This window comes from Streptococcus mitis (assembly GCF_002005545.1).
GTDB classification, from domain to species: Bacteria; Bacillota; Bacilli; order Lactobacillales; family Streptococcaceae; genus Streptococcus; species Streptococcus mitis_I.
In genome coordinates this window covers 929,103-1,390,475 of sequence record NZ_LBMT01000001.1, presented here as the reverse complement: position 1 = coordinate 1,390,475, position 461,373 = coordinate 929,103, and the positions used below count along the sequence as shown (strand labels likewise).

Annotated in this window: 414 protein-coding genes, 6 tRNA genes, 16 pseudogenes and 3 other annotated features; of the genes and pseudogenes, 95 read left to right on the top strand and 341 right to left on the bottom strand. The window is 40.4% G+C overall.

Features of this window, described 5'->3' with window-relative positions; genetic code table 11:
• Positions 1 to 98 precede the first annotated feature (98 nt).
• Positions 99 to 866, top strand: coding sequence for a DeoR/GlpR family DNA-binding transcription regulator (locus QS39_RS07145; RefSeq protein WP_077805064.1), 768 nt, complete (start codon positions 99 to 101; stop codon positions 864 to 866).
• Between the two features lie 104 nt (positions 867 to 970).
• Here the strand turns inward: QS39_RS07145 and QS39_RS07140 are convergent, their stop codons facing one another.
• The 28 genes from QS39_RS07140 to gyrA form a co-directional block, all read right to left on the bottom strand.
• Positions 971 to 1,228 (bottom strand): DUF3884 family protein, encoded by a 258-nt coding sequence (locus tag QS39_RS07140; RefSeq protein ID WP_077805063.1) that lies wholly within the window; start codon positions 1,226 to 1,228, stop codon positions 971 to 973.
• Positions 1,229 to 1,269: 41 nt separating this feature from the next.
• Complete coding sequence (gene lacG / locus QS39_RS07135) at positions 1,270 to 2,676, bottom strand: 6-phospho-beta-galactosidase (protein WP_077805062.1); 1,407 nt, start codon at positions 2,674 to 2,676, stop codon at positions 1,270 to 1,272.
• A gap of 462 nt (positions 2,677 to 3,138) precedes the next feature.
• Positions 3,139 to 4,830: a lactose-specific PTS transporter subunit EIIC gene (locus QS39_RS07130; RefSeq protein ID WP_077805061.1), complete on the bottom strand. Its 1,692-nt coding sequence runs from the start codon at positions 4,828 to 4,830 to the stop codon at positions 3,139 to 3,141.
• Entirely contained in the window at positions 4,830 to 5,147 is a 318-nt protein-coding gene (locus QS39_RS07125; RefSeq protein ID WP_077805060.1) for a PTS lactose/cellobiose transporter subunit IIA, read from the bottom strand. The genes QS39_RS07130 and QS39_RS07125 overlap by 1 nt, the downstream gene beginning before the upstream one ends.
• A gap of 35 nt (positions 5,148 to 5,182) precedes the next feature.
• Positions 5,183 to 6,019 carry a PRD domain-containing protein gene (locus QS39_RS07120; RefSeq protein WP_077805059.1) on the bottom strand — a complete coding sequence of 279 codons (837 nt, stop codon included), beginning with the start codon at positions 6,017 to 6,019 and terminating at the stop codon, positions 5,183 to 5,185.
• Positions 6,020 to 6,252: 233 nt separating this feature from the next.
• Positions 6,253 to 7,233 carry a tagatose-bisphosphate aldolase gene (lacD, locus tag QS39_RS07115; protein ID WP_001229114.1) on the bottom strand — a complete coding sequence of 327 codons (981 nt, stop codon included), beginning with the start codon at positions 7,231 to 7,233 and terminating at the stop codon, positions 6,253 to 6,255.
• A gap of 1 nt (position 7,234) precedes the next feature.
• Entirely contained in the window at positions 7,235 to 8,164 is a 930-nt protein-coding gene (locus tag QS39_RS07110) for a tagatose-6-phosphate kinase (protein ID WP_077805058.1), read from the bottom strand.
• 10 nt (positions 8,165 to 8,174) lie between these two features.
• The gene (gene lacB / locus QS39_RS07105; protein ID WP_001216913.1) at positions 8,175 to 8,690 is read right to left on the bottom strand and encodes a galactose-6-phosphate isomerase subunit LacB; all 516 of its coding nucleotides are present in this window, start codon (positions 8,688 to 8,690) and stop codon (positions 8,175 to 8,177) included.
• Positions 8,691 to 8,720: 30 nt separating this feature from the next.
• Positions 8,721 to 9,146, bottom strand: a complete 426-nt coding sequence (gene lacA / locus QS39_RS07100; protein WP_000029277.1) for a galactose-6-phosphate isomerase subunit LacA — start codon at positions 9,144 to 9,146, stop codon at positions 8,721 to 8,723.
• A gap of 284 nt (positions 9,147 to 9,430) precedes the next feature.
• Positions 9,431 to 10,327: an aldose 1-epimerase family protein gene (locus QS39_RS07095; protein WP_077805057.1), complete on the bottom strand. Its 897-nt coding sequence runs from the start codon at positions 10,325 to 10,327 to the stop codon at positions 9,431 to 9,433.
• Between the two features lie 100 nt (positions 10,328 to 10,427).
• Positions 10,428 to 11,903, bottom strand: a complete 1,476-nt coding sequence (locus tag QS39_RS07090; protein ID WP_077805056.1) for a PTS galactitol transporter subunit IIC — start codon at positions 11,901 to 11,903, stop codon at positions 10,428 to 10,430.
• 47 nt (positions 11,904 to 11,950) lie between these two features.
• A complete protein-coding gene (locus QS39_RS07085) occupies positions 11,951 to 12,256 on the bottom strand; it encodes a PTS sugar transporter subunit IIB (RefSeq protein ID WP_000590547.1) in 306 nt (101 codons plus the stop codon).
• A 38-nt stretch (positions 12,257 to 12,294) separates the two neighbouring features.
• A complete protein-coding gene (locus tag QS39_RS07080; RefSeq protein WP_000521972.1) occupies positions 12,295 to 12,771 on the bottom strand; it encodes a PTS sugar transporter subunit IIA in 477 nt (158 codons plus the stop codon).
• A 261-nt stretch (positions 12,772 to 13,032) separates the two neighbouring features.
• Entirely contained in the window at positions 13,033 to 14,856 is a 1,824-nt protein-coding gene (gene lepA, locus QS39_RS07075) for a translation elongation factor 4 (RefSeq protein ID WP_001047207.1), read from the bottom strand.
• Positions 14,857 to 14,934: 78 nt separating this feature from the next.
• Entirely contained in the window at positions 14,935 to 15,663 is a 729-nt protein-coding gene (locus tag QS39_RS07070) for a metallophosphoesterase family protein (protein WP_077805054.1), read from the bottom strand.
• A gap of 1 nt (position 15,664) precedes the next feature.
• Entirely contained in the window at positions 15,665 to 17,332 is a 1,668-nt protein-coding gene (gene recN / locus QS39_RS07065) for a DNA repair protein RecN (protein WP_077805053.1), read from the bottom strand.
• A 6-nt stretch (positions 17,333 to 17,338) separates the two neighbouring features.
• Positions 17,339 to 17,770: an arginine repressor gene (locus QS39_RS07060; RefSeq protein ID WP_077805052.1), complete on the bottom strand. Its 432-nt coding sequence runs from the start codon at positions 17,768 to 17,770 to the stop codon at positions 17,339 to 17,341.
• Positions 17,763 to 18,578, bottom strand: coding sequence for a TlyA family RNA methyltransferase (locus QS39_RS07055; RefSeq protein ID WP_077805051.1), 816 nt, complete (start codon positions 18,576 to 18,578; stop codon positions 17,763 to 17,765). The genes QS39_RS07060 and QS39_RS07055 overlap by 8 nt, the downstream gene beginning before the upstream one ends.
• Positions 18,571 to 19,446 (bottom strand): polyprenyl synthetase family protein, encoded by an 876-nt coding sequence (locus tag QS39_RS07050; RefSeq protein ID WP_077805050.1) that lies wholly within the window; start codon positions 19,444 to 19,446, stop codon positions 18,571 to 18,573. The genes QS39_RS07055 and QS39_RS07050 overlap by 8 nt, the downstream gene beginning before the upstream one ends.
• On the bottom strand, positions 19,443 to 19,655 hold the full coding sequence (locus QS39_RS07045; protein ID WP_000043226.1) for an exodeoxyribonuclease VII small subunit: 213 nt from the start codon (positions 19,653 to 19,655) through the stop codon (positions 19,443 to 19,445). Before QS39_RS07045 ends, QS39_RS07050 begins: the two co-directional genes overlap by 4 nt.
• Positions 19,633 to 20,973: an exodeoxyribonuclease VII large subunit gene (gene xseA, locus QS39_RS07040; protein ID WP_077805049.1), complete on the bottom strand. Its 1,341-nt coding sequence runs from the start codon at positions 20,971 to 20,973 to the stop codon at positions 19,633 to 19,635. The genes QS39_RS07045 and xseA overlap by 23 nt, the downstream gene beginning before the upstream one ends.
• Positions 20,974 to 21,099: 126 nt before the next feature.
• Positions 21,100 to 21,738, bottom strand: coding sequence for a uridine kinase (gene udk, locus QS39_RS07035; RefSeq protein WP_001181376.1), 639 nt, complete (start codon positions 21,736 to 21,738; stop codon positions 21,100 to 21,102).
• A gap of 109 nt (positions 21,739 to 21,847) precedes the next feature.
• Complete coding sequence (truB, locus tag QS39_RS07030) at positions 21,848 to 22,726, bottom strand: tRNA pseudouridine(55) synthase TruB (protein WP_077805048.1); 879 nt, start codon at positions 22,724 to 22,726, stop codon at positions 21,848 to 21,850.
• Between the two features lie 9 nt (positions 22,727 to 22,735).
• Positions 22,736 to 24,010: a DUF2130 domain-containing protein gene (locus tag QS39_RS07025; RefSeq protein WP_077805047.1), complete on the bottom strand. Its 1,275-nt coding sequence runs from the start codon at positions 24,008 to 24,010 to the stop codon at positions 22,736 to 22,738.
• A 95-nt stretch (positions 24,011 to 24,105) separates the two neighbouring features.
• The gene (locus tag QS39_RS07020; RefSeq protein WP_077805046.1) at positions 24,106 to 25,386 is read right to left on the bottom strand and encodes an O-acetylhomoserine aminocarboxypropyltransferase/cysteine synthase family protein; all 1,281 of its coding nucleotides are present in this window, start codon (positions 25,384 to 25,386) and stop codon (positions 24,106 to 24,108) included.
• A gap of 146 nt (positions 25,387 to 25,532) precedes the next feature.
• Positions 25,533 to 26,330: a formate/nitrite transporter family protein gene (locus QS39_RS07015; protein ID WP_000254781.1), complete on the bottom strand. Its 798-nt coding sequence runs from the start codon at positions 26,328 to 26,330 to the stop codon at positions 25,533 to 25,535.
• Between the two features lie 139 nt (positions 26,331 to 26,469).
• The gene (gene srtA, locus QS39_RS07010) at positions 26,470 to 27,213 is read right to left on the bottom strand and encodes a sortase SrtA (protein WP_023942619.1); all 744 of its coding nucleotides are present in this window, start codon (positions 27,211 to 27,213) and stop codon (positions 26,470 to 26,472) included.
• The gene (gyrA, locus tag QS39_RS07005) at positions 27,213 to 29,681 is read right to left on the bottom strand and encodes a DNA gyrase subunit A (protein ID WP_077805045.1); all 2,469 of its coding nucleotides are present in this window, start codon (positions 29,679 to 29,681) and stop codon (positions 27,213 to 27,215) included. Before gyrA ends, srtA begins: the two co-directional genes overlap by 1 nt.
• A 194-nt stretch (positions 29,682 to 29,875) precedes the next feature.
• Between gyrA and QS39_RS07000 the strand changes: the two genes are divergently transcribed.
• On the top strand, positions 29,876 to 30,862 hold the full coding sequence (locus tag QS39_RS07000) for an L-lactate dehydrogenase (protein WP_000204728.1): 987 nt from the start codon (positions 29,876 to 29,878) through the stop codon (positions 30,860 to 30,862).
• 393 nt (positions 30,863 to 31,255) lie between these two features.
• Here the strand turns inward: QS39_RS07000 and pyk are convergent, their stop codons facing one another.
• From pyk to QS39_RS06985, 3 genes are all read right to left on the bottom strand, one after another.
• Positions 31,256 to 32,761 carry a pyruvate kinase gene (gene pyk / locus QS39_RS06995; protein WP_001042818.1) on the bottom strand — a complete coding sequence of 502 codons (1,506 nt, stop codon included), beginning with the start codon at positions 32,759 to 32,761 and terminating at the stop codon, positions 31,256 to 31,258.
• Positions 32,762 to 32,819: 58 nt separating this feature from the next.
• Positions 32,820 to 33,827 (bottom strand): 6-phosphofructokinase, encoded by a 1,008-nt coding sequence (gene pfkA, locus QS39_RS06990; RefSeq protein ID WP_000820862.1) that lies wholly within the window; start codon positions 33,825 to 33,827, stop codon positions 32,820 to 32,822.
• An 81-nt stretch (positions 33,828 to 33,908) separates the two neighbouring features.
• Positions 33,909 to 37,010 (bottom strand): DNA polymerase III subunit alpha, encoded by a 3,102-nt coding sequence (locus QS39_RS06985; RefSeq protein ID WP_180375018.1) that lies wholly within the window; start codon positions 37,008 to 37,010, stop codon positions 33,909 to 33,911.
• Between the two features lie 402 nt (positions 37,011 to 37,412).
• On the opposite strand from QS39_RS06985, the gene QS39_RS06980 reads away from it, so the two are divergent.
• Both QS39_RS06980 and QS39_RS06975 read left to right on the top strand, forming a co-directional pair.
• Positions 37,413 to 39,686, top strand: a complete 2,274-nt coding sequence (locus QS39_RS06980; RefSeq protein ID WP_077805043.1) for a Xaa-Pro dipeptidyl-peptidase — start codon at positions 37,413 to 37,415, stop codon at positions 39,684 to 39,686.
• An 18-nt stretch (positions 39,687 to 39,704) separates the two neighbouring features.
• A complete protein-coding gene (locus QS39_RS06975; protein WP_033677026.1) occupies positions 39,705 to 40,175 on the top strand; it encodes an arginine repressor in 471 nt (156 codons plus the stop codon).
• 433 nt (positions 40,176 to 40,608) lie between these two features.
• Here QS39_RS06975 and QS39_RS06970 read toward each other — a convergent pair whose 3' ends face one another.
• The 4 genes from QS39_RS06970 to QS39_RS06955 all read right to left on the bottom strand — a co-directional run bounded on the left by QS39_RS06970 (position 40,609) and on the right by QS39_RS06955 (position 46,596).
• The gene (locus QS39_RS06970) at positions 40,609 to 42,912 is read right to left on the bottom strand and encodes a DNA translocase FtsK (protein ID WP_077805042.1); all 2,304 of its coding nucleotides are present in this window, start codon (positions 42,910 to 42,912) and stop codon (positions 40,609 to 40,611) included.
• Positions 42,913 to 42,998: 86 nt separating this feature from the next.
• Positions 42,999 to 44,951: a fructose-specific PTS transporter subunit EIIC gene (locus QS39_RS06965; protein ID WP_077805041.1), complete on the bottom strand. Its 1,953-nt coding sequence runs from the start codon at positions 44,949 to 44,951 to the stop codon at positions 42,999 to 43,001.
• The gene (gene pfkB / locus QS39_RS06960; protein WP_077805040.1) at positions 44,948 to 45,859 is read right to left on the bottom strand and encodes a 1-phosphofructokinase; all 912 of its coding nucleotides are present in this window, start codon (positions 45,857 to 45,859) and stop codon (positions 44,948 to 44,950) included. Before pfkB ends, QS39_RS06965 begins: the two co-directional genes overlap by 4 nt.
• Positions 45,856 to 46,596, bottom strand: a complete 741-nt coding sequence (locus tag QS39_RS06955; RefSeq protein ID WP_000920654.1) for a DeoR/GlpR family DNA-binding transcription regulator — start codon at positions 46,594 to 46,596, stop codon at positions 45,856 to 45,858. Before QS39_RS06955 ends, pfkB begins: the two co-directional genes overlap by 4 nt.
• A 162-nt stretch (positions 46,597 to 46,758) precedes the next feature.
• On the opposite strand from QS39_RS06955, the gene QS39_RS06950 reads away from it, so the two are divergent.
• Positions 46,759 to 46,846, top strand: a tRNA-Ser gene (locus tag QS39_RS06950).
• Between the two features lie 78 nt (positions 46,847 to 46,924).
• Here the strand turns inward: QS39_RS06950 and QS39_RS06945 are convergent.
• The 5 genes from QS39_RS06945 to nox all read right to left on the bottom strand — a co-directional run bounded on the left by QS39_RS06945 (position 46,925) and on the right by nox (position 53,082).
• Positions 46,925 to 48,259, bottom strand: a complete 1,335-nt coding sequence (locus QS39_RS06945) for an Nramp family divalent metal transporter (RefSeq protein WP_064276891.1) — start codon at positions 48,257 to 48,259, stop codon at positions 46,925 to 46,927.
• A 712-nt stretch (positions 48,260 to 48,971) separates the two neighbouring features.
• Positions 48,972 to 49,436 (bottom strand): IS200/IS605 family transposase, encoded by a 465-nt coding sequence (gene tnpA / locus QS39_RS06940; RefSeq protein WP_000057429.1) that lies wholly within the window; start codon positions 49,434 to 49,436, stop codon positions 48,972 to 48,974.
• A 651-nt stretch (positions 49,437 to 50,087) separates the two neighbouring features.
• Positions 50,088 to 50,675, bottom strand: a complete 588-nt coding sequence (gene pdxT / locus QS39_RS06930; RefSeq protein WP_077805039.1) for a pyridoxal 5'-phosphate synthase glutaminase subunit PdxT — start codon at positions 50,673 to 50,675, stop codon at positions 50,088 to 50,090.
• Positions 50,676 to 51,551, bottom strand: coding sequence for a pyridoxal 5'-phosphate synthase lyase subunit PdxS (gene pdxS / locus QS39_RS06925; RefSeq protein WP_016398800.1), 876 nt, complete (start codon positions 51,549 to 51,551; stop codon positions 50,676 to 50,678).
• Positions 51,552 to 51,702: 151 nt separating this feature from the next.
• Positions 51,703 to 53,082, bottom strand: coding sequence for a H2O-forming NADH oxidase (gene nox, locus QS39_RS06920; RefSeq protein WP_024057824.1), 1,380 nt, complete (start codon positions 53,080 to 53,082; stop codon positions 51,703 to 51,705).
• Positions 53,083 to 53,388: 306 nt separating this feature from the next.
• Between nox and QS39_RS06915 the strand changes: the two genes are divergently transcribed.
• From QS39_RS06915 to QS39_RS06900, 4 genes and pseudogenes are all read left to right on the top strand, one after another.
• Positions 53,389 to 54,312 carry an FAD:protein FMN transferase gene (locus QS39_RS06915; protein WP_077805038.1) on the top strand — a complete coding sequence of 308 codons (924 nt, stop codon included), beginning with the start codon at positions 53,389 to 53,391 and terminating at the stop codon, positions 54,310 to 54,312.
• A 59-nt stretch (positions 54,313 to 54,371) separates the two neighbouring features.
• Positions 54,372 to 54,977, top strand: a complete 606-nt coding sequence (locus QS39_RS06910) for an NADPH-dependent FMN reductase (RefSeq protein WP_077805037.1) — start codon at positions 54,372 to 54,374, stop codon at positions 54,975 to 54,977.
• 18 nt (positions 54,978 to 54,995) lie between these two features.
• Positions 54,996 to 56,234 (top strand): NAD(P)H-dependent oxidoreductase, encoded by a 1,239-nt coding sequence (locus QS39_RS06905; RefSeq protein WP_077805036.1) that lies wholly within the window; start codon positions 54,996 to 54,998, stop codon positions 56,232 to 56,234.
• 49 nt (positions 56,235 to 56,283) lie between these two features.
• Positions 56,284 to 56,531: pseudogene (locus tag QS39_RS06900) on the top strand (solute carrier family 23 protein); the annotation flags it as partial.
• A gap of 94 nt (positions 56,532 to 56,625) precedes the next feature.
• Here the strand turns inward: QS39_RS06900 and ffh are convergent.
• The 3 genes from ffh to QS39_RS06885 all read right to left on the bottom strand — a co-directional run bounded on the left by ffh (position 56,626) and on the right by QS39_RS06885 (position 59,009).
• Positions 56,626 to 58,197, bottom strand: a complete 1,572-nt coding sequence (gene ffh, locus QS39_RS06895; protein ID WP_000863612.1) for a signal recognition particle protein — start codon at positions 58,195 to 58,197, stop codon at positions 56,626 to 56,628.
• 11 nt (positions 58,198 to 58,208) lie between these two features.
• Entirely contained in the window at positions 58,209 to 58,541 is a 333-nt protein-coding gene (locus QS39_RS06890) for a putative DNA-binding protein (protein WP_077805035.1), read from the bottom strand.
• A gap of 90 nt (positions 58,542 to 58,631) precedes the next feature.
• Positions 58,632 to 59,009: a YwiB family protein gene (locus QS39_RS06885; RefSeq protein WP_077805034.1), complete on the bottom strand. Its 378-nt coding sequence runs from the start codon at positions 59,007 to 59,009 to the stop codon at positions 58,632 to 58,634.
• A 71-nt stretch (positions 59,010 to 59,080) separates the two neighbouring features.
• Between QS39_RS06885 and QS39_RS06880 the strand changes: the two genes are divergently transcribed.
• Positions 59,081 to 60,385, top strand: coding sequence for an HD domain-containing protein (locus tag QS39_RS06880; protein WP_077805033.1), 1,305 nt, complete (start codon positions 59,081 to 59,083; stop codon positions 60,383 to 60,385).
• A 12-nt stretch (positions 60,386 to 60,397) separates the two neighbouring features.
• On the top strand, positions 60,398 to 61,204 hold the full coding sequence (gene yidA, locus QS39_RS06875; RefSeq protein ID WP_077805032.1) for a sugar-phosphatase: 807 nt from the start codon (positions 60,398 to 60,400) through the stop codon (positions 61,202 to 61,204).
• Between the two features lie 54 nt (positions 61,205 to 61,258).
• On the opposite strand, the gene QS39_RS06870 is transcribed toward yidA, so the two are convergent.
• From QS39_RS06870 to QS39_RS06845, 6 genes are all read right to left on the bottom strand, one after another.
• A tRNA-Arg gene (locus QS39_RS06870) sits at positions 61,259 to 61,330 on the bottom strand.
• Positions 61,331 to 61,371: 41 nt separating this feature from the next.
• Complete coding sequence (gene rplS / locus QS39_RS06865) at positions 61,372 to 61,719, bottom strand: 50S ribosomal protein L19 (RefSeq protein ID WP_001068669.1); 348 nt, start codon at positions 61,717 to 61,719, stop codon at positions 61,372 to 61,374.
• Positions 61,720 to 61,837: 118 nt separating this feature from the next.
• Positions 61,838 to 62,167 (bottom strand): fluoride efflux transporter CrcB, encoded by a 330-nt coding sequence (gene crcB / locus QS39_RS06860; RefSeq protein WP_077805031.1) that lies wholly within the window; start codon positions 62,165 to 62,167, stop codon positions 61,838 to 61,840.
• Entirely contained in the window at positions 62,161 to 62,535 is a 375-nt protein-coding gene (gene crcB, locus QS39_RS06855) for a fluoride efflux transporter CrcB (RefSeq protein ID WP_077805030.1), read from the bottom strand. Before crcB (QS39_RS06855) ends, crcB (QS39_RS06860) begins: the two co-directional genes overlap by 7 nt.
• On the bottom strand, positions 62,532 to 62,798 hold the full coding sequence (locus tag QS39_RS06850; RefSeq protein ID WP_000362436.1) for a chorismate mutase: 267 nt from the start codon (positions 62,796 to 62,798) through the stop codon (positions 62,532 to 62,534). The genes crcB (QS39_RS06855) and QS39_RS06850 overlap by 4 nt, the downstream gene beginning before the upstream one ends.
• A 116-nt stretch (positions 62,799 to 62,914) precedes the next feature.
• On the bottom strand, positions 62,915 to 63,358 hold the full coding sequence (locus QS39_RS06845; RefSeq protein ID WP_001162128.1) for a flavodoxin: 444 nt from the start codon (positions 63,356 to 63,358) through the stop codon (positions 62,915 to 62,917).
• Positions 63,359 to 63,461: 103 nt separating this feature from the next.
• On the opposite strand from QS39_RS06845, the gene QS39_RS06840 reads away from it, so the two are divergent.
• Both QS39_RS06840 and QS39_RS06835 read left to right on the top strand, forming a co-directional pair.
• Positions 63,462 to 64,397, top strand: a complete 936-nt coding sequence (locus QS39_RS06840; RefSeq protein ID WP_077805029.1) for a DHH family phosphoesterase — start codon at positions 63,462 to 63,464, stop codon at positions 64,395 to 64,397.
• Between the two features lie 95 nt (positions 64,398 to 64,492).
• On the top strand, positions 64,493 to 64,735 hold the full coding sequence (locus QS39_RS06835; protein ID WP_000710764.1) for a type B 50S ribosomal protein L31: 243 nt from the start codon (positions 64,493 to 64,495) through the stop codon (positions 64,733 to 64,735).
• Positions 64,736 to 64,896: 161 nt separating this feature from the next.
• Here QS39_RS06835 and QS39_RS06830 read toward each other — a convergent pair.
• The 3 genes and pseudogenes from QS39_RS06830 to QS39_RS06820 form a co-directional block, all read right to left on the bottom strand.
• A pseudogene (locus QS39_RS06830) lies at positions 64,897 to 65,340 on the bottom strand (imelysin family protein); the annotation flags it as partial.
• A 168-nt stretch (positions 65,341 to 65,508) separates the two neighbouring features.
• Positions 65,509 to 66,906 (bottom strand): N-acetylmuramoyl-L-alanine amidase, encoded by a 1,398-nt coding sequence (locus QS39_RS06825; protein WP_077805027.1) that lies wholly within the window; start codon positions 66,904 to 66,906, stop codon positions 65,509 to 65,511.
• Between the two features lie 11 nt (positions 66,907 to 66,917).
• The gene (locus QS39_RS06820; protein ID WP_077805026.1) at positions 66,918 to 67,823 is read right to left on the bottom strand and encodes a helix-turn-helix domain-containing protein; all 906 of its coding nucleotides are present in this window, start codon (positions 67,821 to 67,823) and stop codon (positions 66,918 to 66,920) included.
• A 250-nt stretch (positions 67,824 to 68,073) separates the two neighbouring features.
• On the opposite strand from QS39_RS06820, the gene QS39_RS06815 reads away from it, so the two are divergent.
• From QS39_RS06815 to QS39_RS11555, 6 genes and pseudogenes are all read left to right on the top strand, one after another.
• The gene (locus QS39_RS06815; protein WP_077805025.1) at positions 68,074 to 69,330 is read left to right on the top strand and encodes a CAP domain-containing protein; all 1,257 of its coding nucleotides are present in this window, start codon (positions 68,074 to 68,076) and stop codon (positions 69,328 to 69,330) included.
• 46 nt (positions 69,331 to 69,376) lie between these two features.
• Positions 69,377 to 70,705, top strand: a complete 1,329-nt coding sequence (locus QS39_RS06810) for an N-acetylmuramoyl-L-alanine amidase family protein (protein ID WP_180375016.1) — start codon at positions 69,377 to 69,379, stop codon at positions 70,703 to 70,705.
• A gap of 33 nt (positions 70,706 to 70,738) precedes the next feature.
• The gene (locus tag QS39_RS06805) at positions 70,739 to 71,203 is read left to right on the top strand and encodes an NINE protein (protein ID WP_001045103.1); all 465 of its coding nucleotides are present in this window, start codon (positions 70,739 to 70,741) and stop codon (positions 71,201 to 71,203) included.
• Between the two features lie 4 nt (positions 71,204 to 71,207).
• The gene (locus tag QS39_RS06800) at positions 71,208 to 72,254 is read left to right on the top strand and encodes a DUF6287 domain-containing protein (protein ID WP_077805024.1); all 1,047 of its coding nucleotides are present in this window, start codon (positions 71,208 to 71,210) and stop codon (positions 72,252 to 72,254) included.
• 207 nt (positions 72,255 to 72,461) lie between these two features.
• Positions 72,462 to 72,761, top strand: coding sequence for a YbaB/EbfC family nucleoid-associated protein (locus tag QS39_RS06795; protein WP_000981526.1), 300 nt, complete (start codon positions 72,462 to 72,464; stop codon positions 72,759 to 72,761).
• A 491-nt stretch (positions 72,762 to 73,252) separates the two neighbouring features.
• Positions 73,253 to 73,502, top strand: a pseudogene (locus tag QS39_RS11555) (ISL3 family transposase); the annotation flags it as partial.
• 64 nt (positions 73,503 to 73,566) lie between these two features.
• On the opposite strand, the gene QS39_RS06790 reads toward QS39_RS11555, so the two are convergent.
• The 6 genes from QS39_RS06790 to QS39_RS06760 form a co-directional block, all read right to left on the bottom strand.
• Positions 73,567 to 74,376, bottom strand: coding sequence for an MBL fold metallo-hydrolase (locus QS39_RS06790; protein ID WP_000004961.1), 810 nt, complete (start codon positions 74,374 to 74,376; stop codon positions 73,567 to 73,569).
• A gap of 1 nt (position 74,377) precedes the next feature.
• Complete coding sequence (vicK, locus tag QS39_RS06785; protein WP_033676971.1) at positions 74,378 to 75,727, bottom strand: cell wall metabolism sensor histidine kinase VicK; 1,350 nt, start codon at positions 75,725 to 75,727, stop codon at positions 74,378 to 74,380.
• Positions 75,720 to 76,427: a response regulator YycF gene (gene yycF / locus QS39_RS06780; RefSeq protein WP_000722071.1), complete on the bottom strand. Its 708-nt coding sequence runs from the start codon at positions 76,425 to 76,427 to the stop codon at positions 75,720 to 75,722. The genes vicK and yycF overlap by 8 nt, the downstream gene beginning before the upstream one ends.
• Before the next feature lie 55 nt (positions 76,428 to 76,482).
• Complete coding sequence (mutY, locus tag QS39_RS06775) at positions 76,483 to 77,658, bottom strand: A/G-specific adenine glycosylase (protein WP_077805023.1); 1,176 nt, start codon at positions 77,656 to 77,658, stop codon at positions 76,483 to 76,485.
• Positions 77,659 to 78,186: 528 nt separating this feature from the next.
• Positions 78,187 to 78,462 (bottom strand): HU family DNA-binding protein, encoded by a 276-nt coding sequence (locus QS39_RS06765; RefSeq protein ID WP_001284637.1) that lies wholly within the window; start codon positions 78,460 to 78,462, stop codon positions 78,187 to 78,189.
• A 107-nt stretch (positions 78,463 to 78,569) separates the two neighbouring features.
• Positions 78,570 to 79,409: a DegV family protein gene (locus tag QS39_RS06760; protein ID WP_077805022.1), complete on the bottom strand. Its 840-nt coding sequence runs from the start codon at positions 79,407 to 79,409 to the stop codon at positions 78,570 to 78,572.
• A 141-nt stretch (positions 79,410 to 79,550) separates the two neighbouring features.
• On the opposite strand from QS39_RS06760, the gene QS39_RS06755 reads away from it, so the two are divergent.
• Positions 79,551 to 80,399 carry a YitT family protein gene (locus QS39_RS06755; RefSeq protein ID WP_077805021.1) on the top strand — a complete coding sequence of 283 codons (849 nt, stop codon included), beginning with the start codon at positions 79,551 to 79,553 and terminating at the stop codon, positions 80,397 to 80,399.
• Between the two features lie 87 nt (positions 80,400 to 80,486).
• On the opposite strand, the gene QS39_RS06750 is transcribed toward QS39_RS06755, so the two are convergent.
• The 7 genes from QS39_RS06750 to QS39_RS06720 form a co-directional block, all read right to left on the bottom strand.
• Entirely contained in the window at positions 80,487 to 81,404 is a 918-nt protein-coding gene (locus tag QS39_RS06750) for a bifunctional riboflavin kinase/FAD synthetase (protein WP_077805020.1), read from the bottom strand.
• Between the two features lie 302 nt (positions 81,405 to 81,706).
• Positions 81,707 to 84,883: a carbamoyl-phosphate synthase large subunit gene (gene carB / locus QS39_RS06745; protein ID WP_077805019.1), complete on the bottom strand. Its 3,177-nt coding sequence runs from the start codon at positions 84,881 to 84,883 to the stop codon at positions 81,707 to 81,709.
• Positions 84,884 to 85,219: 336 nt separating this feature from the next.
• Positions 85,220 to 86,299, bottom strand: a complete 1,080-nt coding sequence (locus QS39_RS06740; RefSeq protein ID WP_077805018.1) for a carbamoyl phosphate synthase small subunit — start codon at positions 86,297 to 86,299, stop codon at positions 85,220 to 85,222.
• Between the two features lie 49 nt (positions 86,300 to 86,348).
• Positions 86,349 to 87,272: an aspartate carbamoyltransferase catalytic subunit gene (locus tag QS39_RS06735; RefSeq protein ID WP_077805017.1), complete on the bottom strand. Its 924-nt coding sequence runs from the start codon at positions 87,270 to 87,272 to the stop codon at positions 86,349 to 86,351.
• An 18-nt stretch (positions 87,273 to 87,290) separates the two neighbouring features.
• Positions 87,291 to 87,812 (bottom strand): bifunctional pyr operon transcriptional regulator/uracil phosphoribosyltransferase PyrR, encoded by a 522-nt coding sequence (gene pyrR / locus QS39_RS06730; RefSeq protein ID WP_000850023.1) that lies wholly within the window; start codon positions 87,810 to 87,812, stop codon positions 87,291 to 87,293.
• 210 nt (positions 87,813 to 88,022) lie between these two features.
• A complete protein-coding gene (gene nth, locus QS39_RS06725) occupies positions 88,023 to 88,652 on the bottom strand; it encodes an endonuclease III (protein ID WP_077805016.1) in 630 nt (209 codons plus the stop codon).
• Complete coding sequence (locus QS39_RS06720; protein ID WP_077805015.1) at positions 88,652 to 89,194, bottom strand: YceD family protein; 543 nt, start codon at positions 89,192 to 89,194, stop codon at positions 88,652 to 88,654. Before QS39_RS06720 ends, nth begins: the two co-directional genes overlap by 1 nt.
• Positions 89,195 to 89,356: 162 nt before the next feature.
• Between QS39_RS06720 and QS39_RS06715 the strand changes: the two genes are divergently transcribed.
• The 3 genes from QS39_RS06715 (at position 89,357) to QS39_RS06705 (ending at position 91,671) form a co-directional block, all read left to right on the top strand.
• The gene (locus tag QS39_RS06715) at positions 89,357 to 89,686 is read left to right on the top strand and encodes a hypothetical protein (protein WP_060805711.1); all 330 of its coding nucleotides are present in this window, start codon (positions 89,357 to 89,359) and stop codon (positions 89,684 to 89,686) included.
• Between the two features lie 187 nt (positions 89,687 to 89,873).
• On the top strand, positions 89,874 to 90,065 hold the full coding sequence (locus QS39_RS11350; RefSeq protein ID WP_077805014.1) for a hypothetical protein: 192 nt from the start codon (positions 89,874 to 89,876) through the stop codon (positions 90,063 to 90,065).
• A gap of 88 nt (positions 90,066 to 90,153) precedes the next feature.
• Positions 90,154 to 91,671 carry an ATP-binding cassette domain-containing protein gene (locus tag QS39_RS06705; RefSeq protein ID WP_077805013.1) on the top strand — a complete coding sequence of 506 codons (1,518 nt, stop codon included), beginning with the start codon at positions 90,154 to 90,156 and terminating at the stop codon, positions 91,669 to 91,671.
• Between the two features lie 302 nt (positions 91,672 to 91,973).
• Here the strand turns inward: QS39_RS06705 and QS39_RS06700 are convergent, their stop codons facing one another.
• The 24 genes and pseudogenes from QS39_RS06700 to QS39_RS06570 all read right to left on the bottom strand — a co-directional run bounded on the left by QS39_RS06700 (position 91,974) and on the right by QS39_RS06570 (position 116,991).
• Positions 91,974 to 95,501, bottom strand: a complete 3,528-nt coding sequence (locus QS39_RS06700; RefSeq protein ID WP_077805012.1) for a pneumococcal-type histidine triad protein — start codon at positions 95,499 to 95,501, stop codon at positions 91,974 to 91,976.
• 257 nt (positions 95,502 to 95,758) lie between these two features.
• Positions 95,759 to 97,093 (bottom strand): two-component system sensor histidine kinase CiaH, encoded by a 1,335-nt coding sequence (ciaH, locus tag QS39_RS06695; RefSeq protein WP_077805011.1) that lies wholly within the window; start codon positions 97,091 to 97,093, stop codon positions 95,759 to 95,761.
• Entirely contained in the window at positions 97,083 to 97,757 is a 675-nt protein-coding gene (gene ciaR / locus QS39_RS06690; protein WP_000590639.1) for a two-component system response regulator CiaR, read from the bottom strand. The genes ciaH and ciaR overlap by 11 nt, the downstream gene beginning before the upstream one ends.
• A gap of 106 nt (positions 97,758 to 97,863) precedes the next feature.
• Positions 97,864 to 100,410 (bottom strand): M1 family metallopeptidase, encoded by a 2,547-nt coding sequence (locus QS39_RS06685; RefSeq protein WP_077805010.1) that lies wholly within the window; start codon positions 100,408 to 100,410, stop codon positions 97,864 to 97,866.
• Between the two features lie 122 nt (positions 100,411 to 100,532).
• Positions 100,533 to 100,973 (bottom strand): annotated as a pseudogene (locus QS39_RS06675) (ASCH domain-containing protein).
• Positions 100,915 to 101,818, bottom strand: a pseudogene (locus tag QS39_RS06670) (putative PEP-binding protein). Before QS39_RS06670 ends, QS39_RS06675 begins: the two co-directional pseudogenes overlap by 59 nt.
• Complete coding sequence (locus QS39_RS06665) at positions 101,796 to 102,113, bottom strand: NUDIX domain-containing protein (protein ID WP_077805007.1); 318 nt, start codon at positions 102,111 to 102,113, stop codon at positions 101,796 to 101,798. Before QS39_RS06665 ends, QS39_RS06670 begins: the two are co-directional and overlap by 23 nt.
• A 10-nt stretch (positions 102,114 to 102,123) precedes the next feature.
• Positions 102,124 to 102,822 carry a 3-oxoacyl-ACP reductase gene (locus tag QS39_RS06660; RefSeq protein WP_077805006.1) on the bottom strand — a complete coding sequence of 233 codons (699 nt, stop codon included), beginning with the start codon at positions 102,820 to 102,822 and terminating at the stop codon, positions 102,124 to 102,126.
• Positions 102,815 to 103,051, bottom strand: coding sequence for a DUF2829 domain-containing protein (locus tag QS39_RS06655; RefSeq protein ID WP_000141924.1), 237 nt, complete (start codon positions 103,049 to 103,051; stop codon positions 102,815 to 102,817). The genes QS39_RS06660 and QS39_RS06655 overlap by 8 nt, the downstream gene beginning before the upstream one ends.
• A 110-nt stretch (positions 103,052 to 103,161) precedes the next feature.
• Positions 103,162 to 103,969 (bottom strand): annotated as a pseudogene (locus QS39_RS11170) (IS630 family transposase).
• Between the two features lie 301 nt (positions 103,970 to 104,270).
• Positions 104,271 to 105,683: a Fe-S cluster assembly protein SufB gene (sufB, locus tag QS39_RS06635; protein ID WP_000797053.1), complete on the bottom strand. Its 1,413-nt coding sequence runs from the start codon at positions 105,681 to 105,683 to the stop codon at positions 104,271 to 104,273.
• A 57-nt stretch (positions 105,684 to 105,740) separates the two neighbouring features.
• Complete coding sequence (sufU, locus tag QS39_RS06630) at positions 105,741 to 106,181, bottom strand: Fe-S cluster assembly sulfur transfer protein SufU (protein ID WP_077805005.1); 441 nt, start codon at positions 106,179 to 106,181, stop codon at positions 105,741 to 105,743.
• A complete protein-coding gene (locus tag QS39_RS06625; protein WP_077805004.1) occupies positions 106,168 to 107,394 on the bottom strand; it encodes a cysteine desulfurase in 1,227 nt (408 codons plus the stop codon). Before QS39_RS06625 ends, sufU begins: the two co-directional genes overlap by 14 nt.
• 10 nt (positions 107,395 to 107,404) lie before the next feature.
• Positions 107,405 to 108,667: a Fe-S cluster assembly protein SufD gene (gene sufD / locus QS39_RS06620; protein ID WP_077805003.1), complete on the bottom strand. Its 1,263-nt coding sequence runs from the start codon at positions 108,665 to 108,667 to the stop codon at positions 107,405 to 107,407.
• A gap of 27 nt (positions 108,668 to 108,694) precedes the next feature.
• Positions 108,695 to 109,465 (bottom strand): Fe-S cluster assembly ATPase SufC, encoded by a 771-nt coding sequence (sufC, locus tag QS39_RS06615; protein ID WP_000114489.1) that lies wholly within the window; start codon positions 109,463 to 109,465, stop codon positions 108,695 to 108,697.
• Between the two features lie 150 nt (positions 109,466 to 109,615).
• On the bottom strand, positions 109,616 to 109,810 hold the full coding sequence (locus QS39_RS06610) for a DUF3272 domain-containing protein (protein ID WP_001081602.1): 195 nt from the start codon (positions 109,808 to 109,810) through the stop codon (positions 109,616 to 109,618).
• Positions 109,811 to 109,837: 27 nt separating this feature from the next.
• Complete coding sequence (gene dnaX / locus QS39_RS06605; RefSeq protein ID WP_077805002.1) at positions 109,838 to 111,493, bottom strand: DNA polymerase III subunit gamma/tau; 1,656 nt, start codon at positions 111,491 to 111,493, stop codon at positions 109,838 to 109,840.
• Entirely contained in the window at positions 111,493 to 111,990 is a 498-nt protein-coding gene (locus QS39_RS06600; RefSeq protein ID WP_077805001.1) for a GAF domain-containing protein, read from the bottom strand. Before QS39_RS06600 ends, dnaX begins: the two co-directional genes overlap by 1 nt.
• An 85-nt stretch (positions 111,991 to 112,075) precedes the next feature.
• Positions 112,076 to 113,278 carry a 30S ribosomal protein S1 gene (gene rpsA / locus QS39_RS06595; protein ID WP_001001630.1) on the bottom strand — a complete coding sequence of 401 codons (1,203 nt, stop codon included), beginning with the start codon at positions 113,276 to 113,278 and terminating at the stop codon, positions 112,076 to 112,078.
• Between the two features lie 161 nt (positions 113,279 to 113,439).
• A tRNA-Gln gene (locus QS39_RS06590) sits at positions 113,440 to 113,511 on the bottom strand.
• Positions 113,512 to 113,520: 9 nt separating this feature from the next.
• Positions 113,521 to 113,601, bottom strand: a tRNA-Tyr gene (locus QS39_RS06585).
• A 49-nt stretch (positions 113,602 to 113,650) separates the two neighbouring features.
• Positions 113,651 to 113,881 carry a DUF2969 domain-containing protein gene (locus QS39_RS06580; RefSeq protein ID WP_000037113.1) on the bottom strand — a complete coding sequence of 77 codons (231 nt, stop codon included), beginning with the start codon at positions 113,879 to 113,881 and terminating at the stop codon, positions 113,651 to 113,653.
• A 97-nt stretch (positions 113,882 to 113,978) separates the two neighbouring features.
• Positions 113,979 to 115,946: a peptide ABC transporter substrate-binding protein gene (locus QS39_RS06575; RefSeq protein ID WP_077805000.1), complete on the bottom strand. Its 1,968-nt coding sequence runs from the start codon at positions 115,944 to 115,946 to the stop codon at positions 113,979 to 113,981.
• Between the two features lie 22 nt (positions 115,947 to 115,968).
• Entirely contained in the window at positions 115,969 to 116,991 is a 1,023-nt protein-coding gene (locus QS39_RS06570) for a branched-chain amino acid aminotransferase (protein WP_077804999.1), read from the bottom strand.
• Between the two features lie 307 nt (positions 116,992 to 117,298).
• Here QS39_RS06570 and QS39_RS06565 point away from each other — a divergent pair.
• Positions 117,299 to 117,553 (top strand): annotated as a pseudogene (locus QS39_RS06565) (IS630 transposase-related protein); the annotation flags it as partial.
• Positions 117,554 to 117,905: 352 nt separating this feature from the next.
• Here the strand turns inward: QS39_RS06565 and QS39_RS06560 are convergent.
• From QS39_RS06560 to QS39_RS06540, 5 genes are all read right to left on the bottom strand, one after another.
• Positions 117,906 to 119,072, bottom strand: coding sequence for an ATP-grasp domain-containing protein (locus QS39_RS06560; RefSeq protein ID WP_077804998.1), 1,167 nt, complete (start codon positions 119,070 to 119,072; stop codon positions 117,906 to 117,908).
• A gap of 12 nt (positions 119,073 to 119,084) precedes the next feature.
• Positions 119,085 to 119,825, bottom strand: coding sequence for an esterase family protein (locus QS39_RS06555; protein ID WP_077804997.1), 741 nt, complete (start codon positions 119,823 to 119,825; stop codon positions 119,085 to 119,087).
• A gap of 20 nt (positions 119,826 to 119,845) precedes the next feature.
• Positions 119,846 to 120,670, bottom strand: a complete 825-nt coding sequence (locus tag QS39_RS06550; protein WP_077804996.1) for an alpha/beta hydrolase — start codon at positions 120,668 to 120,670, stop codon at positions 119,846 to 119,848.
• A 135-nt stretch (positions 120,671 to 120,805) separates the two neighbouring features.
• Entirely contained in the window at positions 120,806 to 122,020 is a 1,215-nt protein-coding gene (gene thiI, locus QS39_RS06545; RefSeq protein ID WP_077804995.1) for a tRNA uracil 4-sulfurtransferase ThiI, read from the bottom strand.
• Positions 122,021 to 122,028: 8 nt separating this feature from the next.
• The gene (locus QS39_RS06540; protein ID WP_077804994.1) at positions 122,029 to 123,171 is read right to left on the bottom strand and encodes a cysteine desulfurase family protein; all 1,143 of its coding nucleotides are present in this window, start codon (positions 123,169 to 123,171) and stop codon (positions 122,029 to 122,031) included.
• Positions 123,172 to 123,309: 138 nt separating this feature from the next.
• Between QS39_RS06540 and QS39_RS06535 the strand changes: the two genes are divergently transcribed.
• Positions 123,310 to 123,747, top strand: a complete 438-nt coding sequence (locus tag QS39_RS06535; RefSeq protein WP_077804993.1) for a DUF6556 family protein — start codon at positions 123,310 to 123,312, stop codon at positions 123,745 to 123,747.
• A 25-nt stretch (positions 123,748 to 123,772) separates the two neighbouring features.
• Here the strand turns inward: QS39_RS06535 and QS39_RS11345 are convergent.
• The 8 genes and pseudogenes from QS39_RS11345 to glmU all read right to left on the bottom strand — a co-directional run.
• Positions 123,773 to 124,034, bottom strand: a pseudogene (locus tag QS39_RS11345) (IS5/IS1182 family transposase); the annotation flags it as partial.
• Between the two features lie 342 nt (positions 124,035 to 124,376).
• Complete coding sequence (locus QS39_RS06525) at positions 124,377 to 126,140, bottom strand: glycerophosphoryl diester phosphodiesterase membrane domain-containing protein (RefSeq protein ID WP_142761248.1); 1,764 nt, start codon at positions 126,138 to 126,140, stop codon at positions 124,377 to 124,379.
• Between the two features lie 8 nt (positions 126,141 to 126,148).
• A complete protein-coding gene (locus QS39_RS06520) occupies positions 126,149 to 126,739 on the bottom strand; it encodes a 3'-5' exonuclease (RefSeq protein ID WP_077804992.1) in 591 nt (196 codons plus the stop codon).
• A 296-nt stretch (positions 126,740 to 127,035) separates the two neighbouring features.
• Positions 127,036 to 127,527, bottom strand: coding sequence for a chromosome segregation protein RocS (gene rocS, locus QS39_RS06515; protein ID WP_000021242.1), 492 nt, complete (start codon positions 127,525 to 127,527; stop codon positions 127,036 to 127,038).
• A gap of 76 nt (positions 127,528 to 127,603) precedes the next feature.
• A complete protein-coding gene (locus QS39_RS06510; RefSeq protein WP_077804991.1) occupies positions 127,604 to 128,296 on the bottom strand; it encodes a 5'-methylthioadenosine/adenosylhomocysteine nucleosidase in 693 nt (230 codons plus the stop codon).
• Between the two features lie 16 nt (positions 128,297 to 128,312).
• Entirely contained in the window at positions 128,313 to 128,624 is a 312-nt protein-coding gene (gene macP / locus QS39_RS06505; RefSeq protein WP_000517861.1) for a cell wall synthase accessory phosphoprotein MacP, read from the bottom strand.
• Positions 128,625 to 128,635: 11 nt separating this feature from the next.
• On the bottom strand, positions 128,636 to 129,181 hold the full coding sequence (locus QS39_RS06500) for an NUDIX hydrolase (RefSeq protein ID WP_049510239.1): 546 nt from the start codon (positions 129,179 to 129,181) through the stop codon (positions 128,636 to 128,638).
• Positions 129,182 to 129,190: 9 nt separating this feature from the next.
• Positions 129,191 to 130,570, bottom strand: a complete 1,380-nt coding sequence (glmU, locus tag QS39_RS06495) for a bifunctional UDP-N-acetylglucosamine diphosphorylase/glucosamine-1-phosphate N-acetyltransferase GlmU (RefSeq protein ID WP_077804990.1) — start codon at positions 130,568 to 130,570, stop codon at positions 129,191 to 129,193.
• A gap of 155 nt (positions 130,571 to 130,725) precedes the next feature.
• Here glmU and QS39_RS06490 point away from each other — a divergent pair, with 155 nt between their 5' ends.
• The 5 genes from QS39_RS06490 to lysS all read left to right on the top strand — a co-directional run bounded on the left by QS39_RS06490 (position 130,726) and on the right by lysS (position 135,190).
• Positions 130,726 to 131,526, top strand: a complete 801-nt coding sequence (locus tag QS39_RS06490) for a glycoside hydrolase family 25 protein (protein ID WP_077804989.1) — start codon at positions 130,726 to 130,728, stop codon at positions 131,524 to 131,526.
• A gap of 94 nt (positions 131,527 to 131,620) precedes the next feature.
• Positions 131,621 to 132,463, top strand: coding sequence for a DUF368 domain-containing protein (locus tag QS39_RS06485; RefSeq protein ID WP_077804988.1), 843 nt, complete (start codon positions 131,621 to 131,623; stop codon positions 132,461 to 132,463).
• On the top strand, positions 132,463 to 132,945 hold the full coding sequence (locus tag QS39_RS06480) for an aminoacyl-tRNA deacylase (protein WP_077804987.1): 483 nt from the start codon (positions 132,463 to 132,465) through the stop codon (positions 132,943 to 132,945). Before QS39_RS06485 ends, QS39_RS06480 begins: the two co-directional genes overlap by 1 nt.
• Positions 132,945 to 133,562 (top strand): histidine phosphatase family protein, encoded by a 618-nt coding sequence (locus tag QS39_RS06475; RefSeq protein WP_077804986.1) that lies wholly within the window; start codon positions 132,945 to 132,947, stop codon positions 133,560 to 133,562. Before QS39_RS06480 ends, QS39_RS06475 begins: the two co-directional genes overlap by 1 nt.
• Before the next feature lie 137 nt (positions 133,563 to 133,699).
• Positions 133,700 to 135,190, top strand: a complete 1,491-nt coding sequence (gene lysS / locus QS39_RS06470) for a lysine--tRNA ligase (RefSeq protein WP_077804985.1) — start codon at positions 133,700 to 133,702, stop codon at positions 135,188 to 135,190.
• 60 nt (positions 135,191 to 135,250) lie between these two features.
• Here lysS and QS39_RS06465 read toward each other — a convergent pair whose 3' ends face one another.
• From QS39_RS06465 to ybeY, 32 genes are all read right to left on the bottom strand, one after another.
• On the bottom strand, positions 135,251 to 136,090 hold the full coding sequence (locus tag QS39_RS06465) for an amino acid ABC transporter substrate-binding protein (RefSeq protein ID WP_077804984.1): 840 nt from the start codon (positions 136,088 to 136,090) through the stop codon (positions 135,251 to 135,253).
• A gap of 9 nt (positions 136,091 to 136,099) precedes the next feature.
• Positions 136,100 to 136,729: an amino acid ABC transporter ATP-binding protein gene (locus QS39_RS06460; RefSeq protein ID WP_077804983.1), complete on the bottom strand. Its 630-nt coding sequence runs from the start codon at positions 136,727 to 136,729 to the stop codon at positions 136,100 to 136,102.
• A 9-nt stretch (positions 136,730 to 136,738) separates the two neighbouring features.
• Positions 136,739 to 137,380: an amino acid ABC transporter permease gene (locus tag QS39_RS06455; protein WP_023942752.1), complete on the bottom strand. Its 642-nt coding sequence runs from the start codon at positions 137,378 to 137,380 to the stop codon at positions 136,739 to 136,741.
• A 300-nt stretch (positions 137,381 to 137,680) separates the two neighbouring features.
• The gene (locus tag QS39_RS06450; protein WP_060805680.1) at positions 137,681 to 137,839 is read right to left on the bottom strand and encodes a hypothetical protein; all 159 of its coding nucleotides are present in this window, start codon (positions 137,837 to 137,839) and stop codon (positions 137,681 to 137,683) included.
• A gap of 9 nt (positions 137,840 to 137,848) precedes the next feature.
• Entirely contained in the window at positions 137,849 to 139,159 is a 1,311-nt protein-coding gene (gene obgE, locus QS39_RS06445) for a GTPase ObgE (protein WP_077804982.1), read from the bottom strand.
• 63 nt (positions 139,160 to 139,222) lie between these two features.
• Positions 139,223 to 139,357, bottom strand: coding sequence for a DUF4044 domain-containing protein (locus QS39_RS06440; protein WP_000863859.1), 135 nt, complete (start codon positions 139,355 to 139,357; stop codon positions 139,223 to 139,225).
• Between the two features lie 58 nt (positions 139,358 to 139,415).
• Positions 139,416 to 139,592 (bottom strand): PspC domain-containing protein, encoded by a 177-nt coding sequence (locus QS39_RS06435; RefSeq protein ID WP_069288825.1) that lies wholly within the window; start codon positions 139,590 to 139,592, stop codon positions 139,416 to 139,418.
• 28 nt (positions 139,593 to 139,620) lie between these two features.
• Entirely contained in the window at positions 139,621 to 140,946 is a 1,326-nt protein-coding gene (locus QS39_RS06430; protein ID WP_077804981.1) for a glycosyltransferase family 4 protein, read from the bottom strand.
• A gap of 15 nt (positions 140,947 to 140,961) precedes the next feature.
• Entirely contained in the window at positions 140,962 to 142,005 is a 1,044-nt protein-coding gene (gene cpoA / locus QS39_RS06425; RefSeq protein WP_180375013.1) for an alpha-galactosylglucosyldiacylglycerol synthase, read from the bottom strand.
• 115 nt (positions 142,006 to 142,120) lie between these two features.
• A complete protein-coding gene (locus QS39_RS06420; protein WP_000331921.1) occupies positions 142,121 to 142,450 on the bottom strand; it encodes a metal-sulfur cluster assembly factor in 330 nt (109 codons plus the stop codon).
• Positions 142,451 to 142,464: 14 nt separating this feature from the next.
• Entirely contained in the window at positions 142,465 to 143,574 is a 1,110-nt protein-coding gene (gene rpoD, locus QS39_RS06415) for an RNA polymerase sigma factor RpoD (protein ID WP_000201905.1), read from the bottom strand.
• A gap of 2 nt (positions 143,575 to 143,576) precedes the next feature.
• Positions 143,577 to 145,337, bottom strand: coding sequence for a DNA primase (gene dnaG, locus QS39_RS06410; RefSeq protein ID WP_077804980.1), 1,761 nt, complete (start codon positions 145,335 to 145,337; stop codon positions 143,577 to 143,579).
• Positions 145,338 to 145,426: 89 nt separating this feature from the next.
• Entirely contained in the window at positions 145,427 to 146,185 is a 759-nt protein-coding gene (locus tag QS39_RS06405; protein WP_000125437.1) for an ABC transporter ATP-binding protein, read from the bottom strand.
• A complete protein-coding gene (locus QS39_RS06400) occupies positions 146,182 to 147,048 on the bottom strand; it encodes an ABC transporter permease (RefSeq protein ID WP_004234420.1) in 867 nt (288 codons plus the stop codon). Before QS39_RS06400 ends, QS39_RS06405 begins: the two co-directional genes overlap by 4 nt.
• Positions 147,049 to 147,123: 75 nt before the next feature.
• The gene (trpX, locus tag QS39_RS06395) at positions 147,124 to 148,119 is read right to left on the bottom strand and encodes a tryptophan ABC transporter substrate-binding protein (RefSeq protein WP_077804979.1); all 996 of its coding nucleotides are present in this window, start codon (positions 148,117 to 148,119) and stop codon (positions 147,124 to 147,126) included.
• A gap of 265 nt (positions 148,120 to 148,384) precedes the next feature.
• Positions 148,385 to 148,602 (bottom strand) — a binding site (T-box leader).
• A gap of 96 nt (positions 148,603 to 148,698) precedes the next feature.
• Complete coding sequence (ppc, locus tag QS39_RS06385; RefSeq protein WP_077804978.1) at positions 148,699 to 151,395, bottom strand: phosphoenolpyruvate carboxylase; 2,697 nt, start codon at positions 151,393 to 151,395, stop codon at positions 148,699 to 148,701.
• Between the two features lie 24 nt (positions 151,396 to 151,419).
• On the bottom strand, positions 151,420 to 152,643 hold the full coding sequence (ftsW, locus tag QS39_RS06380) for a cell division peptidoglycan polymerase FtsW (RefSeq protein ID WP_077804977.1): 1,224 nt from the start codon (positions 152,641 to 152,643) through the stop codon (positions 151,420 to 151,422).
• 160 nt (positions 152,644 to 152,803) lie between these two features.
• Positions 152,804 to 153,742, bottom strand: a complete 939-nt coding sequence (gene prsA, locus QS39_RS06375) for a peptidylprolyl isomerase PrsA (protein WP_077804976.1) — start codon at positions 153,740 to 153,742, stop codon at positions 152,804 to 152,806.
• 66 nt (positions 153,743 to 153,808) lie between these two features.
• On the bottom strand, positions 153,809 to 154,522 hold the full coding sequence (locus QS39_RS06370; RefSeq protein WP_077804975.1) for an O-methyltransferase: 714 nt from the start codon (positions 154,520 to 154,522) through the stop codon (positions 153,809 to 153,811).
• A gap of 1 nt (position 154,523) precedes the next feature.
• Positions 154,524 to 156,326: an oligoendopeptidase F gene (gene pepF, locus QS39_RS06365; RefSeq protein ID WP_077804974.1), complete on the bottom strand. Its 1,803-nt coding sequence runs from the start codon at positions 156,324 to 156,326 to the stop codon at positions 154,524 to 154,526.
• 18 nt (positions 156,327 to 156,344) lie between these two features.
• Positions 156,345 to 157,298: a competence protein CoiA gene (locus QS39_RS06360; RefSeq protein WP_077804973.1), complete on the bottom strand. Its 954-nt coding sequence runs from the start codon at positions 157,296 to 157,298 to the stop codon at positions 156,345 to 156,347.
• 65 nt (positions 157,299 to 157,363) lie between these two features.
• Positions 157,364 to 158,224 carry an SAM-dependent methyltransferase TehB gene (tehB, locus tag QS39_RS06355; RefSeq protein WP_077804972.1) on the bottom strand — a complete coding sequence of 287 codons (861 nt, stop codon included), beginning with the start codon at positions 158,222 to 158,224 and terminating at the stop codon, positions 157,364 to 157,366.
• A 14-nt stretch (positions 158,225 to 158,238) separates the two neighbouring features.
• Positions 158,239 to 158,706: an SsrA-binding protein SmpB gene (gene smpB, locus QS39_RS06350; protein ID WP_077804971.1), complete on the bottom strand. Its 468-nt coding sequence runs from the start codon at positions 158,704 to 158,706 to the stop codon at positions 158,239 to 158,241.
• Positions 158,669 to 161,023 carry a ribonuclease R gene (gene rnr / locus QS39_RS06345; RefSeq protein WP_077804970.1) on the bottom strand — a complete coding sequence of 785 codons (2,355 nt, stop codon included), beginning with the start codon at positions 161,021 to 161,023 and terminating at the stop codon, positions 158,669 to 158,671. Before rnr ends, smpB begins: the two co-directional genes overlap by 38 nt.
• Before the next feature lie 100 nt (positions 161,024 to 161,123).
• On the bottom strand, positions 161,124 to 161,357 hold the full coding sequence (gene secG, locus QS39_RS06340) for a preprotein translocase subunit SecG (RefSeq protein ID WP_000282517.1): 234 nt from the start codon (positions 161,355 to 161,357) through the stop codon (positions 161,124 to 161,126).
• Between the two features lie 39 nt (positions 161,358 to 161,396).
• Positions 161,397 to 161,546, bottom strand: coding sequence for a 50S ribosomal protein L33 (rpmG, locus tag QS39_RS06335; protein WP_001809104.1), 150 nt, complete (start codon positions 161,544 to 161,546; stop codon positions 161,397 to 161,399).
• Complete coding sequence (locus QS39_RS06330) at positions 161,546 to 162,745, bottom strand: multidrug efflux MFS transporter PmrA (RefSeq protein ID WP_077804969.1); 1,200 nt, start codon at positions 162,743 to 162,745, stop codon at positions 161,546 to 161,548. The genes rpmG and QS39_RS06330 overlap by 1 nt, the downstream gene beginning before the upstream one ends.
• Positions 162,732 to 163,337: a dephospho-CoA kinase gene (gene coaE, locus QS39_RS06325; RefSeq protein WP_077804968.1), complete on the bottom strand. Its 606-nt coding sequence runs from the start codon at positions 163,335 to 163,337 to the stop codon at positions 162,732 to 162,734. The genes QS39_RS06330 and coaE overlap by 14 nt, the downstream gene beginning before the upstream one ends.
• The gene (mutM, locus tag QS39_RS06320; RefSeq protein WP_077804967.1) at positions 163,337 to 164,161 is read right to left on the bottom strand and encodes a DNA-formamidopyrimidine glycosylase; all 825 of its coding nucleotides are present in this window, start codon (positions 164,159 to 164,161) and stop codon (positions 163,337 to 163,339) included. The genes coaE and mutM overlap by 1 nt, the downstream gene beginning before the upstream one ends.
• 48 nt (positions 164,162 to 164,209) lie before the next feature.
• Positions 164,210 to 165,109, bottom strand: a complete 900-nt coding sequence (gene era / locus QS39_RS06315) for a GTPase Era (RefSeq protein WP_077804966.1) — start codon at positions 165,107 to 165,109, stop codon at positions 164,210 to 164,212.
• 16 nt (positions 165,110 to 165,125) lie between these two features.
• A complete protein-coding gene (locus QS39_RS06310) occupies positions 165,126 to 165,521 on the bottom strand; it encodes a diacylglycerol kinase family protein (protein WP_000378166.1) in 396 nt (131 codons plus the stop codon).
• The gene (gene ybeY / locus QS39_RS06305; protein ID WP_000275156.1) at positions 165,502 to 165,999 is read right to left on the bottom strand and encodes an rRNA maturation RNase YbeY; all 498 of its coding nucleotides are present in this window, start codon (positions 165,997 to 165,999) and stop codon (positions 165,502 to 165,504) included. The genes QS39_RS06310 and ybeY overlap by 20 nt, the downstream gene beginning before the upstream one ends.
• 104 nt (positions 166,000 to 166,103) lie before the next feature.
• Here ybeY and pavA point away from each other — a divergent pair, with 104 nt between their 5' ends.
• Entirely contained in the window at positions 166,104 to 167,759 is a 1,656-nt protein-coding gene (gene pavA / locus QS39_RS06300) for an Rqc2 family fibronectin-binding protein PavA (RefSeq protein ID WP_077804965.1), read from the top strand.
• 257 nt (positions 167,760 to 168,016) lie between these two features.
• On the opposite strand, the gene QS39_RS06295 is transcribed toward pavA, so the two are convergent.
• From QS39_RS06295 to QS39_RS06145, 31 genes and pseudogenes are all read right to left on the bottom strand, one after another.
• Positions 168,017 to 169,729: a glucosaminidase domain-containing protein gene (locus tag QS39_RS06295; RefSeq protein WP_077804964.1), complete on the bottom strand. Its 1,713-nt coding sequence runs from the start codon at positions 169,727 to 169,729 to the stop codon at positions 168,017 to 168,019.
• 98 nt (positions 169,730 to 169,827) lie between these two features.
• A complete protein-coding gene (locus QS39_RS06290) occupies positions 169,828 to 170,814 on the bottom strand; it encodes a dihydroorotate dehydrogenase (protein ID WP_180375012.1) in 987 nt (328 codons plus the stop codon).
• Positions 170,777 to 171,577 (bottom strand): dihydroorotate dehydrogenase electron transfer subunit, encoded by an 801-nt coding sequence (locus QS39_RS06285; protein WP_077804962.1) that lies wholly within the window; start codon positions 171,575 to 171,577, stop codon positions 170,777 to 170,779. The genes QS39_RS06290 and QS39_RS06285 overlap by 38 nt, the downstream gene beginning before the upstream one ends.
• 248 nt (positions 171,578 to 171,825) lie before the next feature.
• The gene (gene gloA, locus QS39_RS06280) at positions 171,826 to 172,206 is read right to left on the bottom strand and encodes a lactoylglutathione lyase (protein ID WP_000157153.1); all 381 of its coding nucleotides are present in this window, start codon (positions 172,204 to 172,206) and stop codon (positions 171,826 to 171,828) included.
• A gap of 58 nt (positions 172,207 to 172,264) precedes the next feature.
• A complete protein-coding gene (rplT, locus tag QS39_RS06275; RefSeq protein ID WP_000124834.1) occupies positions 172,265 to 172,624 on the bottom strand; it encodes a 50S ribosomal protein L20 in 360 nt (119 codons plus the stop codon).
• Positions 172,625 to 172,675: 51 nt separating this feature from the next.
• Positions 172,676 to 172,876, bottom strand: a complete 201-nt coding sequence (rpmI, locus tag QS39_RS06270) for a 50S ribosomal protein L35 (RefSeq protein ID WP_001125943.1) — start codon at positions 172,874 to 172,876, stop codon at positions 172,676 to 172,678.
• 32 nt (positions 172,877 to 172,908) lie between these two features.
• Positions 172,909 to 173,439 (bottom strand): translation initiation factor IF-3, encoded by a 531-nt coding sequence (gene infC / locus QS39_RS06265; protein ID WP_000848180.1) that lies wholly within the window; start codon positions 173,437 to 173,439, stop codon positions 172,909 to 172,911.
• A gap of 15 nt (positions 173,440 to 173,454) precedes the next feature.
• Positions 173,455 to 173,586, bottom strand: a sequence feature (ribosomal protein L20 leader region).
• 173 nt (positions 173,587 to 173,759) lie between these two features.
• Positions 173,760 to 174,944, bottom strand: a complete 1,185-nt coding sequence (locus tag QS39_RS06260; protein WP_077804961.1) for a hypothetical protein — start codon at positions 174,942 to 174,944, stop codon at positions 173,760 to 173,762.
• 3 nt (positions 174,945 to 174,947) lie between these two features.
• Positions 174,948 to 175,535 (bottom strand): ATP-binding cassette domain-containing protein, encoded by a 588-nt coding sequence (locus QS39_RS06255; RefSeq protein WP_077804960.1) that lies wholly within the window; start codon positions 175,533 to 175,535, stop codon positions 174,948 to 174,950.
• Positions 175,536 to 175,567: 32 nt separating this feature from the next.
• Positions 175,568 to 175,792: pseudogene (locus QS39_RS11340) on the bottom strand (hypothetical protein).
• A 137-nt stretch (positions 175,793 to 175,929) separates the two neighbouring features.
• Positions 175,930 to 178,170, bottom strand: coding sequence for a DNA internalization-related competence protein ComEC/Rec2 (locus tag QS39_RS06245; protein ID WP_077804959.1), 2,241 nt, complete (start codon positions 178,168 to 178,170; stop codon positions 175,930 to 175,932).
• Complete coding sequence (locus QS39_RS06240) at positions 178,154 to 178,792, bottom strand: helix-hairpin-helix domain-containing protein (RefSeq protein ID WP_077804958.1); 639 nt, start codon at positions 178,790 to 178,792, stop codon at positions 178,154 to 178,156. Before QS39_RS06240 ends, QS39_RS06245 begins: the two co-directional genes overlap by 17 nt.
• 66 nt (positions 178,793 to 178,858) lie before the next feature.
• Positions 178,859 to 179,428, bottom strand: a complete 570-nt coding sequence (locus tag QS39_RS06235; RefSeq protein ID WP_077804957.1) for a GNAT family N-acetyltransferase — start codon at positions 179,426 to 179,428, stop codon at positions 178,859 to 178,861.
• Between the two features lie 107 nt (positions 179,429 to 179,535).
• A complete protein-coding gene (locus QS39_RS06230; protein WP_077804956.1) occupies positions 179,536 to 180,540 on the bottom strand; it encodes a PhoH family protein in 1,005 nt (334 codons plus the stop codon).
• 84 nt (positions 180,541 to 180,624) lie between these two features.
• A complete protein-coding gene (locus QS39_RS06225) occupies positions 180,625 to 180,840 on the bottom strand; it encodes a YozE family protein (protein WP_001232084.1) in 216 nt (71 codons plus the stop codon).
• A gap of 45 nt (positions 180,841 to 180,885) precedes the next feature.
• Positions 180,886 to 181,443, bottom strand: a complete 558-nt coding sequence (locus QS39_RS06220; RefSeq protein WP_077804955.1) for a GrpB family protein — start codon at positions 181,441 to 181,443, stop codon at positions 180,886 to 180,888.
• Between the two features lie 11 nt (positions 181,444 to 181,454).
• Positions 181,455 to 182,309, bottom strand: a complete 855-nt coding sequence (cvfB, locus tag QS39_RS06215; protein WP_077804954.1) for an RNA-binding virulence regulatory protein CvfB — start codon at positions 182,307 to 182,309, stop codon at positions 181,455 to 181,457.
• Between the two features lie 59 nt (positions 182,310 to 182,368).
• Entirely contained in the window at positions 182,369 to 182,926 is a 558-nt protein-coding gene (gene frr / locus QS39_RS06210; protein ID WP_001262225.1) for a ribosome recycling factor, read from the bottom strand.
• A gap of 8 nt (positions 182,927 to 182,934) precedes the next feature.
• Entirely contained in the window at positions 182,935 to 183,672 is a 738-nt protein-coding gene (gene pyrH / locus QS39_RS06205; RefSeq protein ID WP_000002996.1) for a UMP kinase, read from the bottom strand.
• Between the two features lie 83 nt (positions 183,673 to 183,755).
• Positions 183,756 to 185,090 carry a methylenetetrahydrofolate--tRNA-(uracil(54)-C(5))-methyltransferase (FADH(2)-oxidizing) TrmFO gene (gene trmFO, locus QS39_RS06200; protein WP_077804953.1) on the bottom strand — a complete coding sequence of 445 codons (1,335 nt, stop codon included), beginning with the start codon at positions 185,088 to 185,090 and terminating at the stop codon, positions 183,756 to 183,758.
• A gap of 236 nt (positions 185,091 to 185,326) precedes the next feature.
• Positions 185,327 to 186,205, bottom strand: a complete 879-nt coding sequence (gene rsmI, locus QS39_RS06195) for a 16S rRNA (cytidine(1402)-2'-O)-methyltransferase (RefSeq protein ID WP_077804952.1) — start codon at positions 186,203 to 186,205, stop codon at positions 185,327 to 185,329.
• Between the two features lie 2 nt (positions 186,206 to 186,207).
• Positions 186,208 to 186,525: a DNA replication initiation control protein YabA gene (gene yabA, locus QS39_RS06190; protein ID WP_000358227.1), complete on the bottom strand. Its 318-nt coding sequence runs from the start codon at positions 186,523 to 186,525 to the stop codon at positions 186,208 to 186,210.
• A gap of 39 nt (positions 186,526 to 186,564) precedes the next feature.
• Positions 186,565 to 187,455, bottom strand: coding sequence for a DNA polymerase III subunit delta' (locus tag QS39_RS06185; RefSeq protein WP_077804951.1), 891 nt, complete (start codon positions 187,453 to 187,455; stop codon positions 186,565 to 186,567).
• Positions 187,452 to 188,090 (bottom strand): dTMP kinase, encoded by a 639-nt coding sequence (tmk, locus tag QS39_RS06180; RefSeq protein ID WP_077804950.1) that lies wholly within the window; start codon positions 188,088 to 188,090, stop codon positions 187,452 to 187,454. Before tmk ends, QS39_RS06185 begins: the two co-directional genes overlap by 4 nt.
• Before the next feature lie 113 nt (positions 188,091 to 188,203).
• The gene (gene proC, locus QS39_RS06175; RefSeq protein ID WP_077804949.1) at positions 188,204 to 189,001 is read right to left on the bottom strand and encodes a pyrroline-5-carboxylate reductase; all 798 of its coding nucleotides are present in this window, start codon (positions 188,999 to 189,001) and stop codon (positions 188,204 to 188,206) included.
• A gap of 3 nt (positions 189,002 to 189,004) precedes the next feature.
• Positions 189,005 to 190,267: a glutamate-5-semialdehyde dehydrogenase gene (locus QS39_RS06170; RefSeq protein ID WP_077804948.1), complete on the bottom strand. Its 1,263-nt coding sequence runs from the start codon at positions 190,265 to 190,267 to the stop codon at positions 189,005 to 189,007.
• 9 nt (positions 190,268 to 190,276) lie between these two features.
• Positions 190,277 to 191,386, bottom strand: a complete 1,110-nt coding sequence (gene proB, locus QS39_RS06165; protein WP_219335917.1) for a glutamate 5-kinase — start codon at positions 191,384 to 191,386, stop codon at positions 190,277 to 190,279.
• 100 nt (positions 191,387 to 191,486) lie between these two features.
• Entirely contained in the window at positions 191,487 to 193,367 is a 1,881-nt protein-coding gene (locus QS39_RS06160; protein WP_077804946.1) for an MBL fold metallo-hydrolase, read from the bottom strand.
• 2 nt (positions 193,368 to 193,369) lie between these two features.
• On the bottom strand, positions 193,370 to 194,257 hold the full coding sequence (locus QS39_RS06155) for an RluA family pseudouridine synthase (RefSeq protein WP_077804945.1): 888 nt from the start codon (positions 194,255 to 194,257) through the stop codon (positions 193,370 to 193,372).
• Positions 194,247 to 194,708, bottom strand: coding sequence for a signal peptidase II (lspA, locus tag QS39_RS06150; RefSeq protein WP_077804944.1), 462 nt, complete (start codon positions 194,706 to 194,708; stop codon positions 194,247 to 194,249). Before lspA ends, QS39_RS06155 begins: the two co-directional genes overlap by 11 nt.
• On the bottom strand, positions 194,705 to 195,613 hold the full coding sequence (locus tag QS39_RS06145) for a LysR family transcriptional regulator (protein WP_077804943.1): 909 nt from the start codon (positions 195,611 to 195,613) through the stop codon (positions 194,705 to 194,707). The genes lspA and QS39_RS06145 overlap by 4 nt, the downstream gene beginning before the upstream one ends.
• Here QS39_RS06145 and QS39_RS11335 point away from each other — a divergent pair.
• Positions 195,606 to 195,680 (top strand): annotated as a pseudogene (locus tag QS39_RS11335) (AraC family transcriptional regulator); the annotation flags it as partial. The gene QS39_RS06145 and the pseudogene QS39_RS11335 sit on opposite strands and share 8 nt — an antisense overlap.
• Before the next feature lie 175 nt (positions 195,681 to 195,855).
• Here QS39_RS11335 and QS39_RS06140 read toward each other — a convergent pair.
• The 6 genes from QS39_RS06140 to QS39_RS06115 all read right to left on the bottom strand — a co-directional run bounded on the left by QS39_RS06140 (position 195,856) and on the right by QS39_RS06115 (position 199,192).
• Positions 195,856 to 196,266, bottom strand: a complete 411-nt coding sequence (locus QS39_RS06140) for a DUF5301 domain-containing protein (protein WP_077804942.1) — start codon at positions 196,264 to 196,266, stop codon at positions 195,856 to 195,858.
• Between the two features lie 333 nt (positions 196,267 to 196,599).
• Complete coding sequence (gene tnpA, locus QS39_RS06135) at positions 196,600 to 197,064, bottom strand: IS200/IS605 family transposase (protein WP_000057429.1); 465 nt, start codon at positions 197,062 to 197,064, stop codon at positions 196,600 to 196,602.
• A gap of 256 nt (positions 197,065 to 197,320) precedes the next feature.
• Positions 197,321 to 197,614 carry a 50S ribosomal protein L27 gene (rpmA, locus tag QS39_RS06130; protein ID WP_000916509.1) on the bottom strand — a complete coding sequence of 98 codons (294 nt, stop codon included), beginning with the start codon at positions 197,612 to 197,614 and terminating at the stop codon, positions 197,321 to 197,323.
• Positions 197,615 to 197,630: 16 nt separating this feature from the next.
• Positions 197,631 to 197,975 carry a ribosomal-processing cysteine protease Prp gene (locus tag QS39_RS06125; RefSeq protein WP_000613699.1) on the bottom strand — a complete coding sequence of 115 codons (345 nt, stop codon included), beginning with the start codon at positions 197,973 to 197,975 and terminating at the stop codon, positions 197,631 to 197,633.
• 15 nt (positions 197,976 to 197,990) lie between these two features.
• A complete protein-coding gene (rplU, locus tag QS39_RS06120; RefSeq protein ID WP_000109141.1) occupies positions 197,991 to 198,305 on the bottom strand; it encodes a 50S ribosomal protein L21 in 315 nt (104 codons plus the stop codon).
• A gap of 36 nt (positions 198,306 to 198,341) precedes the next feature.
• Positions 198,342 to 198,429: a sequence feature (ribosomal protein L21 leader region), on the bottom strand.
• A 58-nt stretch (positions 198,430 to 198,487) separates the two neighbouring features.
• Positions 198,488 to 199,192, bottom strand: a complete 705-nt coding sequence (locus QS39_RS06115) for a YoaK family protein (protein WP_077804941.1) — start codon at positions 199,190 to 199,192, stop codon at positions 198,488 to 198,490.
• Positions 199,193 to 199,333: 141 nt separating this feature from the next.
• On the opposite strand from QS39_RS06115, the gene QS39_RS06110 reads away from it, so the two are divergent.
• Together QS39_RS06110 and QS39_RS06105 are read left to right on the top strand one after the other, a co-directional pair.
• Complete coding sequence (locus QS39_RS06110) at positions 199,334 to 200,311, top strand: Gfo/Idh/MocA family protein (RefSeq protein WP_077804940.1); 978 nt, start codon at positions 199,334 to 199,336, stop codon at positions 200,309 to 200,311.
• Positions 200,308 to 201,390, top strand: a complete 1,083-nt coding sequence (locus QS39_RS06105) for a DEAD/DEAH box helicase (protein ID WP_077804939.1) — start codon at positions 200,308 to 200,310, stop codon at positions 201,388 to 201,390. Before QS39_RS06110 ends, QS39_RS06105 begins: the two co-directional genes overlap by 4 nt.
• A 153-nt stretch (positions 201,391 to 201,543) precedes the next feature.
• Here the strand turns inward: QS39_RS06105 and tuf are convergent, their stop codons facing one another.
• Positions 201,544 to 202,740 carry an elongation factor Tu gene (gene tuf / locus QS39_RS06100; protein WP_001040726.1) on the bottom strand — a complete coding sequence of 399 codons (1,197 nt, stop codon included), beginning with the start codon at positions 202,738 to 202,740 and terminating at the stop codon, positions 201,544 to 201,546.
• A gap of 200 nt (positions 202,741 to 202,940) precedes the next feature.
• Positions 202,941 to 204,050 (bottom strand): AI-2E family transporter, encoded by a 1,110-nt coding sequence (locus tag QS39_RS06095; protein ID WP_077804938.1) that lies wholly within the window; start codon positions 204,048 to 204,050, stop codon positions 202,941 to 202,943.
• A 102-nt stretch (positions 204,051 to 204,152) separates the two neighbouring features.
• Between QS39_RS06095 and pbp3 the strand changes: the two genes are divergently transcribed.
• Positions 204,153 to 205,394: a D-alanyl-D-alanine carboxypeptidase PBP3 gene (pbp3, locus tag QS39_RS06090; RefSeq protein ID WP_077804937.1), complete on the top strand. Its 1,242-nt coding sequence runs from the start codon at positions 204,153 to 204,155 to the stop codon at positions 205,392 to 205,394.
• A 146-nt stretch (positions 205,395 to 205,540) separates the two neighbouring features.
• Here pbp3 and QS39_RS06085 read toward each other — a convergent pair whose 3' ends face one another.
• The 4 genes from QS39_RS06085 to QS39_RS06070 all read right to left on the bottom strand — a co-directional run bounded on the left by QS39_RS06085 (position 205,541) and on the right by QS39_RS06070 (position 208,964).
• A complete protein-coding gene (locus QS39_RS06085) occupies positions 205,541 to 206,395 on the bottom strand; it encodes an NAD(P)H-hydrate dehydratase (protein WP_077804936.1) in 855 nt (284 codons plus the stop codon).
• Positions 206,396 to 206,535: 140 nt separating this feature from the next.
• Positions 206,536 to 207,393 carry a bifunctional methylenetetrahydrofolate dehydrogenase/methenyltetrahydrofolate cyclohydrolase gene (locus QS39_RS06080; protein ID WP_180375011.1) on the bottom strand — a complete coding sequence of 286 codons (858 nt, stop codon included), beginning with the start codon at positions 207,391 to 207,393 and terminating at the stop codon, positions 206,536 to 206,538.
• A gap of 153 nt (positions 207,394 to 207,546) precedes the next feature.
• Positions 207,547 to 208,281, bottom strand: coding sequence for an amino acid ABC transporter ATP-binding protein (locus QS39_RS06075; RefSeq protein WP_077804934.1), 735 nt, complete (start codon positions 208,279 to 208,281; stop codon positions 207,547 to 207,549).
• A complete protein-coding gene (locus tag QS39_RS06070) occupies positions 208,281 to 208,964 on the bottom strand; it encodes an amino acid ABC transporter permease (RefSeq protein ID WP_033676806.1) in 684 nt (227 codons plus the stop codon). Before QS39_RS06070 ends, QS39_RS06075 begins: the two co-directional genes overlap by 1 nt.
• 190 nt (positions 208,965 to 209,154) lie before the next feature.
• On the opposite strand from QS39_RS06070, the gene QS39_RS06065 reads away from it, so the two are divergent.
• Together QS39_RS06065 and QS39_RS06055 are read left to right on the top strand one after the other, a co-directional pair.
• Entirely contained in the window at positions 209,155 to 209,385 is a 231-nt protein-coding gene (locus tag QS39_RS06065; protein WP_000443570.1) for a DUF1797 family protein, read from the top strand.
• A gap of 230 nt (positions 209,386 to 209,615) precedes the next feature.
• The gene (locus QS39_RS06055) at positions 209,616 to 211,883 is read left to right on the top strand and encodes an ATP-dependent Clp protease ATP-binding subunit (protein WP_077804932.1); all 2,268 of its coding nucleotides are present in this window, start codon (positions 209,616 to 209,618) and stop codon (positions 211,881 to 211,883) included.
• A 40-nt stretch (positions 211,884 to 211,923) separates the two neighbouring features.
• Here the strand turns inward: QS39_RS06055 and QS39_RS06050 are convergent, their stop codons facing one another.
• Both QS39_RS06050 and QS39_RS06045 read right to left on the bottom strand, forming a co-directional pair.
• On the bottom strand, positions 211,924 to 212,538 hold the full coding sequence (locus QS39_RS06050; RefSeq protein ID WP_077804931.1) for a GyrI-like domain-containing protein: 615 nt from the start codon (positions 212,536 to 212,538) through the stop codon (positions 211,924 to 211,926).
• Between the two features lie 54 nt (positions 212,539 to 212,592).
• Entirely contained in the window at positions 212,593 to 213,495 is a 903-nt protein-coding gene (locus tag QS39_RS06045) for a helix-turn-helix transcriptional regulator (protein ID WP_077804930.1), read from the bottom strand.
• Between the two features lie 175 nt (positions 213,496 to 213,670).
• Here QS39_RS06045 and QS39_RS06040 point away from each other — a divergent pair, with 175 nt between their 5' ends.
• Positions 213,671 to 214,123: an NUDIX hydrolase gene (locus QS39_RS06040; RefSeq protein ID WP_033676801.1), complete on the top strand. Its 453-nt coding sequence runs from the start codon at positions 213,671 to 213,673 to the stop codon at positions 214,121 to 214,123.
• Between the two features lie 58 nt (positions 214,124 to 214,181).
• A complete protein-coding gene (locus QS39_RS06035) occupies positions 214,182 to 214,481 on the top strand; it encodes a DUF1827 family protein (RefSeq protein ID WP_000767197.1) in 300 nt (99 codons plus the stop codon).
• Between the two features lie 173 nt (positions 214,482 to 214,654).
• On the opposite strand, the gene ezrA is transcribed toward QS39_RS06035, so the two are convergent.
• From ezrA to QS39_RS05985, 9 genes are all read right to left on the bottom strand, one after another.
• Positions 214,655 to 216,382 carry a septation ring formation regulator EzrA gene (gene ezrA / locus QS39_RS06030; protein WP_077804929.1) on the bottom strand — a complete coding sequence of 576 codons (1,728 nt, stop codon included), beginning with the start codon at positions 216,380 to 216,382 and terminating at the stop codon, positions 214,655 to 214,657.
• Between the two features lie 81 nt (positions 216,383 to 216,463).
• Positions 216,464 to 218,410 carry a DNA topoisomerase (ATP-hydrolyzing) subunit B gene (gene gyrB / locus QS39_RS06025; protein WP_077804928.1) on the bottom strand — a complete coding sequence of 649 codons (1,947 nt, stop codon included), beginning with the start codon at positions 218,408 to 218,410 and terminating at the stop codon, positions 216,464 to 216,466.
• A gap of 14 nt (positions 218,411 to 218,424) precedes the next feature.
• Positions 218,425 to 218,988 (bottom strand): HAD family hydrolase, encoded by a 564-nt coding sequence (locus QS39_RS06020; RefSeq protein WP_180375010.1) that lies wholly within the window; start codon positions 218,986 to 218,988, stop codon positions 218,425 to 218,427.
• Positions 218,989 to 219,072: 84 nt separating this feature from the next.
• Positions 219,073 to 219,627 (bottom strand): DJ-1 family glyoxalase III, encoded by a 555-nt coding sequence (locus QS39_RS06015; RefSeq protein WP_077804926.1) that lies wholly within the window; start codon positions 219,625 to 219,627, stop codon positions 219,073 to 219,075.
• 10 nt (positions 219,628 to 219,637) lie between these two features.
• Positions 219,638 to 220,861, bottom strand: a complete 1,224-nt coding sequence (locus tag QS39_RS06010) for an FtsW/RodA/SpoVE family cell cycle protein (protein WP_077804925.1) — start codon at positions 220,859 to 220,861, stop codon at positions 219,638 to 219,640.
• Between the two features lie 36 nt (positions 220,862 to 220,897).
• Complete coding sequence (locus QS39_RS06005; protein ID WP_077804924.1) at positions 220,898 to 223,348, bottom strand: bifunctional DnaQ family exonuclease/ATP-dependent helicase; 2,451 nt, start codon at positions 223,346 to 223,348, stop codon at positions 220,898 to 220,900.
• 197 nt (positions 223,349 to 223,545) lie between these two features.
• Positions 223,546 to 224,475: a peptidase U32 family protein gene (locus tag QS39_RS06000; protein ID WP_077804923.1), complete on the bottom strand. Its 930-nt coding sequence runs from the start codon at positions 224,473 to 224,475 to the stop codon at positions 223,546 to 223,548.
• A gap of 559 nt (positions 224,476 to 225,034) precedes the next feature.
• Complete coding sequence (locus tag QS39_RS05990) at positions 225,035 to 226,672, bottom strand: hypothetical protein (RefSeq protein WP_077804921.1); 1,638 nt, start codon at positions 226,670 to 226,672, stop codon at positions 225,035 to 225,037.
• A complete protein-coding gene (locus tag QS39_RS05985) occupies positions 226,653 to 227,402 on the bottom strand; it encodes an ABC transporter ATP-binding protein (RefSeq protein ID WP_077804920.1) in 750 nt (249 codons plus the stop codon). Before QS39_RS05985 ends, QS39_RS05990 begins: the two co-directional genes overlap by 20 nt.
• Before the next feature lie 178 nt (positions 227,403 to 227,580).
• Between QS39_RS05985 and QS39_RS05980 the strand changes: the two genes are divergently transcribed.
• Positions 227,581 to 229,035, top strand: a complete 1,455-nt coding sequence (locus QS39_RS05980; RefSeq protein ID WP_077804919.1) for an alpha-amylase — start codon at positions 227,581 to 227,583, stop codon at positions 229,033 to 229,035.
• A 240-nt stretch (positions 229,036 to 229,275) separates the two neighbouring features.
• On the opposite strand, the gene alaS is transcribed toward QS39_RS05980, so the two are convergent.
• The 13 genes from alaS to budA form a co-directional block, all read right to left on the bottom strand.
• Entirely contained in the window at positions 229,276 to 231,894 is a 2,619-nt protein-coding gene (alaS, locus tag QS39_RS05975) for an alanine--tRNA ligase (RefSeq protein WP_077804918.1), read from the bottom strand.
• A 21-nt stretch (positions 231,895 to 231,915) separates the two neighbouring features.
• Complete coding sequence (locus QS39_RS05970) at positions 231,916 to 232,401, bottom strand: LURP-one-related/scramblase family protein (protein ID WP_077804917.1); 486 nt, start codon at positions 232,399 to 232,401, stop codon at positions 231,916 to 231,918.
• Positions 232,402 to 232,787: 386 nt separating this feature from the next.
• Positions 232,788 to 233,093, bottom strand: coding sequence for a hypothetical protein (locus QS39_RS05965; protein ID WP_077804916.1), 306 nt, complete (start codon positions 233,091 to 233,093; stop codon positions 232,788 to 232,790).
• A 71-nt stretch (positions 233,094 to 233,164) separates the two neighbouring features.
• On the bottom strand, positions 233,165 to 234,310 hold the full coding sequence (locus tag QS39_RS05960; protein WP_077804915.1) for a GIY-YIG nuclease family protein: 1,146 nt from the start codon (positions 234,308 to 234,310) through the stop codon (positions 233,165 to 233,167).
• Entirely contained in the window at positions 234,303 to 236,234 is a 1,932-nt protein-coding gene (locus tag QS39_RS05955) for a DEAD/DEAH box helicase (RefSeq protein WP_077804914.1), read from the bottom strand. The genes QS39_RS05960 and QS39_RS05955 overlap by 8 nt, the downstream gene beginning before the upstream one ends.
• The gene (locus QS39_RS05950) at positions 236,231 to 238,999 is read right to left on the bottom strand and encodes a class I SAM-dependent DNA methyltransferase (protein WP_077804913.1); all 2,769 of its coding nucleotides are present in this window, start codon (positions 238,997 to 238,999) and stop codon (positions 236,231 to 236,233) included. Before QS39_RS05950 ends, QS39_RS05955 begins: the two co-directional genes overlap by 4 nt.
• Positions 239,000 to 239,259: 260 nt before the next feature.
• Complete coding sequence (locus QS39_RS05945; RefSeq protein WP_050240977.1) at positions 239,260 to 240,330, bottom strand: ABC transporter substrate-binding protein; 1,071 nt, start codon at positions 240,328 to 240,330, stop codon at positions 239,260 to 239,262.
• Positions 240,327 to 241,100: an ABC transporter permease gene (locus QS39_RS05940; protein ID WP_000712740.1), complete on the bottom strand. Its 774-nt coding sequence runs from the start codon at positions 241,098 to 241,100 to the stop codon at positions 240,327 to 240,329. Before QS39_RS05940 ends, QS39_RS05945 begins: the two co-directional genes overlap by 4 nt.
• Complete coding sequence (locus QS39_RS05935) at positions 241,097 to 241,903, bottom strand: ABC transporter permease (protein ID WP_000753801.1); 807 nt, start codon at positions 241,901 to 241,903, stop codon at positions 241,097 to 241,099. The genes QS39_RS05940 and QS39_RS05935 overlap by 4 nt, the downstream gene beginning before the upstream one ends.
• Positions 241,884 to 243,041 (bottom strand): ABC transporter ATP-binding protein, encoded by a 1,158-nt coding sequence (locus tag QS39_RS05930; protein ID WP_000742895.1) that lies wholly within the window; start codon positions 243,039 to 243,041, stop codon positions 241,884 to 241,886. Before QS39_RS05930 ends, QS39_RS05935 begins: the two co-directional genes overlap by 20 nt.
• Positions 243,042 to 243,200: 159 nt before the next feature.
• Positions 243,201 to 244,106 carry a UDP-N-acetylmuramate dehydrogenase gene (gene murB, locus QS39_RS05925; RefSeq protein ID WP_077804912.1) on the bottom strand — a complete coding sequence of 302 codons (906 nt, stop codon included), beginning with the start codon at positions 244,104 to 244,106 and terminating at the stop codon, positions 243,201 to 243,203.
• A gap of 115 nt (positions 244,107 to 244,221) precedes the next feature.
• The gene (locus tag QS39_RS05920; RefSeq protein ID WP_077804911.1) at positions 244,222 to 244,974 is read right to left on the bottom strand and encodes a YhfC family intramembrane metalloprotease; all 753 of its coding nucleotides are present in this window, start codon (positions 244,972 to 244,974) and stop codon (positions 244,222 to 244,224) included.
• 9 nt (positions 244,975 to 244,983) lie between these two features.
• Positions 244,984 to 245,715: an acetolactate decarboxylase gene (gene budA, locus QS39_RS05915; RefSeq protein ID WP_000360314.1), complete on the bottom strand. Its 732-nt coding sequence runs from the start codon at positions 245,713 to 245,715 to the stop codon at positions 244,984 to 244,986.
• Between the two features lie 141 nt (positions 245,716 to 245,856).
• Here budA and QS39_RS05910 point away from each other — a divergent pair, with 141 nt between their 5' ends.
• The gene (locus QS39_RS05910; RefSeq protein ID WP_077804910.1) at positions 245,857 to 247,128 is read left to right on the top strand and encodes an aminotransferase-like domain-containing protein; all 1,272 of its coding nucleotides are present in this window, start codon (positions 245,857 to 245,859) and stop codon (positions 247,126 to 247,128) included.
• A 19-nt stretch (positions 247,129 to 247,147) separates the two neighbouring features.
• On the opposite strand, the gene QS39_RS05905 is transcribed toward QS39_RS05910, so the two are convergent.
• The 16 genes from QS39_RS05905 to QS39_RS05830 all read right to left on the bottom strand — a co-directional run bounded on the left by QS39_RS05905 (position 247,148) and on the right by QS39_RS05830 (position 271,514).
• Positions 247,148 to 247,963 carry an ABC transporter substrate-binding protein gene (locus tag QS39_RS05905; RefSeq protein ID WP_023942905.1) on the bottom strand — a complete coding sequence of 272 codons (816 nt, stop codon included), beginning with the start codon at positions 247,961 to 247,963 and terminating at the stop codon, positions 247,148 to 247,150.
• A 157-nt stretch (positions 247,964 to 248,120) separates the two neighbouring features.
• On the bottom strand, positions 248,121 to 248,774 hold the full coding sequence (phoU, locus tag QS39_RS05900; protein ID WP_077804909.1) for a phosphate signaling complex protein PhoU: 654 nt from the start codon (positions 248,772 to 248,774) through the stop codon (positions 248,121 to 248,123).
• An 11-nt stretch (positions 248,775 to 248,785) separates the two neighbouring features.
• On the bottom strand, positions 248,786 to 249,544 hold the full coding sequence (gene pstB, locus QS39_RS05895) for a phosphate ABC transporter ATP-binding protein PstB (protein WP_000133484.1): 759 nt from the start codon (positions 249,542 to 249,544) through the stop codon (positions 248,786 to 248,788).
• A gap of 12 nt (positions 249,545 to 249,556) precedes the next feature.
• Positions 249,557 to 250,360 (bottom strand): phosphate ABC transporter ATP-binding protein PstB, encoded by an 804-nt coding sequence (pstB, locus tag QS39_RS05890; RefSeq protein WP_077804908.1) that lies wholly within the window; start codon positions 250,358 to 250,360, stop codon positions 249,557 to 249,559.
• Positions 250,361 to 250,370: 10 nt separating this feature from the next.
• Positions 250,371 to 251,255, bottom strand: coding sequence for a phosphate ABC transporter permease PstA (gene pstA, locus QS39_RS05885; RefSeq protein WP_000543046.1), 885 nt, complete (start codon positions 251,253 to 251,255; stop codon positions 250,371 to 250,373).
• Positions 251,245 to 252,162 (bottom strand): phosphate ABC transporter permease subunit PstC, encoded by a 918-nt coding sequence (gene pstC, locus QS39_RS05880; RefSeq protein ID WP_001070902.1) that lies wholly within the window; start codon positions 252,160 to 252,162, stop codon positions 251,245 to 251,247. Before pstC ends, pstA begins: the two co-directional genes overlap by 11 nt.
• Positions 252,162 to 253,040 carry a phosphate ABC transporter substrate-binding protein PstS family protein gene (locus QS39_RS05875; RefSeq protein WP_077804907.1) on the bottom strand — a complete coding sequence of 293 codons (879 nt, stop codon included), beginning with the start codon at positions 253,038 to 253,040 and terminating at the stop codon, positions 252,162 to 252,164. Before QS39_RS05875 ends, pstC begins: the two co-directional genes overlap by 1 nt.
• Positions 253,041 to 253,259: 219 nt before the next feature.
• Complete coding sequence (locus QS39_RS05870; protein WP_077804906.1) at positions 253,260 to 254,564, bottom strand: RsmF rRNA methyltransferase first C-terminal domain-containing protein; 1,305 nt, start codon at positions 254,562 to 254,564, stop codon at positions 253,260 to 253,262.
• Positions 254,565 to 255,338, bottom strand: a complete 774-nt coding sequence (locus QS39_RS05865; protein WP_077804905.1) for an inositol monophosphatase family protein — start codon at positions 255,336 to 255,338, stop codon at positions 254,565 to 254,567.
• On the bottom strand, positions 255,328 to 255,606 hold the full coding sequence (locus QS39_RS05860) for a UPF0223 family protein (RefSeq protein ID WP_023942916.1): 279 nt from the start codon (positions 255,604 to 255,606) through the stop codon (positions 255,328 to 255,330). The genes QS39_RS05865 and QS39_RS05860 overlap by 11 nt, the downstream gene beginning before the upstream one ends.
• Entirely contained in the window at positions 255,606 to 256,007 is a 402-nt protein-coding gene (locus QS39_RS05855; RefSeq protein ID WP_000631254.1) for a Spx/MgsR family RNA polymerase-binding regulatory protein, read from the bottom strand. The genes QS39_RS05860 and QS39_RS05855 overlap by 1 nt, the downstream gene beginning before the upstream one ends.
• Before the next feature lie 316 nt (positions 256,008 to 256,323).
• The gene (locus tag QS39_RS05850) at positions 256,324 to 256,941 is read right to left on the bottom strand and encodes a TIGR01906 family membrane protein (protein ID WP_077804904.1); all 618 of its coding nucleotides are present in this window, start codon (positions 256,939 to 256,941) and stop codon (positions 256,324 to 256,326) included.
• Complete coding sequence (locus QS39_RS05845) at positions 256,931 to 257,704, bottom strand: TIGR01457 family HAD-type hydrolase (RefSeq protein ID WP_077804903.1); 774 nt, start codon at positions 257,702 to 257,704, stop codon at positions 256,931 to 256,933. Before QS39_RS05845 ends, QS39_RS05850 begins: the two co-directional genes overlap by 11 nt.
• On the bottom strand, positions 257,694 to 258,452 hold the full coding sequence (locus QS39_RS05840; protein ID WP_077804902.1) for an acyl-[acyl-carrier-protein] thioesterase: 759 nt from the start codon (positions 258,450 to 258,452) through the stop codon (positions 257,694 to 257,696). Before QS39_RS05840 ends, QS39_RS05845 begins: the two co-directional genes overlap by 11 nt.
• A gap of 4 nt (positions 258,453 to 258,456) precedes the next feature.
• Positions 258,457 to 259,587 carry a radical SAM family heme chaperone HemW gene (gene hemW / locus QS39_RS05835; protein WP_077804901.1) on the bottom strand — a complete coding sequence of 377 codons (1,131 nt, stop codon included), beginning with the start codon at positions 259,585 to 259,587 and terminating at the stop codon, positions 258,457 to 258,459.
• Positions 259,588 to 259,763: 176 nt separating this feature from the next.
• On the bottom strand, positions 259,764 to 271,514 hold the full coding sequence (locus tag QS39_RS05830) for a sialoglycan-binding domain-containing protein (RefSeq protein ID WP_077804900.1): 11,751 nt from the start codon (positions 271,512 to 271,514) through the stop codon (positions 259,764 to 259,766).
• A gap of 92 nt (positions 271,515 to 271,606) precedes the next feature.
• Here QS39_RS05830 and QS39_RS11330 point away from each other — a divergent pair, with 92 nt between their 5' ends.
• A complete protein-coding gene (locus QS39_RS11330; RefSeq protein WP_257617709.1) occupies positions 271,607 to 271,732 on the top strand; it encodes a hypothetical protein in 126 nt (41 codons plus the stop codon).
• Positions 271,733 to 272,467: 735 nt separating this feature from the next.
• Here QS39_RS11330 and QS39_RS05825 read toward each other — a convergent pair.
• The 5 genes from QS39_RS05825 to QS39_RS11320 all read right to left on the bottom strand — a co-directional run bounded on the left by QS39_RS05825 (position 272,468) and on the right by QS39_RS11320 (position 293,584).
• A complete protein-coding gene (locus QS39_RS05825) occupies positions 272,468 to 273,115 on the bottom strand; it encodes an HNH endonuclease family protein (RefSeq protein ID WP_077804899.1) in 648 nt (215 codons plus the stop codon).
• Between the two features lie 72 nt (positions 273,116 to 273,187).
• On the bottom strand, positions 273,188 to 273,469 hold the full coding sequence (locus QS39_RS05820; RefSeq protein ID WP_077804898.1) for a hypothetical protein: 282 nt from the start codon (positions 273,467 to 273,469) through the stop codon (positions 273,188 to 273,190).
• Between the two features lie 148 nt (positions 273,470 to 273,617).
• Positions 273,618 to 284,462 carry a YSIRK-type signal peptide-containing protein gene (locus tag QS39_RS05815; protein WP_077804897.1) on the bottom strand — a complete coding sequence of 3,615 codons (10,845 nt, stop codon included), beginning with the start codon at positions 284,460 to 284,462 and terminating at the stop codon, positions 273,618 to 273,620.
• Positions 284,463 to 285,259: 797 nt separating this feature from the next.
• On the bottom strand, positions 285,260 to 286,750 hold the full coding sequence (locus QS39_RS11325; RefSeq protein ID WP_257617708.1) for an LPXTG cell wall anchor domain-containing protein: 1,491 nt from the start codon (positions 286,748 to 286,750) through the stop codon (positions 285,260 to 285,262).
• A gap of 111 nt (positions 286,751 to 286,861) precedes the next feature.
• Positions 286,862 to 293,584, bottom strand: a complete 6,723-nt coding sequence (locus QS39_RS11320; RefSeq protein WP_257617707.1) for a G5 domain-containing protein — start codon at positions 293,582 to 293,584, stop codon at positions 286,862 to 286,864.
• Positions 293,585 to 293,790: 206 nt separating this feature from the next.
• Here QS39_RS11320 and QS39_RS11315 point away from each other — a divergent pair, with 206 nt between their 5' ends.
• A complete protein-coding gene (locus QS39_RS11315) occupies positions 293,791 to 293,970 on the top strand; it encodes a hypothetical protein (RefSeq protein WP_077804896.1) in 180 nt (59 codons plus the stop codon).
• A 164-nt stretch (positions 293,971 to 294,134) separates the two neighbouring features.
• Here the strand turns inward: QS39_RS11315 and QS39_RS05790 are convergent, their stop codons facing one another.
• Genes QS39_RS05790 through hprK form a run of 4 tightly spaced genes read right to left on the bottom strand, consistent with a single transcriptional unit; the run spans position 294,135 to position 296,646 of the window.
• Entirely contained in the window at positions 294,135 to 294,530 is a 396-nt protein-coding gene (locus QS39_RS05790; RefSeq protein WP_077804895.1) for a YtxH domain-containing protein, read from the bottom strand.
• A 15-nt stretch (positions 294,531 to 294,545) separates the two neighbouring features.
• Positions 294,546 to 294,929, bottom strand: coding sequence for a DUF948 domain-containing protein (locus QS39_RS05785; RefSeq protein ID WP_000895040.1), 384 nt, complete (start codon positions 294,927 to 294,929; stop codon positions 294,546 to 294,548).
• Positions 294,930 to 295,718, bottom strand: a complete 789-nt coding sequence (gene lgt, locus QS39_RS05780; protein ID WP_077804894.1) for a prolipoprotein diacylglyceryl transferase — start codon at positions 295,716 to 295,718, stop codon at positions 294,930 to 294,932.
• Entirely contained in the window at positions 295,711 to 296,646 is a 936-nt protein-coding gene (gene hprK, locus QS39_RS05775; RefSeq protein WP_180375048.1) for an HPr(Ser) kinase/phosphatase, read from the bottom strand. The genes lgt and hprK overlap by 8 nt, the downstream gene beginning before the upstream one ends.
• 96 nt (positions 296,647 to 296,742) lie before the next feature.
• Between hprK and QS39_RS11310 the strand changes: the two genes are divergently transcribed.
• Positions 296,743 to 296,934 (top strand): hypothetical protein, encoded by a 192-nt coding sequence (locus QS39_RS11310; RefSeq protein WP_077804892.1) that lies wholly within the window; start codon positions 296,743 to 296,745, stop codon positions 296,932 to 296,934.
• Positions 296,935 to 296,973: 39 nt separating this feature from the next.
• Here QS39_RS11310 and rpsU read toward each other — a convergent pair whose 3' ends face one another.
• Positions 296,974 to 297,150: a 30S ribosomal protein S21 gene (gene rpsU / locus QS39_RS05765; protein ID WP_000048054.1), complete on the bottom strand. Its 177-nt coding sequence runs from the start codon at positions 297,148 to 297,150 to the stop codon at positions 296,974 to 296,976.
• A gap of 212 nt (positions 297,151 to 297,362) precedes the next feature.
• Here rpsU and QS39_RS05760 point away from each other — a divergent pair, with 212 nt between their 5' ends.
• Positions 297,363 to 297,947, top strand: a complete 585-nt coding sequence (locus QS39_RS05760) for a rhomboid family intramembrane serine protease (protein WP_023945626.1) — start codon at positions 297,363 to 297,365, stop codon at positions 297,945 to 297,947.
• A gap of 203 nt (positions 297,948 to 298,150) precedes the next feature.
• On the opposite strand, the gene QS39_RS05755 is transcribed toward QS39_RS05760, so the two are convergent.
• Positions 298,151 to 298,858, bottom strand: coding sequence for a glucosamine-6-phosphate deaminase (locus QS39_RS05755; protein WP_023945627.1), 708 nt, complete (start codon positions 298,856 to 298,858; stop codon positions 298,151 to 298,153).
• 150 nt (positions 298,859 to 299,008) lie between these two features.
• Here QS39_RS05755 and queA point away from each other — a divergent pair, with 150 nt between their 5' ends.
• Entirely contained in the window at positions 299,009 to 300,037 is a 1,029-nt protein-coding gene (queA, locus tag QS39_RS05750; protein WP_023945628.1) for a tRNA preQ1(34) S-adenosylmethionine ribosyltransferase-isomerase QueA, read from the top strand.
• A gap of 78 nt (positions 300,038 to 300,115) precedes the next feature.
• On the opposite strand, the gene QS39_RS05745 is transcribed toward queA, so the two are convergent.
• From QS39_RS05745 to mnmL, 5 genes are read right to left on the bottom strand one after another with little or no spacing between them, the layout of a single operon-like run.
• Positions 300,116 to 300,976: a YihY/virulence factor BrkB family protein gene (locus QS39_RS05745; protein ID WP_077804891.1), complete on the bottom strand. Its 861-nt coding sequence runs from the start codon at positions 300,974 to 300,976 to the stop codon at positions 300,116 to 300,118.
• A 27-nt stretch (positions 300,977 to 301,003) separates the two neighbouring features.
• Positions 301,004 to 303,058, bottom strand: coding sequence for a cation:proton antiporter (locus tag QS39_RS05740; RefSeq protein WP_077804890.1), 2,055 nt, complete (start codon positions 303,056 to 303,058; stop codon positions 301,004 to 301,006).
• An 11-nt stretch (positions 303,059 to 303,069) separates the two neighbouring features.
• On the bottom strand, positions 303,070 to 303,324 hold the full coding sequence (locus QS39_RS05735; RefSeq protein WP_000361085.1) for a hypothetical protein: 255 nt from the start codon (positions 303,322 to 303,324) through the stop codon (positions 303,070 to 303,072).
• Positions 303,317 to 303,874 (bottom strand): tRNA 5-(aminomethyl)-2-thiouridylate-methyltransferase MnmM, encoded by a 558-nt coding sequence (gene mnmM, locus QS39_RS05730; protein ID WP_077804889.1) that lies wholly within the window; start codon positions 303,872 to 303,874, stop codon positions 303,317 to 303,319. Before mnmM ends, QS39_RS05735 begins: the two co-directional genes overlap by 8 nt.
• Positions 303,858 to 304,814 carry a tRNA modification radical SAM protein MnmL/YtqA gene (gene mnmL / locus QS39_RS05725; protein WP_023946280.1) on the bottom strand — a complete coding sequence of 319 codons (957 nt, stop codon included), beginning with the start codon at positions 304,812 to 304,814 and terminating at the stop codon, positions 303,858 to 303,860. Before mnmL ends, mnmM begins: the two co-directional genes overlap by 17 nt.
• A gap of 91 nt (positions 304,815 to 304,905) precedes the next feature.
• Between mnmL and QS39_RS05720 the strand changes: the two genes are divergently transcribed.
• Positions 304,906 to 305,265, top strand: a complete 360-nt coding sequence (locus QS39_RS05720; RefSeq protein ID WP_023945634.1) for a DUF3397 domain-containing protein — start codon at positions 304,906 to 304,908, stop codon at positions 305,263 to 305,265.
• A 79-nt stretch (positions 305,266 to 305,344) separates the two neighbouring features.
• On the opposite strand, the gene QS39_RS05715 is transcribed toward QS39_RS05720, so the two are convergent.
• From QS39_RS05715 to QS39_RS05695, 5 genes are all read right to left on the bottom strand, one after another.
• On the bottom strand, positions 305,345 to 305,653 hold the full coding sequence (locus QS39_RS05715; protein ID WP_077804888.1) for a hypothetical protein: 309 nt from the start codon (positions 305,651 to 305,653) through the stop codon (positions 305,345 to 305,347).
• Positions 305,654 to 305,843: 190 nt separating this feature from the next.
• Positions 305,844 to 305,916, bottom strand: a tRNA-Thr gene (locus QS39_RS05710).
• 100 nt (positions 305,917 to 306,016) lie between these two features.
• The gene (locus tag QS39_RS05705) at positions 306,017 to 306,802 is read right to left on the bottom strand and encodes an ABC transporter permease (protein WP_077804887.1); all 786 of its coding nucleotides are present in this window, start codon (positions 306,800 to 306,802) and stop codon (positions 306,017 to 306,019) included.
• 1 nt (position 306,803) lies between these two features.
• Complete coding sequence (locus tag QS39_RS05700) at positions 306,804 to 307,622, bottom strand: ABC transporter permease (RefSeq protein ID WP_077804886.1); 819 nt, start codon at positions 307,620 to 307,622, stop codon at positions 306,804 to 306,806.
• Between the two features lies 1 nt (position 307,623).
• Positions 307,624 to 308,616 (bottom strand): ABC transporter ATP-binding protein, encoded by a 993-nt coding sequence (locus QS39_RS05695; RefSeq protein WP_077804885.1) that lies wholly within the window; start codon positions 308,614 to 308,616, stop codon positions 307,624 to 307,626.
• A 201-nt stretch (positions 308,617 to 308,817) separates the two neighbouring features.
• Here QS39_RS05695 and QS39_RS11305 point away from each other — a divergent pair, with 201 nt between their 5' ends.
• The gene (locus QS39_RS11305) at positions 308,818 to 309,006 is read left to right on the top strand and encodes a hypothetical protein (protein ID WP_077804884.1); all 189 of its coding nucleotides are present in this window, start codon (positions 308,818 to 308,820) and stop codon (positions 309,004 to 309,006) included.
• Between the two features lie 86 nt (positions 309,007 to 309,092).
• Here the strand turns inward: QS39_RS11305 and QS39_RS05685 are convergent, their stop codons facing one another.
• The 3 genes from QS39_RS05685 to vncR form a co-directional block, all read right to left on the bottom strand.
• The gene (locus QS39_RS05685; protein ID WP_001019006.1) at positions 309,093 to 309,974 is read right to left on the bottom strand and encodes a class II fructose-bisphosphate aldolase; all 882 of its coding nucleotides are present in this window, start codon (positions 309,972 to 309,974) and stop codon (positions 309,093 to 309,095) included.
• A gap of 140 nt (positions 309,975 to 310,114) precedes the next feature.
• On the bottom strand, positions 310,115 to 311,443 hold the full coding sequence (vncS, locus tag QS39_RS05680) for a sensor histidine kinase VncS (RefSeq protein WP_077804883.1): 1,329 nt from the start codon (positions 311,441 to 311,443) through the stop codon (positions 310,115 to 310,117).
• On the bottom strand, positions 311,440 to 312,096 hold the full coding sequence (gene vncR, locus QS39_RS05675; RefSeq protein ID WP_077804882.1) for a response regulator transcription factor VncR: 657 nt from the start codon (positions 312,094 to 312,096) through the stop codon (positions 311,440 to 311,442). Before vncR ends, vncS begins: the two co-directional genes overlap by 4 nt.
• Positions 312,097 to 312,135: 39 nt before the next feature.
• On the opposite strand from vncR, the gene QS39_RS11300 reads away from it, so the two are divergent.
• Positions 312,136 to 312,333 (top strand): hypothetical protein, encoded by a 198-nt coding sequence (locus tag QS39_RS11300; RefSeq protein ID WP_077804881.1) that lies wholly within the window; start codon positions 312,136 to 312,138, stop codon positions 312,331 to 312,333.
• A gap of 125 nt (positions 312,334 to 312,458) precedes the next feature.
• On the opposite strand, the gene QS39_RS11505 is transcribed toward QS39_RS11300, so the two are convergent.
• The 8 genes from QS39_RS11505 to cshA form a co-directional block, all read right to left on the bottom strand.
• Positions 312,459 to 315,395: a LysM peptidoglycan-binding domain-containing protein gene (locus tag QS39_RS11505; RefSeq protein ID WP_077804880.1), complete on the bottom strand. Its 2,937-nt coding sequence runs from the start codon at positions 315,393 to 315,395 to the stop codon at positions 312,459 to 312,461.
• A gap of 349 nt (positions 315,396 to 315,744) precedes the next feature.
• Positions 315,745 to 317,124: an ABC transporter permease subunit Vex3 gene (gene vex3, locus QS39_RS05660; protein WP_077804879.1), complete on the bottom strand. Its 1,380-nt coding sequence runs from the start codon at positions 317,122 to 317,124 to the stop codon at positions 315,745 to 315,747.
• A gap of 50 nt (positions 317,125 to 317,174) precedes the next feature.
• Positions 317,175 to 317,822: an ABC transporter ATP-binding subunit Vex2 gene (vex2, locus tag QS39_RS05655; RefSeq protein ID WP_000173750.1), complete on the bottom strand. Its 648-nt coding sequence runs from the start codon at positions 317,820 to 317,822 to the stop codon at positions 317,175 to 317,177.
• Positions 317,823 to 317,834: 12 nt separating this feature from the next.
• Positions 317,835 to 319,112 (bottom strand): ABC transporter permease, encoded by a 1,278-nt coding sequence (locus QS39_RS05650; protein ID WP_077804878.1) that lies wholly within the window; start codon positions 319,110 to 319,112, stop codon positions 317,835 to 317,837.
• Positions 319,113 to 319,251: 139 nt separating this feature from the next.
• Positions 319,252 to 319,337, bottom strand: a tRNA-Leu gene (locus tag QS39_RS05645).
• Between the two features lie 80 nt (positions 319,338 to 319,417).
• Positions 319,418 to 319,993 (bottom strand): cysteine hydrolase family protein, encoded by a 576-nt coding sequence (locus tag QS39_RS05640; RefSeq protein WP_042750413.1) that lies wholly within the window; start codon positions 319,991 to 319,993, stop codon positions 319,418 to 319,420.
• On the bottom strand, positions 319,993 to 320,781 hold the full coding sequence (gene codY / locus QS39_RS05635; RefSeq protein ID WP_000940738.1) for a GTP-sensing pleiotropic transcriptional regulator CodY: 789 nt from the start codon (positions 320,779 to 320,781) through the stop codon (positions 319,993 to 319,995). The genes QS39_RS05640 and codY overlap by 1 nt, the downstream gene beginning before the upstream one ends.
• A 256-nt stretch (positions 320,782 to 321,037) precedes the next feature.
• Positions 321,038 to 322,612: a degradosome RNA helicase CshA gene (gene cshA, locus QS39_RS05625; protein ID WP_077804877.1), complete on the bottom strand. Its 1,575-nt coding sequence runs from the start codon at positions 322,610 to 322,612 to the stop codon at positions 321,038 to 321,040.
• Positions 322,613 to 322,941: 329 nt separating this feature from the next.
• Between cshA and QS39_RS05620 the strand changes: the two genes are divergently transcribed.
• The 4 genes from QS39_RS05620 to QS39_RS05605 all read left to right on the top strand — a co-directional run bounded on the left by QS39_RS05620 (position 322,942) and on the right by QS39_RS05605 (position 327,692).
• Entirely contained in the window at positions 322,942 to 324,258 is a 1,317-nt protein-coding gene (locus QS39_RS05620) for an FAD-containing oxidoreductase (RefSeq protein WP_077804876.1), read from the top strand.
• Positions 324,259 to 324,356: 98 nt separating this feature from the next.
• Positions 324,357 to 325,700, top strand: a complete 1,344-nt coding sequence (murT, locus tag QS39_RS05615; protein WP_077804875.1) for a lipid II isoglutaminyl synthase subunit MurT — start codon at positions 324,357 to 324,359, stop codon at positions 325,698 to 325,700.
• Positions 325,700 to 326,482, top strand: coding sequence for a lipid II isoglutaminyl synthase subunit GatD (gene gatD, locus QS39_RS05610; protein ID WP_077804874.1), 783 nt, complete (start codon positions 325,700 to 325,702; stop codon positions 326,480 to 326,482). Before murT ends, gatD begins: the two co-directional genes overlap by 1 nt.
• A gap of 127 nt (positions 326,483 to 326,609) precedes the next feature.
• Entirely contained in the window at positions 326,610 to 327,692 is a 1,083-nt protein-coding gene (locus tag QS39_RS05605) for a M24 family metallopeptidase (protein WP_077804873.1), read from the top strand.
• 37 nt (positions 327,693 to 327,729) lie between these two features.
• Here QS39_RS05605 and QS39_RS05600 read toward each other — a convergent pair whose 3' ends face one another.
• From QS39_RS05600 to QS39_RS05565, 8 genes are all read right to left on the bottom strand, one after another.
• A complete protein-coding gene (locus tag QS39_RS05600) occupies positions 327,730 to 328,191 on the bottom strand; it encodes an ECF transporter S component (protein ID WP_077804872.1) in 462 nt (153 codons plus the stop codon).
• Positions 328,169 to 328,942, bottom strand: a complete 774-nt coding sequence (locus tag QS39_RS05595; RefSeq protein ID WP_077804871.1) for a bifunctional hydroxymethylpyrimidine kinase/phosphomethylpyrimidine kinase — start codon at positions 328,940 to 328,942, stop codon at positions 328,169 to 328,171. The genes QS39_RS05600 and QS39_RS05595 overlap by 23 nt, the downstream gene beginning before the upstream one ends.
• On the bottom strand, positions 328,932 to 329,681 hold the full coding sequence (gene truA / locus QS39_RS05590) for a tRNA pseudouridine(38-40) synthase TruA (protein ID WP_077804870.1): 750 nt from the start codon (positions 329,679 to 329,681) through the stop codon (positions 328,932 to 328,934). The genes QS39_RS05595 and truA overlap by 11 nt, the downstream gene beginning before the upstream one ends.
• Positions 329,682 to 329,778: 97 nt before the next feature.
• Positions 329,779 to 330,930, bottom strand: coding sequence for an MFS transporter (locus QS39_RS05585; RefSeq protein ID WP_077804869.1), 1,152 nt, complete (start codon positions 330,928 to 330,930; stop codon positions 329,779 to 329,781).
• A gap of 126 nt (positions 330,931 to 331,056) precedes the next feature.
• The gene (locus QS39_RS05580) at positions 331,057 to 331,686 is read right to left on the bottom strand and encodes a Pr6Pr family membrane protein (RefSeq protein WP_077804868.1); all 630 of its coding nucleotides are present in this window, start codon (positions 331,684 to 331,686) and stop codon (positions 331,057 to 331,059) included.
• A gap of 2 nt (positions 331,687 to 331,688) precedes the next feature.
• On the bottom strand, positions 331,689 to 332,027 hold the full coding sequence (locus QS39_RS05575; protein WP_077804867.1) for a zinc ribbon domain-containing protein YjdM: 339 nt from the start codon (positions 332,025 to 332,027) through the stop codon (positions 331,689 to 331,691).
• A 129-nt stretch (positions 332,028 to 332,156) separates the two neighbouring features.
• Complete coding sequence (cmk, locus tag QS39_RS05570; protein WP_077804866.1) at positions 332,157 to 332,828, bottom strand: (d)CMP kinase; 672 nt, start codon at positions 332,826 to 332,828, stop codon at positions 332,157 to 332,159.
• An 8-nt stretch (positions 332,829 to 332,836) separates the two neighbouring features.
• Positions 332,837 to 333,307 carry an SAG1386/EF1546 family surface-associated protein gene (locus tag QS39_RS05565; protein ID WP_077804865.1) on the bottom strand — a complete coding sequence of 157 codons (471 nt, stop codon included), beginning with the start codon at positions 333,305 to 333,307 and terminating at the stop codon, positions 332,837 to 332,839.
• Between the two features lie 45 nt (positions 333,308 to 333,352).
• On the opposite strand from QS39_RS05565, the gene QS39_RS05560 reads away from it, so the two are divergent.
• Positions 333,353 to 333,559, top strand: a complete 207-nt coding sequence (locus tag QS39_RS05560) for a ferredoxin (protein WP_023945469.1) — start codon at positions 333,353 to 333,355, stop codon at positions 333,557 to 333,559.
• Between the two features lie 50 nt (positions 333,560 to 333,609).
• On the opposite strand, the gene QS39_RS05555 is transcribed toward QS39_RS05560, so the two are convergent.
• From QS39_RS05555 to QS39_RS05530, 6 genes are all read right to left on the bottom strand, one after another.
• Positions 333,610 to 334,575: a glycosyltransferase family 2 protein gene (locus tag QS39_RS05555; RefSeq protein ID WP_077805535.1), complete on the bottom strand. Its 966-nt coding sequence runs from the start codon at positions 334,573 to 334,575 to the stop codon at positions 333,610 to 333,612.
• Position 334,576: 1 nt separating this feature from the next.
• Complete coding sequence (gene galE / locus QS39_RS05550) at positions 334,577 to 335,596, bottom strand: UDP-glucose 4-epimerase GalE (RefSeq protein WP_077804863.1); 1,020 nt, start codon at positions 335,594 to 335,596, stop codon at positions 334,577 to 334,579.
• 99 nt (positions 335,597 to 335,695) lie between these two features.
• A complete protein-coding gene (locus tag QS39_RS05545; protein ID WP_077804862.1) occupies positions 335,696 to 336,799 on the bottom strand; it encodes an NAD(P)/FAD-dependent oxidoreductase in 1,104 nt (367 codons plus the stop codon).
• A gap of 16 nt (positions 336,800 to 336,815) precedes the next feature.
• Positions 336,816 to 337,613, bottom strand: coding sequence for a Nif3-like dinuclear metal center hexameric protein (locus QS39_RS05540; protein WP_077804861.1), 798 nt, complete (start codon positions 337,611 to 337,613; stop codon positions 336,816 to 336,818).
• Positions 337,600 to 338,277 (bottom strand): tRNA (adenine(22)-N(1))-methyltransferase, encoded by a 678-nt coding sequence (locus QS39_RS05535; RefSeq protein WP_077804860.1) that lies wholly within the window; start codon positions 338,275 to 338,277, stop codon positions 337,600 to 337,602. The genes QS39_RS05540 and QS39_RS05535 overlap by 14 nt, the downstream gene beginning before the upstream one ends.
• 101 nt (positions 338,278 to 338,378) lie before the next feature.
• Positions 338,379 to 340,715, bottom strand: coding sequence for a cation-translocating P-type ATPase (locus QS39_RS05530; RefSeq protein ID WP_077805534.1), 2,337 nt, complete (start codon positions 340,713 to 340,715; stop codon positions 338,379 to 338,381).
• A 132-nt stretch (positions 340,716 to 340,847) separates the two neighbouring features.
• Here QS39_RS05530 and QS39_RS05525 point away from each other — a divergent pair, with 132 nt between their 5' ends.
• Positions 340,848 to 341,597 (top strand): lysophospholipid acyltransferase family protein, encoded by a 750-nt coding sequence (locus tag QS39_RS05525; RefSeq protein ID WP_077804859.1) that lies wholly within the window; start codon positions 340,848 to 340,850, stop codon positions 341,595 to 341,597.
• Positions 341,598 to 341,640: 43 nt separating this feature from the next.
• Here the strand turns inward: QS39_RS05525 and QS39_RS05520 are convergent, their stop codons facing one another.
• From QS39_RS05520 to rpsO, 6 genes are all read right to left on the bottom strand, one after another.
• Complete coding sequence (locus QS39_RS05520) at positions 341,641 to 342,333, bottom strand: alpha/beta hydrolase-fold protein (RefSeq protein WP_077804858.1); 693 nt, start codon at positions 342,331 to 342,333, stop codon at positions 341,641 to 341,643.
• Positions 342,314 to 343,324 carry an ABC transporter substrate-binding protein gene (locus QS39_RS05515; RefSeq protein WP_077804857.1) on the bottom strand — a complete coding sequence of 337 codons (1,011 nt, stop codon included), beginning with the start codon at positions 343,322 to 343,324 and terminating at the stop codon, positions 342,314 to 342,316. The genes QS39_RS05520 and QS39_RS05515 overlap by 20 nt, the downstream gene beginning before the upstream one ends.
• Before the next feature lie 19 nt (positions 343,325 to 343,343).
• Complete coding sequence (locus tag QS39_RS05510) at positions 343,344 to 344,099, bottom strand: ABC transporter ATP-binding protein (protein ID WP_077804856.1); 756 nt, start codon at positions 344,097 to 344,099, stop codon at positions 343,344 to 343,346.
• Position 344,100: 1 nt separating this feature from the next.
• Positions 344,101 to 345,147 carry a FecCD family ABC transporter permease gene (locus QS39_RS05505; protein ID WP_077804855.1) on the bottom strand — a complete coding sequence of 349 codons (1,047 nt, stop codon included), beginning with the start codon at positions 345,145 to 345,147 and terminating at the stop codon, positions 344,101 to 344,103.
• A gap of 235 nt (positions 345,148 to 345,382) precedes the next feature.
• Positions 345,383 to 346,003: a CadD family cadmium resistance transporter gene (locus tag QS39_RS05500; protein WP_000531711.1), complete on the bottom strand. Its 621-nt coding sequence runs from the start codon at positions 346,001 to 346,003 to the stop codon at positions 345,383 to 345,385.
• Positions 346,004 to 346,793: 790 nt separating this feature from the next.
• Positions 346,794 to 347,063, bottom strand: coding sequence for a 30S ribosomal protein S15 (gene rpsO, locus QS39_RS05495; RefSeq protein ID WP_001018251.1), 270 nt, complete (start codon positions 347,061 to 347,063; stop codon positions 346,794 to 346,796).
• Positions 347,064 to 347,265: 202 nt separating this feature from the next.
• Between rpsO and QS39_RS11290 the strand changes: the two are divergent.
• Both QS39_RS11290 and thrS read left to right on the top strand, forming a co-directional pair.
• Positions 347,266 to 347,638 (top strand): annotated as a pseudogene (locus QS39_RS11290) (hypothetical protein).
• A gap of 322 nt (positions 347,639 to 347,960) precedes the next feature.
• Positions 347,961 to 349,904, top strand: a complete 1,944-nt coding sequence (thrS, locus tag QS39_RS05485) for a threonine--tRNA ligase (protein ID WP_000608345.1) — start codon at positions 347,961 to 347,963, stop codon at positions 349,902 to 349,904.
• A 167-nt stretch (positions 349,905 to 350,071) separates the two neighbouring features.
• On the opposite strand, the gene QS39_RS05480 is transcribed toward thrS, so the two are convergent.
• The 4 genes from QS39_RS05480 to QS39_RS05465 all read right to left on the bottom strand — a co-directional run bounded on the left by QS39_RS05480 (position 350,072) and on the right by QS39_RS05465 (position 355,475).
• Positions 350,072 to 351,121 (bottom strand): DUF389 domain-containing protein, encoded by a 1,050-nt coding sequence (locus QS39_RS05480; protein ID WP_077804853.1) that lies wholly within the window; start codon positions 351,119 to 351,121, stop codon positions 350,072 to 350,074.
• A gap of 293 nt (positions 351,122 to 351,414) precedes the next feature.
• On the bottom strand, positions 351,415 to 352,926 hold the full coding sequence (locus tag QS39_RS05475; protein WP_077804852.1) for an ATP-binding cassette domain-containing protein: 1,512 nt from the start codon (positions 352,924 to 352,926) through the stop codon (positions 351,415 to 351,417).
• A gap of 904 nt (positions 352,927 to 353,830) precedes the next feature.
• Positions 353,831 to 354,805 (bottom strand): sensor histidine kinase, encoded by a 975-nt coding sequence (locus QS39_RS05470; protein ID WP_077804851.1) that lies wholly within the window; start codon positions 354,803 to 354,805, stop codon positions 353,831 to 353,833.
• Positions 354,798 to 355,475, bottom strand: a complete 678-nt coding sequence (locus QS39_RS05465; protein WP_000548991.1) for a response regulator transcription factor — start codon at positions 355,473 to 355,475, stop codon at positions 354,798 to 354,800. The genes QS39_RS05470 and QS39_RS05465 overlap by 8 nt, the downstream gene beginning before the upstream one ends.
• Positions 355,476 to 355,883: 408 nt before the next feature.
• On the opposite strand from QS39_RS05465, the gene QS39_RS05460 reads away from it, so the two are divergent.
• From QS39_RS05460 to QS39_RS05450, 3 genes are all read left to right on the top strand, one after another.
• Positions 355,884 to 356,453, top strand: coding sequence for a TetR/AcrR family transcriptional regulator (locus QS39_RS05460; protein WP_142761244.1), 570 nt, complete (start codon positions 355,884 to 355,886; stop codon positions 356,451 to 356,453).
• A gap of 88 nt (positions 356,454 to 356,541) precedes the next feature.
• A complete protein-coding gene (locus tag QS39_RS05455) occupies positions 356,542 to 357,318 on the top strand; it encodes a ferredoxin reductase domain-containing protein (RefSeq protein ID WP_077804850.1) in 777 nt (258 codons plus the stop codon).
• 123 nt (positions 357,319 to 357,441) lie between these two features.
• Positions 357,442 to 358,515, top strand: coding sequence for a DUF2974 domain-containing protein (locus tag QS39_RS05450; RefSeq protein ID WP_077804849.1), 1,074 nt, complete (start codon positions 357,442 to 357,444; stop codon positions 358,513 to 358,515).
• Positions 358,516 to 358,602: 87 nt separating this feature from the next.
• Here the strand turns inward: QS39_RS05450 and QS39_RS05445 are convergent, their stop codons facing one another.
• From QS39_RS05445 to QS39_RS05435, 3 genes are all read right to left on the bottom strand, one after another.
• Positions 358,603 to 359,622: a YdcF family protein gene (locus QS39_RS05445; RefSeq protein ID WP_077804848.1), complete on the bottom strand. Its 1,020-nt coding sequence runs from the start codon at positions 359,620 to 359,622 to the stop codon at positions 358,603 to 358,605.
• A 68-nt stretch (positions 359,623 to 359,690) separates the two neighbouring features.
• Complete coding sequence (locus tag QS39_RS05440; RefSeq protein ID WP_001166790.1) at positions 359,691 to 360,128, bottom strand: Rrf2 family transcriptional regulator; 438 nt, start codon at positions 360,126 to 360,128, stop codon at positions 359,691 to 359,693.
• A gap of 75 nt (positions 360,129 to 360,203) precedes the next feature.
• On the bottom strand, positions 360,204 to 361,046 hold the full coding sequence (locus QS39_RS05435) for a metallophosphoesterase family protein (protein ID WP_180375009.1): 843 nt from the start codon (positions 361,044 to 361,046) through the stop codon (positions 360,204 to 360,206).
• A gap of 111 nt (positions 361,047 to 361,157) precedes the next feature.
• On the opposite strand from QS39_RS05435, the gene QS39_RS05430 reads away from it, so the two are divergent.
• The 4 genes from QS39_RS05430 to QS39_RS05410 all read left to right on the top strand — a co-directional run bounded on the left by QS39_RS05430 (position 361,158) and on the right by QS39_RS05410 (position 363,604).
• Positions 361,158 to 361,808: a metal-dependent transcriptional regulator gene (locus tag QS39_RS05430; protein ID WP_077804846.1), complete on the top strand. Its 651-nt coding sequence runs from the start codon at positions 361,158 to 361,160 to the stop codon at positions 361,806 to 361,808.
• Between the two features lie 120 nt (positions 361,809 to 361,928).
• The gene (locus QS39_RS05420; protein WP_180375008.1) at positions 361,929 to 362,636 is read left to right on the top strand and encodes a nicotinamide mononucleotide transporter; all 708 of its coding nucleotides are present in this window, start codon (positions 361,929 to 361,931) and stop codon (positions 362,634 to 362,636) included.
• 122 nt (positions 362,637 to 362,758) lie between these two features.
• Complete coding sequence (locus QS39_RS11285; RefSeq protein WP_077804845.1) at positions 362,759 to 363,172, top strand: hypothetical protein; 414 nt, start codon at positions 362,759 to 362,761, stop codon at positions 363,170 to 363,172.
• An 18-nt stretch (positions 363,173 to 363,190) separates the two neighbouring features.
• Positions 363,191 to 363,604, top strand: coding sequence for a hypothetical protein (locus tag QS39_RS05410; protein ID WP_077804844.1), 414 nt, complete (start codon positions 363,191 to 363,193; stop codon positions 363,602 to 363,604).
• A gap of 38 nt (positions 363,605 to 363,642) precedes the next feature.
• On the opposite strand, the gene dtd is transcribed toward QS39_RS05410, so the two are convergent.
• Together dtd and QS39_RS05400 are read right to left on the bottom strand one after the other, a co-directional pair.
• Complete coding sequence (gene dtd, locus QS39_RS05405; protein WP_000691419.1) at positions 363,643 to 364,086, bottom strand: D-aminoacyl-tRNA deacylase; 444 nt, start codon at positions 364,084 to 364,086, stop codon at positions 363,643 to 363,645.
• A gap of 29 nt (positions 364,087 to 364,115) precedes the next feature.
• Positions 364,116 to 366,338: a RelA/SpoT family protein gene (locus QS39_RS05400; RefSeq protein WP_077804843.1), complete on the bottom strand. Its 2,223-nt coding sequence runs from the start codon at positions 366,336 to 366,338 to the stop codon at positions 364,116 to 364,118.
• A 326-nt stretch (positions 366,339 to 366,664) separates the two neighbouring features.
• Here QS39_RS05400 and QS39_RS05395 point away from each other — a divergent pair, with 326 nt between their 5' ends.
• Positions 366,665 to 368,086 (top strand): N-acetylmuramoyl-L-alanine amidase, encoded by a 1,422-nt coding sequence (locus QS39_RS05395; RefSeq protein WP_077804842.1) that lies wholly within the window; start codon positions 366,665 to 366,667, stop codon positions 368,084 to 368,086.
• A 143-nt stretch (positions 368,087 to 368,229) separates the two neighbouring features.
• A complete protein-coding gene (locus QS39_RS05390) occupies positions 368,230 to 368,859 on the top strand; it encodes an MBL fold metallo-hydrolase (RefSeq protein WP_077804841.1) in 630 nt (209 codons plus the stop codon).
• A gap of 233 nt (positions 368,860 to 369,092) precedes the next feature.
• Here the strand turns inward: QS39_RS05390 and pepO are convergent, their stop codons facing one another.
• Positions 369,093 to 370,985 carry an endopeptidase PepO gene (pepO, locus tag QS39_RS05385; RefSeq protein WP_077804840.1) on the bottom strand — a complete coding sequence of 631 codons (1,893 nt, stop codon included), beginning with the start codon at positions 370,983 to 370,985 and terminating at the stop codon, positions 369,093 to 369,095.
• Between the two features lie 177 nt (positions 370,986 to 371,162).
• Here pepO and QS39_RS05380 point away from each other — a divergent pair, with 177 nt between their 5' ends.
• The 4 genes from QS39_RS05380 to tpx all read left to right on the top strand — a co-directional run bounded on the left by QS39_RS05380 (position 371,163) and on the right by tpx (position 374,603).
• Positions 371,163 to 371,885: a metal ABC transporter ATP-binding protein gene (locus QS39_RS05380; RefSeq protein ID WP_049524592.1), complete on the top strand. Its 723-nt coding sequence runs from the start codon at positions 371,163 to 371,165 to the stop codon at positions 371,883 to 371,885.
• Complete coding sequence (locus QS39_RS05375; RefSeq protein ID WP_000559776.1) at positions 371,882 to 372,730, top strand: metal ABC transporter permease; 849 nt, start codon at positions 371,882 to 371,884, stop codon at positions 372,728 to 372,730. Before QS39_RS05380 ends, QS39_RS05375 begins: the two co-directional genes overlap by 4 nt.
• A 31-nt stretch (positions 372,731 to 372,761) precedes the next feature.
• Positions 372,762 to 373,691 carry a metal ABC transporter substrate-binding lipoprotein/adhesin PsaA gene (psaA, locus tag QS39_RS05370; RefSeq protein ID WP_045611179.1) on the top strand — a complete coding sequence of 310 codons (930 nt, stop codon included), beginning with the start codon at positions 372,762 to 372,764 and terminating at the stop codon, positions 373,689 to 373,691.
• A gap of 420 nt (positions 373,692 to 374,111) precedes the next feature.
• A complete protein-coding gene (gene tpx / locus QS39_RS05365; RefSeq protein ID WP_077804839.1) occupies positions 374,112 to 374,603 on the top strand; it encodes a thiol peroxidase in 492 nt (163 codons plus the stop codon).
• 210 nt (positions 374,604 to 374,813) lie between these two features.
• Here tpx and QS39_RS05360 read toward each other — a convergent pair.
• The 5 genes and pseudogenes from QS39_RS05360 to QS39_RS05340 form a co-directional block, all read right to left on the bottom strand.
• A pseudogene (locus tag QS39_RS05360) lies at positions 374,814 to 377,522 on the bottom strand (ABC transporter permease).
• A 1-nt stretch (position 377,523) separates the two neighbouring features.
• Entirely contained in the window at positions 377,524 to 378,225 is a 702-nt protein-coding gene (locus QS39_RS05355; protein WP_077804838.1) for an ABC transporter ATP-binding protein, read from the bottom strand.
• 130 nt (positions 378,226 to 378,355) lie between these two features.
• Positions 378,356 to 380,767 (bottom strand): glycoside hydrolase family 95 protein, encoded by a 2,412-nt coding sequence (locus QS39_RS05350; protein WP_077804837.1) that lies wholly within the window; start codon positions 380,765 to 380,767, stop codon positions 378,356 to 378,358.
• A 52-nt stretch (positions 380,768 to 380,819) separates the two neighbouring features.
• Positions 380,820 to 381,512 (bottom strand): phosphoglycerate mutase, encoded by a 693-nt coding sequence (locus QS39_RS05345; protein WP_000240129.1) that lies wholly within the window; start codon positions 381,510 to 381,512, stop codon positions 380,820 to 380,822.
• Between the two features lie 130 nt (positions 381,513 to 381,642).
• On the bottom strand, positions 381,643 to 382,041 hold the full coding sequence (locus tag QS39_RS05340) for a hypothetical protein (protein WP_049516481.1): 399 nt from the start codon (positions 382,039 to 382,041) through the stop codon (positions 381,643 to 381,645).
• Positions 382,042 to 382,245: 204 nt separating this feature from the next.
• On the opposite strand from QS39_RS05340, the gene QS39_RS05335 reads away from it, so the two are divergent.
• A complete protein-coding gene (locus tag QS39_RS05335) occupies positions 382,246 to 383,037 on the top strand; it encodes a nucleotidyltransferase domain-containing protein (protein WP_077804836.1) in 792 nt (263 codons plus the stop codon).
• Between the two features lie 340 nt (positions 383,038 to 383,377).
• Here QS39_RS05335 and ileS read toward each other — a convergent pair whose 3' ends face one another.
• The 13 genes from ileS to pbp2b all read right to left on the bottom strand — a co-directional run bounded on the left by ileS (position 383,378) and on the right by pbp2b (position 398,593).
• On the bottom strand, positions 383,378 to 386,170 hold the full coding sequence (gene ileS / locus QS39_RS05330; RefSeq protein ID WP_077804835.1) for an isoleucine--tRNA ligase: 2,793 nt from the start codon (positions 386,168 to 386,170) through the stop codon (positions 383,378 to 383,380).
• 252 nt (positions 386,171 to 386,422) lie between these two features.
• Complete coding sequence (locus QS39_RS05320; protein ID WP_307877694.1) at positions 386,423 to 387,304, bottom strand: DivIVA domain-containing protein; 882 nt, start codon at positions 387,302 to 387,304, stop codon at positions 386,423 to 386,425.
• An 8-nt stretch (positions 387,305 to 387,312) separates the two neighbouring features.
• Entirely contained in the window at positions 387,313 to 388,098 is a 786-nt protein-coding gene (locus tag QS39_RS05315; protein WP_142761243.1) for a YlmH family RNA-binding protein, read from the bottom strand.
• Complete coding sequence (locus QS39_RS05310) at positions 388,095 to 388,358, bottom strand: YggT family protein (protein WP_077804833.1); 264 nt, start codon at positions 388,356 to 388,358, stop codon at positions 388,095 to 388,097. Before QS39_RS05310 ends, QS39_RS05315 begins: the two co-directional genes overlap by 4 nt.
• On the bottom strand, positions 388,358 to 388,897 hold the full coding sequence (locus tag QS39_RS05305) for a cell division protein SepF (protein WP_049531827.1): 540 nt from the start codon (positions 388,895 to 388,897) through the stop codon (positions 388,358 to 388,360). The genes QS39_RS05310 and QS39_RS05305 overlap by 1 nt, the downstream gene beginning before the upstream one ends.
• 9 nt (positions 388,898 to 388,906) lie before the next feature.
• Positions 388,907 to 389,578, bottom strand: a complete 672-nt coding sequence (locus QS39_RS05300) for a YggS family pyridoxal phosphate-dependent enzyme (RefSeq protein ID WP_077804832.1) — start codon at positions 389,576 to 389,578, stop codon at positions 388,907 to 388,909.
• Between the two features lie 4 nt (positions 389,579 to 389,582).
• The gene (gene ftsZ / locus QS39_RS05295; RefSeq protein WP_077804831.1) at positions 389,583 to 390,842 is read right to left on the bottom strand and encodes a cell division protein FtsZ; all 1,260 of its coding nucleotides are present in this window, start codon (positions 390,840 to 390,842) and stop codon (positions 389,583 to 389,585) included.
• 16 nt (positions 390,843 to 390,858) lie between these two features.
• The gene (gene ftsA / locus QS39_RS05290; RefSeq protein WP_000090384.1) at positions 390,859 to 392,232 is read right to left on the bottom strand and encodes a cell division protein FtsA; all 1,374 of its coding nucleotides are present in this window, start codon (positions 392,230 to 392,232) and stop codon (positions 390,859 to 390,861) included.
• A gap of 219 nt (positions 392,233 to 392,451) precedes the next feature.
• A complete protein-coding gene (locus QS39_RS05285; protein ID WP_077804830.1) occupies positions 392,452 to 393,156 on the bottom strand; it encodes a YwaF family protein in 705 nt (234 codons plus the stop codon).
• 94 nt (positions 393,157 to 393,250) lie between these two features.
• Positions 393,251 to 394,624 (bottom strand): UDP-N-acetylmuramoyl-tripeptide--D-alanyl-D-alanine ligase, encoded by a 1,374-nt coding sequence (locus tag QS39_RS05280; protein ID WP_077804829.1) that lies wholly within the window; start codon positions 394,622 to 394,624, stop codon positions 393,251 to 393,253.
• An 84-nt stretch (positions 394,625 to 394,708) separates the two neighbouring features.
• Positions 394,709 to 395,752 (bottom strand): D-alanine--D-alanine ligase, encoded by a 1,044-nt coding sequence (locus tag QS39_RS05275; RefSeq protein WP_077804828.1) that lies wholly within the window; start codon positions 395,750 to 395,752, stop codon positions 394,709 to 394,711.
• Positions 395,753 to 395,928: 176 nt separating this feature from the next.
• Positions 395,929 to 396,525, bottom strand: coding sequence for a recombination mediator RecR (recR, locus tag QS39_RS05270; RefSeq protein WP_000966739.1), 597 nt, complete (start codon positions 396,523 to 396,525; stop codon positions 395,929 to 395,931).
• Between the two features lie 10 nt (positions 396,526 to 396,535).
• Positions 396,536 to 398,593, bottom strand: coding sequence for a penicillin-binding protein 2B (pbp2b, locus tag QS39_RS05265; RefSeq protein ID WP_077804827.1), 2,058 nt, complete (start codon positions 398,591 to 398,593; stop codon positions 396,536 to 396,538).
• Positions 398,594 to 398,786: 193 nt separating this feature from the next.
• Between pbp2b and QS39_RS05260 the strand changes: the two genes are divergently transcribed.
• Entirely contained in the window at positions 398,787 to 399,638 is an 852-nt protein-coding gene (locus tag QS39_RS05260; protein ID WP_077804826.1) for a MurR/RpiR family transcriptional regulator, read from the top strand.
• Between the two features lie 61 nt (positions 399,639 to 399,699).
• Here QS39_RS05260 and QS39_RS05255 read toward each other — a convergent pair whose 3' ends face one another.
• From QS39_RS05255 to tnpA (QS39_RS05205), 11 genes and pseudogenes are all read right to left on the bottom strand, one after another.
• Entirely contained in the window at positions 399,700 to 400,050 is a 351-nt protein-coding gene (locus QS39_RS05255; protein WP_077804825.1) for a type II toxin-antitoxin system RelE/ParE family toxin, read from the bottom strand.
• Complete coding sequence (gene relB / locus QS39_RS05250; RefSeq protein WP_000233903.1) at positions 400,040 to 400,327, bottom strand: type II toxin-antitoxin system RelB/ParD family antitoxin; 288 nt, start codon at positions 400,325 to 400,327, stop codon at positions 400,040 to 400,042. The genes QS39_RS05255 and relB overlap by 11 nt, the downstream gene beginning before the upstream one ends.
• Before the next feature lie 96 nt (positions 400,328 to 400,423).
• Entirely contained in the window at positions 400,424 to 401,308 is an 885-nt protein-coding gene (locus tag QS39_RS05245; RefSeq protein ID WP_077804824.1) for an ROK family protein, read from the bottom strand.
• Between the two features lie 17 nt (positions 401,309 to 401,325).
• Complete coding sequence (locus QS39_RS05240) at positions 401,326 to 402,243, bottom strand: dihydrodipicolinate synthase family protein (protein WP_077804823.1); 918 nt, start codon at positions 402,241 to 402,243, stop codon at positions 401,326 to 401,328.
• A gap of 172 nt (positions 402,244 to 402,415) precedes the next feature.
• Positions 402,416 to 403,060, bottom strand: a complete 645-nt coding sequence (locus QS39_RS05235; RefSeq protein ID WP_077804822.1) for a YesL family protein — start codon at positions 403,058 to 403,060, stop codon at positions 402,416 to 402,418.
• A 19-nt stretch (positions 403,061 to 403,079) separates the two neighbouring features.
• Entirely contained in the window at positions 403,080 to 403,532 is a 453-nt protein-coding gene (locus QS39_RS05230) for a NanQ anomerase/TabA/YiaL family protein (RefSeq protein WP_077804821.1), read from the bottom strand.
• Between the two features lie 271 nt (positions 403,533 to 403,803).
• Positions 403,804 to 404,643, bottom strand: coding sequence for a carbohydrate ABC transporter permease (locus tag QS39_RS05225; protein WP_001192010.1), 840 nt, complete (start codon positions 404,641 to 404,643; stop codon positions 403,804 to 403,806).
• A 15-nt stretch (positions 404,644 to 404,658) separates the two neighbouring features.
• On the bottom strand, positions 404,659 to 405,525 hold the full coding sequence (locus tag QS39_RS05220) for a carbohydrate ABC transporter permease (RefSeq protein WP_162489574.1): 867 nt from the start codon (positions 405,523 to 405,525) through the stop codon (positions 404,659 to 404,661).
• Positions 405,526 to 405,746: 221 nt separating this feature from the next.
• On the bottom strand, positions 405,747 to 407,075 hold the full coding sequence (locus QS39_RS05215) for an ABC transporter substrate-binding protein (RefSeq protein ID WP_077804819.1): 1,329 nt from the start codon (positions 407,073 to 407,075) through the stop codon (positions 405,747 to 405,749).
• Between the two features lie 114 nt (positions 407,076 to 407,189).
• The gene (locus QS39_RS05210; protein ID WP_077804818.1) at positions 407,190 to 407,888 is read right to left on the bottom strand and encodes an N-acetylmannosamine-6-phosphate 2-epimerase; all 699 of its coding nucleotides are present in this window, start codon (positions 407,886 to 407,888) and stop codon (positions 407,190 to 407,192) included.
• A 307-nt stretch (positions 407,889 to 408,195) separates the two neighbouring features.
• Positions 408,196 to 408,698, bottom strand: a pseudogene (gene tnpA / locus QS39_RS05205) (IS200/IS605 family transposase).
• Between the two features lie 148 nt (positions 408,699 to 408,846).
• Here tnpA (QS39_RS05205) and QS39_RS10775 point away from each other — a divergent pair.
• Positions 408,847 to 409,027, top strand: a pseudogene (locus tag QS39_RS10775) (IS30 family transposase); the annotation flags it as partial.
• A 50-nt stretch (positions 409,028 to 409,077) separates the two neighbouring features.
• Here the strand turns inward: QS39_RS10775 and QS39_RS05195 are convergent.
• The 3 genes and pseudogenes from QS39_RS05195 to QS39_RS05175 all read right to left on the bottom strand — a co-directional run.
• Positions 409,078 to 411,528, bottom strand: a pseudogene (locus QS39_RS05195) (sialidase domain-containing protein); the annotation flags it as partial.
• Between the two features lie 662 nt (positions 411,529 to 412,190).
• A complete protein-coding gene (locus QS39_RS05190; RefSeq protein WP_077804816.1) occupies positions 412,191 to 415,715 on the bottom strand; it encodes an SIALI-17 repeat-containing surface protein in 3,525 nt (1,174 codons plus the stop codon).
• A gap of 563 nt (positions 415,716 to 416,278) precedes the next feature.
• Positions 416,279 to 417,259 carry an acetylxylan esterase gene (locus QS39_RS05175; protein ID WP_077804814.1) on the bottom strand — a complete coding sequence of 327 codons (981 nt, stop codon included), beginning with the start codon at positions 417,257 to 417,259 and terminating at the stop codon, positions 416,279 to 416,281.
• Between the two features lie 389 nt (positions 417,260 to 417,648).
• Between QS39_RS05175 and QS39_RS05170 the strand changes: the two genes are divergently transcribed.
• The 3 genes and pseudogenes from QS39_RS05170 to QS39_RS11160 all read left to right on the top strand — a co-directional run.
• The gene (locus QS39_RS05170; RefSeq protein ID WP_077804813.1) at positions 417,649 to 418,200 is read left to right on the top strand and encodes a GNAT family N-acetyltransferase; all 552 of its coding nucleotides are present in this window, start codon (positions 417,649 to 417,651) and stop codon (positions 418,198 to 418,200) included.
• A 141-nt stretch (positions 418,201 to 418,341) separates the two neighbouring features.
• Entirely contained in the window at positions 418,342 to 419,304 is a 963-nt protein-coding gene (locus QS39_RS05165; protein WP_077804812.1) for an Rpn family recombination-promoting nuclease/putative transposase, read from the top strand.
• Positions 419,291 to 419,722, top strand: a pseudogene (locus QS39_RS11160) (Rpn family recombination-promoting nuclease/putative transposase); the annotation flags it as partial. The gene QS39_RS05165 and the pseudogene QS39_RS11160, both read left to right, overlap by 14 nt.
• A 559-nt stretch (positions 419,723 to 420,281) precedes the next feature.
• Here the strand turns inward: QS39_RS11160 and recG are convergent.
• The 10 genes from recG to QS39_RS05105 form a co-directional block, all read right to left on the bottom strand.
• Positions 420,282 to 422,297, bottom strand: a complete 2,016-nt coding sequence (recG, locus tag QS39_RS05150; RefSeq protein WP_077804810.1) for an ATP-dependent DNA helicase RecG — start codon at positions 422,295 to 422,297, stop codon at positions 420,282 to 420,284.
• An 18-nt stretch (positions 422,298 to 422,315) separates the two neighbouring features.
• On the bottom strand, positions 422,316 to 423,419 hold the full coding sequence (gene alr, locus QS39_RS05145; protein WP_077804809.1) for an alanine racemase: 1,104 nt from the start codon (positions 423,417 to 423,419) through the stop codon (positions 422,316 to 422,318).
• Complete coding sequence (gene acpS, locus QS39_RS05140) at positions 423,409 to 423,771, bottom strand: holo-ACP synthase (protein ID WP_033681488.1); 363 nt, start codon at positions 423,769 to 423,771, stop codon at positions 423,409 to 423,411. The genes alr and acpS overlap by 11 nt, the downstream gene beginning before the upstream one ends.
• 44 nt (positions 423,772 to 423,815) lie before the next feature.
• Entirely contained in the window at positions 423,816 to 424,847 is a 1,032-nt protein-coding gene (locus QS39_RS05135; protein ID WP_077804808.1) for a 3-deoxy-7-phosphoheptulonate synthase, read from the bottom strand.
• A 1-nt stretch (position 424,848) separates the two neighbouring features.
• The gene (locus QS39_RS05130; RefSeq protein ID WP_077804807.1) at positions 424,849 to 425,880 is read right to left on the bottom strand and encodes a 3-deoxy-7-phosphoheptulonate synthase; all 1,032 of its coding nucleotides are present in this window, start codon (positions 425,878 to 425,880) and stop codon (positions 424,849 to 424,851) included.
• 80 nt (positions 425,881 to 425,960) lie between these two features.
• A complete protein-coding gene (gene secA / locus QS39_RS05125; protein ID WP_077804806.1) occupies positions 425,961 to 428,474 on the bottom strand; it encodes a preprotein translocase subunit SecA in 2,514 nt (837 codons plus the stop codon).
• Positions 428,475 to 428,619: 145 nt separating this feature from the next.
• Positions 428,620 to 428,910, bottom strand: a complete 291-nt coding sequence (locus tag QS39_RS05120) for a SpeK protein (protein ID WP_020903246.1) — start codon at positions 428,908 to 428,910, stop codon at positions 428,620 to 428,622.
• A gap of 10 nt (positions 428,911 to 428,920) precedes the next feature.
• Positions 428,921 to 429,571 (bottom strand): ABC transporter ATP-binding protein, encoded by a 651-nt coding sequence (locus QS39_RS05115; RefSeq protein ID WP_023943779.1) that lies wholly within the window; start codon positions 429,569 to 429,571, stop codon positions 428,921 to 428,923.
• A gap of 3 nt (positions 429,572 to 429,574) precedes the next feature.
• Positions 429,575 to 430,216: a hypothetical protein gene (locus tag QS39_RS05110; RefSeq protein WP_180375007.1), complete on the bottom strand. Its 642-nt coding sequence runs from the start codon at positions 430,214 to 430,216 to the stop codon at positions 429,575 to 429,577.
• Positions 430,209 to 431,000 (bottom strand): hypothetical protein, encoded by a 792-nt coding sequence (locus QS39_RS05105; protein ID WP_077804804.1) that lies wholly within the window; start codon positions 430,998 to 431,000, stop codon positions 430,209 to 430,211. Before QS39_RS05105 ends, QS39_RS05110 begins: the two co-directional genes overlap by 8 nt.
• A gap of 38 nt (positions 431,001 to 431,038) precedes the next feature.
• On the opposite strand from QS39_RS05105, the gene QS39_RS05100 reads away from it, so the two are divergent.
• A complete protein-coding gene (locus QS39_RS05100; protein WP_077804803.1) occupies positions 431,039 to 431,221 on the top strand; it encodes a hypothetical protein in 183 nt (60 codons plus the stop codon).
• A gap of 9 nt (positions 431,222 to 431,230) precedes the next feature.
• On the opposite strand, the gene QS39_RS05095 is transcribed toward QS39_RS05100, so the two are convergent.
• From QS39_RS05095 to nrdR, 6 genes are all read right to left on the bottom strand, one after another.
• On the bottom strand, positions 431,231 to 431,566 hold the full coding sequence (locus QS39_RS05095; protein WP_077804802.1) for a hypothetical protein: 336 nt from the start codon (positions 431,564 to 431,566) through the stop codon (positions 431,231 to 431,233).
• Positions 431,567 to 431,650: 84 nt separating this feature from the next.
• On the bottom strand, positions 431,651 to 432,961 hold the full coding sequence (gene der / locus QS39_RS05090; RefSeq protein ID WP_001207696.1) for a ribosome biogenesis GTPase Der: 1,311 nt from the start codon (positions 432,959 to 432,961) through the stop codon (positions 431,651 to 431,653).
• Between the two features lie 13 nt (positions 432,962 to 432,974).
• A complete protein-coding gene (locus QS39_RS05085; RefSeq protein WP_077804801.1) occupies positions 432,975 to 433,688 on the bottom strand; it encodes an NADPH-dependent oxidoreductase in 714 nt (237 codons plus the stop codon).
• A complete protein-coding gene (dnaI, locus tag QS39_RS05080; RefSeq protein WP_077804800.1) occupies positions 433,685 to 434,581 on the bottom strand; it encodes a primosomal protein DnaI in 897 nt (298 codons plus the stop codon). The genes QS39_RS05085 and dnaI overlap by 4 nt, the downstream gene beginning before the upstream one ends.
• Positions 434,582 to 435,751, bottom strand: coding sequence for a DnaD domain protein (locus tag QS39_RS05075; RefSeq protein WP_077804799.1), 1,170 nt, complete (start codon positions 435,749 to 435,751; stop codon positions 434,582 to 434,584). It abuts the gene before it with no gap.
• A complete protein-coding gene (nrdR, locus tag QS39_RS05070; protein WP_001203672.1) occupies positions 435,752 to 436,225 on the bottom strand; it encodes a transcriptional regulator NrdR in 474 nt (157 codons plus the stop codon).
• Positions 436,226 to 436,364: 139 nt separating this feature from the next.
• On the opposite strand from nrdR, the gene QS39_RS05065 reads away from it, so the two are divergent.
• The 3 genes from QS39_RS05065 to QS39_RS05055 are packed head-to-tail and all read left to right on the top strand — an operon-like array spanning position 436,365 to position 438,213.
• Positions 436,365 to 436,730: a GntR family transcriptional regulator gene (locus tag QS39_RS05065; RefSeq protein WP_000119149.1), complete on the top strand. Its 366-nt coding sequence runs from the start codon at positions 436,365 to 436,367 to the stop codon at positions 436,728 to 436,730.
• 4 nt (positions 436,731 to 436,734) lie between these two features.
• The gene (locus QS39_RS05060) at positions 436,735 to 437,430 is read left to right on the top strand and encodes an ABC transporter ATP-binding protein (protein ID WP_000054197.1); all 696 of its coding nucleotides are present in this window, start codon (positions 436,735 to 436,737) and stop codon (positions 437,428 to 437,430) included.
• 15 nt (positions 437,431 to 437,445) lie between these two features.
• On the top strand, positions 437,446 to 438,213 hold the full coding sequence (locus QS39_RS05055) for a hypothetical protein (protein WP_077804798.1): 768 nt from the start codon (positions 437,446 to 437,448) through the stop codon (positions 438,211 to 438,213).
• A 79-nt stretch (positions 438,214 to 438,292) separates the two neighbouring features.
• Here the strand turns inward: QS39_RS05055 and QS39_RS05050 are convergent, their stop codons facing one another.
• Positions 438,293 to 439,156, bottom strand: coding sequence for a helix-turn-helix domain-containing protein (locus QS39_RS05050; RefSeq protein ID WP_077804797.1), 864 nt, complete (start codon positions 439,154 to 439,156; stop codon positions 438,293 to 438,295).
• A gap of 536 nt (positions 439,157 to 439,692) precedes the next feature.
• Here QS39_RS05050 and QS39_RS11280 point away from each other — a divergent pair.
• From QS39_RS11280 to gggC, 5 genes are all read left to right on the top strand, one after another.
• A complete protein-coding gene (locus QS39_RS11280; RefSeq protein WP_257617705.1) occupies positions 439,693 to 439,845 on the top strand; it encodes a hypothetical protein in 153 nt (50 codons plus the stop codon).
• 12 nt (positions 439,846 to 439,857) lie between these two features.
• Complete coding sequence (locus QS39_RS05040) at positions 439,858 to 440,943, top strand: N-acetylmuramoyl-L-alanine amidase family protein (protein ID WP_077804796.1); 1,086 nt, start codon at positions 439,858 to 439,860, stop codon at positions 440,941 to 440,943.
• A gap of 368 nt (positions 440,944 to 441,311) precedes the next feature.
• Positions 441,312 to 442,532 (top strand): caspase family protein, encoded by a 1,221-nt coding sequence (locus QS39_RS05035; protein WP_077805528.1) that lies wholly within the window; start codon positions 441,312 to 441,314, stop codon positions 442,530 to 442,532.
• Positions 442,533 to 442,544: 12 nt separating this feature from the next.
• The gene (locus QS39_RS05030; protein ID WP_180375006.1) at positions 442,545 to 443,627 is read left to right on the top strand and encodes an N-acetylmuramoyl-L-alanine amidase family protein; all 1,083 of its coding nucleotides are present in this window, start codon (positions 442,545 to 442,547) and stop codon (positions 443,625 to 443,627) included.
• 275 nt (positions 443,628 to 443,902) lie between these two features.
• On the top strand, positions 443,903 to 445,450 hold the full coding sequence (gene gggC, locus QS39_RS05025) for a streptosactin export ABC transporter GggC (protein ID WP_077804795.1): 1,548 nt from the start codon (positions 443,903 to 443,905) through the stop codon (positions 445,448 to 445,450).
• Positions 445,451 to 445,501: 51 nt separating this feature from the next.
• Here gggC and QS39_RS05020 read toward each other — a convergent pair whose 3' ends face one another.
• Entirely contained in the window at positions 445,502 to 446,197 is a 696-nt protein-coding gene (locus tag QS39_RS05020; protein WP_001288952.1) for an LrgB family protein, read from the bottom strand.
• Positions 446,194 to 446,568 carry a CidA/LrgA family protein gene (locus QS39_RS05015; RefSeq protein ID WP_000781325.1) on the bottom strand — a complete coding sequence of 125 codons (375 nt, stop codon included), beginning with the start codon at positions 446,566 to 446,568 and terminating at the stop codon, positions 446,194 to 446,196. The genes QS39_RS05020 and QS39_RS05015 overlap by 4 nt, the downstream gene beginning before the upstream one ends.
• Positions 446,569 to 446,850: 282 nt before the next feature.
• On the opposite strand from QS39_RS05015, the gene QS39_RS05010 reads away from it, so the two are divergent.
• The 8 genes from QS39_RS05010 (at position 446,851) to QS39_RS11275 (ending at position 450,533) form a co-directional block, all read left to right on the top strand.
• Positions 446,851 to 447,231, top strand: coding sequence for a MarR family winged helix-turn-helix transcriptional regulator (locus QS39_RS05010; RefSeq protein ID WP_000221632.1), 381 nt, complete (start codon positions 446,851 to 446,853; stop codon positions 447,229 to 447,231).
• Positions 447,232 to 447,330: 99 nt separating this feature from the next.
• Complete coding sequence (locus QS39_RS05005; RefSeq protein ID WP_000570251.1) at positions 447,331 to 447,552, top strand: DUF4649 family protein; 222 nt, start codon at positions 447,331 to 447,333, stop codon at positions 447,550 to 447,552.
• A 15-nt stretch (positions 447,553 to 447,567) separates the two neighbouring features.
• Positions 447,568 to 447,882 (top strand): thioredoxin, encoded by a 315-nt coding sequence (gene trxA, locus QS39_RS05000; RefSeq protein ID WP_001029581.1) that lies wholly within the window; start codon positions 447,568 to 447,570, stop codon positions 447,880 to 447,882.
• A gap of 201 nt (positions 447,883 to 448,083) precedes the next feature.
• Positions 448,084 to 448,737: a 7-cyano-7-deazaguanine synthase QueC gene (gene queC, locus QS39_RS04995; protein ID WP_077804793.1), complete on the top strand. Its 654-nt coding sequence runs from the start codon at positions 448,084 to 448,086 to the stop codon at positions 448,735 to 448,737.
• Positions 448,737 to 449,180 (top strand): 6-carboxytetrahydropterin synthase QueD, encoded by a 444-nt coding sequence (gene queD / locus QS39_RS04990; protein ID WP_077804792.1) that lies wholly within the window; start codon positions 448,737 to 448,739, stop codon positions 449,178 to 449,180. Before queC ends, queD begins: the two co-directional genes overlap by 1 nt.
• Positions 449,173 to 449,889 carry a 7-carboxy-7-deazaguanine synthase QueE gene (queE, locus tag QS39_RS11005; RefSeq protein WP_000196462.1) on the top strand — a complete coding sequence of 239 codons (717 nt, stop codon included), beginning with the start codon at positions 449,173 to 449,175 and terminating at the stop codon, positions 449,887 to 449,889. Before queD ends, queE begins: the two co-directional genes overlap by 8 nt.
• 18 nt (positions 449,890 to 449,907) lie before the next feature.
• Positions 449,908 to 450,399 carry a preQ(1) synthase gene (gene queF, locus QS39_RS11000; protein ID WP_000082587.1) on the top strand — a complete coding sequence of 164 codons (492 nt, stop codon included), beginning with the start codon at positions 449,908 to 449,910 and terminating at the stop codon, positions 450,397 to 450,399.
• Between the two features lie 11 nt (positions 450,400 to 450,410).
• Positions 450,411 to 450,533, top strand: coding sequence for a hypothetical protein (locus QS39_RS11275; RefSeq protein ID WP_257617704.1), 123 nt, complete (start codon positions 450,411 to 450,413; stop codon positions 450,531 to 450,533).
• A gap of 83 nt (positions 450,534 to 450,616) precedes the next feature.
• On the opposite strand, the gene QS39_RS04980 is transcribed toward QS39_RS11275, so the two are convergent.
• Positions 450,617 to 451,285, bottom strand: coding sequence for an MIP/aquaporin family protein (locus QS39_RS04980; RefSeq protein WP_077804791.1), 669 nt, complete (start codon positions 451,283 to 451,285; stop codon positions 450,617 to 450,619).
• Positions 451,286 to 451,539: 254 nt separating this feature from the next.
• On the opposite strand from QS39_RS04980, the gene QS39_RS04975 reads away from it, so the two are divergent.
• Entirely contained in the window at positions 451,540 to 452,304 is a 765-nt protein-coding gene (locus QS39_RS04975) for a (S)-acetoin forming diacetyl reductase (protein WP_000048148.1), read from the top strand.
• 148 nt (positions 452,305 to 452,452) lie between these two features.
• Here QS39_RS04975 and tnpA (QS39_RS04970) read toward each other — a convergent pair whose 3' ends face one another.
• The 3 genes from tnpA (QS39_RS04970) to QS39_RS04960 form a co-directional block, all read right to left on the bottom strand.
• The gene (tnpA, locus tag QS39_RS04970; RefSeq protein ID WP_000057429.1) at positions 452,453 to 452,917 is read right to left on the bottom strand and encodes an IS200/IS605 family transposase; all 465 of its coding nucleotides are present in this window, start codon (positions 452,915 to 452,917) and stop codon (positions 452,453 to 452,455) included.
• A gap of 250 nt (positions 452,918 to 453,167) precedes the next feature.
• Entirely contained in the window at positions 453,168 to 453,959 is a 792-nt protein-coding gene (locus QS39_RS04965; RefSeq protein WP_077804790.1) for a DUF2785 domain-containing protein, read from the bottom strand.
• An 11-nt stretch (positions 453,960 to 453,970) separates the two neighbouring features.
• Positions 453,971 to 454,303 carry a winged helix-turn-helix transcriptional regulator gene (locus QS39_RS04960; protein ID WP_000182730.1) on the bottom strand — a complete coding sequence of 111 codons (333 nt, stop codon included), beginning with the start codon at positions 454,301 to 454,303 and terminating at the stop codon, positions 453,971 to 453,973.
• Positions 454,304 to 454,453: 150 nt separating this feature from the next.
• Here QS39_RS04960 and QS39_RS04955 point away from each other — a divergent pair, with 150 nt between their 5' ends.
• The gene (locus QS39_RS04955) at positions 454,454 to 454,843 is read left to right on the top strand and encodes a nuclear transport factor 2 family protein (RefSeq protein WP_077804789.1); all 390 of its coding nucleotides are present in this window, start codon (positions 454,454 to 454,456) and stop codon (positions 454,841 to 454,843) included.
• A gap of 167 nt (positions 454,844 to 455,010) precedes the next feature.
• Here QS39_RS04955 and pepF (QS39_RS04950) read toward each other — a convergent pair whose 3' ends face one another.
• The 7 genes from pepF (QS39_RS04950) to QS39_RS04920 form a co-directional block, all read right to left on the bottom strand.
• Positions 455,011 to 456,807 carry an oligoendopeptidase F gene (gene pepF, locus QS39_RS04950; protein ID WP_077804788.1) on the bottom strand — a complete coding sequence of 599 codons (1,797 nt, stop codon included), beginning with the start codon at positions 456,805 to 456,807 and terminating at the stop codon, positions 455,011 to 455,013.
• 10 nt (positions 456,808 to 456,817) lie between these two features.
• On the bottom strand, positions 456,818 to 457,561 hold the full coding sequence (locus QS39_RS04945) for a 16S rRNA (uracil(1498)-N(3))-methyltransferase (RefSeq protein ID WP_077804787.1): 744 nt from the start codon (positions 457,559 to 457,561) through the stop codon (positions 456,818 to 456,820).
• A gap of 1 nt (position 457,562) precedes the next feature.
• Positions 457,563 to 458,513, bottom strand: coding sequence for a 50S ribosomal protein L11 methyltransferase (gene prmA / locus QS39_RS04940; protein WP_077804786.1), 951 nt, complete (start codon positions 458,511 to 458,513; stop codon positions 457,563 to 457,565).
• 137 nt (positions 458,514 to 458,650) lie between these two features.
• Entirely contained in the window at positions 458,651 to 459,082 is a 432-nt protein-coding gene (locus tag QS39_RS04935) for a GNAT family N-acetyltransferase (RefSeq protein WP_077804785.1), read from the bottom strand.
• A gap of 30 nt (positions 459,083 to 459,112) precedes the next feature.
• Positions 459,113 to 459,550 carry an NUDIX hydrolase gene (locus QS39_RS04930; protein WP_077804784.1) on the bottom strand — a complete coding sequence of 146 codons (438 nt, stop codon included), beginning with the start codon at positions 459,548 to 459,550 and terminating at the stop codon, positions 459,113 to 459,115.
• A 1-nt stretch (position 459,551) separates the two neighbouring features.
• On the bottom strand, positions 459,552 to 460,619 hold the full coding sequence (locus tag QS39_RS04925) for a M50 family metallopeptidase (RefSeq protein WP_180375005.1): 1,068 nt from the start codon (positions 460,617 to 460,619) through the stop codon (positions 459,552 to 459,554).
• A gap of 18 nt (positions 460,620 to 460,637) precedes the next feature.
• A complete protein-coding gene (locus QS39_RS04920; protein ID WP_077804782.1) occupies positions 460,638 to 461,108 on the bottom strand; it encodes a DUF3013 family protein in 471 nt (156 codons plus the stop codon).
• Positions 461,109 to 461,373 lie beyond the last annotated feature (265 nt).

Here is a 461,373-nt window from a genome sequence, read left to right as displayed (position 1 = left end):
AACAACCATGATATTTTTGTTTTTGTTTTCTTTTGTTTTTTAAATTGATTGATTGAATACTTTATGATAAAATAGTAATAGAAATAGAGGTGATAACGATGCTAAAGCAGGAAAAACTAGATAATATTCTAGAAACGGTAAATACAAAGGGAACTATTACTGTAAAAGAAATCATGGCTCGCTTAGATGTATCAGATATGACTGCTAGACGCTACTTACAAGAGTTGGCTGACAAGGATTTACTTGTTCGTGTGCATGGAGGAGCTGAAAAAATTCGTACAGGCTCCATTTTAAACAATGAACGTTCCAATATTGAAAAACAAAGCTTACAGATTGCAGAAAAACAAGAAATCAGCCGTTTTGCAGGCCATTTAATCGATGAAGGGGAAACCATTTTTATCGGACCAGGGACAACCTTGGAATCTTTTGCCCGTGAACTTCCAATCGATAATATTCGTGTTGTGACAAACAGTTTACCAGTTTTTCTCATCCTAAACGAACGAAAACTAACAGATTTGATTTTAATTGGTGGGAATTACCGCTCCATCACTGGAGCCTTTGTGGGAACACTAACCTTGCAAAACTTAGCCAATCTCCAATTTTCTAAAGCTTTCGTTAGCTGTAATGGTATTAAGGACAATGCGATTGCGACCTTTAGTGAAGAGGAAGGCGAATCTCAACGCATCGCCCTCAATAATTCCAATAAAAAATACTTACTAGCTGACAATAGTAAGTTCAATAAGTTTGATTTTTACACCTTCTACAATATCTCTGATATTGATACCATCGTTTCAGATTCTAAACTGAGCAAAGAAACGTACGACCAGCTTTCAAAACAAACAAAAATTATTCTTTCTAAACCATAAAACTGAGGATTGATAAAAAATAAAATGCGTCATATCAAGAAAATAAGAATCTTGATATGACGCATTTTTTGATGAAGATTTTTACTAGGAGTTTCCTAGATTCTTTATGATTGTTGAAACGGCATAAAATCTGAATCAAAGGAGATATTATCCCATTCTTCAGGATTGATAAAATTTAAAAAGATATTTTTAAATTCTTCCAGCTCATAGTCTGAATGGCAAATCCATTCTTTACCGGTAGAGACATACCATTTCCCAAGTTTTTTCAGCTCCTCATTAGTCAAACAAGGTATTTGAGAACATTTATCAAAATTGATAATATAAACTTTTTCATAAATAGATTGGATAAAATCTTTGAACATCTTTTGCCTCACTATAATTCTATATCTAATTACTAATTCTACTAGTCTATAATCTGACTTTCCGCTACTTTCTTGTACCAGTGAGCTGATTTCTTAGGATAACGTTCTTGGGTTTCAAAGTCTACATAGAAGAGACCGTAACGTTTTTCATAACCGTTTGACCATGAGAAGACATCCATTAATGACCAAATGAAGTAACCTTTTACATTCGCTCCATCTGCAATAGCATCAGACAAGACTTCCAAGTGTTGTTTCACATAATCAATACGGCCATCATCGTAAACAGTGTTATCGACGAACTCATCTTTATAACCAAGTCCATTTTCAGTGATGTAGATTTTCTTATAGTTCGGATAATCTTTCTTCACTCGCATGATTTGATCATACAAACCTTGAGGATAGATAATCCAATCCCAATCCGTACGTGGTACATAGTCAGGAGCTACACGACGACCAACACCTTTGATTTGGTATTTAGAGCTTCCTTTCTCACCCTTACCATTATGGATGATTTCTGTTTCGCCATCAAAGGCTTCCATCCAGTCACTCATATAGTAATTGATTCCAAGGAAGTCGTTCAAGTCTTTCGCAGCTTCTAATGCTGTAAAATCTTCTTCACGAAGATCCAAGCTACCACCATTGGCAGCCAAGATAGCCTCTACCCCTGCCAGAGTCTTTTCAGAGTAGTGACCCAGATAAGTTGCATCCAAGATAAATTTGTTATGGATAATGTCCTCCAACTCTGCCGCAATAACATCTGCTGGATTTTTAGGATCTAAAGGATACTTGGTTGGCAGTGCGTGAACAACACCAATTTCACCTTTATAACCTTTATCTTTAAATAGCTTGACTGCACGCGCATGAGAAACCATCATATTGTGGTGCGATTGGAAAACTTTGGCAAGGTCGTACTGAATACCTGGAGGGAATTTCCCAACCAAGTATTGACCATCACCGATTGGTCCAATTTCATTGAAAGTTGTCCAATAGTTGACTTCTGGGAATTCTTCAAAACAGAAAGCCGCGTAGTCTACAAAGTGTTCGATATTTTCACGGTTTAAGAAGTCTCCATTTGAATGTAGAGCTTCTGGCGTATCAAAGTGATGAAGAGTTACAAAGGGCTCAACATGACGTTTGTGACACTCTGCAAATAAATTATGATAAAACTCAACACCTTTCTGATTTACTTGACCGTAACCGGTTGGGAAAATACGTGACCAAGCAATAGAAATTCGAATACCATTGACACCATACTCTTCTGCTAGCTTGAGGTCAACTGGATATCGATTGTAAAAATCACTGGCTGGTTCTGCAGTGTACCAGTAGTTATCTTCAAGATATTTATCCCACGCTACTGGTCCTTTTCCATCGGTATGCGTAGCGCCTTCTGCTTGATAGGCAGCTGTTGCGCCACCAAAAATAAAGTCTTTTGGAAGTGTTTTTGTCATTTTTTTCACCTATTTCTTGATTTAAATAAAGTAAAAGTGAGAGGAGAGGAGTCAGTGAGCCATCCTTCTCCATCTCACTTCTTGTACCAAGTCACCAAATTGTGACATGAGGGGGTAAAAACAATATCTTTTTACCGACGAATTAACAAAGCGATTATGAAATTCGCCATAGCGATTTCCGTAACGAGAGGAGACTGTTTCACAGTCCCTATTATTAATCGAATTGTGACATGAGGAGGTAAAAACGATATCTTTTTACCGACGAATTAACAAGGCGATTAGGAAATTCGCCATAGCGATTTCCGTAACGATAGGAGACTATTTCAGAGTCCCTATTATTAATCGAATTGTGACATGAGGAGGTAAAAACGATATCTTTTTACCGACGAATTAACAAGGCGATTAGGAAATTCGCCATAGCGATTTCCGTAACGAGAGGAGACTGTTTCACAGTCCCTATCGTTAATCGAATTGAGCTTGTACGAATGCAAGAGCACCTTTTCCATCACGAGTTAATTTGATGTATTGAGCGCCTTCTGTTTTCGCAAGTTTAATACCAAGTTTATCAGTTTCTGCTTTCATGTCTTCAAAGTTTGAAGCAACTTGAGGTGCAAGGATAACTAGATCAAACTCTGGCAACATTTCACGGTGAGCACCATAACCACCTGCTGCTGCTTTCACAGGAACATTGTACTCTGCAGCTGCCTTATTCAAAGCATTTGCAAGGAGACCACTTGTACCTCCACCAGCACAGAGAACGAGGACATTTGTTTCTTCAGTGATTGTATTTTGAGCTGCATCGACACCCGCTTTTTCAAGAATAGCATCTGCTTTTGCAGTGTTGAAGTTTGCAGCAACTTTTTCTTTCAATTCATCATTAGATTTACCTGAACGTTCTTCTTCAAGAATTTGTTCATCATAGACCTTAAGGAATGGATAGTAAATGACTACGTCAACCACGATTAGAAGAGCAGCAAGAGCGAATGATAAGAACTGGAAGTTTGTACCAAGGACAATCCCCAAAGGTCCAGGAGTAACCCATGGAAGGTTGGCGGTAAATGAGTTCATGCCAAGTGTTTCGATAAAGAACTTAAAGATCCAAACGTTTGCAATTGGTGCAAAGATGAATGGGATAAAGAAGATTGGGTTCAATACAAGCGGTGCACCAAACAAGATTGGTTCATTTACACCAAAGAAAGTTGGAACTACTGAAGCACGTCCGATTGCACGGTTACGTTTTGATTTTGTTAACCACATGAACATGAATGGAACAACCAGTGTCGCACCAGTACCACCCATGGTAACGATAAACATTTGTGTACCAGAAGTAAGAATCTTGTCAGCGTGCATACCTTGTTGGAGAAGGTTCAAGTTGACTTCGGCATTGGCATAGGTAATAGCTGCGATAGCTGGTTCAACGATAGATGGACCATGGATACCAACAAACCAGAAGAAGGCAAAGGCACCAAAGATAATGGTAATACCTAGGTAACCATCAGCTGCAGAGAATAATGGAGCAAAGAATTTACCGATTGATTCAGCTACGCTTGCACCAACAAAATGACGAGCTAGTAAATCAAGAGCATAAAGAGAAACCACTGATAGAGTGAATGGAATCACATCTTTAAAGACTTGTGAGATATTTGGTGGAACTTCGTCAGGCATACGAATAGTGACGTTGTTCTTAACACAAACCTTATAGATTGCTACAGTAACAAAGGCAGCAAGGAAGGCTGAAAGCAAACCTTTTGTTCCTAGGAATCCTGTTGCAAAGCCACCTTCAATTGGATCAGCTGCCAACATCAATAATCCAACAATAGCAGCTAATAGAGTTGACATATAGTTGATTTGGTTGGTTTTTTCCATGCTACGGTTAACAGAGTCTGTTAATGATTTAGCAGTCGTACCAGCTAGCAAAAGTGCGAGAATACCCATTGAATAGCTATAAGGTTTCATCAATAGAGCCACTACTTCATCAGACCATTGGAAGCCCCATGAGTTTGGTACAAAGGCGATTAAGATAAAGATACTTGAGAAGAGAATAACAGGCATACCTGCGATAAATCCATCCCGAATAGCACGAAGATAGATATTACGAGATAATTTCTCAAAGAAAGGTTTTCCTTTCTCGATAAATGCAATTAGTTTATTCATTATTTAACTCCTCTCTTGTACAGTTCAATTAAATGGTGCATCAAATCTTTTAACAAGACAGTTGTCATCAAGTGGTCTTGGCCATGCATCATGGTCACACTATACGCTAAGTCCTCACCAGAAGCTTCCTTAGTCAATAGACTTGTTTGCGCGTGGTGAGCCTCTGCAATACAGCTACCAGCTTCCTCTACCAGATCGTCCGCTTTTTCAAAATCACCAGCTTCAGCAGCCTTCAAGGCTTCCAAGAGTTTTGAACGAGCGTCGCCAGCATAGGCTACGATTTCAAAACCTAACAATGTTACTTCTTCTCTATTCATGATAGAATTCTCCTTATGTATTTTTAATTACATTTTTATGACAATAAACGTTGGATATGTAGAACTAGATAAACTCGTTCACTTTTATACAAATCAAGACCCGTATGTTGCGTAATCACATCATAGATCTTGGAACCAATCTCGAAGGCTTTTGGATAGGATAGTTTAATATGTTCTTCCATATCCAGAAGTGATTGGTTATCATCTCTAGATCTGTCTAAATAATCCAAGAAATAATTCAAATGAATCATAAAACGATCATAGAAATGGTTATTCTCTTTAGTTCGTTGAATTGCATAGTCCGTTAAAACTTCTTCAACATTCCTGAGAATTTCTTTCCTCTTATCAATCGACTCAACCACTTCCACTTCATTCTCGCCTTCGGCGTTAATGAAGTGATAAGCAATCCGAATAATTTCGTCCTCAGGAAAATGATCTGCTAGCTTCTGACGGTAAATTTCAAATGCTTCATTTGCGATTTGAAAAGCGACAGGATACTTAGTGGAAATATCTGGCAGATTACTATCCTTGTACCTTCCTTGTGCTAGAGCTTGGTAAGAACAATAAATATGATCTGTCAAGGTTACGTAGAGATACTCTTGAATCGGATAATGATATTTCTTTGATAGCTTATCAATGATTTCATAAGTCACTGTTATAAAATCAAGCGGAACATCTTTGAGAAGAGCCATAAAGTTTTCTCTTGACTCTTCAGTCTTCATCCGAAAGATTTTCTCAACCTGATGTTCAGCAATCAAGTCTCCCTTCTTCTTTCCAAATGCAATCCCCTTACCAATCACAATCACCTCTTCTCCTTTATCATTTCTGACAAGCGAAACATTGTGATTTATTGGATTTAGAATTCGATACATGTCAACCTCCTTTTAAATCTTAAAGGTATATGAGTACAAAAAATGACCACAAATGAACTAGAAAATCATCCGATTTCTAATTCACCTGTGATCATGCCTAATATTACTTAGTAACACTCACCTTGTATTAACTTGTGATTTAAGTATAGCACAAGTAAGTCGTTTTGTAAACCTTTACATACAACTTTTTTAAAATTTTTTTAGATTCATGTTCCTAACCTAGGAGGACTTGCTTACACGCGTTCTTTCCATGAAGTTGCTGTTGTTTGAAGAACTTTGTTGAGTTCGTCAATGTTTTCAAAACCAGTTGTACGAAGCCATTCGCGAGCTGCTGCTTCACCATCTTTGATGTAAGCTTCAACTGATCCAGCCCATGTAGCACGGCCACAAAGAACTCCATTGAAGTTTGCACCTGATTCATGAGCAAATACAAGAGTATCTTGGAAGAGTTTAGCTGATACACCAGCACTCAAGTAGATGTATGGCAAGTTAGTTGCTTCATCTTGTGCTTTGAAGAAGGCTGCTGCTTCTTCACGTGTGTAAACCACTTCACCCTCAGCAAAGCCTTCAACATATTTAATGTTAACAGGAACTTCTACTTTCAAGACATCAATGTTAAAGCGTGGGTCTGAGAAGACTTTCATAGCACCGATAACTTTGTGTGGTTTTACTTTCGCGTATTCTACTGAACCGGCGTCCGCAATTTTTTCATCGTAAGCAAGGATTTCAAGGAAGAATGGGATATCTTCAGCCACACATTCAGAACCGATACGTTCGATGTAAGCTTGTTTTTCTTGGTTGAGTTCGTCTGAGCTATCTACATCATAGTAAAGCAAGAATTTAACTGCATCTGCACCTTCTTCTTTAATACGTTTTGCAGACCAAACATCCAAGCAGTCTGGCAAGCGTTTTGTGCTTGTTGTGTCATAACCTGTTTTTTCATAAGCAAGGAGAAGACCAGCTTTTTCATCAAGAGCTTTAGTCGCTGGAAGTCCATATTCAGGGTCAAGAAGCATAGATGAAGCGTATTTGGTCAATTCATCTGCAACCAAGACTTTCAGTTCTTCCATTTGAGCAACAGTTGGTTCTTCTGTTTGGTGTTGAGCCATGAGGCGTTTCAAAGCACCACGTTGGTCAAAAGCAAGAGCTGAGATGATACCATTTTCATCAGAAAGTTTTTCTAAGCGTGCACGTTTTTGTTCTGTTAAAGCCATTTTATACCTCTTTTACTATTAATTGATCATATAGAGCTTGATAGTTGGCCATGTTGACATGACCGGTCATTTTTTCTTGAGCATTGAGCATACCAAGGACATTTGCCTTGATGAGTAATTCTGCATCCGATTCTTTATGAAGTAAACCTGAAGAAATTCCAGCAACTGTAGAATCTCCAGATCCAACAGGGTTGACTACCTGAATGCTAGGAATATCTACCTTGTAGAAAGTGTCACCATGTTTGGCAAAAGCACCGTTGGCACCAAGTGAAACGATAATCCATTCAATACCTGCAAACAAAGGTTCTTGAAGGACTTCTTTTAATTCATCCAAATCCTCAGAAACTTCTCTTCCAAGAAGCTGAGACAATTCCTCATTATTTGGTTTGATGACTGTTGGTTTATGTGGTGATTCAAGAACCGCCTGAAGTGCTCTACCAGAGCAGTCCAAAACAACAGGCTTGCCAGCTTGGTTAGCAAGTTCTACCAAGCTCGCATAGTAATCAACTGGAAGTCCAGCTGGCAGACTACCTGAGATAGCTACTACTTCAACTGACTCCAAGAGTTTTTTGAAATGTTCCAAAAAGTCTTGACCTTCCTGTTCCAATACTTCAGGACCTTTTTCAAGAACTTCTGTTTGGTTATCTCCGTGAAGAATAGCGATACAGTTACGAGTTTCTCCCTGAATTGAGAAGAAATCTTTCTTTACTTGATCATCGATATGTTCAACCAAAAACTCACCAAGTTTACCACCAACTAAACCAGTAGCAAGAACAGAATCTCCAAATTCTGAAAGCACTCGGGTAACATTGAGGCCCTTACCACCAGCCGTTTTGGTTACATCCACCACACGATTGACAGTATCAATCTTTAACTCATCCAAGGGATAGGAAATATCAATGGATGGGTTCATTGTGACTGTTAAAATCATAGGTCACCTCTTAGTCGTGGTATTCTCCTCGATCCCATTTTTCAAGGAATTCAGTGAAGAAGTTTGCGTCTGTTTGTTGAGCATTGTGACTTTCAACGTGTTCAATTTTCGCAATCAATTTCTTGTTTTCTTCAGATGGTTTATATTCAGCATGGATGAAAGCTTCGATGATGTCACACATGAGCAATTCACCAGTAATCTTACCACCAAAACCGATAACATTGGCATTCAATTGTTCTTTAGCATAAAGGGCTGTTGTCATATCACGAACCAAGGCAGAACGGACACCTGGAACTTTATTTACAGCGTTGTTGATACCAACACCAGTACCACAGATACATACTCCAAGATCAGCTTGACCGCTAGTTACAGCTTCACCAACTTTTTTACCAAAGATTGGGTAGTGAGTACGTGTATGGTCATATGTACCAAAGTCAATGACTTCATATCCTTTTGATTTCAAAAATTCTGAAACCGCCATTTTTTCATCTGTTACGATGTGATCACATCCAATTGCAATTCTCATTTTTAACTTACCTTTCTTACTGTAATCTAATTAGCACATTTTGTTCAACATATCAACACGAATCTGGTGACGTCCACCGTCGTATTTACCGTTAACAAATCCTTTAGCAATGTTTTTAGCCAATTCATCACCAACAAGTTGTGCACCCATAGTGATCATACGTGAGTTGTTGTGGCCACGAGTCATATAAGCTGAACGTTCGTCAGAAACTTCTGCAGCAACCATTCCTTTGATTTTTGTTGCAACCATGAAAGGACCAGCACCATAAGCATCAATCACGATACCAAGGTTTTGTTCTTCTTTGTTTACTTCTGCAGCAACAGCAAGAGTCACATCAACAAAGTCTTGACCTTCAGCTGTAACATCCACAACGTGGAAGTTTTCTTTTTCCAAGAAGTCTTTCACAACTTCTTTCAATCTCAAACCTGCAGCATCTGCACCGATAACAATAGACATATTGGATACTCCTTTTATTTTTCTAGGCTAGTAAAGACTTTTATGGTTAGCAGTTTACCTACAAAAGCTTTCTAGCAGTTTATTGACAAATTGGATTGAATGAGATGAATGACACCTTATTCAAGTTTAGGAAATCAGTTTCCTAGAAATAATCTTTCTCTACGAAAGAGAATATAACAAGTGATTGTTTGTTTGTTACAAACATCATTTGTTACTTACAAACATAATATACTCCTATTTCCAGAAAAAGTCAACAGTTAATGTTTGTTTTTGTTCTTTTTTGTCTAAAAGATTTCGATATCAAAACCAATTTGATCCACTTGACCAGGCTCTAGTAGGCGAACGTTTTTCTTATCTTCTAGATGATCTCCTTCTTCAAGGGATGTTGACAAGCCAGACCATGGTTCAAAAGCAATGAACGGTCCTTTGTTCAAAGTTGACCAGATGATGAGGTTTGGAAACTCTGCAAAGTGCACTTTTAATCCCTTATCATGTTTGCGAGAACGAAGGGCAATTGTTCGAGATTGCAATTCATCCAAAGTCACTGCATCTGTGCTGAAAAGATCATAGCTGAGGTCTAATTCTTTTTGACCTTCTAGCCATGGTCTTCTATCTTGGAAATCCAACATACCTGTTTCTGGGAAAGGACGTGGAACAGAGCAAGTCTCTTCTTTCTCAAACTCTAAATAGTAATCTTCATAGACTTCATCATCCAGTAAAGGACAATTAAATCCTGGATGTCCACCAATAAAGTAAGGCATGACCTTGCTAGTTTCTTTATTGAAAATCTTGTATTGAGTTCGTACTGTCTTTCCAGTAAGGCTATAAGTGATTTCTAGGCGGAAATGATAAGGATAGTTCTGATAGCTATTCTCATCGTCTTCAATTGCAAAAGTTACACTCTGATCCGTCTGTTCAACTAATTCAAATTCTTTCTTACGAACCAAACCATGACGAGGAATCTTTCCTTGACTTTCTTCTCCCTTATCATCTATATAGAGGGCTGCATCCTCTCTCAAAGAACCACAAATAGGAAAGAGAACAGGAGCTTGTCCACTCCAATAAGTGGCATCTCCTTGCCACAAATATTCAAGTCCCTCAGCATCTTTTATAGAAGAAAGAGCCCCACCAAAACTGTTAAATTGAACTCTTAATTGTTCTGATTTTAATTCAATTACCATTATTTTCTCCGATTTCTTGATAGTTTATAAAAAACTAGGCTGTCACTCCTAATGGATGTCGACAACCTAGCTTTAACAATTTACATTTTATAGGAGCGCATTATTTTGCTTTCGCTGCGTACTCTTCGTTACGTTTGATCATTTGTTTTCTGTACCATGCAAAGATACCGATATAGAATACAAGGAAGACTACAGCACCAAGGATTGCTTTGATATCACCTGTTGTAGTGTTACCAATTGTCCAACCAAGAAGTTTTTCGATTGGTCCTTCAAGAGTTGAGTGAGTGATCAATTGAGTTTCGCTCACACCTGCTGGGAAGGCACCTACACCTTTAGCAAGTTCTGTTGCAAATGGTGCAATAAGTGTACCTGAAAGAAGGAAGAGTGGCAACAAGAGTGTTCCGAAGATGATCATACGGAGCAATTTACCACGAGTTACAACCAAGAGAGCTGGAGTAACACCCATAGCGATGATACCTGCAAGTGGCAAGATACCATTTCCGACTTTTGAAAGAAGTACTGCTTCAATCAACATGATTGGTGCAAGTACGTTAGCACAAGCCCAGATTTCAGCACGACCAGCGATGAATGGCCAGTCAAGACCGATGTTGAATTTACGTCCTTGAAGACGTTTAGTAGCAACGTTTGTAATACCTTGTGATAGTGGTTCTACGGCTGCGATGAACCATGAACCGATAAGTGAGAAGAGTTCCAAAGATACACCGGCAGTCAAACCAAGAGACAACCATCCTCTGATAACAAGACGCCATTTATCTGCATCTGCAACCCCTGCAATTGGATGTGGAGTTCCCATAATACCGATAACGATACCAAGAATGAAACCGATAAAGAATTTAGAACCCCAGAAACCGATTTTCTTGTTCAATTTAGCAGCATCAAAGTCATATTTATCAAGGCCTGGGAAGAATTTTTCAAAAATCTTATCCAAAACCATGATAACTGGGTTCATCATGTAGTTCATGTGAGTTGATGTCATTGGTGATGAACTTGGTGCGTTAAGAAGGTCATCAAATGTAGGTTTCATCAAGTCAGAGTTGATAATTTTCAACACACCAACAAGTACGATAGCTGCTGTAGCAATCAAGAGTGAAACCCCTTGGCTCACACCGTTGTTGTCAGCATACCATTTAATCAAAAGACCTGTGATAGACAAGTGCCAGATATCGAAGATATCAACGTCAAGTGTATCTGTTTTCTTCATGGCTAGCATCACTATGTTGACAATCAACATGATGAGCAAGAAGTATAGTGTCCAAGCAGAACCCCAAGTAATTGTTGCAAGTGGTGCCCAACCAACGTCAGTGATACTCAATTGGATACCAGTGTTTTCAACAAATTTTGCTAGCGACGCTGAGAAAGCAGTGTTTAGCATACCGATGATGGCACCGATACCTGTAAGAGCAATGGCAAGTTTGATACCACCTTCAAGCGCTTTGGAGAATTTCACTCCAAAAAGTAGAGCCAATATTGTCAAAATGATCAACATGATGACAGGACCACCCATATCTAAGACGGGTGTGAAAACCTCTTTGATTAGGTCAAAGATTGCATCCATAACAGTTCCTCCCTTTTTTATGTTATATGAATGTTAACAAATTAAAATTAGCTTAACCCGTGTTCTTTGATAGCTGCTTCAATATTGTCAAATACTGGAGCACTCATAGCTGGGATACGGAATAAGATTGGTCCAGCTTCGATAACTGGAATACCTGGGTCAAAACCAAGGTCTGTCGCAGCAATTGGTGTAAAGATGTCATAACCTTTTATAAGATCTTCGTTAACATCTTTGACCATGACCGCATCACAGTGAACATCAAAACCGCGGTTTGAAAGTTCTTCTTCAAGAGCACTTTTAATTTGGTGGCTTGAGTTAACACCTGCACCGCAGGCAGCAAGAATTTTAATCATATGGATTTCCTCCGATTTAATATTTTTAATAGACAAGATTAAGCGATTGCTTCAGCAATATAAGCATAGAGGGCTTCTGGTTCAGAAATTTTTGATAGGTCTTCAAGATGACCATTTCCAGTAAAGAAGTCCATCAACTGAGCAAGAATGTTTGTTTGACTTGAACTTGAGTTATTAATGATAAAGAAGAGTAAAGATACTTCTACTTCCTTATCTGGCGCAATCATGTTGTGGAAAGTCACTGGTTTATCTAATCGAACGACCACAACTTTTTCGGCTAGATTATGAACAATATCTGTATGAGGAATAGCCACATTCGGCAAATCCTTACCCAAAAATTCCATATCTAAGCCAGTTGGAAATGACTTTTCACGCGTAATCAAGGCTTCACGATAAGTTGGAGTTACGATTTCTCGTTCTTCCAATAAAGTTGCAACCTGATCAAAGAGATGTTCTTGATTATCCGCTTCTAAGCAAAACACAAGGTTTTTGTCAAAGAAATGATCTAATCCCATAAGGTTTTCCCTTCTTTCCATTAACTTTACGATATAAGTATAACACTATATGAAACCGTTGTCAACGATTTTCTGTTGTTTTTTGTCTCTTTTTTTATATTTTTGTTGTTTTTATGGTTTGTTACATAAAAACAAACACATAAACAAACACTTCAAACATTTTTTCTGTTCTAAAAATTAAAAAAGCAGACCATTTAAGCCTACTTTACGATTGATTATTATATAAATTTCCTATGAAGAAGGAAAAGCAATTATGATAACTTATTCTTCATCCATGCTCAAGACGCTAAGGAAGGCTTCTTGTGGAACTTCTACTGATCCGATAGCTTTCATGCGCTTCTTACCAGCTTTTTGTTTTTCAAGGAGTTTACGCTTACGAGAAACGTCACCACCATAACATTTAGCAAGTACGTTCTTACGAAGGGCCTTGATATCCGTACGAGCCACGATTTTGTGTCCAATTGCTGCTTGAATCGGAACTTCAAATTGTTGACGAGGGATGATTTTCTTGAGCTTATCAACAATGAGTTTCCCACGTTCGTAAGCAAAATCCTTGTGAACGATAAAGCTGAGGGCATCCACCTTGTCTCCATTGAGAAGGATATCCATTTTCACTAGCTTAGATGGGCGGTACTCTGACAATTCGTAGTCAAAGCTTGCATAACCACGAGTTGAAGACTTGAGTTTATCAAAGAAGTCAAAGACGATTTCAGCAAGTGGAATTTGATAGATAACATTGACACGATTGTCGTCAATATAATCCATAGTCACAAAGTCCCCACGCTTACGTTGAGCTAATTCCATCACTGCTCCGACGAACTCTTGCGGTACCATGATTTGCGCTTTAACATATGGCTCTTCAATGGTCGCAATCTTGGTTGGGTCTGGGAACTCAGATGGGTTAGACACATCCATAGACTCCCCGTCGGTCAAATTAACCTTATAGATAACGGATGGAGCTGTCATGATGAGGTCAATGTTGAACTCACGTTCCAAACGCTCTTGGATAACATCCATATGGAGTAGTCCAAGGAAACCACAACGGAAACCAAATCCAAGTGCCTGAGATGTTTCTGGTTCAAACTGAAGACTAGCATCATTCAGTTGCAATTTTTCAAGCGCTTCACGTAGGTCATTGTACTTGTTTGACTCAATTGGATAGAGACCCGCAAAGACCATAGGATTCATCTGCTTGTAGCCATGTAATGGCTCTGCCGCAGGATTGGTTGCCAAGGTAACAGTATCACCCACACGAGTGTCTTGAACCGTCTTGATAGAAGCCGCAATATAACCAACGTCACCAGTCGCAAGGAAATCACGACCAACTGCTTTGGGTGTAAAAATACCGACTTCGGTCACATCAAAGGTCTTGCCATTGCTCATAAGCTGAATCTTATCGCCAGGTTTGACCACTCCGTCCATGACACGCACTTGGAGGATCACCCCACGGTAGGCATCGTAAACAGAGTCGAAAATCAAGGCCTTAAGTGGCGCCGTCACATCACCCGTTGGTGCTGGCACTTTTTCTACGATTTGCTCAAGGATTTCCTCGATACCAATTCCAGCCTTGGCAGAAGCCAAAACTGCTTCACTGGCATCCAAACCAATGACATCTTCAATCTCTGTACGCACGCGCTCTGGATCTGCAGCCGGCAGGTCAATTTTGTTAATGACTGGCATGATTTCCAAATCATTGTCCAAGGCCAGATAAACGTTGGCAAGGGTTTGAGCCTCAATCCCTTGAGCAGCATCAACCACCAAAATCGCTCCCTCACAGGCAGCTAGCGAACGCGAAACTTCATAGGTAAAGTCTACGTGCCCCGGCGTGTCAATCAAGTGGAAAATATAAGTTTCCCCATCTTTTGCAGTATAATTCAGCTCGATAGCATTGAGTTTAATGGTAATCCCACGTTCTCGTTCTAGATCCATGCTATCCAAAAGTTGGGCCTGCATTTCACGACTTGAAACCGTCTCTGTTTTTTCCAAAATGCGGTCTGCTAGAGTCGACTTTCCGTGGTCAATATGGGCGATAATAGAGAAGTTACGGATCTTCTCCTGTCGTTTTTTCAATTCTTCTAAGTTCATGATTCTCTTCCTTTCAGGGTATCTATTTATTATAAATTGTTTTTGACATTTTGACAAGACCATACCCTGCTAGGAGTACTAATCTTCAGCAACAAAGCCGTCATTTTCGATAAAGTGGTGTTCTGTCATTCCTTGGTCTGTAAAGACAATCCCGTGAAGGACACCACCATAGACAGCTCCTCCATCCATTCCAACCTTGCCATCTTCTGTAGTCCAAAGCTCAGCTGTACCACGCTCTTGCTTTAACAAACCATAGACCGGTGTATGGCCAAAGACAATAGTTTTCCCAGTATGATTTTCTGCTTCGTGGAATGGTTTTCTAAGCCAGACTTTTTTATAATCTGTGGTTTCACGCCAGTCATCCAAGGTCAAATCAATACCTGCGTGAACAAAGATATACTTGTCTGTCTCTACTACAAATGGCATTTGACGAATAAATTCGACCAAATCTGCCGCTTCAGTAACAACACGTTTGGCATCTTCTACTCCATCAACTGGGGCATCCAAAGGACGACCTAGGATAGAGTTAATGGTTGTATCTCCACCATTGCGACGATAGTGGTCATAACTTTCTTCTGGGTCATCAAGCCAAGTCAAAAACATATACTCGTGATTTCCTGACAAACAGATAGCCCCTTGATTATCGACCAAGTCCTTAACCGTCTCTAGGACACGGCGACTATCTTCACCACGGTCAATCAAGTCCCCTAGAAAGAGCAACTGGGTCTGACCATCCCATGTTTTGAGAAGGTCTTTCAGCATCCCTGCTTTTCCATGAACATCTCCAATTACATAATAGTCTGTCATCTTATTTCTCCCTGTTTCTCAACAATTCTCTGGCTTGCGTCAGGGCGGCTTCTGTGACATCATCACCTGCCAACATCTTAGCAACTTCTTCCACTCGCTCTTCAACCGTCAAGAGACGAACAGTCGAAACTGTTGAATGGTCATTGCTAATCTTCTCAATAAAAAATTGATAATCTGCAATCGCAATCACTTGTGGCAAGTGGGAGATAGCTAGAACCTGACCATGTTGGCCAATCTTGTGAATCTTCTGCGCAATGGCCTGAGCTACACGACCTGAAACTCCTGTATCCACTTCATCAAAGACAATACTTGTCTTACCTTCTTTACGTGAAAAGGCAGACTTAATGGCTAGCATGAGGCGAGACAATTCTCCGCCAGATGCAACCTTAACCAAGGGTTTAAAGTCTTCGCCAGGGTTGGTTGAAATGTAAAACTCAACCATTTCATTGCCCTCACGACTGAATTTGCCCTTGCTAAAACGAACCTGAAACTGGGCTTTTTCCATATACAGGTCTTGCAGTTCTTGTTTAATCTCTGCTTCTAGCTGCTGGGCCAAGTCATGACGAGCAGATGCAAGTTGACCTGCCAAATCGACAAGATTGACTTCCAACTTCTTAAGCTCTGCTTCCATGTCCTCAGACGAAAGGTTATTACCTGTCAAGAGATTGTATTCTTCCGTAATCTTTGCAAAGTAAAGCAAGACATCGTCTACAGTCCCACCATATTTACGCGTAATGGTATGAAGGAGGTCCAAACGATTCTCAACCTGCATAAGCCGATTGCCGTTAAAATCAAGGTCCTCAATAATAGCTTCCAGACGTTTGCTAATGTCTTCTAAGACATAGTAAGTCTCAGACAAAGAGCTTGAAATTTCACGGTATTCAGGGTCGTACTCTTCAACACTTTCCATGTCATTCATGGCCGAACGAACATTGGCCAGACTCGAGAACTCTTCATTGTCCAACATACTATAGGCATTGGTCAGCGTATCCGCAATATTTTTATGATTGAGAAGTTTATCACGCTCTTGATTGAGAGCCAGGTCTTCTCCAGCTCGCAAGTTTGCTGCCTCAATCTCTGCCATTTGAAATTCCAACATTTCAATACGAGCCTTGTGTTCCTGTTGGTTTTTCTTGACTTCCAGAACCTGCTTGCGCATTTTACGGTAGGCATCAAAACTCGTTTGATAGGTTTCTTTCAAGTCCCAAAAGGCTGCATCGCCGAATTCATCCAACATTTGAATATGAAGTTGAGGACGCATTAACTCCTCTTGGTCATGCTGACCATGAATATCTACTAGATGTTGTCCAATAGCACGCAAAACAGATAGATTGACCATCTGGCCATTCACACGGCTGATACTACGACCATTTTGCAAGATCTCTCGACGGATGATAATCTCATCACCCATTTCCAAACCTTGCTCATCAAAAATTTCCTGCAAAAGGCGACTATTTTCAACGGAGAATAGCCCCTCAATCTCTGCCTTTGGCGCACCATGACGAATAACATCTGTCGTCGCACGAGCTCCCAACATCATATTCATGGCATCAATGATAATCGACTTCCCTGCACCCGTTTCACCAGTCAAGACAGTCATTCCCTTTTCAAAATTGAGGGAAATAGCCTCAATAATGGCAAAGTTTTTTATCGAAATTTCAAGTAACATATAGACCTACCAATTTTTTACTTGTTCAAAGATTTCCTCAGCTAGACTTTCAGTTCTGGCAATGACTAAAATCGAGCTATCATCAGCTAAACAGCTAAAAATCTTGTCCGCAAACGTCTCGGTTAACTGAGCTTTTACAAAAGCCGTATTTCCTGGAATAACTTGAAGATTGATCATCTTGTCCATCAAGTCTGCCGATTCGATATTGTCTTCAGCCAGTTGCAAACTTTTTACGATTGATTTTGGCAATTCATAGACATAGGTGTTGTCTCTCAAAGGAATTTTGACAATACCTAGCTCTTTGATATCTCGGGATACTGTCGCTTGAGTGGCAGTGATGCCTGCCTCTTTCAAATGTTCTACAATTTCTTCTTGCGTGCCGATTTGATAATCTGTCACAAATCGTCTAATTTTTTCAAGTCTCTCTTTTTTATTCATTTTTAAATTGACTATGCGCCCTCTCTACTACTTCTTCAATCTCAGCAAGAACCTGATTGCTTGCTGACTCTTCTTTTTTCAAATACGCTAAAAACTCAATATTTCCATGTCCGCCTTGGATGGGAGAAAAGTCCAAACCAAGGACTGAAAAGCCTTCCTCTACTGCCATAGCTGTGACAGATTCAAGGACATGTTGATGGACCTTGGCATCGCGAATAATTCCATTTTTCCCAATCTGCTCACGTCCTGCCTCAAACTGAGGCTTAACCAGAGCCACAACCTGACCTTGATCAACCAAGACACGGTGCAAGGCCGGCAAAATCAGACTGAGGGAAATGAAACTCACATCAATACTGGCAAAGCTCGGCTCCTGCTCGAAATCAGTCTTTTCAGCATAGCGGAAATTAAACTGCTCCATGCTGACAACTCGTGGGTCTCGGCGTAATTTCCAAGCCAACTGATTGGTACCGACATCGACTGCAAAGACCAACTCAGCACCATTCTGTATCATAACATCTGTAAAGCCCCCAGTAGAAGCACCGATATCAATTGTGGTCGCGCCATCCACTGACAAATCAAAGACCTGCAAAGCTTTCTCCAGTTTCAAGCCACCACGGCTAACATACTTGAGTTTCTCCCCCTTGAGTTTTAACTCGGTGTCGTCTGGGATTTTCTCTCCTGGTTTGTCAAAACGCTCTCCATTCAGGACTGCTACGACTAGACCAGCCATGACACCACGCTTGGCCTGTTCTCGCGTTTCAAACAAACCCTGTTTATAAGCTAGTACATCCACTCTTTCCTTAGCCATTGATTCTCAAACTTTCTACTACATTTACAATCGATTCTATATCGAAGGGAATCTGCTGGGCAATTTCTTCTAATTTGGCATTAGCTTGATCCAGAGTTTGGTTACAAAAGGCAATGGCCTCTTCCAAGCCCAACAAGGCTGGATAGGTTGACTTTTCAGCCTGCAAATCCTTTTGAGGAGTCTTGCCGATTTCCTCAAAACTAGCTGTCACATCCAGTACGTCGTCCCTGACCTGAAAAGCGAGCCCAATCAATTCACCTACAGTTTTCAGTTTTGCCTGTATTTCAGGAGCCAATTCAGCTATGATAGCAGCTGCTTGGAAGGGAAAGGCTAGTAATTTTCCAGTTTTATTGGCATGAATGGTCTGTAGCTCTTCCAAAGCCAAGTGTTGGTGTTCACCCTCCATGTCCAAAACTTGCCCTGCCACCATGCCCAGACTACCTGATGCAAGAGATAAGTTGGCAATCAAGTCCACCTTAATCTGACTTGGCAAATCTGCCTGCGCTATCAAGGCGTAAGGATCTAGGAACAAGGCATCTCCAGCCAAAATGGCCATTGCTTCGCCAAATTTCTTATGATTGGTCAAACGCCCCCTGCGATAATCATCATCATCCATGGCAGGAAGATCATCGTGAATCAAGCTCCCTGTATGAATCATTTCCAAGGCCGCGGCCACCTGCGCGTGAGCAGGTTTGATGGCAATATGCAAGGCTTCCAAAACTTCTAACAAGAGAAAAGGCCGAATACGTTTGCCACCCGCATGAATGGAATAGAGAACGGACTCTCGCAAACTAGAGGCAAACTGCTGGTCTCCATAAAAATCTTCCAAGGCTGACTCGACAAGAGCTAATTTTTCTTGCTTTTTCATTCAAAATCACTTTCTGTTCCGTCTTCTTGCATGACCTTGACCAAGGTCTTTTCAGCCTTGTCCAACGTCGCTTGGAGCTCTTTTGACAAGACCATGCCCTTTTGAAAGGCAGCAATCGCATCTTCCAGAGCAATTTCACCATTTTCCAAACTTTGGACAATGGTTTCCAGTTCTGCTAGATTTTCCTCAAATTTCTTTTGTTTTGACATCTTTAACCTCTAATTCTACTTGACCATCTCGCATCAAAAGCGTCACTTGGTCTGTTTTCTTTAAATTCTCAACCGAATCAACTACTGAATCTTCTTTTTTGACAATTGCATAACCACGCGCCACAATTCGGCTCGTATCCAACATCAGAAGTGCTTCTGAAAGTCTCTTGACCTCAGCAACCTTGGCATCATAAACCAGCGCCATTTGGCTACGTAAGAGCTTGTCCAACTGAGCTAGTCTGTCCTGATAGCGTTGGATTTTGGTAACAGGTGATAATTGTACCAGTCGATGCGTCCTTGCTTGGACTATCTGTTTGTTATCAGAAATCCGTGTTTGCAAACTTTGTTTTAAGCGCAGTTGCAGTTGATCCAAGCGTTGCATATAGCCATCATACAAACGCTCTGGCTGTCTAAAGATAACAGACTGACTGCATTTTTTCAAAGCTTCTTGTTTCTTCGATAAGACATTTCGGACTGTTGTTGCCATCCGTTTTTCCTGATTTTGCAAATGAGCTAATAGATCCAACTTGGTCACAGGTGTTGCTAGTTCAGCAGCTGCTGTTGGCGTTGCAGCTCGTCGATCTGCCACAAAATCTGCCAAGGTCACATCCGTCTCATGCCCCACACTAGAAATGATTGGCAAACGAGATTCAAAAATAGCTCGTACCACAATTTCTTCGTTAAAAGCCCAGAGATCCTCGATGGAACCACCACCACGACCAATAATGAGCAAATCCAAATCGTCCCGTTCATTAGCACGCGCAATATTTCGAGCAATTTCCTCTGCTGCTCCATCTCCTTGAACCTTGGTCGGATAGAGAAGAATGTCCACACCTGGAAAGCGCCTGCTGACGGTCGTGATAATATCTCGAATAACGGCTCCACTGCGACTGGTCACTACACCAATTCTCTTAGAAAATTGGGGCAGAGGTTGCTTGAAACGTTCTTGAAACAGACCTTCTTCTGTCAATTTTTTCTTGAGTTGTTCAAACTGAATCGCAAGCGCCCCAACTCCATCAGGCTCAGCCTTTTCTATGATGATGGAGTAGCTACCACTTGGTTCGTAGACCTGTACGCGCCCAATCACATTGATTTTCATTCCTTCTTCCAGGTCAAAACCTAATTTCTGATAAATTCCAGACCATATGGTCGCTTGAATGACTGCGTGATCATCTTTTAGGGAGAAATATTGGTGAGTAGGTCGTTTACGAAAGTTGGAAACTTGACCAGTTAAATAGACCCGTTCCAAATAAGGGTCTTTATCGAATTTCATTTTCAGATACTTGGTCAAAGTTGTTACCGATAAATACTTTTCCATCTCCACCTACTATTCATTTTCTTGCTTTTCCATGGGTATTATTATACCAAAAATATGCCTAAAAATCTCCATTTATGTACCATTATGAGTGAAAAATAAAAAAGGAGGCAAGGCCTCCACATCTGATTATTTGCTATTTCGGGCTTCTTCCAAAATCTTTGCAATCTTGGTCGTCAACAGGTCGATAGCAACTGTATTGCTGACTCCCTCAGGAATGACGATATCAGCATAACGCTTAGTTGGCTCGATAAACTGGTGGTACATTGGTTTAACCACACCTAAGTACTGGTCAATAACGCTATCAAGGCTACGTCCACGCTCCTCCATATCACGCTTGATACGACGAATAATGCGCACATCATCATCCGTATCCACAAAAATCTTGATATCCATCAAATCGCGCAGGCGCTTGTCCTCCAAGACCAAAATGCCCTCAACGATAAAGACATCTTGAGGCTCCTGACGATAAGTCTTGCTACTGCGTGTATGCTCTGTATAGTCATAAGTCGGGATGTCCACCGGACGCCCTGCCAACAATTCCTTAATCTGCTCAATCATCAAGTCTGTATCAAAGGCAAAAGGATGGTCGTAGTTGGTTTTGACACGCTCTTCAAAGGTCAAATGAGACTGATCCTTGTAGTATGAATCATGCTCAATCATGGAAATCTTTTCATCAGGGAAATGCGATAAAATGGCTCTTGAAACACTGGTCTTACCACCACCAGAACCACCTGTCACTCCGATAATGATTGGTCTATTTTGCATGCTATCCTCCGTTTTTTTATCCGTCGTCTATTCTATCACATTTTTTGCAAAATTTATAGTCTGATTTGGATAGTCTAGGGGAAATAACACTACCTACACCTCAGTTAGACTAGCTAAAAACCTTCCTTGGCTTGTAGAGATGGTCTCGCTTCTCTAGAATGGCTAGCAATTTATCATCTTCAAAAGCAGCCAATTCTTGTTCTGTTTGTTCGAGTTCGATAAAACGACCAAAGCGCACTTCTGTAGCCTCATCTGGACTTAGGAAAACTTTGACAAGGTCACCTGTTCCAATCTCTAGAGGATGGAGAAAGTCCAGTTGACCAGCCTCCACTTTTTCAGCAATTTCTCCCAAGGTAAGAGCATCTTCTAGTTGTAAACCAGCTGCACTAGTCCGTGTTAGATGTGACATATGAGCCGCATAGCCCAGCTTCTCTCCCAAATCAACTGACAAGGTACGGATATAAGTCCCTTTACTGCATTTTACTCGAAAAGTAAAACGTGCCAAATGGCCCTCATAAGAAATCGGACTTGTTCGATCAAAAGTATAAATAGTTACCTGACGTTCTGGACGCTCCACTTCCTGACCAGTACGCGCATACTCATAGAGCTTACGACCATTAACCTTAACAGCTGAATACATAGGTGGAATCTGGGTAATAGGCCCAGTCAAGCTCGCAATCGCTTCATCGACAAGCTTTTCATCCAAGGGCGACAGAACGGGTGTCTCAACGACCACTTCCCCACTAGCATCCTCTGTCGTCGTTGAATAGCCAAGAGTGATTTCCCCCTCATAGACCTTGCCCTCGTCCTGCATAAACTCGACCATGCGTGTCGCCTTGCCAACTGCAATGGGCAAAACACCCACTACATCCGGATCCAGAGTCCCACCATGACCAATCTTCTTGGTTCCCAAAATCTTACGCAGTTTAAAAACCGCATCATGCGAGGTCATGCCCGCTTCTTTTTTTAAGTTGATAATACCGTTCATTTTTGCTTTCTACTCCCCCTTCAGCGCTTCAAACTTAGCTTTCATGGTTGGATTTTTACGGGTCAATTTTTTAACAGAGACATCTTCCAATTTGTTGTTTGCGAGACGGAGTTGGTTTTCAGATGTGGTTAGGAATTTCTTAACCTCTTCCATGCGTTTGATAGCCTTATCAATTTCATCAATAGCTTTGCCAAAGTTGGTCGAAGCTGAATTATAATTCTTAGCAAAGGCCTGTTTAAAGGCATCCAAATCTTCTTCAAAATGCGTAATGTCAATATTTTGCTCCCGAACCAAGGCCAACTCCTGCTTATATTTTAGGGAATTAAGCGCCGCATTACGTAAGAGACCAATCAACTGGATAAAGAACTGAGGACGAACCACATACATCTTTTCGTACTCATGGCTGACGTCAACAATCCCTGTGTTAAAGTAGTCATTATCAGCCTCAAGCATGGTCACCAAAACTGCATACTCACAGTTCTTCTCCCGACGGTCCTTATCCAATTCCTTATAAAAATCTGCATTCTTATGCTTCTTCTCTGTTCCGTCAGCTTCATTTTTCATCTCAAACATGATGGAGATAATCTCTACGCCATTTTCATCACTCTCACGAAAGATAAAGTCCCCCTTAGACCCACGCGCAGAGACCTTGTTATCCTTCTCAAAGTAAGCATTTGGAAAGGCGAAACTACGGACCTTGTTAAACTCACTTTCCGCATACTGTTCCAGACTTTCCCCAATTGCTTTTGTAGATTGTTGGGCTTTGAAATTCTTATAAAATTCGACTTGTTCACTAGCTGCCTTGAGTTGAGCTTCGTAGTTTTGCTTAACTGAAGCAAGAGAAAGCTCGTTTTCTTTTTCTTGTAATAGGAGCTGATTTTTGACCTGATCCCGTTCTTTTTCTAAGTCAGAAAGAGTCTTTTGCAGTTGATTTTCATGCTCCAAACGCAAGGTAGCCAACTGATTTTCTAAGACCTGTACTTCCTTGTCCTTAGCCAAGAGAGCCTGATGGCTTGTCTGTTCAACCTCTTTCTTGGCCAATTCTTTTTCTGTATCAAAATTTTGGATTTGACTCTGTAATTTAGCAATTTCTTGGTCTTTTTGAGCTAGTTTAGACTGTTGCTCATTCATGGCCTTTTGCTCTGCCAAAGCCAGTTCCTGCATCATGCGATCGTGTAGTTCCTTATCAAACTCTGCTGTTCTCACTTGGGACAAAAGTTCAGCATACTGACTTTCATTTACTGTAAAGACTTCCCCACAGTTGGGGCATTTGATTTCGTTCATATCGTTCCTCTTTCTAGACTTCTGTAACCATTATATCATGCCTAAGGGAAAATCAAAAACAGCGAGTCGAAACCCACTGTTTATCTTCTTTTTCTTTAAATTTTTTCCAAGGCCAAGCGCAAGTCTTCAATCAAATCCTCTACATTTTCAAGTCCGATTGACAAGCGGATTTGATTTGGTGTGACTCCTGCTGCTTCTAGGTCTTTTTCTGACAATTGACCGTGAGTGGTTGTAGCTGGATGGACAACCAGAGATTTAGCATCTGCTACATTTGCTAGGTCAGAAAAGATTTCTAAATGATCAATTACCTTGCGGGCTTCTGCTTCCCCACCTTTGACATGGAAGGTAAAGATTGAGCCCACACCTTTTGGCAAATATTTCTCAGCCAAGACATGGTAAGGACTATCAGCAAGTTTTGGATAATTAACTTTTTCTACCTTAGGATGGTTGACAAGGAAATCAACAATTTTCTCTGCATTTTGTACATGGCGTTCCACACGAAGTGAAAGGGTTTCAAGTCCTTGTAGCAAGAGGAAGGCATTAAATGGTGACAAGGCTGCACCTGTATCACGAAGCAATTGAACACGGACAGCGATAATAAAGGCTGCTGCACCCACATCACGAGTATAGCTCAAATTGTGGTAGCTTGGGTCTTCCTCAACAAATTGAGGGAATTTCCCTGAAGCTGCCCAGTCAAAACGACCACTATCCACAATCACTCCACCAATAGTCGTACCATGCCCACCAATAAACTTAGTCGCAGAGTGAATAGCAATATCTACACCGTGAGAAAAAACGTTAATCAAATAAGGTGTTGCAAAGGTATTATCCGAAACTAGTGGAATCTGGTGTTTATGCGCAATCTCAGCCAATTTTTCCAAGTCAGGAATGTTTATCAAGGGATTCCCCAAAGTTTCAATCAAGACAAGCTTGGTATTGTCATTGATAGCTGCTTCCACTTCTTCCAAATTATCCACATCGACAAAGGTTGTTGTGATACCATAACGAGGAAGGGTTTCCTTCAAGAGATTGAAGGTTCCACCGTAAATAGTTGAGGCTGCTACTACATGATCACCAGCGTGGGCAAGTGCCAAAATCGTATAAGTCACTGCGGCCATACCTGATGCTGTTGCAAGAGCTCCAACACCACCTTCAAGGGCAGCAATTCTTTCTTCAAAGGCAGCTGTTGTAGGATTGGTGATACGAGTATAAATGTTCCCTGGTTTCCTCAAGGCAAACAGATCGGCACCTTCCTGCGTGTCATCAAAAACAAAGGATGTTGTTTGATAAATCGGCACTGCACGAGACTTAGTTGCTGGATCCACAACTTGACCAGCATGCAATTGTAAGGTTTCAAATTTAAAATCACGAGTCATAAGGCTACCTCCATATAGTTTCATTAAGGATATTGTAGCACTATCTACCTATCTTGACTAATACCTCTTTTCTATATTTTGATATAAGAAGCGGCTATTACTTCTTACAAAATCGAAAAAAGCACGAATCAATCGTGCTCATTTTCTTAATCTACATAAGTATCTTCATTTTTATTGAGGAAGGCATATGGAAGACCCATCAAGAGGCCTCCTCCGATAAAGTTTCCGATGAAGGTTACACCCCAGTGGCGAAGCATATTTCCAACACCGAAGTTAGCAATTGAGTCAGCAGCAACACTGAATTTCACAATCGCGAAAGAAGCAAAGTTCGCCGCAATGTGCTCGTTTGTTAAGAATACAAACATGTAAATCGCTGACAACACAAGCCAAAGTTTGGCACCACCATCTTTGACCAAAACAAATGAAAGAATAGCAATATTTACGAAAATATTTGCCAAAATCGCCTCAAGCAAGATTAATTCATTTGAACGGCCTAACTTCATCTCTACAACCCCAGAGATAAAACTATCATGAGTCAGATTTGCATAGGCTGCCGAATGAGCAAAGCCCCAACCTGCTATCAAAGCCCCGATAAGGTTAAACAAGGTACAGTAAAGTAAAATCTCAGCTGTTTTTCTCCAAGAGATTTTTTTCAAGAAACTACCAGCAGTCAAGAACATCATGTTTGATGTTACCAACTCGGCATTCAAGAAAACAATGTAGGCCAATCCCCAAGCAAAGACAAATGGGAAGAGGAATCGTCCACTACCTGGCGCAATTTTATTAATCAAGTCAGCCCCAACTGCACCAGCAGCTGTACTGAAGGTTAAAAATGCACCTGCAAACATAGAACGAATCGCATACTTAAATTTGCTTTGGCTATAAAGACTTTCTTTCTTCTTGCAAGCAAATTCAATCTTTGAGATAAATTCTGAAGAAACCATAATAAACTCCTAAAAATTTTTTACCTGATAATTATATCACAAACGTTAAAATTAAGGAAGCGTTTTCTGTATTTCATAAAAGTTTATTCTTATGAAAAGCTTAAAAAATCAGTGAAATCCAGGATTTCACTGATTTGTATTAATAAAATTGTTTATATGGTTGATTGAAAGCTGTTAGGATTTCATCAGATGTTTGTGAATAATCTTTTGTTTCTTTCAAATCGCCTTTTACAATAATACGTTCTGTAGCAGCAAGGTCTTCACAGGTTACTAATGTAATCTCATTGACCCCATCTCTATCATCAACTTCATCAACACGATCCGGTGTAACACGTTTGACTTCACGTATTTCATAAGTATAAACTTTATCCTTATCGGTTAGATAAATCTTCATACCATTTTTAGCGTTATCCAAAGGAGAAAATAACATTTTATTAGCATTATTGACACCAAAAATATGATGACTAGCTAGACTATAATTTCCTTTCCCCATCACTTGATCGCGTTTCATGGTACCAGCACCATAGAAGAGATTGACATTATCAAGTCCTTTAAAAATTGGCAGATTCATTTCTAATTCAGGAACTGCAATTCCACCGATAACTGGTAATTTTTGAGCATCCCATTGAGAAGCTAGAACCGCTTCAGAAGAGATCGCATTGACAGAATCAAAATCAAAATTTCCTTCTGTATCCTGATTTTCTTCTATTTTTTCTTTTGATACCTGACTAACTTGGTACTTATTGGTATTCCAAACTATGAAAATATCACGAATTTTAGCATTAAAAATCAAAGCAATTGATAGTAGTATCAGAAATCCTGCTAGGATATTTGTCAGCAGATTTTTTCGTTTGTTTTTCTTTTTATTATTTTTTTGAGACATTATGCTTCACCTTCTGTTTCGTTTTCTGTCCCAACTTCTTCTTTTTCTGCCGCTGCAACCGTTGTAAAGGTCACAATTTTAGCATCTTGATCCAGACGCATTACTTTAACTCCCATAGTTGAGCGTCCTGTTTGTGAAATATTGGCAACATTGGTTCGAATCATGACACCTGTATCAGTGATAATCATCAAGTCTTCATCACCTTTCACAGTCAAGAGACCTGATAGAGGACCATTTTTTTCAGCCACATTAGCCGTCTTCATTCCTTTACCACCACGACCTTTTGTTGGATATTCGGTCGCAACTGTGCGCTTACCATACCCCTTTTCTGTGATGATAAGAACCTCGTCCTGGTCTGTAATCACACTAGCACCAACAACTGTGTCTCCCTCACGGAGATTCACACCTTTCACACCTGTGGCGATACGACTCATGCCACGAACGGCTGATTGATTAAAGCGAACTGCATAACCAAACTTGGTACCAATAATAATATCCGTATCTTCTTCCGTCAACAAGACATTAATCAACTCATCTTCATCCTTGAGGTTTAAAGCCTTAAGTCCATTTTGACGAATGTTAGCAAATTCCTTAACACTCGTTCTCTTCACAATACCATGACGGGTTGTAAAGAAGAGATAAGCATCATCACTGCGTTCAGACTCAACATTGATAATAGTCTGAATACTTTCACCTTCATCCAATTTCAAGAGATTGACTACTGGTAGACCTTTGGCCGTCCGACCATACTCAGGAATTTCATAACCTTTCAGGCGATAGACACGTCCTTTATTTGTAAAGAAGAGCAGGTGATCATGGGTGCTAGTTGACACTAACTCACGAACAAAATCGTCATCCTTAACGCCTGTTCCTTGAACACCACGACCCCCACGTTTTTGAGCAGTAAACTCAGCTTGGTCCAAACGTTTGATGTATCCCTTGTTAGAAAGCGTAATCAAGACATCCGATTCTTCAATCAAGTCCTCATCTTCAAGACTCAAGACTTCACCGACCATCAACTCTGTACGACGCTGGTCGCCAAACTTACGCTTAACTTCATCCAATTCTTCTTTGATGATTTGAGAAACACGTTCTGGTTTAGCAAGAATATCTGCTAAATCCGCAATCAGAGCCAAGAGGTCATCATACTCAGACTGAATCTTATCGCGTTCCAAACCTGTCAAACGGCGAAGACGCATGTCTAGGATAGCCTGACTTTGACGTTCAGAAAGCTTAAACTTACTCATCAACTCAGCTTGTGCTTCCGCATCTGTTTCACTAGCACGGATGATACGAATCACTTCGTCGATATGGTCCAGTGCAATCAAGAGACCTTCTAAGATATGAGCACGTGCTTCTGCTTTTTCCTTATCAAAACGAGTACGACGAACAACCACTTCTTTTTGGTGTTCGATATAAGCATCCAAAATCTGGCGAAGAGACAAAATCTTGGGTACACCATTTTGAATCGCCAACATATTAAAACCAAAGTTGGTTTGCATCTGGGTCATCTTGAAGAGATTGTTGAGGATAACATTGGCTGAGGCATCGCGCTTGACCTCGATCACGAAACGAACCCCTTCACGATTTGACTCATCACGTACTGCTGTGATGCCCTCAATCCGTTTTTCCTGAACCAAGCGAACAATGTGCTCATGTACCTTGGTTTTATTGACCATGTATGGAAATTCTGTCACAACGATGCGTTCACGGCCAGTCTTAGTTTCTTCAATTTCAGTACGAGAACGAAGAACAATAGAACCTTTACCTGTTTCGTAAGCCTTATGAATGCCTGATTTCCCCATGACAAGGGCACCTGTTGGAAAATCTGGCCCAGGCAAGACTTCCATTAAGTCCTTGGTAGTCACTTCAGGATTGTCCATGACCAACTTCACTGCATCAATGGTTTCACCCAAGTTGTGAGGCGGAATATTGGTCGCCATCCCAACGGCAATACCAGTTGCTCCATTAACTAAAAGATTTGGAAAACGAGCTGGCAAGACCAAGGGTTCGCGTTCATTGGCATCATAGTTATCAACGAAATCAACCGTATTCTTATTGATATCTCGAAGCATTTCTAGAGCAATCTTGCTCATACGTGCCTCAGTATAACGCTGGGCGGCAGCTCCATCTCCATCCATGGAACCAAAGTTTCCATGCCCATCTACAAGCATGTAACGGTAGCTCCACCATTGAGCCATGCGGACCATGGCTTCATAGATAGAGGAATCCCCGTGTGGGTGATATTTACCCATGACATCCCCTGTAATACGAGCAGATTTTTTATGAGGTTTGTCTGGAGTAACACCCAATTCATTCATTCCATAGAGAATCCGACGGTGAACCGGTTTCAAGCCATCTCGAACATCAGGAAGAGCCCGCGCTACGATAACGCTCATGGCGTAGTCGATAAAACTCGTCTTCATCTCCTTTGTCAGATTGACATTCACTAAATTTCTATCCTGCATTAATAAATGCCTCATTTCACTATTAGTAATTAATAATATTATACCATAATGTCCGCCATATTTCAGGTATCCAAATTAGCTAAAACGTTTACATCAAGAACTGAAAGGCATATCCGTGACAAAGCTTTTTAAAAGTGATAGAATTAAAATAACTGGGGAAATCCCTGAATAAAATTAAGGAGATGTTTAGAACAATGACTTCAACTAAACAACACAAAAAAGTTATCCTTGTCGGAGATGGTGCTGTAGGTTCATCTTACGCTTTTGCACTTGTTAACCAAGGAATTGCACAAGAGCTTGGAATTATCGAAATTCCACAATTGCATGAAAAAGCTGTTGGTGACGCGCTTGACCTTAGTCACGCCCTTGCCTTCACTTCACCTAAAAAAATCTATGCAGCTCAATATTCTGACTGTGCAGACGCTGACCTTGTTGTAATCACTGCAGGTGCTCCTCAAAAACCAGGTGAAACTCGTCTTGACCTTGTAGGTAAAAACCTTGCTATCAACAAATCAATCGTAACTCAAGTTGTTGAATCAGGTTTCAAAGGTATCTTCCTTGTTGCTGCTAATCCAGTTGACGTTTTGACTTACTCAACTTGGAAATTCTCTGGATTCCCTAAAGAACGCGTTATCGGTTCAGGTACTTCACTTGACTCAGCTCGTTTCCGTCAAGCACTTGCTGAAAAATTGGATGTAGATGCTCGTTCAGTTCACGCTTACATCATGGGTGAACACGGTGACTCTGAGTTCGCTGTTTGGTCACATGCTAACATCGCTGGTGTAAACCTTGAAGAATTCCTTAAAGACACTCAAAATGTTCAAGAAGCTGAATTGATTGAATTGTTCGAAGGTGTTCGTGATGCAGCCTACACAATCATCAACAAAAAAGGTGCAACATACTACGGTATCGCAGTAGCCCTTGCTCGTATCACTAAAGCAATCCTTGACGATGAAAACGCAGTACTTCCACTTTCAGTATTCCAAGAAGGTCAATACGGAGTTAAGAATGTCTTTATCGGTCAACCAGCTGTTGTTGGTGCACATGGTATCGTTCGTCCAGTAAACATTCCATTGAACGACGCAGAAACCCAAAAAATGCAAGCATCTGCTAAAGAATTGCAAGCTATCATTGACGAAGCATGGAAAAACCCAGAATTCCAAGCAGCTTCAAAAAACTAATTTAACTATAGACAACTCCTTGAATCATCAGGGAGTTGTTTTTTATCTATATTATAGTAAATTGAAATAAGATAGAACAAATTAATTTCTAGAAATATTTTAGCAGCCACGGCGTACTATTCTAGTTGTAATCCACTATAAGAACTAAACATTTTATGAAATTTTCGTTCAAAAAACAATATCCCTTTAAAAGCTATCATGTCATGTCTTGGGCATGAAGACAAAAAGACTACCAATCAGATTTATACTCACATCACAAAAAGTATGGAACAAGCAACGATTTACTCTTTAGCTACAGTTGCATTAAATCAAAAGTAAAAACTTTGCTCATATACAAAAAAAGCCCATCATACAGGCTATACAGCTTGATACGATAGGCTATTTTTCTATTAATTAACGTACTGTACGGATACGCATTGTGTTTGTACGAACAGCTTCTCCAACTGGTACACCAGCAACAATAACGATATCGTCACCAGATTCTACTAGACCTGCTTCAACTGCTTTACGTTCAGCGATTTCGAACATATCGTCAGTTGAAGATGGAGCATCTGTCAACATTGGGATAACACCCCAGTTCAACATCAACCCACGTTCTGTCAATTCGTCGAATGTCAATGCCAAGATGTCAGCATTTGGACGGTATTTAGAGATCAAACGTGCAGTGTGACCTGTCTTAGTAAGAGTTACAACCAATTTAATGTCCATTGAGTTAGTAGCATCTTTAACAGCTGAAGCCATTACTTCTGTCTTAGAGTTACGTTCGAATGAATCTGAGTTCAAACGTCCGTATTCGTTAAGAAGAGTTTGAGCGTTCTTATCGATTGTAGCCATTGTAGTTACTGACTCAAGTGGGTATTTACCGTTTGCAGACTCACCTGAAAGCATTGTTGCGTCAGTTCCATCGATAACAGCGTTAAATACGTCTGATACTTCTGAACGAGTTGCACGTGGTTTTTCAGTCATTGTTTCAAGCATGTTTGTTGCAGTGATAACAACTTTACCTGCAGCGTTCACTTTAGTGATGATCATTTTTTGGTAAACTGGAACCATTTCGAATGGTACTTCGATACCCATGTCACCACGAGCGATCATGATACCATCAGCAGCTTCGATGATTTCATCCAAGTTATCGATACCTTGTTGGTTTTCGATTTTAGCGAACAATTGAACATGTCCGTTTCCAGTTTCTTCACAGATTGCACGAACTTCGTTTACATCTTTTGCAGTACGTACAAACGAAATAGCGATGAAGTTGATACCTTGTTCAAGACCAAAGCGGATATCGTCGTTATCGCGTTCAGCAAGAGCTGGGAAAGGAATTTTAGTGTTAGGAATGTTCACACCTTTTTGTTTAGCGATGATACCATCGTTTTCAACTTCAACTTCAAATTCACGAGTTGCGTCATCTTTAGCAACCACACGAAGACCAAGTTTACCATCGTCAACCAAAACTTGACGACCAACTTCAACATCATCATAGATATCAAGAGCACCAGCAACGTTCAATGCAATCACTTCACGAGTTGATTTGATTCCTTGTTTAGTTGCAACACGGATTTTCTCACCAGTTTTGTATGAATACTCTTTAGCTTCACCTTCGAACAATTCTGTACGGATTTCTGGTCCTTTTGTATCAAGAAGGAAACCAACTTTTTTACCTGCAAGTTTTTCAGCAAGTTTAACAGTTGCCATACGCTCACCTTGTTCTTGGTGGTCACCGTGTGAGAAGTTGAAACGGAATGTGTTAGCACCAGCTTCAATCAATTTAGCAATGTTTTTAGCTGAAGCTTCAACATCAAGTTTTTCACCCCAGTATCCGTCCTCACCGAATTTTTTACCACCACGGATTTCTACCGCAGGACCCAAAGTTGCAACGATTTTTACACGTTTGTTCATGATTTTTGTGACTCCTTTATATATATGACCTTTTTGGTCTTATTAACTAAATTGTAAATTATGACAAGCTCTTATTCAAGCTAGATAGCTCAATGTCAGCTTTGTGTGGGTTGTTAACCACAATCTTACCTTCTGCAGTAAGGCTAAACAATGCTCCTTCTTCTGCAGTTCCAAGAATTGGGTTTTCAACCATTTTCTCGTTACGGATACCAACCGCAACACCACCGATACCTTCTTTAAGAAGTTTAACAGCATGCGCACCCATACGTGACGCCAATACACGGTCACGCGCAGTTGGAGAACCACCACGTTGAATATGTCCAAGTTCTGTCACACGAAGGTCGCTTGTATCCCCAGCTTCTTTTAGTTTTTTACCAAATTCAGCTGCTGACATCACACCTTCTGCCAAGACGATGATATTGTGTTTTTTACCACACTCATAACCACATTTAATGCTTTCTACGATATCTTCAATCTTGAATCCTTCTTCAGGAATGATGATTTCATCAGCACCAGTTGCAATACCAGCCCAAAGAGCGATATCACCAGCGTTACGTCCCATAACTTCAATAACAAAAGTACGACGGTGACTTGATGATGTATCACGAATCTTATCGATAGCATCCATAGCAGTTGTAACCGCTGTGTCAAAACCGATTGTGAAGTCAGTACCAACGATATCGTTATCAATTGTACCTGGAAGACCGATAGCTGGGAAGCCATGTTCAGTCAAACGCATAGCGCCGTGGTAAGATCCGTCACCACCGATAACAACTACACCTTCAATTCCGTGTTTTTTCAATTGCTCAATCCCTTTAAGTTGCCCTTCAAGTTGAGCGAACTCTGGGTAACGAGCTGAGTGAAGGAAAGTACCACCACGAGAAATGATGTCTCCTACTGAAGCTGCATCTAGGGGATGAATTTCACCGGCAACCATACCAGCATATCCGTCATAGATACCAAACACTTCCATTCCTTCTGAAATTGCTTGACGAACAACTGCGCGGATAGCAGCGTTCATACCAGGGGCGTCTCCACCACTAGTCAAAACAGCAATACGTTTCATATTGGTTATGCTCCTTTTTCTTTTAACATTCTTATTGATTATACCACATTTGATTTTAAAATTCTTCTATTTTCCGTATTTTTAGCGATAAATCGTTTTCATAACGATTTCATTCAACTTCGCTTCTAATTCATTGGATTTAGCTACAAAATGATGAGGGGAAACGATTGTTTTCTGTTCCTCTTCATACCTAAGGATGACTGGGATTGGGCCTTTATACTGGTCTAAAATTCTCGAAATTTCTTGATCCGATTCATGATTTTTTACCTGTATCCAAAAGCGTTCAGCAACTGCTTCTCTTATTTCTTGTGCAATCATTTGCAGACGGCCATCACGTGACTGGATTTTTCCTTTTATATAGTAGAAGGCTCCCTCTTTTATTTCCTGCCCAACCTGACGATATAAGTCTGAAAAGAGAGTGACATCCATTTTTTTCTTACTATCATCCACCTGTAAGAAAGCCATGTTTTCACCCTTTTTGGTACGAATCACTTTTATTTTCTGAATTTCAACCAAAATAATAGCGTAGCTATTTTCTGACAAATTCCCAATTGGGGTAATCGGGTAAATAGCTTTACTTGCAATAGCTTGTAGAGGATGTTTGCTGACACCTATCCCTAAAAACTCTTGTTCCATATAGAATTTTTCTTGTTCCGTCCAATCTTCCGATTCCTGCCAACTATAAATGGTATCACCAAACAAGCTTCCTAACTCTTTCACAAATTCAAATAGATTAACTAAATTATTGAATACTTTTTGACGATTTCTTTCAAATGAATCAAAAAGACCAACTTTTACCAAAGGTTCTAGCAGAGGAAGTTTCAAATAATTCTCAGGTAATTTAGCTATAAAATCTTCAATGTTAGAATAGGGTCTGTTTTCAAGAATCCATAGAGCCAGATCATTGCTGACTCCTTTAATCGATTTCAAACCTAGATAGATGGCCTTGTTGGCAATTTTATCGTGATAGGGAATGGTGTTGATGGACAGAGGCGCCACTTCAAAGCCTGCTTCAAGTGCATCTATTAAGTAATCACTGTTGGCAGAATTTAACATGACCTGATAAAAAATGGCTGGATAATGCGTTTTGAAATAAGCCAACTGGAAGGCCAAGGCTGAGTAGGCATAGGCATGTGACCTGTTAAAACCATAACCTGCAAACTTCTCCATGACATCAAAGACCTGCTCTGCCTTTTCCACAGTATGTCCAGCTTCTAATGAACCTTGAATAAAAGAAGCCCTCATCTCATGCATGGCAGAGGCATCCTTTTTCCCCATAGCTCGGCGCAAAATATCGGCTTTCCCAAGACTAAATCCAGCAAAACGCTGAGCAACCTGCATAACCTGCTCCTGATAGAGCATAATTCCGTAAGTTGGAGCCAAAATATCCTCCAGTACTGGATCCAGAACAGTCACTTCTTCCTGCCCATGTTTCCTAGCTACAAAATTATTGATATAATCACTAGCACCTGGTCGATTTAGGGAAGTAGTTGCTACGACATCTTCAAAACAGACTGGTTGCACACGTTTGAGCAAGCGAATGGCACCAGGTTGCTCAAATTGAAAGATACCTTTTGTATTACCAGAAGCAAATAAAGCCAACGTTTCTTTGTCTTCCAAATCTATTTCTTCGACTTTAAGGTGAATACCTTCTGTTTCAGCAAGCAACTCTTGCATTTTCTGGACAAAGGTCAAATTTCGTAGTCCCAGAAAGTCCATCTTCAAAAGTCCACTTGCTTCGACTCCATGAGCATCATACTGAGTTAGTGGAATTTCATCACCATGCTTCAGAGGGATGTAGTTGGTCAAATCTTGGTCACTGATTACAACACCAGCTGCATGGACAGAGGTTTGTCTTGGATAACCCTCAATCTTGCAAGCAATCTCAAAGGCTTTTTTGTATTCTAACTTACTATTGATTTGCTGACGAAACTGGAGGTTACCCTCATAAGCCGACTTGAGATTGTCACGAAAACTGATTTTCTTGGTAATTGCAGATAATTCATACTCTGGCACACCAAAACGTTTCAAGACATCTCGAAGAGCTTGCTTAGCACCAAAAGTAGAAAAAGTAACGATTTGTGCAGCATGTTTACTACCATATTTATTGCCAACATATCTGATAAAATCTGGACGATAAATATCTGGGATATCAATATCAATATCAGGCATGGTATAGCGTTCACGATTGAGAAAGCGTTCAAAAATCAGATTTTTCTCTACTGGGTCAATCCCTGTGATATCTAAGGCATAGGAAACCAAGCTACCAACTGCAGAACCCCGTCCCATACCCATATAATAGCCATTCGAACGTCCAAAACGCAGCAAATCCCAAACAACCAAGAAATAATCATCAAAGCCCATATCATGAATAACAGCCAATTCTTGGTCTAGTCGGTCTTGATATTCTTTGCTAGACAATCCCTTCTGAGCAAGCCCCAGTTCAGCACGTTCTCTCAATTCTTCTACTGCTGGTCTTGCTGGATTAAAACGAGGTAATTTTAGACTAGTATCCAAGTCATAAGAAATACCTGAAATAAGCTTTTCTAAGTTTTCCAAGGCTTGAGGAAAACGTTCTTGGAATAGTTTCTCTAAAGAACTTGCTGATATTAGGACATCTTGTCGTGAGCGCAAGGGAACTTCTCTAAGTGGTAGATTTTCTTTAATCGCTGTTAAGACTTGCAGAACTTCTCTATCCCTGCTTTCAAAAGCATTGACCCGATAGAGGGGCAAGATTGGATGATGAAATTCGCTGGCTAGTGTTTCCGGATAAACCCCTATATAGTAATCACAGTCTAGATTTAACAACTCCAGTCCATCAAAATAAGGCACAATTACCGCAATATCCTCCAGATACTGAGATAAAACTGACCAATTTTTCTCCCCCTGCATCTTGGCTGTTGAAAGCTTCATCAACTGCTGATAGCCTACACTAGATAGAGCTAAAAAGCGCAAATTTACATCTTTGTCATCTACAAGCACAGTCATTTCAAGCCCTAATAAAGGATGAATGCCATATTTTTTTGTAACCTCTAGAAAGTCAAAAGCACCATAAAGATTATCAATATCCATCATAGCCAGATGAGTGTAGCCGTATTCTTTAGCTGCTCTCACATACTTGGTGATTGAAATGACACTCTCCATAAAACTATAGACTGTTTTTGTATCTAGTTGTGCGATCAATTTACACTTCTCCTCTATCCTTCTCACTATATTATACCATTTTCAAAAAGAGAAAGACAAAAGCAATGACTCCTATCTCTATTTTATATTTTAAATAAGGCATTTTGGATGAAAAAATAACAAATATATTTGCAGTAAAAATGTTTCTGTAAACTATTTTGAACTTTTTATCCCAATAACTTTTTATCCCAATAAATGGATATCTCTTTTAAAGAAGTGAGATAAATCCACTCAAAATTCTTGTTAGATATCGTTTAATTTATGAATGCTATAGAATATCACATATTATTTCATATAAATTGTATTCATTATTCTTTAATTAATTTCTTTCTCACTTAATAATTCCCTTTCTCCTATTTTTTTGATATAATAACCTTAATTATTATTTTACAAGGAGGTTTTATGCGCTTTAATCAATTCAGCTATTTATCACTTCCAAGAGATACTATTTTATATGAATTAAAAAAGTATGGATTTGATTTTCCATCTGAGTCAACAAATAAAAAGATGTTGGAATCTTTTCTAAGTTGTTTCTTTTTCACTTATCAAGACACCAACTACCCACTTTCCATCCTAGCAGCTGATAAAAAAACAGACCTGCTGACATTTTTTCAATCAGAAGATGAACTGACAGCAGATATTTTTTATACTGTTGCTTTTCAACTTTTAGGCTTTTCTTATTTGGTTGACTTCGAAGACAGTGACGTTTTTCGTAAAGAGACTGGTTTTCCCATTGTATATGGTGACTTGATTGAAAATCTTTATCAGTTACTCAATACTCGCACCAAAAAGGGAAATACTCTTATCGACCAACTTGTTAGTGATGGTCTTATTCCGGAGGATAATGACTACCACTACTTTAACGGCAAGAGTTTAGCAACTTTTTCCAGCCATGATGTTATTCGAGAAGTGGTCTACGTTGAGTCTCGTGTCGATACTGACCAAAAAGGACTACCAGACCTAGTCAAGGTCAGCATTATTCGTCCACGTTATGAGGGGCAAATCCCTGCCATCATGACAGCCAGTCCTTATCATCAGGGAACAAATGACAAGGCAAGCGATAAGGCTCTCTACAAGATGGAGGGCGAGCTTGAGGTTAAACCTGCTCATAAGATTGAACTAGAGAAACCTCAACTCAATCTCGTCCAACCTCAAGGTCAAGCTGAGCTTGTGTCAGAAGCCGAGGAAAAGCTAAGTCACATCAACTCTAGCTATACACTCAACGACTACTTCCTCCCACGAGGTTTTGCCAATCTCTATGTGTCAGGTGTTGGTACCAAAGACTCTACTGGTTTCATGACTAATGGCGACTACCAACAAATTGAGGCTTATAAAAATGTCATCGATTGGCTTAATGGCCGTTGCCGTGCCTTTACCGACCATACGCGCCAGCGTCAAGTCAAGGCTGACTGGTCAAATGGAAAAGTAGCCACAACTGGACTTTCCTATCTTGGAACCATCTCCAATGGTCTGGCGACTACAGGTGTCGATGGTTTAGAGGTTATCATTGCTGAAGCTGGCATTTCTTCATGGTACAACTATTATCGTGAAAACGGTCTGGTGACTAGCCCAGGCGGTTATCCAGGTGAGGACTTTGACTCCCTTGCTGAGTTAACCTATTCTCGTAATCTCTTGGCTGGCGACTATATCCGTGGCAATGAAGCTCACCAAGCTGACTTAGAAAAAGTAAAAGAACAACTGGATCGCAAGACCGGCGACTATAACCAGTTTTGGCATGATCGCAACTACCTGCTCAACGCCCATAAGGTAAAAGCAGAGGTTGTCTTTACCCACGGGTCTCAGGATTGGAATGTCAAACCACTTCATGTTTACCAGATGTTCCATGCTCTTCCTGCCCATATAAACAAGCACCTCTTTTTCCATAATGGCGCACATGTTTACATGAACAACTGGCAGTCCATTGACTTCCGTGAGTCCATGAATGCTTTGTTAACAAAGAAATTACTGGGACAAGATACAGATTTCCAACTTCCTACTGTCATTTGGCAGGACAATACAGCCCCTCAGACTTGGTTATCACTTGATAACTTCGGTGGGCAAGATAACTTTGAAATTTTCTCACTTGGTCGAAAAGAGCAAGTTATTCAAAACCAGTATTCAGATAAAGATTTTGAGCGCTATGGTAAGACTTACCAGACCTTCAATACGGAACTCTATCAAGGGAAAGTCAATCAGATTACCCTTGACCTTCCTGTGACTAAGGATCTCCACTTGAACGGTCGAGCTCAACTCAATCTTCGCATCAAATCCAGCACAAACAAGGGGCTTTTATCTGCTCAACTACTGGAACTTGGACAAAAGAAATACCTACAACCTTATCCAGCTATTTTAGGTGCTAAAACCATTGATAATGGACGCTACTACATGTTGGAAAATCTCTGTGAATTACCATTTAGACCAAATGCACAACGAGTCGTGACAAAAGGTTACCTCAATTTACAAAATAGAAATGATTTACTGTTAGTAGAGGATATTACTGCAGATGAATGGATGGATGTGCAATTTGAACTACAACCTACTATTTACAAGTTAAAAGAAGGAGATACTCTTCGTTTAGTCCTCTATACTACTGACTTTGAAATCACAATCCGTGATAATACCGCTTACCAGCTGACTGTTGATCTTGAACAGTCTACTCTTATCCTACCTCACTAAAAAAGGAGTTAAATTATTATGAATAAATCTGAACACCGACACCAACTCATACGAGCTCTTGTAACGAAAAACAAGATTCATACTCAAGCTGAGCTACAAGCTCTTCTTGCTGATAATGATATTCAAGTTACACAAGCGACACTTTCGAGAGATATTAAAAGTATGAACCTCTCAAAAGTACGAGAAGAAGATAACTCTTACTATGTGCTAAATACAGGCTCTATCTCAAAATGGGAAAAACGCCTCGAACTCTACATGGAAGATGCCCTTGTCTTGATGCGCCCAGTTCAACACCAAGTCCTACTAAAAACCCTTCCTGGACTGGCTCAATCATTTGGTTCTATCATTGATGCTTTGAGTTTCCCTGACGCTATCGCTACCCTCTGTGGTGATGATGTCTGCCTTGTCATCTGTGAAGATGCAGAGGCAGCCCAACATTGCTTTGAAGAGCTGAAACGGTTCGCCCCACCATTTTTCTTTGGTGAATAAACAGAAACTGAACTCAAAAACTGCAGAACTCTCAAAATTTTAAACAGTAGTGAATTGATGTCAGCTAACAGCTAGCGAATACAATAGCTGATTCCTACTGAAAAGTGAGCTATGCAGCTTAATAAAACAAAAAAAGAAATCTATCTCATACATGAGTACAAAAGCTCCCCTTATAGTTTCTAGTGAAAAACAAATATTCACTAGAAACTATAAGGGGAGTCTTCATATATCTAAAAGAAATTCTAAACCTGTTTCAGCTTGATATAGTGTTTGAATAAAATGTGAACAAATTTATTAGGGAATTCAAATCAATTTCATACTTTAAAATTCGTTTCGTACTATTTTAGATTCAATTAATTATACATCATAGATAATCCGCTTCAAAAATCTCTTCAAATCACGTCAGGTTCACATTTCCGTATAAGAGAGAAATTTATTGTTGCAATACTTTTCTTGGTTTGGTACCTTCAGCTGGACCAATGACACCTGCCATTTCGAGTTCTTCCATAAGGCGGGTCGCACGGTTAAATCCAACTGACAAACGACGCTGAATCATGGATGCGCTGGCTTTCTGGGTCTCAATGACTAGAGCTTTGGCTTCTTCAAAAAGCGGATCACCACCAGAATCACCATCTGAAAATTCTCCTTCATTTTCAGAAACCTCACCTGGATCAAAACTCTCATCGTAGTCAGCATCTGCCTGAGCCTTGATGAAGTTTACGATGCGCTCGACATCATCATCCGAGATAAAGGAGCCTTGGAGACGAACTGGATGATTTTCATCAATCGGTTTAAAGAGCATGTCACCTCGACCAAGTAGTTTCTCAGCTCCATTTTCATCCAAGATAGTACGGGAGTCTGTCCCTGATGAAACCGCAAAAGCCACTCGAGATGGGACATTTGCCTTAATCAGACCAGAGATGACATCAACCGATGGACGCTGTGTTGCAAGAATCATGTGGATACCTGCAGCACGCGCCTTCTGCCCAAGACGAATGATGGCATCTTCCACTTCCTTACTGGCAACCATCATGAGGTCAGCCAACTCATCCACAATCACGACAATGAGCGGTAGCGGAACCTGCTTGTATTCAGACTGGGCATTGAACTCTTCTACCTTGGCATTAAAGCCTGCAATATTCCGAACTCCCACCTTGGCAAAGAGTTCATAACGATTTTCCATCTCATCCACAACCTTTTGCAGGGCCTTGCTGGCTTTGCGTGGATTGGTCACAACTGGAATCAAGAGATGAGGAATGTCATTGTAAACAGACAACTCAACCATCTTAGGGTCAACCATCATAAATTTAACTTGGTCAGGTCTCGCCTTCATGAGGATGCTAGCAATAATGCCGTTAACTGCTACCGACTTCCCTGATCCCGTTGAACCTGCGACGAGCAAGTGAGGCATTTTAGAAAGGTCAAAAGCTCTTGCGGTTCCATTAACAGCCTTCCCTAAAGGAATTTCCAAGAGATTTTCTGCTTTCGTTTGAGATTGTTCCCATAGTTCGCGGAAAGAAACTGTCGCAATCTCGGAGTTAGGTACTTCGATTCCCACTAAAGATTTCCCTGGGATAGGTGCTTCGATTCGGACATCCTTGGCTGCCAAGGCTAGAGCGAGGTCATCTGCTAGATTGGAAATGCGGTTAACCCTTACACCCACTGCTGGCTTGACTTCATACTTAGTCACGGATGGTCCAATTTCGGCCCGTTCAACCGTTACCTTAATACCAAAGCTAGCAAAGGTTTCTTCTAGAATTTTGATATTTTCTCGAACAATTTTCTTCTCTTTAGACTGGTCTTTGGGTTTATCAGGTGCAAAGAGTTGTAAGCTTGGAAGTTTGTACTCAAGAGCCTCCTTGGCTGAAAAATCGACCTGAACATCTTCATCATCAGAGCCATCTTCCTGTTCAGCGAATTCAAGTTCAGCTTGAGGCAAGATGATTTCTGGTTCCACCCACTCTTCTTCTGGAACAGGAGGAACGTCAAGCACAACATCATCAGTCAGAATTTCACCCGTTTCCATATCAACAGGAGGCAAATCAAGTAAGGCCTTTTCAGCTGCTTCTTTTTTTAATTTAGCTTCTTCCTCAGCTTTTTGACGAGCTTTTTCTTCTTGTTTAACAAAGCGTTCCTCTTTTCGACGCTCATGCCCTTCTCGCCATTTGGCAAAGCCTTTACTGCAAAATTCAGCAATATCGTAAACAGACCAAGAGCTGACGAGGAGAGCACCCACTAAAATCAAGATAGAACCAATAAAGTAAGTACCGATATTTGAGAAGAGAAAGGCAGTTGGAATATAAAGAGCGACCCCAATCAAGCCCCCTCCAGCAAAACTGGTCGTTCGAAAACCAGTCAAATCCGTCACAACCTGAGCCATGGTTCCTTTTAGAACGGACTTGTCCAAACCATATTTCCAAACCAAGTAGGCCTCAAAAACCAAGAGCAAACCTGCAAATATGGTGAAAAAGCCTGATAGGAGTCCTTCTTGCTTACGGATCCATTTAAATAGAAAGAGATAAATGAGGAGGGCACCAATGGCCACATAGGCCAAACTTCCGACCACCAGTCGAATGAGATTATAAAGGGTGATACCCGCCGCACCAAGCTTGAGGGCTGCAATGATCAACAATAAGGCAATTCCTAAGGAAATCAACATCCTCTGTATAGCCTGTTTTCTTTCGAGTTCTGCTTTAGACGGTCTCCGTCTTGTTTTTGTAGTATTCTTGTTTGCCATTCTTCTATTATACCATATTTCACAGCCATTTCGAATAGAGAAAAAGATTGCACCAAATGGTAACAATCTTTCTATTCTAATCCTTTTTATGCTTGGGGTTTGCGTAGGTAACCATAGACCACACCACTTACGATTGCTCCTACCAAGACAGCAACGAGGTAAAGGAGAGCATTTGAAGTAAGGGCGATAACGAAGATTCCTCCGTGTGGCGCCATGAGTTTGATACCAGTAAGACCAACGAGGCCACCTGCTACTGCTGAACCAAGGATGAAGCTTGGGATCGCACGAGCTGGATCAGCGGCACCAAATGGAATCGCTCCCTCAGTGATAAATGACAAGCCCATGATGATGTTTGTCAAACCAGAGTTGCGTTCTTCCTTAGTAAATTTATCTTTGAAAAGAAGAGTTGCGACAAAGATTGCAAGTGGTGGCACCATTCCTCCAGCCATAACTGCTGCCATAGCCACAGAACCACCTGAAGAAACAGTTGCTGCAAGCGTACCTGTACCAAAGACATAGGCTGCTTTATTAACTGGTCCACCCATATCAACAGCCATCATTCCTCCAAGGACGATACCAAGAAGGACAGCTGAGCCTCCACCAAGACCGCCTAGGAAATCATTCATGGCAGTGTTGATTGCTGCCATTGGGATATTAACAGCTAGCATAACAAACCCTGTCAAGATTGTTCCAAGAAGTGGTAAGAGAAGGATTGATTTAGCACCTTCAAGTGAACGAGGAACTTTGACATATTTCTTGATAGCAAGAACCAAAGCACCTGCGATAAATCCACCAACAAGGGCACCTAGGAAACCAGATGAGACACCTGCAAGAGTTGAAGTTGCTTCACCACCTGCAGCATAAGGAATTTTACCAAAGGCAAAACCTTCTTTAGCAATAGCACCAGCCACGAAACCTGCTACCAAACCTGGTTTTTCAGCGATAGAGTAGGCAACATAACCTGCAAAGACTGGGAGCATCAATCCAAAGGCTGCACCACCAATTTTCATGAACATAGAAGCCAACTCATGGTAAGAACCAAGATTGCCAAGGTTTTCATTCGGAACACCCAAAGCACCGTCAATCAAGAAGGCAAGGGCAATCATGATACCACCACCGATAACGAATGGCAACATTTGGGATACACCACTCATCAAGTGTTTATAGAAGGCACCACCAAGGCTTTGTTTTTCGTTAGAGGCTGTTGCAGCTTTTGCACCATTAGCGGCACGGTAGACTTCAGCATCTCCTGAAAGAGCCAAATTAATTAACTCTTCTGTCTTACGGATACCGTCAGCAACTGGACGATTGATCAATGGTTTTCCATCAAATCGATCCATTTCAACAGCCTTGTCTGCTGCGATGATAACAGCTTTAGCCTTACGAATGTCTTCCGCAGTTAGTTGGTTACCAACACCGCTAGCACCGTTGGTTTCGACCTTGATACCAACCCCCATTTCAGCAGCTACTTTTTGAAGAGCTTCTTGGGCCATGTAAGTATGGGCAATACCTGTTGTACAAGCTGTAACAGCTACGATAAAGTCACCAGAGTCATTGGTAGGTGCTTGAGCAGGTTCCTCAGTTTTTTCAGAAGCTTTGTCAAAAAGTTCAATGACTTGGTCAGCTGATGTTGCTTGACGAAGTTTGTCTGCAAAACCGTCTTTCATCAAGTATTGAGACAATTCTGCCAAGGCTGCCAAGTGAGTATCATTGGCACCTTCTGGAGCCGCAATCATGAAGAAGAGGTCAGTTGCTTGTCCATCCAAGCTCTCATAATCAACACCCTTGTTTGACTTAGCAAAGAGAACAGTCGCTTCTTTGACAGCAGCGTTTTTGCTGTGAGGCATTGCTATACCGTCACCCAAACCTGTAGAAGTCAAAGCTTCACGCGCCAAAATTCCTTCTTTAAAAGTTTCAAAATCTGTCACATAACCGTGGTCTGTCAAACTTTTAATCATCTCGTCGATGACATCTGTTTTTTCAGTCGCCTGCAAATCCAGCAACATGACATCTTTTCTCAATAGGTCTTGAATTTTCATCTTTTTTCTACCTCAACTTTTTCATATGTTTCTTTAATAAATTCTGCTGTTGCCAAGTCATCTGAGAAGGTGGTTGCCGTTCCGCAAGCCACTCCCCATTTGAAGGCTTCTACTGCGTCTTTTGATTTGACAAATTCACCTGTGAATCCAGCAACCATAGAATCACCAGCCCCAACTGAATTTTTGACTGTCCCTTTGATTGGTTTAGCAAAGTAAGCTCCCTCAGATGTGACAAGAAGAGCACCATCACCAGCCATAGAGATAATAACATTTTGAGCACCTTTAGCCAGTAACTCACGAGCGTATTTCTCAATTTCATCTAAACTTTCGAGTTTCACTCCAAAGATAGCTCCAAGTTCATGATTGTTTGGTTTGACCAAGAGCGGTTGGTATTCCAAACTATCAATCAAGGTCTGGCCTTCAAAGTCACAAACCACTTGCGCACCCGTCTGACGCGTCAAGGCAATCAAATCCTTATAGATAACATTGCCTAGATTTTTAGCACTTGAACCCGCAAATACAACCGTGTCTTCTGCAGTCAAACTAGACAAAATAGCTTTCAACTCTTCTAACTGGGCTGGTTCGACATTTGGACCCGTTCCGTTGATTTCTGTCTCTTGGTCTGCTTTGATTTTAACATTGATACGAGTATCTTCTGCCACTTGGACAAAACGTGTCTCGATTTCTTCCTCTGCCAAAGTATCTGTAATAAATTTACCAGTAAAGCCACCGATAAATCCCGTCGCTGTATTTGGAATATCCAAGCGTTTCAAAACACGACTGACATTGATTCCTTTCCCACCAGCAAACTTATCATCACTATCCATTCGATTGACACTACCGACTTGGACTTGGTCCAAACGGACAATATAGTCAATGGATGGATTAAGTGTGACTGTATAAATCATACTTCTATTACCTCCGTTTTCTCCTTAATAGCCTGCAAGAGCTCATGCCCTTGACTTGTGATAACAATAGCTCGTTTGAGTGGTGCTACCTTAGCAAAGCAAGTTTGTCCAATTTTTGACGAATCCACCAAGACATAGGTCTGTTTGGCATTCTCTAAAATAGCTCGCTTCACAGCTCCCTCCTCCATATCAGGAGTCGTATAATAGCCATCATCTACACCATTCATCCCGATAAAGGCACGGTCAAAGTGCAATTGGTTAATCTGGTTAAGAGCAACTCCCCCGATGCTCGCATCTGTCGCCATCTTGACACTTCCTCCAACCATGACAGTCGGAATCTGCTTTTCAACCAACTGAGCTGCATGGTGAATCGAGTTGGTCACGACTGTAACATTCTTATTGACCAATTCATGAATCAAAAAGGCTGTAGTTGTTCCAGCATCGATAAAGATGACATCTTGTTCCTTGATGAGAGAGGCTGCTTTCTGAGCCAGCAACTTCTTCTCTTGAAGGTTTTTGACAGATTTTTCTTGAATGGTTTCTTCTTCCTGCAAGGAATGGGGCAATTCTGCTCCACCATGCACGCGACGAAGCTTGTTTTCAGCTTCCAATTCATCCAAATCTCTTCGAACCGTTGATTCTGACGTTTCTAGCAAACTAACTAATTTCTCTAGAGAAACTACATGATGTTGATTTAACTCCTCTAAAATCAGTTGCTTCCGCTCTGTTTTTAACACTGAATCACCTCCTGTTATCGTTTACACTATTCATTCTATCACACTTTCTTTTAAAGTCAAACATTTTTTATCATTTTCTTTCAAATTCTATCATTTTTCTCATTTCAAAAATTTTTAATTGCAAGATAAGAACCTTTATGGTAGACTATTTGAGTAAGTATTGGAAGATTACTCAAGAGGCTTAAGAGGCCGTGTTGGAAACGCGGTAGGCGTGTAACAGCGTGCGTGGGTTCGAATCCCATGTCTTCCGTTTATTTTAAAAAAGATACCCAAGAAATCTTGGGTATCTTTTTTCTTATATGCTTGTTTTATAACTCGGGTGAATTTCTTAGAAAATATCAAATAACAATTTCACATTGAGAATTGTTAAGATAATGGAAACGATATAGCCAAGGATGGTATTCCATTTGGCATTGGTAAATTCTCCCATCAGTGATTTCTTAGAAGTTAGATAAATCAGTGGGAAGATTGAAAATGGAAGAGCAATCGAAAGAAAGACTTGTGAATAAACCAATAACTGATCCAATGTTTTTTCCTGATGACCAAACAGAACCGCTACAATCATGACAGGCAACAAGGCAAAGAGACGAGTTGCCAAACGAATGAACCATTGAGGTAATCTCATATGCAAGAAACCTTCCATAACGATTTGTCCAGTCAAGGTACCCGTAATTGTCGAATTTTGACCACTGGCTAATAAAGCCAAGGCAAACAAGGTTGATAAGGTCGAGCTAGCTATAGCTCCTGCAATAGTAGAATCCTGCAAGGCATTATACATTTGAGAGAAGGCAGAAATCTCAGATGCATGGCCGAAAAAGAGAGCCGCCCCGAGAATTAATAGAAGGGAGTTAACCACAAAGGCCAAGGATAATTGGAGATTTGAATCCCAGGTCATAAAGCGCACCGCTTTTCGAACATCATCCTTGTCCTTGTGATTGATTTTCCGAGTTTGAGACAAGGAAGAATGCAAATAGAGGTTATGAGGCATAACCGTCGCACCTACAATCCCCAGAGCTAAAGTTAATTGACTTTCATGACCTGGCAAAGGACTCTCAAATAAGGTCGAATTGGGTAAATAACCCTCAGCGATTCCTTGGAAACTTGGATTTGATAAAGCTACCAGATAAGTAAAGATTGCTAAAATCGTTAAAATCAGTGTTGTCACAATAGCTTCAATCTTCTTAAAGCCAAATTTCATCAGAAGCAATAAGAGAAAAACATCCAACACGGTCAAGAGAATTGCTATCATAATCGGAATCTTAAAGAGAAGATTGAGAGCAATCGCTGAACCTAGAACTTCTGCCAGATCTGTCGCCATCAAGGCTAATTCTAAAATCACCCATAGACTATAACGAAGCCATTTAGGTGAATGATGAGCCGTTGCTTGAGCCAGGTCCATCTGGGTTACAATACCAAGCTTTCCTGCCATCTGCTGAAGTTGCATGGCAATGAGAGATGAAATCAAGATAACAAACAAGAGACTATACTTATAGGAAGCACCACCGACTACACTGGTAATCCAGTTTCCTGGATCCATATAACCAACTGCGACAAGAGCACCCGGACCTAAAAAGGCATTTAAATTTTGCCAGAAATGATTGTTATTTGGAGTATCGATAGATTGATTAATCTCAGAGAGTGACACTTTTTTATGAGAAGACATAGATACTTACCTCTTTCTAAACCTACTTTTTCATTATTTTCTATTAGAGAAAAATAAGATTGACTTTAAACTATTAAAACAATGAAAACTATATGAAAAACATTTAGTTTTTTCATTATTTTTCTTAAGGCACCTTAATATTTTTCTTAAGGCACCTTAATTATAACACAAAAATGAAAACTATATGAAAAACATTTAGTTTTTTCATTATTTTTCTTAAGGCACCTTAATTATAACAGAAAATATGATAAAAACTTAAGAAAATTCAGGACTTGATTTAATATTTAGGATACAACAAAATGTTGTATTCTTTTTTTGCAAAAGAATACCAAAGAATAAAATAAAAAACGTTGTAAAACACCTGATATTATGCGTTTTTTTGATTTTAAAGACTTTTTGCTTGATCCTTTTCACCCTGTTTAACCGCCATTGATTTTAACTCATTACCTACATCTCAAAAAAAATTTAAAATTGTCTTAATCTCCTTTATTGTGTCGCTTTTGGAATTTTTTTGGTATAAACTTCTACGCGCATCCTATGGAGCAAGACAGACTCATAGCTTCACACATAATCATGACCACCCGTCAAACGGGTGGTTTGTTCCAGGGCTATAAGCCCAAATTACCAGCCAGCGCCTAAAGACGCTGGCTTTCACTTTGTTCAAGCCTTATTGCTCTTGACTCGTCACTTGCCTCTCAAAGAGGCTTTAGTATTACTTACCACTATCCCTAAAGGGATCCTCATATTCTTTTACACTTAATTTATCTAGTGCTATATCATGCTTTTCCTGTTCTTGAATATATTTCTTAATTGTGGCTTCATTAAGTCCTACTGTACTCACATAATAACCTTCCGCCCAGAAATGCCGATTCCCAAACTTATACTTGAGATTGGCGTGTTTGTCAAACATCATGAGTGCACTTTTTCCTTTTAAATAACCCATGAAACTCGAAACACTTATCCTCGGTGGAATACTTACTAACATGTGTACATGGTCTGGCATTAAGTGACCCTCGATAATTTCAACTCCTTTATAACTACACAAGCGATGAAATATTTCGCCTAAACTACTTCGATATTGATTATAGATGACTTTTCGTCTATACTTAGGGGTGAACACAATGTGATACTTACAGTGCCACTTTGTGTGCGATAAACTATGAGCCTTTTGTGCCATATTTTTCTCCTTTCGCTTTACAATTGGCTTGAACACCTTTATTGTATCGCGTTCGGAGTTTTTTTGGTATAACCTTCGACGCGCACCCGCATAGCGGGTGGTTTTTTTGTCTCGCACCTAACGGAGCGAGACGGACTAATAGTCACATAATAGAACGAGTATCTCCATCTGTAGAGATACTCGTTTTTTGCTATTTTCGAAGTGATCTTTTTGACCAGTCCTATACATCATTTTTATACTCAACGAAAATCAAAGAGCAAAATAGGAAGCTAACCGCAGGTTGCTCAAAATACAGCTTTGAGGTTGCAGATAAAACTGACGAAGTCAGCTCAAAACACTGTTTTGAGGTTGTGGATAGAACTGACGAAGTCAGTAACCATACCTACGGCAAGGTGAAACTGACGTGGTTTGAAGAGATTTTCTAAGAGTATTAAGCAGTATAGAATAGTATTTTAACTCCATCCTCTAAAGTGCTTTCAATAAATAAAAGATACTTGAACACCATATTCAGCATATAAGCTGTATGCGCTAAGTCAAAACAATCATTCTTTTCTAATTTATCGTAAATAAATCTAACATCACAGAATACTGTCAGATGACTTAAAAAATGATTCTTTGGAAAAAGCGAATCGAAGCTTGATTTATCAATTTTTATTCCACTATCTTTTTGTCACACATATTTATAAAGTACTGGTGCAAGCGCACATCATCAGTCAATTCTGGATGAAAAGAAGTTACCAGCATATTTTTTTCTTGGGCTGCAACGATTTGATTGTCCACTGTTGCTAGAATTTCTACATCTTCTCCAACACTACTGATAATCGGACCTCGAATAAAGGTCATTGGAATCTGACCGACTCCCTTACATTCTGCTTCCGTGTAGAAACTTCCTAATTGGCGCCCATAGGCATTGCGCTCGACCACCATATCCATAGTTCCAAGATGACTTTCTTTCTGAGAAATGATTTCCTTAGCCAGCAAAATCAAGCCCGCACAGGTTCCAAAGGCTGGTAAACCAGATAGAATGGCTTCTCGGATAGGAAGCAACATATCCTGGTCTCGTAAGAGCTTGCCCATGGTTGTAGATTCACCACCAGGCAAAATCAAACCCGACAAGCCATTCTGATGCTGCTGAAAATCATCTAGATTTCTGATTTCAACACTCTCGACACCTAATTGATCTAGCACTTTTGCATGTTCTGCAAAGGCACCTTGCAAGGCCAATATTCCAATTTTCATCTATTTTCCTCGCTCAGCCATGAGGATTTGGATTTCATTTTCATTGATACCAACCATGGCTTCTCCTAAATCTTCAGAGATTTGAGCTAGGATTTGAGGATTACGGAAGTTAGTTACCGCTTTGACAATGGCGCTCGCTCGTTTAACAGGATCTCCTGACTTGAAAATACCTGAACCGACAAAGACCCCCTCTGCCCCTAATTGCATCATTAGCGCTGCATCTGCTGGCGTTGCAACTCCCCCAGCAGCGAAGTTTACAACTGGCAATTTCCCATGCTCATGGACGTATTGAACCAATTCTACAGGGACTTGCAAGTCCTTGGCAGCAACATAGAGCTCATCCTTACGTAGGTTTTGAATGCGGCGAATTTCCTGATTCATCATACGCATATGACGTACAGCTTGAACGATATCTCCTGTACCCGGTTCTCCTTTAGTACGAATCATAGAAGCACCCTCAGCGATACGACGCAAGGCTTCACCCAAATCCTTAGCACCACAAACAAAAGGAACTTGGAATTCTTTCTTGTCCACATGGAAACGGTCGTCTGCTGGAGATAAAACTTCACTCTCATCGATATAGTCAATTTCAATAGCCTCTAAAATCTGGGCTTCAACAAAGTGCCCGATTCTGACCTTGGCCATCACTGGAATACTAACTGCTTCTTGGATTTCCTTAATCATCTTTGGATCACTCATGCGGGAAACACCACCAGCTGCACGGATATCAGCCGGAATCCGCTCCAAGGCCATCACAGCTGCCGCACCAGCAGCTTCTGCAATACGTGCCTGTTCAGGGTTCTGAACGTCCATGATAACCCCACCCTTGAGCATCTGTGCCAAGTTTTTATTTAATTCATAACGATTTTCAGTCATTTCTTTTTCCTCATCATTTATATTGGTAGCTACCATTTCATTTTAATTCAGAACAGAAGGAATCACAAGATAAAAAAAACGTAATTGTGTGGGTACAGATTAATTAAAAAACTATCTGACCTTAACTTAAGGCCAGATAGTTCATCAAATTTTATTTTTCAGCTGTAAGTGCAGCCATTGTGATGTAGTTGTATGGTTTGTTGAAGTGTGGCAAGAAGAAGAGGTCTGTCAATGCCAATTTATCAATTGTCACATGCTCTTGGATAGCAAGTGAGAACATGTGGATTCCCATGCTGATTGCAGAATCGTGTGAAACCATTTGGGCACCAAGAATCTCACGGCTATCTTTGTCAAAGACAATCTTAATTGCTACTTCATGGTTGTCATGTTTCATGAATTCTGGTTTTTGAAGATCGTTAAAGCCTGTTTCAGTTGCGTTGTAACCAGCAGCTTTCGCTTTTTCAAGAGTCAAACCAGTTGAAACCATGTGAAGACCGTAGATTGAAATACCGTTTGAACCTTGCACACCGATTCCTTCCAATTCATGGCCACAAGCGTTGTAGGCACCAACGATACCAGTACGAACTGCGTTTGAAGCAAGGGCGATGTAGCTTGTGTCTTTACGAGCGTTGTCATAAACAGTCGCACAGTCACCTACTGCGTAAACGCCTGGGATAGATGTTTCTTGTTTCTTGTCTACAAGGAAGGCACCGTTACGGAAGAGTTCAATTTTTCCATCAGCAAGGGCTGTGTTTGGACGGAAACCAACCGCAAGGATAACCATATCCACATCGAAAGTTTCTTTATCAGTAATCAAACGCTCAACTTTACCGTCACCCTCGATTGCTTTAACAGTTTGACCAAGCGCCAAGCGGATGTTGTGGTCTTCCAAGTTCTTCGCCATCATTTGTGTGAAGTCTTTGTCATAGTAACCGTTCAAAACAGTATCAACGATATCAACAAGGACAACTTCTTTTCCAAGACGTTCAAAGGCTTCAGCAAGTTCAACACCGATATAACCACCACCAACAACGGCGATACGGTCAAGGTGTTGACTCTTATCAGACAATTTGTGAATCACTTCTTCAGCGTTTTGGTACAATTTAACGAATTGTACATTTTCAAGAGTTGCTTTAAATTCGCGGTTCCCTTTAACAATTTCAACACCTTCGATTGGTGGCAAGATTGGTGTAGAACCTGTAGCGAAAATCAATTTTTCGTATGATTCTTTGTGCTCTTTCCCTTCAACTTCTGCTGTAACTACTTTGTTATCATAGTCGATTGAAAGAACTGGTGAGTTCATGTAAACTTTAGCACCTTTAGCTTCCAATTTTTCTTTATCAGAATAGAACAAGCCTTCAGCACCGTCAATTTGTTCACCAATCCAGAGGGCCATTCCACATCCTAGGAAAGAGATGTTAGAGTTTTGGTCAAATACAACGATTTCGTTCTCATTCCCAAAATTATCCAACATAGTATTAATACATGCTGTACCAGCGTGGTTAGCACCGACTACAACGATCTTACTCATAAAAAATTTCCTACCTTCATTCTAAATTTACCCTACTAGTATAACATTTACTGTTAGCGTTTACAAGAGTTTGGCTGATTTTTCCTATTTTTTTGTAAAAAATTGTAAATAATCTGTATCTTAACACGGATTCTTGCAATTTTTCTTCATTTCTTGAGCATATTTCTTGACATCTTTACAAATTTTATTTGTGAAAACGCTGACTTTATGGTATGCTAGTACCATGGAAAGAAAATGTAAGGGGTTCATTTTTCATAAATTTACTATATTTCAACCTTCTTTTCATAAGAGAAAGGAGTTGGTAGCTTGCCTCTTAGTTCACATTCTGAACGCCTAATGGGAACCACTATCACTATTTCATTAGTGTATGAGCGAGCAGATATCTTGCTCCAGAAATCCTTTGATTTACTCAGAGATCTCGAATACCGCTTCAATGCCAATAGCCAAGAATCTGAGTTGATGGAAATCAATCATCAAGCTGGAATAGCCCCCGTCAAGGTTCATCCAGACCTGTTTGAACTGATTTCACTTGGGTTAGAGCATAGCTTAGCGCCCTCTAGCCATCTCAACATCAGTATTGGTCCCTTAATTCAAACCTGGCGCATCGGTTTTTCAGATGCCAAAGTTGCCCAACCTCAAGAAATTGAATCGGTGCTCCCTTTAATCAATCCTCATTATATCGAATTAGATTCTTCTACTTCTACTGTGTTTTTAAAACAGAAAGGAATGAAGATCGATCTAGGTTGTTTAGCCAAGGGTTATAGTGCAGATAAGGTTGCCCAATTTCTTAGAGAAGAGGGAGTGACATCTGCCTTAATCAATCTGGGAGGGAATATCCTGACCATTGGAAAAAATCAGGCAAGAGGGAATCAACCTTGGCAAATCGGGATTCAAGACCCAGCCAATCCTAGGGGAAATCACTTAATGACCATCCCTGTTGTCAATCAATCTGTCGTGACTTCAGGCATTTATGAACGTCACCTGACAGTCGATGGAAAAGATTACCATCACATTTTTGACAGTCAGACAGGATATCCTGTTGAAACGGAGCTAGCGAGTCTAACAATCATATCTGATAAATCAGTTGATGGTGAAATCTGGACAACTCGACTCTTTGGAGAAAGACCTGCTTCTATCCTTTGGCAAGTCGAAAGTTTGGAGGGCATCGAGGTCATCCTCATTGATAAGGAAGGTCACCTAAGCTGTTCTTCAGGAATTCCTACTCTATAGAGACAACTGTTTCAATGGAGTTTTAAAATCGTATTATGTAAAAAGAGAAAGGAAATCTCATGTTAAAACTTATTGCTATTGTTGGAACAAATTCAAAACGTTCTACAAACCGTCAATTGCTTCAATACATGCAAAAACACTTTGCTGACAAAGCTGAAATTGAACTTGTTGAAATCAAGGATATCCCTGTCTTTAACAAGCCAGCTGACAAGCAAGTACCTGCTGAAATTCTGGAAATTGCTGCTAAAATCGAAGAGGCAGATGGCGTTATTATCGGTACTCCTGAGTATGACCACTCTATCCCAGCTGTTTTGATGAGCGCTCTTGCTTGGTTGTCATACGGTATTTACCCACTTTTGAACAAACCAATCATGATTACTGGTGCTTCTTACGGTACGCTTGGTTCATCACGTGCTCAAATGCAACTTCGCCAAATCTTGAATGCTCCAGAAATTAAAGCAAGTGTCCTTCCAGATGAATTCTTGCTTTCACATTCTCTTCAAGCCTTCAACCCAAGTGGAGATTTAGTAGATCTTGATGTTATTAAAAAACTGGATGCCACTTTTGACGACTTCCGTATCTTTGTAAAAATTACAGAAAAATTGCGCAACGCACAAGCCCTACTTCGCAAAGATGCTGAAGAATTTGACTGGGAAAATTTGTAAGATAGGAGACCAAAAAGAATGAAATTTGTTGGACTTGTAGGATCAAACTACGATCAATCATATAACCGTAAACTCTTGGAATTCATCCGTCGTCACTTCAAACTCAAATTTGAATTAGAAGTTCTCGAAATTGACGAAGTTCCAATGTTTAACCAAGACGAAAAATGGGATGAAAGTTTCCAATTGCGTCTCTTGTATAACAGAATTACTCGTGCTGATGGTGTCATTATTGCTACTCCTGAGCACAACCACACAATCTCAGCTTCTCTTAAATCTGTTCTTGAATGGCTTTCATACGAAGTTCATCCATTTGAAAACAAACCAGTCATGATTGTGGGAGCTTCTTACTACGACCAAGGTACTTCTCGTGCCCAAGTTCACCTTCGTAAGATTCTTGACGCTCCAGGTGTTAATGCCTATACGCTTCCAGGTAACGAATTCCTTCTTGGTAAAGCCAAAGAAGCATTTGACGCAGAGGGCAATATCACAAATGAAGGAACTATTAATTTCCTTGAAACATGCTTGGACAACTTTGTAAAATATGTGGGAGTCGTTTCAAAATTGAAAAAACCAAAACCAATTGAACCAGAAGATTTATATTGTACAAATTCAATTGCAACTACCATCCAAGGTGTTGATCCAGATGATCCTGAATGGGTAGAAAAAGCTGCTGAACTTGTTGGAGCTGTTTCTGGAGATACTTACGTCAAATTAGACCACGGTATCTTGACAGTTAACCAAATTGACATGTTCTTGAAGGCAATGCCATTTGAATTGACATTTGCAGATGATAATAACCAATTCTTGTACTTTAATAACGCACACCAAGACCCAGATACAATGTTTGGTAAACGTGTACGTGCTCAATCAGGAAATAGATTAGGAACAGTACACGGTACATTGCCAGATTCTAGAATGAAAAATGTTGAATGGGTTGTCGGCGTATTGCGTAATGGGGACCAAGAATATGTCCGTACAATTGTGCCAGGAACACCAGAAGGCGTTATTAATACCCATAATTACCAAGCAATGTACTATCCAGATGGTTCATATGCTGGAATCAATGAAATCATCTTTAATTTCCAACCATGGCTTGACTGGTACCTTAATACAACTGGTCAACGTCTAGTTGGTGGAAATGCTGCAGCTCCTGCTGGAGGACACGGTGGCGCAGATGCCACATCTGGAGCTTCTGATTCAGGTGATGCTGGAGGCCACGGTGGTGGCGCAGACGCTACATCTGGAGCAAGTAATTAATAATTTTAGGAACCGTTATGGTTCCTTTTTTAGTGACTCTTTATCAACTGTATTTGGTGGTATGTCAATCCTTCTCTATGGGGTTATCGCCAGCAACGGTTTGAAGGTCTTGATTAAAGAACGTGTTGATTTCTCTCAAATGCGTAACCTCATCATCGCAAGTGCTATGTTGGTCCTTGGACTTGGAGGAGCTATCCTTAAACTTGGTCCAGTAACACTTTCAGGTACTACCCTATCATATCAGCCATGACAGGAATCATCTTGAACTTGATCTTGGCATACGAAAATAAAGATTAAGAATCTAAACACATCAAAAACGAGCATTTCCAATTACGGAAGTGCTCATTTTTCTTCTTTCTAAAAAAGGAAAGCCCTGCGGCCTTCCCTTGTCTTACTTACGTTTCTTCTTCGCTTTTTTCATTTTGTTAGCCATGCGTTTCATGGACTGTTTCATAGCAAATTCACCAATTTTACCTTTGAGTCCACCACCAAACATCTGACTCATATCTGGCATTCCTGCTCCTCCGAGAGCTGACAGGTCAGGCATACCACCTTGTCCCATCATTCCTTCAAGGGCAGACATATCCATTCCTCCCATATTTGGCATATTTTTAGGAAGGTTGTTTGGATTGATTCCCATCTGCTTCATCATCTTGTTCATGTCGCCAGACATAACACCTTGCATGAGTTGTTTAGCCTGGTTAAAGTCTTTAATGAATTTATTGACTTCGACAAATGTATTTCCAGAACCTGCGGCAATACGACGACGACGGCTTGGATTTAACAAATCTGGATTTTCACGCTCTTCAGGCGTCATAGAAGAAACAATAGCACGTTTGCGAGCAATCTGGCGCTCATCTACCTTCATGTTTTGAAGGGCTGGATTGTTGGCCATACCTGGAATCATCTTGAGCAAGTCTTCCATTGGCCCCATGTTTTGCACCTGATCCAACTGATCGATGAAATCATTAAAATCAAAAGTGTTTTCACGCATCTTCTCAGCCATTTCAAGGGCTTTTTGCTCATCGTATTCTTGAGAAGCTTTCTCAATCAAAGTGAGCATATCCCCCATACCAAGGATACGGCTAGACATGCGATCTGGGTGGAAGGTTTCAATATCCGTAATCTTTTCACCTGTACCAGTGAACTTGATTGGTTTTCCAGTAATGTGACGAACAGATAGGGCCGCACCACCACGAGTATCCCCATCAATCTTAGTAAGGATAACCCCAGTCACTTCCAACTGAGCATTAAACTCACGCGCAACATTGGCCGCTTCTTGACCAATCATGGCATCAACCACGAGCAAAATTTCATTTGGTTGAGCCAATGCTTTTACATCACGAAGCTCATTCATCAGAAGCTCATCAATCTGCAAACGACCTGCCGTATCAATCAAGACATAGTCGTTATGATTGGCTTGGGCTTGTTCCAAACCTTGACGAACAATCTCCACAGCTGGAACCTCTGTCCCAAGTGCGAAAACCGGCACATCAATCTGTTGTCCCAAGGTCTTCAGCTGGTCAATAGCCGCAGGACGGTAAATATCCGCCGCAATCATCAAAGGACGGGCATTTTCTTCCTTCTTGAGTTTGTTGGCCAATTTACCAGCAAAGGTTGTTTTACCAGCCCCCTGCAAACCAACCATCATGATGATTGTAGGAATCTTAGGTGACTTGATAATCTCAGCCGTATCAGAACCCAAAACAGCCGTCAATTCCTCATCAACGATTTTAATAATTTGTTGCGCAGGATTTAGGGTATCAATGACCTCATGCCCGACTGCACGCTCACGAACTTTCTTGATAAAGTCCTTTACAACAGGCAAGGCAACGTCGGCCTCAAGCAAGGCCAAGCGAATTTCTTTGGTTGCCTCTTGGACATCAGCCTCTGAAATTTTTCCTTTTTTACGTAAATTTTTAAAGACGTTCTGCAAACGTTCTGTTAAACTTTCAAATGCCATTTTTCTTCCTCTTATTCTCTATTATCAATGCTTGTTAAAACTTCTATCTGCTCCTGCAGAAAGTTATCCTTGGGATAGTGCTCCAAAATCTGGTCAAAAATTTGACTGCGGACAATGTAGTCCGAGTACATGTGCAATTTCATCTCATAATCTTCCAGAATCTTTTCTGTCCGCTTGATATTGTCATAAACAGCCTGACGACTGACACCAAACTCCTCTGCAATTTCAGCAAGACTATAGTCATCTGCATAGTATAGCTCGATATAATTCATTTGCTTATCTGTCAAAAGCGCTGCATAAAATTCAAAGAGCGCATTCATACGATTGGTTTTTTCGATTTCCATAACTTTTATTATACCAAAAATTAGCCTAATCTACCACACTAGGAAGCCAATCCGAGAAGATAGCTAGCAAAATTTGAAAAAGACAAGTGACTAACCCCAAGTAATTTCCAATTGATAGCGGGCAAAGGGTTGCCCCTCTTGATTTTGTAGTTGATAATCTAAATGAATCTTTTGTCCATCAACTTCATAACGGTTCGTTTGGATGATAAACTCCTGCATGCCCATAGGTGTGGGAATATAGGCTAAACTATCACTATCCTTTAAAAAGCGCATAATGGTCTTCGGAGTGGAAAAACGGCTCATCACCAGTTCTTGACTATGAAATTTAATCACTACTTTTTCCTTTTCCTCATTATAGAAAAGCAGGTAGCTATAATCTCCTTTTTCATGCACTTCCACGTCATAAAGCTGGTCAATCACTTCCAACTGCTCATCAAACTGAATCGTATTTCGCATCCGAATCTTCACATCAAGTCCTCTTTCTTGTCTCTTGTCCTACTATTTTACCAAAAACTCTAGCTTTTTGCTATAATGGTCATATGAACGAAAAAGTATTCCGTGACCCAGTTCACAACTACATCCATGTCGATAATCAAATCATCTATGACTTGATTAATACAAAAGAATTTCAGCGTTTGCGCCGGATCAAGCAACTGGGAACTTCCAGTTATACCTTCCACGGCGGGGAGCACAGCCGCTTCTCCCACTGTCTAGGAGTCTATGAAATTGCACGACGCATCACAGAGATTTTTGAAGAAAAATATCCTGAAGAATGGAATCCTGCCGAGTCTCTCTTGACCATGACCGCTGCTCTCCTACATGATCTTGGACATGGTGCCTACTCCCATACTTTTGAACATCTCTTTGATACAGACCACGAAGCCATTACTCAGGAGATTATCCAAAGTCCTGAAACGGAGATTCACCAAGTTCTTCTACAAGTGGCGCCAGATTTTCCAGAAAAGGTAGCCAGTGTCATCGACCATACCTATCCTAACAAGCAGGTCGTGCAACTCATTTCTAGTCAGATTGATGCAGACCGCATGGACTATCTCTTGCGCGACTCCTATTTTACAGGAGCATCTTATGGAGAATTTGACCTGACTCGCATCCTCCGAGTCATTCGCCCTGTCGCAAATGGTATCGCCTTTCAGCGCAATGGCATGCATGCCATCGAAGACTATGTCCTCAGTCGCTACCAGATGTACATGCAGGTTTATTTTCATCCTGCAACACGCGCCATGGAAGTTCTCCTACAGAATCTCCTCAAGCGCGCCAAGGAACTCTACCCTGAGGATAAAGACTTCTTTGCACGAACTTCCCCACATCTCCTGCCTTTCTTTGAAAAAAATGTGACCTTGTCTGACTATCTGGCTCTGGATGATGGTGTGATGAATACCTATTTCCAACTCTGGATGACCAGTCCTGACAAGATTCTTGCTGACTTATCGCAACGCTTTGTCAACCGCAAGGTCTTTAAATCCATTACCTTTTCACAAGAAGACCAAGACCAACTCGCTAGCATGAGAAAATTGGTTGAGGATATCGGCTTTGATCCCGACTACTACACTGCCATTCATAAGAATTTTGACCTCCCTTATGATATCTATCGTCCCGAATCTGAGAATCCACGAACACAGATTGAGATTCTACAAAAAAATGGTCAACTGGCGGAACTCTCTAGCCTTTCTCCTATCGTCCAATCCCTTGCTGGCAGTCGCCACGGAGATAATCGTTTCTATTTTCCAAAAGAAATGTTGGACCAAAACAGCATCTTCGCAAGTATCACCCAGCAATTTTTACACTTGATTGAGAACGACCATTTTACCCCAAATAAAAACTAGAAGAGGAAATTTATGAGTATTAAACTAATCGCCGTCGATATTGACGGAACCCTAGTCAATAGCCAAAAGGAGATTACTCCTGAAGTCTTTTCTGCCATTCAAGATGCAAAAGAAGCTGGTGTCAAAGTCGTCATTGCAACTGGCCGCCCTATCGCAGGTGTTGCCAAACTTCTGGACGACTTGCAGTTGAGAGACGAGGGTGACTATGTTGTGACCTTCAATGGTGCCCTTGTCCAAGAAACTGCTACAGGACATGAGATTATCAGCGAATCCTTGACCTATGAGGATTATCTGGATATGGAATTTCTCAGTCGTAAGCTCGGTGTCCACATGCACGCTATTACTAAGGACGGCATCTACACAGCCAATCGCAATATCGGAAAATACACTGTGCACGAATCAACCCTCGTCAGCATGCCCATCTTCTATCGTACTCCTGAAGAAATGGCTGACAAGGAAATCGTCAAATGTATGTTTATCGATGAACCTGAGATTCTCGATGCTGCGATTGAAAAGATACCAGCCGAATTTTATGAGCGCTACTCCATCAACAAATCTGCTCCTTTCTACCTCGAACTCCTTAAAAAGAATGTGGACAAAGGTTCAGCCATCACTCACCTAGCTGAAAAACTCGGATTGACCAAAGATGAAACAATGGCTATCGGTGACGAAGAAAATGACCGCGCCATGCTGGAAGTCGTTGGCTACCCTGTAGTCATGGAAAACGGAAATCCAGAAATCAAAAAAATCGCCAAATACATCACTAAATCTAATGATGAATCTGGCGTTGCCCATGCTATCCGTACATGGGTACTGTAAAAGGAAGAAATAGACGAAAACCGCTCAGCTGAGCGGTTTTTGATATCTAATTAATGCCCCCTGCAGGAATCGAACCTGCAACTACTCCTTAGGAGGGAGTTGTTATATCCATTGAACTAAGGGAGCTAGATAAAAACTCTGCTGAAAAGCAGAGTTTTTTAGTCGAATTAACGACGGATTTCTTTGATACGAGCTGCCTTACCTTGAAGAGCACGCAAGTAGTACAATTTCGCACGACGTACTTTACCGTAACGAACAACTTCGATTTTTTCAACACGTGGAGTGTGGATTGGGAAGATACGCTCAACACCTACACCGTTAGAGATTTTACGAACTGTGTAGTTTTCTGAGATGCCAGCACCTTTACGTGCGATAACAACACCTTCAAAAATCTGGATACGTTCACGGTTACCTTCGACAACTTTCGCGTGTACACGAACAGTGTCACCAGGACGGAATGATGGGATATCTGTACGAAGTTGACCTTCAGTCAAGCTTTGGATTAATGGATTCATTTTATTCTCCTATCTTTGTCAATCTTGAGGAATCTTCCTCAGCGGATAAACTGTATTTTTGTGCGTCCATTACACACAAGATACAGTTTACCAAATTTCCATAAAAAAGTAAAGAAATTTATAACAGAATTCCTAAAAAAATTGCAACTAAACCACCTAAGTAGGTCAAAGTCAGGTAAGAATAAAAGACCTTCTTATCACTTAGCAATCTTTGGAGTTCGTCATTCAAGGTCGAAAAAGTTGTCAAACCTCCACAAAATCCAGTTGCCAAAATAGCATAGACTTCCTTAGACTCCACATGATTGTAGAATAATCCAATCAAAAAACAACCCAAAAGATTGGCTATGAGCGTTCCAAGGGGCAATTTAAATGCTTGATTATAGCGGGAAAAGAAATAGCGCACTAAAGCTCCGAAACCACAAGCAATTGCAAGATAGACGATTACCATTTCTTCCTCCCTAAATAGTAAGCTAAAAGCAGTCCTCCACCGTTGCTCAAAAGCAAATACAGGACTAAACTAAGATAACGCCCTGTATCAAGCAGTTTCACAGCATCAAGCATGAGACTAGAAAAGGTTGTTAAACCTCCGCAAAACCCCGTCCCCAGTGCTAAAATAACGCCTTTACTGGTTCCTTTATAGACCAGATATCCCTTAACAAGATAAACCAGGCAGAAAATTCCCAGATAGTTGACAAAGAGAGTGCCCCAAGGAAAGTCAGGACTGGCTGGTAAGCAAGTGGAAACTAGGTAGCGAACCAATCCACCCAACATAGCAGCTAGAAAAATCCCTAGCGGATAAAATTGTTCTTTTTTCATTTGATATTTTGATCCTGATAATCACGCGAACGTTTGAGTATGTCCGAAAAAGTCGCGACAATAGTTTCCTGATAGCGCTTATCTCCTACACGACTTCTAACCTTTTCAAAAATAACCGCTTCTCTCTTAGTATCTAAAATCGGTTTACCCGAAGCTTTCTTATAAGCCACAACCCCTTCAACTAAGTGCATTCGCTCTTCTAACAGTTTAACAATTTGGTCGTCGATTTGATCAATTTCTTGACGAATAATATCTAAATCCATACAGTCTCCTCCTTTATTTGAATTATTGTATCAAAAAGCCACCAAATAGGCTAGTAAAATCCCAACTCACGATAAGAAAAAATGCACTGATTGATTACATCAGCGCAGTTTTATACTTATCCTACTTTAGCAGCCAATTCTTCTGCGAATTGTTCTAAGCGTTCAATATCTTCTTCCTCGGCAGAAAGGTCAACTTTGACACATTCTGAACCTTTTTCTGCTCCTGTTGACACAAAAACACGGTCAAAGTCATCAACAGCCTTACAGAACTCATCGTAGAAGGTATCTCCTGAGCCAACCACTCCGTAGATTTTGCCATTCAAGTTGAGGTCAGCTAGGTCTTCGTAGAAGTCCATCATCTCATCTGGCAATTCACCATCACCATAAGTATAGGTCGCAACGATAGCGATGTCTGCTTCCAAGAAGTCTGAAGCGTCAACAGTTGTACATTCATCAACATCGACATCCAAGCCCAAGTCACGTAATTTATCTGCTACAATATCTGCAATTTCTTCGGTATTACCGGTCATACTGGCAAATACAATTTTTGCTAATGCCATATCGTCCTCCTCAATTTATCTTTCTCCATTATATCACATCTTTTTCATTTTAAAAATAAAAATTCTTGTGCTACAATGAAATGAGAAAGAATTGAGGTTATTTATGGACATTTGCCATCAAATTTTAAAAAAAATCAAAGAATACGATACGATTATCATTCACCGTCATATGAAACCAGACCCTGATGCCTTGGGCAGTCAGGTGGGATTGAAAACTCTTCTCAAACATCATTTCCCAGAAAAAACCATCAAAGCCGTTGGTTTTAATGAACCAACTTTGACCTGGATGGCGGAAATGGATCTCGTTGAAGATAGTGTCTACCAAGGAGCCCTTGTCATCGTCTGTGATACGGCGAATACTGCTCGAATCGATGATAAGCGCTATAGTCAAGGTGATTTTCTCATTAAGATTGACCACCATCCAAATGATGATGTATACGGTGACATGTCTTGGGTCGATACTAGTTCAAGTAGTGCTAGCGAGATGATTACCCTATTTGCCCAAACAACCCAACTGGCCTTGTCAGATCGAGCTGCTGAGCTACTTTTTGCAGGAATTGTTGGTGATACAGGTCGTTTCCTCTACCCTTCTACCACTGCACGCACCCTCCGCCTGGCTGCCTCTCTGAGAGAACAGAACTTTGATTTTTCGGCTCTTACTCGCAAAATGGACACTATGAGCTACAAAATTGCTAAACTTCAAGGCTACATCTACGACCATCTGGAAGTGGATGAGAATGGTGCCGCTCGCGTTATCCTGAGTCAAGAAATCTTGAAACAATTCAATGTTAGCGATGCTGAAACTGCAGCTATTGTGGGTGCACCTGGACGCATTGACAGTGTTAGTCTTTGGGGAATTTTTGTCGAACAGGCTGATGGTCACTACCGTGTTCGCTTACGCAGTAAAATCCATCCTATCAATGAAATTGCCAAGGAACATGATGGTGGAGGCCACCCTCTAGCAAGTGGTGCCAATTCCTATAGCCTAGAAGAAAACGAAATCATCTACCAAAAGTTAAAAAACTTGCTTAAAAACTGATAAAATACTTGCCAAACTTTTCAGAATCTGATAGACTAGTATGGTAACAATCTATGGCTCGCAAAGAGACCATGGCAGAAAGGAAATATTGCAAAATGAAAAAAGATATCCATCCAGAATATCGCCCAGTTGTCTTCATGGACACAACTACTGGTTACCAATTCCTTAGCGGTTCAACAAAACGCTCTAACGAAACTGTTGAGTTCGAAGGCGAAACTTACCCATTGATCCGTGTGGAAATTTCATCAGACTCACACCCATTCTACACTGGACGTCAAAAGTTCACTCAAGCAGATGGACGCGTGGATCGTTTCAACAAAAAATACGGTCTCAAATAATGATAAAAAGACAGCTTCGGCTGTTCTTTTTTTTGTTTCTTGAAATGAACTGCTGTTTTCATGTTCCAAACTCAAAAAAACTTTGCACTCTAGCTAGCCACACGATGGTTTCTAGAGAACAAAGTTTTTTTATTAGAGCAGATTTACTCTTCCTTATCTAGATTTTCAGTTCCTTTAGTGGTATTGTCTTCCCAAAGGATACGCTCGATACGATGGAAACCTGACCAACCTTCCTCTGCCTTGTTTTCGTCCATATAGTCTGCCAAACGGAAGTAAATCTTGACATCTGACTCACCAAAACTCTCAGCGATTGGTTCTGAACGCTCATAGGACATACGAATCAGTGGATAAACCTTCTTAGCTTCTTCTAACTTACCTTCTTTCAAAAGTTTGACAAAGCCTTCCGTATCTGTCAAAAGTTTATCGATTTGCTCTTGCACAAAAGTCTTATATTCCGCAGTGGCCTTATCAAGCATTTTCTGCTTGTCTTCAGACAAGGCTGTCACCTTAGACGAATCGGTTGTATCTGCTGATTTTTCAAACCTAACAGCACAAGCTGTCAATAGCAAGACTGAAGATAAAAGGACAAAACCTAGTTTTTTCATTGTTTACTCCTATCGGTTCAGGAAACCTGAATTAATTTTACGTCTCATTATACCACGTTTTCACTCATTTTTTAATAAATTTTCAGAAAATTTAATGTTATGAATAGCATTACAAATGAAAAAAACTAAGCCTAGGAAAATCTCCAAAGCTTAGTTTGATCTAGTTTCTTAATTTCCAGCGTAATATTTTTGAATTCCTTTAATAATGCCTTCAATTAACTTATCTTGGTATTGATCACTACGGATTCGTTGGTTTTCTTCTGGATTATCCATATAACCCAACTCCAATAACACAGCAGGTTTCGCAGTCTCACGAAGAACAGCAAAGGTGGCTTGCAGAAGCCCAGCATCTCTAGCACCTGTCTCGGTCAAGAGAGAGGAGTGAAGGTCAGCAGCCAAACGATTACTTTCACTTATACGGTCTGGATTATTATGCCAGTATTGATTAATCTTGCTCGGGTAACCCGCTTCTTCCTTATAAGAATAAGTCTGTATTCCCAGATTCAGTGTTGTGTCATTTCCAGTAGCGTTAAAATGAATGCTAATAAAGAAGTCTGCATTCGTTTTATTTACCATACGAGATCGCTCTGTCACAAAGTCAACATCCACATCACTATCACGAGATGTTAGAACTGTATAGCCAAGTTCTTCTAAACGTTTCCGTAATTTACGAGAGACCTGTAGATTCAAATCTTTTTCAGCTATTCCATAATAGTAAGCACCCGAATCACGTCCACCATGCCCTGGATCTAGGAAAATAGTTTTACTATAGTGCCCCTTTTCAAATCCTTTTGGAAGTTCTTGCACCCATTTACCATTATCTTTGAAAAAATGGCTGCTTCCATTAATAGTATAAGTTCCAGTAACATAAACGCCATCTTCTTTAAGATAATACCAAGCTTGATAATCTGGATCATAAACCCACTCTTTGTGAGCCATGTAACCACCAGATTTTAGATAGTAAGAGCCAACCCATTGCTGTTCGGCATAGTGTCCGCCTGACTTGAGATAAAACCAGCTAGAGTAGTTAGGATCGTACACCCATTCTTTATCTGCCATAGCCCCACTAGACTTCAGGTAATAATTTCCCTTCCAGGTATTAGCCATCATGGTACCATTTTGATCAAATGCATACCACTTACCATTGATTTGACTCCATTGGTTAGACAGATATTTTCCTGAACCATTGACGTAGTACCACTTGTTAGCCATCTGATACCAGCTATTTTCAAGTAAGTAACCATTCTTATCAAATAGGTAGCCCTCATAAAGAGTATCTGTAAATTTGATACCTGTTTGACTATAATAAGTCCACTTCCCATCTTCTTTTACCCAACCAGTTTGTAGCTTAGACTCAGTAGGAAGAGTTGGCTTTGTCTCCTGTTCACTCGAACTAGGAGTCGTTGGCTGGATTTCTGTAGTTGCTTGAGAAGCATTTGCAGAGCTAGTAGCTGAACTACCGGTAGAGTTATTCGTAGAATGACTAGCATCATTAGCTAGAACTGTTTGGCTAGTAAATCCAAGAAGAGCCAGAGCAAGAATCGTAAATTTCTTATATGATTTCATTTATAACCTTTCTAGGGGAATGGAATCCCTGTGTTATTGAGTTCTTTAACTTCCTTGATGAAGGAGTTTTTTAAGGATAAAATTTCATTTTCTGGAAATAAGACTTTCATGGTATCAAGATGTTGGATAATCTGATGTCCTAGTTTTATCCCCTCTATTTTATTTTGTCTAAGAAGATTATACACCTCATACATCTTGATAGTCATAAAAGGATATAGAGGTAAATAGTAACCAGTATGGACAAAAATCCTGCAATACTTTATACGATACAATTCAATTTTATCTATCAATTGTTGTGCCAAATCATAATAAGCATTTTCAGAATAGTATTTAACAATTGTTCGAAGTACATCCACCAACATATGGGTTTGATTTGTAGCTAAAGGAAGGCTACTTGTAAGAATTTCAAAAACTTCTTTTTCTTTTTGTTGATACATTACAAGAGGAAAATCAAATAAAGTGCCTAAGCGTTGAAATACATGAAAATCAAAAGGTAACCAGTAATCCATAGAAAACAACTGCTCTTTTAGTTGTTCAAGAATTTCCCAATCCTCTTCAGTTAGCATTTTTTCAGTAGATATGAGAGTTAGTAGATGAAGGAAATTTCTAACATAAGGATTTTCATCATCTTTGACTGTATCTTTGGCATCATCAGACTCCAAAGTTCGATCATTTCTATGTTCGACTAATTTGGTTGTCTCTTCATTTTGCATGGAAACCACAAGGATGATGTCTTCATTAGAAACAATATTCAGATTTTCAAAGATTTTAAAGAAAGTATCTGCTTTAATCATAGCTTCGCCCTTTTCAAACTTACTTAAATTATTAGGGCTAATCGCTGTACCAGCTACTTGTTTTAGAGTAAATCCTCTCTCTTCTCTCATCTTTTTAAGCGCGGGGCCGAAATTTGTAGACATAACTTTCTCCCTTATTTTATTTTAACTTCACTTTTACATTATACACTAATCATAAGCAAATAGGAGAAAAACTACGAAAACGTTCTATTTCACCTTGATTTTGGGGTGTTGATATAGAAAAACGTATTTTTTCGTAGTTTTTTTAAATTTAATAAAGTTTCTTAGTATACTAGATGTAAATTATTATAAAGGAGATGGTAGAACTCGCTTATCATAAAAACATTTATAAGAAAAATCAAGAGGAGACAAAATGAACAAACAAACCAAAAAATTCACACTTACTACAGTACTAGCACTTTCATTATTAGGAGCTGGAACGCTTGCACCACAATCAGTAGCCGCTAATGATAGACTGGTTTCCACTCAAGAAATCAATGGTCAATCTTATCATATCATGAACTCTGAAGTAAATATCAATTCTGCTGGTAATAGCTTCGTTGGAATTGAAGGAAATTTCTTGACGCCAGACAAACAAGCTATTTTAGACCGTATAAATGCTATCAGAAAAGAAGCTGTTACGGAAGGAATAGTCAGTAGCTACGTTCCCATCAAATGGTCAACTGCACTAGAGAAAACAGCCTTTTCTCGTGCAGCAGAAGCTTCTGTAACTATGAACCATAAACGTTTATCTAATAAAGATATTTGGAGTGCCTGGCCTTCAGGAAATTTTTCACTAGCCGAAAACTTAGCTTGGAACTATGATGGGTTTATGGCCGCTATTGATCAATGGTATGAGGAAAAAGCAAATTACGTCAAATCTCGTAGTGGGGCAAGTGTCTCTGGTCAAACCGGACACTACGAATCCTTAATTAATCCAGAATTGACCTATATGGGGTTGGCAGCTTTTGAAAATCCTGTCACTCAAAATGGGTGGGTTACCGTTGCTCAAAGTTTTGGAACATCATCTGGTGGCTCTGAAGAATTAGCTGGTGGTTATGGAAAAGCCATTCAATACACAGAAGTAAACTCTTCTCAGATTCAAACATTTGCGACTAAGGCGAATCTTTTTGACAAAGACTTGAAGGCCATCGGAACTCATAAAACCAAAACTGCAAATACAAATTCAAGTCAGAGACTAGACGATGAGACCAATGACCCTGCCGAATTTCTTAATCAACTAAGAAGTTGGTTCGAGCATTCCCAATACTTCGGAAGTTGGATTCAATCAAACGGACGTTGGTGGTTTAAACATAATGACGGCTCATACACGAGTGACGGCTGGGAAAAAATCGACGGAGTCTGGTATCACTTCGATAGTTTAGGATGGATGCAAACTGGCTGGGTGAAAGACGGTAGCTGGTACTACCTCGACGGCTCAGGTGCTATGAAGACTGGTTGGCTAAAAGATAACGGTAGCTGGTACTATCTTGATAGCTCAGGCGCTATGAAAACTGGTTGGATGAAGGTATCTGGGAAATGGTACTATGCCTATAGCTCTGGTGCCCTAGCAATCAATACGACTACACCAGACGGATATCGCGTCAATTACAATGGAGAATGGGTATAGGATAAGATTATAAAAAATAGATAAAAAGAAAAGGAATACAAAAATTATGAAAAAAATCGTTTTAACGACTACAGCAGTTTTATCACTCCTAGCAACAGGAGCTACAATTTCAAGTGTCAATGCAGCAAGTGGCGTCCCGATGGTCAAGTTCTGGTCTCCTGCAGCTAATGCTTATGTTGAAGAACCTGCTCCTGGTTATCGTGATACAGATTTAGTCGCAACAGATGTGACGCTTGTAGAAAAAAGAAAAGCACAACTTGGAGCATTTTCTGATGGTGATGCTAAATTTACAGAGGTTGATTGGGTAGATAATGCTTATAGACAAGAATTTTCTAAGCAATTTGCAAGTTTTGAATCCAACGGCATTGCTACATTTAAAGGTAAAACAATTGTCTTTAAAGCAACAGATTATGGTATCTATACCATGAAGTTTGAATTAGACGGAGTTCGTTACAAACTAACAGTCGATGTTAGAGAAAACGTAGGGAAAGGAGCACCTTTTTACACTTATGTAACCAAACTAGAAGTCTTATCAACTAATCAAGCAAATGCTATCTCGAATACGAGTACTGAAAAACAAATAGAAGCAACAATTACAAAGGTTGAAATTGATTATTTTGGACTTAGCTTCGAAGGCAGACTTTCAGAGCCACTACAACACGGAGGAGATAATGCAGCTAGAGGAAATGTTACTCTAATTGATAAAGCTAGTGGAAAAGTTGTTTATCAAAGTCATAATGCTGTCGTTTTTAGTGGTTTAAGCAAAGAGGTCAGTGACCAATTTCTTCTACCTTTAATTTATAGCAACCAATTTAAAGGTGATATTTTTGTTTCAAAACAGTTCCCTGATGGAACATATATCTTGGAGATGTCTGGAGAGGCTGGCTCTCCACACGATCACTCAGTTGATAACAGAAAACGTGTCTTTAAAGTTAGAAAAGAGGTGACTATCGGAAATCCTTCAACAAATTCAAATACTAACACCTCAACTCAATCAGGTTCGAATTCTAATATCTCAGGTAGTTGGGTACAATCTGGTTCTCGTTGGTGGTATAAACACGCCGACGGTTCCTATACAACTAACGGCTGGGAAAAAATCAATGGTGTTTGGTATCATTTTGACAACTCTGGCTGGATGCAAACAGGTTGGGTAAAAGACGGTAGTTGGTACTACCTCGACGGCTCAGGCGCAATGAAGACTGGTTGGCTCAAAGATAACGGTAGCTGGTACTACCTTCAAGACTCAGGGGAAATGAAAACTGGTTGGATGAAAGTATCTGGTAAATGGTACTATGCCTATAGCTCTGGTGCACTCGCAATCAATACGACTACACCTGATGGCTATCGTGTCAATTACAACGGTGAGTGGGTTTAACATACAATAGGAATAAATTAAGGAGACAATTATATGAACAAAGTTATAAAAATTGAAGATGAAACAGTTTATGTTGGAAAAGGTAATAATGGTCAATTTACTGCAATTTCAAGAAAAAGTTTTGGTTTTGAACCACAAGTAGGTGATTATGTAGAATTTTATCAAAATGGTGACGACTATATTGTTTCAAAAATAGATAACACATCTCCAGCCGCCTCTAGTCAACATTCAAATGGAGTAAGTGATAAATCTAAACTGGCCGCAGCCTTATTTGCCCTATTTTTAGGGGCGTTTGGTGCCTACGATTTTTACATTGGAAATACTAAACAAGGATACAAGCGTATCGTTCTAACTCTGCTAGTTATCATTCCTATTTTAATGCCATTTGTTTTACTGGCAAATGCTATTTGGAATATTATGATTACTATTCAAGTTTTAACGTCTAAAACTGGTAGTAAATGGCACCAAGATGCCCAAGGCTTAGAATTACAAGATTAAATATATGAAAAAATTATTTCTATTCAGTATTAGTATTTTAGCTATCTCTATTTTAACGGCTTGCCAACATCAGAGTGAAAACACTTCTGCAACAAGTTCTGAAGCAATTGCTTCAAGTACTAGTTCAACTTCTTCTACATCGGAAGAGAAGAAACCTGATTACACCCTATATAATCCTGTCCTTAAAGAATATGCCAAAGTACTAGATGGTTCATCAACTTCACATACAGAGGTCAATTCAAAAGCAAACTTAAAAAATGGTTATCCTAACGAATATTCTGGATTACAGTATAGCTTGTATGATTTAGACCAAGACGGTACGGACGAACTTTTGATTGCCCTAAAAACGTATTCTAACTATTACGATTTATTAGATATTCGAACTCTTAAAAATGGTGAAGTTATTCGACTGACCAATGCAGAAAACAATCTGGATTTTATTGGAGAGCGAGTACATTTTAATCCTTTAGAAAATGGTTATTTTCAATTATCTACCCGAGTATCTATTAATCAAATCCAACTTAAACTATACAAGTTAAATCAGAATGGAACACGATTAGACTTAGTTATCGAATCAGATACAGAAGAGGGACTGGGGACAAAACCACCTTCCCTTGACATAAGATATTTCTCTTGGAAATCTGTGACAAGTCTCATAAATGGAGAAATAACCCTTCCGTCAGAAAGTAAAGGAATGGATATTTCTGCAATTCAAAATGGAGATTTTTCTAGTGTCGCAGGCACTTGGAGGAATCGTTCAGGTATTGAATTTACTTTCGACAAAAATGGTTTAGTAAGTGATAAGTCCAAAATTTCAATTGAACATGCTAAAGAAATTGACCACTATCTTAAGGCAAATTCTGTTTCTAAAGATGGAGGTGCTGGTGCAGCTATTGCCTTTTTACCAGCAGGAATCCCTATAACCATGTCTGTCACCTCTTCTACAGATGATAGCTATACCGACTCATCTGATATCACACAAGACCGCTTATGGTTTGGACACCAACTTATCAATGGTAGTACTGAGGGATTTTTCTACAAGGTAGAATAATGACGGTAACCCCTTAAAGTTGCCATAGAATATCTAGTATCTATATAGGATAAATATTCTTATTCTCTTAGAATATCTATCCTATATTTTTATTTCCTCTACATTCCTTTCGCTACTAGATGAATTCACTCAAAAAAGATTAGACTTTTAACCTCAAAATTGATAAAATAAGAAGAAAAATAAGATAAAAGGAAACTATAAATTACCATGATGAACATGCAAAACATGATGCGCCAAGCACAAAAACTTCAAAAACAAATGGAACAAAGTCAAGCTGAACTTGCAGCTATGCAATTTGTTGGCAAATCTGCTCAAGATCTTGTCCAAGCGACCTTAACTGGCGATAAGAAAGTTGTCAGCATTGACTTCAATCCAGCTGTCGTTGACCCAGAAGACCTCGAAACCCTTTCTGATATGACTGTTCAAGCCATCAACTCTGCTCTTGAACAAATCGATGAAACGACCAAGAAAAAATTAGGTGCTTTCGCCGGGAAATTGCCATTCTAAAAAAAGGCTCTGTAATATTTATAGTGGGTAAATCCCATATAGATATTATGGAGCCTATTTTGATGTAGAAAAAGTCCCATAAAATCTATAATGAAAAGCGATCAAACAATCATTAGAAAGAATCCTATGGAACAATTACATTTTATTACAACTGCTTGATATTGAAAACTTTTTTCTCATACTAAGTCCTAAACGCTAAAATCATTCTTAATCTTTTTTACCATTTGTTATTATATTCCTAAATTCCGGCTAAAATAGTCCACCAGACTGTTCTATTTCAATACTTAAGGCAAGTTGTAAGTCATGGCAAACCATGAAGCAATTTAATCAAAGATTTCATGAGTACATGGTCATCAAACCCTACTAACAGCATAGTAGTAAAGATACTTTTCGTGTGTGCTTAACTACTAAAGAGATTGTGGAGGCACTCTTGAGTTGCTAAGAAGAATGAAAGCGCCACTATAATCTCTTACATTTTTACTTCTAGAGTAAGGTTTTGCGTACTCATTGAGAAGAATTTAGAGCTAGCTCATTCTTGCTTTCAGGCTTTTTTAGAATCTTTCTAAAGAAAGCATCACCGCCCTGCAATTACCTTATTCCAACATAAAATTAGGAGAGACTAATAATCTTATCCAATACAATACCTTTGATTTTCGGAACTTTGAAAACTTCAAAAAACAGATTTCCACGATTCGCAATATCAAAAAAGAAAGGACAAAATTTGCCCTTTCTAGATCTTAGCTTTTCTTCAACCCACTACAGTTGACAAAGAGCCTTTAATTTTAAAGACTTTTTCCAGCCTCTTTTATATATCTGTCAATGGTGTTGCGGTGTCTGGTGAGGTATCATAAACCTTAAAGTCTACTCCAACTCCTAGATCAGCTTGCGCTAGCTGATTGACCATGGTCATGTGAGCTAGTTCCTTGATATTGTTCTCCTTGGACAAGTGACCAAGGTAGATTTTCTTAGTGCGATTTCCTAGCGTCCGAATCATAGCTTCAGCACCATCTTCATTAGAAAGGTGACCCAGATCCGATAAGATTCGTTGTTTGAGCCGCCAAGCGTAAGAACCTGCTCGCAAAATCTCTACATCATGGTTGGACTCGATAAGATAGCCGTCCGCATTTTCGACAATCCCTGCCATACGGTCACTGACATAACCTGTATCTGTCAAAAGGACAAAACTTTTATCATCTTTCATAAAGCGATAGAACTGCGGTGCGACTGCATCATGGCTTACACCAAAACTCTCGATGTCAATATCTCCAAATGTTTTGGTTTTGCCCATTTCAAAGATATGCTTTTGCGAAGAATCCACCTTGCCGAGATACTTGCTATTTTCCATAGCCTGCCAGGTCTTTTCATTGGCATACAAATCCATACCATACTTGCGAGCCAAAACGCCTACTCCATGGATATGATCTGAATGCTCATGGGTAATCAAGATGGCATCCAAGTCTTCTGGCTTGCGATTAATTTCAGCAAGTAGGCTGGTAATTTTCTTACCAGATAAGCCTGCATCCACTAAAAGCTTCTTTTTTGGAGTTTCCAGATAAAAGGAATTTCCACTGGAACCCGACGCTAAAATACTGTATTTAAAGCCTGTTTCACTCATTCTAGTCTTCTACTTCGTCCTCCCATACTTCTTCTTTCACTGCATCCTTATCATAAGGGAGCACAATTGTGAAAGTTGATCCCTTACCGTATTCACTCTTGGCCCAAATAAAGCCCTTATGTTGTTTGATAATTTCCTTGGCAATAGACAGTCCCAGACCTGTTCCACCTTGGGCACGACTTCTAGCGCGATCCACACGATAAAAACGGTCAAAGATACGTGGTAAATCCTGCTTAGGAATACCCAAACCTTGGTCTGAGATGGATAAAATCATCTGATCATCAGTCGTCTTCATGGTCACTGTGATTTTTCCACCATCTGGCGAATACTTAATAGCATTGTTGAGAATATTATCAATCACCTGTGTCATCTTATCTGTATCAATCTCAATCCAAACTGAAGTAATTGGGTAATCTCGCACCAGTTCGTATTTCTTCTCTTCATCCTGCCCTCTTATCTGATCAAAACGGTTGAGGATAAAAGTAATAAAGGCAGTAAAGTTAATCAGTTCCACATCCAGATGACTGGTCTCATTATCAATCCGTGAGAGATGGAGGAGATCAGTCACCATCCGCATCATACGGTTGGTTTCATCTAGAGATACCTTGATAAAGTCTGGTGCTACAGTTTCACACAAAGCCCCCTCATCCAAGGCTTCAAGATAAGATTTAACACTGGTTAAGGGCGTCCGTAACTCATGGCTAACATTGGAAACAAAGAGTCTTCGTTCGCGTTCTTCCTTCTCCTGCTCCGTCGTATCATGCAAAACAGCAACCAGACCCGAAATAAAGCCAGACTCTCGACGAATCAAGGCAAAGCGAACACGAAGGCTCAGATACTCACCATTAGCATCCTGAGAATCAATGATGAGTTCAGGAATTTGGGTAATTAAATCACGAAGTTCATACTCATCTTCAATCTTAAGCAACTCTAGGATACTCTTGTTGAGAACGTCTTCTTTCTGAACACCTAACTGTTTCTTAGCCATGTCATTAATCATGGTAATCTTGCCACGACGATTGGTCGCAAGGACGCCGTCTGTCATATAAGAGAGGATACTATGTAATCGTTTACTCTCTTGTTCCAGATTTTCTTGGGTTAAACGAATTACTTCTGATAAATCATTGAGATTATTAGTAATATTGGTAATTTCAGAGCTTCCCTGCATATCCAATACCTGAGAATAATCTCCTGCAATCAGGTCTTTTACCTTTTGATTGATTTGCTTCAACCGAATATTATCCCGCCGATTTTCTAGCAAAAGTAAGGTCACTACTAAAATAAAGCCAAGTAGAATGAGGATAAAGATAAAATCACTGGTTAAAACTGTATCTTTAATTAGTTTAATCATTATTTCTCATATAATAACCAACACCACGACGTGTTAGGATATATTCAGGACGACTTGGTGTGTCTTCAATCTTCTCACGCAAACGTCTGATGGTTACGTCAACTGTTCGAACATCTCCGAAATAATCATAACCCCAGACCGTTTCAAGCAAGTGTTCACGCGTAATTACTTGACCAATATGAGATGCCAAGTGATACAAGAGTTCAAATTCACGGTGGGTTAAGTCTAGTTCTTCACCGTATTTCTTCGCAACATAGGCATCTGGAACAATCTCCAAGTCCCCAATTTGCAAGGGTTGAGTTTTATTTTCATCTGATTCTTGATTATCTACAGAAGCCAAGTCCGTGCGACGAAGGAGAGCTTTAACACGCGCCTGCAACTCACGATTTGAGAAGGGTTTGGTCACATAGTCATCCGCACCAAGCTCCAAACCGATAACCTTATCAAATTCACTGTCTTTCGCTGAAAGCATGATAATAGGTACACTACTGGTCTTGCGAATAGTCTTAGCAACTTCTAAACCATCAATTTCGGGAAGCATCAAATCCAGAATAATAATATCTGGCTGCTCTGCTTCAAATTGTTCTAGTGCTTCACGACCATTAAAAGCAGTTACAACTTCGTAACCTTCCTTGGTCATATTAAACTTGATAATATCCGAGATTGGTTTTTCATCATCTACAATTAATATTTTTTTCATTTGTTCACCTTTTTCTCTACTATTATACCAAAAAAATAACAAGAAGACACAATAGCTAGTCTTTGCTCCTGTCTAAGTTGACTTTTGCATAAGCCTGCCAGATTTTTTGTTGGGGTTTGGCAAGTGGGTAGTCCTTAAACTCTTCTGGTGAAAGCCAGCGAACTTCCCTATCTGAAAAATCATGGAAATCACTCACCTGACCTGCTACAATTTGAACATGCCATTTACGATGACTAAAGACATGATTAACAGTCTCAAAACAACCATCAAGCCAATCAACTTCTAGGTCATAGTCCTGCTGGAAACTCTCCTCTGGACTGGGGCCAAAATTGACAATTTCTTCTGCAACCTGATGAAATAGGTCAAACTGCTCGTCTTGCGGAAACTCATCTACTTCTATCAAGGGGAAATGCCAAAAACCTGCCAACAACTTCTCACTCTCATTTTTTTCAAGTAGAAATTGTCCCTGAGCATTTTTCACAACTAGTGCTTTTAGATAAATAGGAACTGGCTTTTTCTTGGGAGCCTTAATTGGATAACGGTCCATTGTGCCATTCTGATATGCCGCACTGAAGTCCTTCACTGGACTCTCTTCCGGCCTAGGATTTACAGGAGCCTCAATATCAGACCCCAAGTCCATCAAAGCTTGATTAAAGTCACCCGGACGATCTGGATCAATCAAAATTTCTATCATTGCCTGAAAAATTTTGCGATTGCTGGGAACTCCGATATCATGATTAACCTCAAACAAGCGTGCTAAAACCCGCATAACATTACCATCTACAGCTGGCTCAGGCAAGTTAAAAGCAATACTAGAAATGGCTCCTGCAGTGTAAGGACCAATTCCTTTCAAGCTGGAAATTCCTTCATAGGTGTTTGGAAATTGGCCACCAAAGTCAGTCATAATCTGCTGGGCTGCAGCCTGCATATTACGAACTCGAGAATAATAACCCAAACCTTCCCAAGCCTTCAACAAACGCTCTTCAGGGGCATTCGCCAGACTTTCAACTGTTGTAAACCAGTCCAAGAATCGTTCGTAGTATGGAATAACTGTATCCACCCTGGTCTGCTGAAGCATGATTTCAGATACCCAGATATGATAAGGATTTTTACTTCTACGCCAAGGTAAATCTCGTTTATTTTCATCATACCAAGCGAGAAGTTTCTTACGGAAAGAAATGATCTTCTCCTCCGGCCACATGACGATACCGTATTCTTTCAAATCTAACATATCTCTAGTATAACACAGAAGATTTCACCTGTCTTTGTATCTGATTTATAATATTTTCAATAGACAGTATATAACTTTTCTATCTACTTAAATATTTGATATGACTTCAACTGAAAATCAATAAAATATCGGAGAAGGTGATTATCCACCTTCATGGTTTGATCTTGAGACAAATAATACTCAATGAAAATCAAAGAGAAAACTAGGAAGCTAGCCACAGGTTGCTCAAAGCACTGCTTTGAGGTTGTAGATAAGACTGACAAAGTCAGTCACATATATAATCCAAGGTGAAGCTGACGTGGTTTGAAGAGATTTTAGAAGAGCATAAGCTAGAAATACAGTATTATTTAAAATAGTCGATCATCCTACGGATAAACAATAAAGACTCATCTCTCTTATAAAACAATAAAAACTCAGATTGATACCATCCTAAAACAAGTGAAAAAAATAGTGTTTTGCCCCAAAAGCAAAAAAAAAGCCTGTCACACAAGCTCAAATGCTTGATATGATAGGCTTTTTAAAGGCTGATTATTTAACAGCGTCTTTAAGAGCTTTACCAGCTTTGAATGCTGGAACTTTAGAAGCTGCAATTGTGATTTCTTTACCAGTTTGTGGGTTGCGACCTTTACGTGCAGCACGCTCACGAACTTCAAAGTTACCAAAACCGATCAATTGAACTTTTTCACCAGCTGCAAGGTAGTCAGCTACTGCTGCGAATACAGCTTCAACTGCTGCTGCTGAGTCTTTCTTAGTCAATTCTGTAGCTTCTGCTACTTTAGCGATCAAATCTTGTTTGTTTGCCATGTTAATGATTCCTCCAAATTAATTTCTAATTAACAAATATAATCATATCCTAAAATCCTTTATAGGTCAAGTTAAAAACGCTGTTTATTCGCATTTTCTTTATTTTTTTAGGAATGGTAACGTACCAAAATAGCCCACGCATTCTCACCTGTATGAGTCTGAATAATAGAACCGGTTTCTAAAACAGAAATTGGTTTTTCAACATAGGCTTGTAAACTTTCTTTCATCTCTTTTGCCCAGTCAGCATTACCAGAATATGAAATTCCAATCTCTGCTACAGAACGTTCAGAGAGAGATGTTGTCAACTCATCTAACCATTTTTTAAAGGTTTTAGCTCCACGACCTTTAACAATTGGCTGCAATTCATGGTCTTTCATTTGCATGACAACACGGATATTGAGAAGTGAGCTCAACAATCCAGTTACACGGCCAATTCGTCCACCTTTTACTAGATTTTCTAGAGTAGAAACACCAATATAGAGCTCCGTATGTTTTTTTACCTCTTCAACGTGAGATAAAATTTCCGCCATATCTTTGCCTTCTTGTGCTAATTTCGCAGCCTCAACAACTTGGAATTTCAAGGCTTGGTCAGTAAAGGAACTATCGATAACTGTCACGTCGGCAGTAGATAGGCTGGCACCTTGGCGTGCTGCTTCTACAGTCCCCGAAAGAGCATGGGACATATGAATAGCAAGAATCTGGCTACCATCTTTGCATAGGTCCTCAAAAACTTCAGCGAAGACACCTACAGGCGGTTGACTTGTCTTAGGAAGATTCTTACTTGCTTGCATCAAGTGAAGAAATTTACCTTCTTCTTTCAAATCAGCATCAGAATAAACAACATTATCAATCATTACAGATAGTGGAACTACCGTAATATCTAATTGCTTTACTAGTTCTGGTTCAATAGTAACAGATGAATCGGTTACAATCTTAATTTTTGTCATAGTATCAATCTTTCTATTTTAGGATTCAGATTGGTTTTATTACTTCTAATTATATCAAAAAAAGATTAAAAATCCTAATGGAGTCACTCAAATTTTCCGTAAAAATTTGATATAATCAACTTATAAGAAAAGAGGTGTCCTATGATTAAAAAAATTTACCCCATTTTTACCATTTTACTAGGTGCTGCTATTTATGCTTTTGGACTGACTTATTTTGTAGTTCCTCATCATCTCTTTGAAGGAGGGGCGACAGGTATTACCCTTATCACCTTTTATCTTTTTAAAATCCCTGTTTCGCTCATGAACTTGCTGATTAACATTCCCCTTTTCATCCTAGCTTGGAAAATATTTGGAGCAAAATCTCTCTATTCTAGTTTGCTTGGAACCTTAGCTTTGTCAGCTTGGTTGGCTTTTTTTGAGCGTATTCCCATTCATATTGATCTTCAAGGTGATTTACTGATTACTGCACTTATAGCGGGAATTCTATTGGGAATTGGTCTTGGAATTATCTTTAATGCTGGAGGTACAACTGGTGGTACTGATATTCTAGCTCGTATTCTCAACAAATACACTCATATATCCATGGGAAAACTGCTCTTTATCTTAGATTTTTGTATTCTCATGCTCATTCTCCTAATCTTCAAGGACTTGAGATTGGTTTCCTACACGCTCTTATTTGATTTTATCGTTTCGCGTGTCATTGATTTGATTGGAGAAGGTGGCTATGCTGGTAAAGGATTTATGATTATTACAAAACGTCCTGACCAACTTGCTAAAGCGATTAATGATGACCTAGGAAGAGGCGTTACTTTTATTTCTGGTCAAGGCTACTATAGTAAAGAAAATTTGAAAATCATTTACTGTATTGTCGGTAGAAATGAGATTGTGAAAATGAAGGAAATGATTCATCGAATCGATCCTCAAGCCTTTATAACCATTACAGAAGCCCATGAAATCCTTGGAGAAGGATTCACCTTTGAAAAAGAATAAAAAGAGGTAGTGTAGTGACCTCAAAAGTTAGACTTATTCATCTATCTTTTGGGTTACAAACAACCTCTTTTTGGTTTTCTAAAACGCTCAAGACCAATTCCAAGCTACTTCTTCATCAGCCTTTAACTGATCCACTAATTGGTCGACTGAGTCAAATTTGGTCATATCTCGAATGCGATCAAGCCAATAAACCATAACGGTTTCACCATAAATATCTTGATTAAAATCAAAAATGTTGACTTCAAAACGTGCTTCTTCTCCATCAAAGGTCACATTTTTTCCAACACTAGCCATAGCACGATACTTCTGTCTTTGAATCTCAACATCAACGACATAAACGCCATCTGCTGGCATATAAGTACGATCTAAAAGCACCAAATTAGCTGTTGGATAACCAATCGTACGACCACGAGCATTGCCATGAACCACCATACCTCTTGATGGAAGCGGTGCCCCCAAAAGTTCTCCTGCTTCTTTCACATTTCCATCTAAAATAGCTTGACGGATACGAGTTGAACTAATCTTTCCTTTCTCATCTTCTACAGGTGGAACGATAATGACTTCTCCATCAAAGTAATCTTTTAAGTCTTCTGCAGTTTTTTGGTCAGAACCAAATGTATAATCAAAACCTGCAACAATAATTTTGGCATTCATAGCCTTGATATAAGTTGCAAAAAATTCTTCTGCCGTGAGACTAGCGAATTGACTACTAAAATCAAGGAGATATAATTCTTCTACGCCTTCACGCTTTAATTTCCTCTCACGTTCAGCAGGGTTCAAAATATGTAAAAACAGATCAGGATGATAAGGCTCTAAAGCGATCTTTGGAGATTCATTAAAGGTCATAACGACGATAGGCAATAAGTCCTTTCTTGCAGCCTTATTGGCAACGCGAAATAATTCTTGATGCCCCTTGTGTATACCATCAAAATAGCCGAGAACAACGACTGAATCAGATGGTGTGCCAATATCTTTTTGGTTTTTTATAGGAATAGTAATAATCATAAAATAATTATATCATAGCGATAGCTTTTTCTGGAACAGAAAATCTGAAATGTCGTTTTTTTCACCTGAAATAGCCATTTTTTCAAAAGGGAGTAGCATGCAAATATATATTGACTCTGATATACTAGAATTACAAAAAAGATGAACGATTAACATCATAAGCCATTCCCAATTTATTCTTATCGTATCACAATTCATAATCATCCTTGAGTGAAGAACTGATAGTTGAATAGCCTGCACTAATATCGCAAAAGCCAGCGTTTTTTGACGCTGGCTTTAAAACTGTGAAAAATATTTCTCAACTAGATCGCTTCTGTGACAAAACTACGGCTTTCAAGCACCTTAAGCATGGCATTAGCTGTATCTAGGGCTGTGAAGAGGGGTACTCCGTGTTCAATAGCTGAACGGCGAATCTGCTCTCCATCTTCGTCAGCAGTTCGTTTGGTTCCTACTGTATTAATGATAGCTTGAATTCTTCCTTTGCGAACAAAACTTGGAATGTCCTTATCGTCATCACCAATCTTACCAACAGGTTGGGCTTGCAATCCATGACTGGCAAAGAAGGCTGCTGTCCCTTCTGTCGCAAGGATTCCATAGCCAATATTTTGGAAACGACGAGCTAAGTCCAAGGCTTCTTCTTTGGCATCATCAGCAATGGTAAATACAACGTTACCAAAAGTTGGCAAGTGTAGGTAAGAAGCTTCAAAGGCTTTATAGAGAGCTTTTTCCAAAGTCGTATCAGAACCCATAACTTCTCCTGTTGACTTCATTTCAGGACCAAGCAAGCTGTCTACCTTCGCTAGTTTGGTAAAGGAGAAGACAGGTGCCTTGATATGAACTCGGGTGCTTTCAGGGTAAAGTCCATCTTGGTAGCCAAGTTCTTCAAGTTTTTGACCAAGAATGAGCTTGGTCGCTACTTGAGCCATAGGGATATTGGTCACTTTAGAAAGAAATGGAACCGTACGGCTGGCACGTGGATTGACCTCAATAACATAGACTTTTTCATCCTTAATAACAAACTGGATGTTCATCATTCCAAGGCAGTTAAGACCGATTGCTAGGCGTTTAGTATAGTCTGCGATTGTTTCTTGCACCTTTTGCGACAAGGTTTGTGGTGGGTAAACGGCCATTGAGTCACCTGAGTGAACACCAGCTCGTTCGATGTGCTCCATGATACCAGGGATGAGAACATTTTCTCCGTCTGAAATGGCATCAACTTCACACTCTTGTCCAACGATATAAGAATCAACAAGAACTGGGTGGTCTGGACTAGCCTTAACAGCAGTTCGCATGTAAGAACGAAGATCTTCTTCGTTTTCAACGATTTCCATGGCACGTCCACCAAGTACATAAGATGGGCGGACAAGAACTGGGAAGCCAATCTTGCGAGCTGCAAGAACTGCTTCTTCTTCATTGGTAGCCGTTTGTCCTGGTGGCTGTGGAATATCCAGGTCTTTAAGGGCTTGCTCAAAGAGGTCACGGTCTTCCGCACGGTCTAGGTCAGCTACTTGCGTACCAAGAATAGTCACACCTGCTTTTGCCAATGGCTCCGCAAGGTTGATAGCTGTTTGACCACCGAACTGAACGATAACTCCCTTTGGTTGCTCCAAGTCGATGACATTCATAACATCTTCGAATGTCAATGGCTCAAAGTAAAGCTTGTCTGATACAGAGAAGTCTGTAGAAACGGTCTCTGGGTTTGAGTTCATGATGATGGCTTCATAGCCAGCCGCCTGGATAGCCTTAACCGAGTGAACAGTTGCGTAGTCAAACTCAACCCCTTGACCGATACGGATTGGACCTGAACCTAGGACTAGGACAGATTCCTTATCAGACTTGATAGACTCGTTTTCCCAACCATAGGTTGAATAGAAGTATGGTGTTTCAGAGTCAAATTCTGCCGCACAAGTATCGACCATCTTGTAAACAGGAACAATCTTGTTTTCCAAACGAAGTTGGCGAACTTGGTCAGCTGTAGTTTCCCATAGTTCAGCAACTTTACGATCTGAGAAGCCATTGAGTTTGGCTGTTTTCAAAACTTCTAGATTTTGTGGATGGGCACCCAACTCCTGCTCAATTTCAAAGATATGTAGGAGTTTATCGAGATAAAAGATATCGATTTTTGTAAGCTCTGCAATTTCTTCTGGTGTGTAGCCACGACGAATTGCTTCTGATACGTAGAAGAGACGGTCATCTTGGGCTTTGACTACTTTTTCAATCAAGGAATCATCAGAAACTGCTGCAAGTTCAGGCATTTCATTGTGGTGCACACCAATTTCAAGGGAACGACAAGCTTTAAGGAGAGATTCTTCGATGTTTCGACCGATTGCCATGACTTCTCCAGTTGCCTTCATCTGTGTCCCAAGACGGCGCTCACCCTTTTCAAACTTGTCAAATGGGAAACGTGGAATCTTGGCAACCACATAGTCAAGGGCTGGTTCAAACATGGCATAGGTTGAACCTGTAACTGGGTTGATGACCTCATCCAAAGTCAAACCTACTGCAATCTTGGCTGCCAACTTAGCGATTGGATACCCTGTCGCCTTAGAAGCAAGGGCTGACGAACGCGATACACGAGGGTTTACTTCGATGACATAGTACTTGAAGCTGTGTGGATCAAGGGCCAGCTGAACATTACATCCCCCTTCAATCTTAAGTGCACGAATAATGCTCAAGCTTGCGTCACGAAGCATTTGGTTTTCATAGTCTGACATGGTTTGCGCAGGAGCAAATACAATGGAATCTCCTGTGTGAATCCCAACTGGGTCAAAGTTTTCCATGTTACAAACAACCAAAGCATTGTCAGCTGAGTCACGCATCACTTCGTACTCAATTTCCTTGAAACCTGCGATTGAACGCTCAATCAAACATTGGGTAACAGGTGACAATTTCAAACCATTTTCAGCGATTTCACGCAATTCTTCCTCGTTGGCACACATACCACCACCAGTACCACCAAGAGTAAAGGCTGGACGGACGATGACTGGGTAGCCAATTGTTGCTGCAAAGGCAACTGCTTCTTCGACTGTGTTGACAATTTCAGATTCTGGAATGGGTTGATTGAGCTCTTCCATCAATTGTTTAAAGAGATCACGGTCCTCCGCTTGGTCAATGGCAGATAATTTGGTACCTAGAAGTTCAACACCAAGCTCATCCAGGATACCATTTTTAGATAATTCCATGGCCATGTTGAGACCTGTCTGACCACCGAGTGTTGGTAGCAAGGCATCTGGACGCTCCTTACGAAGAATACGTGTCACAAACTCAAGTGTAATCGGTTCAATATAAACCTTATCAGCAATTTCCTTGTCTGTCATGATGGTTGCAGGGTTTGAGTTAACCAAAACAACCTCATAACCTTCCTCTTTCAACGACAAGCAAGCCTGGGTCCCAGCGTAGTCAAACTCAGCAGCCTGACCAATAATAATCGGACCAGAACCAATCACCATAATTTTTTGAATATCAGTACGTTTAGGCATAGTTTATGATACAAAGCCCGTAAAGAACACAGCGAAAATAGGAAACTCGGTGCAGACGCCTTCAGCGTCAAGACGATGTTTATCTTTTTCACACAGTTCTTAGGGCGTGTTCACTTCCGCGAACAATGTATCTTCTCCTTTCTATTCGTCGCCTCACAGAGCGACATTAAATAAATTCTCCGACGATTTTTTAGCGAAACGATACTTTTCGGTAAAAAATCTAGTGCAGGGAGTTTTTAGTTCGCCTGATAGCGACTAAAAGAAACGACCTGCCTTTCTATTCGGCAACTCTCAGGTTGCCATTAAATAAATTCTCCGACGAGCTTTTACTCGTTCTTAGTTTGATTGTTTAAAAGCTTCCATCATCTCGATAAACTCGTCAAATAGGTAGCTAGCGTCGTGTGGACCAGGGGCTGCATCTGGGTGATATTGAACAGAGAAAGCAGGTTGGTATCTGTGGCGCACACCTTCAACTGACTTGTCATTGATTTCTTCGTGGGTAATAATCAAATGCTCTGGCAAATCCTCACGGCTAACTGCATAACCATGGTTCTGACTGGTGAAGTCTACTCGTCCTGTTGCAATTTCACGTACCGCATGGTTGAATCCACGGTGACCAAATTTCATCTTGTAGGTCTTAGCACCATTTGCCATGGCGAAGAGTTGATGCCCCATACAAATACCAAAGATTGGAATTTTTCCTTGTACACCGCGAATCATATCCAGTGCCTGTGGAACATCTTCTGGGTTACCTGGACCATTTGACAACATAACTCCGTCAGGATTGAGATGGAGAATTTCTTCAGCCGTTGTCGAATAAGGAACAACCGTCACGTTACAGTTACGCTTAGAAAGTTCACGTAGAATTGAGTGCTTGAGACCAAAGTCCACTAAGACAACACTCAAACCAACTCCTGGAGCTGGATAGGATGTTTTAGTAGAAACCTGCTTGATATTGTCTGTCGGTAAAACTGTTGCTTGGAGCTGGTCAGTCACATGGTCCATGCTGTCCCCAACATGGGTCAAGGTTGCACGCATGGTACCATGCTTACGGATAATCTTGGTAAGTGCACGCGTATCAATTCCTGAAATACCAGGAATTTTCTTGGCTTTCAAAAATTCATCCAGCGTCATTTGATTTCGCCAGTTGCTTGCTCGACGCGCTTCTTCGAAAACAACGACTCCCTTACAAGTTGGAATAATGGATTCGTAATCATCACGGTTAATTCCATAATTTCCTACCAAAGGATAGGTAAAGGTCAAGATTTGTCCATTATAAGACTGGTCTGTAATGGATTCTTGGTAGCCGGTCATACCTGTATTAAAGACAATTTCACCTGTTACATCGATATCTGCTCCGAAGGCCTTGCCTTCAAAAATTGTTCCATCTTCTAATACTAGAAGTCTTTTTGTCATATTTTCACCTCTCGTGGACGCTCACTGGCGTCTTTTAACGTCTTGTGTTTTAGTTGGCGTTTCTACTCGCCAGTACGGATTCTAAGATTGCCATTCGAACAAAGACACCATTGGTCATTTGTTGGACAATCCGTGATTTTGGTGCTTCAACCAAGTGATCTGCGATTTCTACATCACGATTGACTGGAGCTGGGTGCATAAGGATTGCTGTTTCTTTTAAGCGATCGTATCGTTCCTGTGTCAAACCATGTTGCGCATGGTAGTCTTCTTTTGAAAAGACCGCTCCACTATCATGACGTTCATGTTGCACACGAAGAAACATCATGACATCCACCTGATCAATGATTTCATCAATGGTTACAAACTGTCCATAGTCTGCAAACTCTTGACTTCTCCATTCCTCAGGTCCAGCAAAGTAAAGTTCAGCTCCCAAGCGTTTCAAAATCTGCATATTAGATTTGGCAACGCGTGAGTGGTCCAAGTCACCTGCAATCGCAACCTTGAGACCCTCAAAGTAACCAAATTCCTCATAAATAGTCATCAAATCAAGCAAGCTCTGGCTAGGGTGTTGGCCCGAACCATCTCCACCATTGATGATGGAAGTCGTAATCGTGGGACTAGTAATCAACTCTCTGTAGTAGTCAACCTCTGGGTGGCGAATCACACAGACATCCACTCCTAAGGCAGACAGAGTCAGGATAGTATCATAAAGTGTCTCACCCTTATTTACCGAGCTGGTCTTCACATCAAAGTCAAGTCGTTCCAGCCCCAGTTTAATCTCTGCCACTTCAAAGGACTTATGCGTCCGTGTAGAATCTTCAAAGAAAAGATTGGAAACAATCGGATGGTCCTCATAGGGAAGCTGAGCTCCGTTTTTAAACTCAATTCCTCGCTTGATCAATTTCATGACTTGATCAACAGTGAGGTCTTCCATGGACACCACATGGTTCAATGCTTGTTGATTTTCTGACATGGCTACTCCTTTAGCTTTCTAAGCTTCTTCAGTAATCAGAACTCTGTCTTGGCCATCAAGTTCTGCCATCTCTACGATGATTTCTTCAGAACGACTGGTTGGGATATTTTTTCCAACATAATCTGGACGGATTGGCAATTCTCTATGTCCACGATCGACTAGAACTGCTAAACTCACGCGCGCAGGACGACCATGACCGACAATATTATCAATAGCAGCACGGATGGTACGACCTGTATAAAGCACATCGTCCACCAAGATAACTTCACGGTCTGTCACATCAACAGAAACTAAAGAAGTATCTTCTCCACTTTTAACATCATCACGGAAAGGTTTCGTATCCAATTCCACAACAGGAACTGAAAGATTTTCTAGCTGCTCCAAACGTTCTTGGATTCGGTGGGCGATAAAGACACCACGAGTTTTAATACCAGCCAAGACGATCTTATTCAAATCTTTGTTGCGTTCGATAATCTCATAAGTAATACGCGTAATCGCTCGTTTGACGGTCAATTCGTCTACAACTTCTTTTGTCTTCATGACAAACCTCCAAAAAGAAAAGTCTCCTTAAACAAGGAGACTTGAAATGTATAGCTAAGCGAGCCCTACTGCAAACAGTATAGACTTCACCCTTCTACTTTATCGCGCTCCTTGCCTGCCTCACGGGACAGGTTTAAAGGAATATTTAGTTATCAATTACTATAGCACAAAGCATGCTTAAAATCAAGCAAAAACTTTTGGTACACCATCTTATAAATTGCTAAAATCATATAACTGTGGGTACTGGTCACACTCTGGATTTTTAGGATGACAAATGGCTCTTCCAAAATAAATCATGGCCTGATGGGCTGCTAACCACTGCTCAGGTGGTAAGATATCCATGACCCGCTTTTCCACCTCAAGTGGTGTCGCTGACTTTTTAACGATATCGTGGTGCTTACAAATACGCTCCACATGAGTATCCACTGCAAAAGCTGGAATCCCAAATCCCACACTCATGACAACATTGGCCGTCTTGCGACCGACACCTGCCAAACTCTCTAATTCCTGACGTGTTTGAGGGACTTGACCATCGAAATCATCTAGTAACTGTTGGGCACATTTTTTTAGGAATTTAGCCTTATTTCTATACAGTCCTAGGCGAGAAATGTGTGAGGCAATCTCACCCTCTGTCGCAACAGACATGGCTTGTGGCGTTGGAAAGGCAGCAAAGAGACCTGGTGTGGCCTTATTTACCGCTGCATCCGTCGTCTGGGCTGACAACATGACCGCAACCAAGAGTTCAAAATGATTGGTAAAATCAAGACTGGGCTTGGCATCTGGAAAAAGAGCAATGATTTCTTCTAGCACCTTTCGTGCTCGTTTTTTTGACAAGACCATTATTCGTCTCCATCAAATAGTCCTTGCAAGCCAGCAAAAGGACTGTTTTCTTCTTTCTTAACTGCTTGTTGAGCTTGGTATTCTTCTTCTGTCATGATTTGCCAGTCATTTCCTGAAACAAATCCTTGACCAGCCTCTTCTTCAGCCGTCAAGACCTTGATAGGAATGTTTAGTAGGATATTGTCTGACACGCTCTCAGCAAGGTCAAGTTCTCCATTTTCAATTGGCAAGACCAAATCATCGTCTAAAACTTCCTGATCTAGCTGGTTAGTTGCGCCTTCCATGAAAACTTCCGTGACTGGATAAGATTCAACTAACTCAACTGGCTCCATACTGCGACTTGAAGCAAGAACAATGGTGTAAGATAGTTGATAATCTAAGAAATACATACGGTCTTCATATTGTACTTTCCCAACTGCAAGGATATCTTTTACATCTAAAATTTCTTGATTTCGTACACGCAGGTCTGCGGCTAAGTCTAAGGTTTGTTCAAAATGCAAGCCTTCAGACTGCTTACGAATTTCTTGAATATTTAATTTCATACTTCCTCCATAAAGATTTACTCTCTTGATTATACCATGAAAAGGCTACAAATCAGCCCACCAAACTTTGTAATTAACATTCGATTTTTTAATATATTTATCACTATATTTTTTGGTGCTATACTATAGGCAAGAATACATGATAGCAAGGATGATGCCCCTATGGAAGACAAAGAACTCATTACAAATGCAACCCAACTCCTATCCGAGTTAAATAAAAGCTACCAAAACTGTAAACAAGGTACGGCAGATGATATTCGACTGCAAGAGCTGCTAAATACTACTCTGCAAGAGCTCAAAAAAGCGGAAAAGTTGAACAACAGTATCTTAATCGACCTTGAGAAATTTTACCAACGCACCAGTCTTCTGATTGGATTAGGTAGCCTAAAACTGAACGACCAAGCACGCATTGCTTGGCGAAACTACGACAAATTCCATTACGAGCATGTCAAACACGTACTAACTCTTTATGGACCTGTTTTCGGATTTTAGAGATTAGAATTGTCTGTTTTCTATTGACAAAATATCCTGAAAGGTATAGGATAGAGGTACCAATACTAGGAGGTAAGGAAGACATGAACAACTAAGTCTATCAAATAAAGAACCTTTATTTAGTAGATCTTGTTTTTGTCTCTTTTTATATGCTCTTTTATGCTCTTTTTCTGGCATTTTATACTCAATGAAAATCAAAAAGCAAACTAGGAAGCTAGCCGCAGGTTGCTCAAAGCACTGCTTTGAGGTTGTAGATAAGACTGACGAAGTCAGCTCAAAACACTGTTTTGAGGTTGTGGATAGAACTGACGAAGTCAGTAACCATATCTACGGTAAGGCGACGCTGACGTGGTTTGAAGAGATTTTCGAAGAGTATTAATAGAGTTTTTTGACATAGACTTTGGCTCTACTAGGTAAAGTAGAGCTTTTTGTTATGCACTATTGGACATTCTAGAAAGGGCAACAATATGATAAAAATCAATCATCTGACCATCACTCAAAACAAAAATTTACGAGACCTTGTCTCTGACTTAAACATGAGCATTCAAGACGGAGAGAAGATCGCTATTATTGGCGAAGAAGGAAATGGCAAATCAACCTTGCTTAAAACTTTAATGGGGGAAGCTTTGCCTGATTTCACTATCAGGGGAGACATTCATTCTGATTATCAATCAATAGCCTACATTCCTCAAAAACTCCCCGAGGAGCTGAAAAAACAATCTCTACACGACTACTTCTTTTTAGATTCTATTGATTTAGACTACAGTATTCTCTATCGTTTGGCTGAGGAATTGCATTTTGATGGCGATCGCTTCGCTAGCAACCAAGAGATTGGCAGTCTATCAGGGGGCGAAGCTTTGAAAATTCAGCTCATCCATGAGTTAGCCAAACCCTTTGAGATTCTATTTTTAGATGAACCTTCAAATGACCTAGACCTTGAGACGGTTGATTGGCTAAAAAGACAGATACAGAAGATGAGGCAAACCGTTATTTTCATTTCCCATGATGAAGACTTTCTTTCTCAAACGGCAGACACTATTGTTCACTTGCGACTGGTCAAGCACCGTAAAGAAGCAGAAACGCTAGTAGAGCACTTAGACTATGATCGCTATAGTGAACAGAGAAAGGCTAATTTTGCCAAACAAAGCCAGCAAGCAGCTAACGACCAAAGAGCCTACGATAAAACCATGGAAAAACATCGGCGAGTCAAGCAAAATGTAGAAACTGCGCTTCGAGCTACTAAAGACAGTACTGCCGGTCGCCTATTGGCAAAAAAGATGAAAACTGTCCTCTCTCAAGAAAAACGCTTTGAAAAGACAGCTCAGTCTATAACCCAAAAACCACTTGAAGAGGAAGAAATTAGACTTTTTTTCTCAGATATACAGCCATTACCGGCATCTAAAGTCTTAATCCAACTGGAAAAGGAAAATTTGGCAATTGGCGACCGAGTTTTGGTTCAAAAACTACAACTAACTGTCCGTGGGCAAGAAAAAATCGGTATTATCGGGCCAAATGGTGTTGGGAAATCAACTCTGTTAGCCAAATTACAGCAACTTCTGAATGATAAAAGAGAGATTTCACTTGGTTTTATGCCACAAGATTACCACAAGAAACTGCAATTGGATTTATCACCAATAGCCTACCTCAGCAAAACTGGAGAAAAAGAGGAACTACAAAAAATCCAATCTCACTTAGCTAGTCTCAATTTCAGTTATCCAGAAATGCAGCATCAAATTCGCTCCTTATCTGGCGGGCAACAGGGTAAACTCCTGCTTTTGGATTTAGTGCTGCGCAAACCAAACTTTCTCCTGCTGGATGAACCTACACGAAACTTTTCTCCAACTTCTCAACCTGAAATAAGAAAACTCTTTGCAACCTATCCAGGCGGTATCATCACTGTTTCGCATGACCGTCGTTTCTTAAAAGAGGTCTGTTCAAGCATCTATCGCTTGACAGAACATGGTTTGGAGGTAGTTAATTTATAAGATTCATACTCATGAGGATAATTCTTTGCTTTGGAGCACTATTTAAACATTATAATCAGTGAATAAATCTTATATCCACATTCAAGTCAATAATTTCTTGTAATCAACTCTAAATAGACGGATAAAAACTACTTCTAACTATCAAAAAACGAGCACCTCCTCAGTTGGAAATGCTCGTTTTCTTATGTTGCCATGGTTTATAATTACAATGAGAAATAGGAAACAGACTTGAATGAGAAAATCTCCTAGATCTACGACCACAAACTTTTTATCTACCAACTTTTTTATTCTACTGGTTTTTCTTAATTTCCAGTACTTGTTGTAGATTCTGCTGTTTCCTTTTCTGAAGTTGATTCAGCAGTTTTAGAATCTGTTGAGTTGCTCGGTTTGTTTTCGTCGCTGGCAGTTTCACTGTTAGATTCTGCAGCTGCGTTTGGTTGGTTCTCAGCACTTGTCTTATCACCATTTGCCTCGGCATTTGTTGCTGGAGTTGTTTCTTCACTTGCGCTTGATTTTGACTTGATTTCTTGATTCAAGATCAGAATAGCTTTTGTCAATTCAAGTAAAGCAGCCTTATCTTTACTCTTAGCAGAAAGTTGATCTAGTAAAGCATCTACCTTATCAAAGTCCTCATCAGAACCCTTATTGTTTTCTAAGTAAGCGTGAAGTGACATGAGGATATCGTAAAGTTTTTGATAGAGTACAAGTGTCTGAGGATCTTGATCAGCATTTTCCTTTTCTTGTTGAAGAGCGCTAGCGATACGAGTCAAGACATCTTTTACCTGACTGTTTACTTCATCCAAGTCTGCATCAGCCTTGTTTGTAGCAACTTTGAGATTTTCTACTTCTTCTGCTAAGGATTGTCTGATTCCTTCTTCTTGGATTTGCTCTAAGAGTTGAGTTGCCTTGCTCAAGAGATTTTCTACTTGTTCCTTGCTGACATGATTCACATGCTCTTCAGGCATAAAGTCTCCATACAATTCTTTCAAGAAGCCATAAATAGCTGTCTTGGCACTTTGATTATCAACTTTTTCAGTATCTAGAACTGTCTGACTTGATTTCGCAGTAGTTGGCTGAGCTTTCAAAGCTTCTTCCACTTCTTGTTTTGCCTGATAGATACTTGGGAATAGTTTGTTCAATTCTGCTGCCTTAAGGAAGGATTGAGATTGATACAAAGTCCAAGTCAACTGAGCTACTTTGTTTCGAAGTTCATCACTCAAACGACCGTCATTTACGTGTTCGTAGAAGTACTTGATGTATTCTACAGTTGTAACGCCTGTTCGATCATTAAAGTCTTGCAAGGCTTGAAGTTGTGATTCAACCGCTGCTAAACCAGCCTCATCTTTAGCCAACTTAGCTTCCTGGAGTCGAACGAGAAGGTCTTTCTTAGGAAGTCCATAAGAGTCTGTATCCAGTGTATTGATTTTATCAATCAAGGCTTGATATTTCTTATCTAAAGCACTTGTTTCAGTAGGCTTGACACTTTCATCAATATGGATATATTGCTTATCAAAGAGATCCAGTGTTGCAAGATAACCTGCTGTAGAGTTAGTTGCCAGTTTCTTCATGTTTTCAGTAAACTGACCTAAGGCTAACTCAATCTGCCTTTGTTCGATAGGCTTGTCTTTGTAGATGTTTCTGCTTTCAGCTAGAAGTTGGTCTACTTTTGCCAAAACCACCTTCTCATCAAAAGCTCCAGGTTGATAATTGGATTGTAGGGCTGGAATCTTGTTTTTCAAAGCTACTTCATAGCCCTTAGTTTGAACCTTGATGTAGTGATTGTGATCGCCATGAGGAATCACAAAACTACCATTTTCTACCTGTAAACTATAAGGAGACACACCATCTCGCAAAGCAGTGGTATAGAGTTCATTTAGGAAATCAAGTTCTGGATTTCCAGTTTGGAGTGGAAGTCGAACGTGTTCTTTACGAACAGCATAGGGATGGATATGAGTTGGATCGTAGGCTTGGTCTGGATTTCCAAAAACAAAGAATCCGTTTGAAATTCTAATCGCTTCAAGTGGAACGCCATAAGTTTTAGAGATATAAGCAATCTTTTCTTCATCACTAGCATCTCTTGAGAAAGACTCTACTGTTTTAGCAAGAGGTTTTACAGGTTCTACACCATGATGTGTTTTCAGATGATCCTGTGCGGCCTTAATTTGCTCTGCTGTCAAATCTTTCTTAAAGAAGAAATGATTGTGATCTCCGTGTGACATGACAAAGCCTTGTTCATCCTCACTGATGACACGATTGGCATCAAAACCGTGATCATGGTCTTCCCCATGATGGTGTCCATGATGATCTTCATCGTGATCGTCATCATGAGCTGGATTTGGTGTTGCTGTATTTGCCCCTTTCAAGTGGTCTTGCGCTGCCTTGATTTGATCAGCAGTCAAGTCCTTCTTGAAGAAGTAATGATTGTGGTCGCCGTGACTCATGATAAATCCTGCTTCATCTTCCGCAATAATACGATTAGCATCAAAGCCGTGTCCATCTTCTTCATGTTCCTCATGTGAAATTCCTGGATTGATTGGAAGAGATGGAGAAGGTTTTGCTAGACCATTGTTTGGAATAGTCGGTTGTCCAATTTGATTCGACTTAGGAATGTAATGGAAATGATCACCATGTCTTACAATATAAGCTGTGGCTGTTTCTTCAACGATATCTTTTGGATTAAAGATATAACCATCAGATGTTGAAGAAATTTCCTTATTTAACGTTGAAGAAGCATTATTCAATATAGATGGATTACTTGGAAGACTTCCTAGACTAGACGCTACTTCATGATGTTTTTCATTTGTAGAGAACGTATAACCAGTTCCACCGATAGGCACCATTCTAGCAATCTTTTCTTCTAAAGGAGAGAGCTTGCTGTAAGGAATAAAATGGTAATGGTCGCCGTGCGGAATCGCAACTCCATTTGGTGTACGACTGATAATCTTAGCAGGGTCAAAGACCAGACCATCTGATTCACTGTAACGTTGGTCGCTAGGTGAATCATAGAGTTCTTTCAAAAGACTTTGGAGATTTTCAGTCTTACTTTCTGACGTGCTAGTTGATCCTTGCTCTATTGCTTGCGTAGTATTGTCACTAGCTGTTGAAGAATAGCTTAACTGACTCGGTTGCGTATTTTTGCCCGCTAGATGAGCTTTCGCTGCTGCTAACTCACTGGCAGATAAATCACTTTTTGGAATATAGTGATAGTGACCTCCATGAGGAACGATATAAGCATCACCCGTATCTTCGATAATATCAGCTGGATTAAAGACATAACCATCATCTGTCGTATAGCGTCCCTGAGATCTTGCTACAGCAACATCAGAGCTGACCTTCTCATTATCTTTGACGTGTTCTTGTTTTTGACGATTGATTTCATCCTTAGTTCGAACATTATCAGCATGAGTTACATCTTTCAGGTAGACATAATATTTTCCATTGACCTTGATAATGTAGCCACCCTTAACCTCATTGACAATATCTCCATCCTTAAGTTTGTAGTTTGGATCCTTCATCAAGAGTTCTTCACTAAAGAGGGCATCATAAGGAACTTTCCCGTTATAGTAATGATAGTGATCACCGTGTGACGTCACATAGCCCTGATCTGTAATTTTGATGACAATTTGCTCAGCCTGAATTCCTTCTTTCTGGCTAACCTGATCTGGTGTCAGGTTTTCAGTTTTCTGACTTGACTGGCTGCCATCCACATAAGAGACACGATTATCGTCCTTATTTTCCTGCGAGCGATGCTGGTTCAGTGCATAGGCACAAAGACTCAAGGATACGATAACAGCTGATCCAGCTGCTATATACTTTTTACTGAATTTCATAAATCCCTCATTTCAATAAATGATGAAGCTTTTTCTTAACTTCCTTTACTTGATTAAATAGTTTTCTAAATTGGTTATTTAACCAATTAATTAACCAGTAAATAGTTTACATTTTTTAAGTTCATCTGTCAAGATTTTTATGTTATTTTAATCATGACCACCCCTAAAACGGGTGGTTTGCCTGTATCACACCTGACTTAGCGAAACGGACTGAAAGTCACGTAATCCAAAATATCGCCCCGTCTGGAGCGATATTTTTATTTTTTCTTTTTCGATGGTGTGTGGATAGCAATCTTCACTTCAAAGATTGTTCCCTTGGGTTTATTATCTTTAACAGTAATGGTTCCTTTAAGCGCATCTACAATTTGCTTGGCCAGAGATAATCCTAAACCAAAACCACCTTTTTGGCGGGTTCTAGCCTTATCCACTCGATAAAAACGGTCAAAAATTTTCTTCTTATCTTCTGCTGAAATACCGACTCCATTATCAGAAACCAGTAAATACAGATTGCGATCAGTCGCCGAGATAAGAAAATCAATTTCACCGTCCTCTTCAGTATACTTGACAGCATTATCAAATAGGATAGTCATCAACTGCTTCAAAAGAAGCTGATCTGTGACAATCGTTCGATGAATCCGATTTTCAAAACGAAAGACACGGTCATTTTCCGAAGCAATCATCTCATAGTTTGTGAAAGTTGTATTAAAAAAGCTAGTTGGAACTTCTCCAAGTTCTGGCTTAATCCCATCATCTCTACGTGCTAAATTCAACAAGTTTGTTGTCAAAAAACGCATATTTCGGACTTCTTCCAAACTAGAGGCAATGCTTTCACTCACATCCATAATGGTAGCTTCCGGCTTACGAAAAAGGGTCTCTAAGCGATTTTGCAAAACTGCAAGTGGAGTCCGTAACTCATGACTAGCATTTTCCACAAAAGACTGCTGCTTCTGCATGCTCTCAAGCAGGGGCCTAACACTGACTCTAGCTAGATAGAGACTGGCAAGTAAAGACAAAATCCAGAAACTTGCCATCACAATCACAATCAATTGCTCATGCTTTTGACTGGCCTGCTCCAACTGACTTGTATTAATCAAGACAGCTGCATACTTGATATTGGTTGAAACCGAACTGATATTGGTTTCCATCAAAATCATGCGATAGATTTCTTCTTGTCCATAGCTATTAAAAACCTGAATCTGGTAGATATGGCCTAGTTCTTTTTTCTCTAACTTAATCTTATCCAATCCCAAAAATCGGTTTCCAGAAAGAAGCTGGGTAAAATTCTTATCAAAAAGAATGACCTCCGTATTGGAACTGACATTGGGCTTTATCTCAGTCTTGCTAGTATCTGTAGCGGCATTCTCTAAATCTTTAATCTCTTCTGTTGCCCTATTTACAGCAAGCTGAATAACTGTCTGAGGATTTTCACTTAGTCCATGAAGCTTATCATCCACCGAAGTATAGAGACTTGAATGCATAACCTGTAAAATAATCAAGGTCATAGTGGAGAAAATCAGAGTGAAGACACCGAAGTTGCGGATAAAGTAACTAAAATCATCCGCATACCATGTTTTTTTTAGTTTACTGAACATCTTTTAAAATATACCCAACACTGCGTAAGGTTTGCAAATTCTCTGCAAAAGTGGTTCCTTTTAATTTCTTACGGACTTTTGAAACATAGACTTCGACAACCGAAATCGTGGTATCACTATCAAATCCCCATAGACGATCAAAAATCTGAGTCTTCGGCAAAATAACATTTTGATTTTGAAGGAAATAAACTAGTAAATCGAACTCTTTCCCCAGCAATTCGACAGGAGTATCTTCAACTTTAACGGTATTTGTTGACAAATTAACTACAATATTTCCATAGGTCAAGGTGTTTTCATTAAACTTACCTGAACGTTTGAGAAGGGCTTGAATCCGCATTTTGAGTTCTTCTAGGTAGAAAGGTTTGGTTAGATAATCATCTGCTCCTAGTTCAAAACCATGTCCCTTATCATCCAAACTTTCCTTGGCTGTCATAATCAGAACTGGTGTCGTAATTCCCTTTTCACGCAACTCTTTCAAGACTTGGAAGCCATTTTTTTCAGGTAACATCAAATCGAGCAAAATCAAATCATAGACGCCACTTTCAGCTTCGTAGAGACCTTCTTCCCCATCAAATACCTGCATGACATCCGCAAAATCGTCTAAAAAGTCAAATACTGAATTTGACAGGCCTAGGTCATCCTCAACCAATAAGATTTTTATCATGAGAAACTCCTCCTTATTAAAACCATTATACCAAATTTGCCTTAAAAAAAACTCAACTCCCTGCATTTTATATGAGATAGCTGAGTTTTCTTTTATTTAGTCTTAATTATTCAGTTCCGTATTGAAGAACAACTGCTTCCACTGCAGCTTTTTCACGGTTAATCAAGTCAACACGCGCTGCAATTTCCTTGACTCCCATACCGATGTTACGGCTAAGAGCAAGGTCAGAAAGTTGCGGTTCAAAGAATTCCTTGTACTCTGCCAAGCGTTGCTGAGTCTTAAATACATGAGCTGGAAGGATAACAAAGCTATCAAAGCTCATATCTCCTCCAAGGGCTGCCTTAATCCAAGCCCAGTTTTCACGAGCCCAAGACCAAGCTGTTTCCTGAGTTGCTTGGTGAGCTAGGAATTGGTAATACCAAGCAGACAAGTCCTGCGGTTTCACCACAAATTTGTCCTTCCAAGAAGCAATCAAGGTTTGGATATTGTCCGCATCTTTACTATAGGCAAGAGCGGCTGCCAACTGACGTTTAAAGACAGCATCTGTTGCGTGCGTATAAGTATCAAGATAAAGTGCTAACAAGTCTTTGGTCTCATGATGTTTCATCTCATTGATGAGAACTTGTGAGCGGATGGCTGCTGGAAGGCCTGCAAGCTGATCCTTGTGAGCTTCGAAGATTTGGCTAGCGACTTGACTAGCTTCTGCATCATTTGAGCGAATCATCATCGAAACAGCCAGCTGACGAACCAACTCATCCTCATCTGATTCTCCGTCTTTAGCTTCAAAACCAAGACGGTTATAGTTGTGACGAGCCAATTTAGCAACCAAGGCTTTGAAGGCTCTTTCAGCTTCTGTTCCTTCATCGATAAAGCGCTCAAGGGCAGAAATGACTTCAGAAACAGCTGAAACGACAAGGTAAGATTCTTCCTTAGCAAGTTTATCAAGAACTGGGAGCAAGTCAGCATAAGAAATGTGCCCTGCCTCAGCAAGCAAACGACGTTCTTGGACGATTTGCAATTTGCTTGTGTTATCAAGATCAACTAGGTCAGCAAGAACAGCATCTAACAAGTCTCCTTGATAATCGGTAATGTAATGGGCTGTATTTTCAGTATTGAAACGAAGAGCTCCTTCATTTTCAGCAAGAAGGGCTGCGTAGCCTGGAATTTCGATGCTTTCAGTTTCAAGTGTATCAGGCAAGCCTTTCCAGTTGCTATTGAGTGGCACAACCCAGAGACGGTTCTTATCTTCGTGCTCACCGATAAAGAATTGTTTTTGTGAAATCTTCAAGACATCATTTTCAACTTTGACAGTGAGAACTGGATAACCAGGTTGTTCCAACCAAGAATCCATGAAGGCTGCAACATCACGTCCAGACGCTTGACCAAGAGCATCCCAAAGGTCACGACCAATTGTATTGCTGTATTGATGTTTTTCAAAGTAGGCATGCAAACCTTTAGCAAAATCGGCATCACCTAGCCAACGACGAAGCATGTGCATGAGGCGACTTCCTTTGGCATAGACGATAGCTCCGTCAAAGAGCGTATTGATTTCATCTGGATGTTTAACTTCGACGTGGACAGACTGAACACCATCAGTCGCGTCACGTTCAAGAGCGTGAGGTACTCCACCTGTTTGGAAGTCTTCAAAGATATTCCAGCTTGGCTCAATGGCATCCACACAGACGTACTCCATCATGTTAGCGAAGCTTTCATTGAGCCAAAGGTCATCCCACCATTTCATAGTAACGAGGTTCCCAAACCATTGGTGAGCCAACTCATGGGCCACAACTAGGGCAACTTGTTGACGGCTAGCAAATGTTGAGTTCTCATCCACAACCAAGTAAACTTCACGGTAGGTTACAAGACCCCAGTTTTCCATAGCACCAGCTGAGAAGTCAGGAAGGGCGATGTGGAGAGATTGAGGGATTGGGTACTTAACTCCATAGTAATCTTCGTAAAACTCGATAGAGCGAACAGCGATATCCAGTGAGAAATCAAGGTTAGATAGTGGGTGGGCTTTGGTTGAATAAACACCTACGAGGGTACCGTTTTTAGTTTTAGCCGTCACACCTTGCAAATCACCTGCTACAAAGGCTAACAAGTAAGAAGACATGCGAGGTGTTGTCTCAAACTTCCAGATACCTGTTTCCTTACGTTTTTCAACATCGATTTCTGGCATGTTAGACAAGGCCAATTCATCTTCTGCTTGGTCAAAACGTAGAGAGAGGTCAAAAGTTGCTTTAGCTTCTGGTTCATCCACACATGGGAAGGCTTCGCGCGCAAAATGACTCTCGAACTGAGTAGACAAGACTTCCTTCTTGACTCCATCAACTGTGTAATAAGAAGGGTAAATCCCTGTCATGTTGTCTGTAATTTTTCCTGTGAAAGCGATAACCACTTCAACTTGACCAGCCTCAGCTAATTCAATATGAATAGCTTCATTGTCATGATCAACTGTGAATGGGCGAGCTTCCCCTGCAACTTCTACAGAAGCGATTTCCAGGTCTTTTTGGTGGAGGGAAATACGGTCACTCTGTGCTTGACCAGTGATGGTCACCTTACCAGAAAACGTCTTGGTCTCACGACTCAAGTCTAAAAATAAATCATAATGTTCAGGAACAAATTGCTTAATAAAATGTTCAACTGCTTGCATAGTTTTCTCCTATTCTAAGTTTAAGAGCTAGATCTCTTCTTCAAACAAACTTATTATAACATGTTTTGCCTAAGAAAAAAGGATTGGACGGCGATTTCCAAAACTTTCTTCCGTCTAGCAGTCTACAGGGGGTAGACCTTGCGAAATTCTTCTAAAACAACTTTGCTGTCAGGTGTAAAAGTCATTCCTGCTTCCCTCATACACTCCGTAAAAAAGTCTTCATGAACCTGACGCCAATAGGCTAAAGATTTGTCTCCCTAACCTTCCTTAAAGGCATGTTGAGCAGAAACTTGATTGAAGGGTTCAACAGAAACCTTTGTAATTTCAACAATGCAGACAGCTTGATCTTGGCTATCTAAAATGACATCGAAGGTCCCTTCTTGCGGAAGGGGGTCATCTTCTAGTGCATAGAGGTCGTAGGCTGAAGCTGTTGCCGTCTTTTCTCCTTTTAAAACCAAATCTGCCAAGAGATCGGCTTCCACTCCAAAAGCCCAAGCATCGATTTCATATCCAATCGAAGGATTGATTTTCTTGTAGGCATTCCACATTTCTTGCGGTGTCATAGGTATCTCCTTTGTAATTTTTTACTTTCTTCTTTTACACGTTTGAGGTGGTCTGGATGGTCAATTTCCAAATCAAAAATCTCCGGAATAGAGCTGTAATGGAGAATGCATTCGATACCCATCTGATTCATTTTTTGTATGAAAGAAGGATTCAGATAGCCTGCTACAGCAAAATCAATCTTGTTCTTCCTTGCTTTATCCTGCATCTGTCTCAACATATCTAACATTATTAGACTTTCCATATCATGCCATTGACTGTTTCTCACAGTCGCAAAAACAAAGGAAGCCAAATCATTCATTCCAACTACAATCTTTGAAATGCCCGTTTCCATTATTCTGTCCAAATCAAAATAAGCTGACGGTAATTCAATCATCGTGCCAACTTTCCCAGTAAAACCCTGCTGACGCAATACTCTAATAGCTTGCTTTAACTGCTCAGCATCATTGACAAAAGGAAAGATAAGAGACAGATTGGGATTGTTTTGATAAACTTCTGTAACGACATGTGCTTCAGCCTGAAATTCATCCGGACACGCCAACAAACGCCTAGTTCCTCTATAGCCAAACAAGGGATGATTTTCATCAAAATACTCTTTAGTCCCCTTTAGACAATTAGCTTCTGTATTCGTTAATTCAGAAAAACGATACCAAACTTCTTCATCTGAGTACAGGGAGCAGATATTCTCTAGAAAATCTTTTACAAATTGCTGACAACTTGCTAATATGATGTTTTGATTAAGCTCTCTCAACAAATATTCCCCACGAATCATGCCAACATGATGAAATAGTTGTGGGTAAACTTTTTCATCAAGTTTTTCGCCACTAAGGGCAAGTTGGTTTCTCATCATTCACCTTCCAATTCATGTAAGAAGTCTTGTCCAGTTCTGGAAATCCTAATAATTCTGCTTTGACCTTCAAGACTAGTGGCGATGCATTTTCTTTGGAATAGCTTCTAACAGTAAATCCTGTCTCTTCCAAAACTTTCCTAGTCAGCGTTTCCGTCAGTCCTTCACCAAGTTGCTGACTGCCTCCAGGTAGATCATACCTATCTTGATAAGGGCCTCTCGTTTTTTCAATGCAGAGTAACTTCCCATTTTCAAAGCAAACAGCGTAGACTCCAAAGTGTCTTTTGATTTCCATCCAACTACTCCTACTTCAAAGACCAGCCACCGTCTACTGTAAGGATTTGTCCTTGCATGGCACTCGCTTTCCCACTTGCTAAGAAAAGGCTAATCTCTGCTACTTCCTCTGGATCAATCCAGCGCTTGATTGGTGTTTCACTAGCCACCCAGTCCGCTAAACCACCTGGCTCAAAGTCCGCAGCGGTCATAGCTGTCTTGACTGCTCCTGGAGCAATCCCAAAGACCTGAATCCCAGCTTCTGCATAGTCTAAAGCTAGCTGCTTGGTGAAGCCAGCCAAAGCATGCTTAGATGAAGTATAGGCGTGACCACCACCTCCTGCTAGATTTGAAGCAATGGAACACATATTGATAATGGATCCTTTTTTATTCTCCAACATTTTGGTCAAATAATAGCGAGTCAACTCTACTGGAGTAACGTAGTTGATTTCAAAAATCTCTTGAATTTCCTGCGCTGATTGTTCCAACAGTGGTTTGTAATCATCCAAAACTCCAGCAGTATTGCACAAAATATCTACCTGAGGACACCAGTCAAAAATAGGCTCCAAGTCCAAGGTCAAATCTCTCTGAAAAAAGTGGAAATCACCCTCTAAGAGTGGATTTTCACCTTGGTCAACTCCATAAACTTGAAAGCCATTCTCTAAAAAGAGGCGAGCTTGTGCTAGGCCGATTCCTGAACTCACTCCCGTAATCAATACACGTCTAGTCATGCACTTCTACCCAATCCGTCGCCAAAACATCACAAGGTGTCGGACTCCACATGGAAAAACCTTCTCCCTCCCCAGAAACGTTGATTAGGAAATAAGGTGTCACTTCAAGTGCAACCCCATTTTGCTCGATAGTGTCAAAAAGTTGGACATAGTTTTCAGCACCTCCCCAACCAGTTCGTACATATTTTTTCTTATCCTTTAATCCAGGCAGGATCTCTTCAAATGTCATGTTACTCTCCTTTTATTCTACATTCTTCATTTAATTATAACAAAAAACCGTTGTGCAACGGCTTTTTGACTCATTTTAAATCAAAATCAATAAGCATTTTATAATTATAGTCATTTAGTTTTAAAAAAGCGCTCTAAATATTTGAAAATATTTGAAACTTCCCTTAATAAATCCGTCACTTTCTTTTTCAAGATAGCCCAAGCTTGCTCAATAGGATTCAAATCTGGTGAATGAGGTGGTAGAGGTAAGAAAAAGTGTCTATCTTGGATGCACAGTTTATCCAAGATGTTCTTGGGATGAAAACTAGCATTGTCCATGACAATGACATGAGGTGTCTTCAAAGCAGGCAAGAGCCGCGTTTTGAACCACTCCACAAAGAAATCACTCGTCATACTTTCCTTGTAAATCATGGGAGCTATAAACTCTCCGTCTACTTGTCCTGCAACAATTGAAGTCCGCTCAAAACGCCGTCCGCTAATCTCTTCATAGACTTTCTCCCCTCTAGGAGCCCGTGCATAAGGACGATAGAGGTAGCGGTCGATTCCCGTTTCGTCAATATATACGACTGGTAAATCTTTTAGGTTATCCAAAATATCAAGAAACTCAGCGACTTTCTAGTGTCCTTAATCTGCTTTAAAGCTGCCCATACTGAAGGAACAACACAATCAAAATGTGCCGCAATTTCCCGTAAAAAAGCGTCTGGATGAGCCTCTACAAAGGCTTTCAATTCCTCTAAAGGGATCTTCTGCTTTTTGACGACTCGCTTTTTCCGCTATAAGTGTCCTTGTTCACGTCTTTCTTTTCCCACGTGAAGAGAGTTTTGACGCCAACATCAAAAACTTTAGCTGCCTCGACATGGCTGTGTCCCTCTTTAATGTAATCTAATACTCCTTGTTTAAAATCTGTACTATATACCATAGATTTATTATAAGATGCTTATTTTAAACTAAGTAACTATACCCTGGCTTGAACTGACTATTTTATATATTGTCTTACTTCGTCCTCACAAAAATATATCAAAAATCAAAAGCGCTTAGGAAAAAACTCCATTTCATGAGAGAATGCAATAAATCTTCCCACAATAAAACGCATAATATCAAGTTTTTTTGTAATGCCTGATATTATGCGTTTTCTGTTCTTAAAATATTTTTTCTCAGTCTCTTTTTATTACAAGTTCATCTTCAAAGTCCTTGATTTTTAGCAAATCTAAAATCAAATTTTATCCAACTGACCCTTCCATTTCATAGCTAATCAAGCGGTTAAGCTCAACTGCATATTCCATTGGAAGTTCTTTTGTGAAGGGCTCCACAAATCCCATAACAATCATCTCAGTTGCCTCAGATTCTGACAATCCACGGCTCATGAGATAATAGAGTTGTTCTTCAGAAATCTTAGATACCTTAGCTTCGTGTTCCAAAGCTACTTGCGAGTTGTGAATTTCATTAAATGGAATAGTATCTGATGCTGATAAGTCATCCATGATAATGGTGTCACACTCAATGTGAGAAACAGATTTCTTAGAGTTCTTATTAAAGGTTACTTGTCCACGGTAGTCAACCTTCCCTCCTCCTTTAGCGATAGATTTAGACACAATAGACGAGCTAGTATGTGGAGCATTATGGATCATCTTAGCACCAGTATCTTGGTGTTGCCCTGCATTAGCAAAGGCAATCGAAAGCATGGTTCCACGCGCCCCTTCTCCATCAAGGTAAACAGATGGGTATTTCATAGTTGTTTTGGCACCCAAGTTTCCATCAATCCACTCAACAGTCGCATCTTTCAAGGCTTTAGCACGTTTTGTTACCAAGTTATAGACGTTATCAGACCAGTTTTGGATGGTTGTATAACGCATGTAAGCTCCGTCCAAGGCAAAGATTTCTACAATAGCAGCATGTAAGCTGTTACTTGAATAAGTTGGTGCTGTACATCCTTCTACATAATGGACACTTGCTCCTTCATCAACGATAATCAAGGTACGTTCAAACTGACCAGTATTTTCGTTGTTGATACGGAAGTAAGTTTGAAGAGGAATATCTACCTTGACCCCTTTTGGTACGTAGATAAAGGTTCCACCTGACCATACTGCTGAGTTGAGGGCAGCCAACTTGTTATCAGTCGGCGGTACCAACTTCGCAAAGTATTGTTTAAACAAGTCTGGGTATTCCTTGAGGGCAGAATCCGTATCTGTAAAGATAATCCCCAATTTCTGGAACTCTTCCTTCATATTGTGGTAAACCACTTCTGACTCGTACTGAGCAGAGGCACCAGCTAGATAAGCACGCTCAGCTTCCGGAATCCCGATACGTTCAAAGGTTTCTTTAATCTTTTCAGGAACCTCATCCCATGAACGAGCTGGTTTATCAGATGGTTTTTGGTAGTAGATCAAGTCATCAAAATCAATCTCTGACAAGTCTGCTCCCCAAGTTTGCATAGGCATTTTTTTGAAGGTTTCATAAGACTTCAAACGGAATTCTAACATCCACTCAGGTTCTCCCTTAGCAGCTGATAGTTCACGAATGACATCTTCATTCAATCCTTTTCCTGTCGATAGGACAGGCTCTACATCATCATGGAAACCAAATTTATATTCACCAAGGTCAATTGGTTTTGGTTCTACTCTTTCTTCAGCCATAATATCCTTTCTTTCATTCTTCATTTCTACTGATTCATAAGACAAAAGAAACTTGCCTTACTTGTTTTCTTGATTTTCAATTGTTTTCTTGAGGCCGTTCCAAGCTAGGGTTGCACACTTGATTCGTTGAGGGAATTTGGCAACACCTGACAAGAAAGCTGCATCGCCAAGACTATCTTGTCTGTCATCTTTTTGCCCTTGCACCATTTCAGAAAAAATAGTCGCCAGTTCTAAGATTTCTTGTTTGGTTTTTCCTAAAACGGCATCTGTCATCATGCTTGCAGAGGCAGTCGAGATGGTACAACCTGAGTTTAGAAAAGCGATATCTTCCAAGCGGTCATCTACATCAAACTTGACGGAGAGATTGATAACATCTCCACAGGTCGGATTGTTGAGACTGATTTGCTCAGCATCTTCTAACTTCCCTTGGTGATGTGGATTTTTCGAATGGTCCGCTACCACTGCCATATAAAGGCTATCTAGTTTAGAAAGTGCCATTGAAAAACTCCTTTGTCTTTTGTAAGGCATCGACTAGCTTGTCGCAATCTGCCTTGGTATTGTAGATATAAAAACTTGCACGAGCTGTTGCTGGAACATCCAAATACTGGAGCAAGGGTTGGGCACAGTGGTGACCCGCTCGAACAGCCACTCCTTCATAATCCAAAGCAGTCGCAAGGTCGTGCGGATGAAGTTCACCTAGGTTAAAGGCAATGACACCTGAACGTTGAGCCAAGTCCTGAGAACCGTAAATAGTCAATCCTTCAATCGCCTGCAGTTTTGGATAGACGTATGCAATCAATTCTTGTTCATGGGCTTCAATGGCATCCATACCAATCTTTTCCAGATAATCCACTGCCGCAGCAAGTCCAATTGCACCTGCCATATTGGGAGTTCCTGCCTCGAATTTCCAAGGCAATTCCTTCCAACTAGCAGATTGCTCGTAGACGAAATCAATCATCTCGCCGCCAAATTCTACTGGGGACATTTGTTCCAGATACTTTTCTTTACCGTAAAGAACACCGATACCAGTTGGACCCGCCATCTTGTGACCTGAAAAGGCAAAGAAGTCCACATCCAAGTCCCGTACATCGATCTTCATATGAGGCGTAGATTGAGCACCATCCACCACCATAATGGCACCAACTTGGTGGGCCAATTGAGTAATTTCTTTGATTGGATTGACCACACCCAGGACATTTGAGGCGTGAGCAAGGGAGACAAACTTAACTTTATCAGTCAATTTAGCTCGCAAATCATCCATATCCAGAGCTCCATTCTTGAGATAGACATAGACAAGCTCTGCCCCAGTCTTACGGCAGGCTTCCTGCCATGGAATGATATTGGAATGGTGTTCCATGACGGAAATCAAGACCTGGTCTCCCTCAGTCAATACTTCCTCAGCGTAACGTGCTATCCAATTAAGACTGGTTGTCGTTCCTCTTGTAAAGAGAACTTCCTTTGTAGAGCCTGCATTGATAAACTTACGAATGGTTTCACGAGCCGCCTCATAAGAAGCTGTCGCCCTTTCTGCCAAGGTATGAACCCCACGATGAACATTGGCATTGTCCTGCTCATAATAGCGGTTAATCGTTTCCAGAACTGCTAGTGGTTTTTGTGTCGTCGCGGCATTATCCAGATAAACCAGAGGTTCATCGTTAACAATCTGGTCTAAAATTGGAAAATCCTTGCGAATCGCTTCTACATCTAACATAGGCTACCCCTTAGCGTTTTGACAATTTTTCTTCGATAGTCGCAATCATTTCATCGCGAACTTCTTTGACTGGAATCTCAACGATAACAGATCCAAGGAAACCACGAACAACCAAGCGTTCTGCAGTTGCCTTATCCAAGCCACGGCTCATGAGGTAGTACATATCTTCTGGATCTACTTGTCCGATAGAAGCAGCGTGACCAGCAGTTACGTCATTTTCATCAATCAAAAGAATTGGGTTGGCATCTGAACGTGCTTGGTCTGAAAGCATAAGAACACGACTCTCTTGTTGCGCATCCGCTCCCTTAGCACCCTTGATAATGTGACCGATACCGTTGAAAGTTAAAGTTGCTTTTTCAAGAATAACCCCATGTTGTAGGATATTTCCGATTGAGTTGCAACCATAGTTAGTTACGCGGGTATCAATCCCTTGAACCTGACGACCACTTGAAAGAGCTACAACTTTCAGGTCAGCATGACTACCGTTACCAATCAAGTCGCTATCAAAGTCAGCAACGACGTTTCCTTCGTTCATGACACCGATTGCCCAGTCAATACTTGCATCGTTGCCCAATTTACCACGACGGCTAATGTAGGCAGTAACGTTTTCACCTAGGCGGTCGATAGCAGCAAACTTGACTTGCGCACCAGAACGTGCAATTACTTCTACTGTGATATTAGCAGTTGCTTTGGCGCTTCCTTCACCGCGTGACTCTAAACGTTCCAGATAACTAATCTTAGAGTTTTTACCAGCAATAATCATAATATGCTTGTTAAATGGCACATCGCTATCGCTATCTTGATAGAAAATTCCTTCGATTGGTTCAGCAATTTCCACGTTATCAGGAATGTAGAGAACGGCACCACTATTGAAATAGGCTGTATGGTAGGCTGCCAACTTATCATCGTCATACTTAACAGATGACATGAAGAATTCCTCAATAAGCTCTGGAATTTCTTCTAAAGCTGAGTGGAAGTCTGTAAAGACGACACCCTGTTCAGCCAACTCAACTGGAATTTGCTCAAAAACAGTTTGAGTTCCTACTTGCACCAATTTCAAGTGATTATCTAGAGCTGTGAAATCTGGAACATTTGCTGATGGCTCACTTTCTGTAATCGTTCCATCACCCAGATTCCAACGGTGGAATTTGACACGCTCAATAACTGGTAATTCCAAAGTCTCAATCTTGTCAAAAGCTTTTTGACGGAGATCAGCCAACCAGCTTGGTTCAGCGTGCATTTCTGAAAAAAGTTTAATATTTTCTTTAGTCATTTACTTCTCCTAAAAGATACGAGGGAATTACAATTCTTCCTTGTAGTCGTAGCCAAGTTCTTCAGCTAGTTTTGCGTATCCTTCACGCTCCAAACGCGCAGCCAATTCTGGACCACCAGAAAGGACAACACGACCTTCCATCATCACATGTACCACATCAGGTGTGATGTAGTTCAAAAGACGTTGGTAGTGAGTGATAATCATAGCACCAAAGCCTTCACCACGCATGGCATTAACACCTTTAGAAACAACTTTAAGGGCATCAATATCAAGACCAGAGTCAATCTCATCCAAAAGGGCAAAAGTTGGTTCCAACATCAAAAGTTGAAGAATCTCATTACGTTTTTTCTCACCACCAGAGAAACCTTCGTTGAGGTAACGCTCAGCCATTTCTTCTTTCATGTTGAGCAATTCCATCTTCTCATCCAATTTAGTGATAAACTCACGAACTGAAATCTTTTCATCATCTTCTTTACCAGCATTCATAGCTGCACGAAGAAACTCAGCGTTAGTAATACCAGGAATTTCTGATGGGTATTGCATAGCAAGGAAAAGTCCCATACGCGCACGCTCGTCAACTTCCAACTCAAGGATGTTTACGCCATCAAACAAGACCTCACCTTTGGTAACTTCATAGTTTGGATTTCCCATGATAGCGGCAGAAAGAGTCGACTTACCAGTACCATTTGGTCCCATGATAGCAGCGATTTCTCCTGTTTTCAGGGTCAGGTTAACCCCTTTTAAAATTTCTTTTCCTTCAATCTCAACGTGAAGATCTTTGATCTCTAATACTGACATGATAGTTCCTTTCTTTTTCAAGACCTTTACAGTTCTTACTGGAAACATACTTGATTTCCCTAGAAAATACGGTAAAAGGTCAATAAATATACTTTTATAGTATAACAAAAAAAAGCCTAAAAGGCTTTGATTTTGTCTAGAAGCTGAGGACTAGTCTTTTCCTTTTAAATGCTGGTCAATGACGTCTACAATCTTGCCCATCAAGTAACTAACTCGGAAATTTCTAAAAAGCAAAATGGCCCAAAAGGCTGCCATAATATAACGACCAGTCATCCAAGCTTCATTGAAAAAATAGGTCTCAGCAGCTGTAAACAGCGCGATGATAATAAATTGTTGTCTATTCATAAACTTATTGTATCATGAAATCTTTCTTTAGTCTTCCTCTACCTTCACTTTATCAGCCAAAAATTCAAATCCTTCTGGAATCAGACTTTCTTCTGCTTCTTTTTCAGTTTGAGAAGATTTTGCTTTGACTGAAAAGGCTGCGCGAACTTCTTTCCATTCCTCCATGGAAATGGCTAAAATCTCAGGTGAAAAACCTGCTGCCTGACTGAGAATGTTGCCAAACATAGTGTTGAGATTATCTCGTTTCATGGTTTGACCAGCATTAAAGTTAGACTCAAAAGCAAGAATAGCATGGTGTTCATTGGCCGCAACCGGTTGAGACCCAACTAGCAGAGCCTTGTCCGGCCCACCTAGACTTTCAATCACCTCTCCCCAGGCATTCTGCAAACGAATCAGATTTTGACGTGCTAAATCAGGATTTTCGACAGCCTCTTGTAGGATCGATTGAACTTTATTGCGATCCACACGATAGACGGTCTTGCTCGCTGCTGGACGGGTAGGTACTGGACTAGTTGGTTTTGGTACAGTGCCCACATTTGCGAGTTCTTGTTTGAGACGGGCAACTTCCTGTCTCAATGCAGAAATTTCATGTTCAACTGCCCCAGAAAGAGCTGGTTCAAGCTTAATCTCTGCCAAACGGATAGTCATCATCTCAGCATAAATCTTAGGCTGCAAACTAGACTTAATATCTGCTAAACTGACTGTCGCCAAGCGAATCATTTCAAACAGATTTTCTTGAGGAAGTGCCAAATTTTCTACAAAGACTGGACTATGATGAGTATTTTCTCCACCTGTTTGGACAATTAACAAGTCTCTTAAATAGTGCAAAAGGTCGGTCACAAAACGAGTCATGCTCTTACCATTGTCAAAGAGAAGATTTAAGCAATACAAGGCCTTGGTAACATCCTGTTGAGACAAGGCAGCCACATAATCATCCAAGGCTGATAGGCTAATAGTGCCAGTAATTTCTTCAGAAATGGCAGTCGTCAATTCATTTCCCTGTGTTAAACTTAGGGCTTGATCCAAAATAGACAAGGCGTCTCGCATTCCACCTTCAGCCCGTCTAGCAATGATTTCCACAGCCTCTGGTTCAGAACTGATATTTTCTTTGTCTAAGATATAGTAAATATGTTCCTTAATATCCTGTGTCTTAATCGATTTAAATTCAAAACGTTGCACACGGGATAGAATAGTCGCAGGTATCTTGTGCAATTCAGTAGTAGCCAAAATAAAGACCACATTCTGTGTTGGCTCTTCCAGCGTCTTTAGGAGGGCATTAAAAGCTCCTGTAGACAGCATGTGAACCTCATCTATGATATAAACCTTATAACGAGCAAGACTAGGAGCGTAGGTAGATTTATCACGAATTTCGCGAATTTCATCCACCCCATTATTAGAAGCCGCATCCATTTCAATGACATCTTCTAAACTACCATCTGTCACTGCTTGACAAATATAGCAGTTATTACATGGTTCACCACCCACTTGATTTGGACAGTTCATAGCCTTGGCAAAGATCTTAGCCACACTGGTTTTTCCCGTTCCACGAGGACCAGAAAAAAGATAGGCATGACTTATTTTCTCTTGCTCTACAGCTTGTTTAAGAGTCTTAGCAACAACTTCTTGACCAACCAACTGGGAGAAATTTTGACTTCTATATTTTCGATAAAGTGCTTGATACATTAAGCTTTCTCCTCAAACATTGTAAAGTCCCATTCTGTCTTTTCAAGCAAAATAGCGACAAATTGTTCCAAATAATCTCGATCCATAGCATCATAATCATCAATCTCTGAAGAATCCAAATCCAGAACTCCAAGTAATTGACCATTCTTTACCATCGGCACAACAATTTCACTTTTAGCTCGACTATCACAAGAAATATAGTTGGGATAAGTTGTTACATTACCAACCAGAACAGTTTCCTGAAAATGAGCTGCCTCCCCACAAACACCTTTTCCCAGTGCAATACGGATGCAGGAAACACCTCCTTGGAAAGGACCTAAAATCAATTCCTTTCCATCGAACAGATAAAAGCCTGCAAATACGGTATTAGGGAAGCGTGATTTTAGAAGAGCGCTGGCGTTGGAAAGATTAGCCAAAACATTACTTTCACCTTCCAATAAAAAAGAGAGCTCTTCATTTAACATTTGATAATGTGATTGTTTTTCTGATTCTAACATAAAACTATTATATCAAAAAAGGCTTACAGACAAAAGAAAAATCCCTTGTTTAGAAAACAAAGGATTTTATGAATTTTCAATTTGATTAAAGTTCGATATCACCGAACAAGTCAGCCATTGAGAATCCTGTTTGTGTTTCTGGAAGTTCGAAATCACGTTTTTCTTGACGTTTTGGACGACGTGGACGAGCAGCACGTTTTTCTTCTTTTTGTCCTTCTTCTTGAGCTGGACGCTCTTCAAGAGCTTTGATAGAAAGTGATACGCGCTCTGCATCTGCGTTAACTTCAAGAACTTTAACTTTAACTTCTTGACCAACTTTAAGAGCTTCTTTTGGATTTTCAATACGTTTGTGTGAAATTTGTGATACGTGAACAAGTCCATCGATACCTGGCAATACTTCAACAAATGCACCGAAGTCAGTCAAACGTTTAACTGTTCCTTCTACTACATCACCTTTAGCCAATTTTTGCTCAACGCCATCCCATGGTCCAGGTGTTGTTGCTTTAAGTGAAAGTGATACACGTCCTTCTTCTTCGTTAAGATCAAGGATTTTCACTTCAATTTCTTCACCAACAGTTACAACTGATTTTGGTGAAACGTTACGTTCATGTGATAATTCAGTCAAGTGAACCAATCCGTCAACACCACCAAGGTCGATGAAAGCACCAAAACTTGTGATACGGGCAACTTTACCAGTTACAACATCACCAACAGCCAATTTACCGAATACTTCAGCGCGAGCTGCTGCTGTAGCTGCTTCAACAACTTCACGACGTGAAAGGATGAAGCGGTTTTCTTTAGCATCAACTTCTTTGATTTTAGCATCAAATTCTTGACCTACAAAACGCTCAGTGTTACGTACGAAACGAGTATCCAACATTGAAGCTGGGATAAATCCACGAACACCTTCAAATTCTACTGAAAGTCCACCTTTAACGGCACGAGTTCCTTTAACAGTAACAACTTCTTCTTCACGACCAACAAGTTTGTCCCATGCTTTGCGAGCTTCAAGGCGTTTTTTAGATACAAGGTATGTAACTGTATCAGTATCTTTACCAACTACTTGACGAAGTACAAGAACATCCAATACTTCTCCTACTTTAACAAAGTCATTGATATCTGCATCGCGATCGTTTGTCAATTCGCGAAGAGTCAAGACACCTTCAACACCAGTTCCAGAGATTGCAACGTTAGCTTGAGTCGCATCAACTGTCAATACTTCAGCACTAACAACATCACCAGTCTCAACTTGGCTAACGCTATTTAGCAAATCTTCAAATTCGTTCATCTAAAAAATCCTCCAACAATCAAGTTTTTCTTAAACTTGACATACTTATAATTTTTTTCCTAAGCACCCGCAAGGACATGTTCATATCGTTCACGTCTTTCAATTATAAAAATAAAATACCCTAAGATATTTTGCTTTTTATCTTGATTATTACCTAAGAACTGGGGTAGCTGGATTCGAACCAACGCATGAGGGAGTCAAAGTCCCTTGCCTTACCGCTTGGCTATACCCCATTGATGAAATGGAGAGAGAGGGATTCGAACCCCCGAACCCGAAGGAGCGGATTTACAGTCCGCCGCGTTTAGCCTCTTCGCTATCTCTCCTACAATCAACATGGACTATTATATCATGAAAATTTCAAAAAAACAAGACTTATTTTGCTAAATTATAATTTTCAATCAAAATTTCCACAGCTTTTTCCAATTTTTTATAAAAACTATCGACATTCCCATTCTTTATGATGGCAAATTGTCCGTCTAATTCGGCAATTTCTCCGATAACTTTTTTGCCGATAGTCAATGTATAACCTTCAAAACTGTCTTTACCAACATTAACTTTAGCATCTGCTACTTGAATTTCAATTTTTTTATCTTTCTTGCTCATTTCATACCTCTCTTCACTTTTTCTATTTTACAAGAAAATCCTAAAACTAGCAAGAAAAAACTCTATACCAGGCTTGTCTGATATAGAGTTTTCTGCTTTATTTAATATGTTTTTCTAGTTCTTTTTGGTACTTACCATTTGATTCCAATTTTTCTTTTTGCCATTTTTTCAGTGCTTCTTCATATTCTTTTGTTGTAACAATATCTTTTTGCAATTTCATTCCTTTAAAGATATATGGGTCGCCCTTAATACCAACTTGTGAGTACGGTTTTGAGAATGGCACTACATTACTTACAACTGGAGAACCACCAGATGAAGCTGTTGGCATCAATAATGAACTATCTGTCAACCAAGCTTGAGCCTTGGCATATTTTTCATAGCGCTCTTCAAGATTCGTAGTTTCTGAATCGGCATCATCCAATAATTTCTTATACTGATCCAAACCAAGTTTAGCTACAACATCCTTATCTTTCCCCTTAGTAATACCAAGGTGTTTCATAGCAGAACCTGATTTAGGATCCATGATATTCAAGTAAGAGGCTGGGTCTTGATAGCTTGGAGCCCATCCTGTACTGTTCAAATCATAATCTTTTTGAGAAGGAACACGCGCTTGTGAAGTGATTGTTTCCTTTTCATTATCTGTCATTTGAAGAACGTCGATGACAACATTTTCAGCACCAAGAGTTGATTCGATTGACTGTTTGAAAGAGTTGCTTTGTTGAACGGCGATGGTATCAGTTTGTTCAACTGGAACATCCAAGTGAATTGGGAAGCTTACCCCTTTAGATTCCAGGTCTTTCTTAGCTTTTTCAAAGGCTGCTTTAGCCTTGTCAGGGTTGTAGATAGAATCCTTACCATCCACTAACTCAACGCCTTTCCATTGGTCACCATAGTTCACCAACTCTGCTTGAGCGATTTGACCAAAGTTTTTACCACCTGCTTGCACAAAGTTGTCAGGAACAAGGCTGTTACGAATAATCTTATCCGCACCGTCTTCACCATTTAGCTGGGCAGCATAAGAATGGCGGTTGAAGGCAAAGTTGATAGCCTGACGGAAGTCCTTATTAAGCATAGCTTCTTTTGTAGAAGTCTTTTGTTCTTCACTTGTTTTCGCAGTTTTATTATATGACTGACGATTTACGTTAAAGGTGAAGTAATAGCTACTTGAGTCCTGTGGGCTATAAGTGATTTTATCTCCGTATTGTTCCAAAGTTGAAGCAAAGTTTGAGCTACTTGGGAAGAGACGGGCTGTCGTATATGCACCTGAAGAGAAGCTACGAATCAAGGATTCCTGATCAGAACCATCGTAGTAGGTCAATTTGATTTTCTCTATTTTTACCTTTTCTTTATCCCAGTAGTTTGGATTTTTCTCGTATTCGATTAACGATTTAGAAGTCAAGGTCTTCAAGATATAAGGACCATTGTAAAGAATTCCTGCTGGAGTAACTGCTCCATAATCTTTACCTGATGCCTTCAAAAACTCTTCATTTACAGGCAACATCGTCGCTGTTGTAACTTTAGAATTCCAGAAACTTTCTGGTTTGTTTAGGGTATATTCAACTGTATAATCATCCAAGGCCTTAACACCAACTGTAGAGAAATCATTGGTCTCACCAGTCATGTAGGCATCCAAACCCTTGATTGAATTTTGGATGAGAGAGACACCGTCTGACTTACCGTCAGCTACGTGTTTTAGTCCTGTTACAAAGTCATGGGCCGTTACTTCTGCATATTCTTCACCTTCAGAAGTGTACCATTTAACTCCTTTACGAAGTTTGTAAGTATAAGTCAACCCATCTTTTGACACAGACCAATCTTCAGCCAAGGAAGGAATAACATTTCCGTACTGGTCGTTTTCCATCAAGCCATCAACCACGTTCCCGATGACATCTGTTGTAGATGTACGAGTCGCTATACTATAGTCCAAAGATGCTGGATCTACTGCATAGACATATGAAAATGTTGTCGGTGCATCTGCTTCTTTATCAGCTTTTCCACAAGCCACTAAAAGAGCTGTTGTGCTCAGGACCACTCCTGCTGTTAAGAGCCACTTTTTCGATTTCATCAAAAATCTCCTTTTGTTTGTTTTAATCTACTTTTACAATCCAACCTTCTGGCGCTTCAATATCACCAAACTGAATACCTGTCAATTCATCATAGAGTTTACGAGTCACAGGACCAACTTCTGTTTCACTATAGAATACATGGAAATCATCTCCGTGCTGAATTCCACCAATTGGTGAAATAACTGCTGCTGTACCACAGGCACCTGCCTCTACAAAATGGTCAAGGTTATCAATTGGGACATCTCCCTCAATAGGAGTCAAGCCCAAGCGGTGTTCTGCCAAATAAAGCAAAGAATACTTAGTAATAGATGGCAAGATAGAAGGACTCAATGGTGTTACAAATTCATTATCAGCTGTAATTCCAAAGAAGTTAGCTGAACCGACTTCTTCAATCTTTGTATGAGTTGATGGGTCTAGATAGATAACATCTGAGAAATGACGTGATTTCGCCAATTTCCCTGGCAAGAGACTGGCAGCATAGTTCCCACCAACCTTAGCCGCACCTGTACCATTTGGAGCGGCACGGTCGTATTCATCCTGAATCAAGAAGTTGGTTGGAACCAATCCACCCTTAAAGTAATTTCCAACTGGCATAGCAAAGATGGTGAAAATGTATTCTTCTGCTGGTTTAACCCCGATAATATCTCCAACACCAATCAAAAGTGGACGAAGATAAAGGGTTCCACCTGTTCCATATGGTGGTACGTATTCTTCATTTGCGCGGACAACTGCCTTACAAGCTTCTACAAACATGTCTGTCGGAACTTGTGGCATCAAGAGACGGTCACATGTCCGTTGCAGACGTTTAGCATTTTCATCAGGACGGAAAAGTTGAACACTACCATCCTTAGTACGGTAAGCTTTCAAACCTTCAAAGGCTTGTTGACCATAGTGAAGACTTGGAGAAGACTCTGAAATATGCAAAGTTGCATCCTCTGTGAGCTCTCCTTGATCCCATTGTCCATTTTTAAAATGAGCAATATAGCGATAAGGTAATTTCATATAGGAGAAACCAAGGTTCTCCCAATCAATCGTTACTGTCATATTCCACTCCTTATTCTAAAAACCTATTTCTTATATTCTACACTTTTTTTCTAAAATAGCAAGTATATTTTGTAATTTTCAGAAAATTTCTTCAATAAAAAGAATCTAATGTATCTGTCGTAATGAATTCTATATAGAGATTCATAAAGAACTCAAATTATTCTTCTATCTCGTTTAGTAAAATCTATTCAATAACTGAACTTATTTTTGACATACATAGAGCCCGTACATTAATATTAGTAACCTGTTTCGACAGAGATATAATAAAATGAACTAAAGATAGTACACAATGTGGTGCAGTCATCTTATGCCATATTCAATAGATTTACGTAAAAAAAGTTCTTGCCTATTGTAAGCGAACAGGTAGTATAACGGAAGCATCACACGTTTTCCAAATCTCACGTAATACCATTATCTAAAAGAGAAAATAGGTGATCTAAACCATCAAGTAAAAGGAACAAAACCAAGAAAAGTTGATAGAGACAGACTTAAAAACTATCTTACCGACAATCCAGACGCTTATTTGACTGAAATAGCTTCTGAATTTGACTGTCATCCAACTATAGCGTATTGAATCTAGAGTAGTACATTACGGTTGCTAAAACATTTCTAGAAAAAATTGACTTTCTCAATCACTTTGTTCACATCTTATTTCAATCTACTATACTATCCACTATGCTCTCAAAGCTATGGGCTACACTCGAAAAAAAGAATCACACCTACTATGAATAAGCCCCAGAAAAGTAGCTTTATTTCTTATTTCTCCCCACTCACCTGAGTAAAATCTTATTGAGAAAACCTGGGCTCATATCAAAAAGCACCTCAAAAATTGTCCTACTCTTGTTTCAATCCGCTGTGTTTCTTATAAAAAACAAAAGGACTAAGGGAGTGAATTTCCTTAATCCGATAGTCTCTCAAGCCTGACGCTGACCAAAGTCCTTAATCATCTGATCCATTTCTTGTCGACTCGGAGTTGTCAACATATACAGGTAATCTCCTTGAAGTTCCGCAAAGGCCGCTGGCATGATTTTTTTAACCTTGAACTGCTGGCTATATTTGTCAAGCAAATCCTCTTCTGAATAAACATAGTGAGCATTTGCACGGCGAGAAGTAGCCAAACAATACTGCGGTTCAAACTCTGACACTGGGAACTCTTCTCCTGCTACAATAGCAGCATAGCCACGATAGAGGTCCAAGGAATGGGCAAAGTTATAAACATCAATGGTGAAACCACCTGCAGGGCGGTTGTTGTACTCAATGGCAATATAATCGTCTCCTTCGCGGAAGAATTCGATATGGAAGAAACGTTCTTTCATACCAAATTCTTTGACAATTGCCTCACCATATTTACGTAATTTGGGTTCCATATCCTTAAGAACATAGTAGGAATTGTCCATCTTGTAAATCATGAGATCCAGCGGTGTATAGGCGTAATCAAAGGTTGTTGAGAAGACAATTTTACCATCCTTGTCCACAAGACCATCAAAGGTACAAATTTCGCTAGAGGTGACAAATTTCTCAAAGAAATAAACAGTCGAATGGTCCCACTCAGTCTTGAAGTGATTGATATCGTCTTCTGTCTCAAGCTTAAAGGTTGCGGCTGCTCCCACTCCATTATCAGGTTTGGCAATCATTGGAAGACCGATTTCGTTCACTGCTTGATCAACATCTGCTTCCGTCTTGATAATAGCTCCAGGGACCACAGGGACACCTGCTTTTTTGAAAAGCTTCTTCATTTCAGACTTAAATTTCGTCTTTTTGAGATCCTCTGGTTTGGCACCAAAAACATTGAATTGCTCACGAAGACTTGCGTCCAACTCTAGCCAATATTCATTGTGGGATTCGATGCGATCAATTGGACCATGTTTATAGAAAAGGAAAGCAACTGCTCTCTTGACTTCATATATATTTTCAAGATTGTCCACACGAAAATATTCGGTTAGACTATTACGCAATGGCTCATCCAATTGCTCGTATGGTTCTTGACCAATTCCCAAGACCGTGATGCCTTTATTGGCTAGTTCTATGGTAAACTGTTGAAAGTTTTGTGGATAGTAGGGAGAAATAACAAGGTAATTCATAGATAACTCCTTTTATAAATAGAGATTTCCAAGGAAATAAGGCATTTGTTTGCGCCACCATTCCCAGTCATGGGCGACATCGTGTCCCCATTCAGCAAACCAGGCTGGAATTTGTTTCTGGTCAAAGGCTTCTTTGAGCTTGTAGAAAGATGGCAAGCCATCTTGTTCCCAGGCACCGAGACCCGTACAAAGCACAATCTCTGCCTGACGATAACGGTCAATAAACCAGCCGTCGTTCTGGTTCCAGATATAATCTACTGGCGAGTTTTGGTAAATAGCATCGTCATTGTAGTAATCGCCGACAAAGAAACGTGCGTCGTAAACGCCACTGAGAGCTATCACCTTGGTAAAGACATCTGGATGTTGGAGAAAAAAGTTGACTGCATGGTAGGCGCCCATCGAGCAACCTGTCGTCATCATTCCATCAAACCAACCTGTCTTATGCTTGATAAAAGGAATGGCCTCCTCAATCACATAGCGCTCGTAGGCACGATGCATCTCTGCTTGGTCGTGCCCATTTTTCCAAGTGGCCAACCAGCTCTCACTGTCTACACTGGATAGGGTAAAGAACTGAGCACGGCCTTCCTCGATAAAAGAAGCACATGCCTCAATCATGCCAAAATCATAGTATTCATTGTGACTGCCACCTGATGAAGCAAAGACCACAACTGGAATCCCAGCATGCCCATAACGGTTAAGGTACATTTCACGGTTAAGATTGCCACTCCAGTGGCTAAGGTTTTCAATATGCATTGGCTGTCTCCTTTCTTAACTTACCATTTCTCTGCAAAAAATCTCAGACAGTCTGGTAAATTTTCTGACCAAGGGATTTCACTATGGATGGCACCAGACTGAACTTTCAAGAAAAGATTATCTAAGTGTACCCCACCTGCTATCAAATCATGGTAATAGCGAAGAGACGAATCGATATAGGCTTGTTTGATATTACCAGCCATCAGGGTCTTGTCCGTATCATCTGCTTCTTCTGTTCCAACATAGATAAAGATATGCTGGTCAGGCGATAGTTTCTTGCGTTCAATATGGCGATTAAAGGCTTCTTGGTGGAGCCAGTTGGCAGATGAAAAGACGCCCAAGCAACCAATTTGGTCTTGGTATTCCAAACCGATAAACTGGGTAATATTCCCTCCTAATGAGGAACCAATCATGGCTGTATGCTGGCGGTCTGCTTTTGTACGATAAGTTTCATCGATAAAAGGCTTGACCACCTCCATGACAAACTCGGCATACTCCACACCCTTGCCGCCAAATTGCTGCCCTGGAATAGGAGATTCTTGGAACTTCCAAGCCGCATACTCATTCATCCGCCCCATACCATCATTATCAATAGCAACGACAATCATGCGACTGATATCAGGATTACGCTTAATAGCTGGAATAATCTTCCATGAATGACCAATGAAAGACTCCTTGCTATAAAAAACATTTTGCCCGTCATGAAAGTATACAACAGGATAGGAACGATCCGTGTCTTTCTCATAATCTTTAGGAAGAAGAACACGCACACGGCGTTCCTTACCTGTATAAGGAACCTTGAGTTTGTGTTCTTTCATTTTTAAATAAAAGTAGGATTGATTCATTGTCAGAAAACTCTCTATATTCAAAATTTATTCTTATTATATCACAGTTTAAGAAAAAAAGTCAGTTTTTCTTCCATTTTTGGATTAAAAACTAACTTTTTCATTTATTTTTCTAAATTCTTCTGGATTTTCTGATTAGAGCAGATTGTCAATCAAGTCATCCACTTCATCTTTTTCAACCTGCGGTGTGATCTCAGTAATCATGATTCCAGCCACTGCTCGCTCAACTAAACCTTCAACATCCATACGTGCTTCATACTGCTCTGCATTCTTAATCTTAGGATTAGTCTTAGGACGGTCAGGTGCAAAAATCGTACAACAGTCTTCAAACGGCTGGATTGAAATGTCAAAGGTATCTATTGCCTGAGCAATGTCAATGATTTCCAACTTATCCATTGTCACAACTGGACGGATGATGGGAGTGTTGGTCACAGCGTTAATAGCCTGCATACTTTCAAGAGTTTGACTGGCTACTTGACCAAGACTTTCCCCATTGATAATAACCAAACCATTTCGTACCTCACGAATACGGTCGGTAATCCGCATCATAAAACGACGCGTCAAGGTCATGAGATAGGCTTCTGGCGCTTTGGCCTTGATTTCCTCTTGAATCTCTGTAAAAGGAACTTCGATAAACTGGATATTTCCACCAAACTTGGTTAATTTACGGGTCAAATCTTGGGCTTTTTTAAGAGCACCAGGACTGGTGTAAGGTGGACTAGCAAAGTGAACAGCCTCAATATCCACTCCACGTTTCAAAGCAAGATAACCTGCTACAGGTGAGTCAATCCCTCCTGACAACATAAGCATCCCTTTACCTGAAGTTCCAACTGGCAAACCACCAGCCCCACGAATAGTTTCATAAGAAAGGTATGCTGCCTCTTCTCGAATCTCCACTTGGAGATTGATATCAGGACTTTTCATTTGAGCTTGCACATTTGGAATAGCTTCAAATACAGCCCCTCCAAGTGTTTGGTTGAGTTCACGACTATCCAACTCAAAGTTGTGGTCGCTACGCTTGCTAGAAATCTTAAAGGTCATGCCTTCCTTGTAGATGTCCTGCATAATCTCTTGGACAGCAGACTTCAGAACTTCTACAGATTTTTCAACCTTATAAACAGGGGAAAAGTTTTGAATTCCAAAAACTTGTTTGAGCGATTCTGCTACTGCTGTGTAATCTGCTCCATTGAGGTAAGCGTGGGCACGGTCACGATCTGCCGTTACCTTAACTTGGGGATAGATAGACAAAACGTCTGAAATATTATTGCGAAGTTTATTGATGAAACGCATACGGTTTTTACCCTTAGTTGACAGTTCTCCATAGCGAATCATAATTTCTGAATACTGCATGAATGCTCCTATCTTACTTTTCTAGTTTGGTTGTAAATTAATTTTAACTTGGTCAAAAACTGCTCGACCTGACTCATATCATTTTCAAGGTCTAGGCTTAGACGCACAGCTGACTGGGCCTTATCTTTATCCACTCCCATAGCAATAAGAGTTCCTGCAGGTTTCCCAGCCTTGGACGAACAAGCAGAGGTCGTAGAAATAAAAATATCATAGTCTTCAAAGGCGTGAACAATGACTTCACCACGAACACCCTTGATTCCAAAAGTCAGGATATGAGGGGCAAAGTCTTCCTCATCTGAAAAGACAAAAATATCTGGATAGTCCAGAAGTGCTTGACGAATCACTGCCTTCATCTGCCCAGTCTTGCTAGTAAAGATATCTAGCTTTTCCATAGACAAGCGGAGAGCCTTGGCTGTCGCAGCAATCCCTGCCACATTTTCAGTTGTCGAACGATAATCGCGCTCCTGACCACCACCAGTCAACAGTGGCGTAATTTTCTTACCAGACTTGATATAGACAAAACCAACACCACGAACTCCGTGGAACTTGTGACCAGAGAAAGTCGCAAAATCCACTCGTTCTGTCAGATACTTTTCAGTCGGAATCTTGGCAAGAGCCTGAACCGCATCAACATGGAAGGAAATAGTTGGCTTGTCTGCCAATAGTTCTGAAATAGCCTCAATGGGCTGAACAGAGCCAATTTCATTGTTAACTGCCATGATGGAAACGAGGGTTGTATCTGGTCGAATCAAATCTGCTAGCGCTTCAACATCCACAAATCCTTTCTCATCAACTGGAGCAAAATCTACCTCAAACCCTTGATTTTTCAACCAAAGGGCTGATTCCTTAACTGCTGGATGTTCAATGGCTGATACGATGATGTGCTTACCAAACTGGACTTTTTCAAAGGCCACACCCTTGATAATCCAGTTATCCCCTTCTGTTCCACCAGAAGTAAAGAAGATTTCATCACTTTTCTTGCCAATTAAATCTGCAATTTGCTGACGGGAAGCATCTAAAATTCGTGTTGCCTGATCTCCCAAACGATGGAGACTAGATGGGTTTCCTAAAATTTTTGAAGCCACCTGCATATAGGTTTCAAGGGCTTCTGGATAGGGCTTGGTCGTCGCCGAATTATCAAAGTAAATCATGTTTTCTCACGCTTTCTAAAATCACTTCTTCTATTGTATCATGAAACGGAGTCTGCGACAAGAAAGGGCAATTCCTCTTTTTTTAAGATTTTTTTAAAGAAATGCGGTATAATAAGTTTTAATCAAAGGAGAGAATGCATGTCTAATTATCGTAGAACTTCAAAACCAAAAACAGAACACATCAAAAAAGGCTTTACAGTCTTTCAAAAAACCGTTGCTACAATCGCTAGTATCCTTGGCTTGATTACCGCAAGTATCACTATCATGAACGCCTTGGATAATAACAAAAATACTAAAAAAGAACCTACGACAAGCCAGACGACAACCATTGTCAAAGAAATTCAAAAAGAATCCCCTAAGGAAAATACTAGTCCCAATAAGGAAAATCACACCACTCAAGAAAAAACACAACAAGAAGAAACGCCAAAATCCAGCGTCAAGGAAGAGAAAAAAGAAGAGCAGAAAAAATCAACTCAGGATTCTTCTACTCCTGCTCCTACTCCAAGTAAACCTGCTACTGAAAATGAAAAACAGGCCAATACGCCAACTTCAGAAAATAAAAGCAATCCTCAGTAAGCACATGGTCTAAGAAAAAATCAACTCAAAAATAAAACTGCGCAGTAACTTCTGTCTTGACCACAATCAAGCCAAAGAGAGACTGTGTTTTTGTATAATTGATGTTTTAGATGCTAGATTCTTGATCAATTTTGTGAGATTCATACTCATAAAGATGAATCCTAGCGATGTTATGACAGCTTATTTATTTCTAACATAAACTCTGCACATGCCAACAATACTCTCTCATCTGCCCCAAAAAGGGAAACATCCATTTTCTGTTTGACATAAATTCGAAAACCTTCTTCACGCAGAAGTTAGTAACCCTTTTACATCTGACATAAATAACCTAGTTCAACCACTTCATAGGCATTACTTCCTGTTTTATTCTTATTTCGTACTCTTCGAAAATCTCTTCAAACCACGTCAGCATCGCCTTACCGTACGTATGTTACTGACTTCGTCAGTTTTATCTGCAACCTCAAAGTTGTACTTTGAGCAACCTGCGGCTAGCTTCCTAGTTTGCTCTTTGATTTTCATTGGGTATCAATTATAAACCATGGCATAATAAAACGAGCATATCCAACTGATACATCGCTCGTTTTTTTGCTATTTTAGAGGTGAGTTTTTGCTCAACCTCTTTTTGCTTACTAAAAATTAAAGAATTCCATTGCCTGTTTGAAAAGCAATTCAGTATACTCTGGGTCTTCTTGGGCAATGGTAACCTGCTCTTGAATCATTTCCAAGTCATCTGTTATCATGCCGTCTGCTCCCAAATGAACTGATTTATCAAAGGACTCTGAACTATTAATTGTCCAAACATACAATTTCTGATCCGTATTCCAAAGCTTGTTGACAAAATTTTCATCTAAAGTTGAATACTCCATAGTATAACCTGTAGCCTTGGTTCTTGGAAAGATACTATTGTAAGGTAGAATGAAATAAACTGGAATTTGAGAATCGTAGGCTAGAACCTGGTCAATCACATGATAGTCTAAGGATTGCATTTGGTGACCATTCTGCTTAAGAACTGTTCCATATTTTTCCATAAAGCGTTTCATCATATCTGGGCTATCTTTTCGACTGGTTTTAATTTCAATGAGAAGTTTCTGATGCAATTCATTAGCTTTGTTTAGATAAGCATCAAAACTAGATACCTTGCTATGATAGCCATTTTCAGAAATATCGAGTTTGGTTAATTCTTTCAAAGTTAGATCCTGTGGATTGGCATTAACACCTGTCAGATTCTTGATATTGGCATCATGCATCATGACAAACTGGCCATCTTTCGTTTCCTGAACATCTGTCTCAACAAAGTCTGGACTTAGTTGGGCTGTCTTTTCTAAAGATTGAACTGTATTCTGCACACCATTCTTATTGGATACTCCCCTGTGAGAGATAATTAAAGGTTTATTGGCAACTGGAGCTTCCAAATAAACATAACCCTCAAGAGCGAAAAAGATACAAGCACAGCCCATCACTCCCCATCTCATCCAGTGATCTTTCTTTCTCCTTGGTGTGATCTCTAGTTCTTCTCCTGTTAGGAAGGAAACAAACTTAATGAGAAAATAAGTCAAGGCTATGTAGTGGAAATTCTTAATCAAGACAAAGTTGATAATTCCCAGCACAAGAGATTCCTTATGGGTCAAACCATCCATCAGCACTTGACTTGCTAGGATTGGAATCAACAGAAGAATGAAAAATAGGTAGGTTTTGACGACAATCCAAAGCAAGTTCCAGATATAAAACCAGGATTGCTTTCTTGTCTTCTCTAGACTGTATCTGACCGCTTCTTTGACTGTTTTTTTCTCAAATAAAAGCTGAGGGAGGGCAAACATGAAACGCACTGAAATGTAAAATAGCAGTAAAGCCAGAATAGTAACCACTATACCTACTAGCCAATACTTGTCTTCCACATAATCAACGATAAAGTCCGGAATGACAATTTTATTGAGGTAATAAATCTTTAAAATCTTTCGAATCAATGGAAAGAGCATCATGACATAAAAGAAGATAAAGGCCATTTTGGAAATCGTCACTTGCCTCATAAACAAGAAACTTTGACGAAAGACCTTGCGACTGTACTCCAGCAAGGTCCTCCTTTCGTGATAGAGGAGGTGTCGAGCTCCGATAAAGAGAAGTCCTATCTGGTAATAGGCGATCAGTAAATTAACAATTACCAGAACAAATAAAGCAAGACTAACAAATGGCGACCCTTTTATAATGGCAAAAATATTGTTGTATGAAAGAAAGAGATAACCTGTCTGACGGAGTAAAAGTCCAGCAATCCAAGAATTAAGTGGTAACCAGACAAACTCAATCATCATGAATATCAAGAAAAAGAGAAAGAGAATTTTATCTAGATTAAAGTAGATTTTCCTAAAACCTAGATTTTTAGGTTTTTCAGGTTTCATAGGCACTCCTAGTCAAATAATTGAGACAAGTCCAAGCCTCCAAAAGGATTGTTTGAAAGACTTCTTTCTGTCCCTAATAATTCTCTAGCTTGATCTGACTCTAAGAAGAACTCGTAAACACGCGCCGTCATCCGAGCATCCTCTAAACTATTATGGGACTGTCCTTGAAATCCGAGAAATGAGGCAACAGTTTGCAATTTGAGATTGGCAATACCATGTAAATCCGAACTGCGACGTTCAAAAGCTTCATCATACAAATCTACCTTGTACTGCTGGCTATAGTCTAAACCATGCTCTGCTAGAATAGGCAAATCACTTTTAGCGGCATTGTATCCAACCATGGGTAAAGAACCCACAAACTCTTGGAAATCTTTGATAACTTTCTCCACTGGAGGAGCATCTTTTAAGGTCTCAGCTGTAATCCCTGTCAATCCATTGATAAAACTCTTTAGAGGCACACTAGTATGGACATAGGAATCATAGGCGTCGATTTCCCGACCATCTCTAAAACGCACTGCCGATACTTGAATCAAGTGTGTTTGTCCTTCATGCTGATTAAATTCTAAGTCAAAAGCAATGTAATCTTCTAATCGTTCCATTTTCTACCTCTCCTATACTGTTATTTTATACTCTTCGAAAATCTCTTCAAACCACGTCAACGTCGCCTTGCCGTAGGTATATGTTACTGACTTCGTCAGTCTTATCTACAACCTCAAATCAGTGTTTTGAGCTGACTTCGTCAGTCTTATCTACAACCTCAAAGCAGTGCTTTGAGCAGCCTGCGGCTAGCTTCCTAGTTTGCTCTTTGATTTTCATTGAGTATTACTTGAGCAACTATACTATTTAGAAATAAAAGAAGCCATCAGGTTAGCATTTAACCTAAACAGCTCCTTGATTATCCTCCAAATAAACGAGCAAAAAAGCCTTTCTTAGTGGATTGGACTTCTTCTTTTGCTTGGTCCAGCTCTAGCTTAAGATTTTCTTGATCCTTCATGGCTTGAAGTGTCAATTGTTGCTGCTGATCGAGTTGTTTGTCTTTCTCAGCAATCTGACGGTCTTTGATGCGCATCTGCTCGTCTTTTTCTGATAACTGACGATCCTTGGCTTTTAATTGTTCATAGAGACGAAGAATTTCTGCATTCTTCTCATCAACCAGAATCTCCATCAGTTCACGCTGCTTGACATCTTCACTGACAGGCTCATCTTCAAAAATCGTTTTTTTATAGATTTCTTCTAGCTTAATCAAGCCACTTCTGGTAACGACTGTTACCCCTTTGTCATTTTTATCTGTGTCTTCTTCTGGTAATTCTTTGACACGGTTATTGATTGCTTGGCGAGACAATCCTAAGACCTCTGCAATCTCACTGACGGTCATTTCAATACTCATAATATCCTCTGAAACGTTTTCTAGCTTTTCTTTACTTAAATCTTATCATAAGCTAGAAAAACTGTCAAATTTCCGCTTAATCTAAGGCCTTCAAAAAGGCTAATAGGACTTGGGCAGAGCGTCGTCCAGCTTCGATAATAAACTCATCAAAAGAGATGTTTGCTTCATGGTTGGCATTGTCACTCATAGCTCGGATGACTAAGACTGGAAGATTAAGGGCATGCGCTGCCTGAGCAATAGCTGCCCCCTCCATCTCAACAGCCAAAACATCTGGGAAATGAGACTTAATCGCTTCTATCTTATCATTTCCTGCAACAAAACTATCTCCTGTAGCAATCAATCCAAGATGCCATTTTTGGTCCAATTGAGATAAACTCTCTTGGATTTTGGCAACAAAGGTTTTATCCGATTCGAAATAAAGTGGTTGTTGCGCCATTTGTCCATAAGCATAGCCAAAAGCTGTAACATCCACATCATGATAGGCTAATTTGTCAGCAATCACGACATCTCCAACAGCAATACCTTCTGCTACTGCCCCAGCTGATCCCGTATTAATTAGAGCATCCACTTGGAAATGATCAGCCAAAACCGCCACACTCATAGCAGACATGACCTTACCAATTCCACTTTCTACAAGAACGACTTCATGAGAGGCAATGGTTCCTGTGTGATAGGTATTGTCTAAAACAACTTGCTTCTGGGCATTTTCTAGATGCTGGACCAGATACGCTAGTTCTTCTGGCATAGCCGCAATAATTCCTATTTTCATTTCAATTCCTTTTCTATTACAAAAGTTTCATTGCTAAGACAAGCAAAATCAAGAGAAAGATGACAGCAAATAAGATTTTATTCAACTTAGAATTGAAGACATTTCTCTTGGTATTTTCAATGCGACGGCTTTTATGAATAGACGGTTCGACCTGAATCTTCAAGGTTTCCTGGCTAAAACCATGATCCTTAGGATTGGCATAACCAAAACGGGAAGAAGAGGTTGGTAAAATCTTAGTCTCCTCATCATCTAGCAAAGGGGGACCCGAAATTTTTTCGCCTCTATTAGCTCTTTCAATCATTTCATCCGTTAATAAAGGTTTACCCATACTGACCTCCTCTATTTTTTGTGCAATTCCCAATACTGAACAGCCATAATTGTCTTGGCATCACAGATATGACCTGATTGGATCAATTCCTTGGCTTCCTCTAAGCTTACTTCAAGAACTTCCAAGGTTTCATCCTCATCCTGCGGACGCGGATTTTCCACCTTTTTCAAATCACTTGCTCGGTATAGTTTTAATTTTTCATTACAAAAGCCAATTGCTGAGTAAAAATCGTACAAGAGTTCTAACTTTCCTGTATAGGTTGTTTCTTCCTCTAATTCACGAAGGGCTGCTGCGACAGGATCTGCATTTTCTCCTACTTCCAACTTTCCGGCTGGAATTTCGTAAGAGACAGCCTCGATAGCTTTGCGATACTGCTTGACCAAGATGAGTTTTTGTTTATCCGTTACGGCTAAAACACAGACAGCCCCATTGTGGAAAATCAAATCCCGTTGGGCAGTTCCTTTACCTTCTGGTAATTCAACCTGATCTTGGACTAGTTTAAATATTGGTCCTTGATAGATTTCTTTTCGGCTAAGCGTTTTTTCTTCAAATTCCATGATAGGCTCCTACTGATTCTTAGGATGATGAGGAAGGCGTGTTGCATATTCGTCTTTGTTGACCTGACGACCACGACCAATAGCAATAGCATCCGCTGGCACGTCTTTAGTAATCGTTGAACCAGCACCAACGAGGGAATTGTCACCTAACTCAACTGGCGCAATAATGGTTGAATTTGAACCAACAAAGACATTGTTACCAATGACTGTTTTGTATTTGTTTTTGCCGTCATAGTTGACTGTAATGGTTCCAGCACCAAAATTAACCTTGCTACCCACTTCACAATTTCCGATATAAGTCAAATGACCAGCCTTAGTATTCTCACCGATTGAAGAGCCTTTCACCTCAACAAAGTTCCCAATGTGGACTTGGGTAGCTAGGCTTGAACCTGGACGAATGTGGGCATAAGGACCAACTGTCACACCGTCTGCAACACTACTTTCCTCAATCATAGAATTGGTAATGACAGCTCCTGCTCCGATAGTGCTATCCACTACATAAGTACCATTTGTCAAAACAGTCTCAGCACCAATTTTCGTTTGCCCCTTCAAGGTAACATTGGCTTCGATTTGAACTTCAGGCGCAATCTCAACGTCAATATCAATATAAGTTGCTTCTGGATTGACAAAGCTGACCCCGTTGACCATGTGATAATGATTGATGCGACGACGCATAACCGACTCAGCAGTCGCAAGAGCCACACGGTCATTTACCCCAAGACTTTCATCAAAATCTTTCAAAGTATAAGCGCCAACTTTTTCACCAGCTTCACGGAAAATGCCAATGACATCTGTAATATAGTATTCACCTTGAGCGTTGTTGGTATTGATATTTTTCAAAGCCTCAAACAAACGCTCGTTGTCAAAAACATATGTTCCAGTGTTGATTTCCTTGATTTGCTTTTCAAAATCTGTAGCATCCTTCTGCTCCACAATGCGAAGAACCTCAGCATTCTCATTACGAACAATTCGTCCATAGCCGAAAGGATTATCTGTTTCAGCAGTCAAGATAGTCGCTACATTCTTATGATTGATGTGGAAATCAATCAAGTTTTTCAAGCTTTCACCTGTGATTAAAGGAGTATCCCCTGCAATGACCAAGGTGTGACCTGACAAACCTTCCAAAATTGGCTCTGTCATCATAACTGCATGGCCAGTCCCTAACTGTTCAGATTGAGTCACAAATTCTGTCTGTCCAGCCAAGACCTGCTCAACCAATTCCGCCTTGTGTCCTACAACTGTTACTGTCTTTTCAGGTTGGATAGCTCCCACACTACGGAAAACATGTTCCAACATAGAAATACCTGCAACCCTGTGCAAAACTTTTGGCAAATCAGATTTCATGCGAGTTCCTTTACCCGCTGCTAAAATAATGGCATAATTTGACATAATCTTCTCTTTTCTCTAGAAATTCCCTTTTATTATACCATATTTCAAATCATTCCGCGCCCTTGAATGAGAAAATGCTCCAAAGTCCTTTCCTTAACCTATTTTTTGAGTATTTTTTTTGATTTTTTTTCATTTTTAAGGTAAAATTATGAGATATGAGAAAGAAAATTAATCCGCTTATTTTATTCGGTTTTTTTGGGATTATGATTTTCATTTTAATCCTGAATCGCCCTCGTTTTGAGGACCATCCTGTAAAAACAAAGTCAAATATCGCGCAAGTAGAAACACAAGCGCTACACAATATAGATAAACCGGTAATTGATGTTTCTGGTTGGCAGCGTCCTGAGGAAATTAATTACGATACTCTGTCCCAAAACATTTCTGGAGCTATTGTTCGCGTCCATAGTGGCGCTCAAACGTCCAAAGAGAACGATGCTGCCTTTGTTAATGGGGTAGATAAGGCCTTTAAAACCCATATCACGGAGTTTCAAAAACGAAATGTCCCAGTTGGGGTCTATGCTTATTTAGCTGGAAAAAGTGTCCAAGAAATGGAAAAAGCCGCTGGAGTTTTTTATAACGCCTCTTCACCATACAGCCCTAGTTACTATTGGCTAGACGTGGAAGAAAAAACCATGTCCAATATGAACGAGGGTGTTGAAGCCTTTCGAGCAAAGCTAGAATCACTTGGTGCTAAAAACATCGGAATCTACGTTGGGGTCTACTTCATGGAAGAACACAGTATTGATACAGACAAGTTTACCTCTGTTTGGATTCCTTCATACGGTTCAAATACTGGATTTTTCGAAAGCAAACCTAATACGGACTTAGATTACGACATCCACCAGTACACTTCTAAAGGAAAAATTGCTGGCTTTGACCACGATTTAGATATCAACGTCATTTCTTCCTTAAAAAACAAAGAAGAAACCTTTAGAAAACTCTTTTTAAAACCTTAAAAGCATTTGTTTAGCATTTGCTTTTTCTTTTTGTGTTTGATTGTGATACAATATAGTAAGGATTTTTTGAAATAGAAATAGTTGGAGGAAAAATATGCTCTCATGGTTAGCACGCCTTATTAAAGGGATTGTAATTGCTCTTGGATTTATCCTACCGGGAATTTCCGGAGGGGTTCTAGCAGCAATCTTAGGAATTTATGAACGAATGATTGGTTTTCTGGCCCATCCCTTTAAAGACTTTAAAGAAAATGTTTTGTACTTTATTCCAGTTGCCATCGGTATGCTTCTGGGAATCGGCTTATTTTCCTACCCGATTGAGTACCTGCTTGAAAATTATCAGGTCTTTGTCTTATGGAGCTTTGCGGGCGCCATCATTGGTACAGTTCCTAGCCTCCTCAAAGAATCAACTCGAGAATCTGACCGAGACAAGATTGATTTAGCTTGGTTCTGGACAACCTTTATCATTTCTGGATTAGGACTCTATGCCTTAAATTTTGTCGTTGGAACCTTAAATGCCAGCTTTCTTAACTTAGTCCTAGCAGGTGCACTGCTGGCTCTTGGCGTATTAGTTCCTGGCCTCAGCCCATCAAACCTACTTTTGATTTTGGGACTCTATGCTCCTATGCTGACAGGTTTTAAAACCTTTGACCTCTTGGGAACCTTCTTCCCGATTGGAATCGGGGCAGGTGCAACTCTCATCATTTTTTCAAAATTGATGGATTATGCCTTAAACAACTATCACTCACGCGTCTATCATTTCATCATCGGTATCGTCCTATCAAGTACCCTTTTGATCTTAATTCCAAATGCAGGAAACGCTGAAAGTATCCAATACACAGGCCTTTCACTTGTCGGTTATGTCATCATCGCCTTCTTCTTTGCGCTGGGAATCTGGCTTGGTATTTGGATGAGCCAATTGGAGGATAAGTATAAATAATGGCAAAAAAAGTTAAAATCAAAAAAACATTAGTGGAACAAATCCTGTCTAAAGCAGGCATCCCACATCAGGGGATTCAAATCAATGCCCTGGAAGGAGAGCTTCCTCAAGGTTATGAACGAGATCAGATTTTCAAAACCTTGGCTCTTTTGGGAGACAAGACAGGACCGATTATCGGAATTGTCCCTATCACTCAACACTTGTCGGAAAAGAAACTAGCCAAAATTTCTGGCAATAAAAAAGTGAGCATGATTCCCCAAAAGGACTTGGAAAAAACAACTGGTTACATTCATGGAGCTAATAATCCTGTCGGAATTCGTCAGAAACACAATTATCCCATTTTTATCGATAAAATCGCCCTAAACTTGGATCAAATGATTGTCTCTGCGGGCGAGGTCGGACACAGCATTATCGTTGCTCCCCAAGACTTGGCTAGCTTTGTAAAGGCTGACTTTGTAGATATCTTGGAGGACATCAAGTAATGAAACTCTATTTTGTTCGCCACGGTCGTACAGTCTGGAACCAAGAAGGCCGTTTTCAAGGTGCTAGTGGTGATTCTCCCCTTCTTCCTGAATCCATTAAAACCCTAAAACAACTTGGCCAATATCTCAAGGAAATTCCTTTTGATCAGATTTATTCAAGTGATTTACCTCGAGCGGTCAGATCTGCCGAGATTATCCAAAGTCAACTCAAAACGCCCTGTCCTTTAGAAAGTGTTCCTAATCTCCGTGAATGGCAGTTGGGGAAGTTGGAAGGTTTGAAAATTGCAACCTTGGAAGCTATTTACCCACAACAAATCAAAGCTTTTCGATCTAATCTTGCTCAATTTGACACTCAAATGTTTGGAGCCGAATCCCTCTATAGCACCACGCAACGGACCATCCAATTTATCAAATCATTAAAAGATAGTCCGGCTGAGCGTATTCTAATTGTCGGTCACGGTGCCAATCTTACTGCCAGTCTTCGTACTCTTTTAGGCTATAAAGAACCACTTCTTCGTAAAGATGGTGGTCTAGCAAATGCCAGCCTGACCATTCTAGAAACCCATGATTTTGAAACATTTACTCTCGATACTTGGAATGATACTTCCTATCAATAACAGGACTTGATTATAGCGTCAAGTTCTTTTTAGTTTTGAAAGATTATCCGTGAATTTCTTGCTTATTTATGATAAAATGGGAGTATCGCAAAAAATGACTCATCGTATTCAATTTTGAGTAAAACTAGGAGGATCCCATGTCAACAGAACATATGGAAGAACTAAATGACCAGCAGATCGTTCGCCGTGAAAAAATGGCTGCGCTCCGTGAACAAGGAATTGATCCTTTCGGAAAACGCTTTGAACGCACTGCAAATTCACAAGAATTAAAAGATAAATTTGCTGATCTCGATAAAGAACAATTACACGATAAAAACGAAACAGCTACTATCGCAGGACGCTTGGTAACCAAACGTGGTAAAGGTAAAGTAGGTTTTGCCCACCTTCAAGACCGCGAAGGTCAAATCCAGATCTACGTTCGTAAGGATGCTGTCGGTGAAGAAAACTATGAAATCTTCAAGAAAGCAGACCTTGGTGACTTCCTTGGTGTCGAAGGCGAAGTGATGCGTACAGATATGGGAGAACTCTCTATCAAGGCTACTCACATCACACACTTGTCTAAGGCTCTTCGTCCTCTACCAGAGAAATTCCATGGTTTGACAGACGTTGAAACAATTTACCGTAAACGTTACCTTGACTTGATTTCTAACCGTGAAAGCTTTGAGCGCTTTGTCACTCGTTCAAAAATCATTTCTGAAATCCGTCGTTACCTTGATCAAAAAGGTTTCCTTGAAGTGGAAACACCTGTTCTTCATAACGAAGCTGGTGGTGCTTCTGCCCGTCCATTTATCACTCACCACAATGCCCAAAACATTGACATGGTGCTTCGTATCGCGACTGAGCTTCACTTGAAACGCCTAATCGTAGGTGGTATGGAACGCGTTTATGAAATTGGCCGTATCTTCCGTAACGAAGGAATGGATGCTACTCATAACCCTGAATTTACTTCTATCGAAGTCTACCAAGCTTATGCAGACTTCCAAGACATCATGGACTTGACGGAAGGCATTATCCAACATGCTGCTAAAGCTGTCAAAGGCGAAGGCCCAGTTAACTACCAAGGAACTGAAATCAAAATCAATGAACCATTTAAGCGTGTTCACATGGTGGATGCTATCAAGGAAATTACTGGTGTAGATTTCTGGCAAGACATGACTTTCGAGGAAGCCAAAGCTATCGCTGCTGAGAAGAAGGTTCCTGTTGAGAAACACTACACTGAAGTTGGTCACATTATCAATGCCTTCTTTGAAGAGTTTGTTGAAGAAACCTTAATCCAACCAACTTTTGTCTATGGACATCCAGTAGCTGTATCTCCACTGGCTAAGAAAAATCCTGAAGATGAACGCTTTACTGACCGTTTCGAGCTCTTCATCATGACTAAGGAGTACGGTAATGCCTTTACTGAGCTCAACGATCCAATCGATCAACTTAGCCGTTTTGAAGCCCAAGCTAAAGCTAAAGAACTTGGTGATGATGAAGCTACAGGTATCGACTACGACTACATTGAAGCTCTTGAATACGGTATGCCACCAACAGGTGGTTTGGGAATCGGTATCGACCGTCTCTGCATGCTCCTCACTGATACAACTACTATCCGTGACGTATTGCTCTTCCCAACAATGAAATAAACTCTTATCCTCTGGTATTTGCCAGAGGATTTTTTGATGCAAAAAAGACTGAGTAAAAACTCAATCTCTACTTTTCACTTCTTTGGTTGCTACATCTTCTCCAAACCATTTTTGGCTGATTTCCTTGAACTTCCCTTCTTGGTATAGTTCAATAAAGGCTTGGTTTAAAGCTTGCAGTAATCTCTTGTCTGCTGGTCTAACTCCGACCGCAAAAGATTCACTCTCAAATCCAGCTGAAAAGACATTATAGTCATTTAATATCCCCTCAGACTGAAGATAGTAATTAGCATACACTCGGTCAATCAACAAGGCATCAATTCGATCATTTTTCAAATCAATCAAGGCTTCATTGAAACTCTGATATTGATTGGCCTTCTGATCTTTAACACGATTTTTCAGTAAGTCTGGCTGGGCTTCAAAGTCTAAATAACCAGAGGAACCGGCTTGTGCTCCCAAGGTCTTATCCTTCATATCCTCTACTGAATGAATTTGCTGGCTTTTTTTCGTAACCAAAACTTGCTGATTTTCCATATATTGAATGCTAAAGGCAACCTTTTCTCGGCGTTCATCAGTAGCAGAATAGCCATTCCAGATGGCATCAATAGTTCCATTTTGCAGTTCTGTCTCCTTCATATCCCAGTCAATTGGCTGAAATTGAACTTTAAAACCTAATTTTTCAGAGACAGCTTGTGCTAAGTCAATATCAAAGCCTGTATATTGGCCATTCTTTTCTTCAAATCCCATGGGTACAAAGGTATTGTCAAAACCAATGGTTATACTGCCTTGCTCTTGATACTTATTCCAGTTATCTTGCTTTGGATCACTAGCCTTCTGAGTACAAGCTGTTAAAAAGAGAGTCAGGAACGAAACCAATACCAAAGCAATTTTCTTATTAGTCATTGGCACCTCCTACTTGGGCTCAACCTTGAGAATCTGATCTGCGATATTTTCAGCGAATTGTAAATCGTGGGTAACGACAATCTGAGTCATACCGAGTTCCCTATTTTGCAAGATCAATTTTTCCACTTCCAAGCGTAATTCTGGATCCAGAGCAGAAGTTGGTTCATCGTAACCAATGATTTCTGGGTCAATCATCATAGCACGCGCCAAGGCCACCCGTTGCTTTTGCCCACCAGATAGTGAGAATGGATAGGCGTCTGCGTGCCCTGCCAGTCCTAACTGTTCCAAGAGATCACGCGCCTTCTTCTCAGCCTCTTCCTGCTTCATTCCCATCGTTTTTACGGGCGATAAGGTCAAATTATCTAGAACTGATAAATGAGGGAAAAGTTGAAAATCTTGGAATACAAATCCCAGTAAATTGCGCTTCTCCAATTCATCCAGTTCTAAAGGTTCTCCATTATAAAAGATTTGCCCTGAATCAATGGTTTCAAGACCCGCAAGCATACGTAAGAGGGTTGTCTTACCTCCACCAGAAGGCCCAACGATGGCTAGGATTTGCTTTTCAAGAATGCTTAGACTGAAATTGGACAAAATTTGCTTTTCACCAAATCCCTTATTGATATTTCGTAATTCTAACATGGTAGCCTCCTATCTATAGTAACTGTACTTCTTCTCAACTTTTTTGGCAAGGATAGTCACAATACCAATCAAAATCAAGTAAATGGCTCCTGCCAAGAACATTGGAACCAGACTAGCATCACGGTTTGCAGCTGTTCGACTAGCCAAGATAAGATCTGAAATTCCTAGAGCATAGACCAGAGAAGTATCCTTGACCAAACTCATGACTTCATTAAAGACACTAGGAAGAACAATCTTGGTTACCTGAGGCAAAATAATGTAGCGAACTGTGGCAAAGGGACTAAACTTCAAGACCTTGGCGGCCTCATATTGACCTTTAGGAATGGTATCAATTCCCCCACGGAAAATTTCAGCAAAGTAAGCCGCATAATTCAAAACAAAGGCAATAATGGCCGCAGGAAGGCGATCTAAACGGATCCCAATACTTGGTAGCACGTAATAGATAAAGATTAATTGCAAGAGCAAGGGTGTACCTCGCATAATCCAAATATAAATATTAATCAGATGATGGAGGAGCTTCCAATGGACTTGCAAGGCAAAGGCAATCAAAACGCCCAAGGGAATAGAAAAAATCAAGACCAGCACAAAAACCTGTAAAGTCATGCTTGCACCGCTCAATAAACTCGGTAATATCTCAAACAAATAAGACATACTGACACCTCCTAAAAATAATTGCTCCTATTATAGCATAAATAAACCAAATAACCAACTATTTTTGTAAAAAAATTCTTTTTCAATAGAAAAAATACAGTATCTTGAAGCTAGAATAGGACAACACTACTTATAAAGCCTTGTTAGAAATTTGATTTGAATTCCCTAGTCTATTTGTTTACATTCTATTTCAATATATTATAATTTATAAGTAAAAAGAAAGGACAAATTTTGCCCTTTCTCGACCTTAGCTTCTATTCGTTACCGTTAACTTGACTGATAATTGGAGTTTTATCTTCTTTACTGTGATGGATTTTCTTTTTTAGCTCGTGCCAATCTCAAGGCACGATTTGGATTGAGACGATTAAATAGTTCTTCCAATTTCTTTTCATTCCAAACATCTGCAGCGGAAACGAAATTTCCATCCGCATCTCGGAAAGATATCGGTTTATCTCCCATACCAGTCTCCTAGTCTACAAATTCAAACTCAAATTTACCAATGCGGACCAAATCCCCATCCTTAGCACCACGCGCGCGAAGAGATTCATCAACTCCCATGCCACGAAGCTGGCGGGCAAATTTCATGACAGATTCGTCACGATCAAAGTTGGTCATGTTAAAGAGTTTCATGAGTTTTTCACCAGAAAGCACCCATGTTGCATCGTCATCACGACTAATTTCAAAGGCTTTTTCTTCCTCGTCAAAGCCGTAGTATGCTTCTTCTTCCATATCTGACTCGTCATAGAGCAAGAATTCTGGTGTCTTGTCTAACAATTCAGCTGTAGCATCCAAAAGCGTAGCCAAACCTTGCTTAGTCAAACCAGAAATTGGGAAGATAACTGGTAACTCTTCAAATTCATCGTAGTTTTCAGCCAATTTTTTCTTAAATTCTTTAAGATTTTCTTGACTCTCAGGCATGTCCATTTTGTTGGCTACGATAATCTGTGGACGCTCCATGAGACGAAGATTGTATGACTCCAACTCCTTGTTAATGGCAAGATAATCCTCATAAGGATCACGGCCTTCGCTAGCTGACATATCAATGATGTGAAGGATGACACGTGTACGCTCGATGTGACGGAGGAACTGAGTTCCCAAACCAACACCTTGACTAGCGCCTTCAATCAAACCTGGTAGATCGGCTACTGCAAAGGATTCACCTGATTGGGTGCGAACCATACCTAGATTTGGCACAATGGTCGTAAAGTGGTAGGCACCAATTTTAGGTTTAGCAGATGTGATAACACTTAAAAGTGTTGATTTCCCTACAGATGGGAAACCTACTAAACCGACATCTGCCAAGATTTTTAGTTCCAATTGTAACTCACGTTCCTGACCTGGTTCTCCATTTTCAGAGATTTCCGGTGCAGGATTTTTTGGAGTCGCAAAGCGGATATTTCCACGTCCACCACGTCCACCGTGGGCAACGATAAATTCTTGACCATGTTCAATCAAATCTGTCAAAACCTTGCCAGTCTCTGCATCACGAACAGTCGTACCTTGTGGTACTCGAACTCTAAGGTCCTCAGCACCACGACCATGCATCCCTTTGGTCATTCCTTTCTCACCAGAATCAGCCTTGAAATGGCGATTATAGCGGAAATCCATGAGGGTACGTAGACCTTCATCTACAACGAAGATGACATTGCCTCCACGACCACCATCACCGCCCCAAGGACCGCCATTAGGGACATATTTTTCACGGCGAAAGGCAACCATGCCATCACCACCATTACCAGCCTTGACCTTGATCTTGGCTGTATCTAAAAACATACTCATTTTTTCTTCTCACTTTAAAAAAGGGCTGGGAAATCCCAGTCACTAAATTTTCTTGAATCTATTTTATAGATTACTGAGGGCACCAATAGCAGTTGCAAAAATTCCCAATAAACTTGCTACTAGCATGATAATCACGATAAACAAGGTTATTTTCTCAAACATAGTTTTTTTACGATTTCCATTATCTCCAAATGCCATTTTTATCTCCTTCGTTACATTCTATTTTCTATTATCTTAGCATGAATTTAGCTAGTTTTCAATAGTCAGTTGATACCGGTGCGATAATCCATAAAATGATATAAGCTACAACTCCTGCTCCATAACCAAAAGCAAGAACACCCCATATTACGCGAACAATAGTAGGATCCATATCAAAATAATGGGCTACCCCAGCACAAACACCAGCAATCTTTTTATCACGACCGCTTCTCATTAATTGTTTTTTCATACTGTTCCTCTTTCTATTCTTCATGGTCTTTCCAATAATCTCTTATGCTGATCAACTGTGTTTTTGAAGCCTTCAGCATGCGTCTAGAGCCTTTTACCGGTACAGCAACCACCTGTTGTGGTAAATACAAAACTGTCTTAAAGATACGCTGGCTGACCGTGTCATCTTTTGCTAAATCTTTCTGGAAGTTATTTGAAATAATGGCATCCAGATAAAACTCATGCACTCGTTTCCCAAAGTTCTCAGCTGAAATCTCATACAATTTCTCTGATAAGGTATGCTCATTCATATCTGGCGTTGCAATCAGGGCTTCCAAAATAGCACCAGCCAAATCATGTTCTCCATAGTACAAGGTTCCAAACATTTTATCACTGATAAGATTGTCCAGATAAGGATTTCCATGAGCAATGACAGGCGTCCCACTAGCTAAGCTTTCCAAGTAGGTCAAACCTTGGGTTTCACTTGTCGATGCCGAGATGAAGAAATCCGCCGCCTTGTAATAAAGAGCCGTCTCACTAGGAGCAATCATGCCAGTAAAGATGACGGAGTCTTGAATCTCTAGTTTCTTGGCTTGCTCTTTGAGGTCATCCAGATAAGGACCATCCCCAGCTACCACCAGTTTGACATTGTCTTCTTCTTTCAGAACTTCTGCAAAGGCTGCTAGTACTGCTTGAATATTTTTTTCATAGGAAATTCTGGAAAGACTCAGCAACATCTGTTCATCATCTTGAATCCCTAATTTACTACGCAGTTCTTTCAGATTTTCTTTCTTGATTTCTGGACGCTCAAACTTGGCTAATTCAATACCAGTTGGAATGACCCGTTTTTCCACCTTGACCTTATAGTCAGATAACAAGTCACGGACAATCTCACTCGGGCAAATAACCCCATCTACATCATGCAAGAAACCTCTAACCAAGTACTTGACCATACTCGGACGAATCAACATCCCCTTGGCAATATAATGCACATAGTCTTCGTACTGGGTGTGATAAGTATGGATGACTGGAATCTTCAATTCACGCGCAATCCAAATTCCCAACAAGCCAAGAGAAAATTCTGTCTGAGTGTGGATAATATCTAGCTGATATTGTTTAGCAATTTCAAGCGCCTTGCTGAAACCTCGATAGGCAAAGCGGCGATCCTTAAAAGCAAAGAAGGGAACACTTGGAATGCGGATAATTTGCCAATCTTCATAACGATTGACATCCTTATCTGTCGTAGTAAAGATAAAAACAGCATGCCCCTGCTTTTCAAGTTCTGTTTTCAAGGTTCGAATACTGGTCGCAACACCTGAGACCTGAGGAAAATAGGTATCTGTAAATAAACCAATTCGCATAGATTACCTCACTTTTTACTTTCTCCCTAAAGCGGCTTGTTTTTCATAAAAGTCCAACCAGATTTGTAACAGATGCTCTTCAGAATACTCTCTAGAAATATTCTTAGCCTTTTCTTTAAGGTCTTTTAAGGCAGCAGGATTTGCTTGATATTCCAGAATAGCTTCTTTCATCTCTTCTCTATCTGCTGTCGCCCGATAATTTCCCTCCAAAATTACCTTATAAAGATCTAAATCACGCAACATAATAGGAGCTTCACAACTGGCAGCCTCTAAAATCGTCATCGGAAAGAGCTCATTGTAACTAGGAAGCAAGAAAAGATCCGCTAGGGCATACAACTCGCGCATCCGCTCTGGTGAGACAATACCTGGAAAAATCAAATTTTTAGGAGGATTTTCCATCATTTTCTTGTAGCGTTCATAACCATCTGTCATACCACCAAAAGAGAAACCACCGGCCCAGATAAAGGTAATATGAGGCAATTCCTCAGCCAGACGGATAAAATCGTCAATCCCTTTGCGTTTCTGAACTTGACCAGCACCTACTACGATAAACTGATTGTCACTAAGACCTAGCTCTGTACGCAGTCTCGCTACCTCTTCTTGCGGAAGAGGATGCCATTTTTCCTTGTTGACAAAGTTAGGGATGTAGGTCACTTTTTCACGTGGAATACCAGCTGCGACCAAATCCTCGATAAACATAGGATTGACCACCACCAAATGCTCCATCCGGTTGTAAAAAGAAAATACATAGCGTTTCACAATTCCCTTTAAGAAAAATGGAATTTTCAAACTCCCCTCAAGTGTATCAGGTAAGAAATGCACATAGCCAATTTTTCTCCCTGAGCGTTTCTTTTGGAAGGTTGATAAATAATAGGGGAAATCAATGGTATGAAAGTGAGTCACATCTGCCTCGATTGGAAGATTTTCTGTAACAATCAATTGGTCCTTGGCATCACGGTGAAGAAGACGAACTAATTCACGGTAGGCACCTGAAACTCCTTGTCCTGCTACTTTCTCACTTGAACTCAACATATTGATGCGTAATTTCTTTTTTTCCATAACTACCATTATATCATTTTCTTGGAATAAAATCAGCAAAAGAAAGGAGAGACTGGAGGAAAAGAGGGGGAAATTTCCTCACTTTTCCAACGGTCTCTCACATGCTTTTATATGTTTATTTAATTCCTAGGGCAATGCGTGCATAGCGACTCATTTTTTCAACAGTCCAGGCTGGATACCAAACCAATTTGACCTCAGTATCCGTTACTTCTGGAACCTCGGTCATGGCATCATAAATCTGATCCGTCAAAAGGTCGGCTAGGGGACAACCCATAGTTGTCAAAGTCATATCAATCTCTGTTTGCCCAGTGTCGCCGTCAAAACGAATCTCATAAATCAAACCAAGGTTGACAATATCGATTCCCAACTCAGGGTCGATGACTTCTTCCAAGGCTGTTAAAATGCGTGTTTTGATGTTATCAATTTGCTCTTCTGTATAAGCCATATTCATCCTCACTCTTAGTCTTCAATAAAATCACGAAGCGGTTTACTACGACTTGGTTGGCGTAGTTTTCTCAAAGCCTTTGCTTCAATCTGACGGATACGCTCACGGGTTACGTTAAATACTTTACCCACATCTTCAAGGGTACGCATTTTCCCATCATCAAGCCCAAAACGTAGACGCAGAACATTTTCTTCACGGTCTGTAAGAGTATCCAAGACCTCATCCAACTGCTCACGCAAGACGATACGAGTTGTATAGTCCACTGGATTTTCAATCACTTCATCTTCGATAAAGTCCCCAAGGTGGCTATCATCCTCTTCACCAATAGGAGTTTCAAGAGATACTGGTTCTTGGGCAATCTTCAAGATTTCACGAACCTTATCAGGTGTCATATCCATACGTTCAGCGATTTGCTCTGGTGTTGGGTCTTGACCCAATTCTTGAAGGAGGTTACGCTGTTCACGAACCAATTTATTGATGGTTTCAACCATGTGAACTGGGATACGGATGGTACGAGCTTGGTCCGCAATAGCACGAGTGATAGCCTGACGAATCCACCAAGTTGCATAAGTTGAGAACTTGAACCCTTTAGAATAGTCAAACTTGTCAACCGCCTTCATCAAGCCCATATTCCCTTCTTGAATCAAGTCAAGGAACTGCATACCACGGCCAACATAGCGTTTGGCAATAGAAACAACCAAACGAAGGTTGGCTTCCGCAAGACGTTGTTTGGCTTCGATATCACCAGCTTCAACTGCTAGTGCCAATTCTTTTTCCTCTTCATTGGTCAAGAGAGGAACGACCCCGATTTCTTTCAAGTACATACGGACAGGGTCATTAACCTTAGCAGAAGTTGAACCAATCAAGTCCTCATCGCTGAGTTCTGGTTCTTCTTCAGCACTAAGAACACGCGCACTTGGATTTCCTTCATTATCTGTGATAGAAATTCCTGCGTCCTGAATCCGTTGCAAGAGATCTTCAATCCCATCAGCGTCCAAGGTAAAAGGAACGACAAGACTAGCATTGATTTCATCATCTGTTGCTGTCCCTTTTTGCTTATGATTACGGATAAATTCTGCTACTTGTACATCAAATGTTGTTACTTCTTTTTGTTTTGTTGCCATTATTACTCCATTCTTCTCTTTTGGGAAATTAAACGTTCCAATTCTTCTAGGGCTGTGTCTGTATCTCCTACATGGCTAGCTTCCTGCACCTTCTTTTTGATTCTCATATTGTCCTGATTCAAGAGAGCCTTGTTTCGAGTCATTTCTACTTCACTAAGCTCCTGTGGTGACATCTCGGCAGGTAAATCCTGAGCTAAGACTTGATACCAAGCTCTTTCAACTTCCTCTGTCTGCTCTGCTAAAACTTCTGGAGGAAGATTACCATACTGGCCAAGCAAGTCATATAAGACCTGAAATTCAGGAGTGTCAAATGCAAAATCTTCTCGCAAACGGTAATCGTTCAAAATAAGGGGAGATTCCATCATTCGATAAAGTAGGTGAGCTTCTGCCCTCATAACAGCCGATAACTGCTTGGTGACAGTCATGGTGATTGGCGTCGGTCTGGAAATTCCTTCCATACGATTCTGCCTTTGTACCTGACGACTCTCATTCACAATCTGCTCAATCTGGGCATAATCAAAGGATGCCAGACTGTCAGCTAAAATATGAATATAGCTGTTTTGAGCAGTGATGGACTTTTCTTGAACAATCAAGGGAGCTATTTTTTCAATAAACTCAATCTGAGCTTGCAGATTTTCACTGTTTTCAGGTTTGTACTGGTGAATGTAAAACTCAATCGGACTAATACGAGTTTTCGTTAATAGATAGGCCAAGTCTTCTGGACCATTTTTTTGTAGATACTCATCTGGATCCAAGTTATCAGGCATACTGACGATTTGCACAGGCATATCACCAATTTCATCCAAGGCTTTCAATGTTGCGGCTTGCCCAGCCTTATCGCCATCGTAAACAAGGACTAACTTCTTGGTTAACCTTTTCAGATGCTCAACATGCTCTCGACTCAAGGCTGTTCCCATAGATGCGACAGCGTTTTCGATTCCAGCCCTATAGGCTGCAATAACATCCATGAACCCTTCCATCAGATAAATCTCACTGGCTTTGCCAGAAGATTTTTTTGCCCTATCCATATGATATAATTCGTAACTTTTGTTAAAAATTGCAGTCGATCGGCTATTTTTATACTTAGAAGTTTGTGAATCCGTTTTCTGCCAGATACGACCTGAGAAGGCAATGACCTTTCCCTGATCATTTGTCAGGGGAAACATAATCCGATTGTGAAAGGTGTCTACAAATTGATTAGCATCCGAGAGATAAAACAGTCCTGAATCTAGGAAATCCTCTTCATGATACTGACCAGACAAACGTTGATAGAGATAGTTTCGTTCTGGAGGTGCTAAACCAATCCGAAAATGCTTAAGCACTTCATCTGTCAAACCACGCTGATAAAGGTAGTTTCTGGCCGCCTCCCCCATGGTCGTTGTCATGAGAATAGCATGATAAAATTTGGCAGCATCTTCGTGCATATCATAAAGAGCTTGATGTGGAGAGGCTGGCTTCTGCTCACTATAAAGCGGTTTTTCCACCTCTATCCCAACACGCTGACCTAAGATTTGGACAGCCTCCATAAAGGGAACCCCTTGGTACTCCTCAATGAATTTAAAGACATCACCTGAGCGGCCACAACCAAAACAGTGATAAAACTGCTTATCCTCTACAACGTTAAAAGAAGGTGTTTTTTCACCATGAAAAGGACAGAGCCCTAGATAGTTCCGTCCTGCCTTTTGTAAAGAAATCACATCTCCTATGACTTCCACAATGTTGGCATTGTTTTTGATTTCTTCAATGACTTTTTTGTCAACCATACACAATACCTCCATGTTATCATAGTTTACTTTATATAGTATACTTTATTTCAGAAAAAAAGTAAACCATTTCACTCATTTTCCCTACTTTATTCAAAGAGCTGATAATAATCAGAGATTTTCATTTTTGCTTTTTCTTCTTGTTTCAAATCTTGGATAATCCGTCCTTCTTTCATAACAATCAAGCGATTACCATATTTGAGAGCATCTTCCATATGGTGGGTAATCATAAGCGCTGTCAGCTGGTCTTTCTTGACAAATTCATCCGTCAATTCCATCAAGGACACACTGGTCTTTGGATCAAGGGCTGCAGTATGCTCGTCTAACAAGAGTAATTCAGGTCGTTTCAAGGTTGCCATCAAGAGACTCAAGGCCTGTCTTTGCCCACCTGATAAGAACTCAATCGGTGTATTCAAGTGTTTCTCAAGACCGTTTCCCACTTTTTCAATAGTTGCCTGAAACTCATCCTTATAGCTAGCCAGACGTCTCGGAAACAGTCCACGCTTTTCACCACGAAACTTGGCAATCAAAAGATTTTCAGCCACCGTCATACGGGGAGCTGTCCCCATCTTGGGATCTTGGAAGACACGAGACAGATACTTAGCGCGCTTCTCTGGTGAAAACTTGGTAACATCCTCACCTAAAATACGGATGGTCCCACTGGTTAGTGATAAAGTTCCTGCAATAGTGTTAAAGAGAGTTGATTTGCCAGCACCATTTCCACCTAAAATCGTGATGAAATCCTGTTCAAAAATTTCTAAGGAAACATCATTTAAAATAATCTTTTCTTCATCAAAGCCATTTTTAACGACTTTGGTTGCATTTTTTAATTCTACAATTGCTGTCATTTGCTTAATTTGGCTCCTTTCAAGATTGTTTGCTTAAATGTTGGAATCATGAGGCAGACTGCTAAAATCACGGCGCTGTACAAACGAAGGTAACTAGTATTAAAGCCAAGCGCAATAACTGCCCACACTAAGAATTGATAGGCGATAGAACCTACAACAATGGTAACCAGACGTTCTGCCAAGCTCAAACTCTTGAAGATAACTTCTCCAATAATCAAACTTGCAAGCCCCACAACGATAACACCGATTCCTCGAGATACATCGGCATAGCCTTCTTGCTGGGCAATAAGAGCTCCTGCAAGGGCAATCACACCATTTGATAAGACCAATCCCATGAGCTCCATACGTCCAGTATGAATCCCGAAACTTCTAGCCATATCAGGATTGTCACCTGTAGCAATATAGGCCTGTCCGAGTTTGGTATCCAAGAAAAAGAGCATAAGAGCAATGACAAGACTGACAAAGATAAGACCTGTCAAGAGTTGATTCAAGTCTGAATCAAAAGGCAAAACATCCTGAATTTGCTTGGTTCCAAGCAGGCCTAAATTCGCACGTCCCATAATCAAGAGCATGATTGAGTGACAAGAAGTCATCACCAAAATCCCTGATAACAAGGTTGGAATCTTCCCTTTTGTATAAAGAAGGCCTGCTGCCATACCAGCCAAACAACCTGCTCCTACAGCAACAAGTGTCGCTAGAAATGGGTTCACGCCTTTGGTTATCAGAGTGACAGCAACAGCTCCCCCAAGAGGGAAGGAACCTTCTGTCGTCATATCTGGAAAGTTTAAAATCCTAAATGTCATAAAGATTCCCAGACCTAAAATAGCCCAGACAAATCCTTGAGAAATAATAGATAATATCATCTGTTTCTTAACCTTTTCTATATGATTTTTATTGTAAAAAATTGGAGGAGATGTCCCCAACTCCTCCATTACAGATTATTCAATCACTTGTCCTGCTTCTTTTAGAACAGATTCAGGAATCGTAATACCTAGCTCTTGTGCTAATTTTTTGTTAATTACTGACTTACCAGTTGAAAATACATTGACTGGAGTATCAGCTGGTTTTGCACCTTTCAAGACTTGCGCAATCATTTTACCAGTTGCCACACCAAGGTCGTGTTGGTCAACTACAACTGATGCCAAGCCACCTGCTTCTACCATGGCAGTCGCGCTTGGATAGATTGGCTTTTTAGCTGATTGATTGCTTGATACAACTGTTGAAAATGCAGATGCAATGGTGTTGTCGATTGGAACCCAGATAGCATCAACCTTGCTAGTCATAACATTGACTGTTGAAGCAATTTCATTTGTTGAAGGAACAGCAAATGTTTCGACTGTCAAACCTGCTTTTTCAGCATAAGCCTTAAATTCTTCGACTTGAGTTTTTGAATTGTCTTCGCTACTTGAGTAAAGGGCTCCGATTGTTTTTACATTTGGTGTAAGAGCCTTAATGAGTTCAACTTGTTGTTGAGCTGGATTGTGGTCAGACACCCCTGTAATGTTGCCACCTGGTTTTTTCAAATCTTTGACCAAGTTAGCACCAATTGGGTCTGTAATAGCAGCCATGATAACCGGTAGGTCTTTTGTTGCACTAGCCAAACCTTGAGCAGCTGGTGTTGCAATACCAACCACAAGGTCATTCCCATTTGCAACCAATTGTTTACTCATTGTCGCAACCTTACTTTGGTCACCTTCTGAGTTCATAAAGTCAATCTTCAACTGGTCATCTTTATAACCTTCTTCTGCAAGTCCATCTTGAATCCCTTTATAAATCAAGTCAAGAGATGGATGGCTCACAAACTGAAGGACACCAACTTTGGCAACTTTCTTCTCATTCTTAGTTTCTGGTTTATTCATTGAAGAGTAAATCAAGCTTCCTGCTACTAAGACTGCTAAGGCAGCGATAATTCCAATTAAACGTTTATTTTTCATTCTATTTCTCCTTTTTATTTCCTTCAAAATACTTCACTTATCTAATACTCTTCGAAAATCTCTTCAAACCACGTCAGCTTCACCTTGCCGTAGCTATGGTTACTGACTTCGTCAGTTCTATCCACAACCTCAAAGCAGTGCTTTGAGCAACCTGCGGCTAGCTTCCTAGTTTGTACTTTGATTTTCATTGAGTATAAACAAGCGACGCCATCGTTTTCTTTCCATACTAACCTCCATCAAAAAAAGTCCTCACACAAAAAACTTGTGTGAGGACGTCAATGCGCGGTACCACCTCAATTATAGGGAATTTCCCTATCGCTCTGTCTCGCAATAACGAGATGCACTGTAAGGTGTGCTCACCGAATTTTTATGATTTCAAATTCTAAATAACATTCAGCCCAATTTTCATCATCACCACTTATCTGTTTTCAGCTACCACAGACTCTCTAAAAAGTTTGAATGATTACTTTTCTGAATGGTTAAATTATATCATTTTTCAACTACTTGTCAAGACTCTTTTAGCATTTTTTTGAACTATTCAAAAACTTCCCCTATAGAAAAGAGGAAGTTTGATAGGTATCAGCCTGAATTACGCAATCCTGTCGCAATTCCGTTGATGGTTGTATGGATTAATTTTTCTTGATCGCTTGATAATTCTCCTCGGCGTTGACGTTTAATCAACTCCAACTGGATATAGTTAAGGATATTAAAGTAAGGCATACGATAATCCAAACTTGCTTTTAGATATGGATTTTCAGCCAAAAGTTCATCATAACCTTCGATAGCCAAGATGACTTCCTTGGTAACTTGCCATTCATTTAGAATAGTCTCATAGATTGCTTTTACTTGATCATCTTCACAAAGTTTAGCATATTCAAAAGCAATATTCATATTTGATTTTGACAAGACCATATCAACATTTGAAAGAAGCGACTGGAAGAAAGGCCAATTTTGATACATATCTCGTAGAATAGCGATATTTTCTGGATTTTTATCGATAAATTCTTTGAAGCTTGAACCAACCCCATACCAGCCAGGGAACATGACGCGACTTTGCGACCATGAGAATACCCAAGGAATAGCCCGCAAACCACCGATTTCAGTAATCGTTTTACGAGCAGCTGGACGAGAACCAATGTTAAAGCTTGAAATAGCCTTGATTGGACTTGACTCGAAGAAATAATCATAGAAATGATCATTACCAAAGACCAAATCACGGTAGATATCGTAACTACGGTCCACTACTTGGTCCATAATGGCTTCATATCGATTTGAGGTATTGGTATCGCTCTTCTTCTGCGTAATCATACGGTTAATGGCTGCAGATACTAGCATTTCAAGGTTATAGTAGGCAGCATCTTTGTTACCGTATTTATTGCCAATTACTTCACCCTGCTCCGTCAAGCGGATACGATCCTTGATAGACTTGAGCGGTTGGGAGGTGATGGCTTCATAAGTTGGTCCACCACCACGACCAACAGTCCCACCACGGCCATGGAAGAAGGTAACCTTAACACCAAATTCATCTCCAATAGCAGTCAATTGTTGTTGAGCCTTGTAGAGGGTCCAACATGATGATAGGTAGCCACCATCTTTATTACTATCAGAGTAACCAAGCATGATTTCTTGGTAGTTATTGCGAGAAGCAATCCATTTCTTAGCAAGAGGAAGAGAAAGGTATTCTCTCATAATTTCTTCTGAGTGATCCAAGTCCTCTATTGTTTCAAAGAGAGGAACGATTTGAACACGGGCTCTTTCTTTATCAACTAACCCTACTTCTTTTAGTAAGATAGCCAATTCCAGCATGTCTGATACGCTAGTTGCATGTGAAATAATGGTTTGACGAATAACATCATCACCCAACTTATCTTTCAACTTACGAGCAGCCTTAAAGATTGCTAATTCTTTTTCAAGTAACTCTGATTTTTCAACATGAGTGGCAGAAAGAATACGTGGATCTTCTTCTAATTCTTTCAAAAGAAGTTGGCATTTTTCTTCTTCACTGAGTTCGCTATAATGAGAATGAATTCCTGCTGATTTCAAGAGTTCAGCTACACAGGCTTCATGAACACTAGAATCTTGACGCATGTCAATAGATGCCAAATAGAAACCAAAAATTTCAACTGCCTGAATTAACTCAACAAAATCACCAGAAATCAGTGCTTCACCCTTATTTTCCAAGAGGGAATCACGAATAGTAATTAAATCCTTATAAAAATCATTGGCCGTTTCATAGCGAGCCCCAACTTCCTTATCCTCAATCAGATAGGTTTTTGTTGCTTGGATTTTTGATTGAATATCAAACAAGGCACGGCGGTAAAGCTCTTTTTCACGGTAAATAGAGTTATCCTTAGATTGACGAGCCATTTCTCTGACTTGCTTGCTGACATTGACAATACTAGTTGAGAGAGAGAATTCACGATAAAGTTGGTAAATCTTTTCATCATAGTAGTTCATGATGACTTCACACTGAGTCATAGCAGATTGTTTCAAGGTATCTGCTGTAACAAAAGGATTCCCATCACGGTCTCCACCAATCCACATTCCCATGGTAATTGGTTTAGGATGTTTCAACTCCAAGCCGTGTTTTTTAGCCAGACGCTTGTACTCAGCAGTCAAATGAGGAACAGCTTTCAGGAATGAACTATTGTAGTATTCCATAACATTCGTAATTTCATTGGTTACTTTCAATTTCTTTTCACGAATCATATCTGTCTGCATGATAATCTCAATGTAACGACGGAGATCATTATGCCATTTTTCCTTATTAATCAAGCCTAATTTCACATCACGATACTTACGCAAGAGGGTATGGATATGGTTTGTCAAATCCAACATACTCTTACGTTGCACTTGTGTTGGATGGGCTGTCAAAACAGGGACAACATTCAAGTGTTCAAGAATTTCAACCGCATTTTCTTTTTCAGCAACCATTTTGATCGTTGCTGATAATTTTCCAAGATAATCTTGATCAATATTATTTTGGTGGTTGATTTCATAAGCCAAATCCACGTCTTCTGAAATATTAATCAAGAGAGGCAAAATTGAGAAATAGCGTGAAATATAAGCCATTTCATCATTCGACAGACTAGTAACCAATTGGTTCAAGCCTTGATAATCTTCTTGAGTTGACAATTCTTTCAACTGCATGATTTTTTCAAAAGTCTCTGGGGCAAGCATATTTTTAGTGATATCTTCTAACAATTCTGTTAAAATCAATACTTCTTCTTGCACGACAGCTTTATTACTATAGTTTTCTAATTTTTGAAGTGACATAGTTAATCCTTTCCACTATCAGCTCTACATATAGTTTGAGGAGTGAGCTTCTAACTCCTCATACAATTGAGCACGCTTTTCACTTGCATCAATATTTAAGACAAAGGCGATGGCTACAGACAAGACCAGAAGACTATTCCCTCCTTGCGATAAGAAAGGAAAGGTTACTCCTGTCGAAGGAATAATACCAGAAATTCCACCGATATTGACAAACACCTGGATCAACATCATCCCCCCAACCCCAATCGCCATCATGGAATTAAAGGGATTCTTAGCACGAATTCCTACTAGGATGATTCGTAAAATCAGGAAAAAGACAAGGGCTAAAATCAAGCTGGCTCCCACAAATCCAAACTCTTCAATGACAATTGAAAATACAAAGTCTGTATGAGCCTCTGGTAAATAACCACGTTTTTCGATTGAATTTCCTAATCCTAGACCAAACCAACCACCATTTACCATGGCAAAGTAGGAATTTGCAAGTTGGTGGCCTGCTCCTGCCAAATCAGCAAAGGGATTAAAGTAGGCACTGAAACGCTTAGCAACGTAACCAAATACTGGAATTTTTGAAAACTTATCAACCCCAATCATAGAAATAGCTGATAAGGATAGGGCTGAAACTCCTACCAATACACCGATAAAGGCTATAAACCAACGATGAGCAATCCCACTAACTGTATACATAATCAAGGCGACCAGAGCTAGGATAGTCGCATTCCCCAAATCTGGGAAAATAGCCAAACTTCCTATCATTACCAAGAGGACAAAACGCCAATCATTAAAAGCTCGAGGAATCCATTGATTTTGAGTTAAAACTTGAAAATCGTAAATACCAATTTCATCCTGTTGTTTTGAAAAACGTTGGGCCAAGTACCAGACGATGATAATCTTCAAATACTCCGCTGGTTGAATGGTCAAAGGTCCTACTGAAATCCAACCATAGGCTCCATTGACTGGCGTACCAATTAAGCGAGCTAGAGCTAAGAGAATCAGCTCAACAAACATAACAATAAATAAGAGACGTTCTTTTCTTAAAAAATTCAGTTTCAGCTTATATATCAAGGCAATCAATATTAAACTAAATATCCAAAACATTCCCTGACTTCGAACCAATTGGAGGGCACTTTTACCTTCTTCGATAAGAATGGCACTGGTTGTAGAATAAACTACAATCAAGCCCAAAATTGATAAAAGTAAGTAAGGAACTAGAATAGAATAGTTTAATAGGTGCCTCTTACTAATCTTCATAGTATCACCAATCTAATGAGAACAAAAGAAATTATTCCCAAATTCCGTTTATTTTCTAGTTTTGATTGCTATTATACCATTTTTTCCGAAAGAAAAAAACTCTTACCCTTAAGATAGAAGATTTTCTCATAAGAAAAAGAGCACTTGGCTCTTTTCTGTTTTATTCTTTTGAAGAACTGCTTGAGCTTGAATCTCCACCACCGATGTATTGAGTAAAGATATTTTGGAAGGCTTGGTCTTTAACCTTGATGTTGGCTGCCTGCAATTCTTTTCCGATAATGCTTTGAACAAATGATGCGTCATTTTGTTTTTGAGTCAAGATAACAGTTTTTAATTTTTCTTTGTAATCGTCAATATTAGATGATTTTTCTGTTTTCTTAATCAGTTTAACAATGTAATATTGACTGCTGTAGGCTTGTGTTCCAGTAACGCTAATCACATCAGAAACACCGTTTACATCTAAAGCAAAAGCTGCTTTCTTAACTTGATCTGGTACTTCTGTTGAAGCAGAATCAAAAGTGATTTCTCCACCATTCGCTTTAGTTTTCTCATCTGTTGAATTATCTTTGGCTAATTGAGCAAAGTCTGCATCACTAGCTTTAGCTTTTTCAAGAATTTCTTTAGCTTTGTCTTCATTGTCCAAACGGATAATTTGAGCAGTCACATCAGGAGTGTATTCGTCAAAAGCCTTCTTGTAAGCATCATCTGTCAATTCAGCTTCTGCTGCTTTCTTAACTGCCAACTCAACCAATTTACTTGTACGAATTTGAGCTTTACGTGTTTCAAGAGTCATTCCTGCTTGTGACAAGACACGTTGGTAGTTCTCACCATATTGTTTCTCTTCTTCGGCAATAGTATCGTTGACTTCTTTGTCATCTACTTCTGAACCGTATTGTTTCTCAAATACTTTTTGGATGGTCAAGTTCAACAACACTTGTTGGGCTGAAGGATTGCTTTTCACTTGCTCATAAAATTGATGTTCTGTGATGACATCCCCTTTCATGCTGATAAGGTCTGCCCCTTCTGAACCTTTCGAACAAGCTGCTAAAGTTGCTACTGATAATAGTGTAATGGCACCTGCCAATAGTTTTTTCTTCATGTCTACTCCTTTGAGATAAGTGTTACCCTATCTATTTTACTATATTTTCTTAAATTTTTCTGAAAATCATTCGCTGTCAGTCAATTGAACATCTGCTACATTTTTACGAAGCATGAGGATGCCGTCACCCAGAGGTACTAATGTTGCGGTGAGGCCTGGATTGTCTAAGGTTGCATCAAATAGTCTTTGAAGTCCTCTGTAAATAGTTCGCTGGCCACGACGGACTTCCATAATATCCTTGGCAACATCACCACCTTGGAAAATATCATCCAAGACAACCACACCTCCAACGTCCAAATGTTTGAAGATTTCTGGCAGAAAGACGATGTATTTAGACTTAGCAGAATCCATAAAGACGAAATCATAGGACTCTGTCAAGGTTGATAAGACATCTACCGCATCTCCTTCTAGGAGTGTGATTTGCTTACGACTGTCAAACTGGGTAAAATTTTCCTTGGCAAAACCAATCATTTCTGGATTGCGGTCAATGGTTGTAATCTTGGCCTTTGGAGCATGTTCCGCCATCAAGAGGGCTGAAAAACCGATAGCCGTCCCAATTTCCAGAATGTTTTTAGGTTGTATGGTTTCCATGAGAAAACGGAAATAAGCAACCGTTTCATGGGGAATAATGGGAATATTTTCCTTGCGGGCAAAGTCTTCCAATTCTTTCAAAGATCCTGTGACCTGCTTTTGGCGCTGACGCATCAAGTCTACAATTTCTTCCTTGACGACAGGGCGACGCATGTTATGGTTGGCATTTTTACTATATGATTCAACCATCTTATGCCATTCCCAATTTTTCAACAAGTGCTTCAAACTCATTTAAACGACGTTCAAAGACTGCAAAGGCATCGTTGAGGTAGTCTTCCTTCTCCATATCAACTCCAGCTTTTCTCATGACATTAAGTGGATAGTCAGACTTACCTGCCTTGAGATAGTCGATATAGCGGTCACGGTCTTCTTGATTACCATGGACAATCTTTTCAGCCAAGGCTGAGGCTGCTGCAAAGCCAGTTGAATATTGGTATACATAGTAGTTATAGTAGAAGTGTGGAATGCGAGCCCACTCGTATTGGATTTCAGGATTGTCTTCCTTACTCAAACCATAATACTCTTGGTTCAAGTCTGCGTAGAGTTTATTTAGGAAATCACTTGTCAAGACTTCTCCATTTTGGTCCGCTTGGTGGATAGCGTGTTCAAACTCAGCAAATTGAGTTTGACGGAAAACTGTCCCACGGAAACCATCTAGGAAGTTATTGAGAATAGCAAAGCGCGTTGCATCATCTTCCACTTCTTCCAATAATTTCTCCGTCAAGATATTTTCATTGGTAGTTGATGCAATCTCAGCCAAGAAGATAGAATAATCTCCGTAAACATAAGGCTGCGTTTCACGAGTATAGCTTGAATGCATACTATGACCTGTTTCATGAACAAGAGTAAAGAGATTGTCTAGATTGTCCTGCCAGTTAAGAAGCATAAAGGCATTTGTATCGTAAGAACCACCAGAGTAAGCCCCTGAACGCTTGCCTTGATTTTCGTAAACATCAATCCAACGCTCACTGAAGGCACGTTTAACACGGCTCAAGTAATCCTCACCCAAGACTGCCAAGGCATCTTCTGCCTTTTTCAAGGCTTCTTGGTAAGTAAAACTGTATTCAACAGATGAAAGTGGTGTGTAGACATCGTACATCTTGAGGTCTGAAATCCCCAAGATTTTTGAACGAAGCTCAAGGTAACGATGCAAGAGTGGCAAGTGCTTGCGAACTGCTGCTACCAAATTGTCATAAACACTCTCTGGAACAAAATTCGCTGCTAGGGCTGCATGACGAGCACTCTTGTAGTGACGAACCTTAGCACGGTAGTTTTGCACCTTAACATTGGTTTGCAAGGTTTTGGCATAGGTATGTTGGAATTGTTCGTAAGTCGCATAAAGGGCTTGATAGGCACCACGGCGTACCTCACGATTTTTAGACTCCATCAAGCGTGTGTAAGTCCCATGAGATAGCTGAACTTCCTTACCATCATCGTCGAGGACATAAGGGAACACAATATCCGCATTGTCCAAGATAGCAAAGGTTTCACTTGCAGAACCAAAAATTTCTCCAGCTCCAGCTAATAATTCTTCTTCACGTTGTGAAAGAACGTGATCCTTGTCTTGTAAAAGCTTGTCAAAATAGTGTTGATAAACCTGCAACTTTGGTTGAACTTCTAAAAAGTTAGCATACTGCTTTTCACTAATTTCCATAAATTCAGGTTCATAGAATGAAAAGGCTTGGTCTAGCTGGCTATAGAGAGTCATGGCCTTGGCATAGTACTCTTGATACTTGGCTTCACGAGTGTCTTGGTCATTCTTCATATGAGCATAAACGTAAAGCTTCTCAATTTGGCGTTCCATCTCAAGAGAAAATTCAGTAATTTCGAGTAGGCTATCCGCACTATCCAGGAGATGGCCTTCATACTGGGCTACTGTCTCCAATTGTTCTGTTAACTCTTTTAAGGCTTCTTCCCAAGCCTGGTCAGTTGGGTAGATCGTTGATAGATCCCATGTATCTTTTTCATTTATTTCATGTCTTTGTAATACCATTAGATTCCTCCATCCTTTCTATTCTACCATATTTTTCAAGAAATATTGCTGATAAAAGGCTGGTGGATAGAGCTTTTGCCAATCATTTTGAGGATTTTTTTGGTAATAGGTTTGAAAATACTGATAATAGCGAGTCAAATCTTGCTCAATTTGGCAAAAATCACCTACTAGTGGTCGAATTTGTGGATACCATTCTTTTAGTTCATAAGTCAGGAGATTTTCTCCCTTCTGATAGGCTTCTGCTTGTGCTTTCATCCAAATGGGATTTTGATAAAACAGTTGTTGCCGGATATAGCGACAGATGTCCTTATCTTGAGAAACTGTAAAATGCGATATTTTTTGTTTCTTATAGGGAAAACGTACTATCTCCAGTAGACTACCGTGACCATAGGGAAATTCCTTAATCTGATAATGGAGTTTACCTCGAAGATCTTGGTGAATCAGGTATTTGAGTCTTAAAACTTGTTTTTCACTGTCTAATTCCCAAACATAAAAACCCATATTTTGACTGAAATAAAGAAAACCTTCTTGCAGACGGGTCAAACGCTCCTTGAGCCAAAGTTTTTCCCCCAGCAACCATAGTACTTGGTAACCCTGACTACGATAGCCCTCACTGCGCTCTTTAAGAAGTTTTTGTGGTAAGGGGCTACACTGAACCTCTAAAGCTAGATTGCCATTTACAAATACATCCGCAATCTGTTTAAGCTCTGGAAGCGGGTATTCTAATTGCACCTCTGCATCTCTTTTCAACCAGTGATAAAGTGATTTTTTATTTTCTAGGTGTTCTGGACTTTCATTTTCAGAGGAAAAATCACAGTCTTTTAAGGTTTTGTGGGCAAAATGGGTCCGGACACTTGGTCCTTGACGCAAACGGAGCTGACCTCCACAAGCTGGGCAGGTGTATGCCTGCTTCTCAAGTTTATCCTCTAACACATTTACCAATTCTCCCCTAGCATCTCTCGCAACAAACATGATTTCCCTCCTTTTCTATATTATTCGAAAAAAAGATCAGGAAAATTCCTAATCTTCATGTGTGTTTACTTGATTTTCTTAGCTAGCATGGTCGCAAAGCGTAGTTGAATACGATTGCCATTTTCGTCACGACGGTGCAAATGGCCTGGATTTTCATTGTACTTAACCAATTCCCAGTCCTTGTAATAGTCTGCCAATTCCCCTTCTTTAAAGGTGAATGGGAAGTTAACCGAGCAAGGATAATCCTTCGTGTCCATGGCACAGACGATAAGGTTGTAGCCACCGACCGCGGTTTTCTCCTGCATATTTTTGATAATTGCAGGAATGCGGTCTGCTTGCAAAAACATCAAAACAACTGTTGAAACGATAAAATCATATTCTTGTCCAATGCTGGCAGAATTGATATCGTAGAGACCAACATGCATATCCAGGTCTTCCTGCTCCACAATGCTTTGCAAGATTTCAAGGGCCAATTCATTTTGATCCACAGCTGTCACATCAAAACCTTGCTGGGCTAGAAAGAGTGCATTACGGCCTTGACCACAGCCCAAATCCAAGGCTTTCCCTGGTTTTACTGTCTGCATAGCCTCTAGAACCTCTGAATGAACCGGATTGGTATTGTATTTTTTAGGGAAATAATCCTCAGGTTTACAATAAAATTCTAAATACCATTCTACATCGTCTGTCACAGCCTCCACTCGGTGCCAGGCTTGAGGTTGCGCCATTGGATTGTCTGCTCCCGCTTCAAAGAGGTGTTCAGCTAGAACTTCCCCTTCTTCGGTCAACTCAATAAACTTGAGAGTTCCTTTTAGAACAGTAATCTTGCCCCAAGTCCCAACCTTGGTATTGTGTTTCTGCTGAACAGCCTCTGGCATGGTTTCTTTAGTCCACAAAGGCATGCGTTTATAGGCAACTAGTTTTTCCATTTTCATTCCTCTTTTTATCGTTGGTTGACTGCTTTCATCACACGCGCAATATCGCGATTCTGCTCACGTCGTTTGATAGACTCACGTTTATCATAGTCATGCTTTCCTTTGGCAAGTCCTAAAAGAAGCTTGGCATAGCCATCTTTGATATAGACTTTAAGGGGAACCAGTGTCATTCCTGGTCCTTTAGTCTCATGTTCCAATTTTTGAATTTGCTTCTTATGGAGCAGGAGTTTACGACGACGTTCTGGTTCTTGGTTCCAGATATTGCCCTCTTCGTAAGGGGCGATATGAACATTGCTCAACCAGACTTCTCCATTTTTTACTTGGGCAAAGCCATCCTTGAGATTGATTCGAGCTGCTCGTACACTCTTGATTTCAGTTCCAGTCAGGACCATCCCTGCCTCTAGCGTATCTACGATTGTATAGTCGTGACGCGCCTTTTTATTTTGTGCGACGACCTTTCCCTCGCCCTTTGCCATGCTTGGCTCCTTTCTTAGCTACTTCTTTATAAAAAGGTTTCTTTCCTTTTTTCTTCTTATCTTTCTGTGAATGCTTGCGCTTATCATTTGAGCGTCCTGATTTTCTCTTGTCTTCCTTCTTATCTGAACGACGACTGGAACCACGCCCTCTGTCACTACGATTAGACTGTTTCAAGCCTTTTTCAATCACATCAAACTCACTTGGAATATAAGAGAAGTCGATTTCACCAGTCATCTTATCCGCTCTTTCAACTCGAATGCGAATCTGTTGTCCTACACGGAATGTTATACCTGATTTCTCCCCACGCAGGGTCAAATCACGCTCATTGAAATGATAAAATTCAGGTAGATTAGTGATGTGAATCAAGCCTTCAACTGTGTTTGGCAATTCGACAAAGAGACCAAACTTGACAATACTTGATACAACAGCATCGTACTCGTCACCCACGTATTCTTCCATATACTCAGCCTTTTTCATGGCTTCGACTTCACGCTCGGCCTCGATAGCACGACGCTCACGATTGGAAGACTGGGTCGCAATCTCTGGAATCACTTGCTCAAAATGCTCTGCTATTTCCTTAGAAGAGCCGTAATCACGAATCATACGGTGAACAAGAAGGTCAGGATAACGACGAATCGGACTGGTAAAGTGAGTATAGTAATCTGCTGCTAATCCATAGTGGCCGTGATTGTGTTCCGAATAGCGAGCCTGCTGCATAGAGCGCAGAAGCATCATGGACAATACATCTGCATAAGGTTCTCCCTCAACAGCACGCATGATGTCTTGGAGGGCCTCCTGGCTAATCTCACTGGCAGTCCCATAAATGCGCAAGCCAAAACTCGAAGCATAATCAATAAACTTCTGAACCTTTTCAGCCTTAGGCTCCTCGTGAATTCGATAGATAAAAGGCAAATCCAGCTTGCTAAAATGCTCGGCAACTGTTTCATTAGCCATCAACATAAAGGACTCAATCATGCGCTCGGCAACACCACGCTGACGAAGAACGATATCAACAGGCTTACCCTGTTTATCCACTAAAATCTTAGCTTCATTGGTATCGAAATTGAGGGCACCACGCTTCACACGCATATTTTCTAGAGTTTCATGGAGCTTAGCCATAAGTTCAATACTTGGAACAATTTTCTGATATTCTTGTCTCTTTTCCTTGTCTCCAGCTAGGATATCATTGACATCACTATAGGTCATACGGAAACTTGTCTTGATAACCGTTTGGGTAATAGTGTAATTAACCACACGACCATGTTTATCAATCTCCATAATGGCAGACTGGGTCAGGCGGTCAACTTGAGGATTGAGAGAGCAAATTCCATTAGACAGTCGTTCTGGAAGCATTGGAACCACTCGGTCTGTTACATAGACTGAAGTCGCGCGGTTAAGGGCTTCCTTATCAAGGGCAGAACCCTCGGTCACATAGTAGGAAACATCTGCGATGTGAACTCCAAGCTCCAGATTTCCATTTTTCAAGGCTTTGATATGCACCGCATCGTCCAAGTCCTTGGCGTCCGCACCGTCAATGGTAAAAGTAATCTCATCTCTCAAGTCCAGACGACCTTCCATATCCTTTTGAGATGGAGCATCAGGCACACTTTCTGCTTCCTTGACAACAGCTTCTGGAAACTCGGATACAATATCCATAGACTCCAAAACCTCAAGAACATCAATTCCGACATCCGTTGAATACCCCACCACATCGAGGACACTAGCGACAAAGAAATCATGTTTCTTGCTTGGGTATTTATCGATAAAGACCTTGAGAACTTCGGTTCCCTCAAGTTTAAGGGCTGGTTTTTTTACATAAATCGGTTGACTGATTTTCTGATTTTTTGAACGGATGTAACCCGCATACTTAGGTTTTTCTTGATCTAGAACGATTTGACCAACAACGGTTGTCAAACTGTGTTCTAAGACATCAATAATTTTTGCTTCTGCTGCTGTTCCCTTATTGCGGTCAGCGACTTTCTTAATCACTACCTCGACGGTATCACCATCAATAGCATAGTTGACATCGTTTTTTCCTACAAAAAGGTCGTCCTCCTCACCTTCCAGACTGACAAAGCCAAAGCCATTTTTATGGGCATGAAAAATCCCCTTGAGGGTAATCTCATGTTTTTTCTTGGCTTCCAAGGTCAGACTGCCATCTTCTTCAAAGCGAATCTGGTGCTTTCTTTCCATTAAGGACAAGGTTTTAATCAACTCACGAAAATCCTTGGAACCGTCTTTTCCCAAAGCCTGAGCTAAGTCATTGACAGTTACCTTTCCCTTGTCTTGTAAATATTCTTTTATTCTATCTTTCATATTTTCTTTCTAGATTTTTTATTTTCTTTTACTGTAAAACCTTCTTACACATCCTTTAAAAATAAAAAGAGGCAAAGACCTAGTCCTGCCCATTATTTTCTTATCTACTTGATAATACCGTCAATGCTAAGGCAATGGCTAGCCAGAAAAAGACTAAAATCCCTGTCAAACGCTGCATTACAGCTTCAAAACCGCGTGCTTTACTGCGTTCAAACAAATCACCTGAGCTGGCATCAAATACATTGCTGGATTGGTTTTTGGTTGGTTGCATGAAAATCGCAATCACAATCACAACAGATAATACTAATAAAATGGTTAATAATAGGTTATACATATCAAACTCCTTAAAATCCCTATTATTTTACCATAAAATCTACTTAGATTCAAGATGTAGGGTTACTTTTCTTTCCTTGGGACAATACTTTAAAACCTCAATCTTGTCTGGATGGGTTTTTGAATTTTTACTAGTTAGGTAATTGATACTGCCACAAGAGGAGCATTTGAGATTAATTTTTACTCGCACTAGATTTCCTTTACTTTTAATAATGTTCGAAATTGAAGAAGGTTAAAGAGACAACTAAAGGCAACACAAAGGCTTGTCGCATAAAAGACTGCATGGTAGCCAAATTGACCTGCTACTGCAGAACCTGCCATGGGACCAACGACACCGCCCAGATAAAAGAATACCTGATTAAAGGCAAAGACCCTCGAAATACCAGCTTTGGTCGTCATCTTGCTGAGAAGGGCATTAACTCCGGGAATCAAGGCACCGGTTCCCAATCCAAAGAGGAAACGATAGAGGCCTAGTTGAAAGGGGCTAGAAGCATTGGCACAGAGAAGATAGATGATGACTGAATAAAACTGGGCTACAACCAAGAGACGATGGTTGCCCACCTTGTCACCTAGCTTTCCCATGACTCCTGCACTCATCATGCTGGAAAAGCCCATACTGGACACAATCAAACCAGATACAAAGAGAAGATTCTCTGTCTGGCCTAAGTCGCGCACATACAAAGCTAAGATAGGGCCGATTGATTGGGCTGAAAATTGGATGACAAAACTAGTCAGAAAGAGGTTGACCAAGAGATAGGGATATTTAACTGATGTAAATAATTCCTTTGTTGGGATGGCCTTTTCCTTGGCTACTGGTTGAAAATCTTCCTTGATAAAGCAAATAGTCAAAACAGCAGCTAAAAACAGAAAACTACCAACCAGTAAGAAAACAGTACGAATACCAAATAATTCTGCGATAAAGCCACCAATAAAGGGACCAGTTAGAGTACCTGCAACTACGCCAGTAGACAAAGTACCTAAGGCAGTTCCTGATTTCTCCTTGGGAACCTGACTGGCTATCAAGGCCGTTGAATTGGGAACAAAACCCGCAAATACACCATTCAGTAAACGAAGAAAGATTAGCCAATAAATATTTGGCACAAAAGCCAATCCCCCCATAGTGATAGTCATGGCCAGACCAGCACGAATCATCATGGGTTTTCGACCGTATTTATCAGCAAGGATACCCCAGATAGGAGAGAAAAGTGCTGCAGAAATGGCAGAGACAGAAATAGCTAAACCTGCATAAAAAGCGACTTGCTCACTCCCTACACCTAGATTTTCCACAAAGATGGGCATAAAAGGCACAACTAAGGAAATACTGGCTCCTGTCAGAAAATTACCAAACCAGGCAATACGCAGATTATCCTTCCAGTTAATCTCTGTCATCTTCACTACCTCCCTCAAGCAGGGAGAACACCTGAGTAAGAAGCTGGTCCTGATTTCCATTGTTGTTTAAAACATGGCTGGCCAAATCTTTCTTTTTCTCTAAAGGCCACTGGGCTGCCAGACGAAACTCAGCTTCATCTTTGGACAACTGGTCCCTTTTCATTAAGCGTTCTACTTGGACATCTCGGTCCACGTATACCAACCAAGTCTCATCAAACCAAGAGACGTAGTCCTGCTCAAAAAGTAGGGGAATATCCATGAAGAAAATCTCTTCTGTCTGAGCCAATTGGTCTCTTAATGTAGCTAGTTCCTCACGGATAATCTCTCCTTGAGTTATCCTAGACCATTCCCGTTCCTCAGGATTTGAAAAGATAAGACTAGCTAGGAGAGGGCGATTGAGTTCTCCGTTTTTTAGAATTATTTCTTGGCCAAAGTGCTGGACTAGAGCCTCAAACAGACGACCACCAGGTCTCTGTAGTTGGTGGACAACCGCGTCGGCATCCACCACTTGAAAGCCTTGCTTTCTTAGAAAATTTGTCACGGTTGACTTACCAGAGGCAATTCCTCCTGTGATTCCAATGATTTTTCCCATCAGTCCCTCCTTTGACAGTTTGGACAAAAGTGGGTTCCACGTCCACCTAGTTGGATTTTCTCAATGATGGTACCACAGCGTACACATTCTTGACCAGCCTTGTCATAGACCTGATGAAAATCCTGCATGGTTCCATCTTCCCCAAAGGCATTGGTATAGGTCCGAATGGTGGAACCACCTTTTTCAACAGCCTGTCCCAATACAGCAATGGTCTGGTCATGAATGGCAGTCGCTTCTTCTGCTGTCAAAGTCTGGGAAGGTCTAGCTGGATGAACCTGAGCACGCCAGAGAACCTCATCCACATAGATATTGCCAAGTCCAGCTACCAAAGTCTGGTCTAAAAGATGGGATTTGATAGGCTTTTTAGACTTAACTAGAGCAGTTTGAAAGACCTGCACATCAAAGTCTTGTTCGCTTGGTTCAGGACCTAATTTTTTAGAAATAAAGTAGGCGTCTAAAAGGTCTGGAGCCAAGAGTTCCATAGTACCAAACTTGCGAACATCCTCATAAACAAGGGTTCCACCATCCTCAAACTTAAAGAGAACATGAGCATGCTTGCGTTCAGGAACCTGGTCCGGATAGTAAAAATACTTGCCCTCCATGCGCAAATGGGAAATCAAGACCTTGTCTGTCAGGTAGAAAAGCAAATATTTACCACGACGTCCCATTGACTCAACAACTTGACCAGGCACTTCCTTTCTAAACTCGTCCAAATCCGTCTTAATCATCTTGGGATAACGAATTTCTACACTCGAAATCTTCTTACCCAAAATCAATTTTTCTAGGCCACGACGAACCGTTTCAACCTCAGGTAATTCAGGCATAAGTCCTCCTTCTGTAAAAACAAGAAGCAGGCATGAGCCCACCTCTACTTAGTATTCTTTTTCATTATAGCCAAAGTCAGCCAAATCTAGCTTTTTATCACGCCAGTTTTTCTTGACCTTTACCCAGGTTTCTAGGAAGACCTTGTCTCCTAGCATAAGTTCAATATCACGACGGGCCATGCTACCGATTTTCTTAAGCATAGCACCACCTTTACCGAGGATAATCCCTTTTTGGCTATCGCGCTCGACCATGATGGTTGCACGGATGTGAACCTTGTCTGTTTCTTCGTCTCGCTTCATAGAATCCACAACTACTGCGACAGAGTGCGGAATCTCTTCACGAGTTAGGTGTAAGACTTTCTCGCGAACCATTTCTGAAACCAAGAAACGCTCTGGATGGTCTGTGATTTGATCAGACGGGAAATATTGGAAACCTTCATCTAGATTTTCACTCAAAATATCCACTAGACGAGAGACGTTATTTCCTTGAAGAGCTGAGATTGGTACAATTTCCTTAAAGTCCATCTGATTTCGGAAATCATCAATCTGAGACAAAAGCTGGTCTGGGTGAACCTTATCGATCTTATTCACCACCAAAATCACAGGAACCTTGGCAGCCTTAAGACGCTCGATAATCATATCGTCCCCCTTACCACGCGCTTCATCCGCAGGTACCATGAAAAGAACAGTATCCACTTCACGAAGGGTGCTATAGGCAGATTCAACCATGAAATCTCCGAGAGCTGTTTTAGGTTTGTGAATCCCTGGTGTGTCGATAAAGACGATTTGTTCCTTATCAGTCGTGTAAATTCCCATGATTTTGTTGCGCGTTGTCTGCGCCTTGTCACTCATGATAGCAATCTTTTGCCCCATGACATGATTTAAAAAAGTTGACTTCCCAACATTGGGACGTCCTAAAATGGCTACAAAGCCTGATTTAAAAGTCATAATTTCCTCTTACTGTTTAAAATAATAAATCCCAGATTCGTGGGAGAAAAATCAATGCGCCTGTTAAGGCTGCGAAAAGAGAGACCACTAATACCGCGCCAGCCGCCATATCCTTGGCATTTTTAGCCAGCATGGAAAAGTGATAGTGACTGGCCAAATCCACCACATTTTCAATAGCAGAATTGATAATTTCAAAAGCTACTACCAAGAAAATGCTCAATAGGAGAAAGAGCCATTCGATTCGTGACACCTGAAAAACAAAACCTGCAAGAATGACTACAAGAGCCGTTACTGCATGTTTTCGCATATTGCGTTCTTCCTTGATAGCAGTAAAAATTCCTGTGAGAGCAAATTCTAAACTGGATATCAGGTCACGATTTTTCCATTTTCGTTTATTGTCTTGTGAGTCCATAGGCTGTCAAAATTTCTTCTTGTAAACCGAACATCTCCGCTTCTTCTTCCGGAGTATAGTGATCATAGCCGTTGATATGTAAAAAGCCGTGTACTGCCAAGAAGCCCATCTCACGTTCAAAGCTGTGACCGTATTCCTCGGCCTGCTCATGTGCCTTATCGATAGAGATGAACAATTCCCCAATATAGGCATCAAACTCAGACATCATCTCTGCCAATTCTGGATTTTCAAGTAAATCCTCTTCGTCAAAGGCAATTTCCAATTCTGGTTTATACTCAAGGCTGATAACATCTGTCGGACGGTCTGTGTCACGGTACTCCAGATTGAGTTCATGACTACGCTCATTAGTCACAAAAGTGACTGCCATTTCCTTGTCTTCTTTTCCTAATTTTTGGGCTGCAAACTCCAAAATTTCTTGGGTTTGTTGCAACATTTCTTTTGAAACTTGACCAGTTTCATCTACCATTTCAATATACATGTGCTTCTCGTTTCTCTTTACTTGGCTTTATTATACCACATTTCCATGATTTTATTCTACCTTTTTGATATAATACTATGGAATACAATCACAAGGAGAGAACGATGTCATTTGACGGATTTTTTTTACACCACATGGTTGAGGAATTGCGAAGAGAGTTAGTGAATGGTCGCATTCAGAAAATCAATCAGCCTTTTGAACAAGAGTTGGTCTTGCAAATCCGTAGCAATCGCCAAAGTCATCGCCTACTCCTCTCTGCCCATCCAGTTTTTGGACGCATTCAGCTGACCCAAACGACTTTTGAAAATCCAGCCCAACCTTCCACCTTTATCATGGTTTTAAGAAAATATTTGCAGGGTGCCCTGATTGAATCGATTGAGCAAGTGGAAAATGACCGCATTGTGGAAATGACAGTTTCCAATAAAAACGAGATTGGGGACCATATTCAGGCTACCTTGATTATCGAAATCATGGGGAAACACAGTAATATTCTACTGGTTGATAAAAGTAGCCACAAAATCCTCGAAGTCATCAAACATGTTGGCTTTTCACAAAATAGCTACCGTACCTTGCTTCCTGGATCTACCTACATCGCTCCGCCAAGTACGGAATCTCTCAATCCTTTCACGATCAAGGATGAAAAGCTCTTTGAAATCCTACAAACTCAGGAAACGAGAGCTAAAAATCTTCAAAGCCTCTTCCAAGGTCTGGGACGCGATACGGCAAATGAATTGGAAAGGATACTGGTTAGTGATAAACTATCTACTTTCCGTAACTTTTTCAATCAAGAAACCAAGCCATGCTTGACTGAGACTTCCTTCAGCCCAGTTCCTTTTGCAAATCAGGTGGGAGAGCCTTTTACCAGTCTTTCTGATTTGTTGGACACCTACTATAAGGATAAGGCTGAGCGAGACCGTGTCAAACAGCAAGCCAGTGAACTCATTCGTCGTGTTGAAAATGAACTTCAGAAAAACCGCCACAAACTCAAAAAACAGGAAAAAGAGTTACTAGCGACAGACAATGCTGAAGAATTTCGTCAAAAAGGAGAATTGCTGACAACCTTCCTCCACCAAGTGCCTAACGACCAAGATCAGGTTATCCTAGACAACTACTACACCAACCAACCTATCACGATTGCGCTTGATAAGGCTCTGACTCCCAACCAGAATGCCCAACGCTATTTCAAACGCTATCAGAAATTAAAAGAAGCTGTCAAATACTTGACTGATCTGATTGAAGAAACCAAGGCAACCATTCTCTATCTGGAAAGTGTGGAGACCGTCCTCAACCAAGCTGGACTAGAAGAAATCGCTGAAATCCGTGAAGAATTGATTCAAACTGGCTTTATCCGCAGAAGACAACGGGAGAAAATCCAGAAGCGCAAAAAACCAGAACAATATCTAGCAAGCGATGGCAAAACCATCATCTATGTCGGCCGCAATAACTTGCAAAATGAGGAGCTAACCTTTAAAATGGCACGCAAGGAGGAACTTTGGTTCCATGCTAAGGATATCCCTGGAAGCCACGTTGTCATCTCAGGAAATCTTGACCCATCTGATGAAGTCAAGACAGACGCTGCAGAACTTGCAGCCTACTTCTCTCAAGGTCGCCTGTCAAATCTGGTTCAGGTAGATATGATTGAAGTCAAAAAACTCAATAAACCAACTGGTGGAAAAACAGGCTTTGTCACTTATACAGGGCAAAAGACCCTCCGTGTCACACCAGACCCAGAAAAAATTGCATCTATGAAAAAATCCTGATTTTACTTGAAATCAGGATTTTTAACTTATACTCAATGAAAATCAAAGAGCAAACTAGGAAGCTAGCCGCAGGTTGCTCAAAGCACTGCTTTGAGGTTGGAGATAAGACTGACGAAGTCAGCTCAAAACACTGTTTTGAGGTTGCAGATAGAACTGACAAAGTCAGTAACCATATATAATCCAAGGCGAAGCTGACGTGGTTTGAAGAGATTTTCGAAGAGTATTACTACTCACTCAAATCATATCCAATTATAGGACTAATCTTTGCCACCTAGTTTCTCATTGATTTTCATCATCACACTAGCAATTTTTTCGCCCCAATAAGGGTCTGATGCATATTCTACATTCATACCAGACGCCTTGTTTCCAAGGAAAGTTCTACCCCTATCGATATAATTTTCCTTAATCCACTTGGTTGCACCTAAAATTCCCTTATCCACATCATCAAATGTCTTGGCAGAAAGGTAAGGAGTCGTATCATAGGCTGTAATTCCAAAGAAATTATTCTTATCTTTGGCAATCTTACTTCGTCCCCAGTCACTTTCTAAGGCACTATGGGCAAGGAGGTAAAGGGCATTGATATGGTAATGTTCTTCGGCTTCCTTAAAGGTAGCCCCCTTATTTTCCAAGAGACTATTGTCAATATTTAACAGACTAAATACCTTATCCAAGTCTTCAGCACTATAGTTTGTAGCCTCTGTTAAGTCTTTGAAAAGGAAGGGATTTTCAAGCTTAAAACCATCAAAATGCAGCCCATCTGCCGAATAATATTTCTTGCCTACTTCCATATCAGAAAGATGAGAAGCTACTGGAATACTAGCATTCTGAGCCACATAGTGATAAAAACGGTGGCCATCACTCTCATAATAAGGGATAAAGTCCTTACTAGCATCTAGTGCTTGTAAATCTTCTGTTTTCATATAGCCTGACAAACCAGAAATAGTAATAGCCAAGCGCTTGTCATCACTTTTTCTATCCTTATCTAGCCAGACGACACTACCTTGCGATATATAGGAGAGCTTTTCACCATCTGCATTATAAACATTTGCTGTGACAGGTACTACTTGATAATAAGCAGCATTTTCATTTGTAGCTTTTTCTCCAAGCCATTTACCGTCGCTTCCAAGCTGATAACCATCTACAGTCTCATTTTTCGCCATGTAGCCACCAGATTTGAAGTAGTACCAGGCTTGACTTTTAGCATCGTATAGCCATTCTTTCTCAGTCATTTTCCCATCAGATTTGAGGTAAAACCATGACTCCTTATCCCAAATCCATTCATTCACTGCCATATAGCCACCGGATTTTAGATAATAATAGTGGCCATTTTCGAAAATCCATTCTTTCTCAGCATGATTTCCATTTTCTTTGATGTAAAACCAAGATTGGTATTGTTTGTCATAAAGCCAACCTTGCTGTACTTTGGCACCACTAGCATTCACATAAGCCTGATCAATCCACTGACTTGTTAGCAAATAACCGCCAGATTTAAAATAATAGTCCTTGCCCTTAATTTGGAGCCATTCTTTCTCTGCGTGTTGTCCATCTGCTTTGATATAAAACCAAGCGTCGTATTGAGAATCATAGACCCAGTCTTCGATTACTTTGGCACCTGTTGCACCAATATAGGAAGTTCCTACCCAAGCATTTCTTTTCATCTTTCCATTTTGGTCAAGATAATAGAGGACTCCCTTGTCTTCTACCCATTCTGACTTGGCCATATAGCCACCAGATTTTAGGTAAAAATAGTCGTCACCTTGTTTCAGCCATTCATTTTCAGCATAGTTGGCATCTTCTTTTATATAAAACCAAGATTGATAGTGAGCATCAAAAACCCACTCATTGGCTGCTTGACTACCATCTGCTTTTAGGTATTGTTTTCCTTGCCAAGTACCATCGCTAGCCATTGCACTCTCTGGTCTGGCTAAGAAAAATAGCAGAGCTAAAAAAACAAATCTCAATTTCTTCATTAACTTTCTTCCTCTGTTCTTACTCATTTCATTATATCAAAATTCTCTATAATCAACATTACAAACTAATAAAAAATCAAGAACAGATAGATTGCAGTTTATCTCAGAGACTCTTTTACTTTCTTGCGTAGATCTTCTAGACTGCTAATGCCGTATTTGTCCATGGCTTTTGGCAGATTTTCGATGATATCAGGGCAGGCATAAGGATTGGTAAAGTTGGCTGTTCCAACTCCAATAGCCGATGCTCCAGCCAGATACATTTCTAGAGCAGCGTCAGCCGAATCCACTCCCCCCATTCCAATGATGGGCAGGTCTGTTGTTTGAGCTACTTGACGGATGAGTTTGAGGGCTACTGGAAAGACTGCGGGACCAGACATCCCACCTGTTCCATTTGCCAAAATTGGTTTTCTGGTTTTGAGGTCAAAGCGCATTCCAACTAAAGTATTGATCATGGTTAAGCCACTTGCCCCCGCATCTTCTGCAGCTTTAGCGACAGTAACGATATTGGTCACACTAGGGGTTAGTTTGACATAAACTGGCACATCAGAGGCTTCCACAGCTGCTTTCACCACATCATAAGCCAGATCAGGATCTTGACCAATCAAAAGTCCATGATTACAGTGATCTACGTTAGGGCAAGAAATATTGAGCTCTATGGCCTTTACATTAGTTGCCTTAGAAATACCATGAGAAACAGCTGCATACTCTTGTTTTGAAAAACCAGCCACATTGGCAATAATAGGAAGATTTGGATATTCTCTTTCCAGCCACGGTAGCTTTTCAGCCAAAACAACCTCTAAACCAGGATTTTGCAAGCCAATTGCATTTAGCATGCCAGCAGGTGTTTCTGCCACCCTTGGAGTTGGATTGCCAAAGCGTGGTTCAAGGGTTGTCGCCTTGATCATAATAGAACCCAAAAGGTCTAAATCATAGTACTTGGCATACTCTTGACCAAAACCAAAACAGCCTGATGCTGGAATAATGGGATTTTTCAAATCCAAGCCTGGGAGAGAAACTTGTAAACGATTTGTAGTCATGATTTTCTCCTTATAATACAACTGTTCCTGTGCGGAAAACAGGACCATCTTCACAGACGCGTTGGCTGACCGTCTCGCTTTCTGGTACTTTTAGGACGCAGGCATAGCAAGCCCCCATCCCACAAGCCATACGAGATTCCAAAGATAGATAGGCTCTTGGGTGATTATAAAAGGTTTGATTAATATACTTCATCATTCCAGGCGCCCCACATGAGTAAACAGCGTCAAACTGACTGTCTAAATCCTTGATGACTACAGAGACATTTCCCTTAATGCCATAAGAACCATCATCTGTCGTTACAAATACCTGCCCATATTGAGCTAATTCCGTCTCTAAAATAACAGCATCCTTATTAGCAAAACCGAGAACTGTCACTACTTTCACACCACGCGCATGCAATTCCTTAGCAACCTCAAGCAAGGGAGGAACACCAATTCCACCACCAACGAGGAGTACCTGGCTCTGCTCATCTAGGTCAGACAAGTCAAAACCATTTCCCTGTGGCCCCATCACATCAAGAGTATCTCCCTGACTTAAGGTTGAAAAAATAGCAGTCCCAGCCCCTTCAATCCGATAAATGAGATGACACTGTTTGTTTACCTTATCAATAGACGAAATTGAGATAGGACGACGCAAAAGATGGGCGTCATCAGGCACACGCAGATGTAGAAATTGGCCTGCTCGCATAGCTTCAACCATTTCTCCTTCTAGGACTAATTCAAAGATTGCTGGTGCGATTTCCTCCTGTGCTACCACCTTCATGGTTTCCAAACGAATGGCACCCAAACGTTTCTTACATGTGGGATTCATGACTTTTCCTCCTTAAATTTTAAGGGGATCAGACAAAGAAAAGACCTTGCTAGTGCAAGGCCTCAGTTAAAATCGTACAACACAAGAGAGCACACTCAAAAAGTCTCCTCTAGAAAATTGTACTATTCTTTTATCTGACACCTTGTGAGTCTCTCTGGACTCCCCTTAAAGGTTAAATTTTTATTAGTATACTCTTTCATCTAAAAAAAGTCAAGTAGAAAACGAACATTCTACTTGACTTCACGAGATTATTTTTCACGAATGACTTCGACCTTGTAGCCATCAGGGTCTTTGACAAAGTAATAGTTAGGTGCAGTTCCTGGTAGACCATTTGGCTCAGTCACTTCATATCCTTTTGCACTATGCTCTTGATGAAGTGCCTCAAGATCAGGTGTACTGAGGGCGATATGAGCAAAGCCATCTCCAACCACATAAGGCCCGTGATCGTAGTTATAAGTCAATTCCAACTCATAGTCGTCACCCTCAAGACCTAGATAGACAATCGTGAAGGCATGATCTGGAAAATCTCTGCGACGCAATTCTTTAAAACCAAAAGCATCTTGATAAAATGCGATTGATTTTTCAAGGTTTTCTACTCGCAAGCAAGTGTGTAGCATTTTTGAAGCCATATTTTTCTCCTTTATTTTTAAAAAGACTGGGACAATCCTGTTCCAGTCTTATCTGTTATTATTTACCAAGTTTTGCTTTAGCTGCATCTGCAAGAGCTGTGAAAGCTGCTGCATCGTTAACAGCCAAGTCAGCAAGCATTTTACGGTTAACTTCGATCTCAGCCAATTTCAAACCATGCATCAATTGTGAGTATGAAAGTCCGTTCATACGAGCTGCCGCGTTGATACGAGTGATCCACAATTTGCGGAAGTCACGTTTTTTCTGACGACGGTCACGGTATGCATAGTAGTAAGAGTTCATTACTTGTTCTTTTGCAGTACGGAACAAGATGTGTTTAGCTCCATAGTAACCTTTTGCTAATTTAAGAATACGTTTACGACGTTTGCGTGATACAACGCCACCTTTAACACGTGCCATGTTTTATTTCCTCCAAATATTTCCTAGAATTGTTTACTTACAGTCAAGCTATTATTTCAAGCGAGTAAGCATTGCTTTGATACGTTTGTAGTCTCCTGAATGCACCATAGATGCTTTACGAAGATGACGACGTTGTTTCTTAGTTTTTCCGTGGAAACGGTGAGAAGTGTAAGCACGGAAACGTTTAAGTCCACCAGAACCTGTACGTTTGAAACGTTTAGCTGATGCGCGGTGTGTTTTTTGTTTTGGCATGATTTTTTCTCCTTTATTTAACTTTCTGACAATTATTTTTTGTCAGTTGCTGGCGCCAATTGCATGAACATTTGACGTCCATCCATTTTAGCACGTTGTTCGATGATGGCAATATCTTGAGTTGCTTCAGCAAACTCGGCTAAAACTTTTGCACCAATCTCTTTATGGGTAATCATACGACCCTTAAAGCGAATAGATACCTTAACTTTATTTCCTTTTTCAAGGAATTTGCGTGCATTGCGAAGTTTTGTATCAAAGTCACCCTTGTCAATCGTTGGACTTAGACGAACTTCTTTCACAGTAACAACACTTTGTTTTTTACGTTGTTCTTTTTGCTTCTTCTGGTACTCAAATTTGAACTTACCGTAGTCCATAATTTTTGCAACAGGCGGTTTGGCTTGGGGTTGAATCAATACTAGGTCAACATTAGCGTTATCAGCCAAAGCTTGCGCTTCACTGAGTGGCTTGATGCCTAGCTGTTCTCCTTCAAGACCAATCAAGCGAACTTCACGTACACGAATCTCATCATTGATGAATAAGTCTTGCTTTGCTATGGTTTTCACCTCTTTTGTTTTATTAGAGAAAAACAATAGCGGACTCGTAAATATACAAGCCCGCACGTTATGATAGCGTTTCTTAGAAACTTTTCATCCGTAGGGCCAGGCAACTTAATGTCACAAGGCGAGAAGCTCTCACTTCTGCTTTTCTCAACTTTTATATGATACCAAGTTTTCGAGCTCTTGTCAAGATAAAAAGTTATTTTTTTGAAAAGTTTCTGTTTATATTTTGGCTTTGTATTTTGGCTTGGTTTTCGAATCAAAAAGAGAGAATCAAGTTGATTCCCTCTCTATGTTAGTTTTTCCTTAGCTTCCCTATAGGAAAGCTAGAATCTATTAAAAACTTCCCTTTTACGTGAACTGCCCCATCTTTCGATAAATAGAATCCCCACTAACAAAAGGATAATCAGGCAAGGAAGTAAGACCATTCCCATGCTCCAATTCAGATTGACATTATCAATTTGCTTAGGTAATCTTCCAGATAAAATCTCCACTGAACGCAAGTAAGTAAAGGGAATCAGATGTGCAATCTTTTGAAGAGGCTGAATTGTTTGGATGCCAAACAATAAGCCAACAATTCCAATGAGTGAAAGAAAGAGGACAGGCATTTTTTGCTTGAAAAAGTAAGCAATCAAGTACACTACTTCCACAATGACGATAAAGGCTAAGAAAGCTAATAACAAGCCAGGAAATAACACATCTTGTATTTTTCCAATAGTTACCTCTTGATTCACTAAGCTATAAATCGGGTAGGGATAATCTAACTGTCCAAAACCACTTATCAGACTTCCCACTAGAAAAGAAAATCCGCTGATTCCGATAAACAGCACACTTACATAGCCCACTCCAACTCCAAGAGAGGACATGGCAAATGTCACTTTTGAAAAAGGATATAATTGAGCAGTGTCCAGATGATTTTGATATCTTTCTGCAAATAGTTGCGTTAGCATAAAAATAATCGCAATCACAAACAAGGTTGGGATGATAGCCTCTAAAATCCAGACAATCTGATCAATCCCGTGGGTCGGAAACTCCAAAGTATGTGCTTTTATGTTCAAGGGATACAGGGCTTGGTAAATCTTTCGTTGGCGGTCAACCGCCATTTTAAAGTCAGAGCTAATAGTCGGGTTATTTGATATCATTTCATAATTCTTCTCTTCATCTTGCCACTGCAAATAGTAGGCTTCTTTCCATCGCCCTTCTTTTAATAAAGTCAGAATTTCTGTCTTTTGAGTCGAATGATTTTTTTGCGATTCTAAATTAATTTTAGCAATCTGGTATTCCTCCGAGTTGGTATCAGATATTTGGGAGAGTTCCTCTTCATATTCATTGATGACTCTCTCATTTTTTACAAGATAGGTTTCCAACTCGCTCTCCAAGCTGTGAGAGTTTGCAGTCCGACTATTTAAATAAAAGGTAACACCGAGTCCAGATACAAATAAAGCTAAGATAATCCAATTTAAGCGACTTTTGAAAACTTTTTTTAATAAAAATAGACCAACATCTTTCATAAACTAAACCTCTTCTATCTTTCCCCGATGAATGGTTACTACTCTATCGCAGACATCAAGCAACTCTTCCTTATAGTGGGAACTTAAAAGAACCAGCTGTTCTTGTCTATCGATTTGTGCTAGCCTATCAAAAAACTTCTGTCGATAATACTCATCTAAGCCATTTGTAATCTCATCCATGAGCCAGCATTTCGCCTGACTGAGGAAATACATGGCAATCACCAAGCGTTGCTTCATGCCTAAGGAATACTTGCGAATGGGAAGACTGATATAGTCAGACATTTCCCAGTAATCAATTTCATCCCCCAAGTTCAGCCCTGACTTCCAGATGTTTTTGATAAGGCGAAGATAGTCCATCCCACTTAAGTTTCCATCCAGCCATTCAATACTCTCATAATAAAATAAAGAAGGAGAGGCTGCAATATTTCCGCTACTTATAGGAATTAAATTGCTAATGGCTCGGAATAGGGTCGTCTTTCCAGAGCCATTGATAGCAAGAATACCATAAATCCTACCTTTTTCAAATGTAAAATCAACATCTTGTAAGATGACTTGTCGCGTTTTTAAGGTCACATGAGTAAGTTGCAACATATCTAGCCCTCCTTTTTATCACTCTTTAAGGATTAATAGCCTCCGCTGTAGTAGTTTATTACCTCATAACGATTGTAATTCAAACCAGAACCAACTTTATACTCAGAATAGCTATAATAACGAGATCATAACAGAACATTAATATAGCTATATCTGTGGTAATTCATACTAGACCTATAGTAGGTATTTCAAGCATACCGATAAGTTTTAAGGACGCTCACAGCAGATATACTGGACTGAAAAAGACCAATAATCATAAACTAATTAAACGATTTTTACTAATTTTTAATGGTTTTATATCATTAATGTTAAATACGCTTTCATTATATCGTTTTTATCATTATTATGCAACAGATTTTTAGTTTATTTTACTAATATATAATATTTGTCCTTCCTATCGAACACTTTCGATTTTCCAATTTTTCCAACCTTTAAAGCGTATAGCTCCTTGCTGGTCAGTTCGGTAAACTTTGCTATTGATATCTTCCAGTCGGGTCAAGGTTTCCTGATGGGGTAATTTCGTTCGATTGTTCTTTCCAACTGAGATGAGAGTAAACTCTGGTTTGAGCTGTTCTAAAAAGTCTGAACTTGATGATTTTTTAGAGCCGTGTTGGCTAGCTTTCAAAACATCCACCTCTAGGTCAGGATAATGCTTCAGCAAGTCCTTCTCTCCTTTCTCCTCCAAATTTCCAGTGAAGAGAAAGTGCTTATCCAAAAGTTTCCCATAAAGAACCAGAGAATCTTCATGACCACCATCTCCGATTTTCCTTGGAGATAGAACTTCTAACTGACTTTCAAAAATGGATAAGTTCTCCCCTACTGTCACACTACGCACCTTGGTTTGTGTCTCTTGTAGTTCTGCCACAAATTCCTTCTGTTTCAAACTGCCTTTGGACACTAAAATTTCGCCTACATGGAAAGCCTTGGTCACCTCCAACAAATCTCCAACATGTTCCTTGTCCGTATTTGTCAAAATCAGCTGGTCAATCTTGCTCACTCCTCGACTTTTAAGATAGGGTATCAAGCTTCGCTGAGCATTGCTGGTCGTCGCCTTTTCTTGCCATTTTTCGATTTTCTTATCAGATTCTGCCTTGCCACCTACGTCTAGGAGAATGGTTTTCCCAGTTACATCCCGTAGGAAAATACTTTCGCCTTGCCCCACATCCAGCATGGTGATTTCATTTTCTAGTGGATACTTGGTCAGGAGAAAGAGCCCTGTAATCAATAAACTCAATACTATTAGCCTTTTAATGTTTTTCCTCAAATCATAGACTAAAGCCAAAGAAATTAATAGTAGTATCAACAGCCATGCATTGGGTTGTCCAAAGACCAGAGGTCTACTTGCCACCTGTGATACCAAGCGAATCATCCCCTCCAACCATTCAAAAATAAAATTCAGCTGAATGACTGGATAGAGAAAGGAAAGAGCAAATAAGATAGACAGGAGCGGTAAGAAGATTAAGTCAAATAGAAAGGAAAAGACAAAGGTCAAAAGGATAGACCAAGGCTGAAATTCTGCAAAATAGAAGGATAAAATGGGCAATATTCCCAAGGAAATGACTAGACTTTCTCTGGCAATAGTCTTGAGCCCCTCCCCTTCTTTGCTAGTCATAGTCAAGATAAAAGCATAAGCACATGACAAAACTCCTCCTGCAGTCAGGAAAAAGTTGGGCATGATAATAAAGAGTACAAGCACAGTCAAGGCAAAATTATCCAAGCCCTTAACACCATGTTGAGCCAGTAACTTTTGTAAGAGACTGCGAATGACCGAGGCTGAAAATCCTGTCAGACCTGCATAAATAAGGGAAAAGGGATAAGTCAACCACTTCAACTTTTCTTGGGTCAAGCCTAATCGCAAGAGTAGTTTCTTAAAGCCATCCATGAAAAATCCTACCTGCATCCCCGATAAGGCAAATAGGTGAATAATTCCTAGACTGGAATAAAGTTCATTCATCTCCTCAAAGTCTGTATCCAGATGTCCTAGCAAGAGCCCCGTCATGTAATTGCGCATAGGATCTGGAAAGTGCATCTTAATCCAAACCACAGCCTTTCGGCGTAAACTGGATAGATTTTCTCCTATATCCCAACTGCCAACCTTTTGAAGTGACTGGATACTCTTGATAGTCAGTATCTGGTAAATTCCTTGAGTTTTCAGATAGGCTTGGTAGTCAAAGCCACCAAAATTTCTCTGCCCTTCTGGCTCAGAAAGCTTCCCTTCTAGTCCTATCTCATGAAGGTCTGTTAAAGCTTGAAATTGTTCTTTCTCCTCCTCGGACTGGAGTTTATAATAAACTTGAAAAATGCGTCCATCAGACTTGCCACGAAAGGATAGACTGTCACCATTGACCTTAATAGTGTCTGGTAAAATCCGTACCCTTTCAACAGAATCCGCCAAATTTTGACTCGCTTGACTCTGTTGCCAAGTTTGAAACAGAAACCAGAAGCCAAAGATTCCACAAATCACTAGAACTCTGCCTGCTGATTTCCAAGGAAATTGGAAAAAGAGACAGACTAGCAGAAAAACGAAGCCCAATAAAGCAAGATAGGATGCTGAGAAAATAGCGTAGTAAAGCCAAAGCAATAGAAAACTCAGATAAATTAGGGGAGTGGGAATGTTTTTAATCCACTGTAACATAGTCTTTTAGCTTTTCTATGGTCTTGGCACCAATACCAGAGACTTTCTTGAGTTCATCAACCGACTTAAATTTCCCATTTGCCTCACGATGATCGATAATATCCTGAGCTCGTTTGCCACCCAGTCCTTTGACCTGCTTGAGTTCTTCCAGACTGGCCTTGTTGAGATTGACCTTCTTTTCCTTGCTCGTCGAAGAAGCTGTCCCAGAACCTGCCTGCTGACTAGCTGTCTCTTCTCCCTTAGTTGGGACGTAAACCAGAGCCTCATCACTAACTTTCTGTGCTAGATTGAGCAACTTACTGTCTGCTTGCTCTGTCAAACCACCTGCCTTCTGAACAGCGTCATTGACTCGACTACCTACCGGCAAATCATAAATCCCTGGTGATTTTACAGCACCTTTCACATCTACTGTAATTAGATCTTGTTCAAGGGGTTCTTCCTTCACATCCTTTTCGGTCGATGAATCCTTGGAAACAGCTGCAACTTCTGCCTGCAAATTCGTTTCCTTGACAGGTGTTTCTGGAGCTGGTTTTAGTAGGAAAAATCCTCCTACAAGCAAGCCCAGACCAGTACAGATGACAATAATTTTATACTCTTTGATTTTCTCGATAATTACTTCCATATTTTCTCCTCTCTTAAATTATTCGTAAGAGGAAGAAAAAACAGTTGAAAATTTCTTCTCAACTGCTTATTTATTTGCAAAATAGTCTTCCTTGGTCAAGACATAATGAACTCTTGTCACGATTCGGTCTTCTTCATGCTGGTCCATACAAGCATAAGCTTCTTCGTGGGAAAAACGCATTCCTGATTTCTCCATGACCTTTCCAGATGCAGGATTATCCTTATCGTGAAGAGCAACTAACTTGTTCATTCCTATTTTCTCAAAAACTAGCTTAATTACGGCACGATTGGCTTCTGTCGTCAATCCTTGATTCCAATACTTTTTATTAATAATGTAGCCAATAGCTGCCTTCTTAAGAACAGGATCAATCTTGTGCAAGTCAATGGTTCCAATAAATTTGCCATTGCTTTTTAGTTCTATTCCCCAACGCCCCAAGGGATTGGCCAAGTAAAACTGACCAATGTTATTCTTAGTTTCTTCCAAGCTTTGATTGGTTGGAAAAGTGTAACGAGTATTTTCTCTGTCCGAGGCATAGTCAAACATTGCTTCCGCATCATCCAAGGTTACAGGTCTAAGCAATAAACGCTCCGTTTCTATAGACGGATACTGGGCAAGTTTTACAAAAATTGATTCCATACGTTTTCTCCACTTGAAACCTTTCTAATCTAATATAAGGATATTGAATGAAACATTTAAAAAGCAAATTTATACTTAGTATTGAGATAACTTTAAGTACAAAAGAACTATCCTTCAGATAGAGGTTGAGGATCTAATTCTTCACGCTCTTCATTTTTAATTGGAGCTGGTTCATAAGCTCGGATAATCTGAGCGACAACTGGATGGCGAACAACATCCTTGGCTGAAAAATGAACAAAGTCAATTTGGTGAATATTCTTGAGCTTTTCTTGGGCATCAATCAAACCGGACTTGACATTGCGTGGCAGGTCAATCTGACTGATATCTCCATTGACGATCATCTTAGAATTAAAGCCTAAACGAGTCAAGAACATCTTCATCTGCATGATGGTCGTATTTTGTGCCTCATCGAGAATGACAAAGGCATCATCCAAGGTCCGTCCACGCATGTAGGCAAGGGGCGCAATCTCGATAATTTCACGCTCCATGAGACGAGTCGTTTGGTCTTTCCCCAGAATCTGATACAAGGCATCATAAACCGGTCTAAGGTAAGGATCTACCTTCTCCTTAAGATCACCCGGAAGAAAACCTAGACTCTCTCCTGCTTCCACTGCTGGACGAGTCAAGATAATCCGCTTGACCTGCCCACGTTTAAGAGCAGTCACTGCCAAGGTCACTGCAAGAAAGGTCTTCCCTGTCCCTGCTGGCCCAATTCCAAAGGTCACATCGTGCTGTTTAACACTATCCACATAAAGTTTTTGACCCAGTGTTTTGACACGAATAGGTTTACCAGTATTATCCTTGATGATTTCTTCTTCGTAAAGGGCGACAAACTTGTCGATTTCATCGTTTTTGACCATACTAATCGCAGTCACCACATCTGGCGTACCAACGGTCATCCCACGATTTACCAAGACCATCAAAGCCTGAATAACTTGACGGGCTTCCTCACAGGCAGTCTCTTCTCCCAAAACCTGCACAATCTCCGTACGAGCATGAATCACCACATCAAGCTCTTCTTCCATCAAACGAAGATGGCGTTCATTGGAACCAAAAAGATGAAACAGATCATCTGGATGACTTAGTTGAATGTCAATTGAATGTTCCTTCAAATAAAGAACCTCTCTAATCCTTTTATTTCTTTTTATTATAGCAAAGGGGTGGAGAAATTACTAGCCCAAACCCAATGAATCATGCTAGTGTTCTAAGTATTCTTGCCAGATAGCGTCAAAGTCTCCTAGATTGAAAGAGAAACTAGCGTGCTCCTCCAAAAAGCGACTCACCTCATCAAAATCATCTGTGTGTTTTGGAAAGGCTGACTCTTCAAAAGCGAGGTCTGCCAAGATAGCTTTGGGACTATTACTTTTAGGGTTGCGCTCGGTCATGAGCCAAGTGTAAAATGATTTTCTCAATTCTTTCTCCTATCAAGACTTTTTTTGATGAAACTTTTCTGATTTTTAAAAATTACTGGACTTAGCCTCTGACACATAGTGGTTTATAAAATCCGTTTTCGCATCTGTATAGGCGTCTCGATTGTGTTCAAAGTGTTTCCACAAACTGAGTTTTAATTCCTGATACGCTTGGGCGATATCTGGATGCTGGCAGAGATAATCTCTAAAATAAATCTCGTTATGATCTCCCGTCATTCGCAAATGTAAATGAAAAACTTTCTCAGCAAATCCCTGCTCTGTATATCCTTTATTTAGCGAAATCCTGTTAGGACTCTCCGACATCACTAGCCACCCATTCTTCACCAATAAATCCCTAACTCTTGCTAAATCCTCTATTCTACCTACTTCTAACAGAATATCAACGATATTTTTGGCCCAAATATTAGGGATAGCAGTGCTACCGATATGTTCTATTCTTTTAATAACATTTGCACCCAATATTTTTTTCAGACTTGTTTTCTCCAATTCATACCAGTCTTTCCACTCTGACTTGTGCTCTACTAGAAAAATAGGAAAAAGTTGCCAGAGTTCCTCTAAACTCATTTCTTCAAATTTCTTTATCATGTCTATAAGACCTAAATCAACTCTGTCCCAAACTGGTCTTGCTTGATTTTACCAGCCTTCATAAGACCACCTAGAGCTTTTTTAAACTGACCTTTAGAAATGCCAAAGATTGCCTTGATGTCGTCTGGAGATGACTTATCATTTAAGGTCATGAAACCGCCATTGCTTTCCAAGTAGGTCAAAATCATCTGAGCATCATTTTCCAACATTTCAAAAGAACGTGGTTTGAGGGAGAGGTTCAAGGTACGGTCCACTTCACGGAAACCAATGACACGCGCATCTAGAACTTGTCCCAAACGTGGCTCTGCGTAACGCTCGCTAGGATGGATAAAGCCAAGCATGTTATTTTCTGGCAGGTAAACAAAAGTTCCTGACAGCTTGAGACGGTATACAACGGCTGGCCAGTTTTGATTCTGCATGTTGTTGTAGGCAGGACGAGCTAGACGTTGGAAGTCTTCCTGATAAGCCAAGAGTCCCCAGATACGGTCTTTCTTATCCACTTCAAGACGGATGTAGAGTTGGTCACCCTTCTTAGGCCAGAGTTCCTTGAGCTCAGGGAGAATATCGAGTGACACAACGATTTCCTTGTCAGGAAGGCCTGTATCCACAAAGACACCCAAGTCCTTACGAACCTCCGTTACAGTTCCCCAACCAAATTGATCCTGAGTGGCAGTGACCTCAAGTGTTGTCAAACGGAGTTTTTGCTTCATATCCGTGTAAGCAAAACCTTTGACCGTATCCCCTACTGTATGCTGACCTTCTTCCTTGGCAAGTGCATAGGTTTGACCATCCTTTTGCACAAAGTAAAATCGGTCATTTTCATCGATGACTAGTCCAACGATAAAACTTGCAAGATTTGTATTCATATTTCCTTCTTTCGAATAAAACTCAGCCAGCAATGCCAACTGAGTTTTTCTGTTTATTTTTAGACTTCCAAAAGTTCTTTTTCTTTGTTAGCAGTCATGTCGTCGATGTGTTTAACAGCATCGTCTGTTACTTTTTGAATGTCTTTTTCAAGAGTCTTCAATTCGTCTTCAGTGATTTCTTTTGCTTTTTCTTGTTTCTTAGCTTCGTCCATAGCATCACGACGAATATTGCGGACAGCCACTTTAGCATTTTCGCCGACCTTCTTCACTTCTTTAGCAAGGTCACGACGAGTTTCTTCTGTCAGAGCAGGGATAACCAAACGAATAACAGAACCATCGTTCGCTGGTGTGATACCAAGATCAGAGGCATTCAAGGCACGTTCGATGTCTTTCAATGAAGACTTGTCAAATGGTGTCACCAACAAAACACGCGCTTCTGGAATCGTAATTGAAGCGATTTGGTTAAGAGGAGTTTCTACTCCATAGTATTCTACATGTACACGGTCAAGCAAGCTTGCATTGGCACGGCCAGCACGGATACCACCAAATTCACGAGCAAGTGATTGGTGAGACTGGGTCATTCTCTCTTTAGCTTTTTCAATAATTGCGTTAGCCATATTCTTTCTTATTCCTTTTCTTCGATATTATTTGAAACTGTTGTTCCGATATTTTCACCAAATACGACACGTTTGATGTTGCCTGGTTGGTTCATGTTAAAGACAACCAAGTCAATGTCGTTGTCCATTGAGAGGGTTGAAGCTGTTGAGTCCATAATACGAAGACCTTTATTGATAACGTCACGGTGGGTCAATTCTTCAAACTTAACGGCTGTCTTGTCTTTCTTAGGATCGGCATTGTAAACACCGTCGACACCATTTTTAGCCATAAGGATGGCATCTGCTTCGATTTCAGCTGCACGAAGAGCCGCTGTTGTATCTGTTGAGAAGTATGGTGAACCAATTCCGGCACCAAAGATAACGATACGGCCTTTTTCAAGATGACGAAGGGCACGTCCACGTACGTAAGGCTCTGCCACTTGTTGCATAGCAATAGCTGTTTGTACACGAGTATCAACCCCAACTTGTTGCAGTGAATCTGCCATCACAAGAGCATTCATAACAGTCCCAAGCATTCCTGTGTAATCTGCCTGAACGCGATCCATTCCTGCTTCAGCAGCAGGTTCTCCACGCCAGAGATTTCCTCCACCAATAACAAGGGCAATTTCGATACCTAAGCTATGAACTTCTTGAATCTCTTTTGCGATTGTTTGAACTGTTTGGATATCAATCCCTACGCCACGTTCACCGGCAAGGGCTTCACCTGATAACTTGATTAAAATACGTTTATACTTGGGATTCGCCATTTTCACTCTCCTTTTTTTATCCTACCTATTTTATCACAATTTCTAAGATTTTTATAGTATCATGAGCAATTCTTTGAAAAAAATTAGACCGTTAAAAATTCCTCTAAGTCATCAAGGGCACGCTCTGCAATTTTTTCATAACGAGCCTTCTTATCACGGATACGTTCTCCTTCCAACTCCTTGATAATTCCGAAATTGACATTCATCGGTTGGAAATGTTTGCTGTCGGCATGGGTGATGTAATGAGCCAGACTTCCAATCGCTGTTGTTTCTGGGAAAATAGCCTGGCTTTCTCCCTTGAAAAGACGAGCCGCGTTAATTCCCGCAACTAAGCCTGACGCCGCTGATTCAACATAACCCTCTACACCCGTCATCTGACCAGCAAAGAAGAGATTTGGTTGTTTCTTAGAACGGTAAGTCTGCTCAAGAAGATTTGGTGAATCCATATAAGAATTGCGGTGCATGACACCATAACGAACAAACTCAGCATTTTCAAGACCTGGAATCATTTGGAAAACACGTTTTTGTTCTCCCCATTTTAGGTGGGTCTGGAAACCGACGATATTGTAGAGGCTACCAGCCGCATTGTCCTGACGAAGTTGAACCACCGCATAAGGTGTTTTAAATTCTCCATCACGAGGTCCTGTGTAGTCGTCTGGATACTCAAGACCCACTGGTTTCATAGGTCCATAAAGCATGGTTTTAATGCCACGTTTGGCCATGACTTCAATCGGCATGCATCCTTCAAAATACTTTTCTTTTTCAAAGGAATTAAGCGGAGCTTCTTCCGCATTGACCAAGGCTTCATGGAAATCCATAAACTCTTGCTTGGTCATGGGCGCGTTGAGATAAGCGGCTTCCCCCTTATCATAACGAGACTTGAGATAGACCTTGCTCATATCGATGGTGTTGACATCAATAATAGGCGCTGCCGCATCGTAGAAATAGAAACCATCGCCATCATTAAGGGTATGAATCTTCTCAGCCAGAGCATCGCTGGTCAAAGGACCAGTAGCGACAACCGTAATAACATCTGTCGGCAATTCTGTAATTTCATCACGAACCACTTCAATCAAGGGGTGGTTAGCAACTTTCTCAGTCACCATTTGGGAGAAACCATCACGGTCCACCGCAAGAGCTCCTCCTGCAGGAACACGGGTTGCTTCAGCAGATTCTAAGATAACAGAACCCAAGCGACGCATTTCTTCCTTGAGAAGACCAACTGCATTTGTCAGAGCATCTCCACGAAGAGAATTGGAACAAACTAACTCTGCAAAATTGTCTGTTTTGTGCTGGGGTGTTGACTTGACACCACGCATTTCATAAAGTTTAACTGGAATACCACGCTCTGCGATTTGGTAGGCTGCTTCAGAACCTGCCAAACCAGCACCGATAACATTGATATAAGATTGAGACACGACACTAATACCTCTTTGGGAGTGTGAAGACAAGTTTCACATTGAAAAAGCCAATCGGACTCACTTCGCTCTCGAATTTCTTGGCTCAGGTTGAAAAAGTCCACAGGACTTTCCTCGCTCTCGAATTTCTTGGCTCAGGCTGAAAAAGTCCACAGGACTTTTTCACTCCCACAAATCTTTCTATTTTTTTCTTCTACTAGTATAACAAAAAAAGGGAAGAAGGCAAACTTCCCTGTTTAGTCATTTTCTTGATTTTCTTCCCAATCGTGGTAGGCAGCGTAGAGTTGACTTTTATTCCACTGGTAAATCTTAGCTACTTCCTTGATGGCTTGATTTTTCTTCATGCCATGTTGGATGCGGGCTTGGATTTCTGAAAACAAGTCCTCCTCGTCTTTTTCTTCCATATCCCGACTGGCACCTTCAACAATGAGAAGGCATTCGCCCTTGAGTGGCGTTTCAGAGATGCTTTCTAATAACTCAGAAATGATTCCGCGTTGGTATTCTTCATAGATTTTGGTCAATTCTCTGACCAAGACGACCGAGCGGTCACCGTAGACTTCTAGCATATTTTCCAACGTATCTGCTACACGATGAGGCGATTCGTAAAAAATCTGTGTTTCAGGATAGTCTTTTTTCAAGTCGAAAAATTGCTTTTGCTGGCCTGATTTTCTCGGTAAAAAACCGTAAAAGATATGTGGCTGTGGCGCTAAACCACTGGCAATCAAGGCAGAAATTCCTGCAGAGGCACCTGGAACAGTCACAACCGCAATTTCTTCCTCAATAGCAGCCTTAACCAAATCATGACCAGGGTCTGAAATACTAGGCAGACCCGCGTCGGATACCTGAGCAATACTTTGCCCTGCTTTCAGGAAATCAATCAAATCAGGAATCTTTTCCTTGGCATTGTGCTCATGAAAACTGATCTGCTTTGTAGAAATGTCAAAATGCTTGAGCAGAAGCCCTGTATTGCGCGTGTCCTCAGCCGCAATCCAGTCCACTTCTTTCAAGGTCTGGATGGCTCGAAATGTCATATCATCTAGATTGCCAATCGGCGTTGCCACTAAATACAGCTTGCCGTAGGGAGACTGCCCCTTAAAACTTTTTTGAATCTGCATGCCTACTCCCTGTATAGTAACTCGTCACAGAACATACATTCCTCGTCCTGCTCTCGACGTTGTCCATAAAAATCATTACATACGTGAAAACCATCTTTATAAATTCGACGGACACTTTCGCGAACATGTTTGGCCTTGACAGGAGCGTCTGCTTCCACCTCACCCAAGCGTTCGCGCAACTTACTATTTTCCAAGCGAAGAGCTGTATTTTCCTCTACCAGGCTCTTGAGATTTTTCTTGATGGCTTCCACATCGGCCAAGGTTACCAATAACTGTTGGGAAAAATCATCCAGCGCGTCAAATAATTCTTTTTTGTCCATAAAACAGCCCTTTCCTTTCTTTATCGATCATTTTTGAGTTTATATTTCTTTCAAGACTAGATATTCCATGGCATTTTGAAAGCTGACATTAGCCTGCCACATTTTTCTAGCTTCTAGCAAATCTTGTAGAATCACCCTTACTCTTGCTTGTAGGATATCTTGTCCACAGAGAACTTCAAGAATCCGTAAAACCTGATCTTGTTTTTCCTTGTCATCTGCCAAGCTAGCTAGTTTGGCAACTTGCAAATAACTTTCTTTTTTCTTAGCCACTAACCAAGTCAGCAGGCGTTCACTTTCATCGACTAAGATCCAAAAATTTGCCTGATTTGCCAACTTTTCTGCTTCAGCCCGCGATTGACTAAACTGAGCTAGAAGGATCGCCTTTTTCTTAACCAGTCCCATTTGTTCTAAGAGCAAGATGAGCTGTTCTTCTTGCTTTTTAAAGTGGAAAATCTGGGTCCGACTTCGGATGGTCGGTAAAATCTTTTCTTCATCGCTTGTCAAGAAGAAAATATAAACCTCACTCTGGGGTTCTTCGATGACCTTGAGCAGAGAATTGGCCGCGTTAGGATGCATTTTCTCAGCTTGCTCGATAATAAAGACCTGTTGCTGACTTTCAATCCCTGCTTGAGAAAACTGCCCCACCAATTCCCGAATGCGTTCTGTCTTGATGACCTGATTGACTGGCTTAATCAAGGTAACATCGGGAAATTCTCCCTGTTCAATCAGCTTACAATTTCGGCATTTCTCACATGGCAACACACCTACTTTATCTGTACAAAAAAGGCTCTTAGCCAAAAACTGCGCCATTTCCAAGCTTCCAAAGAAACCTGAAAAGAGATAGGCATGATTGAGCTGGTCTTGTTCTAGGATACGGACAAAGCGGTCAAACTGATCTGGCTGCCAGGCCTTTAGTTGATCTTGTTTCATCTTGTCAAACCCATTCTGTCAAACAAGACAGCCTTGGTAGTTTCCACAACCTGCTCCAAAGGGAGGCTAGCATCAATCTTGACAATGCGATTTCCTTCTTTATCCAGAAGAGAAAGGTAGCCTTGACGAACTTTTTTATGCAAGTCCAACCCTTCCAAGTCCAAACGATTGACCTCACGATTGCTATTAGCAGCAATGCGAGCCAGTCCTTCTTCCACCTCGATATCAAAATAGAGTGTCAAATCGGGTTTAAGGCCATCTGTCGCAAACTGATTGAGCCAATCAATGGCGTCAATATCCAAGCCACGACCAAATCCCTGATAGGCAACAGAACTATCAATAAAACGATCCATAATGACCAACTTACCAGCTTCAAGAGCTGGAAGAACTTTTTCCACCAAGTGCTGTCTGCGACTAGCAATATAGAGAAGGAGCTCTGTCTTAGCATCCATCTGAGTATGACTTGGGTCCAAAATCACTTCCCGAATCTTCTCCCCAATCAAGACTCCACCAGGTTCACGAGTCGTCAGCACCTCTACTCCTTTTTCCTCTAAAATTGGGAGCAGAGCCTCTAAAACACTGGTCTTTCCTGCTCCCTCTGGTCCCTCAAGAGAGACTAAAAATCCTTTTGACATGTCTAACTCATTTCTTTTTTACTACTTCTATTCTATCAAAAAAATAGGGGTTTGTGACAATCTTTTTGTCTTCTCATTTCAAGCACCATAAAAGAGGCAGACACATCCACCTCTTATTTACCTAGTTCTTGTGTTCGTTTATAGGCTTGACCAACTGCCTCCATGACTGTTCCTCGAAAAGCATGCGCTTCTAGGCTTGCTACACCAGCGATAGTCGAACCGCCTGGGCTACAAACTTGATCTTTTAAGACCCCAGGATGCTCTTGGCTTTCTAGGAGCAATTTCCCAGCTCCTACCACAGTTTGAGCCGCCATTTTCAATGCTGTTTCTCGTGGTAATCCTGTCTGAACACCTGCATCTGCCAAGGCCTCAATAAAGAGATAGACAAAAGCTGGTCCACAACCTGCAAGACCTGTCGCTGCATCAATTAAGCTTTCCCCAAGTTCAACCAAGAGACCAGCCTTGGCTAAAAGCTGACAAAAGATATCACTGTCCTCAGCCCTGCAATTAGGAGACAAGGCATAGCTAATCACTCCTTGCCCGATAGAAGCAGGGGTATTTGGCATCATACGAATAATTCTGTGTTGATTTGGAAGAAGACTGGCCAGTTTTTCCAAGGTCAATCCAGCTGCCATAGAAATCAAAAGAAGACTTTCTCGTTTTTCAAGGATAGTCTGGTATTGAGAAAGCAAGTCTGAGAACTGTGCAGGCTTTACTCCTAGAAAAATCACATCTGCTTCTGCGAAAATTTCTTCGTTGCTGGAAGCCTGACCACCAAAGTCTGCAATGAAAGCATCCACCTTGGCTTGACTGCGATTGGCAAGAAGAATCTGGTCACCCGTCTTGGTCTGCAAAACAGACTTGGCCAAACTAGCTCCCATATTTCCTAAGCCGATAAATCCAATCTTCATCTCTTACTCCCTTATCTGTCCGTCACCAGTAACCACATACTTATAGCTAGTCAATTCTTTTAAGCCCATGGGACCACGCGCGTGCAGTTTCTGAGTAGAAATTCCCATTTCACAACCCAGACCAAATTGACCTCCATCGGTGAAACGAGTTGAGGCATTAACATACACCGCTGCAGAGTCCACTTGATCTGTAAAGTAAGCTGCAGCTTCAACATTTTCAGTCACAATGGCATCCGAATGATGGGTACTGTGGGCTTCAATATGGGCAACCGCTTCTTCTAAACTGCTAACAACTTTAACAGCTAGGACATAGTCTAAAAACTCGGTATCAAAGTCTTGAGCCTCAGCTGCTTGGCCTGAAACAAACTGACTTGCTTTGCTATCAAGTCGGAATTGAATTGGTTCCAGTCCAGCTTCTTTTCGATCTGCAACCAGCACCTTCTCCAAACGAGGAAGGAAATCCGCCGCCTTGTCTTCATGAACAAGTAGAACCTCCATGGCATTGCAGACAGAAGGACGACTGGTTTTGGCATTGTTGATGATAGACAGAGCCTTGTCTTCGTCTGCATCCTTATCGACATAAACATGGACAATCCCTGTCCCGGTCTCGATAACAGGTACGATAGCATTCTCAACCACTGCATTGATCAAACCAGCTCCCCCACGAGGAATAAGGAGGTCTAGATAGCCCTTGGCCTTCATCATAGCATAGCTACTTTCTCGGCTAGTATCTTCCACTAGTTGAATCACATCTGGATGAATGGTCGTTGTCTCCAAGCCCTTTTTCAAAGCTTTAACAATAGCATGGGCAGTTTGATAGGCGTCCTTACCACTACGAAGAACAACCGCATTTCCACTCTTGAGAGCCAAAGCAGCCGCATCAGACGTCACATTTGGACGACTTTCATAGATAATACCGATAACACCCATAGCCACACGTTTTTTGGTGATAACCAAACCATTTTCAAGCTGATTGGTTTCTAAAACTTCACCGATTGGATCTGGTAAAGCAACCACTTCACGAATCCCAGTTGCCATCGCTTCTATACGACCTGCATCCAAATAAAGACGATCCAACATCACATCTGAGATTTTCCCCTTAGCCGCTGCCATATCAAGGGTATTGGCCACTAAAATCTCCTCAGTAGCTGCTAATAAGTGATCAGCCATGGCTAACAAGGCTTGATTTTTCACTGCTTCACTAGCTGTGTTGATTGATTTTTTAACAGCCTGTACCTGTTCAAATTGTTCTTGTGTACTTACCATAGTTTACCTCTAAAATTCTGTAAAGAGTAATTGGATTTCAGGAGTAATGGAAATCCAGTCATCACGGTGAATCAAGACACCCTTGGCTTTTTGAGAACGCAACATATCCTCCAAAGCAGATGCACCAAATTGCACGCGCCCTTTTCCAAGTGATTTTCCACTTTCCTTGTCAAATACTGTCACGATATCACCGTAAGAAAAGGCGCCTTCTGCTTCAACAACACCAGATAAAAGGAGACTCTTGCCATGTTGAGAGAGAGCTTCTGCAGCCCCTTTATCAACCCAAATAGAACCTTGACTCTGAGCATAAAAGGCCAGCCATTGTTTCTGGGTACGAAGTCCCTTCTCTTGAGCAACAAAGTAGGAACCATCCTTGGTCTCCTCAGATGCCTCAATCATGGCATCTACTTTCAAGGATGAGCAGATATAAACAGGAACGCCCGATTCTGTCGCGATAGTTGCAGCTTTGATTTTTGTTAGCATGCCTCCAGTTCCATTTGACGAGCCAGCTCCACCAGCCATATCAATAATCTCACGATTGATAGTCTCGATTTTCTCCAAGCGTTTGGCTCTTGGATCTGAATTAGGATTTCCAGTATAAAGGCCGTCCACATCTGTCAAGAGGACCAAAAGGTCTGCTTGGACCATGGCCGCCACCTGCGCACTCAGAGTGTCATTGTCCCCAACCTTGAGCTCATCAATAACGACACTGTCATTCTCATTGATGATAGGAATCGCGCCACGGCTAAGTAGAACTGACAAAGCCTGATGGGCATTTTTATAACGACGCTTATCTACAAAGTCATCCTGTGTTAGCAGGATCTGTGCAGAAACGATTTGGCGCAAGAGAAGATTGGTCGTGTATTCTTCCAACAAAAGGCCTTGCCCTACCGCTGCTGAAGCCTGCTTATCAGCAATCTTAGTCGGACGCTTTTTAAATCCTAAGGCTCCAAAACCTGCAGCAATGGCACCCGACGACACCAAAATCAACTCATGACCCGCCTCGTGTAACATAGCCAACTGCTGGGTAATAGCCTTTACTTTACTACGTGATAAACTTCCATCTTCATTCGTCAGAGAAGAAGTCCCCACCTTAAAGACAATCCGTTTGTATTTCATAGTCTCACTCCGATTCTTCATATTTATCCATTATAACATGAATGGCAGGAAATAGAAAAGAGTTGATAGGAAAAAGAAGGCCCTAAAACCTTCTTTTTTACTACTGTTCTGATTCCGATTTGTTTGCACTCGTTTCAGAGCTTTGTGAAGTTGAGGAAGTCAAATCCTGACTAGTTGAAGAACTTGTAATACTTTCGTGTTGACTCGTTTCTTTATTTTCAAGATCTTTTTTCACTACTTCTTTGGATTCTTTTATTTCTGAGTTACTTGTCTCTCTAGTTGTAACAGATTTCTCGACCGGAACATCCACTAACCAGGCTCCACTTGAATCAACAGTATAGCCTTCTGGTGTCTTACCATTCACAAGTAATTGACCATTTTCTTTCAAGAAGTACCATTTATCCTTGTCTTTAATCCAACCCACAGCTTGTGAACCGTCTGTCTTGTAGAAATACCAATCATTTGCCTTTTTAAGCCAGCCTTGCTTCATAGCTCCTGATTCTTCTAGATAGTAATGATGACCAGAAACTTCTATCTCACCTGTCTTCATGATACCAGTAGAATCCATATAGTACCAGGTTTCTTTATCTTTTACCCAGCCCGTTTTCATTTCCCCTGATGGAGCAAAGTAATACCATTGCCCCTTATATTGAAGCCAACCTGTCTTCATAGAGCCATCAACATCCAAATAATACCACTGTTCTTTATCTTGAATCCAACCAATTTCCATCTGGTTTTCTTTGTTAAAATAATACCAGATTCCAGCGATTTTCTTCCAATTTTTAGCAGCAGCACCAGAGTCTGTCAAATAGAACCAACGATTGTTCCATTTTTTCCATTGATTATATAGCAGGATTCCCCTCTGATTAAAATAGTACCATTCACCTTCAATTTCATTCCAACCGACAGCATACTCTCCTGTAGAATCAGGCGCTTGATACCACCAGTTTCCATAAGCACTTTTATGCCAACCAGCTTGAAAACTTGGAATCGGCTTGTAGGATGTTGAAATATTGACAAAACCGTCTTTTCGAATATCAAAAACTGTCGCATCATAGTCTTTGCTGGCTGCGTTTATATGTTGAATTCCCATTGATTCAAGCCAGCTAATATATTCCCTATTTATTTCTTCACCGCTATCATACGAACCAATTGGTGAGGAAGAAGTTTGAACAATTATCTCAGGAGACAAATTTCTTATAAAATTTTTTGTATCTAAATGATGATTAAACTTCATCAAATCAACTTTTCCAATGAGAGAACCGTACTTGTCTTCTGCTCCATGAACATTATCTAAGTCGCCCCCAAGATAAATTTTCTTGCCATTGACTTTTACTACACTAATCAAGGAATTGGAATTATCATCCCAAACAGGTTTAAGATTTCCATTCTCATCATATTCATTTTCATAATTATAGAGCTGAATATCCATGTCCCCAAACTGAAAATGAGCATCTCCTTGTGTGATGTTTTGAATCACTGAAACACCTTTTTCTGCGGCAGTCTGTAAAACCTTATCATAGCCATACAGATTATCCCAAAGACGTTTAGGCTTAGTAATACGATTATCACTATATTTCTTAAGATAGACTCGGTCAACTGGATAGGTAGACAGTAATTCATCAGCATTTCCAATATGATCACTGTGAGTATGGGTCACCAAAATAAAATCAAGTTTTTGGACACCCAATTCCTTCAAACGACGAAAGACACGGTCTGTTAGAACATGCTTATAAGTTGTATTGATACCCTGTCTCCATGGATAACGAGAATCACTTCCATCTGGGAAATCATAATCTTCTCCTGTATCCACCATGGCAAAATGTCCATTGCTTTCAAGAATAATCGCATCACTTCCACCTTCATGAACATTTATAAAGTGAATTTTATTTCCTGAACTTTCTTGAGCTTGAACATTTCCATACCATGACAAGCCTAAAAAAGCGCCTGCAAGTGCTAAACTAGTCAATTTCTTTTTCATTCTTACTTCCTCAGTCTCTCTAATGTTTCCTTAAATATCTCTGGGATATCTGCTGTAAATTCCAAAATCTCACCTGTTCTCGGATGAGTAAAACCTAAAGTCTTAGCATGAAGAAATTGTCCATGTCCTTTTAAAGTCTTGCGAGGACCATAGACTTCATCACCAGCGACTGGATGGCCGATATAAGCCATGTGAACACGGATTTGATGAGTACGCCCTGTCTCCAGCTGCAACTCCACTAAGCTATAATTACCAAAGCGTTCCAAGACATGGAAACGGGTCACTGCAGGCTTCCCTTTAGCAGTCACAGCCTGTTTCTTACGGTCTTTTTCACTTCGACCAATCGGTGCTTCAATCACACCGCGATCATTAGGTAGATTTCCATGAACAATAGCCCAATATTTGCGGAGAGACTTTTTATCCTTCAGTTCTTGGGCAAGGGCCAAATGCGCCTCATCATTTTTAGCAATCATAAGAAGACCTGACGTATCCTTATCAATACGGTGAACAATTCCTGGGCGTAAAACCCCATTGATACCCGACAAGTCCTTAATATGATACATAAGGGCATTTACCAGAGTTCCACTGGTATGACCAGCACTCGGATGCACAACCATCCCCTGAGGCTTGTTAACGACAGCCACATCCTCATCTTGATAGATGATTTCTAGCGGAATATTCTCAGCCACATACTCTAATACCTCTGGCTCTGGTACATGATAGGTGACGATGTCACCTTCTTGGACTGTGTATTTAGCTTTCTTGACTTGACCATTGACCAAGATCTGACCTGATTTGATTTGTTCATTCGCGAGACTGCGTGATAATTCTGTCAAATCCGACAAAGCCTTATCTAGACGCAGGCCACCAGTTTCAATTTTAATTTCCATTTATTTCCTCTTTTAGCATTGCAATCAATAAAATAATCACTCCAACCGTCAGATAGCTATCTGCCACATTGAAAATTGCAAAATTGATAAAGTCAAGGTGGAACATATCCACAACAAAGCCCTGACTGACTCTGTCAATAAAGTTTCCAAGACCACCTGCGATAATCAAGGTCAAACCCAAGACCATCCAGAATGAGTCCTCCATGTGTTTATGTAGATACCAAATGGCACCCACCATGACTACCAATGTAATGATAGCAAAGAACCACTGCTGGTCTTGTAGCATCGAAAAGGCAGCCCCTCTATTTTGCAGGTAGGTCAAGCTAACGAAATTGGGAATCCAAGAGCGCACTTCACCTAGGGGAATCTGCTGGACGATATAGGATTTAACCAACTGATCCAGCGCAATCAAAAGCAGTACAATAACTGCCACTATTCCTCTTTTTTTCATGATTTCCTCTTCTGATCAAAATATTCTTGCATGACTTCTACAAAGAGAGCCCCAGCTTGACTCAGATCCACTTCTTCACGTTTAACATAGACCATGCGATTATCTAGGTTATCCTTGAGACGAATAACTGTGATGCCATTAACACTGTCACTATCTAAAAATCCAGAACCTGTTGCATAAGCGTCCGTCCGCTCCAAAATACCATTCAAAGTAGCACGGTCTGTCACATTGAACATCTGTGAGCTTGCACTGGTATCAACAAAGTTCTCTGAATAATAAAGGTACTCGTCTTTCTCTTGAGTGAAACGAACCGTTGGTAGATCCGCTAGATCCTCCATGACCAATTCCTCTTTCTGGGCTAAAGGATGCCCCTCACGGAGATAAATGTGGGTATGGAAGGGAATCAATTCAATGACCTCAAGACCCAGCTTTTCAACCCGTTGCATAATGCCCTTTTTATTTTGATTGTTGAGGTAGATAATCCCAATCTCACTATGCCCTTGCGCTACTTCATCTAAGATTTGAACAGTAGTTGATTCAAAAATACGGAAGTTCTTATAGTCGGGATAGCGCTCTGAAAAAGCCGTAATGGTTGGTGGCAAGAAATCATAGTGCTGACTAGCAATGGAAAATTCATCTTTTTCTTCCTCAGGATTGGCATACTGATTTTGAAAAATATCAAATCCTTTAACCAATTCTTGCGCTTTTTCGTAAAATTCCATACCACGACGGGTCAAGAAAGTCCCTGAGCTGGTCCGACGGAAAATCTTAAAACCCAACTCTTTTTCCAAATCACGAACAGAAATGGACAAACTCGGCTGACTAACATACATCTTTTCAGCAGCTTCACGGAAAGTACCACTATTGGCAATGGCAACAACATAGCGTAATTGTTGAATGTTCATCTTCTACCCCCAACTTCTTTATCTTTTCATTATACCATATTTTAGAAGTTTTCCAAAAAGGAAAAAAGTATGGAAATTTTCAAGTCTCAATAAATACTCTAACATTCCAAGACAAGAATTAGTATAATGTCTTTTTTCAGTCCTTATCTGATTTCAAGCAAATAAAAACAGCAAATCCTTTTGATTTACCGTTTAAAACATAATACAAGAAAACTCTCTAAAAATTTCTTGAATTCTATAAATCAACTAGAAAAAGTCTCTTCAATCCTATTAGCTATATCTGGATTTACTTCCCAGATACCAGCATAAGGTTGCTCAATATACTGTCTTTTCTTCTTAGTATATAGATAGACTACACTATCCTTTTCTTCATTCTGATGATAAAACTTGATAATGATGTAATCTTTAACATTTGTCGGTTGATCATTTACACTCTCCAAAGAGGTAGATTTGGACTGTTTCTGTATCTCCTCAATCAATTTTGAAATTTCTTCTCTCTTGTCGATAGTTTTAACATCTTCAGAGGTTTTTTTCTGCAGAGAAATTACAGAAATACTTTCAGGTTCAGGAAGAATAAGTTTTTTGTTACTAACGCAAGCAGATAGAACAAGAAAAGAGATTGAACAGACTATTATGGTGATAATTTTTTTCATACAGGATCACATCCTTTCATTCTTCTTACTTCTTCTCTTAGATATAATTATAATATCATACCATAGAAATTTTTACAATATCTTATTCCCTTATAACATTCATTAATGTAAAAGTTTCACATTTATAATTTTACAACTAAGTTCGCCTCGTACATAGGATTTTAAATATGGGTATCAGCGTGGATATCAAAATCATGACCACCCGTCAAACGGGTGGTTTGTTCCAGGGCTATAAGCCCAAATTACCAGCCAGCGCCTAAAGACGCTGGCTTTCACTTTGTTCAAGCCTTATTGCTCTTGACTCGTCACTTGCCTCTCAAAGAGGCTTTAGTATTACTTACCACTATCCCTAAAGGGATCCTCATATTCTTTTACACTTAATTTATCTAGTGCTATATCATGCTTTTCCTGTTCTTGAATATATTTCTTAATTGTGGCTTCATTAAGTCCTACTGTACTCACATAATAACCTTCCGCCCAGAAATGCCGATTCCCAAACTTATACTTGAGATTGGCGTGTTTGTCAAACATCATGAGTGCACTTTTTCCTTTTAAATAACCCATGAAACTCGAAACACTTATCCTCGGTGGAATACTTACTAACATGTGTACATGGTCTGGCATTAAGTGACCCTCGATAATTTCAACTCCTTTATAACTACACAAGCGATGAAATATTTCGCCTAAACTACTTCGATATTGATTATAGATGACTTTTCGTCTATACTTAGGGGTGAACACAATGTGATACTTACAGTGCCACTTTGTGTGCGATAAACTATGAGCCTTTTGTGCCATATTTTTCTCCTTTCGCTTTACAATTGGCTTGAACACCTTTATTGTATCGCGTTCGGAGTTTTTTTGGTATAACCTTCGACGCGCACCCGCATAGCGGGTGGTTTTTTTGTCTCGCACCTAACGGAGCGAGACGGACTAATAGTCACATAATAAAAAATAGGCTCTCCGAAAACTCGGAAAGCCTTATTTAATGCTACTTCTAGCTTCCTCGCCTTTATATTTCAAGGCTCGGGATAAAAAGGTTCACTGGACCTTTTTATTTTGCGATTGGGTAAACAGAAACCTGTTTTTTATCGCGTCCTTTACGTTCAAAGCGTACTACGCCTTCAACTTTAGCGAACAAAGTATCGTCTCCACCACGTCCAACGTTCACACCTGGGTAGATGTGTGTACCACGTTGACGGTAAAGGATTGATCCACCTGTTACAGTTTGTCCGTCAGCTGCTTTAGCTCCAAGACGTTTCGCTTGTGAATCGCGTCCGTTTGATGTAGAACCTCCACCTTTTTTGTGGGCGAAAAGTTGCAAGTTGTTAAGAGTCATTTTTAACATAATGTTTTCCTCCGTGTTAGTTTTCTGTGATAACTCTGGTTTGGACGAACTCTGAAGAGTTCTCCGATAAGTTTGCCATACCTAAGAAAAATGATTCAAAGAATAACTGGGTCATTTCTCTCTGGTGTGAAGGAAGATCTTTTGGAATTTCAACCATCAGATAGCCACCTTCATCTTCGTTTAATTCTAGGATTGGTTCATAGCCTGCAAATTTCTCAATAGAATTGATAAAGTTAATGGCAAGCGTAGAAACCGATGCACACACGACATCTAAGCCGTATTCGCCACTCTCGGCGTGTCCAGTAATTTCCGCACTCCTCAGCTCGCCATCTTCGGCTCTCTCAAAGACTGCTTGTATCATGTGTTCTCCTTAAAATTAAGCGTTGATTGCGTTGATGACAACTTTAGTATATGGTTGACGGTGACCTTGTTTACGGTGGCTACCTTTTTTAGGTTTGTACTTGTAAGTAACAACTTTCTTTTGTTTTCCTTGTTTTTCAACAGTTCCAACTACAGTAGCTCCAGCAACAAGTGGAGTTCCGACAACAGTGTTTTCACCACCAACAAGAACAACTTCGTTAAAAGTAACTTCTTGACCAGCTTCAACGTTCAATTTTTCAACGTAAACTGCTTGACCAACTTCAACTTTAACTTGTTTTCCGCCAGTTTTGATAATTGCGTATGTGCTCATTATGCACCTCCTATGATTTTTATGGGTTTCCCCGAATTTTTTGTGAAGACTCGCCTAGCATCGTGGGACAAACCACTTAAACTTGAATAATCAAGCAACGATGTTCGTGCGGTTGCACAGGATCGTGCATAGTCAACTCTTCAAGTATAGCATATCTCCTATTTTCTTACAAGTAATAACACCTAAAATGAAGCTTTTTCTTTTACTTTTTTCTGCCAAGAGGCAAAAAGCATGCTGAGGTAAAAAATGCTCATCATAATAGGAACACCAAGAATGGTCTTTTCATGATAGAAAATCGTCAAATAAGCTGAAAAGACAACGCCAAGGACAAAACTACTAAGCAGGCTAACAAATATTAACCCTTCACGTAAAAAAGGAGTGTGCTTGGTTCGGAAATAATCTCCAAAAGCTAGCATTGTTCGTTTGATATTCCCTGTCATAAAGGCATTATTGTAGGCAATACCCGAAACCTCACCAAAAGCAGTTGTCACCAAGCCCATACAAAAGGCTAAGGGCGGTACTAGATAGATATTATCTACAGTTTGCGGCACAAAACCAATAATGATTGATAAGATTGCCAAAGGAATCAATGACAGAATGGGCTTTTTCACAATTCTCAATTTTTCCTTATAAACAGTTAATAAAAAGACCCCCATCATAAAAGCTAGCAAGGTCATTACTTTGGCACTAGCATCTGAAACATTGTGTTGAATGAGCCCCACTGATAGAAATACGACATTTCCAGTTTGTCCAGCAACAAGAGTATTCCCTCGCACAATAAAAGTATAGGCATCTACATATCCTGCACAAAAAGTCAAAAAAAGCGCTAGCCTCTTAGACTGACGTGATATTTTTCTTATAGGTAATAGCCTCATTTTTCCTCCCATTTCATTTACTCATCTCATTATTGTACCACTTTCTTTGGGAAAGTCCTAGTAGCTTATTTGAATTTTTTTACCCTCTGTTGGATAGTCCCGTCTATCTATGTTATAATGAAAGAAGGATTTGAAATCAGAAAAGGAGTAACTATGCTTAAATTAGGTGTCATCGGAACAGGGGCTATCAGTCACCACTTCATAGAAGCGGCCCATTCCAGTGGAGAATACAAGCTGGTCGCAGTCTATTCTAGAAAACTAGAAACTGCGGCAACCTTTGCTTCTCGCTATCAGAATATCCAACTCTTTGATCAAGTAGAGGACTTCTTCAAGAGCTCCTTTGATGTGGTCTATATTGCTAGCCCAAACTCCTTGCATTTTGCTCAGGCAAAAGCTGCATTGTCTGCAGGTAAACATGTCATTCTTGAAAAGCCAGCTGTCACTCAGCCACATGAATGGCTAGATTTGATTCAAACAGCTGAAAAAAATTACTGTTTTATCTTTGAAGCAGCTCGTAATTACCATGAGAAAGCTTTTACTACTATCAAAAACTTTTTAGCAGACAAACAAATTTTGGGAGCAGATTTCAACTATGCCAAGTATTCTTCCAAAATGCATAACTTGTTGGCTGGGCATACGCCCAATGTCTTTTCAGAGCGTTTTGCTGGCGGTGCCCTCATGGATTTGGGGATTTATCCTCTCTACGCTGCCGTTCGTCTCTTTGGAAAAGCTCAAGACGCTACCTATCAGGCTCAACAGCTTGACAATAGCATTGACCTAAATGGTGACGGAATTCTCTTCTACCCAGACTTTCAAGTTCACATCAAGGCTGGGAAAAACATCACTTCCAATCTTCCTTGCGAAATTTACACAACAGATGGAACCTTGACCCTCAACACCATTGAGCATATTCACTCGGCTATTTTTACCGACCATCAAGGCAATCAAATCCAACTCCCTATCCAACAGGCTCCTCATACGATGACTGAGGAAGTCGCTGCATTTGCACACATGATCCAGCAACCAGATCTGAATCTCTACCAAACTTGGCTGGAAGATGCAAGTTCAGTTCATAAACTACTATTTACCATGCGCCAGACTGCTGGCATTAGATTTGAGGCAGAAAAATGAAAAACAAACTACCGACTGAATGGCAAGAACTGAGTGACCAACTCGGTTTCCAAGAATTCACCCCCATTCAAACTCAACTATTTGAGCCCCTTCTTGCTGGAGAAAACCTCCTAGGAGTGAGCCCAACAGGAACTGGTAAGACCCTAGCTTACCTTCTACCAAGTCTTCTCAGACTACAAAAGAAAAAAGCCCAACAACTCTTGATTCTAGCACCAAATACTGAGCTTGCTGGACAGATTTTTGATGTATGTAAAACGTGGGCTGAAGCTATCTGCTTAACTACCCAACTCTTCTTATCAGGTTCGAGTCAAAAACGTCAAATTGAACGACTCAAAAAAGGACCAGAAATTCTGATTGGAACCCCTGGCCGTATCTTTGAACTGATTAAATTGAAAAAAATCAAGATGATGAATGTGGAAACCATCATTCTAGATGAATTTGACCAATTGCTAGATGATTCTCAGATACACTTTGTCGAGAAAATTACTCACTACGCACCTCGTGACCACCAACTTGTCTATATGAGTGCGACAACCAAGTTTGACCAAGAAAAGATTACGCCTAACACACGTACCATTAATCTCTCTGATCAAAAACTGGACAACATCCAGCACTTCTACATGCAGGTAGAGCAACGTCACCGAGTGGATATGCTACGAAAACTGGCTCATGTAGAGGATTTCCGTGGTCTAGTCTTCTTTAACAGCCTATCAGACCTTGGAAGTGCAGAAGAAAAACTACAATATCGGGATATCCTGGCTGTTTCCCTCGCTAGTGATGTCAATGTCAAATTTAGAAAAGTCATCTTAGAAAAGTTTAAAGACAAGCAACTAACCCTGCTTCTTGCAACTGACCTTCTGGCACGTGGAATTGATATCGATAGCCTAGAATGTGTCGTAAACTTTGATGTTCCTAGAGATATTGAAACCTACACTCACCGTGCTGGCCGTACAGGTCGCATGGGTAAAGAAGGCTATGTTATCACTCTCGTCACTCATCCAGAAGAAATCAAAAAACTCAAAAAGTTTGCAAGCGTACGTGAAATTGTCTTGAAAAACCAAGAACTCTATTTCAAATAAAGCCCCCTTTGCTCTATGCACATCGAGTGTATAGAGCTTTTTTATGTAAACAATTCTTCAATATTAGTTCAATATCCGAAAAAAAGAACCTTGCAATGCAAGATTCTTTTAGTGTCTGACTTAAATAATTGTTCTTCTGGGAACTAAATCGAATTAAGCTTCGATTTCTGTAACCATACCTGAACCAACAGTACGTCCACCCTCACGGATAGAGAATGTAGTACCTTGTTCTACGGCGATTGGGTGGATCAACTCAACGTCGATTGTCACGTTATCACCAGGCATTACCATTTCAGTACCTGCTGGAAGTTCGATTGAACCTGTAACGTCAGTAGTACGGAAGTAGAATTGTGGACGGTAGTTGTTGAAGAATGGAGTGTGACGTCCACCTTCTTCTTTAGTAAGGATGTAGACTTCACCTTTGAATTTAGTGTGTGGGTTGATTGAACCTGGTTTAGCGATAACTTGTCCACGTTCGATTTCATCACGTTGAACACCACGAAGAAGGACACCTACGTTATCTCCGGCAAGACCTTCGTCAAGTTGTTTACGGAACATTTCAACACCAGTAACAACTGCTTTTTGAGTTTCTTCTTTGATACCAACGATTTCGATTTCGTCGTTGACTTTAACGATACCACGGTCGATACGTCCTGAAGCAACTGTACCACGTCCAGTGATTGAGAATACGTCTTCGACTGGAAGAAGCAATGGTTTGTCAGTGTCACGTTCTGGTTCTGGGATGTACTCATCAACTGTGTTCATCAATTCCATAACGATGTCTTCGTATTTAGTGTCACCTTCAAGAGCTTTAAGAGCTGAACCTTGGATAACTGGAAGATCGTCACCTGGGAAGTCGTATTCTGACAATAGGTCACGGATTTCCATTTCAACCAATTCAAGCAATTCTTCGTCGTCAACCAAGTCAACTTTGTTCATGAAGACGATAAGGTGTTTAACACCAACCTGACGTGAAAGAAGGATGTGCTCACGAGTTTGTGGCATTGGTCCGTCAGTTGAAGCTACTACAAGGATAGCTCCGTCCATTTGAGCGGCACCAGTGATCATGTTTTTAACGTAGTCCGCGTGTCCTGGAGCGTCGATGTGAGCGTAGTGACGTTTTTCAGTTTCGTACTCAACGTGCGCAGTGTTGATTGTGATACCGCGTTCGCGTTCTTCTGGAGCAGCATCGATAGACGCATAGTCTTTAGGTTGGTTAACTGATGAAGGCAAGCGACGTGCCAAAACAGTTGTGATAGCTGCAGTTAGGGTAGTTTTACCGTGGTCAACGTGTCCGATAGTACCAATGTTAACGTGTGGTTTACTACGATCGTATTTTTCTTTTGCCATTTGAGTAAAAGCCTCCAATAAAATATATTTTATAGATAGACAGTAGGCAATACAGTCTAACTTTCCTTACTATTTTATCAAATTTCAGCTAAATTGCAAGTGTTTTACAAAGTTTTTGTGAATTATTCTTAATAGGCTAATCTAAACGGCAATTCTACTCCTATAATTTACCTAAAGAAAAATCAGGAGTTTCCTGACTTTTACTTAGCTAATTCTCTTTCTCGTTCTTTCATTGTTTTATGATTTTCATACAAACGTGATAAGAACTTAGAAATTTCTTTTAAGATAGAATATGTTGGTACTGCGACAATCATGCCAATGACCCCATAGATATTGCTTGATAACAAAAGTAATACTAAAATTGTTATTGGATGGACTTTCATCACGCCACCAACGATTCGAGGGTAGAGGATATTTCCATCCACTTGTTGAATGATTAGCATGTAAACAACTGCAATTAGCATTCTATGAGGATCGGTAAAGACATTAGCAATAATCATCGGAATCAAGCCAATACTTGGTCCCACATAAGGAATGAGATTGGCCAATCCTGAAAAGATGGCAAAGACCAAAGCGTATTTCAAACCAATCACGGTATATCCGATAAAAGCCAAACAACCGATAATAATGGCATCAATTGCGACTCCACTAATATAGCGAGCAATTGTCGCATTCAAATTCTTTAAAAGACCTGCAATATGCAACTTATCTCTCTTTAAAACAGTACGTTCAAGCATCGGTAAAAATTTGTTACCATCTAACAAAAAATAAACCAAAAACACAGGGGTCATGATAATAATCAAAACGGTACTAAAGAGAGCTGATAGGACACTTCCGACACTATTGGTAACGCTATTTAGGATATTTTGTAAAATATCTACATAGGATAAATTTAACTGTTGAATAGTCGCTTGAATATCCAAATTTTGAAAGGCTGGATAAGTGGATAAATCGATAATCAAATCTTGCAGACGACTGTAGATAGTCTGGCTAGTCGCAATCAAGCTGGTCAACTGATTAACCAAAATCGGTAAGAGATAGACTACCCCAATGACAAGCCCCCAAACCAAAGCACACAAGGTTAATAGAATACCAATGATACGATTAATTTTGAAATACTTTTGTAAAAAATTTACAATAGGATTGGTCAAATAATATAAAAAACCACCTAGAAGAAAAGGAATCATGATGGTGTTTGCGACGCTCACAAAAGGCGTGATAATAGCCCCCATCTCTCTCCATAAATAAAAAATGACTGTTAATAATAAAATCTCACTGGTCCAAAAAAATAATTTATTCTTACGAAACATGAGCTACCTCCATTCATCTATTTTACCATACTTTCAAAAAAGCTTCTTTCTTCTATCATGAAACTGGGAATATTTTTTTCTTTATGTTAGAATAAACTTACTATGAAAAAAATCATTTTAACTCTCTTAAGTCTATCCGTAATTGGGTCAGCATCTACTGTTGCTGCCCAAGATTTTAATATTGCTGCTAAACATGCGATTGCTGTTGAGGCCAATACTGGTAAAATTCTATATGAAAAAGATGCAACGCAACCTGTCGAAATTGCTTCTATAACAAAACTACTTACCGTTTACCTGGTCTATGAAGCACTCGAAAATGGAAGTATCACACTATCCACCCCAGTAGATATTTCTGATTATCCTTATCAATTGACGACAAATTCTGAAGCCAGTAATGTTCCTATGGAGGCCCGTAATTATACTGTCGAAGAGTTACTTGAAGCAACTCTGGTATCTAGTGCCAACAGCGCCGCTATTGCCCTAGCTGAGAAAATTGCTGGCTCTGAAAAAAACTTCGTTGATATGATGCGAGCAAAACTCTTGGAATGGGGAATCAAAGATGCTACTGTTGTCAATACAACTGGTCTGAACAACGAAACTCTCGGAGATAACATTTACCCAGGATCTAATAAAGATGACGAAAATAAGCTCAGTGCTTATGATGTTGCTATCGTTGCTCGCAACCTCATCAAAAAATACCCACAAGTCTTGGAAATCACGAAAAAACCTTCTTCTACTTTTGCTGGAATGACAATCACTTCGACCAACTACATGTTAGAAGGCATGCCTGCTTATCGAGGTGGTTTTGATGGCCTTAAAACAGGAACAACAGACAAAGCCGGAGAATCTTTTGTTGGTACTACTGTCGAAAAAGGCATGAGGGTTATCACTGTTGTTTTGAATGCAGATCATCAAGACAATAATCCTTACGCTCGCTTCACAGCTACATCTTCACTAATGGATTATATCTCTTCTACATTCACACTTCGCAAAATCGTTCAACAAGGCGATGCCTATCAAGATAGTAAAGTCCCCGTACAAGATGGAAAAGAAGATACGGTCACTGCAGTGGCCCCAGAGGATATCTATCTAATTGAACGTGTTGGGGGTCAATCTTCCCAATCTATTCAATTCACACCTGATTCTAAAGCAATCCCAGCACCACTTGAAGCCGGAACAGTGGTTGGCCATTTGACTTACGAAGACAAGGATTTGATTGGTCAAGGTTACATTACCGCTGAACGTCCTAGTTTCGAAATGCTAGCAGAAAAGAAAGTTGAAAAAGCCTTCTTCTTAAAAGTTTGGTGGAATCAGTTTATCCGCTTCATCAACGAAAAATTATAAAACATACTGAGCAAAAGATTGCTCCAAAATAGAAACAGACCAAAAAGGCTTTAAAGTCAAAAACGCATAATATCAAGTATTAAAAAACTTGATATTATGCGTTTTATTGTGGTAATATTTACTTCGTTTTCTCCTAAAATTGAATTTTATCCCATTCTTTTTTGAGATATTTTATTCATTACTTTAGGAAGACAATTACTAATTTCCGTTGGCAAGACCACATAATGTTCTTGAGCTAGTTCTTGAGCAATAGCTGAATGAAGATGAGTCGCTACTGCCACACGCTCGTAGAGACTGGCTTGTTTAAACTGGCCTGCAAATCCTGCAATCATCCCAGCCAGAGTATCTCCCATTCCCCCAGTCGCCTGATAGGGACCGCCAACCTGTAACTGGTAATAATCAGATTGGCCAGCCTGCCAAATACGAGTAGCCGCACCTTTCTCTACCAAAATTGTTCCTTGAGGGAAGGAAGTTAGGGCACTAGCCGTTGCATCTTCGTTTTGCTTTTCAATAGCAATACCAGACAGCTTTTCCCACTCCTTTTGGTGGGGAGTTAGGATAAGCTGGTTAGATGGAAATGACAAACTTGTTCGAGCTAGAATGGTCAGGGCACCTCCGTCTACAATCAAAATCTGATTTTGACTTAAATTAACAAAGACTTGTTCTACTAGATTTTCTCCAAAAACATCGTCTCGTAAACCAGGACCCAGCAAGACAACTTCTGCCTTCTCCAGTTGCTCTTTTAACAATTGCTGGTCTTGCAGAGAAAAGGCCATAGCCTCTGGTAAATTGCTGTGCAAAGCTGGGATATTTTCCCTATCTGTTCCAACAGTCACCAAACCAGCTCCACTTTTAACAGCTGCCAAAGCAGCCATGACGACAGCACCACCATAAGGATAAGTCCCACCAAGCAACAGCAGACGGCCATAGTCTCCTTTATGACTGGTACGAGAACGTTCAATAATGACTTTTTCTAGTAAGGCTTGATTAATCACTTTCATTGTTTTTTCCTCTCGCTTTTATTATACAACAAAAAGGAGGCGCAGACCTCCTTTTGTAATCTTATATCTAAAATTTAATACTCATTTCTACCATTTTAGATATAGCTATAGAAAATAGAATTTCTTCAGCGAATTTTCTCTTATTTTCTATCCAATGTTCGAAGTGCTGCCTGATAGGTTTGCTCCATCAGCATGGTAATGGTCATAGGACCTACACCTCCAGGAACTGGCGTAATATGGCTAGCAAGTGGGGCAACTGCCTCATAATCCACATCCCCACAGAGCTTACCATTTTCATCACGATTCATCCCAACGTCAATGACTACCGCACCTGGTTTGACAAAGTCAGGAGTCACAAATTTAGCACGACCAATTGCGACCACAAGAATATCCGCTTTAGCGGCCACCTTAGCGAGATTATGGGTGCGTGAGTGAGTCAAGGTCACTGTTGCATTCTTGGCCAAAAGAAGCTGGGCCATAGGTTTTCCAACAATATTTGAACGACCGATGACCACCGCATTTTTACCTTCTAATTCAATCCCATATTCATGAAACATTTCCATAATTCCTGCAGGTGTTGATGGAATCATGACTGGATGACCAGACCAAAGGCGTCCCATATTTAGAGGATGGAAACCATCCACATCCTTTTCTGGGTCAATAGCCAATAGAACCGCCTCTTCATCAATGTGTTTTGGTAATGGCAACTGGACCAAAATCCCATGCCAAGCTGGATCCTGATTATATTTAGCAATCAGGTCTAACAATTCCTCTTGAGTAATGGTCTCTGGAACTCGCACTACTTCGCTACGGAAACCAGCCGCAAGAGCTGACCTCTCCTTGTTACGAACGTAGACTTGGCTGGCTGGATTGTCCCCAACCAAAATCACTACCAAACCAGGCACTAGACCTGTTTCTTCCTTTAATTTTGCAGTCTTTTCAGCCAACTGCCCCTGCAATTTGGCCGCTAAAGCTTTCCCATCAATAATCTGTGTCATATCACTTCTCTTTTCTTTCAAATATCTTCCATTATACCAAAAACTGCTAGTCCCCTCTAACACTTCTTTCCTAGGCAATCCTATAGTTTCAAACTATAAGAAAAAGCTCGGGTCGAGCTTTCCATTAATCTTGTCTTGAAATTTTAAAATAGATTATAAAACCTTACTCAAGAAGTCTTTAGTCCGTTGTTCTTGGGTTTGTTCAAAAATCTGTTCTGGTGTTCCGTCTTCAACAACCACACCGTCTGCCATAAAGATGACACGATCTGCCACCTCACGCGCAAAGCCCATCTCATGTGTTACGATAACCATAGTCATTCCTGACTTGGCAAGGTCTTGCATAACAGCTAGAACTTCTCCAACCATCTCAGGGTCCAAGGCTGAAGTTGGCTCGTCAAAAAGCAAAACATCTGGTTCCATAGCCAACCCACGCGCGATGGCAATCCGCTGTTGCTGACCACCTGACAAACTCTGTGGATAAACAGTTGCCTTATCTGGTAAACCAACTTTTCCCAAAAGTTCCTGAGCTCTCTTCTCTGCAATTGCCTTACTTTCACCTTTGGTCTTGATAGGAGACAAGGTAATATTTTCCATCACAGTCATATTAGGAAAGAGATTAAATTGTTGGAAAACCATGCCCATCTTCTCACGCATGGCAAACAGGTCATTCTTCTTGTCCGTAATATCGACTCCCTCAAAGATAACCTTCCCCTTGGTTGCTTCTTCCAACAAATTCATAGAGCGAAGCAAGGTAGATTTCCCGCTCCCCGAAGGACCGATGATAACGACAACTTCTCCTCTTTTAATCTCGAGGTTGATGCCCTTCAATACTTCATTCTTTCCAAATGATTTATGTAAATTTTCAATTTTTATCAAGGTTTCTGTCATTATTTCTTATCTCCTTGTCCCATACGTTTTTCAAAAGCTTTCAAGGCTACTGTCAAAATAGAGGTCATAATCAAGTAGTAAAAGGCTGCAAATAAAAGTGGTGTTAAAGGTAGATAGGTTGTTGTAGAAACTGTTGTAGCCCCGTTCCACAACTCCATAACACCGATAGCTGATAAGAGGGAGCTGTCCTTGATAATGGTAATAAATTCGTTCCCCAATGCTGGCAAAATATTTTTGATTGCTTGTGGCAAAATCACATATCTCATAGCATTTTTAGGACGAATCCCTAACGAATAAGCCGCTTCTAGCTGACCTTTTGGAACCGCATTAATCCCAGCACGGACAGTCTCAGAAACATAAGCACCACTGTTCATAGAGATAATCAAAATCCCTGGAATCAGACGAGAAAGATCAACACCCAAAATTCCAACCTGAATAGTCGGAGCATTGATGTGCATAAGAGCAAAAGCAATCATAATCTGAACCATCATCGGTGTCCCGCGGAAAATCCAAACGTACAAGTTGGCGAGCCAAACAAGCGGTTTAAACTTTGACCGTTGCCCAAAAGCCAAGACAACACCCAAAATAGTTCCCAAAAAGACAACACAGATAGAAATGAGAACCGTCACAATAGCCCCATAGTTAAAATAAGGCAAATACTTAGGTAAAAAAGAAAAATTCATAGTCACACTGCTTTCTAAAATAGAATACTGTATGATTATAACATGTATTGAATTAAAATTCAAACTTTTTATCCGATTTATTCAAAAAAACTTTAAGCTGGTAGAATTAGCGAGAAATCTTAGTTTTTTCTAGTCAAGTTGGCCTCCTTTATGGTAAAATAGTAACGATAAGAAATGAAGGAGAATCAAAATGGAATCACATTTGGTTAGAATCATCAACCGCCTTGAAGCAATGGCAAAAGACGGCGGAAATTTAAAACGTAATTTTGAACGCGAAGGAGTTGTTGTTGCAGAAGTTGCATACAGCCACGACGAAGAAAACGGCTCAATCTTTACCCTTCGTGATGTCGAAGCTCGCGAAACTTATACGTTTGATAGCATTGACTTGATTGCAATGGAGATTTACGAACTCCTTTACTAATACAAAACAAGCTGGGATTACACCCTGCATGTCTAACCAAAATCCTTTTTGTCTCACAAATAGGATTTTTTTATAGTCCAAATTCACAAAAATTTTCATTGTAACAACTTCTCAAAGCTGCAATCTTTTTACTTGCTTTACACCCCAATCCTGTTATAATGAGAGTATAGAAATTTGACTATTTTTGACCTTTGGACAGGTCAAGCTAAAGAAAGAAATGAGGTAGATGTATGCTTTGTCAAAACTGTAAAATCAATGACTCAACAATTCATCTTTATACCAATCTTAATGGAAAGCAAAAACAAATTGACCTCTGTCAAAACTGCTATAAGATTATCAAGACAGATCCTAACAATACCCTCTTTAAAGGTATGACGGATCTGAACAATCGTGACTTTGATCCCTTTGGTGATTTCTTCAATGACCTAAACAATTTCAGACCTTCTAACAACACTCCTCCGACTCCCCCAACCCAATCAGGTGGAGGTTACGGCGGAAACGGCGGTTATGGTTCCCAAAATCGTGGATCTGCTCAAACTCCACCACCAAGCCAAGAAAAAGGCCTGCTAGAAGAATTTGGTATCAACGTAACTGAAATTGCCCGTCGTGGAGATATAGACCCTGTTATTGGGCGCGACGATGAGATTATCCGTGTCATCGAAATTCTCAATCGTAGAACTAAGAATAATCCTGTTCTTATCGGTGAACCAGGTGTCGGAAAAACAGCTGTTGTCGAAGGTCTAGCTCAGAAAATCGTTGATGGCGATGTTCCACATAAACTCCAAGGCAAACAAGTCATCCGTCTAGATGTGGTTAGCTTGGTTCAAGGAACGGGTATCCGTGGACAATTTGAAGAACGCATGCAAAAACTCATGGAAGAAATTCGCAAACGTGAGGATATCATCCTCTTTATCGATGAAATCCATGAAATTGTTGGTGCGGGGTCTGCGGGCGATGGCAATATGGATGCAGGAAATATCCTCAAGCCAGCCCTTGCCCGTGGGGAACTGCAACTGGTCGGTGCTACTACCCTCAATGAATACCGTATCATTGAAAAAGATGCTGCCCTAGAGCGTCGTATGCAACCTGTTAAGGTCGATGAACCAACGGTTGAAGAAACAATCACTATCCTCAAAGGTATTCAAAAGAAATACGAAGACTACCACCACGTTCAGTATACAGATGCTGCAATTGAAGCAGCTGCAACTCTTTCCAATCGCTACATCCAAGATCGCTTCTTGCCTGACAAGGCCATTGATCTCTTAGATGAAGCGGGTTCTAAGATGAACTTGACCTTAAATTTTGTGGATCCTAAAGTAATTGATCAGCGCTTGATTGAGGCTGAAAATCTCAAATCTCAAGCTACACGAGAAGAAGATTTTGAGAAGGCCGCCTACTTCCGCGACCAGATTGCCAAGTATAAGGAAATGCAAAAGAAAAAGGTCACAGACCAAGATACTCCTATCATCAGTGAGAAAACCATTGAGCACATTATCGAGCAGAAAACCAACATTCCTGTTGGCGATTTGAAAGAGAAAGAACAATCTCAACTCATCCATCTAGCTGAAGACCTCAAGTCTCATGTTATTGGACAGGACGATGCAGTTGATAAGATAGCCAAGGCTATTCGCCGTAATCGTGTCGGTCTCGGTACGCCTAACCGCCCAATCGGAAGCTTCCTCTTCGTCGGACCAACTGGTGTCGGTAAGACAGAACTTTCCAAACAACTAGCTATCGAACTCTTTGGTTCTGCTGACAGCATGATTCGCTTTGACATGAGTGAATACATGGAAAAACACAGCGTGGCTAAGTTGGTCGGCGCCCCTCCAGGTTATGTTGGCTACGATGAGGCTGGGCAATTAACTGAAAAAGTTCGCCGCAATCCATATTCTCTTATTCTCTTGGATGAAGTAGAGAAAGCCCATCCAGATGTTATGCACATGTTCCTCCAGGTCTTGGACGATGGTCGTTTGACAGATGGGCAAGGACGTACCGTCAGCTTCAAGGATGCCATTATTATCATGACTTCAAATGCAGGGACAGGTAAGGCTGAAGCCAGCGTTGGTTTTGGGGCTGCTCGCGAAGGACGTACCAACTCTGTTCTCGGTGAACTCGGTAACTTCTTTAGCCCAGAGTTTATGAACCGTTTTGATGGTATTATCGAATTTAAGGCTCTCAGCAAGGACAACCTCCTTCAGATTGTCGAGCTTATGCTTGCAGACGTTAACAAGCGCCTTTCTAGCAACAACATTCATTTGGATGTAACTGACAAGGTCAAGGAAAAATTGGTTGACCTCGGCTATGATCCAAAAATGGGGGCACGCCCACTTCGTCGTACTATTCAAGACTATATTGAAGACGCAATCACTGACTACTACCTTGAAAATCCAAGCGAAAAAGACCTCAAGGCAGTTATGACCAGCAAGGGCAAGATTCAAATCAAATCTGCCAAAAAAGCTGAAAAAATCAAAGAGAATACTTCTGAAATAGAAGATTAGAACTCATAAAAAGAACAGGAAACAAGATCTCCTGTTCTTTTTAATTCTCTTCTTGAACTTGATAGCGAAGAATTGTTTTCAATTTGCTTGGCTCCGTTCGATGAAGGTTATTGAGATAGATTTCTCGGTGGTACTCCGTAATTCTTTTGAGTTTATGAAGTTGACAAAAATCTTCCATATCTGCAAAAGTCTCATTTTCTGTATCAAAGGGTCCTACATGAAGCATAGCAAGACTTAGGCCTTCTTCTATTTTTTCAAAACGAATAGCCTCATAGAGAAGATTTGGCTTCTTGATCATCACCTCGTTCAGAGCTTCCTCAAATAGTTCTCGCGTAATAAAATCGGGTTGCCCAATCATAATGCTATAAGAAAGCTCACTTTTTACCAGTTCTCCTTCCTTCTCCTTTTTCCATAAACCTTCTAAAGGAAAGACTGTAAAATCATGGTAAACCTCATCCAGAGGAGCTTTTTTATACTTCATCTTTATCGCATAAGCTAAGGCATACAAAATTCCTACGCGTTCTGAAAAATCTTCTTGATTTGGATCGCCTTTACCATCTATCACGATATAGGATTGACCTGGTACTTCCAAGATGGTGGGCCTAGCCTTAATTTGATAAAGAGCTTTCGCTTCTTTTCTCCATTCGTATTTCATTTAATTCTTCTCCTTTCTATCTCTAGTATAGTACTAAAACCCTGACATCTTTTGTCAAGGTTTATAAAATTTTTGGATTTTTTCTACTCTAGAAAGCAGTTCCTTCTTCAGATAGTCAGGGTCGAGTATTTCCACTCCATCTAAATAAGACAGGAGGTAAGTATACATACTTTCATGCTCTGGTAGGACTGTCTTGACATAATAACATCCATCTTTGCCCAAGCTAATCTCATCTTCTAAAAAATCTTCATAAACCCGGAAAGCAAGCTTGGGACTAAACTTCAAGGAAACTTCGATTTGATTTGCCACTTGATCTGAACTATCAACGGAATCCATCAGGTTTTTCTGCTTCACTATTTCATTTGTTAGGTGACAATTCCTAATTCTAGATAACTTGAAAAAACGCCAGTCTTCCTTCAAACAACAGTAAGCATGAAGGTACCAATCTCTCTTTTTAAATACGAGTTTAAAAGGTTCAACTGTACGAATCGTTTTCTGACCACTCCCACCTAGATAAGTGATGACCAGTCGCCTCTTCTCTAGAATAGCATGTTTGATATTATCAAATAATTCTTTTTGACCTTCCCGCTTTCTCCAGTCAGTCAAATCTACTTCTATCCAAGGGCTGGTAGAAACTTGAAAAATAGATTCTAATTTTTCAAGTAACAGATCTTGTCTGTCATCCGTCAGAGCTTGAATCCCTTGCAAAGCAGACAACAGTTCTATTTTTTCATTCTCCGACACAAGAGCGCGATCCAGGACAAAGTCCTTCATTAAAAAAATTCCACCTGAGTTTCCAGGAATCGAATAAAGGGGAATCCCCGCCATACTCAAGCGCTCAATATCACGATAAATTGTTCGTACAGACACTTCAAATAATCGGGCTAATTCAGGAGCTGTTGTACTACCTTTTTCTAAAAGTAGATATAGAATACGAAATAATCTTGATTCTGCCATAAAATCACCTCCCTTTTATTATACCAGTTAAAGAAGTCCATTTAGAGAATTTACCCCAACAAATATTGATAAAGTTAAAGTAGATTTTCTTCACAAGTTCGTTGGTTTCTTCTTGACAGCTTGCCCTTTGTCCATTATGATAATAATAACGATACTAGATAATGAGGAAAATTCAATGGCAAACCCAACTTTTGGAGAAAAAAAAGCGAATACAGACTATGTTGCACGCTATGGAGTGTATGCAGTTATCCCTGACGCTGAACAAAAACAAATTGTTCTTGTTCAAGCACCTAATGGTGCTTGGTTCTTACCAGGTGGCGAAATTGAATCAGGTGAAAATCATCAGGAAGCCCTAAAGCGTGAATTGATTGAAGAGCTTGGTTTCACAGCTGAAATTGGTACCTATTACGGACAAGCTGACGAATATTTCTACTCTCGTCACCGTGATACCTACTACTACAATCCTGCCTACCTCTATGAAGCGACATCTTTCAAGGAAGTTCAAAAACCACTAGAAGACTTTAATCATATTGCCTGGTTCCCTATTGACGAGGCTATTGAAAATCTCAAACGTGGTAGTCATAAATGGGCCATTCAATCTTGGAAAAAACAGCATAAGATTGACTAAATCAAGCTACTTTATTCAAAAAGTGCTATAATAGTATTAGAAAATCGGAGGAAATGTTATGAAGCTTATCAATACGACAAACTCACACTCGCAACTTGTAAAAAGCCAGCTAGAGAGTACAGATGCAACTCTTGTTGAGGTCTATTCTGCTGGAAATACAGATGTTATTTTTACCCAAGCTCCGCTTCACTATGAAATCCTCATCTCAAATAAACACCGTGCTATTCGAGAAACTGAAATCGAAGCCATCCAAGAATTTTTCTTGAAACGTAAAATTGATAAGGACTCTATTGATGAGGCCAATATCAAAACCCTCTACTCAGAAAAATTAATTGGGATTTCAATTCCAATCAAATAAAATTTTGGAGAGATTAGAAAGCTATTGAACCTTATAGACCAAACATAGGTTCTGACTTGCTTTTTAAATCGTCTCCAATTTTTTATCTTGAGATCTTATCATACAAGATTTTATAGACAAATAATAAAAAAGATTTGATTCTGCTTCTCACACAATCAAATCTTTTTCTTTTATTAAAAACGAATCGTTTCACGTGTTTTCTCATATGAGGTAACAAAGCGGTTAGTTACACCAGGTTCTGCCACTTCCAATGCTTGAGAAATCTTGTCAAATGAAGCGCGATAATCAAATTCTTTTTCAAAAATATCTAAAGCTTCGTTAAATGCTTCTTGGATGCGTTCATCAAATGAGCGATAGCGGTTAGAATATTGCAAGAGTTGCTCTGTCAAGGTTGCATACTGTACAATATTATAAGTTTCCGTTTCTAAAGCTTCCATATCATTCGTTGCAATTTCCAGAACACGGTTAACTGACTCTATATTGACCAATTTTTGTTCTAATTCAGCCATTAGATCTTCCGTATTATTACTTGCTGTAAAGAATAACTTCAAGAAAGTTTGTGGAATACCAGGTAGGTTCCGTTTTTCCATATATCTCTTGATTGTATGGAGACGATTAACATATACATTTGCCTTTTGACGTGCATTGATATCATCTTTCTCAATTCGTGCAAGACGCTCACTAACTGAAATCTGTTCATCTTCAATCTCTTTAAGATTTTCCTGTAAAGATTCAAGATTTTCTTCAAGAATTGAATATGCTTGAGTTGGTTCATCTTGATTTGATGTTGCCTCAATAATAGCAGTCTCAAAGTTTTCTAATTCACCCTGTAAACGAAGAACATGACTTGCATCTGACTCAGAAAGTAAATAGTTTTTACTCAAACGCTCAATGTCTTCTATCAATAAAGCATTATTTTCCTTCATGTGTTGAAGATAAGTAGGAAGTGTTGCTACTAAACCTTCTACTACTTTCTGTGCCGCAATTTCTCTTGTAAAGATATCATAAAGTGCATTAATCTCTTCTTGGATTTGAGTATTTTCGTACTCTGCATTATCCAATTCTAGTTTCGCAATATTCTCATGATTTTTCTTGAGAGCTTCATAAAGCAGTTGGAAACGCGCTTCAATATCCGTTTCAGCAAAATGATAATTAGCATCTAAAAGCTTACGGTAGCCATCTTCTAAATCTTCCAGTTGATCAGGTAGGTCTTTAGATAATGTTGCTACAATTGCTGGTATACGATCAACAATATGCGTTAAAGCCAAGATATGATTTTCAGCATTATCCAAAATCACAGCAGCTTCTACTGGGTCACCTGACGAATTTAAAGTTACAAACTGAGAAAACTCGGATTGGATATTTTCCAATTGTTTTTCAATTTCAGATAAACCTTGTCCATATTCTTCAGAATGATCAGCAACTCGGTGTTGCAACTCTTCAAACAAGTCCAAGGTATGAAGAACACGTCCACTATTTTTAGACTCTTGTTTCTCCAAATCTGCCAAGGCATTGCGAATTGCCGCAATATCTTCTTCAATCAAGGTAATTTGACTCTCGATTTGATCAATTTGATGACTCGCTTTGAAAAAACGGAATGAGTTATTGTAACCTTCTGCCTCGAAAAGATTATTTTCGATATCGGCAAAAGAATTAAGAGATAAATCAACCCATTTTTGATTCCATTCACGGAAAGTCACCTGACTTTGTCCAATCAAGTGCATATTTTTTACAGCTTCAACTTCATCATTAACTGGAAGATTGTACAGTTCTTCTTTTTTCTCTTCTAAAATTGCTAGTTTACTTTCATTGCGTTTCCTTACATAGATTGCGATAGCATAAGCAATGACCAATAAAACTGCAACTGCAATTATCAAATAAAATACTAGGCTAGCAGACATATTAAACTCCTTTTTTACTTGAAACAATCGTAATGATTATATCATATTTTTTAGACCAAGGGAACTACTTCTCCCGATTTTTTAGACATCAAGTGTACTATAGACGGCATTTTCTTCGATAAACTCACGACGAGGCTCTACTCTATCCCCCATCAACATATCAAAGATTTTATCTGCTTCTGCAGCATCATCCACAGAAACTCTGGCCATCAAGCGATGCTCGGGATCCATTGTTGTTTCCCATAACTGATGATCATCCATTTCACCTAGACCCTTATAACGCTGAATAGTCGGTTTGGTACGACCTTCACTATAGCGGGCTAAAGCTTCTTGGAGTTTGATTTCTTGATCTGCACCTGGCTGGATATATTCTTTAATCTCGCTTCCAACCTTGACACCATAGATTGGTGGTTGGGCGATATAAACATAACCAGCTTCTAGGATTGGTTTCATATAACGATAAATCAAGGTCAAAAGAAGGGTACGAATGTGGGCTCCATCGACATCGGCATCGGTCATTAAAACGAGTTTTTGGTAACGGGCTTTCGAAACATCAAATTCTGCCCCAAATCCTGTTCCCATGGCTGTGAAAAGACTACGAATTTCTTCGTTAGCTAGAATCTTATCCATACTTGCCTTTTCAACGTTCAAAATCTTACCGCGGATTGGAAGAATTGCCTGAAATTCACGGTTACGACCAGATTTGGCTGATCCACCAGCTGAGTCTCCTTCGACGATGAAGAGTTCTGTTTCAGCAGGATTATTAGAAGAACAGTCTGCTAGTTTCCCTGGAAGGTTGGAAATTTCCAAACCAGATTTTTTACGAGTGACTTCACGCGCACGCTTGGCAGCTACACGAGCCTTAGCAGCTAAAATCCCTTTTTCCACGATACGTTTGGCAATCTGTGGATTTTCCATGAGGAAATCGGAGAAGGCATCACTGAAGAGGCGATTGGTAATCTTGACCACTTCGCTATTCCCCAGTTTGGTCTTAGTTTGTCCTTCAAACTGTGGATTTGGGTGTTTAACTGAGATAACTGCAGTTAATCCTTCGCGAACATCTTCCCCTGTCAGGTTGTCTTCATTGTCTTTTAGTAACTTATTCTTACGAGCATAATCGTTGATGACACGTGTCAAGGCTGTACGGAAACCTTGTTCATGCGTTCCACCTTCATGGGTATGAATATTGTTGGCGAAACTCATGACATTTTCATGGTAACCCGTTGTGTACTGCATGGCTACTTCAACTGTGATATCATCCATCTCACCGTCTGTATAGATTGGTGTATCAAAGATTACATCCTTATTCTCATTGATATATTCAACGTAACTAGCAATCCCACCCTCATAGTGATAATGCTTAGTTTGTTCCAAACCTTCACGCTTATCTGTGATGGAGATTTGAAGACCGCGATTTAGAAAGGCCAACTCTTGAATCCGTTTATTTAATTTATCGAAATCAAAGGTTGTTGTTTCCGTAAAGATTTCTGGATCCGGTGTGAAGTGAACCGTTGTTCCAGTTCTATCTGTATCCCCAACCACCTCAAGGTCTGCAACAACATGACCACGACGGTATTCTTGGTAATGAATTTTACCGTTTTTGTGGACATGAACGTCTAATTGAGTGGAAAGGGCATTAACTACTGATGACCCCACTCCGTGAAGACCACCTGAAACCTTGTATCCACCACCGCCAAACTTTCCTCCAGCATGAAGAACCGTAAAGACTGTCTCAACAGCAGGTCGGCCTGTTTTTTCCTGAATATCGACTGGGATACCACGCCCATCATCAACAACTGTAATCGAATCATCGGGCTCAATAAAGACTTGAATATGGCTGGCAAATCCTGCCAAGGCCTCATCAATTGAGTTATCAACGATTTCCCAGACTAGATGGTGAAGACCTTCTTTTGAGGTTGATCCGATATACATCCCTGGACGCATACGAACAGCCTCTAAGCCCTCTAAAACTTGAATTTGACTGGCATCATAATCCTGTGCCTGCAGATTTTTGATTTCTTCTGTCATCTTATTCCTTTTTCTTACATGTCTAATACTTGTCTTAAATTCACGATACTAGTAAACAAGTGGGTAGCTAGTCCAGCAGCTTGACCTGCTTCGATATCAATCAGCCGATCACCAATGACAAGGCCTGAACTAATTTGATATTTTTCTCTTAAATAAATCATGGACTCAGGATTTGGCTTTCTCTTAAAACCTGAGCTAGAAGTCACTACTTCTGTAAAATAGGCTGCTATAGAGGTTTTTTCTAAAATTTCCAAGACCTGATCATTTCTGTGAGAAACTAAGAAATGACGCCCACCTTGATTTGAAATGTCTGCTAATAAGTCAGAAACTCCATCAAACAAAATCGGATGTTCAAGTTCTCTGGCTTCATTTTCCTTGTATTTTTCTAAAAAATTCTCTAAGTTGGGAGCGAATGTCTCAATCGCAAAATCAGTAGAAACCTTTAAAGCCTGATAGACACTGTCATGATCTTGTGTGATGCCATACAGTGCCAATGTTTCAACAAATGCAGCTGTTGAAGTTTCGTAATTATCCAGTAAAGTTCCACCTAAATCCCAGATATAATCGTGATATTTCATACCCTTCATTATAGCATTTTTTTATGAAAAAAGCGATGATTTCCCTGAGTTTTCCACATAAAAAACGAGAGTTTGACTCCCGTTTTACTGATTTTTACAAAAGACATCTCGATAGAGCATTCCTGTTCGTAAACCCTCTGCATCTCCGCCTAGTTGCTCCACCAACTCATAGGCAAAGGCAAGAGCTGTCGAGGGACCTCGACTGGTTGTCAAATGACCATCTACCACTACTGTTTCCTTGACATATTGACCATCAAGGATTTGCTCTTGAACGCCATCATAGCAAGTGTACTGCTTATTTTTCAATAGCCCTGCTTGGTTGAGGGCAATTGGCGCCGCACAAATGGCCGCCAGTTTCTTCCCTTCTTGTTCGAAATTTTGCAATTCTTGAATCAAGGCCTGATTATCGCGCAAATGTGCAGAACCAGGCATTCCTCCAGGAAGAACAATCATGTCATAGTCTGATAAATCACCATCAAAGACACGATCTGCACTTACTTGGATTGCATGCGAACCCGTCACTTGCTCCTCAAAACCAACCATATCACAAGTAATATTTGCACGACGCAAGACATCTACAACTGTCAAAGCTTCAATTTCTTCAAAGCCCTGAGCTAACATAACAGCTACTTTAACCATGATTTTCTCCTTATTTGATTCGTTTTAATACAACCTTTTTCCGCTTGAATCGGACTTTTCCACTCTTTTCTTCAGCTAGATTGGTTTGATAACTCATCGATAAAAGCAAGCCAACACCAATCAAGTTACTGATAATAGCCGATCCTCCTTGCGAAATAAAAGGCAAGGGAATCCCAGTCAAAGGAAGCAAACCCGTCACAGCGCCGATATTTTCAAAGATGTGGAAGAGCAACATCATAATCAAGCCAGTAGAAATATAGGTGTAGAACTGGTTATTTGATTTAAGAGTAATCTTCAACATACGGTAAATCAGCATGAGGTAAAGGGCAATAACAAGGACAGAGCCAATAAAGCCAAAATCTTCTGCGATCACCGTGAAAATCATATCCGACTCACGAACTGGAATAAGCAGATTCGAAGCATTAAATCCCTGACCAAATAAGCCACCGCTGCCAATGGCGATTTGTCCTTGAGCCTGCTGGTAAGTGGTTGTTTGGGCAAAGTCAAATGGATTGAGCCAAGCCAAGATACGATTGATTTGGTAGGTCGGCATTCCTAATTGATGAAGAAAAGCCCGGCCACCCTTACTGATAAAAATGGCTAGGAATCCAGCAACTCCTGTTACAGCAGTCACAAATACTGGGATAATAATTTTCCAAGAAACTCCTGATAGCAAGACGATTCCTGAGAAAATGGCTACAAAAACCAAAGCCGTCCCCAAGTCACTTTGAAGTGCCAAAAGAACTAGGACTGGAATGGTAAAGACAATCATCCAAAAAATTAATAAAAGGTCCAAAGGTACTGTACGTTGCCATTCCTTATGTTTCTTTGTAAATTGGACAATCACACGAGCCAACATAAGGATATAGGATATCTTCATAAATTCTGACGGTTGGAATAGGGTAATTCCATTTATTGATACCCAGTTTTTGGCACCCGTTGATGCAACTAGGCTTGGATTATAAAAGACGATCGGCAAGACCATGAGTCCCAAGCCTAAAATATACAGAAAGGGGGTCACTTTCCAAAGAAATTCTGTATTAAAGAGCATGACGATAAAACCAATCACAAGCCCCAAGGCGATCCAGGCGATCTGCTGCCCTAAAATGGGCAAAATATTATTTGGATAATCATGACTAACGGCTATATAAATAGCCACCACGCCAATAACCAGTAGAAAAAACACTGGCAAGAGCAAACTATAATCGACTCTAGAGTCGAGAGAACGTTTCATATATACTAACCTTATACTTTCATACAATACTATTTATCAAAGTTCATTTAAAAATTTATCAATAGCCTCATCAACTTCGGATTGAGAGACGGTTTTAACAGTCGCTTCTTTTGCTAGAGAAGTCACAATTTGTTTGCCATATCGCTTTCCGACAATCCTCCTATCCAAAATAAGAGTTAAGGTACGTTGGTGTTCGCGTCGCATACTTCTTCCCAAAGCTTGCTTTAAACGAATAATGGCCATTGGCAATTGATAATCATAAAAGGCATTTTTTCCTTCTTGATTCAGTTCCTGATTAATCTTTTTCGTCAAGGGCTCTTGAGGATTTTGGAAAGGAAGTCTTGGTACAACTTGAATCACAAAAGGATGGCTTGAAAAATCAACTCCTTCCCAGAAACTTGCTGCACCAAGCAGGATTTGTTGTTCACCTTTTTCAAAGCGTTTCTTCAGTTGATGAACATCACCATTTTTATACTGGGCCAGATGGCTAACTGGAAGTAAATCCGATACTGCTAGAAGCATGTCTTTAGCAGTAAAGAGAACCAAAATCGGTTGTTGGAAAACTTGAACATCCATCAGCAAATCAGCCACCTCTTGGGCATAAACTTCTAAGGAGGTTTCTGTTACCAGGGGAAAATCTTTGACCAAGACCACTTCTTGATCCTGTTTTTTATTAGATTCAATCTTGACAAATCTGGCTTCAGGGTAACCTAAAAGGTCTGCCAAAGAAACTCTCTGACTAATCTCAAGAGTAGCCGACACTCCCAAGACTTGACATGAATCAGGCACTAAAGAAGATAGAAGAATACGGCCTGATTTCGTAGAAGAAATCTGAATTTTCTTTTGACTCGTTTCAGTTGCTTCAAGCCAGTAATCACCTTCAGCAGTAAAATAGCGAACCAGTTCCTCAAAGCCTTCTACCTCTAATTCTGAAAAATACTGGTGGAGATTGGCCAGAGAGTCTAAGATATTTTTCCTAGATTTGCCAGACTGAAATTGTTCTATCAAGTAGAGACACTCAAAGCGAATACTTTCTAGTATTCGTTGCTGAATCCTGTTTTCTTCTCCTACTAAAGCCTTATCAACTAAATCAATAATAGACTGGATATCGCAAGTCTGCTGAAGTAGATTTTCTAGAGCCAACAAAACTTTTTGGACTTCATCAATAATCAATAAACGGTTACTAACAAATTCAGGATTATCTTCCAGTCTGGTTACAAGATAGGCATGATTGGTCACTAAAAGCTTGCAAGCTTGTGCCCTTTCTTGACTACGTTTCCAAAAATCTTCCGTCACAAATAAACTCTTGGATGATAAATTCCCATCATGACGAAGATCTGTTAGAAAATGTTGGTAACGGTAGAGTTGCCCAATTTCATCCAAATCTCCTGTCTCTGTCTCAGTCAGCCAGACCAAGAGTTGCATTTTAAAGCGTCTAAATAAGCGATTTTCATCATTTTCCTGCAAGGAACGATAAAAGGAATCCAGCTTCAGATAATTGTGTGGTCCCTTTAAACTATGAATATCTATATGGAACACTTCCTTGAGACGTTTACCTTCTTCTTCCATGATCTGATTTTGAAGAATCTTTGTCGGAATGCTAAGGACAATCTGACGATTTTCCACTTGGGACAATGCTGGTAAGAGATAGCCATAAGTTTTCCCAATCCCAGTAGGAGCTTGAATCAGAGAGACAGGCTCATCTTTCAATAGCAAGCCAACCTCTTTTGCAAAACTTTCTTGTCGTTCCCTCACTTCAAGATTCAACAGAGAAATATTTTTAGAAAAATCTTGGGATAGTTTTCGTGGCTCCAGGGGAGCCGTAGTTTTCTTGAAATACAGTCCTTGAACTTGGACCAAGTCTGGAGAACTCAGGATAGATTGGTTGCGATAAATTTCTTCAATAACCAGATAGGACTCATATAAGAGAGCGTCAGCCATTTCCAGCAAGCGTTCCAAGAGACCTTTAGGAAGTTGGGCCATCTTTTCCCGTAGAAATAAGAGTAATTCAGCAGTAGCTTGGGCATCTGAAAGGGCTGTATGAGCGTGTTTTAGAGAAATTCCTAATTCCCAGCACAAAATAGGCAAGCTATATTTTTCCAGTTCAGGGAAAAAGACTTGAGCCAATTCGACCGTGTCAACACGAGGATTTCTTAGTTCATAGCCTTCAAAAAATAAATTTTCCGCCAAGAGATTGGCATCAAACTGAACATTATGGGCTACAAAAATCCCATCCTTCACCAAGTCAAAGATTTTTCTAGCAACTTGCGAAAAATCAGGTGCTTGCGCCAGACGTTGGTCTGTCAATCCTGTCAGTTCTTTGATATGAGCATCTAAGGGTTCATGTGGATTGACATCCGTCGTATAGTGATCGACGATTTTTCCATCCTCAATCACAACAATTCCCACTTGAATAATTTTAGCCTTACTACCTGTGCTAGTTGCCTCTAAATCCACCACAACATAGCGATTACCAATCGTTTTCATTATAAAAAATTATACCAAAAAAAGAGCCATTTGGCACCTGCAAACATGGGATAATTTTCAAACTCAAGAAGGTTACTTTTCTTAAAAATCCCAGCAAACAGAGCATTATAGCCTGCTAATTTTTTGAAAATATTGAAGAATAAGAAAAATTGAGAGAAGAAATTTTAAGTCTTCCTTCTCTCAACGAATCATTTACTTTATTTAACCATATCAGGATCGTAGTCATAGAATCCTGTATCAAGGAAACGGTTTTTAGGGTGAAGTTTACGAACTTCTTCATCCAGCAAGAAGGCTTGGTCATGGCTAAAGTTACCATCTTGGATCAAGCTACGCGCTTGGATAAAGAGTTTTGCAATCTCAACAAAGTTCTGACCAGGTGTATAGAGACCTTCTAATTTCCAGTGAGTAAAACCATGCTCTACCAATTCTATCAATTTGGTCATCAAATCAAGGTCATTGTTGGCAAAGATGTGGGTTCCATGATTGTCTTCAAAAATGGAATAGTGACTCTCTGGGTCACTTGGCTCAGCCAAGAAGAGGTCACGCTTGCGCGTCTTTTCATCATCGATATGCGTAAAGTTATAGTAGTTTTGCAAAAGTGGACGTTTAGAATGGTGAATAACACTAGCACCGTAAACCAAAACTTCAGCAGGAATTTCCAAAATCTCTGGCATTTTGAAGAGTTCAGCTGATGGAATTTCACGCGCCAAAACAGCCTCAGATGCGCCAGCCTTTTGTCCCCAGAAGTTAATCTGACGACTACTTGTCACCATAGTTGAAGCATCATAGATGGTCTTAAATGAATAACCATCGCGATTGACCACATAAAAGACACCTGCATCCCCAATTGTAATGTAATCGGTCTTAATTTCTTCCAAGAAGTCCAGGAAAGGCTTGATACGGTCCATCATGTCTTGGTGCATGAGGGCATTGACTGCAACAATCAATTCCTTATCAGCATCATGAACCAGCTTAGCGATTTCACGCAATTGGTCATAACTAAAGGTCGTTGGCAGACGAAGGCCAAAATCTTTCTCACCGACATAGATACGGTCTACGCCAGCTTCGAGTAGTTGTTCAACTTGTTCAATACTTTCAGCAGTTGCTGTAACGATAATCTTTTCCATAAGAAAAATTATACCACATTTCTCCAAAATCAGCCAAGACTTATCAGAGTTTTACAAATAGGAATTATTTCAGTAACTTCCACTTGACTCACCAAGGTGGAAATTAGTCTAATACTCTTCAAACCACGTCAGCTTTATCTGCAACCCCAAAGCGGTGCTTTGAGCAACCTGAGGCTAGCTTCCTAGTTTGCTCTTTGTTTTGCATTGAGTATAAAACAGATTTTTATAAGAATAACTAGATAAAGGTAGACCCGGAAGTATAAGAGAGTTCGCCAGTAACAATTTACTTTGTACACTATCCATAAATAGCAAACATCTCAAGCTCCATTAATCTTCAAAACATCATAGATAAAATCTAGTACCAAATTTAAGCAATTGATGCTATAGGATTTATACATTGTTAAAAATTTCTAGTCGTTTTGTTCTTATGATAAGAAAAATGGCATAGAAAAACGAGTATATCCAACTACGGAAATGCTCGTTTTTTGATAGTTAGAAGTGTTTTTTTGCTCAGCTTCATTTCTTTTTATAAAATGTATCAAGCAAGCGACCAACTATCTCATCTTTTTTCTATTTCTGTCAATATGCGTGACAGGTAGTAATGATAGCCAAAAATAGCAAGAGCAAGCAAGAGGATAAGAGCTCCTACTCCCAAGCTGATAGCAAGGACAGGGGAGAGAGACCGAACCAAGAATAAGCTCCCTATTACAAGGGCCATTAAGATTGCACTATAAACCAAAATCAAAACAATTGCTACTATACGATTTGAACGGTTCACCAGGTCCGTAATGTTACTCCAATTTGTTGACAAATTTTTCACGTCCTTAAGGTAATGGTGGCAAGAAAGGATGACACTGGCAAGGATCCAGACTACAAGAAGATAAATCATCGAAAGGATGGGCAAGCCTAGATATAGAGAAAGGCCAAGTAAAGTCAGAACTGGTAAAAAGGACTGGACAGCAAATATAATCCAAAATTTCACTTTCACATAACGAGCAAAGTCAAAGGGTAAACTCTTCAGAAAATCAACATTTTCCCTCTCCAAGGACAAGGCAATTGAATGCAGGCTGGTGATATTGTTATTGACAACTGCTATAAAGAGAGCTATAAAAAACAAGGGTAACCAGTATGGAGGATGAATGTCTGGAACTATCTGAGAATCTCGAATTTTGGAAATCAGACCGATCATCATGAGATAAGGAAGAAAAGCACTTGTAAAAAGCACTGTAATCACGCCAGTTCCCTGTCCCAAGAGGGTGAGGTGGTAGCGTAAAACCATACGGAAAAAGCCCTTTTTATTAGTAGTTGAAATTCTCTCCTTATTGCGACGTTCTTTCTTGACCTTCTCCTCACTGTTAAGCAGAATCACGTCATAAAAATGAGGAAGAACCTTCTTTTTAGTCAAGTAAAGTAGGAAGAGAGTTAGTCCTATCCAAGCGAGTAGACCCAGGATGGCTTCTGTCGAAAAAGGAGCCACTGCTATTTTGTAAAAGATATGAAGAGGATAAAGGAGAAATGGAATGTCTCTAACTTTGTCAACAATACTTCCAAAAGTCGACTGTAGAAAGAGGACAAATATTAAAGGTATGAGAACCCCTATCCCAATCATCACATTCGAAAAAATAGACTGATACTTTCTGAAGACCGTAGTCTGAGCCAAGAAATGTACTGCCACTACCATCACTAAAGTAACAGAGACAAATAATAAGGTCAAGGACAGTAGCATCAAAGGCAAACCCAGCCAAAAAGAAGGAGCTAGCCTAATATAGAGGACTAGAAAATAAGCTAGGATTGGTACAATTCCAGGCAGAGCTGGCAAGAGGACAGACAGTCCTTTAGCGATTATAATCTCTGATTCTTTAAAGGCATAGGGTCTATACGATACCAAATCCTTACTCTCATAAAAGACATTGTAAAATGCAGTGAAAGAAGTTGAAAAGGCAAGCACCAGTAAAATAGCAACCATGCTACTAAAAAAACTTGGCATTTCCTCAAAAGGAAAACGAAAGGCTATATTTATAAACATGAAAAGCATCAAGAGACTAGAAAAAATGTAAGAACTTAGGACTCTAGCGGAAACATTTACTTTTTTCCCAGGATTCTTAGCCTGCTTCTTTCGTAGGTTAGCCAGATTAGCTTCTTGAGATGAATAGAGGATATTGATATCAACTAATTTTTTAATGACCTTGAGACGCATCTGAAACCTCCTCTTTTCTACCAGCAAGGCTAAGGTAGATAATTTCCAAAGACTGGTCTGGGTGGTCTTTTCTCAAGTCCTCTACACTACCACAATAAATCAAATGTCCCTTTTTCAAAATAGCAATCCGATCACAGACTTGCTCAGCTACCTCTAGCACATGAGTTGAAAACAAAACTGTCTTGCCTTTTTGTGCATGTTCCTTCATCATTTGCTTCAAATCAAAGGCGGCCTGGGGATCCAAACCAGTCAAGGGTTCGTCCAAAACCCAAATATCAGGATCAGACAAGAGTGCCCCGATGACAAAGACTTTCTGACGCATTCCGTGAGAAAGGGTTTCAATAACCTGATAGCGGTTTTCAGCAAAATCAAAAACACTCAATAGCCTAGCTAGACTAGTCTCCAAGTCAGAGCTAGTCAGATCATAGGATGAGGCGATCAATTCCCAAAATTCATTGGCTGTTAAGCGTAAAAATAAGTCAGGCGAGTCTGCAACGTAGCCAATCTTTCGTTTGATCGCCAAGCGATTTTCCGATAAATCCTGACCGTCTACCAAAATACGACCACTGCTAGGCGAAATGATACTGACTAAGGATTTTATGGTGGTCGATTTTCCAGCCCCATTATGGCCAATCAAGCCCATAATCTCCCCATTTTCAATCTGCAGATTGAGGTTGCTCAAAGCCTCTTTATCACCATACAACTTACTAACATTTTGAAATTCAATCATGGGATGACTCCTATCTTTATCTATATTACATACTATTATACTAGCACTTTGATACAAAAAAATCAACACTTTATTTTAAGTAGTCAAAATATATTTTTTCTATCTTACGCAAACGTTTGCGCTCAGAGATACTTTATGATAGAATAAAGAACAAGATTGACAAGTAAGAGGAAACATCATGCAAAATCAAACACTCATGCAATACTTTGAATGGTATCTGCCCCACGACGGCCAGCACTGGACGCGTCTGGCTGAAGCTGCTCCACACCTAGCTGATCTCGGTATCAGCCATGTCTGGATGCCACCAGCTTTCAAGGCGACCAATGAAAAAGATGTCGGCTATGGGGTCTATGACTTATTCGACCTAGGCGAGTTTAACCAAAAAGGGACTGTCCGCACCAAGTATGGTTTCAAAGAAGACTATCTTCAAGCCATTCAAGCACTTAAAGTGCAGGGAATTCAACCTATGGCCGATGTAGTACTCAATCACAAGGCTGCTGCCGATCACAGGGAAGCCTTTCAGGTTATTGAAGTGGATCCTGTAGACCGTACAGTTGAACTTGGAGAACCCTTCACCATCAATGGCTGGACTAGTTTTACCTTCGATGGTCGCCAAGATACCTACAATGACTTCCACTGGCACTGGTACCACTTCACAGGTACAGACTACGATGCCAAACGCCGTAAGTCTGGGATTTATCTCATCCAAGGGGACAACAAGGGATGGGCTAACGAGGAATTGGTCGATAATGAAAACGGTAACTATGACTACCTCATGTATGCTGACCTAGACTTTAAACATCCTGAAGTCATCCAAAATATCTATGACTGGGCTAACTGGTTCATGGAAACTACTGGTGTAGCTGGTTTCCGCTTGGATGCCGTTAAGCACATTGACTCCTTCTTCATGAGCAATTTTATCCGCGATATGAAGGAAAAATACGGTGAGGATTTCTATGTTTTTGGTGAATTTTGGAATCCTGACAAGGAAGCCAATCTGGACTATCTTGAAAAAACGGAAGAACGCTTTGACCTTGTTGATGTTCGTCTCCACCAGAATCTCTTTGATGCTAGCCGAGCAGGTTCCAGCTATGACCTTCGTGGTATTTTCACAGATAGCTTGGTTGAACTCAAGCCTGACAAGGCTGTGACTTTTGTCGACAACCACGATACCCAACGAGGTCAGGCTCTTGAGTCTACTGTTGAAGAATGGTTCAAACCAGCAGCTTATGCCCTCATTCTGTTACGCCAAAATGGCCTTCCATGTGTCTTTTACGGCGACTACTATGGGATTTCAGGGCAATATGCTCAACAAGATTTCAAAGAAGTCCTTGACCGCCTCCTAGCCATCCGAAAAGATTTGGCCTATGGAGAGCAAACAGACTACTTTGATGACCCTAACTGTATCGGTTGGGTGCGTTCGGGTGCTGAAAATCAATCCCCAATCGCAGTCTTGATTTCCAATGACCAAGAAAACAGCAAATCAATGTTTGTCGGCCAAGAATGGTCTAACCAAACCTTTGTAGATTTACTTGGAAACCACCAAGGTCAAGTTACAATCGATGAGGAAGGTTATGGACAATTCCCAGTCTCAGCTTCTTCGGTAAGTGCCTGGGCAGCCAATACAATCTAATAGCTCATAATAAGCAAGCCAGATCCAAGCGGATTTGGCTTTTTTGTATTCACAAAAAGACCTACCCAAATGGATAGATCTTTATACTCAATGAAAATCAAAGAGCAAACTAGGAAGCTAGCCGCAGGTTGCTCAAAGCACTGCTTTGAGGTTGTAGATAAGACTGACGAAGTCAGTCTCATATAAAATCCAAGGCGAAGCTGACGTTGTTTGAAGAGATTTTCGAAGAGTATTACTTGATTACAATTTACCTGCTACTGCATCCAACAATTCTTGAATTTTAGCTTGGTTGCTTCCTCCTGCCATGGCCATGTCTGGTTTACCACCACCACGTCCATCGACGATTGGTGCCAATTCTTTGACAAGGTTTCCTGCATGAAGGTCTTTTGTCTTGCTTGCTACAAGGACATTGACTTTGTCACCAATAGCTGCAACAAGGACAAGAAGATCAGAGTAGTCTTTTTGTTTCCAGTTATCTGCAAAAGTACGAAGGGCACCAGCGTCAGATACAGACACTTGGCTAGCAATGTAACGATGACCATTGACTTCCTTAACATCCTTGAAGATATCGCCTGCGGCTGCAGCTGCGGCTTTTTCTTTCAATTCAGCATTTTCTTTTTGGAGTTGACGAAGTTGCTCTTGAAGGCCTTCGACTTTGTGAGGCACTTCCTTGAGTTGAGGTGCTTTCAAGGTCGCTGCTACAGCTTTAAGGGCATCTTCCTGTTCACGGTAGGCTTCAAAGGCTTCCTTACCAGTCACTGCCAAGATACGGCGAGTTCCTGAACCGATACCTTCTTCTTTGACAATCTTGAAGAGACCAATCTCAGAAGTGTTACCAACATGGGTACCACCACAAAGCTCGATAGAGTAGTCACCGATAGTAACAACACGGACTTCCTTGCCGTATTTTTCACCAAAGAGGGCCATAGCTCCCATTTCTTTGGCAGTGTCAATGTCCGTTTCAACTGTCTTAACTTCAAGTGCTTCCCAGATTTTCTCGTTGACTTGCTGTTCAATCGCACGCAATTCTTCAGCAGTTACTGCTTGGAAATGCGTAAAGTCAAAGCGTAGGAATTCAACTTCGTTAAGAGAACCCGCTTGTGTTGCGTGGTTTCCAAGGATATTGTGAAGGGCAGCGTGAAGCAAGTGAGTCGCAGTGTGGTTTTTCATGACACGGTGACGACGATTTGTATCAATTGCCAAGGTATATTCTTGGTTCAAGGCAAGCGGTGCAAGAACGTCAACCGTGTGAAGAGCTTGTCCATTTGGAGCTTTTTGAACATTGGTCACAGTAGCCACGACCTTACCTGACTCATCCAAGATTTGTCCATGGTCAGCTACCTGTCCACCCATTTCAGCATAGAATGGCGTTTCCGCAAAGATAAGTGAGGCAGTTCCTTCTGATACAGCTTCTACTTCTGCATTGTCAGCCACGATAGCCACCAATTTAGAAGACAATTGGCTAGCATTGTAGTTGAAGACACTTTCTACAGTAATGTTTTGAAGGGTTTCATTTTGCATACCCATTGAGCCACCCTTGACAGCTGACGCACGCGCACGTTCTTGCTGTTCTTTCATGGCTGCTTCAAATCCTTCACGGTCTACAGTCATCCCAGCTTCTTCAGCGATTTCTTCAGTCAGTTCAACTGGGAATCCATATGTATCATAGAGTTTGAAAACATCTGAACCAGCGATAACAGATTGACCTTTTTCTTTCAAGTCTGCTACGATGCCTTGAGCAAAGTGTTGACCTGAGTGAAGAGTACGGGCAAATGACTCTTCTTCGCTCTTAACGATTTTTTCGATAAAGTCACGTTTTTCAAGCACTTCTGGGTAGTAGCTTTCCATGATTTTTCCAACGGTTGGAACGAGTTTGTAAAGGAAAGGCTCGTTGATACCCAATTTTTGACCATGCATAGAAGCACGACGGAGCAAACGACGAAGGACATAACCACGACCTTCATTTCCAGGAAGGGCACCATCACCGATGGCAAATGAAAGTGAACGGATGTGGTCAGCGATAACCTTAAAGCTCATGTTATCGCCATCTTGGTCATAAACCTTACCAGACAATTTCTCCACTTCACGGATGATCGGCATAAAGAGGTCTGTTTCAAAGTTGGTCTTAGCCCCTTGGATAACGGCTACCAAACGCTCCAAACCAGCGCCCGTATCAATGTTCTTATGTGGCAATTCCTTGTACTCGCTACGAGGAACAGCAGGGTCTGCGTTAAATTGTGACAAAACGATGTTCCAAATTTCGATATAACGGTCGTTTTCGATATCTTCTGCAAGCAGACGAAGACCAATATTTTCTGGGTCAAAGGCTTCTCCACGGTCAAAGAAGATTTCTGTATCTGGTCCAGAAGGTCCTGCACCGATTTCCCAGAAGTTGTCCTCAATAGGAATCAAGTGACTTGGATCCACTCCCACTTCAATCCAGCGGTTGTAAGAATCTTTATCATCTGGATAGTAGGTCATGTAAAGTTTTTCAGCTGGGAAGTCAAACCACTCAGGGCTTGTCAAAAGCTCATAAGCCCAAGTAATGGCTTCATCACGGAAGTAATCTCCGATAGAGAAGTTCCCCAACATTTCAAACATGGTATGGTGACGTGCAGTCTTCCCTACGTTTTCAATATCGTTGGTACGGATAGCCTTTTGGGCATTGGTAATACGTGGATTTTCAGGGATGATGGTCCCGTCAAAGTATTTCTTAAGGGTTGCTACCCCAGAGTTGATCCACAAAAGAGTTGGGTCATTTACAGGAACCAAACTTACTGATGGTTCTACTGAGTGACCTTTGGTCGCCCAGAAATCAAGCCACATTTGGCGTACTTGTGCACTAGATAGTTGTTTCATATTGTCTCCTTATTTACTTGTTTAATGTGATTGGCTTTCCAGCATTTCCACATAGTCAATCGCGACACAGAGGGAAATGACTAGGTCTGCATAAGCGTCCTCAAGAACCGTTACGGTATAGGTAGAGGTCAAATGGAAGAGTTCTTTCCTGATTTCCGCAATCAACTGATCGCGATCATCCAGTAGTTTGAAATTCAAATCCCAGATATTGCCCTCGATACGAAGCCCCAGATTGTCAAACTCATACTTATCTCGCCAGAAGGTCAACTTCTTACGAATGACAAAACTCGATCCGTCCTGAAGCTGAATCTCAAAACGAGGAAGTAGAGCCCAAATCTCTTTACTAATCTCACTGACTTGGTTACCAAATGCATCATAGATAGTAAAGGTTTTGGGAATTTTAAAAAATGATCCCTCTACCTGATAGGCGATTTCTCCCCTGTCATCCTTGATAGCAAAGCGCTCGCCTCCAAGACGAAACTTTTGTTTGACAAGAAATGTTTTCATCAACACCTCCAAAAATCAAAAGACAAGCTCATATCACGAAGGGCGAAAAACCGCGGTACCACCTTCATTCAATGAACTTGTCATTCTCTTATTCTTATGCAATTGTATGATTGAGTAGCATGACTTCCTAGCTTAGATGGCTCGCAGCACCGCCATTTCTCTGGACTAAGACAACTGAAAATCAATTCTCAACTTTCTTATTATATCGTTTTTTTAAGTTTGCGTCAACTGGAAATCATCTTAACTAATAGTAGTGAGGTAGGAGGGAAGACCTTTTTAAAATTTAACTACTAGTTTCGAAATGTAAGTAGTAATATTTAATTTATTTCTAATACCTTTCTATCTAGCATAGCCCTAGAAGGCTATATAAAGCCCTCCAGCGCTGTTTAGTATGTATCCCCTATACTAATAAGATTCCACTCAGAGTAGCTTATCTTGAACAATTCTGGGGCTTTTGTGTCTTCGTCATATACTACGAGATAGTGCCCTTCATCATTCCAAAACTTGCCCAATACCTTAGCGTCTTCTAGTTCTACTTTTTGGTTCATGTAGTCGCTTTTATACTCAATTTGTGGTGCATCTTTAACCCCAGCAGTAGAAAAACTGCTACCAATAAAGATAAAAGCATAAAATAGCACCACAGCAATCCCCAAGAATTTAAAGATTTTATAGTTTGTATTATTGTTTTCCATGTTTGTATATTCCTTTTTTTCTATTTTGTGTTTCCTTAAATCCCAAGGGGGAATTTTACCCCCTTATCCCACTAAATCATTAAGCCAATTTTTTCAATCACTTCTTGGATCTCATCTAGCGATACTAGAAACCATTCTTTAGGAACAAAGCTCTCTCCATTTGATGCTATTAATTCCATATCTAACTGCTTGTCTGCAAAATAATGATGAAGAGTAGTTTCTAATTTTCGAGCGCTGAAATTTTGAACCTCAAAGCTAGCTACTAAACGGACAGGAGCATAAAGATAGGTTCCTTCTCTTTCAGCATTTGCTAACCGTTTTTCAATTTGTTCCTGTGTAAAACCGATTTTATAGAGATTACGGATGTTAGCAATTTGAGGATGGCTACTCAAGGATTTTACTACATAGATATATCCAGTTGTAATTCGTTCGCTTGGACTGATACCAGTCATCACATCTTCTATCAATTCTGTTACCATTCGTCCATGGCGCGTTCTATCGTGCAGATTAGATACAAAAGAGCGGAGTAAGGCCTTCTTATTTTCTGTACCATTTTCATATACAAGATGAAGTTCAGCATTAGTATAGCCATTCTTATCAGTGAAGTCTTCTCCTTTAGAAACAACATAAACCATTACTCCATTATCCACATAGAACATACCAGGTTTAATTTCTTTTTCTTTTATCACATCAGACTTTCTGACTTGACGACGACCTTCACTAATTTCATCATGAACACGAGTAAATAATCCTTGATAATCTTCAAAATTGCCCATCTGTTTACGTGTTCGTGTTTTATCACGTGCTTGAATCGTTCGTTTATAACGTGAGACATCAAATAAAGATTTTTCAGCACTATTCACTGACTCAAACAATTCATCTGATAAAATATCTGTTAAACTAGCAGGACTTGAAATAGGAGTCTCAGACTCAACTACATCTATTTTTAGTAGCCCAAATTCATCATAAGGTTCTAATTTTCGGATGCTATCAGGAGATTTTCTAATACCATTCAACCGAGAAAATAAACTGCGTTCTTTAATATTTCTAGACTTTTGTGGCTCTTGTCCATTATTTTCTCTCACCCAGTCTATAATTTCTAAAAATTTCTCTACTTCATGGTCTGTAACTATTTTTTTCTTAGGTTTTAAAGGAGCTATTAAATGTTCGAAATCAGAATCATTAAAAATATCATTTAAATTTTTAAAATCAATCATTACCATTCTCCATCTTCAGCTTGATCTGAGACAATTGTAACAAAGCATAAGCCAATCTCTGTTCATACTTATCATTACTTGATTTATCTGGATGACGACCATTTTCTTTCAAAAATTGCTTAATTTGAGGATAAAGAATCAAAAGTTCTTCTTCCGAAAACTCCATCTTCTGACCATCCATATAATCTTGTATTAGACGCAAAGTCGGAGCATCAATTTCACGTGATATAACTTCGTAAGCTCTCTGGAAAGGATTGATCTGATCAATCAAATCAATAGATAAGTCATCAATATTCACAAATTTATCTGCCATTTTTAGGAAATCTGTTTGTCCTACTCCCTCTTTCCGTTCAGCTGATTGAATGACCGATTGACTAATAAACTGTTGGCGAACTTCTTCAACTTCAGCACCACTTAAGTCAGGATAGATTTGCTTAATGATAGCTGGAATCATCTGCTTATTAATGACTTCTGCATCTGTTCCTGCAGCAATCGCAGTTTGGATACGCGGTTCTTGCAAGATACTAGCACGTAAATCATTCATATCATTTTCTATGATATCTTTTGTTCTTTGAGTGCTTGGCTCTTTTAAGCCTTTCACAAACATTTCGGCACCAGAAGATTTCTGGTCATCTCGGTCTTTGCGTTTGAACTTGAAATTTGGTGCTAAAACAGACTCCATCAAGAGACTAGCTGTAATAGCCTTCATAACATTATTCACAGCAAAGAAAACTTCATCATCTTGAGCATCAGGTTGGGAAATGAGATTGGTGAATTGAGCATGTGATTTATTGGAACTATCGCGTGTTACTCGACCTATAATCTGAACAATTTCTGTTAGCGACTGACGATATCCAATCGTTAAAGCATACTCAGCATAAGGCCAATCAAAACCTTCTTTAGCCATACCAAGTGCGATAATGATATCGAGATCGTCTAAACTGGTCATCTTGTTTAGGTAATCCTGTACTTTTTCACGCCCTTCTTCTGTGACAAGGTCAGCGACCTTCAATACACGACCTGTCTCCTCAGTAACCAACCATAATCCAGTCTTAGAATCTGGAACAGCTTGCCCCAGTTCGTCTAAAATTCGGTCAACTTCATCATACTTATCCTTGGTTGACTCACCTGAGTTTACATTGGGAATATGAATAATGGTTTTCTTGCTTGTGTCCAATACTTCGTGCAAAGCATCCGTGTAACGACCACGATAAAAGTTATAACCCATAGCAAAACTTTTCAGATATTGGTATCCCTCCAACTGTTCATAATAAGTATAGGATACCTTGTCAAATTTTTGCTCATCTTCGGGTGCCAAAATGGGTACAGAATCTCCACGGAAATAAGACCCTGTCATAGCCACTACATGGGCTGTTGAATTGGCTAATATGTTTCTCAAGGCATTTCCTAAAACTGAATTATCATCTTGAGATACATGATGAAATTCATCGATAGCTAAAAGAACGTCATTAAAATCACTATCAGCTAGCTGTTCAAAGGCAAAACGCAAGGTAGCATGCGTACAGATTAGAACTCTATCGTCAGGTGACTCTGAATGCATAAAGTCTACAAACTGTTTTACCTTACTTTTGCTGGTCCCTTGTTCAGTCAAATTATTTTTGGGAAGAACTTCCCAATCCCAGTAAAAACCATATTCTGTCAATTTTGTTGAACGAAACGATTTTCCAATAGACCTTTCTGGAACAGCTATAATAGCTTTTTTCAACCCCTGAGCATGTAGTTTATCAAGAGCAATAAACATCAGAGCTCTCGACTTACCAGAGGCAGGAGGCGCCTTAATCAATAAGTGTTGAGAAGTTCTCTTAGCATATACGCGCGCCTGCATTTCACGCATACCAAGTGCATTATTTGATTGACTAGCACCTGTACCATTGTAATTGATTTCAAATATATTTGAGGTCATTTCGCTTCCTTTTCTGTCATTTCTTTGTACAGATTCAATAAGACACTGAGTCGTTCTTCATCTGATTCAAAAGGCTTTTGCTGGTAGGCACGTTCTACGATACCATCAATTTTTTCATGCGCTTGACGAAGACGTTCATTCATCGGTTTATTGGCACCACCGTACAAATCAGCCAAGGTTCCACCCTCTTCTTCTCGAACATCCAGCATTTCAAAAACAGCTTCTTCAAGCATATTTTTCCGAGCTTCCGAAAGTTCTGGAATTGGGAATGTATTATAGACCAGTCCAGGAGCGTATCTGTAATCATTTTTTAACCTACCACCAACTTCTTTGAGCCATTCTATATGCATCTTTGATGAAATAATCCCTATTAGCCATATCGGTGCATTATATACAATACACAATGCATTAGTAACAACTATTCCTTCCTCTAAAAAACTTACAGGTAAATATTGCCTATCCTGAGAATTAACAACTGGTAATATAATACTTTCAGCTTGGACAAAGCGTTTTTCAGCAAATGCCCACGGAAATTCTCGAGCCTTTCGAGTCCCTTTTCTTTTACTAACCTCTCTAAATTCTCTAACTTTTTCAATACGATTTTTTATTGGTGGAATTGATAATGCCTCGGAGCTCTGCTTATTCTCTATCCATAAAGCATATATTTTCTTATCATTCATATATGAAGTTGCATTCAAACATCTTCTAATAAACTTTCTTGAGTTAGGGAATATATTTAAAATTTCATCCTTCTCATTTTGTGTCAGTATTAAATTATTTTCTCCATACTCTGCACTTCCAATAGTCATTTCATATGGTAATGTTTCACTAGGATTTCGTCTTTTTGAAACAACAACAGTTTCTCCAATTTTTAAGAATGCACTAATATTCTCCACTATCATCGTATTGTCTTTTTCAAACAATAATTTCTTTTCAGAACTTATATTTTGAATTCCGACAATAGAAACTATTACACCTGCATTCTTTTTAGCACTATTACTCCATTTAAACGAAGGATATGCAAAACTAATTTCTAAATTATCTAAAATATGATTTTGAAATAGAGGAGCTTGCTCACCTTGAAACAACGAATTAGTAGATACAAATGCATACTTTGAATTTTTACCTTTAATGAATTTACTCGCTTTGTAGAACCAACCGAATATATAATCAAGAATTCTAGATTCTACAGGATAAATTGAATAAGCTAAATCACCTTTTTGTTCATCATTTTGGTGATTTCTTCCTTTAGTACCTATATACGGCGGATTTCCAAATATATAAACTTCGTCATCCGCCTCAGCATTCAAAACAGTTTCCCAGTCAATTCTTAGGGCATTCCCACAAACGATATTTCCAGCTTCTCTTAAGGGGAGTAGTCTTGGATGGACATCAGCAAGTGCTTCTTCCATCTCCACATTCATCTGATGTTCCGCTATATACAAGGATAACCTTGCTACTTCATGAGCGAAATCATCCAATTCAATTCCTGAAAACTGAGATAGAGAAATCTTAGAGGCATCAGCAATCAATTCCCCTTGATAAACAGCTTTTTCATTTAAGGCTTCACGAATTTCTCGTTGTTTGACTAAGATATTAATCTCTAAACGACGCAGTTCTTTATAGGTAATGATGAGGAAATTTCCAGAACCACAGGCAGGATCTAAAAACTTGATAGATGACATACGAATGAGCAAATCCTCTAACTTAGGTAAAAGTTGTCGCAATTCCTTGCGACGATGGTCCTCGCTAAAGTCACCTCCTCCTACATAGTAATCAGCTCGTTCTTCTAATTCCATAAATCCTGCTCGTAAATTATCTAAAAACAGTGGTTTGATGATCTTCATAATATTGGGCACGCTAGTATAGTGCATACCCGATGTTGATCTTGCTTCTGCATTTGCCACCGTTTGGATCATAGAGCCCAAAATATCTGGATTGATTTCATTCCAGTTTAGCAATTCCCCTGCTTCAATGAGTAATTGGCGAGTTCTTTTATTGAAAACAAGGTCATGATGTGGCTCTGAAAAAAGCTTACCATTTACATAGGGAAAATCTAATAACCACGACTCTAAATCCTGACGACTAAATTCAGGTATATCTAAAACAGTAAATAACTTTCTAACACACTCATTTAAGTCAGAACCATCTTCGGATGTCCTCGTCTTAATAACATTTGTGAAAGCTCCCTTGGAGATGATATTTGTATCTTCTGCAAATAGTAGAAAAAGAACACGAATCAAAAATAGATTAAATGATTTACCATCAGTTTCAGTGATGGCTAGTTCAGGATTAATAGAAATTAGTTCATCATAAAGTTTGGTGAAACGCTCTGCTGCTTTTACATCAGCAGGGTTTTCCTTATCATAATCAATCTTTTCAATACCATTCCAAGGTAAGAAGAAATCACAATGAGCTGGCAAATCATTAAAAGAAATTGCCAAGGTCAGCCCTGTCTGAGTATCCTTTGCATATAATTCTTGAAAATCTGTTGTAATAATAAATCTAGATTTACGAGCTTGCCCCTCCAACTCCTTATCAATCTCAGTCAGAGCAAGTAATGGCAGATTTTCAACTGTACGAAAATACAATTTATTTTTTATTATAAAATCATCAGATGCCGCTTTACTTGCTCTGGTTATGGTCGTTTTAGTAATATCAAACAATGAAACAAAATCAACAATAAATGTCGATTGATTCAGATTTTCTACTAAAACCTTGGTTCTATCCTCAATCTCAGTGATATTTAATAACTTTTTAGCCATTAGATACCTCCAAGAAACGCAAAAAGCCTACTGGATTTTCAGTAGGTTTCAGTCTATATTTTTTGCATTTTTTTATTAGGTTATATATATATATATATGCATTTGCGTAGTCTGGCTCATTTTGAACTCCTTTAGAATTAAATTTTCAGAGATGCTATAAACAATTCTAATAACTCTCAGCCTAAAACTATTATACCATGATTTCTATTTTTTCAAAAAAACGAACCAGCGTGACTGATTCGTTTTCTTACGCTCTACTCCTACTTCCGATACATTTTAAACTGTAGGAAGAGGTCGCTGTATTTGCCTGTCCATTTATGGTCGAATTTTTCATAAACTTCTAGGTGTTTCATGGTTTCAGCATCTGGATAGAAGGCCTTGTCTTCTTTTTTCTCCTCTGGGAGCAGTTCCTTGGCTGGTAGGTTTGGTGTTGAATAGCCGACATACTCCGCATTTTTAAGAGCATTTTCAGGTTTCAACATAAAGTTGATAAAGGCATAGGCGGCATCTTGGTTTTTGACTGTTTTGGGAATGACCATATTGTCAAACCAAAGGTTGCTGGCCTCTGTCGGTACCACATAGCGTAGATTTTCGTTTTTTTCTAGCATTTGACTGGCTTCACCAGAGAAGGTCACGCCGATAGCAGCGTTGTTCTGAATCATGTATCCCTTCATCTCGTCCGCAACGATAGCCTTGATATTTGGAGTCAATTTATAGAGCTTGTCCACTGTCTCTTCCAACTGCTGGGAATCCTTGGAGTTGAGGCTGTAGCCAAGCGAGTTAAGCCCTAGTCCCAATACCTCACGCGCCCCATCAAAGAGCATGATAGAGTTCTTATACTCTGGCTTCCAAAGGTCATCCCAATGCTCAGGCGCCTCATCTACCATGGTTTCATTGTAAACAATTCCCAAAGTTCCCCAGAAGTAAGGGATGGAGAATTTATTACCTGGGTCAAAGGACTGGTTGAGGAACTCTGGTCCGATATTTTCAAGACCTTCAAGTTTTGAATAGTCAAGCGGTACCAAGAGGTCTTCGTCCTTCATCTTGTTAATCATGTACTCACTAGGGATGGCAATATCGTAGGTCGTTCCACCCTGCTTGATCTTGGTGTACATGGCTTCGTTGGAGTCAAAGGTTTCATACTGAACTTGGATTCCTGTTTCTTCTGTGAATTGCTCCAAGAGTTCTGGATCGATATAGTCACCCCAGTTGTAGATAACCAATTTTTGGCTATCTCGGCTATTGATTTTACTATCTAAATGCGTCGCAATTCCCCACAAGACCAGGATAATCGCTACAATTCCTGCTAAAAATGAATAGAGTTTTTTCATGCTTGCTCCTCCTTCTCACGTGAGATAAAGTAATATCCAACAACTAGGATAATACTAAAGAGAAAGACAAGGGCAGAAAGGGCATTGATTTCTAGGGAAATCCCCTTGCGAGCACGAGAGTAAATCTCGACTGACAAGGTTGAAAAGCCATTTCCCGTTACAAAGAAGGTCACGGCAAAGTCATCTAGCGAATAGGTGAAGGCCATGAAATAACCTGCAATGATAGACGGTGTCAGGTAAGGAAGCATGATTTCCTTGAACATCTGAAATTGACTGGCACCAAGGTCATAGGCTGCATGAATCATGTCACCGTTCATTTCCTTGAGACGAGGCAAGACCATCAAGACCACGATAGGAATGGAGAAGGCCACGTGACTAGATAGAACGGTCAAAAAACCAAGTGAAAACTTGAGTTGAGTAAAAAGAATCAAGAAGCTGGCACCAATCATAACATCAGGCGCAACCATGAGGATATTATTGAGTGATAGAAAGGCTTCTTGGTATTTCTTACGAGACTGGTAGATGTAAATGGCACCGAAAGTCCCGATAATGGTCGCTATCAAGGCTGACAGAAAGGCCAAGAAAAAGGTCTGAGTCACAATCAACATGAGGCGACCATCCCCAAACATGGTTTTAAAATGGCTCAAGCTAAAGCCTGTAAAGCTATTCATATCGTTGCCTGCATTAAAAGCATAACCAATCAGGTAAAAAATCGGCAGGTAGAGGACAAGAAAGACCAGTCCTAGGTAAAGGTTGGCAAATTTTTTCATCGTTCTCTCCTTTCCTTGGTAACCCACATGGTGATGAACATGGTCAGGATGAGAATTACACCGATGGTTGAACCCATACCGTAGTTGTCATTGGTTAGGAAGTTCTGCTCAATGGCTGTCCCCAAGGTGATAACGCGGTTCCCACCAATCAAGCGGGTCAGCATGAAGAGACTCAAGCTTGGAATAAAGACAGATTGGACCCCACTTCGTACCCCATTCATAGATAGAGGGAAGATGACATGGCGAAAGGTCTCCCACTTGGTCGCACCGAGGTCGTAGCTGGCATTGATGAGGTTGTTATCCATATCGTCCAAAACATTGAAAATCGGCAAGATCATAAATGGTAGCTCAATGTAGCTTGCGACAAAGATAAAGGAGAAATCGGTAAAGAGCAACTGCTGTGAACCGATTCCGATAAATTCCAAGAATTGGTTAATAGAGCCATTTTGACCAAAAATTCCGATAAAGGCATAAGCCTTAAGAAGAAGGTTGATCCAAGTCGGCAGGATAATCAGCATGAGCCAGAGTTGACGGTGCTTGAGACGGGTCAAAAAGAGGGCTGTCGGATAGCTAATAAGCAGGGTCACAAAGGTCACAATACCTGCATAAAGCACTGAGTTAAAACTCATTTTGAGATAAGTCAAGTTTTGTGACGCAAAGTAGGACTTATAATTTTCTAAACTGAACTGGCCTTCAATGTTGAAAAAGGATTGACCGAAAATCAATACCAAGGGTGCAAGGACAAAGAGGGCAATCCAAAGCATGTAGGGCACTACAAAGAGTTTAGAGCTTGTTTTCTTCATCTCTTTCCTCCTCGATCGCGTTAATCAAACCTGCTTCTTGCTCTTCGATTTCCACGTATTCTTCGATACGAGCATCGAACTCTTCTTCGGTTTCGTTGAGACGCATGATGTGGATATCTTCTGGTTCAAAGTCCAGACCGATTTCCTCACCCACGATGGCCTTACGAGTCGAGTGGATCATCCATTCATTTCCGAGTTCGTCATAGGCGATAATTTCATAGTGCACCCCACGGAAGAGCTGGGTATCAACTTTTACTTGGAGCTTGCCTTCTTCAGGAAGAGTAATGCGCAAGTCCTCTGGACGAATCACGACCTCAACAGGTTCATTTGGCTTCATCCCACCATCGACCGCTTCAAAGCGTTTGCCGTTAAACTCAACCAAGTAGTCCTCAATCATGGTACCTGGCAAGATGTTTGACTCCCCGATAAAGGTGGCAACAAAGTGGTTAATCGGCTCATCGTAGATGTCCACAGGTGTTCCTGACTGGACAATCTCGCCATCATTCATAACGAAAATCCAGTCACTCATGGCCAGTGCTTCTTCCTGATCGTGGGTAACAAAGACAAAGGTAATGCCCAATCGTTGTTGCAGTTCACGCAATTCATACTGCATGTCTGTTCTTAATTTCAAGTCCAATGCTGACAAAGGCTCGTCCAACAAAACCACACGGGGTTGATTGATGATGGCACGGGCAATAGCCACACGCTGACGTTGTCCTCCTGAGAGTTTACGGATGGAACGCTTCTCATAACCTTCCAACTGAACCATCTTGAGAACTTCCGCCACACGTTTCTCGATTTCTTTCTTGTCAATCTTACGTAATCGGAGTGGAAAGGCAACATTTTCAAACACATTCATGTGTGGAAACAAGGCATAGGATTGGAAGACCGTATGGACATCTCGCTTGTTGGTTGGGATGTCATTGATGCGGACACCGTCCAGTAAAATATCTCCTGTCGTCGCATCCAGTAAACCTGCAATGATGTTAAGGATAGTTGATTTCCCTGAACCAGATGCGCCTAAAAGAGTGTAGAACTTTCCTTCTTCCAACTCAAAGTTGATGTCTTTGAGAACCTTGGTGTTGCTGTCTTCAAAAACTTTAGAGACGTTTTTGAATTCAATAATTGGTTTTTTCAATTGTCATTTATTCCTTCTTTTTCATAGATTAACAGATCAGGGCTCTGTCAGGCCACTACTACCTCGTGTAGGAGATTGAACTGCCTACATTCTTCTGCACTAACGATAGGCTTTCACCCCCTTTCCATGACATAGCAGCAGCTTTTCAACAACAGCTTCCTACTTGCTTTCTCCTAAAATACGGACTTCCCTCTCAAGGGTAACGCCAGAGTGTTCCTTGACTTTTTCAATCACAGACTCAATCAAGTCCTCATAGTCTTTGGCCGTTCCGTCTGCAACGTTGATCATAAATCCAGCGTGCTTTTCTGACACTTCTACGCCACCGATACGGTAGCCTTTCAAGCCAGCTTCTGAAATCAATTGACCTGCAAAATGCCCGACTGGACGCTTAAAGACCGAACCACAAGATGGATATTCTAAAGGTTGCTTGAGTTCACGTAGATGCGTCAAGCGGTCCATTTCTTGCTTGATAGCCTGATGGGTTCCTGGAGCAAGGGCAAATTTAGCTGACAAGACAACTGCACCAGACTCTTGAATGGCTGAGTGGCGGTAACCAAAAGCCAAGTCCTTGACAGACAGGGTCTCGATTTCTCCGTCCTTAGTCAAAATCTTACAAGACTGCAAGATGTGGGCAATCTCGCCACCATAGGCACCCGCATTCATAAAGACAGCACCACCGACGCTCCCTGGAATGCCACAAGCAAACTCAAAGCCAGTCAAACTATGACGAAGGGCAATGCGTGTCGTTTCAATCAAGTTAGCACCAGCTTCTGCTTCAATAGTATAGCCATCAACAGAAATATTATTTAGCTTGTCACACAAAATGACAAATCCACGAATCCCACCATCACGAACGATGATGTTGCTAGCATTTCCAAGAACCATCCAAGGAATATTTTCTTGATTGGCAAATTTAACAACGCGAGCCAACTCAAAACGATTTCGTGGAAAGACCAAATAATCGGCCTCTCCACCTACTTTTGTATAACTATAGCTATGCAAGGGTTCCTTATAACGGATATCAATTCCTTCTAAGATTTCAAGCATTTTTTCTCTTACAGACATGACACTCTTCCTTTTACAAAATTCATTCCATTATACCATTTTTAAGACCATTTGACGACCCTAAAAAAATCTTGTTTGGTTTTTGCATAAGAAAAAGAGGTTTCCCCCCTTTTTCTTATGATTTTTTGCAAAAGATAGCTTTAGTTCCATAGGCAACTAGGATCAGTTCAACTAGTAGAATGACTTCAACTAAGACTGGACTTGTAAGCCAGCCAACTTGGGCTAGAGATGGTGCCAGGTCAAAGAAGGCATGTAGACCATAGGCTGCTAGGAGATAAATCCATTTCTTCTGGCGAACAGCTTGGTAAACCCAAACTGTCAAAAGTAATTGGAAACCAAGTGCCAAGATTCGTTCAAAACCAAGCAAATAAATCTGCCAAACAGACAGCGACTGAATAGTTTTCAACATATTTTCAGACAGTAATTGCATAACCTGTGGATTTTGCGTTTGAACTGCCGAAAGAACAATGTAGAGATTGATCAAACTAGTAAGACCTAGGAAAATCAACTCCAAGCCACCATGCCCCAAGCCATAGGCCAAGGCATCTGCCTTTTCCAAACTTCTCTTTTTCTCCAACCATTTGAAGAAAACAAGGCGAGCTGTTTCCTCAAAAAAGGCTGCCATGGCTAGGCCATAGATGATATAGACAAGCGGATGGTCTTGCAAGAGGGCAATACTACCGTCTTTTTGAGGATGTAAAACCAAGATATGCACCAGTTTTTCTAAAATCTGTGAAGAAACAAAGAAGGCTACAGCCCCCAAGCCCAAGACAGCTAAATTAATCTGATATTTCTTTTTGGCATACCAAATGCTTCCTATCAAGAAAGCCAGCAACAGCACCATGGTAATGATAATATGAATGGTCATTTTCTTCTCCTATTCCGCCTTTTCAATATCTTTTTTCATCTCGTCAACATTGAACTTAGCAAACAAGTATTGACGATCTTGAACTGGGAAACGTTGATCCAATTGGTCAACAGCTCCCACCTCAATAATGCCTTCCTTGATGACAAAGTCCATGACATGACCACCGAAGGTCAAGTCATCTGAAATGAAGTGTAGATGATAGCCTGCCACACTGACCCCATGAAAAATCTCAGGCGTCCAGAAACCAACGATGGTTCCCGCCACATTGTCACGACTATATTCAGGTTGATGGGTTGCGACCTCAGCAAACTTGGTATCTGGTGTCGACTTGGGAATCATGCGCACATGCATATGTGAAAATTCCCCACGAATCTTGATAGAGCGGAAAAGATTTTCTCCGTCATAGTAAGACTCAATCCGCTCTTCCAATTCCTTGTCTGTCATCTCAAAGCGCTGGCGGAAAATGACCTCTGCCTGATGCGGTACTACTGCTGCGTAAGGAATAAGGGCATCTGGTGACACTTCTACAATTTCCGGTTGCTCTCCTGAGCCTTTGGCCTGATAAGCCTTGCCATCTAAGACAATCAATTCCCCATCAATGGAATCCAAGGTTCCCAAACCAAGGTCACCATGCTCTAGCAATTCTCCTACTGTCATGGTACCACCATAAAGGCCAGCCATCAAGGCTCCAAGGGTATTATATTGAAATAATTTCACTGGTTCCTGCACGTTCTTATCCATTCACTTTCTTGTCTGTTATTCTATAAATGTTACTCCTAAGTATACCACATTTAGCTTTATATGTGAACGAGAGAAACACCCTAGACATTGCCAAGAAGGAAAAAAAAAGGTACAATGTAACAAAATCAAGGGAGGTTTGGAATGAAGAAACAAAGCAAGTACCAAGAGGTCGTTTCCTATCTAAAAAACGGTATCGAGTCTGGACGTTTTCCGACGGGTAGCCGCCTGCCTTCTATCCGTCAACTGAGCCTTGACTTTCACTGTAGCAAGGACACCATTCAACGAGCCTTGCTGGAATTACGGCACGAACAATACCTCTATGCCAAGCCCCAGAGTGGCTACTATGTATTAGAACAAGGGCAACACCAAGACCTTGAAATCGAGGTTACCGACGAACATGCCAGTGCCTATGACGATTTCCGACTCTGTATCAATGAAACCTTGATTGGCCGGGAAAACTACCTCTTCAACTACTATGATAACCAAGAAGGATTAGAAGACCTAAGACAGTCCATTCACCAACTCCTCTTTGACCAAGCTCTCTACTGCAAGGCAGACCAGTTGGTATTGACTTCTGGAACCCAGCAAGCCTTGTTTATCCTTTCTCAAATTTCCTTCCCTAGCCAAGCCAAGGAAATCTTGGTAGAACAGCCGACCTACCATCGGATGAATCGCCTCTTGATTGCTCAGAGCTTAGACTATCAAACGATTGAACGAGGCATTGATGGGATTGACTTAGAGGAGCTGGAAGGCCACTTCAAAACAGGAAAAATTAAGTTTTTCTATACCATTCCTCGTTTTCACTATCCTCTGGGGCATTCCTATTCAGAGCAGGACAAACGGGCTATTCTTGACTTAGCTGCCAAGTATGGTGTCTATATCGTAGAGGACGACTATCTGGGGGATTTGGACTCCAAGAAGGGCCAGACCTTCCACTATTTGGATACAGAGGAACGCGTCATTTATATCAAGTCCTTCTCAACCAGCCTCTTTCCAGCCCTGCGGATTACGGCACTCATCCTTCCAAATGCTATCAAAGAAGCCTTTGTGGCCTACAAAAATATCCTAGACTACGACAGTAACCTCATCATGCAAAAGGCACTGTCACTCTATATTGACAGTCAATTATTTGAGAAAAATCGGCTAGCTCGCTTATCCAATCAGGAAGCTTACCAGAAGCAAATCGAGGAAAGACTAGCTAACACTCCTTGCCCCCTTCCTCATTTCCCTCTACATGATGGTTTATTGCTTGATCTCAGACAGTACCCTAAAATCGCCAGTCTCAAACACAGTCAACTGGACTTGGATTTTTTTGAAGAGGCTTACTTGGATGCCTGCCCTTATCAATTTGCTAAGGTGTCCCTAGAAAATCTGGAAAATGTTTTAAACTATTTAAAAGCAGAATTGGATTGACTTCCAACTCTGCTTTTTCTTATTCTTCAACTTCTGTTAGGCTTGCTGCCTTTTCAAGATAGCTTTGGTAGGTTCCTTCATCCTTGAGTTTTTGGATGACCTTGTCCACCACTTCTTTCAAATCAGCACTATTTTTTCTAAGGGCAACTGCGTTGGCTTCGCCGTCCTTCATCTTCAAGCTGACAGTTGCGACAGCTAGGTCGGCATTTTTAGCAGCATAACTAAGCGCAACAGGCTCATCCATGTGAACAGCATCTACTTTTCCAGCCTGTAATTCATTGACAGCTTCACCCATATTAGTTAGGGAAGTCAATTGAGCTTTTGGCAATTGTTCCTTGACCATAGACTCTGGAACAGTTCCTTTTTGGGCTGCAATATTAGCACTCTCAAGGCTAGTTAAATCCTTGTATTTTTCTACATCAGCCTTACGAACCAAGAAACTAATCTTGTTTTCATAGTAAGGGATTGAAAAGTCAAAGACTTCTTTTCTCTCGTCAGTAGCGCTAATTCCTGCAACTGCTAGGTCAGCCTTCCCAGTTTGAAGACTGGTCAAGACATTATCAAAACTCATGCTTGAGATTTCCAATTTCACCCCAAGTTCATCAGCGATAGCTTGGGCCATATCAATATCCGCACCGACTACCTGGTTTTTTCCGTCAACTAAGGATTGGAATTCAAAAGGTGCATAGTCAGGACTAGTCGCCACAACTAATTTCCCCTTTTGCTTAATGGCCTCAACAGCTGACTGAGAACCATTAGAACCCGACTGGCAAGCTACTAAGAAGAAACTTGCAAGAAAACTACATAAAACAAATATCCATTTTTTTGATTTCATAAATAAACAACCTCTCTGTTAATTTTGTATAATTATAACGCTATCCAAGTTGCTTGTCAAGTGTTTTTTGAATTTTTATCTTAAAAATATTTTTTTCATTCAAGAAAAGGAGCTATCAGTTGATTTCGAGCTCCTTTTTATACAGATTGAACCTATTTTATAGTTCGACAATCTTACCTGTTTCAAAGTAAACAACCCATTCACAGATATTTTTGGCATAGTCCCCAATACGTTCCAAGAAGGCAATCACTTGGAAATAATCACGACCTGTAACAATGGCATCAGGATTTTTCTTGATTTCTTCTGTAGCCAAGTCACGAATGCTATCAAAGTAATGGTTGATTTTTTCATCCATGGTTGCTACTTCATAAGCCTTGTCTACTGAACCATTCAGATAGAGTTCAAGGGCTGCTTCGACGAAATTCTTGACATCGCGACCCATTCTCTTGATTTCTTCTTCAACAGCTGGGATACGTTGCTCACCCTTCATACGAATTGCCGCTTTGGCAATGGAAACGGCATGGTCACCCATACGTTCCAAGTCAGATACAGCCTTCAAGACTGTTAGAACTGTACGCAAGTCCTGAGAAACTGGTTGTTGAAGGGCAATCATTTCAAATGATTTCTTTTCCAATTTCACTTCGTATTCGTTTACTTCTGCATCGTCTTCGATGACTTCTTTGGCCAAATCACGGTCATGCGTAACAAAGGCACGCACTGTCCGATTGATTTGAGATAGCACTTCTTGTCCCATAGCATAGAACTGGTTGTGCAATTTCTCTAAATCTTCTTCAAATTGAGAACGTAACATCATTTATCTCCTTATCCAAATTTTCCTGAAATATAATCTTCTGTTTCCTTGTGTTGTGGGTTGAGGAACATCTTCTTGGTATCGTTAAACTCAATCAAATCTCCATCTAGGAAAAATCCTGTCTTGTCAGAGATACGAGAGGCTTGTTGCATAGAACGCGTAACCAAGAGCATGGTGTATTTATCTTTTAGACCATACAAGGTTTCCTCAATCTTACCAGCCGAGATAGGGTCCAAGGCTGAAGTCGGTTCATCCAAGAGAATGATTTTAGGACTGGTTGCCAAGACACGAGCAACACAAACACGTTGCTGTTGTCCACCTGAAAGCCCGATAGCTGAATCATGCAGGCGATCCTTGACCTCATCCCAGATGGAAGCTCGTTGCAAGGCTTTTTCTACCGCTTCATCCAGAACCTGCTTGTCCTTCACTCCATTGATACGAAGCCCGTAAACAACATTTTCGTAGATAGACATTGGGAAAGGGTTTGGTTGTTGGAAAACCATACCGATTTCCTTCCGCAATTCAACTGTATCTGTACGTGGGCTGTAAATATTGTGACCGTTGTATACCACTGAACCAGTTGTGGTTACCTCTGGATTGAGATCCCCCATGCGGTTAATGGCCTTGAGGAGGGTTGACTTTCCTGATCCAGATGGGCCAATCAAGGCTGTAATTTCCTTAGGTTGGAAAGATAGGGAAACACTATTCAAGGCCTTCTTTTGATTGTAGTAAACGGACAGGTCTGATACCTGTAAAATCGCTTCTGTCATACTGTTTCCTTTCTATCCAAAGTGTCCTGTTACGTAGTCATTGGTTGACTGTAGTTTAGCATTTTGGAAAATATTAGAGGTCTTATCATACTCGATCAAATCACCCAAGTAGAAAAATCCTGTGTAGTCACTAGCACGCGCAGCCTGCTGCATACTGTGGGTCACGATGATGATGGTAAAGTCCTTCTTCAATTCCAACATGGTTTCTTCCAGCTGAGCTGTCGCAATCGGATCCAAGGCTGACGCCGGCTCATCCATCAAGAGAATATCTGGTTTAACAGAGATAGCACGAGCGATACAGAGACGTTGCTGCTGACCACCTGATAGGGTCAAGGCTGACTTGTGCAAATCATCTTTGACCTGGTCCCAAAGGGCAGCTTGACGAAGAGAAGTTTCTACAATTTCATCCAAGACTTGCTTGTCCTTGACTCCTGCACGTTCATGAGCAAAAGTGATATTGCGGTAGATAGACTTGGCAAAGGGATTTGGGCGTTGGAAGACCATTCCAATGTGCTTACGCATCTCATAAACATTGATTTCTTGACGGTTAACATCAATTCCTTGGTAGAGTATTTGCCCTGTCACCTTGGCAATATCAATAGTATCATTCATCCGATTGAGACTGCGGAGGTAGGTTGATTTCCCTGAACCAGAAGGGCCAATTAAGGCCGTGATTTTATTTTTTTCAAATTGCATATCGATGCCCTTAATAGATTCATTTTTACCGTAGTAAACATGTAAATCCTTAGTAGAGAGGGCCACTTTCTCTTCAGGAAAGGTGATGATATGCTTTTCATCCCAATTATATTTTGACATGGCTTCTCCTTTAGGCAGCGGTTAATTTCTTATGTAGATAGCTTCCGAGTTTACGGGCTCCAAAGTTAAAGATGAGGATAAAGATAAGGAGCACGGCTGCAGAACCTGCTGATACGATAGTTCCATCTGGAATGGTTCCTTCACTATTGACCTTCCAGATGTGGACAGCCAAGGTTTCTGCTTGACGGAAGATAGAGATTGGGCTGGTCACACTGAGAATATTCCAGTTAGACCAGTCAAGGGCTGGAGCAGATTGTCCTGCTGTATAGATAAGTGCAGCCGCCTCACCAAAGATACGACCAGAGGCCAAGACAACCCCCGTCACAATACCTGGAAGAGCTTCCGGAATAACCACATGGACCACTGTCTCCCAACGAGAAATCCCAAGAGCCAGACCAGCTTCACGCTGCGTATGGTGAACGTGTTTCAAGCTGTCCTCAACATTTCGAGTCATCTGAGGAAGATTAAAGACTGTCAAGGCCAAGGCACCTGAAATGATTGAAAATCCATACTCAAACTGAACTACAAAGATCAAGTAACCAAAGAGACCCACAACCACTGATGGCAGTGAAGATAAGATTTCAATACAGGTTCTGACAAAATTGGTCACAGGACCTTTTTTAGCATATTCAGCTAGGAAAATCCCAGCTCCCATAGACAAAGGAACAGAGATAATCAAGGTGATGACCAAGAGGAAGAAGGAATTATAAAGCTGAATTCCAATCCCGCCGCCTGCTTGGTAAGAAGATGATTTGCCAGTCAAGAAAGACCAAGAGATGTGGGGCAAACCACGAACCAAGATATAAAGAATCAAGGATGCCAAGATGGCAACGATAATTCCTGCAATCGAGTAGAGGACAGCTGTTGCAATTTTATCTAATTTCTTAGCGTGCATAGTTTTTCTTTCCTCTTTCTTTCGTAATCAATTTAATGACACTGTTGAAGGCCAAACTCATCAAGAGCAAGACTAAGGCCAGTGACCAGAGAACGTTATTATCAACTGTTCCCATAACAGTGTTTCCGATACCCATGGTCAACACAGAGGTCAAGGTCGCAGCAGGTGTTGTTAATGAAGTTGGAACTACGGCTGAGTTTCCGACCACCATCTGAATGGCCAAAGCCTCACCAAAGGCACGCGCCATCCCAAAGACCACTGCTGTAAAAATCCCTGAACGCGCTGCCTTCAAGGTCACGCGCCAGATGGTTTGCCAGCGAGTGGCCCCCATAGCCAAACTAGCTTCGCGGTAGTGACGAGGCACTGCACGCAAGCTATCGGTTGTCATAAAGGTTACCGTCGGTAAAATCATGACAAAGAGAACGAAAATCCCTGACAAAATCCCAAAACCAGTTCCACCAAAGATACTACGGACAAAGGGAACTACGACCTGCAAACCGATAAATCCATACACGACGGAAGGAATTCCGACCAGCAATTCAATAGCTGGTTGCAAGATTCTAGCACCTTTTGGTGAGACTTCAGTCATAAAAACTGCCGCACCAATGGCAAAAGGAGTTGCGATAAGGGCTGACAGGATTGTGACAATAAAGGAACCCAAAATCATTGGAAGGGCACCAAATTGTTTACCTGAAGGATTCCAAGTTTGGCCAAATAGGAAATCAAAGATATTAACCCCATTTACAAAGAAGGTCGACAAACCTTTTTGGGCCACGAAAATCAAAATCATGGCCACAATGATAACAATCAAAGACAGACAGGCAAAGGTCAAGCCTTTTCCAAGTTTCTCTAAACGAGAGTTCTTTGAGGGAGAAAGTAATTTTTTAGCTAATTCTTCTTGATTCATTATTGACTCCCTTCTAGTGCTGTCACCGTTCCTACAGCATCTTTTTCAACCTTCATTTCCTTGACAGAAATATAGCCCATTCCCTTAACGATTCCACTTTGCGCTTCATCAGAGAGGACAAAGTTGAGGAATTCTGCCACCAATTCATTTGGCTGACCTAGGGTATACATGTGTTCGTAAGACCACAAAGGCCAGTTATTGCTTGTAACATTTTCTGCAATCGGCTCATAGCCATTCAACTTCATACGTTTCACCGAGTCATCCACATAGGCAAAAGCTAGGTAAGAAATAGCTCCGGGTGTCTGGGAAACAATGTTTTTGACCATCCCGTTTGAGTCTTGTTCTTGACTCTGCACGGCAGATTGACCATCCATTATCACACTATCAAAGGTTGCACGCGAACCAGAACTTGCCGCGCGGTTGATAATAGAAATGGCTAGGTCTTTCCCACCAATTTCTTTCCAGTTGGTTACTTGACCTGTGAAGATGCTACGGAGTTGTTCAGTTGTCAGATTTTCAACATCAACTTCCTTATTTACAATCACCGCCAAGCCCGCTACGGCTACCTTATGGTCCACTAGAGCGGATGCGTTGATACCGTCTTTTTCCTCGGCAAATACGTCTGAATTTCCTACATCAACGGCTCCAGACTGAACCTGAGACAGACCTGTACCAGATCCTCCACCTTGGACGTTGACTGTTTTTCCAACGTGCAGAGAGCCAAATTCATCTGCTGCTGCTTCGACCAAGGGCTGAAGAGCCGTTGAGCCAACAGCTGTCATGGATTCCCCACGATCAATCCAGCTAGCACATCCCGCCAAAGAACCTGCTAGCAAAAGAGCCGCAAGGGATAGAGCGAGTTTTTTCCTTTTTTTCACTGTTTTTCTCCTTGAAAATAATGGTGAATACTGTGAATTTTTTCAACTATTTATTTATGTTTTTCTTTTGAAAATTGGGAGCCAACTGAAGTTGCTAGCTTGGTTTTACTAGTAATTTGCTCAGTTACCTTGCCACCAATTTTGACTTAAAATGAAAGACAATTTGAAAAAAATCCATACTTCCACTATAACATAGACAAGCTACTTTGACTAGCATTTTCACTTGAATCTGAGGCCTTTTGGAAAATAATTTTTCAAAACATTTCCAGTCACCTTTCCAAATCCCAACCCGTTGCCTTGAACCAAAACTTGGTACCAACCATTTGGCAGACTTTCCGCCAGCTGAACGGTTTCTCCAGCCGCATACTTTACAAACTCTTCTTGGTCAATTTCAACCGACTGCTTGACCTGACTTGGTTTCAAGGCTAGACCAAGAGCAAAACTAGGCTCAAAGCGTTTCTTCTTAAAGGTCCCTAGATGCAGTCCATTCCGAGCAATCTTGAGTTTTCCTAAATCTGGCAAAAGTTCTGGCAGGAGATAGAGTTGGTCCCCAAAAGTCTGCAAGATACCCGGTAGATTAACTATCAAGTGATTTTGGGCAAATTCCTGCCACAAGGCAACTTGTTCTCGGCTGAGATTGCTCTTACTTGTCTTAAATTTAGGAGCTGGATTGTCACCTTTAAATTGTAAATGCGCGACAAACTGACCCTCTCCCTTAAAATGATGAGGGTACATCCGAGCCGTTGCTGGCAGATCAATACCAGCTACCATTCCATTGATATGTTCAACTGGCAACAAGTCAAAATCATACTCTTCCAGCAACCACTTGACAATCTCTTCGTTTTCCTCAGGTGCCCAGGTACAGGTTGAATAAACCAAGCGACCACCTTCAGCTAGCATGGTTACTGCATCTTCCAGAATTTCTCTTTGCAAACTAGCACATTGACTCGGATAATCTAAGCTCCAATAGTCCATAGCATCTGGTTGCTTACGAAACATCCCTTCACCAGAGCAAGGAGCATCAAGGACAATGAGGTCAAAATAGCCCTTAAAAACCTTGGCCAAGCGGTCAGCAGATTCATTGGTCACCACGACATTTGTCGCTCCAAAGCGCTCCATGTTTTCTACTAAAATCTTAGCCCGTTTGCTTGAAATTTCATTGGAAACAAGGAGACCCTCCCCTGCTAGATAGGCTGCCAGCTGAGTTGATTTTCCACCCGGTGCAGCAGCCAAATCCAAGACTTTCATACCAGGACTGGGCTGGGCTACCTGAGCTACCATTTGAGCAGCAGGTTCTTGCGAATAAACTAAACCAGTAGCATGCTCAGGAGATTTCCCAGACACCTTCCCGTAGTGGCCCCAAGGAGTTTGAGGAATGGCATCAGGAAAGGAAACTGGCGCTTCTTTTAAAGGATTAACCCGAAAGGCCGAAACCGCTTCCTCCTCAAAAGAGGCAAGAAAATCTCTTGCCTCATCTCCTAGTATCTCTTCATATTTTTCAACAAATCCTTCTGGAAATTGCATTTAAGTTCTTTTCCTTTCGTAAATATAAGACTGAATTTCCTCCTGCATCTCAAGAGGTAGCATCATGACCGGCTGTCTGGTTTGAAAATTAGGAGTTTCACCAGATAGGGTCACAACCCGATAGCCCAGACTTCCCCCTAAAATACTAGCGGCAGCATAATCCCATGGTTGCAGATAAGTGACATAGGTCAACAAACGCCCTGACAAAATCTTGGCAAAACTAATGGCCGCACTTCCATAGACACGAACACCGAGGACCGCTCGACTCAAATCAGCCAAGCCCCATTCATTGGTTTCCAACATCCCACTATTCCCTGCAATGAGAAAATCTCCAAGTGGTTTTGCTTTAAAAGGAGCTAGGGGCTTATCGTTTCGACAAACCGAAAACTTACCACCACCGTGATAACAATCCCCTTTGACCACATCATAAATCAGACCAAACTGTCCTTGACCATTTTCAAAATAAGCCATCATAACAGCAAAATCTTCCTGCTGGGCTACAAAATTATTGGTCCCATCAATGGGATCAATAACCCAAACCCTGCCCTCTTGAACCGAGGCTCGCAGACAACCTTCTTCAGCACAAATCTTATCCTCAGGATAACGAGACAAAATCTCACCAACCAATAGCTCCTGAACTTCCTTGTCCAGTCTGGTCACCAAATCTGTTGGAGAGGACTTGGTTTCAACACACAAATCTTCCTGCATGTGGTCAAGAATGTACTGACCCGCCTTCTTGACAAGCTCTTTAGCAAATTCAAATTTACTTTCCAAGAGAAATCTTTCCTTCCCCTTTTTCCTTGGCAGCCTGAACCGCTCGGTAAAGCGAATAGCCACTGACCGTTTCAAATTCTCGTCCCAAACGTTTCTCTTCACTCTTGCTTGGCACAATCGCTTTGAATCCCTTATAGGAATCCAGTAGCTTTTTAGCCTCTACCTTGTCTTCATAGGCAGCTTCAACATCATTAAAAAAAGAAAGCACTGAAGCAAGTTCTTCAGTGCTCCACGACAAATCTAGTGGGTAACTATACTGTTTGTTCATTAACTAATACCAGCTCTCATTCTTGCTTCTTTTAGTTCTTGCTTACGGTAACTACGAGGGAGAAAAGCACGAATCTCATCTTCATTAAAACCGATCTGCATACGTTTAGCATCGATAATAATGGGACGACGCAAAAGACTAGGGTACTGCTCAATCAAATGAAGTAATTCCGATACCGAAATACTTTCTACATCAATATCTAATTTTTGAAAAATTTTTGAACGAGTTGAAATAATGTCATCAGTACCATTTTCGGTCAAGGAAAGGATGTGTTGCAATTCTTTTCTTGTTAAGGGACTGGTCATAATATTGTGTTCCTCAAAGGGCACCTTATGTTTTTCTAGCCAGGCCTTTGCCTTACGACATGAAGTACAGCTCGGTGATAGAAATAGTGTAATCATGCTTTTCTCTTCTTATCTATACTTTGCTACCTCTATTATACAAAAAAATAAAGCGCTTGACTAGAGATTTTTAGAAAAAAAGCCTATTTTTTCAAGAAAAATAGACTGTTTGCGAACGATTGATACATCTCTGATTTAGTTAATTCACTCTTATACTCTTCGAAAATCTCTTCAAACCACGTCAGCGTCGCCTTACCGTACTCAAGTACAGCTTGCGGCTAGCTTCCTAGTTTGCTCTTTGATTTTCATTGAGTATTAACAATAGTTTCGAATCACATACCTAATTGATTTATGCAAAATAAGAACATCTTTCGTTTCACTTCCTACGACTTTTTAGATAAAGATAGCTAAAGAAGCTTTCATAGAGGGCAAAAAAGAGGAGGAAGGCATGAAGGAAGAAGGTCTCTGGCAAAATCAGAATCACTGGATCCTTAGCTGGATCAAAAAGCCAGGTATCATCTCCCACAAAGAGAATTTGATGGAACAGAGTAAAGAATTGGTCAAAACCAATCAACACTCCCCCAAGACCAATCAGTAAAGGCAAAACCACTAGAGCCAAAAGCCCTTTACTAAATAGAGACAAGAAGCCCTTTTTCACAATCCCTTTGACAAAGAAAGAGAAACTTGGCAGTGTCACTAGAGCTACTATCTGAACCAAGTGGAAGAGATTCTTGACCACCGCAAAGTGGTGCAGACCAGCTGCTGACGAACGAAAATCCGGCATCTGCAAGACCTGACTAAAAGGATTGGTCAGGTAATCCATCAAGATATGAAAGTTATATTGAATGGTTTCGGGTTTTAGATAAACTCGATCCGTCAAGTTCAGCCACTGAATTTCCAGCGGATAAAAAATCCAAGCCAAATAAATGGTCAGAAGGATAGAAAGAGAGAGGAGAAAGAGCATAGAGCCCCAAAAGGTCAGTTTAGTTTTCATCAAAGTTCCACTCCGCAAGGCTAGAAACCACATGAGTCGGGGCGATTGGCAGGCCTGCCACTTCTTCTGCCTTGGTAAAACCTGTCGTCACCAAGAGCGTTGGAATGCCATTATCAATCCCTGCTCGAATATCCGTCAAATAGTTATCTCCAACCATAATCAACTCTTCACGTTGCAAACCTAAGTGCTCAACCGCCTTGTCCATAATGATGGCATTTGGTTTCCCAATATAAACAGGTTTCACTCGTGTTGCCACTTCAAGAAGGGTAATCAGTGAACCAGCACCAGGCAAAAGACCGCGCTCTGTCGGGATGTTGAGGTCAGGGTTGGTTCCGATAAAATGAGCTCCCTTTTGGATAGCTAGAGTTGCTGTCGCAAATTTTTCATAGTCAACTTGCCAGTCCAGACCTACTACCACATAGGCAGGATTATCCTTGTCTTCCACATAACCAGCTGCCTTGATGGCTTCCTTGAGCCCTGCTTCTCCGATGACATAGACGGTCTTTTCAAGCCCCAAGTCGTTCATATAGTCGATCGTTGCCAAAGTCGCTGTGTAGACAGTCGATAGGGGCGTATCGATATTAAAATTCTGAGCCAACATCTCTTGAACACTCTCTGGAGTGCGGGTTGTATTGTTTGTTACAAAAAGATAGGGGATATCCCGCTTTTGCAATTCATGAACAAAAGCCTCCCCTGCTGGGATTCGATCCTTCCCCTTATAAATCGTTCCGTCTAAATCAATTAAATAGCCTTTATATTTCATACTTTCTCCCTAATCCTTTTTTTATTTCTTGCCAAGTGATGATAGCTTGGGCATTAGTAGCCCCATCACTTGTAATCTCATGCTTACTTTCCATTCCAGTCCGTTCAACAGCCGATTTGATCACCCCACCTGGTCGAACTTCCTTGACATACTTGAGATTGATTTTCTTGGGAATATATTGGGTCAAAAAGTCCGCTCCCATGACCTCAAAAATCCAGTCTAGATACTTACTGTTATTAACATGACCATTCATATCTAAATCGTAAAAACGGACATGGTAATCCTTGCTGATTGGCTCGTTCAATGACTCATACTTTGGCCCACGGATAAGCTTTTTATCAAAATCAGACTGGTAAGGAGCCACAATCTCAGGTTCTACTGCATGAACTTTTCGACTGTCTCGATCCATGAGAACAAAGGTCGCCATCATGTGGATAAGGTCCTGACCTGCTTCATCATAAATGGTAAAGCGACGGTAGCAAAAGAGTCGATTGTAGCTCAAAGCTTCCGTTTCAATAGTAATTTCTTCTGCAAAACGAGGCAAACGAACCACCTCAATATCATAGTCTGTGATAATCCAGACCAGATTATAGTCTTCCAAAATGGCCTTATCACTAACTCCCAGCTCAATCGACTGCATCCCTGAAACTTGCAGGGATAGCAAAATCACATCTGGAAGCTTGATATGACCGTTCATATCAGCCATATCAAAAGGAATTTTCATTTTCATTTGATAAGTTAAGCCCATCATCCTACTCCAAAATAAATCGTTCTGCTACGGTGTCTCCCAAAAAGAGACCTCTTTTTGTCATGCGAACTCGGTCACCCTCTATTTGCATGAGACCTTGTTGTACCAAGTCTCTGACAATTTCTCCATAAAGTCCATCGAAAGACCGTCCAAATTTTTCCTCAAATCGCGCCATAGAGACCCCTGATTTCTTACGGAGACCTAGGAACATTTCTTCTTCCATTTGCTCCTTTTGACTCAGGTGCTCTTCTGTGATGCGAGCGTTGCCTTCCTCAACCGCACTGAGATAATGACGAATGGGACCATGGTTTTTATATCGAACACCATTGACATAGCCAGACGCCCCAGCACCGATGCCATAGTATTCAGCATTGTCCCAGTACATGAGATTGTGGCGACTTTCAAAACCAGGCTTTGAGAAATTGGAAATCTCATAATGTTCAAAACCTGCTCGCTCCAGCTCTGAAATGATGTACTCAAACATCTCAGCTTCCAGTTCCTCCTTAGGCAGAGGCAATTTCCCTCGTCGCATACGATTCATAAAGACCGTATGGTTTTCTAAAATCAAGCTATAGAGACTCATGTGGGGAATATCCAGTCCAATAGCCTTAGCCACATTTTCCTTGACCTGCTCCATGGTCTGACCTGGCAGTGCATAAATCAAGTCTATAGAGATATTGTCAAAACCAGCCAGTTTCAGGCGGTCGATATTTTCATAAATATCCTTCTCCAAATGACTGCGCCCAATCTTTTTCAGCATCTTATCATCAAAGGTCTGCACACCTAGCGAAACACGATTGACAGCTGAGTTCTTCAACACATCTATCTTATCCGCATCCAAGTCACCTGGATTGGCTTCAATGGTCAACTCCTCCAAGACAGACAAGTCCAAGTTTTCAGTCAAGCCCTTCAATAACACCTCTAGTTGTGACGCTGACAGGGCTGTCGGTGTCCCACCACCGATGTAAAGGGTTGACAACTTTTGAATGTCATAAGAACGAAACTCTTCCAGCAGATGCTCTAAATAACTATCTACCGGCTGATTCTTGATGAAGACTTTTGAAAAGTCACAATAATAACAAATCTGGGTACAAAATGGGATGTGCACATAGGCTGACGTTGGTTTTTTCTGCATAGTACTTATTATACCACAAAAAGCGAACAATACTTAGAATTCCGTTTAACAAAATCCTAGCATTGTTCGCTTTCTTTATCTAATCATTCTTTGTATTTTATGGATAACACAACTATCGGAATCAATCTAGTTCGTTGTTAAAATACAAAAGAATGAATGTTCATTTGACTAAATTTTTAGTCTTCTTTTTTCTTGCGAGCTACAAGTCCAAATCCACTCAATAGTCCAAGAAGTCCTAGAGAGGCAAGAGCAGCATTTGATTCTGTTCCTGTATTTGGCAATACATTTTGAGAACCATTTGACTTAGCTCCATTATCAACAGTAGTCTTAGTATCTACCTGATCTGCATTTGGAGTTGGAGTAGCTGGTGCAGGTGTATCTTGACCAGAACCTCCATTAGTGTCAGGTTTGACTGGCGTATCAGGTGTCACTGGTGCAACTGGATTTGTATCTGTTGGTGTTGCTGGTGTTACCTTAGCTGGAGTTTCTACTGGAACTTCTACAGCTGGTTTACCTGGTTCAGTAATCTTACCTGTACCTGGAACTTTACCGTCTGGTAATTCACTGTTTGGTACTTTACCTTTACCTTCTTTATCGATTGTAACGATAATTGGGTTTCCATCTTTACCTGGGATTTCTACCTTAGTTCCTGGTGGATATGTTGAGCCATCTGGTTTCTTCGGTGTTACTGTAACGTCACCTGTCTTAGGATCTTGATCCAACTCTATTGTTGGTGTCTTACGAGCTGGTGTTGTTACATCCACTGGTTGTGATGGTTTCTTATTCGGTTCTGTGACTGTTCCTTTTCCTGGCAAGTCTCCTTTTGGAAGCTTGTCATTTGGTACTTCACCTGAACCATTGTCACCAATTATAACTGTGATTGTTGTTCCATTTTCTCCTGGAATTTCTACCTTGCTACCTGATGGGTATGTTGAGCCATCTGGTTTCTTAGGCGTTACAATCGCATTTCCATTTGGTTGTTGAGTAATTTCAATCTTACCTGGTTTTTCAGTTACTGGTGTTTCTGGTGTGAATTTAGCTGGTGTTGTTACATTAGGAACTTCAACAGCTGGTTTACCTGGTTCTGTAATCTTACCTGTACCTGGTGTTTCTACATCTGGTAGATCACTGTTTGGTACTTTACCTTTACCGTCTTCACCGATTGTGACTGTGATTGGCTTGCCACCTTTACCTGGAATTTCTACCGTAGTTCCTGGTGGGTAGATTGAGCCGTCTGGTTTCTTCGGTGTTACTGTAACGTCACCTGTTTCAGGATCTCGTTTCACATCTAGTGTTGGTGTCTTACGAGCTGGTGTTGTTACATCCACTGGTTGTGATGGTTTCTTGTTAGGTTCTGTTACTGTTCCTGTACCTGGGACATTTGTCTTAGGAAGGTTGTCATTTGGTACTTCACCTGAACCATTGTCACCAATTGTTACTGTGATTGTTGTTCCATTTTCTCCTGGAATTTCTACCCTGCTACCTGATGGGTAAGTTGTTCCATCTGGTTTCTTAGGCGTTACAATCGCATTTCCATTTGGTTGTTGAGTAATCTCAATCTTACCTGGTTTTTCAGTTACTGGTGTTTCTGGTGTGAATTTAGCTGGTGTTGTTACATTAGGAACTTCAACAGCTGGTTTTCCTGGTTCTGTAATCTTACCTGTACCTGGTGTTTCTACATCTGGTAGATCACTGTTTGGTACTTTACCTTTACCGTCTTCACCGATTGTGACTGTGATTGGCTTGCCATCTTTACCTGGGATTTCTACCGTAGTTCCTGGTGGATATGTTGTTCCATCTGGTTTCTTCGGTGTTAATGTAACGTCACCTGTCTCAGGATCTCGTTTCACATCTAGTGTTGGTGTCTTATGAGCTGGGGTTGTTACATTAGGAACTTCAACAGCTGGTTTACCTGGTTCGGTAATCTTACCTGTTCCTGGTGCTTTACCTTCTGGTAGATCACTGTTTGGTACTTTACCTTTACCGTCTTCACCGATTGTAACTGTGATTGGGTGATCCTTATCTTTACCTGGAATTTCTACCTTAGTTCCTGGTGGATATGTTGACCCATCTGGTTTCTTCGGTGTCACTGTAACATCACCAGTCTTAGGATCTTGTTCCAAGTCTACGGTTGGAGTTACTTTAGCTGGGGTTGTTACATTAGGAACTTCCACTGATGGTTTGCCTGGTTCGGTAATCTTACCTGGTTTTGTAACCTTACCATCTGGTAATTCACTGTTTGGTACTTTACCTTTACCATCTTCTCCGATTGTTACTGTGATTGGCTTGTCACCTTTACCTGGAATTTCTACTACTGTTCCTGGTGGGTAGATTGAGCCATCTGGTTTCTTAGGTGTTACTGTAACATCACCAGTCTTAGGATCTTGTTCCAAGTCTACGGTTGGAGTTACTTTAGCTGGGGTTGTTACCTCAGGAACTTCAACAGCTGGTTTACCTGGTTCGGTAATCTTACCTGGTTTTGTAACCTTACCGTCTGGTAATTCACTGTTTGGTACTTTACCTTTACCATCTTCTCCAATTGTAACTGTGATTGGCTTGTCACCTTTACCTGGAATTTCTACTACTGTTCCTGGTGGGTAGATTGAGCCATCTGGTTGCTTCGGTGTCACTGTAACATCACCAGTCTTAGGATCTTGTTCCAAGTCTACGGTTGGAGTTACTTTAGCTGGGGTTGTGACCTCAGGAACTTCCACTGATGGTTTGCCTGGTTCGGTAATCTTACCTGGTTTTGTAACCTTACCGTCTGGTAATTCACTGTTTGGTACTTTACCTTTACCATCTTCTCCAATTGTTACTGTGATTGGCTTGTCACCTTTACCTGGAATTTCTACTACTGTTCCTGGTGGGTAGATTGAGCCATCTGGTTGTTTCGGTGTCACTGTAACATCACCAGTCTTAGGATCTTGTTCCAAGTCTACGGTTGGAGTTACTTTAGCTGGGGTTGTTACATTAGGAACTTCCACTGATGGTTTGCCTGGTTCGGTAATCTTACCTGGTTTTGTAACCTTACCGTCTGGTAATTCACTGTTTGGTACTTTACCTTTACCATCTTCTCCAATTGTTACTGTGATTGGCTTGTCACCTTTACCTGGAATTTCTACTACTGTTCCTGGTGGGTAGATTGAGCCATCTGGTTTCTTCGGTGTTACTGTAACATCACCAGTCTTAGGATCTTGTTCCAACTCTACTGTTGGAGTTACTTTAGCTGGGGTTGTGACCTCAGGAACTTCAACAGATGGTTTTCCTGGTTCGGTAATCTTACCTGGTTTTGTAACCTTACCGTCTGGTAATTCACTGTTTGGTACTTTACCTTTACCATCTTCTCCGATTGTTACTGTGATTGGCTTGTCACCTTTACCTGGAATTTCTACTACTGTTCCTGGTGGGTATGTTGACCCATCTGGTCTCTTCGGTGTTACTGTAACATCACCAGTCTTAGGATCTTGTTCCAAGTCTACGGTTGGAGTTGCTTTAGCTGGGGTTGTGACCTCAGGAACTTCCACTGATGGTTTGCCTGGTTCGGTAATCTTACCTGGTTTTGTAACCTTACCGTCTGGTAATTCACTGTTTGGTACTTTACCTTTACCATCTTCTCCGATTGTTACTGTGATTGGCTTGTCACCTTTACCTGGAATTTCTACTACTGTTCCTGGTGGGTAGATTGAGCCATCTGGTTGCTTCGGTGTCACTGTAACATCACCAGTCTTAGGATCTTGTTCCAAGTCTACGGTTGGAGTCTTACGTGCTGGAGTTGTTGCTGGCACTGGTTGTGATGGTCTCTTATTCGGTTCTGTTACTGTACCTTCTCCTTCGATTTTTCCTTTTGGAAGACTATCATTCGGTACTATTCCTGAACCGTCTTCTCCGATGATAACCTCGATTGGAGTATCATTATCACCCGGAATAACTACCTTCGTTCCTGGTGGATATGTTCCTCCCACTCCAGGTTTCTTCGGTGTTACAATAGCATCTCCATTTGGTTTTCTAGTAATATCAATTGAGACTGGTTGCTCTGTTTGTGGTTCATTTGGATCTAATTTTTTAGGTGTCTTCACTTGAACTTCTTCAGGTGTTTTCCCTTTTTCAATAATCTTACCTGTTCCCGGAATATCTCCTTCTGGCAGATCACTGTTTGGTACTGTTCCTTTTCCATCTTCACCGATTGTTACTGTGATTGGGTTTCCGTCTTTACCTGGAATTTCTACTACTGTTCCTGGTGGGTAGATTGAGCCATCTGGTTTCTTCGGTGTCACTGTAACATCACCCGTCTTAGGATCTTGTTCAATTTTGATTGTCGGGTTCTTACGAGCTGGTGTTGTTACTGGCACTGGTTGTGATGGTTCTTTATTCGGTTCTGTTACTGTACCTTTTCCTGGTAAATCACCTTTAGGTAACTTGTCATTTGGAACTATTCCTGAACCATCTTCACCGATTGTAACGACAATTGGATTACCATCCTTACCTGGAATTTCTACTACTGTTCCTGGTGGGTAGGTTGAGCCATCTGGTTTCTTCGGTGTTATTACTGCATCACCATTTGGTTTGCGTGTGATATCGATTGTAGGAGTTTGAGTTGTTGGTGTCTTAGGATCTGTTCCATTTTTCTCTTCATCCTTGTCTGGAATACCATCGTTGTCATCATCTGGATCGGTCACATCTGGAATACCGTCGCCATCTGTATCACGTTGGATTGTAACTGGAACATCCACAACGACTTCTTCATCACCATTCTTAACTTTAACTGGGATTGTAACTTTACGTTCTTCTTCTTTTGGTCCCCAATCTGTTACGGTTGGTGTTCCAGTTAAGTTACCATCACCATCTACTGTTAAACCGTTGACTGGTGTTTCTGTAGTGATTGTTGAACCTGGTTTATTTGGTGTCACAACTTTTGTTGGCGGTACTGGTGCTTTCTCTTTCACTTTTCCTGGATCTGTGACTGTACCTGTTAATTTATCAGCTACTTTTGGATTTGCATCATCCTTGTCTGGAATACCATCGTTGTCATCATCTGGATCGGTCACATCTGGAATGCCGTCGCCATCTGTATCGCGTTGGATAGTTACAGGGATTTTTACAACAGTCTCTTCTGTTCCACGTTTCAGTTTAACTGGAATCTCTACTGTACGCTCTTCTTCTTTTGGTCCCCAATCTGTGACAGTTGGTGTACCTACTAGATTTCCATCGTTATCCACTGTTAAACCATTCACTGGACCATCTACTGAAATCGTTGTGCCTGGTTTGTTTGGTGTTACTACCTTAGTATTTGCTGGGACAGGGGTTTTTTCTTTTACAGTTTTTCCTGTTGTGTCTCCTGTTAATCCATCTGCTACTTTTGGATTTGCATCATCCTTGTCTGGAATTCCATCGTTGTCATCATCTGGATCAGTCACATCTGGAATGCCGTCGCCATCTGTATCGCGTTGGATAGTTACAGGGATTTTTACAACAGTCTCTTCTGTTCCACGTTTCAGTTTAACTGGAATCTCTACTGTACGTTCTTCTTCTTTTGGTCCCCAATCTGTGATGCTTGGTGTTCCCACTAGATTTCCGCCGTTATCCACTGTTAAACCATTTACTGGACCATCTACTGAAATCGTTGTGCCTGGTTTGTTTGGTGTTACTACCTTAGTATTTGCTGGGACAGGTGTTTTTTCTTTTACAGTTTTTCCTGTTGTTTCTCCTGTTAATCCATCTGCTACTTTTGGATTTGCATCATCCTTGTCTGGAATTCCATCGTTGTCATCATCTGTGTCTACTTTATCTGGGATTCCATCGCCATCTGTATCGCGTTGGATAGTTACAGGGATTTTTACAACAGTCTCTTCTGTTCCACGTTTCAGTTTAACTGGAATCTCTACTGTACGTTCTTCTTCTTTTGGTCCCCAATCTGTGACGCTTGGTGTTCCTACTAGATTTCCGCCGTTATCCACTGTTAAACCATTTACTGGACCATCTACTGAAATCGTTGTGCCTGGTTTGTTTGGTGTTACTACCTTAGTATTTGCTGGGACAGGTGTTTTTTCTTTTACAGTTTTTCCTGTTGTTTCTCCTGTTAATTTATCAGCTACTTTTGGATTTGCATCATCCTTGTCTGGAATTCCATCGTTGTCATCATCTGTGTCTACTTTATCTGGAATTCCGTCTCCATCTGTATCGCGTTGGATAGTAACTGGAACATTTACAGGAACTACCTCGTCACCATGTTTAACTTTAACTGGGATCGTAACTTTACGTTCTTCTTCTTTTGGTCCCCAATCTGTGACAGTTGGTGTACCAGTTAAGTTACCATCGCCATCTACTGTCAATCCATTGACTGGTGTTTCTGTGGTGATTGTTGAACCTGGTTTGTTTGGTGTTACTACTGTAACTGGCGTAGTTTCTTCTTTTTCCAGAACTGGTGCTGGTGGAGTAACTTCAGCTCCCAAACTACCATTTGCTGTTCCTCTAGCTACTGGACTCTCAAGAACTACATTATCAATTCTCTTAGAAACTTTTGCAGTTATTTCTGTTTTATCTGCAACCTCAGCATCAGAAATTGTCACAACGCCTGCAGGGGTTACTGACACTTTATCAGCTGTCTTACCATTTACAGTCCAAGTATTTCCTGATTTTGTAACTGTTACAGTTTCTGGTGTAGTCTTACCTGTTGGTACATAAGTAAGGGTGATAGTATCAATATCTTGTGGATTAGTACTATTAGGGCGTGTTGGTGGGGTAATTGTCACACTACCATTCTCATGTCCAACTACGCTAGGCACTGTTGGCGTTACTGCTAACACTACTTGACGCTTAATTTCTGCGGGTGCAAATGTTGTTCTAGTTGTACTATTTACATCCGTAATAGAATTTTTGCTAGTATCCGGGAATACTGCTGTTGCGTTTCGAGTATATTTCCCTGAGTTATCTAGTGTTGTTCCTGAATCTAATTTATCTCCAGCTTTCCATGTCCACGTCATACCACTTGGTAAATAATTGTTTCCACGATCTGCTTTATCTTCACTATCTACAACCTTAAGATATCTATGAGCATCAATATTTTTACCACTATTGGCTACATTCAACGTTGAAGCTACTGGTACTTTTGCGATACCATTTTCAAGGTTTCTAGTCTCAATATCAACCACTCGATATTTGAATTTCAAATCACGGCTATCAGTAGTACTGCTTCCTTCAACATGTAGAGTAGCTTCATGTTCTCCTAAAGTTTCAGTATTCAATACAGTACCTGAAGACAAGCGAGTTGCATATGGATTTGCTTCAGTTTTTCCTGTTTGAGATGTAAATGTAGAAGTGGTTACTCCTTTTGGAAGTCCTCCCTTAACTTCTACTTTGGAAATCACACCTGAGTTATCCCATACCTTCAATTCAGGGTTAAAGTCAGCACCACGATAGACTGTAAAGATTGGTGAATTAGCTGTTTCTGTTAATGGAACACCATTTAAAGTAGCTTGTGGTTTTTGCACATCTTTTGCAGTTACTTTTGCTGGATCTGAATCAGCACCATTTCCATTTTTAGTAACTACTGTTACTTCTGTGTTATCTTTCACCTTATCTGCCGGAATCGTGATTTCTCCAGTATTTGGATTGATTTGTACTTCTGGAGTATTTACTGTCCATTTTCCTTTCGGATCTTTAGTTCCAACAGCTGTTTTCGGAGTATTATCTTCCCCTGTATAGCTTACAGTAATCTTATCTGCTTTTGCTGGATTTTGTGGTTTACCTGTAACATCACCATTGTCTTTTGCTGTTGCTACTGGTTTAGCTGGCTTAGAAAATTTCGCTGTTGCTTTTGCTGGATCTGAATCAGTACCATTTCCATTTTTCGTAACTACTGTTACTTCTGTTCCGTCTTTTACTTTATTTTCCGGAATCGTGATTTCTCCAGTATTTGGATTGATTTGTACTTCTGGAGTATTTACTGTCCATTTTCCTTTCGGATCTTTAGTTCCAACAGCTGTTTTTGGTTGATTATCTTCTCCAGTATAGCTTACAGTAATTTTATCTGCTTTTGCTGGATCTTGTGGTTTACCTGTAACATCACCATTGTCTTTTGCTGTTGCTACTGGTTTAGCTGGTTTAGAAGATTTTGATGTTACTTTAGCTACTGGACTTTCAAGAACTACATTATTATCAATTCTCTTAGAAACTTTTGCAGTTACTTCTTTACCATCCGCAACTTCAAGATCAGAAATTGTTACAACACCTGCTGGAGTTACTGATACTTTATCGGTTGTCTTACCATTGACTGTCCAGTTATTTCCTGATTTTGCAACTGTTACAGTTTCTGGTGTAGTCTTACCTGTTGGTGTATAAGTAAGTGTAATTGTATCAATATCTTGCGGTGTAGTACCATTAGGACGTGTTGGTGGGGTAACTGTTACACTACCATTTTCATTGGCTACTACACTAGGTGCTGTCGGTGTTACCGCAAGAACTACTGGACGCTTGATTTCTGTCGGTGCAAATGTTGTTCTAGTTGTACTATTGTTATCTGTTACAGAACTTGGGAATTGCGCTGTAGCATTTCTTGTATATTTCCCTGAATTGTCTAATGTAGTACCTGGATCTAAGTTGTCTCCAGCTTTCCACGTCCAAGTCATACCTTGAGGCAAGTGGCTATTCCCACGATCGCTTTGATCTTGGCTATCTACAACTTTAAGATAATTATGAGCATCAACATTTGTACGGCTATTTGGTACATTTAAAGTTGAACCTACTGGTACTTTCGCGACACCATTTTCAAGATTTTTTGTTGTAATATCCACAACACGGTACTTGAATTTCAAGTCACGACTGTCAGTAGCACTACTTCCTTCTACGTGAAGAGTAGCAGTATGTTCTCCTAATGTCTGAGTATCTAATACTCTACCCGAAGACAAGCGAGTTTTATACTTCTTATCTTCTGAACTTCCATCTTTACCAGTTTGGGCTGTAAAGTTAGAAGCACTTACTCCGCCAGGAAGATTTCCAACTGTTACTTTTGAGATTTTTCCTGAGTTATCCCATACTTTAAGCTCTGGGTTAAAGTCGGCACCACGATAGACTGTAAAGATTGGTGTATTGGCTGTCTCTGTTAGCGTAATACCATTTAAAGTAGCTTGTGGTTTTTGGACATCTTTCGCAGTTGCTTTAGCTGGATCTGAATCCGCACCATTTCCATTCTTCGTAACTGCAGTTACTTCTGTCAAGTCTTTAACTTTATTAGCTGGAATTGTAATTTCCCCAGTATTGGCATCAATTCGAACATCTGGATTATTTACAGTCCATTTACCGTTTGTTCCTTTAGTTCCTTCAGCTGTTTTTTGCTTGTTATCTTCACCTGTAAAGCTTACTTTGATTTTGTCTACTTTTTTAGAATCTTGTGGTTTTGCAGTTACATCCCCATTATCCTTAGCTGTTGCTACTGGTGTTTGAGCTTTGTCATCTACAACATGCACTGGTGCATCAACAATAAATTTTCCACGTTCAGGAATAGTGACTTCCACTTTACCATACACAGGTGCATTTGGTGCTGTAGGTCTTGATACATCTGGATCTTTAAACCAACGATATGTTGTACCTGCAGGTAATTCATTTGGATTCGCAATACTGTTGTAAGCGTCTGGAATGACCCCTACTTTAGTACTTTGCGGTTTAGCTTTTGGTTTTAAGTCGTATTTAGCGGCTTCTTCAGGTTTTAGTGGTAAGGTACCGATAATGGCGTTTTGACCGTTTCTATATCGAATTAGCCCATCTGTTGAGTATCCGCCATAGGCAAGATACGGATCATTCGCTAAACGTTTTTTAATATCCGCAAGCATCGGATTATTTTTATTTTTATTACCCCAATCCGACATAATGCTTTGATCTAACTCATCACCTTCAAGAATTTTTGTTTTGAAAGTAATAATTGTACGTTGACCAGCAACGACGTTCAGTTTATCTTCGATTACCCCTCTAGCAAGGTTATAAATTAAACCACCTGTTGTAATACCGTACATATCTTTCACACGTGAAGCTGCATCTGGATTACGATCGGTACCATCTTTTCTAGAATCACGATAAATATTTTTTCTCCAACTATTATCAGGATGAGCATAGTCCATCCAAGAACCTATATTTTCACCATAAGTTGACCCTGAACGGCGTTCACCATTTTTAACATAAGCTCGAGAAAACGTGTTTTCATACTCCCATTTTGATGCACTTGCATACTCTTGATGAGATATTTGACTTCCATCTTTATATTTTGTATAAGTGAAGTCATACGGATCTCCTACAGTACGTGGAATAGCAAGTGATATTTTCTTAGAAGAACCCGCAAGAGCATTTTCCGCTGGACCTGAATCTACGATCCAGTAATAATATTTATTTCCATCTTTTTCGATACGCTCTTCACGATACACACGAATATTATCGTAGGCTTTATCAGCAGTCCCTACACTTACGAAGGCATATTGCTTGGTATCTGGTGAATATACATCACGCTCTGAATAGTTAAGCATTGGGTTTTTATTCCAACCAACACCAAAGTCTGTTTTTCTTGTTTCACGAACGTTACTTGTTCCACGTCCTACTTCTTTTCCGTTCTTTTTGACTACGGCTGTAATAGTAGCACCTTTCACCATCAACTTAGGGTCTACATTAACTGTAAAATATCCGTTTGATTGAGATTTAGTCGTGTATTTTTTCCCACCAATTGATATTTCAACATCAGCTTCTGACGCTGTATATCCATCAACCTGAGCTACACCAGCTAAACTATCATTGAATGCCACTGTGTCTACTTGACTTACTGTAGTATTATAAACACTTTGACCATTGACTACTAATTCAACTTTATCTCCCACTTTAATACCTGGTGCATTTAATTTAAAAGCTCCAGTATCATCTAGTTTAGACGTAAGTATCTTTTGGCCATTTCTCTTAATTTCAATTGTTGAAGATGGCGTTGCATATCCTGTGATAAATCCAGAGTCCGCTACAACTATCCCAAGACTCCCACGTTTAGTCGTTTTATCAATAGGTGCAGATCTTAGATTAGAACCTTGTCCCATACTTTGACCATTACGTGAGTCACGAGCACCTGAAGTCAAACGTGTTGTAGCATTTTTAACAGAATTAAACATTCTCTTCACAAGTTTGTTCATTTCTTCAACATCATTCAGAGAAACTGTTGTGTTTTCAAGAACTTCTTGCGCCAATCCCAATAGTTCATTGGCTTTTTCAAGAACTTCTTTGCTTGTCTCATGCTCAGGCAATTCCAAAACAGCTGCCTGCAATTGATCTACAGATACTTTCAAGGCTTCTTTTTTAGCTGATACAGTTTGCCTCTCTTCGCTTGCTCTTACTTCAGAAGAAGATGCACTCGCTAGGTTGTCAGCCTGCTTTTCAGTTTTATCTACTTGAACCTCACTTGATTCCTTAGCAGCAGCTGATAAGACTGTCACATCTTTAGACAAGAGTTCTACAAGCTCATCAATATCCTTTTGAGCTAGCTCAGAACTTTCTAGGGCTTCTTTTCCTTTTTGAAGTCTATCTTTAATAGGTGAGACTACTGACTCGTCAAGGTTTAATTTAGTTGAAAGAAGAGAATTTAGTTCTTCAACTACTTTTCTCAACTTAGTTTTATCAACTGTAGGCGCTTGAGTTTCCAAGGATTTATTTACTTCATCTACTTTGTTTCCAGTAGGTTCCGCAATACCTTGAGGCGACTTGGCCTCATCTTTAGGACTTACTACACCCGCAGTAGATTTTGGAGTGTTTTCAACTACACTATCCGCACTAGCAACGCGCGCGCCCAAAAACATCAGCGCTGCAACAGCAACTGAAGCGGCACCGAAACTGTATTTACGAATAGAAAAGCGCAAAACTTTTTCACGTTGCTGTCGATTTACTTTGTATGAATTCGATTTGTGTTCCATTTGTCCTCCTAAGGGCAATATAATATAGAAAAAGCAATCTTTATAACTTCAACTCCTTAAAAAGAGTTAAGCTATAAAAATCGCTATGATGATTGCTATCAGCAAATAACATCACAGCTATCACAGCTATCACAGCTATCACAGCTATCACAGCTATCACAGCTATCACAGCTATCACAGCTATCACATCTCAATTATACCATTTTCGACATAATTAAACAACTATAAACCCGTTTATCTCATCAAATAAAATTAAAAATTTTTAATATGTATAATATGTTATTATATTAGTGAATCAAGGACAAAAAAAGCGATTCCTCCCCTACCTATAAAATAAATCCATCATCTCCTATCACATCAGTTGATTTATATTCATTGTAGCTCCTGGAATTTTTCTCGAGAATATCGAGTAAATATCAGGTAAAACGTATGCGTCCACCACAAAAGAGCAAGCCCTGCCCTGAAAAGAGATCTAATTCCAATTAGCTTTTAACTAAATAGACTAAGGAGTCTATTCTCTGCCACCTATATGTCTCGCCACAAACAAGGTAAACTTGACCTAAATCGCTTAGTTGAATCATCATAGTATAATACCTTTCCTCCGATAATTATTTTTATCTAATTTACCGGTAGTTTGGAAATTCTGATAGATTCCTTGTTATGACTTGATTGCACTTATTTTATAGCAAATAGTATATTAGGCAAAAAACTCAATTTCAGGAGAAAATGAAGTAAATCTTCCAACAATAAAACGCATAATATCAAGGTTATTCAACACCTGATACTATGCGTTCTTCTGATTTCCAAGACTTTTTCCCCAGCATCTTCATTGACTCTATACAATCTGCAAAGGTAAACCCTCACCAAATTGTATGAAAGATATGGATTTTATAAAAGATGAGAAAAGTTAAAGTTAAAATCTATAAGCAATTGAATGCCAATTAACACCGATTCTATCCTTGGGCATCTATAAATTCATGTAATTTATCTTGCAATAATTTTCCTCTATCTTTTATAAAGATATCATATATAGATTTATTTATTTCCTTCTCTCGCTCACATATATCTTTTTTTGAAATATGCACCTTATCTATTTTAAAGATATCATTAATTTTTAAATATTTTTCCTCACAAGTTAAACTTTCCTTCTTTTTAGCAAATGATCCATTACTAATCTCTTGATTTGTTTTTTTGGTTAACAAAGTCAGATTACCGATTCTATTTTTCAGCTTAGAATTTTTTTTATTAAATTTATTGAAGTACTGATTTTGAGGAATAATATGTTCGATTTCCCATATCGAATCTTCATTAAATTTATATTTTTTTAAAAGAGTATTGATATTACTTTCAGAATCAAACAAAGAAAGACATATAAGAATGAATCTTGTAAACTTTCTATGCTTACTATAAAAATTGGAGATATTTGGAGAAACATAGTATTCATAGATAGTATAATGCCTTTTCACATAATTTATAAGATAATCAGCTAATTCATCAACATTTTCCAAACTAGGATTCTCTTCTTGATTTTTTCCTTTTAAATCTGCAATTATGGATTTATCAAACATTAAGTTTAAATAATCATCATAATTATTTTTCATACTTACAGTGTCTCCCTTTCAAAATCTCTTTTACTTTTAGTGTATTAGCTCGGAAATGTTAACTAATAAATCCTATGATGTTGTATCTAAATAAATTTCCCAACCGCTATCCCTGATAATAATCATATCATTTTCGAAATCCACAACTATTGTATCACTAAAACTTAATGGAGGATTATCTCCAAATCGCACTCTAAGGCTATGTACATCCCAGTTTATCAATAAGGCACCATTATAATATCTCACATTAACATGTCCTGTAGTCCTCCTATTATCACGTTCAAGCCTATAAATCCAATACCAATTTGTTCCGTTTATTTCACTCAAAAGATCTTTTAATCTATATCCAACCATATCAAAATTTCATCTTTCTGTATTATTTGAAGCGTTTACATTCACTCTAAAGAAAGACGGATAGAAAGTAGCTTTTAAACTTCTTTCTATCCGTTACTTCCTCTAAGAATTAACACAACCCATTTTCAGTTCAATTTAATGACTCATCTTAATTGTTTCGTGTTTCTTCTTCATCGTCTTTCTTCTTTTTAGCAAATAGCAAACCAAATGCTCCAAGAAGAGAGAGAGCACCTAATGCACCTGTAGCACGATCTGCTTTCGTACCAGTATTTGGCAATACTGCTTGATTTTGAGAAGGAGCTACCTGAGCATCAACTGTTTGAGTTGGTTGTTCAGCCTGTTTGGTATCTGGCACAGTAGGTTTTTCTGTTTCAGGTTTACGTTCTGTGTTATCAGTTGGTACTCCAGGTGTTGGTTGTGGTGTGTTATCTCCACCTTGTTGTTCCCCATTACCTTCTGGTTTAGTTGGAGTAACTTTTCTGAAGACATGAGTTACAACATCACCTTCTTCATTAACATCTGTTCTTACAAATACGTAACCTTCAATTTCACCATGTTCAAATGCTTCATTCGCTTCACCTAATACTGCTGGAGCTTTCGCATCTGCTGGCTTCAATTCATTACCTTGTTCATCAATCCATTTAGTGATGATTAACTTAACTTTTGGTAATTCTACTGGATCTGGAAGTTCTCCATTTACTCCACCGTTGAATTCTGGTAATTCAACTGTTGGCGGATCTATTAAGTTCCCGTTTCCATCTGTACTGCTTGTGCCTACTGGATCTGTGTACTCTGGTTGACTTGGAGTTACTTCTGGAATACCGTTTACACCAAAGCCTTCGTTAACTAGGTCTTTTCCTGCGATTGGATGACTGATCTTAGTGCTTGGATCTGTAACTGTTGCAGTTCCATCGTCGCCTACAGTGACAGTCTTACCTGGGTTCTTCGCTTTGACCTTATCTTCCACTTGTTTTTTCTCTTCTGGAGTTAAGTGGGATTTGTCTTGAACAACAACCTTCTCATCTGGTTTCACTGGGGTGAAGCCTTCGTTAACTAGGTCTTTTCCTGCGATTGGGTGACTGATCTTAGTGCTTGGATCGGTAACCGTTGCGGTTCCATCGTCGCCTACTGTGACAGTCTTACCTGGGTTCTTCGCTTTGACCTTATCTTCCACTTGTTTTTTCTCTTCTGGAGTTAAGTGGGATTTGTCTTGAACAACAACCTTCTCATCTGGTTTCACTGGTGTGAAGTCTTGGTTCACTAGGTCTTTTCCTGCGATTGGGTGACTGATCTTAGTGCTTGGATCGGTAACCGTTGCGGTTCCATCGTCCCCTACTGTGACAGTCTTACCTGGGTTCTTCGCTTTGACCTTATCTTCCACTTGTTTTTTCTCTTCTGGAGTTAAGTGGGATTTGTCTTGAACAACAACCTTCTCATCTGGTTTCACTGGTGTGAAGTCTTGGTTCACTAGGTCTTTTCCTGCGATTGGGTGACTGATCTTAGTGCTTGGATCGGTAACCGTTGCGGTTCCATCGTCCCCTACTGTGACAGTCTTACCTGGGTTCTTCGCTTTGACCTTATCTTCCACTTGTTTTTTCTCTTCTGGAGTTAAGTGGGATTTGTCTTGAACAACAACCTTCTCATCTGGTTTCACTGGGGTGAAGTCTTCGTTAACTAGGTCTTTTCCTGCGATTGGGTGACTGATCTTAGTGCTTGGATCGGTAACCGTTGCGGTTCCATCGTCCCCTACTGTGACAGTCTTACCTGGGTTCTTCGCTTTGACCTTATCTTCCACTTGTTTTTTCTCTTCTGGAGTTAAGTGGGATTTGTCTTGAACAACAACCTTCTCATCTGGTTTCACTGGGGTGAAGTCTTGGTTCACTAGGTCTTTTCCTGCGATTGGGTGACTGATCTTAGTGCTTGGATCGGTAACCGTTGCGGTTCCATCGTCCCCTACTGTGACAGTCTTACCTGGGTTCTTCGCTTTGACCTTATCTTCCACTTGTTTTTTCTCTTCTGGAGTTAAGTGGGATTTGTCTTGAACAACAACCTTCTCATCTGGTTTCACTGGTGTGAAGTCTTGGTTCACTAGGTCTTTTCCTGCGATTGGGTGACTGATCTTAGTGCTTGGATCGGTAACCGTTGCGGTTCCATCGTCCCCTACTGTGACAGTCTTACCTGGGTTCTTCGCTTTGACCTTATCTTCCACTTGTTTTTTCTCTTCTGGAGTTAAGTGGGATTTGTCTTGAACAACAACCTTCTCATCTGGTTTCACTGGGGTGAAGCCTTCGTTAACTAGGTCTTTTCCTGCGATTGGGTGACTGATCTTAGTGCTTGGATCGGTAACCGTTGCGGTTCCATCGTCCCCTACTGTGACAGTCTTACCTGGGTTCTTCGCTTTGACCTTATCTTCCACTTGTTTTTTCTCTTCTGGAGTTAAGTGGGATTTGTCTTGAACAACAACCTTCTCATCTGGTTTCACTGGGGTGAAGTCTTCGTTAACTAGGTCTTTTCCTGCGATTGGGTGACTGATCTTAGTGCTTGGATCGGTAACCGTTGCGGTTCCATCGTCGCCTACTGTGACAGTCTTACCTGGGTTCTTCGCTTTGACCTTATCTTCCACTTGTTTTTTCTCTTCTGGAGTTAAGTGGGATTTGTCTTGAACAACAACCTTCTCATCTGGTTTCACTGGTGTGAAGTCTTGGTTCACTAGGTCTTTTCCTGCGATTGGGTGACTGATCTTAGTGCTTGGATCGGTAACCGTTGCGGTTCCATCGTCCCCTACTGTGACAGTCTTACCTGGGTTCTTCGCTTTGACCTTATCTTCCACTTGTTTTTTCTCTTCTGGAGTTAAGTGGGATTTGTCTTGAACAACAACCTTCTCATCTGGTTTCACTGGGGTGAAGTCTTGGTTCACTAGGTCTTTTCCTGCGATTGGGTGACTGATCTTAGTGCTTGGATCGGTAACCGTTGCGGTTCCATCGTCGCCTACAGTGACAGTCTTACCTGGGTTCTTCGCTTTGACCTTATCTTCCACTTGTTTTTTCTCTTCTGGAGTTAAGTGGGATTTGTCTTGAACAACAACCTTCTCATCTGGTTTCACTGGGGTGAAGTCTTCGTTAACTAGGTCTTTTCCTGCGATTGGGTGACTGATCTTAGTGCTTGGATCGGTAACCGTTGCGGTTCCATCGTCCCCTACTGTGACAGTCTTACCTGGGTTCTTCGCTTTGACCTTATCTTCCACTTGTTTTTTCTCTTCTGGAGTTAAGTGGGATTTGTCTTGAACAACAACCTTCTCATCTGGTTTCACTGGTGTGAAGTCTTGGTTCACTAGGTCTTTTCCTGCGATTGGGTGACTGATCTTAGTGCTTGGATCGGTAACCGTTGCGGTTCCATCGTCCCCTACTGTGACAGTCTTACCTGGGTTCTTCGCTTTGACCTTATCTTCCACTTGTTTTTTCTCTTCTGGAGTTAAGTGGGATTTGTCTTGAACAACAACCTTCTCATCTGGTTTCACTGGTGTGAAGTCTTGGTTCACTAGGTCTTTTCCTGCGATTGGGTGACTGATCTTAGTGCTTGGATCGGTAACCGTTGCGGTTCCATCGTCCCCTACTGTGACAGTCTTACCTGGGTTCTTCGCTTTGACCTTATCTTCCACTTGTTTTTTCTCTTCTGGAGTTAAGTGGGATTTGTCTTGAACAACAACCTTCTCATCTGGTTTCACTGGAGTGAAGTCTTCGATAACTAGGTCTTTTCCTGCGATTGGGTGACTGATCTTAGTGCTTGGATCGGTAACCGTGGCGGTTCCATCGTCCCCTACTGTGACAGTCTTACCTGGGTTCTTCGCTTTGACCTTATCTTCCACTTGTTTTTTCTCTTCTGGAGTTAAGTGGGATTTGTCTTGAACAACAACCTTCTCATCTGGTTTCACTGGAGTGAAGTCTTGGTTCACTAGGTCTTTTCCTGCGATTGGGTGACTGATCTTAGTGCTTGGATCGGTAACCGTTGCGGTTCCATCGTCCCCTACTGTGACAGTCTTACCTGGGTTCTTCGCTTTGACCTTATCTTCCACTTGTTTTTTCTCTTCTGGAGTTAAGTGGGATTTGTCTTGAACAACGACCTTCTCATCTGGTTTCACTGGAGTGAAGCCTTCGTTAACTAGGTCTTTTCCTGCGATTGGATGACTGATCTTAGTGCTTGGATCGGTAACCGTTGCGGTTCCATCGTCCCCTACAGTGACAGTCTTACCTGGGTTCTTCGCTTTGACCTTATCTTCCACTTGTTTTTTCTCTTCTGGAGTTAAGTGGGATTTGTCTTGAACAACGACCTTCTCATCTGGTTTCACTGGGGTGAAGTCTTTTGCTTGTGCCGTCACAGTAGTTGGTTCTGATGGATGACTGTCACCTTTCGTAGCTGTTGCTGTTACCTGACTTTTATCTTTTACACCTTCAGCTGGAATAAGGAGTTGCCCTGTACTTGAATCTACTGTTACACCTGCTGGCTTATCTGATGATGACCATGTTCCATTCTTAGCCTTAACTACGGTTACTGTTTTTTGAGCATTTTTCTCATCTGTGTAATTAACAATTACTTTATCAGCATCCCCTGTTGGTGTTACTGTTACTGTTCCATCACTTGGTGCAGTTGCTGTTGGTGGTGTTGGTTTATCTTCCCTAACTTTAACCGTTAATTGTATTTCTCCTGATTCTTTACCTTGACTATCAATTGCTTTGTATTTGACAATATATGTGCCCGGTTTTCTAGAATTGATATCTTTCACATTATTTTGTCCATTTACTGATACAATCTCTGTTCGTACTTTAGTACCACGTGTTGCATCTTTATCATCTTCATAGTCAGCTTTTGTAACTAAAGTCTTAAGATCTATATTTTCTCCGAATTCTACTATTTTTTCATTGCCTGAAACTGCAGATGTAACGGTTGGGGCTTGGTTTGTAACTTGAATTGTTTTCCAATCAACTGCACTTGAATACTTACCTTCTGAAATATTAGCTATTGCTTTAGCAGTTCCTTCTGCAATAGATTCTTTCATCTCAATAGTGATTGTATTCGTAAATGCATCTTTTGTTGTATTCTTAACCTCCCCTAGAGTTGGTTTATTTGAAACCCATGGACTATTAATATTTTCACGTTTTAGGCCTATCTCATGTGCCTTACCTGTTGCTTTATCTGTATAAGATACATAAACCATACCTGCATCGTGTGGGGCTTTTACTACTATATTTTTAGCTCCCGCAAATAGGCTATTTCCTCTCTCTTCAGATGGTTGAATCGTTGTTTCTCCTAATGATACAGCTACATTCACTGGATCACTTTCTACGCCACCTACACTTTGAGTAATAGTCACTTGATCTTGAGGAACCAGCTGTTTTTGATTTAATTGATTACTATTTAGACCTTTGGGAAGACTTACTCTCCATTTTCCATTATCTCCTACTGTAACTTCATTAATTGTTACACCTGGTACTGTTACTTTTATCTTAGCTCCTGGAGCACCTGTACCTGTTAATTCTCTATCTGTTGATGCAACTGTTGGAACTTTGATATTACCATTTGCCTTTATTGTTGTATTGTATGTTGGCACATCCGGTTTTACATTGACTTTAACATCAATTATCTTAGATGGTCTTTTTTGTGTTGCGTCTGGCTGATTCGCCCCTGTTTGAGACATTGGTAATGTAACTTTTACTCTATAGTTCTGTACACCTGGAGTATTTGCTGTAGGAGTTTGTTTATTTCCTTGAGCATTTACCCACTCATAAGTTGTTCCGTCTGGTAAATTATCAGAACCAGTTACCTTAGTTACAGCATCTTTGGCATTTTGTTCTGTTAAAGTAGCACCTTTTGAAACAGTGACTCTTGTGCGATTTGCCTCTACATCAAACACTTCATGAACAACAGTTTCAGTATATTCTAAATTACCTGTTGTGGTTGGACGATTTGTATTTCTACTATAGTCATACTTACCACCAAATTTATAATTCGTAGTTCCTACCGGATCTTTTGCAAGAGCTTCTGTAAATTTATCTCCAGGTTGTGCCACATTATCACTTGCTTTATAAATCCAAGTCATTCCATCAGGAATAGTTCCTCCATTATGATAGTATACAGATGAACCTCCACTACGTGCTGTATCTGGATTTTTAAAATCATAAAGTTTACGAGCAATTGGGAATGTATTTAAAACTTTATAAGTTAAAGTAACTTTTTGAGTTCTATTTTCTCCGAAATTAACAGTCGCTTCTACCGTTTTTGTCTCTTCTTTTCCGCTTCTGATGCTAGCAGTTTCAAGCGCTGCTGTGACAGTTGCGCCTTGTGGTAAATCTTGAAGTGTATTCCCTTCTCGAACTTGAACCAGTTTATTCAATTCAGCCTGTGTCAGAGTTTCCCCACGCACAACATTAATTGTCTGACGTGCCACCAAGTTATATCCAACTTTAAAGAAGCCAAGGCTTGCACCATCGCTAGTATCCTCATGACTCTTGTTACCAGAAGCGTCTGTTGTTTTGGCAAAGACTTCATAAGTCGCTGGGGTAACTTCTTTTTTCAGACGTGTAATAACATCTGTTTTTTCAACTCCATTTTCTACAATGAGCGTTTTAGTGTTACCCGTTTTAACCCACATATTTAATTTGCTACGAACAGTATTAGTAGTAGCATTCGTCGCATCATCTTTATCGTAATTATCTGTTACTTTAACAAGACTAGTAAACGATGTATTTTCAGCTAAACGTGTTGCTTGATTACTTGAAGTTGCTAAAGTATTTGAATTCGAACGGGCTACCTCTGGCTTAATTGGATCAACAGGTACAAAATACAAATTGATAACATTAGTATTATTTTCTAACGTTGTATTGCGTTCCGCTAACAATGCTGCATCTGTCCATTTCGGCATCAAATACAATTTACGTTTTACAATTAACGACGATCCATCTTTCGCTTTCACAACAGGAGTGTTAATGGTAACTGTTCCTGCACCGTTGGATACTGGAATTGTTGTAGTTTCTTTTTCTAAGTTAGTTCCGACGATGTTTCTATCATTAACATCACTACGATTTGTCTCTACTAGTTTATTGGCTGAATTATCGACAGTTCCTCCACCGGCAAAATTATCACGAACAATATCTAATACGTTCACCGGTTTATTGTTGTGATAGAAGAAACCACCTTCATGTTTATAACCGTTTTCTTTTCTTTCACCTGCAACTTTATCAGTACCATTAACAACTGTTAACGAAGGTTGCCTACTAGCATCAGGATTTTTCGGATTTGCTGTAATAGTGTTCAAAATGTCATTAATTGGTAATGGAGTACCTTTTGTTGCATCGAATTTATAAATTAAACTCTTGCCATCTTGGCTCCATTCAAAACCTTTGTCAGTAGGACGATTAGCTAGGATTCCATTATTCTTAAATGTCAAATTATAATCATCACGAATATGAGCATAACGAGTCACTACTCCAGTTGTAGGATTTACTTCTAGCTCTGCTACTTTATTATCTTTATCCACCGCACGAATAACACCAGCGTCCGTAATGGTAATGTCATTTACTGTTTTACCTCTTAAGATGCCGGTTTTGTTAGCTTCAAAAATCGCATTCTTAATGGCTGTTTTTTCTTCTTCGGATAAATTACCTTTTTTTATTTGAACAATTTTATTAGCCGGTTGAGCAAATACACTTCTTCCTGTAACGTTTCTATCTGCACTATTATCCGAAGTTACAGAATAAGCTGTAGCATTTTGTCCCCCGCTAACTTTTACTACTGCGTGAACTGGTTGCCCTTCTCTCAAATTAGCAGTAAAGTCTCCTGCAGATAAAGTGGTTGTACCATTTCTATCTGTCACAGTCTTGCTGGCGACCTTAGTTGTACCTTGATAAAGTTCTACCGTTACATTCGATCCATTTTGCAATTGATCACTTGTTGGCAGATTTCCTACTGTTACACTTGGTCGTGAACTTGCCGTACCATAAAATTGTTCTTGAGCTAGCGTCGGAGTATTTGGCTTAACATTAAACTCGATTGTTTTTTCTAAAAATCCTCTACCAGCTACAGAAGCAGTATCTCCTGTTAATCCTGTTGTAGGATTTGTTGGCAATCCTTTTGTAGAAGTTTTACTATTTGGGAAATAAGCTCTGGCTTTAACATCGTATTTTCCAATCTTGTCAAAGGAAACATGTTCGCTGATTTCATTCCCGTTTAGGTAACGGAATTTCATATCTGCTCCAAAATATCCGTCTCCTTTATTCGTTCCATCTGTTGTTGTTAAGTAATGATTTGGATCCGCACTTCTCTGCTTAAGTCCTAATACATCAGAACGAGTGTTATCATTAATTGGTGTACCACGATCTTCAAACGCTAAATCATATGTTTTAACTTTAAATTTCAGTGTAGATTGATTTCCTTTATCAACATTTCCTGTTGCATCATCTGAAGCTTTCAAGGTAACAACATTAGTTCCTAAATGAGCATCAGTTGCCACTCTTCCTGAAATAGTTGCAGTTGCAGGTTTGGTTTCTGAACCACTATTGGTTGTAAGAGTATTTCCATTATTTAAGTTAACACCTTTAGGTAATCCACTAATATGTTTGATATTAATTTTCCCATTGGCATTGTTGTCGTGCATTTTTAACGGAATATCTAAAGTAGCCCCTCTGAACACTTCAACTTCTGGAGAATTATTTTCAGAACTTCCTAGTACAAAGTCTCTGTTATTTGTTGGGTTTGTCATTTTCACAGTTGGAGGCTGTGTATCACGTTCAGGCGTTGGCGTCACAGGAGCACTAGAATCTGATTCAACGTTTTGTACACTTGTTCTAGCTGTAATGGCTGTAGACGGCAATGCTTTTGATACCTTAATTGTAGCAGTTGTTCCAGTAGTCTTCCCAGTCCCAATAACCGTACCATTACTATATAAGGTCACTGTTGAACCAGTAGGCACTCCATTACCTACATCTACAGTAACCGTTTGCTCAGTCTTCCCTGCTTTTTCATTTACAGAATTTGGGTCAATCACAGGTTGCTTTGGACGCACTTTCAATGTTACATCAGTAGTATTTGAAGTATTATCAGAGTACTGTGCTTTCACTTTATAACGGAATACCCCAGCTGTAGTCGTACTTGGTTTCCCACTTGGCCAACTCCAATGGACATCTGCAGGGAAGTTATTATTTCGTGTTACAAAACCAGCATCCACTGGCCTATCTAGATTTCCAAGAGGTTCATCGACTTTCTTTGTAACCTCTTTACCACTAATAGGGTATTTTGTACTTTGTTTAACAGTCGGTTCTACATGCTCGCTAGCTTCTTTCCCGGATCCGAAAACATAGGATTGGTGTGTTGTCTGACCAAAAGTGCCTGCAACAGCTATAGTAAATGCTTGTCTAACTTCTTCTTCAGTTACACCTGACCTTAATTTTGTTTTTAAATGCATATGAACAGCAGCTGTTTTATCCTCAGTTTTCAGCCCTAATCCATAACTAAAATTTCTGTATTTTCCTTCTAATTTTACAGCCTTTTCTAAATAGGGATCATAGTTATTTCCTTTAAAGATATCCTTCATATCCCTATAATGATCCCCTGAAGCACGGACACCTAAGCTGTAAGAATAGGTGAATCCATTCTGAGTTCTTTCATTATCATTTATAAAGTGATAATTCAGTGTCCTTTCACGATGAAATTTTTCCGGATTTTGAGAGAGTGTTCCACCTTCATTTTGATTATTTCTACGATAGATTTCAAAGGATAAATCTCTTATTGTATCTGGATTATATGCACCACTACTGGCTAAATCTAAGATTTTAGGTTGCAATATGAATCTGTATGTCTGATACCTACTTAAATTAGCCATTGATTTTCCATCATTGTTAAAGAAGATATCATAAACTGCATATTTTACGCCACCAATCGTCTCGATTCGAGCGGTCATATCCACTTTATTTTCTGTAAATCGTCTGTCGTCATTTCTAACAGTTCCATTTCCGTCAGTTGCACGGAATCGTTGGTAACTTAATAGATTATCTTGATTAGTCCAAGTTGAAGATACCGTTGCTGCCCTTTCACCGGTACCTTGCCTCATTCTCTGACCATTACGTGAGTCACGAGCACCTGAACTCAAACGTGTTGTAGCATTTTTAACAGAAATAAACATTCTCTTCACAAGTTTGTTCATTTCTTCAACTTCGTTCAGAGAAACTGTTGTGTTTTCAAGAACTCCTTGAGCCAAGCCCAATAGTTCGTTGGCTTTTTCAAGAACTTCTTTCGTAGTATCATGTTCAGGAACTTCTGAAATTGCTACTTTCAATTGATCAACAGATACTTTCAAAGAATCTTTTTTAGCTGATACAGTTTGATTCTCTTCGCTTGCTCTTACTTCAGAAGAAGATTGGCTCGCTGGTTTTTCAGCCTCAGTTCCAGTATTACTTTCTCGAACCTCACTTGATTCTTTTACCGCATTAGATAAAGTAGCTAAATCAGCAGACAAAAGTTCTTTTAGCTCATTAATATCTTTTTGAACTGCATCAGCTTTATCTAGTAACGTCTGAGCTCTCTGAACTCTTTCTTTTACAGAAGAAAGCACTGAGTCGTCAAGATTTAATTTAGTTGAAAGAAGAGAATTTAATTCTTCAACTACTGTTCTTAACTGACTTTTATCAACCGTATTACTACCATTTTCAACAAGTGCAGTTTCTTTATTTTCTAAAGCATTATTGACTACTTCTGATTTATTTTCAGTAGGTTCCTTAATACCCACAGGCGAGTTGCCCTTATCATTAGGTTGTACTACACCCGCCGTAGATTGTGAACTGCTTCCGCTTACGGTATCTGCGCTAACAACGCGCGCACCTAAAAACATCAGTGCTGCAACAGCAACTGAAGCGGCACCGAAACTATATTTACGAATAGAAAAGCGCAACACCTTTTCACGTTGATGACGCTTTATTCTATTGAGTGAATTTGATTTATTTTCCATTGTCCCTCCTGATGTTAAAACACAAAATCAAATTTAAAAGCAATATTCCCACTGGGAATAAAACAATAAAAACTACTATGATGGATATTTGACATCACAGCTATCACAGCTATCACAGCTATCACAGCTATTACAGCTATTACAGCTATTACAGCTATTACAGCTATTACAGCTATTACAGCTATTACAGCTATTACAGCTAGATTATAACACTTTTAACATATTCAATCAAACAAAATAGTGTAAATATGCCTAATTTCACGAATTTTCAGTAAGTTTCAAGAAAGCGAAATCAAGTTATTTATAATAATTAAAAATAAATATACATAACAATAGATATCCGACCCTTAATTTTAAGATATTCTTCAAATAACTATCATGAATATAAATTTATATTATTTTAAATCAAATTCATAAACTTACGTCTTAGAAACAAATAGATGATAGTTTTAATTAAAAATCCAATCATTGATTCACTATGCCTATCATTTCAAAGTATATCCTTATACAACGATATTTCTTGAATAGGCTATCAACAAAAGTGGAACTTTGATTTCAAATGAGTATAGCGGATTGAAGTTGGAATAGTCCAACACGAATCCTAATTCATTTTTAGAAATTGACCAATCGATTTGCGTACATTTTATTTCAATCCACTATATCTTATTACGAATACTATCTACTTTTCCGAGAATACAAGAACAGCCTTGCACCTCTTGAAATGAGGAACAAGGCTGTTGTTATTTTTTTATTTATTGTCCACTTAACAATGAACCATTCATATTTTGACTACATTTTTAGTCTTCTTTTTTCTTTGCAAGAGCAAGTCCGAGACCACCTAGCATACCAAGAAGTCCTAGAGATGCAAGAGCAGCATTTGATTCTGTTCCTGTATTTGGCAATACATTTTGAGAATCATTTGACTTAGCTCCATTATCATTAGTAGTCTTAGTATCTACCTGATCTGCATTCGGAGCAACTGCATCTGGAACTGAAGTTGTTGGTGCAGCTGTATCTTGACCAGAATTTCCATTAGCATCAGGCATTACTGGCACAACTGGAATTGGAGTTGGAGTTGTTAGCTCAGGTGTATCGTGACCAGAATTTCCATTAGTATCAGGTGTTACTGGAATTGTATTTGTGTTTGAACTTACTTTTCTGAAAATGTGAGTCATTACTGGTTCATTTTCAGCTATCACAGTTCGTACAAATTCATATCCTGGAATTGATCTATGTTCAGCATCCTTTTCATTACCTGTCTTAACAGATTGTTTCAATACATTTCCATCTTCATCAATCCAGCGAACCTCAATCATTAGCTCTGGCAATTCAATTGAAGCCGGTAATACACCATTTTCAAAAATTGTTACCTTAGGTGGATTTTCTACTGGAACTTCCACAGCTGGTTTACCTGGTTCAGTAATCTTACCTGTACCTGGAACTTTACCTTCTGGTAATTCACTGTTTGGTACTTTACCTTTACCGTCTTCACCGATTGTGACTGTGATTGGCTTGTCACCTTTACCTGGGATTTCTACCTTAGTTCCTGGTGGATATGTTGACCCATCTGGTTTCTTCGGTGTCACTGTAACATCACCTGTCTTAGGATTTTGTTCTAACTCTACTTTTGGTTCTTTCGTTATTCCATAAGTTCGAACTGTTGTCGGAGTTACCTTACCTGTTTTTGGATCAACTTCATAGGTAGTGGTATCAATCACATCACGACCTTCAGAATCTTTAGATTGTTCAACCTTAGTTTTCGCACCAACTTTAATAATTGTCTTGCCTGCTGGGGTGACGACTGGATTACCAACGTGTTCTGTGATATGACCGTCCTTTGGATCTACATCGTAAGTGGTTGTTGTAACTGTTTTACCTTTTTCACCCTCAGTACGCTGAACTGGTGTACCGAAGTCTTTTTCAACATCTTTAACGTATTCCACTTCTGGTTCAATCGGGGTTTCTACTACTTTGTCCTTCGCTGCGACTTTAACAATTGTTTCTGTTGGATTTACTACTACTGGTTCTCCTACTCTTTCTGTAATAGCACCTGTAGTAGAATCAACACTATATGTTGTTGTGGTAGTGCGTGAACCTGCTTGTCCTGCTTCTTCCACATTTGGTTGATCTTTGTCGCGTGTATCATCTTTCACATACTTCTTAGGTGATGGGAGTTCAGTTGTTTCTACTTTATCCTTCGCTGCGACTTTGACAATAGTATTAGTTGGTTCTTTCGTACGAACTGGTTGACCTTCACTTGCTGTAATCTTTCCAGTATTAGGATCCACAGTGTAGGTTGTTGTGATAGTGTCTTCACCATCTTCACCTTTAACAGTAGTTGGGGCTGTACCTTTTTCTTTCGTATCATCTTTTTCATAGACAACAGGGGATGGTACAGATCATGTCTCAGTCGTTGGTTCTTTCGTTTTCCCATAAGTTCGAACAGTTGTTGGAGTTCCCTTACCTGTTTTTGGATCAACTTCATAGGTAGTGGTATCAATTACATCGAGACCTTCAGAATCTTTAGATTGTTCAACCTTAGTTTTCGCACCAACTTTAACGATTGTCTTACCAGCCGGGGTTACCACTGGGTTACCAACGTGTTCTGTGATATGACCGTCGTTTGGATCTACATCGTAAGTGGTTGTAGTAACTGTTTTACCTTTAGCTCCTTCAACGCGTTCATTAGGTGTGTCAACTTCTCGTTCACCATCTCTGACGTACTCAACTTCTGGTTCAATCGGGGTTTCTACTACTTTGTCCTTCGCTGCAACTTTGACAATAGTATTAGTTGGTTCTTTCGTACGAACTGGTTGACCTTCACTTGCTGTAATCTTTCCAGTATTAGGATCCACAGTGTAAGTTGTTGTGATAGTGTCTTCACCATCTTCACCTTTAACAGTAGTTGGGGCTGTACCTTTTTCTTTCGTATCATCTTTTTCATAGACAACAGGTGATGGTACTACTCTCTTCTCAACTGTTGGTTCTTTCGTTTTCCCATAAGTTCGAACAGTTGTTGGAGTTACCTTACCTGTTTTTGGATCAACTTCATAGGTAGTGGTATCAATTACATCGAGACCTTCAGAATCTTTAGATTGTTCAACCTTAGTTTTCGCACCAACTTTAACGATTGTCTTACCTGCTGGGCTGACTACTGGGTTGCCAACGTGTCCTGTGATATGACCGTCGTTTGGATCTACATCGTAAGTGGTTGTAGTAACTGTTTTACCTTTAGCTCCTTCAACGCGTTCATTAGGTGTGTCAACTTCTCGTTCACCATCTCTGACGTACTCAACTTCTGGTTCAATCGGGGTTTCTACTACTTTGTCCTTCGCTGCAACTTTGACAATTGTTTCTGTTGGATTCACTACTACTGGTTTTCCTACTCTTTCTGTAGTAGCGCCTGTAGTAGAATCAACACTATATGTTGTTGTGGTAGTGCTTGAACCTGCTTGTCCTGCTTCTTCCACATTCGGTTGATCTTTGTCGCGTGTATCATCTTTCACATACTTCTTAGGTGATGGGAGTTCAGTTGTTTCTACTTTATCCTTCGCTGCGACTTTGACAATAGTATTAGTTGGTTCTTTCGTACGAACTGGTTGACCTTCACTTGCTGTAATCTTTCCAGTATTAGGATCCACAGTGTAAGTTGTTGTGATAGTGTCTTCACCATCTTCACCTTTAACAGTAGTTGGGGCTGTACCTTTTTCTTTCGTATCATCTTTTTCATAGACAACAGGTGATGGTACTACTCTCTTCTCAACTGTTGGTTCTTTCGTTTTCCCATAAGTTCGAACAGTTGTTGGAGTTACCTTACCTGTTTTTGGATCAACTTCATAGGTAGTGGTATCAATTACATCGAGACCTTCAGAATCTTTAGATTGTTCAACCTTAGTTTTCGCACCAACTTTAACGATTGTCTTACCAGCCGGGGTTACCACTGGGTTACCAACGTGTTCTGTGATATGACCGTCGTTTGGATCTACATCGTAAGTGGTTGTAGTAACTGTTTTACCTTTAGCTCCTTCAACGCGTTCATTAGGTGTGTCAACTTCTCGTTCACCATCTCTGACGTACTCAACTTCTGGTTCAATCGGGGTTTCTACTACTTTGTCCTTCGCTGCAACTTTGACAATAGTATTAGTTGGTTCTTTCGTACGAACTGGTTGACCTTCACTTGCTGTAATCTTTCCAGTATTAGGATCCACAGTGTAAGTTGTTGTGATAGTGTCTTCACCATCTTCACCTTTAACAGTAGTTGGGGCTGTACCTTTTTCTTTCGTATCATCTTTTTCATAGACAACAGGTGATGGTACTACTCTCTTCTCAACTGTTGGTTCTTTCGTTTTCCCATAAGTTCGAACAGTTGTTGGAGTTACCTTACCTGTTTTTGGATCAACTTCATAGGTAGTGGTATCAATTACATCGAGACCTTCAGAATCTTTAGATTGTTCAACCTTAGTTTTCGCACCAACTTTAACGATTGTCTTACCTGCTGGGCTGACTACTGGGTTGCCAACGTGTCCTGTGATATGACCGTCGTTTGGATCTACATCGTAAGTGGTTGTAGTAACTGTTTTACCTTTAGCTCCTTCAACGCGTTCATTAGGTGTGTCAACTTCTCGTTCACCATCTCTGACGTACTCAACTTCTGGTTCAATCGGGGTTTCTACTACTTTGTCCTTCGCTGCAACTTTGACAATTGTTTCTGTTGGATTCACTACTACTGGTTTTCCTACTCTTTCTGTAGTAGCGCCTGTAGTAGAATCAACACTATATGTTGTTGTGGTAGTGCTTGAACCTGCTTGTCCTGCTTCTTCCACATTCGGTTGATCTTTGTCGCGTGTATCATCTTTCACATACTTCTTAGGTGATGGGATTTCAGTTGTTTCTACTTTATCCTTCGCTGCGACTTTGACAATAGTATTAGTTGGTTCTTTCGTACGAACTGGTTGACCTTCACTTGCTGTAATCTTTCCAGTATTAGGATCTACTGTGTACGTTGTGGTGATGGTTTCTTCTCCAGGAATTCCTTCTTTTCTAACTGGTTCTAAATCTTTGTCACGACTATCGTCTTTTTCATAGACAACAGGGGATGGTACAGGTCTTATCTCAGTCGTTGGTTCTTTCGTTGTTCCATAAGTTCGAACTGTTGTCGGAGTTACCTTACCTGTTTTTGGATCAACTTCATAGGTAGTGGTATCAATCACATCACGACCTTCAGGATCTTTAGATTGTTCAACCTTAGTTTTCGCACCAACTTTAACAATTGTCTTGCCTGCTGGGGTGACGACTGGATTACCAACGTGTTCTGTGATATGACCGTCGTTTGGATCTACATCGTAAGTGGTTGTAGTAACTGTTTTACCTTTTTCACCCTCAGTACGCTGAGCTGGTGTACCGAAGTCTTTTTCAACATCTTTAACGTATTCCACTTCTGGTTCAATCGGGGTTTCTACGACTTTATCTTTGGCACCAACTTTAACGACTTTTGGTACCATTTCTGTTCTACTAACGATCGGTGTTCCATCCGTTACCGTACCATTAGTTTCATTAACAAGTGTTGAGGTTGTTGTTACTACCTTACCTTCAGATCCATTATTAGTAACCGTATTAGTTCCTACATCTTTGGTTTTATCTGCTTCATACCGTGTTGTTACAGGAATTATTTTGGTTACGACTTTGGATTTAACGCCATTTGGACTGGCAATGTCTTTCCTTACTGTTGGAGTAAGGGCACCGGTACTTGCATTGACTTCGTAGCTTGTTGTCTTCTTAACAACATCATCGCCTTCTTTGAGGTATTCAACCTCATCTTTAGCTGGGACCTTGACCACTGTAGGGGTTGAAGGTTTGATAACTGGTTGACCTTCATGTGGAATGAGGTTGCCATCTATAGGTTTAACTGTATAGGTTGTGGTTACTGTTCTAGTTCCTGGAGTACCAGCTACTGTGATTTTTGCTTCACCTTTAGCTTTTGTCGCGTCTTTTTCATAACGAACACTTGACTCTATTGACGTAACCACAACCTTAGATTTAGCTCCATTTTGTTTGAAGATTTCCTTTTTCTCTGTTGGAGTTAAGGCACCGGTACTTGCATTGACTTCGTAGCTTGTAGTCTTCTTAGCAACATCATCGCCTTCTTTAAGGTATTCAACCTCATCTTTAGCTGGGACCTTGACCACTGTCGGTTTTGATGGGACTACTACTGCCGGTTCTTCATGTGGAATGAGGCTGCCATCTGTCGAATTCACAGCATAAGTGGTAGTTACTGTTTTAGTTCCTGGAGTACCAGCTACTGTGATTTTTGCTTCACCTTTAGCTTTTGTCGCGTCTTTTTCATAACGAACACTTGGCTCTATTGACGTAACCACAACCTTAGATTTAGCTCCATTTTGTTTGAAGATTTCCTTTTTCTCTGTTGGAGTTAAGGCACCGGTACTTGCATTGACTTCGTAGCTTGTAGTCTTCTTAACAACATCATCGCCTTCTTTAAGGTATTCAACCTCATCTTTAGCTGAGACCTTGACCACTGTAGGTTTTGATGGGACTACTACTGCCGGTTCTTCATGTGGAATGAGGCTACCATCTGTCGAATTCACAGTATAAGTGGTAGTTACTGTTCTAGTGCCTGGAGTACCAGCTACTGTGATTTTTGCTTCACCTTTAGCTTTTGTCGCGTCTTTTTCATAACGAACACTTGACTGTATTGGCGTAACCACAACCTTAGATTTAGCTCCATTTTGTTTGAAGATTTCCTTTTTTTCTGTTGGAGTTAAGGCACCGGTACTTGCATTGACCGCGTAAGTTGTAGTCTTCTTAACAACATCATCGCCTTCTTTGAGATATTCAACCGCATCTTTAGCTGAGACCTTGACCACTGTAGGTTTTGATGGGACTACTACTGCCGGTTCTTCATGTGGAATGAGGCTACCATCTGTCGAATTCACAGTATAAGTGGTAGTTACTGTTCTAGTGCCTGGAGTACCAGCTACTGTGATTTTTGCTTCACCTTTAGCTTTTGTCGCGTCTTTTTCATAACGAACACTTGACTGTATTGGCGTAACCACAACCTTAGATTTAGCTCCATTTTGTTTGAAGATTTCCTTTTTTTCTGTTGGAGTTAAGGCACCGGTACTTGCATTGACCGCGTAAGTTGTAGTCTTCTTAACCACATCATCGCCTTCTTTGAGATATTCAACCGCATCTTTAGCTGGGACTTTGACCACTGTCGGTTTTGATGGGACTACTACTGCCGGTTCTTCATAGGGAATGAGGCTACCATCTGTCGGATTAACAGTATAAGTGGTAGTTACTGTTTTAGTTCCTGGAGTACCAGCTACTGTGATTTTTGCTTCACCTTTAGCTTTTGTCGCGTCTTTTTCATAACGAACACTTGAATCTATTGGCGTAACCACAACCTTAGATTTAGCACCATCTTTCTTGAACACTTCGTCAAGTGTATTTTTAGTAATCTGTCCTGTATCAGGATCTTTCATACTCACAGTTGTTGACTTAATGATGTCGTCTCCGCGTTTACTATATACAGCTGTTTCTCCAACTTTTTCTACAGATTTAACTGTTGTAATTTTTTTATCTTGATAACCTGTCCCATCTAAAGAAATTCGTTTCCCAGATATAAACTCTGATCGTCTATTAATCATATCGGCTTCAAAATAAGAACGTGAACTATGACCTCCACTGGTTCGTCCAACATTTATAACAACATCACTATCATTGCTGACACCTTTTCTTATCGTCGAATCATTATCAACAATATAATGAGTCATTTTCCCAGACTTAGCTATTTTTTTGCTATCTAAACCTTTTTGCCAAAATTCACGACCAGAAACCAAACTCGTCACTACTTTTGGGGCATTAAATGTTGTTCCTTTTTTTAATACATTATTATAAAAGTTTCTATAAGCCAACTGTTCTTTAGGAGACATGACTCTGCTGTCAGAATATGCCAACTCATAGGCTTCAACCATTGCCCGTTGTACTAAATATCCTCCTAAAGAATGACCTGTTAAATAAAGATTGGTAATGCTCTTATCTTTAGCTAGTTCGCGCATGATATTTTCTGCATCTATCCCCTGTTGAGGATTTCTTCCTGTTCCCAGAGTGATATCTGCTTTAATATCTTTCACATCACTTGTTCCACGAAAGGCTAACACTTGTGCAGTCCCATTTGGTAAATATGAGAAATCACTCTTAGTTTCATACAAGACAGCATCTAGTCCGCTAGATGTATGATAACTTTTCTTCCTTTCCCAATAAGGTCCCAATTCCTTATTCATCATCATATATTCGTAACGTGGTTTACTGTCACCATTCTTTTTATATAACTCTGATTCTGTTAAGGGTTTCTTATGATCCAGCACTCTATCAATATAATTATCATCACGGTAGGACAATTCCATGAACATAATCATATCGCGCTCACTTACATTCCATTTTAATTTTTCATCTGGCTTTTCTTTACTATCAATAATGCCATCCCCATCAGTATCCTCTAACATCGGATGACTATTGTATCCTACATACTTTTTCCCATTTTTTTCATAAATGTAAACTTCATCTTTATCTTTTAAGTAATCATTATCTGTAAAGCCTTCAGGAGTTAAAGTAGGACCATTAACTAACAAGCTATCAATTTTATTGCCTTCTGAAGCAATGATTCCAGCTTTTATTTGTTTAGCATACTCATCAGTTAATTCATACTTTTTAACCTCGGAAGGATTTGATGCTGCTCTCACCGCTGGAGTGCTTGATCTGTCTTCACCCGCCACGAAATCCCTTGTGGTCAAGCTATTATTTTCCTTATCCCCAGATCTCACGGGTTCTGTAGTCCTTGTAGATCCTATTGGAGTATCTTTTGGGGCTCTGGAAAGATCGCCTCGATTTTCTGGTGAATTTTGAACCTCTTGTTTTTTCTCCACAGTAGGGGTCGAATTCTCCCTTTCAGAGTTAGCCCCTATCTCTGTTGCCAAATTATTTTCCGTAGAAGCAAGCACTCCCTGAGATGGTGTAAACAAGGCAATTCCTATTAATACAGAAGCCACTCCAATAGAAAACTTTCGAATCGAAAAACGTTGACGTTTATTAAAAATATCTTTCATTTTACCAACTTTCTTTCTAACTATTTTTTACAAAATAGAGGGTTCTAATATTTTGCCTTGACAGAAAACTAGATCATTTCTTGACTAAAATTTTAGAGCTTTTCCTCTACTTGATTATAAGCTACTACATTGATTTCTAATCATAAAAAAAATAGATCGCTTAATATTACTAAAATATCAGTAAAATATAAAAAATGTAATACTCAATGAAAATCAAAGATCAAACTAGGAAACTAGCCGCAGGCTGCTCAAAACACTGTTTTGAGGTTGTAGATAAGACTGATGAAATCAGTAACCATATCTACGGCAAGGCGACGTTGACGCGGTTTGAAGAGATTTTCGAAGAGTATAAATATTTCACTTCCAACACTGCCATTATACCATAAAAAATCATAACACTCATGTGTTTTAAAAAAGGTTTGTCAAAAAGTTTTCAAAATCAAAAAACGCATAATATCAGGACATGAAAACCTTAATACTATGCGTTTTATTCTGGGAAAATCTACTTCATTTTCTCCGAGAATTGAGTTTTTGCCCAGTCTCATCAAATCTAGATTTTTTCTTCTTTGATATCAATCACAATTTCTTCTGATTGGTCAAGAGTTTCGGCCTTTTCTTGCCATTGCTCCTTGAGATTATTGAATTGATTTTTTGATGCTTCTGTCGCTTGGCGAGCACATGATTTGGCTTGAGCAAGGACACTGTCCACAGTGATTTCTCCTGCCTCAACCTGTTCTTTGGTTTTCAGAACAAAATCTGTAGCCTGATCCTTAACTTCTGTCAGTTTTTCACAGACCTGCTCCTTGACATACTCAGGATCTTCTCTCAAATCATCTAGAAAATCTTGAGCCTGACTGCAAACTTGTTTGCCCTTGTCGCTTGTTAAAAACAAGGCAAGAGCTGCACCTGAAACGGTTCCTAAAAGGATTGAGGATAATTTACCCATAAGGATTCTCCTTTTTTATTTTTTGAAAAATTTACTTGCAAGACGAAGAGCTGACAGACTTGCACCAGTCTTGAGTGTTTTTGAACCTGCTGATGAAGCTTTCTTGCTCAAGACACGCGCATGGTCATTGAGGTCTGAAACAGATAGAGATAAATCTGCAACTGCACTAAAGAGTGGATCAATCGTTGCTACCTTGACATTGATATCATCTGCCAAGACATTGACCTTAGCCAGCAATTCATTGGTGTGATGCAAGGTCACATCCACATCTGAAGTCAAGGTTTTAATCGTCTTCTCTGTTTCATCGATAACACGTCCAAGCTTTTGTACAGTAATGATTAGATAGACTAAAAAGACAATCAAAGCAAGGGCTACAAGAATATATGCAACTTCTAACATTTAGTTTTCCTCCTCTGTAACATAGTAAGGGGCCTTCTTTCGATTTTGATAAAGAATGATAAAAATACCGAGACCGATAAGGACAACTGATAGCCATTGAGACACTCGAAGGCCAAAGAACATGAGGCTATCTGTTCGCATGCCTTCGATGACCATGCGACCAAAACCATACCAAATCAAGTAGAAAGCAGTGATATGACCTCGTCTGAGACTCTTCCATTTTCGTCTAAAAATCAGAATCAAGGCAAATCCAAGTAGATTCCATAGGGACTCATAAAGGAAGGTCGGTTGACGGTAGCTCCCATCAATATACATCTGGTCACGGATAAAGGCAGGTAGATAATCCAGATTATCCACTGCTGCACCATAGGCTTCTTGGTTAAAGAAATTGCCCCAGCGTCCCAAACTTTGGGCTATCATGACACTAGGCGCTGCAATATCTAGAAAATCCCAAGTATTAATAAGTTTACGATCAGCAAAGATATAAAGTACAATAGCCCCAGTTATTAAACCACCATAGATGGCCAAACCACCATTCCAAATGGCAAAAATCTCTCCTAAATTCTGACTATAGTAATCAAGACGAAAAATGACATAGTAGAGACGAGCTCCTAAAATAGCCAGAGGAAAGGCTACCAAGATAAAATCTAAAATATCGTCTGGTATGATCTTCTTTCTAGGCGCTTCTTTCATGGTCAAATAAACCGCAAGAATTAAGCCTGTCACAATACACAAGGCATACCAACGAATGGCTAGAGGACCTAGATGAATAGCAATTGGATCAAGCATTAGGCACCTCGTTTTGAGCAATAAGATTTGTCAAACGTTCTTCGAACAAACGCGTCGCATCAAAGCCCATTTCCTTAGCACGATAATTCATGGCAGCAGCCTCAATCACGACAGAGATATTACGACCTGTTTTAACTGGGATGCGGATACGAGGAATGGCTACGCCAGAAATTTCTATTTCCTCTGCATTGTTTCCCAGACGATCAAAGGTTTTATGTGTATCGTAATTTTCCAAATAAACAGCTAGCTGGACTTGTGAAGAGTCCTTGACAGCACTGGCACCGTAGAGGCTCATGACATCGATAATCCCAACCCCACGAATTTCAATCAGGTGTCTCAAGATTTCAGCCGGTTCACCCCAAAGAGTAATTTCATCCTTGGCAAAGATATCGACACGGTCATCAGCTACTAAGCGGTGACCACGTTTGACAAGCTCTAGACCTGTCTCACTCTTACCGATTCCACTATCTCCCTGAATCAAGACACCCATACCATAAATATCCATCAAGACACCGTGTACACTGGTCCGTTCTGCCAAACGAGAATCCAGATAACTAGATAATTCTCCAGACAAACGACTAGTAGCTGTACGGCTAGTTAAAATGGCAATCTTACATTCTCTAGCAGCTTTTAACATCTCCTCTGGAACCACCAAACCACGGGCAACAATGACCGCTGGTGTCTCAGGTAGAAACATTTTTTTCAAAACTTCATAACGGCTGTTAGAAGGCATACTGACCAAATAGGACCACTCCTTCATTCCCAAAAGTTGGATCCGCTCTGGCGTATAGTAGTCAAAATACCCCGTCATTTCAAGACCAGGTCGTGTTATGTCCGCTGTATTGATTTCCTTTTCAAGCAATTCTGGTTCGCCATAGACAATGTCTAGTCTAAGCTTTTCAATCACTTCTTTTACTAAAACCGACATCATTTCCTCCTTCAATCGAGTTCTTTTTACTATTATATCAAATTGTGGGAGGAAGTTTCAGATTTTTGCAGGCTTTGGAGTATTTATTTATACTCAATGAAAATCAAAGAGCAAACTAGGAAACTAGCCGTAGGTTGCTCAAAACACTGTTTTGAGGTAGCAGATAAGACTGACGAAGTCAGCTCAAAGCACTGCTTTGAGGTTGTAGATGAAACTGACGAAGTCAGTAACCATATCTACGGCAAGGCGACGTTGACGTGGTTTGAAGAGATTTTCGAAGAGTATTAAAAGAAAAAGGACTAGATTTCTCCAGCCTTTCATTTCTAATTAGAATTTTTTACGTTTACGAGCTGCTTCTGATTTACGTTTACGTTTTACAGAAGGTTTTTCATAGAATTCACGTTTGCGTGTTTCTTGAAGAGTACCAGCTTTAGTAACCGCACGTTTGAAACGACGAAGTGCGTCGTCAAGAGATTCATTCTTACGTACTACTGTTTTAGACATTTTTTTCACTCCCTTCAAGTTCAAGATCTATTCTATTTTACACGTAAAAGGAATAATTGTCAAGAAAAAATGCAGGTTAATTTTGATTATCTTCAATTTTAATCTTGTTGTTAATCTTGTTAAAATTGATTAACATTTATAGATGGAAATGATATAATAGTGACACATATTGATTAGCAAAAATTAGTATTATTTAGAAGTGAATCTATAACATGAAAAGAATCATAAAAATTTACCCTGTGGTCAGTATTTTAGTTGTAATTTGTTTATTGCTAGGAATTCTTACTACCTTTTGGGGAAGTGTAATGTATGACTTATTTGCATTTCATTCAAAGCCAATTTATTGTTGGCAATACTTTAGTGGTACATTTATGCATGGAAGTAAAGAAGCACCAGTATGGTTTATATGGTTTCATTTAGTTTTAAATACTTTAATGTTACTTCCTTTTGGTGGGCTATTGGAGTATAAAAGGGGATCAAAATATGTATTTTTAGTTTTTATTACTTCTATGGTAATATCTTCAATTGTATTCCATATATTAACACAGAATCAAGAAATTCAGGCATCGGGTATCTCTGCTATTGGCTATGCTTTTGTAACAGGTGGGGTGATGAATATGTTTAGTATATGGAAAAATTTCAATTTAGGATTAAAACTATTTTATATCCTTTTAATCGTTCTATCTCTCACCATGCTTCTACCAAATATAACAGGCTGGATTTCAACCTTTCTTCACATGTCAGGAATTGCCAGTTATATCATGGTTTCCAGCATCAACAACTATCGACTGTCTTAATAAAAATCGTATAGTATCATAAAAAATAGTCAATACGATTATATCAAAGTTTACAGACATTTAATAATTTTCTATTGGATACCTTTTTATATGAAATATCGACAACTGTTACGGGGATTTACAGAAAAATTTCTTTTAGCAGGATAGTGAACATTTGAAGTAAAAAACCACTCACTCCAAAGAGCAAGTGGTTTTTATACTTTTTATTTTTCTAACAAGCTAAGCGCTTCAGCATCTGCAATAATAGTCACATCAGGGTGATTTTGGAGGCTACTTGCAGGTAGATTCTCAGTCACCGGGCCAGACACTGTTCCAGCAATGGCTTCTGCTTTCGACTCACCGTAAGCAAAGAGAATAATTGACTTGGCATCCAAAATGTTTTTAATTCCCATTGAAATGGCTTGAGTTGGAACATCTTCAATCTTGTCAAAGAAGCGAGCATTGGCTTCGATAGTAGACTGATCCAGTTCGACTAGATGCGTTTGACTGTCAAATGGAGTACCAGGCTCATTAAATCCGATATGTCCATTGCGACCGATTCCCAAGATTTGCAGGTCAACTGGATGATCAGCCAAAATTTGGTTGTAGCGTTCAACTTCAGCTTCAGCATTGTCCTTAACACCACGAGGCAAGAAACTTTCTTTAAATGGTTTTTGGTTGAACAAATTTTCTTGCATGAAGTGACGGTAAGACTGAGGATTGTCGCCATCAAGGCCTACATACTCATCAAGGTTGACACTGGTTAGATTTGAAAAATCAAGGTCACTTTCAACAATTTCCTTGTAAAATTCAAGCGGACTGCTTCCAGTCGCAAGTCCCAATGTTTGAGCACCATTGGCTAATTTTTCCTTCAAAATCTCAAAAGCTACTTTTCCACCTTCGATTTGGTTTTCAACTTTAATAACTTTCATCTTTTCATCCTCCGTTTCAATCTATATTTATTATATGGTATAGACCAATTTTTGTCAAGTGAAAACGATTTAATTTTCAAAAAAAGAGCGTCCAAACTTGAAACATGTTATAATGGATAGGATTAGAACTTAGAAAGAATGAACAGATATATGAATACAGCTGATTTTGATTTCCACTTGCCTGAGGAATTGATTGCCCAAACGCCCCTTGAAAAACGAGATGCCTCTAAACTCCTCATCGTCAACCGTGAGACGGGAGAAATGCAGGATAAACACTTCCACTCTATTATTGATATGCTGGAACCTGGTGATGCCCTTGTCATGAACGACACCCGCGTTCTCCCCGCCCGCCTCTATGGTCAAAAGGAAGAAACTGGAGGTCATGCGGAACTACTCCTACTCAAAAATACTGCTGGAGATGAGTGGGAAGTTCTGGCTAAACCTGCCAAACGCCTCAAGGTCGGTACTCGCGTCAGCTTTGGAGATGGTCGTCTTAGTGCTGTCGTTACAGAAGAATTGACTCACGGAGGCCGCATTGTCCGCTTTGAATACCAAGGAATTTTCCTAGAAGTCTTGGAAAGTCTAGGAGAAATGCCTCTGCCACCTTATATCCATGAAAAATTGGATGACCGTGAACGCTATCAAACGGTCTACGCTAAAGAAAGTGGCTCTGCTGCAGCACCAACTGCTGGCCTTCACTTCACCAAAGAACTGCTGGCAGAAATCCAAGCTAAGGGTGTTCATCTGGTCTATCTGACGCTTCATGTCGGACTCGGAACCTTTAGACCCGTTTCTGTTGACAATCTAGACGAACACGAAATGCACTCAGAATTCTACCAGCTTTCTGAGGAAGCGGCTGCCACTCTTCGCTCTGTTAAGGAAAATGGTGGTCGCGTCATCGCTGTCGGAACCACTTCTATTCGCACACTGGAGACTATTGGTTCCAAGTTTAATGGGCAAATCCAAGCAGATTCTGGCTGGACCAATATCTTTATCAAACCTGGCTACGAATGGAAGGTCGTGGATGCCTTCTCAACCAACTTCCACCTGCCAAAATCAACTCTGGTCATGTTGGTTTCTGCCTTTGCAGGCCGTGAATTAGTCTTAGATGCTTATCACCATGCCATCCAAGAACACTACCGCTTCTTTAGTTTCGGTGATGCCATGTTTATCTACTAATTTTCACAATCAAAAAGCGCATATTATCAAGGTTTATAAAGCCTGATAGTATGCGTTTTGTTATGGATAAAAAATGAATTAATTTATTCTAAAGCTCGGATCTTTCAAGCTCTGGACACTGGCATTGATCACCGCGCCGACAATCAAAATCTTAGCGATGAGAATAAACCAGAACATCATGACCACCACGACGACGGAACTGAAAAAACGGACGTCCACTAGGTGATTGACATAATTGTTGACATAGACTGAAAAGATATTGAGCAGTAAGGCCAGAGTCAACAAGACAAAGGCACTACCTGGTAATACATGTTGAATCCGTCGCACCTTGACATTGGGCAGAAAATAATAAAGCATGACCAAGATAGCAAAAATCAAGGCATAGATCAAGGGACCTGTTAGGTCTTGCAGATAATCAAAGAGAGGACTATCCGAATTCCAATAGCTTTTGACAAGGTTGAGGAGCATACGGCCAAAGACACTCAGAAAAAGAGCTAAGGCAAAGAGAATCTGCAGACCAAAACTGACAAACAAACTCATGAGTTGATGAGAAATCATCCCACGATTTTTTGCTACTCCGTAAGCTTTATTAAAGGCTTTCTGTAGGAAATTCATGGATTTTGAAAAGGTCCAGAGGGCTGATAAAATAGCAAAACTCAATAAGCCCGTTGAAGGTTGGGTCAGTACCTCTGTAATAATCTTTGCGACCACATCATACATGGTATCCGGCAAGAATTCATTGACAACCTTTAAAAAATTAGAAACTGGAATCTGAAAATAAGGGAGGATATTGACCACCACCAAAAGAAGGGGAAAAATCGAAATCAACCAATAGTAGGCTACGGCGACACTGGTCAACTCACTATCTGATGCTTGATAATAATGCAAAAAAGCTTTTACTAAAGGCTTGTCTGTCAGCTCTTTCCACCACTTCTTCATGTCACACTCCTTCACTTATAATCTTGATTAATTTCTTCTTACCAATTCCATCATATCATAAGGCAGGGTATTGGCAGCTTCCTTCAAGGAATAGTTCTCTAAGTTATTCACATTTTGTCGTAACTTCTTGGCATACTTGGTCGTAATCAATCGTTTTTCTTCATATTCGAAAATCAACTTGCGCTCCAGATAATAGCCTCTCAGCATTTCATCGATATTGTTGGGTTTAACACGATTGATAACCCGTTCGACAAAGGCACCACTGGTGATAATAGCTGTTTCTCGGAGACGAGAATCCTGCATGAAGCTGATTAAAGAACTCTTATAAACCCCTTTTAGGTTCTCCAAACTTTCGATAATCATCTCTGTATTTTCTAGATAAAGCTCTGCAATTTGGTCATAGTCAAGGGCTCTGAGTTTCTGTGATTCTTCATTTTTCCAACTACGGAAGGTCTTGCCTAAGGTAAAGACTTCGTGTAGGAGAAAACGTAAAATCCGCAAGGAAACAAGGAAATAATAGGTCAATCGTGAAGCAAACTTGCGATTGATACTTTGTTCCATGTTTTTCAAATAACGTTGGTAAACCCGATAAGCACGCTCACTCATCTTGTCCTCTTCATAAGCCTGTTCTAAACCATCACTTTCAATACTGAGGATGAGAAGTTTCAAGGCCTCCCAGTCTTCTTGAGCCCCCTTATTTTCTTGACTCAGGATGAGATTTTCAATACGTCCATGATAATTGTCAATGGCTGCATAGAGAGGGAGCTTATTTCTGGTATCTTCCAACTCTTTTTCCAACTCTAGCGTTACTTCATTCAAAATGGCGATATGCATGAGATAGTCCTTGCTTTCTTCCTGTTCATCAGAAAGCTGAGGAAGGACCAATAGACCCGTTAAAAAGCTTACTAGCGTCACACCTGCGACAAGGAACAGCAAGAGAGGATACTCCTGTTCTAGATTACTTGGTATCAGAAGGATCGTAGCAATCGACACCGTTCCCTTGACACCTGAGAAGGTCAAAAGAAGCATGTCCTTCATATACTTATTTAGCTTTTTCTTGAGGCGTCTAGTCCTATAGGCATAGTAGCCATAAATCATGACAAAACGAATAGCAAAGAGGACAAAGGTAAGGGCTATAAGAGATACCAATAACAGTAAGGGATTATAGATTGGATTGGTCAAGATAGGTTCTGCTATCATTTCCAACTCCATCCCTAAAATCACAAAGACAGAACCGTTCAGCATAAAATTCACTGTATGCCAGACCGTCTCGGTCACCGTATCCACTTGGGCTTCGAGGAGCGTAATTTTCTTAAAACGGCTTGCCTTTAAAATTCCCGCAACTACAACGGCAATAATTCCTGAAACGTGGACTTCTTCTGCTAGAAAGAAGGTCACCAGAGGCAAACTCAATTCTAATAAAAGCTCACTGGCAATATCCGTTGCGCGCACACTTAGCAAGAAGGTATGGAGGAAACGGTTGGTCATGGCTGTTAAAAAGCCAATCAAAAAACCGCCTAGAATTGAAAAGATGAGCGAACTACTAGCTTGCCCAAGGGAAAAAGCTCCAGTTGTCCAAGCTGTCAAAGCTACCTGAAAGGCCACCAAACCAGATGCATCATTCAAGAGTCCCTCACCCTTAAGAATATTGGACACGCGCTTTGGAAAGCTAAAGCGCTCCGAAAGAGAAGCAAAAGCCACCAAGTCCGTAGGACCAAGAGCTGCCCCAACAGCCAAGCAAGCAGCCAAGGGAAGACTGAGCCAAAGAAGGTGGGCCAAGCCACCCAAACTTAGGGTCGAGATAAAAATCACTGGAAATATGAGATAGATAATGATTCGCCAGTGTTTTAAAATAGCCGTAATATCTGCTTCCTCCGACTCTCGGAAAAGCAAGGGCCCGATAACCAAGGCCAAAAACAACTCTGTATTGAGATGAAAGTCGGTATTGGGTAAAAAGAGACCAATCACAATTCCCAAAAGAATCTGCACCAAAGGGAGAGGCAAAAAGGGCAGGAGCTTATTGGTTGTACTTGAGACAATCAAAACCAGTAAAAATAGGATGAGGTAAATTAGTAATTCCACGCACTTCCTCCTTAATCTTTTTTACAACAGGATTCAAATATCTCCTTCTGCTCTTTGATTTTTTGGTCAATCTTGGAACAGTCTTTGTGCTCAATTTTTCTCTGGCACCGTTCCATTTCAAGAGCAACTAATTTTTTCTTGATTTTAAGCATTTTTTTGCTCATATGCGCTTGATCTAGCACACCCACTGCTCGTTCGTGGTGGGTTGATTCAACAAAATTCTGGCGCATGGCATCCAGCTTTTCACGTAGGTATTGTTTATCCATGTCTATATCTCTCTAATTTTTCAATCATCACTAAAAATGGTGGATTGTTGATTTGGTTTAAAGTTCGGTAAATGGCAGCAGTATACTCTTGTTGATTCAACTGGCTCACAAAATCCAAGACAGCATCCCTCTCGATGTCGCCTCCTTCATGACCATAGTAGATCATAATAGCAATCCGTCCCCCTTTGACAAGCAAATGGCATAACTTTTCTAATGCTTCAATCGTTGTCTGAGGTCGGGTAATGACAGACTTATCAGCTGATGGCAAATAGCCCAGATTAAAAATCCCTGCCTTGGCTTCTGTCACAAACTGGTCCAGTGTCTCATGACCTTGCAAGATCAACTGAGCATTTGTCAGGCCAGCCTGATGCAAACGCTCTTGGGTCTTTTCCAAGGCTTGTTCCTGAATATCAAAGGCATAGACTTGCTTGGCTAGCTTGGCCAGAAAAAGCGTGTCATGGCCATTTCCCATGGTCGCATCCACTACGATATCCTCTTTTGTCACTACCTCAGCCAAAAAATCATGTGCCATTTCAAGTGGTCTTTTCATTTTCAAACTCCTGTTTTACAGCCTTGCATCCTTGAACACTTCCACGACGTCTCATTTCCATCTCAATGCTGTTGAGGACTTCCCATTTATTGAGACTCCACATAGGACCAATCAGCATATCTCTAGGTGCATCTCCTGTGATTCGATGGATGACGATATGCTTGGGAATGATCTCCAATTGGTCACAGATGACCTTGACATACTCGTCCTGACTCATCAACTGTAAACGTCCCTCGTGATAATCTCGTTGCATACGAGTATTTGTCATAAGATGGAGCAAATGCAGTTTAATCCCTTGAATATCGTTATCCGTGACACAGCGACGGACATTTTCAATCATCATCTCATGGGTTTCACCAGGCAAGCCATTAATAAGATGGGAAACAATCTCAATCTTTGGATACTTTCTCAAACGCTTGACCGTTTCCACGTACAATTCATAGGAATGGGCACGGTTAATCAGGTCAGAGGTTGTTTCATAAGTAGTCTGCAAGCCCAATTCAACCGTCACATGCATACGCTCCGATAATTCAGCCAAATATTCAATGGTTTCGTCTGGTAAACAATCTGGGCGCGTTCCGATATTGATTCCTACCACACCGGGCTCGTTGATAGCCTGTTCATAGCGCTCTCGGATGACTTCCACCTTTTCATGGGTATTGGTAAAATTTTGAAAATAAACCAGATACTTCTGGACATCTGGCCACTTGCGATGCATAAAGTCAATTTCCTTATAAAATTGCTCACGGATAGGCGCATCCGGTGCTACGATAGCATCTCCAGAACCTGAAACCGTACAAAAAGTACAGCCTCCATGAGCCACAGTCCCATCACGATTGGGACAGTCAAACCCCGCATCAATAGGGACTTTAAAGGTCTTTTCTCCAAAGAGTTTTCGATAATAATCATTCAAGGTATTATAAGATTTCATAACTTTCATTATAACAAAAAACATCTACAATCTCAAAAGCCTGACTTTCCTATAAATTCCTCTGTTTCTCGTTTCCATTAGCCTTTTTTTATGATACAATATGGGTATGATTTTAATGAAATTAGCATCTATTTTATTATTGATACTGACTTTAGTAGTCTGCATTATCATAACTAAACTTTTTAGATTAAAAAAACTAGGACGAAACTTTGCGGATTTGGCTTTTCCAGTCTTGGTATTTGAGTACTACCTAATCACAGCTAAAACCTTTACCCACAATTTCCTCCCTAGACTGGGCCTAGCCCTCTCAGTCCTAGCCATTATTCTCGTTTTTTTCTTCCTTTTAAAAAAACGCAGCTTTTACTATCCTAAATTCATCAAATTCTTCTGGCGTGCAGGATTCTTATTAACCCTTGTCATGTATATCGAGATGATTGTTGAATTGATGGCTCAGAAATAAAAAACTAAATCGAAAACACCTCAATCAAACTAAATACAGTGATTGAAGTGTTTTTTCTTTATCTATTTTTCAATAATTTCTATTTACTCTCTTTATCAGGAAAGAGATAACCAATACCTACACAAGCTAGCACACCTGCTCCAATCACCAAGCCACTTGAAATTGGCAACAGGTCCAAAATCGCATTTGCGATGATAAAGGCAATAATCAAACACATCAGACTAGCCTTGTAGTCTTTTTTCAAAAGATTCTCTAGAGTGAAATAGAGGAACAAGCCTACCGGAATCAATGACCAGAGGTTAATGTCCAAAGTTGGCCAGCCAACAGAACCAAAATACACTACTGTCGCTGCTGCTAGTAAAAATACAAGCCCCAATAATTTTTTCATTTGTTTATCTCCAATTTCTTTTTTAGGAACTTGAGTTATCTGATAGTGACGCCTCACGTCCCTTACAAAAATTATTATAGCAGAGGTCAACTTCAAGAACAAGTTCTTTTGCCTATCTGGTCTCTATCTCGGTCTAAATGGTTCAATAATTAAGAAAAAAAGAAACCCAGTAAAATGAGTTCCTTCACTTTGCCGATTGCAGGGATCGAACCTGTGACCTAGGCTTTACGAGTGCCTTGCTCTACCAACTGAGCTAAATCGGCGATTACACTTAAAGTATAGCACTCTGAGAATAGATGTCAAGGAATTTTCATCTCTATTAGAAAAAGCCTGTCCTGAGACAAGGCTTTGAGTTTCTTCATCTTAGGATCCTGCACTTTCGTAAGAATCCAAGCCCCTGTCCCAGAGTTTAAGGGAAATACCAAAAAAGACAAGGGAAATCAAAATCAAACCTCCGATGTTAAAGATTACATCCTTGTCCTGCAAGAAATAGCTGGCAGGATAGTAAGCCGTAAAGGCAAAAGGCACGATAAAGCTAATCAACCAACGAAGAAATGAATTGTAAATGGAAATGGGATACTTGGCAAAATCATTAAACATATAAAAAATGTAAATCATGGCGCCTGACTGTTTGGTCCAAAAAGCGATACTAGCTGTCGCGATTTTCAAGGAAGTATAAATCAAGGTCGCAAAAGGAATACAAACTAGAAAAAGCAGGAATTTTGGAAGAGTCCAAGCAATACTGGTCACGGTTGTTCCCAATAAAATACCACCGACTAAGAGTTCACCCAAGGCATCAATCTGAAAGGTCTCAACTAGGATATGAAAGAGAGGATTGATAGGACGAGTCAGGTATTTGTCAAATTCTCCTTTTCGCACTAGGCGTTGGCCCAGTGCCCAGAGATTGTCAAAAAAGAGATGGTCCAAGCCCTTGGGAATCAAGGAAAAACCATATATAAAGGCGATTTCTTGAAAGCTCCAACCTTCTAGTGATGGGATGTGTTGAAAGATGACATTGAGAAACAAGAGATTCAAACCTTGGGTCAGAAAAACTCCCAGGACACCAACTACAAAATCCACCTTGTATTCCATGATTTGCTTGATGTATTGTCTAATAAAAATCAGATGCATGCGTTGATATTTTTTCATACTAACCTCCTTGAATGGTGATAAATGACTGGACTCGTTTCCAAATCAACTGAGACAAGCCCACCATCACTAAGAGCCAGAAGAACTGCAAAAGGAGTGCCTGAAGCATCTGATTGGCATCGTATTTCCCAACGATAATCATGACTGGGGTGTAAATCAAGGATGAAAAAGGCAGGAAGGACAGAATATCTGAAACAACCTTTGGAAAGAAAGCCAAGGGAATCAAACTTCCAGACATAAAAGCCACTATGGAAGTCTTAAGTAAATTGGAACCCCATAGATTTTTAAACACAAAGGCAGAAAATCCAAAGCAGATATTAAAGAAAAAGTTAATCAGATAGGCCAGCGTTAAGCTAAAAAGATAAAGGACAGTTAATCCCAGCACTTCTACAATCCCTTGCCCAGATAAGATTTTCATCAAAACAATGACACTTAAAAATGGAAGGCCAACGCTGATAAAAATCAGCCACTTGGAACCAAGCTCGGTAAAGAGGTAAGAAGCCGCAAAATGCACTGGTCTCAACAAACGCATGATAATGGAACCATCCTTGACCTCCTCCCCAATCATAAAGGAGCTATCCGACCTAGTCAGAAGATTGGTCACAAAACTCATGATGATGTAGAGGGTGATATCTGCCATACTAAAGCCCTGAATCAAAGACTCCTGGGAGGAATCAAAGACTGCCTTCCAGAGATAAAAGGCCACAAAAGCCCCCATGACATCGCCGATCCGATAAAGAATAAAGTTGACTCGATAGGTAATCAACTCCTGAACACCTGCATTGATAAAGGGTTTATAACGTCTCCACAATTTGACCATCTTAGAGCTCCTTTCGATAGAAGCGACGGATAATATCCTCGATATCCGTATCCACCATCTTCAAATCGCGGATTTCAAAATCAGACAGGGTTTGCTTGATAATGTCAGCTGACTGGTAGCGAGAACTATCGAATTCAATGTTGAGGCTATTCCCCTGTCTATCAATTGTCATATCCGAAAAGCCTTCATAGTGAGAAACTAGGTGATTTTGACCTGATACCAGTTCAAAAGAAAGAGTCTTCATCTTGCCAAAGGTCTCCTTGAGCTGGCTAACCGTCCCATCAAAAATCTCCTGTCCCTTGTCAATCATAAAAATACGATCACAAAGTTGCTCAATATCGCTCAGGTCGTGAGTTGTCAAAAGAATAGTTGTCTCTTCCTCCTGATTGATCTGGGTAATGGCGCGACGAATGTTATCCTTGACCGAAACATCCAGACCAATGGTCGGCTCATCTAAAAAGAGTACCTTGGGATTGTGAAGCAAGGAAGCCGCAATATCAGCCCGCATGCGCTGCCCTAGTGAAAGAGTCCGCACGGGGTCTTTGATAAAATCCTTCAAATCCAAGACTTCATTCAAAAAGTCCATGCGCTTATGGAAGAGCGAATCTGGCACATCGTAAATCTCTTTCAAGACCGTGTAGGTCTCTTGTAAAGCCAAATCCCACCATAACTGGGTTCGTTGTCCGAAAACGACTCCAATATCCTTGACATAATCTTGGCGATTGTCCTGGGGAATCTTGCCATTAATCCGACAAAAACCAGATGTTGGTTTCAAAATTCCTGTCAGCATTTTAATAGTTGTCGACTTCCCAGCACCATTGGCCCCGATAAAACCTAAAATTTGCCCTTTGGGTACCTCAAAGGTTAAATCCTTGACCGCTTCAAAGGTCTGCTTTTCAGGATGAATAAAGGAGCGTAATGCCCCCTTCAAGCCCGGTTCCTTAACAGTCTTCACAAAATTTTTCTGAAGATGTTCCACTTCTATCATTGCCATATCTATCTCCCTATGTAAGGAATAGCAACATTGTGTTTTTGACAACAAGTATTCTAAATCCTTACTTTCTATACCTTCTCAATATTATTACAGAAGGCTTTATACCAACCTATTATAGTCCAATAAAAACTAGAATGCAAGCGTTTGCCTAAAATTTGTGAAATTGAAAATTTTTCTCTTAAAGTGGTATTTTTATACTCAATGAAAATCAAAGAGCAAACTAGGAAGCTAGCCGTAGGTTGCTCAAAACACTGCTTTGAGGTTGTAGATGGAACTGACGAAGTCAGCTCAAAACACTGTTTTGAGGTTGTGGATAGAACTGACGAAGTCAGTAACCATACCTACGGCAAGGCGAAGATGACGTGGTTTGAAGAGATTTTCGAAGAGTAGTAGTCCAAAATTCTGGTTTAATAGTCTCCTTAAAACACCAAAAAACCCACCCAATGGGCAGGTTCTGTATGTATTGTTCAGCTAGATTATGCTTTACCTTCTGAACCGAATACGTCGATACGTTCTTCAACTGATGCTTGGATAGCTTTTACACCGTCAGCCAAGAATTTACGTGGGTCGAAGAGTTTTTTCTTGTCATATTCTGCTTCGTTTGCTTCGTAGTCACGAGCAAATTTACGAGTTGCGTTAGCAAATGCGATTTGGCATTCTGTGTTAACGTTAACTTTGGCAACACCAAGTTTGATAGCCGCTTGGATTTGCTCATCAGGAATACCTGATCCACCGTGCAATACGATTGGGAATCCTGGAACAGCTTCAGTCAATTTTTGCAAGTGATCAAGGTGAAGACCTTTCCAGTTTTCTGGGTAAGGACCGTGGATGTTACCGATACCAGCTGCCAAGAAGTCGATACCAGTTTCAACCATTGCTTTAGCGTCTTCGATTGGAGCCAATTCACCATCACCGATGATTCCGTCTTCTTCACCACCGATAGTACCAACTTCAGCTTCCACTGATACACCATTTGCATGAGCAAATTCTACAACTTTACGAGCTTTTTCAAGGTTTTCTTCAACTGGAAGGTGTGAACCATCAAACATAACTGAAGTATAACCAACTCGGATACATTCAAGTGCATCTTCATAGTGACCGTGGTCAAGGTGGATAGCTACTGGTACAGTGATACCCATTGATTCAACAAGGTTAGCGATCAAGTTGCGAGCAACTTTGTAACCACCCATGTATTTAGCAGCACCCATTGAAGTTTGGATCAAAACTGGAGCTTTTTTAGCTTCTGCTGCACGCAAGATAGCTTGAGTCCACTCAAGGTTGTTTGTGTTAAATCCACCAACTGCATAACCGTTGTCACGAGCTGCTTGGACAAATTTTTCTGCTGAAACGATTGCCATTTTATCAGGCCTCCTGTATATTTTTATGGGTCATCCCATTTACATTGTTCATTTTATCACTTTTTGACAAAAAAATCTAGTTTTTCCCGCAGTTTCGATTGAATTTCTTCTAGCTTCATCTATGTAAACCCTTTCTATCCCTAGTCTTGGGCGACTTTTGGAAAAGCTATGAAGAAGGTCAAACGATTCTCCTTCATCTCAAAACGATAAGGTAATTTTTCATGTTCCAATAAACTTTTGACCACAAAGAGACCCATCCCAGACCCCTTGGCATTACGACTAGCATTATCAGAAAAAGATTGGGCTAGTTTTTCTTGTTCTTCTGGACTGCAGCTATTTTCTATAAAAAGTTCCCCTTCTCTCTCTCCAATACGAACCAAGCCACCTGGAACAGAGTGCTTAATGGCATTGCTGATGAGGTTAGACAGAATCAACTTCATGACAGATGGGTTTAGATAAGCCTGCTGATGAGTCAAACTATTGTCTATCTGAATCTCTCTATCCTTGGCTAGCAAGGCATAATCCTGGACTAGAGTTTGCGTCATCTGGTGTAAGTCAATTTGTTCCCTATCATCTCGCAATTCCTGCACAGAAGAGAGGGAAAGTATCTGGAGAACGTGGTGATTAAGCTCATCCACAATTCCCAAAGCAACTCCCAGATAGTGGTCTCTATCCTTATAGCGACCGATATTTTCTTTCATATTTTCAATCAAGATTTTCAAACTAGCAAGAGGTGTCTTCAATTCATGAGAAGCCCCTCGTAGGAATTCGACCTTCATCTTTTCCAGCTGGAGAATGGCTTCATTCTTGTCATGCAAGTCTGCAATAACAGTCAAAAGATGCTGGTAGAGGCTATTGATTTGTTCCTTGAGATCACCAATCTCATCCTTAGAATCCACGCGCAAACGTACTTGGGTATCTAGTTCCATCATTCTACGAGTCACCCGCTTGATTTCCAAAATTGGTGCAACAATGGTCCGAGCATAGATATAGGCCACCAAGAGGGAAATCAGAAAGGATGCCAGCAAGGTGTAGGGAAGAAACTGGAGACTGATTTGCTCTGCTTCCTTTTGCAAATCCATGGAAGCTAGAAACTGGAGAGTCATGGTACCACCGTCCTGCATTGTCACCTCCCGCTCCTCAATAAAAAGCGAGGTAGTCTGGCGGTCTGTGTCCAGAGGAAGGCTGTCCTTGACTTCTAACTTATCCTCGGTCATCTCGCCCTTAACGGCCCCCTTGATCTCACTAGTCTGGGAATACAGCTCTAACACTTGCTCGATATTCTGCCTGTCTTTCCCTTCTAGGGACTGGGCAATGGCTGTTGCCTTCTGACCAATGGTTTCCTGACGGTGACTCAGATAAGTCGAGGGAAAGAGAAAATAAATAGCTAAATGAAGGCAGATAACCAGAACACTAAAAATCGAGAAGGTATAGATAAATATCTTTGTAAATAAACCTGTTCGTTTCATTTTCGCTCCAATTTATAACCAACATTGCGCACAGTGAGGATGCAGTCCAAGTCTAACTTTTTCCGCAATTCCTTGATATAGACATCAATGACACGGTCAAAGGGAACCTCATCTGTCGCTTTCCAAACGGCATCGATTATCTGAGACCGAGTCAAGGCCCGTCCTTCATTTTTCACCAGATAGTCCAGAATTTCCAACTCTTTGGCATTGATAGCCACTTCTTGACCTGCTAGGCTGGCACTGTAGCTTTCAAAGTCCACCTTGGCATCCTTATAGGAGAAGACTCGTCCCATATCATAATAGCGCTTGAAAATCGCATCCACCCTCACTTTTAAGAGGGAGAGGGAGAAGGGCTTTTCCAGATAGCCATCTGCTAGCGAAGCAAAGGCACTCATCTTGTATTCTTCATCCTGAAAGGCGGTCAGCATCAATACAGGAACCTGACTGGTTTTACGAATCTCAGCTAGTACTTCCAGACCATTGAGCTTGGGCATCTGGATATCCAGTAAAACCAAGGCTACTTCATAGCTGGAAAATTTTTCTAATGCTTCTTGACCGTCTGCGGCTTCAATGGTTTCATAACCACAATCCGTCAAATAATCACTGACCCCCTCACGGATCATCTCTTCATCTTCTACAATTAAAATTTTCATACTTTAACTGCTCTCTATTTTTTATTTTTCTTATACTCAATGAAAATCAAAAAGCAAACTAGGAAGCTAGCCGCAGGTTGCTCAAAGCACTGCTTTGAGGTTGTAGATAGAACTGACAAAGTCAGCTCAAAACACTGTTTTGAGGTTGTGGATAGAACTGACGAAGTCAGTAACCATACCTACGGTAAGGCGACGCTGACGTGGTTTGAGTTTGATTTTCGAAGAGTATTAGAATAAATACCTACTCTATTTTCTATTATAGCCTCTTACTGGCCTTTTGTCTGTAATCAACTGACCACTAGATAAAACAAAGAGAGCCTATCGCTCTCTCTGCTTGCATTTCACTCTCTATAGAATGAAAATTATTTAGCTTCTTTTGAAAATGTTACAACGTAATTATAATCTTTCCCATTAGATTGATAGACATAGTCCTCTTTGAAAGTATAGCCGCGTTTGCTCAACTCTTCTTTCTTAGCATCAACTTGGCTCTTGACAGCTGCTTTAACCTCTTCATTTGATAAACCTTCCGCAATTTCAAGAGAAGTTCCATTGATATCTCCTAGAAAACCTGCAATATCTTTCATTTGATCAAAGTTATAAAAAACATTGACTTTGACCTTTTGAGGAGCTGGCTGTTCTAGACTTCTACGATTTCTGCTAGCGCGTGGTTGAACTGCTGGAGCCATTCTGAAACCTGAAGTTCCTGTAGTCTCCTTAGTGAATGTAACGACGTAGTTATAATTTTTCACAGTAGTATCTTGTTCAAAAATAATGTCATTTTTCACATGATACCCTCTAGCAGCTAAGTCTTTTATCTTGGCTTGAATTTTTTCTTTTACTAGCTCTTTTGCCTGTGCTTCACTCGTTCCAGCAGGAATCATGACAGTGTTATTTTCTCCCGGGTCAGATAGGAAACCATGAATATCTGGCATTCCAGCGAAGTTATAGCTAATATTTACAGTTCCATCTGGTTCTGATGTTGAACGTGCTACTCTTCTTGCTCTTGCTTGAACCGATGGGGCATTTCTAAAACTTGAACCTCTTTCTGAAGTTGAAGAAGGTTGTGTTGGAGATGCTACTGCTGATCTGGAAGTCCCACTTGCACCATGACCAATCGCTGTGCTTCCATTGTCAATAGTAGTTCCACCAGGACCATTATTGGTCAAGCCTTCTCTACCATAATTCGGACTTGAAACTTCTTCCCCTGGAACATCCAATGCATTGATTTCATTTTGATATTTTTCTGTAACAGTAGCTACTTCTTCATCATCTTTTGCTTTGTTAATTTCTTCTATCGCTTTATCTTGTAACGCCTTTAATGCTTCTTTTAATCTTGCCTTTTCATCTGCATCAGTAACTTTTTCAATCGCATCTGCTTTTATTTTAACAACTTCACCGATATTATCATCTATGCTCTCCTTTTTAGCTGACTTCAAGGCTTCTTCCTTCTTAAGTTCTTCTTCTGATTTTGGCTCTGAAGTTGATGCTTCTGGAGTCGGAGTTGATGTTGCTGCATTCCCTGAATCATTTGTAGCTTCCGCAGATGGAGTATTGGAAGATTCTGATGTCGTTTCAGATTTACCTGATTCTCCAGATGGCTGTTCAGTGGAATTAGTTTCGCCTGATGTGACCGGTGCTTCTTCACTTGGGGTTACCGGTGACGATGTTGAATCACTTGGTTGGGTAGCTGTTGAGTCACCTGTAGGAGTTGTAGATGGCGCTCCTGACTCGTCTGAATGATTAGCTGTTGATGGAGATTCAACTGAAGAACCTGATTCATCGTCTTTCGGTGCTGGTGCCGCGGGTTCCTCTACTTTTGGTGCTGGAGTCGCTGGCTCCTCTGCTTTCGGTGCTGGTGCCGCTGGCTCCTCTGCTTTTGGCGCTGGAGATACTGGTTCTTCTGCCTTCGGTGTTGTCGCCGCTGGTTCTTCCGATTTTGGCGCTGGAGATACTGGTTCTTCCACTTTTGGTGCCGGAGTCGATGGATCCTCTACTTTTGGCGCTGGTGTCGATGGCTCTTCCACTTTTGGCGCTGGTGTCGTTGGCTTCTCTTCTTTCGGCGCTGGTGTCGATGGCTTCTCTGCTTTCGGTGCTGGTGTCGATGGCTCTTCCGATTTTGGCGCTGGTGTTGCTGGCTTCTCTTCTTTCGGTGCCGGTGTCGATGGCTCTTCCGATTTTGGCGCTGGTGTTGCTGGCTCTTCCACTTTCGGCGCTGGTGTCGATGATTCCTCTACTTTTGGTGCCGGTGTCGATGGTTCGTCTACTTTTGGCGCTGGAGTCACTGGTTCCTCTGCTTTTGGCGCTGGAGTCACTGGTTCTTCCACTTTTGGCGCTGGTGTCGCTGGTTCCTCTACTTTTGGTGCTGGAGTCGCTGGTTCCTCTACTTTTGGCGCTGGAGTCGCTGGTTCTTCCGCTTTTGGCGCTGGAACCGCTGGTTCTTCTGCTTTTGGCGTTGTAGCCACTGGCTCGTCTGATTTTGGTGCCGGTGTCGCTGGCTCGTCTGTTTTCGGTGCCGGTGTCGCTGGCTCATCTACTTTTGGCGCAGGTGTCACTGGTTCTTCCACCTTTGGTGCAGGTGTCGCTGGTTCGTCTGCTTTCGGTGCGGGTGTCGTTGGTTCCTCTGCTTTTGGCGAGGGGGTTGCAGGTTCTTCCACTTTCGGTGCTGGCGCTGATGGTTCTTCAGTTTTCAACGCTGGTGTCGCTGACTCGTCTGATTTTGGCGCAACTGTGACTGGTGTTTCTGCTTTCAGTGCTGGCGATACTGACTCTTCAGCTTTCGCTTCCGATACTGCTGGTGTTTCCACAACTACTGGTGTCGTTTGTTTAACAGTAGTAGTTTGCTCTCCAGTTACAGTATCTGTCTTTGTTTCAACTTCATAACTTTGACAGCTACCAGAATTAGCAATCGACACTCGCTGTCTTTTTACTTCTGTATTTCCATCTTTTAGAAAAGCCTCTTCGCTAAAATACAATTTATTATTAGCAAAAATCAAATCTCTATTTGCAATACGATTTATCTCAACCAAACTATCAACAGATAGCCCTGTTGCTTCACTAATAGCACTCAGTGTATCTCCCCACTTAATTGTGTAGTGTGATAAATTGTCTATATGTTGAATATCAGCTTTTACTTCTGCAACTGTTCTGGCTACCCAAACACCATCTTGTTCATTAGCTGATACAGTTGGAGCTAAAAAGCCCAGCCCCAATAAAATCACACCTGTCGCAACAATTGCACCAGTTCTTAATTTTCTAAAGCCACGTAGGGATAATGTCCCTCTAACATTTGTTTGTCTCATTGTTTTCCTCACTATTTTATATTTTTAAAAAGGCAAACTCAGCCACAGCAGGCTCATCTACCTTTGCAGTCTGGATAGGTATCTACAGGTTTTCTATTTATTTAAAAGCAAATTATGAATAAATTTTTATACATATTTGAATATAGAAATTGTAAATTGTTCTTCCACTGAATTCCACGATTTTAGTATATCACATCCACCAGCAAAAGTACAAAGAAAGCGATTGAAAGCAATGATTTTCACCACTGCTTTCGACTCTATTTTGTATTGTTAAATATGCATTCTCTATCCACCATTCTGGAATAGAAAAACAAGATGCAATCTTTATTCCAGACTAATTTTTTCAAACTTATTCACTATCGAGCAAGAGCTCTTTTGGTTGTTTTCTAAGGAGATTACTTGAAGCAAGCGCTATAACAAGAACCACTAGAACCAAGGCTAGGACAAAGACGATGATAAAATCTGATGTCTGAATAGAAATATCTAGGCTCGACAAGGTCTTGCTAAAGCCATCTACTTCTGCACCACCACCAAGGTTAGAGGCTTGAGCAGCCTTGCTGGCTTGCTTGGCAACACCTGAAGTGACATTGGCAAGAACAGTATTTCCGATTGCACGCGCTGTGTAAGTAGCTAAGAAGTAAGCAGAAACAAGAGCAGGGATGGCAATCAAGATGGATTCAGTGATGAATTGACCCAAGATACTTGCCTGCTTGAGACCGATAGAGAGGAGAATACCTACTTCCTTGCGACGGGCATTGATCCAAAGGCTGAGTAAGAGGGCAAGGAGAAGGACTGAGAAACTCAAGCTACCCCAGAAGAGGAGATTGGCCATCTTGTACATACCTGAAATGGATTGCTCTAGAGCTGGGTAGTTTGAGGAGCTCTTCACAAGTGTATAGCTCTTCCAATTTATACCACTGATACCATTCAACTCTTTCATGACATCATCCAAGTTCTTGTCCGCTGTTACAAAGAAAGTTGCGTCCCCATAAATAGCTGTGTCTTCTGTATATCCATAAAGTTTTGCAGCCGTATGGATGTCTGTGATGGCTGTATTTTCATAGAGTTCTTGTGAGTAGGTTACTGCCGACTTATTGTGACCATCAAAGAGTCCCTTTATTGTCACTTCGACTGTTTCTTTGGCACCTTTTTCATTGTCTGCATCGTAGATATTAGAGTCTAGTTTGACCTTATCCCCTACTTTCCAGCCGTGTTTGGCTGCCAAGTCCTTGTGCAGGAGAATCTTATCCTTGTCGTCATTTGTTAGGTGCTCACCTTCGACCAGCTTATAAGAACCAGAGACAAACTTGTCTTCTTTAGAGGAGTCATTGACACCTGTAATCATCAAGCTACTTCCAAAATGTTTAGCACGATCAGGTGTCAGATTTTTCTTGGTATCTGGAGTTTCGATGAGTTCATATCCAGTCAAATCTCCAATGGCATTAATGCGTTTAACATAAGACTCAATGGCCTTGTTTTCGGTGATTTTTTTGATATCTTCACCCTTGATATTCCCAGCACCACGTGGCGTCCCTTGATTAACGCGACGATTGATTTGCATGGAGAAGCTATTGGTGATATTTTTAAATGTCTCCTGAGAAGCCTTGGCAGTAGCTCCCTTGATCGACAAGCCGACCAAACTCAAGCTCGCCATGAGGAGAATAATCAGGAAGATGACAATCGATTTGAAAAACTTCCTTGTAACATAGGCAAATGCGTTGTGTAACATAGGTTCCCTTTCTAGATTTTGTTTTATAATTCTATCAAAACAAGCTCAAATTATTTACTAGTATTGCGAGTTTCAGTCAGTTTCTTGTCCTTCAATTCAAGTGTAATATCTGACGCTTGTGCCACTTCTTTGCTGTGAGTTACGACGATGACACATTTACCTGTTTTCTGGGCAAGTGATTTGAGCAGTTCGACAATATCTCCAGCAGTTTTAGGGTCCAGATTTCCCGTTGGCTCATCTGCAAGAATAACTGGAGCTTCTGATACCAAACTACGAGCAATAGCAACACGTTGTTGTTGACCACCTGATAACTGGAGAACATTCCGCTTGATCTGACTTTCATCCAAACCAAGCTCAAGCAGTGTATCCTTGCTTGCCTTTTTGTTGACCAAGCGGATATTTTCCAGTGGAGAAAGATAATCTATCAAGTTATAATTTTGAAAGACCAGGGAAATATGGTGCATACGATGGTAGGAATAGCCCTTCTTACGAATATCCTCTCCTTGGAAAAGGATAGAACCTTCAACAGGACTATCTAGACCAGCCAGTAGGGACAAGAGAGTGGATTTTCCTGCTCCTGACTCCCCAATAATACTGTAAAATTTCCCGGGTTCAAAATTATAATTGATCTGATATAGGACTGCTTCAGCAGTGTTCTTATAACGGTAGGTAACATCTTGTAATTGTAATAAAGTCATGATTTCTCCTTCTTAACTAATAGATGATAAAATTTCTTTCGGTGATTTTCTAAATAAGAATAGGAAACAAAGGGCTACAGATAAGCAACTAAGCAGAACTAGAAAAACATAGGATTCTGCAAAAGAAAAGATGCTGGTTGATAAACTGCTTGTTTTGGCTAGTGTATCTTGTAAGCTTGCCTGATCTCCACTGGATAGGACAGTTTGGAGCAGATAGGATGTAATGGCATTTCCAGCGATAAAGGATGGAAGCAAAGCACCGAGAGATACCAAAACTACCTCTAAACAGAACTGTAGGAAGATCGAGATCTTACCTTTTCCAAGTGCCAGTAAAATTCCCACTTCGTAGACCCGTTCTCTCAACCAGAGAGACAAGACCAAAATTAAGGCTCCAGCTCCAGCTATCAACATCCCATAAAGGAAGATGGTTAGGAAGGTTTGGAAGGTAGCAACTGAGTCTTTGATTTGTTCAAAAGCCTTGCTTTCCTTTTCGACTTGATAGCCTTGATTTTCCAAGTCCAAGTTTTCTACCTGCTTCATGAGTCCGTCCATTTCCTTAGGATTTTCTACATAGAAGCGCGCTGCACTAACTTGAGGTTCAGTATTGCCCAAAAGGGTTTGGCTACTTTCATAGTCTGTAAAGACTTGGTTTTCACTGAAGTCAGAAGACAAACCTGTAAATTTCTCTTGTTTTTTACCAGAGAAGATTCCGACGATTTCAAACTCGACAGTTTGTCCTTTACCAGCTTCTGACTGACCAGCATCTAAGGCAATCTTGTCATGAAGCGAAAGACCGTTCTTCTTAGTCAACTCTTCGTGGATCAGAATTTTCTTTGAATCCCCTTTTTGAAGGTGTCGCCCTTCTTTTAGATTGAAAGCCGAGCTGGTAAAGGTGACATCCTTAGATGAATCTTCAAGAGCCGTTAAGCTAACCAAATTCTTATCCGCAGCTGACAAATCATCACGTTCCACGCTCTGCTCGCCACTCACTGCTTCCTTGTCTTTTAGTTTTGCGACCGTCTCGAGTTCAGGAGAAACATTTTCCAATCCTTTAATCTTGCTCACGGACGCTAGATCTGACAACTTAAAAGTCTGATCATTTTCTATCTTCTTAATAGAAAAAGATGTGTTGAGTGATTTGTAAAGATTGGTTTCAACTGTTTTGTTGGACTTCATCAGAGTCAAACAGGCTGAAATTCCAGCCAATAGGACAAACAAAATCAGAAATAAAATAAAACTTCTCAGTCGTTTTCTGCTGACATAAGCCCAAGCTCTTTGGATTGGATTCATTCGTCACCTCCATATTTGTAAGACTATTATAAAATTCAAATATGAAATGTTTATGAAATACAAAAAAAGAGCAAAAATTTTTTACTCTACTTGAATTATATGAAAACAAAAGAGCTAGCCTAAGCTAACTCTTATCCTATGCGGAGAGAGGGACTTGAACCCTCACGACCTAAAGCGGTCACAGGATCCTTAGTCCTGCGCGTCTGCCAATTCCGCCATCCCCGCGTCGATTACTTTACTAGTATATCAACTTTTGTGATCCTTGTCAACACTTTTTTTCAATTTTTTTCATTTCACCAACCAAATTACTCAGAAATTTCATTTAGATTTTCATCTACCAACTTAGCTCCGAGTGTATTTTTGAAATGACCTAGGGCAAATTGATGATTTTCAGGCCAGATGGAAGCAACAGCTGGTTTAACAATCTCGATATCATATCCTAGATTATAGGCATCTATAGCTGTATGCAGGACACAAATATCCGTCAAGACTCCTGTTAAGATAACGGTAGAAATTCGACGCTCTCTCAAGCGGATATCCAGGTCAGTCCCTGAAAAAGCTGAGTAATGGCGTTTATCCATCCAAAAGACACGACTGTCTGAACCATGTTCTTGATAAAAGGTCCCCAAATCTCCGTATAAATTCCGCCCACTAGTTCCAATCAAATTGTGAGGAGGAAACAGCTTGCTTTCTGGATGAAAACAATCATTTTCTTCGTGAGCATCAATGGTAAAAAAGATGTAATCTCCGCGTTCAAAAGCTAATCGAGTCACCTTGCTGATGGCATCCGAAATCGCCTGAGCTGGAGCGCCTGCTGTCAATTTTCCACTATCAGCAACAAAATCTTCTGTATAATCAATCGAAATTAAAGCCTTAGTCATTAGTAATCTCTTTTCTTCACTTCTTCAAAAATATCTGAAATCAAAACCTTAAGGTAGGTTCCTTTCATTCCAAGTGAGCGACTTTCAATAATTCCCGCAGACTCAAGTTTACGAAGAGCATTGACAATCACAGAACGGGTAATACCGATACGGTCTGCAATCACAGACGCAGTCAACTGCCCTTCATTTCCATTTAATTCCCCTAAAATTGCTGAAACAGCACGGAGTTCGGAGTAAGAAAGGGTATTAACCGCCATGGTAACAGCAGTACGGCGGCGAATATTTTTCTCATCTTCTTCACGTTGGAAATTAAGGAGTTGAATCCCAACAACGGTACTCGCAATCTCAACAAGGATCAAATCCTCATCTTCGAATTTTTTATCATTGCGCCAAATAATCAAAGAACCAAGACGAATCCCTGATACATGAATCGGTGCAATAGTCGTCAAACCATCTGGAAAGTCGGCACGACTTTCCACAGGGAAAATACTCAAATCATGATCAACTGTCAGATTGGCTTCTGTATCGTAGATCATGTTCGCACCTTGAATGTAGTCATCTGGGAAAATCTTAGTTTGGAAGAACTGCTCTACACGATCTGTATTGGTTTTGTAACGCATGAAATAACCAAGGAGACGTCCCTTGCTATTGACGATACAGGCGTTACAGTCAATAATATCTGCCAATTGACGGGTAATCGCATTGTATGGAAGTTCTTCCTGCAACTGCTCCTCTGAGCGCTTCAGGATAGAAGTAATTTTTCTTGTTTTTTCTAATAAATGTGCCATTTTTCACCTCGAATTTAATCGCTATCATTATAACATAAACAGCTTAAATTTTCAATTATTATCTGAAAATTGCTTATTTAATTGCAATTTGAAAAAACAAGAATATTTTTAATTAAATTGCTTCTTTTCTATTGACAAGCTCCCTATTTTTGTGTATTATAATATTACAAGAACATAATATATCTATTTTATTTATCTTTCTTTTTCCATTCGGTCTCCTTATATAAAAAAGCGATTCATTTTGAACCGCTTTTTCTTATTTATCGCCCTTATTACGAATAACAAAGCCTGTTTGCTTTTCACTTGAAGTATTGCGTGGTTTTTTATTGTCTTTATTACGGTAACGTCTGTCTTTATCAAAACGATCATTGCCACGACTTCCTTTTTTGAAATCATCACGACGACCACGACGGTTGTCTCCACGGCGATTATCACGACGGTCATCTCCACGACGACCTCCCTTAGCTTTACCACCGAAGCCATTACCTGATGGTTTAAATGGCAGTGGTTTTTCACGCGCAATCTCCACTTCTGGAAGGCTATCTGGGTCTTGGACTGTCAGACTCAAGATATACATTGCCAATTCTTCTGGAGTAAATTCGGCAGCTAGCTTACGAGCATCCTTACCAAATTTCTCAAAGTTGGCACGGATAGTCTCATCTGCAAAATCACGTTCGATTTTCTTGAGAGCTACGTGTTTTTTTGCTTGGAAGGCTTCTTCTGCACTTGCAGGTTTGAGACCTTTCATTCGTTTCTTAGTCAAGTTTTCAATGATTTGGAGGTAGCCCATTTCATTTGGTGATACGAAAGTAATAGACTGACCTGACTTACCAGCACGACCTGTACGACCAATACGGTGAACATAACTTTCAGGATCTTGTGGAATATCGTAGTTATAGACATGGGTCACACCTGAAATATCCAAGCCACGCGCTGCAACGTCTGTCGCAACCAAAACATCAAGATTGCCATTTTTAAAGTCACGAAGGACACGAAGACGTTTGTTTTGGTCTAGGTCTCCATGAATTCCTTCAGCACGGAAGCCACGGATTTTAAGACCACGAGTCAATTCATCTACACGGCGCTTTGTACGACCAAATACAATAGCAAGCTCAGGCTGTTCCACATCCATAAGACGAGTCATGGTATCAAATTTTTCTTGTTCTTTAACACGAATATAGTACTGGTCAACCAATTCTGTTGTCAATTCCTTGGCAGCAATCTTGACATGTTCAGGTTCTTTCATAAATTGAACACCGATACGTTTGATGGCATCTGGCATAGTTGCTGAGAAGAGCAAGGTTTGACGGTTTTCAGGGACACGAGAAATGATGGCTTCAATGTCTTCAAGGAAGCCCATGTTGAGCATTTCATCTGCTTCGTCAAGGATGAGGGTTTCAATATCTTGTAATTTCAAGGCCTTACGTTTAATCAAGTCCAAGAGGCGACCTGGAGTTCCCACCACGATATGGGCACCAGATTTAAGAGCCTTAATTTGTTTTTCAATGCTTGAACCGCCATATACTGAGCGGACTTTGACTCCCTTGCTACGGCCAAAGCGGAAGAGTTCTTCTTGACTTTGGACAGCTAGTTCACGAGTTGGAGCGATAACCAAGGCTTGAATGGTCGCTTCTTCTGTACGGATTTTTTCAAGAGTTGGCAAGCCAAAGGCTGCAGTTTTTCCTGTACCAGTCTGAGCTTGACCGATAACGTCCTTGCCTTCAAGGGCCAAGGGAATGGTTTGTTCTTGGATAGGACTGGCTTCTACAAAACCAGCTTTTTCAATCTCTGCTAGCAAATCAGCAGACAAGTTTAATTCATTAAATTTCACGTTATTCTTCTTTCTAAAGGTGGTGCGAAGCCACCCTATAGGACTTAGTTTATACTTTTCTTTTTATGACGTATTTTCATATACTGGATATAAAATCGTGTTGCTTCTTTTCCACAAAAGAAAAGTACTGTTTTCTTTGCAACCTATCTAGTATAACACAAGAGAGAAGCAAAAGATAGCCCAATCCATCGATAAAGTCATGTAAACGATTTTTCTGAGAAAATGAGGATGAAATTTCCACTATTTCATAAACTTTTTTAAAGCGTAGCAGAATTGTGCAAAAGTTTTTTTCTTGTGCTAGAATGAAATTCGAATAGGAGGAACTCTAAATGTTAACTTATGATTTAATCGTTATCGGATTTGGTAAAGCTGGTAAAACACTAGCTGGTAAATTGGCTTCAGCTGGCAAAAAAGTTGCCCTCGTTGAACGTAGCAAAGCTATGTACGGTGGAACTTGTATCAACATCGGTTGTATCCCAACTAAAACTTTGCTAGTTGCTGCTGAGAAAGACTTGCCTTTTGAAGAAGTCATTGCTACCAAAAACACGATCACTGGTCGCCTTAACGGTAAAAACTATGCGACTGTTGCTGGTACAGGCGTGGATATCTTTGATGCGGAAGCTCACTTCCTTTCAAATAAAGTCATCGAAATCCAAGCTGGTGATGAAAAGAAAGAACTGACTGCTGAAACTATCGTCATCAACACTGGTGCTGTTTCAAACATCTTGCCAATCCCTGGACTTGCTACAAGCAAAAACGTCTTTGACTCAACAGGTATCCAAAACTTGGACAAATTGCCTGAAAAACTTGGAGTCCTTGGTGGTGGAAATATCGGTCTTGAATTTGCTGGTCTTTACAACAAACTTGGAAGCAAGGTTACAGTCCTAGATGCCTTGGATACTTTCCTTCCTCGTGCAGAACCTTCCATCGCAGCTCTTGCTAAACAATACATGGAAGAAGACGGTATTGAATTGCTTCAAAACATCCGTACTACTGAAATCAAAAACGACGGTGACCAAGTGCTCGTCGTGACTGAAAATGAAACTTACCGTTTCGACGCCCTTCTTTACGCAACTGGACGCAAACCAAATGTAGAACCACTTCAACTTGAAAATACAGATATTGAACTAACTGAACGTGGTGCTATTAAAGTAGACAAACATTGTCAAACAAACGTTCCTGGTGTCTTTGCAGTTGGGGATGTTAACGGTGGCCTTCAATTTACTTACATTTCACTTGATGACTTCCGTGTTGTTTACAGCTACCTTGCTGGAGATGGCAGCTACACACTTGAAGACCGTCTCAATGTACCAAATACTATGTTCATCACACCTGCACTTTCACAAGTTGGTTTGACTGAAAGCCAAGCGGCTGATTTGAAACTTCCATACGCAGTGAAAGAAATCCCTGTTGCAGCTATGCCTCGTGGTCACGTAAACGGAGACCTTCGTGGAGCCTTCAAAGCTGTGGTTAATACTGAAACAAAAGAAATTCTTGGAGCAAGCATCTTCTCAGAAGGTTCTCAAGAAATCATCAACATCATCACTGTTGCTATGGACAATAAGATTCCTTACACTTACTTCACAAAACAAATCTTCACTCACCCAACCTTGGCTGAGAATTTGAATGACTTGTTTGCGATTTAAGTTGAAATCTCATCTTAACTGACAGCCCTCTGTGGGCTGTTTTTACTTCTGCGAAATCTCAAATCTGTCTTTTCCCTCTTTTATGATATAATAGAAACATGAACTTAAAAACTACTTTGGGCCTCCTAGCTGGGCGTTCTTCCCACTTCGTTTTAAGCCGTCTTGGCCGAGGAAGTACGCTCCCAGGAAAAGTCGCCCTTCAATTTGATAAAGATATTTTACAAAACCTAGCTAAGAACTACGAGATTGTCGTGGTCACTGGAACCAACGGGAAAACCTTGACAACTGCCCTCACTGTCGGCATTTTAAAAGAGGTCTATGGTCAAGTTCTGACCAACCCAAGCGGTGCCAACATGATTACAGGAATTGCGACAACCTTCTTAACAGCCAAATCTTCTAAAACTGGGAAAAATATTGCCGTTCTAGAAATCGATGAAGCTAGTCTATCTCGTATCTGTGACTATATCCAGCCAAGCCTTTTTGTCATTACGAATATCTTCCGTGACCAGATGGACCGCTATGGCGAGATTTACACAACTTACAAGATGATTTTGGATGCTATTCGTAAGGTACCTACTGCCACTGTTCTCCTTAATGGAGACAGTCCACTTTTCTACAAGCCAGCTATTCCAAATCCTGTAGAGTATTTTGGTTTTGACTTGGAGAAAGGGCCAGCCCAGCTGGCTCACTATAATACAGAAGGGATTCTCTGTCCTGACTGCCAAGGCATCCTCAAATATGAGCATAATACCTATGCAAACTTGGGTGCCTATATCTGTGAAGGCTGCGGATGTAAACGTCCTGATCTCGACTATCGTTTGACAGAACTAGTTGAGTTGACCAACAATCGCTCTCGCTTTGTCATTGACGGACAAGAATACGGTATTCAAATCGGTGGTCTCTACAATATCTACAACGCCCTAGCTGCGGTTGCCATCGCCCGTTTCCTTGGTGCAGATTCACAACTCATCAAGCAGGGATTTGACAAGAGCCGTGCTGTCTTTGGACGCCAAGAAACCTTCCATATCGGTGACAAGGAATGTACCCTTGTCTTAATTAAAAATCCAGTCGGTGCGACCCAAGCTATCGAAATGATTAAACTAGCACCTTATCCATTTAGCCTATCTGTCCTCCTTAACGCTAACTATGCAGACGGAATTGATACCAGCTGGATCTGGGATGCTGATTTTGAACAAATCACTGACATGGACATCCCTGAAATCAACGCTGGCGGTGTTCGTCATTCTGAAATCGCTCGTCGTCTACGAGTAACAGGCTATCCAGCTGAGAAAATCACTGAAACAAGTAGTCTGGAACAAGTTCTTAAGACCATTGAGAACCAAGACTGCAAGCATGCTTATATTCTGGCTACCTATACTGCTATGCTTGAATTCCGCGAACTGCTGGCTAGTCGTCAGATTGTTAGAAAGGAGATGAACTAATGGTTTATACTTCACTTTCCTCAAAAGCTGGCAATTACCCCTATCAGCTCAACATTGCCCACCTCTACGGTAACCTCATGAATACCTACGGGGACAATGGAAACATCCTCATGCTCAAGTATGTGGCTGAAAAACTGGGAGCCCATGTGACGGTTGATATCGTTTCTCTCCATGATAACTTTGATGAAAATCACTACGACATTGCCTTTTTCGGTGGCGGTCAAGACTTTGAACAAAGTATTATTGCAGACGACCTACCTTCTAAAAAAGAGAGCATTGACAACTACATCCAAAACGACGGTGTGGTTCTCGCTATCTGTGGTGGTTTCCAACTATTGGGTCAATATTATGTTGAAGCTTCAGGGAGACGTATCGAAGGTCTAGGTGTCATGGGCCACTACACGCTCAACCAGACCAATAACCGTTTTATCGGGGACATCAAGATTCACAATGAAGATTTCAATGAAACCTATTATGGATTTGAAAATCACCAGGGCCGTACCTTCCTCTCTGATGACCAAAAACCACTGGGACAGGTTGTCTATGGAAATGGAAATAACGAAGAAAAAGTCGGCGAAGGGGTTCATTATAAGAATGTCTTTGGTTCCTACTTCCACGGGCCTATCCTCTCTCGTAATGCCAATCTAGCTTATCGCCTGGTCACTACTGCCCTCAAGAAGAAATACGGTCAGGACATCCAACTCCCTGCCTATGAGGACATTCTCAGCCAAGAAATCGCTGAAGAATATAGCGACGTCAAAAGCAAGGCTAACTTTTCTTAAACAAAGGAAAATGATATCAAAGAACTCCGTTATCTTGTCGGAGTTCTTTTTGTCTTTTCTTTTACCCTTCTCCCTTGCATTTTCTCTCATTTTTTGCCAAAATAGAGGAGTAGAAAGAAGGTAGCATATGTCTAAATTACAACAAATCGTAACATATCTTGAATCAGAAAAACTAGACGTCGCTGTCGTATCTGACCCCGTCACAATCAATTACCTCACTGGCTTTTACAGTGATCCCCATGAACGCCAAATGTTCCTTTTTGTCCTAGCAGATCAAGAACCCCTCCTCTTTGTCCCAGCCCTTGAAGTTGAACGTGCTACTAGCACTGTTTCCTTCCCAGTTGTGGGCTATGTGGATTCTGAAAATCCATGGCAAAAAATGAAACATGCTCTTCCACAGCTTGATTTCAAACGTGTCGCTGTTGAGTTTGACAATCTCATCTTGACCAAATATCATGGCTTGAAAATAGTCTTTGAAACTGCTGAGTTTGAAAACCTCACTCCTCGTATCCAACGCATGCGCCTCATCAAATCAGCTGATGAAGTGCAAAAAATGATGGTTGCAGGTCTCTATGCGGACAAGGCTGTTAAGGTTGGTTTTGACAATATTTCTCTTGATAAGACTGAGACAGATATCATCGCCCAAATTGACTTTGCTATGAAGCGTGAAGGCTATGAAATGAGTTTTGATACCATGGTCTTGACTGGTGATAATGCTGCAAATCCACACGGTATTCCAGCAGCTAATAAGGTTGAAAATGATGCTCTTCTCCTCTTTGACCTTGGTGTTCTAGTCAACGGCTATGCGTCAGATATGACTCGTACAGTCGCTGTTGGCAAACCAGACCAATTCAAGAAAGATATTTACAACTTGACTCTTGAAGCCCAACAAGCTGCTCTTAACTTTATCAAGCCAGGTGTGACTGCCCATGAAGTGGACCGCGCTGCCCGTGAGGTCATCGAAAAAGCTGGTTACGGTGAGTACTTCAACCACCGTCTTGGTCACGGTATCGGTATGGATGTCCACGAGTTCCCATCTATCATGGAAGGAAACGACATGGTTATCGAAGAAGGCATGTGCTTCTCTGTTGAACCAGGTATCTATATCCCTGGTAAAGTCGGTGTCCGTATCGAAGACTGTGGTGTTGTTACCAAAGATGGCTTTGACCTCTTTACAAGCACCAGCAAAGACTTGCTTTATTTTGATTAAATTTATACAAAAAAAGTTAGCTCGAACAGCTAACTTTTTACTTTATCTTCTTGATACTTTGACTAAGGATAAATCCTACAATCATCCCTACCATATTTTGCATGAAGTTTGGTAGGATTTCTGGTAGAGCTGCTGCCCAACCATTCATCAATGTAGAACCCAAGGCGTAACCCCCTACCATGGCAATCGTTGCTAAGATAAGGCCTAGCCACTGACCTTTTCCTTTAAATCCTGCGAAAAATCCCTGCAAGCCATGGTTGACCAAGCTAAAGAACATCCACTGAGGATAGCCTGATAAGAGGTCAATCAAGAAACCTGCTAATCCTCCGACTACAGCCCCTTCGCGACTACCAAAGTAAAAGGCAGCAAAGAAGACACCCGCATCTAAAAGAGTTAGAATGCCTGTCGGTGTTGGAATTTTTAAGAAATAGCCTAGAACCACAGAAAGGGCGGTTAATAGGGATACAAGGGCGATTTTAGTTGTTTTGGTTTGCTTCATATTGTCTTACTCCATACTGATCTGCTTGTGCAATGGCACGGTAAACGAAAGCCTTAGAGCTTTCTACTGCTGGTAAAAGTTCATCACCTTTGACTAGGTGACTGGCAATGCTAGAGGCAAAGGTACAACCTGCACCAGCATTTTGCCCTTGAATGACAGGATTTTCTAAGAATGTAAAGTTTTGTCCATCATAAAAGACATCCACAGCCTTGTCCTGACTAAGGCGATTGCCTCCCTTGATAATGACTGCTGGCGCTCCTAAGTCATGCAATTTCTGTGCTGCAGTTTTCATATCTTCAAGGGTTTTAATCTCTTGATCTGCTAGTAATTCTGCCTCTGGAAGGTTAGGCGTAATCACACTGACATGAGGGAAAAAGCGAATCAGTTCTTGGCAGAGTTCACTAACTGCTACGTCGTGTGTTTCCTTGCAGACCAAGACAGGATCCAGAACCACAGGCACTCCTGGGCGTTGTTTGATAAAGTCCAATGCTTTCTCAGCTACACTGACAGTTGGTAGAAGACCAATCTTGATTCCCCCAAACTCCACATCACACAAGCTATCTAATTCATGTTGAAAAATGGTATCGTCAGTTGGAAAGACTTCAAACCCTTTTTCTGTCAAGGCTGTCAAACAAGTCACTGCTACAAAGCCATGCAAGCCGTTCAAGGTATAGGTAGCCAAATCCGCGGACAAACCACCACCACTAAAAATATCATTCCCAGAAAGTGCTAAAATACGATTATTCTTCATAACGAATCTCCTTTAAATACAAACCATTTGGTGCTGCAGTGGGACCTGCAAGCTGCCTGTCCTTTTTCTCCAAGATGAGGTCAATCTGCTCTACTGGCATGCGGTTGTTGCCGATTTTGAGCAGTGTCCCCACCATATTGCGAATCTGCTTATACAAGAAACCATTTCCTGAAAAGGTAAAGATCAAAAACTGGCCTGTCTCATCAACCCTAAGACTAGCTTCTGTGATGGTGCGAACCTTATCCTCTACACTAGTCCCAGAGGCTGTAAAACCGGTAAAATCATGGGTTCCTTCTAATTTCTTAACAGCCTCCTGCATCCGATCCACATCAAGCGGATAGGGAAAGTGAGTAGCATAGTGACGGCGCATCGGATTTTTAGGACGGCCCCTATCCACAATAAACTCATAGGTCTTGCTATGCTTGGCATAACGGCAATGAAAATCATCTGCCACAAGCTCAATTGAAATCACATCAATATCTTCAGGAGACTGGGTGTCCAAAGCAAAACGAAGCTTCTCCTCATCCATCTGATAAGGTAGATCAAAATGAAGCACCTGTCCCAGGGCATGAACCCCACTATCTGTCCTACCAGCACCGTGAACAGTAATGGCTCCCCCTTTATTTAACCTGGTCAAGGTTTTTTCAATTTCCTCCTGAACACTACGAGCATGAGGCTGGCGCTGAAAACCAGCAAAGGCGTAACCATCATAGGAAATAGTTGCTTTATATCTTGTCATAACTTCTATTTTATCAAGAAAACAATCTGTAAACAAGGGTCTAAAATAAATATTGTCTGGGTACAAAAATACCGAAAGAAAAACTTAGGAATCAATCCTAAGCTCTCTTTTGAAGTAGGTACATGACAAAGATAGAGGTTACAATCAACCATGAGCCTAAAATGGCAAAGACCAACATGCCATTGTGAGTTAGTAACCCAATTGCACCTAGAACAAATGGGGTCGTAAAGGCTCCGAAACTACAGCCTAATACAGCAAATGAAGTTGCTTGATTGAGAAGTTTAGCTGGAATTCGTTCAGAGACCAGTTGAAAGACCGTCGTCAAGGCTACACTGTAGGCAAAACCAGCCAGAATACTCCCTGCCACTACCACCCACAAGGATGGAGACAGGGCAATCACGATTTGCCCTAAGCCGAAGGTAATACCAGACCAGAGGAGCAGTTTCTCTTTAAAGATAGAAATCAAGAAAGAAAAACTCACACCAGCCACAATCCCAATCAACTGCATGACACTAAGGACAAAACTAGATAACTGGGCATCTCCAAGTCCTCTTTCCACCATCAAACTTGGAATACGAATAGTAATAGCCGTATTGGTACAAACTACAACCGCCGCTTCAATAGCTAGGATAAAAATTAAGCCTTTCATTTCCCGAGTTAAGCGACTTGCTTCCTTCTCTTTTTTCTTGACTTCTTTCTTTTCCTTTCCATAAGGAACAAAGAGCAAATAAAGGATCAGCACCAAAAATCCAGCACTATAGGCTAGGAAAGTAGCTGTCCAACCAAAGGCCAACAACTGGCCGACTGCCAAGGTAATGAGAGAAGCCCCAACAACCTCTGCAGAACCGCGTAGCCCTAGCATCTGAATTCGTGTTTTTCCTTGATAACGTTCACTGATAATGGAAATGGCCTTGGCATTAATCATCCCAACACCCAAACCAAAAAGAATCCGTGTTCCAAAGATAAAAGGATAGGCTTGATACCAGAAGGGAGCCGTCCCGCTCAGTGATAAAATCAGCAATCCCAAACTGATCTGTAAGCGCTCAGGAAATATTTTTTCTAAGAAACCATTTAGTAATAACATAATCATGATTCCAAAGGAAGGTAAGCTCGCCAAGAGCTCAATTTGTTCCTTAGGATAGCCTTGATAATAGTCAAACATAGCTGGCAGGGCACTCGAGATGGAAAAGGATGTAATCAAAACGAGGGAGAGAGCCAAAATACTGGCCCGTTCTAAAAATTGTTTCATGAAATCTCTTTCTATATTTTCTCTTAATCTTCTGTCTCTTTTGATAGTTATCAAACAAGCAAGAAAAGAAGAAGCCTCTTTAGTGTATAGACTCCTTCTTAAACTCGAAAATGAATCCCTTGTGTCTTAGGATGATTTTCTCTTGATTTGCTTAATAAAGTAGAAGATAAATCCTGCCACCATATAGGCAACAAAGATAATCAGACACCACTTGAACACGACATCCCAACCCTTGTTCACATTCAAAAAGAAGTAAGGGAAGGGACTGACCTTAGAATTAGGAACATCAAGTTTCAGTACCAAGCCATTGAAAAGAGCAAAAATCATATACAGCAAGGGCAAAATCGTCCACACAACTGGATCCCAAATCTTGTATTGACCCTGTTTGTCAAAAAAGAGGGTATCCGCTAAAAACCAGAGGGGAACGATATAGTGGCAAAGGAAATTTTCTAGTGTATAGAAATTAGTCGCAATGGGCGCTAAGAGGAAATGGTAAATCACACAGGTAATCATGATACTCATGGTGACCCCACCTTTTAGACGCAAGAGGCTGGGCCTTTGCCAGTTTTCACCTAAACGGCTCATAATCTTTAGAAGATAGAGCGTAAAAATCGCGACTAAGAGGTTGGACAGAACCGTATAATAGAGCAGCATTCCAAATCCACCATGCTTGGCGATTTCAAGATAAACTCCCGTAAAAGCCGCTAGAAACAAGAAGATACGGCTATAAAATACAAGTTTATAGTGCTTTGACATACTTAAATCTTCTTCACAAACTCTGATTTGAGTTTCATGGCACCAAAGCCATCAATCTTACAGTCGATATTGTGGTCGCCTTCTACGATGCGGATATTTTTCACGCGCGTCCCTTGTTTCAAATCTTTTGGCGCACCTTTTACTTTCAAGTCCTTGATGAGGGTTACAGTATCACCGTCAGCCAATTTATTTCCGTTGGCATCGATAGCAACAAGGCCCTCTTCTACATCTGCAACTTCAGCAGGATTCCACTCATAAGCACACTCTGGGCAAACCAGTAGGGTACCGTCTTCGTAGACATACTCTGAGTTACATTTTGGGCAATTTGGTAGGTTGTTCATGGTTTCTCCTTATCATCATTCACTATTCTTTGAAAATCAAAATTTCTCGAACAGCAACTATTATACCTTAAAATCAGCATTTTGACAAATTTAGAAAAAACCGATATCAATCTATCGGCTTCTCTACATTTACATTCTTTTTTCAGCTTCTGCTTTGATTTTTTCAACTACTTCTTGAATGTTCAAACCAGTTGTATCAAGGTAGACAGCATCCTCTGCTTGTTTGAGAGGCGAAGTCTCACGATGACTATCCTTGTAATCACGCGCAGCAATTTCCTCTTTTAGAGTTTCAAGGTCTGTTTCAATTCCCTTGGAAATATTTTCCTTGTAACGGCGCTCTGCTCTCTCATCAACAGAAGCTACTAGGAAAATTTTCAATTCTGCTTGGGGCAATACAACAGTCCCAATATCGCGACCGTCCATGACAATACCGCCTTGTTGGGCAATTTCTTGTTGGAGGGAAACTAGTTTCTCACGCACTTGAGGAATTGCCGCAACAGCAGAAACATGATTGGTCACTTCATTTTCACGAATAGGATGGGTAATATCCACATCTCCTACAAAGACAAGCTGCTCTCCAATTTCTGAGCGTCCAAAACTGATTGGATGCTGGTCCAACAAGGCTAAAAGCTCCTCAATCTCTTCCACTCCTAATTGGTTCTTAAGAGCCATATAAGTCGCTGCACGATACATAGCACCTGTATCTAGGTAGGTGTATCCAAAATCCTTGGCAATAATTTTTGCGACCGTACTCTTACCACTTGAAGCAGGACCGTCAATAGCAATTTGAATGGTTTTCATATCAACTCCTATTTGATTTTAACAACATCACCTGGATTAGCAAACCAAGACCCTGTAGCCATGTGCCCAGGATTTAAGGCTTCTAACTGTGCAATGGAGATTCCAGCACGAGCTGCAATAGCTGCTTCTCCTTCTCCAGCTAAGACTTTTGTCGTCCCTTCTGGATCAGTAGCTTCCTCCGAGTGTTCCGAAGAAGATTCTGAACTCTGTTCAGGCTGGGAACTACTAGAAGATGAAATCTGTACTACATTTGCGTCTGAATCGTGAAAATCTTTCAAGGCTGCCGTGCGATTACTCCCACCTGATGAAAGATAGATCAGAACAATAATCATTACGACTACAATCACAAAGAAAATACTAGCTAAAATAGTCAAGATACGATTCGCTATAACTCCACCACCCTGTGATCGCGAACGACGGCCTGATCTTGTTTCTTCTTGATTTTCATAAATATCTTCTTGCCACGGTTCTTTTGCCATACCTTACTCCTTGTTTTTTTTTACTTTTCTTATTACAATATAAATATGAAAATCACACTTATACCTGAACGTTGCATTGCCTGTGGGCTTTGCCAAACCTATTCTGAATTATTTGATTACCACGATAATGGAATCGTGCGTTTTTACGATGATCCTGATCAACTGGAAAAAGAAATTTCTCCTAGTCAGGACGTCTTAGAGGCTGTTAAAAATTGCCCAACTCGCGCCCTTATTGGAAACCAGGAAGCCTAAATCAATGGCGATAATCCACTCCCTCTAGTTTAGCACATTTCCACGTAAAATTATAGTCTTTTCACTTTATTTTTTTCTGTAAAATCAGGAAGGTCGCTTTTTTCTTTGATAAGATAAAGTGGTCTTTTTTTAGTCTCTAGATAAATCTTACTGATGTACTTGCCAAGAATCCCAATGGTCAAGAGTTGGATTCCTCCAAGAAAGAGAATGACAGCCATCAGAGAGGTCCAACCTGATGTCGGATTGCCCAAAATGAGAGTCCGAACCACAACAAAAAATGTCATTATCAGAGAAATGAAACAAGATAGGAGACCAGCCGCAAAGGCGATAATCAAGGGAAAATCTGAAAAATTAACAATCCCTTCAATGGAGTAGAAAAAGAGTTGCCTAAAACTCCAACTGGTCTTACCAGCCTGCCTTTCGACATTTGGATAGTCCAGATAGTGGGTTTTAAAGCCGACCCAGGCAAAGAGCCCCTTTGAAAAACGATTGGACTCGGTCAAGCTTAAAATAGCATCGACTACAGACCTTCTCATCATACGAAAATCACGAACACCTGAGGGCAGGGCTACTGGACTGATTTTTTGCATAAGGCGGTAAAAGAGATTAGCACAGAAACTACGAAAGAAGGGTTCTCCCTCCCGACTGGTTCTCCGTGTTCCTACACAGTCTAAATCTGCATTCTGGTCTAGTAAGTTTTTCATCTCAAGCAACATACTAGGAGGATCTTGGAGGTCTGCATCCATCACCACCACTAGGTCTCCAGTCGCATGCTGCAAGCCTGCATATAGAGCAGCTTCTTTGCCAAAATTTCGTGAGAAAGAAATATAATGCACTGACGGATTTTGCTTCCGATAGGCCTTTAAGAGTTCCAAGGTCCCATCGCTCGATCCATCATCGACAAAGACATACTCGATTTCTGTTTCCAAATCTGGAAGTAAAGCTTCCAGAGCCTGATAAAAAAGAGGAAGTACTTCCTCTTCGTTTAAACAGGGGACAATGATTGACATCACCATCTTAGTCTTCAAATCCATTTGGATGCTTGCTTTGCCAACGCCATGCGTCTTCACACATTTGGGTGATGCCAAGTTCTGCTTTCCAGCCGAGTTCTGCTTTGGCTTTTGCAGGATCTGAATAGCAGGCTGCAATATCCCCTGGGCGACGGTCTACGATGCGGTAAGGAATTGGACGTCCCACTGCTTTTTCCATATTTTGGATAATTTCAAGAACTGAGTAGCCTTTACCTGTTCCAAGATTATAAACGTTTAGACCTGAACCTTTTTGGATTTTTTTCAGAGCTGCAACGTGACCTTTAGCCAAGTCGACAACGTGGATATAGTCACGAACACCAGTTCCGTCTTCCGTATCGTAATCGTCTCCAAATACTTGCACTTGCTCTAATTTCCCAACGGCTACTTGAGTCACATATGGCAAGAGATTGTTTGGAATACCGTTTGGATTTTCTCCCAAATCACCACTCTCATGGGCTCCGATTGGGTTAAAGTAACGAAGCAAGACCACATTCCATTCTGAGTCTGCCTTATAGATATCGGTCAAAATTTCCTCTAACATGAGCTTAGTGCGGCCATATGGATTAGTCACTGAAAGTGGGAAATCTTCCAAGATGGGCACTGTATGCGGATCTCCGTAAACTGTCGCAGAAGAACTGAAAATGATGTTTTTACAGTTGTTTTCTTCCATGACCTTCAAAAGACTAACAGTTCCAGCGATATTATTGTCATAGTAGGCAAGAGGAATACGGGTAGATTCACCAACAGCCTTCAAGCCAGCAAAGTGAATGACACCTGTTGGTTCTTCTTGTTTGAAAATGTCTCTGAGGGTATCTGTATCACGGATGTCAGCCTCATAAAAAGGAATTTCAACTCCTGTAATTCTCTCAACAACTTCTAAACTTTTACGGTTACTATTAACAAGGTTATCCACCACAACAACCTGATGACCTGCTTGGATTAACTCAATAACAGTGTGGGTTCCAATAAAACCTGCCCCACCCGTTACCAAAATCTTTTCTTGCATCTTCTTTCCTCGATTCTCGGATTTTTTCTTATTTTACCATTTTTGATAGGGAATGTCATTTACCATCCTAGAGGGGAAGCTAAAATTTCAGTAAAATACTTATTCGCTTTTTACTCGTTTGACATAGTTTTCAATTGGGTAGTTTGCTGGGTCCAAGGTCAATTCCTTTCCTTGAACCAGTTGAGCTAGATGGTAGCCAATGATAGGACCAGTTGTGAGGCCTGATGAACCTAGTCCACTGGCTGCATAGACACCTGCCAATTCTGGCACTTGTCCAAAGAAAGGAGAGAAATCACTAGTATAGGCACGGATTCCCACACGCTCAGCTCTTGAAGTCGCTCTAGCTAAAACTGGATAGTGAGGCAAGGCTGCCTCCTCCATTTGTTTGAGCAAGTTTTCATCTACCGTCAAATCAAATCCCATGTCATTTTCATGAGTAGCACCTAAGGACAATTTCCCACCTGCAAAAGGAATCAAATCCCACTCCCCTTCGGGCATAACCACAGGGTAATCTTCCATGTCTTGGGCCAGCTGATAATCTCGGAGTTGTCCTTTTTGAGGACGGACATCCACAGCATAACCCAAGGGTTCTAACAAGTCCCCCAACCAAGCTCCCGTCGCCAAAATAACCTGATCAAACACCTCTTCGCCAATCTGGTAGCCTGATGCTAACGGTGTCAGAGTCACTTTTTCTTTGACCAGCTTGACCTGACTGGCTTCTAGCAAACGAGTCACTAATAGTTGACCATCTACTCTCGCTCCACCAGAAGCATAGAGCAAGCGATCAAATCCCTGCAAGCCAGAGAATAATTCATTAGCTGATGCTGGGTCTAGAATGGCTAATTTCCCTATCAAGGGAGATTCTTCTCTACGCTGGAGGGCTAGTTGATAGAGTTCTTCCAACTTAGTTTCATCCTTTTTCAGGAGAAAGACTCCCGAACGCTGGTAAAAGTCGATTTCTTGTCCTGACTTCTCTAAATCAGCTAATAAATCCACATAAAAGTCAGCCCCCAAGCGCGCCATTTTGTACCAGGCCTTATTGCGGCGTTTGGAAAACCAAGGGCTGATAATTCCTGCTGCGGCCTTGGTAGCCTGACCTTGTCCATGGTCAAAGACGGTTACTTCTAGGTCACTTTCTTTCGAGAGGTAGTAGGCAGCTGTTGCTCCTACAATCCCTGCTCCGATAATGGCAACTTTTTTCATTGTTTTCACTTTCTAACTAGATATGGTGGAAAGGATTGGTCGATGCTTGACTAGGTACAATATCAATTGTCCAGCCTTTTTCCTCTTTCCATTGATTAAGAAGCTCTGCAATTTTTTCCACAAAAAGCACTTCAATATAGTGACCTGGGTCCAATGCTAGCAAGCCATCAGACAACATATCCTGGGCAGTGTGGTAGTAGATGTCACCAGTGATATAGACATCCGCTCCTTTAGCTAAAGCATCCTTATAGAAAGACTGCCCGCTACCACCACAGATGGCCACTCTTGAAATAGGCTTCTGCAAGTCATTCTCTTGATAATGCACCAATCGAAGACTATCTAGGCCGAATACTTGCTTGACATTCTGGGCCAATTCTCCAAATGTCTGAGGCTGAACATTTCCAATACGTCCAATTCCACGTTCAGGACCTGTCTCCTGTAGATAAGTCGTCTCCTCGATGCCTAGCATCTGACAGAACCAGTCATTGAGGCCATTTTCAACGATGTCAATATTGGTATGGCTGACATAAACTGCGATATCATGCTTTATCAGATCAATGTAAATCTGATTTTGTGGACGGCTAGCTACCAAATCCTTGATGGGACGGAAAATCGGCGCGTGCTTGACAATGATCAAATCCACACCCTTTTCAATAGCCTCAGCTACCGTCTCTTCACGTATATCAAGGGCAACCATAACCCTTTGGATCTCCTTGTCTAGAGTACCGATTTGGAGGCCACGACTATCACCTTCCATGGAAAACTCCTGAGGGCAAAAGGCTTCATATGCGTTAATTACTTCACTTGCTAACATGGAGCACCTCCTTGATGGCTTGAATTTTATCTACTAGAACTTGACGTTCCTCCAGATTTTTTTCTGGGATTTGTCCGAGGGCGAACTCTAGCTTAACAGCTTCTTTTTGCCATTTTTGGACAAATACTGGACTAACCTCTTTGGACAAGAAAGGTCCAAAACGAACATCACTGGCAGATAGCTTCATTTGTCCTGCTTCCACTACCAAAATCTCATAAAACTTGCCAGCTTCTTCTAGAATGCTTTCTGCCACAATCTGAAAACCATTGTCTTGCAACCAAATGCGCAAGTCGTCTTCACGATTATTGGGCTGGAGGATCAATCGTTCTACATGAGCTAACTTGTCTAAGCCTTCTTCTAAAATTCTAGCAATCAAACGACCACCCATACCAGCAATGGTAATGACCGACACTTGGTCTGCCTCCTCAAAGGCTGCCAAGCCATTGGCTAAACGAACCTGGATTTTCTCCTTTAGGCCGTGAGCCTCAACATTTTTAACCGCGGACTGGTAGGGGCCTTCCACCACCTCACCTGCAATGGCACTTTTGATTTGGCCTCTTTCGACCAACTCGATAGGCAGATAAGCATGGTCACTTCCCACATCTAGCAAAATGGCTCCCTGTGGCACAAAGGAAGCCACCAATTCTAATCTCTTTGAAATCATCTTCTCTCTCTTTCCAAAACTCTATTACCTCTTATTATACCACATTTCAGCTACCAATCTTGCACCTAAAAAAACCGCAATCCACAGATTGCAGTCTTTCTTTATTTTCTAGCTTGATAGCGACTAGTCAGGATGAAAATCACGGTAAAAACCAACATCATGACACCATAAACAGGTAATGTTTGTCCTGTTAAGGTTGAAATTTCAAGCAGTTTTTGAATTCTTGGGAAGAGAGCTGTGGCTAGGAAGCCTCCTACTGACCAAACAATCAAGAGGACACGCCATAGGGTAAATGGCATGCAGGCTCTAAATACGGATAAGAAACCAATTGACCCCAATAGATAATAGAGTAGAGTTGAGATTTCTAACTCAGACCAACCTTGACTACTTCCAAATATTTTCACAAACAGGACGCTGAAGACGACCATGAGAGCGCTTGGTAGAGCACGAAGCATGGATCTTCTGAGGAAGTTTGGCTCGACAGGTTTGATATTTCGCTCAAAAGTCAGAACGAATGGTGGGAAACCTTCCACGAACTGGTCAATCATGGTAATCTGGATTGGAATGAAGGGGAAAATCAAGATCCACTCAGACCGACCTAGTAAAGCACTGGCAATACAGATGATTGCGAGCAAGAATGAATAGATGGTCTTTATCAAGAAAATCGGTGCAATGTGGGCAATGTTATTGACCACACGACGACCTTCAAAGAGAATCTCAGGAACATCATTAAAGTCAGAGTTCAAGAGAACCAGATTAGCAATCTGACGAGTCGCAGGATCTCCCTCAGCCATCACAATAGAACAATCCGCCTCACGAAGGGCCAGAATATCATTGACTCCGTCTCCCGTCATAGCTGTTGTATGACCCGCTTTTTTCAGCGTTTGAATGATGAGTTTCTTTTGATGAGGGGAAACACGTCCGAAAATAGCTGTCTCTTCAGCCATAGCAATCAATTCCTCATCCTCGATTTTCGAGCAATCTACATAGCTGTGGTAGTCCGCAAAACCAGCCTTCTGGGCAATGCTGGATACCGTAACTGGATTGTCACCAGAGATAATCTTGAGGCCCACTTCCTGAGAACGGAGATAGTCCAGCGTCTCTGCCGCTCCCTCTCGAATAGGGTCCAAGATTTCCAGCAAGGCTAGAGCCTGAATATCAGATGGTTTCTGTGGTTTGTGATGGTCTAATTTCTCCTGACTGAGAGCTAAGACCAAGACACGTGAACCTCTCTCCAACGCCTCTCTGGCTTCTGGGACCTCAGAATCCAGCAACATCTCAGGCGCCCCTAAGAAAACTGTTCCCAAACCTTCTAACTCCATGGCTCCCCACTTGCGGTCGCTTGAGAAGGGAAGATTCAAAATCATAGGATAGGCTACCTGACCCTGGAAACGCTGGCGAATGGCTTGAGCTGTTGGATTTTTATCCTCACTGTGAGCAATGTAGCTGGCCAAAATGCTGGCAATAGTCTCTTCACCATAAGTTGCCGTCAGCGGAAGGACAGCCTCCACCTGCATCTTTCCTTGGGTGATGGTGCCCGTCTTGTCCAGACAGAGCATATCCACGCGTGCCAAGGTCTCAACAGAATACATCTCCTGCACCAAGACCTTTTTCAAGCCCAGCTTAATCACCGCAGTCAAGAGCGACGTAATGGTCAAAAGGGCGATTCCCTTGGGCAACATCCCCAAAAGAGCTGTCGATGAATTTACAACGGATGACTTGAGAGGAAGACCTTTTAAAATCAAGGCTTCCAGCAAGAGAGCCAGACCAAAAGGAATGATAATCTTTCCAGTAAAACCTGCTAACTTGTCCAGCGATTTCATGATACGAGAGTTGATTGGTTTAACGGTTTTGGCTTCCAGCATGAGTTTGGCAGCATAGTTGTCTGCACCGACATGGTGAACTTGAGCTAAAACTGACCCACTAGCTAGGAAACTTCCTGACAAAAGCAAGGTATCCACTTCCTTTTGCACCAAATCACTTTCCCCCGTCAACATGGCTTCATTGACTTCCGCAAAGCCTTCCAAAACCAAGGCATCACTAGGAATCTGCTCTCCTGCAGACAGACGAATGACATCTCCTAACACCAATTCTTCAGGATTCAGAGCCACTTCTTGACCATCACGAATGGTTTTGACCTTTTCCTTGGTCATGAGATTGAGCTTGTCCACCATGTGTTTAGCCCGCAGCTCGGTCACAATCCCAGAAAAAGCGTTAAAGCAGATAACAGCAAAGAAGACCAGATTGCTCCAAGCCTGCACAAAGGCAAGGGCCAAAGCAATGGCAAAGTTCAAAGCGTTAAAAAGGGTAAAGATATTTCGTTTGATGATTTGCCAAGTACTGGTACTGGCTGATGCGGTAAAATCATTTACCAAGCCCTTAGCCTGTCTTTCCTTGACTTCTCTTTGGGTTAATCCCATAATCTTATTTTTATCCATAAGTTCTATCATATCATTTTTTCTAAAAGAATTCTAATCTCATCCCAAATCTGCACCTAGTCAAGGGAAAAGTTTGCCAGCCCTCCTTTGATAAGGTATAATAATAACAAGAAAATAATCGAAGGAGATCGCATGTTTTATACTTATTTACGTGGATTGGTTGTATTGCTCCTATGGTCCATCAATGGCAATGCCCACTATCATAATACTGATAAAATTCCTAATCAAGATGAAAATTATATTCTGGTTGCGCCTCACCGTACCTGGTGGGATCCTGTTTACATGGCCTTTGTGACCAAGCCAAAACAGTTTATCTTTATGGCCAAAAAAGAGCTCTTTACCAACCGTATCTTTGGCTGGTGGATTCGTATGTGTGGGGCTTTTCCTATTGACCGTGAAAATCCTAGCGCCTCAGCCATCAAATACCCTATCAATGTTCTCAAAAAAAGCGACCGCTCTCTCATCATGTTTCCAAGTGGGAGCCGTCACTCAAACGATGTCAAGGGGGGCGTAGCTCTGATTGCCAAAATGGCCAAGGTTCGTATTATGCCGGTTACCTACACAGGTCCCATGACCTTGAAAGGCTTGGTTAGCCGTGAGCGTGTTGATATGAACTTTGGAAATCCAATTGATATCTCAGATATCAAGAAAATGAATGATGAAGGCATTGAAACAGTCGCCAATCGCATTCAAGCAGAATTCCAACGTCTGGATGAAGAAACGAAACAATGGCACAATGATAAAAAACCAAACCCACTCTGGTGGTTTATCCGCATCCCTGCCCTCATCCTTGCCATTATCCTAGCTATCCTAACCATCATCTTTAGCTTTATCGCAAGCTTCGTATGGAATCCAGATAAAAAGAGAGAAAAACTTGGTTAAATAAATACAACAATCCCTTGGCAAAAGCCAAGGGATAAATCTGTTATTCGATTTTCCATTTTTGGGCCAACCAGCTGGAAAAGGCTAGAAATCGCTCATCCACTTGTTCATGGTGCCCATAAGGGTCAAAGACAAACTGACCGTTCGGATACCATTTCTGAAGACTGGTATGGATCTGCTCAGCACAGACTGGTGCTTGAGCCAAGCGATTAGTATGGTGTGCTCCTTCTGTTTGACCATTCTGTAAATACAGCAAACAGTCTAGATTTTTCACTGCCTCTGCCTTGCAGTAAGCCACAAAATCAGGATACCAAAAGGAACCACAGATCGAAAAGACACAGGAAACCTTGTCAAAGCTGAAAAGACTGTAGATTGCCGCCAAACCACCTAGTGAATAACCTCCATAAGCAAGACGAGTTTCGTCCAGGCGATAAAGCGACTGCAGCTTGTCTAAAAGACCTCCAAATAAATGATCATGATAGACCTTGGCCTGACCTCCAAAATCTGGAGCTCCATCTCTCAGAGTAGCTGCCTTCCAAGGAGTGTAGTCATCTAGGCGATTTTTAGAGGTCAAGCCCACTAAAATCACAGATTCGGAAAGGGACGATAGGAAGTCCAAGTTTCCATCATTCAATAAAATAGCCGGATAGGTTTGATTGGGGTCGTAGTTAGAAGGAAGGCTGATTTTGACTTGAATTTCTTCCCAATTAAACTCATTATTTATTGATAAAGTCATTGATTTTCTCAAGGGAATCAATCACTGCTGGACCATAGTCCATCAATTCATCGTAAGAGATAGTCATGATTTTTTGATTCTTAATAGCAGGAACACCTTCCAAAACAGCATTTGCCTTTATCAACTCTACTGCTTTTTCATCCAATTTTTTATTGCGGTCGCTGGTTACATAGATAATCAATTCAGGATCCATTGACACGAGGTTTTCCAAGGTCAAGCCTGATGTCCCCGTAGCAACGTTGGTATAACCAAGTTGGTTCAGCAAACTTTCTTGCAAAGCAGACTTGTAGGCACCGAAGGTTTGATCATTATAAGCAACCATAATCAAAGCCTTTTTCTTTTCACCTTGGCTTGCTGGGTTTGCTTTCTTAACAGCGTCAATTTTAGTTTGTAATTGGGCTGCGTATTCATTAGCCTTGTCCTGAACATTAAAAATCATTCCCAGATTTTTGACATCTTCTACAATATTTCCCAAATCTTGCTGAATTGTTGAGAGAGAAGCTTTTTGCGTATAGACTGGGATTTTATTTTCATTCCAAGCGTTAACTGTCCCCAAAGATTTTTCAGAAAACATCATGTTTCGACCCATCACAGCGTCTGGCTCATAAGAAAGTACTGTCTCTTGTGAGACTGTTTTTTTATCCCCAATTTGAGGAATAGTCGCAATCGCGTCCTTGTATTTGTCCGTCACAGCATTGTCAGGGTTAAGCATGCCAACAATTTTATCCTTCAACCCCAACTCCAATAAGATTTCAGTGGTTGAAAGATTGTTGGTGATAACTTTTTCAGGTGCCTTGTCAAAGACTTGTTCGACTTCATTTCCCTTAGCATCATAAGTTTTGATAGTTAGCGGATAAGTCGTCTCTGCGTTAGCCTTTTGACTTGTCTCTGTGCTAGATTGTGTGGTAGCTTTTTCTGTAGTAGTGTTACCACAAGCTGCCAAAGTTAAGGTAGCTACTGTTACGAGTAAAATACTGAGTGTTTTTTTCATCTTGTTTTCCTTTTCATTCTTATAAATAGTGAATCATGGCTTGATGATCCTCGGTCCAAGTCACCTGACTTTGAACTCCGTATACAGTTTGCAATGACTCAGGGGTGATGGTCTCCTTTGGAGTCCCTTGGTAAAGGATTTCCCCCTCTTTCATCAGATAGAGATAATCCGAATAGCGACAAGCAAGTTGAATATCATGTAGGACAGCTAGAACATTGACCTTGAGACTCTTCACAATGGCCAGCAAGTCTAGCTGATACTTGATATCCAAGTGATTGGTTGGCTCGTCCAGGAGCAAGAGAGTTGGTTCTTGCGCCAAGGCGCGAGCTAACAAAACTCGCTGTTTCTCTCCCCCTGACAGAGACGAATAGAGACGAGTTTTCTTCTCGAGCATATCCACCTTGACAAGAGCATCTTGAACGAGAACATAATCTCTTTCCTTTTCCTTCTGTAAAAAAGAGAGGTGGGGAGTTCTTCCCAGCAAGACGATTTCCTCAACTGTACAATCAAACTGCAATTGATTAAACTGAGTGACAACTGCCATTTGCTTGGCTGTTTCTTTGAGTGACCAATGTTCCAGTGGCTTTCCATCTAGGCTTATCAAGCCTTTGTCCGCCTTTTCCTGACGATAGAGGAGTTTAAGTAGGCTGGTTTTTCCACTTCCATTTGGCCCTAATATCGTGTGAAATTGATGCCCTTCAACCTTAAGAGAGACTCCTTTGAGGATTTTTTTCTCTCCTAGTCCAAAATGGATATCCTGACAAATCAAGTCCATATCAGACCCTCACCTCCCTTCGCCTACCTCCAACAATGTAGATAAAGAAGGGAGCACCTACTAAGGCTGTGAAAATACCAATTGGAAGCTCTGCGTTTGGAATGATGATACGGGAGAGTACGTCTGCCCAGATGACAAAGAGGGCACCTAGCAAGGTTGCAACAGGAAAAAGCCTCTTGTAATTCGTTCCTACTAACCCTCGAGCTAAATGTGGAGTAATCAGACCGACAAATCCAATAATCCCACAGGTTGCCACTAATACTGCTGTTAGCACAGCCACCATGGTCACATAAAGATACCAATAAAAGCGTAAGGGAATCCCCAAAGTTAAAGCAGCCTCATCTCCCATCATCATCGCATTGAAAACACGATACTGAGTAGAGAAAAATAGAAAGGCTATTCCTACTACTATAGTTGGCAGGAGCAAGTCTGCCCAGGAAGTCCCAGCGAGCGACCCCATGGTCCAAAACTTAATGGTCATCACACTGTCCGCATTAGCGCCAACTGAGATAATAAAGTTTGAAAAAGCCAGAAAGAGAGCGTTGACCACCGTTCCTGATAAGATCAGACTGGAAGTCGTCATCCTTCCCTGCATAGAGGCAATGATGAGGACAGCAATTGTTGCTAAAATAGCTCCAAGAAAAGCTCCAAGGCTAATCATCACTTTTAAACCAAGAATGATGCTCAAGGTTGCTCCTAGAGTTGCACCCGCAGATATTCCTAAGACATAAGGCTCAGCGATGGGATTGTTCACTGTAGACTGCATCACACTACCACACATAGAAAGTCCTGCTCCTACTATCAGACCTAACAATACTCGAGGGAATCTCATGTTCCATACAATGGCAAGAGTAGACTTGGAAACCTCTCCTATCTCAAGAGGAAATCCCAACCTGCTCAAAATAATCCGATAGGTATCTCCTAGTTCAATCGCAACAGATCCCATTGAAACTGCTAGAAAGAGAGAAATCACTAAAATACCTAGCAAAATAACTAAAAGTAACACAAATTGCTGGTCTTGTCGGCTTCCAGAAAATTTGGAAAGCATGCAAACCTCCTTTGATAGAATCTTAAAAATTTAGAAAATTCTCATGAAAAAGTATACCATATTTTCAACAATGGAACAAGATGAGAACAAATGAATATAGTTGATTTTATTGTTCTAGGAACCGTAACCGAAGATTATACTTGAGTATATCGAGGTAAGGTGCCAACGCAAAAAGCCCTCTGAAGTCAGAGAGCTGATTTGAGCTCGGGCTAAAATCCTAGTGAAACAAAAAAATCTACACGGTCAGAAAAGTCTCTATCGTGCCATTTTCATACATGATGTATAGTCCAAGTAGAATGAATACTAAGGGCACAATGATTCGCTCGTATTTTTCAATTGTCTCGAATATTAAGGGAATAGAGGATAACACCCGACTAATCTCGCATAAGATAATTATGCCGATTACAAACACAAGCAAGGCCACGAGGGTCTGTGACCAATCTAACGAAGCAAAATAAGGTATATAGATACCTAAATTATCTCCGCCAGACGCAATTGTCAGCAATGTAACTGTCCAAAACAGTTGATTTGCCTTGCTTTGTTCTAATCTTTCAATAATTTCTTCCTCTTCTTCCTCTTCTTCCTCACCTTCTCCAATAATTGCAAAGCGAATCCCTAAATAGATAGGGATTAAACCAAGCAATCCAACCATCCATTCTTCAGGCACGAAATTAACGACATAAGCAGCAACTAAACTCGCCCCTACAAGTAAGCCTGTGCCTAGATATTGCCCCGCATAAATATGCCATTTTTGTTTATTCTGTGATAGCTGTGCAAATAAAATAAATAAAATAATTAAATAATCGATACTGGTGGAAATATAAACACCAATAGCAGATATGATTGTCTGTCCCATAAAAAACCTCCTGTATTGGTCAGTAATAAATCAGCAGATTTTAGGAGAGCACAGACACATTAATTTAGCTATCGCTAGTGGGTAATGTCGAACATAGGAAAGCATTTTACTCCTCCTCAAAACGTAGTTACAAAGTAATTTCTAACTGGAATTCGGTGACTACTTCCATGTAAAGTATAAACATACTATACTTTACTTCGTAAAGTGTGGGCTCTCCGAGGGGGCTTGCAGACAGCTACTCGGCTTTTCAAGCCGAGTAGCTACGCACCTTTATGGTGTAATTAGCTGATACCATTTGAGGTTTTTGTAGTCTCCAAAATTGTGACCGATAAAACCTCAATAAAAAAGCCCTCTGAAAATCAGAGAGCTGATTTGAGCCCGGGCTAAAATCCTAATGAAAAAGATGAAACTCCTTGTGTTCATCGAACACGGTGTCGTTTCCCTATTTTCATACGGATTTCTTACGCCCTTAGCATCATGATTCTTGCTGGATAAAACGTTTATAGACTAGACGGCGAGGAGAAGATTGTACAAAATTTTTAGTGAAACAAAAAAATCTCCCCGAAGGGAGATCATTCTGGTTTATTTTACCTTACAGTGCTAGGAACCGTAACCGAAGATAATACTTGAGCATACCAAGGTAATGTGACAACGTAAAAAGCCCTCTGAAAATCAAAGAGCTCCAGTCTTGCTGGATAAACCGTTTATAGACTAGGCGACGAGGCGAAGATTGTACTAATGGTACATCGAGCCGAAGCCAACGAAGTATAGAAACGGTTTAGACGCAAGATTAGCGACGAAGTCCTAGAGAGTTGATTAACTCACGGTAACGGTTAACGTCGTTTTTACGCAAGTATGCAAGCAAGTTACGACGGCGACCGATTTTTTTCATCAATCCACGGTAAGTAGCGTGGTCTTTTTTGTGTTGTTTGATGTGTTCGTTAAGGTGGTTGATTTCCCAAGTAAGGACAGCAACTTGAACCTCTACTGAACCTGTATCACCTTCGTGACGTGCATATTGTGCAATGATTTCATTTTTTTTCTCTTTTGAGATTGCCATGATGTTTCTCCTTTTTATTTGGCTTCATCCGAGTGACAGGTTGGCATGCCTGTAACCAAGAAGAAGTTATTTGTCTTTACGACAATCCCTATTCTACCAATAACTAACTTCTTTGTCAACAGATTTACTTTCTTGTTTTAAACATGCTATAATGATTATAACAAGAAATCTAAGTTGTCTGTTTTTAAACGAGGTGATTATCATGCCTAGATTCTATTCCCATCTCCCCTACTATCTGGTCATATTTTTCTTTTATTGGCCACTTTATCAGTTGTTATCACTAATTATTTCTGACCCCCTTTTGCTCAAGAGTCTCTACGTAAATAATATTCTCTTCTTTACACCTCTGGTAATCTTGATTGTATCGCTAATCTATAGCTACCGTTTCCGTTTCTCACTTTGGTGGTTAATTGGTAACGGACTGCTCTTTTGCTTTACTATCATAACTTTTGGTGAGTTTATACTAATTTACTTGCTAATCTATGAAACAGTTGCTCTGGTGGGCATGGCTTCCGGTATTGGCATCAAGCATATTCTACAAAAATGAAAAACAAAAACTTTCACAAAATCCTTGAAAAATCTCACAATCATGCTATAATAATCCATAGAGACAAGTCACTTAGTCCCTTTCTACTAGAGAGTGCGTGGTTGCTGAGAACGCATAGAAAGACTATACTGATACTACTCTACTGACTTTTATGAAAACATAAAACGGTGGCCACGTTAGAGCCAATCAGAGGTGTCCCTCTTTTTTGAGGAACATAAATGAAGGTGGAACCACGTTGCGACGTCCTTTCGAGGATGTCGCTTTTTGTTTTTCTATCTTTCACAATCCTCTGTCCCTGTTTTCAGAATAGGGTTAACACATTCGTCAATAATATAAGTAAGGAGAACATCATGATTAACATTACTTTCCCAGATGGCGCTGTTCGTGAATTCGAATCTGGCGTTACAACTTTTGAAATTGCCCAATCTATCAGCAATTCCCTAGCTAAAAAAGCCTTGGCTGGTAAATTCAACGGCAAACTCATCGACACTACTCGTGCTATCACTGAAGATGGAAGCATCGAAATCGTGACACCTGATCACGAAGATGCCCTTCCAATCTTGCGTCACTCAGCTGCTCACTTGTTCGCCCAAGCAGCTCGTCGTCTTTTCCCAGACATTCACTTGGGAGTTGGTCCAGCCATCGAAGACGGCTTCTACTACGATACAGACAACACAGCTGGTCAAATCTCTAACGAAGACCTTCCTCGTATCGAAGAAGAAATGCAAAAAATCGTCAAAGAAAACTTCCCATCAATCCGTGAAGAAGTTACTAAAGACGAGGCACGTGAAATCTTCAAGAACGACCCTTACAAATTAGAATTGATTGAAGAACACTCAGAAGACGAAGGTGGTTTGACTATCTATCGTCAGGGTGAATATGTAGACCTTTGCCGTGGCCCTCACGTCCCATCAACAGGCCGCATCCAAATCTTCCACCTTCTCCATGTAGCAGGTGCTTACTGGCGTGGAAATAGCGACAACGCTATGATGCAACGTATCTATGGTACAGCTTGGTTCGACAAGAAAGACTTGAAAAACTACCTTCAAATGCGTGAAGAAGCTAAGGAACGTGACCACCGTAAACTTGGTAAAGAGCTTGATCTCTTCATGATTTCTCAAGAGGTTGGTCAAGGACTTCCATTCTGGTTGCCAAATGGTGCGACTATTCGTCGTGAATTGGAACGCTACATCGTAGACAAGGAGTTGGCTTCTGGCTACCAACACGTTTACACTCCACCACTTGCTTCTGTTGAACTTTACAAGACTTCTGGTCACTGGGATCATTACCAAGAAGACATGTTCCCAACTATGGACATGGGTGACGGGGAAGAATTTGTCCTTCGTCCGATGAACTGTCCGCACCACATCCAAGTCTTCAAACACCATGTTCACTCATACCGTGAGTTGCCAATCCGTATCGCTGAAATCGGTATGATGCACCGTTATGAAAAATCTGGTGCCCTTACTGGTCTTCAACGTGTACGTGAAATGTCACTCAACGACGGTCACCTCTTTGTGACTCCAGAACAAATCCAAGAAGAATTCCAACGTGCCCTTCAGTTGATTATCGATGTTTATGAAGATTTCAACTTGACTGAATACCGCTTCCGCCTCTCTCTTCGTGACCCTCAAGATACTCATAAGTACTTTGACAACGATGAGATGTGGGAAAATGCCCAAACTATGCTTCGTGCAGCCCTTGATGAAATGGGCGTGGACTACTTTGAAGCCGAAGGTGAAGCAGCCTTCTACGGACCAAAATTGGATATTCAAGTTAAGACCGCTCTTGGAAAAGAAGAAACTCTTTCTACTATCCAACTTGACTTCTTGCTTCCAGAACGCTTCGACCTTAAATATATCGGAGCTGATGGTGAAGAGCACCGTCCAGTTATGATCCACCGTGGAGTTATCTCAACTATGGAACGCTTCACCGCTATCTTGATTGAGAACTACAAGGGTGCCTTCCCAACATGGCTTGCACCACACCAAGTAACTCTCATCCCAGTATCTAACGAAAAACACGTTGACTACGCATGGGAAGTAGCTAAAAAACTCCGTGACCGCGGTGTCCGTGCAGATGTAGATGAGCGCAATGAAAAAATGCAGTTCAAGATCCGTGCTTCACAAACAAGCAAGATTCCTTACCAATTAATCGTTGGGGACAAGGAAATGGAAGACGGAACAGTCAACGTTCGTCGCTACGGCCAAAAAGAAACACAAACTGTCTCAGTAGATGATTTTGTTCAAGCTATCCTAGCTGATATCGCCAACAAATCACGCGTTGAGAAATAAAACAATCACAGTCTGAGAAACATTTTTCAGAGCCAGAAAAAGCAACAACTATTTCAGCTGTTGCTTTTTTATATTTTATTTGACCTGAGCTAGTAGTGATTGGTCAAACCACCACAAATGATATCCTCCCAAGATTTGCTTTCATGAGTTAGATAAGGTCAATATCCTCAATCCTTGTCTGCTTCATTTTCTTTTACGAGATCTTTTTGTGAATCTTTTTCAGAGAGTTTTTGATCGATATACTTGTTAATGGTTTCATAAAATTCCTTGGTCGTCTCACCGTCTAATTTTGTCGAATTATGGACTTGATTGACTTTCAATTGAACAGATTGAATACCGTAAGAGGCTTGTTTTTGGTGGAGCGTTTCTAATTCTTCTTCCGAAATCGGATCTCCAACAACCGTCAAGACCAATTCATTGTTCCTTGACTTGTAGACTTGATTGATGACCGTATGATTGGCGAACTCTTTTCCTACAAACTGTTTGATTCCTTCTTTTCGCGCTTGATCTATCGTCAGAGTGACTGCTGAATAACTAGCTGGAAGAATCAATAATACAATCAAGGATATCAACCCAATTCTCATTTTAATATTTAGCTCTTTAAATGAACTTAAGGGAGATTTTCTCATCAAAATTCTTGTTCCAACAATGTTGATTAGCATGATAAAAACACAGTTGATCAAGAAAAGATAGAGAGCTCCAAATAAAAATCGTACATTTCCATTAGCTAAACCGTAACCTGCAGTACAGATAGGTGGCATCAGAGCTGTTGCAATGGCTACTCCTGGCACGATATTGTTTGCTTCTTTTTTCCTTGAACCAATGACGCCTGCTATCCCACCAGCAATAGCAATAAGAACATCCCAAATGGTTGGAGAGGTTCGTGCAATCAATTCGCTACTTTCATAAGATAAGGGAGAAATCCAGAAATACAGAGCCGAGACAAGCAAGCTGACCAATACTTGGGTAAATAAAACCTCTAGAGATTGCTTGATTAAACGCGTATCAAAAATAGCTAAACCAAACCCCAGTCCAACAATCGGTGTCATAAGAGGGGAAATCAGCATAGCTCCAATAATGACAGCTGTTGAATTCATATTTAGTCCGATAGAGGCAATAAAAATCGCACACATCAAAATCACTGTATCTCTTAATCGAACATGAAGATCATCATATAATTTCTCACGGTATTCACGTGTTGAATAGTTTCCGGTCATTGGTTACTCCTTCTATTTCATATAATCTTGTTTCTGCATGGATGATGGTAGAGAGACTTCTATCCAATCTTATATATTTTTCTTCTCACCTGTAATTCTGTTGAACATTATCTTTTAAATATCCGTCAGTCCATCCTTAACATTATATCAAAAATTTTACAGTCTTTCTCCGAAGAAATCTATCAATTGAATAGATAGATGAAGCAAGAAATTTTTGTTTCCTTATCCGAAGAAGGAAAAACGGTATCTCCTCTGAACTCCTGATAATATGCGTTTTATTCTCTATAATTTAGCTATTTCAAAATTACAAGTTCTCCATTCTTAATTTCCCAAACTTGGTCAAACTTACTTAATAATTCGTTTTGGCGATGTAAAGTAACAATGACGGCACTTGGTAGTTCCAGAACTCTTTCCAATTCCATTTTAAACTGATTAGTATCCAAGGCAGAGAAAGGTTCGTCTAGGATAAGCAATGGATTTTTACGATTTTTCTCACGATTTAAATACATTCGTTGTTGCTGACCACCTGACAGGGATTGTGGTGGAATTTTTTCAAAATCTTCTTCTCTGAATTTTTCATTGAAACTATTGAATAGCGTTACATTATTTTCATAACTCGAAATAAATGTATGTTCTTGTTGCAGAATCATACCGAATCTTCCCCAAAGATGGTCCAAAACAAGCCCATCTAGCACAATTTGTCCTTCAAAATCTTCATCTGTTCCATTTAAAATGTTGAGAAGACTACTTTTTCCAGACCCATTCTCACCAATAAGCGCAATTTTATCTCCTTTTTGAATCGTAGCGGAAGTAATTATCAATTTTGATTCTCCCAGTTGTTTGGAAATGTTTTTCAAAGTAATCGTATCAAAAGAATGTTGAGGTGCTTGAACTGAAACGGATCTCCCAACAATGTTTTGAAAACTCTTGATTACAGGCTTTACGGACTCTAACATTTGTAAATCATAAAGGATTTCCTGTATTGGTTCAGAAAAAGCATTAATATATCCGAAACTCGCCACCACCTCAGGAATACCGAGTTGCTGGTGAGATAGAGAGTAGGCTAAGTAAATAAACAGAACAAGACTAATGAATTCAAAAGAAACACCTGTCAATAAGATGCCTGTAATTTTTGTCAAACCATACTTAAAATACTTATCCTGCAAATTCTTTAGAGAACTCTTTTGTTGATTCAAAAAATGCGACATAGTTAGTTTATTTACCAAATGATGTCCCATGAGCAAATCCTCCAAAGTTCGATAGTAATCTCCTTGTTTTTTCAAGTAAACCTGTCTACGATTAGCGGTCAACTTCCCAACGATTTTAGGAATTTGAATACTAATTCCAGTGGAAAAGATTAAAATCAGTGATACAATAGGATTAATTGTTCTGCTAATAATGAAAGCGTAAATGATGATACGTAAAATTTGTTTGATAAAACTCATCAATGGAGGAAGGTAATCCTTTTCCAACGAATCTAGGTCATTAGATTGATAGGAAATATACTCTGCTACTGTTTTCTGCTTGAAATCGTGGTGACTGAGTCCCAGAAGTGAACGAAACCACTCATTTTTCAAAGTAGTCGAAAAGATAATCCCCTGCTTCCAATCAAGTATCATTTGGATATAGTTACAACTCAAATAGCCTGCCACTGACATAGAGTAACCATATAGAGCTACTTGATAATCCCCTTTGATTAATGCCTGCGTGAAATACGGTAACAAAGCTGTGCAGATATTCGATACTACACCAAAAAGAAAATTAAAGAAGAGATACCATCTAATAGTTTTAAGATATGGTAGCATATACAATACTCCTTGCTAATGCGTTTTTTTACATATCGCAGAACAATCTCTACTATTCCCTATTTCAGATAGTGCGATACTCGGACATTGAGTGCAATAATTGTAAATCACACAAGTACTGCCGTTTTTACTATCATTCAAAATATAATTTGCTATTTTGTAAAATATAGGTCTATCCCATGTTTCTTTGATAGATGTAAAATGAATATTTCCAATACTTCTATTGAAAGTAAGCTTTTTCATCTTTTTCTAACGATTTAGGCTATTTCGTGACACACCCACAATCCGTGAAAATTCTGGTTATATCAGATTATGTGATTTTCGTAAGAATTTTATATTGTCTCCAATCATGGCAGTCTCCTTTTACTTGATAAAACTATTATAACATTTAGAAATTAAAAACTGGTTCAAAATCAATAGAATGTGTGTATTCGATACATTCAATAAATTCTTGGAAACAGTTCTACACCAGTTACACAAATCTATATACACCTATCTCATTCAAAATAAAAAGAAAGCTGCAGTTCTTTTAATCCTGTATCAACGATTCATTCTGAAATCGAATAGGAGACATTTCCCAAGTCTACAATTCACTTCATCTCAAATTAATTTTTGTAATTCACCCTTAGTTTATAGATTTTATACTCAACAAAAGTATAAAGCATACAAAACTTCACTTTGAACCAATATTTATACTATAGTAGATTGAAATAAGATATGAACAAACCTATCAGGAAAGTCAAATTAATTTCTAGAAATGTTTTAGCAGTCATAATGTACTATTCTAGCTTCAATATACTTTATATTCCGTATTAAAAATTCTATTATTGGTTTTGTAAAAAACAGTCTTCAAATATCCTGAAATATAGCAAAAAGAGATTGGGTAAAAACTCATTGTCTCTTCTCACTCAAGGACTAAGTTCACTTGAGTAAACTGAATCCGCACTATCGTTCCTTTTCCAACCTCAGACTCAATACGAATCTGGTGACCCAGTTCTTCAGAAATTTTCTTAGAGAGGTAGAGGCCAAGGCCAGAGGACTGTTGGGTCAAACGGCCATTGTATCCTGAGAAACCACGTTCAAAGACTCGGAGGACATCACTGTTTTTTATCCCGATTCCCGTATCCTTGATACAAAGCTCTTGCCCCTCCATATAAATCTCCAGACCACCTTCCTTGGTGTACTTGAGACTGTTTGAGATGATTTGCTCAATAACCACTAGCAGCCACTTTTTATCCGTCACGATTTCTTTATCAAGGTCATGTAGATTGACATTTAAGCCTTTTTGAATAAAGAAAAGAGCATATTTACGAATTATTTCCTTAACCAAGTCCTCGATTTGAACCTGCTTTAAGACCAAATCATCATGAAAACTTTCTAAACGCAGGTACTGTAAGACTAGATTGGTATAGGAGTCAATCTTGAAAATTTCCTGTTCTAATTGCTGCTTCAGTTGGCGGTCGGCTACTTCTGCAACTAAGAGTTGACTGGCTGCAATGGGGGTCTTAATCTGATGGACCCACAAGGTATAGTAATCCAGCAAATCCGTCAGTTTTCTTTCTGAATCTGACCTCTGCTGATAGAGTTCCATCTCTCGCGCTTCTAATTTTTCAGCCAAAACTCTTTCCAATGGAGATTTGGCTTCCCTCTCCCCGTAGAGAATTTCCTGGCGATAGACCTGCATTTCTACCAATATGTCCCAAGCGAAAAATAAGATGGTTACAAAGCAACACAGCAGGAAAAAGTAGAGAAAGTAAGTTCCCAAACTGGCAAATAAAAACTGAAAAAGCAAAACTAGAAATGCCAAAGCAAGTAGATAGACAAAAAGACGACTACGGGAGCGCAGATAGGCCAGAAAAAATTGTTTCCAATCAAGCATGCTTCAGTCCGTACCCTATTCCTTTCTTGGTCTCGATAAATCCTACCAAGCCCTGCTCTTCCAATTTTTTACGCAAACGAGCTACATTGACAGAGAGGGTATTATCATCAATGAAAAAGTCACTGTTCCAAAGTTCCCGCATCAAGTCATCACGCGCTACGATATTGCCTGCATGCTCAAACAAAACGCGTAAAATCTGGAATTCGTTCTTGGTCAAGTTCAAGACTTGCCCTTGATAATGTAAATCCATTGATTTGGTATTGAGGATAACACCGGCATATTCCAGTAAACTCTCGTCACGCCCAAACTCATAGGAACGACGCAACAAGCCCTGAACCTTGGCTAAAAGAACCTGCTGGTCAAAAGGCTTGGTCACAAAGTCATCCGCCCCCATATTGATTGCCATGACAATATCCATAGCCTGGTCTCTCGAAGACAGAAACATGATGGGTACCTTGGAAATCTTGCGAATTTCCTGACACCAGTGATAGCCATTAAACAAAGGCAGTCCAATATCCATGAGGACCAGATGAGGTTCCGACTGAACAAATAGACTCAAAACTTCCATAAAATCTTCTACCAGGACCACTTCAAATCCCCATTCAGAGAGCATTTTTCCGACTTGTTGACGAATAACCTGATCATCTTCTACTAATAAAATCTTGTGCATCTGATTCTCCTTTGCTAATTTTAGGAGTCTTAAATCCTTTAGTATAAATAGAGGGCTTAGTATCTAATATTTTTTTGACATTTCCTTGTCACAACAACTCAAAAACAGATAGTGAATAACCCCATTGATATCATACCTTATTTTCAGACATAGTGCCAGCACTACCCATTTATTTTTAATTTTTTCAACCCTCATTTCAGTTCTTTTATACATCCCCTTAACCAAAATTTATATCTATTCTTCCAAACCTTGAGTGTAGTTAAAACGACACTCTATACTCTTCTAACATTGAAAAGCTCCTTATCAAGTGGTATCCGTAAAAAGTTCTAGCTTTCAGATTGACAATCTGAAAAAGATTTGTTAAGATATGAATGAACAATATATAATATTCATTCAGAAAAGAGGTGAATCAAATTGGACAAAAAACAGGCTTTGAAATCCGCAGCTTATGAAGTTTTTTCAAAAAAAGGATACAAGGCGACAGGAATTTCAGAAATTGCTAGACAAGCTCATATGGCAGTCGGATCTTTTTATAACTATTACGAAAGTAAAGAGGCTATTTTTTTAGATATCTATATTGATGAAAACAACCGTGTTCGCCAAACTATGATCGAAGAACTGGATTGGGAAATTGATATGATTGATCTTATTAGTCAACTCTTTGCTCAATCCAGAGCACTCGTTTCTTCCAATAAAATCCTTGCAGAATGGTACAATCCTGCCATAGCAGATGAGTTGCATAGCTACTATTCCTCAGAAGAAGGGAAAGTCACGAATCCATTTCATCAATTTCTCGTGAAAACCTTTACTCATCGTTTGCAGGCTGTAGGCCATTCTCCAGAAAAAATTCAAGATATTTTACAAGTTTACAACCTATTTTACTACATGGATATGCATATCACAGAAAATGATTTTCCAGATATTAGCAAAACTGTAGAAATACTAGCAACCAACTTCATTAAAGGAATACTGAAATAAAGAAATCTTTTCTTTATTTTTTGGAAATTATTGAATGAAAAAAATTTTTATTCATTCATAGAAAATTACTACACTATAGGAGTTAAAAATGAAACGAGGGAAAAAAATGTTCATAATTATTCTAACTACACTTGGAGTGCTCGGCTTTATATCTTGGGGAATCATTACCTATCTTGGACGAAGTCAAACTTTATCGATAAAATCCATTGAAAATCCCAGCGGAGATTTGTATTTAGTTCACATCACAAAACCAAAAAATCAAATATGGAAAGCTGGCTCCTATGCTCAGTTTAAGCTTCCTGACAGTTCGTTTGGTCTAGACAAAAGTCCAGTAAAGGAGGATCAGGCTAGCCGATGGCTAACCCTTGCTTCCACTCCTGATGAGGATGAAATTCTTATTGTAACCCATAATAGTGGTAGCGTGTTTAAGGAAACCTTAACACATTTACCAGCTGGTAGTAAAATTGAGATGAGTTGGCTGGAGTCATCTTTATCTGTTAAAGACAATGACCAAGCACTGGTTTGTTTTGCCTCTGATGTCGGTATTTCTACTCTACGTCCAGTTGTGAAAGAGTGGGCTGGTAAGCGCTCCATCATTCTTAATCATTTAGACAAAGGAGTAAACATTTTTAATAATGAGTTAAGAGAGCTAAGTAAGAATAATCCAAATCTAACTTATAAAACTAGCGAAATCTTTTCTCAAAGCCAAGCATTTTTAAAAAATGCGGTTGTGAAATACGGTAACCAAGCTATTTATCTCTTAACCGGCCAACCTGATGATATAAATGAGATGAAAAATTTCTTAAAAGAGAATGGGATTGACGACAAACAGATACAAACAAGTATGTTTAGAGGTTTGAAATAAAAGCAAACTGTCTTCTATGTGTATGAATCATACCATTATAGGTCAGTATGTAGAGAGCTCGTACAAACCAACTAGTAAATTATATGTGATTGTGATAAGATAAATAAAAAGAAAGGAGTTCTTATGACCAATATTTTTGACTACCTGAAAGATGTCGCACACGATTCCTTTTACGATCTTCCTTTAAATGAGTTAGACATTCTAGCCTTAACAGAAATCCCCTACCTCTCCTTTGATAATTTGGTCTCCACAACTCCTATGCGACTTTTAGACCTGGCACCTCAGGTCCCAAGAGAATCTAACATGTTGACCAGCAAAAATCGCCTCCAGCTATTAGATGAACTAGCTCAACACAAGCGCTTCAAAAATTGCAAACTCTCCCATTTTATTAATGACATCGACCCTGAACTGCAAAAACAATTTGCGGCTATGATCTACCGCCTCACTCTCGACACCTATCTGATTGTCTTTCGTGGGACAGATGACAGTATCATTGGCTGGAAGGAAGATTTCCACCTAACCTATATGAAGGAAATTCCTGCTCAAAAGCACGCCCTTCGCTATTTAAACAACTTTCTTGTCCAACATCCTAAGCAAAAGGTCATTCTGGCTGGGCATTCCAAGGGAGGAAATCTAGCCATCTATGCTGCTAGTCAAATTGAGCAAAGCTTGCAAAATCAAATCACAGCAGTTTATACCTTTGATGCGCCTGGCCTCCACAAAGAACTGACACAAACTGAGGGCTATCAAGGGATAATGGATAGAACCAAGGTCTTCATCCCTCAAGGCTCCATTATCGGTATGATGATGGAAATCCCTAACCAGCAAATCATCGTGCACAGTACTGCCTTAGGTGGTATCGCCCAGCACGATACCTTTAGTTGGCAGATTGAGGACAAGCACTTCGTCCAGCTGGATAAGACCAACAGTGATAGCCAACAAGTTGACACAACCTTCAAGGAATGGGTGGCAACAGTCCCTGACGAGGAACTCCAACTTTACTTCGACCTCTTCTTTGGCACCATTCTTGATTCTGGTATTACTTCTATCAATGACTTGTCTTCCTTAAAGGCGCTTGAACACATTCATCATCTCTTTATCCAAGCGCAATCCCTCACTCCAGAAGAAAGGAAAACTATGGGTCGCCTCACTCAATTATTGATTGATACCCGTTACCAAGCCTGGAAAAATAGATAGTACTCTTGAAAATCAAATGTATACAAAACAAAAGACCTAGAATACATACTTTTATGTGCATTCTAGGTCTTTTTAAATAGAATCTGACTACCAAATAACCCCTTTATAGGCTATCAAAATGAGGACTGATAGCAGGATATAAAAGGCAAGGAAAAGCCATTTCATCTTGACACAGAGCGCTACGTACTCCCGAATAAAAGCAGATGGTATGTAGTAGCATGCCGTCCTACATCCGAGGCCATCTCCCTTCATTTTTAACTTACGAGCATAAGTACTAGTTCTAAAAACATGATAATCATTTGTTACAAAGAGAAATTGAGGTTTGTCTACCAGTTTCTCGCCAAGTTCCTTAGAAAAGAGAAGGTTCTCGTAGGTAGTCCTTGATTGATCCTCCAGAATAATCGCATCTTGGGGAACATCTGTCTCTTCAAGCAGATAGTTTGTAATTGCCTGCGCTTCAGAAATCTTCTCATCTCCTCCTTTTCCACCGCTGGCAATAATTTTTATGTTAGAATTCTTAGACTTGTGGTAAGCTTCTACGGCCTTATCAATTCTCCTCTTCAGCAAAGGTGTTACCTTTTCTCCGTCTAACAAACCTGCACCATGAATGATAATAAAATCATAATACTTCTTCTTAGGAATAAAGAGATACAAGATAGAGTACAGCATAAAACCCGTAAAAGCAAAGCCAAAAATAAAATAAGAGTAGAAAATGAATACAAATAAAATGTTTAGAAAGTGATTGGTATAAAATAATTCATTTTGACCTCCCAATCGAAATGAAATCAAGGCAAAAAATAGCAAAATGACTATTCCAAGGAGCATGGAGAGATAATTAGCCTTTGAACGTCCCTCTCGCTTCAGCAGGATAAGGCCATTATAGATTAAAAAGATGCCACTTAGAAAAATCAGTATCGGAAGTAAAATAAAGGGAAATATAAAAAAAGCGAAATGAATCTTCTCATACCCATTTTGATAAAAAAGGTAGCCTAGATAAAAATAACTGGAAATGAGGGATAATAAGAATAATACTGGATTCCACAAACTTCTATTATCCTTCCAAAATGACACTATAAAGGCTAATACAATTCCTATAACGAGATACATTTCTTCCTCCTTTAATGATTCTATTTTATCACAATTTTACATAGAGAAAAAGAGGGCATCTATCCCTCTCAATCCTTCATCTGACTCTCTGCATCGGCCACGACTTGCTCTAGACTGGTCTGACCAAGTTCAGTCTCCATGGCCAGCTGAATTCTCTCCAATTTTTGATCCAAAACCTCATGAATATGAGCTCCAACTGGACAATTTGGATTCGGATTGTCATGGAAACTGAAGAGTTGACCTGTCTTACCAAGACATTCGACCGCCTGATAAACATCTAATAGACTAATGTCCTTAAGATCCTTGACAATCTCTGTCCCACCTGTTCCACGCGCTACTGAAATCAGCTCTGCCTTCTTCAACTGGGACAAGGTCTTTCTGATAATGACAGGATTGACCCCGACACTAGCAGCCAGAAAATCACTGGTCACCTTGCTTTCCTTCCCCTCGAGAGCGATAATAATCAGCATATGAGTCGCAATGGTAAATCTACTTGGAATTTGCATCCTCTTCTCCTTTTTACGAGGCTAGCCTGCCTCTACTCTTCTTTTTCTTTTATTATACCCTTTTTAGTTGTAATGTCAATCATTACCACCCTTCAACCAGGCATCTAACTCCCTATCATAACCCTCTTTCTGGGCCAATTCTCTCAGAAATTCCTGATGATGAGTATGGTGGATACCATTGACCAGACTTTCATAGTAAACCTCAAAATAGGGAAGTTTCAGATCTTTAGCCAGCTGCAATTCAGCTGCCACATCGTAGTCTACCCGTCGGAAGTTCATATCTACCAAGCCCTTGTCATCAAACTCCAAAATCATATACTGGGCCCGCAAGTCCTTCCGCAACTGGGCATCTAGAAAGAAAGGTTGCCCAATCGAACCTGGATTGACAATCAATTGTCCACCAGTCCCGTAACGAAGTAACTGCTGGTGAATATGACCATAAACAGCAATATCACAGGACGGATTGGTCACCAAGCGGTCAAAATCCTCTTGCGACCCAGTATGAATCAACTCACGCCCCCAGTTCTTATCAGGCAGATGATGGCTAATTCCCACCGTCAAATCCCCAAACTGACGATGAAGCTGGAGGGGTTGATTGTGGAGCAGTTCGATTTCTTCTAGGGAAATTTCCTCTAAAACATACTGGCACTGGCGCAAGAGATAGCGTTGACTGGGACGAGTACTATCCAATTCCTTACGGACACCATGCCACAGACTGTCTTCCCAGTTTCCCAAAACTCTAGCCGTAATCGGTAGTTGAGCCAACAAGTCCAAAATCCTTCTACGTCCTGTCCCTGGCATGAGAATATCTCCCAAAAGCCAGTATTCATCCACTCCTAGCTGCCGAGCATCTGCCAAAACAGCCTCCAAGGCGGTGGTATTTCCATGAATATCTGAAAGAAGAGCTATTTTCGTCATATCCATCTCCTCGTTTTTTCTCTTGCAATAAGTATAACATAAAAAGTCATAGCTAGAGAAATCTAGCTTTTTTTGATATACTAGATAGAGATATTAGACAAGAGGAAACGAATGACCCCGAATAAAGAAGATTATCTAAAGTGTATTTACGAAATTGGCATAGACCTGCATAAAATCACCAACAAGGAAATTGCGGCTCGCATGCAAGTCTCTCCCCCTGCCGTAACTGAAATGATTAAACGGATGAAAAGTGAAAATCTCATCCTCAAGGACAAGGAATGTGGCTATCTACTGACTGATCTCGGACTCAAACTGGTCTCTGAGCTCTATCGTAAACACCGCTTGATTGAAGTTTTTCTAGTTCATCATTTAGACTATACGAGTGACCAGATTCATGAGGAAGCTGAGGTCTTGGAGCATACTGTCTCTGACCTTTTCGTGGAAAGACTGGATAAATTGCTAGGTTTCCCTAAAACCTGCCCCCACGGAGGAACCATTCCTGCCAAGGGAGAACTCCTTGTTGAAATCAATAACCTGCCACTAGCTGACATCAAGGAAGCTGGCTCCTATCGACTAACTCGGGTGCACGATAGTTTTGACATTCTCAGTTATCTGGACAAGCACTCACTTCACATCGGTGATTCGCTCCAAGTCAAGCAGTTTGATGGCTTCAGCAATACCTTCACTATCCTCAGTAAAGACGAGGACTTACAAGTAAGTATGGACATCGCAAAACAACTCTATGTCGAAAAAATCAACTAATTTCTCAAGTCCCCTACCAACCCTGAAAGTTTGATTTTCAGGGTTTTATTTTTATCATTTGATTTTGCTTTCATTTAGTTGTAGAATATTTGTTAAAAAAAAAGAAAGATAGTTTAACCTATGAAAAAATCACTAAAAATTTTTGCGACATCTAAATGGTTTGACCTCTTTGGAGTTGCTCTGGTCGTTGGGATTGCGATTGCATCTGGTTACCTCAACTCCCGTCTCGACAAATTCGTAGACTGGGGCCCATGGACAGCTCTTGTACCCTTTGGATTGATTTCCGTAACCAATGTTGGGATTTCCATGTTGTCCACTCGTTTCACGGGAAAATTAAGCAAATGGGGAAATTATTTTGGTATTGTTAATACCATTTTGTCCGGTGCTATTGATTATATCCTTGGAAATAAGGCGGCTATTATCACCTATCCCGTCACCTTCCTCATTTATACCTTTGCTATTAAGAAATGGGAAGCTTCGCAAGAAGGCAGACCCAACCAAATGAGCCAAAAACAGCTAAAATTGGCGGCCATCATCATTTCAATCATCGCCTTCCTCTTTGCCTTTGTGACAAACTATATCGGCTATGGAGGCAAGATGAATCTCCTTGCATATGTAACAACCATTGCCTTTGCACTATCCCTCATTGCCAATGCTTTGAACGCATTGAAACTAACAACTCAGTGGGGCTTTTGGTTGATTTACAATTTCGTTCAGCTGACAAAGGCTGGCATTCAAGGAAACTTTGCCAATATCGGTAAATACATCTTTTATATCCTCAATGCAATCGGAGCTTTATTTGTATGGAATGATGAAGAAGTAAAATAATAGAAGGAAACTCAAATAAAGAAATCTAATAGAATCTCCTTACTAAAATTTTTTATCATTTTACTTGTAACTCCCATTCTTTTGGAGTAGAATAAAGCTAGATAAAAGAGGGAGGTCATCTTATGAAAAATCTCTTTAGAATCCATTTTGCAGCCATCGTAGTCAGCGATTTGCTACTGTTAGTAACTTTCAGACCCCGATACGAACTTTCTTTGGAGAGAGGCCTGATTTTTTGCTTCATTTTCATCCTTGCTCAAGGACTCCTGCTATTTCGCTTGGTCAATCGACTCAAAAAACATTTCTCTGAGATTTATCTTCAGATGAACAAAAAAATTCGCCTTTACTACTTAGAGATTCTCTCCGCCGACCTACTATTATTTGTCTTTTTAGCCATCACTGGCCCTCAACATTTTTACTCTCTTACTCCAGTCTTTACTTCCTGTCATTCTACTTTTTATTATATAACGGCTAGCCACCTGAGAGAAAACTATCCAGACTTTTACGATAAACACATCTCTTTGTGGGAGTGTCTCTAGTGAAAAGGAGGTTTTATCATGAAAAACATCATCTACATCAAAACCATTGAGCTCCTTGTCATTGATGGAATTATGCTGGCATTTTTGACATTTAAAGAGGGACTTACTTGGGATTGGATTTTGATTTATAGTGGTTGGTTCATTTTCTTTCATCCTGTGCTATTGACCTATCTTTCAAACCAGCTTTGTGACCATTTTAGTCAACTCTATTCCCAGATTAGACCGAGATTCTGGCGCTTTGCCTTACAAATTCTCCTATGGGATATCCTGATGATTCTCTCCTTGATATGTTTAAGTCGCATCCCACTTTTCCTTCAGGGTACCCTCCTCATCCTAGGCCATCTCATCCCTTCCTATCGCATAAGCCAAAGCCTGAAAAAAGACTTCCCAAAAGCCTATCGGGAACCGATTTCTTTTTGGAGCATTTTATGATAGATGAGAAAAACCAAGCCGGCTGGGCTTGGTCTTTCTTATCTATTTTTAGTATCTAGGATAATGGTAACTGGTCCGTCATTAACCAGCTCAACCTGCATATCCGCTCCAAAGATGCCTGTCTGAACGGGTACTTCTTGCGCTAATTTTTGATTGAAAGCATCATAGAAGTCTGACGCCATATCAGGCTTGGCTGCACCTGTAAAGGCTGGACGATTGCCTTTCTTAGTATCCGCAAAGAGGGTAAACTGAGAAATAGAGAGGATTTCTCCTTCAATATCTTTGACAGACAGGTTCATCTTGCCTTCTGCGTCTGAAAAAATCCGCATGTTGACAAGCTTTCTCACAGCATAGTCCAAATCTTCCTCTTGGTCCTCTGGTCCAACACCAACCAGCAATAAGAGTCCCTGATTGATTTTTCCCTGAACCTGACCTTCGATACTCACTTGAGCTTTTTTAACTCGTTGGATAATGATTTTCATAATAGCCTTTCTAGTAAGAACTAGGACAATTAGCCGTTGGTCCGTTTGACAGAATAAACCTCTGGCACGCTCTTGATCTTGTCCACAACCGTAGTCAGCGTCGAGAGGTTGGCAATGCCGAAGGACACATGGATATTAGCAAATTTCATATCCTTGGTTGGTTGAGCGTTGACTGTTGAGATATTCTTGGTTGTGTTTGAAAGAACTTGCAGTACATCATTTAACAGTCCTGTACGGTTGAGGCCGTAAATATCGATATGGGCCATATACTCCTTATTTGAGCTAGAGTACTGGTCTTCCCACTCCACATCAAGGAGACGTTGCTCGTAGTTTTCTTGGGCACGCAGGTTCATACAGTCCACACGGTGAATAGCCACACCACGCCCCTTGGTAATGTAGCCGACAATATCGTCACCAGGCACTGGATTACAACACTTGGCAATCCGCACGAGGAGTCCAGAAGCACCTTCAATGACTACACCACCCTCATGCTTGACCTTGATGGTTTCTTTATTTTCAACCTTGACCTCGCCACCTTTGACAAGTTCTTCTGCTTCAGCCTTGGCCTTGGCACGTTCTTCCTCACGGCGTTCCTTTTCAGTCAGACGGTTAAAGACGGTAATAGCACCGATTTCTCCAAAACCAATGGCCGCAAAAAGGGATTCTTCTGTCTTGTAGCTGGTCTTTTGCAGAACTTGGTCCATATGACGCTTGTCCATGAATTTATTAGCCACATAGCCGTTTTCTTGGAACTGGGCCATCAGCATCTCACGACCCTTGTTGACAGACAATTCCTTATCTTGATTTTTAAAGAATTGACGAATCTTGTTGCGCGCCTTGCTGGTCTTGACCATGTTGAGCCAGTCACGGCTCGGCCCAAAGGAGTTGGGGTTAGTGACAATTTCAACCTGATCCCCTGTTTTGAGCTTAGTTGTCAGTGGAACCATACGACCATTGACCTTGGCACCAGTTGCTTTTTCACCGACCTTGGTATGGATTTCGTAGGCAAAGTCAATCGGTCCTGAATCTTTTGGAAGAGAACGAACCGCACCATCTGGAGTAAAGACGTAAATCTCCTCAGCCAGATAGTTTTCCTTAACTGAATCCACAAATTCCTTGGCATCATCAGCCTGATCTTGGAGCTCCATCATCTCCTTGATCCAGTTCATCCCAATAGCCGATTCCTTGCTGTTGACCTGCCCCTTAACGCCTTTCTTATAAGCCCAGTGAGCCGCAACCCCGTACTCAGCCACCTCGTGCATGGCTTTAGTTCGAATTTGGAATTCGATCGGCCCTTTTGGCCCATAGACAGTCGTATGGATAGACTGGTAACCATTGGCCTTGCGGTTAGCGATATAGTCTTTGAAACGACCAGGCATGGGTTTCCAAAGTTCATGCACATAACCCAACATGGCATAAACATCACTTTGGGTATCTAAAATACAGCGAATAGCAATCAGGTCATAGATTTCCTCAAACCGTTTTCTCTTATCCTGCATTTTGCGGAAAATCGAGTAAATATGCTTGGGACGACCGTAAATTTTCCCTTTTAAGTGACGATCCGTCGTATACTCCTCTAATTTTGTGACCACCTCATCCACCAAGGCTTCACGCTCTCTGCGCTTTTCCTTCATCATATGGGTAATCTTGTAAAACTCCGTTGGATTGAGATAACGGAAAGATAGGTCTTCCAATTCCCATTTGACACTGGAAATCCCCAGACGGTGAGCAAGTGGGGCATAGATTTCCATAGTTTCTTTGGAAATACGCTCCTGCTTGTCTTTTCGAAGGTGTTTAAGCGTCCGCATATTATGCAAACGGTCAGACAGTTTGACCAAGATAACGCGGATGTCCTCAGACATGGCCATGAGCATCTTGCGATGATTTTCTGCCAACTGCTCTTCGTGAGACTTGTACTTGACCTTACCGAGCTTGGTAACCCCATCTACGATTACCCGCACATCAGGACCAAACTCTCTTTCCAAATCATCCAAGGTCGCATCTGTATCTTCCACCACATCATGCAAGAAACCACAAGCTACTGTTACAGCATCCAGCTTGAGTTTGGCTAAAATACCTGCCACTTGGATGGGGTGAATGATATAAGGCTCGCCTGATTTGCGATACTGGCCACTGTGGCATTCAACCGCATAGACCAAGGCCTTATGGACAAAATGGACATCCTCTTCCGTTAAATATTCTTTAGTTAAAGCGACAACTTCTTCGCCTGTTAAATTCACTTCTTTTGGCATCTCTACTCTCCAATTCTTCCTACCATTTTATCACTTTTTTAAGAATATGAAAACTAGAAAAAGAGGATTCTAAAGCTTATTCAGTTTGTTAGGAAGGAGGATAAAATAAGATTCACACTAAAACAACAAATTTATCTAGTTCTTCATCTAACTTTGTTTTGATATTGGCTGCGTTAAAAGTTAGTAAAATGAAAATACTTTCTTCTTTTTCAATAAGAAAAGATTTGATATTTTGGTAATTTTCTAACTTTTTTAGTGTATAATGGTAATATGAACAGTTTTTACGATAATTACTGAAATTTCATCTCTCTAGAAAGGTATCTCACATGAAATCACACAAAAGACTGACACTTTTAGCTTTGGCTATTCTTGGCTTATCAAACCAAGTCGTTTTGGCTGATGACACAAGTCATTCTACTACTGCCCCCATAACTAGTTCAACTAATAGTTCAATAAATACTTCCACTAGCAGTTCTCAAGCTAGTACTGAAACTTCGTCAAGTACAGCTGACTCAAGTGAGAAAGAAAGTAAACCATCTCTTTCTACGAAAACCAAGCCCAATCAACCTCTACAGACCGGCTGGGTAAAAGAGGGGAGCAAGTGGACTTTTTATAGTCATACTGGGGTCAAATTTACAGATACTCTCTATGATGGTTATCTCTTTGATAGTCATGGCTATTTGCTTGAAAATAGCTGGTATCAAATGGGAAATAATTGGTACTATATCAATGGATCAGGTAAATATTTAACCAACCAATGGAGCCAAATCAATGGCAAGTGGTATGTTTTTGATGGCTACGGTAGAATGTTGGCCAATGTCTGGAAAGGCGATTACTACCTCAAATCCAGCGGTGCTATGGCAGATAAGGAATGGGTCTACGACCAAAACTACTCTAGTTGGTTTTATCTCAAAGCTGGTGGACGCTATGCCCAAAAACAATGGATTGGTTCCTACTACCTCAAATCTGGTGGCTACATGGCCCATAAGGAATGGATTTACGACCCAGACTATCAAGCTTGGTACTATCTTAAGGACGATGGTGTGTATGTCACAGGAACCTATGCAGTCGATGGTAAAAATCAGCTTTTCCAAGGAAACGGAAAATGGCTTCGTGAAGTGGCACCAGGTTTCCAAAAAGGACACTACTCAAAAACAATCTTTTTAGATCCAGGACATGGTGGCCGTGATTCTGGTGCTTATTATTATGGCATAGCTGAAAAAGAATTGAACCTACAAGTTTATCGTAAGCTGCGTAAACAACTAGAAGGACTTGGCTATACTGTTCTCGCTTCTCGAGATAACGATGTAGATGTTGATTTTATTACCGAACGTTCTCGTATGGTAAACAAGACTAATGCTGACTTTTTCATCAGCCTTCATTTCAACGCTACCGGAAATGATACTACTGTTAATTTAGGTATACAAACCTATTCTTACAAGGAAGAACCTGGCTTCCCTAGCAAGATTAACAAGGATTGGCATAATAATCCTGAACGGATAAGTGAAAGTAACCGTCTTGCTGCCGATATCCATTCTTCACTGTTAGCTGAAACTGGAGCCAGAGATGCCGGACTTTTGCAAGCAACCTTTGCTGTTCTACGTGAAACAGCTAAACCAGCTGTTTTACTAGAGATGGGATATATGGATAATCCAGAAGAAAACAAAAAAATCCGTAGTAGTGAATACCAAGATAAACTAGTTGAAGGGATTGTCAAGGGAATCCAAAAATATTACGCAGGAAATTAAAGCAGTTTAAGCCTCGAATTCATTCGGGGTTTATTTTTCTTATCCAAACCTCATCATTATTTCTAGAACTATTTCCTTTTTCAGCTTATTCTTCCCAACTGTGCTATACTTAATTTAGTACATTCTTTGAGATTGGAGCTAGTATGAAAATCCATAAAACCGTGAATCCTGTTGCCTATGAAAACACCTATTACCTAGAAGGCGAAAAGCACCTCATCGTTGTCGATCCTGGTAGCCATTGGGAAGCCATTCGTCAGACAATTGAGAAGATCAACAAACCGATCTGTGCCATTCTATTAACCCACGCCCATTATGACCATATCATGAGTCTGGACTTGGTTCGCGAAACTTTTGGCAATCCTCCTGTCTATATCGCAGAGAGCGAAGCCAGCTGGCTCTACACTCCTGTCGATAATCTCTCTGGTCTCCCTCGCCACGATGATATGGCAGATGTGGTCGCAAAACCTGCTGAACACACTTTTGTCTTTCACGAAGAATACCAACTGGAGGAGTTTCGTTTCACCGCCTTACCAACACCAGGTCACTCTATCGGTGGTGTTTCCCTAGTCTTTCCTGATGCTCACCTAGTCTTAACAGGAGATGCACTATTCCGAGAAACTATTGGACGGACGGATCTTCCGACTGGTAGCATGGAACAACTCCTCCATAGTATCAAAACCCAACTTTTCACCCTACCAAACTACGACGTCTATCCAGGGCATGGTCCAGCTACTACTATCGCTCACGAAAAAACTTTCAATCCCTTTTTCTAGTAAAATGATGACAATCAATTTCGCAATTTAATACTCAATGAAAAACAAAGAGCAAACTAGCCGCAGGTTACTCAAAGAACCGCTTTGAGGTTGCAGATAAAGCTGACGTGGTTGAAGAGATTTTCGAAGAGTATAAGTAAACTATCCAGTAAATCTTTCCATTATAAAAGGCATCCTATCAAGGTTTTCACACCTGATTGGATGCCTTTTTTCTGATGACTAGATTTTTTACATTACCAAATAATCACGCGCTCTTCTGGTGAACGCCACATTCCGTCGCCTTCTTTGACATCATAGGTTGTAAAGAAATCATCGAAGTTTGGTACTTGCACATTGACACGGAGTTTGGCTGGCGCGTGCACATCAACGCTAGCCAAGAGTTTCATAAATTCTGGGCGACCTTTCATGCGCCAGATGCGACCGAAATTGTAGAAAAATTCTTCTGCTGAGAAGTCTGGTTCTCTCTTAGCTGCTTCAAGCGCTGCAGCGATTCCTCCCAAGTCAGCCACGTTTTCTGACACAGTCAACTTACCGTTAATGGTTGCTCCATAAGAATCTTGTCCATCAAATTGGTCAATAACTTTTTGTGTTTTCTCCTTGAAGGCAGCATAGTCGCTCTCTGTCCACCAATCCTTGAGGCTACCATTTTCGTCAAAGGAAGCTCCATTGGTATCAAAGGCGTGAGAAATTTCATGGGCAATAACCGCCCCAATACCACCATAGTTAGCAGAAGATGACTGATGCAAGTCATAGAAAGGTGCTTGTAAAATGGCCGCTGGGAAAACAATCAGATTCTTCTGTGGATTGTAGTAGGCATTGACCATATGAGCAGGCATGCCCCATTCCTTGTAGTCAACAGGTTGGTTCCACTTGCTCCAACTGTGCTTGATTTCCACACGCGCAAAGGCTAGAGCATTGTCAAAAAGACTAGCAGTCTCATCCACTACCTTGTCCTTGTAGCGTTCTGGTAATTCTTCTGGATAACCAATATAAGGCTTGATGACATTGAGTTTGACAATGGCCTTGTCACGAGTTTCTGGAGTCAGCCAGTCATTTTTGGCCAAGCGTTCCTTATAGACATCAATCATGGTTACCACTTTTTTCTCTACGTCTGCCTTGGCCTCTGGAGAGAATTTTTCATGGGCATACCAAAGACCCAAGGCTTGTTTGAAAGGACCTTGTGCTAGTTGGTAGGCTGCTTTGACCTTGTCTTTGGCTTCTGGAACTCCTGAAAGCGCACGGCTATAGGCACCTGACAAAATACGAATTTCTTCTGTTAAATAGCTGGTTGAAAGATTCACAACACTTAAAATTAAGGTTGCCTTGAGGAGAGGCCAGGCTTCTTCACTATAGAATTGGTCTGCTGCTCGCCAGAAACGTTCTTCGTCTACGATAACCTTGTCTGGTACTTGTCCAAGAACGGCTTGGAAGAAGTCATCCAAAGGTAGGGCAGGCGCGAATTTTTTAAAATCTTCATATGAATATGGATGGTAGAGTTTAGCATATTCTGAACTTTCTTCATTAGAAAGTACCACTGCTGCAACTCGACGGTCCAATTCTAATCTTTTCTCTAGCAAGTCTTCAATTTCTTCATCAGAGAAATCATAAGCCTTGAGAAGATTTACGCTGCTTTCTTTCCAAAGAGTCAAAAGCTCTTCACGCTGAGGATGGTCTTCTCCATAGTAGGTCGTATCTGGCAGGATCGTGCTTGGAGCGCTAGCCCATAGAACATTGATTCTGGCATCCATAAAGTCTGGCGATACACCAAAAGGAAGGAAGTTAGGTTTTCCTGCAAGCTCAAACTCTGCTAGTCGAGCTGTAAAATCTGTAAAAGTCTCTAATGCTTGGAATTCTTTAAGAAGTGGTAAGACAGGTGTGATACCGTCAGCTTCTCTCTTGTCAAAATCACGAACTAGGCGGTGGTATTTGACAAAGTTTGCCAAGATAGCATCCTCAGGCACTTCTTCTCCTGCCAACCACTTGTCTGTTGTCGCCAGCATCAGGTCTTCAATTTCCTGATCTAAATCAACAAAACCTCCCGTTTGAGACTTATCTGCTGGGATTTCAGCCATCTTCTGCCATTCTCCATTGATTGCATCATAAAAATCATCTTGATAACGTGTCATCGTGTTCTCGCTTTCATTTGTACTTGTTTTTAGCTTAACAAAAATTAACTGGGAATGCAATTAAAAATAAACGGATGTTTCCTATTGTTTTTCAGTTATTATTTTAATTTTTTCAAAAATTAACTTGACTTAATTTTTTTTTTAATGTATATTAAGAAGCAGGAGGAATACAAGTTTATGATACGTATCGAAAACCTCAGTGTCTCCTACAAAGAAACGTTGGCACTTAAGGATATTTCACTAGTGCTCCAAGGACCAACAATTACCGGTATCATTGGTCCAAACGGTGCTGGGAAATCAACACTATTAAAAGGGATGCTGGGAATTATCCCACATCAAGGTCAGGCATTTCTCGATGACAAGGAAGTTAAAAAATCCTTACATCGAATCGCCTATGTCGAACAAAAAATCAATATCGACTACAACTTTCCCATCAAGGTCAAGGAATGTGTCTCGCTAGGACTCTTTCCCTCTATCCCTCTCTTTCGAAGTTTAAAGGCTAAACATTGGAAGAAAGTGCAAGAGGCCCTTGAAATTGTCGGTCTAGCTGACTACGCTGAACGTCAAATCAGTCAACTGTCTGGAGGTCAGTTCCAGCGGGTCTTGATTGCCAGATGTTTGGTGCAGGAAGCCGACTATATCCTCTTGGATGAACCCTTTGTTGGGATTGACTCTGTTAGTGAGGAAATCATCATGAATACGCTGAGAGATCTGAAAAAAGCTGGGAAGACGGTTCTCATCGTCCACCACGACCTCAGCAAGGTTGCCCACTACTTCGATCAAGTCTTGCTTGTCAATCGAGAAGTGATTGCCTTTGGTCCAACCAAAGAAACCTTTACCGAAGCCAATCTCAAAGAAGCTTACGGTAATCGACTATTTTTCAATGGAGGTGACCTATGATTGCAGAATTTATCGATGGATTGCAAAAATTCCATTTCTTACAAAATGCCTTGATAACAGCCATTGTCATCGGGGTCGTAGCTGGAGCTGTGGGATGTTTCATCATCCTACGCGGGATGTCACTCATGGGAGATGCCATTTCACATGCTGTCTTGCCAGGTGTAGCCCTCTCCTTTATCTTGGGCCTTGACTTCTTCATCGGAGCCATTGTCTTTGGACTACTAGCTGCTATCATCATTACCTACATCAAGGGGAACTCGATTATCAAAAGCGATACCGCCATCGGCATTACCTTTTCTTCTTTCTTAGCCCTCGGTATCATCTTGATTAGTGTCGCTAAAAGTTCAACTGACCTTTTCCATATCCTTTTTGGTAATATCCTGGCCGTCCAAGATACGGATATGTTTATTACTATGGGTGTGGGGGCAGCCATTCTCTTGTTAATCTGGATTTTCTTCAAGCAACTCTTGATAACATCCTTTGATGAACTCTTGGCTAAAGCCATGGGAATGCCTGTCAATTTCTATCACTACCTTCTCATGGTACTCCTGACTCTCGTGTCTGTGACAGCCATGCAAAGTGTCGGAACTATCCTGATTGTAGCCATGCTGATTACCCCAGCTGCAACTGCTTATCTCTATGCTAATAGTCTGAAAAGCATGATTTTCCTTTCCTCAACCTTTGGAGCGACAGCTTCAGTTTTGGGGCTCTTTATCGGCTATAGCTTTAACGTTGCGGCAGGTTCTAGTATCGTGCTTACAGCCGCTAGTTTCTTTCTCATTAGCTTCTTTATCGCTCCAAAACAACGATATTTGAAACTGAAAAATAAACATTTGTTAAAATAAGGGGCAAAACCCCACTAAATTGGAGGATCTAATGAAAAAATTAGGTACATTACTCGTTCTCTTTCTTTCCGTCATTGCTCTTGTAGCATGTACTAGTGGAAAAAAAGATGCAGCTTCTGGTCAAAAACTAAAAGTTGTTGCTACAAACTCAATCATCGCTGATATTACTAAAAATATTGCTGGTGACAAGATTGATCTTCACAGTATCGTTCCTGTTGGCCAAGACCCACACGAATACGAGCCACTACCTGAAGACGTCAAGAAAACTTCTCAAGCTGATTTGATTTTCTATAACGGGATCAACCTTGAAACAGGTGGCAATGCTTGGTTTACAAAATTGGTAGAAAATGCCAAGAAAACTGAAAACAAAGACTACTTTGCAGTCAGCGAAGGCGTTGATGTTATCTACCTTGAAGGTCAAAACGAAAAAGGCAAAGAAGACCCACACGCTTGGCTTAACCTTGAAAATGGTATGATTTTTGCTAAAAATATCGCAAAACAATTGAGCGCTAAAGACCCTAGCAACAAGGAATTCTACGAAAAAAATCTCAAAGAATATACTGATAAGCTAGACAAACTTGACAAGGAAGCTAAAGAGAAATTTAACAACATCCCTGCTGAGAAAAAACTCATCGTAACCAGCGAAGGATGCTTCAAATACTTCTCTAAAGCCTACGGCGTTCCAAGTGCCTATATCTGGGAAATCAATACTGAAGAAGAAGGAACACCTGACCAAATCAAGACCTTGGTTGAAAAACTTCGCCAAACAAAAACTCCTTCACTCTTTGTAGAATCAAGTGTAGATGACCGTCCAATGAAGACTGTTTCACAAGACACAAACATCCCAATCTACGCACAAATCTTTACTGACTCTATCGCAGAACAAGGTAAAGAAGGCGACAGCTACTACAACATGATGAAATACAACCTTGACAAGATTGCTGAAGGATTGGCAAAATAATCTAGATGTTAGTTTATCTATTACTAGGTTCTTGTCTCTCTTTACATTACTTCTAATATTAGCTTTGTTAGTTCTATCTCTAGCTAAAAAAAGCGTTTATAAGAATAAAGATTTCTTAAATCAGTACGAACGAAGTGAGTTTTTACCAGATATTTCTCACTGTAGTGGTATCCTAGATAAGAACTTTGATCTTATCTAGGACGGAATTTTTGAGACCTAAGGCTCAAAAATTAGGGATGAAATTCCGAAGGAAGTTGCTCCCGTCCGCACTACCTTCGAGAAATATCAAATAGATAAAAAATCTGAAAAACGTCATTCTCACATGAGCTGGCGTTTTTTCTATGCCCACATTTCCGGTCAAATCATTGGAAAATTCCGACTGTTTCAGCTAAAATGGAAGAAAAAAGATTGGAGTATCCTATGGTAACTTTTCTCGGAAATCCTGTGAGCTTTACAGGTAAACAACTACAAGTCGGCGACAAGGCACTTGATTTTTCTCTCACTACGACAGACCTTTCCAAAAAATCTCTGACTGATTTTGATGGAAAGAAAAAAGTCCTGAGTGTCGTACCTTCTATCGATACAGGCATCTGCTCAACTCAAACGCGTCGTTTTAATGAAGAACTGGCTGGACTAGACAATACGGTCGTCTTGACTGTTTCCATGGACCTACCTTTTGCTCAAAAACGTTGGTGCGGTGCTGAAGGTATTGAAAATGCCATCATGCTATCAGACTATTTCGACCATTCCTTTGGACGTGATTATGCCCTCTTAATCAATGAGTGGCACCTATTAGCACGCGCAGTCTTTGTCCTTGATACCGACAATACGATTCGCTACGTTGAATACGTGGACAATATCAATTCTGAACCAAACTTCGAAGCCGCAATTGCAGCTGCTAAAGCCCTATAGAAAAAATCCTCTGTCACAAAGAGTTCCCTACTCTTTGAAACGGAGGATTTTTGCTTACGAGTAAATATAAGTTCAATCAGCTAAAAACAACTGACTTATACTCAATGAAAATCAAAGAGTAAACTAGGAATCTAGCCTCAAGCTACTCAAGACACTGTTTTGAGGTTTTAGATGGAATCTGACCTGGTTTGAAGAGATTTTCGGAGAGTATTACTCTACAGATTTCAAGGCTTCAAGCATATCAACCTTTCTCAGATGATAATTGACGAAGAAACCAAGCAAGGTCAAAATGATGCTTACTGCTGCCACTGGGATTACATAGACTTCCCAGCCTACCTGCGGATAAAAGAGAATAGTCGCAGGCGAAATCATTTGAATCAAAAATTGATGTAAATAGAAACCAGATACCAAACCAAGTACGATTCCCACAAGGGACAGCACAATCGTCTCACGGTAAATGTAGAGAGTGACTTCATTATTATGAAAACCGAGAACCTTGATAGTGGAGAGTTCACGGATTCTCTCAGCCACGTTGATATTGGTCAGATTGTAAAGGATAACAATAGCCAACAGAACCGATACGATGACCAAGATGGTCATGGTCTGATTGAGTGAACTTGCTACCGAGTCAAAGAGTCGAATGGCTGAAGCATTCTGGACGACGCTGGATACCGCAGCTTGATTCATAAGCAAGCCTGCCTGTCTTTCGATACTAGTAGCACTGGTATCCCTTAGCGAGACCAGATAAGTGTTGGCTTGGGGTAGCTGTCCGTAAATTTGCTCATAGTCAGTCTGACTCATATAAATAAAATGACCAACGTAGTTCTCAGTAATAGCAGCGACCTTTAGTTTCTTACCTTCAATTTCTAGAGTCTGTCCAACCTTGACACCTGCCAGCTGGGCTAGTTTAGCTGTGATGACAACTCCATCTTTTAATGTCAACTCTTGCTGATGATGTTGCAGATGAATAAAGGGAGTCAAATCTTCCTTCTCTGTCATCATAAGGGTAATGGTCTGAAGACCTGCCTTACCTTTGAAATCCTTGTCTAGCGTTTTAGAATAGATTTTCTGATAGGCTTGAATAGCCTGCCCTTTCAACACTTCTTCCAGCTCTGCCTTGTCTTGATTGGTCCCACTAAGATTTTCAGAAACAATCATCTGATACTGTTGAATTTGTTGAAACTGTTTAGACGGAACTCCTGCTACAGAGGATTGGATTCCCAAACCTGCAAAAAGCAGAGCCACAGAACCTGCCACACCAAAGATCGTCATCAACATCCGCTGCTTATAACGGAAGATATTGCGAGCTGTTACCTTATGAGTAAAACTGAGACGATGCCAAATAAAACCGATGCGCTCTAGTAAGATTTTAGCTCCTTTAACAGGAGGTTTAGGCAGTAAAAGATGGGCTGCTTCATCATGAAGTTCCCTACGAGCTACCAAGTAGGCTGGTAACACACTCGCCAACCAACTCAAGACAAGAGCCAGTAAGCTATAGGTCCAATAGAACTGAATCTGGGTTTCTCCTACCACCATGCCTTTTGTAATGACACTTGAAATCACACCGGCTAGTAAATAATGGCCAAGTATACTACCTAGAGCTGTTCCGACAGTCCCAGCTACTAGGCCGTAGAGGAGAAACTTGGCGATAATATCCTTGCTACGATAGCCCAAGGCCTTAAAAATTCCTGCATGTGTTCGCTCTTCATCCACAAAGCGAGTCATGGTTGTAAAGGTCACCATGGCTGCTACGGCATAAAGCACTACAGGAAAGATATTGCCCACTGCCCGAATACTGGCTGAAGCATTAGTGTACATGAGGTAGCCTTGACCACCTGGCATGGTTTGCCGATTATAGACTTGATACCTTGGTTCCGCCAAATCATCCAAGACTTGCTGATGTTTTTCTAATTTTTCCTTTTCTTGGGCTAGTTTTTGTTCAGCCTGCTTTAGTTTGTCCTCTTCCTTGCTCAATTCCTGCTTAGCTTGGGTAAGTTGAGCACTAGCCTGCTCTCTCTGAGCTTGAGGAAGCAAGGCTAGTTGATTTTCCTGAGCCTGTAAACGAACTTGAGCAGCTACTAAACGACGCTTGCCTTACTGCAAATTAGTCTCAGCCTTGTCAAGGGTCTCTTGACCTTTGTCTAGAGACTCTTGCCCTTCTTTTTTCAAGAGTTGCAGACGTGCCTTGCCATTATCTGACAAAGCTTGTTCAAGGTCTTCCTGATGTTGCTTGGATTTTTCTTCATAAGCTGCTGAGAAAGCATTTAAGCCTGCTAAATCTTGATATTTCAAACGAGCTATATTGTAGACTTTCTGATCAAACTGACTAGGTAAAATCACCCCATAGGCTGTCAGAGTCCCACTTCCACTTCCTGCGTAGCCCATATCTCGCTGGGAGAGGATTTCAGCTGAATCCACAAAACCAGTAATGGTATAAGTATGGTCTTTTAAAGAGGAATGACCCTCTTCTTTTTCTTTAAAACTAATCTCCTGCCCCACGCTGTATTGGCCTTGCAAATGAGTGGCCAAAGCGATTTCCTTGTCTGACTGAGGAAGTCGTCCCTCTCTTAGCTGAAAGGTTGAAATTCGCTCTGATTTGGAGTACAGCCGAATGGCATCCTGCCCATTCTCCATAGTCACATCTGTCAAATAGCCAAGCTCAACCTTTGCGCCCTCTATCTGTTCTAGTTCTTCTTGATCTGCTTGATCCAAACCATAGTTAGACATAACTGCCAAATCCAAGGTTTGAGCAGTCGTTAAATAGTCATTGGCGGTCGCCTCCATGTTGGGGCTAGTCACTTTGAGGCCTACTAAGGCTAGAGACCCTAACATCATCAAGGTTAAGATGGATAAAAAACGCCCCTTGGAGCCTGTGAAGGACTGAATTAAGTCCTTCCAATAGGTTTTTCGCTTGATCATGCTAGTACTCCAAACTGTCGATATCCTGAGGACGCTGGTTGATCACCACATCCTTGACACTGGCATCGTGCATATGAATCACGCGATCAGCAATGGGCGCCAAAGCTCCATTATGAGTCACGATGATCACCGTCGCTCCCTTTTGACGAGACATGTCTTGGAGAATTTTCAAAACCTGCTTACCCGTCTGATAGTCCAAGGCTCCAGTCGGTTCATCACAAAGGAGGATTTTAGGATTTTTGGCTACCGCGCGTGCAATGGAGACTCGCTGTTGCTCCCCTCCAGACAGCTGGGCTGGAAAGTTATTGAGACGATGAACCAGACCTACATCTGTCAAAACCTGCTCAGGATTCAAGGCATCTGTCACGATTTCTGAAGCCAACTCTACATTTTCCTTAGCGGTTAGATTGGAAACTAGATTATAAAACTGAAAAACAAAACCGACATCATTGCGGCGGTAATTGGTTCTCTGGTGGGAACTATAGTCTGCAATATTGGCACCATCAATCCAGATTTCCCCCTCATCATTGGTATCCATTCCCCCAAGAAGGTTAAGAACCGTTGACTTGCCTGCACCAGATGCACCTAGAATAATAACCAATTCACCCTTTTCAATCTCAAAATTCACATCACGATTGGCCACAATCTCCGTGTCCCCAACCTGATACCGCTTGTAACAGTGTTTCATCTCAATATAAGCCATCAGACCCACCCTCTCTCAAACAAATTACTTCATATTACCATTATAACGCTTTTTCAACTAGTTGGAAACTGCTTACATTCTCAAATCCTTATTAAAAGGCAGTCTCAAACTACTGCCTTCTATCACCTTCTTAAAAATAAAATTGAACCAGATCACCTTCTGCTGTCGCCACTGAAATACAATCTTTCTCTATGCATTTCGCTTCTGCTTTTTCTTGATTCACTTCAATCACACTCTTCTCAATATCTGGATAAGAAACTCGCAAATCTCCTCCGCTCCTTGATAAAATGGTCATCTGTAAGAGTTTTTTATCCTCCCACCTCATGCTCACTTCAAAATGTCCACGTGCCATTAAGCCTGAAACAGAACCTCTTGACCAAGCATCAGGTAGGGCAGCTAGAGGTACCAGATAAGCTGCATGAGACTGGAGTAACATTTCTGCCATGCCACTAGTAGCACCAAAATTACCATCTATCTGAAAAGGAGGATGGCTACACCAAAGATTTGGCAAGGTCGATGACTTTAACTGCTCTGCTAATAATTTATGGGCTCGATTGCCATCTCCCAAACGCGCCCAGAGATTGATCTTATTGGCTTTAGACCAACCTGTGCCGCCATCTCCACGATCATTGAGACTAGCACGCGCCGCATCAAGATAGTCTTGTCCCTTATAGCTAAAGAGAGTTCCAGGATAGAGTCCCACTAGATGGGAAACGTGCCGATGCTGGACCTCCACTCTCTCATTTTGAAAATACTGCTCTTCCTCCTCATACCACTCCCTGATTTGACCAGATTGAGTGATTTGAAGAGGATTAAGCAAGTCAAACTTCTCCTTCACCTCAGTCAACAAAGCCTCATCCAGTCCCAATTCCTGAGCAGCCTGAATAAAATCATGAAATAACTGCCAAATCAGAGATTGGTCATAGGTATTGCCAATCGAAATCGGCCCATGTTCTGGAGAATAAGACGGAGAAGACACCCAACGTTGCGCCTGCTGATCCTCATGTAAAAAATCATTCCAAAAACGAACCGTTTCCCTCAACATGGGATAAATTTTCTCCCTGAGATAGTCTTGGTTCCTGTAAAATGTATAGGCTTCATAAACGGTTTGCATCATCCATGCATTGGCAGCTGGTGACCAACCCCAATAGTAATCCCAACCAGGTGCCGTCCAGCCAAAAGGAGTCGCTTGAGTATGAACCAGCCAACCATTCTCCTCCCCAGTCTGAGAGATTATTCCTGCATACCTTGCAGCCGCTATGCGACCATAGACACGCAAATCATCGATATAATTGATGACTGGAAAGGCCGTCTCTAGAAGATTGGTAACATAGGCTGGCCAATAATTCATCTGCAGGTTGATATTCAAGTGATAGTCCGAATTCCAAGGAGGATTATCGACCGCATTCCAGACTCCCTGTAGGTTAGCTGGTAGAGCATCTGGGCAGTCTCTAGAAGAACTAATCAATAAATACCGCCCATACTGGAAGAACAATTCCTCCAAAGCCTGCCCCGCTTGTGGCTTATAATTTTTTAGCAAATCATCTGTAGTGGATGTGTCTACATCAGCTCCCAAATCCAATTGAACACGCTGGAATAATGCTTGGTAGTCCTCAATATGCCTTGATTTCAATTGGGCATAGCCCTTTTCTTTAGCTGTGTCCACCAAGTCTATCACCTGTTGCTCTAAATCTAGTTTCTTGCGATAATTACTAGCAGGATTTTGGGCAAAATCTGTCTTAGCCGCCAAGAAGAGATTGGCATAACTGGCTCCTGATATCTGAACCTTATCTGACCAAACTCTAATATCTCCATCCGTTTCCCAAGCTAGATAACTAGCAAACCGCAGATCATTATCCTTAACCCGCCCCTTCATCAAGATATGAGAAGCAGTGATATCCAGCTGGCACTCTTTGTAATCAGATTTTTTCTGCTCATACTTTCCATCAGAAGCCAAATCACATGTCAAGGACAGTTTTATAGTAAAATCTAGAGTTTCCGCCCCTTCCTTAGTAAAACGTTGAACCAAGAGATCATCTGGAAAACTGGCAAAGGCTTCACGTTCAAATCTCGTTCCCTTATAGGCATAAGAAGTCGTCGCCAGTGCCTTACTGATATTCAACTGTCTCTGGTAATCCGTCACCTGATACAAAGTCTTGCCTTGCTGGCTGAACTCAATGAAAATATCTCCAAAGGACAGATAGGTCCCATATTGACTCGTTTGGGGCCCAACTAGGTGCTGTTCAGCCAGTTCCTTAGCCCGATTGTAATCTCTCTTTTCCAAAGCCTGCCGAATCTCAGCTAAAAAACCATACTGATCCTGAAGATTTCCACCCTGATAATCTAAACTATCAGGAAGTGGACCTCCAGACCAAAGACTCTTTTCATTGAATTGAATCCGCTCAGCCCCTATAAGCCCAAATACTTTTGCACCTAAAGAACCATTGCCTATCGGTAAGGCCTCTTCTTCCCAACCCTTATATGTTATTGACGCTGGTTGCTTGTAGGCCAGTACATAATCTTGTTTTTTATTCCTTATCATACTACCATACTAACATAAAAAGCCTAGAAATCAATTCTAGACTTACAATTTTTTATTTTCCAAGGTAGTATTCAGAAACTACGTTCAATTTTTCGTCGAATTCGAATACCAATGGTGGGAAGTTAGGGATTTCCACGTCCATGATTTCGTCATCTGACAAACCTTTGATGTGTTTTACAAGGGCACGGATTGAGTTACCGTGAGCTCCTACGAATACGTTTTTACCATCTTTAAGAGCTGGAGCGATTTTATCTTCCCAAAATGGAAGGGCACGTTCCAAAGTCACTTTCAAGTTTTCAGCATCTGGGATAACTGAGTCGTCAAGTGAAGCGTAACGACGGTCTGTGTGAGCTGAGTGCTCATCATCACGATCCATGTTTGGAGGCAATACATCGTATGAACGACGCCAGATGTGAACTTGCTCATCACCAAATTGTTCAGCAGCTTCAGCTTTGTTTTTACCAGTTAAACCACCGTAGTGACGTTCGTTCAAACGCCATGATTTTTCAACTGGAACCCACAATTGGTCAGAAGCTTCAAGAGCCAAGTTTGTTGTTTTGATAGCACGTTTCAATACTGAAGTATAAGCTTGGTCAAATTCGATGCCAGCTTCTTTGATCAATTTACCAGCGTCAATCGCTTGTTGTGTACCTTTTTCAGACAAATCAACATCAGCCCAACCAGTGAAAAGGTTAGCTTTGTTCCATTCAGACTCACCGTGGCGAGCAAAAACCAATTTTACCATTAGATGGATTCTCCTTTAAATTTTCCGAGGTTTCCCCTCGTTTATCTATTCTATTTTACACAATTTTTCACAAAAAAGCTAGTCAAAACCAAAAAGGAAAGGATTGTTTGGCAATCCTTTTCCTTATTTTTTATCCTTCAACTTTGAATTTTTTGAGACTTCCTAAAAATAGTGAACCACCGATAATTGCTAGGATTCCTCCTACCCAACCAAGGGCTGGAATCAAGCCAACTGCTCCACCTACGATTAATAGGACAGAAGGAGCAGAACCAACACGACTTTCTCCCTTATAGTATACAATCGCAACAATTCCTAAAACTAAAATAGCAATTTTTAAAACGGTTGGAAGTAAAACTCCTGCAATTCCTGCAACTGTTGTAGATGCAGTTAATTCAGGACTCTGTGTAGCTGTTGCTGTAGCAGCTGTACTCACAACTGCTGCTAGTAAAAGAAACGGGGCAATAAGCAAGTAGAGTCCACCTACTAAACCAACAATACCACTATAAAGTGCTAAAGCTTTTGACTTCATAATAAATCTCCTTTTTTATTTTTTTCAAATAAAATTGTATCATATTTGCTAAAAAAAAAAAGCATTTTCTGAAATTATAAAATAAAAACTTGCATAATATGAAATAAAATTAAGCAAATATGTGAAAAGAAATTTCCATTTCACCCTTGCTAGTCTCCTTACTTTTTGTTAGAATGATGTCAAAAAATAAAGAAGGTTAACATTATGCCACAACATCTCTTTAAAGAATTGGCCCAACTAGAGCAAGTAGAGGCTCTAGCTCTAGGAGGATCACGGGCTGGACAAGATTTTGACAAAGACTCTGACTATGATGTATATGTCTACCTCAGTGCTCCTCTCTCACCAGACATACGAAAAGAAATCCTCAGTAAACACTGCACCTATATGGAAATCGCTAATCAATTTTGGGAATTGGAGGATGATTGTGTTCTCAATAATGGTATCGAAATCGAGCTGATTTACCGCTCTTTAGACGAATTTGACAAAGATTTACAAGCCGTAGTTTTAGAGCATCAAGCCCAGAATTCTTACACTACTTGTATGTGGTACAATCTTCTCAATAGTAAGATTATCTACGATCAAGATGGTCACTATGCTGCCCTCCAGAAAAAGTACAATCTTCCTTATCCAGCTGAGCTGAAAAAGAATATCATCAACAAGCAATTCCTGCTTCTCGACCAAGCTATGCCAGCTTTTTCAAGACAAATCAAAAAAGCTCTCAAACGCCAAGACTTACTCAGCATCAATCACCGCAGTAGCGAGTTTTTCGCTTCTTATTTTGATTTGCTCTTCGCCTTCAATGAGCAGCTCCATCCAGGAGAAAAACGCATGCTCCAGTTCGCAAAAAACAATTGCTCTCATCTACCTCAAAATTTTGAAAACGATATTCAAGACTACTTTCAAAATCTCTACCAACTAGCTCACCAGCAGAAAACAGTCCTAACTTTGGAGCATCTCCTATCAAATCTTAAACATTTGATTGATAAATCCATTTAGAACGCCAACAGATAAAAGCTCATGAAATCTACTTTTCAGATGATTCATGAGCTTTTTGAAATTCAACAATATACAACGATGTAAAGTTATACTCAATGAAAATCAAAAAGCAAACTAGAAAGCTAGTCGCCTCACTGTGCTTAAGTACAGCGAGGCGACGCTGATGTAGTTTGAAGAGATTTTCGAAGAGTATTAATTGAAACAAGAAAACGACAATAAACTTCTAACATGATAAAAACGCATCGTATCAGGTGTTCAAAAAGGTGATACAATGCGTTTTATAGTCTATAAGATTAGTTGTCTTTCCTTCTCAAATTGAGTTTTCCCTAGACTCTTTAACTTATTTCTCTTCAAATCCTTCTGAGACTGCGTCCGCAAAGTTTTCTTCTACGATGCTTGCACAGTGGTCACAGATGACTGCCTGGTAGCTACGTTCTGCTGTTGTTGGGTCGATACGACGGCAACGGTCACACACTTCACCTGCAGCACGTTCAACAGTAAAGGCTACATCTTCGAAGCTAACGGCAGCTTCTGGAGCTGGTCCTTCTGCGATAGTCAAGTCTGACACGATTAAAAGTTGAGCTACATTGCTGTTTACTGCTTCGAGTAGAGTTTTCACCACTTCGTTTGGATAAACTGTCAAGTGTGCTTCAAGCGATTTCCCGATAACTTTGGCATTACGCGCTTCTTCCAAGGCTTTTTGAGCTTGTCCACGGAAGTCCATGAAGGCAGCCCATGTATCCAAGATTTCTTCTTGATTAGCAAAAGTTTCCGCTTCTGGCAATTCTGACAATTGAACGAAGTCTTCGGCTTCAAACTCAAGGTATGACCAGATTTCCTCTGCTGTGTGAGGAAGGATTGGTGTCAAGAGTTTGGTGATTTTCACAAGAATGTCATAGAAAACAGTCTGCATTTGACGGCGTTCCAATGATTTGGCACCTTCGATGTAAACAACATCTTTAGCAAAATCAAGGTAGAAGGCTGACAAATCAACGTTGATAAAGTTCACCAAGGCCTTGTAGATTGTCAAGAATTCAAAGTTTGCATAAGCATCACGAATCGTTTTCACAAGCTGGTTAAAGCGAATCGTCATGTACTTATCAACTGAACGAAGCTCATCGTAAGCTACTGAATCTTGAGTTGGGTTAAAGTCAGACGTATTGGCAATCAAGAACCGAAGGGTGTTACGGATTTTACGGTAAGTTTCAGAGACTTGGCTCAAGATATCCATAGAAATACGCACGTCATTGCTTGAGTCAACACTTGTTACCCAGAGACGCAAGATTTCTGCACCAAATTGTTTTTCAACATCACTTGGAGCAATGGTATTTCCAAGAGATTTAGACATCTTCTCACCTTTACCATCAAGGGCAAAACCTTGTGACAAGATTTGCTTGTAAGGTGCTACGCCATGGTTGGCAACAGATGTGATGAGTGATGAGTTGAACCAACCACGATATTGGTCAGAACCTTCTAGGTAAAGGTCTGCTGGGTAAGTCAACTCAGGACGGTTTACTACAACCCCATTCCATGATGAACCTGAGTCAAACCAAACGTCCATGATATCTGTTTCTTTCTTGAACTCACCATTTGGTGAACCTGGATGAGTAAATCCTTCTGGCAAGAGGTCCTTAGCATCACGTTCCCACCAAATGCTTGAACCATGTTCTTCAAAAAGTTGAGCTACGTGTTCAATAGTTTCAGCTGTCATGATAGCTGTACCATCTTCAGCGTAGAAGATAGGAAGTGGAACACCCCAAGCACGTTGACGAGAGATGACCCAGTCACCACGGTCACGAATCATATTGTAAAGACGGACTTTACCCCATTCTGAGTGGAATTTCACTTTTTCAATTTCATCCAAGATTTCTTGGCGGAATTTAGAAACTGAGGCAAACCATTGTGGTACTGCACGCCAGATGATTGGTTTCTTAGTACGCCAGTCAAATGGGTATGAGTGAGAGATTTCTTCTTGGGCAAGAAGGAGGTTACCAAGTTTCTCGATAACAGTTGGAACTACCTTTTCATAGAATTGACCTTCAAACTCAGGACCAGCATTCTTCATCATGATACCACGTTCGTCAACAGTCACTGCGACTTCAAGACCATTAGCAATACCAACATTGTAGTCGTCCTCACCAAAACCAGGGGCGGTATGGACAATACCTGTACCAGAATCTGTTGTAACGTGGTCACCAAGGATAACCAATTCATCTACAGCTGTATCCCATGGGTGTTCTGTTACGATGTGGTTCAATTCTTGACCACGGTAAGTTGCCAAAACTTGAACATCAACCCAGCCAAATTTCTCAGACAAGCTAGTCAACAATTCTGCAGCAACGACAAACTTACGAGCTTCACCAGCAGGTCGAACCAAGACATAATCAATATCCGCTCCAACAGTCAAACCACGAGAAGCTGTGATGGTAAATGGAGTAGTTGTCCAAACTACGATATAAGTATCTGTATCTAGAGCACCTTTCCCATCTTTTACCTTGTTGGCATAGTAAAGGGAAGTTGAAACCAAATCATGGTATTCAATCTCCGCTTCAGCAAGGGCTGACTCAGATGACCAAGACCAGTAAACTGGCTTGGCACCACGGTAGATATAACCTTTATTAGCCATCTCACCAAATACACGGATTTGAGCTGCTTCATAGTCAGGAGTCAAAGTCACATATGGATTTTCCCAGTCACCAGAAACACCCAAACGTTTAAAGTCTTCACGTTGTTTATCTACTTGAGAAAGAGCGTATTCACGGCAAAGTTTCAAGTACTCAACCAAGTCCATTTCTTTACGTTTGACACCTTGTTTTGCCAAAACTTGCTCGATTGGCAGACCATGAGTGTCCCAACCCGGGATAAATGGTGCGTAAAAACCTGACATAGATTTTGAGCGAACAATGATATCTTTTGAAATCTTGTTCATAGCATGTCCAACGTGGATATTTCCGTTAGCGTATGGAGGGCCATCATGCAAGGTGAAATGAGGTTTTCCTTGGTTCAATTCTTGACGACGTTGGTAAAGTTTTGCATCTTCCCATTCCTTTTGCCAAACTGGCTCTTTGGTAGGAAGGCCTGCACGCATTGGGAAAGCTGTTTTCCCAAGGTTAAGGGTATCTTTGAGTTTCATGGTATCTCCTTTATAAATAATAACAAATTAAAAACCACGACTGCCAAAAAGGACGAAAATCGTGGTACCACCTTTATTCAGAAAAAGATTTAGTCTTTCTCCCTCTTATCCCGTAACGTGGGGAACGTCAAATCTTACTAGCTTCAGACTTGAGTTTTTGAGAGGATAATCTTATCAATAGGGATTACAGGACTCACACCATCTCCTGCTCGCTGGAAATATAAGGATAAGATATTGTTCTCAGAATATTTCTTATAAAATTGTAACGGATTCTTGCGGTGCTTCAAATCCTGGTGCTGAATCAAACGTTTCTGTAGCTGGTGTTGGACCTGTCGGATGCACTGGAGCTACTTCTGGTTCTTCATACATTGGACCAACTGGATGAGCTGGTTCTTCTTCAATTTGAGGACTCACTACAGGAGTTGGGTTTTCCACTTCCTGTTTAGCTTGAGCTTCAAATTCAGCCAATTCTTTATTGGCTGCCTCAATACGAGCCTGTAACTCTGTCATTTCTTCTTGAGAAAATTGACGTGTCATATCAATTGGTTCTTCCTCAATTGGAGCTGGAATCGGTTCTCCAAGTACTTCGCTAACCACTTCTTTAAAGGCTTCATCACTTGTCTGAAGATAAGTAGCTGTTGGACGAAGAATATCTTCCCAATCTGAAGATTCAACAATAGCCAACTGACTCTCAATTGTAGATTTAAGACGTTGGTGGAAGACACGACTCTTGTTCTTCAATTCTTCGGTTTCAACAGCAACTTTCTTAGCATTATCAGCTGCCTGACGAAGAATTTCATTTGCCTTGTATTTTGCTTCTTCCAATAATCGATGTGCATCCTGTTCAGCTTGATGAATAATATTATTTGAACGATCGTGTGCTGTTTGTTTCACTCTCTCAGCTGTATCTTGGGCAATCAATACAGACTGGCTCAACGAATCTTTCATCTCATCAAAGTAAGACAAACGCTCTTCCAAATTTTTAATATGTAAATCCTTATCATGATTAGAACGAACCAAATCTTCATAATCACGAACTACAATATCTAAAAATTCATCTACTTCTTCTGGATCAAAACCTCTAAAACGTGTGCTAAAGGTTTTATCTTTGATTTCTAACGATGTAATTGGCATATTTTTCCTCACTTACTTAATAATAACTGGACTGTTATTTTTTTCTTCTCTTTTTTAGTTTGTCCCTTATCTTGAAGCAACCTCAAACGCCCAAATTTTCTCACACTAATCAAGTCTCCAACTTGAACAGTATAATCTGATTTGTCTACCACATGATAATTTACTTGGACAAGTTTCTTGTCAATCAACTGGTTTGCTTGATTTCTAGATAGTTTCAAAACATTTGATAAAAGAACATCTAATCTAAAACTAGACACGCATAAATCCAGCTCTCTATACTGTTCTAGCTTATCTATTTTCTCGGTGAAAGGACGTTCCTCCAGCGAAACGGGTATACGGCCAATTTTCTTTAATCCATCTTGAAAGAGAAGAAGAAACTGCTGATTAATCATAATCTGCGCCCGTTCTTCATCTACTAGGATATCTCCAAAAAGTTTCCGTTCAATTCCCAATTGATTGATGACTGTCCCTAAAATCTTAGCATGCGTTAAGTGTTCAAATTTATTGGAATACACTATTTCCTGGAGAGATATTTCAAAATCTGAAAACTCTGGCTGAAAATAATCTGGATATAATAAAACTCGAACATACTCACTCGAGACGAATTCCCCACTACTGCTACAAGCAAGACCATAGGTCTTGGCCAAAATTTTTAATAGCTTCTCCTGATGAGGATTGATAAAAGGAGTTAAAAAAGGAGCATAGCTATCTTCTACCTTCTTTATCCATTCCATTCCCTTATCAAGAAAGGGACGATCTTCTATGGAGAAATGCTGGTAAATCCCTTTATTCATCCTATCATCGCCAGAAAACGGACTAGGTTTTCTCCTAAAAATCGAACCAAAACAATCGCAACCCAAACAGATAAATCAAGACCCGCTATCTGTAAAGGCAGGCGTTGTAAAGGAGCAAGCACTGGTTTTACCAATGCTACAATCCAACGACCTAAACTTGATTCGTAGGCACCTGGAAACCAAGACATGACAGCAAAGGCCACCAAAATCAGGGAGTAAAAATCCACTGCATTATAAATCAGACGAATTAAAAAAATCATCATCGTACTCTATTTCGTCTCATATCAAAATCAAACTCACCCTGTTGATCTTCATCTGGTAAACGAATATCTTCAACATTTACAATAACATTCACTGGTGTCAACAGGTACATGGTAGAAGCTACCTTTTTCAAATTTCCAGCTAGAACATGGCAAGCTCCATCCAGATAATCTAAACAACGACGAGCTTGCACTTCAGTCATATATTGAAAATCAATCAAAATACTTTCGTTTCCTGCTAATAAATCAACAATTTCTATCGCATCTTCATATTTTCTAGGATAACGAACATCAATTGTTACTTTTTCAGTAGAATGCTGATTTTGCTTTGCTAACTCTTGTTGACGTGCATGCAGTCTAGTAATATTATTTTCTTTTGTACCACTTGTGCTTGGTGTTTGATTCGTTGAGAGAGCCTTTTCCTGTGTAGAATTTACTGGAGTTAAAATGGGCTCATCTCGTTTTTCATTAGGGAGACTTAAATCCTCATCCTCCGTAAAATAATCTATAAATCTATCGAATCTATCTTTTAAAGACATGGTTCTCTCCTACTTAAAAAATGCTGTACCTATGCGAACAAAGGTGGAACCGAATTGAATCGCTTCTTTATAATCACGACTCATTCCCATGCTTAAGTCGGTCATAGGCATATTTGGAATTTGTTTTTCTTGGATTTCTTTTTGTAAATCTTGGGTCGCCTTGAAAATTTCTTTCAACTGCTCACTGCTAGCCTCAAAAGGTGCCATCGTCATTAAACCAACATATTCAATCTTATCTAGTTTGGCTAACTCTGGCAAGATTTCCAGCAGTTCCTCTCTCGAAAATCCGTGTTTACTTTCTTCTTTAGAAATATTTACTTGAAGGAAACACTTGATGACTCGGTCACTTCTTTTTTGGATTTCCTCTGCTAGCTTTACTGAATCCAATGCATGGAAATAATCAACGTATTGAATGACATCTTTCACCTTACGTCTTTGCAAGGTCCCAATCAAATGCCAAGTCACATCTCGATCTTTTAAAGCTTGATATTTCTCTAGAAACTTATCTACACGATTTTCACCGATATGATGAACCCCTAGCGGAAGCAAGGCTTCCGCTGTCGGTACATCTACATACTTGGTAACTGCAATGACAGAGACTGAGCCACTCTCGCGATGAGCACTCAGACTTGCTTCTGCGACTTCTCGAAAAACACGTTCTGTATTTTCTTTTACATTCATTTACTTAACGATTTTTGAAAAATGGAGGTGTATCCAACTCATCTTCATCTTGTGAATTTGGAATTTCAAAACGTTCTACCGGTGACACTACTGAATCAGTCGGACGAACAATTGTCTCGCGACGTAAATCCCAATCACCAAAAGCAGATCCTTGAGCTTGTTCCAAGCGACGTTGATTTTGTTTTGGCAATTCAGCTGTTTCTGCCATATCAAAATGACGATCAAAGCCATGTGAATGTGCTGATTTCACTGTCTCACGGTAGTTAGTAGTAGGTCTAGCTTGTGGAGCTACTACCTTTTCTACGCGGTCTTGACGAACACCCGTTGCAACAACTGTTACACGGATCTCATCACGCATACTTTCATCAATTGAAGTACCGAGCCAGATGTTTACTCCTTGTCCTGCTGCCTGGTTCACAATTTGTGAAGCCTCTTCTGCCTCAATCAAGGTTAAGTCAAGACCACCAGTTACGTTGACAATCACATCTTCTGCTCCATCAATTGTTGTTTCAAGAAGTGGAGAGTAAATTGCCTTACGTGCTGCTTCCACCACACGTTCTTCTCCACTACCGATACCAATACCCATAAGAGCATTCCCTTTATTTGCCATAACTGTTTTCACATCGGCAAAGTCAAGGTTAATCAATCCTGGGTTGGTAATCAAATCGGTAATTCCTTGAACACCTTGACGAAGAACGTTATCTGCCTCGCTAAGAGCTTCAAGAAGTGGAGTTTTCTTATCAACAATTTCAAGCAAGTTGTTGTTTGAGATAATCAATAAAGTATCTACATGCTCACGCAGTTGATTGATTCCTTCTACAGCAAATTGTCCACGTTTGCTTCCTTCAAAACCAAACGGACGTGTTACAACACCAACTGTAAGAGCACCTAAATCTTTAGCGATACGAGCAATAACAGGAGCAGCTCCAGTTCCAGAGCCTCCTCCCATACCAGCAGTGATGAAGACCATATCTGCGCCACTGATAGCTTCCGTCAGTGTTTCTTCGCTTTCTTCAGCAGCTTTACGACCAACCTCAGGTTGACCTCCTGCACCCAAACCACGAGTCAATTTAGGTCCCAACTGAATAACAGTCTCAGCTTTTGTACTACTCAATGCTTGTACATCTGTGTTTGCTGCGATAAATTCTACGCCTGTAACACCTTCGTCGACCATACGGTTGATGGCATTGCCACCACCTCCACCGACACCAATTACTTTAATCACTGCACCTTGAGCAGCAGCTGTATCAAATGAAAATGTCATAATTTATTTTTCCTCTTTATTCGTCAAACATGCTTCCGATCAAGCCACGGAAACGATCTGCTAATTTCGGTTTATTTTGTGAAGCTTGTTGGAAATCCGCCATTGGTTCTGTAGGCGCCACCGGCTCTACTTCTGGAGCAGGGGCTGGTTGAACAGGCGTTGATTGTACAAACTGAGCTGTTTTCTGAATCATTCCCCCAAAACTAAGCGGTTGTTGGAATAATCCTTCATCACCCTTGACTGCTCGTTGAGCCAAGAGATGTACTTCTGTCAATTGTCCCGCGAATTCTGATAGACTAATCACATGCGCAAAGGCTGGATTACGAATTCCAACTTGGTTTGGAACATAAAGCTTGACACGAACACCAAAAACTTCTTGAGCAAGCTCCACAATACCCGGTAAAATAGCCGTTCCACCAATCAAAACAATGCCACCAGGAAGATCCAATAAATGTCTTCTGTCTAAGTCTTGTTTGATTTGTTCAAAAATATGCTTAATACGTGCAGAAATAATTTCTGACAAGTAATTTTCTGTTACTTCAACAGGTTCTACTTCCCCGATCACTTCGACTTGGAATGTTTCTTTACTTGCGAGAGGAGGATAAGCCTCTCCATAGTTTAATTTCAAACCTTCGGCTAGTTTCTGTGATGTCTTCAAGACTTTAGAGATATCCTTAGTTACATAATCTCCGCCTTCTTGGAGAATATTGGTAAACTGGAGTTCTTGGTTACGAATTGTAGCGACAGTCGTTTGACCTGCCCCCATATCAATCACTGTAGCACCAAATTCACGTTCACCTTCATTCAAAATAGATTGAACCATTGCTAGTGGTGAAATAATAATATTTTCAACCTGAACACCTGCACGTTCAACTGTCTTACGTAGGTTATGTAAAATAGTGCGAGGACCTGTATAAAGTAAACCACGCATTTCAAGGCGAACCCCCATCATACCACGTGGGTCACGAATCCCTTGAAAACCATCCACAATAAATTCCTCAGGAATGAATGTGATAACTTCACGATCAGGTGTCATACTCTTTGTCAAAGCTGATTTGACAACATTCTCGACATCTTGATCCATAATTTCCTTGGTATCAGATGTTACTGGAATCATTCCTTGAGTTGGTTCTACCTGTAAGAGATTAGCTGGTAAACCAACATTCACTGATTTAATTGAGATGCCTGCTTTTTCTTCTGCTTGGGAAATTGCTGATTTGATAGCAGTTGCTGCTGCATCAATATCAACAATAATTCCATCCTTTACACCTTTACTTTTGGCATTACTCACGCCAATTACATTTAATTCACCATTTCTCTGCTCAGCTACAAGCACCTTGACAGAGCTTGTTCCAATATCTAGACCTGTAAAAAAGCCTTCTCTAGCCATTACATCGCATCCTCTCTATCTTCCAAGTTTCTAACTTCGTAATATTCAATAGCTAAACGTAGGCATAGCTATTCACAGAATATTATAACACAAAAAATCTCATCGTGCTCAGTTTTTTCCTAAATTTACCAGCCAATTTTTTAGTTTTTCTGTTCAGAAATTCATTCACTGTAAACTTTGTCAACAATCTGTCTATTGTACAAAAAAGAAAGCTCATTTCTAAGCTTTCTTTGCAATCATTTTTTCTGCTTCTTGTTCTAAAAATAGTTCCAAAATTTTCTTTGTCAACGTAATCGCCGCTGACAAGGCCAGGGAAACGATTAAATAATTAGCTACTAAGCCGTGATCTCCAACCAATGGCGGTTTTGTCAAAAATCCATAATCGCCACCTGTTACCAAATTGACCACAAAAATCAAGGCATTTAGTCCAAAGGTCATAAGAAAAATTCCTTTCACATCTAGCATTCTCGCATCGTACTGTCTCAAGAGATAAACTAGAGAGTTCCCCAAGAGAGCTAAGTGGCCAAAGATAAAGGATAAAATGGCAATATGCGGGAATGGATAAGGATCTGGCACTGGATAAACAAAGGCAGCTAATGTCCCAAATGTTCCTAGTAATGCAAAATACTGCCTATATTTAGACTGACCAGGAAGCAAGAGCACCACAAACATAGCCATACGGCAATGGTAAAAGGGTAAACTTTCTGACAGTGGCATATGATTGACCCCATACCAACCATAAAGAAGGATTAACTGAACGGCCTGCAAGATTTGGAAAAATCGTTGGTAAACCTTCTTTTCACGATAACGATAGGCTGTATAGAAGGTCAAGGCCAAGAGTGTAAATATACTGACATACCAATAAAGATCAAACTTGGGTGGCTCTGTTGCTTGGGTCGTAAAAAAAATATCCCATAAATTCATCTAGTATTCCTCATGATTCAAAATTTTCCTGCATTTTATTATACCATGCTATTTGTCAAAAATGAATTTAGAAATACGTAAATGTTTGACAAAATCACTTGTCTTCATTTTCTAAACTTTCTACCAACTTGGCTAGGTTCATAGAGTTAGAGCCTTTGAGCAAGATTTGGTCATTAGCTCCTAGACTTTCCTTAACCTGCTTAACTAGGTCTTCAAATTGGTCTTGATCTTCTGTTTTCTTGAAGTAGTAAACGTGGCCGATTGGGAACATTTGACTGGCAAGTTGGGCCAATTCAGCAATATCTTCTCCATAGAAAATAACGGTATCCAGCACATCTGGAGAAAGGCTCAAAATCATCTGGTTATGAAGTTGAACAGACTGGTCACCAAGTTCCTTCATATCCGCCAAGACAGCGATTTTTTTGCCACCTTCATTAGCTGGAATGGCAGAGAAAGTCTCTAAAATCAGCTTCATAGCAGTTGGATTGGCATTGTAAACATCTGATAGGATATCTGCTCCATTGGCTGCTTTCTTCCACTCGGTACGGTTACGCGTCAATTCAAGTTTTTGGAAGGCCTTATGAATTTGTTCCTCAGTCACTCCTTCTTGCAAGGCAACATAGGATGCAATCATAGCATTAGTGGCATTGTACTTACCAGTCACTGGCAAATCAAGGACTTGTTCCAAGAAATTAGCCTTAAATGTCAGACTATCCTTGCGCTCAACCAAGTCTGTGATTTCCAACTCTGCCCCTTGCCCAAAACGAACCACCTTTTTATCAGTTGGCAAGTAGTCCTCTACAATCGAGTCAGCTGGCGCTAAAAGCAAGGAACCAGGTGCCATCCCGTCTGCAATTTGCATTTTTCCTTTAGCAATCTCAGAACGGTCTTTGAAAAAGGCCAAATGGGCTTCTCCAACCAAGGTCACGATGGCTGTTTTTGGACGAGCCAATTCAGACAAGAGATGAATATCGCCCAAGTGATCCTGCCCCATCTCCAAGACCAACTTTTCTGTTCCTTCAGGCATATGGAGAACTGTGTAAGGAAGACCAATCTCATTATTGTAGTTGCCTTGTGTTTTGTAAGTTTTGTAGGTTGTTGATAGCAAGTGCGCTAACATATCCTTGGTCGTTGTTTTACCATTTGAACCCGTAACCGCAAAGACATCAACAGTCGTTTTTTCAAGATAGTAGGCTGCTAGTTGCTGAAAGGCAGTCAAGACATCATCTACTAGAATATAGGGATGATTTGCAACCTCTTTCTCAGACAGGGTTGCAGCAGCGCCATTTTCGAAAGCTGTTTCGATAAAGTCATGACCATCACGCGCACCCTTGAGGGGCACAAATAAATCTCCTGTCGCAATTAAGCGACTGTCAAACTCAGCTTTTTCTAACTGGGTGTCCTCAAAGATACTGACATCATTTTTAGCTCCTACAACTTGAGCCACTTCATGGATTGTTAATTTCATTTCTACTCCTTTAAAAAGGGCTGAAGTCCGAGAACTCTGATCACCTTGCAGTGATGGTTCTGGCTCCTACCCTCTCTTTTATTTTTATAGCAAATGCGCTTCGCGCTTGTCAAAACTTTCCTTGGCAAGATCCACCAAACGCTCGATTAGTTCTGGGTAGCTGATTCCCATATTGTCCCAAAGTAGTGGGTACATAGACCACTGGGTGAAACCTGGCATGGTATTGAGTTCATTTAGGAAGATTTCTCCCTTATCTGTATAGAAGAAATCACAACGAGATAGACCTAAACCACCAATCGCACGGAAGGCAGTTTCTGCATTTTGACGCATGACAGCTACCACATCATTACTGATTTTAGCTGGGATATCCATGGTAATCTTGTTGTCAATATACTTGGCATCGTAGTCATAAAAGGCAACATCCTTGACTACTTCTCCTGGTAGCGTGCTTTTGACATCGTAGTTTCCTAGTAGACCAACCTCGATTTCACGGGCATTTACCCCTTGCTCAACCAAGACACGACTGTCATATTGGAAGGCAAGTTTCAAAGCTTGACGGAGTTCCTCTTGGTTTTCAGATTTGGAAATACCGACACTAGAACCCATGTTTGACGGCTTAGTGAAGACTGGATAAGTCAATTTTTCTTCCACTTCAGCGATTTTAGCAGTCACATCATCCCCTTCAACGATAGCCACATAAGGAACTTGGGCAATACCAGCAGATTCCAGAACACGCTTGGTCGTGATTTTATCCATGGCAAGACTAGATGACAAGATATTACAGCCGACATAAGGCATTTTCAAAACTTCAAGGAAACCTTGAACAGAGCCATCTTCTCCCATCGGACCGTGAAGAACTGGAAAGACAACTGCCCCTTCTTCGTAGATGGCACTTGGTACAACTTTCTTATCCCAATCAATGGTCGCATTGGTCATGAGACGGTCCTCTTGACCTGGAGTCTGACTAAATTCCTGCGTTTTGATAAAGTCACCTGACTGACTGATAAAGAAAGTCTTGACTGTGAAACGGTCGTAATTGACCGCACTCATGACACTTTCCGCTGAAAGGACAGAGACTTCGCGTTCCGCACTCCGTCCACCATATAAAAGAATAATCGTTTGTTTCATATTATTTGTCCTAATTCTACTAGAATACTCGCTCTTTAGTATATCATATTTGCTTGTTTTTTTAAAACTTGAACCTGCTCCTACTCATCACACTATACAAAAAGAGGCCGATATGAACGATTTTCAGCCTCCTTGATTTTTTTATAAATGAATGGAGTTCGTAAATTTGTCTACACTTACAACTCTGTTCGATTTTCAATAGCCCGTAAGAGGGTCACTTCATCCGCATACTCGATATCTGCTCCCACAGCGAGGCCTCGTGCCAGACGCGTAACCTTGATCCCAGCTGGCTTGAGTAAGCGGGAAAGATACATGGAAGTCGCTTCCCCATCTGCTGTGGCATTGGTTGCTACGATTACCTCTGAAACTTCACTATCCATAAGACGAGTCATAAGGCTCTTGAGATTGATATCGTCTGGACTGATACCATTCATAGGAGAAATAAGACCATGTAAGACATGGTAAAGTCCGTGGTATTCCTGAATATTTTCCATGGCAGCGACATCGCGGCTATCCTCCAGGACCAGAATCGTAGACTGATCACGGCTAGGATCGGTACAGATAGAGCACGGGTCTTCATCTGTTAATCGTCCACAAATAGAGCAATAGGTCAATTCTCGCTTGGCTGCAAGAAGATTTTTTGCAAATTCATTGACGTCGTCATCCGGCATTCCAATAGTATAAAAGGCCAGTCGAGTTGCTGTCTTAATCCCAATACCAGGAAGTTTGGAATAACTGTCAATCAGCTTGGCAATGGGTGTTGGATAAAGCATAATTTCCTTTCTAGTTCATTGGATGGTATTTTTGATACAGATTGATAATGTCACGCGCAATTGCTGGCCCAACATTTTTGGTTAAATTGGTATTATGAGGAAAGACTACTGCAACTGCAATTTGAGGATTTTCTGTTGGAGCATAGGCCACGGCATTGGTATTATTAGCTTCTTGACCACCAGCTACATAGCTTTCACCTGTACCGGTCTTACCACTGATAGAAACAGTGGCGCCATCTGAAAACGCCCGTCCTGTCGTAAGGGGACTAGTTCCATGCGATACTTGGTAAAATCCTTGGTGCAAGATACTCATATCGGAGTCGGATATATTGACCTTATTCATCTCTGTCGGTTGCAGTTGCTGAATCAAGTCACCCAGTCCTCCCTTATCATTATTACCATAAATGCCTTCAACAATACGAGGAGCCACACGAACACCATCATTTGCAATAGTTGCTACATACTGAGCCAACTGCATGGGCGTATAGTTATCAAACTGCCCAAAGGCATTGGTGATGTAATTAGCAAAGCTATACTCTTTGGGAACAAATCCAGTAGATTCATCTGGTAGGTCAATTCCGGTCGCAGCCCCCAAGCCATATTCGCCAAAGGTCGCACGAAGTTTTCCCATAGCTGTTTCCAAATTGCTGGTTCCAACAAACATATTTGGTTGATAGGTCTGGCCCATGATTCCAAGAGCGGTTTGAACCATGTAAGCATTGGATGAATACTCCAAGGCTTCCACAGCTGTAATAGGAAAAGATCCATATGCCAATTTATACCAAGAATAAATTGGAGCTGAACCTTGGAAAACAATAGGCTGATCTGTTAAGGTTTGGTTTCCTGATAAAACACCATTTTCCCAACCTGAGCTGATGGTAGCGGCCTTAACAACCGAACCTGGGACAAAGACATTGGTTACCGTTCCCAAGGAATCAGGAGTCAACTCTCCCGTTTTCAGGTCATGTTTGAGTCCTGACATAGACAAAACAGCACCTGTTTTGGGGTTAAGGGCGACTGCATACACACCCTCAGAATACTTGGCTCCACCATTTCCTAGCTCGGAATTGAAATAACTTTTCAGCAAAGCATCCACGCTATCTTGGAAGGCCAAATCAATGGTCAGTTTGATATTGTTTCCCTTACTACCTTCCTCAATTGTGTCCACGCTTTCCATATTGCCATATTTATCCAGATGGATTTCTTTTACCGAGCGTTTCCCTTGTAAGGTCTCTTCATATTGCTTTTCCAAATAGGAGGTTCCAACACGGTCATTTAGAGAATAGCCTTTTTTAAGATAGGCTTCTGCTTCTTCCGCTGGGAGACCAGCTTTTTCACTGGATACACTCCCTACTATAGAAGAAAGGGAAGTTTCCAAAATCTTTCGATCCCAAGAAGTAGAAATACTAATGCCAGGCATCTCCTTTGAAATAGAGGCAATAACAGCTACCTGAGAATCATTTAGAGGATCTGTCGCAATGGTTCCTGTCGCAAAGTTTCCAACAGCATTTAACTGACTAAAAAGATAGATTTCTTTCTTTTCATCCTCTGTATAGTTTAGTTGACTTGTTGGGACACTATCGACCGCATTGTTATACAGTTCTGATTCGGATAGGCGATTGCCATCTGAATCCAAGCGTTTCTCACTTGGGAGAGCTTCCACTGTTTTTTTATAGATTTCAGGATCAGCCAAATAGTAATCAGCCAGCTGGCGTTCTGTCAAATTTGGCGAACTGATGCTCACATAAGTCAGTAACTTTTTAGCTATTTCTTTTAAGTCTGTAGCCGTCATTTTATTGCTACGCGTAAAGGAAACAACCTGTTTTAACGTATTTTCTACCAAAGGTTTTCCACTAGCATCATAGATTTCCCCACGGGCAGAACTGGTTGTGACCTTGGTCTGACTAGCTGAGGCTAGCTTTTTTTCGTAAAAATCCTTGTTCAAAACCTGCATATACAACAAACGACCAATAATGGTCATAAAGAGTAAAATGACGATTGAAAACAATAAATTAAGCCGAATCGGAATCGAATGGCTGTTAAATTTTCTCATACAAATCAGTCTCATTTCTAACTTAAAATCTTACTCTTAATTGTACCACAATTTGAGTAGAAAATTATGGAAAAGTAAGAAGCTTTTTTTCGTTTTTACAGTAAGATACGTTTTTATTTATCCATCCCTATATTATATGTTATAATGAATGTAAAAGTTCAATAATCTAGTCTTTTTCCAACACGACTCATTTAAAGGAGCCTTCCCTATGGACAAACCAGATATCGCAACTGTCATTGATTCACATTTTGAAGAAATGACAGACCTAGAGCAAGAAATCGCTCGCTATTTTTTACAAGCAGAAACCATTCAAGATGACCTTTCCTCCCAACAGGTCACTCAAAAATTACATATCTCCCAGGCTGCTCTGACCCGCTTTGCTAAAAAGTGTGGCTTTACTGGCTACCGAGAATTTATTTTCCAATACCAACATCAGGCAGAAAATCAAGCCAACCAAGTCTTCAAGCACAGTCCACTGACCAAACGAGTCCTCAGAAGCTATAGCAATATGAGGGAACAAACACAAGACTTGATTGACGAAGTCCAACTAGAACGAATTGCCCAATTAATCGAAGATGCTGAGCGTGTCTACTTCTTCGGAACAGGGAGTTCTGGCCTTGTCGCTCGTGAAATGAAATTACGCTTCATGCGTCTGGGCGTGGTCTGCGAAGCTTTAACCGATCAAGACGGCTTTGCTTGGACAACCAGCATTATGGATGAAAATTGTCTCGTACTTGGTTTCTCACTTTCTGGCGCAACTCCCTCTATTTTAGACAGTTTATTAGACGCCAAGGAGATGGGGGCAAAGACTGTACTCTTTTCAAGTGTTCCCAATAAAGATAGTCAGGCCTACACAGAGACTGTTCTTGTAGCAACCCACAGCCAGCCTTCCTATATCCAACGAATATCCGCTCAACTTCCTATGCTCTTCTTTATCGATTTGATTTATGCCTACTTTTTGGAAATCAATCGCGAAAGCAAGGAAAAAATCTTTAATAGCTACTGGGAAAATAAAAAACTCAACGGCTATCGTAGACAAAAACGTGTCAGAAAATCCTAGTTTGGCTGAGCCAAACTAGGATTTTTATTCATCACCAAACATACCTCTTCAAGATTATGAATTAGTCATATCTTGACTTAGTCTTGAATAATTTCATGTAATCACTTTTTGAAGGGAGTAAATAAGCAAGTCTGACGGTATCCTCAACAATTGTATATAATACGATGTAATCCTTACTCAAGGTCAATCCTCGCGTTTGGTAGCGAGGATCTAATTTCTTACCAAATTTTTCATCGGCATCAAATCCAGCTTGGGGGAAAATTTCTAGCCGATTAATATCTTTTCTGATACTCGCCACTTTTCGTCTCGCAGCCTCTACAGAACAGATTTCCTCTGCTATATACTGATATATTTTATCCAAACTATCGATCACTCTAGGAGAATACAAAATCCTATATTTTTTATAATCCATAGCGTGTCACGACATCCTCATCTGTCAAGTAATTTCCAGCCTCAATTTTGGCATAACTTTCTTGAACTTCTGCTTGTAATTGTCTAAACAAATACTCCTTCTCTAATTCCTCTTCACTCAGTAAATCTACTTCATTTGTTACGGCAACATTCTTTAAAAATAATCTAAGTGCTGATGAAAGAGAGAGATTTTTTTCTTTTAACACTTCCATGGCATCATTTACTAATTCTCTATTAGCTTGGAAGGTCACAATTTTATTTGAATTCGCTATAACCATTTTATATAACTCCATTATATATTTTATTTATTATCTCACAATTATAAAGAAAGTCAAGGGAACTTGATTAGAAAATCCTAGTTTGGCTGGGCCAAACTAGGATTGTTTTGTTTTAAAGTGATAATAAGCACCCAACATACCTGCCGTATTTTGGTGATGGGCAAATTCTAATCGTGTTTTTTCCGCTAGGCTTGGTACCAAAGCCTCTTTCAAGGCTGTGCGGATCTTGGGTTTGAGGATAGCCTCTTGTCCCATGATACCACCACCGAGAATGACTACTTCTGGATTGGCCACATAGCAAATATTTGCCAGACCTTTTCCTAGATAGTCTACCATGCGGTCAATACCAGCCATACAAATCTTGTTGCCTTCAGTGGCTTCCTTAAAGATGCGTCGGCCATTCCACTGATCAACTGGATCTCCATGACCTGCTGCTACATACTCCACCAAGGCTGTTGTAGAAGCCAAATCTTGGAACGCTCCATCCTGCATATGCATATAACCAACTTCACAGGCCGAATTGCTAAATCCATGGAAGACTTTCCCATCCATAATCAAACAACCACCGATACCGGTTCCAATGGTCAAGCAAAGGGTGACACTCGCTCCCTTACCTGAACCAGATACCGCTTCAGCCAGACCTGCACAGTTGACATCATTTTCAATCTCACAAGGAATAGCAAAGCTAGTCTCGATTTCCTTCTTGAACTGGGTTCCTGCATAGTTAGGGATTTGCGGTCCAGCGTAGAAAATCTCACCCTTATCTGGATCCACCATTCCTGCAGAAGAAATGGCAACACCTGCTACTGGGCCTTTTTCTAAATAGCTGGCTACAATATCTTTGGTTTTTTGTAAGATATGAGGTCCACCCTTATGCGCCTCTGTTGGCATTTCATGCGATTCAACAAGTTGTCCTTCTTGGTCAATCAAACCATATTTGATATTTGTTCCACCGATATCAATTGCAACGTAGTGTGTCATAAATACCTCCTTATGGATTAGAGGAAGCGCTCCTTGGTTTCACGAATCAAGGCTGCAGCTGCTTCTACAACTGGACGATCTTCTTCAGTCACTGGTGTCAATGGTGAACGAACAGAACCAATATTCAAGCCTTCATTGATCTTCAAGACTTCTTTAATGACACCATACATATTTCCATGTGCAGAAGTGAGTTTACCAATGATAGCGTTGATAGCATACTGTAATTCACGCGCTGTTTCCAAGTCTTTATCAGCAATCAACTGATTGAGTTTCAAGAAGAGTTCTGGCATAGCACCATAAGTACCACCGATACCAGCCTTAGCACCCATGAGGCGTCCTCCTAGGAACTGCTCATCTGGACCATTAAAGACAATACGGTCTTCTCCACCAAGGCTCACAAAAGTTTGGATATCTTGAACTGGCATAGAAGAGTTCTTCACACCGATAACACGTGGATTCTTCAACATTTCTGTGTAAAGGCTTGGAGTCAAAGCAACCCCTGCCAATTGAGGAATGTTGTAAATCACGTAGTCTGTGTTTGGAGCTGCAGAACTGATATCGTTCCAATATTTAGCAACTGAGTATTCTGGCAAGCGGAAGTAAATTGGTGGAATCGTTGCAATGGCATCTACACCCAAGCTTTCAGCATGACGAGCCAGTTCCATACTATCTTTGGTATTGTTGCAAGCAACGTGAGCAATGATGGTCAATTTACCTTTGGCAACTGCCATGACTTCTTCCAAAATCAACTTGCGGTCTTCAACACTTTGGTAGATACATTCACCAGAAGAACCATTGACATAAAGACCTTGAACACCTTTATCAAGGAAGTATTGAACCAAGGCACGCGTACGCTCTGGACTTACTTCTCCTTGATCATCATAACATGCGTAGAAGGCTGGAATGACACCTTCATATTTTTTTAAATCTGACATAGATTTTCTCCTAAGATTTCTTTTTTTCTGCTAACAGCAGGATTTATTCTTTACGTGTTTAGTATACACCTTGTGAAAAACGCTTTCAACATCTTGTGTACACTTAGATTTTAGTTTCAATATGATTTTTGAAATATTTATGGCTTGAAAGTAGTTTCATAGACAAGCCATTCTATTGGTATTTTGCGAAAATTTTCTCCATCAATCCAGTCTGAATAAAGACCAAGAGTCCAAACCCAAAAAGCAGGAAGGCTGAGCCACCTAAAAGCAAACTGAAGGCGGACAGATAAAGAACCATCACAATGAGAAAGAGAATGGCTAACATGAGGAAGAACCAAGGAAAGTTAAAACTTGCCAAGATAAGTCCTTTTTGTAAGACTTCTTTCCAAGTCAAATCATAGCGTGCAGCGATGGGATAGCTAGCCAACATCACGACAGTGAGGAAGATAAGAACGCCTAGACAGATAGCTTTCACCATTTGGAAAGGCATAGCTGTCTGACCCCAGAAGAGATAGAGGTCTAAAAGACTCAACAAAACAATGCCCAACTCTAGCAAACCTAATTGGAAACCCAATTTCAGATTTTGCTTGAAAGCTCTTAGATAGATTCTAAAGACAGGCACACGTCTGCTCTTCTTAATCTCAAACATAGTCTCGTAGAGGCTAATTTTAGCCACTCCAATCGTCACGATGGGCAAACAAGAGACAACAAAAAGAAGATTGGCTGTCACGATATCCAAGACCTTCTCACTAAAACGCATGAGAAAGTTATCTGTATCAAATGCTGCCTTGATAAGGCTTACTCCTTTTTGTGCCATGTTTGCTCCTCCTGATTTTTTAATCAATCAAAATTTTAAAGAGATATTTACGAACCTTCTCTTCCATACCTGCATAGCCATTTGGCTGGTGTGGTTCTCCTGGGAAGAAAATCGCAAAATTGTGATAACCCAACAAGAGTGGGTAGTCTTCATGACAATGAACAAAGCCAATGTCACTCGCTTCGTCGAATGCTACTGCTTCATCTTTGATACGTGAACCGTAGCTCGAATATTCATGTCCTTCCACCAGCAAATGCAAATCTGCATAGTTCTTATGATGCTCAAATTGATCATTTTCAGCTTGATTGAGGACATTTTCCTGAACAACTAGAAAGACCTTGTCCCCGTCAATCTCATACTTACCTAGTTCAAATGAAGCTTTACGATGTTGGTAGAGATAGTCGATAGCCTTGTCTAGATTGGGATGAATCCCTTTGTAAAAGGTGATGTTTTTCAAATCGTCAAAAATCATACTCTTTCCTTCGTTTCTGATAGTTAACTAAAATCATTCTTAAGTTTATAAGTGTCTAACAAAATCTCCAAGGTAAGAAAATACCCAACATTTTGTAGACACTTATAATCTCTATATTCTCTAAATCTATAAAATATATTTCTGTATCTTGATAGATTGATTTTCCTATACTCAATGAAAATTGAAGAACAAACTAGGAAGCTAACCGCAGGCAATACTTAAGTATGGCAAGGTGACGCTGACGTAGCTTGAATTCGATTTTCGCAGAGTATTATCCTTTAACAGCTCCCATAGTAATACCTTGTGTGAAGGATTTTTGGAAGACAAGGAAGACTGTTACGATTGGCACGGCTGCAAGAGCTGCACCTGCCATGATCAAACCATAGTTGGTTGCCATTTCAGCCTGCATGGTCGCAACCCCAAGTGAGATGGTCAAGTTTTGACGTGAAGTCAACATAACCAACTGCATGAAGTAGTCGTTCCATGTATTGATGAAGGTGAAGATTGCAAGGGCTGCAAATCCTGGTTTCACAATTGGGAAGGCTACGCTCCAGAAAGTACGAATCTCACCACAACCGTCAATTTTAGCTGATTCAAGCAACTCTGTTGGGATATTTTCGCTGAATTGTTTCATGAGGAAGACCCCAAATGGCCATCCAATCAAAGGCAAGATAACCGCCCAAAGAGTGTCATGAATTCCCATGAAGTTGACGATACGTACCAATGGTACAAGGACAACTTGTTTTGGAAGAGCCATAGCAGCGATGAAGATGGCAAATAGGATACGTTGACCATAGAAACGTTTTTTAGCCAATACATAACCTGCTAGAGAAGAGGTTGCACAGACTAAGAACATGGTTACCAATGAGATAAACACAGAGTTCCACATCCACTGCATAGCAGGGTTTTGCACCATAAGTTGTTGGAAGTTTTCCATGGTTGGCATTTTAGGGAACCACTGAGGAGGAATAACGATTGTATCAGGTTGTGATTTGAATGCCCCTGTCAAAATCCAGTAGAATGGAAAGATAAACAGCACGGTCAACAAGAGCAAGATAATAGTTGAAATAACAGTGAAAGCTGTTAAAGGTTTTTTTTCTGTAGATTGCATAGCTGTCTCCTTTCTTTAGTATTCTACGTCGTTTCCAAGTACTTTAAATTGAACAAAGCTTACGATCGCAATCATGACTGCCAAGAAGACACCAATTGTGTTGGCATAGCCGTATTCTGTCAATTGGAAGGCTTTCTCGTAAAGGTAGTACATAAGTGTACTTGTTGAGTAGTTTGGACCACCAGATGTCAAAAGCTGAATTAAGGCAAAACACTGGAATGAGTTGATTGTTGTAATGATTGCAATGTAAAGAGTTGTTGGAAGAAGGCTAGGCCATTTAATCTTCCAGAAAACTTGAAACTCAGTTGCACCGTCAACACGCGCCGCTTCAACCAGTGAATTGTCAATATTCCCCATAGCAGCGATATAAAGGATAATCGGCTGACCAACTGAAGTTGTCAAAAGAATAATCATAATCGCCATCAAAGCCCAGTGTTTGTCTCCCAGCCAAGAAATGTTCTGGCTGATGATATGACTTGACTTGAGGACAAAGTTTAGAATCCCTGATAGTGGGTCATAGATCCATTTCCAAACAACTGTTACGGCAACACTACCTGTTACAACAGGAAGGAAAAAGACAAAGCGATAGAATGATCTAGCGATAGCATTTTGGTGATAGGTTTGCGATGCTACAAAGAGTGAGAATAGAACAACAACTGGCACAGATCCAATAACCAGGATAACCGTGTTGATCAAAGACTTCATAAAGACAGGGTCTTTAAACATACGGATATAGTTGTTTAAGCCTACAAACTCAAAGTTTGTCATAGAGTAATTAAAGAAACTTGTAATGAATCCCATCACCATAGGAGCCAATACAAAGATGACAAAGAAGAACAACACTGGTGCTAGGAAAGCATAGGAAATCACTGTTTCCCGCATACGAATTTTATTGACTTTCACAGTCGGCACCTCTCTTTCAAATAGAATAATTTTTTGACTTTCTTGAACTGTTTTAAAATCAAAATGAAATTTTTTAAGATTCGCTTATGTAAGAACTTCATTTTAATTTCGTGACAGTTCCTTACATTTCAAACAAAATCCTCCCTTTTCTTACATAGACTATGCACAGGGAAAAGGGAGGGATCAATCTGATTTAGTGCTTATTGTTTTGTAGCTTTTTTAATTGTTTCGTTAGCTTTTTCAGTGAAGGCTTTCAAAGCATCCGCTGGTTTTTCGTCACCATTTGATACAGATTGCAACATTGGGAACCAAAGTGTTCTCATTTCAGCAAAACCATTGATAGTGTTGTAGTATGGTGAGTAGTATTTAGTCCAACCACTGATTGTTTCCATACGTTTGTCTTCATAAAGTTTGCCAAATGAAGTACGAACTGGGAAGGCACCTGTACGAACAACGTCTTTTGGACCCCATTCTTTATCATCCGCAATAAATTGGATGAATTTCTTAGATGCTGCAACTTTCTTGTCGTCTTTGTTGTTGAATACTGCAAATCCGTTTACAAGGTATTCAAGAGCTGGTTTGCCTGAATCTGATGGGAATGGTACTTCTACTACTTCTACTTTACTTGCTTCCAAGAGTTTAGCTTGGATACCGTTTTGAGCTGGTGCCCAAAGGATTGTGTAAGATGTTTGACCGTTGGCAAAGTTTTGGATATCTGCTCCACCGTCAAATTGTGAACCGTTGTTCAACAAACCGTCTTTGATCCAGCTAGCTGCTTTTTCAAGACCTTTGACGAATTTAGGATCATCAGTTGTATATTTTGTTACATCTTTATCTGTTACAGAACCGCCGTAAAGGTTTGAGATGAAGGCACGTGTTCCTTGGTCTCCCCCTTGACCAGAACTGAACAATGAACCTGGTGTATATCCTTTATCTTTAAGCGCTTTCAAAACTTTTTCAAAGTCATCAGTTGTCCAACCTTCTTTTACAAGGTTTGCAACTCCAGCTTCTTCCAACATTTTCTTGTTCATAGCCATGTAGAATGGAGCTGAACTGATTGGATACATGTAGGCTTTATCTCCAGCCTTACTTGCTTGTACGATATTTTCATTGTTGACATCTTTGACAAACTCATCTGTGAAAATATCATTCAATTCAGCTAATTTACCATTTTTACCGTATTGGATGATACGTCCTGGTGCGTCAAAAAGTACGTCTGGAGCTGTCCCTGCTTCGATAGCTGTTGTGATTTTTTCAGGACCAGACTTGAAGTCGATGGTTTCCAATTTCACTTTTACATCTGGATTTGCTTTTTCAAAAGCTTCGATGATTGATTTTTCATATGTTCCAACACCGTCACCAGTTTTTTCTTGAGTGAAGACTGGGAATGCCCACCAAGTGATTTCTGTTTTTCCACTATCACTACCAGATTTTCCAGCATCTTTACTTCCACCAGAATTACCACATGCAGCAAGGCCAAGAATCGCAGCACCCGCAAGCACTGTACAAGCTAGTTTTCTAAATTTCATTTGTATTCTCCTAATTGATAAGCGTATCCATATTGGATAATGAGTAAGATTGCATTTGTATACGTTTTCATTTCATCCTACGCATCCACCACTCTCCTCTGTTTTTAAATTGTGTTATTTAAGACCAGCAACGAAGCGTTCTGTAATCTCTTTTGGTCTAGTAATAGCGCCACCAACAACGATACCTCGCACTCCGTATCCCAGGATTTGTTTGGCTTGTTCTGGTGTATGAATTTTCCCTTCTGCAATGACATCTACACCTGCATCACAGAGTTTTTTAATTAATTCAAAATCGGGACCATCCACTTTAGGACTGTAAGATGTGTATCCTGATAAGGTTGTTCCGACAAAGTCAATTCCTGCTTCTACAGCCGCTAGTCCTTCCTCAAAAGTACTTGTATCAGCCATCAAGAGCTGATGAGGATATTTCTCCTTAACCTGACGAATGAACTCTTGAATCTCTAAACCATCGTAGCGTTCACGCTTGGTACAATCCAGAGCAATCACCTCGATGTCCAGTTCTGCCAATTCATCAACTTCTTTCATAGTAGCAGTGATGAAGGGTTCTTGTGGTGGATAATCTCGTTTAATTATCCCAATGATTGGAAGGTTGGTAACCTCCTTGATTTCCTTAATATCGCGAACACTGTTTGCTCGGATACCGACTGCTCCACCTTGCTCAGCCGCTTTGACCAGCAAGGGAATGACTCCTCCCGCTTCTGTATAAAGCGGTTCGTGAGGAAGGGCCTGACAAGAAACGATGATTCCATCTTTGATTTGTGCAATCAAGGCTTCTTTAGTAATCTGTGGCATCCTCTTTCCTCCTTTTCTTTGTTCTTATGAGTTGATTATATATCATTTATGAAGCGCTTTCAATACTTTGTAGTAGGATAGATTACAGTTTCAAAAGTATTTTATAGAACAGCTGTTTCTGAAAGTAGTTTCAGGTAATATAAATATCCGTATATACAACCAAATGAACTAAAACTAATCCTGACCACCCGTCAAACGGGTGGTTTGTCCCAGGGCTATAAGCCCAAATTACCAGCCAGCGCCTAAAGACGCTGGCTTTCACGTTGTTCAAGCCTTATGTCACTTGCCTCTCAAAGAGGCTTTAGTATTACTTACCACTATCCCTAAAGGGATCCTCATATTCTTTTACACTTAATTTATCTAGTGCTGTATCATGCTTTACTCGTTCTCAAATTTTCATACTCGTGAAGAAATCATCCACTGGATAATTTCTTTAATCTTGGATATATTTCTTAATCGTGGCTTCATTGAGTCCCACCGTACTCACATAATAACCTTCCTCCTAGAAATACTTGTACTTGAGATTGGCGTGTTTGTCAAATATCATGAGTGCACTTTTTCCTTTTAAATAACCCATGAAACTCGAAACACTTATCCTTGGTGGAATACTCACTAACATGTGTACATGGTCTGGCATTAAGTGACCCTCGATAATTTCAACTCCTTTATAACTACACAAGCGATGAAATATTTCGCCTAAACTACTTCGATATTGATTATAGATGACTTTTCGTCTATACTTAGGGGTGAACACAATGTGATAGAACAGTGCCACTTTGTGTGCGATAAACTATGAGCCTTTTGTGCCATATTTTTCTCCTTTCGCTTTGCAATTGGCTTGAACACCTTTATTGTATCGCGTTCGGAGTTTTTTTGGTATAACCTTCGACGCGCACCCGCATAGCGGGTGGTTTTTTTGTCTCGCACCTAACGGAGCGAGACGGACTAATAGTCACATAATAAGAATCACAATAAGCTCATTCATAAATGGTTACCTAAAGAAACTAAGAAAACGACTCCTAAAGAAGTCGCATTCATCAAAAATTGGATTAACAACTATCATAAAAAATGCTTGAACTACAAGTCTCCCAGAGAATTTTTTGTTGCTAACTAACTTGAAATTTAGCGTTTGTATTTGAACGACAAGCCTAACACAGAGATGTTTTCTTATGTCTATAATTAGCTTTTATTTACTCAAGAAGTTCCAATTAAATTTCTTATAAAAAATTGTATAGCGATTTTGACTATTCTCGCTATGTTCATATAAAATTCCGTATTCTCCGTCACCTAAGTCTTGTAATGAATTATATGCAAATTCCCCACCTTGAATTAGATTATGCTTCAACCAAGTTAACTCGCCATTTTTCTCAACACGTGCCAAGTGAACTAGACCATCTTTTCGTTCGCGTCCTGGTCCAGCAGCATTGCTAAGAATAATATACTCTTTCCCATCATGCATAGTATGAATAGCTGACATTTGCACATAGGCATCTTTTACTTCTGGATAACGTTTGATTGTTTTCTCCCAAGTCACTCCACCATCTTTACTAGTAGCAACCTGAAGATCTCCAGTCAAGCCACGCATGAAGAGTTTGACATCACCATTATTTAATTGAAGAACAGTTGATTCTGTATTTTGAGCGCCACTATTATTCATATTAGACGAGTGGATGACACTATTTCCAACAGGTCGATTATCATTTGGGGCTTCTCCAGCATGCCAAGTTACCCCATGATCATCTGAATAAATTAGACGCGAAGACTGCGAACCACCTAAATGCGAAATACTGTTTGTTGTATAAGCTGGTACCAATATCCGTCCCTTATGCTTACCTGTACGTAATACAATACCTGTTCCAGGACCTGTTCCAAGGAATTTCATCCAATCTTGTCGAATCCCTGGTGTGATATCTTTCGGTGCAGACCATGTTTTACCATCATCATCACTATAAGACATCCATAAATAGCTAGTATTTGCAACTCTAAAAGGATTTTTCGTACTTTGTGCAAAGTAAACATTACCAATTAAATCCTTCCCTTTATACAAATCACCTTTGTCGCTATATCCTAGTTTTTTGGGATTTACTACAACATGATAATCTGTTTTTTGATTTTTAGAATTATAAACTTCACCATTTTCACGAATTGTATAATATCCTTTTTCGCCTGTTTTATATAAAATTTGATAAGTTTTATCCCCTATACGCTCGTATGCTTTTTCAGGTTTAGCAGGCATACCGAATACTGCTTTTCCTTCTGGGAACATATCATAAACCGAAAAGATTCTCTTAGTTTCCGGATCTTGAACTAATACCATATCAATATTTAATGGCGACGGAGCAGTTTTGTCTTTGGCATCTGGATTATCACGAAGATTAGAAATTGTTATTCTATCTCCCCACGTCTCTCCTCCGTCCTGACTTCGACGAACTACCATACCAATATCTCCCCAATCTGCGAATTGTAAACGTCTTTCATCCGCTCCGGCAATTAATGTGCCTTTATCTGTTTTTAGCAGTGCTGGAATTCGGTAAGTATTAATTCCATCCTTATTCAATCCACCATTTACACCACTTACAAAAACTTCCTTCTTCTCTGTAATTTTTGCACTTTCCGATGATTTCACTTCTAAATCTGCTCGCTCAAATAACTGACTACGTGTTTTAACTTCTTCAGGCTTCAAGGCACGATCATATACAGTCAGATTACGAACCTGAAGATTTGATCCCCACATTGTTTGGTTTGCTCTCTTAGTAGCTCCAATCTGAACCTTATTGACATCTGGCATATCTTGAATAAAACGACCAGATTTTGTATTTGTTCTAGATAAAACTCCATTGACATATAAACGAACTTGTCCATTTGGTTGGTCTGCTTTTGGTCTTTCCACTGTGAAAGTAACCGAATTCCATTGACCAGGTTTTACTTTAAGCGGTGCATCTGAATAACTTCCGTAGAAATGATTTCCATCAGCTCCTCGTGCTTCGACCATCGCAGTACCTTTATTAACAGACATACTGAAATATTCGTCTCTTTTCTTATCACTTGATACAGAAAAGAGATTATAGAATTGCGGAGCGTTAGCATCTGGTTTAAACTCCATATGAATAGTCGCATTTTGAAGATGTTTCAACTTATCTAATGCTTCTGCCAAGTCAACTCTTTGCCCATTTCCAGCATTCGTAGCAAGGTCTTCTTTTTCAAATACAGTTTTAACATTCTTCAAATCTCTGGCAAAGTAATCACGTGGAGGAAGCACAACGTCATCTGCACTTCTAGTTTTTCCTGGAAGATTCTCTGTTTTTTCTCCTCTTCCTGCATTTGATTCTACTGGAAAATTTCTAGAATTTCCCCCTTGATTAATTGGCAGTTCTTCTTTCAGACTTTCCTTTTTAATTTCACCTCCATTAACAATTGCTGAAGCTAATTTACTAGAATCTACTTCTATTATAGGTCCTGATACAGATGTTCTACTTTCTAAAGTAGTTTCAACCTTATTTGCATCAATATTAGTAGTGGTTTCTTGTGCTAATACTGGTGAAATACCAGACAAGACCGAGCCGATAACTATAGAAGCAACTCCGATAGTAAATTTTCTAATACCATATCGGTTTTTACGATTAATAAAACTCTGATTCATATAACTCCTCCGATGCTTTTGCTAAGCGATTTTTTAAAATTTTTGAATTAGTTAAAAAGTTAGCACTGGAAAGCAATTCAACTAATACGATTGCTTATTATTGATTAATCTATGACTCTCTAAAAGTAATTATTTTATTTCCTAAAAATCTAGATTTTTCTTTATTATACAATAAAACAATATATTTTTCTATATTAATCTACAATAGATTCTATTTTCAGAAATATTTTTATACTTCTATATTCTTTAAAAGTACTTTCGACTTCTATAACAAAAAGAAAAATAATATATTCTCCAATGTCATTAAGTTAGGACTAAACTTTCTCCTTCAATAAAGAGTGTAAACGATAACCCCTGAGCCTTTTGTTTCATATTTTTCTCTTTTCGCTTTACAATTAGCTTGAACACCTTTACTGTATCGCGCTTGGAATTTTTTGAGCATAATCTTCGATGCGCGAGTCTGGTATAAAAAGATTTTGATTTTAGGAATTCTTTATTATGAATTTTAAAAATCGATAGATTAGACAAAAAAGCGAACAATACAGAATTCTGAGTGTCAGATAACTCGTTTTGTTCGCTTTTTATATTTAAGGCTAGACTTTTGTCCCAGACTCGGTTTATTTTATATAAACATAAGAGTTCAAAGAACAACTGAAGAAAAATTAACTGTCTTTTCGTTTATAAGTAATCATTACTCCAAGGATCGTTCCCACAAAACCAAATAAGATTGTTAGTAATGAAGAAGTCTCACCTGTATTTGGTAACATAGTCTGTTCATCGTTACCTACTGTCTTATCTAATTGATTAAATCCTGATCTCTCATTTGTAGATAACAGTTTAGGGGATAGAGAAAGTTCCTCGTTCTTTTTAGCTTCTATAGTTTTTTTAAATGGTGGATTGTCGATAGAGAATCGGAAAGTCATCGCATAAATACTAGAATTGCTAATCTCAAAAATAATCTTTCCATCTTTTTGTTCGAATTCAATAGTGTATAGGTTTCCTTCTGGATCTACAGCATAAACATTCTCAACAGAATGATCCGTAGCAAAAGTAACTAGGACTTTTCCGTTAGGCTGAACCGTTCTAGCAGCTGTATCCTTCAATTGAATATCAAATGCTTTATAGTTTAATGAACTTAGATCACTAACTTGAACTTCTTGAATTTGAACACCTATCACATTTTCCAATACTTCTTCTGAAACTTGAATTTGCACACTTCCTGCTTCATTTTTGAAAATACGTTGTGAACTAGCAATTCTTGTGATAACTTGTTTCATTGTTGCTTCATTCTTACTATCTCTATTGTTATCATGCATAGGACTTGCTACCACATTCACTCCACCTGTATAGTCTGAAAGATGATGAACCTCAGCATCCGAACCATTCACTTTGTCTCTAAACTCTGGCTTAGCTACTGTAGGAGCTGGAGAATCTCCTAATGTAGATAGAACACCACTATACGCTGAAACTTCTGTAACAAGTGAGTCGCCCCCATTCACGCCACCTGTAAACTCTGGCTTAGCGACTGTAGGAGCTGGAGAATTACCTAATGTGGATAGGAAACCTCTGTACTCTGGAACTTCTGTAACAAGTGAGTCGCCCCCATTCACGCCACCTGTAAACTCTGGCTTAGCGACTGTAGGAGCTGGAGAATCTCCTAATGTGGAGAGAACACCACTATACTCTGGAACTTCTGTAACAAGTGAGTCGCCCCCATTCACGCCACCTGTAAACTCTGGCTTAGCGACTGTAGGAGCTGGAGAATCTCCTAATGTGGATATAATACCGCTGTACTCTGGAACTTCTGTAACAAGTGAGTCGCCTCCGTTAACTCCTCCTGTAAAGTCATGCTGTTCAACTGTTGGGGCCGATTCTTCTCCTGAGGTTGATAATACACCCATATACTCTGGGATTTCCAGTATAGGAGATTCAGTGAAAGGAACTCCACCTTTAAACTCTGGCTTAGCGACTGTCGGAGCTGCAAAGTCACCAGATGTACCTAAAATACCAGGATATTCTTTTCCACTATCTTTTTTTGGATCTAATTTCCCAGCTAAATCCTTATCCGAATCCTTCTTAGAAGGTTCCACTTCTTTATCTTCCACATAGACAGGATTTTTTGGTTGACCCTCAATATAAGAACGAACCCAATCCAGCTGCTCTTTTGATAAGACTAAACCACCACTGCGGCTTCCTACAACACCATTTTGGTGAACGCCAATTAAAGCACCTTTATCATTATAAAGACCACCACCAGACGCTCCAGGTTTCGTACCTCCGTAGCTAATTCCCTCTATTCCAGAACCGAAGTCTGTAGTTCCTACTACTTTGCTATCTAAAACTGGACTTAGCTTGTTATCTGGAAAACCATAGACCGAAACTGAATCCCCCTCTGCAACTTTCGAAGATTGTTTTACAACCTCTACAGGAGTTACTCCTTTTACTGCTTCTTTTAACCGAACCAAAGCTAAGTCATTTTTAAAGCCAAATACAGAGTCTTTCTTATTCCAATAAACAATATCATCATCTGAAAAATTCACAGACTTACCATTCGGTAAAGTTGCTTTATACACTGTATTGGTACGACCAGATTTAGTAACTACCTCAGAACCTTTAACTGTTAAGAAATTATGAGCGACTGTTAACACCAAATTTGGTGCAATTAAAGTACCTGACCCCGACCCATCTGGCGTTTGAATGTGCGTTGTAGCATAGAAATTTTCTGAGCCATTCGGAGCTTGTAACACTTCTTTACTAGGTACAGGTAAATTCGATTTACCACTCAAATCTACTTTACCAACTTCAGTTCTTGCAAAATCCGAAGAAGACGTTGATGGAGGAGTTACCGAATCTACTACCGCTCTTATAATTGTATCTCCTAAAGCTAACTTACTGACATAGTCATCAGACCAAGTAGTATCACTTGCTAGTTTGTTAATTGACACTCCGTTATAGGATACCACTTTAGCTGTTGGGGAAGTTGCTATTAACTGTTTGAAGTCTGGATTTTGTCTTAAATGAAAATTCAAACCACTTCCAACAGGACCTTCCTGAACAACCTTATCTGAAATCAAACGAGTTCCTTTAGTATCTTCCACTCGAAGTAAAACGCGACCTTTTTCTTCACCTTTTACTAAAGTAGCTCGACCTTTTTCATCAAAACTATACCAAGCACCATCAATCTCAGATTCTACATCTTTTAAAGCTATATGATTTTCATCATAGTAGTAACGGTTTGCACCATCTATATACCAACCCTTTATACCATATTTATCAATCATAGAACGAATCCAAGCTCTGTGCTTTTCCGTAAAGATAGTACCACCCCCAATACGCTCACTCTCAGGAGCGTTTGAAGTATTTGTTCCGTGCTGGTGGATACCGACTACCTCTCCCTTATCATTAAACAAAGGAGCACCTGAAAAACCTCCTAAAGCTGAGGAATGATAAGTGACTGCACCACTCTCTTTATTGATACTGCTCACAGTTGTGGAGACTGAATAAGCCTTACCATCTTTCAATCGAGCTTTATTTTCTTTACTTAAATTAGGAGTAGAAAAATCATTGGGATATCCGACCATAGTGATGCTATCACCCGTAGAAACCTCTTTATCACTCAACTCTCTTGGAGAGTCCTCACCACCTGTCATAGCTTCGACAGGTTTTTTAGTGATAACTACTGCTAAATCGTTGCTATAGTCTTTCCCAAAGTCTTTGCCGTTATACAAGTGAATAGAGTCTTTTTCAAGAGCTTCTGATACCCCTGAAGTAGGTACTTTATTACTCTTCTCTGTCTCTGAGTTCATCACAACATAACTACGAGCAGACTCCCCACCACGCAATACTGCAGACTTATCCTCTTGGTTTTTATCATAGTAGTTATGAGCTACTGTTACCATCACATTCGGCGCTACAAAGGCACCGCTACCTGATGCGGTTTGTTTTCCACTTGTTCCGCTATCATAAGTGGTATAAGTCATAGCAACACCTTCTGCAGATTTACTATGAACATCCACATCGTGAATATCGCTACCGCCTTGAATGACATCAGCATAAACAACCCCGCCACCAATAACTGATAACTCTGGTGCAGCTAAGCCAATCACCGCTGATAATGTCAAACAACCAACCAAACCATAAGCTTTGGATTTACGAAATTTCCCTAAACCTTTTAAACACACAAACATACATTACCTCACTTTAACTTTCAAAGTTAATTTATCCAAGTATATTCTAAAAAATAAAATATTACAGTTTCCATTAGCATAACATTCTCTACTTTGATTCTTACAATAAAAATAGCTATAGATTATTTTGTTCCTTTACAAATGCTATTTAAGTACTGTATCTACAGGAATATCGTTTTTATAAGATATTATCCTAATGAGAAAACCATCTTATACATAAACGTATATATAAATGTTCATTTGTAGCGAAACTGTATATTTTCTTATAAATTATAACATATTTCACAGACGCTTTCCAATGTATTGAAATAGCTTATACCCAACTAGATAGAAAATGAATTGTTTGACACCACAGCCCAGAAAAAAACTCATACTCAATAAAAATCAAAGAGCAAACTAGGAAGCTAGCCGCAGGCTACTCAAGACACTGTTTTGAGATTACAGATAAAGCTGACGTGGTTTGAAGAGATTTTCGAAGAGTATGAATTTCAAAGTATACATGAACTAGAATATTTGCTGACTAGACTCTGTACAAAAAGAGAGCTACTAGACTCTCTCATTCATCACTTCACATACTTAAAAGGAATCTCACTGCCACAGAGCCAATTGTAGACTTGGTCGTTAACAAATACATTCATAGCTTCGTGAGCATACTCTGGCATGATACGATAGGCCTTATCGCAAGTCAGACGATTGTAAATCGCAAACTGGGTAATAGGATAGCAAACATCATCGTCCAAGCCCGTAATCATCTTAACCTCACCCTTGATACGATGGGCAAGATTTTTCACATCTATATAGGCAAGGGTCGCCATGATTTCCTCCTCAGTTTCATGGAAGGGGTCGTGAAACTTGAAATAACGAAAAAGTTCGTCATAGGCTTCACTGGTATTGCCAATCTCAAGCACTCGTCTAAAATCTGACAAGAAGGGATAGATGGCAACTGTTTTCTGTATCCGAGGATTGAGTGCTGCCGCAACCAAGGCTAGAGCACCACCTTGAGATGCACCATAGCTAGAAAGTCGCTTTTCATCCACCTGAGGCAGACTAGCAATAATTTCAACCAACTGGTAAATGTCCAGATAAACATCCTTATAAAAGAGGTGCTCCCGACCTTCCACAGCACCACGGATAATATGCCCCTTAACCGTATTTCCTAAAGGAGAACGCAAGCCGTCTTGTGAATAGCCCGACTGGCCTCGAACATCCATGGAGACAACACCATAACCAGCCACAGTATAGGCCAGCATGTCAGCCCAGTCCCAGCCACGTCCCATATAACCATGGAAATGGAAGATTAGAGGAACTTTTTCCTCACTCTTTGGAAGAACGACGCGTGCATAGACCTTACCTTCATTGGTTCCTTCAAAGGTTAATTCATAGCACTTGACTTGGGGAATATGGAAATCTCTTTCCTCCAACTGGTAGGCTGGAAGAGTTGAAACTTTTTTCACTTCCTCATCCCAGAAAACATCAAAGTCTTCTGGGACCTCATCCCGTCCTTTATAAGTCTTGATTTCTTCTAACAAAGCTGAATTTTTCATAGCATACTCCTTTTGTTTTGTAATCGCTACTACCACTGTAGCATATCTGAGAAATCAATGCAAGAAAGAAGGATAATACTCTTCGAAAATCAAATTCAAACCACGTCAACGTCGCCTTGTCGTACTCAAGTACAGCCTTCGGCTAGTTTCCTAGTTTGCTCTTTGATTTTCATTGAGTATAATATAGAAAATGAATTTAGATTTTTTTCTTCAAACCTACTGACTGAAAGTCTAATAAATTGAATCTAGAATAGTACCAATTAACTTCTAAAGTATTTTTAGAAATTAATGTAAATGCCCCAGTTGATTTGTCTACAGCTTATCTCGATATACTATAGTTTCAATGGATATTGAATAGAGAATCACACACCAGAAAGCGAGGTAACATCATGAAAGCAATAGGTACGCAAATATTACAGACAAACCGTTTAATCTTGAGAAGATTTGTGGAGAGTGATGCGGAAGACATGTTTCAAAATTGGGCTTCGTCTGCTGAGAATCTGACCTATGTTACTTGGAATTCCCATCCTGATGTTGAGAACACTCGAAACTCAATTCGTAATTGGGTTGCTTCCTATGCCAATCCCAACTATTACAAATGGGCCATTTACCTCAAAGAAAACCCAGAGCAAGTGATAGGAGATATCAGTATCGTTAAGATAGATGAGGATGATTCAAGTTGTGAAATTGGCTATGTGCTAGGAAAGGTTTACTGGGGAAATGGTATAATGACGGAGGCTTTGAAATCTGTCTTGGACTTTTGTTTTACTCAAGCATGTTTTCAAAAAGTCAAAGCACGATATACCAGTCTCAACCCAGCTTCAGGTCATGTTATGGATAAGACTGGAATGTCCTATCTAAAGACTGTTGCAAATGGGGTAGAGAGAAAAGGCTATATTGCGAACCTTATTTATTATCAGATAAGCGGAGAAGACAGATAATCTTAAAATTTATTGCTTATCTGCTGTTCTTATTTTTTATTTACTATTTCATTTATCCTCTTTTTTCCGAATAAATAGATAGAACCATCGAATCTAGCAAAATTAGATTTTAAAATATGGTATAATAGAAGGAGGGAATGGATGATTCTAAGACATCCGGGCATTAGCCCAACCAATGACTTGGTAGCTAAGAAAATCTTTAGCAATCCAGAAATCACTTGTCAATTTATCCGCGATATGCTGGACTTGCCAGCCAAAAATGTGACCATTTTGGAGGGGAGCAATATTCATGTCTTGCCTTCCGTGCCTTACTCAGCCCAGGATTTCTATACCAGTATAGACGTCTTGGCAGAGTTAGACAATGGGACACAAGTAATCATTGAGATTCAGGTGCATCATCAGAATTTTTTCATCAATCGCCTGTGGGCTTATTTGTGCAGTCAGGTCAATCAAAATCTTGAAAAAATTCGTCAACGTGAAGGTGACACCCACCAGAGTTACAAACACATCGCACCAGTTTATGCTATTGCAATTGTGGACAGCAATTATTTCTCAGATGACCTAGCTTTTCATAGCTTTAGCATGCGCGAGGACACGACAGGTGAGGCTTTAACAATTACAAACAACGGTCAGGAAAACCATCTAGTCAAGATGGCGTTCTTGGAATTAAAAAAATATAGAGAAACCAGCAAAGATAGCATTCGCAAACCGTGGTTGGAGTTTTTCGGGAATAAGCCCTTTACCCAAGAACCTGAGCGAGCCATCAGCCAAGCAGATCAACTGCTAGACTACAAGAGCTGGTCTGAGGAGGACAGGAAGATGTTTAGTCAACTACGTATGCGCGAAGAACAAGCATTGTTAGCACAAGACTATGCCTTGGAAACTGCTAGGGCAGAAGGTATTGAACAGGGGTTGGAACGTGGTCGTGCAGAAGGTATTGAACAAGGGTTAGAACGTGGACTTGAACGAGGAAAAGTTGAAGGGAAACTTTTTGCCTTTCTGGATATGGTCTGTCAAGGCCTTCTGACTTCCGAGATAGCAAGTCAGCAATTAGGTATATCAATTGCTGAATTTGAGACGCTATTGAAAGACCATCACAAATAACGGTCAAGAAAACCACTTAGTCAAGATGGCATTCTTGGAACTCAAAAAATACAGAGAAACCAGCAAAGATAGGATTCGCAAGCCGTGGTTGGAGTTTTTCGGTAATAAACCCTTTACCCAGGAACCCGAGCGAGCCATTAGCCAGGCAGACCAGCTGCTGGACTACAAGAGCTGGTCCGAGGAGGACAGGAAAATGTTTAGTCAACTACGTATGCGCGAAGAACAAGCCTTGTTAGCACAGGAATATGCCTTGGAACGAGCCGAAGAAAAAGGCCTAGAGCGTGGAAAAGTTGAAGGAAGTTTGTCTATGCTACTAAATCTAGTCCGTCAAGGTCTTTTGCCTTCTGAAGTTGCCAGTCAACAGTTGAGTATGACTGTCTCTGAGTTTGAAGAACTATTGAAAGAGCATCATAAATAAGAACTAAAAAATATAGAGAAACCAAAAAAGACGAGGTTCGCAAGCCGTGGTTGGAGTTTTTGTAAATCATTAAATCAATGACAGATTTTTCCGTAATAGATGGAAGAATCTGTTTTTTTAGTTATGCTAGATGCGGGCTCTGAAATAGTAAGATATAGTGTATTGAAATAAGATATGAACAAAGAAATTAGGAAAGTCAAATTATAGTTAAATGAAATAAAAACTGAACAAATTGATTGCGGAATTCAAGCTAATTTCTAGCAATGTTTTAGAAAACTCGGTGGACTATTTCGGATTCAATCTACTATAATTTATAGAAATTTTTTAGAATCCGCAGTGTGCTATTTTAGATTCAATAAATTGTGCTTTTAGAAACAAAAAAAGAGCATTTCCGCCCTTTTTCTCCTATTCAATCTTATTTTGTTACTTCCTTCTTTTGGAAAGTAGTTTGGTAATTTACTTTAATCGTTACTGTCATCTGAGAGTCCTCGTTTCTTTTTTATGACTCTAGTATAAGGGGCAAACCTGAAAGCTAGCTTAAGTTTTCCTTAGAGAAAGCTTAATCCAGATGTTCTTTCTTTTCCAGATGAAAAGCAATCATGCGCCACTCTGGATCCTCTTGCCAACCTTCGATAGAACTAATGTAGCTAGCAACCTTTCTGGCTTCTTCTAAAATCGGAAAATCTTCGATAATATCAGCTACTTGGAACTCTGGGAGTCCTGACTGTCTGGTTCCAAAAATCTCACCTGAACCACGCATTTTCAAATCTTCCTCCGCAAGGACAAATCCATTGGTGGTTTCTGTCATGATGCGCATGCGGTCTTTCCCAGAATCCGTCTTGGGATTAGCAACAAGGACAGCGTAGGACTGCTTGTCCCCCCGACCAACACGACCCCTGAGCTGGTGAAGCTGGCTAAGACCGAATCGATCCGCATCCATGATAATCATGACAGTCGCATTGGGAACATTAACCCCGACCTCGATAACTGTCGTCGAAACCAGAATATCCGTTTTTCGCTCTTTGAACTCCTGCATAATCTGGTCTTTTTCGTCACTCTTCATCTTACCATGTAAAAGAGCCACCTCTGCCTTGCCTGCAAAATGAACTGTCAACTCCTCTGATAAGGCAATGGCATTTTTCAAATCCAGAGCTTCTGATTCTTCAATCAAGGGAGAGATGACATAAGCTTGAGAACCTTTTTGGATTTCCCCCTCTAACCAAGTCAAGACCTGAGGCAGTTGCTCATGTTTAATCCAACGTGTCACAATGGGTTTCCGACCCGCAGGCATCTGATCGATTATGGAAACATCCATATCGCCAAAGGCTGTGATAGCCAAAGTTCGTGGAATGGGAGTCGCCGTCATCATGAGGACATCTGGGTTGTCGCCTTTTTCTCGTAGGATTCTTCTTTGTCCCACACCAAATCGGTGCTGCTCATCGATGATAATCAAGCCCAGACGAGCATAATCTACCCCATCCTGAATCAGAGCGTGGGTTCCGATAATCAAATCAGCCCCACCCTTGGCAATAGTCTCCAAGACTTCTCTCTTTTCTGCAGCTTTCAAGGAACCTGTCAAAAGAGCCAGTTTCAAGTCTGGAAAGAGGTTCTGTAAACTCTCAAAATGTTGCTCTGCAAGGATTTCTGTTGGTACCATGAGAGCAGACTGATAGCCAGCTGTCACTGCCGCAAACATGGCCAAGCCAGCGACCACCGTTTTTCCGCTCCCCACATCCCCTTGTAGGAGACGATTCATGTGGTGGTCGGACTTCATGTCGGTCAAAATTTCCTGCAAACTCTTTTCCTGAGCAGGGGTCAGGGCAAAAGGCAGTCTTTCTTCGACAGCTGTCACTTTTTCCTGAGACCAATTCAGAACCAGACCACTTCCTTGAACTCTATTTTCAGACTTGAGCGTCTGCAATTGCATTTGGAAATAAAAGAGTTCCTCAAACTTGATACGGCGAAGAGCCTGCTTGTATTCTGCCAAATCCTTAGGAAAATGCATAGCTCGGACTGCCTGACAACGGGACATGAGTTTGTATTTGTCCAGCAAGGACTGGGGCAGATTTTCCTCAATCAAGAGGTCCAGTCCCTGATCAAAGGCTGTCTTAATGACCTTTACCAGACTGGCTTGACTGATTCCTTGAGCCAATCGATAGACTGGTTGGAGGTCATCTTCCACCTGAGCCAAAACCTTCATCCCAGTCAGACTAGCCTTGGCGCGGTCCCATTTTCCAAATACGGCAAGAGTTGCTCCCAACTCTATCTTATCAGCCAGATAAGGTTGGTTAAAGAAATTCACCGCAAAAACAATTTCTCCCTGCTTGAGGCTAAAGCGCAGGCGATTGCGCTTGAAACCATAATACTGGACACTAGCCGGAGTCACGACTTGACCAGACAGAACCGCCTTCTCCCCGTCTTCCAGTTCCAGCACTTGCTTAGTTTTGAAATCTTCATATCGGAAAGGAAAGTAGAGCAAGAGGTCTTGCAAGTTTTCAATTCCTAGTTTGGCGTATTTCTCTGCTGACTTTGGTCCCACACCAGGTAAGACATGCAAGGGTTGATGTAGATTCATGCTCCACTCCTTTCTTTTCTAATAATATTCTCTCGGAATGCGGTCGCTGAGAAGACAAACCACCTCATAGTTAATAGTCCCACGGTAGGCCGCTACCTGAGTAGCTGTGATTTCCTTGCCCCCGTTAGAACCAATCAAAGTTACCTTAGTTCCGAGTGGGTAAGGCTTAGGCAGACGAATGGTGATTTGGTCCATCGAAACTCGCCCAACGATTGGGCAAGCTTGGCCATCTACCAAGACAGCGAAATTTTGCATATCTCGTGTCCAACCATCCGCATAGCCAATTGGCACGGTCGCGATGACTTGCTCGCTGTCCGCCTGATAGGTAGCTCCGTAGCCCATGCAAGCTCCAGATGGAACTGTCTTGACATGAACTAGAGCAGATTCCAAGGTCAAGGCCGGAGTCAAGTCATAGGGTAAGTTCAAAACCTCTCCACTTGGATTGAGACCATACATGGCATCTCCCATACGAACCGCATTGAAAATAGTCTCTGCATGCCAAAGAGTCGTTGCCGAATTACTGGCATGAACCAAGTCTGGAAGACCTTTCATACTAGCTAAAATAGTTTTAAACCGTTCTAACTGGGCATTAAAGTAGGTATCTGATTCCTCGTCTGCAGTAGCAAAGTGGGTAAAAATCCCTTCAACACGGGCACCGTGTTGTTGAAGCAAGTTTTGAGCCTGCTCAGCCTCACTAGCCTCTCTAAAACCAATCCGTCCCATGCCTGAATCAATCTTGAGGTGGACTGTCAATCCAGTTAGATCAGCTTCCTTATCTAAGTGTGCTTGAACCCACTCCAGTCCAGCCACAGTCAAGGTGATGTCGTATTCTTTAGCTAGAGCAACAGCTTCGATTTCAGAAACTCCTAAAATGAGGATTCGTTTGCTGAGTCCAGCCTGTCTGAGTTCAATGGCTTCATCAATATTGGAAACGCAAAAACCATCAACATCATCTTGAATAGCCGTCGCAACAGCAACAGCCCCATGCCCATAGGCATTAGCCTTGACTACTGCAAATTTGAGCGTTCCTTGAGGGATATGAGCCCCCATTTGCTGAATATTTTGTCGAATAGCTCCCAGATGAATCAGAGCCTTAGTTGGTCTATGCGGACTAGCTTTCATGATTTTCCTCCAAAATGACACTGGCTGTCACAAACTGATCTGTGTGGCTGATAGACAGCCAAATCTTTCCTGAAAATGGTGACTGACTAAAATAAGGAGCCCCGCGTTCATTGTTCAAGACTTCCAAATCCTGAAAACCGAGCTTGCCAATACCAGTTCCCATGGCCTTGGAAAAGGCTTCTTTAGCCGACCAGCGACCAGCCAAATATTCTATTTGCCTGCGCCCTTTAAGACTGTTAAACCGTTCCATTTCCTTAGCGGTCAGCACGCGCTTAGCAAAACCTTCATGTCGTGTAACTGCGCTTTCTATCGAAGCTAATTCTTCGATGTCAATTCCATGTCCAACTATCATTCTCATCAAAAGGAGTTGAGATTCCCCAACTCCATCCTTTTCACTTATTTTGTCAAGGTAGCATAGATTTCTTCGACCAAGACCTCTGTATTTTCCCAACCTAGGCAAGGATCGGTAATAGAGCAACCAAAGACCTCTGGTTGATTTTGACGACCATCTGCTAGGTAAGACTCAATCATAAAGCCTCGAACTGTCTTTTTAATCTTCTCATTCCAATCACGATTTTGCAAGGTCTGGCGAACAATTCGAATCTGCTCCATATATTGCTTTCCTGAATTATCATGGTTGGTATCAATGAGGATAAAGGGATTTTCAAGTCCCATGGTCTCATAACGTTCAATAGCATTTAGCAAGGTTTCATAGTAAAAGTTAGGCTCATTTTTCCCATATTCATTAACTGCGCCACGAAGGATGACGTGGGCCAAGGGATTTCCTGAAGTTTCAACTTCTTGACCGTGGAAGAGGAAGGTCTGTTTGTTTTGAGCAGCATAGATGCCATTAAACATGACACCAAGATTTCCAGAGGTTGGATTTTTCATCCCGACTGGTGCATCAATCCCTGAGGCCACAAAGCGGTGCTCTTGGTCTTCCACAGAACGAGCCCCAACAGCATGGTAGCTAACCAAATCATCTACCAAAACCAGATTTGACGGATAAAGCATCTCATCTGCCGTTGTCAAACCAGTCTCTGTAATCACGCGGTAATGCAACTGGCGTACAGCCTGCAAGCCGTTAATCAAACTTGGAGCTTTTGAAGTATCTGGTTGGTGTACCAAGCCTTTATAGCCGTCTCCGTTTGTACGAGGTTTAGCTGTATAAACACGCATAACCATGAAAATCTTGTCCGCCACCTTCTTTTGCAAGGCGGACAAACGGCGGGCATATTCCAAGACAGCCTCTTCATTATCAGAAGAGCAAGGACCAATCACCAAAAGGATCCGGTCATCTTCTCCTGAAATGATGTCTGCCATTTCTCTATCACGACGCTCCTTTAGTCGCAAGGCTTCCGCAGACAATTGGGTTTCTGCTTTGATTGCTTCAATATCAATTTCTTGACCTTTTTCAATAAATGCCATCTTATTCTCCTAGCGTTTGGTAGATTTCTCTGACGAGGGCTTCCGTATTCTCCCAGCCAAGGCAAGGGTCCGTGATAGACTTGCCAAATACTTCCGGTTCGTTTTGACGGCCGTCTTCTAGATAAGACTCAATCATAAAGCCACGAACGTACTGCTTGATTTTTTCATTCCAATCACGGTTAATCAAGGTCTGGCGGACAATTCGAATCTGGTCCATATATTGCTTACCAGAGTTGTCATGATTGGTATCCACAATGATAAAGGGATTTTCCAAGCCCATCTTCTCATACTGAGCAATGGTATCCATCAAATTATCATAGTAGTAGTTAGGAATATTCTTACCATACTCATTGATTGCTCCACGAAGAATGGCGTGCGAAAGCGGGTTCCCAGTTGTTTCCACTTCTTTCCCTAGGAAAAGGAAACTTTGTTTGTTTTGAGCAGCATAAATCCCATTAAACATAACATTGAGATTTCCAGATGTTGGATTTTTAAACCCAGTCGCGAAATCTGCCCCACTTGCCACAAAGCGATGTTGCTGGTCTTCAACCGAACGAGCACCAACTGCCATGTAAGAAATCAAATCATCCACAAGCGGAAGATTTTCAGGATAAAGCATTTCATCAGCCGTTGTCATACCTGTTTCTGTGATAACACGATAGTGAAGATGGCGAACAGCTTTGATTCCGTTGATAAGACTAGGCGCTTCTGTCGCGTTAGGCTGGTGAATCAAGCCCTTATAGCCATCTCCGTTGGTACGGGGTTTGGCAGTATAAACACGCATAACCATAAAGATACGGTCTGCCACTTCTTCTTGCAGGAGTGCCAAACGCTTAGCGTATTCAAGAACAGCTTCTTCATTGTCAGATGAGCATGGCCCGATTACCAAGAGAATCCGCTGGTCTTCTCCACGTATAATGGCTTCTAGCTCTTGATCGCGCTGTGATTTTCTCTCCAAAGCTTGGCCTTCTAATTTTGATAAGGCACGAACTTCTTCAATATTAATTTTAGGACTTTTTGCTGTAAATACCATAACTCATCTCCTTATAAATCAAACGGATACCAAGTAAAAATTTACTTTTCACAAGGTATCCGCCTCTAAACTATCTCATTTTATTGTCTTTTACCGTGACAGTTTTTAAACTTCTTACCAGAACCACATGGGCAAAGTTCATTCCGTCCAATCTGGCTCAAATCCAAATCTTCTGGTATATTTGCTTGGTGGGCAGCGATATTGCGGGTCGCTGTTGTACTGATATGGTGTTCTGCTTGTGGTCTTTCTTGTTCATGAATTTGTGCTTTCATCATCAAGCGTGTCACATCAAACTCAATCGAACCAATCATGTCATTAAACATACGGAAACCTTCTGCCTGATACTCAACAACAGGGTTGTTCTGAGCATAGCCACGAAGTCCAACCGCGTTACGCAATTGATCGAGGGCATCGATATGATCTGTCCACTTGTTATCTACCACTCGTAGAATCAAGACTTTTTGGAACTCTTTAACTGCTTCTTCATCGCGTAATTTTGAAACCTGACTATCGTAAACTTGCAAGGCACGTTGGAAAAGCTCTTCCTTGATGGCCTTATCAGACAAGCCTGACAAGTCTTCTATCGTAATAGAATCTTCTGGAAGCAAGTTATACTTAGCAAAGTTCAAAATTGCTTCTAGTTTTTCATCTTGTTTTGCACGCGCATGACCATCAACGACACGACCAATCGTGCGTTTGATCATAGAGTGAATTTCAGGTGCCAAGTCACGATCTGCAGTGATAACGTCGTAACGTTGAGCGTAGATAATCTCACGTTGTTCACGCATAACATCATCGTATTGAAGGACTTGTTTACGGGTATCGTAGTTATTTCCTTCAACACGTTTTTGCGCTGCCTCAACCTGACGCGTCAACATACGAGACTCAATCGCCTCTTCAGACATGTTCAAGCGTTCAAAGATTCCCTTCAAACGTTCAGAACCAAAACGTTTCATCAAATCATCTTCAAGAGATAGGTAGAATTGTGACTCACCTGGGTCTCCTTGACGACCTGAACGTCCACGAAGCTGATTATCGATACGACGGCTTTCATGACGCTCTGTACCAATAACACAAAGTCCTCCAAGTTCACGAACCCCTTCACCAAGCTTGATGTCGGTACCACGACCGGCCATGTTAGTCGCAATGGTAACAGCACCACGTTGACCAGCATTCATAATGATTTGGGCTTCTTTGTAGTGGTTCTTAGCATTCAAGACTTCGTGAGGAACGCCAGCTGCGACCAATTTCTTAGAAATGTAATCACTAGTTTCAACCGCTACTGTACCAACCAAGACAGGCTGACCTTTTTGGTAACGAGCCTTAACGTCTTCGACAACCGCCTTAAACTTAGCCTCGATACTTGCATAAAGAAGGTCTGAGTGGTCAATACGTTGAACAGGACGGTTTGTTGGGATTGGAATAACACGAATGTTGTAAATTTCACGGAATTCTTCTTCCTCAGTCTTACCTGTACCCGTCATACCAGACAATTTCTTGTACATACGGAAAAGGTTTTGGTAAGTAATTGAGGCAGATGTCTTGGTTTCATCCTGAATTGGCACACCTTCTTTAGCTTCAATGGCTTGGTGCAATCCATCAGAATAACGACGACCTTCCATGGTACGACCTGTAAATTGGTCAACGATCAAGATTTCTTGTTCTTCGCTCACCACATAGTCAATATCGAGAAGCATGATGTAGTTGGCACGAAGGGCGTTATCGATAAAGTGAGTCAAAGCTACGTTTTCGATGTCATAGAGGTTTTCAAGTTTGAAGTAGCTTTCAGCCTTGTCAATCCCTGAATCAGACAAACCAATAGTCTTAGACTGCACATCGATGATGTAGTCGTCTTTGTCCAAAGATTTTACATAGTGGTCTGCCATGTGATACAACTGACTAGTTTCAACCGCATTAGCACCTGATACGATCAAAGGTGTACGCGCCTCGTCAATCAAGATTGAGTCAACCTCATCGACCAAGGCATAGTTAAGCGGACGTTGTACCATGTTTTCAGCGCGAACAACCATGTTGTCACGAAGGTAGTCAAATCCGATTTCTGAGTTGGTTGAATAAGTGATATCACACTCATAGGCTTCTTTTTTCTCCATTGGAGATTTGGCAGCCAAGTTGATTCCTACTGACAAACCAAGCCATGAGTACAATTCACCCATCTCAGTCGCGTCACGTTCTGATAGGTATTCATTGACCGTAACTACGTGAACCCCTTTACCTGAAAGGGCATTGAGGTATACGGGCATGGTCGCAGTCAAGGTTTTCCCTTCCCCTGTACGCATTTCTGGCACGTCACCATGGTGAAGAACGATTCCCCCCATGACCTGAACCTTATATGGGAAGAGGCCTAGGACACGTTTGGCACCCTCACGGACAACCGCAAATGCTTCATAAAGCAATGAATCCAGTGATTCTCCATTTTGATAACGTTCTTTAAATTCAACTGTTTTTGCTTTTAGTTGGTCATCAGTCAAAGCAGCCATTTGGTCTTCGTATTTGAAAACCTTGTCAGCCATCTTTTCCAGACGACGGATTTCTCCTTTATCATTTTCGATAATTGTTTTTAAAATATTAGCCATGTTTTTCCTTACTTTAAATTCCGAATATTTTAGAATGTTCTTTTAATTTTAGCACAATTACTGATTATTTTCAAGGAAGAATCCCCATTTTGAAAAGGAAAAAGAGGCTAGTTTCCAAGCTAACCTCTCTGACTTTTATGATGATTTAATTGCCAACAAAAATCGGCAAAATCGCAAATAGGATAAATAGATTTATCCAAAGAGAAAAACAGCAGATCAATCCAAAAACAAAGAGACTGACTTTCTTGGACAGCAAGGCCATCAAAATAGACAGAATACCAAAAACTAGTAAAACTTTCTGCATGATTAAGAGATTGATAGATATTCCCAGAACTGGTTTATCCCAAGGAACAAAGAAGAAAGCCAGCCAGATCAGCAGAACTAAACCAATATAAACCTTGGAATAGCGTGTAATAAATGATTTTAGATGTTCCATAAGCCACCTCCTAGGATTGTATATCCTTTAAATATTGTATATGCCCATTTTCGACAACTAATACATCTGTACAAAGATCTGAAATATCTTCCGATATATGCGAAGTCAGGATAACCAAACCATTTTCTTTTTTCAGGTAAGATAAAATGACCTGTTTGGTTAACCTCACACTCTTCTCATCCAAAGCATTCATAGGTTCATCGAGAAAGAGTATAGAAGGTTCGGCAATAAAGGCTTGAATCAAAGCCATTTTTTGTTTCGTTCCTAAGGATAAATGACGGTATTCAATGTCTTCAAATTCCTGTAAATCATAGTATTGAATCCAATAGGCAATTCTTTTTTCCGTAACTTTAGATGAAAAATACCTTAACAGTTCCAAATTTTCTCTCAGGGATAAATGAGATAGAAACTCTACCTTTTCGATTAAAATCCCTGCATCCTGAATATAATGATTTTTCACCCCGTAAACTTTACCATCTTGAAGAACTTTTCCTTTGTCAAGCTTAATATAACCAGCAAGTACCTTTAAAAGAACCGTCTTGCCAGATCCATTATCACCTTTAAGGCCATAAATTTTTCCTGATTGAAAGACCAGATTTAACTGATTTAAAATAGGTCTTTTCCCATAAATTTTCTGTCCATTTATAATTTCAAGTCTCATCGTTTATCCTTTCTTAAATTTCTCTTCCAAGCGACTAACAATCAAGATAACTAATAAACTTAAGAGTCCTAAATATACTATCACAATATGATCCATCATCCATTCTTGTCCCACAAATGCTAAAAAATAGAGAAAAAAGGAAAAACTAGCGCCTACACTAATAAGTGCTATCAGATAAGACAGTAACAAATACAAGATCATTAACTGAGCAAGTAAAAAGAAAAGTGCGACTGTTTTGAAATGAATTCCTAGAGGAAGTAAACCAAGAAACCAGACAAATAAATCTTGAATAAAAAATTTAGAAATAAGAAGCAATCGTTTCCTTGTATAATCGAAAAAGGAGCTTGATTGATAGCGAATCAAGTGATGGTAATGGTCTGCCAAATCACTTTCAAGTAAAATGACAGAGAGCCATCCTACCATGAAAAGCGAAAGGTTTAACAAGAGTTTGGGGATTTCTAAATTTAATTCAGAATAGTCATTATAGGAAAAGATTGAAATCAATTCCCTCTTGAAAAAGAGAGAAACATCCTGCTTTTGAACCGCTGTTGACAATAGATAGTTAATCAAAATCATCATCAGAACTATACGAAGTAGTAAAACGATCTTTCTCTTTAGCAAAATATTGTTAAAATTCTTAAACATTATCTTCATATTTTTCAAGCACCATATAAGGGACAATATAAAGGATATAAGGAGTAAAGAGTTTCATCAAACTTACATCCCCATAGCTAGCTTGCATCAAACTCGTCATAGGAACCATATAGTAAGGCAAGGCACTATAGAGTAACATAGAACCAAGCCAAAGAAACATCAAATAGGCGATTGCCGAACGAGTCACATTTCCTAAATAATCAACTATTTTTAAAAAATAGACCGTATTGATGAAGATACCGATTAGAAGGACACACATAAAAAACAAATAACTTTTTATTTCTCCATCTAGAAGCCTTTGTAAACTACTTCCATCAGAAAATAGGGAATTCCATTCCAGAGGAGAAAAAGTCCCAAAGAAATAGGTTACGATTGCAATTATCAGCACAGTCACTAAATATATCACACAAGGGATACTTGCAACTTGAAAAGTCAACTTTCTTTTTAACCCTTGATAACTCACTTCTCTTCCAATACTCAATCGTAAAACTTTATTTTTCAGCTCAATATATCGAAAACCTAGCAAAGAAATGATGATTGGAATAATAAATGATTGATAAAAGCCTAGATTGAACTGGAGAATACGAAAATCTAAAGCTGATTTTAATAAGTCATTTTTAATTGCTTGTCCATCGAATTTGGCTAGATCAGGCGCATGAATATCAAAAAAGAAATAAGTCATCAAGAAATCACGATAAACCAAAGCAAGAAAAATCAAAGTAAGCAAGACATAAACAAATTTATTCCTTGCCAAAGTTAAGAGAGGAATCTTCATAAGCTACCTCCTACAAATAGAAAGTAATATAATACTCAATGAAAATCAAAGAGCAAACTAGGAAACTAGCCGTAGGTTGCTCAAAGAACTGCTTTGAGGTTGTAGATAAGACTGACGAAGTCAGCTCAAAACACTGTTTTGAGGTTGTGGATAGAACTGACGAAGTCAGTAACCATACCTACGGCAAGGCGACGTTGACGTGGTTTGAAGAGATTTTCTAAGAGTATAAATCAATGCCTTCCACCCTTAGACTTTCCTAACTCCTTTCTTAGTCTAAGCATTTTTTTGAAACAGGAATAAGTTAACCAATTCAGACCAATAGCTAGCAGAATAAAAAGAAACCAAATGCCCCATAACTTGATATCTGTCAAATTTCTCAAGACGATATTGAAAAACAGAACTGAAACAACTGTCCAAGCAAGGCTAAAAAGAGCATAGAGGGGGATGTAAACCCAGTAAAAATAGTAAAAAATCGGGAAAAATTTACTATTTCTGTTGGCCTTTTCAATCCAGTTATCAAAATAAAAGTAAGGTGCTAAAAGTAAGAATTTAAACAAATGTTTCATCACCAGCCCCCTCTATTTGATAGCGTTTTCTTCAACTTCATTCTATCAAAAAAATCTGGAAATGTCATTCCAGATTCTACTTTTTTATTTACGTTTTCTTGCGATGAGATGAATCGGTGTTCCTTCAAAGACAAAGGCCTTGCGGATTTGATTTTCCAAGAAACGCAGGTAAGAAAAGTGCATAAGTTCTTCTTCATTGACAAAGATAACAAAGGTTGGTGGTTTAGTTGCCACTTGAGTCGCATAGAAAATCTTAAGACGTTTTCCTTTGTCTGTCGGTGTTGGGTTAATGGCAATAGCATCCATGATCACATCGTTCAAGACAGCTGATGGAATACGTGTATTTTGACTTTCACTGATTTGCTTAATCATCTCAGGAAGTTTGTGGAGGCGTTGCTTGGTCAAAGCTGATACAAAGATAATCGGTGCGTAAGGCAGGTATTGGAACTGCTCACGGATATCTTCTTCCCAGTTTTTCATAGTATGGTTGTCTTTTTCAAGAGTATCCCACTTGTTGACCACGATAATCATTCCTTTACCAGCTTCATGGGCAAATCCTGCGATACGCTTGTCGTATTCACGGATGCCCTCTTCCGCATTGATGACCATCAAGACTACATCTGAACGGTCAATAGCTCGCATGGCACGCATGACAGAATATTTCTCAGTATTTTCATAAACCTTACCAGACTTACGCATACCAGCCGTATCAATCATGGTAAACTCTTGACCATCTGTATCTGTAAAGTGGGTATCAATGGCGTCACGAGTTGTTCCAGCAACTGGACTAGCAATGACACGGTCTTCGCCCAAAATAGCATTGATCAAGCTTGATTTTCCGACGTTAGGACGACCAATCAAGCTAAACTTAATGACATCTGGGTTTTCTTCTTCATATTCATTTGGAAGATTTTCTACGATGGCATCTAGCACATCCCCTGTACCGATACCATGGACAGATGAGATAGGCAGTGGTTCACCCAAACCAAGGGCATAAAAATCATAGATATCATTTCGCATTTCAGGGTTGTCCACCTTGTTGACTGCGAGGATAACTGGTTTGTGGGTCTTATAAAGCTTACGGGCTACGTATTCGTCCGCATCGGTAATTCCTTCCTTACCAGACACGACAAAGACGATAACATCTGCTTCTTCCATGGCAATTTCTGCCTGGTGCTTGATTTGTTCCATGAAAGGAGCATCGACATCATCGATTCCTCCTGTATCAATCATGCTAAAGGAACGATTGAGCCACTCACCCGTTGCATAGATACGGTCACGTGTCACTCCTTCGACATCTTCTACAATGGAGATTCGCTCACCAGCGATCCGATTAAATAGGGTTGATTTCCCAACATTGGGACGTCCTACAATGGCAATAGTTGGTAGGGCCATAATTTCTCACTTTCTACAATAACTTCTTCTGTTCAAGATTTTTTCTAGTTGAGCTTGGTTCAGCTTGACCAAACTGTTCTGCTAGACGCTGACTCCAGCTTGTGGTCGCACGCGAACCAGCATAGTCAGCCTGTACACGGTCATAAGCTTGGATTGCATCAGTTGACTGTTCTCGGTATTCTTCCTCAAATACCACTTGATTCAATGGCAAGCGAGGTTTGACTTCATGTTCTTGATTTGGCACACCTAGTGCCATCCCAAAGACAGGATAGGTGTAGTCAGGCAGGTTAAAAAGCTCTGCCACTTCTTCTGACTTGTAACGCACCAAGCCAATAATGACACCGCCATAGCCCAAGCTTTCAGCTGCCAGCAGGGCATTTTGACCAGCAAGAGCCGCATCGACCGAACTAATCAAGAGACCTTCCACACCTTGAGGTTGGAATGTATCCGTATGGAGTCGTGCTCCCTTTTCTGCTCTGTTCAAATCCCCGACAAAGAGAAGAAAAACAGCTGACTGGCGAATGGCTTCTTGAGGCACCAATTCATACAAGGCATCTTTCTTTTCTTGACTTCGTACCACAATCACAGAGTAGGATTGGAAATTCTTCCAAGACGAGGCCATCTGGGCTGCTGTCAGGATTTCAGTCAAGTCTTCTTGAGGAAGGACTTGTTCCTTAAATCTTCGAACAGACTTATGAGCTTTCATCAGTTTAATCGTTTCTGTCATCGACGGTTTACTCCTTCTAAACGAGTCTCCTCAGCCAAATAACGGATGCGTTCCATGACCCGTCTAGCTTCCCAGGTTTCGTCATTTCCATGTTTCCCTTTAGCGAAATGCTGCTCCAATTCTTCAAAGTTGAAGTTGGAGGTGAAAAAGGTCGGTAAATTTTCCTGCATCCGATATTGAAGAATGACTTGCAGGATTTCATCACGTACCCAAGCTGTTGATTGCTCGGCACCAATATCATCTAAAATCAGGACTTCAGAAAGCTTAATCTCATCCACCAAGGTCTTGACATTGCCATCACCGATAGCATTTTTGACATCAATGACAAAGCTAGGATAGTGGAGGAGAGTGGATGAAACACCGCGTTTTTCTGATAAATCATGGGCTAAGGCAGCCACCATGAAACTTTTACCCACACCAAAGTCTCCATATAAGTAAAGACCTTTTCGAATAGCTGGATATTGCTCCACGAAGGCTAATAGCTTTTCAAAAACTGGCAAGCGCTCCAAATCATCCAAGTCAACTTGAGCCAAACTAGCTTTCCTGAGACTGGCTGGCAGATTGATTAACTTGAGACGATTCTTAATAGCCGCTTCTTTTTCCGCTGCGATTAGTTCAGGAGTTTCTTCATAAGAAACATCCGCATAGCCGTGGTTCATGACCAAAATAGGCTTGTAACCTTTGGCAATATAATCCATATCCCCACGGAGAAACTTATCACGCTCGGTGATGTATTGATTAAACTTGGAGATACTGCGATTCAATTCCTCTGGAGTCAAGGATTCTTGCTGGATAAAGGCCGCAACATCAGGGTCCTTCATGATTTTCTGGACCAAATCTTGATAATGAAAACGGCTGGGTTGACGTTTGAGTACGTCTCCGACACTTTCCATCTAATCTCCTCCTTTTTCTAATCGAGCTAATAGTTCTTGTTTCTTACGTTCTAGTTCCAGACGAGTTTCCTCGCTGGTTTCATTCTTATAATCTGGATTGCTCCACTTGGGTACATTGGACTTGGTAGGACTCGGTTTACTGCTTTTTTGAGCCTGGCTCTTCTGCCCTCGCTCACGGATGCGCAAGACTGCCTCTTCTGCCGAATGAATCTTTTGATAGGCATAGTCATTGGCTACTTTCATGGCATATTTCTCATTGATATTTGCCGAATCCACCTTATTAAAAGTCAACAAGAGAATAATATTGATGACTTCGTCCAGCAAGCCCAAACCTGCCATCTGTTGCAAGAGTTCTCTTTCTGTTTGGGTAATGGTCCCCTTGCGTGTTTGCTTGATTTCTGCCAAGAACTGCAGGGCAGTTTTACTTTTGGCTTCTTTGATAATGGTCGTTTCCTTAGGACTAAAGTCAGAGGAAACAGGTTTTTGAGCAATTTTTTCCCGCATGCGTTTGGTTGAAATAACCTGGGAAACAGCTGTTGACTTAGCCAATTGATATGTTTCAAACCAAGTCCATTTCTTCTCCTCGGCAATGGCAAAGAGGTTTAAGACATCTGACTGATCATCCGCAAAACGAAGCCCATCTCGAGCCATAAGCTGACGAAAATGGTCCAAGTCAAAATCGTTGGCCACTTTCTTCTTGAGACCAAGGTCTTCTTGATTTCCTAATTCTGCCAAATCTGGAAAGACTTGATTGAGTGAGACAGGTATTTCTTCTCCCTCAGCACTCTCAACTCTCAAATCCTCCACAGCGACATCGCCAATTTTTTTCTCTAAAAGTCTGCGATAAACAGGATGCTCCAAGAAATCTTGACTTGAAAGAGGAGCATGGATAACTATCTGATAGGTATCACCCTTTTGATAGAGGGTCAAGAGATTAAAAGCAGATAGGATTTTCAGAGATTTTATCAGTCTATCCATCCCAAAGTTGAGATGGTTAAGAATACTTGAAAAGAGGTATTCCTTTCTACCATTATCCCAAAAACTGATTGTATAAAGATAAAGGCTCAGTGCCTCCTGACCGATAATCGGGAGGTAGCACTGTACCAGAGATGAGGTATCTTGCGACACCCGATTATTCTTTAGATAAGAAAAACGGTCAATTGGCTTCATTTATCTTTCCTTTTTCTTTTTAGAGGACTGGGTAATTTGTTGGAGCAGGCTCTCTAACTCACTGACATCCTTAAAACTACGATAGACACTAGCAAAACGTACGTAGGTAATCTCATCCAACTCAGCCAACTCCTCCATGACGAGTGAACCAATGTCCTCACTTTGAATTTCATTTTCATTTCGACCACGGAGTTTCTGTTCGATACGATTGACTACCATGTTGATTTCATCACTTGACACAGGACGTTTCTGGGCTGAGCGGATAATTCCATTAAAGATTTTATCTCTGGAGAATTGTTCCCGTGTGCCATCTTTTTTAACAACCACTAAGGTTCTTTCTTCTACCCGTTCGTAGGTTGTAAAACGGTGTTGGCATTCGTCGCACTCACGTCTTCTACGAATGGTGTTCCCTTCTTCTGCTTGGCGACTATCGATAACACTTGACTTGGTAGCCCCACATTTTGGACAACGCATCCTTTCCCTCCTTATCGTTTTCTTTTCATTATACCATTTTTTAAACGATTCCCAAAACAATTCTTCTTTTTGCTTGACAAGTTTTTTGTTTTGTTGTATTATTTAATTAAGACAAAGAGATGAGAGAAAGGAGACCAAGATGTCCTGGACATTTGACAACAAAAAACCCATTTATTTACAGATTATGGAGAAAATCAAGCTTCAGATTGTTTCCCATACGCTGGAACCCAATCAACAACTTCCAACCGTGAGAGAGCTAGCTAGCGAGGCGGGTGTCAATCCAAACACCATCCAAAGAGCCTTGTCAGACCTTGAACGAGAAGGATTTGTCTACAGCAAGCGAACAACTGGACGATTTGTGACTGAGGATAAGGAGCTAATCGCCCAATCGCGCAAACAACTATCCGAAGAAGAATTGGAACACTTCGTTTCCTCCATGACCCATTTTGGCTATGAAAAAGAAGAACTACCAGGCGTAGTCGGCGATTATATTAAAGGAGTTTAAGCCTATGTCATTACTAGCATTTGAAAATGTATCCAAATCTTATGGAGCAACCCCAGCCCTTGAAAATGTTTCCCTTGACATCCCCGCTGGAAAAATTGTTGGTCTCCTTGGCCCAAACGGCTCAGGGAAAACAACCCTGATTAAACTAATCAACGGCCTCTTACAACCAGATCAAGGACGTGTCCTTATCAACGACATGGACCCAAGCCCAGCAACCAAGGCTATCGTAGCTTATTTGCCGGATACGACCTATCTCAATGAGCAAATGAAGGTCAAAGAAGCCCTCACCTACTTTAAGACCTTCTATAAAGATTTCAATCTGGAACGTGCCCATCATCTACTTGCAGACCTCGGCATTGATGAAAATAGTCGTCTCAAGAAATTATCAAAAGGAAACAAGGAAAAGGTCCAACTGATTTTGGTTATGAGCCGTGATGCCCGCCTCTACGTTTTGGACGAACCCATTGGTGGGGTGGACCCAGCAGCCCGTGAGTATATCCTCAATACCATTATCAACAACTACTCTCCGACTTCTACCGTTTTGATTTCTACCCACTTGATTTCTGATATTGAGCCAATCTTGGATGAAATTGTCTTCCTCAAAGATGGAAAAGTTGTCCGCCAAGGTAATGTAGATGATATTCGCTATGAGTCTGGTGAATCCATTGACCAACTCTTCCGTCAGGAATTTAAGGCCTAAGCAAAGGAGATTATTATGTTTTGGAATTTAGTTCGCTACGAATTTAAAAATGTTAACAAGTGGTATTTAGCCCTCTACGCTGCTGTTCTAGCCCTTTCCGTCCCCCTAGGAATGCAAGGACACTACTATTCTTATGTATCTTTCAAAGATAGCCAACCTTTCCTATTTATCTTTCTGGCTCTTGTCTTTGGTGGCTTGATAATTACACTGGGGATTTCAACTCTTTTCTTGATTATTAAACGCTTCAAAGGTAGTGTCTATGACCGACAAGGCTATCTGACTTTGACCTTGCCAGTTTCTGAGCACTATATCATCACAGCTAAATTAGTCGGAGCCTTCATCTGGTCTATACTTAGCTCGGCTGTACTGGCTCTAAGTGCTTTTCTTATTGTGACTATAACGGTTCCAGATTGGATGTCACATTATGACTGGTTCCCACTTGTAAGAACATACCTTCCTCAACTCTCTCTTGTGGGGTTATCCTTCCTACTAAATACCATTTCTGGAATCCTCTGCATCTACTTGGCTATTTCCATTGGACAACTGTTCAATGAATACCGTACAGCACTCGCTGTTGCAGCCTACATTGGTATCCAAATCGTCATTGGATTTATTGAACTTTCCTTCAATCTTAGTTCTAATTTCTATGTCAATTCACTTGTAGGACTTAATGACCATTTCTATATGGGAGCAGGTATAGCCATTGTTGAAGAACTCATTTTCATAGCTATCTTTTACCTCGGAACCTACTACATCTTGAGAAACAAGGTTAACTTGCAATAGTTTCATAATCAAAAAGGATAACATCTCATCGTAGAGAGGCTATCCTTTTTCTTTTATCTCATTTTCCGTCTAACTTTATTTAAAAAACAAATCCTTTTAAATCTGATTTAAAGGTCTTGTTTAATTTCTCTATTGTATCACTATCATTATATTCCTTACATATTCTCATAGCTTTGGAACATTCTTTTTTACCTAACTCTACTTGATTCGTTTTTATGAGATAAATACCTTTTAAAAAAAGCAAATAAGTCTTTTCAAAATAATATCCTTGTCTGGTCAGTAAATTTTCTAAATCATCTATAAAAAATTGAGCGCTATCTAACAAATTATTTTTTAATAATAATTCTAAATTAAATAAATATAAAGGAATTACTCTATGTGTTCCGGTATCAGTTTTTAAAAAATGTCGTGTTTTCTTGATTACCACTCTATATAGTAAGCTTATGGTTTTAGTGTTCATAAAAAACACCGAATTATAAAAAATTTTTAGTTCATACTCCATCCAATTATCTACAGAAAGCAAATACTTGATTAGCTCATTACATTTAGATGTATTGTAAGGAAGGTTTGCAAGGCGATTAATCTGTTGTTCAGCAATCGATTTTATGTGAAAATTGCATAAACTTTTTTCCTGCTTTTGTTTTAGCTCTATTTTCTTTATTAGTTCTTGTAACAAAATGATATCTGAAGAGTTTACAGCATGTTCTAGTTCTTCAAAAAAACATTCTTTTTTAGAATAATAGCAATGAACTAATTCTTCAAATTCCGAAAATGATATCCCCAGGCGATTTAATAACATGTAAAAATGATCAATAGATAATTTTGTAATCCCATTTTCGAAACGAGAAATAGTTGACTCACTAATCTTATCACAAGCCAAATCTTTAAGACGAAAATTTTTTGAAATACGAATATCCTTTAAAACTGCTCCAAAATTTTCCATAGTATTCCTCTTCCATTTCTGCAAAAAATAAAACCTGTTTTTTTATTTGTGATATGATTATGATTATACAAAAATAAAACAGAAAGGACAATATGATTATGAAAAATTTTTCTTATCATCGGTTGCTTCACTGAGCCTAGTGGCATCACTACCAGTAAATAGTCCAGTTTCTGCTCAAGAATCTATCTCTCCCTAGGATTATAGTCACTCCAATGGCAGTTGGTTTCAATCAAAAGGTCGTTGGTGGTATAAAACACTAAAAACAGGTGAAACATCAACAAGAGTAGTACCTATTGAAGATGTTAATACTATGTAAAAGGTTTTTAGTAACCAAAACTTTAGTAAAGTTGTTCGTTTCCCAGATAAAACAAAAGCTGAGATTATTGCAAATATGCAAGAACTATTTAAATCTTCTATCGAAAACGATGTGAACCACCTTTACTTGTCATGGAGGAAAAAACTGTACGATATCTATTAGTAGCGATAAAACGGTATTTACAGGTTGGGATCCACTTCAAAATAAAATTATTTCGCCTATGGCAGACACCAATACTAACGGAAAAATCACTTTAGAGGAACTGTATCAATACTCTTATCCTCTAGTACTTGAAGATGCATCAAAAATTCACGAAGAGCAACATGTATCAATTTATCCAGAAAACAGTCAATTTGTTTTATTTCAAAAATAAGGAGTTAAGAAAATGAAAGTATCAAAAAAAATCACACTATTTGGTTTATCTCTAGCAGGTCTAGCCTTACTAGCTTTCCCTCATTCAGGAAAAGCCTTTGAGCTTAAAGAAGTTTGGCGTGTTAAAGGAGGAGTTGTGTATCAAGATGACAAAATTCTTCGATTTAACAATGGCCATAGCGTAGATATCAAAGCCTTGGATTTGCCAAAAACTGAGAAAATCGAGTGGACGGTCAGTCTCAATGGTCAAGATCAAACCGTCAATTTCCTAAGTCAAGAAGTGGATAGATCCAATATCGGAGAAGAAGGACATTACCTAAATTTCTATGTTCCTTATGGCTATAGAGGAGATATCAAGGTAGAAGCCAAGAGCGGAAATGAAGTAAAGACCTGGTCCACTAAAGTAGTTGATGATGTATATAATGGTGGAAAGAGTGGCTACTACCATATTAAAGAATCAAATAATCAATACACCTACCTTGATACAAAATGGGATTATAAAACCAAGACCTACACTGCTACCTTACCAGAGACTCTCAATGGTCAAAAAGTATTTGCTTGGGCAGAGGAGTATGGTAGTATTAAACTTGTAAAACCAGGGGCTATCAGTCATAAATATGATGATGGAGGAGTCTTCAGAACACTTTATCCGATTCTAAAAGCAGAAAGCTGGCTAAATCTAAAAAATAGTGACGGTGAAACCTGGTACTATCAAAAACAAGGGCAATTAGTTCAAAATGCTTGGGTTAAGGACAAGGGAACTTGGTACTTTATGAATGATAAAGGAGTCATGTTCAATCAAACTTGGCTCTATCAAGGTGGCAACTGGTATGCCTTTAAATCATCAGGAGCCATGATTGCTAGTGACTGGCTATATGATAATCACTCTTGGTATTACCTAAAAGACTCAGGTTCTATGGCGACAGGTTGGATCAAAGATAGTGGATCTTGGTATTATCTAAACAACTCAGGTTCTATGGCAACAGGCTGGGTGAAAGATAGCGGCTCTTGGTATTACCTTGCTTCATCAGGTAAGATGCTTCACAATACCTACACACCAGATGGCTACTATGTAGATGCCAGTGGCGCTTGGAAATAATCTAAAGTACACATTTTTTTCCATCAACTATTAGTGTACCTGCTCAGACTAAATGTTATCAGAGCTACAAAAAATCTAGATAATAATACAAAAAGCGAATCGAAACAATGAATTCTGTTTTGTTCGCTTTTTGTATTCTATTCGAGAAATTATGGAAAAGAACCTCTCCTACTTATTAGACTTTTATTCAGCCAAAAACATAAGAAAGGCACAGAGATGCAAGACAATTATACTACAAAAGGCAAGCACTTTAAAACTGCTCCAAAATTTTCCATACTATTCCTCTTCCATTTCTGCAAAAAATTAAACCTGTTTTTTTCATTTGTGATATGATTATACAAAAATAAAACAGAAAGGACAATATGATTATGAAAAAAATTTTATTGTCATCAGTTGCTTTACTGAGCCTAGTGACAACACTACCAGTAAATAGTCCAGTTTCTGCTCAAGAATCTATTTCTCCCAAGGCTTATAGCCACTCTAATGGTAGTTGGATTCAATCGAATGGCCGTTGGTGGTATAAACATTCTGACGGCTCTTACACTAGAAATGGGTGGGAAAAGATCAGTGAAACCTGGTACTATTTTGATAGTGAAGGTTGGATGAAAACAGGTTGGTTTAATGAGCATGGAAATTGGTATTATCTAGATGATAGTGGTGCTATGAAAACAGGCTGGTGTTTGATTTCGGGTAGTTGGTACTATTTAAATACTAGCGGTGTCATGAAAACTGGTCTACAGACTATCGAAGGAAAACAATATTATTTAGCTGATAGCGGTGCTATGCAGACAGGTTGGCACAATATTGGAGATGATACTTATTTCTTTGCTAGTAGTGGAGCAAGACAAACGATTAATCGCCGTGCTTTAGTTCTTGGTGAAACATCAACGATAGAAGTACCTATCGAAGACGTTAATGCTATGGAAAAGGTTTTTAGTAACCAAAACTTTAGCGAAGTTGTTCGGTTCCCAGATAAAACAAAAGCTGAGATTATTGCAAAAATGCAAGAGCTTTTCAAATCTTCTAGCGAAAGCGATGTGAACTATCTTTACCTTACTTGTCATGGAGGAAGAGACGGAAGAATCTATCTTGGTAGCGATGGTCAGACATTTTCAGGCTGGGAATTGGCATCTATACTGAAACAATACAAAGGTAAGTTTGTGGTTATGCTGGATTGTTGTCACGCTGGGACAATTATTTCTAAAGATAATTCAATCAAATCTAATGAAGAATCTATTACCGAAAAATTTGATATGGATGAATTTATTTTAGGATTTACTAATACAAATGGTAACGAAAAAGCAGGTGAGATGATTGACTCTAAATTTTTAGTACTCTGCTCATCAAGTTCGTCAGAATACTCTAGCGGCGGAGCTTTAAGTTTGGCAACTAAATATTGGTCTTTAGGTTCAGGATGGAACCCTGTACAGCAATCTCAAGGTTCTTTAATTGCTGATCAAAATTATAACAATAGAATCACGTTAAACGAATTGTATTCTTACTCACGTGAACAAGTCTTAAAACAAAATCATAAACAACATATTGAAGTTTATCCAGAAAACAGCCAATTTGTTTTATTTCAAAAATAAGGGGTTAAGAAAATGAAAGTATCAAAAAAAATCACATTATTTGGTTTATCTCTAGCAGGTTTAGCTTTACTAGCTTTCCCTCATTCGGGAAAGGCCTTCGAATTGAAAGAAGAATGGGTTGTCAAGGGTGGTATTAAGTATCAAGATGGCAAAGTTCTTCGATTTAACAATGGCCATGAAGTAGATATCAAAGTCTTGGATTTGCCAAAAACTGAGAAAATCGAGTGGACGGTTAGTCTCAATGGTCAAGATCAAACTGTCAATTTCCTAGGTCAAGAAAAGGACAAGTCTATGATGGGTGTAGAAGGGCGTTACCTGAATTTCTATGTACCTTATGGCTATAGAGGGGATATCAAGGTAGAAGCCAAGAGCGGAAATGAAGTAAAGACCTGGTCCACTAAAGTAGTAGATGATGTATATAATGATGGCGGAAAGAGTGGTTACTTCCGTATTGACGAATCAAATGATCAACACACCTACCTTGATGCAAAATGGGACTATCAAACTAAGACCTACACTGCTACCTTACCAGAGACTCTCAATGGTCAAAAAGTATTTGCTTGGGAAGACGACTATGTAGAATTGAAACTTCAAAAACCAGGAGTTATCAGTCATTCCTACAGAGGGGGAGGAGCCTTCAAAATACTTTATCCGATTCTAAAAGCAGAAAGCTGGCTAAAAAAGAATTACAGTGAAAAGTGGTACTATCAAAAACAAGGTCAACTAGTTCAAAATGCTTGGGTTAAGGACAAGGGAACTTGGTACTTTATGAATGATAAAGGAATCATGTTCAATCAAACTTGGCTCTATCAGGGTGGCAACTGGTATGCCTTTAAATCATCAGGAGCTATGATTGCTAGTGACTGGCTATATGATAATCACTCTTGGTATTACCTAAAAGACTCAGGTTCAATGGCAACAGGCTGGCTTAAAGATGGTGGCTCTTGGTATTATCTAAACAACTCAGGTTCTATGGCAACAGGCTGGGTGAAAGATAGCGGCTCTTGGTATTACCTTGCTTCATCAGGTAAGATGCTTCACAATACCTACACACCAGATGGTTACTATGTAGATGCCAGTGGCGCTTGGAAATAATCTAAAGTACACATTTTATTCCATCAGCTATTAGTGTACATACCCAGACTAAATGTTATCAGAGCTACAAGAAAAATCTAGATAATAATACAAAAAGCGAACAAAACAACGAATTCTGTTTTGTTCGCTTTTTGTTTCAATCTGTGTCATTACGATATTTTCATTTAATTGTATATCCCCCAAAAGTTTACATTTTTATATGAAGTATTTAATAAAAAGGAGTATAATGACTTTAAAACTAATTACATGTATATCGATAAGGAGGTCAACTCTTTATGCTGAAAAGATTTGTTACTAAGAAACACCTCTTACTTTACTTCTTTTCTATTGCCATTACTTGGCTGGAAGCAATTATCACGCCAGCCCTTGTTCAGAATATTGTTGCCAGTTTTACCAATCAAGAACTAGGCCTTCTTTGGAAAGTTTTGATTTTAGGAATCCTTGGTAATCTCATCCTCTTACTAGGTTTGGCTGGGAAACGCTATTACTACGCCCGTTTGATTACTGACTTCAAATATGGAATCAAGAGTGCTATTTTCAAGCGATTTTTAAACAGTTATGAGATTGATGAAAAGGATATTTTGTCTGACCTAGAAAACGACGTCAAGCAACTAGAAGAAAGCTATATTGAGCCAACGGTCATCATCATTTCTTCTCTTGGCTTCACAACTGTGTCCATTCTCTATGCCCTATGGACCAATTTTTACTTGGGCTTGATTTTCATCCTCTTCTACTCCTTTCCTGTACTCTGCAGCGCTATCGGATCAAAGCGTTTGGATTCACTTTCTGAAAAGCGGTCAACTGTTAACCAGAACTACTTAGCAAGCTTGACAAATTTTATTGGTGGTAGCCAACAAATTCGCCATTATCAGGGGCAAGATTTCTTTTTTACTCGCTACCAAAAACAATTACAAACCAGTCTAGATGCCGAAATCAACTATGAAAAACAACGAACTTTAAACAGTCTCTTTATCAATAGTATCGATGCCTTTTGCTCCGTCACACCAATCGTCATCGGCGGCTTTATGACCTACTATAATTATTTAGATGCGGCGAGTTTTGTGGCCATCTATCTGGTTTCCCATAATATCGGCTATCAATTCCAAGAGTTGGCTTACTTTACCAACACCCGAAAAGCGAATCGAACTCTTCTCAATAAATACCAAAAACTTTTGAACCAGTCTGATCCCATCTCGCCTAGAAGCATAGAAAACATTTTCCCTATCCAGCTTAACAGCATCTCCCTAGAAAAAGATGGGAATATCCTCTTATCTCCGATTTCCATGCACATCAAGCAAGGAGAAAAAATTGCCATTATCGGGGAAAGTGGCTCTGGTAAGACAACCCTGCTCAATATCATTCATGGAGAAGAGACACCAACAAGTGGACAGATTAGCTTTGCTGATCAAAACCTGTCACGTAAAGAAATCACAAGTATTAGTTCCTATATCCTCCAAGATAGCCATTACTTTGACACGCTCTCTCTGGACGACAATATCCTTCTAGGAATGGATAAAAAGGAGAAACGTTTAACTTACATCCTCAAAAAAACGGGATTAGATCATTTGGAAAATAGAATGCTCAGTAATGATAGTCTATCTGGTGGCGAGAAACAACGCCTAGAAATCGCTCGCGCCCTCTACCATGATAGCCAACTCATCTTAGCAGATGAGATTAAGGCCAATCTTGACTCGGAAAATAGCAGAAAAATTAGCGACTTGCTCTTCTCCCTACCTCAAACAGTCATTGAAGTTATTCACCACTACACGGAAGAAGACTTAAAACACTATGACCAAGTCATTCACTTAAGCAGAGAAAAGTAATAGTCTATAACATACGATTTTAAAAAGCAAGGAACCCAAATTCCTTGCTTTTTAACTCAATATCAAACTGGCTACGATAGGGCTGACAAAGACATAGAGAATACCGGTAACACCGATAGCCAAACCACCCATGGCTCCTGCTACAGAGCCATATCGAAAGGCTGTGCCTGTTCCGACTGCGTGTCCTGTTCCTCCAAGGGAAAGACCAACAGCTACTGGATCATCTATTTTCAACCACTTCAAGAGGGTTGGGCCGATGACACTGGTTAAAATTCCAGTCGCCACTACAACCACCAAGGTCACAGTCGTCAAACCTTGCAATTTTTCTGTGATTCCCACTGCCATGGCGGTTGTCACTGACTTAGGAAAGAGTGAAATGGCTAGGAAAAAGTCCATTCCAAAAATCTTAGCTACAAGAGCTGTGAAAGAGGTATTAACAACTACTGCTAACAGACTACCAAAGAGAATACTCCGTGCATGGTGCTTCATCAAGTGAAAACTCTTATAAAGCGGAATCCCTAGAGCCACTGTCGATGGGACAATCAAGTTATTCAGATAAACTCCACCTTGATAGTAATCTTGGTAAGAAATACCCGTCACTTTTAGAAAGATAATAATGAAAACAGCTGACAAAAGCAAGGGCGTTGTCAATGGATGAGGAAAACGTCTGTAAATCAGCATTCCTACTAGATAAGCTAGGATGGACAGAGCAAGCCCAAACAGCGGATTGGAAACAAATTCACTCATTTGGCATCTCCTTTCTCATAATCTCCCTCAAACCGTCGTTTGATAAACTGAACTACCAAGGCTATGAGGATAATATTGATGACTGCTGCAAAAAAGACAATCAAAACAATTGGCAAAAGATAGGGAGCAATCACATCAAACTTCTCCATAATTCCCACTGCTGGCGGCAAAAAGAGAATGGTCATATTGGCCAGCAAGAAATTCCCCACCATATTGACATGCCTGGTTCTCAGCCACTTGAATTGTAGGGCGAGAAAGAGAATAATCAAACCGATAATACTGCCTGGGATGGGCAAATGAAAGAAACTGGAAATCCCCTCTCCGATTAGAGAAATCACAAAGAGAATCATTAATTGAACATATAATTTCATCCTATACTCCACGAAATAGACTTCTTGCATACCAGTTTACTCTTTTTTCAGAAAATTTCAAGGAAATGCACAAGAGTCATTAAAAATTAGAGAGGAAAGGGGATACAAACAATTAAAGACTAGTGAAAATAGTGTAATTCAGGATAAAAGATGCCTGCGTCTTTCTTGCCAGCATTCTTGAAAAGTAGTATAATTATTGCATGCGCAATCATCTTGTGATGCAGAGACTGTCCGTGAATGGACATTCTTCTATGTTATAACTCTAAAAAGAAAGGAGATACTATGACCTATTTGGAAAAATGGTTTGACTTCAATCGGCGTCAGAAAGAAATTGAAAGTCTCTTGGAAGAGACTATTGCCCAGCAGAGCGAGCAAAGTCTGACCTTGAAAGAGTTCTACCTGCTCTACTATCTGGACTTGGCTCAAGAAAAATCTCTACGCCAGATTGACCTGCCAGATAAACTTCATCTGAGTCCGAGCGCTGTTTCTCGGATGGTGGCTCGCTTGGAAGCCAAAAATTGCGGTCTGCTTAGTCGCAGGTGTTGTGATCAAGATAGACGCTCTAGTTTTATCTGCCTGACAAGTGATGGGCAAAAGACACTGGCCTCTCTACAAAAGGCTGTCGAAGAAAGCTTGGAAACTGGTTTAGATTTCTTGATTTAAGATGATTTTAGAAAAAAGTTGCGTGCGCAATCATTTTTCTTGACATTCTCTTTTACAAGGAGTAAAATAAAATCATCATTAAACAAAGGAGTTTTAAACATGATTGAAATTACCTATCTAGATGCCAGCAAGAACGAAAGAACTGTAACTTTCGAATCTTATGACGACTTTGATCGTTCGCAACAAGCTTGCCTTATCGGCGTCGCAGACTACTACCCTGTCCAAAAATTAACCTACAACGGTCATGATTTGGACTACCATGGGACTTATGGAGATGTCTTCTTCTATCTCATGAAACAAGATTTAAGCCAATATAACTAAAAAAGGAGAAATACAATGGCAAAAGCAATTACAGATGCAACATTCGAACAAGAAACAAAAGACGGTTTGGTCTTGGTAGACTTCTGGGCAACTTGGTGTGGTCCATGTCGTATGCAAGGTCCAATCTTGGATAAATTGTCTGAAGAACTTTCAGAAGATGTTTTGAAAATCGTTAAAATGGATGTTGATGAAAATCCAAACACAGCTCGTGCTTTTGGAATCATGTCTATCCCAACCCTTCTCTTCAAAAAAGACGGCCAAGTGGTAAAACAAGTTGCTGGTGTTCACACAGCAGAACAAATCAAGGCCATCGTTGCTGAATTGAGCTAATCACACGAGAGACCAAGTACTTGCTTTGGTCTCTTTTTTCTTGCCCTTTGCCATTTTTCAAAAAATATGCTAGACTATAGGTAGAATATTACGATGTTTGGGACACGCCATCGCTAAAAAAAACCTCGATTTGGTATTTTTTAGCTCCCTCATGGGAGCTTTTTGCGTGCTCTAAACATTTCCCATTTTGGAAGGAGTATTATGAAACGTCAATCAGCCTTGGTCGTCTTTAGTGGCGGTCAAGATTCTACAACCTGCCTCTTTTGGGCTAAAGAACACTATGAAACGGTCGAAGCCGTTACCTTTGCCTACGGCCAACGCCATCACCTCGAAATTCAAGTTGCTAGAGAAATCGCTAAGGAACAGGGGATTCGTCATCATATCCTAGATATGTCTCTGCTGGGGCAAATCACTGAAAATGCCTTGACTTCTGATCTAGAGATTGAGCAAAAAGAGGGAGAGATTCCCAATACCTTCGTTGATGGTCGCAACCACCTCTTTCTATCCTTTGCGGCCGTCCTTGCTAAGCAACGAGGCATTAAAGATATCGTGACAGGTGTCTGCGAGACAGACTTCTCAGGCTACCCCGATTGTCGGGATGTCTTTGTCAAATCCCTTAATGTTACCCTCAATCTTGCCATGGATTACGACTTTGTTATCCAAACACCTCTCATGTGGCTAGACAAGGCTGAAACTTGGGAATTAGCCGACCAACTCGGTGCCTTTGACTATGTTCGTGAAAAGACCTTAACCTGCTACAACGGGATTATCGGAAGTGGCTGTGGAGATTGCCCAGCCTGCCACCTACGTCAACATGGTCTAGATGTTTATCTCTCACAGAAAGGAGAGGACTAATGTTTTTTGCACCCAAAGAAATCAAACAGGAAACTGGAGAATCTCTCGTTTACAATCCTTATCGGACTCTAGTCTCCAAAGAATTTACCTTTGATGCTGCCCATCACCTCTTTCACTATGAGGGAAAATGCAAATCCCTTCATGGTCACACCTATCATCTGCAGATTGCTGTCAGTGGTTTTTTAGATGAACGCGGCATGACCTACGATTTCGGAGACATCAAAGCCATCTACAAGAACTACTTAGAGCCCCACTTGGATCATCGCTATCTAAACGAAACTCTTCCCTATATGAACACGACTGCTGAAAATATGGTTTACTGGATTTTCCAAACCATGAACCAAGAGTTGCCAGCCGAGCGCGGTCTCCGTTTGGAATACGTTCGCCTCTATGAAACTCCAACTGCCTTTGCAGAGTTTAGACGGGAGTGGTTAGATGACTAGGGAACGTGTCCTCAAACTACCAGTTTTGGAAATTTTTGGCCCAACCTTTCAAGGCGAAGGCCGTGCAATCGGGCAGAAAACCATGTTTGTCCGCACTGCAGGTTGCGACTACCACTGCGACTGGTGCGATTCTGCCTTTACTTGGGATGGTTCTGAAAAACCAACTCGCATGACAGCTGACGAGGTCATTGCTGCCTTGGATAAACTAGGAAGCTACGACTACGTCACCCTATCTGGAGGAAATCCTGCTATCCTAGCAGCCAACATGGCTGAACTCGTCACTAAACTCAAGGAACGTGGTGTCACTCTAGCTGTTGAGACCCAAGGCTCCCGCTGGCAAAATTGGTTGAAAGACATCGACCAAGTCACCCTGAGTCCCAAACCTCCTTCATCCAAGATGGAAGTCAACTTTGAAACCCTGGACTTTATCGTTTCCCAACTGGATCCAGACAAGGTCACCTTTAAAATCCCTGTCTTTGACGATGCAGATTTGGCCTTTGCCAGAGGCATACAAGAACGCTACCAACCAGATGTCCTCTTCTTATCGGCTGGAAATCCTGAGCCCAAGGCTACAGGTAATATTGTCCAAGACCAATTGGATCGTCTCAAAGAACTCTGGGAACGCGTCGCTACTGACGATAGCTGGGGCAATGTCCGCGTCCTTCCTCAACTGCATACCCTCCTCTACGACAACCAACGTGGTGTTTAAGATTAGAAAGAAAAAATCATGTCACAACAAGAAGAAATGAAAAACCTAAGCCTACTAGGCAACAAAGAAACCAACTACATTTTCGAATATCAACCAGAAGTCCTCGAATCCTTTGACAATCGTCATGTGGAAAATGACTATTTTATCAAATTTAACTGCCCTGAATTTACCTCACTGTGTCCAATCACTGCTCAACCAGACTTTGCGACTATTTATATTTCCTACATCCCTGACAAGCTCTGTGTTGAGTCAAAATCCCTCAAACTCTACCTCTTTAGCTACCGAAACCACGGAGATTTCCACGAAAACTGTATCAACACCATCGGGAAGGACTTGGTCAACTTGCTAGACCCTCGCTATTTAGAAGTCTGGGGAAAATTCACTCCGCGCGGTGGCATCTCAATCGACCCCTACTACAACTACGGTAAGCCAGGAACTAAGTATGAAGGCTTGGCAGAACAACGCCTCTTCCAACACGATCTTTATCCAGAGAAAATTGACAACCGTTAAACTCATACTCAATGAAAATCAAAAAGCAAACTAGGAAGCTAGCCACAGGCTGCTCAAAGCACAGCTTTGAGGTTGTAGATAAGACTGACGAAGTCAGCTCAAAACATGGTTTTGAGGTTGCAGATGGAAGCTGACGCGGTTTGAAGAGATTTTTGAAAAGTATCATACGAAAAAGCCCTGTTCCTCAAAATGAGGAGCAAGACTTTTTGAGTTTCAATTATTCTTCTGTTCCAAGGAAGTTTTTCGCAACGAGGGCTGCAAGAACTCCACCAACGATTGGGGCAAGGATGAAAATCCATACTTGTTGAAGGGCTGCACCACCTACCAAGACAGCTGGTGCCAAGCTACGAGCTGGGTTTACTGAAAGGCCAGTAATGTTCAATCCGACAAGAATCATGGCCATCAAGGACAAACCGATTACCAAACCAGCAATCGCGCCATTTCCTTTACTTTCTGAAGTCACGGTCATGATAACCAAGACAAACAAGAAAGTTGCGATTGTTTCAAACAAGAATCCACCAAAGACAGTGACACCGTTTGCCAAGGCATTTTCACCAAGACTAGCAGTTGACATACCTGAGTTAGCCAAGAGGAAGAAGACAGAAGCAGATGCTAAGAAAGCTCCAACTACTTGTCCAAGGATATAGTTTACAAGCTCTGAAGATGACAAACGTTTGTTTACAAACATAGCGATCGAAACAGCTGGGTTCAAGTGAGCACCTGAAACAGTTCCGATTGAGTAAGCTGCAACCACGATGGCCAAACCAAAGGCAAAGGCAATTCCAAGGTGTCCAAGACCTTCAAGACCATTTCCAAAAACAACAGCTCCTGTTCCGATGAACACAAGCATGAACGTACCGATTAACTCAGCAACAAATTTTTTCATTTTCTTTCTCCTTTTTTCAAAAACTAGATACTAGTCTATCAAAAGAGGGAAAGGGTTTCAAGAAAATTGATTGGAAATTTTCAGGATAGAATTCTATAAAAACGGTAGCATTTATTTGAAACATTTTTTCTAAAGTTATATAATGTCAATATAGTTCTAATTAGTTATTCATTCCCTAATTTGAACTAATTTTACAACTTTGCTGTTCTTTTATGAACGTTTGAATGGTATCGTGGATACCGAGGAGGAATCATATGTCTAAAGTTGCTATTGTCACAGGTGCAGGTCAAGGAATCGGTTTTGCAATCGCAAAACGATTGGTTCAAGATGGCTTTAAGGTAGGAGTCTTAGACTACAATCCTGAAACAGCTGAAAAAGCTGTTGCCGAATTATCAGCTGAAAATGCCTTCGCTGTCGTAGCCGATGTTTCGAAACAGGCAGAAGTTGCGCAGGCATTTCAACAGGTTGTTGACCATTTTGGTGATTTGAATGTTGTCGTAAATAACGCTGGTGTTGCTCCAACTACTCCTCTCGATACAATTACTGAGGAACAATTTACACGCACTTTCGGTATCAATGTTGGTGGTGTCATTTGGGGTTCACAAGCTGCACAAGCGCAATTTAAAGCACTTGGCCACGGAGGTAAAATTATCAACGCAACCTCTCAAGCCGGTGTAGTCGGTAATCCAAATCTAACTGTTTATGGTGGAACCAAATTTGCTGTTCGTGGAATTACGCAAACATTAGCACGTGATTTAGCAGACTCAGGCATCACTGTTAACGCCTACGCACCAGGTATTGTGAAAACACCAATGATGTACGACATCGCTCATGAAGTTGGTAAAAATGCAGGAAAAGATGACGAATGGGGTATGCAGACATTTGCAAAAGATATTACTCTAAAACGTCTATCTGAACCAGAAGATGTGGCTGCTGCTGTCAGCTTCCTTGCAGGGCCAGATTCAAACTACATTACAGGACAAACCATTATCGTTGATGGTGGTATGCAATTCCATTAAGATACAATCATGACCACCCGTCAAACGGGTGGTTTGTTCCAGGGCTATAAGCCCAAATTACCAGCCAGCGCCTAAAGACGCTGGCTTTCACTTTGTTCAAGCCTTATTGCTCTTGACTCGTCACTTGCCTCTCAAAGAGGCTTTAGTATTACTTACCACTATCCCTAAAGGGATCCTCATATTCTTTTACACTTAATTTATCTAGTGCTATATCATGCTTTTCCTGTTCTTGAATATATTTCTTAATTGTGGCTTCATTAAGTCCTACTGTACTCACATAATAACCTTCCGCCCAGAAATGCCGATTCCCAAACTTATACTTGAGATTGGCGTGTTTGTCAAACATCATGAGTGCACTTTTTCCTTTTAAATAACCCATGAAACTCGAAACACTTATCCTCGGTGGAATACTTACTAACATGTGTACATGGTCTGGCATTAAGTGACCCTCGATAATTTCAACTCCTTTATAACTACACAAGCGATGAAATATTTCGCCTAAACTACTTCGATATTGATTATAGATGACTTTTCGTCTATACTTAGGGGTGAACACAATGTGATACTTACAGTGCCACTTTGTGTGCGATAAACTATGAGCCTTTTGTGCCATATTTTTCTCCTTTCGCTTTACAATTGGCTTGAACACCTTTATTGTATCGCGTTCGGAGTTTTTTTGGTATAACCTTCGACGCGCACCCGCATAGCGGGTGGTTTTTTTGTCTCGCACCTAACGGAGCGAGACGGACTAATAGTCACATAATAAAAGAGGTTGGAAAATGATTCAACCTCTTTTATTAGTTTTCATTATTAGTTAGGAGGATACAATAGAAACTCTTTCAATAAGTACTATTAGCTTATCCCTAGTATTGAAAAGACTGGATAGCTTCTTTTAAGTCATCTTGTAAACTATTTCTCTGGTCAAGTTGGACATAGACTTCCAACAGACAGGATCTGAAGTTGGAAAATTTATAAAAATCTTCCCTTTCTTCTATCGGAAAATCAACAGCTTTTATCCAAGAAGCTACTTGCTCTTGCTCCAACTTCCCTTGTAAAATAGGTTCATAGATCACTCTTGCTAAACGCCAATCCTCATCATCTGTAAAACGAATCGCAATTCTTTTAAATAGTTGGCCAAGTATATCAAATACTTCATGAACTCTGGTTTTAGGAAAGTCTGGATGACAAACCACCTCTGTCAGTAAATCCGCTCCATGTGCAAAAGCATGAACCCAACCATACTGACTTGAAAAACCTGTTGTATCCTTTTCTTTTGAAAGATAGTACAACCCTTGATTTAAAAGGATATTACGAATTCCTGCATTTAATCCCTGATAAAAAACCGATTGCTGGTTGGCATCAGCAGACAAGAGATTTGCATAAATAAGCGCCCTAAAAGAACGTTCAAGTGTTGACAAGCCTACCTTATCAATCTCTTTATCTAGTCCTCCATCAGATGAAACCGCCTCAGCAATGAAATGAAATTGTTCCTGTGTAAATAGCTCTTCCTGAATCCCTCTAGCAAAGCTTGTAAAAACAAGCTCATCGCGAATTTCTGGAGAAGAATCTCCCAAATGATCAAGCAACCACTGGATTTCTTCCTCATGATAACTTGGTTTTTCTTCTGCTATTTTTCTAAGTAACTTTTGATACATGGTCAATACCTCTACATTTCTAGCAACTTGATATAATCTAGACCCCATTTCTCGACAGCATCTAAAACAACTCTGAATTCCTGCCCCATTTCAGTTAAGCTGTACTCAACTCGTGGTGGAACTTCGGCATAGACCTTTCGTTGAACAATCTTATCCTTTTCTAATTGACGGAGATGACGGGTCAAAATAGTTTGAGTAATCCCAGGCAATAATCTCTGCAATTCTTTAAATCGTTTGGTACCCGTACTCAACTGATAAATGATTACCAGTGCCCATTTCCCCGTTAAAACCCTCTGCGTTGTCGCAAATGGACAAATACCATACTCACTCACTTTATTTGTCATAAAATATCTTCTTTCTATTTTTTTAAAAAAATTTATCTTTTAGTATCAATAAAAGTACTATTTTTGATACCAGATATCGAAAAAGTGTCTACTTGTTTTTTTATTTGTAACTGTTACAATTATATCATAAAAAAGAAATGGAGAATAGATATGTCAACAAACTTAGAAATTTTCAATGCTTATAACCAAGCTTTAATTGCTGGTGACTTTCCTGGTGTCTTTGAAACGATGGCAGACGATATTGTCTGGCATCAACCTGGTACTCATAGTATATCTGGTTCAGTTGTTGGTAAGGACAAGCTAGGAACTCACCTAGCTACATTTGCTGAGAAAACTGATGGAACCTTTAAGGTAATAACAAATTGGGTTTCTGACAATAAGGATTTAATAGCAGCTAATGTTACTTTTCTTGGAACACGGGCTGATGGTACTGAACTCAATATGAACGGGATTGACCTCTTCCGTATTGAAGACGGAAAAATCAAAGAAGTTTGGCTCTTCTCTTCAGATCAAGCTGAAGAAGACAGCTTTTGGGAATAATTTAAGAGGCCAGGACAAAAAATTTTGATTTTAGGAATTCTTTATTCTAAATTTTTAAATCAATAGATTAGAAAAAAAGCAAACAAAACAGAATTCTTAGTGTCAGATAACTCGTTTTGTTCGCTTTTTATATTTAAGGTTAGACTTTTGTCCCAGACTCTTTTAATTTACTCTCCCAACTGGGCACTGTAGGCGATAATCTGGTCAACCGTGTCAGACAAGAATTGGATGGTATCACGGAGTGGTTTATCTGTTGAAATATCAGCACCGATAATCATAGCTGACTCAAGTGGTGTCTTGCTACCACCTGATTTGAGAAGATTGAGCCAATCTTCAGCTCCAGTTTCTGAATGTTTCAAATGAAGGTAACCTGCAGTCGAGATGACTAGTCCTGCTGAGTAAGTGTAGCTATACAAGCCCATGTAGTAGTGAGCTTGGCGCATCCAAGTCAAAGCTGCATCGTCGTCAATCTCAATGGCATCTCCCCAGAAATCCGTCAAGACTTCCTTCATGATGCTGTTGAGTTTGCTTGCTCCGAAAGTTTCTCCTTCTTCAATCAATGTATACACTTTACGCTGGAAGGCTGCTTCCAAGAGGTGAGTAATGAAATTATGGAAGTAAGTATCTGTCAAACGGTGAGCAAGAGCGAAACGTTTTTGACGAGGGTCGTCAGACTGGTGCTCCAAGTAGTCACTGAGGAGCAATTCATTGAAGGTTGACGGTGCTTCAACATAGTAGGTCGACATGTGGGCGTTGAAATAGCTTTGGTGATTGTCTGAAAAGATGAATTGACCAGAATGCCCGATTTCATGAATCAAGGTATAAACGTCGCTCAAACGACCTGTCCAGCTCATGAGGACATAAGGGTGTACGCGATATGGATCCGCTGCATAACCACCAGAATCCTTGCCACTATTGGCAGCAAAGTCCACCCAGCGCTCTTCTTGATAGCGAGCAACTTCCTGACAATATTCTTGCCCCAAGGGTTCTACCGACTTCATGACCAACTCATAAGCATCGTCAATAGTCACTTGAGGATTTAGGGCGCTATCTAAGTCTAATTTCCAGTCTGCAAAGGTCATCTTTTCAAGACCGTTTACCTTAGCAACGTGCTTGAGGTATCTCTGAGCAACGGGCGCAAAATCCTTCATGATGAGGTCAATCTGACGATCAAACATAGCACGGTCCACTTCTTGCTCAGCTAGAAGATAATCAAAGACTGAGTCGTAACCCTTCATATCTGCTAGTAGTTTTTCAGACTTTACTTGGGCTAGATAGGCTGCTGCAGCCGTATTTTGGTGCTTACGAAGACCTTCTGAGAAGGAACGGAAGGATTTCTCACGAACCTCAGCATCCTCGTGGTTTTGATAGAAATTCTCATAGGTCACAAAGCTGTTTTTATAAGTCTTACCATGGGCTTCAAAGTCAGCCATTTCAAAATCCCCAGCTCGCATCTTAGTGTAAATGTCCTGCGGACTGTAGAAAACTTCACCGAGATTGGTCAAGGCCTTCTCCACATCTGCCCCAAGATAGTGGGCTTTTTTGATTTTTGCCTGACGAATGGCTGCCGTTAAGTGAGGCAATTCTCCCAAACGGTTCAAGACTTCCTCGTCAGCTTCCACCAAGGCATCGTCAAAGAAGGTCAGAGCTACGCTGGCGTCTGTTTCAAATTCCATCCCAGCTTGGGCAATATTGGCAAATTCGTCATTGCTATAGTCTGTCGTCTGAGGCATAAAACCATAGTTACCAATATGGCTCATCTGAATGTAGATTTGCTCCAATTCCGCAAAGGCCTTTTCAAAATCCTCAAAAGTGTGAAGATTGCCATTGTAGTCACGGCTAAACTGGTTGATGTCTTCACGAGCCTTCTCGATTGCACGCAAGAAATCTTCACGGTCTTGGTATAGGGCTGTTAAATCCCAAAGTTCCTTCTCTGGAAATTCTGAACGGTGTTTTTGTTCCATTTTCTTCCTCTTATTTCTCTAATTCTAATAAAACACTAAGGGCTGATAAGGCGTAAAGTGGTGCTGTTTCTGCTCGCAAAATACGAGGACCAAGTCCTGCCAAGACTGCTCCCTTAGATTCAAAACTTTCGATTTCTGCAGGTGACAGACCGCCTTCTGGTCCAAATATAAAGAGCAATTTGGCTCCTGTTTCAAGACCAGTGACTGCTTGTAAGAGCGCAGCAGCTTCTCCTTCTTTAGCTGATTCTTCATAGGCTACTACGATAGAGTCAAACTGGTCAAACTGAGCTAGAAAATCTGCTTTCTTCTCAAAAAGCTTGATACTTGGGACAACATTACGCTTGCTTTGTTCTGCTGCTCCAAGGGCAATTTTTTCTAGTTTTTCAACCTTTTTACCCAATTTCTTGCCGTCCCACTTGGCGACCGACCAATCAGCAGGGAAGGCCCAGATTTGGCTGGCACCTAGTTCCGTCACTTTTTGAGTGATAAACTCCAGCTTATCCCCCTTGGGAAAGCCAGATGCAATGGTCACTTGCACAGGCAGTTCCACATTGTCATCTAGTTCTTCTACCAGCTCAAACTGACGAGCCTCCACATTGACCACGCGCGCCAAGCGCTTAATTCCATCATCAAAGACCAAAGTCACCTCATCATCTTCTTTCAAGCGCATAACCTGAAACATATGCTTGCTGGTTTCCTTGTCCTCGATGGTGACAGGAGAGATAGCGCTGCCTTTGACAAAATACTGTTGCATGCTAGCCTCCAATCACACCGGAAATATCCTTGGTTTTCTTAAAGACACAGGCATTCCATTCCCCTTGGATCATGTGGGTTTCAAGGAAAAATCCAGCTGACTCAGCTGATTGGCGCACCATATCCCACTTGTCCTTAATAATTCCACTCATGATGAGGTAGCCTTCATCCTTGACCAAGCGGTAAGCATCATCCGTCAGATGAACGAGGATATCCGCCAAGATATTAGCTACAATCACATCTGCCTCGATCTCAACTCCCTTAAGCAAGTCTCCTGCTGCTACATGGATGTTTTCCATACCAGGGTTTAGCTCAATATTTTCCTGAGCCACACGAACCGCCACATCATCTAGGTCATAGGCGAAAATTTCCTTAGCACCAAGTAGCGAGCTAGCAATGGAGAGGACACCAGATCCAGTCCCCACATCTAGCACCGTTTCGCCACCACGAAGAACCTGTTCCAAGGCAAAAAGGCTCATCTTAGTGGTTGGATGTGTTCCAGTCCCAAAAGCCATGCCTGGATCTAGCTTGATAATTTTTTCTCCCGCAGTTGCCTCGTATTCTGTCCAAGAGGGAACGATGGTCAAATCATGAGTGATACGAGCTGGTTCATAGTATTTCTTCCAGTTGTCTGCCCAGTCTTCCTCAGCCAAGGCAGTCGTCCCCATCTTGACCTCACCCAAATCCATAAAATCAGTTAGTTCCGCGAGACGGGCCTGCAAGTCTGCCTCAACCGTTGCTACATCAACTGTTTCCGGATAGTAGGCTGTTACAACGATTTCTTCTTGCTGCTCGACCTCTGGGAAAATCTCGCCGAAGCGATCCACATTTCCCACATAGTCCATACTGTCTTCGATCGCAACGCCTTGCGCTCCTAGCTCAATCAAGAGATTGGAAACCAACTCCTCTCCCTCACGCTTCACTGTAACTTTTAACTCTTGCCATGTTTCCATAATTAAGATACCAAGCCCGTAAAACACAAAACCAAAATAGGAAATTCTCTGAAGACGCTTGTGTCTAAGAGAAGTTTATCTTTTTGGCACAGTGTTTAGGGCGGGTTCAGTTTAGAAATGTAACTGAACCATCCTTTCTATTTCTCTATCAATTTTTTCATGTAGACCATATCCATACCTTCTTTTTCAGGCTCGATATGAGTTTGATGGTAGCCATTCTTCTCGTAGAACGCGACCATGCCTGCATCCTGTAACACCGTACACAAATCCCATTGTGTGATGGTTGGAAATTCTTTTTCCAGTAAGCTTAAACCTTTAGATCCATAACCTTTTCCTTGATACTGGGGCAAAATTGCTGCCGTTCCCAACCAAGCTTTCGTTAACTCGGCATTGGTCTGAACTCGTAAAAATCCGATGTTTTCTTCATCTTCTTTTACAAAGTAGTAATAACTATTGGGACGCTCGACTAGTTTCCACTTAATTCGTTCACGGTCCTCCAGATAAGGATCATACTCATCTTGGTATTTGTCATAGACAGCCTTAAAGCTAGCTCTTTGAATCTCAATGATGGTCTCTAAATCCTCTGCTCCTGCTCTCTCTCAAGTCTTATCATAATTCTCCTCCAAATAATCCCTCAATCTCTCTTGCAACTGAGGTACAACTTGACTGGAACTAAGAAATTCCTCGACATTCATCAACTGATAGCCCTGTCCTTCATCTCCAAAGGTGATATTGTCAAATTGTTCTTGACTGATCTGACCGACCATAAAGACCGACTGTCTGCCTTCATAGAGCATGCTGGGATAGACCTTGCTCCAGAGCAGGCAATCCTCATTTAAATGAATTCCCAGTTCTTCATAAACTTCACGCGCCACGCACTCAAAAGGACTTTCATCCCCCTCTCGTCCCCCACCGGGCAGTTCCCACATATTGGGCCAGGGAATGTTTGCCTTATCATCGCGTAAGATGGTCAGAATCCTATCCCCACAAAACAAAGCAATCTTACAGCCTGTGAAATCAGAAATCTCTATTTCCATATTAGACTCCTTCGGTTAATTTCTTTTCCAGTTCGGCTAACCAGTTTTGATAATAGCTTTTCTCATCCCGTAACATCCGGCTGCTATTCATTTTCTGTCTAGCAATCTTCATCGCCTTGTGAGTTTGAACTACATCTTTCTTTACCTTAAATTGATACCAAGCTTGAATGACCTGCATATCTGCTGTTTTTATAGATAAAAAGGATTTGACCCCTCGAATACTTGCATATTCTTCCGCTTTCTTATTATCTCCTTCCATCAGAGCAACTTGAAGAAGGTATAATTGAGAAATAGTTTTAGACATTGGATTATCTGTTTTCTCTAACACAGACTGAAACTGTTGCTTTGCAAGCTCTATATTATCATCCAATATGAATACCAATCCCTGAAGATTCCGAACACTTTCTGCAAAACTCCCTCTCACATCCTCATCAACAGGCATGATAAAGTCTTTTAAATCATATTCTTGAGGAGCTAGCAAGGTCTGGGCAGAATGCCTCAACATCAGGTAGGCGTATTTCGTATTTTCAGGGTGTTGTAGCAATTCCCAAATTTTTGCACCATCGGTGATGCCGACTGGCAAAATGTTATTTAGGAAGAAAGACAAATTAAGAAAAATCCAAGTCCCTGCAAAATACCAGCTTCTTGTCAAAAATCCAAACACTATCGCCAATAATATCAAGCTGAGATGAACCATCAAGCCTCCTGAAAGCATCAGGATGATTCTTTGATCGCTTTCATCCTCTTTTAAACCAATGTATTGAGCACCAACATTTTTCAGAATGGCTGTTCTACTAAGACGAAACTTGCCTGAATTTTTGGTCAAAATAAAATGTCCTAACCCAAAAGCCACCAGCCGATAGCCTGTCAAGTAGCCACAAAAAGCATGTCCCAGCTCATGAAGAATAAAGATTAAATACATACTTAGAAGAGCGAAGGCATAACCAAAAGTAAAGACTAAAACTGCGGAATATCCCAGCTCTGCAAATGCGATTGTTCCACAAGCACAAGCCAGCATAATAAAGACAACAGCTAGCACATAAACCAAATAAATCCCAATTTTCTTCATAAAATCTCCAACCAAATCCTAGTATCTCGGATAAGGATAAAATTCTCCCTCTTCCAAGCCTTCTTTTCCTTCTTCAAAGACTTCTTGGTTCCATTCCATGACAAATTCTTCTGCTTCTGGGTCTTCCAAAAAGTCCATAAGGGCATCTAGCCCAACCTCAGCAGTATCTTTAAGGAATAGCGCAAAATAAGCTAAGAATTCGCGGGAAAATCCTTTTTTAGGCAAGTAAGGGATGACAGTCAGATAATCTTCTTCATTGACGGTTGACTTGGCAGGATTGTAAAAAAGCACTGCTTCTTCAAAGAGAATGTCATCTGATGAAACCTCTCCATCTTCATCCACCATCTCCACACCTGCAGCATTTTGCGCTTCCAATAGAAAACTCACTTCTACCGCGTGATTGCGCTTATCCCAACTAATCTCAAAGTCAAATGGAAAATTCTTCTCCAACTCTTCCTCTAAAACATCTAAAAATCCATATGTTGCCATTTTGTCCTCTTTCTATGCGACTCTTAAATCGCCCCGATTGCTCGGAAATATGCTAAAATAGATACTACCATCTTACCACAAAATTATTTTATGTCCTAATTATACCATATTACCTCATTTAAACCCTTGGTATCAGTGATTTTCTTAAACGGTTGATTTCCTTATTTTTTCCAAAAACTCAACACAAAAAGCCCTCGAAAGGGCTAGCAAATCTATAGAATCAATAGACAAGTAACTAGCACAATTAAACGTGCTTTTTTCTTGA

Coding starts and splice junctions, on each gene's coding strand:
- QS39_RS07145 (WP_077805064.1), top strand. CDS start 99: ATGCTAAAGCAGGAAAAACTAGATAATATTCTAGAAACGGTAAATACA.
- QS39_RS07140 (WP_077805063.1), bottom strand. CDS start 1,228: ATGTTCAAAGATTTTATCCAATCTATTTATGAAAAAGTTTATATTATC.
- lacG (WP_077805062.1), bottom strand. CDS start 2,676: ATGACAAAAACACTTCCAAAAGACTTTATTTTTGGTGGCGCAACAGCT.
- QS39_RS07130 (WP_077805061.1), bottom strand. CDS start 4,830: ATGAATAAACTAATTGCATTTATCGAGAAAGGAAAACCTTTCTTTGAG.
- QS39_RS07125 (WP_077805060.1), bottom strand. CDS start 5,147: ATGAATAGAGAAGAAGTAACATTGTTAGGTTTTGAAATCGTAGCCTAT.
- QS39_RS07120 (WP_077805059.1), bottom strand. CDS start 6,019: ATGTATCGAATTCTAAATCCAATAAATCACAATGTTTCGCTTGTCAGA.
- lacD (WP_001229114.1), bottom strand. CDS start 7,233: ATGGCTTTAACAGAACAAAAACGTGCACGCTTAGAAAAACTTTCTGAT.
- QS39_RS07110 (WP_077805058.1), bottom strand. CDS start 8,164: ATGATTTTAACAGTCACAATGAACCCATCCATTGATATTTCCTATCCC.
- lacB (WP_001216913.1), bottom strand. CDS start 8,690: ATGAGAATTGCAATTGGATGTGATCACATCGTAACAGATGAAAAAATG.
- lacA (WP_000029277.1), bottom strand. CDS start 9,146: ATGTCTATTGTTATCGGTGCAGATGCTGCAGGTTTGAGATTGAAAGAA.
- QS39_RS07095 (WP_077805057.1), bottom strand. CDS start 10,327: ATGGTAATTGAATTAAAATCAGAACAATTAAGAGTTCAATTTAACAGT.
- QS39_RS07090 (WP_077805056.1), bottom strand. CDS start 11,903: ATGGATGCAATCTTTGACCTAATCAAAGAGGTTTTCACACCCGTCTTA.
- QS39_RS07085 (WP_000590547.1), bottom strand. CDS start 12,256: ATGATTAAAATTCTTGCTGCCTGCGGTGCAGGTGTTAACTCAAGCCAC.
- QS39_RS07080 (WP_000521972.1), bottom strand. CDS start 12,771: ATGGGATTAGATCATTTCTTTGACAAAAACCTTGTGTTTTGCTTAGAA.
- lepA (WP_001047207.1), bottom strand. CDS start 14,856: ATGAACTTAGAAGAATTGAAAAAACGACAGGAGAAGATCCGTAACTTC.
- QS39_RS07070 (WP_077805054.1), bottom strand. CDS start 15,663: ATGACAGACTATTATGTAATTGGAGATGTTCATGGAAAAGCAGGGATG.
- recN (WP_077805053.1), bottom strand. CDS start 17,332: ATGTTACTTGAAATTTCGATAAAAAACTTTGCCATTATTGAGGCTATT.
- QS39_RS07060 (WP_077805052.1), bottom strand. CDS start 17,770: ATGAATAAAAAAGAGAGACTTGAAAAAATTAGACGATTTGTGACAGAT.
- QS39_RS07055 (WP_077805051.1), bottom strand. CDS start 18,578: ATGGCTAAGGAAAGAGTGGATGTACTAGCTTATAAACAGGGTTTGTTT.
- QS39_RS07050 (WP_077805050.1), bottom strand. CDS start 19,446: ATGAAAAAGCAAGAAAAATTAGCTCTTGTCGAGTCAGCCTTGGAAGAT.
- QS39_RS07045 (WP_000043226.1), bottom strand. CDS start 19,655: ATGTCAAAACAAAAGAAATTTGAGGAAAATCTAGCAGAACTGGAAACC.
- xseA (WP_077805049.1), bottom strand. CDS start 20,973: ATGGAAAAGTATTTATCGGTAACAACTTTGACCAAGTATCTGAAAATG.
- udk (WP_001181376.1), bottom strand. CDS start 21,738: ATGCAAAATAGACCAATCATTATCGGAGTGACAGGTGGTTCTGGTGGT.
- truB (WP_077805048.1), bottom strand. CDS start 22,726: ATGAACGGTATTATCAACTTAAAAAAAGAAGCGGGCATGACCTCGCAT.
- QS39_RS07025 (WP_077805047.1), bottom strand. CDS start 24,010: ATGAACGAAATCAAATGCCCCAACTGTGGGGAAGTCTTTACAGTAAAT.
- QS39_RS07020 (WP_077805046.1), bottom strand. CDS start 25,386: ATGACTCGTGATTTTAAATTTGAAACCTTACAATTGCATGCTGGTCAA.
- QS39_RS07015 (WP_000254781.1), bottom strand. CDS start 26,330: ATGGTTTCTTCAGAATTTATCTCAAAGATTGAATTTGCTTGCAAGAAG.
- srtA (WP_023942619.1), bottom strand. CDS start 27,213: ATGTCTCAAAAAAATAATAAAAAGAAAAACAAACGAAAAAATCTGCTG.
- gyrA (WP_077805045.1), bottom strand. CDS start 29,681: ATGCAGGATAGAAATTTAGTGAATGTCAATCTGACAAAGGAGATGAAG.
- QS39_RS07000 (WP_000204728.1), top strand. CDS start 29,876: ATGACTTCAACTAAACAACACAAAAAAGTTATCCTTGTCGGAGATGGT.
- pyk (WP_001042818.1), bottom strand. CDS start 32,761: ATGAACAAACGTGTAAAAATCGTTGCAACTTTGGGTCCTGCGGTAGAA.
- pfkA (WP_000820862.1), bottom strand. CDS start 33,827: ATGAAACGTATTGCTGTTTTGACTAGTGGTGGAGACGCCCCTGGTATG.
- QS39_RS06980 (WP_077805043.1), top strand. CDS start 37,413: ATGCGCTTTAATCAATTCAGCTATTTATCACTTCCAAGAGATACTATT.
- QS39_RS06975 (WP_033677026.1), top strand. CDS start 39,705: ATGAATAAATCTGAACACCGACACCAACTCATACGAGCTCTTGTAACG.
- QS39_RS06970 (WP_077805042.1), bottom strand. CDS start 42,912: ATGGCAAACAAGAATACTACAAAAACAAGACGGAGACCGTCTAAAGCA.
- QS39_RS06965 (WP_077805041.1), bottom strand. CDS start 44,951: ATGAAAATTCAAGACCTATTGAGAAAAGATGTCATGTTGCTGGATTTG.
- pfkB (WP_077805040.1), bottom strand. CDS start 45,859: ATGATTTATACAGTCACACTTAATCCATCCATTGACTATATTGTCCGT.
- QS39_RS06945 (WP_064276891.1), bottom strand. CDS start 48,259: ATGTCTTCTCATAAAAAAGTGTCACTCTCTGAGATTAATCAATCTATC.
- tnpA (WP_000057429.1), bottom strand. CDS start 49,436: ATGGCACAAAAGGCTCATAGTTTATCGCACACAAAGTGGCACTGTAAG.
- pdxT (WP_077805039.1), bottom strand. CDS start 50,675: ATGAAAATTGGAATATTGGCCTTGCAAGGTGCCTTTGCAGAACATGCA.
- pdxS (WP_016398800.1), bottom strand. CDS start 51,551: ATGACTGAAAATCGTTATGAATTAAATAAAAACTTGGCACAGATGCTC.
- nox (WP_024057824.1), bottom strand. CDS start 53,082: ATGAGTAAGATCGTTGTAGTCGGTGCTAACCACGCTGGTACAGCATGT.
- QS39_RS06910 (WP_077805037.1), top strand. CDS start 54,372: ATGTTAAAACTTATTGCTATTGTTGGAACAAATTCAAAACGTTCTACA.
- QS39_RS06905 (WP_077805036.1), top strand. CDS start 54,996: ATGAAATTTGTTGGACTTGTAGGATCAAACTACGATCAATCATATAAC.
- ffh (WP_000863612.1), bottom strand. CDS start 58,197: ATGGCATTTGAAAGTTTAACAGAACGTTTGCAGAACGTCTTTAAAAAT.
- QS39_RS06890 (WP_077805035.1), bottom strand. CDS start 58,541: ATGGAAATCGAAAAAACCAATCGTATGAATGCGCTCTTTGAATTTTAT.
- QS39_RS06880 (WP_077805033.1), top strand. CDS start 59,081: ATGAACGAAAAAGTATTCCGTGACCCAGTTCACAACTACATCCATGTC.
- yidA (WP_077805032.1), top strand. CDS start 60,398: ATGAGTATTAAACTAATCGCCGTCGATATTGACGGAACCCTAGTCAAT.
- rplS (WP_001068669.1), bottom strand. CDS start 61,719: ATGAATCCATTAATCCAAAGCTTGACTGAAGGTCAACTTCGTACAGAT.
- crcB (WP_077805031.1), bottom strand. CDS start 62,167: ATGGTAATCGTCTATCTTGCAATTGCTTGTGGTTTCGGAGCTTTAGTG.
- crcB (WP_077805030.1), bottom strand. CDS start 62,535: ATGAAAAAAGAACAATTTTATCCGCTAGGGATTTTTCTAGCTGCTATG.
- QS39_RS06850 (WP_000362436.1), bottom strand. CDS start 62,798: ATGGATTTAGATATTATTCGTCAAGAAATTGATCAAATCGACGACCAA.
- QS39_RS06845 (WP_001162128.1), bottom strand. CDS start 63,358: ATGGCATTAGCAAAAATTGTATTTGCCAGTATGACCGGTAATACCGAA.
- QS39_RS06840 (WP_077805029.1), top strand. CDS start 63,462: ATGGACATTTGCCATCAAATTTTAAAAAAAATCAAAGAATACGATACG.
- QS39_RS06835 (WP_000710764.1), top strand. CDS start 64,493: ATGAAAAAAGATATCCATCCAGAATATCGCCCAGTTGTCTTCATGGAC.
- QS39_RS06825 (WP_077805027.1), bottom strand. CDS start 66,906: ATGAAATCATATAAGAAATTTACGATTCTTGCTCTGGCTCTTCTTGGA.
- QS39_RS06820 (WP_077805026.1), bottom strand. CDS start 67,823: ATGTCTACAAATTTCGGCCCCGCGCTTAAAAAGATGAGAGAAGAGAGA.
- QS39_RS06815 (WP_077805025.1), top strand. CDS start 68,074: ATGAACAAACAAACCAAAAAATTCACACTTACTACAGTACTAGCACTT.
- QS39_RS06810 (WP_180375016.1), top strand. CDS start 69,377: ATGAAAAAAATCGTTTTAACGACTACAGCAGTTTTATCACTCCTAGCA.
- QS39_RS06805 (WP_001045103.1), top strand. CDS start 70,739: ATGAACAAAGTTATAAAAATTGAAGATGAAACAGTTTATGTTGGAAAA.
- QS39_RS06800 (WP_077805024.1), top strand. CDS start 71,208: ATGAAAAAATTATTTCTATTCAGTATTAGTATTTTAGCTATCTCTATT.
- QS39_RS06795 (WP_000981526.1), top strand. CDS start 72,462: ATGATGAACATGCAAAACATGATGCGCCAAGCACAAAAACTTCAAAAA.
- QS39_RS06790 (WP_000004961.1), bottom strand. CDS start 74,376: ATGAGTGAAACAGGCTTTAAATACAGTATTTTAGCGTCGGGTTCCAGT.
- vicK (WP_033676971.1), bottom strand. CDS start 75,727: ATGATTAAACTAATTAAAGATACAGTTTTAACCAGTGATTTTATCTTT.
- yycF (WP_000722071.1), bottom strand. CDS start 76,427: ATGAAAAAAATATTAATTGTAGATGATGAAAAACCAATCTCGGATATT.
- mutY (WP_077805023.1), bottom strand. CDS start 77,658: ATGTTAGATTTGAAAGAATACGGTATCGTCATGTGGCCGGAGGAGAAG.
- QS39_RS06765 (WP_001284637.1), bottom strand. CDS start 78,462: ATGGCAAACAAACAAGATTTGATCGCTAAAGTAGCAGAAGCTACAGAA.
- QS39_RS06760 (WP_077805022.1), bottom strand. CDS start 79,409: ATGACAAAAATTAAGATTGTAACCGATTCATCTGTTACTATTGAACCA.
- QS39_RS06755 (WP_077805021.1), top strand. CDS start 79,551: ATGATTAAAAAAATTTACCCCATTTTTACCATTTTACTAGGTGCTGCT.
- QS39_RS06750 (WP_077805020.1), bottom strand. CDS start 81,404: ATGATTATTACTATTCCTATAAAAAACCAAAAAGATATTGGCACACCA.
- carB (WP_077805019.1), bottom strand. CDS start 84,883: ATGCCTAAACGTACTGATATTCAAAAAATTATGGTGATTGGTTCTGGT.
- QS39_RS06740 (WP_077805018.1), bottom strand. CDS start 86,299: ATGACAAAAAGACTTCTAGTATTAGAAGATGGAACAATTTTTGAAGGC.
- QS39_RS06735 (WP_077805017.1), bottom strand. CDS start 87,272: ATGTCAGAAAATCAACAAGCATTGAACCATGTGGTGTCCATGGAAGAC.
- pyrR (WP_000850023.1), bottom strand. CDS start 87,812: ATGAAGACAAAAGAAGTTGTAGACGAATTGACCGTCAAACGAGCGATT.
- nth (WP_077805016.1), bottom strand. CDS start 88,652: ATGGTCTTGTCAAAAAAACGAGCACGAAAGGTGCTAGAAGAAATCATT.
- QS39_RS06720 (WP_077805015.1), bottom strand. CDS start 89,194: ATGAAATTAAATATTCAAGAAATTCGTAAGCAGTCTGAAGGCTTGCAT.
- QS39_RS06715 (WP_060805711.1), top strand. CDS start 89,357: ATGGAAGACAAAGAACTCATTACAAATGCAACCCAACTCCTATCCGAG.
- QS39_RS11350 (WP_077805014.1), top strand. CDS start 89,874: ATGAAAATCAAAAAGCAAACTAGGAAGCTAGCCGCAGGTTGCTCAAAG.
- QS39_RS06705 (WP_077805013.1), top strand. CDS start 90,154: ATGATAAAAATCAATCATCTGACCATCACTCAAAACAAAAATTTACGA.
- QS39_RS06700 (WP_077805012.1), bottom strand. CDS start 95,501: ATGAAATTCAGTAAAAAGTATATAGCAGCTGGATCAGCTGTTATCGTA.
- ciaH (WP_077805011.1), bottom strand. CDS start 97,093: ATGTTCAGTAAACTAAAAAAAACATGGTATGCGGATGATTTTAGTTAC.
- ciaR (WP_000590639.1), bottom strand. CDS start 97,757: ATGATAAAAATCTTATTGGTTGAGGATGACCTAGGCCTGTCAAATTCA.
- QS39_RS06685 (WP_077805010.1), bottom strand. CDS start 100,410: ATGCAAGCAGTTGAACATTTTATTAAGCAATTTGTTCCTGAACATTAT.
- QS39_RS06665 (WP_077805007.1), bottom strand. CDS start 102,113: ATGGAAATCAAAAGACACTTTGGAGTCTACGCTGTTTGCTTTGAAAAT.
- QS39_RS06660 (WP_077805006.1), bottom strand. CDS start 102,822: ATGACTAGACGTGTATTGATTACGGGAGTGAGTTCAGGAATCGGCCTA.
- QS39_RS06655 (WP_000141924.1), bottom strand. CDS start 103,051: ATGACATTTGAAGAGATCCTGCCTGGATTAAAGGATAAGAAAAAATAT.
- sufB (WP_000797053.1), bottom strand. CDS start 105,683: ATGGCTGAAGAAAGAGTAGAACCAAAACCAATTGACCTTGGTGAATAT.
- sufU (WP_077805005.1), bottom strand. CDS start 106,181: ATGGCACTTTCTAAACTAGATAGCCTTTATATGGCAGTGGTAGCGGAC.
- QS39_RS06625 (WP_077805004.1), bottom strand. CDS start 107,394: ATGTTAGATGTAGAAGCGATTCGCAAGGATTTTCCAATTTTAGACCAG.
- sufD (WP_077805003.1), bottom strand. CDS start 108,667: ATGACTAAAGAAAATATTAAACTTTTTTCAGAAATGCACGCTGAACCA.
- sufC (WP_000114489.1), bottom strand. CDS start 109,465: ATGTCAGTATTAGAGATCAAAGATCTTCACGTTGAGATTGAAGGAAAA.
- QS39_RS06610 (WP_001081602.1), bottom strand. CDS start 109,810: ATGAATAGACAACAATTTATTATCATCGCGCTGTTTACAGCTGCTGAG.
- dnaX (WP_077805002.1), bottom strand. CDS start 111,493: ATGTATCAAGCACTTTATCGAAAATATAGAAGTCAAAATTTCTCCCAG.
- QS39_RS06600 (WP_077805001.1), bottom strand. CDS start 111,990: ATGTTAGAATCAGAAAAACAATCACATTATCAAATGTTAAATGAAGAG.
- rpsA (WP_001001630.1), bottom strand. CDS start 113,278: ATGAACGAATTTGAAGATTTGCTAAATAGCGTTAGCCAAGTTGAGACT.
- QS39_RS06580 (WP_000037113.1), bottom strand. CDS start 113,881: ATGAGCAAGAAAGATAAAAAAATTGAAATTCAAGTAGCAGATGCTAAA.
- QS39_RS06575 (WP_077805000.1), bottom strand. CDS start 115,946: ATGAAATCGAAAAAGTGGCTCTTAACAGCAGGAGTGGTCCTGAGCACA.
- QS39_RS06570 (WP_077804999.1), bottom strand. CDS start 116,991: ATGACAGTAACGATTGATTGGGAGAACCTTGGTTTCTCCTATATGAAA.
- QS39_RS06560 (WP_077804998.1), bottom strand. CDS start 119,072: ATGAATTACCTTGTTATTTCTCCCTACTATCCACAAAACTTTCAACAG.
- QS39_RS06555 (WP_077804997.1), bottom strand. CDS start 119,825: ATGCATATTGAAAACCTTAGCCACTGGAGTGGCAATCTTAACCGTGAA.
- QS39_RS06550 (WP_077804996.1), bottom strand. CDS start 120,670: ATGAATCAATCCTACTTTTATTTAAAAATGAAAGAACACAAACTCAAG.
- thiI (WP_077804995.1), bottom strand. CDS start 122,020: ATGCAGTATTCAGAAATTATGATTCGCTATGGAGAACTGTCAACTAAG.
- QS39_RS06540 (WP_077804994.1), bottom strand. CDS start 123,171: ATGATTTACTTTGATAATTCGGCGACGACCAAGCCCTATCCAGAAGCC.
- QS39_RS06535 (WP_077804993.1), top strand. CDS start 123,310: ATGTCTAATTATCGTAGAACTTCAAAACCAAAAACAGAACACATCAAA.
- QS39_RS06525 (WP_142761248.1), bottom strand. CDS start 126,140: ATGAAACCTGAAAAACCTAAAAATCTAGGTTTTAGGAAAATCTACTTT.
- QS39_RS06520 (WP_077804992.1), bottom strand. CDS start 126,739: ATGGAACGATTAGAAGATTACATTGCTTTTGACTTAGAATTTAATCAG.
- rocS (WP_000021242.1), bottom strand. CDS start 127,527: ATGAGTATTGAAATGACCGTCAGTGAGATTGCAGAGGTCTTAGGATTG.
- QS39_RS06510 (WP_077804991.1), bottom strand. CDS start 128,296: ATGAAAATAGGAATTATTGCGGCTATGCCAGAAGAACTAGCGTATCTG.
- macP (WP_000517861.1), bottom strand. CDS start 128,624: ATGGGTAAACCTTTATTAACGGATGAAATGATTGAAAGAGCTAATAGA.
- QS39_RS06500 (WP_049510239.1), bottom strand. CDS start 129,181: ATGGAATTTGAAGAAAAAACGCTTAGCCGAAAAGAAATCTATCAAGGA.
- glmU (WP_077804990.1), bottom strand. CDS start 130,570: ATGTCAAATTATGCCATTATTTTAGCAGCGGGTAAAGGAACTCGCATG.
- QS39_RS06490 (WP_077804989.1), top strand. CDS start 130,726: ATGAGAAAGAAAATTAATCCGCTTATTTTATTCGGTTTTTTTGGGATT.
- QS39_RS06485 (WP_077804988.1), top strand. CDS start 131,621: ATGCTCTCATGGTTAGCACGCCTTATTAAAGGGATTGTAATTGCTCTT.
- QS39_RS06480 (WP_077804987.1), top strand. CDS start 132,463: ATGGCAAAAAAAGTTAAAATCAAAAAAACATTAGTGGAACAAATCCTG.
- QS39_RS06475 (WP_077804986.1), top strand. CDS start 132,945: ATGAAACTCTATTTTGTTCGCCACGGTCGTACAGTCTGGAACCAAGAA.
- lysS (WP_077804985.1), top strand. CDS start 133,700: ATGTCAACAGAACATATGGAAGAACTAAATGACCAGCAGATCGTTCGC.
- QS39_RS06465 (WP_077804984.1), bottom strand. CDS start 136,090: ATGACTAATAAGAAAATTGCTTTGGTATTGGTTTCGTTCCTGACTCTC.
- QS39_RS06460 (WP_077804983.1), bottom strand. CDS start 136,729: ATGTTAGAATTACGAAATATCAATAAGGGATTTGGTGAAAAGCAAATT.
- QS39_RS06455 (WP_023942752.1), bottom strand. CDS start 137,380: ATGTCTTATTTGTTTGAGATATTACCGAGTTTATTGAGCGGTGCAAGC.
- QS39_RS06450 (WP_060805680.1), bottom strand. CDS start 137,839: ATGGGAGATAAACCGATATCTTTCCGAGATGCGGATGGAAATTTCGTT.
- obgE (WP_077804982.1), bottom strand. CDS start 139,159: ATGAGTATGTTTTTAGATACAGCCAAGATCAAGGTCAAGGCTGGTAAT.
- QS39_RS06440 (WP_000863859.1), bottom strand. CDS start 139,357: ATGGCATTTGGAGATAATGGAAATCGTAAAAAAACTATGTTTGAGAAA.
- QS39_RS06435 (WP_069288825.1), bottom strand. CDS start 139,592: ATGAGAAGCGGTCGTGATAAAAAGATTGCTGGTGTTTGTGCTGGGGTA.
- QS39_RS06430 (WP_077804981.1), bottom strand. CDS start 140,946: ATGCGAATTGGTTTATTTACAGATACCTATTTTCCTCAGGTCTCAGGT.
- cpoA (WP_180375013.1), bottom strand. CDS start 142,005: ATGGAAAAAAAGAAATTACGCATCAATATGTTGAGTTCAAGTGAGAAA.
- QS39_RS06420 (WP_000331921.1), bottom strand. CDS start 142,450: ATGGCTTATACAGAAGAGCAAATTGATAACATCAAAACACGCATTTTA.
- rpoD (WP_000201905.1), bottom strand. CDS start 143,574: ATGGCAACAAAACAAAAAGAAGTAACAACATTTGATGTACAAGTAGCA.
- dnaG (WP_077804980.1), bottom strand. CDS start 145,337: ATGGTTGACAAAAAAGTCATTGAAGAAATCAAAAACAATGCCAACATT.
- QS39_RS06405 (WP_000125437.1), bottom strand. CDS start 146,185: ATGACAGCAATTGTAGAATTAAAAAATGCAACCAAAGTCGTTAAAAAT.
- QS39_RS06400 (WP_004234420.1), bottom strand. CDS start 147,048: ATGATATTATCTATTATTTCTCAAGGATTTGTCTGGGCTATTTTAGGT.
- trpX (WP_077804979.1), bottom strand. CDS start 148,119: ATGAAAAATAAACGTTTAATTGGAATTATCGCTGCCTTAGCAGTCTTA.
- ppc (WP_077804978.1), bottom strand. CDS start 151,395: ATGTCACTTCAAAAATTAGAAAACTATAGTAATAAAGCTGTCGTGCAA.
- ftsW (WP_077804977.1), bottom strand. CDS start 152,643: ATGAAGATTAGTAAGAGGCACCTATTAAACTATTCTATTCTAGTTCCT.
- prsA (WP_077804976.1), bottom strand. CDS start 153,742: ATGAAGAAAAAACTATTGGCAGGTGCCATTACACTATTATCAGTAGCA.
- QS39_RS06370 (WP_077804975.1), bottom strand. CDS start 154,522: ATGGTTGAATCATATAGTAAAAATGCCAACCATAACATGCGTCGCCCT.
- pepF (WP_077804974.1), bottom strand. CDS start 156,326: ATGGTATTACAAAGACATGAAATAAATGAAAAAGATACATGGGATCTA.
- QS39_RS06360 (WP_077804973.1), bottom strand. CDS start 157,298: ATGTTTGTTGCGAGAGATGCTAGGGGAGAATTGGTAAATGTGTTAGAG.
- tehB (WP_077804972.1), bottom strand. CDS start 158,224: ATGGAAAAACTAGTTGCCTATAAACGCATGCCTTTGTGGACTAAAGAA.
- smpB (WP_077804971.1), bottom strand. CDS start 158,706: ATGGCAAAGGGCGAGGGAAAGGTCGTCGCACAAAATAAAAAGGCGCGT.
- rnr (WP_077804970.1), bottom strand. CDS start 161,023: ATGAAAGATAGAATAAAAGAATATTTACAAGACAAGGGAAAGGTAACT.
- secG (WP_000282517.1), bottom strand. CDS start 161,357: ATGTATAACCTATTATTAACCATTTTATTAGTATTATCTGTTGTGATT.
- QS39_RS06330 (WP_077804969.1), bottom strand. CDS start 162,745: ATGACAGAGATTAACTGGAAGGATAATCTGCGTATTGCCTGGTTTGGT.
- coaE (WP_077804968.1), bottom strand. CDS start 163,337: ATGGGAAAAATCATTGGAATCACAGGAGGAATTGCCTCTGGTAAGTCA.
- mutM (WP_077804967.1), bottom strand. CDS start 164,161: ATGCCTGAATTACCTGAGGTTGAAACGGTTCGTCGTGGCCTAGAAAAA.
- era (WP_077804966.1), bottom strand. CDS start 165,109: ATGACTTTTAAATCAGGCTTTGTAGCCATTTTAGGACGTCCCAATGTT.
- QS39_RS06310 (WP_000378166.1), bottom strand. CDS start 165,521: ATGGACTCACAAGACAATAAACGAAAATGGAAAAATCGTGACCTGATA.
- ybeY (WP_000275156.1), bottom strand. CDS start 165,999: ATGTATATTGAAATGGTAGATGAAACTGGTCAAGTTTCAAAAGAAATG.
- pavA (WP_077804965.1), top strand. CDS start 166,104: ATGTCATTTGACGGATTTTTTTTACACCACATGGTTGAGGAATTGCGA.
- QS39_RS06295 (WP_077804964.1), bottom strand. CDS start 169,729: ATGAAGAAATTGAGATTTGTTTTTTTAGCTCTGCTATTTTTCTTAGCC.
- QS39_RS06290 (WP_180375012.1), bottom strand. CDS start 170,814: ATGGTCCTGTTTTCCGCACAGGAACAGTTGTATTATAAGGAGAAAATC.
- QS39_RS06285 (WP_077804962.1), bottom strand. CDS start 171,577: ATGAATCCCACATGTAAGAAACGTTTGGGTGCCATTCGTTTGGAAACC.
- gloA (WP_000157153.1), bottom strand. CDS start 172,206: ATGGCTTCAAAAATGCTACACACTTGCTTGCGAGTAGAAAACCTTGAA.
- rplT (WP_000124834.1), bottom strand. CDS start 172,624: ATGGCACGTGTTAAAGGTGGCGTTGTATCACGCAAACGTCGTAAACGT.
- rpmI (WP_001125943.1), bottom strand. CDS start 172,876: ATGCCAAAACAAAAAACACACCGCGCATCAGCTAAACGTTTCAAACGT.
- QS39_RS06260 (WP_077804961.1), bottom strand. CDS start 174,944: ATGAAAGATGTTGGTCTATTTTTATTAAAAAAAGTTTTCAAAAGTCGC.
- QS39_RS06255 (WP_077804960.1), bottom strand. CDS start 175,535: ATGTTGCAACTTACTCATGTGACCTTAAAAACGCGACAAGTCATCTTA.
- QS39_RS06245 (WP_077804959.1), bottom strand. CDS start 178,170: ATGTTACAGTGGATTAAAAACATTCCCACTCCCCTAATTTATCTGAGT.
- QS39_RS06240 (WP_077804958.1), bottom strand. CDS start 178,792: ATGGAAGTAATTATCGAGAAAATCAAAGAGTATAAAATTATTGTCATC.
- QS39_RS06235 (WP_077804957.1), bottom strand. CDS start 179,428: ATGGAATCAATTTTTGTAAAACTTGCCCAGTATCCGTCTATAGAAACG.
- QS39_RS06220 (WP_077804955.1), bottom strand. CDS start 181,443: ATGATAAAGAAATTTGAAGAAATGAGTTTAGAGGAACTCTGGCAACTT.
- cvfB (WP_077804954.1), bottom strand. CDS start 182,309: ATGAATACAAATCTTGCAAGTTTTATCGTTGGACTAGTCATCGATGAA.
- frr (WP_001262225.1), bottom strand. CDS start 182,926: ATGGCTAACGCAATTATTGAAAAAGCTAAAGAGAGAATGACCCAGTCT.
- pyrH (WP_000002996.1), bottom strand. CDS start 183,672: ATGGCGAATCCCAAGTATAAACGTATTTTAATCAAGTTATCAGGTGAA.
- rsmI (WP_077804952.1), bottom strand. CDS start 186,205: ATGCAGATTCAAAAAAGTTTTAAGGGGCAGTCTCCCTACGGCAAGCTG.
- yabA (WP_000358227.1), bottom strand. CDS start 186,525: ATGGACAAAAAAGAATTATTTGACGCGCTGGATGATTTTTCCCAACAG.
- QS39_RS06185 (WP_077804951.1), bottom strand. CDS start 187,455: ATGAAACAAGATCAACTAAAGGCCTGGCAGCCAGATCAGTTTGACCGC.
- tmk (WP_077804950.1), bottom strand. CDS start 188,090: ATGTCAAAAGGATTTTTAGTCTCTCTTGAGGGACCAGAGGGAGCAGGA.
- proC (WP_077804949.1), bottom strand. CDS start 189,001: ATGAAGATTGGATTTATCGGCTTAGGAAATATGGGAGCTAGTTTGGCC.
- QS39_RS06170 (WP_077804948.1), bottom strand. CDS start 190,267: ATGGTAAGTACACAAGAACAATTTGAACAGGTACAGGCTGTTAAAAAA.
- proB (WP_219335917.1), bottom strand. CDS start 191,386: ATGAAATACAAACGGATTGTCTTTAAGGTGGGGACTTCTTCTCTGACG.
- QS39_RS06160 (WP_077804946.1), bottom strand. CDS start 193,367: ATGAAAAAGAAATTGACTAGTTTAGCACTTGCAGGCGCTTTTTTAGGC.
- QS39_RS06155 (WP_077804945.1), bottom strand. CDS start 194,257: ATGGAAATTAAAATTGAAACTGGTGGCCTGCGTCTAGATAAGGCTTTG.
- lspA (WP_077804944.1), bottom strand. CDS start 194,708: ATGAAAAAAAGAGGAATAGTGGCAGTTATTGTACTGCTTTTGATTGCG.
- QS39_RS06145 (WP_077804943.1), bottom strand. CDS start 195,613: ATGAACATTCAACAATTACGCTATGTTGTTGCCATTGCCAATAGTGGT.
- QS39_RS06140 (WP_077804942.1), bottom strand. CDS start 196,266: ATGAAAAAAATTATCACCATAATAGTCTGTTCAATCTCTTTTCTTGTT.
- tnpA (WP_000057429.1), bottom strand. CDS start 197,064: ATGGCACAAAAGGCTCATAGTTTATCGCACACAAAGTGGCACTGTAAG.
- rpmA (WP_000916509.1), bottom strand. CDS start 197,614: ATGTTAAAAATGACTCTTAACAACTTGCAACTTTTCGCCCACAAAAAA.
- QS39_RS06125 (WP_000613699.1), bottom strand. CDS start 197,975: ATGATACAAGCAGTCTTTGAGAGAGCCGAAGATGGCGAGCTGAGGAGT.
- rplU (WP_000109141.1), bottom strand. CDS start 198,305: ATGAGCACATACGCAATTATCAAAACTGGCGGAAAACAAGTTAAAGTT.
- QS39_RS06115 (WP_077804941.1), bottom strand. CDS start 199,192: ATGGGAGGAAAAATGAGGCTATTACCTATAAGAAAAATATCACGTCAG.
- QS39_RS06110 (WP_077804940.1), top strand. CDS start 199,334: ATGCTTAAATTAGGTGTCATCGGAACAGGGGCTATCAGTCACCACTTC.
- QS39_RS06105 (WP_077804939.1), top strand. CDS start 200,308: ATGAAAAACAAACTACCGACTGAATGGCAAGAACTGAGTGACCAACTC.
- tuf (WP_001040726.1), bottom strand. CDS start 202,740: ATGGCAAAAGAAAAATACGATCGTAGTAAACCACACGTTAACATTGGT.
- QS39_RS06095 (WP_077804938.1), bottom strand. CDS start 204,050: ATGTTTCGTAAGAATAAATTATTTTTTTGGACCAGTGAGATTTTATTA.
- pbp3 (WP_077804937.1), top strand. CDS start 204,153: ATGAAAAAAATCATTTTAACTCTCTTAAGTCTATCCGTAATTGGGTCA.
- QS39_RS06085 (WP_077804936.1), bottom strand. CDS start 206,395: ATGAAAGTGATTAATCAAGCCTTACTAGAAAAAGTCATTATTGAACGT.
- QS39_RS06080 (WP_180375011.1), bottom strand. CDS start 207,393: ATGACACAGATTATTGATGGGAAAGCTTTAGCGGCCAAATTGCAGGGG.
- QS39_RS06075 (WP_077804934.1), bottom strand. CDS start 208,281: ATGACAGAAACCTTGATAAAAATTGAAAATTTACATAAATCATTTGGA.
- QS39_RS06070 (WP_033676806.1), bottom strand. CDS start 208,964: ATGAATTTTTCTTTTTTACCTAAGTATTTGCCTTATTTTAACTATGGG.
- QS39_RS06065 (WP_000443570.1), top strand. CDS start 209,155: ATGGAATCACATTTGGTTAGAATCATCAACCGCCTTGAAGCAATGGCA.
- QS39_RS06055 (WP_077804932.1), top strand. CDS start 209,616: ATGCTTTGTCAAAACTGTAAAATCAATGACTCAACAATTCATCTTTAT.
- QS39_RS06050 (WP_077804931.1), bottom strand. CDS start 212,538: ATGAAATACGAATGGAGAAAAGAAGCGAAAGCTCTTTATCAAATTAAG.
- QS39_RS06045 (WP_077804930.1), bottom strand. CDS start 213,495: ATGGCAGAATCAAGATTATTTCGTATTCTATATCTACTTTTAGAAAAA.
- QS39_RS06040 (WP_033676801.1), top strand. CDS start 213,671: ATGGCAAACCCAACTTTTGGAGAAAAAAAAGCGAATACAGACTATGTT.
- QS39_RS06035 (WP_000767197.1), top strand. CDS start 214,182: ATGAAGCTTATCAATACGACAAACTCACACTCGCAACTTGTAAAAAGC.
- ezrA (WP_077804929.1), bottom strand. CDS start 216,382: ATGTCTGCTAGCCTAGTATTTTATTTGATAATTGCAGTTGCAGTTTTA.
- gyrB (WP_077804928.1), bottom strand. CDS start 218,410: ATGACAGAAGAAATCAAAAATCTGCAGGCACAGGATTATGATGCCAGT.
- QS39_RS06020 (WP_180375010.1), bottom strand. CDS start 218,988: ATGAAATATCACGATTATATCTGGGATTTAGGTGGAACTTTACTGGAT.
- QS39_RS06015 (WP_077804926.1), bottom strand. CDS start 219,627: ATGGTTAAAGTAGCTGTTATGTTAGCTCAGGGCTTTGAAGAAATTGAA.
- QS39_RS06010 (WP_077804925.1), bottom strand. CDS start 220,861: ATGAAACGTTCTCTCGACTCTAGAGTCGATTATAGTTTGCTCTTGCCA.
- QS39_RS06005 (WP_077804924.1), bottom strand. CDS start 223,348: ATGAAAACGATTGGTAATCGCTATGTTGTGGTGGATTTAGAGGCAACT.
- QS39_RS06000 (WP_077804923.1), bottom strand. CDS start 224,475: ATGGAAAAGATTATCGTTACAGCAACTGCTGAAAGTATTGAACAAGTT.
- QS39_RS05990 (WP_077804921.1), bottom strand. CDS start 226,672: ATGCGTCTCAAGGTCATTAAAAAATTAGTTGATATCAATATCCTCTAT.
- QS39_RS05985 (WP_077804920.1), bottom strand. CDS start 227,402: ATGATTGAATTTCAAAATGTTAGTAAGTTGTATGGTGATAAAGAGGCT.
- QS39_RS05980 (WP_077804919.1), top strand. CDS start 227,581: ATGCAAAATCAAACACTCATGCAATACTTTGAATGGTATCTGCCCCAC.
- alaS (WP_077804918.1), bottom strand. CDS start 231,894: ATGAAACAACTATCTAGTGCACAAGTACGCCAAATGTGGCTTGATTTC.
- QS39_RS05970 (WP_077804917.1), bottom strand. CDS start 232,401: ATGAAAACATTTCTTGTCAAACAAAAGTTTCGTCTTGGAGGCGAGCGC.
- QS39_RS05965 (WP_077804916.1), bottom strand. CDS start 233,093: ATGGAAAACAATAATACAAACTATAAAATCTTTAAATTCTTGGGGATT.
- QS39_RS05960 (WP_077804915.1), bottom strand. CDS start 234,310: ATGATTGATTTTAAAAATTTAAATGATATTTTTAATGATTCTGATTTC.
- QS39_RS05955 (WP_077804914.1), bottom strand. CDS start 236,234: ATGACCTCAAATATATTTGAAATCAATTACAATGGTACAGGTGCTAGT.
- QS39_RS05950 (WP_077804913.1), bottom strand. CDS start 238,999: ATGGCTAAAAAGTTATTAAATATCACTGAGATTGAGGATAGAACCAAG.
- QS39_RS05945 (WP_050240977.1), bottom strand. CDS start 240,330: ATGAAAAAACTCTATTCATTTTTAGCAGGAATTGTAGCGATTATCCTG.
- QS39_RS05940 (WP_000712740.1), bottom strand. CDS start 241,100: ATGAAAAAATTTGCCAACCTTTACCTAGGACTGGTCTTTCTTGTCCTC.
- QS39_RS05935 (WP_000753801.1), bottom strand. CDS start 241,903: ATGAAGAAAACAAGCTCTAAACTCTTTGTAGTGCCCTACATGCTTTGG.
- murB (WP_077804912.1), bottom strand. CDS start 244,106: ATGTCTGTAAGAGAAAAAATGCTTGAAATCTTAGAAGGAATTGATATC.
- QS39_RS05920 (WP_077804911.1), bottom strand. CDS start 244,974: ATGACCATTCATATTATCATTACCATGGTGCTGTTGCTGGCTTTCTTG.
- budA (WP_000360314.1), bottom strand. CDS start 245,715: ATGGATAAGAACGTGCAGGAACCAGTGAAATTATTTCAATATAATACC.
- QS39_RS05910 (WP_077804910.1), top strand. CDS start 245,857: ATGAAGAAACAAAGCAAGTACCAAGAGGTCGTTTCCTATCTAAAAAAC.
- QS39_RS05905 (WP_023942905.1), bottom strand. CDS start 247,963: ATGAAATCAAAAAAATGGATATTTGTTTTATGTAGTTTTCTTGCAAGT.
- phoU (WP_077804909.1), bottom strand. CDS start 248,774: ATGTTACGTTCTCAATTTGAAGAAGATTTAGAGAAATTGCACAACCAG.
- pstB (WP_000133484.1), bottom strand. CDS start 249,544: ATGACAGAAGCGATTTTACAGGTATCAGACCTGTCCGTTTACTACAAT.
- pstB (WP_077804908.1), bottom strand. CDS start 250,360: ATGTCAAAATATAATTGGGATGAAAAGCATATCATCACCTTTCCTGAA.
- pstA (WP_000543046.1), bottom strand. CDS start 251,255: ATGCACGCTAAGAAATTAGATAAAATTGCAACAGCTGTCCTCTACTCG.
- pstC (WP_001070902.1), bottom strand. CDS start 252,162: ATGAATCAAGAAGAATTAGCTAAAAAATTACTTTCTCCCTCAAAGAAC.
- QS39_RS05870 (WP_077804906.1), bottom strand. CDS start 254,564: ATGCAATTTCCAGAAGGATTTGTTGAAAAATATGAAGAGATACTAGGA.
- QS39_RS05860 (WP_023942916.1), bottom strand. CDS start 255,606: ATGAACAAACAGTATAGTTACCCACTAGATTTGTCGTGGAGCACTGAA.
- QS39_RS05855 (WP_000631254.1), bottom strand. CDS start 256,007: ATGATTACACTATTTCTATCACCGAGCTGTACTTCATGTCGTAAGGCA.
- QS39_RS05850 (WP_077804904.1), bottom strand. CDS start 256,941: ATGAAAACTAAACTGACCTTTTGGGGCTCTATGCTCTTTCTCCTCTCT.
- QS39_RS05845 (WP_077804903.1), bottom strand. CDS start 257,704: ATGAAATATAAAGGCTATTTAATTGATTTAGACGGAACGATTTATAAG.
- QS39_RS05840 (WP_077804902.1), bottom strand. CDS start 258,452: ATGGGCTTAACTTATCAAATGAAAATGAAAATTCCTTTTGATATGGCT.
- hemW (WP_077804901.1), bottom strand. CDS start 259,587: ATGCAGAAAAAACCAACGTCAGCCTATGTGCACATCCCATTTTGTACC.
- QS39_RS05830 (WP_077804900.1), bottom strand. CDS start 271,514: ATGGAACACAAATCGAATTCATACAAAGTAAATCGACAGCAACGTGAA.
- QS39_RS05825 (WP_077804899.1), bottom strand. CDS start 273,115: ATGAAAAATAATTATGATGATTATTTAAACTTAATGTTTGATAAATCC.
- QS39_RS05820 (WP_077804898.1), bottom strand. CDS start 273,469: ATGGTTGGATATAGATTAAAAGATCTTTTGAGTGAAATAAACGGAACA.
- QS39_RS05815 (WP_077804897.1), bottom strand. CDS start 284,462: ATGGAAAATAAATCAAATTCACTCAATAGAATAAAGCGTCATCAACGT.
- QS39_RS11320 (WP_257617707.1), bottom strand. CDS start 293,584: ATGAAAGATATTTTTAATAAACGTCAACGTTTTTCGATTCGAAAGTTT.
- QS39_RS11315 (WP_077804896.1), top strand. CDS start 293,791: ATGAAAATCAAAGATCAAACTAGGAAACTAGCCGCAGGCTGCTCAAAA.
- QS39_RS05790 (WP_077804895.1), bottom strand. CDS start 294,530: ATGGGTAAATTATCCTCAATCCTTTTAGGAACCGTTTCAGGTGCAGCT.
- QS39_RS05785 (WP_000895040.1), bottom strand. CDS start 294,929: ATGTTAGAAGTTGCATATATTCTTGTAGCCCTTGCTTTGATTGTCTTT.
- lgt (WP_077804894.1), bottom strand. CDS start 295,718: ATGCTTGATCCAATTGCTATTCATCTAGGTCCTCTAGCCATTCGTTGG.
- hprK (WP_180375048.1), bottom strand. CDS start 296,646: ATGTCGGTTTTAGTAAAAGAAGTGATTGAAAAGCTTAGACTAGACATT.
- QS39_RS11310 (WP_077804892.1), top strand. CDS start 296,743: ATGAAAATCAAAGAGCAAACTAGGAAACTAGCCGTAGGTTGCTCAAAA.
- rpsU (WP_000048054.1), bottom strand. CDS start 297,150: ATGTCTAAAACAGTAGTACGTAAGAATGAATCTCTTGACGACGCACTT.
- QS39_RS05760 (WP_023945626.1), top strand. CDS start 297,363: ATGAAAAGAATCATAAAAATTTACCCTGTGGTCAGTATTTTAGTTGTA.
- QS39_RS05755 (WP_023945627.1), bottom strand. CDS start 298,858: ATGAAAGTTATTAAAGTTGAAAACCAAATCGAAGGTGGAAAAGTAGCT.
- queA (WP_023945628.1), top strand. CDS start 299,009: ATGAATACAGCTGATTTTGATTTCCACTTGCCTGAGGAATTGATTGCC.
- QS39_RS05745 (WP_077804891.1), bottom strand. CDS start 300,976: ATGAAGAAGTGGTGGAAAGAGCTGACAGACAAGCCTTTAGTAAAAGCT.
- QS39_RS05735 (WP_000361085.1), bottom strand. CDS start 303,324: ATGGATAAACAATACCTACGTGAAAAGCTGGATGCCATGCGCCAGAAT.
- mnmM (WP_077804889.1), bottom strand. CDS start 303,874: ATGAAAAGACCACTTGAAATGGCACATGATTTTTTGGCTGAGGTAGTG.
- mnmL (WP_023946280.1), bottom strand. CDS start 304,814: ATGAAAGTTATGAAATCTTATAATACCTTGAATGATTATTATCGAAAA.
- QS39_RS05720 (WP_023945634.1), top strand. CDS start 304,906: ATGGGTATGATTTTAATGAAATTAGCATCTATTTTATTATTGATACTG.
- QS39_RS05715 (WP_077804888.1), bottom strand. CDS start 305,653: ATGAAAAAATTATTGGGGCTTGTATTTTTACTAGCAGCAGCGACAGTA.
- QS39_RS05705 (WP_077804887.1), bottom strand. CDS start 306,802: ATGAAAAAATATCAACGCATGCATCTGATTTTTATTAGACAATACATC.
- QS39_RS05700 (WP_077804886.1), bottom strand. CDS start 307,622: ATGGTCAAATTGTGGAGACGTTATAAACCCTTTATCAATGCAGGTGTT.
- QS39_RS05695 (WP_077804885.1), bottom strand. CDS start 308,616: ATGGCAATGATAGAAGTGGAACATCTTCAGAAAAATTTTGTGAAGACT.
- QS39_RS11305 (WP_077804884.1), top strand. CDS start 308,818: ATGAAAATCAAAGAGCAAACTAGGAAGCTAGCCGTAGGTTGCTCAAAA.
- QS39_RS05685 (WP_001019006.1), bottom strand. CDS start 309,974: ATGGCAATCGTTTCAGCAGAAAAATTTGTCCAAGCAGCTCGTGACAAC.
- vncS (WP_077804883.1), bottom strand. CDS start 311,443: ATGAAACGAACAGGTTTATTTACAAAGATATTTATCTATACCTTCTCG.
- vncR (WP_077804882.1), bottom strand. CDS start 312,096: ATGAAAATTTTAATTGTAGAAGATGAAGAGATGATCCGTGAGGGGGTC.
- QS39_RS11300 (WP_077804881.1), top strand. CDS start 312,136: ATGAAAATCAAAAAGCAAACTAGGAAGCTAGCCGCAGGTTGCTCAAAG.
- QS39_RS11505 (WP_077804880.1), bottom strand. CDS start 315,395: ATGAGACAAACAAATGTTAGAGGGACATTATCCCTACGTGGCTTTAGA.
- vex3 (WP_077804879.1), bottom strand. CDS start 317,124: ATGTTACACAACGCATTTGCCTATGTTACAAGGAAGTTTTTCAAATCG.
- vex2 (WP_000173750.1), bottom strand. CDS start 317,822: ATGACTTTATTACAATTACAAGATGTTACCTACCGTTATAAGAACACT.
- QS39_RS05650 (WP_077804878.1), bottom strand. CDS start 319,112: ATGAATCCAATCCAAAGAGCTTGGGCTTATGTCAGCAGAAAACGACTG.
- QS39_RS05640 (WP_042750413.1), bottom strand. CDS start 319,993: ATGACTAAGGCTTTAATTTCGATTGATTATACAGAAGATTTTGTTGCT.
- codY (WP_000940738.1), bottom strand. CDS start 320,781: ATGGCACATTTATTAGAAAAAACAAGAAAAATTACTTCTATCCTGAAG.
- QS39_RS05620 (WP_077804876.1), top strand. CDS start 322,942: ATGTTAACTTATGATTTAATCGTTATCGGATTTGGTAAAGCTGGTAAA.
- murT (WP_077804875.1), top strand. CDS start 324,357: ATGAACTTAAAAACTACTTTGGGCCTCCTAGCTGGGCGTTCTTCCCAC.
- gatD (WP_077804874.1), top strand. CDS start 325,700: ATGGTTTATACTTCACTTTCCTCAAAAGCTGGCAATTACCCCTATCAG.
- QS39_RS05605 (WP_077804873.1), top strand. CDS start 326,610: ATGTCTAAATTACAACAAATCGTAACATATCTTGAATCAGAAAAACTA.
- QS39_RS05600 (WP_077804872.1), bottom strand. CDS start 328,191: ATGAAGCAAACCAAAACAACTAAAATCGCCCTTGTATCCCTATTAACC.
- QS39_RS05595 (WP_077804871.1), bottom strand. CDS start 328,942: ATGAAGAATAATCGTATTTTAGCACTTTCTGGGAATGATATTTTTAGT.
- truA (WP_077804870.1), bottom strand. CDS start 329,681: ATGACAAGATATAAAGCAACTATTTCCTATGATGGTTACGCCTTTGCT.
- QS39_RS05585 (WP_077804869.1), bottom strand. CDS start 330,930: ATGAAACAATTTTTAGAACGGGCCAGTATTTTGGCTCTCTCCCTCGTT.
- QS39_RS05580 (WP_077804868.1), bottom strand. CDS start 331,686: ATGTCAAAGCACTATAAACTTGTATTTTATAGCCGTATCTTCTTGTTT.
- QS39_RS05575 (WP_077804867.1), bottom strand. CDS start 332,027: ATGAACAACCTACCAAATTGCCCAAAATGTAACTCAGAGTATGTCTAC.
- cmk (WP_077804866.1), bottom strand. CDS start 332,828: ATGAAAACCATTCAAATTGCTATTGACGGTCCTGCTTCAAGTGGTAAG.
- QS39_RS05565 (WP_077804865.1), bottom strand. CDS start 333,307: ATGGCAAAAGAACCGTGGCAAGAAGATATTTATGAAAATCAAGAAGAA.
- QS39_RS05560 (WP_023945469.1), top strand. CDS start 333,353: ATGAAAATCACACTTATACCTGAACGTTGCATTGCCTGTGGGCTTTGC.
- QS39_RS05555 (WP_077805535.1), bottom strand. CDS start 334,575: ATGGTGATGTCAATCATTGTCCCCTGTTTAAACGAAGAGGAAGTACTT.
- galE (WP_077804863.1), bottom strand. CDS start 335,596: ATGCAAGAAAAGATTTTGGTAACGGGTGGGGCAGGTTTTATTGGAACC.
- QS39_RS05545 (WP_077804862.1), bottom strand. CDS start 336,799: ATGAAAAAAGTTGCCATTATCGGAGCAGGGATTGTAGGAGCAACAGCT.
- QS39_RS05540 (WP_077804861.1), bottom strand. CDS start 337,613: ATGTTAGCAAGTGAAGTAATTAACGCATATGAAGCCTTTTGCCCTCAG.
- QS39_RS05535 (WP_077804860.1), bottom strand. CDS start 338,277: ATGATTTCAAAGAGATTAGAATTGGTGGCTTCCTTTGTGCCACAGGGA.
- QS39_RS05530 (WP_077805534.1), bottom strand. CDS start 340,715: ATGGATAAAAATAAGATTATGGGATTAACCCAAAGAGAAGTCAAGGAA.
- QS39_RS05525 (WP_077804859.1), top strand. CDS start 340,848: ATGTTTTATACTTATTTACGTGGATTGGTTGTATTGCTCCTATGGTCC.
- QS39_RS05520 (WP_077804858.1), bottom strand. CDS start 342,333: ATGACTTTATCAATAAATAATGAGTTTAATTGGGAAGAAATTCAAGTC.
- QS39_RS05515 (WP_077804857.1), bottom strand. CDS start 343,324: ATGAAAAAAACACTCAGTATTTTACTCGTAACAGTAGCTACCTTAACT.
- QS39_RS05510 (WP_077804856.1), bottom strand. CDS start 344,099: ATGGACTTGATTTGTCAGGATATCCATTTTGGACTAGGAGAGAAAAAA.
- QS39_RS05505 (WP_077804855.1), bottom strand. CDS start 345,147: ATGCTTTCCAAATTTTCTGGAAGCCGACAAGACCAGCAATTTGTGTTA.
- QS39_RS05500 (WP_000531711.1), bottom strand. CDS start 346,003: ATGGGACAGACAATCATATCTGCTATTGGTGTTTATATTTCCACCAGT.
- rpsO (WP_001018251.1), bottom strand. CDS start 347,063: ATGGCAATCTCAAAAGAGAAAAAAAATGAAATCATTGCACAATATGCA.
- thrS (WP_000608345.1), top strand. CDS start 347,961: ATGATTAACATTACTTTCCCAGATGGCGCTGTTCGTGAATTCGAATCT.
- QS39_RS05480 (WP_077804853.1), bottom strand. CDS start 351,121: ATGACCGGAAACTATTCAACACGTGAATACCGTGAGAAATTATATGAT.
- QS39_RS05475 (WP_077804852.1), bottom strand. CDS start 352,926: ATGCTACCATATCTTAAAACTATTAGATGGTATCTCTTCTTTAATTTT.
- QS39_RS05470 (WP_077804851.1), bottom strand. CDS start 354,805: ATGCTTGATTGGAAACAATTTTTTCTGGCCTATCTGCGCTCCCGTAGT.
- QS39_RS05465 (WP_000548991.1), bottom strand. CDS start 355,475: ATGCACAAGATTTTATTAGTAGAAGATGATCAGGTTATTCGTCAACAA.
- QS39_RS05455 (WP_077804850.1), top strand. CDS start 356,542: ATGAAACGAGGGAAAAAAATGTTCATAATTATTCTAACTACACTTGGA.
- QS39_RS05450 (WP_077804849.1), top strand. CDS start 357,442: ATGACCAATATTTTTGACTACCTGAAAGATGTCGCACACGATTCCTTT.
- QS39_RS05445 (WP_077804848.1), bottom strand. CDS start 359,622: ATGTATCTCGTTATAGGAATTGTATTAGCCTTTATAGTGTCATTTTGG.
- QS39_RS05440 (WP_001166790.1), bottom strand. CDS start 360,128: ATGCAAATTCCAAGTAGATTTACCATTGCGACTCATATGCTGATTATT.
- QS39_RS05435 (WP_180375009.1), bottom strand. CDS start 361,046: ATGACGAAAATAGCTCTTCTTTCAGATATTCATGGAAATACCACCGCC.
- QS39_RS05430 (WP_077804846.1), top strand. CDS start 361,158: ATGACCCCGAATAAAGAAGATTATCTAAAGTGTATTTACGAAATTGGC.
- QS39_RS05420 (WP_180375008.1), top strand. CDS start 361,929: ATGAAAAAATCACTAAAAATTTTTGCGACATCTAAATGGTTTGACCTC.
- QS39_RS11285 (WP_077804845.1), top strand. CDS start 362,759: ATGAAAAATCTCTTTAGAATCCATTTTGCAGCCATCGTAGTCAGCGAT.
- QS39_RS05410 (WP_077804844.1), top strand. CDS start 363,191: ATGAAAAACATCATCTACATCAAAACCATTGAGCTCCTTGTCATTGAT.
- dtd (WP_000691419.1), bottom strand. CDS start 364,086: ATGAAAATCATTATCCAACGAGTTAAAAAAGCTCAAGTGAGTATCGAA.
- QS39_RS05400 (WP_077804843.1), bottom strand. CDS start 366,338: ATGCCAAAAGAAGTGAATTTAACAGGCGAAGAAGTTGTCGCTTTAACT.
- QS39_RS05395 (WP_077804842.1), top strand. CDS start 366,665: ATGAAATCACACAAAAGACTGACACTTTTAGCTTTGGCTATTCTTGGC.
- QS39_RS05390 (WP_077804841.1), top strand. CDS start 368,230: ATGAAAATCCATAAAACCGTGAATCCTGTTGCCTATGAAAACACCTAT.
- pepO (WP_077804840.1), bottom strand. CDS start 370,985: ATGACACGTTATCAAGATGATTTTTATGATGCAATCAATGGAGAATGG.
- QS39_RS05380 (WP_049524592.1), top strand. CDS start 371,163: ATGATACGTATCGAAAACCTCAGTGTCTCCTACAAAGAAACGTTGGCA.
- QS39_RS05375 (WP_000559776.1), top strand. CDS start 371,882: ATGATTGCAGAATTTATCGATGGATTGCAAAAATTCCATTTCTTACAA.
- psaA (WP_045611179.1), top strand. CDS start 372,762: ATGAAAAAATTAGGTACATTACTCGTTCTCTTTCTTTCCGTCATTGCT.
- tpx (WP_077804839.1), top strand. CDS start 374,112: ATGGTAACTTTTCTCGGAAATCCTGTGAGCTTTACAGGTAAACAACTA.
- QS39_RS05355 (WP_077804838.1), bottom strand. CDS start 378,225: ATGGCTTATATTGAGATGAAACACTGTTACAAGCGGTATCAGGTTGGG.
- QS39_RS05350 (WP_077804837.1), bottom strand. CDS start 380,767: ATGATAAGGAATAAAAAACAAGATTATGTACTGGCCTACAAGCAACCA.
- QS39_RS05345 (WP_000240129.1), bottom strand. CDS start 381,512: ATGGTAAAATTGGTTTTTGCTCGCCACGGTGAGTCTGAATGGAACAAA.
- QS39_RS05340 (WP_049516481.1), bottom strand. CDS start 382,041: ATGAAGTCAAAAGCTTTAGCACTTTATAGTGGTATTGTTGGTTTAGTA.
- QS39_RS05335 (WP_077804836.1), top strand. CDS start 382,246: ATGCCACAACATCTCTTTAAAGAATTGGCCCAACTAGAGCAAGTAGAG.
- ileS (WP_077804835.1), bottom strand. CDS start 386,170: ATGAAACTCAAAGATACCCTTAACCTTGGGAAAACAGCTTTCCCAATG.
- QS39_RS05320 (WP_307877694.1), bottom strand. CDS start 387,304: ATGCCAATTACATCGTTAGAAATCAAAGATAAAACCTTTAGCACACGT.
- QS39_RS05315 (WP_142761243.1), bottom strand. CDS start 388,098: ATGAATAAAGGGATTTACCAGCATTTCTCCATAGAAGATCGTCCCTTT.
- QS39_RS05310 (WP_077804833.1), bottom strand. CDS start 388,358: ATGATTTTTTTAATTCGTCTGATTTATAATGCAGTGGATTTTTACTCC.
- QS39_RS05305 (WP_049531827.1), bottom strand. CDS start 388,897: ATGTCTTTAAAAGATAGATTCGATAGATTTATAGATTATTTTACGGAG.
- QS39_RS05300 (WP_077804832.1), bottom strand. CDS start 389,578: ATGAATGTAAAAGAAAATACAGAACGTGTTTTTCGAGAAGTCGCAGAA.
- ftsZ (WP_077804831.1), bottom strand. CDS start 390,842: ATGACATTTTCATTTGATACAGCTGCTGCTCAAGGTGCAGTGATTAAA.
- ftsA (WP_000090384.1), bottom strand. CDS start 392,232: ATGGCTAGAGAAGGCTTTTTTACAGGTCTAGATATTGGAACAAGCTCT.
- QS39_RS05285 (WP_077804830.1), bottom strand. CDS start 393,156: ATGAATTTATGGGATATTTTTTTTACGACCCAAGCAACAGAGCCACCC.
- QS39_RS05280 (WP_077804829.1), bottom strand. CDS start 394,624: ATGAAATTAACAATCCATGAAGTGGCTCAAGTTGTAGGAGCTAAAAAT.
- QS39_RS05275 (WP_077804828.1), bottom strand. CDS start 395,752: ATGAAACAAACGATTATTCTTTTATATGGTGGACGGAGTGCGGAACGC.
- recR (WP_000966739.1), bottom strand. CDS start 396,525: ATGCTTTATCCAACACCCATTGCCAAGCTGATTGACAGTTATTCCAAA.
- pbp2b (WP_077804827.1), bottom strand. CDS start 398,593: ATGAGACTGATTTGTATGAGAAAATTTAACAGCCATTCGATTCCGATT.
- QS39_RS05260 (WP_077804826.1), top strand. CDS start 398,787: ATGGACAAACCAGATATCGCAACTGTCATTGATTCACATTTTGAAGAA.
- QS39_RS05255 (WP_077804825.1), bottom strand. CDS start 400,050: ATGGATTATAAAAAATATAGGATTTTGTATTCTCCTAGAGTGATCGAT.
- relB (WP_000233903.1), bottom strand. CDS start 400,327: ATGGTTATAGCGAATTCAAATAAAATTGTGACCTTCCAAGCTAATAGA.
- QS39_RS05245 (WP_077804824.1), bottom strand. CDS start 401,308: ATGACACACTACGTTGCAATTGATATCGGTGGAACAAATATCAAATAT.
- QS39_RS05240 (WP_077804823.1), bottom strand. CDS start 402,243: ATGTCAGATTTAAAAAAATATGAAGGTGTCATTCCAGCCTTCTACGCA.
- QS39_RS05235 (WP_077804822.1), bottom strand. CDS start 403,060: ATGGCACAAAAAGGAGTAAGCCTTATCAAGGCAGCATTTGATACAGAT.
- QS39_RS05230 (WP_077804821.1), bottom strand. CDS start 403,532: ATGATTTTTGACGATTTGAAAAACATCACCTTTTACAAAGGGATTCAT.
- QS39_RS05225 (WP_001192010.1), bottom strand. CDS start 404,643: ATGCAATCTACAGAAAAAAAACCTTTAACAGCTTTCACTGTTATTTCA.
- QS39_RS05220 (WP_162489574.1), bottom strand. CDS start 405,525: ATGCGGGAAACAGTGATTTCCTATGCTTTCCTAGCACCAGTGTTGTTC.
- QS39_RS05215 (WP_077804819.1), bottom strand. CDS start 407,075: ATGAAATTTAGAAAACTAGCTTGTACAGTGCTTGCGGGTGCTGCGATT.
- QS39_RS05210 (WP_077804818.1), bottom strand. CDS start 407,888: ATGCCACAGATTACTAAAGAAGCCTTGATTGCACAAATCAAAGATGGA.
- QS39_RS05190 (WP_077804816.1), bottom strand. CDS start 415,715: ATGTTTGTGTGTTTAAAAGGTTTAGGGAAATTTCGTAAATCCAAAGCT.
- QS39_RS05175 (WP_077804814.1), bottom strand. CDS start 417,259: ATGAAAAATTCAGCTTTGTTAGAAGAAATCAAGACTTATAAAGGACGG.
- QS39_RS05170 (WP_077804813.1), top strand. CDS start 417,649: ATGAAAGCAATAGGTACGCAAATATTACAGACAAACCGTTTAATCTTG.
- QS39_RS05165 (WP_077804812.1), top strand. CDS start 418,342: ATGATTCTAAGACATCCGGGCATTAGCCCAACCAATGACTTGGTAGCT.
- recG (WP_077804810.1), bottom strand. CDS start 422,297: ATGAATCTACATCAACCCTTGCATGTCTTACCTGGTGTGGGACCAAAG.
- alr (WP_077804809.1), bottom strand. CDS start 423,419: ATGAAAGCTAGTCCGCATAGACCAACTAAGGCTCTGATTCATCTGGGA.
- acpS (WP_033681488.1), bottom strand. CDS start 423,771: ATGATAGTTGGACATGGAATTGACATCGAAGAATTAGCTTCGATAGAA.
- QS39_RS05135 (WP_077804808.1), bottom strand. CDS start 424,847: ATGGCATTTATTGAAAAAGGTCAAGAAATTGATATTGAAGCAATCAAA.
- QS39_RS05130 (WP_077804807.1), bottom strand. CDS start 425,880: ATGGTATTTACAGCAAAAAGTCCTAAAATTAATATTGAAGAAGTTCGT.
- secA (WP_077804806.1), bottom strand. CDS start 428,474: ATGGCTAATATTTTAAAAACAATTATCGAAAATGATAAAGGAGAAATC.
- QS39_RS05120 (WP_020903246.1), bottom strand. CDS start 428,910: ATGGAACATCTAAAATCATTTATTACACGCTATTCCAAGGTTTATATT.
- QS39_RS05115 (WP_023943779.1), bottom strand. CDS start 429,571: ATGAGACTTGAAATTATAAATGGACAGAAAATTTATGGGAAAAGACCT.
- QS39_RS05110 (WP_180375007.1), bottom strand. CDS start 430,216: ATGTTTAAGAATTTTAACAATATTTTGCTAAAGAGAAAGATCGTTTTA.
- QS39_RS05105 (WP_077804804.1), bottom strand. CDS start 431,000: ATGAAGATTCCTCTCTTAACTTTGGCAAGGAATAAATTTGTTTATGTC.
- QS39_RS05100 (WP_077804803.1), top strand. CDS start 431,039: ATGAAAATCAAAGAGCAAACTAGGAAACTAGCCGTAGGTTGCTCAAAG.
- QS39_RS05095 (WP_077804802.1), bottom strand. CDS start 431,566: ATGAAACATTTGTTTAAATTCTTACTTTTAGCACCTTACTTTTATTTT.
- der (WP_001207696.1), bottom strand. CDS start 432,961: ATGGCCCTACCAACTATTGCCATTGTAGGACGTCCCAATGTTGGGAAA.
- QS39_RS05085 (WP_077804801.1), bottom strand. CDS start 433,688: ATGACAGAAACGATTAAACTGATGAAAGCTCATAAGTCTGTTCGAAGA.
- dnaI (WP_077804800.1), bottom strand. CDS start 434,581: ATGGAAAGTGTCGGAGACGTACTCAAACGTCAACCCAGCCGTTTTCAT.
- QS39_RS05075 (WP_077804799.1), bottom strand. CDS start 435,751: ATGAAGCCAATTGACCGTTTTTCTTATCTAAAGAATAATCGGGTGTCG.
- nrdR (WP_001203672.1), bottom strand. CDS start 436,225: ATGCGTTGTCCAAAATGTGGGGCTACCAAGTCAAGTGTTATCGATAGT.
- QS39_RS05065 (WP_000119149.1), top strand. CDS start 436,365: ATGTCCTGGACATTTGACAACAAAAAACCCATTTATTTACAGATTATG.
- QS39_RS05060 (WP_000054197.1), top strand. CDS start 436,735: ATGTCATTACTAGCATTTGAAAATGTATCCAAATCTTATGGAGCAACC.
- QS39_RS05055 (WP_077804798.1), top strand. CDS start 437,446: ATGTTTTGGAATTTAGTTCGCTACGAATTTAAAAATGTTAACAAGTGG.
- QS39_RS05050 (WP_077804797.1), bottom strand. CDS start 439,156: ATGGAAAATTTTGGAGCAGTTTTAAAGGATATTCGTATTTCAAAAAAT.
- QS39_RS11280 (WP_257617705.1), top strand. CDS start 439,693: ATGGCAGACACCAATACTAACGGAAAAATCACTTTAGAGGAACTGTAT.
- QS39_RS05040 (WP_077804796.1), top strand. CDS start 439,858: ATGAAAGTATCAAAAAAAATCACACTATTTGGTTTATCTCTAGCAGGT.
- QS39_RS05035 (WP_077805528.1), top strand. CDS start 441,312: ATGAAAAAAATTTTATTGTCATCAGTTGCTTTACTGAGCCTAGTGACA.
- QS39_RS05030 (WP_180375006.1), top strand. CDS start 442,545: ATGAAAGTATCAAAAAAAATCACATTATTTGGTTTATCTCTAGCAGGT.
- gggC (WP_077804795.1), top strand. CDS start 443,903: ATGCTGAAAAGATTTGTTACTAAGAAACACCTCTTACTTTACTTCTTT.
- QS39_RS05020 (WP_001288952.1), bottom strand. CDS start 446,197: ATGAGTGAATTTGTTTCCAATCCGCTGTTTGGGCTTGCTCTGTCCATC.
- QS39_RS05015 (WP_000781325.1), bottom strand. CDS start 446,568: ATGAAATTATATGTTCAATTAATGATTCTCTTTGTGATTTCTCTAATC.
- QS39_RS05010 (WP_000221632.1), top strand. CDS start 446,851: ATGACCTATTTGGAAAAATGGTTTGACTTCAATCGGCGTCAGAAAGAA.
- QS39_RS05005 (WP_000570251.1), top strand. CDS start 447,331: ATGATTGAAATTACCTATCTAGATGCCAGCAAGAACGAAAGAACTGTA.
- trxA (WP_001029581.1), top strand. CDS start 447,568: ATGGCAAAAGCAATTACAGATGCAACATTCGAACAAGAAACAAAAGAC.
- queC (WP_077804793.1), top strand. CDS start 448,084: ATGAAACGTCAATCAGCCTTGGTCGTCTTTAGTGGCGGTCAAGATTCT.
- queD (WP_077804792.1), top strand. CDS start 448,737: ATGTTTTTTGCACCCAAAGAAATCAAACAGGAAACTGGAGAATCTCTC.
- queE (WP_000196462.1), top strand. CDS start 449,173: ATGACTAGGGAACGTGTCCTCAAACTACCAGTTTTGGAAATTTTTGGC.
- queF (WP_000082587.1), top strand. CDS start 449,908: ATGTCACAACAAGAAGAAATGAAAAACCTAAGCCTACTAGGCAACAAA.
- QS39_RS11275 (WP_257617704.1), top strand. CDS start 450,411: ATGAAAATCAAAAAGCAAACTAGGAAGCTAGCCACAGGCTGCTCAAAG.
- QS39_RS04980 (WP_077804791.1), bottom strand. CDS start 451,285: ATGAAAAAATTTGTTGCTGAGTTAATCGGTACGTTCATGCTTGTGTTC.
- QS39_RS04975 (WP_000048148.1), top strand. CDS start 451,540: ATGTCTAAAGTTGCTATTGTCACAGGTGCAGGTCAAGGAATCGGTTTT.
- tnpA (WP_000057429.1), bottom strand. CDS start 452,917: ATGGCACAAAAGGCTCATAGTTTATCGCACACAAAGTGGCACTGTAAG.
- QS39_RS04965 (WP_077804790.1), bottom strand. CDS start 453,959: ATGTATCAAAAGTTACTTAGAAAAATAGCAGAAGAAAAACCAAGTTAT.
- QS39_RS04960 (WP_000182730.1), bottom strand. CDS start 454,303: ATGACAAATAAAGTGAGTGAGTATGGTATTTGTCCATTTGCGACAACG.
- QS39_RS04955 (WP_077804789.1), top strand. CDS start 454,454: ATGTCAACAAACTTAGAAATTTTCAATGCTTATAACCAAGCTTTAATT.
- pepF (WP_077804788.1), bottom strand. CDS start 456,807: ATGGAACAAAAACACCGTTCAGAATTTCCAGAGAAGGAACTTTGGGAT.
- QS39_RS04945 (WP_077804787.1), bottom strand. CDS start 457,561: ATGCAACAGTATTTTGTCAAAGGCAGCGCTATCTCTCCTGTCACCATC.
- prmA (WP_077804786.1), bottom strand. CDS start 458,513: ATGGAAACATGGCAAGAGTTAAAAGTTACAGTGAAGCGTGAGGGAGAG.
- QS39_RS04930 (WP_077804784.1), bottom strand. CDS start 459,550: ATGGAAATAGAGATTTCTGATTTCACAGGCTGTAAGATTGCTTTGTTT.
- QS39_RS04925 (WP_180375005.1), bottom strand. CDS start 460,619: ATGAAGAAAATTGGGATTTATTTGGTTTATGTGCTAGCTGTTGTCTTT.
- QS39_RS04920 (WP_077804782.1), bottom strand. CDS start 461,108: ATGGCAACATATGGATTTTTAGATGTTTTAGAGGAAGAGTTGGAGAAG.